Genomic DNA, 331,265 nt, shown 5'->3' on the forward strand with positions numbered 1-331,265 from the left:
CCTTGCGCGCCTCGATCACCAGGTGGCCGTCCTCCACGCGCACGTTCTCCGGCCGGCCGGTATAGAACTGCATCTCGTTGTTGCCCCAGCCATGGCCACCGGTCTCAGGGAGCCATTTGCTGCGGTCCAGCGCCGCGCCGTCGAATTCGTCGCTCCATGCGAGGGTCCAGCCGGGCGGGGCGGGGATGGCGGCGGCGGGCTGCGTGGCGCAGCCCGCGCTGGCGGCCAGCGCGAGCAGCGCAGCCAGTGTGGCGATCGTTTTCATGCGTCTCCTTGGGGTGACGTCATCGCGCTGCGGGCGTGGCTGCCTGCCGCTGCCTGACGTGCTTCATGATGTTGAGGAAGGTGTCGGTCCAGTACACCTCGCGATGGGCGGCGAGGAAGCGGACCAATTCCTCGTGCGCTTGCGACGACACGCTCAGGTGGTCGCCGCCGATGCCGTGGAAGGTGAAGGCGATCATGGTGCCCTGCGCCGCCGCCTGCCTGACCTGCGCGATCAGTTCCGCACCGCTCGCGCCCACCGGCGCGCTCGACGTCACCCGGAACGGATCGAGCGCCGCCATCGACGCCGGTATGGACGCTCCCTTGCCCGCCTTGATCGCCACGAAGCTCGCGTGCAGCGGCGTCAGGTAGTCGCCGCCGCCGGCGTCCACGTCGAAACAGGGCGCGGTATAGGTGCGCTCGTGACGGCCGTCGATCGCGGCCAGCATCGTGTTGCCGAGCAGGACCTGGTCGCGCATCTGCTCGCGTGTCGTGGTGTCGAGGTCGCGGTGCGGCGCGACCCAGGTGCGGTCCGGGCCCGCGCCCGAGCACTGGTGGAACAGGCTGTGGTTGCCCAGCTCGTGGCCGTTCGCGGCCGCGGCGCGCCAGTCGCGCATGCGCGCGGCCACCGATGGTCTGGACAGCTCGAGGTAGAACGTCCCCTTGATGCCGTGGCGGTCGAGCACGGGGATGGCGTGGTCGAGCTGGGAATCGAGAGCATCGTCATAGGCCAGGCTGACCGCCGCGCGCGCCCCGCCGGGCCAGGCGAAGCCGGCATCGGCTGCCTGCACGGGCGCCGTCATGACGAAGGTAAAGCCGGCCGCGAGCAGGCCGGTCCGGATGATGGCGCGGCGCGCGAGGCGGGCAAGAAAATGGTGCATCCGTGCTCCAGTTTGGAAACGTTACCATAAAGTCAACTCGACTATAGCACCGCCCAAAAACAGGTGTCAACGAGAGAGATGACAGGATGCGGCGCCGACGGCTCACCGCATCGTGCTTTGGGACTGCACCATAGTGTTGCAAAACAACGTCAGATACCCCCATAACGTTATGGAATATTCCGTTGACAATTTTTTTTCCTAACCCTAATATTCAAACAGCTACATGGAAACGTTTCCATGTTCCGAACGAGTCAGCTTCGATCCCCCGAACGGCCCGCCAAGGCCAAGGAGCCGAGGACACATGAAACAGCGCGCTGCGCACCGGGCAATCCACCTGGCGAGGCCGCCGGCACCAGCCGGTCGGCCTCGCTGCGTTGCCCGGTGCGGCGCCGCAGGTTCGCCTGGCCGGGAGGCGGCCGGGAACAGGTAATAGCGGGGTAGTAGCGGAAGGCGACGCACGCCGCAATGCGTCCGATTTGGCGGAGACACCGTAGCTAGGCGACGGTCATATTTATAAAAAAGACAGGAGAAGACATGTACTACCCGAAGGCTAAACAGACTCTGATCAGCCTGGCAGTCGCCAGCGCATGCTCGGCATTCATTCCGGCGTTCGCGCAGGAGCAGGCGACCGCGCCGGCCGATACCGCGACCAGCGCGCCGAACCAGGCCGTCGACACCGCCAGCAATCCCGCGGCCCAGAACCCGACCCCGACCTCGACCCAGACCGTGGTCGTCACCGGCCTGCGCGCCAGTCTCGAATCGTCGCTGAACCTCAAGCGCAATGCGCAAGGCTTCGTCGACGGCATCGTCGCCGAAGACATCGGCAAGTTCCCGGACACTAACCTGGCCGAATCGCTGCAGCGCATCTCGGGCGTGTCGATCGACCGCAGCGAGATCGGCGAAGGCTCCAGGGTCACCGTGCGCGGCGTGGGTCCCGACTTCAACCTGGTGCTGCTCAACGGCCGCCAGATGCCCACCTCGAGCCTGGGCGACCGTAACGGCCGCGCCTACGATTTCGCCAACATCGCCTCGGAAGCGATTTCGCAGCTGCAGGTGTACAAGTCGAGCCGCGCCGAAACCCCAACCGGCGGCATCGGCGCCACCATCAACGTGGTCACCGCGCGCCCGCTGTCGCGGCCGGGCATGCAGGCCAGCATCGGCATCAAGGGCGTGCACGACACCTCGGCCACCAACCTGCCGGATGACCTGCAGCACGGCGACAAGCTGACCCCGGAAATCTCCGGCATCTACAGCAATACCTCGGCCGACGGCCGCTTCGGCATCGGCCTGTCGGCCAGCTACCAGGAACGCAACCTGGGCTACAACCGCGCCTCGGTGTCGAACGGCTGGAAAGGCCCGTTCCGCGGCGACGAGAACAACTGGGGCACCATTGCGCAGCCGGGCACGCCGGGCTCGGAAAACATCACCAACCGCCCGGGCCCGACCGACCTGTACCAGGTGCCGCAAAACCTGAACTACAACCTCTCCGGCGTGCAGCGCGAGCGCACCAACGGCCAGGTGGTGTTCCAGTTCGCGCCGAACAAGTCGATCACCTCGACCCTCGACTACACCTACTCCGAAAACAAGATCCACACCCGCCGCAACGACATGTCGGCCTGGTTCAACTTCGGCCCGTCGTCGAGCACCTGGACCGACGGCCCGGTCGCCGCGCCGCTGGTCTACACCGAGATCATCAACCCGGCCACCAGCGACATCGCCATGGGCGGCGCCGACTTCGCGACCAGGACCGAGAACAAGTCGCTGGGCTTTAACACCGTGTGGCGCGTGAACAGCGACATCCGGCTGGAGCTCGACGCCCACCATTCGACCGCCGAATCGACGCCCAACAGCCCGTTCGGCTCGAGCAATACCCTGGGCACCGCCAGCTTCAGCCGCGGCACCACCAGCGTCGACTTCTCGCAGGACTTCCCGGTGCTGAGCATCCAGGGCGCCGACTTCGCGCGCGCGCCGCAGCAAGTGACCGGCTCGGTGTTCGAGAACGGCTACATGAAGACCGAGATCGACCAGATCCAGACCCACGGCAGCTGGAAGATGCTGGAAGCGTCGGAACTGAAATTCGGCCTGGGCGCGACCAAGGTCGACTACCGTTCGGCCTTCTCGGTCCAGCAGCGCGACACCTGGGGCGGCGCCACCAGCCCGGACGACTATCCGGCCGGCGTGTTCCACGCCGAGACGCTCAACAAGTACTTCGACAACATCAACGGCAGCGGCAACCCGGCCCTGTTCAACCGCTTCAACACCTTCAACTTCGACGAGGTGCGCAAGCTGGCCGCCGCGGCGTCGGGCCTGCCCGACCTGTACCTGCCCAAGACCGGTTGGGACACCGACCAGCGCACCGAGGAAAAATCGAAGAGCCTGTACCTGCAGTTCAACACCGAATGGGATACCCGCTTCCCGGTCAATACCTCGTTCGGCGTGCGCTACGAGAAGACCGACGTCAGCTCGACCGCGCTGGTGCCGACCGCGACCGCGATCAACTGGGTGTCGCAGAATGAATTCCCGATCGTGTTCGGCGAGGCCGCCTTCACCAACCTGAAGGGCAAGTACAGCCATGTGCTGCCGACCTTCGACGCCGACATCCAGCTGCGCTCCGACCTCAAGGGCCGCTTCAGCTACGGCGAGACCATCGGCCGCCCACGCTACGACCAGATCGCCGGCGGCCAGATCCTGAACACCCTGGCGCGGGTCGAGGGCGGCACCGGTTCGCAGGGCAATCCGTCGCTGGAGCCGGTCAAGTCGAAGAACATCGACCTGGCGCTGGAGTGGTACTACGATCGCCAGAGCTTCGTGTCGATCAACCACTTCCGCAAGCACCTGGACAACTACGCAGGCCAGTCGCAGGTGATCGCCCAGCCGTTCGGACTGCACACCCCGGTGGGCGGCGCTTACTGGAACGCGGCGCTGGCCAATGGCTGCGCGACCGCCGACACCACCTGCATCCGCAGCTACATCCTGCGCAACTTCAACGGCCAGCCCGGCGTCGTGCGGGGTGAGGACGATGGCGTGGGCAATCCGACCGGCACCATCACCGGCATCTCGACCGACCCGATCGCCGACTTCCGCATCACCTCGTTCTCGAACCAGAAGAAGGCGCGCATCCGCGGCCTGGAATTCAACATCCAGCACATGTTCGGCAACAGCGGCTTCGGCTTCCAGGCCAACTACACCTACGTGAATTCGGGCCTGAAGTACAACAATGCGAGCATCGGCGAGCAGTTCGCGCTGGTGGGCCTGGGCGACTCGGCCAACCTGGTGGGTATCTTCGAGAACGACAAGTGGAGCGTGCGCGCGGCCTACAACTGGCGCGACGAGTTCCTGTCGGGCACCTTCGACGGTTCCGGTCCGAATCCGAACTACACCGAGGAATACGGCCAGCTGGACCTGAGCGTCGGCTACAACGTGAACAAGAACCTGACCCTGTCGTTCGAAGGCATCAACCTGACCGACGAGATCCAGCGCATCCACGGCCGCAACAAGCACCAGCTGCTGTTCGTGTCGCAGTCGGGCCCGCGCTACATGGTGGCCGCCCGCTACAAGTTCTGATCGCCACCTGACGGGGCGGGCCCGGGAGGCGTTTTCCCGGGCCCGCTTTCGGGGTAGACTTCACGCACCGGCCTCGAGCGCCGGAACCAGCGGCGGGTCGGCACCATGCCGGTCCGCCGTTGTCGTTTCCCGCCGGCCCCATAACGACAACGAGACATCCATGCCCAACATCGCCTTGCTGAACAATATCGAGCACAAGGACCTGCGCGTCATCACCGGCCACCGCCCCGGCCTGGGCAGCGAGGTCGCCTGGGTGCTGACCTTCGCCGCCGAATTCCGCTCGCTGCAGGGGCACTATCCGATCATCTTCCGCCGCGACGACGCCCAGGCGCGTTACGAGGCGATCGCGCTGCTCGGCTTCACCGAGGACGAGAACCTGTTCCTGGAAGACGGACGCTGGGATGCCCCGGTGGTGCCGCTGCTGCTGGAGCGCCAGCCATTCCTGATCGGCCGCAGCGGCGACGAGCTGATGATCCAGGTCGACCTCGACCACCCGCGCGTGAGCCGCACCGAGGGCGAGCCGGTATTCAAGCCGCATGGCGGCAACAGCGACTACCTGGCCCACGTCGACGGCCTGCTGTCGACGATCCACCACGGCCTGCAGTTCGAGCCTGGCTTCATCGACGCCCTGGAGCGCCACGCGCTGCTCGAGCCGTTCGCGCTCGAGATCGAGTTCGACAACGGCGCGCAAAGCCGCATGTCGGGCTTCTACACCATCAACGAGGAACGCCTGGCCGCCCTCGACGCCGGCGCGGTCGCCGAACTGCACCGGGCCGGCTACCTGGGACCGATCTGGTTCGCGCTCGCGTCCCTGTCCAACCTGCGCGGCCTGATCGACCGCAAGAACCGCCGCCATGCTGCCCATCGCTAAGCGGGTACGCGAGATCGCCGGCCTGCGTCCCGGCGAACTCGGCCCCGAGATTCTCGCGTCGACCGAGCCGCTGCTGCTGCGCGGCCTGGTGGCCGACTGGCCCATGGTCAAGGCCGGGCTGGCCTCGCCGCGCGACGCCGACGCCTACCTGCGCCGCTGGTACCGCGACGCCACCGTCAACGCCATGCTGGGCGCGCCCGAGACCGAGGGGCGCTTCTTCTACAACGAGGACCTGAGCGGCTTCAATTTCTATCCGGTGCGGGTGCGCCTGGACACCGTGCTCGACGAACTGGCCAAGCACCTGGCCACCACGCCGCCGCCGACCATCTACGTCGGCTCGACCACGATCGACACCGCGCTGCCCGGCTTTCGCGCCGAGAACGACGTCGACCTCGGCGCGCGCGACGCGCTGGCCAGCATCTGGATCGGCAACCGCACCGTCATCGCGGCCCACTACGACCTGCCCGACAACCTGGCGTGCGTCGCGGTCGGGAACCGCCGCTTCACGCTGTTCCCGCCCGGCCAGCAGCACAACCTGTACGTCGGTCCGCTCGACTTCACGCCGGCCGGCCAGGCCATCAGCCTGGTCGATTTCGCCAGGCCCGACTACGCGCGCTTCCCGCGCTTCGCCGAAGCGCTGGAACATGCGCAGGTGGCCGAGATGGCGCCCGGCGACGCCCTGTTCATCCCCAGCATGTGGTGGCACCACGTCCAGGCGCTCGACGCCTTCAACGTGCTGGTCAATTACTGGTGGCGCCAGTCGCCGGAATGGATGGACACCCCGACCAACGCGCTGATGCATGCGCTGATGTCGGTGCGCGACCTGCCGCCCGAACAGCGCAAGGCCTGGGCCGAGCTGTTTCGCCACTACGTGTTCGAGGCCGACGCCGACACCGCGGCCCATATCCCGCAAGCCGCGCGCCGCGTGCTCGGGCCGCTCGACGACGATGCGGCGCGCGCGATCCGGGCCCAATTATTAAAGCGGATGAACCGCTGAGGAGACAAGCATGGAACAGAAGAACAGCCATGAGGGCGATTTCAAGGGACGCCCGATCCGGCGCGTGGTGATCGCCGGCGGCGGCACCGCCGGCTGGATGGCGGCCGCCTGCATCTCGAAGGTGCTGGGCAAGCGCCTCGACATCAAGCTGATCGAGTCGGACGAGATCGGCACGGTCGGCGTGGGCGAAGCCACCATTCCGACCCTGATCAACTTCCATAACCTGCTCGAGATCAACGAGCAGGAATTCATGGCGGCGACCAAGGCCACCTTCAAGCTGGGCATCGCCTTCGAGGGCTGGCGCAATGTGAACGAAGACTACATCCACTCGTTCGGCCTGACCGGCACCGACCACTGGACCGCCGGCTTCCAGCATTTCTGGCGCAAGGGCCGCGAGCGCGGCCTGGCCGGCGACTACGGCGACTACTGCCTCGAGCTGCGCGCCGCGCGCGAGAACCGCTTCGCCCACCTGCCGCGCGGCGGCATGAACTACGCCTACCACCTCGATGCGACGGCGTATGCGAAGTACCTGCGCGCCTTCAGCGAACGCTTCGGCGTGCAGCGCATCGAGGGCAAGATCGTCGACGTGACCACCAGCGCCCTGACCGGGCATATCCGCTCGCTCACCCTCGATTCGGGCGCCGACATCGAGGGCGACCTGTTCATCGACTGCACGGGTTTCCGCGCGCTGCTGATCGGGCAGGCGCTGGGCGTGGAGTACCAGGACTGGTCGCAATGGCTGTTCAACGACAGCGCCGCCGCCTTGCAGACGGCATCAAGCGGCGACGCGGTGCCGTACACGCGCTCGATCGCCCACGGCTTCGGCTGGCAGTGGCGCATCCCGCTGCAGCACCGGGTGGGCAACGGCATGGTGTTCTCGAGCCGCCACGTCGAACAGGAGCAGGCCATCGGCGCGCTGCTGGCCAACGTCGAAGGCGAAGCCCTGATGAAGCCGCGCGTGTTGCGCTTCACGCCGGGGCAGCGGCGGCAGGTCTGGAAGGGCAACTGCGTCGCGGTGGGTCTGTCCAGCGGCTTCCTGGAGCCGATCGAATCGACCAGCATCCACCTGATCCAGCGCTCGATCGTGCGCCTGATGCAGATGTTCCCGAGCGCCGGCATCGCGCACAGCGACGTCGAGGAATACAACCGCCAGGCGGCGCTCGAGGTCGAGCATATCCGCGACTTCATCATCCTGCACTACAAGGTCACCAACCGCGGCGACACGCCATACTGGCGCGAGGCGCGCGACATGACGGTGCCGGCCTCGCTCCAGCACCGGATCGACCTGTTCCGCGAGACCGGGCGGGTATTCCGCGTTCCCAACGAGCTGTTCGCCGAGAATTCGTGGATCCAGGTCATGCTGGGCCAGGGCATCACACCGCTGCAGCACCACCAGTCGGCCGACCTGATGGGCGACGAGGAACTGGCCCACTTCCTCGGTTCGATCAAGGCCAGCGTCGACAAGACCGTGAGCCAGCTGCCGACGCACCAGCAATACGTCGCGCGCTACTGCGCCGCGCCGATGTAACACTGCGCCCGGCGCGCAAAAAAAACGCCCGCGCAGACTGCGCGGGCGTTTTGTCTTTCAGGCCTGCGACGCTCACTCGGCCGCGACCTTCTCCTTGTGCAGGTTGGCGTACTTGACGCCGTAGTACATGATGAACAGGTAGCAGGCCGCCGGCACCAGGAACGAGATCTGCAGGCCGATGGTGTCGGCCAGGATGCCCTGCGCGAACGGCACCACGGCGCCGCCGACGATGGCCATGCACAGGATGCCCGAGCCCTGGCCGGTGAACTTGCCCAGGCCGTGCAGCGCCATGCTGAAGATGGTCGGGAACATGATCGAGTTGCACAGGCCCACGGCCACGATCGCCCACATCGCCAGACTGCCCTCGGTGAAGGTCGCGGTCAGGACCAGTGCGATCGAGCCGAGCGCGGTGACCGCCAGCGACTTGCCCGGGCTCACATAACGCATCACGGCAAAGCCGATGAAGCGGCCGATCAGGGCGCCGCCCCAGTACATGCTGACGTAGCGCGCCGCGTCGGCGTGCGACAGGCCGGCGATGTGCGGCTCGCCGATGAAGTTGATCAGGAAGCTGCCGATGCTCACTTCGGCGCCGACATACAGGAAGATGCCCAGCGCGCCCAGCACCAGGTTGCGGTGCGACATCGCGCCGCCCTTGGCGTCGACCGCGGCGGTCGTGTCGTCGAAGGCGATCTTCGGCAGGCGCGCCATTGCGAACAGCACCGCCAGCAGCGCCAGCGCGGCGGCCAGGCCCAGGTAAGGGCCTTGCACGGCGGCGGCTTCGGCGGCCTTGTGCGCGGCCTGTTCGGCCGCCGGCAGCAGGGCCAATTCGTCGGCGGAGAGCACCACGGTCGACAGGATCAATATGCCGCCCAGCGCCGGCGCCACGGTGGTGCCGAGCGAGTTGAAGGCCTGGGTCAGGGTCAGGCGGCTGGCCGCGGTGCGCGCCGGTCCCAGCGCGGTGACGTAGGGGTTGGCCGCCACCTGCAGGATGGTGATGCCGCTGGCCAGCACGAACAGGGCGAACAGGAACATGCCGTAGCCGCCGTTCGAGGCCGGGTAGAACAGGGCGCAGCCGGCGGCCGCGATCATCAGGCCGGTGACCGCGCCGTTCTGGTAGCCCAGGCGGCGGATCAGCGCGCCGGCCGGCAGCGAGACGATGAAGTAGGCGCCGAAGAAGCAGAACTGCACCAGCATCGCCTGCATGTAGGTGAGGGTGTAGATCGACTTCAGGTGCGGGATCAGGACGTCGTTCAGCGAGGTGATGAGCCCCCACATGAAGAACAGGATGGTCACGATGACCAGCGCACCGGTGTGCGGATTGTGCTCCCCTTCCGTTGCGGCGCTGGCCACGGTGGGGTTCTGGATTGGGTTCTGCATGGAGTCTCCGTTATTATTGCAGAGTTGCGACGTGATCCGACAGCATAGCCGAAACCCCGCGCAAGGCGGGATACTGTTCGGTAATGAGGTAGGTCGGTATGCGGGACAGGTAATCGCCGAGGCGCCCCTTGTCTTCGAAGCGCGCGCGGAAAGCCGATCGTTCGAAGATGGGACCCAGGCGCGGCACGATGCCGCCGCCGATATACATGCCGCCGGTCGCGCCGAGCGTCAGTGCGACGTTGCCGGCCACGCTGCCCAGGATGGCGCAGAACACCCGCGTCGAGCCTTCGCATTCGCTTGATGAGCCGTCCAGCGCGGCGGCAGTGATGTCGGCGGCCTTGAGGCGCTTGCCAGTGCGCGCCCAGTGGATCAGTTCCATGCCCATGCCAGACAGCAGGCGTTCGGCCGAAACGTGGCCGTACTCTCCCCACAGCGCTTCCAGGATCGCGACCTCGTCGCGGCTGACGGGTGCGAAACTGACGTGGCCCCCTTCGCCGGACAGCGCGATCCAGCGGTCTCCCGCCGGCACCACGCCCGAGACGCCCAGGCCAGTGCCGGGGCCGATCAGGCCGATCGTCCGGTTGGGCAGTTCGATGCCGCCGCCGATCTGCCTGCGGCCGTGCTGCGCCAGGTGCGGCAGCGACATCGCCAGCGCGGCGAAGTCGTTCACCATCAACAGCGTCGTCAAACCCAGCTCCAGGCGCAGGGCTTCGATCGAGAACTGCCAATGGTGGTTGGTCATCCTGATCTCGTCGCCTTCGACCGGATTGGCGATCGCGATCGCCGCATGGCGGACCGTATCGACCGCCAATCCGCGGCCCCTGGCATTGGCGAGGTAAGTGCGCATCGCGTCGCCCAGCGTCGGATAGTCGCTGGCCGGCAGCACCTCGATGTCGTCGAATCCCCGGGAGGGATCCGACTGCAGGGCGAAACGCGCGTTGGTGCCGCCGACGTCGGCCAGCAGGCGCAGCTCAGTCGTCGCCTCTCGCGTCATTTCAGTTCACCGCACTGCACGGCGCCGGCTTCCTTCGCCGCGCCGCCGGCGATTTCGATATTGGCGAAGGCCGCCGAGAACGCGGCGTCGCTGGTGACGGCGAACGGCGTGTCGACCTTGGCCAGGTCCAGGCCCTTGGCCTGGAAGCACGACAGCGGAATCGCGACGGTGTTCTTGGCGCCGACGCCCAAGCGCTTGAACAGGCCGGTCGCATCCAGGTCGACGCTGGTCGCGCCCTGGCGCATCGAGAGCGTCACCTTGCCGGCCGGGGCCTTCGTGACGATGGTGTCGAAGCGGAGCGCGCCATCCTTGACGGCGGCGCCGGGCAGCACGATGGCGCGTGCGCCGCGCGCTTCCAGCGTGGCGGGGCCAGTCCAGGCGCCCAGCTTGGCGTCCTGCTGGGTGTTGACCTGGGCGGTGGTGACGGTGATGTTCGGCAGCTGGAAGCTGGCGTTCAGGTCGGCGCCCAGCACGGTACTCTGCTGGCCCGAGCGGATCGCCAGCGGATAGCTCAGGCGGTCGGCCTGGCTGAACACCGGGAAGGTGTTGCCGGCGCTGCAGCCGCCTTGCGGATAGCTCTCATCGAGCTTGCCCAGCCTGGAACGGGTGCCGGCCTTCAAGCCATAGCCATAGGCGAACAGCGGCGCGTAATCCTTGTCGCCGACGTTGAGCTTGACCTGGCAGGCCGACTTCGGCCACGAGAACGGCAGCACGCCGCGGAAGTCGTAGCGTTGCTGTCCTTCGACCAGCAGGTCCGACACGCCCTTGCCCTCGGAGCCCGGCAGCCAGGCCGAGATGAAGGTGTCCGACAGGTTGAGCAGGTCGTTGGCGAACACCGGACGGCCGGTGACCATCACCGTGACCACCGGCTTGCCCTTGCCGGCGACGGCCTTCAGCACGGCGAGGTCTTCCGGATAGCGGCTGCTGTGGCGCAAGGTGCCGGACGGGTGGATGTCGCCGTCGCCTTCGGCATACGGACGCTCGCCGATGACGGCGACCACGACGTCGAACTTCGACACGTCGACGCCCTTCGCGTCGAGGCTGAAGCTGACGTTGTCCTTGCCTGCGGCCTCGCGGATGCCGGCCAGGATGGTGTCGGCGTTCTTGAAGTCGGCATTGGTGGTGGCGGTGCCCTGCCAGGTGATCGACCAGCCGCCGCTCTGGTTCGACAGCTCGTCGGCGCTCTTGCCCACCACCAGGATCTTCTGGCCGCGCTTGATGGGCAGGGCCGGGCCTTCGTTCTTGAGCAGCACCAGCGACTCGCGCACCGCCCGGCGCGCAAGCAGCCGCGCCTGCATCGCGTCATCCTTGCCGGCGTGGGCGTTCTGCATCGGGCTCTTGTCGAACAGGCCGGCGCGCAGCTTGACGCGGATGATGCGCGAGACGGCGTCGTCGATGCGCGACATCGGGATCTCGCCGCTTTCCACCTGCTTGATGGTGTTGGCGATAAAGGCCTTCCAGTCGTCCGGCACCATGATCATGTCGTTGCCGGCGTTGATCGCCTGGGCGCAGCTGTCGTTGCGGCAGCCCTTCACTTCGCCGATGCCGTTCCAGTCGGTGACGACGAAGCCGTCGAAGCCCATCTTGCCCTTGAGGATATCGGTGATCGCCGCCTTGCTGCCATGGAGCTTGCCGTATTCGGTGCCGGTCGTGGTATCGGTCCAGCTGTTAAACGAGGTCATCACGGTCTGTGCGCCCGCCGCCAATGCCGGGACGTAGCCGGCGCCGTGGATGTTGATCAGGTCCGCTTCGCTGGCCTCGGTCACGCCGCGGTCCTTGCCGTTCTTGGTGCCGCCGTCGCCGATGAAGTGCTTGGCGGTGGCGATGGTGTTGGCGTCGTCCTTGAACACGCCCTGCATTCCCTTGACGTATTCGCCGGCATAGCTGCGCACGACTTCCGGATGCTCGGCATAGCTTTCGTAGGTGCGGCCCCAACGGTCGTCGCGCACCACGGCCAGGGTCGGGCCGAACACCCAGGCGATGCCGGTCGCGCGCACCGCTTTCGCGGTGGCGGCGCCGATCTCGCGCATCAGCTGCGGATTGCGCGCCGCGCCCAGGCCGATATTGTGCGGGAATAGGGTGGCGCCCGGCACGTTGTTGTGGCCGTGGACCGCGTCCGTGCCCCACACCACCGGCACCTTGATCGCCATGTCGGTCTTCATCGAGGCCGCGTGGTAGGCCTGGGCCAGCGCCAGCCATTCCTTCGCGTCGGCCGCCTTGTTGTTGTTCGGCCAGCTGCCGCCGCCGTTCAGGACCGAACCGAGGTAGTACCTGGTCACGTCCTCGGGCCTGGCGGTCTTGATCTCGGGCTGGGTCATCTGGCCGATCTTCTGCGCCAGGGTCATCTTGCCGACGATTTCCCTGACCCGCTTCTCGATCGCCTCATCCTTCTCGATGGCGCTGGTCACGCGCGGCCAGTCGGCCAATTGGGTATCGACCGGGGCGGCGGCGCCGCAGACGGCCGGCAGGGCCAGGGCGATGGAAAGGGCCAGCGTGGAAGGACGAAGCTTGAAGGTCATGGGTTGTCTCGCTTTATTGTTCGTTGAAGTAAACGCTTATTCGTAGAGGCTCATTCCTGGCGCAGGAAGGAACCATACCATTTGCCGCTGTTCTTCAGGCGGCGCTGCTGGGTGGCGTAGTCGATGTGCACCAGGCCGAAGCGGCGCAGATAGCCTTCGGCCCACTCGAAGTTGTCGAGCAGGCTCCAGGCGAAGTAGCCCTTGATCGGCGCGCCCTGGTCGATCGCATCCTTCATGGCGGCCAGGTGGCGCATCAGGTAGTGGCGGCGCTGGACGTCGTCGATCTCGCCGTCCGAGCCGACCGTATCCTCGAAGGCCGAACCGTTCTCGGTCACGTACATCGGGCCCGGGTGGTAGTCGTTCTCGATCCGGGTGAGCAGCTCGGTGAAGCCTTCCGGCGACACCGGCCAGCCCATCGCGGTGATCTCGCCGCTGGTGGTCGGCAGCACTTTCGCGTCGAGCGGCGCGTGGCCGGCCTCGTGCTGGATCACTTCGGGGAAGTAGTAGTTCACGCCCATGAAGTCGGTCTTGACCGCGATCGCTTCCATGTCGCCCGGCGCGACGTCGGGGGCCGCGGCGCCGAATCGTTCGCGCGTGGCTTGCGGGTAGCCGCGGCCGAACAGCGGATCGAGGAACCAGCGGTAGCGCAGGCCGTCGTGGCGTTCCACCGCCTCCTTGTCTTGCGGGCTGTCGCTGGCCGCGCGCAGCGGGTGCAGGCTGACCGCCATGCCGACTTTCGCATCCGGCACGTTTGCGCGGATCAGCGGCACCGCCTTGCCGTGCGAGACCAGCACGTTGTGCGCGACCTGCAGCGCCGCCTTGAGGTCGGTCTTGCCCGGCGCATGCCAGCCTTCGAAGTTGCCGATGATCGCGGTGCACCACGGCTCGTTGTGGGTGATCCAGTGCTTGACACGGTCGCCCAGCGTGCGCGTCATGGCGTCGGCGTACTCGAGGAAGGCGTCGATGGTGGCGCGGTTTTCCCAGCCGCCCTCGTCCTGCAGCGCCTGCGGCAGGTCCCAGTGGTACAGGGTTGCCCATGGCTCCAGGCCGCGTTCGAGCATGCCGTCGACCAGGCGCGAATAGAAGTCCAGGCCCTTCTGGTTCGGCTGGCCCTTGACGCCGGTGTAGATGCGCGGCCAGGCGAACGAGAAGCGGTAGGCGTTCAGGCCCATGCCGCGCGCGATGTCGAAGTCTTCGGCCCAGCGGTGGTAGTGGTCGCACGCCACCAGGCCATCGGAGCCGTCGCGGATCGTGCCGGGGGTGGCCGCGAAGCGGTCCCAGATCGATTCCACGCGGCCGTCTTCGCGGCCGGCGCCTTCGATCTGGTAGGACGAGGTGGCGCAGCCCCACAGGAAGTCGCGGGCGAAATCGCTGCGCTGCGGCGCGGAGGGCTCGGGTCGGTTGGCAGTGGTCATGGTCTCGCTTCAGGTAATGGGTATGTTCTGATCAAATTTGGGGACAGCTTACCAACACATTGGAAAGCTTTCCAGTCTGGCGCCAAAAAAAATGGCCGCGCGCGGCCCGCCGGAGCGTCGCATGCCCGCCTCACTTCTTTTTACTTGCCGCCTTGGCGGCGCGTTTCGGCTTGTCGCCACCGATCCTTGCCAGCGAGGCGCGCATGGTGACACTGACCGGGAACGAGCGCGCCACCGGGCGATTCAGGTCATAGCAGCGGTTGAGCAAGGCGTTCAGGCCGTTCTGCGTCATCTCGCGCCACGGCATGTGCACCGACGTCAGGCGCGGCGCCGAGAACTCGGCGCTCGGCGTGTCGTCGTAGCCGATCACCGACAGGTCGCGCGGCACGCTGATGCCGGCTTCCTGGAAGTAGGACAGGGCGCCGACCGCCATCTCGTCGTTGGCGCAGAACAGCGCGGTGCACGGCGTCTTCGATTCGACCAGGGCCTTGGCGGCTTGCCAGCCGCCCTGCGGCGAGAAGTCGCTCTCGACCAGCCACACGGTATCGGTATCGATGCCGCCGGCCTTCAGCTCGTGCATGAAGCCGTCGATGCGCGCCACGTTGTCGAGCAGCGCACTCGGACCGGCGATGACGGCGATGTCGCGGTGACCATGGTCGAGCAGGGTGCGCGCCGCCAGGCGGCCGCCCTCGGCATGGTCGACGGTAAAGCACTGCTCCGGGATGTCCTTGAAATCGTGGTTGAGCGCGACGATCAGGCGCCGCTTGCCGCCCAGGGCGGCGATGTCTTCATCGAGCAGGGCGCTGCTCATGATGATCAGGCCGTCGCAGCCGCGCTCGATCAGGAACTCGGTGCCTTCGATCGCCTGGTTGCGCGCGTCGCCCAGGCCGACGCCGAAGGCGACCACCATGTGCAGGCCGGCCGCGCGCAGTTCGGTGTCGATGATCTGCAGGATCGGGGTGTAGAAGGTGCCGGACAGGACGGGAATGTACACGCCGATCATCCGGCTGGTGCCGGACAGCAGGGCGCGCGCCGCGTGCGATGGGCGGAAACCCAGCTCGTCGATCGCCTTGCGCACGCGCTCGAGCGTGGCCGGCGATACCGAGCCCTTGCCGCTGACCACGCGCGAGGCGGTGCCGAGACCTACTCCCGCCAGCCGCGCTACGTCCTTGATTGTCGCCACCTGCGATCCCTATTCAATAAATACGTGAGTCAAAATAGCCGCCAAGCATACTGCATCCGCGTGCGGATGGCATCCATCCGTCATAAGCGCCGTCCATTTTCAGGATCGAACAACGAGACGCGGCCGGTGTCGATCGCGAAACGCAGCGCCTGGCCGGACGCGAGCAGCCGTCCATCGTGCTCGATGCACGACAGCGCCTGCCCGCCGCAGTCGAGCCACACCACCTGGTGGTTGCCCATCGGTTCGACCAGGGTGACCGTCGCGTGCAAGGGGCCGTTGTCGTCGACGTGGATGTGTTCCGGGCGCGCGGCCAGCGTCACGGCGCCCGGCTGCGCGCCGTTGAGCGGTAGCGTGAGCGCGCCGGCCGCGAAGCGGCCCTGCGCATCGACGCTGCCGTCGATGAAATTCATCGACGGCGAACCGAGGAAACCGGCCACGAAGCGGTTGGCGGGCGTGTCATATACCTCGGCCGGCGTGCCGATCTGCTGGATGCGCCCCGCCTGCATCACCACGATGCGGGTCGCCAGCGTCATCGCCTCGGCCTGGTCGTGGGTCACGTAGATCATGGTCGAGCCGAGCGTCTGGTGCAGCATTTTCAGTTCGCGCCGCAGTTCGGCGCGCAGCTTGGCGTCGAGATTCGACAGCGGCTCGTCGAACAGGTAGACGCCGGCTTCGCGCACCAGCGCGCGGCCGATCGCCACGCGCTGGCGCTGGCCGCCCGAGAGCTGGGAAGGCTTGCGCTCGAGCAGGGCGTCGAGCTGCAGCATCTCGGCGGTCTTGCGCACCCGGCGCGCGACTTCCGCCTTCGGCGTGCCGGCGATCCTGAGGCCAAACGACATGTTCTTCTCGACCGTCATGGTCGGATACAGCGCATACGACTGGAACACCATGCCGATGCCGCGCTCGCTCGGGTCGGCGTGGCTCATGTCGCGCCCGCCGATCTCGATCGCGCCGCCGGACAGGTCGATCAGGCCGGCGATGCTGTGCAACAGGGTCGACTTGCCGCAGCCCGAGGGGCCGAGCAGCACCAGGAATTCGCCCGGCTCGATCTGCAAATCGAGATCCCGAATGATTTCCTGATTGCCGCGGGTGATGCACAGTTTGCGCAGGTGGACGTTCGACATGCCGGGGTTATCCTTTCACGGCGCCGGCGGCGATGCCGCGCACGAACCAGCGTCCGGAGATGAAGTAGATCGCCAGCGGCACCGCGGCCGTCAGGATGGTCGCGGCCATGTTGACGTTGTACAGGCGGGTGCCGGTGGTGGTGTTGATCACGTTGTTCAGCTGGACCGTCATCGGCAGGTTCTCGCGGCCGGCAAACACCAGGCCCAGGATGTAGTCGTTCCAGACGCCGGTGACTTGCATGATGGCGGCGACCACGATGATCGGCAGCGACATCGGCAGCATCACCTGGACAAAGATGCGCCAGAAGCCGCCGCCGTCGATGCGCGCGGCCTGGAACAGCTCGTGCGGCACGGAGGCGTAGTAGTTGCGGAACAGCAGCGTCATGAGCGGCATGCCGAAGATGACGTGCACCACCACGATCGCCGGCAGCGAACCGAACACGCCGGCATGCGCCATCATCCACACCAGCGGATAGATCATCACCTGCACCGGGATGAAGGCGCCGGCCAGCAGCACGCCGAACAGCAGGTTGGCGCCGCGCGGGCGCCAGAACGACAGCGCATAGCCGTTGACGGCGCCGAGCAGGATCGGGATCACGGTGCTGGGCACGGCGATCGCCACCGAATTCCAGAAGCCGTGGCTGACCGCGCCCCAGGCCGCGCGCCACGGTTCGAGCGTGGCGGCGTGGGGCAGGGCGAACACATTGCCCATCCTGATCTCGTCCATCGGCTTGAACGAGGTGATGATCATGACGTACAGCGGCAGCAAAAAGAACAGGGCGGCGCTGAACAGGAAGGCATGGACGCCCAGGCGCGCAGGCGTGAACAGGCGCCTGCGGCGCGCGGTGAGCGCAGCCTGGCTGGACATCGGCGGCGCGACCGCCTGCAGCGAATGGTGGCTCATGCGTGGCCTCCGTTCAGGCGCGCGCGGCGGCTGCGGGCATAGGCGTAGGGCGCGAGCAGGGCCAGCACCGGGATCAGGAGCGTCACCGCGCCGGCCGAGGCCAGGCCGACGTTCGAGCGCAGGAACAGGTGGTCCATGATGAACTTGGCCGGCACTTCGCTGGCGATGCCGGGCCCGCCCTGGGTCATCGCGACCACGGCGTCGAACAGTTTCACCACCGCGGTGGACAGCAGCAGGAACACGGTGGCAACCGACGGCCCCAGCATCGGTAGCACGATCTGAAGATACACCCGCCATGCCGGGATGCCGTCCAGGCGCGCGGCTTTATAGATCTCGGGATCGATGCCGCGCAGGCCAGCCAGCATCAGCGCCATCACCAGGCCCGAGGCCTGCCACACGGTGGCGATGACGACGGTGTAGATCACCAGGTCCTGGTGCACGATCCAGTCGAACGAGAAGCCTGGAAAGCCCATCCGGCGCACCGCGCCTTCGATGCCGCTGCCGGGCGCCAGCAGCCATTGCCATACGAGGCCGGTGGCGATGAAGGACATCGCGTACGGATACAGGAACACGGTGCGCAGCAGGCCCTCGCCCTTGACGTTCTGGTCGATGAAGACGGCCAGCAGGAAGCCGATCACCATGCAGGCCAGGATGAAGGCGACGCCGTAGACGGCGAGGTTGTGCAGCGACAGCAGCCAGCGCTCGTTGTCGAACAGGCGCACGTACTGCGCCGCGCCGATGAAGCTGTCGGAAGGGAAGGTGCGCGAGGCCGTAAACGAAGTGCGCAAGGTCCACAGCGCGCCGCCGATATAGGCGCCCAGCACCACCAGCGCCATCGGCACGAGGGCGAGATGGGGCGTGAGGCGGACGGGGCGGCGTTGGGCGAGCATGGCGTCAGTACTTGAGGGCGTTGGCGATGCTGCGCTGGACTTTATCCACCTTGATGTCCATGTTCCAGTAAGCGGTGAGGATGTCCTGCATGGCGCCGTTCTGGTCCGGGGTCAGGTAGACCTCGGTGACGCCCATCTGGCGGCTGCGGTCCTTGACGATCTCGATGCCCTTCTGCGCGCACACGTCGAGCTGCGACGCGTCGGCGTCGAGGCGCACCGGGATCGAGCCTTTCAGCTTGCTGAAGGCGACCTGCAGCCCGGGCTGCGACACGACGTTGGCCAGCAATTGCTGGGCCTTGATCGCGTCAGCCTTGTTCGTGCGCGGGAAGACGAAGACGTCGCCCTGCATCAGGTAGGGCGTATCGGGCTTGAGGCCCGGGATGCAGCCGTAGTGCTGGCCGGGCAGCTGGCCGGCATTGGTGAACTCGCCCTTGGCCCAGTCGCCCATCACCTGGAAGCCGGCACGGCCGGCGATGAGCATCGCGGTGGCGTCGTTCCAGTTGCGGCCCGGCGAACCGGGATCGACGTAGGACTTCATGCGCTTGAAGGCGAGCAGCACAGTGCGAAACTGCGGCGACAGGATGGTGGCCTGGTCGCGGTCGCGGATCACCTTCAGATACAGCTCGCGCCCGCCGATATTGGCCAGCAGGCTTGAAAACAGCACGGTCTCCTGCCACGACTGGCCGCCGTGGGCCAGCGGCACCAGCCCGGCGGCCTTCAATTTATCCAGGGCGGCGAACAGTTCGTCGATGCTGGCCGGTTCCTTGTCGATGCCGGCCTTGCGGAAGGCGGCCTTCGAATACCAGATCCAGGTCTGCATGTGGATGTTGAGCGGCACCGCGTAGTAGTGGCCGTTGTGCTTGATCACGTCGATCAGCGGCTCGGGCAGGATGCGATCCCAGTCCTGGGCCTTGGCGACCAGGTCGACGTTGTTGAGCATGTCCTGCTCGATGACGTCGGTGAACTGCTTGGAGGTGTTGAACTGGGCGGCGGTCGGCGGATTGCCGCCGATGATGCGGTTGATGGTGACGGCGCGCGACTGGTCGCCGCCGGCGATGGCGCTGTCGATCCACACGCCGCCGGCGGCGCGGTAAGCCTGGGCGACCTGCTTGACGGCGCTCGATTCGCCGCCGGAAGTCCACCAGTGGATCACTTCCGCTGTCGGCGCAGCGGCCTGGGCCGGCGCGACGGCCAGTCCAAGCGCGTAGGCAGCAGCGCACAGCCGTGCGCGGGCTGCAGCCGGAATGCGGGGTGTGACCATCGTGTCTCCATTGAACGCCATTATTTTTTGGCACGTTTGGAAACGTTACCATTGGCTTGCGCCGACTATAGCATCGGGTTAATTCTCGGTCAAACAAATCTTGCAATATGTAATTTTGACACGAATCTTCAGGATTTTTTCATGTGGCAAGTTGCCAAGAACCGATATTTACGCCGATACTCGCCGGATATTCGAGCCCGCGACGACGGGCGTTCGCACAAGACGAGGAGACAGATCATGCACGGCCCGATGGGAACCACCGAAATCTTTTTGATCGCGATGTTGCTGATCTTCGCCGTGCCCTATCTGATTTGGCGGCTCGGCAACACCGACTACTGGGCGCCGCTGGTGGTCGTGCAGATCATCACCGGCGTGCTGCTGGGGCCAGGCGTGCTTGGCAAGGCTTACCCGGAATACTATAGCTTTGTGTTCAACCCGCAGGTCATCCAGTGCCTGAACGGGATCGCCTGGTGGGCGGTCATGCTGTTCGTGATGCTGGCGGGGATCGAGCTGGACCTGAAAAAAGCCTGGGAGCACCGCCGCGAGAGCAGCATCACGGCCGGGCTGGCGCTGGGCGTGCCGCTGGCGTTCGGCGGGATCGCTGCCGCGGGCATGCTCGGCTATGCCGGCTGGATCGGCCCGCAGGCGCAAGACTGGCAATTCGTGCTGGGGGTGGGAATGGCTTGCGCGGTGACCGCGCTGCCGATCCTGATCCTGCTGATGGAAAAGCTGGACATCCTGCGCCAGCCGCTTGGCCAGCGCATCCTGCGCTACGCCAGCCTGGACGATATCGCGATCTGGGGCGTCCTGGCGCTGATCCTGCTCGATTGGGAGCGTGTGGGACGGCAACTGGGATTCTTCGTGGTATTCATCGTCGCCACCAGGCTGTTTCGCCGCATGATGGTGAGCATTCCCGAACGTGACCGCTGGTTCGCGATGCTCGTGTGGCTGATCGTGTGCGGCTTCAGCGCCGACTGGGCCGGGCTGCACTACATGGTGGGCGCCTTCCTGGCCGGCGCCGTCATGGATGCGGCCTGGTTCGACCAGAAGAAGCTCGATTTCCTGCGCCATAACGTGTTGCTGGTACTGATGCCCGTGTTCTTCCTGAGCACCGGCCTGCGCACCAACTGGGCAGTCGGCGGTGCGGCGGTGTTCGTCGCGGCGGCGGTGCTGCTGGCGGCCTCGGTATCGGGCAAGCTGGTGGGCGTGCGGATCGCCGGCCGCATGCTCGGCTGGAGCCGGCAAGAAGCCTCGATCATCGGCTGGCTGTTGCAGACCAAGGCGCTGATCATGATCATTTTCGCCAATATTTTGCTCGACAAGGGCGTGATTACGAGCGAAACCTTCACGGCGCTGCTGCTGATGGCGATCGGCAGCACCATGTTGACGATTCCGGTCGTTTATCCGAAGCTGCGGCGCGGCGTTGAGCTGGTGTTGAAAGCCAGGTAGGGACAGGGCGCGCCAGACAAAAAGCTCAGTTAGTGGACTGGGCTGCATGCGCATGCTTGGCGCCGACTGCAGGGCTCGAAGCCGCTACCTGATGATTACAAATCAGCGAACTGAAACATTCTGAATTGTTGATCGTTGTTGAGAATTTCCAGATAAGTGAAGGAAAATCAGTGACTTATGTGGACTTAGCGGGATTTGATGTTGAGTGATGTTGATTCTCATACGCTAAAATTTCCTACATAGTCACTACATGAACGGCCAGTATGAGATGGGACGACTTTACGAGCGCCCTGGTTGATGCGTTTAAGTGCGCTGAAGGTCGGCAGCAGAGCATCTACTGGGAAGGGAAGACCCCAGGTCTAGGCCTGCGGGTCACAGCCAGGTACGAAGTCATACATCTTTGAAACGACGCTCAACGGTAAGACGTTGAGGATCACAATTGGCGACGTTCGTACATGGACGATCAGCCAGGCGCAGGCAAAGGCGACTACATATAAAGCCCAGACCGACAGCGGTATAGATCCATGTAGACACTGCATGTGCGGCGTACCATCTCGGCCATAAGCCTCAAACATTGCGGGTATGGGCGTCGACGGAGCAGGGCCGATCCGTCCTGTACGAATCAATGAAAGACTGAGCTGGCCTATGGCTAAGATTCGTCATTTCCTCCATGGAACGCGTTATTATTCTTAATAATTAGCAATCGTGTTCAGACCTTGTCCACGACTTCACCAACGGCGAACTACCAAAAGTAAAAATGTCCCGATTTATCTGAAAAAACATATGAAAATCAAAGGCTTATGACAATTCTCTTGTCTAAACCATGGCTAAAATTGGCTAGTTTAGCTTAGGCTCACTGAGCTTATCCATGTTAGTCGGCACTCCGGCTATGCCAACTGAGTCGCCAAGCTGCCATATTGCTCCGGGCCCATATCCTACCGTCTTAAGCACACCTTCTTTACTCATGCTCGCCAAAAGGTTTTTTACCTTGTTCTTCTTCTGCCCATGAGTAAGCGCCTCTGGTAGTTTGTTCAGCAGTACTGCCTCCAGCTCAGCTCGTTTGCTAGACTTAAACGTTCGAAGATGCTGCAATACTAATTCGCGATAGTAACGGTTATCTAGGCCTTTGTTCAAAGTGTACTGAGCTTGCTCACCAATTACCGATGCGACTTGGGCTGAAACAAAGTAATTGGGTGCACGGCCTTCAATGAGCTTCGCCATTTTTAATGATTTTGCTTCTGGCAAGCTAATGGGATAATGCTTCTGAACTCTATCCAAAAGTACAACGTCCATCAACGAAAGATCTGGTTGTTGAATCAGTGCATACGTATACTTTTCATCGATAATATGGCCTGGTACGCGTACTTCCACACGTTGTTCGGCGCTGTTTATGGAGTAATCCGGCATAGGAAAGAAACGTTTACGCTGCTCGTTGAACATACGCCGTATCCCGCTACCGATTGTATCGATAAGCTTCAGTGAGACCATAGCCTGAACCAGACACGGATTTCTGTATTGCTCAGGGGAGTGGTCGGACGTTAAAAGCAGCTCTACTTTCCCTGGTAGAAAACTTCCCATGTTACTAAAGGCGAGCTCGTCTGGCTTTTCGATCACGTTAATCCGCGCTCCCAAAGCATAATCTTGATGAGCGATGCAATTTTGAAGAGCCTCACGGATGACCCAAGGATCATATTGCGGAACTTCGGTCGGGAACAAGGTGCCTGGCCGCATGTATCGAACGGTTAAGTTACGAACCTTCGAAAAAACCGAGTCAGGGACCAGTAGAAATGGCAACTTATAGTGATGATAATCGACCGCTGTCCCGTCTTTATCCTTCAATATCCAAGCAATCTGTGGTTGGAATGGCAGGTACTGAGCGGACTCCTCTGAGCCAAAGAGAAGAACTGCTGCACGGGTAAGATGCGTTGCTTTAGTAACTTTCAGCTTGGAAAGAAATGTAAAGTCATTCCAGCTACTCATCTCAGCTTCCAAATGAGGGTTTTTTTCCGCAAAAAGCACGCGTCCACGTAAAAGCGCTGCTTTATCGAGATCGTCGACCGTTACTTCACGAACAAGCTCGGCCGACCAGTCCGTACGAGTACGAAGCTGCGTCCATAACCTTGCTTCCTTGTCCGGATGCATTGCTAGTTTCACTTTAGAAGTCTCAAATCGGATGTATTCGACCTCATGAAAACTTGAAGGGTGGCCGACCGTGGCTGGGATACGCAAGACTACAAGTTTCTTACCCTCGTACTCGAGTTCCTCAAACCTGAAATCAATCTTCGGACGAAGATACTGATTTAACCATAAAGCTAACGGCTGAGTACCATTACCTTTTGCGGTAGAAGGGTTAAATTTCGTACCAACAACTGATTGCGAGCCATCCTCTATACCCCACAATACGTAGCCAAACGGTTCGCCGTCCAAGGCAGCAGCGTTAGAGAGCGCAGAGATGTACTCTCCAATCATATGCGGATCGACGTTATTGTGCTTGTACTCTACCCATTCGTGTTCGTTCTTTCCAGTTAGAAGGCGTTGGACTAACAGATAGAGGTCTGCAGCGTTCATGTCAAATCTTGTAAAAATAAACAGATGCAATCGCTTGCGCGTAGTGTCCTTTGCTTGGCGTAGTGTTAAGCAGAGCTTGCATGCTTTCCTACACGGCCCCTACACCGGACAACGAAGAGCTCATTTAAAAAAAGGGATCACATGCCAAGACATGCAACCCCTTGTTTCTTCTACTAATTTTGGTGCCGACTGCAGGACTCGAACCCGCCACCTGATGATTACAAATCAACTGCTCTACCTGATGAGCTAAGTCGGCATGACCTTAAGACAACGATTATACGCTATTTGATCCGGGTCAAGGTTGGACGGCCACCCTTCTTGGGCGGCTCGTCGTCGCCACCCGGCGTGGTCGGCGCCACATCGTCCACCACCGGCGAATCAACCCCTTTCGACGGCACCGCTGACAGCGCCGGCGCGGCAGGCGACGCCTCCGCTTCCGACGCAGGCGTCTCCGCCGCCGTCGTGGTCACCTCGAACGCCATCCCCTGGCCATTCTCATTGGCGTAAATCGCCAACACATTGTGCACCGGGATATAGATCTCGCGCGACACGCCATTGAAGCGCGCGCGGAAATGGATCGCGTCGTTGTCCATCTTCAGCCCCGACGTGGCGCCGAAGCTGATGTTCAGGATGATCTCGCCTTTCCGGACATACTCCATCGGCACCGTCGTTGCCCCGTCGACCTTGACGGCGATATAGGGCGTGAAGCCACTGTCCGTGCACCACTCGTAGATGGCGCGCAGTAGGTAGGGTTTGGTGGAAATTTCTGCCATGGTGGTGTTGTCTAGAAATACAGGCGTTTGCGCCAGTTTACCGGAAATCGTCCGAGGGACGTCCAAACCGGCGCGTGTGAAGCAATGGAGGAAACAATACAGCGAACAGGGCGGGACGCAGGCATCCCGCCCAGGCACATCAACGACGCATCACTTTCTCGGACGGGGTCAGCGCCTCGATGTAGGCTGGACGCGAGAAGATACGCTCCGCGTACTTCATCAGCGGCGCAGCAGTTTTCGACAGCTCGATGCCGTAGTGGTCCAGGCGCCAGAGCAGCGGGGCGATCGCCACGTCCAGCATCGAGAACTCGTCACCCAGCATGTACTTGTTCTTCAGGAACAGCGGAGCCAGCGTGGTCAGGCGATCGCGGATTTCCGCGCGTGCCTTGTCGTGGTTCTTGTCGTTCGCCTTGTTGCGCTCGCTTTCCAGCGTGTGCACGTGGACGAACAGCTCTTTCTCGAAGTTGAACAGCATCAGGCGGGCGCGGGCGCGCATCAGCGGGTCGGCCGGCATCAGCTGCGGGTGCGGGAAGCGCTCGTCGATGTACTCGTTGATGATGTTCGATTCGTACAGGATGAGTTCGCGCTCGACCAGGATCGGTACCTGGCCATATGGATTCATCGTCGAAATATCTTCCGGCTTGTTGAACAGGTCGACGTCGCGGACCTCGAAGTCCATGCCCTTTTCGAACAGGACGAGGCGGCAGCGTTGGGAAAACGGGCACGTGGTGCCGGAGTAGAGAACCATCATGGTTTATAGTTCCTTAAGAAACAAAGGGGTGGAGCGACAAAGCACCCTCACCCCAGAGAAATGATTGCCCGTATTATAGCCAAACGGGCAATGAAAGCGAATTACTTCACTTCTTTCCAGTACGATTCGTTCAAACGCCAGGTCAAGAACACGAAGACGGTCAGGAACAGCAGTACGATCACGCCCAGCTTTTTGCGGGTGGCCTGGGCCGGCTCGGCCATCCAGACCATGTACGCGACCAGGTCGGCCGTGGCTGCGTCGAACTCCTGCTGGCTCATGGTGCCCGGCGAGACTTGCTCGAAGCCGGCGAACTTCTGCACCATCTTGCCCGGCTCATGCGGATCGGCTTCTTCGGCGAACTTGGCGGTACGAATTCCCTGCTGCTGCCACATCGCGTGCGGCATCGCAACATTCGGCACCACCATATTATTCCAGCCGGTCGGGCGGGTCTCGTCCTGGTAGAAGGTGCGTAGATAGGTGTATAGGTAGTCGGCGCCGGAGCCCGCCGGCGAGGCCTTGGCGCGCGCGATCACCGACAGGTCCGGCGGCACCGCGCCGAACCAGGCCGCCGCATCTTTCGGGCGCATCGCCGTCGTCATCATATCCCCGACTTTGTCGGCAGAAAACAACAGATTATCGCGAATCTGGTCTTCTGACAGGCCCAGGTCGCGCAGGCGGTTGTAGCGCATCGAGGCTGCCGAATGGCAATTCAGGCAATAGTTGACGAAGATCTTGGCGCCGTTCTGCAACGACGCCAGGTCGTGGCGGTCCGGCGCCCGGTCCAGCGCAATGCCGCCCTCGGCGGCGAAAGCCAGTCCCGGCGCCAGCGCCAGGACTGCAATCAGTTTCTTTGCAAACAATTTCATGTCGTGTCCTTGTGCTCTGGTCCGGTGATCAATGCGGGGTGAAGGTGACACGGGTCGGCACCGGCTTGAAGGTGCCCATCGTGCTCCACCACGGCATCAGGAGGAAGAACGCAAAGTAGGCCAGCGTGCACACTTGCGACAGGATGGTGAAGGCCGGGGTCGGCAGCTGGGTGCCCAGGTAGCCCAGGGTCACGAACACGAGCGCGAACAGCGCGTAGATCCATTTGTGCCAGTCCGGACGATAACGCAGTGACTTGGCCGGCGAGTGGTCGAGCCATGGCAGGCCGGCGATGATCATCACCGACGAGCCGAACAGCACCACGCCCCAGAATTTCGCGTCCAGCACCTGCGGCAGCATGCCGATGATCAGGATCAGGCCGACCACGGCGATGATCGCCTTGGTGCGGAAGGCCAGGCGCGACTTGAGCCAGATGAAGGCCACGTACAGGGCCACGCCAGCCATCAGCACGTACATGAAGTCGGCCGTGGTGGCGCGCAGCACCGAGTAGAACGGGGTGAAATACCAGGTCGGCGCGATGTGCGCCGGCGTCTTCATCGAGTCGGCCGGCAAGAAGTTGTTGTACTCCAGGAAGTAGCCGCCCATCTCGGGTGCGAAGAACACGACAGCCGAGAACAGCAGCAGGAACACCGACACCCCGAACAAGTCCTTGGTGGTGTAGTAGGGGTGCGACGGGATGGCGTCGAGCGGATGGCCGTCCGGGCCCAGGTGTTCCTTGACCTCGATGCCGTCCGGGTTGCTCGAGCCCACTTCGTGCAGCGCCGTCAGGTGGGCGGCCACCAGGCCCAGGATCACCAGCGGCAGCGCGATCACGTGGAAGGCGAAGAAGCGGTTCAGGGTGGCGTCCGAGACGACGTAATCGCCGCGGATCCACAGCGACAGGTCTTCGCCGATCACGGGAATCGCGCCGAACAGGTTGACGATCACCTGGGCGCCCCAGTACGACATCTGCCCCCATGGCAGCAGGTAGCCGAAGAAGGCCTCGGCCATCAGGCACAGGAAGATGCCGAAGCCGAACAGCCAGACCAGCTCGCGCGGCTTGCGGTACGAGCCGTACATCAGGCCGCGCGCCATGTGCAGGTAGACCACGATGAAGAAGGCCGAGGCGCCGGTCGAGTGCAGATAGCGCACCAGCCAGCCCCACGGGACTTCACGCATGATGTATTCGACCGAGCCGAAGGCCAGCGCGGCGTCCGGCTTGTAGTGCATCGTCAGGAAGATGCCGGTGACGATCTGCAGCACCAGCACCAGGGCCGACAGCGAACCGAACAGATACCAGACGTTGAAATTCTTGGGGGCGTAGTACTTGCCCCATTGATCGTTCCACAGTTTCGAGGCCGGGAAGCGGTCGTCGACCCAGGCCAGGGCTTTCTGGGTCACCGGTGCGTCGTCCGGCAGCTTGGTCTCCTTGAATGCACCCATTTGTTATGCCTCGCCTTTCTCGTCTTTGCCGATCACCAGCTTGTTATCGGACAGATACATGTACGGGGGGACATCCATATTCGTCGGCGCCGGCTTGTTCTTGAACACGCGCGCAGAGAGGTCGAATGTCGAACCGTGGCAGGGGCACAGGAAGCCGCCCGGCCAGTCGTCGGGCAGGTTCGGCTGCGGGCCGGCGGCCAGGCGCGAGGAGGGCGAGCAGCCCAGGTGGGAGCAGATGCCGACCGTGACCAGCACCTCCTTGTGCTCGGCGCGCGAGCGGAATGCGTTCTTGGCGTATTCCGGCATCGGCAGCTGGAACACTTTTTCGGAGGCGGGATCGGCCAGTTCGCCCTGGTCCTTCTCGAGCGTGGCCATCATTTCAGGGGTGCGGCGCAGGATCCAGACCGGTTTGCCGCGCCATTCGACGACTTTCATTTCACCGGGAGCGACGTCGGCGATGTCGACTTCAACCGGGGCTCCCGCCGCTTTTGCGCGTTCGGAAGGCTGGAAGGTGCTGACCAGGGCTCCCGCCGTGGACACGCCGACGACGCCACCGGCCGCGCATGTCGCGACCAGCAATCCGCGTCGGCCCGGATCGACCTGCTTTTCATTACTCATACCAACCCCACTCCGTGAATATACGAATTATAAGAATTAATAGCGAGCTTCCAGCATTCAAAATTATATGTGAACGGCAATACCAGAGGGAAAAAAATTGTCTGGGCTACACGCTTTAGCAGAATGGTCTTTTGTGCTCCTGCAGCATTCGGCCGAAAGACAGGCTTTGGAGCGTTCGGGTATCATGCCATTGCTTGTATCAATAACGAATGGAGAAGTTCCAATGGCGATGCTTGATGAGTTCAAGAAGTTTGCGATGCGTGGCAATGTGATCGACCTTGCCGTCGGCGTGATCATCGGCGGCGCGTTCGCGCGCATTACCGACTCGCTGGTCAAGGACGTGGTCATGCCGCCGATCGGCGCAGTCTTGGGTGGACTCGATTTCGCCAACTATTATATTCCTCTCAATAACCAGGGCTATCACCTCCCCCTGGCAGAAGCGCAAAAGGCCGGTGCTGTGTTGGCGTACGGTAGTTTCTTGACTGTTTTGCTGAACTTTATCTTGCTCGCATTCATCATTTTCCAGATGGTGCGCGTGATTAACCGCTTGCGCGGCCCGGCCGAGGAGGCCAAACCCGCTGCTCCAGTGACGCCGGAAGACATCGTCCTGCTGCGCGAAATCCGGGATTCCCTTAAAAAGTGAAAGACGATCTGGTCCACGAGTTGCGGCGTCCGCATCCGTTGCGGCGTTTCTGGTTACTGTTCGCACAAACGGTAACGATCGCCCTGGCAGCCTGGTTCGTGGTGGCCGCGCTGCGGCCCGAATGGCTCGACAGGCCCGATACGGTCGCGGTCGGCACCCCGGCCAATCCGGTCCCGATGCTGCAAGCGCCGCCGCGCGCGGCGGGCGGCAGTTACCGCGCTGCCGCCGCCAAGGCGATGCCGGCCGTGGTCAATATCTACACGAGCAAGGCTTCGCGCCAAGCGCATCCTTTATTACGGGATCCGTTTTTCCGCCGTTTCTTCGGCGACCGCGCGCCGCCCGACGAGCAGCTGGCCAGCCTCGGTTCCGGCGTCATCGTCAGCAGCGATGGTTATATCCTGACCAATTTCCATGTGATCGACGGCGCCGACGCCATCGAGGTCGGCCTGGCCGATGGCCGCAAGGCCGCCGCGCGCCTGGTCGGCACCGATCCCGAGACCGACCTGGCCGTGATCCGCGTGAGCGAGCGCAACCTGCCGGTGATGGTGCTGGGCGACCCCGACCAGGCGCAGGTGGGCGACGTGGTGTTGGCGATCGGCAACCCCTTCGGTGTCGGCCAGACCGTCACCCTGGGCATCATCTCGGCGCTGGGCCGCAACAACCTGCACATCAATCACTTCGAGAATTTCATCCAGACCGATGCCGCGATCAATTTCGGCAACTCGGGCGGGGCCTTGGTCGATACCGAAGGCAATTTGCTGGGCATTAATGCGGCAATCTATTCGCAGACCGGCGGCTCGGTGGGGATCGGCTTCGCGATTCCCGTGTCCACCGCCAAGAACGTGCTCGATTCGATCGTCAAGCATGGCAGCGTGGTGCGCGGCTGGATCGGCATCGAATCGCAGGACATCACGCCCGAACTGGCGGACAGCTTCGGTTTGGCCAAGAAGAGCGGCGCCATCATCGCCGGCGTGGTGCGCGGCGGGCCGGCCGACCGTGCCGGCATCTTGCCGGGCGATATCCTGGTGGCGGTCGGCGGCGAGCAGGTGACCGATACCAGCGAAATGCTGAACCTGATCGCCAAGCTCGCGCCCGGCGCCAAGACGCAAATGACCATCCTGCGCAAGCGGCGCGAAGCCACGGTCGATGTGACGGTGGGCCGCCGGCCGCGCCAGGCGCCCTGAATCCTTTTTATCGACACCCTGAACCACCATGCATCTGCGCGACCTGACGCAATTTCTCACCGAACTGAGCGAAAACAACAACCGGCCCTGGTTTCTTTGGAACAAGCCGCGCTATGACATCCTGCGCACCGAATTCGAGGAAACGGTCACGGAACTGATCAAGGCCCTGACCAGGTTCGACAAGCAGGTGGCGGCCTGCAATCCCAAGAAGGCGATGTTCCGGATCCACCGCGACACCCGTTTTTCGAAGGACAAGACGCCCTATAAAACCCGCTTCTCGGCCGGCATCACGCCGCACGACAAGCGCCGCCCGAGCGCGGGCGGCGGTTCGACCTATTATTTTCAAATCGAGCGCGACGGCACCCTGGGTTTTGGCGTCGGGGAATACCTGCCGCCGCCGGCGCGCCTGAAGGCGATCCGCGAGCACGTGGTCAACGATGCGACGGGTTTCGCCAAAGTGTTGAAGAATAAGCATCTGAGCGCCACCTATAACGACATGCTGGAAGAGGACAAGTTGCAGCGTCCTCCCAAGGGCTTCGATCCCGATCATCCGCATGTCGACTACCTGAAACTGAAAAGCTTCTTCGTGTGGACCGAGGTGAAACTGGACCTGAACGCACCGGATCAACTGGTGCCGCGGTTGGCGCAAGGGTTCCAGGACGCCTATGCGCTGGTCAGCTGGCTGCGCAGCGTGCCGGAACCGCAAGAGGAAGCGACAAGCAAATAGAGGAGGGCGACATGGCCTTGCATCACGCAGCATCCGGCGAAAAGATTGCTTTGAAACGCGGCGACGACGACATCGCCCATTTCACCTCGGTGGCCCTGGTCAAGACCGAGCACATGGAACTGATCCGGCTGGTGCTGCCGGTCGAACGGCCCATTCCCGAGCACCGGGTCGACGGCGAGGTGACCATCGTCTGCCTGGAGGGCGAGATCGCGATCGACGCCCACGGCAAGACGACCATCCTGCAGCCGAACGAGATGGTCTACCTGGCGGGCGGCGTGCCGCACACGATCCGCGCGCTGAAGGACGCGGTGGCCCTGATGACCATCCTGATGGGGCCGGAGCGTTCGGGCGGACCGAGCGACGATCCGAGTGGGGCGCGGCCTCAGTGATTTTGACGCTCGTGGTTTGCACGCGACTTGGACTCCCGCCTTCGCGGGAGTGACGTGCGTACATGGTGGGTCGTGGTCAAGTTCATAGCCCGCAGCGTCAGAACGTCGTTCCCGCGTAGGCGGGAACCCAAGTCACCGTGAGCAGCCCGATCGCCCGATCCGGCCGCCCACCTCACCAAATCACGCCAACTCCACTCGCGGATCGCGCGCCAGCAGCTGCGCCGCCATCTGCGCCGCATCCACGCCGTCGAACAGCACGCTGGCCACCGCTTCGGTGATCGGCATGTCGACTTCCATCCGGCGCGCCAGTTCGCGCACCGCCTTGGCGCAGGGCACGCCCTCGGCCACATGGCCCAGTTCTGCCACGATCGTGTCCAGCGCCTTGCCTTGGGCCAGCGCCAGGCCGACTCTCCGGTTGCGCGACAGGTCGCCGGTGCAGGTCAGGATCAGGTCGCCCATTCCCGACAGCCCCATGAAGGTGCCGGGCTGGGCGCCGAGCGCCAGCCCGAGGCGGGTGATCTCGGCCAGGCCGCGCGTGATCAGGGCCGCACGCGCGTTCAGGCCCAGTCCCAGGCCATCGGCGACGCCGGTGGCGATCGCCATCACGTTCTTGACCGCGCCGCCGACTTCCACGCCAATCAGGTCGTCGTGCGAGTAGACGCGCAGGTTGTCGCCATGGGCCGCGGCCACCACGCGCTCGCGCAGCTCGGCCGAGCTCGATGCCACGGTCAGCGCGCACGGCAGGCCGCGCGCCACTTCCTGGGCGAACGAGGGCCCGGACAGCGCCGCGCCCGGGACACTGTCGCCCAGCACTTGCGCCACCACCTGGTGCGGCAGCAGGCCGGTGCCGGCTTCGAAGCCCTTGCACAGCCAGACGACGTTCGGGATCGGGCGGCCGCGCAATTGTTCAAGCAGCGGACGCAGGCCGGCCACCGGGCAGGCCAGGATCAGGAGCGGCGCGTCGTGCGCGGCGCCGGATGTCAAGTGGGCGAGCGCCGCCTCGAAGTCGGCGCTCACGCGCAAGGCCGGGGGCAGCGGGTGGCCCGGCAGGTAGGCCAGGTTGTCGCGCGCGGCCTCGATATCGGCCATCTGCTGTCGATTGCGGCCCCACAGCAGCACGTCGTGGCGCGCGGCCAGCGCGATGGCCACGGCCGTGCCCCAGGCGCCGGCGCCGAGGACGGTGATCTTGGTAGGGGGTTTGTTCTGTTGCATGGAACTCCTGGAGTGGATTTACAGGCCCCAGATGTCCGAGACCTTGATATAGCCGACAACGCCGTCGCGATGGCGCACGCGCGCCCAGACGATGGCATGGGGATCGGCCAGTTCAAGTAAAACGCCCTTGTCGGCGGTCATCAGGACCGCCGAGGTTTCGTCCGGGCCCGAATGGACCCGGCCTCCGGGCGTGCGTACCAGCACATTGCGCTGGGCCGCCAGGCCCCGGGCCTGGGTCCAGGCCACGTCGCCGTTCATGTCGCGCACCTTGACCCAGTCGCCATAGGTGCTCATGACCTGGAGCGGCATGCCGGGCGGCGCCAGATAGAGTTTGTCGCCCTTGGCCGACGGTGTCCCGTACAGGATCGCCGGAGCGGCGCCGACCGTCCTGAAATCGAAGGCGTGCGCACCTGGCGCGACCAGCACTGTCATCGCCAACAGTGGAGCAGCTGCAAGTGGTCGGGGAAAGCGCATGGCGGGCCTGGATGGTGGGTGAACCGCGACGCCGGAAGGCTGGCACGGACGCGGCACGCGCCGCGTCCGTGAAGATGGTGCTTAGTTCCTTAGTTCGCCGGTGCGGCGGCGGCTTCGGCCATGGCCGCGGCGCGCTGCTGGTAGAACGCTTCGAAGTTGATCTCGGCCAGGTGGACCGGCGGGAAGCCGGCGCGGCTGATCACGTCGGCGATGTTCGCGCGCAGGTAAGGGTAGATGATGTTCGGGCAGCCGATGCCCAGCAGCGGATCCATCTGCTCGGCCGGGATGTTGCGGGCTTCGAAGATGCCAGCCTGCTTGCCTTCCACCAGGAACGCGACCTTGTCCTTGACCTTGGCGGTGACGGTGATCGTCACGGTCGACTCGTAGATGCCTTCGGCGATGCTTTCGGCGCCGACGTCGAGCGACACTTCGATTGCCGGCGCTTCCTGCTCCAGGAAGATCGATGGCGAATTCGGTTGCTCCAGCGACATGTCTTTCAGGTAGACGCGTTGGATTTGGAATACTGGTTGCAGGTTTTCGTCAGACATGGAACGCTTTCTAGTAATGGTGGGAAGCGGCTCGCCAGGTTGGCAGGCCACTCCGGGTGCTTTGGTCGAGCGCGACAACGGGGCCGGGCCCGACTCCGGGTCAAACGCGACGACAATTGTATCAAAACCAACTAAGAAGCAATAGCGGCTTTGCCGCCCGCCGCCCGCGCTCAGGCCAATTAGCTTACTCGCCCTTGAGCATCGGGTCCAGGCGTCCGGCCTGGTCCAGCGCATACAAATCGTCGAAACCGCCGACGTGGGTGTCGCCAACGTAGATCTGCGGAACGGTGCGGCGACCGGTGCGCTGCATCATGATCTGGCGCTGTTCCGGGTCGAGGTCGACGCGGATGCGCTCGATGTCATGCACACCCTTGGCCTCGAGCAGGCGCTCGGCGCGCACGCAATAGGGGCAGGCTGCGGTGTGGTAGAGAACGACGTGGGCTGTCATGCTGAATCCTTTCGTGTCTGCCGGGCCCGAACACCGGGCCGGCGGGTTTACTTGGTGAGCGGCAAGCCTGCGGCCGTCCAGGCCGCCAGACCGCCTTCCAGGCTCTGGACGTCTTCGAAGCCGGCCGCCTGCAACTGGCGCGCCGCCTTGTCGCTGCGGGCGCCGGTCTGGCACACCACCACGACGGTACGGTTCTTCGACTTGTCCAGTTCGCCGATGCGATTGCCCAAGTCTGCCAGTGGGATGTGTTTCGCGTCGCGCAGGTGGCCTGCCGCGAATTCTTCGGCGCTGCGTACGTCGACCACGGTGGTCTTGCCGCGGTTGATCATCTGCGTCACCTGCAGCGGCGACGCGCGTTTTCCGCGCGGCGCCAATGCCGGCCACAGCAGGGCGGCGCCCGAAATCACGGCGATCGCAACAACGAAGATATTATCGAGTAAGAAATTCACAAGGGTTCCGATTGGTTGAACTGAATCGGGGCATTATAAAATAGATGCCGGACCGGACTTCAACCAGAATTTTTCGAGAAAAGACTGCACCATGTACAAGATCGTATTCATGCGCCACGGCGAATCCACCTGGAACCTGGAAAACCGCTTCACCGGCTGGACCGACGTCGACCTGACCGAGAAAGGCGTGGCCGAGGCGAAAAACGCCGGCCGCGTGCTCAAGGAAGCCGGCTTCACCTTCGACCTGACCTACACCTCGGTGCTCAAGCGCGCCATCCGCACCTTGTGGCTGGCGATGGACGAGATGGACATGATGTATCTGCCGGTCAAGAACGACTGGCGCCTGAACGAACGCCACTACGGCGCCCTGCAGGGGCTGGACAAGGCCGAGACCGCCGCCAAGTTCGGCGACGAGCAGGTGCTGGTCTGGCGCCGCAGCTACGACACCCCACCGCCGCCGCTCGACAGGGACGACGAACGCACCTCGTTCGGCGACCCGCGCTATGCCGGCCTGAGGGAAGACCAGATCCCGCTGACCGAATGCCTGAAGGACACCGTGGCGCGCGTGATGCCGGCCTGGAACGACGACATCGCTCCCGCGATCCGCGCCGGCAAGAAGATCCTGATCTCGGCCCACGGCAACAGCCTGCGCGCCATCATCAAGATGCTGGACAATATCAGCGACACCGACATCGTCGGCCTGAACATCCCCAACGGCCAGCCGCTGGTGTATGAGCTGGACGCCGACCTCAAGCCGATCAGGCACTACTACCTGGGCGACCAGGAAGCGATCGCCGCCGCCATGGCGGCCGTGGCCAACCAAGGGAAGGCAAAGTAAGTCTTGCGTTTGCCATTCATGAAGGGAACCGGCAGCGTACTCATGAGTACGCTGCTGGCGGTCGCGCTGTCCGGCGCGTTCGCAAGCGACGCCTGGGCCCAGCGCCAGACCGAGCGCAGCCGCCAGAAGGCGGCGGCCGAGAAGCAGCGCGCCGGCATCCAGCAACGACTGCAGGCGATCAAGCGCGACATCAGCCAGACCGAAAGCGCCAAGGAAGACGCGGCCGATACGCTGGCCGAGTCCGAGGCCGCCATTTCCAACGCCAACCGGGCGCTGCGCGACCTGCAGGAAGAGCAGGGCGCCACCAACACGCGCCTGCAAGACCTGGCCGCGCAGCAGGCACAGCTGAGCCAGACCATCGCCGCCCAGCAAGGGCAGCTGGCCAGGCTATTGCGCGAACACTATGTGGCTGGCAACGAAGACCGGATTAAGCTGCTGCTGTCCGGCGACAATCCGAACCGCATCAGCCGCGACCTGCAATTGATGGCCTATGTCTCGCAGGCCCAGGCGCGCCTGCTCGGCTCGCTGCGCGGCAACCTGGCGCAAGTCGAGGCCAACCGCGACCAGGTCGAGAACGCCAAGCAAGAGCTGGAAGAAATCGCCCAGGAACAGCTCGACCAGAAGTCACTGCTGGAAAAAGAAAAAGCCAAGCGCGCCGCGCTGCTCGACAACCTGTCGACCCGCCTGGCCGACCAGCGCAAGCAGGCCGACCGCCTGGAGCGCGACGAAGAACGCATGTCGGGGCTGGTCACCCGCCTCGAGCGCCTGATCCGCGAGCAGGAAGAAGCCGAGCGCAAACGCCAGGCCGCCCTGGCCGCCGCGCGCGCCAAAGCGAAAGCCGCAGCCGAGGCGAAAGCCAGGGCGCTGGCGGCGGCGCGCGCCAAGGCGGCGGCCGAGAAGGCCGAGCGGGACCGTGAACGCGAGCGCATCGCACGCGAGAACGCCAAGCCTGGCGCCAAGCCGAAGCCGATGCCCGAGCCGATCAAGGAAGCGCCGATCCTGGCCCAGGAGCCGGTGGAGGAAGATCCCGGCCCGAGCGAACCGCCGCCGCCGATCCTGGGGCCGGCCGCGGCAAGCGGCTCGTTCACGGCGCTCAAGGGCCGCATGGCCAGCCCGGTCAACGGCACGGTCGCGGCCCGTTTCGGCGGGCGCCGCGGCGACGGTCCGACCTGGAAGGGCAATTTCATCAAGGCGGCGGAAGGCGCCGAGGTGCGCGCCGTGGCACCGGGCCGGGTGGTGCACGCCGACTGGATGCGCGGCTTCGGCAACCTGATCATCATCGACCACGGCGACGGCTACCTGTCGATCTACGGCAACAACCAGTCGCTGCTCAAGCGCCCCGGCGACAGCGTGCGCGCCGGCGAGGCGGTGGCCAGTGCCGGCAACACCGGTGGCAACGAGGAATCGGGGCTATACTTTGAGCTCAGGCATCGCGGCACGGCCATCGACCCGACGGGCTGGGTCCGGTTCTAGGTATCAACAAGGGTCAACATGGGCATGAGAGCAAAGCATTTCGGGCTGGTCGGCGTGGGCGTCCTGGTCGGCGTGGCGGCATCGTTCCAGCTGTCGGCCCATGCGCAAAAAGCCGGCGCGCCCCTGCCGCTCGACGAACTGCGCCAGCTGGCCGACGTGTATGGCCTGATCAAGACCGACTACGTCGAGCCGGTGGAAGATAAAAAGCTGCTGTCGGAAGCGATCGGCGGCATGGTCGCCTCGCTCGACCCGCACTCGGTTTACTTGGATCCGAAGGCGTTTCGCGACATGCGCGAGGCGGTGCAGGGCAAGTTCGTGGGCGTCGGCGTCGAGATCTCGAACGAGGACGGCTACATCAAGGTGGTGTCGCCGATCGAGGATACGCCCGCCTTCAAGGCCGGCATCAAGCCGGGCGACCTGATCACCCGCATCGACAATGTTCCCGTGCGCAATATGTCGTCCGACGACGCGATCAAGCGCATGCGCGGCAAGGTCGGCAGCAAGGTCACGCTCACCATTGCCCGTCCCGGCGAAGACAAACCCTGGGTGGTGCCGATCGCGCGCCAGGAAATCCGGGTCGTCAGCGTCAAGGCCAAAATGGTCGAGCCCGGCTATGCCTGGCTGCGCATCAGCCAGTTCCAGGAAAACACCCTGGACGAACTGGCCAAGAAAACCAAAGAACTGTACGCCGAACAACCCGAGATCAAGGGCCTGGTGCTCGACCTGCGCAACGACCCCGGCGGCCTGCTGCCGGGCGCGATCGGCGTCTCGGCCGCCTTCCTGCCGCAGCCGAACCAGGTGATCGTCAGTACCCGCGGCCAGGTGGCGGATGCGAACCAGGCCTTTTATGGCCGGCGCGAGTTCTATGCCCAGCGCGGCGACCCGCTGGCGGGCTTGCCGGCTGGCCTCAAATCGGTGCCGATGGTGGTGCTGGTCAATGGCGGCTCGGCCTCGGCCTCCGAAATCGTGGCCGGTGCGCTGCAGGATTACCAGCGCGCGATCGTGATGGGCAGCCGCACCTTCGGCAAGGGTTCGGTGCAGACGCTGCGCCAGCTGTCGAGCGACACCGCGATCAAGCTGACCACGGCGCGCTACTACACGCCAAAAGGACGGCCGATCCAGGCCACCGGCATCGAACCCGACCTGCGGGTCGACGAGAGCGCCGAAGGCGACCTGCTGAACGCGCTGCGTGTGCGCGAAGCGGACCTGCAGCGCCACCTGGCGGCCGAAGGCGAGAAGAAGGACACGGCGCCCAGGGGCCAGAACTCCAGCCTGGCGCAGCAGCAGCGCGCGCTGGCCCTGCTGAAGGACCGCAAGCCGATCGAGTTCGGCGGCCAGGACGATTTCCAGCTGGCGCAGGCGATCAGGCACTTCAAGGGCTTGCCGGTGCAACTGGCCGAGGGCGTGCCCGACGCAGACAAACCCGCGCCGGCGCCGTTGCCGGGAGCGGAGCAGAAATTGCCTGAATTGAAGGCGCCGCCGAAGAAATAACGCTGGCGTGATGCCTGAACCATGAACGACAACCAACTCCTGCGCTACTCGCGCCACATCCTGCTCGACGACATCGGCATCGAAGGCCAGCAGCGCCTGCTCGAGGCCCATGCGCTGGTGATCGGCGCCGGCGGCCTCGGCTCGCCGGCCGCCCTCTACCTGGCGTCGGGCGGCATCGGCCGCATCACCCTGGTCGACGACGACACGGTCGACCTCACCAACCTGCAGCGCCAGGTCATGCACACGACCGAACGCATCGGCCAGCCCAAGGTCGATTCCGGGCGCGCGGCCCTGCTGGCGATCAATCCCGAGATCGAGGTGGTCGCCCTGAACGAACGGGCCGGCCCCGAGCGCCTGCTGGCGCTGGCGCGCACGGCTACCGTCGTGCTCGACTGCAGCGACAACTTCGCCACCCGCCACGCCGTCAACCGCGCCTGCTTCGCCGCCGGCGTGCCGCTGGTGTCGGGGGCGGCGATCCGCTTCGACGGCCAGTTGACCGCATTCGATCCGCGTCAACCCGACGCCCCGTGCTATGCCTGCCTGTTCCCTGAAGACAGCGGTTTCGAAGACGTGGCCTGCAGCACCATGGGGGTGTTCGCCCCGCTGGTGGGCATCGTTGGCGCGGTCCAGGCCGCCGAAGCGATGAAGCTGATCGCGGGCGTCGGCGAGTCCCTGGCCGGCCGCCTGCTCATGCTGGACGGAAAATTCATGGAATGGACTGGCGTCAAGGTAACGCGCAATCCCGCTTGCCCGGTGTGCGCCGGGCGCTAGCCAGGTTTGATGAGGCCTGGCTTAACGGTGCGGATCCAAGGTGTCGTGACAAGCGTAGGTAGCTTACAATTGCACACCCGCCGCCGGTAGCGGTGTAAGCGATTCGCATAGTTTGTTCGCAGTTTCATCCGCAGCATTGTCTTGTCATATTTCGGCCGTATACTGTCCCGGCTCCACCGATTCACCAGCCTAATCACACTGCATATGAATTTCCAACGTATACAACGTCGCGCCCGCGGCTTTACCCTGGTCGAGATCATGGTCGTCGTGGTCATCATCGGCATCCTCGGCGCCCTGGTCGTTCCTAAATTGCTGGGCCGCACGGGCGAGTCGCGCGTCACTGCCGCCAAGGTGGACATCGCCACCATGATGCAGGCCCTCAAGCTGTACAAGCTCGACAACCAGCGCTATCCGACCACCGAGCAGGGCCTGAACGCCCTGATCGCCAAGCCGAGCGCCGGCCCGGCCGCCAACGGCTGGAAAGACGGCGGCTACATCGAGAAGTTGCCGAAGGACCCGTGGGGCAACTCCTATCAATACCTGTCGCCGGGCGTGAAAGGCGAGATCGACGTGTTCTCCTACGGCGCCGACGGCCAGCCGGGCGGCAACGGCGAGGACGCCGACGTCGGTTCCTGGCACTAAGTATCTTTCATGCCGGCCTGGCGCGCGCGGGGCTCATCTTCCGGCTTCACCCTGGTGGAGCTGCTGGTCGTGATGGTCATCATCGGCATCACGCTGGGACTGGCTACGCTGAACGCCATCCCGAGCCCGCGCCAGGACCTCGAGAACGAGGCCCGGCGCATCGCGCTGCTGCTGCAGCTGGCGCGCGACGAAGCCATCGTGCGCAACCGCCTGGTCGCGTTCGAGGCCAACGGCGAGCGCTACCGCTTCATGGTGCGCGGCGACACCGGCTGGGAGCCGGTCACGCGCGACGACCTGCTGCGCGAGCGCAGCTTCAAGAATCCGCCGCTGCGGCTCGTGCTCGAACCGTCCGGCACGGGTGGCCCTGATATGCTGCGCATCACCTTCGGACGCGAGCCGGTCGACCGTCCCTTCGTGCTGACCCTGGCCTCGGGCGCCAACGCAGTCGCGATCCACGCCGACGGCGTCGGCCACTTTACCGTCGAATGACGCCCACGACCATGATGCCGTCCCGCAGAGGCCCTGGCTTCACCCTGCTCGAAGTGCTGGTGGCGCTGGTCATCGTCGGCACCGCGCTGGCCGCCGGCTTGCGCGCGGTGGGCAGCCTGACGTCCAACAGCGCCGGCCTGCGCGCCTCGATGATGGCGACCTGGTCGGCCGAGAACCGGCTGGTGCAGATCCGCCTGGGCCGCGAATTTCCCGAGATCGGCAAGCGCAGCTTTCCCTGTCCGCAAGGCGACCTGAACCTGATGTGCGAAGAAGAAGTGCTGTCCAGCCCCAATCCACTGTTGCGCAGGATCGAAGTCTCGGTGTTCGACGCCGACAACCCGGGGCGCCGCATCGTCAAACTCATCCAACTGGTCCTGAGGCCGTCCCCGATATGAGCGCCAGACATGCAGGCTTCACGCTGGTCGAACTCCTGGTGGCGATCGGCATCCTCGCCATGGTGGCCGTGCTCGGCTGGCGCGGGCTGGACGGCATCGTGCGCGCGCGCGTGGCGCTCACGCAAGAAATGGAAGTCACGCGCGGCATGCAGCTGGCCTTTGCCCAGATGCAGAACGATTGCGAGAACGCGGCCGGCAACGACATCATGCGCGGCCGCCCGACCCTGCTGTGGGATGCCGACCGCCTGACCCTGGTGCGCAAGGTCTTCGTCGAACACGAACCGTCGCGCCTGCAGGTGGTCAGCTACCGCGTGGTGAATGGGCAGCTGATGCGGCGCGAGTCGCCCGGCACGCGCGACCTCGACCACATCGCCGCGCTGTGGCAGGCGCTCGCGTCCGATGCGCCGGCCGAGAATTCGCCGTCGGTCGTGCTGCAGGTGGGCGTGAACGGCATGCAGGTGCAGGGCTGGCAAAACAATGCCTGGCGCAACGAGCCGACCGCGGTAGGCGGTAATGGCGAGCAGGAACCCCCGCCTGTCGATCCGGGCCTGGGCCCGGCCCGCTCGCGCGAGCCCACCGGCGTGCAGGTGGCGCTCACCGTGCAGGGCCTGGGCCAGCCGATGGTCAAGTCTTTCTTGCTGGGAGGCACCTGATGCGCCCCTTGCACCATCCGCGCCGCCAGCGCGGCGTCGCCGTGGTCACCGCACTGCTCCTGACCACGCTGGCGATCTCGATCGTCGCCAGCCTGTTCTGGCAGCAGCAGGTGCAGGTGCGCTCGATGGAAAACCAGCGCCTGCAGCTGCAGACCAAGTGGATCCAGCGCGGCGCCCTCGACTGGGCCAGCGTGATCCTGCGCCAGCCCTTCGGCGGGCGCATCTCGCTCGATCAGGTATGGGCCACGCCGCTGGCCGAGACCCGGCTCGACCAGTACATCGAACGCGAGCGGGTACAGGGAGAAAATTTCAATGCATCCCTGTCGGGTCAGGTATACGACGCCACGGCGCGATACAATCTGAACAACCTGGCAACGGGCGGCAAGCGCGATCCCGTGGAGACCGAAGTGCTTGGCCGCCTGTTGACCAATGTGCGGCAAGAGCCGCGGCTGGCGCGGCCGATCGCCGATTTCGTCGCCGCCGGCCAGGCGCTGACGGTGGATCCGGACGCGGAGGACAACAAAACCCCGCAGACGCCGCGCAAGGGCAACCCGATGCCGGTCCTGCGGGTGGACGACTTGCTGGCGGTGCCGGGCGTCAAGCCCGAGACGGTCGAGGCCCTGCGCCCGTTCGTGATCGTGCTGCCGGCGCAGGGCACGACGGTGAACGTGAACACGGCGCCGGCGGCGGTGCTGGCGGCGGTCTTGCCTGGCTGTTCGATCTCCCAGGCCAATGCCCTGGTCGAACAGCGCAAGCGGGTGCCGTGGAACGACGTGGCGATGTTCGAAACTGAATTGCAGTGCAGGACAGAGGCGCCGGAGGGACCGAAAATCAGCACCACCAGCAATTACTTCCTGGTGCAGAGCCGCATCCGCCTCGACCGCGCGGCGCTGGACGCGGAGTCGCTGGTGCAGAAAGGCAGCCTGGGAAACCTTGGCCCCGCCGGTGGGGTGAACGTGATCTGGACCCGCCAGAACTAGAAGAAAGCGAGACGGTTTGAGTACTCTTTATATCCGGCATCCGGCCAGGAGCGAAGGCGAAGGCGCCCTGTGCCGGTTCGCGCTGGCCGACGACAACGGCGCGATCGGACAGCAGGGCGAAGGCGCGCTGCGCAACCTGGGCGACCTGGTCGCGGCGAGCCGGCGCGTGGTGCTGATCGTGGCCGCCAGCGACGTCACCCTGCTGATGGTGCAGGCGCCGCCGCTGGCCGGCGCGCGCCTGCGCGCGGCGCTGCCGGCCCTGGTCGAAGAACATATCCTGGGCGATCCCCTCGATTGCGTGCTGGTGGCCGGTCCCGCCATGGCCGACGGCCGCCGTCCGGTGGCCGTGGTGCAGCAAGCCTGGCTCGAGTCGCTGGTGCGCAAACTCCTGGAGATGGGCGCGCGCGCGGTGGCGGCCGTGCCCGAGCAATTGTGCCTGCCCCTGCATCCGGGCAGCGTGAGCGCCGCCGTCGGCAAGGGCGAACTGATCCTGCGCCAGAGCCAGTACGAAGGCCTCGGCCTGGCGCTCGACGGCAGCCCGGTGGTGGCGCTGCAGACGGCGCGCGCGCTGGCCGGCGATGCGCCGCTGGTGCTGTACGTCGAGCACGAGCAATTGGGTGAATACCAGGCGCTGCTGGCCGAGGCCGGCCCCGGCGTCACCCTCGAGAGCGACAACTGGGCGCACTGGATCGCCGGCGCGCGCGGCAGCAACAACGGCGGCGCCGTCGGCCCCGCCCTCGACCTGGTGCCCGGCCTGGGCACGGCCGGCGTGGCGCGGCGCGACTGGCGCCGCTGGCGCTGGCCGGTCCGGCTCGCCCTGGCGGCGCTGGTGGTCCACGTCATCGGCCTCAACGTCGAATGGCTGGGCCTGAAGCGCGAGGCCGACGCCGTGCGCCAGCAGATGAGCCAGACGTTCCGCTCGGTGTTTCCGGGCCAGCCGGCAATCGATCCGGTGGCGCAGATGCAGCAGAATATCGCGCGCGCCAGGGCCGGCAGCGGCGAGGTGAGCGGCGATGAATTCACCGCGATGGCGGCGGCCCTTGGCGAAGCCATTGGCGGCCTCGGCGCGCCGCCTGCGATTGCATCAATGGAGTATCGCGAACGCGCCCTCACCGTGCGCGTCAAACCCGAGTCCGCCAATCCCGGCGCCGCAGACCAGCTGCGTCCGGCCCTGGCGGCGCGCCACCTCAGCCTGGAAACGCCCGACGCCAACACCTGGTTGATCCGCAGCACCGGCGCCTCGCAGTCGGGCGCTACGCAGTCGGGCGCATCGCAATCTGGAGTGACGCAATCGGGAGTCATGCAATGAATGTCGTCGGCACAATCAGCGGGCTGCGCGAACGCGCAACCGCCTACTGGATCGGGCGCACCGAGCAGGAGCGCAAGTTCCTGCTCATCGGCGGCCTGGTCGCCGCACTGGCGCTGTTCTATCTCGTCCTGCTCGAGCCCGCGCTTGACGGCCGCGAACAATTGCGCCGGTCCCTGCCCGAGCTGCGCCAGCAGGCGGCCCAGCTCGAGGCGCTGGCCGGCGAAGCGCGGGCCGTCGCCAGCGAGCCGGCGCCCGCCGTCACGCCGGTCACGCGCGAGTCGCTCGGCGCCGGCATGTCGGCGCGCGGACTCAATCCGGCGTCGCTGTCGGTGAGCGGTGAATACACCAAGGTTCAGCTCAACAATGTTTCCTTCGCCAACCTGATGGCCTGGCTCGACGCCCAGCGGCGCGAGAGCCGCCTGATGGTGCAGGACGCCCAGTTCAGCGCCCTGGCCGCGCCGGGCCAGGTCGACGCCACGCTCACGCTGCGCCAGCGCATCGAGCCGGCTTCATGAGGCGGGCGCTGGCGTGGGGCCTGCTGGTCATCCTGGCGGTTACGGCGACGGTGCTGGCTTTCCTGCCGGCGGCCTGGCTCGGCCCGCTGGTCGAGCGCCAGACCGGTGGTCGATTGACGCTGGGGGATGCGCAGGGTACGCTTTGGCGCGGCTCAGCCTTCATCGGCGGGGCGCCGGGGCCGGGCGGGGCGGTCACGCCCTTGCTGCCGGGCCGGTTTTCCTGGACCTTGTCGCCGCTGGTGGTGCTGGGCCAGGTCAGCATGACCCTGGAAAACCCGCAGGCGCTGACCAACCCGGTGCGGGTCGAAGGCAGCTGGTCGCAGTGGCAGGTCAATGCCGGCGAGCTGCTGCTGCCGGCCGAAGGGCTGTCGGGCCTGGGCGCGCCGCTCAATACGCTGGCGCCGAGCGGCCGCATCCGGCTGTCCTGGAACGCGCTCGACCTGTTGCGCCAACAGAACACCGTGACCGTGCAGGGGCGCACCGTCCTGTCGATGAGCGATATGGGTGCGCGCATGTCGCCCATCAAGCCGCTCGGCAGTTATGAAATGATCATGGACTGGCGTGGACCGCAGGCCGATTTGACCCTGCGCACTGTGCGTGGCGCTTTGCTGCTGTCGGGCACAGGTGTGCTGCAAAATGGGCGCCTGCGCTTTTCGGGCCAGGCCAGCGCCGCCGACGGCTATGAGGACCAGCTCGGGACCATGTTGAACCTGCTGGGCCAGCGCCGGATGGTGAACGGCAAAAACGTAATCGCACTCGAGTTCAGATAATGAAGAAAATAAACCGCTCCACCTCCGCGCACGCCGAACTTTTAGCCCGACCGCTGTCGGACCTGCAACTGCCGGCATGGCGTCGCCTTGCCGCCGGCGCCATGCTGTGCTGCGCCGCCATGGTCGCGTTGCCGCCGCCCGCGCTGGCGCAGGACAGCACGAACGCCGCCGCCTTGAGCTTCGTCAATGCCGACATCGAGTCGGTGATCAAGGCCATCGGTCACTACACCGGCATGACCTTCATCATCGACCCGCGGGTCAAGGGAACGCTCACCCTGGTGTCCGAGAAACCGCTGAGCAAGAGCGAAGCCTTCGGCCTGCTCACCTCGACCCTGCGCCTGCAGGGCTTCGCGGTGGTCACCAGCGGCGACGGCTACGCCAAGGTGGTGCCCGAGGCCGAGGCCAAGCTGCAATCCTCGCCGATCCAGGTCGGCGGCGTACGCTCCAGCAAGGCCACCGGCGACCAGATCGCGACCCAGGTGTTTTACCTGTCCTACGAGTCGGCCGCCAATCTCACCGCCGTGCTGCGCCCGCTGATTTCGCCCAATAACTCCATCATGGCGAACCCGGGCAACAACACGCTGGTCATCACCGACTACGCCGACAACCTGCGCCGCCTGGCGCGCATCATCGCCGCGCTCGACACCCCGGTGGCGGCCAACCTCGACGTGGTCCCGATCCGCAACGCGATCGCCAGCGACATCGCCCAGCTCGTGACGCGCCTGATGGAACCGGCCGCCGGCGGCGATTCGGGCCGGGTCACGGTGCTGGCCGACCCGCGCACCAACTCGGTCGTGATCCGCGCGCCGTCGCAGGCGCGCGCCAACCTGGCCAGGAGCCTGATCGCCCGCCTCGACCAGGAGAGCTCGAGCAAGGGCAATATCCACGTGGTCTACCTGAAGAACGCGGAAGCCACGCGCGTGGCCCAGACCCTGCGCGCCGTGGTCTCGCAGGATGCATCGGCGATGCCGCAGCAGCAGCAGGGCACGCAGGGCAGCTCGATCACGTCCGGCACCGGCAGCCAGGCGGGCCAGGGCGGGCAGGGCGGACTCGGCGGCATCGGCGGCCAGCAGGGGGGCATGCAGGGCGGCACCAGCATCGGCGGCACCAGCAACACCTTCGCCCAGCAGGGCCAGCAAGGCGCCCAGGGCGGCGGCCAGGGATCGGGCTTCATCCAGGCCGACGCCTCGACCAACAGCCTGATCATCACCGCGCCGGATGCGGTGTACCGCAACCTGCGCTCCGTGATCGACCAGCTCGACGTGCGCCGGGCCCAGGTCTACATCGAGGCGCTGGTGGTCGAAGTCACCTCCAACAAGGCGTCCGAATTCGGCGTGCAGTGGATCGGCGCCACCGGCGACTCCGACAGCCGATACCGTTTCGGCGGCCTGCAGAACTTCACCGGCGGCGGCGCCAACAACAGCATCGTCAACCTGGCGCTGGCGGCGGCCCAGGGCACGGGCGGCACCAACGGCGCCGCGCCGCCGGTCTTGCCGACCGGCCTGACCTTCGGCCTGTTCCGCCAGGTGGGCGGCGAACTCGGCCTGGGCGCGGTGGCGCGTGCGCTGGAAACCGACGGCAACGCCAACATCCTGTCGACGCCGAACATGATCACGCTCGACAACGAGCTGGCGACCATCAAGGTCGGCCAGAACGTGCCGATCATCACCGGCTCGTTCGCCACCAACAGCACCACCGGCGGCGGCAACCCGTTCCAGACCGTCGACCGGCAAGACGTGGGCCTGCTGCTGCGCGTGCGGCCGCAGATCTCGGAAGGCGGTACCATCAAGATGGCGATCTACCACGAGAATTCGAGCGTGGACGCCTCGACCCGCAATGCCGAGTCGGGCCTGACCACGAACGTGCGCGCGATCGAGAGCAATGTCCTGGCCGACGACGGCCAGATCATCGTGCTCGGCGGCCTGATCGAGGACAGCGAAGGCGATGGCGAAGAGAAGGTGCGCGGCCTGGGCGACATCCCGGTCATCGGCAACCTGTTCAAGTACCGCACCCGCAGCCGCGTCAAGACCAACCTGATGGTGTTCCTGCGGCCGGTTGTGGTGCGCAGCAAGGAAGCCTCGAATTCGATCGCGATGGACCGCTACGACTACATGCGCGCGGCCGGCGCCGCCGCCCAGCTCGAATCGACGCCGGTGCTGCGCGACCTCGGCGCGCCGCAACTGCCGCCGCTGGTGGAAGGCCAGCCGCCGGTCGGCGGCGGCATGGCGACCGTGCCGGTCCAGCGCCAGCCGGCGCCGAACGCGGCGCCGGGCGCCTCCAACGATGGCGCGCCATCGCGCCATCAGGGCACTGCGCAGGGCACTGCGCAGGGCACTGCGCGGGGAACCGCGCCGGGTGCGGGCGTGTCTGAACCAGGATCGGGCGCAGTCATGCCCGGCGCTGCAGTGCCAAACGCGCCAACACGTCCGGTGCAGCAGCCGAACGGGGAGTGAATCATGAACAATCTCTTGCCCTACGCTTTTGCCCGCGACCACGGGGTGCTGGCGCGCGGTAATGGCGAACCGGGCCAGAGCGTCGAAGTGCTGGTGTCCGGCAACACGCAGCCATCCGCCATCGCCGAGGTGTCGCGCCGTTTCGGCCGCATCCAGCTGCGCCGCCTCGACCGCGACGAGCTCGATGCGGCCATCGCCGGCGCCTACGCCGGCGGCGGCGGCGACGCGTCGCAGGTGGTCGACGAATTCGACGCCGACCTCGACCTGACCAAGCTGCTGCAAGACGTGCCCGCCATCGAAGACCTGCTGGAATCGTCCGACGATGCGCCGGTGATCCGCATGATCAATGCGCTGCTGACGCAATCGCTGCGCGAAGGCGCGTCCGACATCCACATCGAGCCGTTCGAACAGACCTCGGTGGTGCGCTTTCGCATCGACGGCGCGCTGCGCGACATCGTGCGCCCCAAGAAGGCGATCCACGCCTCGCTGATCTCGCGTATCAAGATCATGTCGCAGCTCGACATCGCCGAGAAACGCCTGCCGCAGGATGGCCGCATCACCCTGCGCGTGGGCGGTAAACCAGTCGACGTGCGCGTCTCGACCCTGCCGACCGGCCACGGCGAACGCGCCGTGCTGCGTCTGCTGGACAAGGAAGCGGGGCGCCTCGACCTGTCGCACCTGGGCATGGCCGAAGACATGCTGCCGCAGTTCGACCGCCTGATCAACCAGCCGCACGGCATCGTGCTGGTGACCGGCCCGACCGGTTCCGGCAAGACCACCACCCTGTACGCGGCGCTGTCGCGCCTGAACGCGTCCACCACCAACATCATGACGGTGGAAGACCCGATCGAATACGACCTGAACGGTGTTGGCCAAACGCAGGTCAATGCCCGCATCGACATGACGTTCGCGAAGGCGCTGCGCGCCATCCTGCGGCAAGACCCGGACGTGATCATGATCGGCGAGATCCGCGACCTGGAGACGGCGCAGATCGCGGTGCAGGCCTCGCTCACCGGCCACCTGGTGCTGGCCACCCTGCACACCAACGATGCCGCCTCGGCAGTGACGCGCCTGCTGGACATGGGCATCGAACCGTTCCTGCTGTCCTCGTCGCTGCTGGGCGTGATGGCCCAGCGCCTCGTGCGCAAGCTCTGCTCGCAATGCAAGACCTTCGACGGTTCCGCCTGGCATGCGGTCGGCTGCGAGCGCTGCGGCCACACGGGCTATCACGGCCGGGTCGGCGTCTACGAGCTGCTCGAAACCACCGAAAAGATTCGCGCCCAGATCCACAACCGCGCCTCCGAGGCCGAGATCCGCGAAACCGCGCTGGGCACCGGCATGAAGACCATGCGCGACGACGGCGAACGCTGGCTGGCGGACGGCACCACCACGCGCGCCGAACTGGTGCGCGTGACCAAGGATTGACAGGCGAGCATGAGGATGGAATTCGCGAGGATGGGAACTGACTGATGCCGGCATTTCGCTACGAAGCCGTTGACCTGGGCGGCGCCACGCGCAAGGGCGTGGTCAACGCCGACAGCCCGCGCGCGGCGCGCGCCGACCTGCGCACGCAAGGCCTGACGCCTCTGAGCGTCGAGGCAATTGCTGCTCAGGTCGACGCGGCCGGCGTCGCCCGCGCGCGCGGCATCGGCGAGCGCCTGTCGCAGAACGAGCTGGCCCTGTTCACGCGCCAGCTGGCCAGCCTGCTCGAGGCCGGCCTGCCGCTCGAGCAAGCCTTCACCGCGCTGCTCGAGCAGGCCGAGCGCGCCTATATGCGCGACCTGATCGCCTCGATCCGCTCCGAAGTCATCGGCGGCTCGTCATTCTCCACCGCGCTGTCGCACCACCCGCGCGACTTCGCCGAGATCTACCGGGCGCTGGTCGCCTCGGGCGAGCAGATCGGCCAGCTCGCGCGCGTGCTGTCGCGCCTGGCCGACTACATCGAGCGCCGCAACGCCCTGGTGCAGAAGGTGCGGCTGGCGTTCACCTATCCGGCGATCGTGACCGTGGTCGCGTTCGCGATCGTGATTTTCCTGCTCACCTATGTCGTGCCGCAGATCGTCTCGGTGTTCGCCAACACCAAGCAGAAGCTGCCTTTCCTCACCGTGGTCATGCTGGCCGTGTCCGACTTCGTGCGCGCCTACGGCATCTATTGCGCGATCCTGATCGGCGGCGCGTTCTGGCTGTGGCGGCGCGCGCTGCGCAATCCCGACCTCAAGCGGCGCTGGCACACCTGGCTGCTGACGGCCCCCATCTACGGCAAGTTCGAGCGCAGCCTCAACACGGCGCGCTTCGCCAGCACCCTGGCGATCACCACCGGTTCCGGCGTGCCGATCCTGCGCGCGCTCGACACCAGCCGCGAAACCCTCTCCAACGTGGCGATGCGCGAACTGGTCGAGCAGGCCACCGCCAGCGTGCGCGAAGGCGTGAGCCTGGCGCGCGCGCTGTCGGCGCAAAAACACTTTCCACCGATGCTGGTGCACATGATTCGCGCCGGCGAGATCACCGGCGAACTGCCGGCCATGCTCGAGCGCGCCGCCAATGCGCAGCAGGCCGACCTCGAGCGCCGCACGCTTACCATCGCCGGCCTGCTGGAGCCGGTGCTGATCCTGGCCATGGGCCTGGTGGTGCTGCTGATCGTGCTGGCGGTGCTGATGCCGATCATCGAAATCAACCAGCTGGTGCAGTAAAACAATGGCAGTCAATACTATGAACAAGCGTTTGCCTCTTCTACTCAGCCTGCTTGCCCTGATTCTGCTGGCGGCCTCGATCGCCTTCTGGGTGCTGCAGCTGTACAAGCCGGAGCAGCGGCCGCTGGCGGCGGCGCCGGTCGCCACCCAGCCTCCGCCCAGCCCCGAGGCGGCGGCAACGCTGTTCGGTGGCCAGCCGAGCGCGGTGATTTCCAATTTCCAGCTTACCGGCGTGGTGTCGGCCGGCGCCGACAGCGCGGTCATCCTGGTGGCCGACGGCCAGCCGTCGAAGGCGGTGCGCGTCGGCCGCGAAATTGCGCCAGGCGTGACCGTGGCCGAAGTGCATCGGCGCTACGTGATGCTGTCGGATGGCGGCGTGATGAAGCGGGTGGAACTGGCGGTCGATACCGGCCAGTCGACCTCGGTCACGCCGCCGGAGCCGCGCATGATGCAGCAGATGCCCCAGCCGATGACTGGGGCGCCGGGCATGGAACCGCAGAGCGCGCCGGGCGTGGTCAGCGCACCGCCCGTCATGCACAGCGTGCCGCCACCGGGCGGCGGTCCGCAGGGCACGCCGACCACGCCGGAGAATGCGCAGCTGCCGCCAGAGTCGCAAGAGCCGCAGGATCCACCGCCGGAGCAGGGCGACCCGACCCAGCAAAGCGGCAATGTGCAGATGCCGCCGAATGCGCCGCCGATGAACCAGACCCAGCAGCCGATCACCCAGTAAGGACGGCGGCGTGGCGCCAGGCCGTTATCGCATCTTCAGCGCACCGCGCCCATCAGCGGCGCAGCGCGGTGAAGGCCGCCAGTTCCCATGACCTGAACCCCAGCAACAAGGTATAGCCCTCGCGTTCCCCGGCCGGCAGGCGCCGGTCGTTCAGGTGCAGCCGCGCCAGTTCGGCCGCCAGTTGCTCGATCTTGAGCGACAATTCTTTTGCGCTGGCATGCGACAGCCGCGCCGGCAGGCACATCAGCGCCTCGCCCGCGCCGTCGAAGCGGCCGGCAAAATAGTCCGGCACCACGTGTTCGCGGAAGAAGTGCTGCACCGGCCCATCCGGCAGCCAGCGGAATGCGTTCGACACCCGCAGCTGGTAACGGTTCAGCGGCTTGAGTTCGATCAGTCCCAGCCGGTCGAGTTCGGCGAGCAGGGTGATGCACTCGGCCTCGCTCAGCTTGTAGGTATCGACGACCTGTTCCACGTTCCAGTGGCCGAGGCAGCAGATCGCCATCAGCAGCAGGCGCGGATTGGCCACCAGCGAGCGCTCCTGCGGCAGGCTCAGGGCATCCAGCCGGGGCCGGGTATCGAGCGCGCCGCGCAGCAAGTCTTCCAGCGGGATCCCGGTCGCCTGGCAGATCTCGGCCAGCCGCGACAGCGCCATGTCCTTCTGGCCGAACATGCGTTTCACGCTCGATTCGCTCACGCCGATGCGCTCGGCCAGCAGCTTGTAGGTGATGCCGGCCGCGCGCAGGCGGGCGCGCAGGGCGTCGAGGATCAGGTCGGGTGAACTCATGGTATCCGTGGAAAATGGGGACGGTCGACTCTACCGTTGAATGGCAACGCGGACAAGGCGCATGCGACGAACGGCACGTCGGGCCGATGGACGAAAAAAAGCGGACACCGAAGTGTCCGCAAGGGGAAGGTATGTATCGTGTCGGCGCAGGTTCAGTCGTCCTCGTCCAGCACCAGCCTGGCTTTTTTGAGGGCCTGCCTGGCTGCATGCCGCTCGCTCGACAGCGGCTTGGCATGCGGCCCGGCCGCGCGCGCCTTGGCCAGCGCCGCGACCGGGTTGCGCGGCTTGCCGAACTGCTGCGAAGGCTCGACGCGCAAGCGCATCTTCTGCCGTGTCGCCAGTGCCTTGTTCGCCATGCGGCTTCCCTAAAAAAATTACAGCCGCTGCTTACAACACATAGCGCGACAGGTCTTCGTTGACCGCCAGCGCATCGAGCCGCTCGTTGACATAGGCCGCGTCGATCCGCACCACCTGGTCTTTCTCGGACCCGGCGCTGAACGAGATCTCTTCGAGCAGCTTTTCCATCACCGTGTACAGGCGGCGCGCACCGATGTTCTCGGTGCGTTCGTTGACCGAGAATGCGATCTCGGCCAGGCGGTGGATGCCTTCGTCCAAGAACTCGATCGTGACGCCCTCGGTCGCCAGCAGCGCCTCGTACTGCTTGGTCAGGCTGGCATGGGTCGAGGTCAGGATGCTCTTGAAATCGTCGATCGACAGCGATTCGAGTTCGACCCGGATCGGAAAGCGCCCCTGCAGTTCCGGGATCAGATCCGACGGCTTGGCCAGGTGAAACGCGCCCGAAGCGATGAACAGGATGTGGTCGGTCTTGATCATGCCGTACTTGGTGTTCACCGTCGTACCCTCGACCAGCGGCAGCAGGTCGCGCTGCACGCCAGCGCGCGAGACGTCGGCGCCGCCGTTCTCGGAGCGGGTCGCGATCTTGTCGATCTCGTCCAGGAACACGATGCCGTTCTGCTCGACGTTGGCGATCGCCTTCTGCTTGAGCTCGTCCTCGTTGAGCAGCTTGCCCGCTTCCTCGTCGACCAGGAGCTTCATCGCGTCCTTGATCTTGAGCTTGCGCGGCTTCTTGCGCGCATTGCCCACGCCGGCGAACATCGACTTGATCTGTTCGGTCATTTCTTCCATGCCCGGCGGCGCCATGATTTCCATCTGCGGCGCGGCATCGAGCACCTCGATCTCGATCTCGCGGTCGTCGAGCGACCCTTCGCGCAGGCGCTTGCGGAAGGTCTGGCGCGTGGCCTCGCCTTCCTTCGCGTCGCCGTTGCCGCCGCTGGTGTTGAAGCCGAAGTCGCGCGCTGGCGGCACCAGGATGTCGATGATGCGGTCCTCGGCCGCGTCCTCGGCGCGCTGGCGCACCTTCTTGGCTTCGCTGGCGCGGGTCTGCTTGATGCCGATGTCGATCAGGTCGCGGATGATGGTGTCGACGTCGCGCCCGACATAGCCCACCTCGGTGAACTTGGTCGCTTCGATCTTGATGAACGGCGCGTCGGCCAGCTTGGCCAGGCGGCGCGCGATCTCGGTCTTGCCGACGCCGGTCGGGCCGATCATGAGGATGTTCTTGGGCGTGATCTCATAACGCAGGCTCTCGTCGACCTGCTGGCGCCGCCAGCGGTTGCGCAGGGCGATGGCGACCGCCTTCTTGGCCTTGCCCTGGCCGACCACATGCTTGTCGAGTTCGGAAACGATTTCAGGAGGGGTCATGTTCATGATGCTGCTCATATCAATCCAGGGTCTCGATGATGTGGGACATGTTCGTGTAGATGCACAGCTCGCCGGCGATGGTGAGCGCTTTCTTGACGACTTCGGCTGGCAGCATGTCGGTGTTCTCATACAGCGCCTTGGCGGCGGACTGGGCGTAGACGCCGCCCGAACCGATGGCGCCGATGCCGTCTTCCGGCTCCAGCACGTCGCCGTTGCCGGTGATGATCAGGGTCGACTCGCGGTCGGCCACCAGCAGCATCGCTTCCAGGCGGCGCAGCACGCGGTCGGTGCGCCAGTCCTTGGCCAGCTCGACCGATGCGCGCAGCAGGTTGCCCTGGTGTTTTTCCAGCTTGCCTTCGAAGCGGTCCAGCAGGGTGAATGCATCGGCCGTGCCGCCCGCGAATCCGCACAGGACCTTGCCCTGGTACAGCTTGCGCACCTTGCGCGCCGAGCCCTTCATGACGACGCTGCCCAGCGTGACCTGACCATCGCCACCCAGCGCGACCTGGTTGCCGCGACGCACACTGACGATGGTTGTACCGTGAAATTGTTCCATTTTGACCTCGTGATGTTCTAGCCAACAGCAAGTGGGGATCGTGCGTGGGATTGCAAGATTAGCTCAGCCTTAAATGCTCCAGGCAAATGTGCGCCCGGCGCGGGCAGCGGGCTGTACGCTGTCCGCACGCCAATCAATGGAGCAGCCCACGATGTTCTTATTTTTCTCCAACAAGCTCGGTTGCCTCGGATCGATCCTGGTGTCGCTGGCCGTGACCTTGCTGCTGTTGCTCGCCTTCGGTTGGCTCTAAACTATCAATAGCGGTGCGGATACAGCCGCACGCCGTCGCCCGCGCCGAGCAGGCGCAGCAGGGTGGCGACGAGATGGCTCAGTTCGCGCAGCTCGACCGCGCGGCCGGCGGCGCCGTGCGCGTCCAGCCGCGCCAGCAGGCTCCCGGCGCCGGCATAGTCGATGCGCGCCAGCCGCGAGCAATCGAGCACCAGCGTCTCGCGCTCCTGGGCGTAGGCATCGATGGCCGCCAGCAGGGCGCCTTCCGCACCGCTCACGACGGCCGGCAACATGAAGCGGTCGCCATGGCCCGGCGCCGGCGCGGCGGTGGACACGTAGAGCGGCGCCTCGAACGAGGGCGGCGACACCTCGTAGGTGACGCAGTAATCCATCGCCGCTTCCTCGAACTGTTTTTCGCGGCGGGTCAACAGCAGCAGCTCGAGCAGCAGCAGCCAGGGCGCCGGGCTGGCGCCGCGCTGGCCGACGACCAGCGTCGGACGCAGGATATCGAGCAGGGTATCGGCGCCGGCCAGCACCAGCTCGCGGCCGTCAGTCTGCTGACGGCGCAGTGCCTGCAGCGCCGCCAGCAGGCTGGCGGCGCCATCGGCGTCGATCGCCGTTACCCGGCCGAAATCGAGGCGCACGACCGGCGAGCGCGCCTCGAGCACGCGCTTCAGGCGCCCGGCGACGCCGGCGTCGATCGCGGGGGCGAAGGCTTCGACCGCGGCCACGTTGGCGCCGGCGCTGGGGAGGGAACCCGGAGGAACCGTTTCAGGCGCGGCCGGCAGCGGCTTCCAGGCCGGCGGCGAGGTCTCGAAATGGCTGGCGTAGTCGATGGCCACGCTTTCGAACGCGGCTTCGCGGCCATCCGCCTGGTACAGGTCGAACAGCATCCACCACGGCAGGCGCTCGGCGCGGCCCAGGGTCGGCAGGCAGGCGCGCAGCAATTGTTCGGCGGCGTCCGACTGGCCGTTGGCATACAGGATGGCGCTTTCGTCGATTGCCGGCGCACTGGCGGGCGCCGCGCTCAGGGGCGGCGCGTCGGGTTCCGGATGCGCGATGCTGCCGGCAGGGCGCCGTACGCCGCTGCCCCAGGCCGGCTCGTCGTCGAACATGTCGGAAGCGAAGGCGAGCTCGATCTCGTCGATCTTGGCGGCGGTGGCGCGCGCGATCTCGCGCTGGCGTTCGCGCTCGGCCTCGGTGTCCAGGCGCGACGGCTCGCCGTGCAGGCGCGACTCGGGGGGCGGCCAGTCGCGCCCGTCCATGATGTCGTTCTTTCTCTTCAGGAAGGAGAAAAGCCCCATGCTCACCGTTGTCAATTAGGCCAGACGTGCTGACCATAGCACGAACCCCGGGCCTGTGTGCTGAGCACACACCGCCCAGGGTAGTGTATCCGATGGGAAACGATAGCATATGCATGGCGCCTGAAACGTGCGCGCTCATGCAGGACGCGCAAACAAAAAAAGCATGCGACGGGTCGCATGCTTTTTCTGGTAGGCACGACGATAAATCAGTCGCCGTACAGTTTTTGCTTCAGTTCACGGCGCTGCTGGGCTTCCAGCGACAGCGTGGCGGTCGGGCGGGCGATCAGGCGCGGAATGCCGATCGGTTCGCCGGTTTCTTCGCACCAGCCGTATTCGCCGCCATCGATCGACTGCAGCGATTGCTGCACTTTCTTGAGCAGCTTGCGTTCGCGGTCGCGGGTGCGCAGTTCCAGCGCATGTTCTTCCTCGATCGTCGCCCGGTCGGCCGGGTCGGGAACCAGGACGGTTTCGCGCAGGTGTTCCGTGGTTTCACCGGCGTTCTTCAGCAATTCCTTCTCGAGTTCCTGCAGACGGTTCCTGAAGAACGCGAGCTGGGCCGGATTCATGTAGTCGTCATCGCTCATCGCCCGAATCTCTTCTTCCGTCAGGAGGCGTTCTTCGGGCTGGGCGGTATTCGGTTTCGTTGTTTTAGTCATGATGCCTTCGATACGACAGAGGTTTTCATTTTATCAGTCTGCCAACTTCATCCCCGATAGGGTGTGCGTGAGGCAGGCTGCCTTGATGGCGACCTGGCGCCATCCCTTCTCTGGCCGCGCCGCATATGCAGCAAGGACAGTTCGCTACAGTAGGCTGGCGGCTAGTATATAGCGCACCGGTCCGTCCGGGGAGTCGGCCGCGACAAACTGTCGCGACGGGTCGTCATGTGACCTTGAACCGGCCGGGCAAACCGATATAGTTTATACCAAACATTGTTCAAGTCCGCGGATAAATACGTCTTTCGGTAAATTTTTACCAATAAAGACCATCTTGGTGGCGGGGGTCTCGCTCTCGCCCCATTTCGGTCCCACGTCGCTGCCCATGATCTGGTGCACGCCCTGGAACACCACCTTGCGGTCGACGCCTTCCATCCGCAGCACGCCTTTGTAGCGCAGCATTTGCGGACCGAATACCTGCACCAGGCTGCCCAGGAATTGCTCCAGGCGTTCCGGGTCAAAGGCGCGTTCGCTCTTGAACACGAAGGCGGCGATGTCGTCGGAGTGGTGGCCGTGGTGGTGGTCGTGGTTGCAGGCTTCGCCGTGCGCATGGTCGTGGCCGCAGTGAGCGTGGTCGTGACCGTGCTCATGGTCATGCTCACTGGCGTGATCGTGGTCTTCCTCGACCTTCAGGAAGTCGGGATCCAGTTCCAGCTTGTCGTTCAGGTTGAAGCCGCGCAGGTCGAGCACGTCCGAGATCGGCGCGCGGCCGAAATCGCTGGTCGCGATCGGCGCGCGCGGATTGATGCGGCGCAGGCGCGCCTTCAGGGTCTCGACGGCGGCGGCATCGACCAGGTCGGTCTTGGACAGCAGGATCTTGTCGGCGAAACCGACCTGGCGCTGCGCTTCCTCGTTCTGGGTCAGCTGGTCCATCGCATGGCGGGCGTCGACCACGGTCACCACGGCGTCGAGCAGGTAGTTGGCGCCCACTTCCTCGTCGACGAAGAAGGTCTGGGCCACCGGGCCCGGATTGGCCAGGCCGGTGGTTTCGATCACCACCCGGTCGAAACTGATCTCGCCGGCGGCGCGCTTCTGTGCCAGGTTGTTCAGGGCCACGATCAGGTCGCCGCGCACGGTGCAGCAGATGCAGCCGTTGTTCATCTCGACGATCTGCTCGCTCGAATCCTGCACCAGGATTTCGTTGTCAATATTCTCCTGGCCGAATTCGTTTTCGATGACGGCGATGCGCATGCCGTGCTCTTCCTGCAGGATACGGTTGAGCAGGGTGGTCTTGCCCGCGCCGAGGAAGCCGGTCAGGATGGTGCTGGGAATCAGGTCCATTGGTACGCTACTCGTGTTGGGGGGTTGGACAAAAGAACCGGGGGATTATGCCGCAATTCCTGCAAGCTCACCATCAACCGTGTACGGGCTTGATCGAGTTCAAACCATCAACCCGGGGATGTGGCCGGAATGGTGCGCCTGCGCCGGCCGGACGATTACTTGGCCTTGGCGCGCGGGTGGGCCGCGTCATATACCTTCGACAGGTGCTGGAAGTCCAGCGCCGTATAGATCTGGGTCGAGGTGATGCTGGCGTGGCCGAGCAATTCCTGCACCGCGCGCAGGTCGCCCGACGATTGCAGCAGGTGCGAGGCGAACGAATGGCGCAGCACGTGCGGGTGCACGTGGAGCGGCGTGCCGGCGCGCAGCGCATGCTGCTTGAGGCGGTTTTGCACCACGCGCGGCGAGATGCGGGTAGCGCGCGCCGACAGGAACAGGGCGGCGCTGCCGTCGCGCGCGGCGGGCCGCACCGCCAGCCAGGCCGCCAGCGCCGCGCGCCCCGGGGCGCCGACCGGCACCCGGCGCATCTTGTTGCCCTTGCCGGTCACCACCACTTCGCCGGCCTGCAGGTCGAGCCAGCCGAGCGAGGCCGGCTGTCCGGCGCGCGCATCCTGCCAGGCGAAGTCGAGGCCGGCCAGTTCCGACACCCGCAGCCCGCTCGAATAGAGCAGCTCGAACATCGCGCGGTTGCACAGCTCGAAGGGTTCGGCGTGGCCGCGCGTGCTTGCTTCCATCAACTGCACGGCATCGTCGACGGCCAGCGCCTTGGGCAGGCTGCGCGGGCGCTTGGGTGCGTGCACCCCATCGACCGGGTTGGCGGCCAGCGGGGTCTGATTGGACAGCCAGGCATAGAAACCGCGCCAGCCGGACAGCTTGCGCGCGATCGTGCGCGGCGACTGGCCGCCGGCATGCAGCCTGGCCGCGTAGCGGCGGATGTCGGCATGGGTCAGCCGGGGCCAGTCGACGTGGCCGGCAAGTGCGGCCAGCTCGGCCAGGTCGCGCCGGTAGGCGTCCACCGTGTGCGGCGACAGCTGGCGCCCGGTGGCCAGTTCGCCCAGGTAGCGCGCGGTCCAGTCCATGGCCCCTGGCTCAGGCGCGCAGCGGCGCCAGCGCGGTGGTCGAGGTGGCGGCGATGTGGACCAGGAAATCGGTCGCCATCGCGGTCGTGAAGCGCGCCGGGTCGGGCGAGCCCAGCACCAGCAGGCCGAAGCTCTGGCCCGGCGGGCCCAGCGGCAGCATCACGGTCGAGCGGATCGATGCTGCATCGTCCAGCCAGCGCACCGCCTCGAAGTCGTTGTTCGGGCCGCAGTACGGCGCGCGCAGGCTGTTGGCGAAGATGCGCGCGTCGTCCGACACGCCCTGGGCGAACCATTCGCCGGCATGGTCCGGTGCCACGTTCCACAGGCGCAAGGTCACTTGCGGCACGACGAAATGGGTGCGCAGGCCGTCGGTCAGGTCGCGCGCCATGGCCGCGCCACCCTTTGACACCAGCAAGGCCTGGGTCCAGGCGTGGAAGCGGTTGGCGATGCCGGCGTTTTCCTCGGCGCGACGGGACAGGTCCGACAGGCGCAGTTCGAGCGCGCGGAACTTGTCGCGCATTACTTCCATCTGCCGCTCCTGCAACGACACGGCGCGGCCGGTGAGAGGACTCGACAGTTTTACTTCACCCAGCAGGCCGGCGTGCTCCTGGAAGAATTGCGGATGATCGATCAGGTATTGCGCGACAGCGGCGGCGTCCAGTGGTGCGATGCTCATGGGGAATTGGGTGGTGGAATGAATCAAACCATTTTACCCGACGCGGGCATGGCGCCGAAGTTTTAACAGATGACAAAAAAAGACGCCCGCAGGCGTCTTTTCGGGGAGCGGGAAACGGTCAGAAGCGGTGACGGATACCCATTTGCAGGGCGCGGCCGTCGGCGCCCGGTGTTTCGGTGAAGCCGCCCGGGTTGCCCGAAGTGCCCGGCGAATACTGCGCCTCGTTGTCGTTCTTGATGAAGGCGAGCGCCGTGTACAGGTCGGTGCGCTTGGACAGGTAGTAGTTGTAGCCCACCGCGTACAGGTTGGCGTCGCTGTTCGATGCCGTGCGGTCGTTCTGGTGCGCGTACGAGGCCACGATGCGGCCATTGCCTACACGATAGTGAACGCCGACCTGGTAGCTGTTGGCATCCTGCTGGGTGTTGGCGCTGATATTGGTCTGGAAGATCCTGAGCAGGGCATTCCGGGTGCCCTCCGGCACGCCTTGCGCGATCAGCGCCGGCACCACGGCCTGGTTCCAGCCGGCCAGGTAATCGGGCAGCAGCGCCGAATTCTGGTTGCGCTGGCTGTGGAAGCCGGCGAAGAATTTCCAGCTCTCGCCCAGGGTGTAGGAACCGCCGACCGTCATGGTGCGCAGGCTTGGACGGTTCTGCATGTCGTAGCCGTGGTTGTAGCCGACGCCGACGTCGAAGCCATTGGCTTTATAGGTGATCGCGCCGCCGCGGAACTTGTAATAACGGCCGAGGTAGCCGGAATTGCGCGCGCCATACATGACCGAACCGCCCAGGCCGTTCGGCAGGGCGATCCGGTACTGGATCGATTCCTGCGAGCGGATGTCGGCGCCCAGCGCGGTGAAGCCGGCGGTGCCGCCGGTGATGTGGCCCCAGGAGCCGGCGGTGCCCGATTCGAAGGCGTCGGCCATGTTGAACACCTCGTAGCCCGGGGTGTACATGCGGCCCAGCATGACGGCGCCGATCGGGGTGATCAGGCCGACCATCGAGGTGCGGTCGAACAGGGCTTTTTCCTGGTTGACGGCGGGCGCGCCCGGCGGCTGGATGGCCGCCTGCAGGCGGTCGCGGATGGCTTGCGGAATCTGGTTCATGCCGCGCAGCAGGTAGACGCCCGGATTGTCGTTCATCAGGGCCGGCTGCTGCGAACCGTTATCGAGTTCGACACGGGCCTCGAGATTGAAGATGGCCTTGTAGCCATTGCCCAGGTCTTCGCTCCCCCGGAGGCCAAGGCGGGAGCCGTCGGCGCCGCCACTATAGATCTTGGTCGGTCCGCCTTTTTGCCACATTACGCCGGCATCGGCGATGCCGTAGATCTGGACGCTGGTCTGAGCCAGGGCGGAGGATGCAAAGGTCGCGCCGAGCAGGGCGGCAATCAGGCTTTTCTTCATCGTGTCTCCATATTATTTTCTTGTCGCGATGTATGAGCTCGCTCTACCAATATGCCATTGCCATGGCGCACTGTACAGAACGGTCGTTCGCGAAAACGCCGGGAACGATCAGACGTTGTGAAAACGCTACATGGAGGAGGGATGACCCGGCGGCCGATGGTTGCTCCACGCCGCCCTGCGCGAGCGGCGGCGCGCTGCTTCCGCCGGCCCGCCAGGGTTCAGAACGCGTGGTGGATGCCGATGTCGTACTGGTTGACGGTGCCTGGACTGGTCAGCAGGCCCTTCTTGCGCGAGGCGTCGATGTACAGATAGGTGCGCTTGGACAGGCTGTATTCATAGCCCAGCGACAGCTGCCTGACCTTCTCCAGGCCATCGATGTCTTTCTGTCCATAGCCGGCCAGGAACTTGCCGGGGCCCAGCGTGTAGTTGGCGCCCACTACCCACGCGCTGGTGTCGCTGTTGAACGGGCGGGTATGCTCTTCGTCCAGCCGGGTGAACGTGCCCATGAGCTTGAGTTCCGGGGTCGCCTGGACCGAGGCGCCGACCGACCAGACCTTCGATTCGATCGCATTGCGCTCGTAGGCCGCCATCAGGGCGGCGGGGCCATTGTTGTAGGTGGCCGAGACCGAGAACGGATTGGCCGAGGCTTCGGCGCCGGCCGGATACTGCGGTGCGCCGGCGCTGCCGCGGCCGATCACGGCGACGCCGCCGTTGTTTTCCCTGGTCGCGATCGCGGTATTGAGCTGGAAGCCATTGACGAGCGGCGAGTTGTACCAGATGGCGTTCGACCAGCGGTTGCCCGAGGCGCCGACTGGGTCGAGCGGCTGCGAACTGTAGCCGGCGACGCTCAGGTCGGTATAGAAGCCGCCCGCGGTCGGGATCGCATGGAAGGGTTCGAAGTTGCCGATGGTTTCATGAAACGGGGTCAGGCCGCGGCCGATGCGCAGCATGCCGAAGCCGCCCTGCAGACCGACCCGGCTCTGGCCCTGGAACAGCTGGCGCTGATTGCCGCCGGGACCGATCTCGCTGCTGCCGGTATCCGGCTCGTACCGCATTTCAAGGTGGAACAGGGCCTTGAAGCCATTGCCCAGGTCTTCGGCGCCCCGGATGCCGAGGGTATTGGCGGCGCGCTTGCCGATGCTGACGTTCTCGCCACTGCGCTTGACGATGCCGGCATCGAGGTTGCCGTAGATTTGCACCGACGTCTGCGCATGGGCCGCGCCGGCGCAAGCGCCAAGCAGTGCGACGGCCAGGAGAGATTTCTTCATGTTGGGCATTCCCGGGATCGAGGTGAGCGCATGCATGGCGTCGAAGCCGGCCGCTCGGGTCACCTGATTGTTTCAAACTTCAGGGCTGGCTATTTGGTCAATTATCAGTGGCACGCTTGGTACATCGCTAATAAATCGCATCGTACTGTTGTATTTTCGAAACGTATTCGATACGCATGCCATCTGCCACAAGGCCGGCGGTTTTTGCGTCCGAGAAAAGGACGGCGGTGTTTTTTCCATGAAGCGGCCTCGGGCATGCTTCAATGTCTTGCGGCTGGAGCGGCCGGTTTCATCCGCTTAAACCAGCTTTGCGCCCCGTCAACTCACCCCGGAATCGAATCGAATCGCCGGCGGCAGCGGCTTAGACTTTGGCCAAATTTGCATGAGCGGCGACAGGCCCCGTCAATATTTCATCGATTGGCAAGCTCGCCAGGCCGGCTGGCGCCTTGGGGCCGGGCGGTCGTGCTGCCGTCGCCGCTACGTGTTGCCGACTCACTTTTTTCATGTATTCCAACGATGGCTAACCGCGAAGAATTGGCGATCATTCGCAACGCCCGCGCCGGGCAGGCGACGGCCCAGCTCGAGCTGGGCAAGCTGTATTTGTTCGGCAGCGCCGGACTCCCGCAGAGCCTGCCAACGGCGCTGCACTGGCTTGAACGCGCGGCCCGACAAGACTGCCCACCTGCCTGGCAGTTGATCGGTAACCATATTCCTCTTGAGCTTGCCCAGCATAACGCCGCGGCCGTCGCCCAGTGGTACGAGCGCGCCTATGACGACGGCAGCCTGCATGCCGGCCTGGTGTTTGCCCAGTTGGTGCTCGATCCTGCGGCGGCGCCATCCCAGCAGCATCCGAAGGCCGTGCAGGCGCTCGAGGACGCGGCGCGCGCCGGCTTCCCGCATGCGCAATGGTTGCTGTCGCAGCGACAGGGCAAGCCGCCCACGGCGCAGCCCGGCATGCGGACGGCGCCGTCGAGCGGCGCGGCGCGTCCGGGGCCCGCGTCCGGCGCCGTCGAGCGTCCGCCGGCGCCCGCGCCGGCGCCCCAGTCTGGCCAGGAGCGGACGCTGCGTCCGCCAGGCGCCGGCGCGGCGCAATACGCCGCGCTCGACGAAGCATGGGCGGCGCGCCGCTGGGACGTCTACCTCGAGCGCGCGCTGCCGCAGGCGCGCGCGCTGATCGGCGAGCGCGGCGAACAGGGGGACATGCGGCGTTTCGCGCCCGACGAGATCACCCTGCTGTCGCGCTGCGCGCGCCTGCTCGACCCGGCGTTCGATGGGGTCCAGGGCGTGCAGGCCCTGGACCCCGGCGCGGCGGCGGCGCGCTGCCAGCCGGGCGAACCTGCCGTGTTCTGGGAGCTCGCCGCGGCCGAGCATGACCCCCACGCCCAGCTGGCGCTGGGTCTGCGCTATGCGCGCATGCGGATCGATGGCAGGCGGTGCGGCGCTGGCGGCGGGACGGCGAGCGGACAGGTCGCGGATGCGCAGGTCGCCCACGCGCCCGTCGCCAACTTCAAGAAAGCGATCCGCTGGCTGAACCTGGCCGGCGAGCAGGGCCTGGCCGAGGCCTGGTATGCGCTGTCGCGCATCTATATCAAGCCCGAGTTTTCGCAGCGTAACGTGGCCGATGCGCAGCGCTACCTGCAGCGGGCCGCCGAGATGGGGTATCGCGATGCCCAGCTCGAATGCGGCCACAATGCCTGGCGCGCGCGCCGCGAGAACGAGAACAACGACGTGCGCGCCGTGTACTGGCTGCAGAAGGCGGCGGCCCAGGGCTCGCCCGAGGCCGTCGAGCTGCTGCGCAAGATCGCGCCGCGCGCCACGGCCGCGCCGTACACCGAGACCGGGCGGCTGCTGGCCAGCCACGCCGATGCGCTGGCGGCGCATCCCTTGCTGGCCGCGCGCATCGAGCTGGCGGCGCTGTTCGGCCTGTCGCGCGCCGAGGCGCTGCTGCTGGACGTGGGGGCCGCCGACCAGGGCCATTGCCTCGTCATCGATATCCGCGCCAGCTACGGGCGCAGCAAGCGGCGACTGGTGATGGTGGAATCGGCGCAACAACGCGAGGCGCTGGATCGCATCGTGCGCCTGTTCGAGCAGGTCGACTGCGGCCCGGCTGGGCCGGAAGGAAATTATCGGCAGCGGCTGTACCGGCTGCGCACCCTGCTCAATGTGCCGATCTCCGGCAGCGACGCCGACGGCGGCGCCGACATCGAGCTGGCGGCTTGAAGCAGAGGGCCTGGCCGCTCAGATCTCGACTTCGCCCTCGAACACCGAGACCGCCGGTCCGCTGAGGTAGACCGGCTGGCCCGCTCCCGCCCAGGCGATGCTGAGTTCGCCGCCGCGGGCCGATACGCGCACCGGCGAATCGAGCAGGCCGCGCCGGATGCCGGCGACCACCGCCGCGCAGGCGCCGGTGCCGCAGGCCAGCGTCTCGCCGGCGCCGCGTTCGTGGACGCGCAGGCGGATATGATGGCGGTCGACCACCTGCATATAGCCGGCGTTGACCCGTTTCGGAAAGCGCTCATGGTGTTCGATCAGCGGGCCGGTCTGCTCCACCAGCGCCGTGTCGACGTTGCGCACCACCTGCACCGCATGCGGATTGCCCATCGAAACCACCGAGATCGGCACGGCCTCGCCGCCGACCGGCAGTGGCCACAGCGTGTCCTCGCCCTCCGGCTTGCCGTTCAAGCCCGCGCTGTCGAACGGCACCTCGGCCGGATCGAGGCGCGGCGCGCCCATGTCCACCGTCACGCTGCCGTCGTCCTCCAGGCGCGGGCTGATAACGCCCGACATGGTCTGCACGCGGATGCTGCGTTCCCGGGTCAAGCCCTTATCGACCACGAAGCGCACGAAGGCGCGCGAGCCGTTGCCGCATTGTTCGACTTCGCTGCCATCGTTGTTGAAGATGCGGTAGCGAAAGTCCACGCCGTCCTCGCTCGGGCGCTCGACGACCAGGATCTGGTCGGCGCCGATGCCGAAGCGGCGGTCGGCCAGACGCTGCCACTGCTCGGCGCTCATGCCGTCGACGTCGATCTTCTGGTTGATGGCGTCGATCACGACAAAGTCGTTGCCCGCGCCGTGCATCTTGGTGAATGTCAGTTTCATGCTTGGTTCGATCCTGTTCAATCGTACAGCGAAGGTTCACCCGGCGGCCGGGTCTTGAAACGCTTATGCGTCCAGAAATACTGCTCCGGCGCCTCGCGCACGCGCTCCTCGATGAAGGCGTTCATGCGGCGGGTCGCTTCGACCATGTCGTCGCCAGGGTAATTGTCCCACGCCGGGTAGAAGCGCACGCGCCAGCCCTGGTAGTTCGGCAGATAGGTCGCGATCACCGGAATCACCTTGGCGCCGGTGGTCGCGGCGATGCGTCCCAGCGCGGTCAGGGTCGCCGCCTGCACGCCGAAGAAGGGCACGAATTCGGCATCCTTCTCGCCGAAATCCATGTCCGGCAGCATGAAATAGGGCAGGCCGTCGCGCAGCGCGCGCAGGATCGGCTTGATGCCTTCCTTGCGCGTCACCAGGCGCACCGGACCGTAGCGTTCGCGGCCGTGGCGCAGCAGGCGGTCGAAGGCCTCGTTCTTTTGCGGCACGTACATGCTGCACACCGGGATCACACGCGAGGCGACGCCGGCCACGTCCAGGCACACGAAGTGCGGGCACAGCAGGATCGTGGGACCGGCTTCCATCTCGGCCTGCGGCACCGCCGGTTCGACCTGGATCAGGCTGCGCACCCGCTCCTCGGGCGCCCACCACAGGATCGAGCGCTCGACGATGCTGCGCGCGTAGGCGCGAAAGTGCTGGTGCGCGATGCGGCGCCGCTCCCGCTCGTCCAGCTCGGGCATGGTCAGGCGCAGATTGGTCAGCGCGATGTGGCGGCGCCGGCCCATGATGAGGAACATCAGGCTGCCGATCGATTCGCCGATGCGGCCGAGGATGGGCAGCGGCAGGAAATGCAGCAGCCACAGGATTGCCAGCAACACCCTCATGCCGCGGCCTCGCTTTCGGGACCAGCCACGCCGTCCGGCTGCTTGTAGCGGTTGTAGCTCCAGAAATACTGGCTGGGCGCACGCGCGATCAGCTGTTCCATGGCGCGGTTGATCGCCGCCGCCTGGTCGGCGGCGCTGCCGCTCAGGTCGCCGTCGAATGGCACGAAGCGCACGATGTAGCCGGCGCCGCCCGGGCGCCGCTCGGCGTACACCAGCAGGATGTCGGCCTTGCCCAGCTGGGCCAGCTTGGCCGGCAGGGTCATCGTATACGCGTTGCGGCCGAAGAAGGGCGCCCACACGCCTTCGCCTTCTTGCGGAACCTGGTCGGGCAGCAAGCCGATCGGCTGGCCGCTCTTGAGGGTCTTGGCCAGGATGCGCACGCCGGACAGGTTGGCCGGCGCCAGGTGCAGGTTGTGGCGCGCGCGCGCGCCTTCGACCAGCGGCCGCAGCGCGTCCTTGCGCGGCGGACGATACATGACCGTCAACGCCGTCTTGAGCGCGATCTGCTGCGCCGTCATTTCGAAGCAGCCCAGGTGCGGCGTCAGGAACACGATGCCGCGGCCTGCGTCGAGTTTTTCCTGGACCAGTTCCCAGTTTTCCACCGTGGCATGCCTGGCAACCCGTTCCGGTTTGGCGCACCACACGAAGGCGAGTTCGATCGCGGCCTTGCCGGCCTCGGACACGGCCTGTTTCCAGTGCGCGTCATAGCCGGCCTGGGCCAGGTTGGCGCGCAGGCGGCGCTTGTACGACGGCGACAGCCAGTACACGAGCCAGCCCAGCGCGGCGCCCAGGGCGTGCAGCAGTGGCAATGGAAAAATAGATAAGATACGGAAAATGACTACTAGCATGTCGATTGATGGGTGTCGGATCTCGTCCGTATTTGTACGTGCGTTTCCACACCAAAATTCCAAGGAAGCGTAAAATACCACTTTATGCTGGATCCGCCGAGTTAACAGACAACTTGCGAAGCGGAATATAAATGTCGCTAAAGCGTCGCAGGCAACAGTTTGCTGCGGCAATTCATGTGAACAGTAACTGGAGCCTACATGTCGAACGACTACCTCTTTACTTCCGAATCCGTCTCCGAAGGCCACCCGGACAAGGTCGCTGACCAGATTTCCGACGCCATCCTCGACGCCATCCTCGAGCAAGACCCGACCGCGCGCGTCGCCGCCGAAACCCTGTGCAACACCGGCCTGGTGGTGCTGGCCGGCGAGATCACCACGCACGCCAACGTCGACTACATCTCGGTGGCGCGCAACACCATCAAGCGCATCGGCTACGACAATACCGATTTCGGCATCGATTACAAGGGTTGCGCCGTCATGGTCTGCTACGACAAGCAGTCGCCGGACATCGCCCAGGGCGTGGACGAAGGCGCCGGCATCGATCTCGACCAGGGCGCGGGCGACCAGGGCCTGATGTTCGGCTATGCCTGCGACGAAACGCCGGAGCTGATGCCGGCCGCCATCTATTATGCGCACCGCCTGGTCGAGCGCCAGTCGCAGCTGCGCAAGGATGGCCGCCTGCCATGGCTGCGTCCGGACGCCAAGTCGCAAGTCACCCTGCGCTACGTCGACGGCCGTCCGGTCGCGGTCGACACCGTCGTGCTGTCGACCCAGCACCATCCCGACGTTACCCATTCGCAGATCGAAGAAGCCGTCATCGAAGAGATCATCAAGCCGACCCTGCCGCGCGAGTGGCTGGACAAGACCCGCTTCCTGGTCAACCCGACCGGCCGCTTCGTCATCGGCGGTCCGCAGGGCGATTGCGGCCTGACCGGCCGCAAGATCATCGTCGACACCTACGGCGGCGCAGCCCCACACGGCGGCGGTGCGTTCTCCGGCAAAGACCCGTCCAAGGTCGACCGCTCGGCCGCCTACGCCGCGCGCTATGTCGCCAAGAACATCGTCGCCGCCGGCCTGGCGCGCCAGTGCCAGGTGCAGGTCAGCTACGCCATCGGCGTGGCGCGTCCGATCAACATTACCGTGTATACCGAAGGCACCGGCGTGATCCCGGACGAGAAAATCGCCGCCCTGGTCAACGAACACTTCGACCTGCGCCCGAAAGGCATCGTCCAGATGCTCGACCTGCTGCGCCCGATCTATTGCAAGACCGCGGCTTACGGCCACTTCGGTCGCGAAGAGCCGGAGTTCACCTGGGAACGCACCGACAAGGCGGCCGAGCTGCGCGCCGCTGCCGGCCTGGCGTAATTCGCTCGCGCCGTGGTGGGCCCGGCGAACGCTCGGGCTGCGCGGCGAACTTGGGTCCCCACCTTCGTGGGGACGACGTGCTTGCGTGCGTGTCCGAATTCGACCTGCGATATTCACGCAATCGCCATCAACGTCGTCCCCGCGGAGGCGGGGACCCAAGTCATTCGCACGCCGGCGAAGTATCCATGGCCGTTCAAGCGTGCTAAACTACCCCGTTCCGAGGAGCGTTGCGACAAGAGCTTGTTCCCGCGTAGGCGGGAAACACGTTATTGCCAGGCTCGGATATTCAGCAACCGCGCTCACGTTACTTTTTTCTAAACATTGAAAGGAGGGCGTGATGAGCGCCGTACTCAAAAATTCCCAAGACTACATCGTCGCCGACATCTCCCTGGCTGCCTGGGGCGAGAAGGAAATCCGCATCGCCGAAACCGAGATGCCGGGCCTGATGGCGATCCGCGAAGAATACGCCGCCACCCAGCCGCTGAAGGGCGCGCGCATCGCCGGTTCGCTGCACATGACCATCCAGACCGCGGTCCTGATCCGCACCCTGGAAGCCCTGGGCGCGCAAGTGCGCTGGGCGTCGTGCAATATCTACTCGACGCAGGACCACGCCGCCGCAGCCATCGCCTCGGTCGGCACGCCGGTGTTCGCCATCAAGGGCGAGACCCTGGACGAGTACTGGGAATACACCCACCGCATCTTCGAATGGCCAGGTGACGCATCTGGCCAGACCCACGCCAACATGATCCTGGACGACGGCGGCGATGCAACCCTGCTGCTGCACCTGGGCGTGCGCGCCGAGAAGGATATCTCGGTGCTGGACAAGCCGGGTTCGGAAGAAGAAATCTGCCTGTTCAACGCGATCAAGGGCCGCCTGGCGCGCGATCCGTCGTGGTACTCGAAGCGCCTGCCTGAAATCAAGGGCGTGACCGAGGAAACCACCACCGGCGTGCACCGCCTGTACCAGATGCATCAGGAGGGCAAGCTGGCCTTCCCGGCGATCAACGTCAACGACTCGGTCACCAAGTCGAAGTTCGACAACCTGTATGGCTGCCGCGAATCGCTGGTCGACGGCATCAAGCGCGCCACCGACGTGATGGTCGCGGGCAAGATCGCCGTCATCGCCGGCTACGGCGACGTCGGTAAAGGTTCGGCCCAGGCCATGCGTGCACTGTCGGCGCAGGTGTGGGTCACCGAAATCGATCCGATCTGCGCACTGCAGGCGGCGATGGAAGGCTACCGCGTCGTGACCATGGACTACGCCGCCGAACACGGCGACATCTTCGTCACCTGCACCGGCAACTACCATGTCATCACCGAGCAGCACATGCTCAAGATGAAGGACCAGGCGATCGTCTGCAATATCGGCCACTTCGACAACGAAATCGAAGTCGCCGCGCTCAAGAAGTATGAGTGGGACAACATCAAGCCGCAGGTCGACCACGTGATCTTCCCTAATGGCAAGCGCATCATCCTGCTGGCCGAAGGCCGCCTGGTGAACCTGGGTTGCGGCACCGGCCACCCGTCGTACGTGATGAGCTCGTCGTTCGCGAACCAGACCATCGCCCAGATCGAGCTGTTCATGAACACCGCGCAGTATCCGGTGGGCGTGTACACGCTGCCGAAGAAGCTGGACGAAAAAGTCGCGCGCCTGCAGCTCAGGAAACTCAACGCCCAGCTGACCACCTTGACCGCCGAACAGGCTGCCTACATCTCGGTGAGCCAGGAAGGCCCGTACAAGCCGGAACACTACCGTTATTGATCGGTAGCGGGTTGTAGTCATGCGAAACGTCCTTCGGGACGTTTCGCCGGGACGTTTCGCTTATCTAATCATCGTGCGCCGCATTCCCGTATTCCCCTGGTGCGTGCGGCGTACGCGTACCACGAAAGTCTGTACCGATGCGCTTGCTGATTACCTGGCTGATCAACGCCGCGGCCCTGATGGCCCTGCCTTACCTGATGCATTCCGTCGAAGTCTCCAGCATCGGCGCCGCCCTGATCGCGGCGCTGGTGCTCGGACTGGTCAATACCCTGATCCGTCCGGTGCTGGTGCTGCTGACCCTGCCGGTCACCCTGATTTCGATGGGCCTGTTTATCCTGGTCATCAACGCCTTGCTGTTCTGGCTCGTGTCGAACGTGGTCGGCGGGTTCCAGGTGGCGGGTTTCTGGTCGGCCTTCCTGGCAGCCATCCTGTACAGCATCATTTCGTGGACGCTTTCTACCTTGCTTCTTTCCGACAAAGATGGAAACTCCTGATTTCAGTATCGAGTTCTTCCCGCCCAAGACGCCGGAAGGCGCCGAAAAACTGCGCATCGCGCGTGAAAAGCTGGCCGGCCTCAATCCGAAGTATTTTTCGGTGACTTTCGGCGCCGGCGGCAGCACCCAGCAGGGCACGCTGGCGACGGTGCGCGAGATCCAGGCCGCCGGCCATGAGGCCGCGCCGCACCTGTCCTGCATCGGCGCCACGCGCGACTCGATCCGCGAGGTCCTCAAGCAGTACCAGGACAGCGGCATCCGGCGCGTGGTGGCCCTGCGCGGCGACCTGCCGAGCGGCTACGGCGGCGCCGGCGAGCTGCGCTATGCCAGCGAACTGGTGGAATTCATCCGCCAGGAAACCGGCGACTGGTTCCACATCGAGGTCGCGGCCTATCCCGAGATGCACCCGCAGGCACGTTCGCCGCAGGACGACCTGCAGGCTTTCGCGCGCAAGGTGCAGGCCGGAGCGAATGCCGCCATCACCCAGTATTTCTACAATGCCGATGCCTACTTCCAGTTCGTCGACAATGCGCGCAAGCTGGGTGTGGATGTGCCGATCGTGGCCGGCATCATGCCGATCACGAACTACATGCAGCTGATGCGTTTCTCGGACATGTGCGGCGCCGAGATCCCGCGCTGGGTGCGCCTCAAGCTGGCCAGCTTCGGCGACGACAGCGCCTCGATCAAGGCCTTCGGGCTGGACGTCGTGACCGGGTTGTGCGAACGCCTGCTGGCGGGCGGCGCGCCGGGGCTGCATTTCTACAGCATGAACCAGGCGGCGCCGACCACGGCGATCTGGCAGCGGTTGCGGGGTTGATCCGCGGCTGCGCATTACCGGTTGAACGCGTCGGCGGCAAAGCCGCCAACCCTACGTGAAGCGCAAGGTTTACCGTAGGGTTGGCGGGTTCTCCCGCCGACGCGTTCACATCACCTTCGCTCTGCCGCGCCGTTGTATTCCTCGGTAATCACGCTATCCAACGGCACATCGTGCGCGTCGCCATCGAACGCCACCAACTGGCACGCATACGCGATTCCCACCGTCGCCGGCCTTGGCGCCGGCGCCAGTGTCCGGTCATAGAAACCCCCGCCATATCCCACCCGATATCCCCGCGCATTGAAGCCCAGGCAGGGCACCAGCAATGCCGGCGGGCGCGCGATCATGCGCAATGCGCTCGGAACCGCCACGCCCAGCCGGTCCGTCACCGTCGGCTCACCAGGTATCCACTCGGTAAATCCCAACGGCGCATCGCGTTCGATTACTACCGGCAATGCCAGCCGTACGCCTGCTTGAGCTAATTGCGCGTACGCTGGACGCAAATCCGGTTCGCCGGCCAGCGGCCAGTACACGGCCAGCGTGTCGTGGGGATGCGCCTGCCACCAGGCAAGCACCTGCGCGCCGATGCGATCGTCCCAGGCGTGTTTGGTCGCCGGATCGATTGCGCGCCGCAGTGCCTTGAGGGTGTTGCGCAGCAGTGCCTTGTCCTGTTGTTGGGCAACATTACTGGCTGCCGTGTCTGGTAGTGCCGCGATGGCGCGTGGTATTCTTTGATCGCCGGTCATGGTTTCAATGCAGCGTAATGTGAGAGTTGTGGATGTTTCAATCGAAATTGTCAGCCAGCTTGTGGCCGGCCGCTATTGCCCTTGTTCTGTCCTGCGCACTGCCCGCAGGCGTGATGGCCCAGGAAGACCCCGATGCCCCCGCGCCCGACGTGGCGCTGCCGCCGATACCGGCCGGTGCGCCGTCGGTTCCCGGCGCCGGCACGGTGGGCGTTCCCGCCGCCGGGCCGGCCTTGGTGGCCGACAGCCGCGCCGATGACGACAACTTCATGCTGCTGCGCGAAGCGGCGCGCCAGAACGACGGCGCGCGCGTCAATGCGCTCGCCTCGCGCCTGCCGTCGAATTACTCGCTGGCATCTTACGTCGACTATTATCGTCTGAAACCGCGCCTCTCCGATGCAATCCAGGATGAGGTGCTGCAGGTGCTGCGCCGTCACGACGGCACCGCTGTTGCCGAGCAATTGCGCACCGAATGGCTGATGGAGCTGGGCAAGCGGCGCGAATGGAATACCTTCGAGCGCGAAGCCGGCGCGCTGGCCGGTGCCGGCAGCCTGCAAGTGCGCTGCTACGCCCTGCTGGCGCGCGCCGAACGCGGCGAGCGGGTGGCCGACGAAGCGCGCGCGCTGCTGAAAACGCCGGCCGGCTATGGCGACGCCTGCGCCGCCCTGATCGCGCAACTGGCCGGCAACGGCCAGTTCACCCAGGCCGATCTGCTGTGGCAGCTGCGCATTGCCGGCCTGGACAATACCACCGGACCCGCGCGCCGCGTCGCCGTGCTGCTGGGCCTGCCCGAAACGCGCGCCGTCCAGGCGGTCGACATGCCGGCGGTGGCGCTGGCGCGCGGCATCGGCACGACCCGCGCCGAGCGCGAGCTCTACCTGGTGGCGCTCGGCCGCATGGCGCGCACCACGCTCAAGCTCGCCGTCGCGAGCCTGGAAAAGAACGCGCCACAATTGTCCAGTGAAGAGCGCGCCATCGGCTGGGCCAGCGTGGCGCTGGCGGCCTCGATCGCGCTGGCGCCCGAGGCGCATGGCTACTGGGACCGCGCCAGGGGCGCCACGCTCACCGAATTCCAGATGCAGTGGAAGACCCGCATGGCGCTGCGCCGCGGCGACTGGAAGGAAGTACGCACCACCATCGAGGCGATGCCGCCGAACCTGCGCGCCGACTCCACCTGGATCTACTGGCTGGGCCGGGCCCTGCAGGCCGAAGGCCGCACGCAAGAGGCGCGCGCCTTGTGGCAGGGCATCGCCGCCCAGACCACCTTCTATACCCAACTGGCCCACGAGGAGCTGGGCAGGCAGGTGGTCGCGCCGCCGCCGGTGGCGCCGATCACGGCGCCGGAACTGTCCCAGGCGACCAATAATCCGAGCCTGCAGCGTGCATTGAAATTCTACCGTTTGAGCCTGCGCGCGGAAGGCAACCGCGAATGGAACTGGGGCTTGCGCGGGCTGTCTGAACGTCAGCTGCTGGCTGCCGCCGAGCTGGCGCGCCGCAACGAGCACCTCGACCGCATGGTCGAAACCTCGCTGCGCACACGCACCGAACTGAGCTACGACCAGCGCTTCCCGGCGCCCCATCTCGAGGTCCTCAAGCCTACCGCCCAGGGCCTGAGCCTGGATAAAGCCTGGGTGTATGGCCTCATCCGGCAAGAGTCGCGCTTCATCCGCGACGCCCGTTCCGGCGTCGGCGCCTCGGGCCTGATGCAGGTGATGCCCGCCACCGGCAAGTGGGTGGCGGCCAAGATCGGCTTGAACAACTTCGTGCACACCATGCTCACCGACCTGCATACGAATATCACGCTCGGCGCCAACTACATGAATATGGTGCTCGAGAACTTCGAAGGCTCGCAGGTGCTGGCCACGGCCGCCTACAACGCCGGCCCGGGCCGCTCCCGCACCTGGCGCGGCCGCCTCGACGCGCCGATGGAAGGCGCGATCTTCGTCGAGTCCATCCCGTTTACCGAAACGCGCGGCTATGTGCGCAACGTCATGGCCAACGCCACCAACTATGCCTCGATCTTCGAGGGCAAGCCGCAATCGCTGAAGGCGCGCCTGGGCACGGTCAGCCCGCGCCAGAGCGGCGGCTCGGTGCTGGACTGAGCATGACGATGGAGACGAGCGCGCGGCCACTGAACGTGGTGCTGATCGGCGGCACCGGCTTCATCGGCCAGCACCTGGCCGCGCGGCTGTCCGACGACGGCGTGGGCGTGCTGGTCCCGGCGCGCCATTATGAAAGCGCGAAGCAGCTGACCCTGCTGCCGGGGGTCGACGTCGAAGTGGCCAATATCCACGACGACGCCGTGTTGCGCAAACTGCTGGCCGGGCGCGACGCCGTGATCAACCTGGTCGGCGTGCTGCACGGCGGCCACGGCCAGCCCTATGGCGAGCGCTTTCGCCACCTGCACGTGGAGCTGCCGCGCCGCATCGCCGCCGCCTGCGCCGACGTGGGCGTGCCGCGCTACCTGCACATGAGCGCGCTCGGCGCCAGCGCTGCCAGTCCCTCGATGTATGGCCGTTCCAAGGCCGACGGCGAACTGGCCGCGCGCAGCCAGCCGACGGTGGCGGCCACGGTCTTTCGTCCCTCGGTGGTATTCGGTCCCGGCGACCATTTCCTCACCATGTTCGCGCGCCTGCAGCGCCACCTGCCGCTGGTGCCGCTGGCGGCCAGCCGCGCGCGCTTCCAGCCGGTGTACGTGGGCGACGTCGGCGCCGCCTTTTCCATCGCCCTGGCCCGGCGCGATTTGCGTGACGCCACGATCGAGCTCGGCGGCCCGGCCGTGTACATCCTGGCCGACCTGGTGCGGCTGGCCGGCCGCTTCGCCGGCCGCGAGCGCCCGGTGGTGGGCTTGCCCGACTGGGTGGCGCGCCTGCAGGCGCGGCTGTTCGAGCTGTTGCCGGGCGATCCCATCCTCAGCCGCGACAACCTCGATTCGATGCTGGTCGACAATGTCGTGGCCGACGACACCCATGCCTTGACAGCCGAGTCGCTGGGGATCAAGCTCACGGCGATCGAAGCGGTCGCGCCGCACTACCTCAACCGGCACGACCGCCTCGACGCGTATCGCGCCCATGCCAGGCGCTGAGGGGCTCCGTTCCGGGCGCCGTTCCGGGCGCCGTTCCGGTGTGCGGGACGCCAGCGTCCTGGCATATCGACGAGCGGCCGGCTCATGCACAACGACCAACCACAACGACCCACCATGCAGACCATTGAACGCGACCCCATCCTCGCGCGCACGCTCGACCAGACGCGCAACCCCGGCCTGACCTTAATCATCGGCAACAAAAACGTGTCCTCATGGTCGATGCGACCCTGGGTCGCGGCGGTCGCCTTCGGCATTCCATTCACTGAAGTCAAGGTCTTGCTCGACCAGCCCGACACCGCCAACCAGATCGCGCGCTACTCGCACGCGGGCCGGGTGCCGGTCTTGATGGCGGGCGACATGACGGTCTGGGACAGCCTGGCCATCGTCGAATACCTGGCCGAGCAGTTCCCGGACAAGGCCATGTGGCCGCACGACGTGGCCGCGCGCGCGCTGGCGCGCTCGGTCGTGGCCGAGATGCATTCCGGCTTCGGCGAGCTGCGTAACAGCATGTCGATGAACATCCAGGCGCGCCTGCCCGGCCGCGGACGCACGCCCGGCGCCCAGGCCGACATCGGCCGCATCTGCGAGATCTGGGAAGACTGCCTGTCGCGCTTCGGCCACCACCAGTACCTGTTCGGGGAGTTCTCGATCGCCGACGCCTTCTATGCGCCGGTGGTGTGCCGCTTCAAGACCTATGGCGTGACGCTGGCGCCGGCATTGCAGGCCTATTGCGACCGCGTGCTGGCCCACCCCGCGGTGGCGCGCTGGGTCGCCGAGGCCATGGCCGAGACCGACCCGACCCCGCTGCACGACGTGGATCTGCCGGGCGCATGACGATGCGCAGCTACGTCGTCGGCGGGGCCGTGCGCGACGCCCTGCTGGGCCTGCCGGTGAAAGACCACGACCACGTGGTGGTCGGCGCCACCCCCGAGCAGATGATCAAGGCCGGGTTTCGGGCCGTCGGCAAGGACTTCCCGGTGTTCCTGCATCCCGAGACGCAGGAGGAATACGCGCTGGCGCGCACCGAGCGCAAGACCGCGCCGGGCTACCACGGCTTCGTGTTCCACGCCGCCCCCGACGTCACCCTGGAGCAGGACCTGGTGCGGCGCGACCTGACCATCAACGCCATGGCGCGGGCCGAGGACGGCAGCATCGTCGACCCGCACAACGGCCGGCAAGACCTGCAGGCGCGCCTGTTCCGCCACGTGTCCGACGCCTTCGCCGAAGACCCGGTGCGGATCCTGCGCATCGCCCGCTTCGCCGCGCGCCTGCCCGACTTCACGGTGGCCCAGGACACCAATGTCCTGATGCGCCGCATGGTCGACGAGGGAGAAGTCGACGCCCTGGTGCCCGAGCGCGTCTGGCAGGAGCTGGCGCGCGGCCTGATGGAGCGCCGGCCGTCGCGCATGCTCGAGGTGCTGCGCGACTGCGGCGCGCTGGCGCGCATCCTGCCGGAGCTGGACGCGCGGTGGAGCGAGCCGGTGCTGCGCACGATCGACCACGCCGCCGCGCTCGGCCACCCGCTGGAAGTGCGCTTCGCCGTGCTGATGCGCGGCCTGGCCGCCGTCCCGCCGATCGAGGCCGTGAGCAAGCGCCTCAAGGTGCCCAACGAGTGCCGCGACCTGGCCGTGATGACGGCGCGCGAGTTCGATCTGCTTGGCCGCGCCCTGGCGCTGCCCGCCGACGCCATCGTCACGTTGTTCGAGCGCTGCGACGCCTTTCGTAAGCCGGAGCGCTTCGCCCGGATGCTGCTGGCGGCCGCCTGCGGGGAAGGCGAGCGGCCCGAGGGGCCGACCCTGCTGCGCGCCCTGGATGCGGCGCGCGCCGTGGATGCGGGCGCGGTCGCCGCGCGCCATGCCGAGCAGAAGAGCGAGATCCCGGGCGCCGTCCACCGGGCACGGGTCGAGGCCGTCGCCGAGGTGTTGCACCAAACCAACTAATCAGCCGTGTATTTACGCTGTTGGTTACATGTCGTTACACGGTGCGTGCTGTGCGGCCCATCGTTTTGCTATCCTTCAGTAACTGAAAATTGTTGCTTTGGAGAAAAACGATGTTCACCTTGCTAGCACGGCGTGCTGCGAGCTGGTGCCGGCGCCGTCGCGTGCTGCTGGCGAGCCTGGCGGTCATCTTCATGAGTGCGGTGCTGGTGTTTCTCTATGTCCGCACCGATGCGGTGGACCCGGAAATCCGCAACAGTGTCATGCTCGACCTGCGCGAGCTCGAAAAGCTCGACGCCGAATGGGATGCCAGCATCCTGCGCGCGCATACCGGACGCGCCGTCACCCCGCTCGACCTCACTGCGCAACTGCCGCGCATGCGCGAGCTGATGGCGCGCCTGGGCGGGACCGTGCCGCTCACCGGCGATAGGGCCGCCCAGTCCGCCTATGCCGCGTTGCAGGAGGCGCTGCAGGGCAAGGAACAACTGGTCGCCCAGTTCGCCAAGCACAATCCGCCGCTGCGGGCGGCGCTGCTGCACATGCCGCCGGCCGTGGCCGACCTCAAGACCGAGATTTCGGGCATCGAAGGCGCGCTGGCGCCGGGCCGCATCGTGGTGCGGCTCGACACCACCCTGAACGCTCTGCTGACCGACACCCTGCGCTACAACATCGCGCCGAACCCGGCGCTGGCGGCGCGCATCGATGAAATCCTGGGCAACGTGGCGGCCCAGCAGATCGCGTTCTCGCCGGCCGTGAACGACAAGATGGATGCGGTGATCGCCAGTGGCCGCGTGATCCTGGAAAAACGCCCGCTGGAAAACATGCTCGAGGCGCAGATCGCCGCAGTCGGCAGCGACGCCGCGCTCGATCGCCTGGAGCGCGAATTCGACCGTTCCTTCAATGCCGTGCTGCTGGAGCGCCAGCGCTTTCGCGGCTACCTGTTCGCCTACAGCGCCGTGCTGATGGTGCTGCTGGTGTACGCCGGCGCGCGGCTGCGCCGCAGCTACCGCATTATCGGCGTCGTCAACCGCCGCCTGCAGTCGGCCAACGAGACGCTCGAACAGCGCGTGGCCGAGCGTACCGCCGAACTCGAAGCGCAATCGCGCCAGCTCGAGCGCCTGGCCCAGCATGACAGCCTGACCGGCCTGATCAACTATCGCCAGCTGACCCGCCTGCTGGAGCGGGCGCTGGCGCGCGCCGACCGCCGCGACAGCGTGGTGGTGCTGATGTTCATCGACCTCGACGGTTTCAAGGCGGTCAACGATACCTGGGGCCATGCGGCCGGCGACCTGGTGCTGCAGATGGTCGCGCGCCGGGTGCAGGCCAGGCTGCGCGCCGAGGATGCGCTGGCGCGCCTGGGCGGCGACGAATTCGTGATCCTGCTCGAAGACGTGGCCTCGGAGGCCGGCGCACTGCGGGTGGCGCGCCTGGCGTTGGCCGAGATCGAATCGATCACCGAGGCCGACGGCCACGCGGTGACGATCTCGGCCAGCATCGGCATCGCCAGCGCGCGCGGCCAGGCGGGCGCCGCGCGCGGGCAGGAAGCCTTGCTGGCCGACGCCGACAAGGCCATGTACGCGGCCAAGCAGGCCGGGAAGGGGCGTTTCGTGGTCTGCCCGCAATCGCAATGGCTGGAGCAGGACCATCCGTCGGGACAGGCGCCGGACCGAGCACGCGACAATAGGGCAAACCCCGCGGCAGCCAGCCGGACCGATCGCGCCGCCAATGCCGACCCGATCGGCTAGAATCCATATGTTGCAGTCGTAAAGGTATCGAGATGCTGGACAACCCGTTACGCCGCTGGATCCAGGGCCTGAGAGGCAAGAAGGGCCAGCCGCCCGTGCTGGTCAAGGAACTGGGCGAACGCGACCGCCGTCGCGTGCTGCGCCACCTGCTGTCGCTGGACCGGGACGATCGCCTGCTGCGCTTCGGCAGCATGATCCCGGACGAACAGATCGCGGCCTACGTCGACAAGATCGATTTCTCGCGCGACATCGTGTTCGGCGTGGTCAACAATGTATTCCAACTGGTTGGGATGGGCCACCTGGCGTTCGCCTCGGCCGACGGGCGCAGGTCGACGACCAAGGACCAGGTGGCCGAATTCGGCGTCTCGGTGTCGAAGTCGGCGCGCGGCCAGGGCGTGGGCACGCGCCTGTTCCAGCGCGCGGCGATCTACTGCCGCAACTCCGACGTCGACACGCTCTACATGCAATGCCTGACCTCGAACCAGACCATGATGCACATCGCCAAGAAGGCCGGCATGCGCATCAAGCGCGAGTACGGCGAGGCCGACGCCCACCTCGAGCTGCCGCCGCCCAGCCCGGGCAGCGTGATGGCCGAGGCGCTGGAAGAGCAGTTCGCGTCGATCGACTACACGGTCAAGGCCAACACCCGCGCGGCGGTGAAATTTTTCACGCCGAAGAAATAGAAGGAAACCCGGGTCTCCGCCGACGCGGGGAGTCATTTCTGCCAGTGACAGAAATGACGAGGTCACACCAACGGCATCGCCGTCGTTTCCTTGATACGCTGCAGCGCGAAGCTCGACTTCACGTCCAGCACCGCCGGGTGCTTGAGCAGGGTGCCCATCATGAAGCGCGAGAAATGGTCCATGTCTTCGACGTGCACGCGCAGCAGGAAATCCATGTCGCCGGTCATCGCGTAGCAGGCCACGACCTCGGGCCAGGTGCCCACCGACACCGCGAAATCGTTGCGCGGCGACGTCGCCGGCAAGCCCGGCTGGCGGGTGGCGCTGGCTACTTCGCTGTGCTTTTCCAGCCGCACATTTACGTAAGCCAATAGCCCAAGCCCGATCTTGTCCGGGTCGAGCAGCGCCACGTACTGGCGAATGACGCCCGCTTCTTCCAGGCGTTTGATGCGGCGCAGGCAGGGCGAAGGCGAGAGGTTTACCCTTTCGGCCACGTCCTGGTTCGACAGCCGTCCATCGCTTTGCAAGATTTCCAGAATCTTGCGGTCTGTTTTATCCAGCTCAATCTTCGACATATCCACCCCAATGCAGACTTTTGTATGGCAATTTTATTGCGCAATTCAAGAAGACGGGGGAATTGTTTGGAATTTAATGCTTGGGGGGCAGGACTATACTGGCTCGCATACGGTCAGCGAGATGCAGGAAATGCGCCGCGACGTATCCGCCATGAGAATCTTGGAGACACCATGAACGCACCCACGGAGCGCGCCCACCTGGCGCCGCCGGAGCCATCCCCGCCCGCGCCTTCGCAGCCCACCCAACCGCAACACGACATCACGCTCGACGACAAGTGGACGCTCGAGCGCGGCCGCGCCTTCATGACCGGCACCCAGGCCCTGATCCGCCTGCCGATGCTGCAGCGCGAGCGCGACCTGAAGGCCGGCCTGAACACTGCCGGCTACATCACCGGTTACCGCGGTTCGCCCGTCACCGCCGTCGACCAGACCGCGATGAAGGCGAAGAAACACCTCGACGCCCACCACGTCAAGTTCCACCCGGGCATGAACGAAGACCTGGCGGCGACCGCGGTCTGGGGCACCCAGCAGACCAACCTCTACAAGGACGCGAAATACGACGGCGTGTTCGCCATGTGGTACGGCAAGGGTCCGGGCGTCGACCGCTGCGGCGACGTGTTCAAGCACGGCAACAATGCCGGCTCCTCCCGGCATGGCGGCGTGCTGGTGCTGGCCGGCGACGACCACGCCGCAAAATCGTCTTCCACCGCGCACCAGTCCGACCACATCCTGACCCACTGCGGCATCCCGGTGCTGTACCCGTCCTCGGTCCAGGAATACCTCGACTTCGGCCTGCATGCCTGGGCCATGAGCCGCTACACCGGCCTGTGGGTGTCGATGAAATGCGTGACCGACATCATCGAATCGGGCGCCGTGGTCGATCTCGACCCGGACCGCGTGCAGATCGTCACCCCGCTGGACTTCCAGCTGCCGCCGGATGGCCTCAACATCCGCTGGCCGGACGCCGTGCTGGACCAGGAAGTGCGGATGAGCAACCACAAATGGTATGCCGCGCTGGCGTATGCACGCGCGAATAAACTGAACCGCATCATCTGGGACAGCCCGCGGCCGAAGATCGGCATCATCACCGCCGGCAAGAGTTACCTGGACACGCGCCAGGCGCTGGCCGACCTCGGCATCGACGAGCAGGCCGCGCGCGACATTGGCCTGCGCCTGTATAAAGTCGGCATGACCTGGCCGCTCGAGGCCGAAGGCGTGCACGAGTTCGCGCGCGGCCTCGACGAGATCCTGGTGGTCGAAGAAAAGCGCCAGGTGATGGAATACGCGCTCAAGGAAGAGCTGTACAACCTGCCGGACGGCGAGCGTCCGCGCGTGGTCGGCAAGTTCGACGATACCGGCGAATGGAGCAACAGGAACCGCATGGGCCATGGCGACTGGCTATTGCCGGCGACCTATGAACTCAATCCCGCCCAGATCGCGCGCGCCATCGCGTCGCGCATCTCGCACTACTGCGCCGGCCATCCGGTGGCGGAGCGGGTCAAGGAACGCATCGTCTTCCTGGAAGCGAAGGAGCTGGTGCTCAAGAATATTCCGGCGAAGCCGAATCCGCAGACCGACCGCATTCCTTACTTCTGCTCGGGCTGCCCGCACAACAGCTCGACCAAGGTGCCGGAAGGCTCGCGCGCCATGGCCGGCATCGGCTGTCACTACATGGTGCTGTGGATGGACCGCGAAACGTCGACCTTCACGCACATGGGCGCGGAAGGCACGACCTGGATCGGCCAGGCCCCGTTCACCGACGAGAAACACGTGTTCGTGAACCTGGGCGACGGGACGTACTTCCATTCGGGCATCCTGGCGATCCGCGCCGCGGTGGCGGCCAAGGTCAACATCACCTACAAGATTCTCTACAACGATGCGGTCGCGATGACGGGCGGCCAGAACGTCGACGGCCCGCTCGACCCGGGCATGATCAGCCGCCAGATCGCGGCCGAGGGCGTCAAGCCGATCATCGTCGTCACCGACGAACCCGATAAATACCCGAGCGACTATGCCTGGGCGCCGGGCACCACGGTGCGCCACCGCTCCGAGCTGATGGATGTGCAGCGCGAGCTGCGCGAGATGCCGGGCGTGTCGGCCGTGATCTACGACCAGACCTGCGCGTCCGAGAAGCGCCGCCGTCGCAAGAAAGGCGAGTTCCCCGACCCGGCCAAGCGCGTCGTGATCAACGAGGCCGTGTGCGAAGGGTGCGGCGACTGCTCGGTGCAGTCGAACTGCCTGTCGGTCGAGCCGCTGGAAACCGAACTGGGCCGCAAGCGCCAGATCAACCAGTCCTCGTGCAACAAGGACTTTTCTTGCGTGTCGGGCTTCTGCCCGAGCTTCGTCACCGTCGAAGGCGGCGGCTTGAAGAAACCGAAGAAAGCGACGAGTTCCGAAGCCGCTCCGCCAGCCTTGCCGCTGCCGGCCATTCCGTCGGTCGCGACGCCGTACGGCATCCTGGTCGCCGGCGTCGGCGGCACCGGCGTGGTGACCGTCGGCCAGATCCTGGCCGTGGCGGGCCACGTCGAAGGCAAGGGCGCGATCGTGCTCGACCAGAGCGGCCTGGCCCAGAAGGGCGGCCCGGTGATGTCGCACGTGCGCCTGGCCGAGCGCCAGGCAGACCTGCATTCGACCCGCGTCGGCACCGGCAGCGCCGACCTGGTGATCGGCTGCGACCAGATCGTCACCGCCAGCCGCGACGCCCTGAGCCGCATGGGCGAGGGCCGCACCTGGGCTGCGGTCAACGCCAGCGGCGCCACCACCGCGGCCTTCGTCAAGAACCCGGACTGGCAATTCCCGGCCGAGGGCTCGCGCGGCGCCATCGAGCAGGCCTGCGGCAAGGGCAACGTCGACTTCATCGACGCCGGCCAGATTGCCACCGCCTTGCTGGGCGATGCGATCGCCACCAATATGTTCATGCTCGGCTACGCCTTCCAGAAGGGCCACGTGCCGCTGCAGGAAAATTCGCTGCTCAAGGCGATCGAACTGAACGGCGTGTCGGTGGCCTTCAACCAGGCGGCCTTCAACTGGGGCCGCAGCGCCGCGCACGACCTGGCCGCCGTGAGCCGCGCCGCCTTGCCGTCGAAGGTGGTCGAGTTCAAGCGCATCCAGACCCTGGACGACATCGTCAGCCGCCGCATCGAGCTGCTCACCGCCTACCAGGACGCGGCCTATGCCGGCCAGTACAAGGACTTCGTCGACCAGGTGCGCGCGCAGGAAGAAAAGCTCGGCAAGGGCACGCGCCTGACCGAAGCCGTGGCGCGCTACTACTACAAGCTGATGGCCTACAAGGACGAGTACGAGGTCGCGCGCCTGCACGCCGACCCGGCCTTCCGCGCCAAGATCGGCGCCATGTTCGAAGGCGACACCAGGCTGAAGTTCCACCTGGCGCCGCCATTGATGGCCAGGCACGACAAGGAAGGCCGCGCCATCAAGCGCGAGTACGGCCCGTGGATGATGAGCGCCTTCGGCGTGCTGGCGAAGTTCAAGGGCTTGCGCGGCACCGCCTTCGACGTGTTCGGCTACACCGCCGAGCGCAGGACGGAGCGCGCCCTGATCGGGCACTACCGCGAGACGGTGACGGCCCTGCTGCCGAAGCTGACGCCCGAGAACCTGGCGCAGGCGGTGGCGATCGCCAGCATCCCGGAAGACATCCGCGGCTACGGCCACGTGAAGGAGCGCCACCTGAAGGCGGCCAGGGAGAAAGAGGCGGCGCTGGTGGCGGCGTTTCATGCGCCGGGGGCGGCGCCACAGGCGGCTTGAGCGTGAACGCGTGGATGGTGCGGCCATTCACGCGTTCAATGTCAGGCCAGCGATTGTTCGCTTGATATCGGTCGTTGTGTCCTAGCCTCAACCGTTACAGTTGGTTGTATTCGACCCGGATATCGGCGTCTATAATCGGACGCATGAGCTCGCTACCTACCTCCGGCAAGACCTTTCCATTGCGTTTGATTTCCAGCGCGCTCGCCGCGCTGTTCGTCCTCGCCGGTTGCGGCGGTGGCGGCGGTTCTCCGAGCGTCGGCGCGCCCGCGCCCGCGCCGGTGGCGCAAGATCCGGGGCCCACGACGCCGGTCCCGCCACCCCCGGTCGCCACCGAGCCGACCCCGGAAGACCTGAACCCGAACCTGCTGGGCGACGCCTACGGCAGCTACTGGAACAAGTGCGCCGTCCCGCGCGCGGGCCTGGATGCGAGCGGCAAGCCGTATCCCGACGTGCAGGGCACGCTGCTGGACGAACTGAAATTCCTGCGCGCCTGGGCCAACCAGTACTACCTCTGGTACGACGAGATCCCGAACACCTACAAGATGGCCGACTTCAAGAGCGCGCTCGACTATTTCGCGGTGCTCAAGACGCCGGCCCTGACGGCCAGCGGCCAGCCGAAGGACCGTTATCACTTCACCTACCCGACCGCCGAGTGGGAAGCGATGCAGACCCAGGGCATCGACCTGGGCTATGGCATCACCTGGAGCCGCAACGCCGACGGCCGGGCGCCGCGCACCTGGCTGATCACGGCGGTCGAGCCGGGATCGCCCGCCGCTGCGGCCGGCCTGCTGCGCGGCGACATGCTGCTCAAGGTCGATGGCGTCGACTTCGTCAATGCCACCGACAAAGACGCGGTCGACCGCATCAATGCCGGCCTGTTCCCGGCGTCCGCCGGCGCCACCCACAGCTTCACCCTGCAGCGCGGCGGGGTGGCTTTTGATGCGACGATGGCCGGAGCCGAGGTCGTGCTCGCGCCGGTGAAGAACGTCAAGGTGATCGAGACCGCCAGCGGCAAGGTCGGCTACCTGACCTTCGACAACTTCAACGCCGTGTCCGAGAAACAGCTGTACGACGCCTTTGTCACCTTCCAGCAGGCCGGCGTCAACGACCTGGTGCTCGACGTGCGCTACAACGGCGGCGGCTTGCTGTACGTCGCCAGCCAGCTGGCCTACATGATCGCCGGCCCCGCGTCGACGAGCGGCAAGGTGTTCGAGCGCTCGCGCTACAACGACAAGACGCCGGCCTACCAGCCGATCATGTTCCGCTCGACCGCCTGGGGCTTCGCCTCGAGCAATCCGCTGCGTACCGGCACACCACTGCCCAGCCTGGGCCTGAAACGGGTGACCGTGCTCAGCACGGCGGGCACCTGCTCGGCCAGCGAATCGGTGATCAACGGCCTGCGCGGCGCCGACATCGAAGTGATCCAGATCGGCGGCACCACCTGCGGCAAGCCCTACGGCTTCACGCCGGTGCCGAACTGCGGCACGACCTATTTCTCGATCGAGTTCCAGGGCGTGAACCACAAGGGCTTCGGCGACTTCACCGACGGCTTCACCCCCACCTGCCAGGCGAGCGACGACCTGTCGCGGCCGGTGGGCGACCAGAACGAAGGCTTGCTGGCCACGGCCCTGGCCTACCGCGCCAATGGCGCCTGCCCGGTCTCGACCACGGCCAGGGCCCGCGTCGTGCCGACGCGGATCGTGCGGCCGGAGGCCAGGGAGATCTCGATCCACACCACGCCGGGCGCGCCGCCGCGCTAAGAACCTGCCGGGATAGGTTCTAAGCAAAACCCCTGTATTGACGGGCGGGCGGCGCCGCATGCCGCCTGCCCGTCGGGTTTCCATGGCTGAACTGTTGCGCTAAGAACACGTCTATAATCATCGGCTTCCTTCTGTCCTTGCCGGAGCTTGTCGATGATCCGTTCTGCGTTACTGCTGGCCCTGTTGTCGGCCATTCCCCTCAGCCAGTCTGCCCATGCCGCCCCCGACCTGACCACCGTGTCGGAGCGCTCGGGCTTCACCGCTACCGGCCGCTACGACGAGACGATCGCGCTGTGCGCCGCGTACCAGCAGGCGTACCCGAAGCAGGTGCAGTGCATCGATTTCGGCATCACGCCGGAAGGCCGCCCGATGAAGGCGCTGGTCGTGAACGGCAAGGGCGTGTTCACCCCGCAGGCGGCGAAGCAGCAGGGCCTGCCCGTGACCCTGATGCAGGGCGGCATCCATGCCGGCGAGATCGACGGCAAGGACGCCGGCTTCCTGGCGCTGCGCGAAGCGCTCGAAGGCCGCGCGGCCAAGGGCGCGCTCGACAAGCAGGTGTTCATTTTCGTCCCGGTGTTCAACGTCGATGGCCATGAGCGCTTCGGCAAGTGGAACCGCCCGAACCAGCGAGGCCCGGTCGAGATGGGCTGGCGCACCACCGCCCAGAACTACAACCTGAACCGCGACTACCTGAAGGCCGACGCGCCCGAGATGCAGGCCATGCTGGCGCTGGTGAACGCCTGGGATCCGCTGGTCTACGTCGACCTGCACGCGACCAACGGCGCCAAGTTCCAGCACGATATCTCGATCCAGGTCGAGCCGGTGTATTCGGGCGACCCGGGATTGCGCAAGGCCGGCCTGGCTCTGCGCACCAACGTGATCAAGGACATCGCCAAAGAAGGCTCGACGCCGCAGTCCTATTACATGTCGTTCGTGAAGCATGACGACCCGATGTCGGGCTTCATGGACAACGTGTCCGATCCGCGCTTCTCGACCGGCTACTTCCAGCTGCGCAACCGCATGGCGATGCTGGTCGAAACCCACTCGTGGAAGGAGTACCCGGTGCGCGTGCGCATCACCCGCAACACCGTGGTGTCGGTGCTCGACCAGGTGGCGAAGAACGGCAAACAATGGCAGCAGGCCGCGTATGCGGCCGACGCGCGCGCCGCCAAGCTGGGCAACCAGCCGGTGGCGCTGTCGTACAAGGCCTCCGACAAGAAGGAGATGGTCGATTTCAACGGCTACGCCTACACCCGCACGCCGTCGGAAGTCTCAGGCGCCCTGATGACGCGCTACGACGAAACCCGCCCGCAGGTATGGCGCGTGCCGCTGTGGCAGGACATCGTGGCCGATTTCCAGATCACCGCGCCGCGCGCCGGTTACATCGTCCCCGCCGCCTACGCCGCGATCGTGGGCGAGAAGCTGCGCCAGCACGGCGTCGAGTTCCGCAAGCTGGACAAGACGGTCGAGCGCTACGAAGCAGAGACCTTCCGCGCCGCCAAGGCCACCCTGGCCGCCGCTTCGGTCGAAGGCCACCAGCGCCTGACGGTGGAAGGCAAGTGGACGGCGGAAGCGCGTCCGGTTGCGGCAGGCTCGCTGTTCGTGCCGATCGCGCAGCCGAAGGCGCGCCTGGTGGTGGCGATGCTGGAGCCGCAGGCGCCGGATTCGCTGCTGGCCTGGGGCGCGTTCAACACGGCCTTCGAGCGCAAGGAGTACCTGGAAGACTACGTGGCCGAAGAGGTCGCGCGCGAGCAGATGGCGGCCGATCCGGCCGTGGCCAAGGCTTTCCAGGAACGCCTGGACAGCGATCCGGCCTTCGCCAGGAACCCGCAGGCGCGCCTGGAATTCTTCGCCAAGCGCCATTCGTCGTACGACGAGCGCCTGAACCTGTATCCGGTGCTGCGCGCGAACGTCGCTCCCTGACCCGGTAGTGCGTCGTTTTCGGGCGTCACATCTGCAATGACGCTCTGGATATTCAGGGTGGGACGGCGGATGCGGGCGGCGAGCTCAGGATGATCGTCCTGACCGCGCCGCTGGCCTGCGGCGTGAGCTGGTAGAGACGGTCGTACTCGTCGTCCCCGATGTCGAGGCCGGGCTCGCCGCCGAACAGGCGCACCAGTTCCGGCAAGGTGTTCGAGTGACCGACCACCAGCACGGGTCCGCGCAGCGCCTTCACCTGGTCGACCAGCGCTTTGGGCAGGGCCGGGTCGTACTGCGCGACCTGCAACCCCAGCTGCTGCGCCAGCGGCTGCGCGGTCTGCAGCGTGCGCGCGGTCGGCGTGCTGAAAATGGCCTGGATGCCGGTGCGGTACAGGATCGCCGCGATGTGTTGCGCGCGCAGATGGCCTTGCGGCGTCAGGGCCGGGTCCTTGCCGATGCTGGCCTTTTCGCCATGACGCACGAGGTAGATCGCGCTGGGCTCGGCCAGCGCCGCGCCAGGCAGGAGCACGGCAAGGGCAATGGAAATATTTCGCAGCAGGCGTGGGGTTCGGCGCAAAGGCAGGCGCATCGCGGTTTTCTCGAAGGTGAAGGTGACGCCAGCGTAGCACGGCGGAACTCAGGCTTGGATATCTGGGAAAGGACCGTCATGGATCCTAGCATCCCACTGCGGCGCGGCGAGGGGCAGCGTTGCCACCCGGACCAGTGACTCACTGGACATATACCAGTCATTGACCACCAGTTCGGCCTGCTCGATGCGCATGACGCCCAGCGGTGCGTCGCGCAGTGCGTGGAGCAGTGCGGCAAATCGCGCCGCATCGCGCAAGGGCTCGGTGAAACGAAACAGCGTCATATGCGCGGTCACCAGGCGATAGCGCCGGTCGAGCGCGCCGTCGAGGCCCCGCTCGCGCAAGGCGGTGCGCAGACGCTCGCGCAAGATTTCCAGCACTGGTCCGCGTGCAACACCGCGCGCCATCACCGCGCCGCGCGACAGCGCGATGCCGCCGAAGTCGATGTCGATCGCCTCGATGCCGTCCACGGCGGCCCGGACCGCGGCCAGATAGTCGTCCACCAGCGCCGGGTGGATGGCGACGCCGGCGCCGGCGGTCAGCAGCGACAGGATCGTCATGTGCAGATCGGCTGCCGGGTAACGATACTGCCGCGGCTCGGCGCCCGCCAGGCGGTCCAGCAGGCTGTCGATGCGGGTTTGCAGCGAGGGGTCGGGACGCGCGATCAGGCTGATGCCGCGGCGCGGGTCGGGACCCGCGGCAAGACGCGTGTCGCAGTCCACCTCTCCACGCGCGATCGCGCCGAAAGCGTGCTCCCACATCGTGTCGTAATGGGCCTGCAGGCTGCTGCCGGAGATGTCAGTCATCGCTTCGTACGATCGAGACAAAAAACGGGGACAAAACACGGGACGAAAAACGGGACGAAAAAAAAGCAGAGGCCCGGCCTCTGCTTTCATCCTACGCGGTCGTCAGAGCTGCGTTAGCGAAATCGTGTTCGTGGCCGGCGTCGAACACGGCTCCTCGTCGAACGCGATGTCGCCCAGGGGATTGGGCACGCCATCGGTCTTGAGGCCAACGAAGTCGAACAGATCGCGGTCCTGCAAATGCGACGGCACCACGGTCGACAGCGACGAGAAGATATTCTCGACCCGGCCCGGATGCTTCTTTTCCCACTCGCGCAGCATGTTCTTGATTTGCTTTCTCTGCAGGTTTTCCTGCGAGCCGCACAGGTCGCACGGGATGATCGGGAAACCCTTCACTTCGGCGTAGCGCTCGGTGTCGGCTTCCTTCACGTAGGCCATCGGGCGGATCACCATGTGCTTGCCGTCGTCCGACACCAGCTTGGCCGGCATGCCCTTCAGCTTACCGCCGAAGAACATGTTCAGGAAGAAGGTCTCGAGGATGTCGTCGCGGTGGTGGCCCAGCGCGATCTTGTTGCAGCCGAGTTCATCGGCCACGCGGTACAGGATGCCGCGCCGCAGGCGCGAGCACAGCGAGCAGGTGGTCTTGCCTTCCGGGACCAGGCGCTTGACGATGCTGTAGGTGTCCTGGTTTTCGATGTGATAGGGCACGCCGAGCTTGTCCAGGTAGGCCGGGAGAATATGCGCCGGAAAGTTCGGCTGCTTCTGGTCGAGGTTGACCGCGACGATGTCGAAGTGGATCGGCGCGCGCTCGCGCAGCGTGAGCAGGATGTCGAGCAGGGCGTAGCTGTCCTTGCCGCCCGACAGGCAGACCATCACCTTGTCGCCATCCTCGATCATGTTGAAGTCGCCGATCGCCTGGCCCACCAGGCGGCACAGGCGCTTGTGCAGCTTGTTGTTCTCGTGCGCGATCTTCTCTTGCTTCTTGACGTCGACTTCGACGCCTGCGGTCGGGAAGTCCGCTTCCACGACGCGCTCGACTACGGTTTCGTTCATGCTGCTTCCTTGATCTGGAACACTTCAACGCCGACGCCTTCGCAGTCGGCATACACATCCGGCTTCATCGTCGAGACACCGGCGGCGCGCACGCGCGGGTGCGCCAGCATCGCCTTGACCACGTCGTCGCACAGGGTTTCCTGCAGGTGGATGTGGCCCTTGGCGATGCGCTGGGCAATGGTCTCGCGCATGAAGTCGTAGTCGACCACTTCCGCCAGCTGGTCGGCCTTCGGCGTCGACAGCTCCAGCGGAATGTACAGCTCGACATTGATCAGGACACGCTGCTCGCCCTTCTTCTCGAAATCGTGCACGCCGATATTGATCATCACTTCGTAATTGCGCAGGAACAGCCGGCGGCAATCGCGCAAGCTCGGGTGGGACAGGGCGGACAACATGGGATAGCCTTATTTGTGGGAGTTATTCGATTCGGTCAGGAACATCACGTCGCGGCTCAGCGGCATCAGGTGCTGGCCGCCATCGACCAGCAGGGTGGTGCCGGTCAGCGCGCGCGCCGATGCGGCGTAGACCACGGCGTCGGCGATGTCCTGCGGGGTCGACGAGCGCTGCAGCGGCGTCATCTGGTGCGCCGCGGCGAAGCCTTGCTCGCTCTGGTCGCCCGAGACCATCGTGATGCCGGGGGCGACGCCGACCACGCGCACCTTCGGCGCCAGCGCCTGCGCCAGCATCGTGGTCGCCGTGTGCAGGGCCGCCTTGGACAGCGTGTACGACAGAAAATCCGGGTTGAGATTGTACAGTTTCTGGTCCAGCAAGTTGACCACGACGGCCTGTCGCCCGTCCGGGGTGGCGGCGTGCAATTCCTGCGCCAGCAGCACCGGCGCGGCCACGTTCGCCTGCATATGGGCATTGAGCAGCTGCCAGGAGAACTCGGTGGCGCTGTCGTATTCAAACAACGAAGCGTTGTTGACGACGCAAGACAGCGGCCCCAGCGCGGCGCTGGCCTGGCCGACCAGTTGCCGCACCGCCGCCTCGTCGGCCAGGTCGCATTGCAGCAGCGCGGCGCGCCGGCCAAGCGCCAGGATGGCGTCGCGCGTCGCGATGGCGTCGCTTTCGGAATGGCGGTAGTGCAGGGCGAGATCCCATCCGGCCTGGGCCAGGCCGAGCGCGATCGCGCGGCCGAGGCGGCGGCCGGCGCCGGTCACCAGCGCGACCCGGGGCAGGGAAATCGAAGGGCTGTCCGTCATTGATATGGTCGAAGGCTGTAAATTGTTGATAAAAGCTATTCTGGCTACAATGCCGGCATGTCCTTGCCCGCACCCGAACCTGACGCCCTGGCCGCGTCCCATTCCCTGCAACAACTGATCGCCGCTGACATCGCACAGCACGGCGGCGCGATCGCATTCTCTCGTTTCATGGAACTGGCGCTGTACGCGCCCAGGCTCGGGTATTACAGCGGCGGCGCGGCCAAGCTCGGCGCGAGCGGCGATTTCACCACCGCGCCCGAGATGACGCCGCTGTTCGGGGCGGCCGTGGCGCGCGTGGCAGCCGCTATTATCGCCCAAAGCGCGCCCGACATCATCGAGTTCGGCGCCGGCACCGGCCGCCTGGCGCGCGACGTCATCACTGCTCTGGCGCGCATTGGCGTTCCTGTGCGTTCCTACACCATCATCGAGTTGTCCGGCGAACTGCGCGCGCGCCAGCAAGCCAACCTGGCCGATCTGCCGCAGATGCGCTGGCTGGACGCCATGCCGGACCGGTTCAGCGGCGTGGTGCTGGCCAACGAGGTGCTCGACGCCATGCCGGTCGAGCTGGTGATCCGTACCCGCGACGGCTGGCGCCGGCAAATGGTCACGGTCGAGGACGGCGCCTTCGCCTTCGTCCAGGCGCCGCTGGGCGACGAACTGGCCGCGCAGCTGGCGCGCCAGGTGCCTGACCACGAGCAGATGATCGAGGGCTATGTGACCGAACTGCACCCGGTTGGCGCCGGCTTCATGCGCTCGCTGGCGGCGATGTTCGCGGGCGGCCGCGGCGCCGCCATCCTGGTCGACTACGGCTTCCCGGCCCACGAGTATTACCTCGACCAGCGCATCGGCGGCACCTTGATGTGTCATTACCGCCACCACGCGCACCCGGACCCCTTTTACTTGCCCGGCCTGCAGGACATCACGGCCCATGTCGATTTCACGGCGATGGCGCTGGCGTCCCAGGATGCCGGCCTGCCGGTGCTGGCCTATATGAGCCAGGCCGCCTTCCTGCTCGGCGCCGGGATCGGTGAACTGTTGCTGGAAAACGACCCCAACGACGCCAGGCAGTTCCTGCCCCTGTCGCGGGCCGTGCAAAAGCTGGTGTCTCCAGCTGAAATGGGCGAATTGTTCAAGGTGCTGGTGGTCGGACAGGACGTAGAATTGCCGGACGCAATCGTGCATGCGGACCGCAGCCATCGCTTGTAGACTTTATGATATCTTGCACAGCGGATACAAATCCGGCTAAGCTGTGCGATATTCCCGCGTCTCGTCACATGACGGGCTTCGGCCGAGGACAGACAAAACGCGCAGGGTAGAAGCGGGTAGACTTGACAGATCATGGGCAAGATTCACACACATTATGACAACCTGAAGGTGTCGCGTCATGCGCCCCAGGAAGTCATTCGTGCTTCCTACAAGGCCCTGAGCCAAAAATATCACCCTGACAAGAATCCGGGCGACGAAAAGTCCGCCCGCATCATGGCGGTCGTCAATACCGCCTACAACGTCCTGTCCGATCCCGTGCGCCGCAAGGAGCACGACGAATGGATCGCCGCCGAGGAGTGGGAAGTCGAGTGGCTGGAAAGCTCGAGCGCCAAGGAAGGCCAGCCGCGCAAGAACGGCGACAACTGGGATGGGCAGCCGCCGCCCAGGCCGCGCCGCAAGCGATTGTGGCGCGATCCGCGCTGGTGGCTCGGCATGTCGGGCTGCTTCGTGGCCGGCGCCGTCGTCGCCGTGCTGATGATCGAACAACAGCCGAACATTATCCCCAGCGCGCTGGCCTGGGGCGGCATTGCCCAGCCAGACCCCATCAAGACCGGCCGCGCCGACGCATTGGGCGTCGACGCCAGCGGTGACGACTGGGCCCGCCGCATCGGTCCGGACGGCGCCAAGGGCCCGCCGCCCGAGGTGCGCGCGCTCGCCGTCACCCAGCTGGCGGTGCCGGCCCGCGCCCCCGACTGCAGCACCGACCTGCAGACCCTGGCGTCGCCCAGCGGCGATCCGTGGCCGCTCGAATCGTCCTACCTGCCCGGCTACCCGGTCGGCAACGAGGGGGCGGAGATGCAGGTCGTGATCGACAACAGCGCCAACGCGGCGCCGGTGTTCGTCAAGCTGTACGACCTCGACCGCCGCGCCAACGTCAGGCACGCCTTCGTGCAGCAGCGCTCGAACTTCACCTTCGACAGGCTGGCCGCCGGCAAGTACGAGGTGCGTTACCAGAACGTGGTCGACGGCGCCAGCAAGTCCGAATGCGACAGCCGCCATACGGCCCTGCGCCAGGCCGCGGCCGATGTTCAATAAGCGGGCCTTGACAAGCTGGCTTCCATAAACAGGCTGTCGTTTTTTCGGCGTGCTGACGCTTTCTCGTGTCAGTACTTACCCAATTGCATTATTTTCGTTCCTCGCCGTAATATACTGGCCGATGCCGCGCGCCCATGCAGCCGCGGCGCCACGCCCAACGCAGGCTTATACGGAACATCATGAACGAACTGGAAGGCCTGACGGCCCTGATCATCGAGCCCCACGCGGGGATGCGGACCAGCATCCACAGCATGCTCACGCTGTGCGGCCTGACCCGGATCGAGCACGCCAGTAACGCCAACCAGGCTGTCAAGCACCTGGGCCTGCGCCAGTTCGACCTGATCCTGTGCGAATACGACCTCGAAGGCGGCCAGGATGGCCAGCAACTGCTGGAAGACCTGCGCCACCACAAGCTGATGAAGCTGGCCACCATGTTCTTCATGGTCACCGCCGAAGGCAACCACAGCAAGGTGGTCAGCGCGGCCGAACTGGCGCCGACCGACTACATCCTCAAGCCGTTCACCGCCGATCGCCTGCTCGAGCGCATCGCACGCGCCCTCGACAAGCGCAATGCCTTCCTGCCGGTGCACACCCTGATGGAAGCGGGCGACCAGATCGATGCGATCGCCGCCTGCGTCGAAGGCCAGCGCCTGCACCCGCGCTACGCGGTCGACTTCCTGCGCCTGCGCGCCGAGCTGCACATGTTCCTGGGCCAGGCCGACCAGGCCGAGCCGATCTATCGCCACCTGATCGAGATCAAGGCGATCGCCTGGGCCCGGCTTGGCCTGGCCAAGACGCTCTTCGTGCGCAAGCAGTTCACCGAGACGCGCGACATCCTGGAAGAACTGGTCGACACCAACCGCAACTTCGTCGATGCCTATGACTGGCTGGCGCGCACCCATGCGGCGGTCGGCGAATTGCAGAAATCGCAGTCCGTGCTGAGCGAGGCAGTGGCGGTGTCGCCGCATGCGGTGCGGCGCTTGCGCACCCTGGCCGACACCGCCTTCGAGGCGGGCGACGTCGATACCGCCGAAAAATCCTTGCGCCAGGTGGTGGCCAAGGCCAAATATTCCGAATTCCGCGACCCCGAAGATCACGTCAAGCTGGTGCGCACACTGGTGCACAAGGGCGATCCCGTCGGGGCCGCCGCCGTGGTGCGCGACCTCGACCGCACGATGGGCGGGCGCGCCAACACCGCGCTGTGCAGCGCGATCGCCTCGGCCCTGGTGCACGAGTACACCGGCAATGAGCAGCGCCTGGGCGAAGCGCTGGACACGGCCCTGGCGTCAAGCAAGGATGCGCCCAATCTGTCGCCCGAGCTCAAGCTCGAGCTGGCGCGTACCTGCATCGACAATGGCCGCGAAGAAGGCGCTTCCGAGATCGTGCGCGAGGTGATGAGCAATGCCTCGAGCGACACCATGGTCTCGCGCGCCATGGGCGTGCTGGAACAGGCCGGTAGAAGCGAGCTGGCGCAGACCCTCGCCCAGCAGAGCCGCCAGCAGGTGGTCGACCTGGTCGCCGGCGGCGCCGCGCGCGCCAAGGACGGCGACTACCACGGCGCGGTGAGGCTGATGCTGGAAGCGGCCACCAAGTTGCCGAGCAATCCGGCGGTGGCCTTCAATGCCGCGCTGGCGGTGCTGCGCTGCCTCGAGCACGAGGGCTGGGACAACCGTCTCGGCGCGCAGGTGCCGGGCCTGGTCGGCAATGTGCGCAAGCTCGACCCGCTCAATCCCAAGCTGCCGGCGCTGGCGGCGCTGCACCAGCAGGTGCTGAAACAATACAAACAGGGCGCGCACGCGGGCGCGCCGCTGCGCAAGGCCGGCTGAGCGGATCGACACCATGGCCGACATCTTCCAGGACGGCGCTGTGCGCCGCGTGCGACCCGCCCTGATGCGACAACTCAGCGGCACCGAACGCATGTTCACCCTGGGCGGCGCCGTCACGCAGGTGATCGGCATGGGGTATAGCGACGACCTGGGCACGGCCGACCTCGCGTATTACGTGGTGTCCGACGTCGCCCTGACCCAGCGTATCCTGCGCCTGTCCAACACGGTCCAGTACCGTACCCTGTCCGGTACGCCGGTGACGACGATCTCGCGCGCCATTTCCCTGCTCGGCTTCGACAATGTGCGCGCCGCCGCGCTGGCGATGCTGCTGGTCGATGCGCTCGACACCGCCGAGCACGGCGTGCGGGTGGAGCTCGAAGCCGCCCTGTGCGCCAGCCTGGTCGGCCGCGAGCTGGCGCGCCACAGCCCGATCCCCGGCGCCGAGGAGGCGGCGATCTGCGCGCTGTTCAAGAACCTGGGTCCGCTGCTGCTGGCCAGTCACGAACCCGAGCGCTACCGGGAAATCGCCGCGCTCGTGGCGGCCGGCAAGCACAGCTCAAGCCAAGCTGCGCAACTGATCTTGGGCTGCAGCTTTGAGACCCTGTCAGGGGCGATCTTGCGCGAGTGGCAGATGCCGGAGTTGATCGTGCGGGCGCAGGCGGCCCTTCCTCCGGGGCCGCTCGAGGTGGCTGCCGACCGCGACGAATGGATGCGGCAGGTGGCCGCCTTCAGCCGCGACGTGGCGCGCCTGATGGGGCGCTGCCACGATCCGGCGACCTCGCCCGAGGCCGGCGTGCTGCTCGCGCGCTACGGCATGGCGCTCGGCGTCGATGCGCCGCGCCTGGCGGCCCTGTTCGACGTGGCGCAGGAAGGCATGAACGGCATGCTGCAGAGCATGAACATGGAGCGCGCCCCGAAGACCGATCCGAAAGCCGGCAGCAGCCTGCCGAACGTGCTGGCGCTAGCCACCCTGGATGCGGGCGAGGACGACGAGGGCGAGTTCCACCCCAGCGGCAAGCCGAAGAATGCGCGCGACCTGCTGCTGGCGGGCGTGCAGGACGTGACCCTGCTGGGCGGATCCGGCGCCGGCGTCAACGACGTGGTCAATGCCGTGCTCGAAACCCTGTACGGCGCGCTGGGATTCCGGTTCGCCACCGTGTGCCTGCGCGATGCGCGCACCGGACAGTTCCGCGCGCGGGTGTCGCTGGGCGAGGGCAGCGTCGACCTGCAGGACGGCTTCGTATTCCCTTGCGCCTTTACCCGCGACGTGTTCCATCTGGCCTTGGAAAACGACGCCGACATGATGATCGCGGACGCCTTCAGCCCCAAGATCCGCGACCTGCTGCCGGCCTGGTACAAGACCCTGCTGCCGGACGCCGAGAGCTTCATCGTGCTGCCGCTGGTGGTCGGCAAGGCCAGGGTAGGGCTGATCTACGCCGACCGCATCTTCCCCGCGCCCGAGGGCCTGGCGCAGGACGAGACGGCGCTGATCAAGGCGCTCAAGGCGCAGGCGCTGACGGCGCTGGCGCCGGCGGATGCGAACCACCCTCAGCCTTGATCGACGTCGTTCCCCCGAAGGCGGGAACCTCATTGCGTTGCACGCCTCATCATCTTGTTCTTGCCTCGACACTGAGCACAAAGACTTGGGTTCCCGCCTGCGCGGGAACGACATTGTCTGGTCATGCCGAGGTGCCGGCGGAACAATTCCAGATCGGTTCATGAAGATTTTTTCGCACTTGGCAAAATCACCCTTGCAGCTTTACAGTCCGGCCGTTACAATCACGCCCCGAAGCAACGCTGTCAGGTGAAGTAGAAAATCTTCTACCAAAACCTGATTGACAGTACGTTGAGCTTGCTTCATACTCTGCGGTTCTTCGCGGTGGGGTGGCCGAGTGGTTAAAGGCAGCAGACTGTAAATCTGCCCTCTCTGAGTACGCTGGTTCGAATCCAGCCCCCACCACCAAAAAGAAGATCGTGAAGTCGAATTTGAAGTTGTACCTCGCGGGTGTAGCTCAATGGTAGAGCAGAAGCCTTCCAAGCTTACGACGAGGGTTCGATTCCCTTCACCCGCTCCAGTGTGTGCGGTGGTTTCTACATCGCAAAAATCAGCCCTTGTAGCTCAGTGGTAGAGCACTCCCTTGGTAAGGGAGAGGCCACGTGTTCAATCCACGTCAAGGGCACCAGAATTTTGTACGGCAGTCGCGTTGCACTCGTCCGTCAGGTGTGCCTGGTAATCCCCAAAATATCGTTAGATCTTAGGAGTCTGAAATGGCAAAAGGTAAATTCGAACGGACCAAGCCGCACGTGAACGTCGGCACCATCGGTCACGTTGACCACGGTAAAACCACCCTGACGGCTGCAATCGCTACCGTCCTGTCGAAGAAATTCGGCGGCGAAGCCAAGGCCTACGACCAGATCGACGCGGCTCCGGAAGAAAAAGCACGCGGCATCACCATCAACACCGCGCACGTCGAGTACGAAACCGAAAACCGTCACTACGCGCACGTTGACTGCCCAGGCCACGCCGACTACATCAAGAACATGATTACCGGTGCAGCGCAGATGGACGGCGCGATCCTGGTGTGCTCGGCCGCCGACGGCCCGATGCCACAGACCCGCGAGCACATCCTGCTGGCGCGTCAGGTTGGCGTTCCATACATCATCGTGTTCCTGAACAAGTGCGACCTGGTCGACGACGCGGAACTGCTGGAACTGGTCGAAATGGAAGTGCGCGAGCTCCTGTCGAAATACGAGTTCCCAGGCGACGACGTGCCAATCATCAAGGGTTCGGCACGTATGGCCCTCGAAGGCAAACCAGGCGAAATGGGCGAAGAGTGCATCACCCGCCTGGCTGAAGCCCTGGACACCTACATCCCAACGCCAGAGCGCGCTGTGGACGGCGCCTTCCTGATGCCAGTCGAAGACGTGTTCTCGATCTCGGGTCGCGGCACCGTCGTCACCGGTCGTGTCGAGCGCGGCGTTGTCAAAGTCGGCGAAGAGATCGAAATCGTCGGTATCGTCGACACCGTCAAGACCACCTGCACCGGCGTGGAAATGTTCCGCAAGCTGCTGGACCAGGGTCAAGCTGGCGACAACGTCGGCCTGCTGCTGCGCGGTACCAAGCGTGAAGACGTGCAACGTGGTCAAGTCCTGGCAAAACCAGGTTCGATCAAGCCGCACAACCACTTCACCGGTGAGATCTACGTCCTGTCGAAAGACGAAGGCGGCCGTCACACCCCATTCTTCAACAACTATCGTCCTCAGTTCTACTTCCGTACGACTGACGTGACCGGTTCGATCGAACTGCCAGCAGACAAAGAAATGGTCATGCCAGGCGACAACGTCTCGATCACCGTCAAGCTGATCGCACCGATCGCGATGGAAGAAGGTCTGCGCTTCGCAATCCGCGAAGGCGGCCGTACCGTCGGCGCCGGCGTGGTTGCCAAGATCCTCGCCTAAGTAGTCGGGTGATAGAGGGAAGCAGAAGCATTTCTGTTTCCCTCAAACAGCATTGCCAGCGAGCGCGCGCTTGTTGTATAATGTTGGATTCAGCAGCAAAGTTTTCGTAGGGGTGTAGCTCAATTGGCAGAGCGTCGGTCTCCAAAACCGAAGGTCGCGGGTTCGATTCCCTCCGCCCCTGCCACCGAATTCTGGTGCGCGGCACCGAAAGTAAAGAAGAATGTCTAATCAATCCGTGCAAACTGTCAGCACCTCGAATGACAAGTTCAAGGTCGCGCTGGCGGTGGTTGCAGCGATTGCAGGCGTCGTCGGGTTCTTCTACCTGACTGGCCAGAACAAACCAGCCTTGGTCGCCGCAGGCGCCCTCGTGGCTGGTTTAGTTTTTGCCGTCCTGCTTTTGTGGACTTCCACCACTGGTCGTGATTTCCTGAGCTTCGCCAAGGAGTCGGTGCGCGAGACCAAGAAGGTCGTCTGGCCTACCCGCCGCGAAGCCATGCAGATCACCGGCATCGTGTTTGCCTTCGTGGTCGTGATGGCGATTTTCCTGTGGGGCACGGATAAAATTCTCGAGCTCCTGTTGTACGACTTTGTCCTGGGTTGGAAATAACATGAGCGATAACGTGCAAGACAATGCACCTGTGCCGGGCGAAGTCCCGGCACAAGACGCTGCGGCTGCGCCGCTGAGCGTCCCGGTCAGCAACAAGCGCTGGTACGTCGTCCATGTCTATTCGGGCATGGAAAAGAGCGTGATGCGCGCACTGACCGAGCGCGTCGAGCGCGCCGGCATGCAAGAACAGTTCGGCCAGATCCTGGTGCCGACCGAGGAAGTCGTCGAGATGCGCAACGGTTCCAAAGCCGTTTCCGAGCGCCGCTTCTTCCCGGGCTACGTGCTGGTTGAGATGGAAATGACCGACGAAACCTGGCACCTGGTGAAGAACACCAGCAAGGTCACCGGCTTCATCGGCGGCAAATCGAACAAGCCGACGCCGATCCCAACGCGCGAGATCGACAAGATCATGCAGCAGGTGCAAGAGGGCGTCGAAAAGCCACGGCCAAAAGTGCTGTACGAAGTGGGCGAACAAGTCCGCATCAAGGAAGGCCCGTTCACCGACTTCAACGGCAACGTCGAGGAAGTCAACTACGAGAAATCGAAGGTGCGTGTCTCAGTCACCATCTTCGGCCGCTCGACTCCGGTGGAACTGGAGTTCGGGCAGGTAGAGAAAGTCTAAACGCTTTAATCGGAGCGTCGCAGCAGCTAGGCGGAATCCGGTAAGAGGAGCCCCGCCGAGACGAGTAGTCGTGGTGGGGCGCTACTACTCAAGTCAAGATAGGAGCCAGACATGGCAAAGAAAATCATTGGCTTTATCAAGCTGCAAGTTGCAGCTGGTAAGGCAAACCCATCCCCACCGATCGGTCCTGCACTCGGTCAGCGTGGCCTGAACATCATGGAATTCTGCAAGGCGTTCAACGCGCAGACCCAGGGTATGGAACCAGGCATGCCGATCCCGGTCGTGATCACCGCGTTCGCCGACAAGTCCTTCACCTTCGTGATGAAGACCCCGCCGGCAACCTACCTGATCAAGAAAGCCGCCGGCATCACCAAGGGCTCGGCCAAGCCGCACACCGACAAGGTTGCCAAGCTGACCCGCGCGCAAGCTGAAGAAATCGCAAAAACCAAGCAGCCGGACCTGACCGCCGCCGACATGGACGCAGCAGTGCGTATCATCGCTGGCTCGGCACGTTCGATGGGCATCACGGTGGAGGGTGTGTAATGGCTAAGCTGTCCAAGCGCGTCAAAGCAATCAAAGCAAAAGTGGACCGTAACAAGGTCTATGAGTTCGACAACGCTGTGTCGCTCATCAAGGAATTCGCCACCGCCAAGTTCAACGAGTCGATCGACGTCGCCGTTCAACTGGGCGTGGACCCGAAGAAGTCGGACCAGGTCGTCCGCGGTTCGGTCGTGCTGCCAGCTGGCACCGGCAAGACCGTGCGCGTCGCCGTGTTCGCTTCGGGCGACAAGGCCGAAGCTGCCAAGGCAGCCGGCGCCGACGTGGTCGGCATGGAAGACCTGGCAGAGCGCGTGAAGGCCGGCGACATGCCGTTCGACATCGTCATCGCTTCGCCGGACACCATGCGTATCGTCGGTACCCTGGGTCAGATCCTGGGCCCACGCGGCCTGATGCCGAACCCGAAAGTCGGCACCGTGACCCCGGACGTCGCTACCGCCGTCAAGAACGCCAAAGCCGGTCAGGTCCAGTACCGTACCGACAAGGCAGGCATCGTCCACGCGACCATCGGCCGCAAGTCGTTCAGCGACGCAGATCTGAAGACCAACCTGGTCGCCCTGATCGACGCCCTGAACAAGGCCAAGCCGGCCACCTCGAAAGGCGTGTACCTGCGTAAGGTCGCCCTGTCGTCGACCATGGGCGCTGGCGTCCGTGTCGATCACGCTTCGATCTCGGCTGCTGCCTAACTGGATCCAAGCGACGGTGCTTGCACCGTCGTCCCCGCGCAGGCGGGGATCCAAGTTGCTCTACCGTATTAAGTCGTCACAATTGTGGCGCGCATCTTTGGGCTGTCGGGGCTAAATATCGCTCCGGCAGGCAATCAAAGACCGTTGGGCCGAAAGCAGAGGTTGAGCTGACGGTTAATAGACCACCCAACGCAGATGGTGTACCCGAACAAGTTTTGTAGTCCAGCTGTGTGAGTTCATCCGCTCAGTTTTAAGACTTCTTAACTTCGGACGCCGTGTGTTCGAACCGATATGGACATCCGTTCATATCATTTAAGGAGATTGACCGTGGGTCTTAATCTGAATGACAAAAAGGCCGTCGTCGAAGAAGTTTCCGCAAAAGTAGCATCTGCGCAAACCATCGTCGTGGCTGAGTACCGTGGCATCCAGGTTAGTCACTTGACCAAGCTCCGTGCAACCGCACGTGCCCAGGGCGTGTACCTGCGTGTTCTGAAGAACACGCTGGCTCGCCGCTCTGTCGAAGGCACGCAGTTTGCCTCGCTGGCTGATTCCATGACCGGTCCGCTGATCTACTCGATCTCGGACGACGCCGTTGCAGCAGCAAAAGTCATCAACGACTTCGCTAAAACCAACGACAAGCTGGTCATCAAAGCCGGTAACTACGCAGGTAAGCAGCTCGACGTAGCTGGCGTTACCGCGTTGGCAAGCATTCCGTCCCGTGAAGTCCTCATCTCGCAGCTGTTGGGCGTCATGCTGGCACCGGTGTCGGGCTTTGCACGTGGTCTGGCTGCACTGGCAGCGAAAAAAGGCGAAGGTTCCGAGGCCGCTCCGGCAGCCGAAGAAACCGCTGCAGCTTAAGCGCAGCCTTTTTTCTCAAGTACTAACTGAACTACACACAAATCAAAACTGGAGTTTCAAATGGCAATTAGCAAAGACGATATCCTGAACGCAGTGAGCGAAATGTCCGTCATGGACCTGAACGAACTGGTCAAGGCATTCGAAGAGAAGTTCGGCGTGTCGGCAGCTGCAATGGCAGCACCGGCAGCTGGCGGCGCCGCTGGCGGTGCAGCTGCTGCTGAAGAGCAGACCGAATTCAACGTCGTGCTGACCGAAGTCGGCGCGAACAAGGTCGGCGTCATCAAGGCCGTCCGCGAAATCACCGGTCTGGGCCTGAAAGAAGCCAAGGACGTGGTCGACGGCGCACCGAAGACCGTGAAAGAAGCCCTGCCGAAAGCTGACGCTGAAGCCGCCAAGAAGAAGCTGGAAGAAGCTGGCGCCAAGGCCGAACTGAAGTAATCCATATGCACCGGGCACTTGTTAAGAGTGCCCAGCGCGGGAGTCAAAGCTTGCAAAACCTGCCGGAAGGCAGGGGATGCTGCTTTGGCTCTTTTGTCGTCCCTGCGGCAAACGTCGCGGTTTACATGGCGGCAGGGAATAAGTAATGCCCCGTTTCAGCAGCATCGTATCACAGCAGTTTGCTTGTCCTTTTCATCTGGCGCGAAAGAGTAAGAGACTTCAGGGCTTGCGTGTGGTAGTGGCGTTCGCCACTGGCAATTCCTGAATTCTCCATCCTTTCTGTCACTCACGGAGTGTCCATGCACTACTCATTTACTGAGAAGAAGCGCATTCGCAAGTCGTTCGCGAAGCGCGCCAACGTTCACAACGTTCCTTACCTGCTGGCTACCCAGCTGGAATCCTACGAGAACTTCCTGCAGGCCGATTCCGTCCCGTCCTCGCGTAAGAGCGAAGGCCTGCAATCGGCCTTCTCCTCGATTTTCCCTATCGTGTCGCACAATGGTTTTGCGCGCCTCGAGTTCCTGTCGTATGTGCTGGGCGACCCCGCGTTTGACGTGAAAGAGTGCCAGCAGCGTGGCCTGACCTTCGCGTCGCCGCTGCGCGCCAAGGTGCGCCTGGTGATCCTGGACAAGGAATCGCCGACCAAGCCAGTCGTCAAGGAAATGAAAGAGCAGGAAGTCTATATGGGCGAACTGCCGCTGATGACCACGAACGGTTCGTTCGTGATCAACGGCACCGAGCGCGTCATCGTCTCCCAGCTGCACCGTTCGCCTGGCGTGTTCTTCGAACACGACCGTGGCAAGACCCACTCGTCGGGCAAGCTGCTGTTCTCGGCCCGCATCATTCCTTACCGCGGTTCGTGGCTGGACTTCGAGTTCGACCCGAAAGACATTCTGTTCTTCCGCGTCGACCGTCGCCGCAAGATGCCGGTCACGATCCTGCTGAAGGCCATCGGCATGACGCCGGAGCAGATCCTGGCGAACTTCTTCGTCTTCGACAACTTCACCCTGCGTAACGACGGCGGCGAACTCGAGTTCGTCTCCGAGCGCCTGCGCGGCGAAGTCGCGCGCTTCGACATCGTCGATCCGAAGTCGGGCAAGACCATCGTCACCAAGGACAAGCGCATCAACGCCAAGCACGTGCGCGACATCGAAGCCGCCGGCATCAAGTCGATCTCGGTGCCAGAGGATTACCTGCTGGGCCGTGTGCTGGCCAAGAACATCGTCGACCAGGACACCGGCGAGATCATCGCCGTGGCCAACGACGAGCTGACCGAAGAACTGCTGGGCAAGCTGCGCGACGCCGGCGTGACCGAGATCCAGACGCTGTACACCAACGATCTGGACCAGGGCGCCTACATCTCGCAGACCCTGCGCACCGACGACACCGCCGACCAGACCGCCGCACGCGTGGCGATCTACCGCATGATGCGTCCTGGCGAGCCGCCAACCGAAGAATCGGTGGAAGCCCTGTTCAACGGCCTGTTCTACATGCCGGAACGCTACGACCTGTCGGCTGTCGGCCGCATGAAGTTCAACCGCCGTATCGGCCGTGACGAACTGACCGGCGACATGACCCTGTCGAACGAAGACATCCTGGCCGTGATCAAGATCCTGGTCGAGCTGCGCAATGGCCGCGGCGAAGTCGACGACATCGATCACCTGGGCAACCGCCGCGTGCGTTGCGTCGGCGAACTGGCGGAGAACCAGTTCCGTGCCGGCCTGGTGCGCGTGGAACGCGCCGTCAAGGAACGCCTCGGCCAGGCCGAAGCGGACAACCTGATGCCGCACGACCTGATCAACAGCAAGCCGATCTCGGCCGCGATCCGCGAATTCTTCGGTTCGTCGCAGCTGTCGCAGTTCATGGACCAGACCAACCCGCTGTCGGAAGTGACCCACAAGCGCCGCGTCTCGGCACTGGGACCGGGCGGCCTGACCCGCGAACGCGCCGGCTTCGAGGTGCGCGACGTGCACCCGACCCACTACGGCCGCGTGTGCCCGATCGAAACGCCTGAAGGCCCGAACATCGGCCTGATCAACTCGCTGGCTCTGTACGCCCGCCTGAACGAATACGGCTTCCTGGAAACCCCGTACCGCAAGGTCGAGGATTCGAAAGTCACCGACAAGATCGAATACCTGTCGGCGATCGAAGAAGGCCGCTACATCATCGCCCAGGCGAACGCGGCGATCAGCGAAGAAGGCCGTCTGGTCGACGAACTGGTCTCGGCGCGTGAAGCCGGCGAAACGATCCTGGTCTCGCCAGAGCGCATCCAGTACATGGACGTCGCCCCGGGCCAGATCGTGTCGGTCGCAGCTTCCCTGATTCCGTTCCTGGAGCACGATGACGCGAACCGTGCACTGATGGGCGCCAACATGCAGCGCCAGGCCGTGCCTTGCCTGCGTCCGGAGAAAGCCGTGGTCGGCACCGGCATCGAGCGCACCGTCGCGGTCGACTCGGGCACCACCGTGCAGGCTCTGCGTGGCGGCGTGGTCGACTACATCGACGCCGGTCGCGTGGTCATTCGCGTGAACGACGATGAAGCGCAGGCTGGCGAAGTCGGCGTCGACATCTACAACCTGATCAAGTACACCCGTTCGAACCAGAACACCAACATCAACCAGCGTCCGATCGTGCAGGTTGGCGACCGCGTTGCCCGTGGCGACGTGATCGCCGATGGCGCATCGACCGACCTGGGCGAGCTGGCACTGGGTCAGAACATGCTGGTGGCGTTCATGCCGTGGAACGGCCTGAACTTCGAAGACTCGATCCTGATCTCGGAAAACGTGGTCAAGGACGACCGCTACACCTCGATCCACATCGAGGAACTGAGCGTCGTCGCCCGTGACACCAAGCTGGGCGCGGAAGAAATCACCCGCGACATCTCGAACCTGGCGGAAAACCAGCTGGCGCGCCTGGATGAATCGGGCATCGTCTACATCGGCGCCGAAGTGCAGGCTGGCGACGTGCTGGTCGGTAAGGTCACCCCGAAAGGCGAGACCCAGCTGACGCCGGAAGAAAAACTGCTGCGCGCGATCTTCGGCGAAAAAGCGTCGGACGTGAAAGACACCTCGCTGCGCGTGCCTTCGGGCATGGTCGGCACCGTGATCGACGTGCAAGTGTTCACCCGCGAAGGCATCCAGCGCGACAAGCGCGCCCAGCAGATCATCGACGACGAGCTGAAGCGTTTCCGCCTGGACCTGAACGACCAGATGCGTATCGTGGAAGGCGATGCCTTCGAGCGTCTGGAGCGTATGCTGGTCGGCAAGATCGTCAACGGCGGTCCGAAGAAGCTGGCCAAGGGCGCGGCGATCACCTCGGAATACCTGGCGGACCTGGACAAGTTCCACTGGTTCGACATTCGTCCGGCCGATGACGACACCGCGAACGCGCTGGAAGCGATCAAGGAATCGATCAACGAGAAGCGTCACCAGTTCGACCTGGCCTTCGAAGAGAAGCGCAAGAAGCTGACGCAAGGCGACGAGCTGCAGCCTGGCGTGCAAAAGATGGTCAAGGTCTACCTGGCCGTCAAGCGCCGCCTGCAGTCGGGCGACAAGATGGCGGGCCGCCACGGTAACAAGGGTGTGGTCTCGCGTATCGTGCCGGTGGAAGACATGCCGTTCATGGCGGACGGTCGTCCTGCCGACGTCGTGCTGAACCCGCTGGGCGTTCCGTCGCGTATGAACGTCGGTCAGATCCTGGAAACCCACCTCGGCTGGGCTGCGAAGGGCCTGGGCTGGCGCATCGGCGAAATGCTGCAGGCGCAAGCGAAGGCGCAAGACGTGCGCACCTTCCTGGGCAAGATCTACAACGAAACCGGCCGCAAGGAAGACCTGGACAGCTTCAGCGATGAAGAAATCCTGACCCTGGCGAGCAACCTCCAGAACGGCGTGCCGTTCGCGACCCCGGTGTTCGACGGCGCCCACGAGGAAGACATCCGCCGCATGCTGGACCTGGCGTTCCCGGACGACATCGCTGCCCATCTGGGCATGACGCCGTCGAAGAACCAGGTCACCATGTTCGACGGCCGCACCGGCGAAGCGTTCGAGCGCAAGGTCACCGTCGGCTTCATGCACATGCTGAAGCTGCACCACCTGGTCGACGACAAGATGCACGCGCGTTCGACCGGCCCGTACTCGCTGGTGACGCAGCAGCCGCTGGGCGGTAAAGCCCAGTTCGGTGGCCAGCGCTTCGGTGAGATGGAGGTGTGGGCACTGGAAGCGTACGGCGCATCGTACGTGCTGCAGGAAATGCTGACTGTGAAGTCGGATGACGTGAACGGCCGTACCAAGGTGTACGAGAACCTGGTCAAGGGCGACCACGTGATCGACGCGGGCATGCCGGAATCGTTCAACGTGCTGGTCAAGGAAATCCGTTCGCTGGGTATCGACATCGATCTCGAGCGCAACTAAGCAGGGCCAGCATGGCCGCCAGCCTTCGGGCTTGGCCTACGCTGTTAAAGCCGTCGTTCCCGCGCAGGCGGGAACCTAAGCCCGGTCAATGGCCGGCAAACTTGGATCCCCGCCTGCGCGGGGATGACGGTTTTAAGGGTTAGGTGGGTAAAGCAAGCGCCGGCGAAAATCGGCGAGAAGCGGCGGCAGTAGTACTCAGTACAGAATCAATCACCTTTGGAGTGATACATGAAAGCACTGCTCGATCTATTCAAGCAAGTTCAGCAAAACGAAAGTTTCGACGCCATCAAGATCGGCCTGGCGTCGCCTGAAAAAATCCGTTCGTGGTCGTTCGGCGAAGTCAAGAAGCCGGAAACCATCAACTACCGTACGTTCAAGCCTGAGCGCGATGGCCTGTTCTGCGCCAAGATCTTTGGCCCGATCAAGGACTACGAATGCCTGTGCGGCAAGTACAAGCGCCTGAAGCACCGCGGCGTGATCTGCGAAAAGTGCGGCGTCGAAGTCACCCTGGCTAAAGTGCGCCGCGAGCGCATGGGCCACATCGAACTGGCGTCGCCGGTCGCCCACATCTGGTTCCTGAAGTCGCTGCCGTCGCGTCTGGGCATGGTCCTGGACATGACCCTGCGCGATATCGAACGCGTGCTGTACTTCGAAGCATACGTCGTCACCGATCCTGGCATGACCCCGCTCAAGAAGAGCCAGATCATGTCGGAAGACGACTACGCCGCCAAGTACGAAGAATACGGCGACGACTTCACCGCATTCATGGGCGCCGAGGGCATCCGTGAACTGCTGCGCTCGATCGACATCCACCGCGATGCCGAAGCGCTGCGCGTGGAGCTCAAAGAGTCGAAATCCGAAGCCAAGATCAAGAAATACGCCAAGCGCCTGAAAGTGCTCGAGGCGTTCCAGCGTTCGGGCATCAAGCCTGAATGGATGATCATGGAAGTGCTCCCGGTCCTGCCGCCGGAGCTGCGTCCGCTCGTCCCGCTGGACGGCGGCCGTTTCGCCACGTCCGACCTGAACGACCTGTACCGCCGCGTCATCAACCGTAATAACCGCCTGAAGCGCCTGATGGAACTGCGCGCGCCGGAAATCATTACGCGTAACGAAAAGCGCATGCTGCAGGAAGCAGTGGACTCGCTGCTGGACAACGGCCGTCGCGGCAAAGCGATGACCGGCGCCAACAAGCGTCCGCTGAAGTCGCTGGCCGAAATGATCAAGGGTAAGGGCGGTCGTTTCCGTCAGAACTTGCTGGGCAAGCGCGTCGACTACTCGGGCCGTTCGGTCATCGTGGTCGGTCCACAGCTGAAACTGCACCAGTGCGGCCTGCCGAAGCTGATGGCCCTCGAGCTGTTCAAGCCGTTCATCTTCAACAAGCTGGAACTGATGGGTCTCGCGACCACCATCAAGGCCGCGAAAAAGCTCGTGGAAGTTCAGGAACCAGTCGTTTGGGACATCCTGGAAGAAGTCATCAAAGAACACCCGGTCATGCTGAACCGTGCGCCGACGCTGCACCGTCTCGGTATCCAGGCGTTCGAGCCGGTCCTGATCGAAGGCAAGGCAATCCAGCTGCACCCGCTGGTCTGCGCGGCGTTCAACGCCGACTTCGACGGTGACCAGATGGCAGTCCACGTGCCGCTGTCGATCGAAGCGCAGATGGAAGCGCGTACGCTGATGCTGGCGTCGAACAACATCCTGTTCCCATCGAACGGCGAACCGTCGATCGTCCCGTCGCAGGATATCGTGCTGGGTCTGTACTACGCGTCGCGCGAGGCGATCAACGCCAAGGGCGAAGGCATGATGTTCCCGGACGTGTCGGAAGTCATCCGCGCGTACGACAACAAGGAAGTCGAACTGGCGACCCGCATCACCGTGCGTATCGTCGAGTTCCCGAAGAACGCCGAAGGCGGCTTCGACCAGACGCTCACCCGCTACGAGACCACCGTCGGCCGTGCGATCCTGTCCGAGATCCTGCCGAAAGGCCTGCCGTTCTCGGTGCTGAACCGCTCGCTGAAGAAGAAGGAAATCTCGAAGCTGATCAACACGTCGTTCCGCAAGTGCGGCCTGCGTGCGACCGTCGTCTTCGCGGACAAGCTGATGCAGTCGGGCTTCCGCCTGGCGACCCGCGCCGGCATCTCGATCGCCGTCGACGACATGCTGATCCCGGACGTCAAGAAGGGCATGATCGCGACCGCCGAAGCCGAAGTGAAGCAGATCGAGCAGCAGTACGCTTCGGGTCTGGTCACCGCCGGCGAGCGTTACAACAAGGTCGTCGACATCTGGGGCAAGACCTCGGATGAAGTCGGCAAGGCGATGATGGACCAGCTCAAGATCGAGCCGGTCACCAAGCGCGACGGCACCGAAGGCACCCAGGAATCGTTCAACGCGATTTACATGATGGCCGACTCGGGCGCCCGTGGTTCGGCAGCCCAGATCCGCCAGCTGGCGGGTATGCGCGGCCTGATGGCGAAACCGGACGGTTCGATTATCGAAACGCCGATTACCGCGAACTTCCGCGAAGGCCTGAACGTTCTGCAGTACTTCATCTCGACCCACGGCGCTCGTAAAGGTCTGGCGGATACGGCGCTGAAGACCGCGAACTCGGGTTACCTGACTCGTCGTCTGGTGGACGTGACGCAAGATCTGGTGGTGATCGAAGACGATTGCGGCACCAACAACGGCACCCACATGAAGGCGCTGGTCGAAGGTGGTGAAGTCATCGAAGCCCTGCGCGACCGTATCCTCGGCCGCGTGACCGGCACCGATGTCGTCAATCCTGAAACCCAGGAAACCTTGTACGAAGCCGGCACCTTGCTGGACGAAGACATGGTCGAAGAGATCGAACGCGTCGGCATCGACGAAGTGAAGGTCCGCACTCCGCTGAACTGCGACACGCGCTTTGGCCTGTGCGCCAAGTGCTACGGTCGCGACCTGGGCCGCGGCATGCTGGTCAACAGCGGCGAAGCAGTCGGTGTGGTTGCAGCGCAGTCGATCGGTGAGCCGGGTACCCAGCTGACCATGCGTACCTTCCACATCGGTGGTGCGGCATCGCGCGCGGCAGTGGCATCGTCGGTCGAAGCCAAGTCGAACGGTACGGTCCGCTTCACCGCGACCATGCGTTACGTCACCAACGGCAAGGGCGCGCAAATCGTCATTACCCGTTCGGGCGAAGTGCTGATCACCGACGACCACGGCCGTGAGCGCGAGCGTCACAAGGTGCCGTACGGCGCGACCCTGCTGGTCAAGGATGGCCAGACCGTCAAGGCTGGTATCGCCCTGGCGACCTGGGATCCGCTGACCCGTCCGATCATCACCGAGTACGCCGGTACGATCCGCTTCGAGAACGTCGAAGAAGGCGTCACCGTCGCCCGTCAGGTCGATGAAGTGACCGGTCTGTCGACCCTGGTGGCGATCGATCCGAAGCGCCGCGGTTCGGGCAAGGTGCTGCGTCCGCAGGTCAAGCTGCTGAACGAAGAAGGCCAGGAAGTGAAGATCGCCGGCACCGAACACGCCGTGACGATCGGCTTCCAGGTCGGCGCGCTGATCATGGTCAAGGACGGTCAGCAAGCGACCGTGGGTGAAGTGCTGGCACGTATCCCGACCGAATCGCAAAAGACTCGCGACATTACCGGTGGTCTGCCGCGCGTTGCCGAACTGTTCGAAGCACGTTCGCCGAAAGACGCGGGCATGCTGGCGGAAGTCACCGGTACCGTGGCGTTCGGTAAAGAGACCAAGGGCAAGCAGCGCCTGGAAATCACCGACATGGACGGCAACAAGCACGAGTTCCTGATCACCAAGGACAAGCAAGTGCTGGTCCACGACGGTCAAGTCGTGAACAAGGGCGAGATGATCGTGGACGGCCCAGCCGATCCGCAAGACATCCTGCGCCTCCTGGGTATCGAAGCGCTGGCCCGCTACATCGTGGACGAAGTGCAGGACGTGTACCGTCTGCAAGGCGTGAAGATCAACGACAAGCACATCGAGGTGATCGTTCGCCAGATGCTGCGTCGTGTTCAGATCACCGAAGCTGGCGACACCGACTACATCGTCGGCGAGCAGGTGGAGCGTTCGGAACTGCTGGATGCGAACGACCGCGTGAACGCTGTCGGCAAGCTGCCGGCGCAGTACGAAAACGTGCTGCTGGGTATTACCAAGGCATCGCTGTCGACCGACTCGTTCATCTCGGCCGCATCGTTCCAGGAAACCACCCGCGTGCTGACCGAAGCGGCGATCATGGGCAAGCGCGACGGTCTGCGCGGCCTGAAAGAGAACGTCATCGTCGGCCGCCTGATCCCTGGCGGCACCGGTCTGGCATTCCACCGCGCCCGCAAGGAGAAGGAAGTGTGGGAAGCGGAAGAGCGCCAGGCACTGCTGCAGCAAGAGAAAGCCAATATGGCTGCCGAGCTGCAGGCGATGGAAGACCAGCAGACTGCACAGGCTTCGGCCGAGCAGCATAACGACGGCGAGTGATCGCGTAAGTTGTTAGTGAAAGCGGCACCCTGAGGGGTGCCGTTTTTTTTGCCTGTATTAAAGACTTCAGGACGCGATGAGCATCACGGTATGCCCGACCTCCAGTCTTGGGTTCGTCCTCAGCGCAGCTCGCACAAGGTATCTACGCAATGCCGGGATCCGAACTATTCGGCCCAGTAGCCGGTAACGTTTGCTGTTATCAATCAGGCGAGGACGGTAGAGCCCGAATCGTGCCAGCGCGTGATAGGCCAGCGTCGTCGCATGCCATTCCTTGTGGAAGTCGGCAACGGGTTCATGCCAAATATCGGCTTGTTCGAAGCCTTCGCTGTGGGCAAGATTGGTCAGTGCTCGGTCAGTCCAGCGCGTTACGTGATGCGGCGGCATATTGAGCGGAGAATTTGGAGCGATGGCCAGGAAGCTGTCCTGGGCTGGTACGGCGATCATCAGCGTTCCACCGGGCTTGAGCGCCTGAACACAGGCATGGAAGAACCGTTTGGGATGCTCGACGTGCTCCAGCACCTGGAACGCGCACACGATGTCGTAGCGAGGGCTGGCGGCGGCATGCTCCTCGACCGGCTGTTTCCTGACGTCCAGCCCGGCCGCACGCGCTTTGTGCACGGCTTCGTCATTGAATTCGAGCCCGGTGTACCGGATCGATTGCGGCAACCAGCGCCGGAATGCTCCCTTGCCACAGCCGACTTCGAGGACCGAGCTATCCTGGCGAATCAGCGTCGCCGCATGGGCGTATTCCGGTTTGTCGTCCTGGTAGTACCAGTCCTGCGTCTGCAACTGCTCGTAGAAGAGACCATCGCCCACGCAGGGGGGATCGAAAAAGCCCAGTTCGCAATGGTTGCAGTGGCATAAGGTGATGCTGCCGCCATGAAGATAGGCGCTGACGTCGATGCCTTTCTGCTTATAGCTGCGGATCAGATCCATCCGATCGACAGAGTCGACGGCCTCGGTATCAGCGGCACTGCATGCTGGACAAATGCGCTCAGGCACAACGTCCTCTCAGAGTTCTGGTCACCCAGGTGACGTTGCCGGTCAGCGTAGCAAGCGGGGAATGCGCCAATCTGGCCGTCCTCAAACGTGCGCACTTGCGTGTCGGCGCGCCATTCGATCGCATCCAGACATTTCGGCCCCACGTAACTCCTCGACGTAACTCCTGTATCCCGCCAAAACTGGAAGAAACCGAACAGAGCCGCTGCCGCCAGTCGAACCCAAGTCAGCCGGACACCCCTACGCATGAGAATGATCTACACTAGGTTAGCTTTTTACTATCCCTGAAGATCTTCCAAGGAGCAAATGATGAAAATGCGATGGATGAGCGCCGTCCTGCTGAGCGCCGTATGCGCTACCGCCAGTGCCGCCGACAATACCGTGACCCTCAAGCTGGCCACCGACAAAGGCGATGGCGCCAGCGTGGGCACCGTGAAGCTCAGCGAAACCAAGTATGGCGTGGTACTCACGCCCGACCTCAAGGACCTGCCGCCCGGCCTGCACGGCTTCCACATCCACGCCAACGGCAGCTGCGCGCCGAACCAGGCCGACGGCAAGACCGTCCCGGCCGGCGCGGCGGGCGGCCACCTCGATCCGGCCAAGACCAATAAGCACGGCACCCCATGGGGCGACGGCCATCTGGGCGACCTGCCGGCGCTGACGGTCGATGCCAAGGGCATGGCCACCAATCCGGTCCTGGCGCCGCGCCTGAAGATGTCGGACATCAAGGGCAAGGCCCTGATGGTCCACGTCGGCGGCGACAACCACTCCGATCATCCGGCGCCGCTGGGCGGCGGAGGCGGCCGCATGGCGTGCGGCGTGATCCAGTAAGCCGCGAACTTGCACTGAAAGCGGATGGCGGCGCATGGCGCGCCGTCCGCCGCTCGGTCCATCAGTCCGCGCGCAAGCGCCCGCGCAGCCACACCAGGCTCGACGCGGCGTAGTTCATCACCGAGATATGCCCATCCTCCGGCTGCTGCCACAGCTCGGCTGAGCGGCAGTGGCGCGCCAGCCATTCGCTGTGCGAGGGCGGCGCCACGCGATCCTGCATCCCATGCACGAACAGCGCCGGACAGGCGATGCGCGTGCAATCGAACCCCCACGGCGTCATATACGCGATATCGTCGTCGATCAAGCCGTCGTTCCCCTTGGCCAGCGCCGGTCCCACCACGCTGTCGAACCATGACCACGGCCCCGCCAGCGCATCCCAGTCTTCAGGCGTGAACATCTCGCGGTCGAACGCGAGCCCCAGCGCCTCATGATATGCCTTGGCCGCGCGCCCCTGCGCTGCCGCGCGCAGCGCCGCCGCCCCGTATGCGCCCATGCCCTTGAACCAGTCGAGCCCCTGCGCGTCGGGCGGCGCCAGGCCCGCGATGCTCACCGCGCCCACCACCCGTTCGGGCAGCAGGGCGGCGCACGCCAGCGCATGCGGCCCGCCGCCGGAATGCCCCATCACCGCGAAGCGCTTGACGCCCAGCCGGTCGGCGATGCGCTCGACGTCGAAGGCGGCCGAGGCGACGTCGCGCCCAATGCGCTCCGACGAGCCGCCATAGGCCGGGCGGTCGTAGCCGATCCAGCGTATGCCGAGCTGCGCCGCGAGGGCGAACAACGGCTCGGGCGGGCGGCCGATGTTCGGCGTGCCGTGGTGCCAGAACACGGCCAGCTCCTGCTCGCCGGGTGGCGCCAGGTCGTAGAAGTGCAGCGTACGTCCGTCGCCGAGCACCAGGTCGTCTTCGCGCATCGTGCGCCTCTTTCGTCGGTGGATCGAAATCGTTGGCCCCAAACGGTCGTTCCCGCGGGGGCGGGAACCTAAGTTTCTCGCGTTACGAAGACGCTGGCAAACTTGGGTTCCCGCCTGCGCGGGAACGACGTGCTACTGCTGACTAAAACTTGAAGCCTGGCGGCTGCGATTACTTTGCAGCGCGCGCCTTGCCGAACGGATCGCCTTCCTTCCACGCCGGCATCTGCGGCGCGTCGGCCACCGCGCGGCCCAGGTTCAGCGTGTACTGCGCCTGCTGCACCATGCCCGACAGGTCCCAGCTCGGATCGTATTCGTCCGACGCCTGGTGGTATTTGTCGCGGTAGGTCGCGGCCTTGGCGTTGTTGGCCTCGACGTCCTTCACCCAGCTGCGGCCCGCGCCCACCGAGAACGCCGGCACGCCGGCCTTGGCGAAGCTGAAGTGGTCGCTGCGGAAGTAACCGCCGGCCAGGTCAGGCCTGGGCTGCGCGACGGTCAAACCCATCGCTTGGGCGGCAGCAGCGGCCATCGCGCCCAGTTCGGTACGCTCGCTGCCCGGCACGCTGACGTCCTTCACCGGGCCCACCCAGTTCAGGCTGTCCAGGTTCAGGTTGGCGGCGGTCTTGGCGATCGGCCACAGCGGCTTGGCGACGTAGGCGGCGCTGCCCAGCAGGCCTTGCTCTTCGGCGGCCACCCACAGGAACATCTGGCTGCGCTTGGCCGGGTGCTTGACGGCTTGCTCCGCCATCGCCAGCAGCGCGCCGGTGCCCGAAGCGTTGTCGACCGCGCCATTGAAGATGGTGTCTCCCTCGGTGCCCTGCTTGCCCATGTGGTCCCAGTGCGCGGTGTAGATCACCACTTCGTCCTTGAGCTTTGGATCGGTTCCCGGCACCACGCCGGCCACGTTGAACTCTTCGAGCTTGCGCACCTGCGCGCGCGCGGTGCCCTTCAGGCGGGCCTTCAGGGTCACCGGCTTGAAGTTCTTGTCTTCGGCGGCTGCGCGCAGTTTATCCAGATCCTGGCCGGCGGCGGCGAACACCTTGCGCGCGGTGTCGTCGGTCATCCAGCCCTGCACGCCGGTGCCCACTTTCCCTTCGGTGAGCTGGAAGCGCTCGGCGTTGGCCCAGCTGTTCTGCACCACGCTCCAGCCGTACGAGGCCGACTTGTCGGTGTGGATCAGGATGGCGCCGGCCGCGCCCTGGCGCGCCGCTTCCTCGAACTTGTAGGTCCAGCGGCCGTAGTAGGTCAGGCCCTCGCCGTTGAAGCGGTTCGGTTCCGCCGCGGTCGGCATCGGATCGTTCACCATCATCACCAGCACCTTGCCCTTCAGGTTCATGCCCTTGAAGTCGTTCCAGCCGCCTTCTTCCGGCGCCACGGTGCCGTAGCCGACGAAGACCAGGTCCGCGTCCAGCTTGTGCTCGGCCTTGCCGTCGCCCGGGCCCCAGACCCAGTCAGCGCCGAACTGCAGCGGCAGCGCCTTGCCGCCGGCGGTGATCGCGATGTCGCTCTTGGCCGGCAGCGAACGCACGCCGGCGATCTTGACCGCCTGACGGAAGCTGTCGCCGTTGGCCGGCTTCAGACCGGCGGCCTTCGCCTGCGCCTCGAGATAGGCGACGGTCAGCTCGCCGCCGCGCTGGCCGGTGCCGCGGCCTTCCATGGCGTCGGCGGACAGGTGGGCCAGGTGCGCGCGCAGCGGCGCTTCCTGGACATTTTGCGCATGGGCCGGATAGGCCAGCGCCAGGCTGCCGGCGAGGGTGGTAAGGACGAGGGAAGAGACGATCTTGTACATAAAATCCTGCGACTTGAGTTGATCGGGAAGGGCACATTCGTGGTGTGCGCGGGACATTCTATGACAAGTCCTTAAAAAAAACGCAGGATATCGGTCGACATCGTCATTCCCGATTGCCCCCGTAAATACGGTTCGCCTTCGTCGCGCGGCGGTAGCAGATGCCGCGGCACGCCGGGCATGCGCTCTTGCACGGTGATCGCGAAAATCTCGTCGGGCGCGCTCTCGATCTCGAAGTGCAGCACCCGGTCTTCCATCCCGTACAGCGACAGCAGCCACGGCGCCTCGCTGGACGTGAGAGGCGCGCCGTCGAGCCGCGAGCGCAGCGCCTTGGCGCCCGACATGCGCAGCTCGATGTGCGGCGCGCGGTTTTTTGAACGCACAGTGAACGTGCCGCGCCGCACCTTGCCGACGGTATCTCGCAGCGCGACCACGCTATTACGCAGGACGAAGCACTCGGGGAAGGCGACCGCATCCTCGCGCGGCGCTTCGGCATACCACTGGCGCGGGCTGTTCCAGCCGAAGACTTCGACGAAGATGGTCGGCTGCCGGCCGGGGAACAGCCGGCGGCGCCAGTCGTCCAGCGGCTGCTCCGGCAGCAGCCAGTAAGCGCGCCAGGTGTTCGCGTCCTTGTAGTAGACCAGGTGTTCGAGGCCATCGGACGCGGGCGGCAGCGGGGCGCGCGGCGCCGCCTGTCCCGGCAGGGCAAAGCAGCTTGCGGCCAGCAGCGCCAGCGCGGCGGCGACGGCCGGCGCGACGGACATCACCAGCAGCAGGCTGGCGAAGCACAGCATCGGCAGCGCCATCAGCATCGGCGGCAGGTACAGGTGGTGCGGCGCAAGCAGCAGCCAGGCGTCACGCAGCGCCGGCGCAAACAATGCGGCGGCCGGCGCCAGGGCGGCCACCAGCACCAGCAGCCGCACGGCGAAGGCCTGGCGCCGGCCCCAGGCCGAGTGCAGGACGAGGAAGGCGGCCAGCGCCGCCGCCAGCGGCCAGGCCAGCACGTAGGCGGCGCCGGGCAAGAAGAACACGACCAGCAGCAGCGTCAGCGCGGGCCAGGCCAGCGCGCCGAGCACCGTCGCCGCGGCGCCGACGCTGCGGCGCAATATGTACAGCCCAGCGACGAAGACGCAGCTTGCTACGGCCATCACCATCAGCGGCAGGCGCTGCTCGCCCGCGAGGCCGGCGGCGGCAATCTCTTCGCGCCAGGTCCAGCTGCCCACGCGCACCACGAGCAGCAAAAAGCACACGCCGAACACGCCTTGCGCCGCCTCGGTCGCGCCGTCCGCGCCGAACAGGCGGCGCCAGGCGAACCCCAGCATCAGGCAGGACAGCGTCGCCGACGCCCAGGAGAGCCAGGCCGCGTGCTGCACCAGGCCCACGACGGGCAGCGAGAAATAGGCGACGGCGCTCTGCGTCCCGCGTTCGAGCGGCGCGTCGCCGTAGGATCGCGCCAGGCGCAGCATCGCGTCGCCCAGCTGCCGTGGATTTCCTTCGCCGCCGGCGAACAGCAGCACCGGCGTATCGAGCGCCGCCAGCGGACCGAGGTGCGGCGCGTCGTTCAGCATGCGCGCCAGGGTCGTCTCGAGCGAGGAGCCGCGCAATTCGGGCGCGGCGCGCATCCAGCCGGCCAGCGCGGCGCCGCCCGCGCCGCTGGTCTCGACCATGCGCAGCCCGGCGGCGCCGGAAGGATCGAACTTGAGCGCCAGGCCGATGCTGGCGGCCAGCGGATGCTGTTCGACGAAGCCCTTGGCGCCCAGCGCGCCGACGTGGTGGCCGTCGGTGAACAGCAGCACGACGTCGCTGGCGGGCGGCGCGGCGCGCAGGGAGCGCGCGGTTTCGAGCAGGGCAGCCATCGTGACGGCGCCGTGCGCCGCTTTGTGCACCGCGTTGCCGCTGTCGTAGTGGGCCGTGAGCAGCAGCGCCGGGCGGCGGCCCCCATCCGGGGCGCTGCCGGGAATCCTGGCGACGACGTTATGGACGACGCCGACCGTGTTGTGGATGGCGCCAAAATAGTAGACGACCGACTTGCGCACCGTGGCGCGCTGCACCGCCGGCGCCAGGCCCATCGCCCGCAGTTCGGCCAGCAGATAGGCACGCGCCTGGGCATTGCCTTCGGTCGCGATCGAGCGTGGGGTGGCCGCCAGCACCTGTATGTGTCTCTGCATGCGGGCGTTCCAGCCGCCGGCCGCAATCTCCGCCTGCGGCTCGGGCGGGGGCGGCGCCGTCAACGCCATCCAGCCCAGCACGGCCAGGACGGCCAGTCCCAGGCAGCCGGCCAGGGCGTGCATGAAACCCGTTAGATGGTGCGCCGGCATCGGCGTGCTTGCTGCATCCATGTGTTCTCTCTCCATTGTTGTTGTGATCGGATGTGGCCTGCGCAAGCGTCCATGCACCTGTCATAGGGACGAAAAAAAGCCCGCCGATGAAGTGGGGCGGGCCAAAAGAGGAAAGGGGTGTTTATTCCAGTGTCCAGACGTAGGCGAGCTGCGCCCACCCGGCTTCGGCTGTGCCTCCGTTCATCGCCGGCTGGAAGGTGCACAGGCTCAGGGCATTCACGGCGGCCCGATCGAGCTCACGCGAGCCGCTGGAAGACTGGATGCGCGAGTCCTGCACCCGGCCATCGGGCCCGACCAGCAGCGCCAGGGTCACGGTCCCGGTCTCGCCATTGCGCGCAGCGCGCACCGGATAGTCGGGTTTAGCGCAGCCGTTGGCGTCGGCCAGCACGGCGCTGCGCATCTGGCCGCTGTTCGACGACGGCTCGGCGGCCGGCTGTGGCGGCGCATCGGACTGGGTTTGCTGGGCCGGTTCAGGCGACGGCTCCGTAGTCGCTTCCATCACCTGCTCGAGCGGCGGCGCGGGCACCTCGACTTCCACATCCGGCACCACGATTTGGGGCGGCGCGGCCTTGGCGACGGGCTTCGGCGGTTCGGGCGGCGGGGCAGGCGGCGGCGTCTCCGGCTGGATCCACACCAGCTTGTCTTCCAGCATGGCAGGCAGCGAAAGCGACTTGGCGTTCATCGTGCTGATCACGCCCATCGCCACCAGCACGTGCAGGCCGGCCACCAGGGCGAACTTGCCGGCCTTGCCGCCGGCGCCGTGATTGATGTCAGAAAAATGCATGGCAACCTCCTTTATTCGTCCCGCCATCCGTCGGGATCGGCAGGTTTCCTACCTTGGAAGAATGCATATCTACAGCTCGTTGGAATCAATATATGCTATGTCCTAGCAATTTGCAAATCCATAATCTAGTAATTTTGTTTCTAGTTGTGTGTGCGCCAACGTGCCAAGCATCCCCATCGGTAGGGTGCACGCCTCCGCCGTCCACGCGTCCAGCAAAAGGAAGTGCGCGCAAAACGCATGCCGAAGCGCACAAAATCTCCCTGCCTTTCCATTCGCTTCGCCGCCCGTTGTATGAAATAATTCCTCACTGTGCCGTGGCTTTTCGCCCCGGCCACCGCAACGCCAGCCACTGGCACCGCACACCGGCCACGCGCCAGGAGAATCAAATTGGCAGAACAGAACAAACCCATCCGCGTCATGCTCGCGGATGATCACCCGATCGTCATGACCGGTTTCGCCATGTCGCTGGAAGCGGCGGGCATGCAGGTGGTGGGGCAGGCCAAGACCCCGAGCGAGGCGACCGCGCTGTACGCCGCCGAGCATCCCGACGTGGCCGTGCTCGACATGCGCTTCGGCACCGAGCTGACCGGCATGGACGCGGCCCAGGCCATCCTCAAGTCCGACCCGTCGGCCAAGATCGTCTTCCTGAGCCAGTTTGACCAGGACAGCCTGATCAAGGAAACCTACCGCCTCGGCGCGCACGCCTTCGTCACCAAGGATTGCGACCCGGCCGACCTGGCCACCGCAGTGCGCCACGCCCACGAGGGCAAGCTGTACTTCCTGCCGCACATCGCCTCGCGCCTGGCCAGCATGGCGGTGCGCGGCGAAGTCACGCCGCAGTCCCAGCTCGACGAGCGCGGACTGGAAATCTTCAAGCTGATGGCCGAGGGCATGACCAATGCCGAGATCGCGGAGCGCCTCGACCTGTCGACCAAGACCATCAGCAACATCAGCCAGTCGATCAAGGAAAAGCTGGGCGTGCACCGCCAGGCCAGCATCACGCTGCTGGCGGTCAAGCACGGCCTGATCGAGCCCTGACGCGATGGCCATCCTCCCGCGCCGCATGCCCCACCAGCGCCCGCGCGCGCCCGCGCTGGCGCCGCTGCTGGCGATCGCCTTCCTGCTCCTGCTGTCCGCCGGCGGCGCGCATGCGGCCCAGCATGCCGAGCGTGAGCGCGAACGCGAAGAAGCGCAGGGCTTCCGTTTCCAGATCCTGACCGGCGACGACAGCGCCGTCACCCACCGCATCGCCGACGACCTGTACAAGCGCCTGGTGCCCACCTTCGCCGCCTTTCGCACCGAGCTGGCGCAGAAGCGCCGCATGCTGTACGTGGCGATCGGCCCGACCGCGCTGCGCGACGCGCTGTCGCGCCGCTGCGATTGCGTGGTGATTTCGGCCTACACCTCGAGCCAGGTGTGGCGCACGCTGACCGCGCGACTGCCCAAGCCGCGCCGCATGGCCATGACCGCGATCTATGCCGAGCCGGCGCCGAACGATCAGATGCGCCTGGCCGAACTGCTGTACGGCCGCCCGGTGCGGGTCGGCGTGCTGCTCGGCCCCGACACCGCCTTCCTGAAGCCGGCGCTGACCGACGCCACCGAGATCCAGATGTATACGCCGGGCGAAGACCTCAATCACACGCTCAACAGCATGACGCGCGCCGAGACCCTGCTGGCGCTGCCCGACAGCGACATCTACAACGCCGAGAACGTGCGCAACATCCTGCTCTCGACCTACCGCCGCAAGCAGGGCGTGATCGGCTTCTCGGCCGACATGGTCAAGGTCGGCGCGCTGGCCACCACGTATTCCGAGATCGAGGAGATCAACGCCCAGGTGGCCGAGCTGGCCGCCGACTTCGTGCGCACCGGCGAGCTCGATCCGCCGCAGTTCCCGCGCTACTTCCGCACCATCATCAACGAAGGGGTGGCCAGTTCGCTCGACCTGCGCGTGACCGACGCCGCCCGTAACTTCGCACGGCGCGCGCCGGCCGTGCAATGAACCTGCGTTTCTGGCGCGGCTGGGGTGTCGGACGGCGCATGGCCGTCATCACCATGCTGCCCGTGATCCTGCTGTTCACCTCCTTCGTCTGGTATTCCTGGTATGCGCACCGCGCCCAGGTGGCCGAAGAGCTGGCCGAGCGCGGGCGCATCCTGGCGCGCGCGCTGGCCGAGACCTCCGAATACAACGTCATCTCTGGCAACCTGTCCGACCTGCGCCTGACCATCAACGGCCTGGTGCAGTCCGACCGCAGCATCTATAAAGTCGACGTGATCGACGGCAGCGGACGCGCCGCGGTGCGCGTGGTGTCCGAGTCGGCCAGCGACGCCCAGGCCCATTACTACGAGGCGCCGATCCGCAAGCAGGTGGTGTGGATCAACCTGTTCTCGGACAACGGCACGCCGCACGTGTCGGCATCGAGCGATTCGCGTCCGCCCACGCTCACCACCGAAGTCGTCGGCTGGGTGCGGGTGACGATGTCGCCGGCAAACATGATGGCCAAGCAGACCGACCGCTTCCAGATCGAGCTGTCGATGGCGGCGCTGGCGCTGGCCGCGAGCGGCATCCTGGCCTGGGTGCTGGCGCGCTCGCTGATCGTGCCGCTGCGCGAGGCGATCGGCACCTTGCGCCAGATCCGGGGCGGCAACTACCGTGTCCACCCGCCGGTCACCACCGGCGGCGAGATCGGCGAGCTGCAGGCCTCGATCGGCGAGATGTCGCTGGCGCTGGACGAATCCAAGCGCGACCTCGAGAACAAGGTGGCCGAGCGCACGCGCGACCTGCTGGCCTCGCGCAACGAGGCGCTGCGCGCCGACGCCGACAAGCGCAAGCTGATCCAGAAGGTCAACGAGATCATCGAGGACGAGCGCAAGAGCATCGCGGTCGAGATCCACGACGAGCTCAATGCGTCGTTGATCGCGGCGCGCCTCGAGGCGCAGGCGATCGGCCTGCTGGCGGCGAAGGCCCCGCCCGGGCCCGAGGTCGACGAGATCCGGCGCAAGTCCGAGGCCATCACCAAGCTGGCGCTCGACCTGTACGCCAACGGCCGGCGCCTGGTGCGCCGCCTGCGTCCCGAGGTGCTCGACATGCTGGGCCTGCACGGCGCGGTGGAAGAGATGGTGCGCCACTACGACACCACGTCCGGCTGCCGCTTCGACCTGCACAGCGAGGGCGATTTCGCGCGCCTGTCGAACGAGCTGGCGATTTCCGCCTATCGCATCGTGCAGGAGGCCCTGTCCAACGTCATGAAGCACGCCGCCGCGCGCTCGGCCCATGTCAGCCTGCTGCTGGACGAAGGCAAGGGCATGCTGCGCATCCGCGTGGTCGACGACGGCGCCGGCTTCGACACCGCAAGCGCCTCGGAAGGCATCGGCATCATCGGCATGCGCGAGCGCGCCTATGCGCTGCACGGCACGATCGAAGTGCGATCCAGCCCGGGCGAAGGCACCGACGTCGCGATCGCGCTGCCGCTCAACCTGCCGGTCCAGGCGCCAGGTGCGCCGGCGACGATTTCCGAAGCATCCACCTCACAACGATAAGATCCATGTCCACCGAACTGCTGACGCCCTTTGAGAAGGGCAACCTGAACCAGACCACCACCTGGAGCGAGTGCATCGCCTGGTACGAAGACCTCGCGCGCCGTTTTCCTGCGGTGCTGCGCTTCGAGAAGGTGGGCGTGTCGGATGCGGGCGTGCCGATCCACGCGGGCGTGGTCAGCAGCGACGGCGTGTTCGACGTCGAGGCGATCAAGCGCGCCGGTCGTCCGGTCTTCTTCAACAACAACGGCATCCACCCGGGCGAGCCGGAAGGCGTCGACGGCTGCATGGCGATCGTGCGCGACTTCTGCCTGCAGAGCGCCAAGCGCGCTGCGCTGGGCCGCACCGTGTTCCTGTTCGTCCCGCTGTACAACGTGGACGGCAGCTTCAACCGCGCCGACACCTCGCGCGTGAACCAGGACGGGCCGGAGCAGTTCGGCTTTCGCGGCAACAGCCGCCACCTCGACCTGAACCGCGACTTCGTCAAGTGCGATACCTCGAGCGCGCGCACCTTCAATCGGCTGTTCACCCTCTGGGATCCGGACGTGATGGTCGACACCCACACCTCGAATGGCGCCGACTACAGCTACACGATGACCCTGATCCACACCCAGGCCGACAAGCTGGGCGGCGGCCTGGGGAGTTTCCTGCGCGCCGAGATGCTGCCCGCGATCTACGCCGGCATGGATGCGCGCGGCTGGCCGACCTGTCCCTATGTGAACCCGGTCAAGGACAGCCCGGACCACGGCATCGCCGAATTCCTCGAGACGGCGCGCTTCTCGACCGGCTACGCGGCGCTGCACCACACGATCGGCTTCATGCCCGAGACGCACATGCTCAAGCCGTTCAAGGACCGCTACGCGTCGATGGTGGCGCTGGTCGAAGTGGCGCTGGAGTTCACGGTCAAGAACGCCGACCGCATCCAGGCGCTGCGCCGCGCTGCGCGCGAGGAAGGCCGCAAGCGGGCCGAATGGCCGGTGCGCTGGAAGATGGACGAGGCCAATCCCTCGCGCGTGCGTTTCAAGGGCTACGAGGCGAAGTACAAGAAGAGCGTCATCGGCGACTACAGCCGCCTGTACTACGACCGCAGCAGCCCGTGGGAACGCGACATCGCCTACTACAACAGCTTCCCGGTCGACGTCGCGGTGCCGGCGCCGCAGGCCTATGTGGTGCCGCAGCAGTGGGTAGAGGCGATCGAGCGCCTGGAGTGGAATGGCGTGCGCATGGAGCGGGTCGCGGCGGACCGCCTGCAGGAGGTGGCGTACTACCAGATCGCATCGGTGACCTCGCGCCCGTCGGCCTACGAGGGCCACATGTTCCATGACGAGGTGGCGCTGGACCGGCGCACCGGGCATGTCTTGCTGCGCGCCGGCGACTACATCGTGCCGCTGGACCAGGACCGGGCGCGCTATGCGGTCGAGACGCTCGAGCCGCTGGCCCACGACAGCTTCTTCCGCTGGGGCTTCTTCAACAGCGTGCTGGAGAAGAAGGAGCACTATTCGGATTACGTGTTCGAGGACGAGGCCGAGAAGCTGCTGGCTGAGGAGCCCGAGTTGGCGGCGAAGTTCGCCGAGTGGAAGGCCGCCAATCCGGGCCTGCTGGGCAGCCAGGAAGCGGTGCTCGACTTCATCTACGCCAATTGCGCGCGCTATCGCGAGCCGGAGTGGAACCGCTATCCGGTGTTCATGATCGCGAGGTAGGGTTGGCGGCTACGCCGCCGACGCGGTGATGGTTGGCCGCGAGATCATCCGGCGCGAGAGCGGAGCCGACACCAATCGACGCGCAACGTCGTCCCCGCGAAGGCGGGGACCCAAGGTCGCTCGCGCAGCCACTGCAATCAATCATAGCGGCGGCGCGAACAAATTGGGTTCCCGCCTTCGCGGGAACGACGCTGGCTGGATTTGCGGCAGTGCGGCAGCAGTGCGGCGATCCTTACTTCGACGCCGCGATCCACCGGTCGACCTTCGCCTCCAGCACCGCCAGCGGCAAGGTGCCTTCGTCCAGCACCACCTCGTGGAATTTCGGCAGGCTGAACTTGTCGCCCAGCGCCGCCTGCGCACGCTGGCGCAGTTCCATGATCTTCAGCGAACCGATCTTGTACGCCAGCGCCTGGCCCGGCATCACCATGTAGCGCTCGATCTGCGCGCGCGCTTCCAGTTCCGAGTAGCCCAGCGTGTCGCGGAAGTACGCGATCGCCCGGTCGCGGCTCCAGCCCTTGCTGTGGAGGCCAGTGTCGACCACCAGGCGCGCGGCGCGCAGCATTTCGTCGTTCAGGTGGCCGAAGTAGTCTTCCGGCTGTTCGAACAGGCCCATCTCCTTGCCCAGGGTCTCGGCATACAGCGCCCAGCCTTCGGTGAAGGCGGTGTTGCCGCCGAACTTGCGGAAGTTCGGCAGGCCCAGTTCCTGCAGCAGCGCGATATGGAAGTGGTGGCCCGGCTGGCCTTCGTGCAGGTACAGGGTGACCATGCCGGTGCGGCCATACTTGGTCGGGTCGTTCACGACCGACCAGAACACGCCCGGACGCGAGCCGTCGGCGGCCGGCGCCGAGTAGTGGTCCGACGCGGTCTCGCGCGTCAGTTCCGGCTCCAGCCGCACTTCCAGCGGCGCCTTCGGCATCAGGGTGAACAGGGCAGGCAGCTTGGCGCGCACTTGCGTGTCCAGCTTCTGGAACACCTCGATCACTTGCCGGTCCGTGGTGAACGGCTTGTACTTCGGCTGCTCGGACACCCACTTCGGCAGGCCGGCGGCCGGGCCGCTGTAGCCCATCTTCGGGCCGATCTTGCCGTATTCGCCCTGGATGCGCGCCACTTCCTTCAGGCCGATCGCGTGGATCTGCTCGGGCGTCATGTCGGTGGTGGTCATCGCCGCCACGCGCGCCTTGTACCACTCGGCGCCGTTCGGCAGCGCGTTCCAGCCGGCGGTGGTGCGGGTCTTCGGCAGGTATTCCTTCTCGACATAGCTGGCCAGGCGGTCCAGGGCCGGATTGAGCTTGCCGACCGTCGTGCGGTAGGCATCAAGCAGGCTGCGCTTGTCGGCAGCCGAGAAGCCTTCCGGCAGCTTCTTGATCGGGGTGTAGAAGATGCTGGCTTCCGCGCTCTTGGCCTGCAGCTGCTTGAGCTGCGGCAGCAGCGACTGCATCGGCTCGCGCGGATGCACGATGCCGCGCTTGACGCCTTCGCGCATGTTCGCGATCGACTGGTCGATGTAGGCGACCATCTGGTCCAGGCGGCTCAGGTAGTTGCGGTAATCCTGCGGCGTGGCGAAGGGCTGGGCGCCCTGGCCGCCGGCGTAGTTCGCCATGAACACCGGCATGTTGAACATCTGGTCCACCGGCAGCAGGTGCTCGGGGAAGGCGCCCAGGCGCAATGCGGTCTCGAGCTCGAACTTGACGACGTCGTAGCTGGCCTGCTCGTGCGCGTTCAGGCGCTCGCGCGGGATTGCCGCCAGGCGCTTCAGGTAGCCGCGGTACAGCGCAAACTGCGCTTCGCGCTTCTGCGGCGCGATCGACAGGCCGAGCTGATCGAAGAAGCGGCCGTCGCCGCTCTCGGTCGCCCACACCGGCTCGAAGCGGGCATAGGCCTCGTAGTACTCGTCGACCAGCTTGGCGATCGCCTTGCCGGCGTCGGTCGTGGCGACCTTCTGGTTGGCGGGCGCGGCGTCGAGCGCAGGCGCGGCCTGGACCGATGCGCATGCGAGCAGGGCGCCGATCGCCAGCGCGCCGAGCTTGAAGTTCTCTCTCATTTTTTTCCTTGTCGGGTCAGTAGCTGGCCAGCGGCGTCAACGCGCCGTTCTTGAAGGTGTAGACCGTCACCGCCGTCTTCTTGAGGTTGCCCTTGGCGTCGTAGCCGTAGGCGCCGACCACGCCCTGGTAGCTGATCGCGTGCATCGCGGCGCCGACCTGCCTGGCGTCGACCGACTTCGCCTGCTGGATCGCCTGGGCGATGAACCTGGTCTGGTCGTAGAACGAAGGCGCGTAGACGTCCGGATCGCGGCCGAAGCGCTTCTTGTAGCTGGCCAGGAAGCCCGGGCCGCCCGGCTGCTGGGCGACGATGGCGCCGGCCTGCGCGCAGCGCACGTTCTCGCCGACCGCTTCGCCGCCCAGCCGGGCCATTTCGGGGCTGCACAGGGTGTCGCCGCCCAGCAGCGGCACGTTCAGGCCCAGCTGCTTCATCTGGCGCGCCATCGGGGCGGCCTGCGGGGCGTAGCCGCCGAAGAAGATGGCGTCCACCTTCTTGGCGCGCAGCGAGGTCAGGATGGCGGCGAAGTCGCTCGCCTTGTCGTTGGTGAATTCGTGGCCCGCGACCTTGATGCCGGCTTTCTGCGCCTGGCGCTTGAATTCCATCGCGATGCCCTGGCCGAACGCGGTGCGGTCGTCGATCACGCCGACGTTCCTGACCTTGAGTTCCTTGGCGGCATAGCCGGCGACCGACGCGCCGACCTGCGTGTCGCTGGCCACGATGCGAAACACCGTCGGGTAGCCGGCGGCCGTGATCTTGGGGTTGGTGCCGACGGTCGACATCAGGATGCCGTTGTCGTTGTAGACGCGCGAGGCCGGAATCGCCACGCCCGAGTTATATGGGCCGAGCACGTATTTGACGCCGGCGTCGGCGAATTTCTGGGCCACGGTCACGCCCTGCTTCGGGTCGCCCGCATCGTCTTCGGACTGCAGTACGAAGCGCAGCACGTTGCCGCCTACCTGGATCTTCTGCGCGTTGAGTTCTTCGATGGCGAGGCGCACGCCGTTTTCATTGTCCTTGCCGGCGAAGGCGTTGGAACCCGACAGCGGGCCGCTCACGCCGATCTTCACGATTTGTTCAGCGGCGGTTGCCTGGACGGCGAACAACGCCGCCAGCGCCAGCGGCGCCATCTTTATTTTCGATCGCATTCCCTTGGTCTCCGTTGATGTCAACGGCCGCCATCATCGCACGATTCGCACGACCGGCGAAAGCGCCAGGCGTCGCCGTAAACACGCTCAGGCCGGCACGCCGTGCGAGATCAGTTCGAGCGGCAGGGCGGTGGTCGACTTGATCTGTTCCATCGAGAAGGCGGACGACACGCCGGTCAGGCGCGCGGTCTTGATCAGCTTTTTATAGAAGCGGTCGTAGCCGGCGATGTCGGTGGTGACGACCTTGAGCAGGTAGTCGACGTCGCCGCTCATGCGGTGGAACTCCAGCACCTCGGGCAGGGCGATCACGGCGGCGGCGAAGCGCGCCAGCCATTTTTCGTCGTGCTCGGTGGTCTTGATGCTGACGAACACCGTGACCGGCAGGCCCACCTTTTCACGATTGACGATGCTGACGCGGCTTTCGATATAGCCGTCTTCCTCGAGGCGCTTGACGCGCTTCCAGCAGGGCGTGCTGGACAGGCCGACCTTCTCGCTCAGGCCCGAGATGGAAAGCGTGGCGTCCGCCTGCAAGGCGGCGAGAATCGCACAATCAAACTTGTCGAGTGAGTTCATATTCCGCAAAGCATGTTTATAAGAATAATTATTCTATTAACAGCCCACAAATGGAGAAATTTGGGACGTTTCGATTGGCGTAAATCCGTACCATATTACTGGACAATAACGTGTTGTGCGACACCTTTTTATGTTTTTGGCAGCTAATCATGATCACCGAAATCTACCTCGACACCAACGCGACTTCGCCGCTGCTGCCTGCCGCCGCCACCGCCGCCATGGCTGCGCTGCAGGAGTGCTTCGGTAATCCGAGCAGCAGCCATGCGAGCGGCCTGCGCGCACGCGCGCTGCGCGAGAGCGCGCGCGCCTGCGCACGGCGGGTGCTGGGCGCCCCGAGCGGACGGCTGATGTTCAACAGCGGCGCCACCGAGGGCATCCAGACCGCGGTGCTGTCGGCGCTGTGCGCGCTACGCGAACGGCGCGCAAGCGGCGAAGAGTGGGCAAACATCGTGCTGGTCGGCGCCACCGAGCACAAGGCGGTGTCCGAGAGCGTGGCGCACTGGAACCGGCTGCTGGGTCTTGGGCTCGAACTGCGCGTGCTGCCGGTCGACGCCGACGGCCGCCACCGCCTGGACGTGCTGCGCGCGCTGGCGCCGCGCCTCGCTTTTGTTTGCACCATGGCCGCCAACAACGAGACCGGCGTCGTGTCCGACCTGGACGGCATCGCCGCGGTGCTGAGCGATACGGCCAGCCCGGCGCTGTGGCTGGTCGACTGCGTGCAGGCGCTCGGCAAGCTGCCGCTGCACCTGGGCGCGAGCCGCATCGACTACGCGCCATTCTCCGGCCACAAGCTGCATGCGCCGAAGGGCATCGGCATGCTGTACGTGCGCGAAGGCGCGCCGTTCACGCCGCTGATCTGCGGCGGCGGCCAGGAAGACAACGGGCGCTCGGGCACCGAGAACATGGCCGGCATCGCGGCGCTGGGCGCGGTGCTGGCAGCGCTGGAGCGCGGCGACACCTTTCTTGGCCTCGAAGAACTGCAGGCGCGCCGCGCGCGCCTGGTGGACGCCTTGACCCGCGCCTTTCCCGGCATCGTATTCAACGCGCCGCTGACGCATGCGCTGCCTACCACGCTCAACTTCTCGGTCCCCGGCGTCGCCAGCGCCGAGCTGCTCGACCTGTTCGATGCCGCCGGCATGCGCGTCAGCGCCGGTTCGGCCTGCGCCGCGTCGAAGGCCGCGCCGAGCTATGTGCTCGACGCGATGGGCTTGCCGGCCTGGCGTAGCGCGTCGGCGGTGCGCCTGTCGATCGGGCCGCTGCCGGACGACGCCGCGCTGGAGCTGGCGTGCGAACGCATCGCGCGCTGCGGGGCGGCGCTGGCAATGCCGGCAGCAGCGTCGGCAGCAGCGTCGGCCACGGCGGCGGCGGCGCTCGAGGCGGCGCATCCTGACGCCGCGCTGGACGCCGGCATGGAGCTCGACGCGATCGCGGCGCGCGGCTGGCTGGCGGCCCATCCCGACGCCATCGTGGTCGACGTGCGCGACGCGCGCGAGCACAGCGTCGCCGGCCAGGTGGAACTGCACGGCCGCATGGCGCTCAACGTGCCGCTGGCGAGCGTGAAGGAACATGCCGCCGCCTGGCTGGGCGCCGGGGCCCGTCCCTTGCTGTTCGTGTGCCGCAGCGGCGCACGCAGCGCCCGCGCCGCGCGCACCCTGCGCGCCATGGGCCATCCGCGCGCCTGCTCGCTGGCCGGCGGTTTCGCGCTCGCCATCTGACTCTCCCCGGCCGCCTGCCAGCTCGGCAGGCGGTGTGTGTACGCCAGCGCACGGTGACGTTCCGGTCCCTTCCATAGCATGGAGTCAGCCGTGCGCGCCCAGCATCATTTGTCTGGCCTCTTGCCCCGATAACCCCGGGTGTCCGTCCTCCGGCGGTCCGCCGCGCACGCCTCCATCCCGAGGTCCCCATTGACAGTTGAGAACGACAAGATGCCCGCCGGGCAGCATGCTCCCCATGGCGCCGGCGACACGGCCCCCATGGCGCCGCTGGCCGCGAATGCGGAGGGCATCGTTCGTTCCTGCGATACGCTGGACCGCGTCATGCGCGCCGGGTTCGCGCTGCCTCCCGCCGGCGCACGCCTGCTCGATGGCTACCATCTGCTCGACACCCAGCTGCGGCTGGCGCGCGCGCAATCGCGGCAGGTCGCCGCCAGCTTGCGCACGGCCGTTGCGGATGGCGCGGCGCGTGTCCAGGGCCTCGTGACCGATGCGCTGGCGCGCGCCGACGGCGTCGTCGACACCGAGGAGCTGGCGCGCCTGCTCGCCGCCAGCCAGCAGGACGCGCCGTTGCGCGTCGCCGAACTCGACGCGCTGCCCGCGCTGCTGCGTCTCGCGCTGATCGACCGGCTGGCCGCTTTGGCGGCGCGCGCCGCGCATGCCTGCGCCGGCCGCGAACGCGCCGCCGCCTGGGCCGCGCGTTTCCTCGACACCGCCGAGACCCGCCCGGGCGACCTGGTGCTGCTGTTCGCCGACATGGCGCGCAGCGAAGACGCGGACAACGGCGCTTTCGTCGCCGAACTGGCGCGCCGCCTGCAGGGCCGCGGCGCACCGCTGGCACAGGTAGTGGACTGGATCGACGCGCGCCTGGCCGATGGCCAGGGCAGCATCGCCGGATTGATGCAGGACGAGAGAAGCGAAGAGGCGCAGGACGCCGTCGCGGCCGGCAACGCCCTGGCCAGCCTGCGCGCGCTGGGCGGCGTCGACTGGCGCGCTTTCGCCGAGCGCCTGGGCGTGGTCGACGCGCTGCTGCGGGACGATCCGGACGGCAGTTATGCGCGCATGGACGGCGCCACGCGTGACCGCTACCGGCACACGGTCGCGCGCCTGGCGCATTCCCTCGGCGTGAGCGAGGCCGCGGTCGCGCAAGAGGCGCTCGCGCTGGCCGGCGTCCATCGCGCGCCGGGCGAGGGCGGGCTCGATACGCGCATTCGCCACGTGGGGCACTACCTGGCCGGCCCTGGTCTGGCGGCGCTCGAGGCGAGGCTGCGCGGACGGCGTGGATGGGCGCCGCGCGTTCGCGCCGCATTGCAGGGCGCTTGCCCCGGCATGCATAGGGGCGCCACGGCGGCGCTGGCCCTGCTGTTCATGGGCGCGGGCCTGGTCCACGCCTGGCAGGGCGGGGCCAGCGCGCTGCTGCTGCTCCTGATGGGCATCCTGGCGCTGCCGGTCGCCGGCGCCCTGGCGCGCGCCCTGATGGGCATGGCCCGGCGCTGGCTGGCCCGGCCCCAGGCCACGCCGCGCATCGACGTGGCGGCCGGCATTCCCATTGAAGCGCGTACGCTGGTGGCCGTGTCGGCGCAGCCGGACGACGCCGCGCAACTCGTGGCACTGTGCGAAGACCTCGAAGTGCGCTACCTCGGCAACCGCGATCGATATTTGCGTTTCTGCCTGCTGCTCGACCTGCCCGATGCGCCTGAAGCAACGCAGTCTCTGGACGCCGCCCTGCTGGCCCAGGCGGGCCACGCGATCGAGGCGCTCAACCGCAAGCACGGCGCGCGCGCTGGCGCTGAGGCCGGTCCCTTCATGCTGCTGGCGCGTGCGCGCACCTGGAGCGAAGACCAGCAGGCCTGGATCGGCCGCGAGCGGCGGCGCGGCCAGCTGGCCGACCTGAATGCCTGGCTGTGCGGCGAGCGCGAACGCTTTGCGCTCGCGGCCGGCAATCTGGGCGCAGCGGCCGAGATGCGCTACGTGATCGCGCTCGATGCCGATACCGGCCTGCCGCGCGACGCCGCGCGCAGCCTGGTGGCGGCGATGGCGCACCCGCTTCACCGGCCGCTGCAGGACGAAACGGGCCGGGTGCTGGAAGGCCATGCCATGCTGCTGCCACGGCTCGCCACCGCCTTGCCGCACCTGGGCGCCATGCGCTACCAGCGCCTGTGGCCTGATGGCGGCCAGGGCTGGGCCGCGATCTACGACGTCGACGCCTGGCGCCGCGCGATGGGGCCCGAGCTGCGCGACGAAGGCCGGGCAGAACCCGGCTGGGTCGAGGAAGACCGCCTGCGCGCCGCGCGCGTGAGCGACCTGCGGCTGGACGCCGCGCATCCGGACAGTTATGGCGAACACGTGCTGCGCCGCCATCGCGCCCTGCGCGCCGCCTGGCAGGAAGCGCGCCGCCTGGGGCGCGGCGCCGACCGCCTGCGCGCCGCGCGGGTGCGCGTGCGCCTGTCCGACGCGTTGGCCGGGAGCCTGGCCGCGCCGGCGTCGATCGCGCTGCTCGTGTTGTGCTGGAGCCTGCTGGCCGCGCCCGTGTTCTGGACCGCGGCCATCCTGGCGCCGCTCTGGCTGCCGGCGCTGCTCGACATCGTGGCCACGCTGGCCAGCCGCGCGGCTGGCGCGCCCCTGCGCCAGCACCTGGACGCCTGGGCGCGCGGCGCGCGCACGACCCTGGTGCGCGCCGCGCTGGCGCTGGCCTTCCTGCCGCACCAGGCCTGGCTCGACGCCGACGCGGTCGCGCGCGGCCTGTGGCGGCGCGACGTGAGCCGCCGCAAGCTGCTCGAACTGCGTCCTCCGGCGCTGGCGCGCGCCAGCGGCGCGATGGAGAACAACTGGCGCACGATGTGGTTCGCGCCGCTGCTGGCGGTCGGCGTCGCCGTGCTGCTGACCTTCGCCAACCCGTATGCGCTGTTCGCCACCGCGCCGCTGCTGCTGGTGTGGTTCCTGTCGCCGGTGCTGGCCTGGTGGGTCAGCCAGCCGGCGCGGCGCGGCATGCGCCTGGCGAAGGGGCAGACCCCATTCCTGCGCACGCTGGCGCGGCGCAGCTGGGCCTTCTTCGAGCAGCACGGCGCGACCAGGCACGGCCTGGCGCCGGAAGCCGTGTACGACCATTCCGAACTCACCGTCGACGAGCGGGTGTCGCCCTCCAGCATGGGCTTGACCCTGCTGGCGACCCTGAGCGCGCGCGACTTCGGTTATCTGCCGCTGGGCGGCCTGCTCGCGCGCAGCGAGCAGGCGCTGGCGTCGATGGCCTTGCTGGAACGCTGGCATGGCCACCTCTTCCAATGGTATGACGGCGTCACGCTCGCTCCGGTCGAGCCGGCCCATGTCGATACCGCGGCCAGTGGCGGCCTGGCGCTGGCGCTGCGCACCTTCGCCGCCGGTCTCGATGAGTTGCCGGACCGGCCGGTCCTCGACGCCGCCGCGCTGGACGGCATCCGCGCCACGTTGTGCGTGGCGCGCGAGCATGCGCCGCCCGGCCTGTTGCCGGCGCTGGACGCGCTGGACGAAGCGCTGGCGCCCGGCCGTTCCCGCGCCACGGATACCTTGCCGGGCCTCGCGGACTGCCTGCGCACGATCGCGGCCAGGGCGGCCGAGCTGGACGCCGGCTTGCCGGGCGACGCCGCCCCTGCACTCTGCGCCTGGACGGCGCGCCTGGCGCGCCAGTGCGCGGCGCAGCTGGACGACCTGCATGCGCTCACGCCCTGGACCCGCGCGGCGCAGGAATACGTGCTCGACGCCGGCCTGACCCGCATCCCGACCTTGCGCGAGCTGGCCGCGCTCGAGCCGCCGGGCGGCAACCAGGGCCTGGCCCAGTTGGTCGCACAGGGGCGCGCCTGCGCGCGTGAACGCATGGAAAAGATCGCGCGCCTGGCCGCGCAGGCGCGGGAAGCGGCGCGCATGGATTTCGGCGTGCTGGTCGACCCGTCCACGGGTTTGCTGGCCAAGGGTTGTCACGTGCGCGAGGGGCGGCAGGGGCGCCTGGATGGCGACGCCTGCGACCTGCTGGCGTCCGGGGCGCGCATGGCCAGCTTCGCCGCCGTCGCCCAGGACCAGTTGCCGCAGCAGCATTGGTGGTCGCTCGGCCGTCCCTTGCGCATGACTGGGGCCGGCGCGCTGCTGCTGTCGCGCGCGGGTGCGCTGGAGGACTATCTGGCGCCGCATCTCATGATGCCATCGTGGCGCGACACCCTGCTCGACGACGCCGGCCGGGCCGTGGCGCGCCTGCAGGCGGCTCACGCCAGGGGCCGGGGGCTGCTGTGGGGCTATACCGAGTCGGGCTGCAACGCGGTCGACGCGGCGGCGCGCTACCGCGTGCAGCGCTTCGGCCTGGACGCCGCGGCCCTGCAGCGGCGCGCGGGCGACGACCTGGTCGCCGCGCCCCATGGCGCCGCGCTCGCGCTGGCCGCGGCGCCGGTGCTGGCGGCGGCCAACCTGCGCCGCATGGCGGCGCAGGGCCTGCTGGGAGAGACCGGCTTCTACGAGGCGCTCGACTATGCGCCGGCGCGCCTGCCGCAAGGCGAACGCCAGGCGGTGGTGCGGGCCCAGTTCGCGCGCCACCAGGCCGTGATCCTGCTGGCGCTGGCGCGCCACCTGCAAGGCGAACCGATGCAGCGCCGCTTCGCGCGCGATCCCGAACTGCGCGCCGCGCTCGGCCTGCTGCAAGAGGCGGCGCCGGCGGCAGGCGCCGAGCCGCCCCTGCGCATCGATGCCGGCGTGGCGCCCGATGGCGTCGCGGCGAGCCGCCCCTACGCGCGCGTGCTCAAGCCGGATGCTTCGCCGCTGCCGGAAGTCCAGCTGCTGTCGAATGGCCGCTACCACCTGAGCGTCGACAGCGCGGGCGCCGGCGCCAGCTGTTGGGGGGGAGATGGGGCAACGCGCGCCGGGCTGACGCGCGCCGGCGCCGGCGAGACCGGCCTGGCCGTGCACGTGCGCGATACGGCTTCCGGCGCCACCTGGGCCAATGTCCTGCTGCCCGGCGCGCCGGCGCCCGACGAGGTCGAGGCGGTGCTGGCCGAAGGGCGGGCCAGCCTGCGCCGCGTGGACCACGGCATCGAGATGCGCACCGACGCGGTGGTGGCGCCGGGCGACGACGTCGAGCTGCGCCGCATCCGCATCGTCAATCGCGCGCTAGAAGCGCGCACCCTGGAACTGACGGGCTGCGTGGCGCTGGCCGGGCCGCCGCTGGAAGAGGGCGGCCGCAGCAGTATCCGCATCGAGTTCGACGCGGCCGTCGACAGCCTGCTGTGCGTGACCGCGCCAAGCGCGCCCGTGGTCGTGCACCGCATGACGGTGCGCGAGGTGGCGGGGCAGCCGAGCGTGGAAACGAATCGCGCGCGCTTCATCGGGCGCGGCCATGACCTGCGCGGCCCGCAGGCGGTCATGGAGGGCGGCGCGCTGCCCGGCCTGGACCCCGAGCCCGACCAGGCGCTGCTGGCGCTGCGGCGCAGCGTGACCCTGGCGCCGCAGCAGGAGATCACGGTCGACCTGGTGCTGGGCGCCGCCTCCAGCCGCGCGCTGGCGCGCGAGCTGGCGGCGCGCTACGGCGTCGCTCATGAGGTCGACCATGCGATCGAGGCCGCCTGGACCCTGGCCCAGGCCGAGCTGCGCCGCGCCGGGATCGGCGAAGCCGACGCCCAGCTGATCAACCGCCTGGCCGGCTGCCTGCTGCAGCCGGCGCCGGCGCTGCGCGCCGATCCCGCCGTCATCGCGCGCAATCTGCGCGGGCGGGCCGACTTGACCGCTTACGGCGTCACGGGCGACTTGCCGGTGCTGCTGCTGCAACTGGGCGAGGGAGAGGACACCGGGCTCGCGCGCCAGCTGTTGCAGGCCCACGGTTACTGGCGCGGCCACGGCCTGGCGGTCGACCTGCTGGTCCTGTGCGACAGCCGCGCGGCGCGCGAAGCCCTGATGCACCTGGCGGCGTCGCTGGTCGATCCGTCCAGCTTCGACCAGCCTGGCGGACTGCATCTGCACCTGAAGGAAGAGGTGCCGCGCGAAGACCGCATCCTGCTGCGCTCCGCCGCCAGCGTGCTGCTCGCGGGCGAGCGCGGCGACCTGGCCGACCAGTTGCGCCGCGCCGAGCGCGCGGGGAGCGCGGCGGCGCCGCCATTCGTCGCCACCGCGCCGGCGCAGGCATGGACCACGGCGAATCTGCCTTCGCCCTCGACCGGGGCCGCGCCGGAGCCCGTCAACGGCGCCGGCGGCTTCACGCCCGACGGCGGCGAATACGTGGTGCGCAGCAGCCCGGGCGCCGCCACACCTGCGGCGTCCGCCGCGCCCTGGATCAACCTGCTGGCCAACGACGCCTTCGGCAGCATCGTCTCGGAGCGCGGCCATGCCGTCAGCTGGAGCGGCGAGCGCGCCACGCGCCTGACGGCGGGGGACGAAGAGGCGATTGCGCCGCAGGGTGGCGAAGCGTTCTACCTGCGCGACGAAGATAGCGGCGCGGTCTGGTCGCCGACGCCGTGGCCGGCGCCGTCGCCGGAGGCGTACACGACGCGCCACGGCATCGGCTACAGCGTGTTCGAGCACCGTGCCCATGGCATCCATTCCGAGCTGCGCTGCTTCGTTGCCCAGGATGCGCCGCTCAAGTACAGCGTGCTGCGCCTGCGCAACGACAGCGATGCGCCGCGCCGCCTGAGCGCGACCGGATACGTGGAGTGGCTGCTGGACGAACGCGACGCGCCGCCCGGCCTGCAGGTGGTGACCGGGCGCGATCTCGCCAGCGGCGCGCTGTTGGCGCGCAATGCCTTCGGCGCGGGTTTCCAGGACAAGGTTGCGTTCTTCCACGTCGACGCCGAGCAGGTCGCAGTGACTTGCGACCGCCAGGAATTCATCGGCCGCCTCGGCGCCGCCGCGCGGCCGGCGGCGCTGGGCCGTGCCGGGCTGTCGGGCAACGCCGGCGCCGGCTTCGACCCGTGCGCGGCGCTGCAGGTCGGCGTTACCCTGGCGCCGGGGGCCGAGTGCGAGCTGGTGTTCGTGCTGGGCGTGGCCGGCCCCGGCAGCCTGGACGCCAGCGCGGTCGTGCAGCGCCATGGCACGGCGCAGGCCGCCGCCGCCGCATGGCGGCGCCTGCGCGACTGGTGGGACCACACGCTCGGCGCCGTCACCGTGCACACGCCCGACCCCGGCTTCGACCTGCGCGTCAACCGCTGGCTGCCCTGGCAGGCGATCGGCGCCATGATGGGCGAGCGCGACCCGGCGTTGCGGCTGCAGTCGGCCCTGGCCTGCGCCCACGCCCGCCCCGAGCTGCTGCGCGAGGCCGTGTTGCGCGCCGCGCCTGCGTTCACGGCCGGGGCCAGTGTCGAGGACTTCCTGTGGCTGCCGTACGCGTTGACGCGCTATCTCACGGTAACGCAAGACCATGCGCTGCTGGCCGTGCGCCTGACGGAACGTGACGATCTGTACCAGCACTGCGTGCACGGCCTGCGCGGCTGCCTGCGCTTCGGGCCACGCGGCCTGCCGCCGGCGGCGGGACGCCTGCATGAGGAAGGGGTGGCCGGCCGCGTCGAAAGCGTGCGCCTGGGCTTCTTCATGGCGGCCGTGCTGCAGCGCTTCGCCGAGGTGGCCGACCGGCGCGGCGACTTCGGCTTCGCCACCACGTGCCGCGGCGCGGCGCTGGCGCTGCGCGCGCAGTGCGAGGAACACGGCTGGGATGGCGACTGGTACCGCTGGACCTGGCTGGACAGCAGCAATGCCCTCGGCTCGATCGCCAACGCCGCCTGCCGCGTCGAGCTGTCGACCCAGTGCTGGGCGCTGGAGGCCGGGGCGGCGCAGGGGCCGCAGGCGCTGCGCGCGGCGGTGCAGCGCCTGCGCGTCGACGGCGCCATGCCGCGTTGCGATCCGCCGGTGGATGGCGAATGGAGCGAGCGCGTGCCGTCGAGCCCCGGCCAGGATCACCGCGCCACCGCCTGGGCCGCGGCTGGACTCGCACGGCTGGGCGAGTCCAGCCGCGCATGGCAGCTGGCGCGCATGCTCGACCCGATGGCGCATGGCGACGGGCCGCCTTACCTGATGAGCGGCGGCCTGCGCACGATCGCGCCGCATGCCGGGCGCGCCATCGGCGGCTTCGCCACGCCGGCGGCGGCATGGACCTGGCTGTTGCTGTTGGAAACGTTGCTGGGCCTGGAGCGCCACGGCGACGCGCTGCGCTTCGCGCCGCGCCTGGCGCCGGGCTGGGACGGGTTCAGCATGCGCTACCGTCATCGCGGCGCATTCTACGAGATCACGGTGCGCGCCACGGACGGCGACGAAGAAATGTTGCTGGACGGCCAACCCTGCCCGGATTGGAGCATCGCGCTGCGTGACGACCGGCGTGACCACAAGGTAGAATTGCTGGTTGCGCGCGCGCCCGGCGCGCCGGAAGCATAGGATCTAGATCATGAACATCGTCACCCGCGCCCTCGGCTGCGGCGTCTGCCTGCTGGCCGCGGGGTTTGCGGCCGGCCCCGCGCAGGCGCTCGACTGGAGCGATACCGCCATCAGCTGGCGCTACGGCAGCCGCTTCGCCGAGCCCTTCAATCCGGACCACATCGACAAGCACGTGCTCGCGCTGACCCATGCCAGCGGCTACAAGTACGGCAGCAACTACTTCAACCTCGACTGGCTCAAGTCCGACCGCAACGATCCACGCTCGCTCGGCGGCAGTTCCGGCGCCGAGGAAGCCTATCTGCTGTACCGCCACACGCTCGACATCGGCGCGCTGAGCGGGCGCGAGCTGCGCTTCGGGAAGGTGAAGGGCGTCGGACTCACCGCCGGCTTCGACCTGAACACCAAGCGCGACGTCGGCTACAACTCGCGCAAGCGCATGCTGGTGGTCGGGCCGACCCTGATGTGGGACGTGCCGGGCTTCCTCAGCACCAGCATCCTCCTGATCCGCGAAAGCAATGCGCCGAGCGGCGCCTTCGCCCCGATCTCCGAGGTGCGCGGGCGCTACAAGTACGAAAACCACCCGATGCTCAACGTCAGCTGGGGCATCCCGCTGAACGAACGCTGGGCCTTCGAGGGCTATGCCAACTTCATCGCCGAGAAGGGGCTGGACGAAACCGGCAACCCGACCGGCGCCGAGACGAATATCGACATGCAGCTGATGTACGACGTTGGCGCCCACTTCGGCCAGAAGAAGAACCGCTTCCGCGTCGGCCTCGAGTACCAGTTCTGGAACAACAAGTTCGGCAATACGCGCGCGGCCACCGGCGGGCGCGGGCAACGCGCCAGCACGCCGATGATTCGCGCCGAATACCACTTCTGACGGCGAGCGCTCAGTCGTCGTTGCTGCTCGCGCGCACCACCATCTGCACCGCGAGCGTCTGTTCCAGGCTGGCGCCATCCGCCCGCTCGAGCAGCGAATCGACGCCCATCCGCCCCAGCAAGTCCTTGTCGATCTGGATGCTGGTCAGCGGCGGGATCGCGCTGGAGGCGGCGCTGATGTCGTCGAAGCCGACGATCGCGATGTCGTGCGGGATCTTCAGGCCGCGGTCCAGGCAGTGGCCCATGGCGGCCAGGGCCGTGCTGTCGTTGTAGCAGAACAGCGCGTCCGGCCGCGGCGCGCGCGCCAGCAGGGCGTCGACCGCCTGGCGCACGTTCTCGAGGTTGTTGCCGATGCTGGGCAGCTGGACCTCGAGGTCGGGGTCGGCCAGCATGCGCGCCTCGAACAGCGCCTTGCGAAAGCCGCGGTAGCGTTCCAGGATGCTGTGGTGGGCCAGCGGGCCGGTGAGCATGGCGATGCGGCGCCGGCCCTGCCGGATCAGGTGGCGCGTGGCCAGGTAGCCGCCCAGGGCGTGGTCGGGATTGACCGAGCGGTAGCCGGGCAGGCGCATGTCGAGCAGCACCAGGGGCTTGCCGGTGTCGCGTAGCGCAGCCACCAGTTCCGGCTCGAAGAAGCCGGCGCACAGCATGGCGTCGGGCTGGTGCAGGCGCACCAGGTCGAGCACCGGCTCGGCCGGGCCCACCACCACGAACGACAGCGCGATGCCGCGCTTGCGGCAGGCGTCCTCGGCGCCATGCAGCACCGGCAGGTAGAACGGGCTGGCCGACTGCGTGTTGTGCTGGCGGTGCAGCAGGAAGGCGATGCGGCGCACGTCGCCTTCGCGCAGCTTGGCGAAGTCGTAGCCCATCTCGCGCGCCACCGCGCAGATGCGTTCGCGCGTCCTGTCGGTCAGCCCGTCCTGGTTCTTCAACGCGCGCGAGACCGTGCCGATCGAGTAGTCGGTGGCGCGGGCGATGTCGCGGATCGTGACGGCCATGGCGCGCTTCTCCTGTCTATTCTGCGATCAGTACCTGGTCTGCGTGTAGGGACGGGCGTTATGCTCGTTGCCCCAGTCCTTGTTCGGCGTGGCCTGCATGGTGAACACCAGTTCGCCGCCGGCCATGATGTCCTCGTGGCGGATGAAGGTGCGCATCAAGGGCTTGCCGTTGAGCGTCACGCGGCCGACGTAGCCGTTGGCATCCGACAGGTGATCGGCGCGCACCGTGAAGCGCTTCCCGTTCGGCAGGTCGAGGGTCGCCTTGTCCAGGAAGGGGCGGCCGATCACGTACTCGTTGCTGGCCGGGGCCACCGGATAGAAGCCGAGCGCGGTGAAGGCGAACCAGGCCGACATCTGGCCCAGGTCGTCGTTGCCCGACAGGCCGTCCGGCTTGTCGCTGTATTGGGTGGCCATGATGTTGGCCAGGCGTTCCTGGGTGCGCCATGGCGCGCCGGCGTAGTTGTACAGGTAGGCCACGTGGTGCGAAGGCTCGTTGCCGTGGGCGTAGTGGCCGATCAGGCCCGAGATGTCTTCCATGTGGGCGTACACGGTCTCGTCGACCTTGGCGTCGAACACCTGGTCGATCTTGCTCACCAGCCTGGTGTCGCCGCCCAGGAGGGAGATCAGGCCGGCGTTATCGTGCGGCATGTACCATGAATACTGCCAGGCGCTGCCCTCGGTATAGTCGCTGCCGAAGTTCGACTGCTCCGGATTGAACGGGGTGCGGAATTCGCCGGTGGACTTGCGCGCGCGGATGAAGCCGGTCTCCTTGTCGAACACGTTGCGGTAGTTCTGGGCGCGCTTGTAGTAGCGGGCCGCGATGTCCTTCTTGCCCATCTTCTCGGCCATGCGCGCGATGGTCCAGTCGTCGAAAGCGTATTCGACGGTCTTCGATGCGGCTTCCTTCTCGAGGTCGATCGGCACGTAGCCCAGCTTCATGTAGTGTTCCAGGCCGCCGTAGGGACCGTATTCGGCGCTGGCCGTCATCGCGGCCAGGGCCTTGTCGGCGTCGAAGCCGCGGATGCCCTTCATGTAGGCGTCGGCGATCACCGGCACCGCGTGGTAGCCGATCATGCACCAGGTTTCCAGGCCGTGGAACTGCCATACCGGCAGGATGCCGTAGGGGCTGTGCTGCTGCGAGGCGATCAGCGAGTTCACGAAGTCGGCGTTGCGCTGCTCGGGCGCGACGATGGTGAGCAGCGGGTGCAGCGCGCGGTAGGTGTCCCACAGCGAGAAGGTCGAGTGGAAGCGGAAGTTCTTCGCCTTGTGCACCTGGTTGTCCGGGCCGCGGTAGCTGCCGTCGAGGTCCATGAACAGCGACGGCGCCAGCATGCTGTGGTACAGGGCAGTGTAGAACTTGGTGCGCATCGGGCCTGCGGCCTCGACCTTCACCGCGCCCAGCGCGTCGTTCCAGGCCTTGCCGGCGCGCGCGCGCTCCTGGTCGAAGTCCCAGCCCGGCATCTCGGCCAGGTTGGCGATCGCATTGTCTTCGCTCACCGCCGACAGGGCGACCTTCACCAGCAGCGTGCCGTCCTGCGGCACGCCGAAGTTGAAGTCGGCCATCAGCTGCTTGCCTTCGACCAGCGCTTTATCGAGCGGCGTCTTGCCGGGCGGGGCGAAGCCGCGATAGGGGATCGCTTCTTCGCGGTTCAGAAGCTGGCGGGTGTCGATCGGGCGCGAGAACTGGATCGCGAAGTGCACCTGGCGGCCGGGCGCCCAGCCGCGCGTCTCGCGCATGCCGGTGATGGTGGTGCTGTTGCGCACGCGCAGGCGTGCCCACAGGTTCTTCTCGTCGTAGTTGTAGATGCTGGTGCGCAGGTCGAGCAGCACCTTGGCCGGCTCGCCGGCCTTGAATTTATAACGGTGCAGGCCCACGCGCTCGCTGGCGGTCAGCTCGACGTCGACCTCGTGGTCCTTCAGGCGCACGGCGTAGTAGCCCGGTTCGGCCTGTTCCTGGTCGTGCGAGAAGCGCGACCGGTAGCCCGAGAACGGGCGCTCCGGGTAGCCCGGCTCCAGCTTGGTCTCGCCGCTGTAGGGCATCAGGAGCACGTCGCCCAGGTCGGAGTGGCCGCTGCCCGAGAAGTGGGTGTGCGAAAAGCCGAGGATCGAGCTGTCGGCGTAGTTGTAGCCCGAGGCCCACGGATAGCTCTGGCGGAAGTGGCGGTGCTGGGTGTCGGGGCTGAGCTGCACCATGCCGAACGGGCGGCTGGCGCCGGGGAAGGTGTGGCCGTCGCCACCGGTGCCGATGAAGACGTTCACGGCTTCGGCCGGGCTGCCCGGTGGGGCGGCCAGCGCAGGAGTTGCACTAAACAGGAATGCCGCACCGGCGGCGATCGAGAGTTGTCCGAAATTGAGTCTGGCTGTCATGAGGTCTCCACGCTTGGCAGCAGCGATGGGCGCCGCCTGTTATAGAACCTACCGGGATAGGTTCTTAGTTGCACTATATCCAAGTGCAACTTATATGTGGAGACTAGTTTCCGGGCAATCCTTACCGTGTTTTAACCCATCTGTTTAGCCGGTTTACTAAACATTTCGCGCGGCGCCTGGCGACCGCTTTGATTTCAGCCAGGGTGTCCGGAGACGCCAGTGACGTCACGCCGATGCCGGTCAGGGCAGGGCGCGCCAGGCCGAGGCGGCGCACCAGGATCGGCGCCACGGTCTCAGGGGGCTAGCCGATCTCTCCGCGCACGTACACGCGCAACTGCAGGATGCGCGATCCCGAACACGCCGTCGCAGGGCAGCAGGCGCGAATGGCATGAAAGCGACTGGATCCAGTTGCAGGCTGACCGCCTGCTGCGAGACGTCCAGGTGCTCGGCCGCCGCCGGGATGGTGGCAAAGCGGTGCAGGGCGTCGAGCGTGCGCAGGTGGGCGATGTCGAGCTTGTCGATCATGGTGTCGGGTCCGTGGCCGCCAACATAACCGGCTATCGCGCACGCTGCAAGTTGCCATTGTTGAATTTTGTCAAAAAAACATGGATGAATGACAATTTTTAGAGGAGGCTGCTCAATATGAACGAGGCATGAAATTGCAAAAATTGCATCATGAAAACCTCATTCATCTCCTCCGCTCTGGCCCTGTCGCTGTGCTGCAGCCTGGCGCAAGCCGCCCCTGCAGAACACCAGGAATTCGAAGCCACCCTGCTCGCGCCGTTCCAGGCCGCCGCGGCGCGGACCTTTACGTTGAGCTTCGCCTATCCCGGCCTGGCGCGCAAGGACATGGTCGACTGGCGGGTGGAACTGGTTCGCCCCGATGGCCGCGTCGCCCTGCGCTGGCGTGGCGCGGTTCCGTTCACGGGCGAGGCGATGACGGTCGCCGTGCCCTGGTCGGGCCGTCTTGGACTGGCGCCGGCGCCGAGCGGGATCTACCGCGTCCGGCTGCGCGCGACCATGCGCGGCGACGCGCACGAAGAAGCCGAGCAGGATTGGGAGATCGCGGTCGGCGCGCCACCACTGCCCGCCATGCCGGCATTCGCGCCCCTGCCGCGCGCCTTCCAGGCGGCCGCCGTGCCGGCGCCCGGGGCGCTGCCCTATACGGTCTATCTCGGCAACCTGCACAGCCAGACCAACCACAGCGACGGCGGCGCCGACGTCGCCGAATGCAAGGGCTCGCAACCTCCCCGGGAGGGGCCGCACGGCCCGGACGCCGCCTTCGCCTACGCCAGGGAGCGCGGCCTCGATATCCTGGTCGCCTCGGAACACAACCACATGTACGACGGCTCGGAAGGCAGCGCGCCGGACGCCGACCCCGCCGCCGCCAGGGCCCTGTACCGCGCCGGCCTGGAGAGCGCCGCCGGCTTCTCCGGGAAGCACCCTGACTTCCTCGCCGTGTACGGCCTGGAATGGGGCGTCATCAACAACGGCGGCCATATCAACATCTTCAACAGCGACGAGCTGCTGGGCTGGGAGACCAATGCCAAGGGCGAGCTGATGGCCGACACGCGCACCTCCAAGGGCGACTATGCGGCCCTGTACACCCTGATGCGCGAGCGCGGCTGGGTGGGGCAGTTCAACCATCCGGCGCACGCGGGCCAGTTCCAGGTCGACGGCGTGCCGCTGGCGTATACCGAGGACGGCGGCGAGGCGATGGCGTTGTGCGAGGTGATGAACAGCACCGCGTTCTCGACCAACGTCAGCGAGACCGAGACCCGGCGCAGCAATTTCGAAGGCGCCTGCAACCGCTTGCTGGAAGCGGGTTATCGGCTGGCCTTCAGCACCAACCAGGACAACCACTGCGCCAACTGGGGCGCGTCCTTCACCAACCGCACCGGCGTGCTGCTGCCGCATGGCGCGGCCGTGAACCGCGCGACTTTCGTCGAGGCGCTCAAGGCGCGCCGCGTGTTCGCGACGATGGACAAGGATTCGCAGCTGGTCCTCTCCGCGAACGGCCGCCTGATGGGCGAGCGCTTCACCAACCGAGGGCAGCTCGCGCTGGTGGCGAACTTCGCCAGCCTGAAGGGCAGGAAGGTCGCCGCGGTCGCGATCATGGAAGGCGTCCCGGGCCGCAAGGGCACGGTCACGCAGATGTCGGACCAGGCCGAGACCACCTTCACCCCGAGCCCGGGGGCGCACTTCTATTATGCGAAGGTGACCCAGGACGACGGCAACGTGCTGTGGTCGGCGCCGGTGTGGGTCATGCAGGAGGAGTGAAGACTAGAACCCCAGCCCTTCGCCCATCCCCAGCAGGGTCGCGATGCCGAGCACCGCGAAGATCAGCGCCGCGATGCCATGCACCAGCTTCAAGGGCACGCGGTTCGCGATGCGCTCGCCGAAGTATACGGCCGGCACGTTGGCAAGCATCATGCCGAAGGTGGTGCCGGCGACGATGGCGGCCATCGATTCATAGCGCGCGGCCAGCGCGACGGTGGCGATCTGGGTCTTGTCGCCCATCTCGGCAACGAAAAAGGCGATCAGGGTGGTCAGGAACACGCCGTATTTCGCCAGCTGCGCTTCCTCGGCGTCGATCTCGTCCGGCGTCAGTACCCACGCGGCCATGGCGAGGAAGGACAGGCCCAGCACCCAGCGCATCACGCCGGGACCCAGCAGCTCGCTGACGAGGGCGCCGACAGCGGCGGCGAAGGCGTGGTTGGCCACGGTCGCGACAAGAATGCCGAACACGATCGGCAGGGGGCGGCGAAAGCGCGCGGCGAGCAGGAAGGCCAGCAACTGGGTCTTGTCGCCGATCTCGGCGAGGCCCACGATGCCGGTCGAGACGAGAAAGGCGTCCATCAGTCGGGTGAAGCAGGAAGAAGGCCGCGATCATAGCAGAGGCGGCTCTGTTTCTGCCGCTTCGCCCGCATATTGATCGCGCATGACCGCGGCCGGCCCGCGCTTTCGCTGGCCAGGCGTGCATGCTATCCTGCTCCCGCCTCGGCCTGCCGGGCCGACCTTCCCTGCGAGAGACCATGAACCAAAGCACCCTGCTGCGCGCCAGCACCGCAGCCTTCCTGAGCGCCTGGAGCGCCTACGCCTTCGCCCTCGATCCCCTCAGCTACGCCAGGTACGACCAGGTCAAGACCACCGCCCTGCACCTGGACCTGAAGGCCGACTTCGCGAAGAAAAGCCTGGACGGCTACGCCGAGCTGACCCTCGACTGGCTGGACAAGAAGGCGACCACGCTCGACCTGGACACGCGCGAGCTGACGATCTCGAAGATCGAGGCGCAGGATGCGAAAGGCGCCTGGCGCCGCGCCGACTACTCGCTCGGCAAGTTCGACGAAGAGAAGGGCCAGCCGCTGCACGTCAAGTTGCCGGGGCAGCAGAAGAAGGTGCGCATCCACTACCGCACCGCGCCGACCGCCACCGCGCTGCAATGGCTGCAGCCGGTGCAGACGATGTCGGGCAAGTACCCGTTCATGTTCAGCCAGTCGCAGGCGATCAATGCCCGTTCCTGGGTGCCGATCCAGGACACGCCGGCGGTGCGCTTCACCTACAGCGCGCGCATCGAGGCGCCGCAAGGCCTGCGCGTGGTGATGAGCGCCGATAACGACATGCAGGCCACCGGCAAGGGGGGCTGGAAGTTCAACATGCCGCAGCCGATTCCTTCCTACCTGCTGGCGATCGGCATCGGCGAGCTCGAAGCCGCCACGCTCGGCGGGCGCACCGGCGTCTATGCCGAACCGCAGCGCATCAAGGCGGCGCAGTACGAGCTGGCCGACACCGAAAAGATGGTGGAGGCGGCCGAGAAGCTGTACGGCCCGTATCGCTGGGGACGTTACGACATGCTGGTCCTGCCGCCGTCGTTCCCGATCGGCGGCATGGAAAACCCGCGCCTGACTTTCCTGACCCCGACCATGATCGCGGGCGACCGCAGCCTGGTCGACCTGATCGCCCACGAGCTGGCGCACAGCTGGTCGGGCAACCTGGTGACCAACGCCTCGTGGAAGCACTGGTGGCTCAACGAAGGCTTCACCACCTACGTCACCACCCGCATCCTGGAGGAGATCTACGGCAAGGAAGTCGCCCTCATGAACCTGCAGCTGGAGCAGGAAGAGGCGCTGGAGATGCTGAAGGACCTGCCTCAGCCCAAGCAGGCGCTGGTTTCGCGCCAGCCGGACACCTCGGCCGAGCACTACCCGGACACCTCGCTGGCCTATCCGAAGGGCGCCTGGTTCCTGCACACGCTCGAGCAGCGCGCCGGCCGCGCCGCCTTCGACACCTTCCTGCGCGGCTGGTTCGACGGCCACGCCTTCCAGAGCGTGACCAACGACCAGTTCCTGGATTACCTGCGCAAGAACCTGCTGGCGAAAAATCCGAAGATCATGAGCGAGGCCGAGCTGGACGAATGGATCCACGGTCCCGGCATCCCGGCCAGCGCGCAGCGCGCCGTGTCGCAGCGCCTGGCGCGGCTGAACGCCTCGATCGACGGCTGGATCAAGGGAACGGTATCGACCGGGCAGTTGAAAGCCAGGGACTGGAACGCCGTCGAGTGGATGAAGTTCCTGAACGATATCGACAACAAGGCCGATGCGAAGAAGCTGGAAGAACTCGACCGCGCCTATGACCTGGCCAACACGAAAAACAACGAAGTCGCGTTCCGTTTCTACCGCGCATCGGTGCACGCCGGTTACCGCGCCGTGCGGCCGCAGCTCGAAGCGTTCCTGATGAGCGTGGGCCGCCAGAAGTTCGTGGTGCCGCTGTACGCCGCGCTGCGCGAGAAGCCCGATGATCGTGCCTGGGCCGAAGGCATCTACAGGAAGGCGCGCGAGCGTTACCACCCAGAGACGCAATCGAGCGTCGACAAGGCGATGGGCAAGCAATGATGAGCATGAACCGACTCGCCGGCGCGCTGCTGCTGGCGTCGTGCGCGGCCGCCGTCGCTGCACAGAGCGCCTCTGCCCAGACTGCCGCCGCGCCAGCCGCCACCGCGGCGGCGCCTGCGTACAACCTGGAAGCCGACGTCAACCGGGTCCTGAAAACCTTCGACGTCCCCGGCATCGCCATCGCGGTGGTCAAGGACGGCAAGGTCGTCATCACCCAGGGCTTCGGCGTGCGACAACTCGGCGACCCGACGCCGGTCGACGGCAAGACCATCTTCGAGATCGCATCGAACTCCAAGGCCTTCACGGCGGCGGGGCTGGCGATGCTGGTCGACCAGGGCAAGCTGGCGTGGGACGACCCGGTCATCAAGCACCTGCCGGACTTTCGCATGTACGATGCGTACGTGACGGCCGAGATGACGGTGCGCGACCTGCTCACCCACCGCAGCGGCCTGGGACTGGGCGCCGGTGACCTGATGTGGTGGCCGACCACCACCTTCAGCACCGACGAAATCATCCACAACCTCCGCTACATCAAGCCGGCGACGAGTTTTCGCAACAGCTACGCCTACGACAACCTGCTGTACATCGTGGCCGGCAAGATCATCGCGCAAAAGTCCGGCAAGGACTGGGGTGCGACCATGCGCGAGTGGATCCTCGATCCCGTCGGGATGCAGGCCACCACCACCAGCCTGGAGCAGCACGAGCCGGGCATGAACGTGTCGGCGCCGCACAGCAAGATCGATGGCAAGGCGGCGGTGGTCAAGCCCATGCCGGTGGCGAACGCGATCGGCGCGGTGGGCATCAACACCAATGCCGAGGACATCGCGCGCTGGATGAACGTGCTGCTCGACCACGGCCGCGTGAAAACCGACGCGGGCGGCAAGGAAGTGCGCCTGTGGTCCGAGAAACAGGCGCGCGAGATGTGGACCGCGCAGACGCCGATGACGATCAATGAGCCGCGCCCGCCGCTGGCGGCGACCAAGCCGAACTTCTTCGCCTATGGCCTGGGCTTCCAGCTGCGCGACTACCAGGGCAAGCTGGTGGCGATGCACGGCGGCGCGCTGCAGGGCTTTTATTCGCGCGTGCTGCTGGTGCCGGAAGCGAAGCTGGGCATCGCGATCTTCACCAATGCCGAAAGCGGCCCGTCGCTCAATGCGCTGCAATACCGCCTGCTGGACCAGTACATGGGCGTGGCGCCCACCGACTGGATCGGCCGCATCGCCGAGGTCGACCGAGAAGCGCGCGAAAAGGAAGCGGCGCGCGTGAAGACCGAGACCGCCAGCCGCGCCAAGGCCTCCAACCCGTCGCTGCCGCTGTGGGACTACGAAGGCGAGTACGAAGACGCCTGGTATGGCAAGGCGACCGTCAGGCGCCAGGGCAGCAAGCTGGTGATGTCGTTCTCGCGCACGCCCGACCTGACCGGCGAGATGGAGCACTTCCAGCACGACACCTTCATCGTGCGCTGGAAGGAGCGCAACTTCAACGCCGACGCCTACGCGACCTTCTCGCTGGACCACGACGGCTCGATCGAGCGCCTGCGCATGAAGCCGGTGTCGACCGAGACCGACTTCAGCTACGACTTCCAGGACTTGCTGTTCACGCCGGTGAAAAAGGCGAAGTAAGACAAGGAAAAAGACAAGAAGACGCCCGCGGTGTGCGGGCGTTTTCTTGTGTGCTCGCGTTCGTGGCGGCGCATCGGCCTTGGGTTCCCGCCTCCGCGGGAACGACGTGCATGGGTAGCGGGCAAATAGTGCGTCCTCTAGCCGTATAAACTGGCACGTCGTTCCCGCGAAGGCGGGAACCCGAGTCAACAAGAACAGCGTTAGCCTACTTGCGCTCCCACACCTTCATCATGTCTTCCGACCCCTGCGACCTGATCCCGTTGTCCGACAGGATGGCCTCGGTTGCGGCCAGCGTGGCCTGGCGCGGCAGGATCATGGTCTCGCCGTAGCGCTGGTCGAAGCGCAGCACCACCTGCTCGTCCTTCAGGTCGCGCAGCAGTTCCACCAGATGGCGCAGGCTGCGCACGCTCTGGCCGTTCACCGATTCGATCACCGAGCCGAAGCGGTTGTTGTAGCCGCTCACCAGCTTGTGCGGGAAGAACGGCGCGCTGATCACCACCAGCTCTTCGCGCTCCGGCGTCGGCGAATCGCCGCGCCGCGTGACCAGGGGGCTGGCGTTGAAGGCGTAGGCGTTCATCCCCGGCGCGCTGCCGGCGACAAAGCTCATGAACTCGCTGGTGGCGCGCGAGAAGGTGATCGGGCCATAGATGAAGTAGGACGGATAGCCGCCATCGAGGTCCGAGATCAGGAGCGGACGCGGCCCGGTGGCCGGCACCTCGACCTTCATCTGCTTGCCGCCGCGGATGATCGTCATGGGCACCTTGCCGTTCTTCGCCACCTGCTGGATGCGGTACTGGAAGCGCACGCGCAGGTTCGAGCCCAGCTTGACCATGCCCTGGTTGTCGACCGCATGCTCGCCGATATGGGTGATCACGTCCCATTCCTTCAGCGGCCAGCTGGCGTCGACGCGGTAGGGGCGGTGCACCACCGCGCCTTCGACCGATTTGTCGAGCGCCAGGAACTGGCGCAGCGCCGGGTTCTCCAGCGTCTGCACGCTGTCGTGCAGCAGCGGCTTGCCGTCGTAGCGGCCGTCGGCCACGTCGCGCAGGAACAGTTCGATCTCTTCGTTCGGGATCACGTAGCCGATGTTCTGCGCATTGGCCGCGCCGGCGAAGGCCAGGCCGACCATGCGGTCGCCGGAGACCACCGGGCCGCCGCTGTTGCCGGGATTGATCGGGGCGTCGATCTGGATCCGCAGGCCCGAGCTGAAGGCGCCGTAGTTGACGAACTCCACGCGCGAGACGATGCCGGTGGTGGTCGACAGAGAATTGCCGCCGACCGGATAGCCGTAGGCGAACACCTGCTGGCGCACGTCGGGCAGCACGGGCGACCTCGGCACCGGCGGACGCTTGTCGAAGAAGGACGGGTCTTCCAGTTCCAGCACGGCCAGGTCGATGCCGCGCGCCAGCGCGATCACCCTGGCCGCCACCTTGTCGCCGGACTGGCTGGCCTGCACCTCCACCTGGCTGGCGTAGCCGACCACGTGGGCATTGGTCAGGATGCGCTTGCCCTCGATGATGACGCCGGAACCGGTGACCGAGCCTGGCGCCGCCTTGGCCCAGGGTTTATAGGGTTCGGGGCGGCGAATGGTGGCGAAGATCTTCACGACCGAGTTCTCGACCGCCGGCAGGACCGGCGCGGGCACGGCGCTCTTGGCGGCGCTTGAAGAAGCGACTGCGGGAGCAACGGCGGGCGCCGGGGCAGGCGTCGTGACGGGAGCGGGGGCAGGCATGGCCTGGGCTTCGGGCGGCGCGGTATCCTGGGCGTGCGCGGCGCCGCAGACGCCAAGGACGAAGGCGGCCAGGCTCAATGTCGGCAGGGGTTTCATGGTGTTCCTTCGGTTGGACGATGCAGGATGCCAGCGGAAGAATAACCACAGGCGCCGCAAAAGGAAATACGGGAATCGCCGCGGAGGATGGCCTGGCCTTCCTCCGCGACCAGGGCGGCGCGTTACTGCTTGACGAACTTGAGCGTCATGCGGTCGCTCTCGCCGATGGCGAGGTACTTCTCGCGGTCCTTGTCCTTGTTGGCCAGCACCGGCGGCAGGGTCCACACGCCTTTTTCATGGTCCGCGGTGTCCTTTGGATTGGCGTTCACTTCCGACTTGGCGGCCAGCTTGAAGCCGGCGCGTTCGGCCATGCGGATCACGTATGCCTCGTGCATGTAGCCGCTCGAGGCCTTGGCGTCCTGCTCCATCTTCGCCGGCAGGCGGTGCTCGACCACGCCCAGCACGCCGCCCGGCTTCAGGACCTTGTGCGCTTCCTTCAGGACGGTGATCACGGCGTCGTCGCCGTTGCCCAGCCAGTTGTGCAGGTTGCGGAAGGTGACCACCATGTCGACGCTGTTCGGCTGGCCCAGCGCGATGTTGCCCGGGGGCGCGAACTGGACCGGCGTGACCTTGCCGTACACGGCGCCATTGGCCGCCAGCTTGTCGCGGAAGGCCTTGCCGCCACGGCTCTCGGCGTCCGGCACGGCGCCATACAGCTTGCCGCCGTCGCGCAGGTAAGGCGCCAGGATCTCGGTGTACCAGCCGCCGCCCGGCGACAGCTCGATCACCGTCATGTTCGGCTTGATGCCGAAGAAGGTCAGGGTTTCGTAAGGATGGCGGTGGGTGTCGCGGGCCTTGCTGGCGGCGGCGCGGTGTTCGCCGGCGATGGCGGATTTCAGGGCGTCGTCGGCGTGCGCGGCGCCGGCAAGGCCGGTTGCCAGCATCGCGGCCAGGATCAGTCGTTTCATTGTGCGAGGTCTCCTTGATGGATGGGACGGCAGGTCAGGGCGCCGCCGTCGCCGCGCAGATGATCGAACAGGCACGGCCGACAGTCAAGCGTTCGTCGCAGTTGGGTATGCATGCCGTGTCCGGCGCTGTATTGACTGTCCGCGCACCACCCATCCGGACAGTCGGACACGCCGCGGACACTGCCAAACATGCGCATCGTTCAGTGCATCGGGGTGGCACAAAGATTGCCTATTCAAAACGCTAAGTCAATGCTATGGTTGAGAGGTTTGCCGAGTGGCACACAGGCAAATCCAAAACAAAAGCGATGTACATACAAGAGCGGCGCCGCGCTGTTGACGGAACCGCTGCCCGGAAGTAGGTCATTCAGGAGAACACATGGAACGCCGTACCTTTCTCAATCTCAGCAGCCTGGCCGCCGCCTCGGTGCTGCTGCCATTCGGTCGCGCGATCGCTGCCGAGGAACTGGTCAGCACGATGCCCGTCGCCGCCAAGAAGGCGCTGGCCGACGTCGCGCTGAACGCCGCCACCAAGGCCGGCGCCAGCTACGCCGACGTGCGCATCGGCCGCTACCTCAACCAGTTCATCACCACCCGCGACCTGAACGTCGAGAACGTGGCCAACACCGAATCGGCCGGCGTCGGCGTGCGCGTGATCGTGAACGGCGCCTACGGCTTCGCGGCGACCTCGGACATGTCGAACGACGGCATCGCCAACGCCGCGCGCCAGGCGGTGGCGATCGCCAAGGCCAACGCCAGGCTCCAGACCGAACCGGTGCAGCTTGCACCAGTCAAGGGCGTCGGCGAGGTCTCGTGGAGCACGCCGTACACCAAGGACTGGCGCACGGTGCCGATCGCGGAGAAGACCGACATGCTGATCGCCGCCAACAAGGCGGGCATGGAAGGCGGCGCCAACTTCATGCGTTCGATGCTATTCCAGGTGAATCAGCAGAAGTATTTCGCGTCCACCGACGGCTCATACATCGACCAGGACGTGCATCGCCTGTGGGCGCCGGTGTCGGCCACCGCGGTCGACAAGGCCACCGGCAAGTTCCGTTCGCGCGACGGCCTGAGCTCCCCGGTGGGCAAGGGCTATGAATACTTCGACGCCCGTCCCGAGCACAAGATCAAGGCCGCCGGCGGCGTCGCCACTCTGTACACCGACAGCTACGACATCGTCGAGGACGCGCGCGCCGCGGGCCGCGACGCCAAGCGCAAGCTGACCGCCAAGTCGGTCCAGCCGGGCAAGTACGACCTGATGCTGTCGCCGGAACACCTGTGGCTGACCATCCACGAGAACGTCGGCCACCCGACCGAACTCGATCGCGTGCTGGGCTACGAGGCCAACTACGCAGGCACCAGCTTCGCCACGGTCGACAAGCTGAAGTCGAAGAGCTTCAAGTACGGCGCCCCGATCGTCAACCTCTTCGCCGACAAGGTTTCCCCGGGTTCGCTGGGCGCGGTCGGCTACGACGACGAAGGCGTCAAGACCAAGCGCTGGGACATCATCAAGGACGGCATCCTGGTCAACTTCCAGGCCACGCGCGACCAGGCCCACATCATCGGCGAGAAGGAATCGCACGGCTGCTCGTACGCGGACGGCTGGAACACGGTGCAGTTCCAGCGCATGCCGAACGTGTCGCTGGCGCCGGGCAAGGCGCGCCTGACCCCGGACGAGATGGTCAAGGGCATCAAGAAGGGCATCTACATCATCGGCGACGGTTCGTTCTCGATCGACCAGCAGCGCTACAACTCGCAGTTCGGCGGCCAGCTGTTCTTCGAGATCAAGGACGGCAAGATCGGCCAGATGCTCGAAGACGTGGCCTACCAGTCGAACACCCAGGAATTCTGGGGCGGCTGCAGCGCCATCTGCGACGAGCGCGACTGGCGCATGGGCGGCTCCTTCTTCGACGGCAAGGGACAGCCGCCGCAGATCAGCATCGTCTCGCACGGTTCGTCGACCGCGCGCTTCAACGGCATCAACGTGATCAACACCGCTCGCAAGATCGGCTAAGGCAGGGACGCACATGAGCATCTTGACCCAGGAACAAACGAAGAAGATCAGCGACCGCGTGATGTCGCTGACCAAGGCCGACGAGTGCATCGTCAACATCGAAGGCAGCACCATCGGCAACATCCGCTTCGCCCGCAACGCCGTCTCGACCGCCGGCCTGGCCGACGACACCCGCATCCAGGTGCAGGTCGCCTTCGGCAAGAAGCAGGGCACGGCCACCATCAACGAATTCGACGACAAGTCGATCGAGCGCGCCGTGCGCCGCGCCGAAGACCTGGCGAAGCTGGCGCCGGACAACCCGGAATTCATCCCGGCGATCGCCAAGACCGCCTACAAGCCGTCCGACACCTTCGTGCAGAAGACCGCCGACATCGATCCGGAATACCGCGCGCAGGCCGCTGCCTACGCGATCGAGGGCTGCCGCAAGCGCGGCCTGGTCTCGGCCGGTTTCTTCACCGACCGTACCAGCTTCGAGACCGTCGCCAACTCGAACGGCCTGTTCGGCCACCAGGTCGCGACCTCGCTCGACTTCACCCTGACCGTGCGCACCGAGGATGGCCGCGGTTCGGGCTGGGTCAAGCGTTCGGCGCGCGACGTCACCAAATTCGACCCGCGCGAAGCGGCCGAGATCGCGATCGAGAAGGCATTGCGCTCGAGCGACGCCAAGGCGCTGGAACCGGGCCGCTACACCGTGATCATGGAGCCGGCCGCCACCTCGGACCTGCTGTCCTTCATGCTGGGCGGCTTCGACGCGCGCCGCGCCGACGAGGGCCGCAGCTTCCTGTCGAAGGCCGGCGGCAAGAACCGCCTGGGCGACAAGCTGTTCGACAGCCAGGTCAACATCTGGTCCGACCCATGGGACAAGGACGTCGCCGTGCTGCCATGGGATAACGACATGCTGCCGCGCGAACGCGTGGAGCTGGTCAAGGACGGCAGGATCAACGCCCTCGATTACTCGCGCTACTGGGCGCAGCAGAAGAAGCAGCGCGCGGTGGGCGCGGCCGGCAACATCATCATGGCCGGTACCAACAAGACCACCGAGGAACTGATCGCCAACACCAAGAAGGGCGTGCTGGTCACCCGCACCTGGTACATCCGCATGGTGGACCCGCAATCGGTGCTGCTGACCGGCCTGACCCGCGACGGCACCTTCTACGTCGAGAACGGCAAGATCAAGCATCCGATCAAGAACTTCCGTTTCAACGAGAGCCCGGTCTCGATGCTGAACAATATCGAGGAAATCGGCCGGCCCGCCGTGATCGGCGCTGACGAAGCGCGCTACTCGATGCTGATCCCATCGATGAAGATCCGCGACTTCAACTTCACGTCGCTGTCGGACGCGGTCTAAGCCCGCGCCCCCTCGGCACACCGTCGTTCCCGCGGAGGCGGGAACCCAAGTTCGCATGCGCTTGCCACTACGCTGAGAACTTGGATCCCCGCCTGCGCGGGGATGACGGGTACACGCTAACATTAGTGTGAACGCAAACGGATAACACACATGGAACGTCGACAATTCCTGCAGATCGGCGCCGGCACCGCTGGCGCCCTGCTCATTCCGGTATTCGGCAACGCGATCGCGGCCGAAGACCTGCTCAAACCGATGGCGGCCAGCGCCAAGAAGGTCCTGGCCGATACCGCCATGGGCGCGGCCACGCAAGCCGGCGCGTCCTACTGCGACGTGCGCATCGGCCGCTACCTGAACCAGTTCATCGTCACGCGCGACCTGAACGTCGAAAGCATCAACAATACCGAATCGAGTGGCGTGGGAGTGCGCGTGATCGCCGACGGCGCCTATGGCTTTGCCTCGACCAACAGCATGACCATGGACGGCGTCGCCCATGCCGCGCGCCAGGCGGTGGCGATCGCCAAGGCCAACGCCAGGCTGCAGACGGAGCCCGTGCGCCTGGCGCCGGTGAAGGGCGTTGGCGAGGTGGCGTGGTCCACGCCGATCAAGAAGGATTGGCGCGCCCTGCCGGTCAAGGAAAAGGCCGACATGCTGATCGCCGCCAACAAGGCCGGCCTGGATGCGGGAGCGAACTTCATGACCGCCTCGCTGTTCCAGATCAACCAGCAAAAATACTTTGCATCGACCGACGGCTCCTACATCGACCAGGACGTGCACCGCCTGTGGGCCCCGATCAACGCCACCGCGGTCGACAAGGCCAGCGGCAAGTTCCGTTCGCGCGGCGGCCTGGGCGCCCCGGCCTCGATGGGCTATGAATATTTCGACGCGCGTCCCGAGGACAAGGTGCGCGCCGCCGGCGGCGTCACCACGCTCTACACCAAGTCCTACGACATCGTCGAGGATGCGCGCCTGGCCGGCAGGCAAGCGCGCGAAAAGCTGACCGCCAAGTCGGTCGAGCCGGGCAAGTACGACCTGGTGCTCAGCCCCGAGCATCTGTTCCTGACCATCCACGAAAACGTCGGCCACCCGACGGAACTGGACCGCGTGCTCGGCTACGAGGCCAACTACGCCGGCACCAGCTTCGTGGGTCTGGACAAGTGGCAGAGCAAGAAATTCAAGTATGGCGCCGAGCGCGTCAACTTTGTCGCGGACCGCACCACGCCGGGTTCGCTCGGCCTGATCGGCTACGACGACGAGGGCGTGCCGGCCAAGCAGTGGGACATCATCCGCGACGGCATCCTGGTCAACTACCAGGCCACGCGCGACCAGGCCCACATCATCGGCGAGAAGGAATCGCACGGCTGCTCGTATGCCGACAGCTGGAGCACGGTGCAGTTCCAGCGCATGCCGAACGTCTCGCTGGAGCCGGGCAAAGCGCGCCTGACGCCGGACGAGATGGTCAAGGACGTCAAGAAAGGCATCTACATCCTGGGCCGCGGTTCCTACTCGATCGACCAGCAGCGCTACAACTTCCAGTTCGGCGGCACGCTGTACTACGAGATCAAGAACGGCAAGATCACCGGCCCGCTCGAGGACGTGGCGTACCAGGCCAATACCCAGGAATTCTGGAATGCCTGTTCGGCCATCTGCGACGAGCGCGACTGGCGCATGGGCGGCTCCTTCTTCGACGGCAAGGGCCAGCCGAGCCAGGTGAGCGCGGTGTCGCACGGATCGAGCACCACGCGCTTTAACGGCATCAACGTCATCAATACCGCACGCAAGATCGGATAAGGAGACCAGGATGAAATCCCTGAACCAGGAACAAGCAAAACGCCTCACCGATCGCGTGCTGTCGCTGTCGAAGGCCGACGAATGCACCGTGGCGATCGAAGGCAACCGTGTGGGCAACGTGCGCTTCGCGCGCAACAGCGTGTCGACCGCCGGCCTGACCGAAGACATGCAGCTGAACGTGCGCGTGGCCTTCGGCAAGCGCAGCGGCAGCGCCGCGATCAACGAATTCGACGACAATTCGCTGGAAAAAGCCGTGCGCCGCGCCGAGGAACTGGCCAGGCTGGCGCCGGAAAATCCCGAATTCATGCCCGCCATCGCGAAGCAGGAATACCGCTCCACCACCACCTTCGTGCCCAAGACCGCGGCGATCGACCCGGACTTCCGGGCCGAGGTGGCGGCCATCTGCATCGAGCTGGCGCGCAAGAACAAGCTGGTCACCGCCGGCTTCTTCACCGACAGCACCCGGTTCGCGACGATCGGCAACTCGAACGGCGTGTTCGGCCACCAGGACTTCACCGACCTGTCGTTCAGCCTCACCGCGCGCACCGAGGATGGTCGCGGTTCGGGCTGGGTGACGCGCTCGGCGGTCGACGCCGCGCGCTTCGACGCGCGCGAAGCGGCCGAAGTGGCGATCGAGAAGGCGCTGCGATCGCGGGAGGCGCGCGCGCTGGAGCCTGGCCGCTACACCGTGATCCTGGAGCCGGCGGCGACCTCGGAAATCCTCGGCAATATGTTCAGCGCTTTTGACGCGCGCTCGGCCGACGAGGGCCGCAGCTTCCTGTCGAAAGCCGGCGGCAAGAACCGCCTGGGCGACAAGCTGTTCGACAGCCAGGTGAACATCTGGGCCGACCCGTGGGACAAGGACGTGCCGGTCGCGCCGTGGGACAACGAATCGCTGCTGGCGCGCGAACGCACCCAGCTGGTCAAGGATGGCCGCGTGGCCTCGCTCGACTACTCGCGCTACTGGGCCCAGAAGACCGGCCAGCGCGCCACCGCGGGCCACGGCAACATGATCATGGCCGGCGGCACCAAGTCGCTGGAAGAGCTGATCGCGGGCACCAAGAAGGGCATCGTGGTCACCCGCACCTGGTATATCCGCATGGTCGATCCGCAGTCGCTGCTGCTCACGGGCCTGACCCGCGACGGCACCTTCTACGTCGAGAACGGCAAGATCAAGTACCCGCTCAAGAACTTCCGCTTCAACGAGAGCCCGGTCACGATCCTGAACAATATCGACGAACTGGGCAAGCCGCAGATCATCGGCGGCGACGAAGTGCCGTTCCAGATGGTGCTGCCGCCGATGAAGGTGCGCGACTTTAACTTCACCTCGCTGTCCGACGCGGTCTGACGGTCGCGAACTTCCATGGCGAGTTACGACTTCTACTTCACGCGTCTGATGTATGAATCGGGCAACTGGGACGTAGATATCCGCATGCCCAGCAACGTGCTGAACTCCCTGGTGGAGTACACCACGTTGCGGGTGGATACGACGGAGCGCATGGTCGCGCTGTCGGATCCGAAGATGCTGCAGGCACCGTTCTGCTACCTGGCCGGCCACAAGCTGGTGCAGTTCACCCCGGCGGAACGGAGCAATTTCGAGAAGTACGTGCGCGGCGGCGGCTTCGTCTTCGTGGACGACTGCAACCACGACATCGACGGCCTGTTCGCCAAGTCGTTCGAGGCCGAGATGGCGAAGATCTTCGGGCTGCATGCGCTCAAGAAGATCCCGAACAACCATCCGCTGTACTCGTGTTTCTTCAAGTTCGAGGACGGGCCGCCGACGACGTCGATGGAACTCAATGGCTGGGGCGACGACCTGGTGCACGAGTACCTGAAGGCGATCGAGATTGGCGGGCGCGTGCGCGTGCTGTACTCGAACAAGGACTATGGCTGCGAATGGGATTACGACTTCCGCAACAAGCGGTTCCTCGCGGTCGACAACACCCGTTTCGCGGTGAACATCATTCAATATGCGTTGGGAGCATGACCAGTGTCGCAACAAGATGCAGTAGCGTGGAATGAACAGGATATCGCCGCCCTGACGGCGAAAGTGGGCGCATTGAAGGCCAGCATGGCGCGCGTGATCATCGGCCAGGAAGACGTGGTCGACCTGCTCGTCACCTGCCTGCTGGCGGGCGGCCACGCGCTGGTCGAAGGCGTGCCGGGGCTGGGCAAGACCCTGCTCGTCAAGTCGCTGGCGCAGGCCACCGACATGCAGTTCCGCCGGGTGCAGTTCACGCCCGACCTGATGCCGTCGGATATCGTCGGCACCGAGATCCTGGAAGAAGACGCGGCGACCCGCCAGCGCGGGTTCCGTTTTCAGCCCGGCCCGGTGTTCACGCAAGTGCTGCTGGCCGACGAGATCAACCGCGCCCCGCCCAAGACCCAGTCGGCGCTGCTGGAGGCGATGCAGGAGCGTTCGGTGACCTTCGCCGGCCAGACCCATAAACTGCCGCGTCCCTTCTTCGTGCTGGCCACGCAGAACCCGATCGAGCAGGCCGGCACCTATCCGCTGCCCGAGGCCCAGCTCGACCGCTTCCTGCTGCGCATCGACGTGGTCTATCCGACCGAGGACGAGGAAGTGCTGATGGTCTCGCGCACGACCCATGCGGGCCTGCTCGATGCCGAGCCGGTGATGGATGTCGAGACCCTGCTGCGCCTGCAGCAGCTGGTGCGCGACATCGCGATCGGCGACCACCTGGTGCGCTATGCGACGCGCCTGGTGCGCGCCACCCGTCCGAGCGAGACCACGGTGGAGGCGGTGAAAAAGCACATCGGCTGGGGCGCCGGCCCGCGCGCCGGCCAGGCGCTGGTGCTGGCCTCCAAGGCGCGCGCGCTGATGCAGGGCCGCCTGGCGGTGACCCGCGACGACGTCCAGGCCATGCTGCTGCCGGTGCTGGCGCACCGCGTGCTGCGCAACTTCGAGGCCGAGGCCGACGGCATCGCCATCGCCGACGTGCTGCAGGCGCTGCGTAACGAAATCAAGGTGCCATAACCGGCGTTCGAACCATGTCGTTAGCGAACACCGCGCTGATCGCGCACACGCAAAAGCTCGACCTCGTGATCCGCCACGTGCTGGCGGGCCTGGGCCACGGCATCCACGCCGGCCGCGAGCGCGGGGCGGGCGTCGAGTTCTCGGAATACCGCGCCTACGTGCCCGGCGACGAGTGGCGCCGTGTCGACTGGAAACTGGCGGCGCGCGCCGACCGCTACTTCGTGCGCGAGGCCGAGCGCGACAGCCACGTGGCGGTCTGGCTGGTGCTCGACGCCAGCGCGTCGATGGCCGAACCAAGCCGCAGCACCCCTGGCCTCAACAAGCTGGCCTACGCGCGCGCGCTGCTCGGCTGCGTCGCCGCGATCGCGCAGCGCCAGGGAGATGCCTTCGGCCTGGTGGTGCTCGGTGGCGGCAAGGTGGCGTTCACGCCGGCCCTGCGCGGGCCGCGCCACCTGCAGCGCGTGCTGTCCCAGCTCCAGCGCGCCGAACCCGATGGCGACCTGCCGGATACCGCGACCCTGAAGGCGAGCCTGCACTTCGCCCAATCGCCGAGCGCGATCTACGCGGCCAGCGACCTGCTCGACTGGCCGTCGCCGCTGTCGGTGGCCTTGATCCGCCTGCGCCAGATGCGCCACGACGTGCGCGTGCTGGGCCTGCAGACCCAGGCCGAGATCGACGCCAGCTTTTCCAGCGAGCTGGCCTATCGCGATCCGGAACGCGAAGAAGGCGTGTTCCGCTTCGGCGCCGACCTGAAGGAAGGCTACCGCCGCAACCGCGAAGAACATTTCAACGCCGTCACGGCGCAGTGCCGCAAGAACGATATGCCGCTGACGCTGGCCGCGATCGAGCAGTCGCCGGTCGAGGTGCTGCGGCGCTGGTTGCGGCGTCCCGGAAGGTAACCCAGTGAAGATCACGCCATGAATGCACTCTGGTGGCTCGCGCTGCCTGTTCTCCTCCTGCCGATCTGGTGGCACCGCAAGAAGCGCGTGCAGAACCAGGCGGCCCTGATGTCGACCGCGCGCTTCCTGCCGCGCGCCGAGCCGCGCCAGACCCGCGTCTGGCGCTGGAGCGACCCGCTCTTGCTGCTGGTGCGCTGCTTGTTGCTGGCGGTCCTGATTGCCTGGCTGGCCGACCCGGTCTATCCGTGGCGCGGCGATACAGTCGTGGTGACGCAAGGCGCCGACCCCGCATGGGTCGAACGCGAGACGGCGCAAGCCGGCCTGGCGAACGCCGAGCGCGTCACGCTGACCGCCGCGCAAGCGCTGGGCTGGGTACACACGCACGAACGCGAATGGCAGCGTGACGCGCGCCTGATGGTGCTGGGCGACGTGCCGATGCCGGCCGCGAAGCCGGTGTTTGGCCGCCAGGTCGAGGTACGCACCCAGGCCAGCGCGCCCGTCAAGGTCGAGCGCCACGTCTACATCGCCAGCGAGCGCGCGGCCGAATGGCGCCGCATGTTCGCGGCGCAGGGCGGTCCCGATACAGTCATCGTCGACGACACGCCGGGCGCCGCGACCTCGCTGATCGTGTGGGACCGGGCCGAGGCGCCGCCCGCCGCGCTGCGCGCCCCGTTGTGGTGGGTGACGCAGCCGTCGACCTTCCCCGAGCTGGCCAAGCCGCGCGTGCTGGACGGGCTGCGCTACGCCGACAGCGCGCGTGGCCGCCTGTGGCATCATGCCGACTGGCCGCCGCGACATCCCGACGCCGCCCGCGCGCTGCTCGACGACTGGCAGCGGCTGCACGTCGGCCCGCGCCCATTCATGATGGCGTCGCAAGTATTCACGGCAAGCGACGCCGCCAATGCGCCGGGACCGGGCGGCGCGCTGCGCGGCGTTCTGCTGGCCGTCCTGGCCGCACTTTTTGTACTGGAAAGGAGTCTCACGCATGCACGGAGGCGTTGAGATCACCAAACGGGTATGGCGCGCAGCCCAGCTGCGCCGCCTGCCGCTGTGGATCGGCGGCGCGCTGCCGTGGCTGGCGATTCCTTCGGGACCGGGCCTGCTGGCCTGGGCCGGCTGGTGCGCGCTCGACTGGGTCAAGCTGCGCCGCCGCGTCACCTTCGAGTGGACCGCCTGGCTGGACGGCGCCGTGCCCGAGATGGAAGACAGCGCGGCCCTGCTCGAGGGGGCCGATTCGCCGATCGCCCGCCTGCAGCAGCAGCGCCTGTTCGACCGCCTGGACGCCGTCATCTCGCCGGCCCAGCTGCGCCGGATCGTCAGGCAGCATGTGTCCGCCGGCTATCCGATCATCCTGGTCAGCGCGGTGCTGGCGGGGATGGTGTGGTATGCGACCACCAGGCCCTCGGAAGCGGGCAGCGCAGCGCCAGCGGGCCCGGTGAGCAGCGCGAGCGCGGCCACGCTGGCCGGGCTCACCATCAAGCTGGCGCCGCCGGCTTATACCGGCATCAAGGCGTCCGAATCGGGCCCGGGCGACCTGCAGGCGCCGGAGCAGACCGTCGTCAGCTGGTGCCTGAAGGACGGCACCGCCGGGGACAACCGGATCGAACTGGGCAACGGCGAGGTGCTCGAGCCGGGCAAGGCGTGCGCGCGCTGGACCGCCACCGAGTCGGTGGTGTGGCGCTGGCGCGGCCAGCGCCACACGCTGCGCGTGATTCCCGATCAGCCGCCCGAGATCACGGTGCTTGCTCCGACCCAGATGATCCAGGACCTGCGCGAGAACGCGACGGGCGCCGCGATGGCGATCCGGATCCGCGACGACTACGCGATCCGGCGCGCCACCCTGCACATGACGCTGGCGCGCGGCAGCGGCGAGAACGTCAAGTTCACCGACCGCGAGATGCCGCTGCCGGCATCGAGCGACCCGAAGCGGCGCGACTGGTCGAAGCAATGGTCGCTCGCCGAGCTGGAGATGGAACCGGGCGACGAGCTGTATTTCTTCGTGCGCGCGACCGACAACGCCGGCAGGCCCCAGACCGTGCAGTCGCCCACCTACACCGTGCGCCGGCCGGCGCCGGAACAGGAAGCGGAAGAAGAGAGCGCGGCGATGCCGTCGCTGGTCAAGCCGGCGTCGCTGCGCAGCCAGCGCCAGATCATCATCGACACCGAACAGCTCATCGCCGATATGCGCGGCACGAAGATGGCGGCGGACGACGTACGCGACCGCAGCGAACGCATCGCCAACGACCAGGCGCAGCTGCGCCGCCGCTATGGCCAGTTCCTGGGCGAGGAATCGACGCTGTTCGCCGACAATGCCGGTTCCGGCACCGGCGGCGCGCAACAGCGGGACGAGCACGACGACCATGAAGGCCATGACCACGGCCCCGGCGAGCATCCGCAAGAGGAAAGCCACGGCCACGACCACGGCAGCCCGAACACCCGCAAGAGCGCCATCGTGAACGAGACCCAGCACATCCTGGAAACCTATGGCCACGCCCACGACGAGGCCGAGAACGCGACGATGTACGACGAGGGCACCAAGAAGGTGCTGCGCCGCGCGCTGGTCGCGATGTGGGATGCCGAGAAGTCGCTGCGCGCGATCGCACCGAAGACCGCCTTGCCGCCCGAGCACAAGGCGCTGGAAGCGATCAAGGAATTGCAGCAGGCCGAGCGCATCTACCTGCACAAGACCGCCTTCACCCCGCCGCCGATCAAGGAAGAAAAACGCATGACCGGCGAAATGGCGGGCGCCGCCAGCTACCGCCGCGAACAGGCGGCAGACGGTTCGCCGCTGCCGGAAGAGCTGCGCGCATTGGTGGCCGCCCTGTCCGGCGCGCCGTCCGGTGACACAGCGCTGCCTTCGCTATGGATGCGCACTGCCAACGACTGGGTGCGCACGCGCCTGAAGGACGACGAACAGCGCCTGGCCGCCCAGCGCGCGATCCAGGACGTGGCCGACGGCTGCATCGCCTGCCGCCCGGTGCTGCGCGCCTGGCTGCGCACCGGCGCCGGCGAGGGCCGGGTGCTGCTGCAGGGCAGCGGCAAGGTCGAGACCCCGTTCGCACGCCAGTGGCGCGAGGCGGGCGCGCCATGAACCAGACCCTGCTCATCGGCCTCATCGCCCTGGCCGGCGTCGTCAGCGCCGCGCTCTACCTGCGCCGCCGCCAGTGGCTGGACGCGCTCTTGATCGTCGTCGCGGCCGCCGCCCTGGGCCTGTTCGCGGCCGAGCTGCGCGTGCCCGGCGAGGCCGGCCGCACGCTGGCCATCGACCCGGCCGCGCCGCCGCTGTCCTTGTCGGCCTCGCTCCAGGGCGTGAATGCCCTGACCTTGAACGGCGACGGCCTGCGCGGCGCCGCATGGAACGATCTGCCGGCCCTGCCGCTCGCCTGGCAGGCGCCCAAGGGCGGCGCGCTACGCCTCGAGTTTCCGAGTCAGGTAGCCTTGGGCCGCCTGTTCACCCTGACGGTCGAGCGCGAAGCCAAGACCGGCAGTAAAGACGAGATCCAGGAAGAGATGCGCCTGGAACTGCTGGCCGAGAACGGCCAGCCGATCGCGCAGGCGCGCGGCGCGGGCAACCTGACCGTCGAATGGATGCCGCCGGTGGCCGAGCGCGTCGTCCTCAAGGCGCGCCTGCTGGATGCGAAGGACAAGGTGCTTGCCGAAGGCCCGGTGCCATTCACCGTGCACGAACCGGTCCAGTTGCAGGTCGTGGGCCGCTTCGGCGCGCCGTCGTTCGACCTGCGCGTGCTGAACGACCTGCTGGCCGGCAGCGGCGCACTGCTCGACTGGCAGGTCACGCTGGGCCGCGACGTCACCCGTACCGAGACGCCGCGCGAAGAGATGACGGCGCCGAACCTGATGGTGATCGATGCCGCCCGTTTCGAGCGCATGGGCGCCGGCGAACGCGCGTCCCTGCTCGAGCGCGTGGCCGCCGGCATGCCGCTCCTGGTGCTGGGCGGGAACGCGAACGATCCGGGCGTCTGGTCGCGCACCCTGCAATTGCCGCTGCGCGCGCAGCCGCTGGGCGGCAAGCTCGATGCGCCGTTGGAAATGCCGCTGGCGCCGATGCTGCCGGCGGCGCGCGACGCCGGCCCCTGGACCGGGTCGAGCGACATGGTCTGGACCCGCGACTGGAAGAAGGGCCGCATCGCCTGGCTGGGCGTGAGCGAATGGCACCGCCACGCGATCGCCGAACCGCGCAAGCTGGCGCTGTGGTGGCAGGGGGTGCTCGACCGCGTCGGCGTCGAGCGGCGCCAGGAAACCGAATGGCTGGCGCCCGCCGAGATGCCGCTGCCCGGCCAGCGCCTGGAAATCTGCGCCCGCGGCGTCGATGGCGAGGTCGCATTCCCGGAACTGAAACAAAGCTTGCGCTGGCAAGCCCGCGCCGATCGCGTCGATGCTTCCTGCGTCGCGCTGTGGCCGCAAAAACCCGGCTGGCTGCCGATGGCGGACCGCAAGGCGGGCGCGCACGCCGTCTACGTGTATGCGCAAGACGACTGGCCGCAATGGCAGGCAATGCAAAAGCGCGACGCCACCGCGCGCTACGCCGCCCGCACGGCGCAGCCGCCCGGCGACGGGCCGACACGCCCGATGCCGGCCTGGCCGTTCGCCCTGGCCTTCGCCGCGGCGATGCTGTCGCTATGGTGGCGCGAGCGCCGCTGATACGCCCCGGAGTCGCCGCGTGCGACTCCGTTGCAGCCCGCGTCCGGCGCGCCGGCCGGCCCCTCTCAGAACGTGTAGTCCGCCTTCACGTAGGCCGAGCGCCCATTCATGCCGAACGGGCAGGTTTCCCAGCAGTGCGTGAAGCCCAACTGCGGGAAAGGCGCCGCGCGCTCGGGATCCCAGCGCGTCGGATAGGTGTCGAACAGGTTGTTCACGCCCGCCGACAGCGCCAGGTTCTTGTTGAAGGCATAGCGCCCGGTCAGGTCGACGATCCACTTCGCTTCCCAGGTCTGCACGAACGGCGCCGTGAACCCCTGGCCCTGCACCGCGCCGAAGTAGTTGGCGCGCGCCGTCAGGTTCCACGGTCCGGTGGTGTAGTCGGCCGACACCACGTGGTGCTTGCGTGGCTGGCCGCGTTCGATCAGCGTCACCTGCGCGTCGTCGAACAATTGGGCACCGGTGAGCACCGGCGACTGCGAATGGCGGTCGTCGACCTCGGTCTTGTTGAAGCCCAGCTGGCCCGACAGCACCAGGGTCGAGCCCTGGCCACGGATGGTCTGCTGCGCCACCAGGTCGAGGCCGGTGGTGGTGGTGTCGATCGCATTGGTGAAGAACTGGGCCTGGCCCACGCGCAGCGGATCGAGGATGTTGCGGATCGGGCAGGCGGCCGGCGTCGGGCAGGGGCCGGACTCCGGTGCGATATTGCTGGAGAAGACGATGCGGTCGTCGATCTTCGTGCGGTAGACGTCGGCGGTGAGCGAGAAGCCCTGGGTCGGGCGCAGGATCATGCCGATGCTGGCGCTCTTCGAGGTTTCTTCCCGCAGCGGGGCGATGCCGAAGGCGCGCGTGACGGCGCTGTCTTCGCGCGCGGTCAGGGTCTCGGTCAGCACGCCGGCGGCGTTCAGGTTGGTCGACACCGAGCTGTAGAACTTCTGCTGCACGCCCGGCGCGCGGAAACCGGTCGAGGCGCTGCCGCGGATCCCGACGGTGCGGCTCGGGTCCCAGCGCAGGCTCAGCTTGCCGATCGTGGTGTTGCCGAAGTCCGAATAGCGTTCGTGGCGCGCCGCGGCGCCGAGCGTGACGTTGGCGCCGAACTGGCGCTCCAGGTCCAGGTAGTAGGCGGTATTGTGGCGGCCCTCGTCGACCGCGGTGCCCGGGGTGTAACCGGGGAAGCCCTGGATGCCCGAGGCGGCGATGCCGCCGTTCTGGTCGCGGATGACGATGGCGGGATTGTTGCTGCGGCCGTACTGGTACGAGACCGGATCGCCGGCCTCGATCTCGTAGTTGTCGCGCCGCCATTCGAAGCCGGCGGCCACGAACAGCTCGCCGCCCAGCACGTTCACCGGGCCCTTGAAATCGAGGTTGAAGGTGGTCTGCTCGAACTTGAGCGTGCCGGTGTCGGCCGACGTCGGCGACTCGCCGTTCTCGTACCAGTAGCTGACGTTGACCGAGTTCCGTTCGTGGAACTTGAGCTGGCTGCGGCCATGGTTGACGCTGGCGTCGGCGTTCCAGCCGTTCGGCAGGTCGTGGCGGTAGCCGACGGCGAGCGAGGCGTCCTGCACGGTGGTCACGATATTCGGCAGGAAGCCATTCGGATAGAGCGCGGGCACGTTGCGCGAATCCTCGGCCGGGCGGAAGAAGCCGCCCGAATCGCCCTTGCGTTTCGAGGCGCCGCCGAAAGCGTACAGTTCGCCGCCGGCGGTCGGGATGGCCGAATTCATCCACAGGTAATAGTCCTTGGCGTTGCTGTCGCCCAGGCGCTGGGTCACGCGCGGCGGGCTGACGCGCAGGGTGTCGGGACCCGCGCGGTTGGTCTCGTCGCGCTTCCTGGCCTCGACCGACAGGTTCAGGTAGCCGCCGTCGGCCCCCAGCGCGAAGCCGCGGTTGGCGCTGGCCGAATAGGTGTCGCCGTCGCCTTCGTCGGTGGTGCCGGCGCTGGCGCTGAGCGTGCCGTTGCCGGCGCCCTTCTTGAGGATGATGTTGATGACGCCCGCGATCGCGTCCGAGCCATACTGCGCCGCGGCGCCGTCGCGCAGCACCTCGATCGACTGGATCGCCGACAGCGGGATCGCATTGATGTCGGTGCCGGCCGAGCCGCGGCCGATGGTCTGCTGCACGTTGACCAGGGCTTGCTGGTGGCGGCGCTTGCCGTTGATGAGCACCAGGAGCTGGTCCGGGCCCAGGCCGCGCAGGGTGGCGGGGCGGATGATGTCGGTGCCGTCGCTCACGAAGGTGCTGGTGAAATTGAACGAGGGGTCGAGGTCTTGCAGCACCTTGCCCAGTTCGAGCGTGCCGGCGGACTGGATGTCCTTGCTGTTGATGAGGCCCACCGGAACCGCGGTGTCGAGCGCGGTCTTGGCCTGGGTGCGCGAGCCGAGCACCACGACTTGCGACATGCTGCTGTCCGTCTCCTGCGCGCCAACGGGCGCCAACGCCGCCATCAGTGCCGACGCCAACAGGGCGCGTTGCGGCAGTGTTTTCTTGTTCAACTTCCTGGTCATCCTCTCCCCCTGCATTGAGTGTTGTCATGTCATCCGCTTGACCGGATGTCATTTCATGTTAGCAACGGGTTCGCGATCTGCACTACGAAGTTATTGAAATAAGTAAATACGAAGGTGAACAGGTGGCACGGCTGTTGCATAAAAGAGACGTATTCTTTGAGTTCAAGGGATGTTCATGAGTTTCGGGTAATGCATTGAGAATAAACAAATTTTTGGTGAGAAATGTTGTGAGCAAGAGTTTGCTGGATTGTTACGTTCTTTAACAAGATTTCCAACGGTGTGCTGCCGAGTGGCTTTAGCATGTGATTTCAAGCCGGCGCTTTCGCCGCACTTCGTAGGCAGCCACATCATGATTCAACGACGAATCGACGAGCGGTCCGCGCTCGCTACCGAATATGCGTTGTTCCTGGCAGAGACGCGAGGCGTGTCGGCCGGGCTGATGTACCTCGAGAGCTGCAATGTCTCACGAGAGATCCTGCTGCGCGCCATGCAGGGTCCCGCCGCCCGCCGCAGCTGCGAGCGGCGTCAACGGCAACGGAACGACTAACATGAATATTACCCAGCTCTGCAAGCGCTACGGGCTGCAGCACCACGGCAGACTCGAAAGCGCCTGGGACGCCCACGGGCCGACCGGCATCGTGCTGATGCAGCTCTGGCACGCGCCCAACCAGAAAATCAGTGACCATCCGCTGCCCGGCGCGCAGCTGCGGGTGCGCTGCATGGAAGCCGGCCAGGCCGAACGGTCCGACGAAGCAGCGCGCGCCGCCCGCGTGCGCAGCATCGCGGCGCTGGAGGAGGGCGCGCGCGGCTTTGCCGCCATGTCGATCCCGCCGAGCCAGTCGCGCGGCGCCGGCGCCTGGGCCAAGTACGTCAATCTGGAACGGGTGTTCCCGGTGCTGGCGCTGGAACGCGAACCCTGCGGCGCGGTGTTCGCGGTGCTCGGCGCGCCCGTGCCGGCGTCCGAACTGGGCGTGGGCGGCCAGCTCCCGGAACGCCGTGCGCCCGCGCCGTGCCAGATCACGCGTGATCGCGCATCCACTCTTTCAGACCGTTGACCCAATTCCTGGCCGGCAGGTTCAGGCGCCGCTTGACCTCGCCGGCGCGCTCGTACAGCAGCGCGAAGTCGATCTCGGGCGCCTCCCGGAAGGCCAGCACCACCACGTTCGCGTCATGCACCTCGGGCAGCCAGGCGACAGCGTCGAACACCTGCTCCATGTGCAGGAAGTTCTTGTCATAGTTGCTGAAGTCGCCGAACACATTGGCGGTCATGATGCCGCCCGGCGCCAGGCAATCGCGGCAGCCCTGGTAGAACTCGACCGAATCGAGCACCGGGCCGCGCGCGTCCTGGTCGTACAGGTCGACCTGCAGCACGTCGAACTGGCCATGGTTGCCGCGGTCGAGCACGAAGTCGAGCGCATTCATTTCGCGCACGTCCAGGCGGGCATCGTTGTCGGGCAGGCCGAACAGCGCGCGGCAGATCGCGATCACGTTGGGATTGAGTTCGACCGCCGTGACCTTCGCCTCGGGAAAGCGCTGGTAGCAGAACTTGGTGAGCGCGGCGCTGCCCAGCCCGAGCTGGGCGATGCGGCGCGGCGCGCGCTGGAACAGCGTCCACATCATCATCATCTGCACGTATTCGAGCTCGATCGTGTCCGGCTTGGCGAGGCGCATCGCGCCCTGCACCCAGGAAGTGCCGAGGTGCAGGAAACGCACGCCTTCGAATTCGTCGATGGTGGCGGGCGGATGGCCGGGCTGGGCGAAGCGGGGATCGGTGGTGGACGGCGGCATGGTCGAGCGGCTGGAAAATCAACGCCGATCTTACCAGAGACGGTTCATGAGGTGGATGGCAGCGCCGGCAGGAACAGCGTCACCGCCAGCCCGCCGCCGTCGCGGTTGGCGAGCAGGATGCGCCCGCCATGTGCCTCGGCGATCTCGCGCGCCAGCGCCAGCCCCAGGCCGGTGCCGCTGCGCTTGGTCGAATAGAAGGGCACCAGCGCCTGGGTCAGCACCGCCTCGCTCATGCCGCTGCCGCGATCGAGCACGTCGATGCGCAGCTGGTCCTGCACGCGCCGCACCTGCAGCTGGACCTGCTCCGGCCTGGATCCTGACTCGTGCGCGTTCTTGAGCAGGTTCAGGAGCGCCTGCTCCAGCTGGGCGGGGTCGACCCGGGCAGGGTCCGGCGGCAGCTCGCCCTCGACGGCAAAATCGACCTGGCCGGTCAGGCGCGCGACCAGTTCCGGCCACGGGCAGGCTTCCAGGCGCGGCGCCGGCAGCTTGGCGAAGCGCGCATAGCCGAGGATGAAGCTCTCCAGGTGACGGGTGCGTTCGCCGATGGTCGAGAGGATCTGCGGCAGGCGCTCCACCTGCCCGCGCCGCACCAGCTCGGCGCCGGAATGCGCGAGCGAGGCAAGGGGCGCCAGCGAGTTGTTGAGTTCATGGCTGATCACGCGGATCACCTTCTTCCAGGTCTGCACTTCCTGGCGCCGCAGTTCGGCCGTCAGCTGGCGCAGCAGCAGCAGCTCGTGGCGCCGCCCATTCAGGTTGAAGGTGCTGCGCGCCAGGTGATAGACCTCTTCGCTTTCCCCTTCGCCGGCGCTGAACAGGCCGTCGCCGCCGCGCGCCAGCGCTTCGCGCAGGGCCGGCGCGGCGTTGTCGAGCACGGCGCGCAGCGCATGACCCTCGAGCTTGCGCCCATGCGCCAGCAGCTGGCGCGCGGCGACGTTGGCGTAGACGATGACCCCTGAATGCGCGCCGGCGTGGGACGCAGAATCGGCCACCAGCAGCATCGCCACCGGCGTGTTCTGCACCATCGAGTCGAGCAGCAGTTCGCGCTGGGCCAGGCCCAGGCGCTGCTCGCGCAGCACGGCGCCCAGCCGGTTGTGGGCCGCGATCAGGTCGCTCAGCTCATCGTTGTGCGGCCAATGCAGGCTGAAGGAAAAGTCGCCGTCGCGGTAGCTGTCGACCGTCCCCTCCAGCGCGCGAAACAGCGACAGGATGGGCTGGATTTGCGCGCGCAGGGTGATGATCGCGACCGGCAGCAGTCCGAGCAGGCACAGGCCCGCGACCAGCAGCGGGCGGCCGGGGAACAGGGCGTCCAGGCCCAGCGCGGCCAGCATGCCCAGGACGAGCAGGGTGCCGACCAGCGCCGACAGGCGCGTGACCAGCGAGAACCTGGCCCGGCCCGGCGCCTGGCTCATGCGCATTCGCTCATGAATGCACTCATGGACGTGGAATCGCCAGCCGCTCCATGCGGCGGTACAGCGCCTGGCGCGACAGTCCGAGTTCGTTCGCCGCCTGCGCCACCACGCCGCCGGCGCGCGCCAGCGCCCCCACGATGGCGTCGCGGTCGGGTTCCGTGTCCTGGGCCGGCAGGCTGGCGGCCGGCAGCCCGAGATCGGTCGCCCTGATGGTGTCGCCGCTCGACAGCAGGTTGGCGCGCGCCATCACGTTCTTCAGTTCGCGCACATTGCCGGGCCAGGGGTGGGCCAGCAAGGCCGCTTCGGCCGCCGGATGCAGGGTCTTGCCGCGTTCCAGGTACGACTGGGCCAGCGGCAGGATGTCGCCCGGACGGCTCGCGAGCGGCGGCAGGCGCAGCTCGATCACGTTCAGGCGGTAGAACAGGTCTTCGCGGAAGGTCCCGGCGCGGATCATGGCCGCCAGGTCGGCATTGGTGGCGCTGATCACGCGCACCTTCACCTGCCGCTCGCGGTTCGAGCCGAGCCGCTCGAAACGGCCGGTTTCCAGCACCCGCAGCAGCTTCATCTGCCCGGCCAGCGGCAGGTTGCCGATTTCGTCGAGGAACAGGGTGCCGCCGTCGGCGGCCTCGAACTTGCCTTCGCGCGCCTTCGAGGCGCCGGTATAGGCGCCGGCGTCGGCGCCGAACAGCTCGGCCTCGATCAGTTCGGACGGCAGGGCGCCGCAGTTGAGGACCACGAAGGGGCCGTCGGCCACCGTCGAATTGGCCTGGATGATCTCGGCGATGCGTTCCTTGCCGGTGCCGTTGGGCCCCGTGATCAAGACCGGCACGAAGGCAGCAGCCACCTGGCAGGTCAGGTGCAGCACGCGTTCGGTGGCCGGATCCTGCCACACCAGGCCGCGCAGATCGAAGTTCAGTTCGAGCTCGCGCCTGGCCTTGCGTTCGCGCTGCAGGCGGCTGGCAAGCAGCCGGTTGGCCTGGCCCAGCTCGATCAGGTTGCTGACCGTGGCCAGCAGGCGCTCGTCGTTCCAGGGCTTGGACAGATAGTCGGCGGCGCCAAGCTTGACCAGGTCGACCGCCGCGTCCAGGTGGGTCCAGGCGGTGAGCAGGATCACCGGCAGGTCGGGATGACGCAGGCGGATCTCGCGAAACAGGGCCACGCCTTCCTCGCCCGACGTGGTGTCGGCCGTGAAGTTCATGTCCTGGATTACCAGATCGACCGGCTCGCGGCCGAGGAGGTCCAGGCCTTCCTCGGGCGAGGCCGCGCGCAGCGCCGCGATGTCGTGCAGCGAGAACAGCACCTCGAGCGCCATGGCGACGGCGGCGTTGTCGTCGATGATGAGAACGGTGGGCATGGCCGCAAGCATAGCATCCTCGCGGTCAAGTACTGCGGGTGGCCAGCGCCGGCGAGATGCTGGCCGCGCGCCATGCCGGGCCATAGGCGGCCAGGATGCCGATCGCCCAGAACAGCAGGGCGCCGGCGGCCAGGTAGGGCAGCGGCAGCCGTGTCATTTCCAGCTCGCTCACCAACAGCTGGTTCAGGCCCACGCCCAGCAGCACGCCGCCGAACACGCCGCCGCTGGTGATCAGGACGTTCTCCACGATGAAGTAGCGCAGGATGTCGATTTTGCGCGCGCCGAGGGCGCGCCGCACGCCGATCTGCTTGCGGCGCTGGGTCACCCACAGGCTGGCCATGCCGACGATGCCGCTGCAGGTGATCAGGAGCAGCAGCGCGCTGACCGTCACCAGCATCCATGACAGCGCCATGTCGGCGCGGTAGCGGTCCTTGCGGTCGGCTTCGACCGTCTTGATGCGCAGGATCATCGGCGTGGCCGACGATTTGCGCAGCGCCAGTTCGGCTTCCCGCATCACGCGGTCGCGCTGGCCCGGCTCGGCGCGCATGGCGTACATCGTGCCCGGGCGGCCATACATGAATTCGGGGATCAGGATCGAATACTCCCCATCCATGCCCACTTCGGCATGCACGGTCTGCAGGCGCTCGACCACGCCGACCACCTGTGCCCCGCGCGCCCCGTTGCCGGTGCCGAAGTACATCATCTTGCCGACCGCCGGCGCGCCTGGCCACAGCTTCTCGGCCAGCGCCTTCGTCATGAGGATGGTTTCCGGCAGCCTGTTCTCGAGGGTCTGGTTGACCTCGGGGATTTCGTGCGGCAGGAAGTCGCGGCCCTCGACCAGTTTCAGGCCGAGGGTCTTGACCATCGATCCATCCGCCAGATAGGTCGAGGCATAGGCGCTCTCGCGCTCCTGGCGCGGATCGGCGGAGACACTGGTGGTGCCGCCACTTTGCGACATCGGCATCTGCGACGCCTGGCCGGCCGATACCATGCCGGGCACCGAACGCAGCACCTCGAGCTCGCGCTTGATGGTGGCCAGCATCTGCTCCGGCGTGTCCTGGTTCAGGTTGCGCACCGCGAAATAGAAGGTCGCGGCTTCGTCGGCCAGGCCGGAAGGGCGGGCCGCCACTTCGCGCCGTTCGTTGACGATGTGCAGGGCGTTGGCCAGGATCGCCAGGCTCAGGGCGACCTGCATCGCCACCAGGATCGGGCCGGTCTTGTTGCGCAACAGCGCGGACAGGATGGGTCGGATTTCCATGTTCATTCTCCGAAGGTCATTGCGATTTGAGCTGGATGGCCGGTGTCACCTGGCAGGCGCGCCAGGTCGGCAGCAGGCCGGCGATCAGCGAGGCGCAGACCGACAGCACGAAGGTCAGCGCCAGCATCTGCCAGTCCATGCGCGCCACCGCTGCCATACTCTTGCTTTCCATGCCGATCAGGGCCAGCGCGCCGAAGGCCAGCGCCAGTCCCAGCACGCCGCCGGCCAGGCCGACCACCCCGGTCTCGAGCAGGAACTGGCGGAAGATGTCGCGCCGCGAGGCGCCCAGCGCGCGGCGGATGCCGACCTCGGAGGCGCGCACCGAGAACTTCGCCAGCAGCAGGCCGACGGTATTCACCAGGCACAGGAGCAGGAAGCCGAACGCCAACCAGGCCGACAGCCGGGTATCGTTGCCCACCACCTTCTGCTTTTCCATCCATTCCATCACGTCGTACAGCTCGACCGGCGCCTGGCGCTTCAGGCGGCCCAGCTTGCGCTGTTCGCTCGCATAATTTTCGAGGAAGGCATGCAGGTCGGCGCGGTCCATGGCTGAGCGCGTCTCGAGCCAGAGCTGAATCCAGGTGCATTCCGAGGCCAGCAACGAGGCATAGCCGGAATCGCGCGACTCGCTGCAGTTGACGCTGCCATAGGGCTGCATCTCGCGCCGCACCGCGGTGGGGAAGGGAATCATGAAGTCCTCGCCGGTGGCGGGGCCGCTGCCGATCAGCTTGTAATAGCGCGGCATCGGATTCCACTCGTCGAGCACGCCGACCACGGTGAAAGGTTCGCCGCCCATGCGCAGGCGCTGGCCAACCGGGTTGGCGTCGCCGAACAGCTTTTCGGCCACCGCGCGATTGAGTACCACCACGTTGGCGCCGCGCGCCTCGTCCTCGGCGCTCCATGCCTGGCCATGCAGGAAGGGCACCTCGAACATGGCGAAGAACTCGCGCGTCGGCGCCAGGCCGTAGCCGGTAAAGGCCGGGATGTCGGCGCGCGGCGGCTCGATCGGCATGCCGGTGCCGAACAGCGCCGTGCCACGGTCGCCCGGCTTGGCGCGCAGGAGGTTCGTCGCATCCTTGTAGGTCATCTGCATGTCGATGTGCTCGGAACCTGGGATATAGCCTTCGGGTTGGGCGTTGTCGATGAACGGCACGAACAGGCGGTCGCTCTTCGATGGGATCGGGTCGCCCGACATCGCGTGCAGGATGGTAAGCGTCGAGACGCTGGCGGCCACGCCGACCGCCAGGGTCAGCACCATCAGCGCGGTCAGGTAGCGGTTGCGGCGCAGGCTGCGCACGCCGAGCTTGAAGTAATAGCCGAACATGGCCGCTCCTTATGCCGGCACCGAGGCGTGGGCCGGGGCGTGGCCATCCACCAGCGACGGCCCGCGCCGCACCAGGTCGGACACCTGGCCGTCGATGATGTGCACGTTGCGGTGGGTGCGCACCGCGAGCTCCGGATCGTGGGTCACCATCAGGATCGTGGTGCCGGCGGCGTTGATCTCTTCCAGCAGTTCCATCACGCCGCGCGCCATCTGGGTATCGAGGTTGCCGGTCGGTTCGTCGGCCAGCAGCAGCTTGGGCGAGCCGGCCAGCGCGCGCGCGATCGCCACGCGCTGCTGCTGGCCGCCCGACAGCTCGGCCGGGTAATGCCGCATGCGCGAGGCCAGGCCGACCTTGGCCAGCGCGTCCTCGATGCGCTCCTTGCGCTCGCGCGCATTGAAGCCGCGGTAGCGCAGCGGCACGTCGACATTGTCGAACAGGTTCAGGTCGGGGATCAGGTTGAATCCCTGGAAGATGAAGCCCAGCTTCTCGTTGCGCAGGCGCGAGCGGGCCGCGTCGTCCAGGCCTTGCACGTTGACGCCGTCCAGGACGTATTCGCCCGAGGTGAATTCCTCGAGCAGGCCGGCGATGTTCAAAAAGCTGGTCTTGCCGGAGCCGGACGGCCCGGTGACGGTGACGAACTCGCCCTGGCCGACGTGGATATCGAAGCCGCGCAGCGCGTGGGTCTCGATCATGTGGGTGCGGTACACCTTGGAGAGGTTGGTCATGCGCAGCATGGTTGGCTCCTTGTTCTGGAAAATGTCAGTTGATCGAAACACGTGCGGCGTTCTCGAAGGCGTCGGTGCCGGCCACCACGATCCGGTCGCCGGCCTTCAGGCCGGACAGGATCTCGACCGCCGAGATGCTGGTGGCGCCGACCTGGATCGGAGTGCGCACGGCGACCCCGTCGCGCATCACGTAGGCATGGCGGCCGCCTTCGTTTTCCACGAACGGGCCGCGCTGCACCATCAGGACGTCCGGTTTTTCCTCGATCAGCAGGCGCGCGCTGACGCGCTGGCTCTGGCGCAGGCCCTTGGGCTGCTCGCCGTCGAAGCGTACCCGCGCCAGCACCTGGTTCTTGACCACCTCGGGCGACAGCGCCGACAGCTTGCCGGTGGCGCGGCCCGACGGCAGCGTGATCTCGGCGCTCATGCCCAGGCCCAGGTCGCCGGCATAGGTCTCGGGCACCTCGACCTCGACTTCGAGCTTGGACAGGTCGACCAGGGTCATCAGCGGGGCATTGGCGATGACCACCATGCGGTTCTGGACGTTCAGGGTGCCGATGAAGCCGTCGACCGGCGCGCGCACGGTCAGCTCGTCGACGCGGCGCTGGGCATTGGCCATCGACAGGCGCGCGCGCTCCATCTCGTTGGTCTTGGTGCGGATCGCCAGCTGGACGTCGTCGCCTTCGAGCGCGGCCGCCTGCGCCGCGTGCCTGGCGCGGATGCCGGCCGAATCGAGCGCATCCTGGGCCTTCTGGTAGTCGATCTTGGCGATGATGCCGACCACGCCCACGCTGTCGTAGCGCTCCACCGTGCGCTGGGCCGACAGGCGCTCGATTTCGGCGGTGTCGGCTTCGCGCCTGGCCAGCAGCTTCTGCTTGCTGGCCAGGATCTGCTGGCGCGCCACCTCGGCCTTGAGCTGTTCGTAGGTCGAGACTTCGCGCTTGAGGGCGTCGGTCAGGTCGGGCGACTCCAGTACCGCCAGCACGTCGCCCTTCTTCACCGTGTCGCCGGCGGCGACCTTCAGGTTGACCGTGGCGGGGGCGGTGGAATACAGGGTCGGGCTGACGGCGGCCACCACGCGGCCGTTGACGGCGGCGTCGCGCACCAGCGTGCCGCGCTGGACTTCGGCGATGCGCACGCGGCTGGCGGAGACGGAATGTTCGCTGCCGCTCCAGGCGGCGAACACGGCGACGCTGGCGGCCAGCAGGGCGGCGGCGGCGCCGATCAGCAGCGCGCGGCGCTTGAAGGTGTGGGACGCCGACGGGGCAACGACGGCGTCTTGTTGCGATGTATCGCGAATCATGTTGTGTCCAGTAACGACGGGCTGCCTGTCGTTACAGCACAATCCATGCCAACTTGTAAGTCATTGATTCATAAAGAGGCCGCGCCGGACACCGCTGTCCGCGGTGTCCGTCCGGTCCGGCGCGGTCGTTCGCGGACAGAGCGGTCCGCGTCCGGCCGCTTATTTTTGCGGCTGCTGTTTCTGGCCGTACCTGCCGACGACCTCGCCCTTGGCCAGCACATGGCCCTTCATCGCCGCCAGCACCTGGTCGCGGTCGGCGCCGAAGGGGACGTCGAGCATCCTGTCGAGCGCATAGACCTGGAAGTGGTAGCGGTGCGCCGCCTCGCCGGCCGGTGGCTTGGGCCCGTAGTAGCCGGGCGCGCCGCGCGTGGTGCGGCCCTGCAGCACGCCGTCCGGGTCGGACAGGCGGGCCTGCTCCTGCACCCCTTCCGGCACGCTGGTGATGGTGGCCGGGATGTTCCACATCACCCAGTGCACGAAGGGCGTGACCGGCCTGGTGTCCGGGTCTTCCATGATGACCGCGTACGACTTCGCGCCTGCCACGGCTTTCCAGGACAGCGCCGGCGAGACGCCGTCCGCGTACTCGGTGTAACGCTCGTCCATCATCCCGTTGTTGCCGAAGCTCGGCGACGAGACGCTCAGCTGGCCCCGGGCCTCGGTCTCGGGCCGCTGGTTCGCCAGCGGGACCTTGTTGCCCTTGTTGACCTGCTGCTCCATGGGGCCGGCCGGCGCCTTCGGCGGGGCGGCGGCCGCCTTTGCGCCGGTGTAGGCGATGCGGTAGATCACGCCATTGGCGTCGTCCGCCATCAGGAGCGAGCCATCTTTTGCCAGCGCCAGGCCGACCGGACGCGCGATATGGGTCTTGCCGCCGTCCGTCAGAAAGCCGGTGACGAAAGGCTCGACCGATTTGGGCTGGCCGTCCTGGTAGCGCACGCGCACGATCTCGTAGCCCGACGCCGGCACCCGGTTCCACGAACCGCGCATGGTGACGAAGGCGTCGCCCTGGTATTCGCCCGGGAAGGCGCTGCCGGCGCCCCAGACCCACTGCATCGGCGCCGCATGGGCGGTGTAGCCCAGCACCATCGGCGTGCTGCGTTCCTTCCACTGCTGCTTGGTGATCTCGCCCTGCGGCGTGCTTTGCGGGTAGATGTCGCCGGCCCCGTACACGTGCGGCCAGCCGTACTGCTTGCCCAGCTCGATCTTGTTGATCTCTTCGGGCTGCACGTCGTCGCCCAGGAAATCGATGCCGTGGTCGAAGCCCCACAGTTCGCCCGTGGTCGGATGCCAGCCGAAGCCGATCAGGTTGCGAAGGCCGCTGGCGAAGATGGTGCGGCTCTTGCCGTCGGGTGACACGCGCAGCAACGTCGCGTTTTCCACATTGCTCTCGTTGCAGGTATTGCAGGTGCTGCCGACGCTCAGGTACAGCATGCCGTCCGGGCCGAAGGCCATGGTGCGATTCGGGTGCTGGCCCGAATCGGGCAGGTCGCCGATCAGCATCTTCAGTTCGCCCAGGCGGCCGTCGGGCTGGATGTCGGCCACGAACAACTCCTTGACGGTGACCAGGTACAGCTTGTTGTCGCGGATCGCCAGGCCGTGGGCGCCGGCGCGGTTGGCCACCGTGACCGGCGCGCCGTCGGCGCGGCCGTCGCCGTTGGCGTCGCGCAGCAGCAGCACGTCGCCCTGGTCGCGCCGGCTCACGTAGACGTCGCCGTTCGGCGCCACCGCGACGATGCGCGCATTCTTGAGGCCCGTGGCGAAGGCGCTCACCGTGAAGCCCTGTGGCGCCTTGAGCGCCTTGATGCGCTCCGGCGTGGCCTCCACCTTGTTGGGCTTCCAGACGTTGATCTTGGTGGAGAACATGGTGCCGTCGCCCTGCTGGGCGGTGGCGGAACCGAACACCATGCACAGCGCGGCTGCGAGCGAAGCGCGTTTCATCGAGGGCCTGCCTTTCTTGGTCATTATGAGTGGGAGCCTTGCCGATTGATCGTGCCAGCGATTCGGAACACGGTATGTTGGGAAACGTACATTGTCGGATTCAATGTCGCATTACCCGTAGCGGGTAATTTCGTCTAGAAAATGTTTTCGATCTTGCAAGTTAGCAATCCCGCCCGTATGTTGGATTGGCACCCGGCGCCGCCGGTTCTCTCCCAAGGACAGACCTTGTCGATGTTCGACCGCCTGCTCGACCTCTGGCGCAGCGTCGCGCCAGTGACTGAACCGCCACCGCGCCACTTCTTTACGCCAGACGACGTCGGACGCCTGCACCGCCTCGATGGCGCCGCAGGCATCGACGACCAGACCTGGGACGACCTGCTGGTCGCTTCTTTCGAAGACAGGCTGGCGCCCGACGCCAGCATTTTCGGGCGCCAGGTATTACACCGGCGCCTGCGCGCCGGCATCGACGATGCCGCGTGCACGGTGCAGCGCACCCGCCTGCAGGCGCTGATGGATGATCCGGCCCGGCTGGACGCGATCGACGCCAGCCTGCGCATCCTGCGCCATGCCGACGCCGAGGTGGCCGGCCTGCTGTTCCGGGATGCGGCGCCGACCATCCCGTTCTGGTCGCGCTGGCTATGGCTGCTGTCGCTCGCGCTGCTGTTCTCGCTCGCGGCCCTGGTCACCCTGCCGTTCGGCTGGGCGCTGACGCTGGCGGCTCTCGCCCCCTTGATGGCGCTGCAGATCCGCTATCACCAGTCGGTAGAGGAGTGGGCCGCCGCCATCCGCGCGCTGCATGCGCTGCTGCGCGCGACCAGCCTGCTGGGCAAGCAGGGCGGGCCGCTGCTCGAGACCTTCACGGAGGTGCGCACCAGGGCCGAACGCCTGCACCTGCGCCTGGCGCGTTCGCCGAGCCTGAGAATGATCCCGGCTGCGAAGCAGTATGCCGACTGGTTCGCGGCCGCCAATGTGGCGCACTACTTCAAGACGCTGCGCATCGTGCATGCCGAGCGCGCCTTCCTGCGCGAATCCTACCTCGCTTGTGCCAACCTGGAGGCCGACGTCACGCTGGCGCGCCACCTGGCATCGAGCGGGCGCTGGTGCTGGGCCGAGCGCGGCGATCCGCGCACGCTGGTACTGGAGGGCGGCATCCACCCCTTGATGGAAAAGCCGGTTGCGCTATCGGTGGTCCTGAACGGCAAGGGCGCCTTCATCTCGGGCCAGAACGCGTCGGGCAAGAGCACCTTCCTGCGCATGGTGGGCCTGAACGCGATCGCGGCGCGCGCCTTCGGTTTTTGCTACGCGACGCGGGCCTGCCTGCCGGCGCTGCCGGTGCGCGCCAGCATGCAGAATGAGGATTCGCTGCTGGGCGGCGAGAGCCTGTACATGGCGGAGCTGCGGCGGGCGAAGGAATTGCTGGATGTCGCCGGCCAGCCGCCCGGCATCTGCCTGATCGATGAGGTGTTCCGCGGCACCAATCACCTGGAGTCGGTATCGGCGGCGTGCGCCGTGCTGGAACAGCTGGCCGGACGCGACCTGGTGCTGGTGTCCTCGCACAACCTGGTGCTGGCGCCGCTGCTGCGCGAGAAGTTCGAGCCGTTCTTCATCGATACGGCCAGCGGCCGCCCGGTACTGGCGCCGGGCGTGCTGCGCAACCCGAACGGCATCGCGCTGCTGGCGAGCCAGGGTTTCGGGCCACGCGTCGAGAAGCGGGCGGCCGAGGTGGCGCGCTGGTTGAGCAGCCACCTGGTGGAGCCCGAGCCGCCGCACGCTTCCAGCTTCAAGGCCCGGGCGACGCCGCTGAACGCCACCGCCGTGTAGTTCCGGGCGCCGTCCGGCATGCGCCTGAAGCCCGGAAATGGCAGGCCCGGGGAGAATCCGCGCATATTCCTTTCTACGAGAAGTGGTATCTTCACGGTCAAGGCCATTTTCGAAGAAGAGGAATGAGCGCCAGCCTGGTTCTGCATATCGTCTGTCCAACCCAGAAGCGCGGCTTTGCCGCGTGCATGTCCTTTTGCTTCGTCTGTCTGCTGGCCTATGGCCTGGCGAGCGGCGCGCGGCACGACCTGTCGCTCGGCGTCGCCATCTTCGCCGCCTGCGCGCTGGCCATCGTCAGCGTGGCCGCCTGGGCGCTGTACCGCAACTTCGTGTTCCGGGATGAGCTATATATCGCCCCTGCGGGCGAGCTGCCGCCGATCGCGCTGGCCTTCCGGCCCGACGAGATCCGCGCGGTGCGGCTGCTGCCGCCGCCGGAGGCTTGGACGCCGGAAGCCAAGTGGGACGCCCTCGGCTTCGGCCATGGCCGGATCGAGATCGAGACCGCGACCCATCGCTACCACTTCGGGGCGGGGCTCGATCAAGAAGCGGCCGCGGCGGCGCTCGAACGGATCCAGGGTTTCTGCCTGGCGCAGCGCGGCATGCCGGTGGCGGCGTGAATGATACTGAGTGAGGAATGCTATGTCGGAGCTTGAAAAGAAGTGGTGGTTTTCCGGTATCGTGGGCGGGTTGACCACCTTTGCGACGCTGTTCCTGATGTCGACAGCCGGCCTTGCGCCATTTGAGTACACCGCTGCCCAGTGGGCCGTCTGGTTCCTGTGCTTCGTCGGTCTGCAGCGTTGTATTTCCTTCCTGGGCTGGTTGACGGTCCTGATGGCCTCCCCCAAGACGATCACCGCGGGGCGGAAATGAGATTCGCACCCAGCTTCGCTGCGGCCCTGCTGCTGTTCTTCGCCGCCGCTCTCGCCTCGGCCCAGTCGACCGAAGAACACATTGCGCTGGACACGCCGACCGGCCGCATCGCCGGAACGCTGCAATTGCCGGCCGCCCTCGAGGGCAAGCCGCGGGTGGCCTTGATCATCGCCGGTTCCGGCCCGACCGACCGCGATGGCAACAATCCCCTGATCCCGGGTCGCAACGACAGTCTCAGGATGCTGGCGGTGGCGTTGGCCGCGGAGGGTATCGCGTCGCTGCGCTACGACAAGCGCGGCGTGGCCGCCAGCCTGCCGGCCGCTCCGGCGGAATCCGAGCTGCGCTTCGAGACCTATGTGGACGACGCCGCCGCCTGGATCGCCAGGCTGAAGGCCGACCCGCGCTTCGGCGCGGTGGCCGTGATCGGCCACAGCGAAGGCTCCCTGATCGGCATGCTGGCGGCGCAGCAGGCCGGCGCCGCGGCCTTCGTCTCGATCGCCGGCATCGCCGATGGGCCGTCCACCGTCCTGCGCAAGCAGCTGGCCGGCAAGCTGCCGCCCGGGTTGAACACGGAGAGCGAGCGCATCCTGACGGCGCTCGAGGGCGGAACCACGGTCGACCAGGTGCCGCCGGCGCTCATGACCCTGTACCGGCCGAGCGTCCAGCCCTACATGATCTCGTGGTTCAGGTATGTGCCGGCGCAGCGCATCGCCGCCTTGACCATGCCGGTGCTGATCGTCCAGGGCAATACCGACATCCAGGTGGAGGTCGCCCAGGCCAATGCCCTGTACCGCGCCAAGCCGGATGCGACCCTGGTCATCGTCCCCGGCATGAACCATATCTTCAAGCACGTGCGGGCCGACCCGGCGCTGCAGGCGGCGGCCTACGGCGACCCGTCGCTGCCGGTGTCGCCGCTGCTGGTGAAGGCGGTCGGCGACTTCCTGAAAAAGGTCAACTGAGGTCCAACTGAGGGCCGGCCTCAGGCGGCGCGCAGGGTATGCGCCGCCGCCACCATATTGCGCAGCGCCGGCAGCACTTCTTCCCAGTTGCGGGTCTTGAGGCCGCAGTCGGGATTGATCCACAGGCGTTCGGCCGGGATGCGGATGGCGGCCTTGCGCATCAGGTCCACGATGTGGTCCTGGCTCGGGATGTTCGGCGAATGGATGTCGTACACGCCCGGTCCGATCTCGTTCGGATAGTCAAAATCGTCGAAGGCGTCCAGCAGTTCCATATCCGAGCGCGACGTCTCGATCGTGATCACGTCGGCATCCATGGCGGCGATCGCGCCGATGATGTCGTTGAACTCGGAGTAGCACATATGGGTGTGGATCTGGGTCTCGTCCGCCACGCCGTTGGCAGTGATGCGGAACGATTCGACCGCCCAGTCGAGGTAGGCCGTCCATTCGGCGCGCCGCAGCGGCAAGCCTTCGCGCAGGGCCGCCTCGTCGATCTGGATCACACGCACGCCGGCGCGCTCCAGGTCCAGCACTTCCTCGCGGATGGCCAGCGCCAGCTGGCGGCAGCTCACCGACCTGGGCTGGTCGTCGCGCACGAACGACCAGTTCAGGATCGTCACCGGGCCGGTCAGCATGCCCTTCATCGGTTTGTCGGTCAGCGATTGCGCATAGGTGGTCCATTTGACCGTCATCGCCTGCGGCCGGCGCACGTCGCCGAACAGGATCGGCGGCTTCACGCAGCGCGAGCCATAGGATTGCACCCAGCCGTTCTGGCTGAAGGCGTAGCCGTCGAGCTGCTCGCCGAAGTATTCGACCATGTCGTTGCGTTCGGCCTCGCCATGCACGAACACGTCCAGCCCCAGCGCTTCCTGCTCGCGCACGCAGCGCGCGATCTCGGCGCGCATCGCTTCTTCATACGCCGCCGCCTCCAGTTCGCCCTTTTTATGGGCATTGCGCGTCTGGCGGATCGCCGCCGTCTGCGGGAACGAGCCGATGGTGGTGGTCGGGTAGCTCGGCAGCCGGAGCAGGGCGGCCTGTTTGCGGCTCCTTTCGGCGTGGCTGCTGGTGCGCCGGCCCAGCTCGGGCGTGATCGCGGCCAGCGCCTGCGCCACGTCCGGGTTCGACACGCGCGTCGAGGCGCGGCGGCGGTCGATCGCGGCGGCGTTCTCGACCAGTTCGAGCTGCACCTGCGAGCGGCCATGGTCGAGCGCATGGGCCAGGATGCGCAATTCTTCCAGTTTCTGCACGGCGAACGCGAGCCAGGAGCGGATCTCGGGGTCAAGCGCGGTCTCGTTCTGCAGGTCGACCGGCACATGCAGCAGCGAGCACGAAGGCGCGATCCACAGGCGCCCACCCAGCCGGCGCTGGACCGGCTCGAGCCATTCGAGGGTCGCGTGCAGGTCGGTCTTCCAGATGTTGCGACCGTCGATCACGCCGAGCGACAACACCTTGTCCTGGCCCAGGGCCTCGATGGCCGGCGCGATCTCGGCGCGGGCATTGATCGCATCCAGGTGCAGGCCGTCCACCGGCAGCGCGCAGGCCAGCGCCAGGTTGTTATCGAGGCGGCCGAAATAGGTCGCCAGCAGTAATTTGACGCCGCTGTGCTGGAGCAGGTCGTAGGCACTCGCGTAAGCGGCCTGCCAGCGCGCATCGAGTTCGGTGACCAGCGCCGGCTCGTCGATCTGCACCCATTCGATGCCTTGCGTGACGAACCAGGCCAGCAGCTCGGCATACACCGGCAGCAGCCGGGGCAGCAGGTCGAGCCGGTCGCTGCCATCCTTGGTCTTGCCCAGCCACAGATAAGTCAGCGGACCGATGATGACCGGCTTCGCCTTGACGCCCAGCGTGCGCGCCTGGGCCAGCTGTTCGTCCAGGCGCGCGGTATCGAGCCTGAAACTGGTGTCGGCGGCGAATTCGGGGACGATGTAGTGGTAGTTGGTGTCGAACCACTTGGTCATTTCGCCGGCATGCACGCCGCCGCAGGCGTGGTCATGGTCGCCCTGGCTGCGGCCGCGCGCCACCCGGAAATACGAATGAAGCGACGCGTCGAGCGCATCGCCATGGTGCGCATGCGCGCGCGCCGGCACGTTCCCGAGGGTGAAGCTCATGTCCAGCACCTGGTCGTACAGGGAGAAATCGCCGACCGGGGCGAAGTCGAGCCTGCCCTGCTGTTGCCAGTGGCGCTGGCGCAGCGCTGCGGCCTGGGCGCCGAGTTCCTGGGCCGAGGCTTCGCCTTTCCAGAAACGTTCAAGGGTAAATTTCAGTTCGCGGCGCGCGCCGATGCGTGGAAAGCCGAGGGTGTGGGTAGTCGTCATGTGGAAGTCAGCCTGATGAATGGATGAGTTCATCATAGGCCGCTTGACCCATGAATAAAATTGGTATGATTTCATCCATCCATTAATTCTGCTCATGTGACATGATCGAACGCATCCATTTGTCCCTGATCCGTGAGGTCGACCGGCGCGGCTCGCTGACCGCGGCCGCCGACGTGCTGTGCCTGACGCAGTCGGCCCTGAGCCACACGGTAAAGAAGCTCGAGCAGCAGCTGGGCACACCGGTCTGGACGCGCGAGGGCAGGGCGCTGCGCCTGACCCAGGCCGGGCGCTACCTGCTGGCGCTTGCCGAGCGGGTGCTGCCTCAGCTCGAGCATGCCGAGCGCCTGATGCACGAATACGCGCGCGGCGAGCGCGGCACCTTGCGCATCGGCATGGAATGCCATCCCTGCTACCAGTGGCTGTTGAGGGTGGTGGACCCTTACCTGGCGGCGTGGCCCGAGGTCGATGTCGACGTCAAGCAGCGTTTCCAGTTCGGCGGCCTCAAGGCCCTGCACGGCTACGAGATCGACCTGCTGGTCACGCCCGATCCGCTGTTCAAGCCGGGGCTGCGCTTCGTGCCGGTATTCGACTACGAGCAGGTGCTGGTGGTGGCGCGCGGCCATCGGCTGGCCGACATGGCGCATGTGGCGCCGGCCGATCTGTCGAACGAGGTGCTCATCACCTATCCGGTCGACGTCGAGCGGCTCGACATCTATAACCAGTTCTTCCTGCCGGCCGGCTGCGCGCCGCGCCAGCGCAAGACGATCGAGACCACCGACATCATGCTGCAGATGGTGGCCAGCGGTCGCGGCGTGGCGGCGCTGCCGCGCTGGCTGGTGGAGGAATACGCGGGCCGGATGGCGGTGGCGCCGGTGCGGCTCGGCCGGGACGGCGTGTTCAAGCAGATCTTCCTGGGCACGCGCGAAGTCGATGCCGGCACGGCCTACCTGGAAGCGTTCGTGGCCATCGCGCGGCAAACGTAAATGCCCGCAGGCATGGTTTGCACCGTCGTGGGGTGGAGCCCGTCGCGGTGATGCCACATTTCTCCTGGTTTACCGGCCGGGCCGTCCGGGCAGGCTTGACGGAGCGGCAAATTGGTTGACCTGCCGTCACATTCAGCGTATATTCGCGAGTTCTCGTTTTTATTCTGCACATCGTATACGCATTCGCAGCCGCTCCTTTTGTCGAGTGGCTTTCCGCGCCTGCGCTGTCAGTTCTCACGGGACTAGGTTTAGTCCCCGGGCCAGCATGTTCGCCGTCTCGGGTCGTCAATTCAGTAGCAATTTTGTTGGATTAGGAACGATGCCAACCATCAATCAACTGATTCGCAAGCCGCGTGAAGCCGCGGTTGTGAAGAGCAAGTCGCCGGCACTGGAAAACTGCCCGCAAAAACGTGGTGTGTGCACCCGTGTGTACACCACCACCCCGAAGAAGCCTAACTCGGCGCTTCGTAAAGTCGCTAAAGTGCGTCTGACCAACGGTTTCGAAGTCATTTCGTACATCGGCGGTGAAGGCCACAACCTGCAAGAACACAGTGTCGTGCTGCTGCGCGGCGGTCGTGTGAAAGACTTGCCAGGTGTGCGTTACCACATGGTTCGCGGTGCACTGGATACCCAGGGCGTCAAAGACCGTAAGCAAGCGCGCTCGAAGTACGGCGCCAAGCGTGCCAAGGCTGCGAAGAAGTAATCTTCGAGGTGCGTGTCATCGACACGTCACATTAATTAGATAAGTTGAGCCGGCCGCAAGGCCGAGTAAGTGAAGGGTCATGAGGGCCTTTCGCGAGTGCGGAATCCGCACTCAACTGAAGACAGGAAGGAATTGAAATGCCACGTCGTCGTGAAGTACCCAAGCGCGAAATCCTGCCGGATCCAAAATTCGGCAACACCGATGTCGCCAAATTCGTCAACGTTCTGATGCTGTCCGGCAAGAAGTCGGTTGCAGAAAACATCATCTACGGTGCATTCGAACACATTCAATCCAAGTCGGGCAAAGACCCGCTGGAAGTGTTCACGACCGCGATCAACAACGCTAAACCGATGGTGGAAGTCAAATCCCGCCGCGTCGGTGGCGCCAACTACCAGGTGCCAGTGGAAGTTCGTCCGGTTCGTCGTATGGCGCTGTCCATGCGTTGGTTGCGCGAAGCCGCAAACAAGCGCAGCGAAAAATCCATGCCGCAACGTCTGGGTGGTGAACTGCTGGAAGCGGCCGAAGGCCGTGGCGGCGCAATGAAGCGTCGTGACGAAGTGCACCGCATGGCAGAAGCGAACAAGGCGTTCTCGCACTTCCGCTTCTAAAAACATGGGCAGACCGCAGGGGGATTTTTCTCCTGAATATGCCCCTGCAGTATCTGTTGTTCAGGCCGGGCTCATTTTGATCATCAAGATGATGCTCGGTTTTGTCCATTCAAAGATTTAGGAAAAATTATGGCACGCAAGACCCCCATCGAGCGCTACCGCAATATCGGTATTTCGGCTCACATCGATGCTGGTAAAACCACCACCACCGAACGCGTCCTGTTCTACACGGGCGTCAACCACAAGATCGGCGAAGTGCACGATGGCGCAGCGACGATGGACTGGATGGAGCAGGAGCAAGAGCGCGGCATTACCATTACCTCGGCAGCGACGACCTGCTTCTGGAAAGGTATGGCTGGTAACTTCGAGCCTCACCACATCAACATCATCGACACCCCGGGCCACGTTGACTTCACCATTGAAGTCGAACGCTCGATGCGCGTGCTCGACGGCGCCTGCATGGTTTACTGCGCAGTCGGCGGCGTGCAGCCACAGTCGGAAACCGTGTGGCGTCAGGCTAACAAGTACAAAGTTCCACGTCTGGCCTTCGTCAACAAGATGGACCGTACCGGCGCGAACTTCTTCAAGGTCTACGAGCAGATGCGCGCTCGCCTGAAGGCGAACCCGATCCCTCTGCAGATCCCGATCGGCGCGGAAGAGAACTTCCTGGGCGTGGTCGACCTGGTCAAGATGAAAGCAATCATCTGGGACGAAGCTTCGCAAGGCATGAAGTTCGACTACCGCGACATCCCTGCGGAACTGGTCGATCAAGCCAACGAATGGCGCGAGAAGCTGGTCGAGACCGCTGCTGAAGCCAGCGAAGAGCTGATGAACAAGTACCTGGAAGAAGGCGATCTGTCGGAAGCAGAGATCAAGGCCGCCCTGCGCCAGCGCACCATCGCGTCGGAAATCGTTCCGATGATGTGCGGTACCGCGTTCAAGAACAAAGGCGTGCAGGCAATGCTGGACGCCGTCATCGAATACCTGCCGTCGCCAGTGGACATTCCACCAGTGGCCGGTACCGATGAAGACGACCAGCCGGTCACCCGCAAGGCCGACGACAACGAGAAATTCGCTGCACTGGCATTCAAGATCATGACCGACCCGTTCGTGGGCCAGCTGATCTTCTTCCGCGTCTATTCGGGCATGGTCAATTCGGGCGACACCGTCTACAACCCGGTCAAGGGCAAGAAGGAACGCCTGGGTCGTATTCTGCAGATGCACGCCAACCAGCGCGAAGAAATCAAGGAAGTGCGCGCCGGCGACATCGCCGCTGCGGTCGGCCTGAAAGAAGCGACCACGGGCGAAACCCTGTGCGATCCTTCGGCTGTCATCACCCTGGAAAAGATGGTCTTCCCTGAGCCTGTGATTCAACAGGCAGTCGAGCCGAAAACCAAGGCCGACCAGGAAAAAATGGGCCTGGCGCTGAACCGCCTGGCACAGGAAGACCCGTCGTTCCGCGTGCGTACCGACGAAGAATCGGGCCAGACCATCATCGGTGGTATGGGCGAGCTGCACCTGGAAATTATCGTTGACCGCATGAAGCGTGAGTTCAACGTGGAAGCGACCGTCGGCAAGCCACAGGTTGCATACCGCGAAACCATCCGCAAGGCAGTCACCGACGTCGAAGGCAAGTTCGTCAAGCAGTCGGGCGGTCGTGGTCAGTACGGTCACGCAGTGCTGTCGATCGAGCCGCAAGAGCCAGGCAAGGGCTTCGAGTTCGTCGACGCGATCAAGGGCGGTGTGATTCCTCGCGAATACATCCCTGCAGTCGAAAAAGGTGTGCGCGAAACCCTGACCAGCGGCGTGCTGGCTGGTTACCCGGTGGTCGACGTCAAAGTCACCGTGACCTTCGGTTCGTACCACGACGTCGACTCGAACGAAAACGCGTTCCGCATGGCGGGCTCGATGGCGTTCAAGGACGGCTGCCGTAAAGCAAGCCCGGTCATCCTCGAGCCAATGATGGCCGTGGAAGTGGAAACGCCTGAAGACTACGCCGGTTCCGTGATGGGCGATCTGTCGTCGCGTCGCGGCATGGTCCAGGGCATGGACGAAATCCCAGGCGGCGGCGGCAAGATCATCAAAGCCGAAGTGCCACTGTCGGAAATGTTCGGTTACTCGACCTCGCTGCGTTCGGCGACCCAGGGCCGCGCGACCTACACGATGGAATTCAAGCACTACTCGGAAGCGCCGAAGCACGTGATCGACGCCATCGTCACCGCGAAGTCCAAGTAATACATCATGGGGGGATGGGACGTCCCATCCCCCCTGTAAACAAAATATATCGTTTCTCTTAAAGGAATTAGGAAATGGCAAAAGGTAAATTCGAACGGACCAAGCCGCACGTGAACGTCGGCACCATCGGTCACGTTGACCACGGCAAAACCACCCTGACGGCTGCAATCGCTACCGTCCTGTCGAAGAAATTCGGCGGCGAAGCCAAGGCCTACGACCAGATCGACGCGGCTCCGGAAGAAAAAGCACGCGGCATCACCATCAACACCGCGCACGTCGAGTACGAAACCGAAAACCGTCACTACGCGCACGTTGACTGCCCAGGCCACGCCGACTACATCAAGAACATGATTACCGGTGCTGCGCAGATGGACGGCGCGATCCTGGTGTGCTCGGCCGCCGACGGCCCGATGCCACAGACCCGCGAGCACATCCTGCTGGCGCGTCAGGTTGGCGTTCCATACATCATCGTGTTCCTGAACAAGTGCGACCTGGTCGACGACGCGGAACTGCTGGAACTGGTCGAAATGGAAGTGCGCGAGCTCCTGTCGAAATACGAGTTCCCAGGCGACGACGTGCCAATCATCAAGGGTTCGGCACGTATGGCCCTCGAAGGCAAACCAGGCGAAATGGGCGAAGAGTGCATCACCCGCCTGGCTGAAGCCCTGGACACCTACATCCCAACGCCAGAGCGCGCTGTGGACGGCGCCTTCCTGATGCCAGTGGAAGACGTGTTCTCGATCTCGGGTCGCGGCACCGTCGTCACCGGTCGTGTCGAGCGCGGCGTTGTCAAAGTCGGCGAAGAAATCGAAATCGTCGGTATCGTCGACACCGTCAAGACCACCTGCACCGGCGTGGAAATGTTCCGCAAGCTGCTGGACCAGGGTCAAGCTGGCGACAACGTCGGCCTGCTGCTGCGCGGTACCAAGCGTGAAGACGTGCAACGTGGTCAAGTTCTGGCAAAGCCAGGTTCGATCAAGCCGCACAACCACTTCACCGGTGAGATCTACGTCCTGTCGAAAGACGAAGGCGGCCGTCACACCCCGTTCTTCAACAACTATCGTCCTCAGTTCTACTTCCGTACGACTGACGTGACCGGTTCGATCGAACTGCCAGCAGACAAAGAAATGGTCATGCCAGGCGACAACGTCTCGATCACCGTCAAGCTGATCGCTCCGATCGCGATGGAAGAAGGTCTGCGCTTCGCAATCCGCGAAGGCGGCCGTACCGTCGGCGCCGGCGTGGTTGCCAAGATCCTCGCCTGATTCATCAGGCTGGATCTTTGATGAGATGCCCTTCGGGGCGTCTTGTCAGCACAACGATGGGGGCAGACTTTTTGGTCTGTCCCCATCTGTTTGAGCGGGAACGATGATATACTCCCGCCTCTTGAGCAGTACCGAAGTACCTTTACCACATTGCCGGCAGCAAGCCGGAACGTTCTTTTAAAGGAATTAGCATGTCCGCTCCAAACCAGAAAATCCGTATCCGCCTGAAAGCGTTCGACTACAAGCTGATCGACCAGTCCGCACTGGAAATCGTCGAGACCGCCAAGCGCACCGGCGCCGTCGTCAAGGGCCCGGTCCCACTGCCGACCCGCATCCAGCGTTTCGACGTGCTGCGTTCCCCGCACGTGAACAAGACCTCGCGCGACCAGTTCGAAATCCGTACGCACCAGCGTCTGATGGACATCGTGGACCCGACCGACAAGACTGTTGACGCGCTGATGAAGCTGGACCTGCCAGCTGGCGTCGACGTCGAAATCAAGCTGCAGTAATACAAAATCAGGTGCCGGCGGACGCTTCCGCCAGCGCTGCAAGGGCCGGATCGACCTTCAACGGGCGATCCGGCCCTTGTCGTTTCAGGCGCTCGCATGCGCTTTGCATGAACTGCACGCAGCTGCACCTCAATCGTTGTTCGCCCCGCGCCGGCATGATGTAATCGATTGGTTTCGTACTCCGATTGCCGCCGCATGCCCCCGCTTCCCTTCGTCCAGAGCCTTCGGACTATGTCCTGGCGCGACCTCGCCGCCTGGGGTCTCGTCGCCATGTTCCTGGTTTCCATCGCCAAGTGGCTCGCACCCGACGCCGCCAGGCCTTTCCTGCGCAATGTCGCCCTGGCGCTGCCCATGTTGCTGCTGGCGGCCAAGGACATCGCCCACGCGCCGGACGCCTGGCGGCGCCTGCGCAGCGCGCATGCGGCCCGGGCGCCATGGCATACGCGGGTGACGGCGCTGCTGCCGCCGGAACTGGTGGGGATGCTGAGGCTCGACCGCCTGCTGTGGGTCGGCTGCGTCATGCGCCTGCGGCGCCAGCCTGCCCCATGCGCGCTGCCGGACGGCGTTGCGCTGACCTATCTGGAACGCGGTGGCTACGGCGCCGCGACCGCCGTCGTCTTCGTCAGCCTGCTGTTCGAGCTGCCGGTCCATGTCCTGCTGCTGAACCTGTTCGTCGAGGATGCCGGCACGCTGGCCCTGCTGCACGTGCTGGGCGCCGTGGCCGTGCTGTACACGTTGGCCTGGGTGCTTGGCGACCGCTGGCATATCGGGGCAGGGCGCCACGTCATGACCGACGACGCGCTGCACCTGCGCGTGGGCGCCCGCGCCGAGGGCGTGCTGCCGTTCGCGGCGATCGTGCGCCTGGAGGTGGTGGACTCGCCGCTGCCGATCTGGCGCCGGCGCCATGGCGTGGCGAGCCAGGACACCTTGCTGGTGACGCCGTTCGACCGGCCGAACTGCGTGCTGGTGCTCGGCGAGGACGCGCGCATCGACATCCTGCACTGGCAAGCGCAGAAGTGCTTGCCGCGTTACGTGTTCCTGTATCTCGACCGGCCCGAACTGCTGGCGGCGCGGCTGCGCCGGCGGGACGAAGCTTGATCCGGGCCGCCCCTGGCGCGCCCGTCGCGCTGGCGCATATCGGGTTCGTGCTCGCGTTGCTGCCTTTCGCGGAAACGCCCGATGCGCGCCACGCGGACGCCCCCGTCGACTATGTCGCGGTTGTTTTCATTCCGGCTTCGCGGCCGCCGGTGGCCGCGGCGGCGCCCGCGCCGCTCCCGGTCACGGCAGCGCCAAGGCGCCGGCCGGATCGCATGAGGGCGCGAGCCGAAGAGATGACAGCGCCACCGGCGCCGCTGGCTGCGCTGCCCGCGATGTCCGCGATGCCCGCGCTGCCGCCGGCGACGGACAGCCAGCAGACGCTGGCGCCGGCCCGGACCATCGATATGGAATCATTGCGCGCCGCGGCGCGGCAGGCGGACGGCGCGCGGGCGCCGACCGCGCCGGAAAGCCTGCGCGAATCCGGACAGATGCGCGCCAGCGACGACGGTGCGCTGGCGCGCGCGGTGCGGCGGGCGAAGCGACCCGATTGCCAGACCAAGTATGCCGAGGGCCGAACGACGGTCAACCTGCTGCTGCTGGTGCCGCTCGCCATCGAGACGATCACGGACAAGGGCTGCAAGTGGTAGCAGCCCCTCTCCGGGCAAGCGCTTGTTTGCTGCCCGCTTGGTTGCTGCCGGCTTACTTGCTGCCCGTCTTCCAGCGCATCCCGAACCCGTAGTGCCGGTCCATCAGCTCGTGCGCGCTGGTCATGCCCTGCTGCTGGAAGTATTCGGCCAGCTTGGTGATCACCAGGTTGCCGCCCCGGTTCTCGATCAGCGCGATCGCACACATGATCTGGCGGTCGCCGCCATCCAGCCTGACCTCGACCGGCGCCTGGCCCGGCGCCGACACCGTCACCACGCCATTGGTCACGCCCCAGTTGGCCGCGCCTTCGTAGATGAAGGAAAAGATCACCGCGCGCTTGATCTTGTCGAAGCGCTCGCCGTTGATGAACAGGTTCTCGCCATTGGCGGCGGCGCCGGTGCGGTCGTCGGCATCCAGTTGGATGAACGGTTCGCGCTCGTAGTCGCCGAAGGTGTTGCCGAGCGCCTGCACCAGGCCGCGGCGGCCGTCGGCCAGCTCGTACATGCAGCCCAGGTCGAGATCGATACCGCTGCGGCCCTTGCGCGCGGCGCCGGCCTTGTTGGCCATCTCGCCGGCCTTGTTCGCGAGGTCGCCCGCCATGCTGGTGAGGCGGTCGAGGAAGCCGCCGCCGCGCGCGGCCGAGGACGGCGGCGGGGGCGAGGCCGGCGGCGGCGCGATCGCCGCCTGGTTCCAGTTCAGGTTGACGTGGATGCGGCCGTAGCCGCCGCCGGGGCGCTTGTCGAGCGAGATCTTGTCGCCGCGCTTGTCGAGCGTGATTTTGGACAGCGATACCGCCGGCTTGGGCGCGGGGGCAGGTGCCGGTGCCGGTGCAGGCGTCGGGGCAGGCGCGGCCGGCGTCGGCGATCCCGCCTCGGCGCCGCCGAAGTGCTGCAGCAGCGCCGACAGGCCGCCATTGAAACCCTGGCCGACGGCGCCGAAGCGCCACAGGCCGTCGCGGCGGTAGAGTTCGGCCACGATCAGGGCCTTCTCGTCGCCGAAGTCGGCGCCCGACCACGGGAAGCGCACCGCGCTGCCCAGGGTGAGTGCGCTGGCGCCCAGCGTGCGCATGGTGGCCGCGCCGTCGATCGCCGCCACGAACACGAGTTTCGTGATCGAAGGGGGCAGCGCGTCGAGGTTGACCGCGAAGCGGGCGCGGCCGCCGCCCAGGTCCAGGCGCACCGCGCCTTCGGGGCTGGCCAGCTGGTTGTAGAACACCATGTAGCGGTCGTCCGACAGCTTGTCGTTGGCGTCGAGGCCGAAGCAGGATACGTCGACCGAGGCGCCGTTGGCGGCGATCTCGATGGCGACATCGAAAACATGGCCGGTGCCGAGGTCGGCCAGCTTGCCTTTCTGTCCGCGTCCAAATGTAGTCATGTGGGTTCTCCTTCCAGGAATGGTTTATGGCCCAGTTCGGCGCGTGAGCCGAACAGGCGTGATTGCTCGAGGGTGCGCTCGGCCCAGGCGCGGTGGGTGGCGACTTCCTGCATCGCGTCGTCCATGCGGAACACCGCCGGGCTCGAAGCGTCGAGGATGGCGCGCGCCACCGCCAGGTCTTGCGGCGTCACCTTGAAGTGTTGCTCGATCGGGGCGATCTGGGTCGGGTGGATTGCGGTCTTGCCGACCATGCCGTGGGCCAGGTCTTCGATCACTTCCTGGTCCAGCAGTTCGGGCAGGTCGAGGTATTCGAACACCGGCGCGGTCAGCATGAAGCCGTAGGGACGGAAGGTCGTCACCAGGCGCGAAATCACGGGCCCGAGCGGCGTGCGGTACAGCGTCATGCCGCGCGGGCGGCGCAGGCCGAGCAGGGCCAGCAGGTCGTTGCCGCCGATGCGCAGCGCCAGGATGCGGTGGCGCACGCCCGGCGCTTCCAGGGCGGCGCGCAGGCCCTGCATCTCGCCGTCGTCGAAGGCCTCGGCCGTCTCCAGGGTCGGCATCAGGACGTGTCCGGTGTGGCGCACCAGCTTGAAATAGCTGTCGAAGTTGCGGCGTGTGATCTTGGGCAGCACGAAGCCGGTCAGCTTCTCGGCGCCGGGCATGGCCAGCACGCGCGCCAGCACCTCGGGGTTGCGCACCCGCACGAAGCGGTCGGCCGCCACGTCCAGGCGCATGTTCGCCAGCACCACCGACAGGTTGAACAGCGACCAGGAGAGTTCCCGGTCGGCGATCGAATCCTCGGTGCAGAAGATCAGCGAGCGCGCGTGCGGCAGGCGCTCGCCATTGGCGATCGCGGTCAGGTTCTTGTGATTGGCCGGCACGTACAGCGACGCGCCCAGTGATTTAGCCATCCGATGCACTCCTGATCAGGGATACGGCGTGATAGGGCAGGTGCGGGTCGATCTCGACCGGCACGCGTTTTTCTTCGGCCAGCACGGCCAGGTGCGCCACTTCGGCGGCGGCGGGGTCGCGCAGCACGACCAGGCGCGGCACGCGGCGCAGCAGCACGCGCGTGGCTTCGCCGATGCCGGGCTTGACCAGGTTGACGTCGGCGATGCCGAAGCGCCGCATGGCGGCGCCGATGTAGCTTTGGGAGCGCGCGCGCGCGGCCGCGGCGTCGATCGGTTCCGCGCGCGGCAGCGTGTCGGATTGCGCCAGCGCCAGCCGCACCAGCTCGTCGGCGAACGCCTGCGAACGGTCCACCGCCGCGAACTGTTCGTAGAACACGCAGCCGTGGAAGTCGTCGGTGCGCATGTCGTCGCTCATGACGGTGCGGCTCACCAGGCCCGACACCGTGGCGTTCAGGATGCTCGACGGGATCAGGTAGTCGTCGCACGAGGCCGCGCAGGCGGCGGCGCCGGCCAGGTCGGACAGCACGTGCAGGCCGGCGTCGATGTGGGTTCCGTGGCGCACGTTGAACACTTCGACCGAGCCGGCCAGCTCGCGCGCGATCACGCCCTTGCCGGTCCAGCCGTCGAGGAAGACGATGGAATCGGGCGGGTGCCCATGCGCCAGGATGTGGCGCAGGGCGGCGGCGTCGATGCCGCGGTCGCGCACGATCGACACCGAATAGTGCACCGCGTCGCGCCCGAACAGCTCGCGCAGCAGGCGGGCGACCACCACGCCGACCGGGGTGCCGGCTCGCGCCAGCGACACCAGCGCCAGCCGGTGCAGCGGGCGCGCGGCAATCAAGCGGGCCAGGCGCAGGCAGTCGCGCGCCATGCGCGCATTGTTGGCGCGGCAGGCCTCGTCGAACAATGCCATGTAGCGCGCCGACGGCTGCGACTCGGGCGACAGCATCTGGCTGTAGTGGCGCCGGCCGCTCTGGATCAGCGCCTCTTTCTCGGCGACGTCGACGAAGCCTTCCTGGGCCATGCGGCGCAGCAGGAAGCTGACCTCGCCCTTGCGGTAGCTGCCGGAGAAGTCTTCCCAGTCGCTCACAGCGCCCCCACCGTGACGCCGGCGAGCTGGGTGCCGCGCGGGATGATGGCGTAGTCGCAGGCGGCCATGAAGCGCGCGTCCGAGCGGCTGTCGCCCATGCCGAAGGTGACGATCTCGCCGAATTCGAGTTTCAAGCGTTGGGTGACGTGGGCCACCGCGTTGGCCTTGTTCAGCGCCTTGGGCAGGATGGCCAGGTTGTTGCCGTTGCGATGGATGAAGTAATCGCGGTCGCCGTCGGCGATCCAGGGCCGCACCACGTCTTCCTCGAGCGGCGCCAGGCGCCTGGCCTCCTTGTCCGGATCCTTCACCACCAGGAAGAACGGGGTGCCGAAATCCTCGATCATGCGCGCGCGGCCGCCATAGCCGGTGCGCGCGCCATGGTCGTCGATGTGGGCGGCCAGCGCCAGCAGGCCAGGCAGCGCGGCGTGCATCGCCGTGCGCATGCCGTCCAGCCAGGGCTGGTCGACCGCGCCGCCCGGCTCGAGCACCACGCCGCCATAATTGATGACGGCGTAGCTGTCGAACGGCAGGGACACGCGGCGCAGGCCGTCGAGGTCGCGCGCGGTGGTCGGGATCATCGTCATCCCGTCCTGCAGCAGGGCCAGCAAGGAACGCTGGGCCGGCGTGGTATACGAACAGATGCTGCCGTCCTTGTAATAGGAGGCCGGCTCCAGCGCGCCCGGGGCGTGCGCGCCGCATTTGCCGATGGTCTGGAACAGCGTATCGTCCAGGTCAGCGAACAGGAACTTCTTCAACGTGGTCCTCGGACTGGAAGTGGAATAGGCGCGCTTGCAGCTGGCCGGCGAGCTGGAACAGCGCGGGGCCGGGCGCGGTCTCGTGGCAGACCAGCACGTGGTCGTACTGGCCGGGCGCGACGTTGTACAGGTAGTTGGCAATGCCCTCGCCGTAGTTGTCGGGGAAGGTCAAGGCATGCGCCACCGCGCCCCAGGCGAGGATCGGCGAGCGCGTGGTCGATTGCACCACCACGTCGACGCCGTGGCGCTGCAGGGCGGCGCCGAACAGGGTCGAGACGTGCATGAATTCGCCGGTGCCCAGCACCAGCACCCGGCTGCCGGGTGCGAACCCGGCAGCCAGGCGCGCCGCCAGTTGCTCCGGCGCCCGCAATGCCCGCCCCGTGCCGAGGCGGCCGAAGGCGGGGCTGGCGCCGCGGTCGGCGTGTTCTTCATAGCGCTGCGCCAGGCCCTGGTCGGGCGGCAAGGGCCCCTGGACGAAACTGAATTCGCCCTCGACCAGCGCGCCGCTCGTCACCGGCATGCCGAAGCGGGCGTCCAGCAGCCCGGTTGCGGCGCGGCCCATGAAATTGGTGATGGTGGCCAGGTGCACCCGCTCCAGGCCCGGATTCAGGCGGCGGCAGGCGGCGGCCAGGTTGACGAAGGTATTGCCGGTGCTGGCCTCGTCGTCGACCAGCACCAGGGTGCGCGCGGCCAGCAGCAGTTCCCGAAGCGCCGGCTCCTGCGGCGTGTGCAGGAACTGGCGCGGCGCATGGCTGTGCGCTTCCTCGAATTCGATCAGCGGGCCATCGCCGACCCGGTAGCGGGTGGTATGCAGGAACAGCGCCTGCTCGCCCGGATGGGCGCGCAGCCAGGCTTCGAACACGCCCTGGCCCAGGCCGATTGCGGTCTCCGCCATGGCGATGAACACCACCGGGCCTTGCACCGTGCCGCCGAGCGGCGGCACGGTCGCCGCCAGGCGCTCGTGCACCATCAGCATGTCGCTTGGCCGCGCCGGCCAGTGCTTGCCCAGCACCTTGCTCAGGAACAGGAAGCCGCGCTTGGCGTTGGCGCGCGCGGCGAAGCCGAGCAGGGCGTCGAGTTCGGACGCGCCGCTGTCGATGCGCAGGTCGAGCGTGCCCGTTGGTAGCTCGACCTGGAGTTCAATACCTTGAACAGGAACCGGGAGCGGCGCGTTCATGCCAGCTCCGTCGCGACGCCGACTTCGGCCACGCGCATGCCATGGCGCGGCGCCGGAATCTCGAGACCGTCGTAGCCCTCGGCGAAGCCGCGCAGCGCGATATACGGCAGGTTGGGGCCGGCCAGGCAGGCCATGCCGATCCCGCCCGACATGCGCGGATTGATCTCCAGCAGGCGCGGGCGGCCGCCGCCTTCGCGGAACTGGACGTTGAACACGCCATTGAGCTGGTAATCGGCGGCCAGGCGCGCCGTCGCATCCAGGATGTCCTGGCGCATGTCGATCAGCTGCCCGCCGCCGGCTTGCGGCAGCTTGCGGCGCACCACGCTCGTGACCAGGCGCCCATGGTCGCCCACGCAGTCGACGCTGTATTCGGGGCCGTCCAGGAATTCCATCAGCAGCATCGTCTTGAACGGGCCCGATGCGGCGACCAGCTCGCCCAGCCCGCGGCGCAGGTCCTGGTAGCCGATGTGGTACTCCACGCCGCCAAGCAGCAGCGCGGCGCTGCTGCGCGCTTCGTCGACGATGGCGAAGCCCAGGCCATAGATGCCGTGCGCCGGCTTGACGCACAGCTTCGCATGCTGCGGGCGCAGCTCGGCATAGGCGGCGTCGAACTGCTCCAGGGTCGTGAAGGGGCGGAAGGCCGCCACCGGCGCGTCCGGCAGCACCGTTGCGGCATAGAAATCGGCCTTGTCGTGGATGCGCTTCAGTTGCGCCGGCGGGGCGGCGCTGAGCACGCGGGTCTGGATGTCGGCGAAGCGTGCATGTTCGGCCGCCAGCAGGGTGGCTTCGCGGCCCGGCACGAAGATGTCGATGTGATGGTCGCGGCAGAACCGGAGGCACCAGTCGACGTAGGCGTCGCCCTTCAGGCCGGTGGGCTCGACGTAAAATTCATGGGCCAGGCGCGCGGCCGGCGCGTGGCGGTTGGCGTTGCTGTGGATAATGGTGAAACGGCCTTCGGTATCGGCCTCGCGGATCAGCTTGATCGCCGCATTCACGGACGAAAACGTCCTGTTGTACCAGACGCGCATGTGGTTTCTCTTGATGGATGATCGGCCACTGGCGTGGCGTTGCTGGTCCGCGCCGGGAGGCGCGGACCGTCAGGGAAGCTCCCTGTGTGACTCTTAGGCGTTGACGCCGAACGAGCGTGCCAGCGGACCGAGGCCGCCCTGGAAGCCCTGGCCGACGGCGCGGAACTTCCATTCGCTGCCGGCCCGGTACAGCTCACCGAAGATCATTGCGGTTTCGGTCGAGCTGTCCTCGGACAGGTCGTAGCGTGCGATCTCGGCTTCACCGGCCGCGTTCAGGCAGCGGATGTAGGCCTTGCCCACCTGGCCGAAGTTCTGGCGGCGCGCGTCGGCGTCGTGGATGGTGACGCAGAACGAGACCTTGTCGACCTCGGCCGGCACGCGCGCCAGGTCGACGGTCAGCTTCTCATCGTCGCCGTCGCCCTGGCCGGTGGTGTTGTCGCCGGCGTGGACGACCGAGCCGTCGCTCGATTTCAGGTTGTTGTAGAAGATGAAGTCGGTATCGCCGCGGACCTTGGCATCGGCCTTCAGCAGGAAGGCGCTGCCGTCCAGGTCGAAGGCGGATCCGTCGGTCGAGCGTGGATCCCAGCCCAGGCCGATGATGACCTTGGTCAGGCCCGGTGCTTCCTTGCTCAGGTTGACGTTGCCGCCTTTTTGCAGACTGATTGCCATGCGAACTCCTTTTCCGTTGAGGGATGAAATGGACGACGATGCCGCCGTCGCCATCGGGGATGCATCCGCCAATATAGGCGGTAATTGCTCAATTGTACATGGGGCTGGACCGCGCGAATTTCAACATTGTCCATAGAGAAATGCGCGTACTTACACCCCGCCTGGCTCCGGCAATGTCACATTCGCGGATGGGGCGGATCGGGCAGGAAGGGGCCGGCTACCGGCAACCGGGGACGCCGGCTGGTCGGGCAGCCGCAGCAGGCGCAGCGCGCTGTCGGTGCGTCCGCCATGCGGACATGAGCTCGGCCGTATCGGAAGGGCTGTTGTCGAGCGGGTGTCTGCATGGCGATCCGCAGACCGGCCGGCTGGTTACCTGGCCGGCCGGTCTGCGGAATCGGGAGGGCCTGATCACGCCGCCCTGGCCTCGGCCCCGGCATGATCGGGCAGGGCGCTGACCGGCGCCGGCGCCAGGTCGGCCGACGCCTGCGCGCGTTGCAGCTGCACGGTCTGCGCCGGCAACGCCAGCGACACCCCGCGTTCCTTCAGCCCGGCCAGGATGCGCAGGTAGATCTCCTGCTGGATGTCCATGTAGACGGCATAGTCGGTGTTGTCGACGTAGTACACCACTTCATAGTTGAACACCGGCGCATTCAGGCCCGCCAGGTGGGCGCGGTCGAAGCGCACCGGTTGCTGGGCGCAGACGATGTCCTTGACCATGGCCGGCAGCTCGCGCAGCACCGGTTCCGGCGTCCGGTGCGAGACGCCGAACTGGAACACCACGCGGCGCGATTCCATGCGGCGCAGGTTCTGGATCCGGCTCTTGAGCAGGTCGTTGTTGGAAAACACGATCTGCTCGCCGCCCAGGCTGCGCACGCGGGTGGTCTTCAGGCCGATCTTCTCGACCGTGCCCAGCATCTTGTCGACGATGATGAAGTCGCCCACCACGAAGGGCTTGTCGAGGACGATGGAGAGCGAGGCGAACAGGTCGCCCAGGATGCTCTGCACCGCCAGCGCGATGGCGATGCCGCCGATCCCCAGGCTGGCCACCAGGGTGGTGATGTTCACGCCCAGGTTGTCCAGCACCATCAGGGCCACCACCGCCCACAGCGCCACCCGCACCAGGAAGGCGATGGCGGCCGCGGACGTGATGCGGTCCGGGTCTTCGTTGCGCTGGGCGCGGGTCGCCGCCAGCCAGGTGCGCAGCGCGCGGTCGCCCCAGATCGCGACCTGGAACAGCACCGCGGTGATGGTGACGCGGCCGATGAACAGGTGCGCCGTGTCCGGCAGGGTCAGGAAGCTGGCGCCGGCGTAGATGCCGACGATGACCAGCACCAGCAGCTTGGTCGAACGCAGCGCGGCCACCGCGATGTCGTCCCATTTGGCGTCGGTGCGCGCGGCAAGCGCCGCCAGGCGCCGCGCCAGGATCGATTTGACGGCGTCCAGCCCGGCCGCCACGGCCGCGATTACGACCAGCGCGACCAGCCAGTCGGCAACCGGATTGTTGAGGATGACGTATTCCATCACGGGTTCATTTCCCTTTCATTCAATGTTCGAACTCAATGTTTGAACCTCAGGCGGCGGAGCGCTCGTCCTGCGCGCCATCCGCGCCGGATGCCGACAGCGCCGTCAGTGCGGCCAGGAAGTCGTCGCCCCAGCGCGCCACGTCGCGGTCGTTCACGATCGCCGCCATGCGTCCGGATCGGTAGGCCACTTCGTCCGCGCCCATGGTCAGCGCATGGTACAGGGTCGTGCTCATCGCATTGCGGTCATACGGGTTCACCAGCAGCGCGCCGTGCAGCTCGACGGCCGCGCCGGCGAATTCGGACAGCACCAGCGTGCCCGGACGCCCGACGGCGTGGCGGGTGGCCACGTATTCCTTCGCCACCAGGTTCAGGCCGTCGCGCAGCGGCGTAATCCAGGCGACGTCGCAGGCGGCATAGTGCGCCACCACTTCCTCGAACGGCAGCGAGCGGTAGAAGTAGCGTACCGGCACCCAGTCCAGCGTCGAGAAGCGGCCATTGATACGGCCCACGGTGCGGTCCAGCTCCTCGCGCAGGCTGTCGTAGATCTCCATGCCCGACGCCGCCGGCGTGATGATGTTGATGAGCATGACCTTGCCCAGCAGCTCGGGATGCTGTTCGAGCATGCGCTCATACGCCTGCAGCTTTTCCAGCGATCCCTTCACGTAGTCGAGGCGCTCGATCGAGATGATGCCGGTGCGGCCGTCCAGGTAGTCGTCCCATTCGGCGATCTGGCGCCCGATGTCGTCGCTCTTGACCAGGTCTTCGATCAGGCCGGCGTTGGTGCCCACCGGATGGGCGCCCAGCGTGACCCGGCGTCCGCCCACTTCGAGCGCGGTATGCATGCGGTCCACGCCCAGCGCGCAGCCGAAGGTCAGGTAGCGCGGCGCGCACGGCACGGCGGCAAGCACCTCGACCGGCGCGCAGGAGCGCGCGGCGTCGACGAAGTTCTCGACGTAGCGCGGAATGTGGAAGCCCACGTAGTCGCACTGCAGCAGGCTGCCGATGATGTCGTTGCGCCAGGGCAGGATGTTGAACACGTCGCTGGAGGGGAAGGCGGTATGGTGGAAGAAGGCGATCGTCAGGTCCGGGCGCAGCGGGCGCAGGAAGGCCGGCACCATCCACAGGTTGTAGTCGTGGATCCAGGCGGTGGCGCCGGGCGCGGCTTCGCGCGCGGTCTGCTCGGCGAACAGGCGGTTCACCTCGAGGAAGCGCTCCCAATGGTCCTGGCGGAATTCGGCTTTATCGGGGAAGGAGAAGATGATCGGCCAGAACGCCTCTTTCGAGAACTTCTTGTAGAACTGGTCGATGTCGTCCGCCGTCAGGGGAATCCGGGCCGCCTTGAGCTGCGGGTAGCGCCCCTCGTCGACGGCCACGTGCGGGATGAATCCGGTCGGCGTCCGGCTGGCCTGCTGCGACCAGGCGACCCACGAGCCCTTGCGCCCGCCGGCGAAGAAGCTGAGCAGGGTCGGCATGATGCCGTTCGGGCTTTTCGGGCGGCGCTGGTACGTGACGCCGCCTTCCATCACTTCGTCATAGGGCAGGCGGTGGTAGACCATCACCAGTTCGGCCTCGCCGTAGGAGATCGCGTCGTGCGCCACGACGTCGCCGTCCAGGCGCAGGCCATGGCGGCCGAAGGCCTGCAGGATGCCGCCGCAGCCGGCGGCGTCGGCCACCACCACGCGCGGCATCTTGCGCACCGCCTGCACCAGCGCCGGTTCGGCGGCGCCGACCACCACGCCGCGGAACCCCGCCTCGAACATCGACAGGTCGTTCAGGGTGTCGCCCGCCACCACGATATGGGCCGGATCGAAGCCGGCGACTTCGGCCAGGCGCCGCACCGCGACGCCCTTGCCGACGCCGCGCGGCAGCACGTCCAGGTAGCGGCCGGCCGAGAACAGCAGGTCGCAGCCGAGGGCGTCGACGGCGGCGCGCAGCGCGGGCGTGATGGCCTCCTCGGTGGCGTAGAAGGATACGCGGCGTTCCTGCGGCACCGACTGGCGCACCAGGTCGGGAAAGCCGGCCAGCGCTTTCAATACCGCCTGGGTGCCCGGCCAGCGCGCCGCGATCTCGTGCGCCAGGGGTTCGACCGGCCGCAGGTCGGCGTCGACGATGGTGGCGCCGACGTCGGCGACGATGTAGTGGGGACGCGGCACAGTCGGGTCGGACAGCAGGGGAATGACGGTTTCCAGGCCGCGGCCGGTGACGAACACCAGCTTCGCCTCCGGCAGGGCGCCGGAAAACAGTTCGCGGATGCGGCGCCGCGCCTCGTGGGTGCCGGCCAGCAGCGTACCGTCGAGATCGGTAGCCAGGACCAGGCGTGAGGGATCGAGCTGGCGTGGCCAGTGGCGTGTTTCAATGACAGTCATTCTCATCCTTTGCAGCGATGCGTCCGCCCATGAATCAGGGGATCGGGTGGCGGACCGGGTCTGAGCCCGCGATGCTCGCCAGGGAGGCGCGCGGGCCAGAGAAAGGCGGGATGCGAAAAAGGCGCTCTCTTCTATAGGAATGCGCAATCGACACATCGGGAACCGCCAGGCGGAAAAGGGGCGGGCAGCGCCGGCATCGATGCCGGAAATCACGTACGCCAGGAGCGCGCGACGCGGCCGACCCTCGGAAAGCATTTGTACAATAGCATTTCGAGGCGTCATCTTCAACCCGCGATTCGCCTGGGCGTCCCCGGCGCCGCCGTGGAGACATGAACGGAAATTGACGAGCACGCGAAAAAAACTATTGCAAAACTTGAAGCCCAGCTCGTATAATTCGGCTCCCCGGGCGGTTAGTTCAGCTGGTTAGAATACTTGGTCGACATCCAAGGGGTCGCAGGTTCGAATCCTGCACCGCCCACCAGACTTCCAGATCGCAGGCTCCCAGCAATGGTCGTAGCCTGTAGAGAAAAGGCGCAGCGGTGCGCCTTTTCTGTGCCGCTCGGCTAGAGCGGATTCTTCTTTCTCCAGTGACTGCGAAAAGCGCAACAGGCCGGATTTGACTCCGATTTTTCCTGTTGCGCCGAAGCCTTTTGCGCGCTATACTAGCCGGCTTCGGTATGGGCCTGTCTTTTTTGCCCATATTTTTTAGTAGTTCAACTACCCCCGCCCAATCGTAGGTGGGAATGGAGAAAAAATGAGCCTGGGCCTCCTCGGTCGCAAGGTTGGCATGATGCGTATCTTCACGGATGACGGCGATTCGATCCCTGTCACTGTGCTGGACGTGTCGAACAACCGTGTCGCACAAGTCAAAACCCCTGAAACTGATGGCTACACCGCAGTTCAGGTCGTCTACGGTCAGCGTCGCGCTTCGCGCGTGAACAAGGCTGCCGCCGGTCACTACGCCAAAGCTGGCGTCGAAGCCGGTACGATGCTGAAGGAATTCCGCATCGATTCCACCAAAGCCGCCGAACTCAAAGCCGGTGACACCATCGATGCTTCGATGTTCGAAGTGGGCCAGAAAATCGACGTGCAAGGCACCTCGATCGGTAAGGGCTACGCCGGTACCATCAAGCGTCACAACTTCGCCTCGGGTCGTCAGACCCACGGTAACTCGCGTTCGCACAACGTTCCTGGCTCGATCGGTATGGCCCAGGATCCAGGCCGCGTGTTCCCAGGCAAGCGCATGACCGGTCACATGGGCGACGTTACCGTCACCACGCAGAACCTGGAAGTCGCGCGTATCGACACCGAGCGTCAGCTGCTGCTGATCAAGGGTGCCGTTCCTGGCGCGAAGAACGGCCAAGTGGTCGTCAAGCCAGCTGTCAAAACCAAAGCCAAGAAAGGAGCGTAAGCATGGAACTGAAGCTCCTGAATGAGCAAGGTCAAGCTGGCGCCAACGTTGCAGCAACCGACGAAGTGTTCGGTCGTGAATACAACGAAGCCCTGATCCACCAGATCGTCGTCGCCTACGCTGCCAACGCACGTAGCGGCAACCGCAAGCAGAAGGACCGTGAAGAAGTCCACCACACGACCAAGAAGCCATGGCGCCAGAAAGGCACCGGCCGCGCTCGTGCTGGTATGTCGTCGTCGCCTCTGTGGCGTGGCGGTGGTCGTATCTTCCCGAACACCCCGGACGAGAACTTCTCGCACAAAGTCAACAAGAAGATGTTCCGTGCAGGTATCTGCTCGATCTTCTCGCAACTGGCTCGCGAAGGCCGCCTGAACGTGGTCGAGAACCTGTCGATCGAAGCTCCAAAGACCAAGCTGCTGTCGCAAAAACTGCAGACCATGGGTCTGGAATCGGTCCTGGTGATCACCGACACCATCGACGAGAACCTCGAACTGGCATCGCGCAACCTGCCGCACGTGCTGGTCGTCGAGCCGAAGCACGCTGATCCGATGTCGCTGGTGTTCTACAAAAAAGTCCTGGTCACGAAAGCTGCTCTGGCCAAGATCGAGGAGATGTACGCATGAGCGCCGCAATCAAATTCAGCGAAGAGCGCCTGATGAAGGTGCTGCTGGCTCCGATCATTTCCGAGAAGGCTACCTTCGTTGCGGAAAAGAACGAGCAGATCGTGTTCAAGGTCCTGCCTGACGCGACCAAGCCAGAAATCAAGGCTGCCGTCGAGATGCTGTTCAAGGTCGAAGTGGAATCGGTGCAAACCGTGAACCGCGAAGGCAAGCAAAAGCGTTCGGGCCGTTTCACCGGCCGTCGCAACCACACCAAGCGTGCTTTCGTGTGCCTGAAGCCAGGCCAGGAAATCAATTTTGTCGAGGAGGCTAAATAATGGCACTCGTAAAGATGAAGCCAACCTCCCCAGGCCGTCGTGGCATGGTGAAAGTTGTGACCGAAGGCCTGTACAAAGGCCGTCCGCTCGCAGCCCTGGTTGAAAAGAAATCGAAAACTGCCGGCCGTAACAACAACGGTCACATCACCACCCGCCATAAAGGCGGTGGTCACAAGCAGCACTACCGTCTGGTCGACTTCAAGCGCCAGAAGGACGGCATTCCTGCCAAGGTCGAGCGTATCGAATACGACCCGAACCGTACCGCGCACATCGCACTGCTGTGCTACGCGGACGGCGAGCGTCAGTACATCATCGCCACCAAGGGCATGGCTGTCGGCGACAGCGTCATGAACGGCTCGGAAGCGCCGATCAAGGCCGGTAACTGCCTGCCAATCCGCAACATCCCGGTCGGTACCGTGATGAACTGCGTCGAAATGCTGCCAGGTAAGGGTGCCCAGATGGCCCGTACCGCCGGCGCCGGCGTCGTGCTGATGGCCCGTGAAGGCACCTACGCCCAGGTTCGCCTGCGCTCGGGTGAAGTCCGTCGCGTGCACATCGAGTGCCGTGCAACCGTTGGCGAAGTCGGCAACGCCGAACACAGCCTGCGCAAGATCGGTAAGGCTGGCGCGATGCGCTGGCGCGGTGTTCGTCCTACCGTCCGCGGTGTGGTCATGAACCCGGTCGATCACCCGCACGGTGGTGGTGAAGGTAAAACTGCAGCCGGTCGTCACCCAGTGTCGCCATGGGGCCAGCAGACCAAGGGCAAGCGTACGCGTTCGAACAAGCGCACGTCGTCGATGATCGTTTCGCGCCGCGGCAAGAAATAAGGATAAAAAATGACTCGTTCATTGAAAAAAGGGCCGTTCATTGACGCCCACCTGGTGAAAAAAGTCGAGACCGCGCAAGCGACCAAAGACAAGAAGCCAGTCAAAACCTGGTCGCGCCGCTCGACGATCTCGCCAGACTTCATCGGTCTGACGATCGCCGTGCACAACGGCAAAGTGCACGTGCCTGTGTACGTGTCGGAGAACATGGTCGGCCACAAGCTCGGCGAATTCGCGCTGACCCGTACGTTCAAGGGCCACGCCGCTGACAAGAAGGCGAAACGATAATGGAAACTAAAGCAATCCTCAAAGGCGTGCGCCTTTCGGAACAAAAAGGCCGCCTGGTCGCCGATCTGATTCGTGGCAAGAAAGTTGACGCAGCACTCAACATTCTGCAATTCAGCCCGAAAAAAGGCGCGACCATCATCAAGAAGGTTCTCGAGTCGGCGATCGCCAACGCGGAACACAACGATGGCGCCGACATCGACGAACTGAAAGTGGTTCAGATCTATGTCGAAAAGGGCCCGATCCTGAAGCGCTTTACTGCACGTGCAAAAGGCCGCGGTGATCGCATTTCTAAACAATCCTGTCACGTTTACGTGACTGTCGGTAACTAAGGAGTCATACGATGGGTCAGAAAATCCACCCAACCGGCTTCCGCCTGGCGGTCACCCGTAACTGGGCATCGCGCTGGTATGCTGGTAACGGCAACTTCGCTTCGATGCTGCAGGAAGACCTGGAAGCCCGCGCTTTCCTGAAAAAGAAGCTGAAGAACGCTTCGGTCGGCCGCATCGTCATCGAGCGTCCTGCCAAGAATGCACGCTTCACCATTTACTCGTCGCGTCCTGGTGTCGTGATCGGTAAAAAAGGCGAAGACATCGAAGTGCTGAAGACCTCGCTGGCCAAGATCATGGGCGTGCCTGTGCACGTCAATATCGAAGAGATCCGCAAGCCAGAGATCGATTCGCAGCTGATCGCCGATTCGATCTCGCAGCAGCTCGAAAAGCGCATCATGTTCCGTCGCGCCATGAAGCGTGCGATGCAAAACGCAATGCGCCTGGGCGCCGTCGGCATCAAGATCATGTCGTCGGGCCGCCTGAATGGCATCGAAATCGCACGTACCGAATGGTATCGCGAAGGCCGTGTGCCACTGCACACCCTGCGCGCCGATATCGACTACGGCACCAGCGAAGCATCGACCACCTACGGCATCATCGGCGTCAAGGTCTGGGTCTACAAGGGCGACCGTTCGGTCACCGGCGAAGCACCAGTCATCGACACCCCGCCAGATGAGAAGAAGCCACGCGGCCCACGTCGTGACGACGGCAAGCCATCGCGCGGTCCACGTCCAGCCGGCGGTGCACGTCCAGCTGCCGCGCCAACCGTGCGCGCTCGTCCAGCTGTCAAGCTGGCGACCCCGGCTGCCGCTGCACCCGCTGAGAAAGCAGGAGAATAAGCATGCTGCAACCATCGCGCAGGAAGTATCGTAAAGAGCAGAAGGGCCGTAACACCGGCATTTCGCACACCCGCGGCACCGCGGTCTCGTTCGGTGAGTTCGGTCTGAAGGCAGTTGCCCGCGGCCGTATCACCGCACGCCAGATCGAAGCGGCACGTCGCGCCATGACCCGTCACATCAAACGTGGCGGTCGTATCTGGATCCGTATCTTCCCGGACAAGCCGATTTCGAACAAGCCGGCCGAAGTCCGTATGGGTAACGGTAAGGGTAACCCAGAGTACTACGTCGCTGAAATCCAGCCAGGCAAAGTCCTGTACGAGATGGACGGCGTCGCTGAAGAACTGGCGCGCGAAGCGTTCCGCCTGGCCGCTGCCAAACTGCCACTGGCTACCACTTTCGTGGTTCGCCAAGTTGGCCAATAACAGGAGTTGAATATGAAAGCATCGGAACTCCGCGGCAAAGACCAGGAAGCGCTGCAGAAGGAGCTGAACGAGCTGCTGAAGGCCCAATTCGGTCTGCGCATGCAAGTCGCCACCCAGCAGCTCGGTAACACCTCGCAGCTGAAGAAAGTACGTCGCGATATCGCGCGTGTGAAGACTGTGATGAACACGAAGGAAGCCAAATGAACGACACCACTAAAACGGCGCTGAAGCGTACGCTGGTCGGTAAAGTCGTGTCCGACAAAATGGACAAGACGGTAACCGTCCTGATCGAACGTCACGTCAAGCACCCGCTGTACGGCAAGATCATCGTGCGCTCGAACAAGTATCACGCGCACGACGAAGCGAATGAAGCGAAAATCGGTGACACCGTCGAGATCGCAGAAGGTCGTCCGATCTCGAAGACGAAGGCGTGGACTGTGACCAAAGTGTTGCAAGTCGCACAGGTACTGTAAGTACCCATAAAATTTGTCTTGCGTGGCCCGCTGGTATCTGGGATACTAGCGGGCTTCGTTCATGTGTTGCCGCAGTTATCCCCCGCGGTACAGCGGCCTGTAACGAAAGTGTATTTGGAAAGTCCAATCACCCAAACATGGGGCTCCAGCAGGGGCGTCATGGCGGGACCAAGACTGACCGCAGGCCCACGGTTCTCCGTGGGGTTTTCTACGGCTTAAGTTGGGAAAGAAACTACTATGATTCAAACCGAAAGCCGGCTCGAAGTAGCCGACAACACCGGTGCCAAGGAAGTTCTGTGCATCAAGGTGTTGGGTGGCTCGAAGCGCCGTTACGCGAGCATTGGCGACATCATCAAGGTCACCGTGAAAGTCGCAGCCCCACGTGGCCGCGTCAAAAAGGGTGAAATTTACAATGCCGTGGTTGTGCGTACCGCCAAAGGTGTGCGCCGCCAGGATGGTTCCCTGGTCAAGTTCGACGGCAATGCCGCTGTCCTGCTGAACGCCAAGCTGGAGCCAATCGGTACCCGTATCTTCGGACCAGTCACGCGCGAACTGCGCACTGAAAAGTTCATGAAGATCGTGTCGCTGGCACCTGAAGTTCTGTAAGGATTCGACATGGATAAGATTCGTAAAAACGACGAAGTCATCGTTCTGGCCGGTAAGGACAAGGGCAAGCGTGGCGTCGTTCAGAAGCGTGTAGACGCTGAACACGTCATCGTCGAAGGCGTCAACGTCGCTAAGAAAGCGACCAAGCCTAACCCGATGACCGGTGTTACTGGTGGTATCGTCGACAAGACTATGCCGATTCACGTGTCGAATGTCGCGCTGTTCAACGCTGCGACCGGCAAGGCAGATCGCGTTGGCTTCAAAGACCAGGACGGCAAAAAAGTCCGCGTCTTCAAGTCGAGCGGCGAAGTAGTGAAAGGGTAAGAAGAAATGGCCCGTCTCCAAGCAATTTACAAAGACAAAGTCGTTGCCGAGCTGACCGAGAAATTCGGTTACAAGTCGGTGATGGAAGTGCCGCGTCTGACCAAGATCACCCTGAACATGGGTCTGTCGGAAGCAGTCGCTGACAAGAAGATCATCGAGCACGCCACCGGCGACCTGACCAAGATCGCTGGCCAGAAGCCAGTCGTGACCAAGGCTCGCAAGGCAATCGCAGGTTTCAAGATCCGCGAAGGCTACCCGATCGGCACGATGGTGACCCTGCGCGGCGCCCGCATGTACGAATTCCTGGACCGTTTCATCACCGTGGCCCTGCCACGCGTGCGTGACTTCCGTGGCGTGAGCGGCAAATCGTTCGATGGTCGTGGCAACTACAACATCGGTGTCAAAGAGCAGATCATCTTCCCAGAGATCGACTACGACAAGATCGATGCACTGCGCGGCATGAACATCTCGATCACCACGACTGCTAAGACCGACGAAGAAGCCAAAGCGCTGCTCGCCGCCTTCAAATTCCCGTTCAGGAACTAAGAGCATGGCAAAACTTGCACTGATTAACCGCGAACAGAAGCGTGCAGACCTGGTGGAGAAATTCGCCCCGAAGCGTGCAGCTCTGAAAGCAATCATCGACGACCAGTCGAAGTCGGAAGAAGAACGTTACGAAGCGCGCCTGAAGCTGCAGGCGCTGCCGCGTAACTCGGCACCGACCCGTCAGCGTAACCGCTGCGCCATCACTGGCCGTCCACGTGGCACTTTCCGTAAATTCGGTCTGGCACGTACCAAACTCCGCGAATTCGCCATGAAGGGCGAAATTCCGGGTATGACCAAAGCAAGCTGGTAATAGGAGAATATGCAATGAGTATGAGCGATCCTATCGCCGATATGCTGACCCGCATTCGCAACGCACAAGTTGTTCAGAAAACCACGGTCGCAATGCCGTCGTCGAAAGTCAAGGTTGCCATTGCCAACGTCCTGAAGGACGAGGGTTACATTGAAGATTTCGCAGTGTCGTCGGCTGACGGCAAATCGGAACTGAAAATCGGTTTGAAGTATTACACTGGCCGTCCGGTCATCGAGCGCCTCGAGCGCGTGTCCCGTCCTGGCCTGCGTATCTACAAGGGCAAAGACGAGATCCCAACCGTCATGAACGGCCTGGGCGTGGCAATCGTGTCGACTCCGCAAGGCGTCATGACTGATCGCAAAGCACGCGCTACCGGTGTCGGTGGCGAAGTGATTTGCTACGTGGCTTAAGGAGTAGACGATGTCTCGAGTAGCTAAGATGCCAATCGCAGTCCCAGCCGGTGCCGAAGTCGCGATCAACGCGTCGTCGATCACCGTCAAGGGCCCGCTGGGCACCCTGACCCAAGCCCTGAACGGCCTGGTCAAAGTGGAAAACAACAATGGCACGCTGACCTTCGACGTGATCGACGATTCGCGTGAATCGAACGCCATGTCGGGCACCCTGCGTGCACTGGTCAACAACATGGTCACCGGCGTCACCAAGGGCTTCGAGAAGAAGCTGAACCTGGTCGGCGTGGGCTACAAGGCAGCAGTGCAGGGCAACGCCCTGAACCTGTCGCTGGGCTTCTCGCACCCGGTCCTGCACGCGATGCCTGAAGGCGTCACCGCAGCGACCCCGACCCCGACCGAGATCCTGATCAAGGGTATCGATCGTCAAAAGGTCGGCCAGGTTGCCGCCGAAGTTCGCGCTTACCGCTCCCCTGAGCCTTACAAGGGCAAGGGCGTCCGTTATTCGGACGAAGTGGTCAAGCTTAAAGAAACCAAGAAGAAATAATCGGAGCAGACATGGACAAGAAACAATCCCGTCTGCGTCGTGGCCGTCAGACCCGCATCAAGATCGCCCAGCTGGGTGTGAACCGTCTGTCGGTTCACCGCACCAACCTGCACATCTACGCGAACCTGATCAGCCCGGACGCAAAAGTACTGGTGTCGGCTTCGACCCTGGAAGCGGAAGTGCGCGCCGAACTGGCTGGCCAGACCGGCGCTGGCGGCAACGCTGCAGCAGCTGCCCTGGTTGGCAAGCGCGTCGCAGAAAAAGCACTGAAAGCAGGAATCACCGAAGTTGCGTTCGATCGCTCGGGTTTCCGTTACCACGGTCGGGTGAAGGCGCTGGCGGAAGCCGCGCGTGAAGCCGGTCTGAAGTTCTAAGGAAGAATCGTCATGGCAAAAATGCAAGCGAAAATGGCAAGCGACAAGCCGGATGATGGCATGCGCGAAAAAATGATCGCGATCAACCGCGTGACCAAAGTGGTCAAGGGTGGTCGTATCATGGGTTTTGCAGCGCTGACCGTTGTCGGTGACGGCGATGGCCGCATCGGCATGGGCAAGGGCAAGTCGAAGGAAGTTCCAGTCGGCGTGCAAAAAGCGATGGAAGAAGCCCGCCGCAACCTGATCAAGGTGCCACTCAAGAACGGTACCCTGCATCACACCGTGTCCGGTCGTCACGGCGCCTCGCGCGTCATGATGATGCCAGCGAAGCCTGGTACCGGCGTGATCGCTGGTGGCGCAATGCGCGCTATCTTCGAAGTGATGGGCGTGACCGACGTGGTCGCCAAGTCGACCGGTTCGTCGAATCCTTACAACCTGGTGCGCGCAACTCTCGACGGCCTGTCGAAGATGAGCACCGCGGCTGACATCGCTGCCAAGCGCGGCAAGTCGGTCGAAGACATCGTCGGTTAAGGAGAACTCACATGGCAAACACCGTTAAAGTTCAGCTCGTCAAGGGCCTGATCGGTACCCGTCAAGACCACCGTGCCACCGTGCGCGGCCTGGGCCTGCGTCGCGTCAACTCGGTCTCCGAGCTGCAAGACACCCCAGCCGTACGTGGCATGATCAACAAAGTCTCGTACCTCGTGAAAGTTGTTTCGTAAGCCCTCGGGCTTGCGAACGGAGAAATCAATGGAACTCAATACCATTCAACCAGCTGACGGCGCCAAGCACTACAAGCGTCGTGTTGGTCGCGGCATTGGCTCCGGCCTGGGCAAGACTGCCGGCCGTGGTCACAAGGGTCAGAAATCGCGTTCGGGCGGCTTCCACAAAGTCGGCTTCGAAGGCGGTCAGATGCCTCTGCAGCGCCGTCTGCCAAAGCGCGGCTTCAAATCGCTGAACGCCACCTTCAAGGCTGAAGTGCGTCTGTCCGACCTGAACAACCTGGCTGTCGGCGACGTCGACATCCTGGTGCTCAAGCAGGCAGGCATCCTGTCGGTCGTGGCTCGCGACGTGCGCGTCATCCTGTCCGGCGAGATCACCAAAGCGGTGAACCTCAAGGGCCTGAAAGCGACCGCTGGCGCGAAAGCAGCGATCGAAGCAGCTGGCGGCTCGGTCGCGTAAAGCGGCCGCTGCCTGATCGGAGCAAAAATTGGCGACTAATTCACAACTTGGTAAAAGCGCCGCTTCCGGATTCCCCTGGGGCCGGCTGTGGTTTTTGCTTGGCGCATTGGTCGTGTACCGCATCGGTGCTCACATCCCGGTTCCCGGGATTGACCCGGTGCAGCTCGCTGCGCTGTTCAAGCAGAACGAGGGCGGCATCCTGGGCATGTTCAACATGTTCTCGGGTGGCGCCTTGTCCCGCTTTACCGTGTTCGCGCTCGGCATCATGCCTTACATTTCGGCTTCGATCATCATGCAGCTTGCATCGATCGTCTCGCCGCAACTCGAGGCGTTGAAGAAAGAGGGCGAGGCCGGCCGCCGCAAGATCACCCAGTACACCCGTTACTTCACGGTGGCACTGGCGTTGTTCCAGGCGTTCGGCATCGCAGTCGCGCTCGAGGCGCAGCCTGGCCTGGTCATCGACCCAGGTCTGGCGTTCCGCTTCGTGACCGTGGTGACCCTCCTGACCGGCACCATGTTCCTGATGTGGCTGGGCGAGCAGATCACCGAGCGTGGTCTTGGCAACGGCATTTCGATCATCATCTTCGCCGGCATCGCAGCAGGTCTGCCTTCGGCCCTGGGCGGCTTGTTCACCCTGGTCTCGAACGGCTCGATCGGCAGCTTCTCGGCCATCCTGATCGTGGTCCTGGTGGCTGCGGTGACGTATGCGGTGGTGTTCGTGGAACGCGGACAGCGCAAGATCCTGGTCAATTACGCCAAACGCCAGGTCGGCAACAAGATCTACGGTGGCCAAACCAGCCACCTGCCCTTGAAGCTGAACATGGCAGGCGTGATCCCGCCGATCTTCGCGTCGTCGATCATTCTGTTCCCGGCGACGATCGTCGACTGGTTCACGCGCGGCAAGGATTCGTCCGGCCCCGTGATCGGGTTCCTGAAGGATCTGGCGGCGTCGATGGCGCCAGGCGAGCCAATCCACGCGTTGCTGTATGCGGTGGCGATCGTGTTCTTCTGCTTCTTTTACACCGCGCTGGTATTCAACAGCAAGGAAACGGCGGACAACTTGAAGAAGAGCGGCGCGTTTGTTCCGGGCATCCGTCCGGGCGAGCAGACCGCGCGCTATATCGACAAGATCCTGATGCGCCTGACCCTGGCCGGTGCAGTCTATATCACCCTGGTGTGCCTGGTGCCGGAGTTCATGACCGCGCAGTGGAAGGTTCCCTTCTACTTCGGTGGCACGTCGCTCCTGATCATCGTGGTGGTGACGATGGACTTCATGGCACAAGTGCAGAACTACGTCATGTCGCAGCAATATGATTCCCTGCTGCGTAAGGCTAACTTCAAGGGTGGAGTTCCTACGCGATAAGCGGGGAGTGCATAGAGCGAATGGCAAAAGACGACGTCATCCAAATGCAAGGGGAGATCCTCGAGAATCTCCCAAACGCGACGTTCCGCGTAAAGCTGGAAAACGGCCATGTGGTCCTGGGGCATATCTCGGGTAAAATGCGGATGAACTATATCCGCATTCTCCCGGGTGACAAGGTGACGGTGGAGTTGACTCCGTATGACCTGTCCCGGGCCCGCATCGTGTTCCGCACCAAGTAAAAACATCATCAAGTAAACGAACCGAAGAGAGTGCAAAATGAAAGTTAACGCTTCAGTCAAGCGGATCTGCCGCAACTGCAAGATCATCAAGCGCAAAGGCGTGGTCCGTGTGATCTGCGTCGAGCCGCGTCACAAGCAGCGTCAAGGTTAATCGAGGAATAACGAATGGCACGTATTGCAGGGGTTAACATCCCAAATCATCAGCACACCGTTATCGGCCTGACGGCTATCTACGGTATTGGCCGTCCGCGCTCGCAGAAGATCTGCGACGCAACCGGTATCGCGACCACCAAGAAGGTCAAGGACCTGGACGATAACGAACTCGAGAAGCTGCGCGACGAAGTCGGCAAGTTTGTCGTGGAAGGTGACCTGCGCCGCGAGCTGTCCATGAACATCAAGCGTCTGATGGACCTGGGTTGCTACCGCGGCATGCGTCACCGTAAGGGCCTGCCGGTCCGTGGTCAGCGTACCCGCACGAATGCTCGTACCCGTAAAGGTCCGCGCAAGGCAGCTCAATCGCTCAAGAAATAATCTAGGAACCGACTATGGCCAAGCAACAAAGCAGCGCAGCAGCAGCACGTGTGCGCAAGAAAGTGAAGAAGAACGTTGCCGAGGGCATCGCCCACGTGCACGCTTCGTTCAACAACACGATCATCACCATCACCGACCGCCAGGGCAACGCCCTGTCGTGGGCAACCTCCGGTGGCGCCGGCTTCAAGGGTTCGCGCAAATCGACCCCGTTCGCGGCTCAGGTCGCTGCCGAAGCTGCAGGCAAGGTCGCTCAGGAATCGGGCGTGAAAAACCTGGAAGTGCGCATCAAGGGCCCAGGCCCAGGCCGTGAATCGGCTGTGCGCGCTCTGAACAACCTCGGCATCAAGATCACCGAGATCCAGGACGTTACCCCAGTTCCACACAACGGCTGCCGTCCGCCGAAGCGTCGCCGTATCTAAGACATCGGGACATCGGGCAATCGGAGCGCCGCCTGGCGTTTCCCGGCCCGGTCCGTGTCTGGAACACGACGCACGGGGCGCACGCCCCGTTGTGTTTTACGAGAACGCCGGTGCAGTTGCCCAGAAATGGGTTATACTGCCCGGCTCTTGTCGCCTGCCATCCCTGATGGCGGGCGATGTTGTAAGCCACGTCTGGCCTCATGCAGAGCCGGACTAGCGCCTGGGTGCATGGGGTTTGCCCATGCGTCTCTGGGGCGTGATCAAATATTAAAGGAAATCTAACGTGGCACGTTATATCGGACCAAAAGCAAAACTGTCGCGCCGTGAAGGCACCGACCTGTTCCTGAAGAGCGCACGTCGCTCGCTCGATTCGAAGTGCAAACTGGACGTCAAGCCAGGCCAGCACGGCGTCAAGTCGGGCGCCCGCACCTCGGACTACGGCAACCAGCTGCGCGAAAAGCAGAAGGTCAAGCGTATCTACGGCGTGCTGGAGCGTCAGTTCCGCCGCTACTTCGCCGAAGCGAACCGCCGCAAGGGCAACACCGGCGAAACCCTGCTGAAGCTGCTGGAATCGCGCCTGGACAACGTCGCTTACCGCATGGGCTTCGGCTCGACCCGCGCCGAAGCACGCCAGCTGGTGAGCCACAAGGCCTTCACCGTGAACGGCAACGTCGTGAACATCGCGTCGTACCAGGTCAAGACCGGCGACGTCATCGCTGTTCGTGAAAAAGCCAAGAAGCAAGTGCGTATCGCTGAAGCGCTGTCGCTGGCCGAACAAATCGGCTTCCCGAGCTGGGTCTCGGTCGACGCGAAGAAGCTGGAAGGCACCTTCCGTTCGTTCCCGGAGCGTAACGAAATCGCTGCCGACGTCAACGAAGCGCTGATCGTCGAACTGTACTCGCGTTAATTGACAAATCGAGCGGCGCGCCGCTCGATTTGTCATCCCCGCGAAGGCGGGGACCCAAGTTCTGCATCCGAAGTTGCAAACTTGGGTTCCCGCCTCCGCGGGAACGACATGGTGGTGGTGGTGCAAGCGCAGCGATCAAGGATCGGCCTTGCAGCGGACAGACAATCCCCGGATCGAAGTTTTCATCATTCCTGTCGCACAGAATCGTTTTACCCGCCTGCCATTGTGCAGGCGTTCTCTATAAAGCCATCAGCCTTATCGGTGTAACGAGCCGAGGGTATTGAAAAGGACTCATTCATGCAAAATAGTTTGTTGAAGCCACGTATCATCGACGTCGAAGCACTGGGCGCCGGCCACGCGAAAGTCGTGATGGAGCCGTTCGAGCGTGGCTATGGCCACACTCTCGGCAACGCACTGCGTCGCGTCCTGCTGTCGTCGATGGTGGGCTACGCGCCGACCGAAGTGACGATCGCTGGTGTCGTGCATGAATATTCGTCGCTGGATGGCGTGCAGGAAGACGTCGTCGACCTGCTGCTGAACCTGAAGGGCGTGGTCTTCAAAGTCCACAACCGCGATTCCGTCACCCTGACCCTGAAGAAGGAAGGCGAAGGCGCCGTCCTGGCTTCGGACATCGACCTGCCGCACGACGTCGAACTGATCAACCCTGACCACGTCATCGCCCACCTGACCGCAGGCGGCAAGCTGGACATGCAGATCAAGGTCGAGAAGGGTCGCGGCTACGTGCCGGGCAACGTCCGTCGCCTGTCGGAAGACACCAACAAGACCATCGGCCGCATCATCCTGGACGCATCGTTCTCGCCGGTGCGCCGCGTGTCGTACGCCGTGGAATCGGCCCGTGTCGAACAGCGTACCGACCTGGACAAGCTGATCATCAACATCGAGACCAACGGCGTCATCACCCCGGAAGAAGCGATCCGCCAGTCGGCGCGCGTGCTGGTCGACCAGCTGAACGTGTTCGCCGCCCTGGAAGGCACCGAAGCCGCCGCCGAAGCGCCGTCGCGCGCACCGCTGGTCGATCCGATCCTGCTGCGTCCGGTCGACGACCTGGAACTGACCGTCCGTTCGGCCAACTGCCTGAAAGCAGAAAACATCTACTACATCGGCGACCTGATCCAGCGTTCGGAAAACGAACTGCTCAAGACGCCGAACCTGGGCCGCAAGTCGCTCAACGAAATCAAGGAAGTCCTTGCTTCGCGCGGCCTGACCCTGGGCATGAAACTCGAGAACTGGCCACCAGCCGGCCTGGAAAAGTAATCAGAAGTTCTGCAGTACCCCGCCCGGGCACAGTGTTCGGGCGGATTCAACCTTGAACCGGTCCGCGGTCATGCGCAAGTGTGAACGATCGAAGAACTGGATTTAGAAAACACCGAAAGGAAATACCATGCGTCACCGTCACGGCCTTCGTAAACTGAACCGTACCTCGTCCCACCGTCTGGCAATGCTGCGCAACATGACTGTTTCGCTGCTGCGTCACGAAGCCATCAAGACCACCGTCCCGAAAGCCAAGGAACTGCGTCGCGTCATCGAACCGATCCTGACCCTGGGCAAGACCGACACCCTGGCCAACAAGCGCCTGGCCTTCGCTCGCCTGCGCGACCGCGAAATGGTCCAGAAGCTGTTCGCTGAACTGGGTCCGCGCTACGCCAACCGCAACGGCGGCTACCTGCGTATCCTGAAGATGGGCTTCCGCGTTGGCGACAATGCGCCTATGGCCTACGTCGAACTGCTGGACCGTCCAGAAGTCACCTCGGCTGAAGAAGCACCGACCGCCGAGTAATCGACTGTCACCGCAAAAAAGACCAGGCCTCGCGCCTGGTTTTTTTTCGTCCCTGCCAAGGATGAGTTCCGGCGCGAAGCGGGCAGGCGGTGTACCATGCCCGGTGCAGTAACTTCCACGAGAGACCATGGTTCGATTTTCCGCCCGCCGCCTGCTGCAGGCCTGCCTGACGCTATTCGCCGTCCTCGCCCTGTTTACCGCGCTGCCCGCCCGCGCCGAGCAGGACTTCCTCGATCCCGCCGTCGCCTTCCGTTTCGACGCGCGCATGGCGGACCCGCAGACCGCCGAGATCACCTACACCATCGCGCCCGCCTACTACATGTACCGCGAGCGCTTCGCGTTCCGGGCCAGCGGCGCCGGCGTCACGCTGGGCGAGCCGCAGGTCCCGCCGGGCAAGGTGAAGTACGACCCGACCTTCGAGAAGGATCTCGAGACCCATGCCGGCACCCTGGTCATCCGGATCCCGGTCGAGGGCACCGGTCCGTTTACGCTGACGGCCACCAGCCAGGGCTGCGCCGACGCCGGCCTGTGCTATCCGCCGCAGGAGCACAGCGTCAACCTCGGCGCGGGTGGCGCGCCGCCCGCGTCCGGCCTGCCGATCGGGGGCGCTGCGACGCAGGGCGGCATGTCGACGCCGTCGTCCGCATCGCTGGCCGATACGCCGGCAGCGGCTGCCGCTGCGCCGCAATCGGACCTGTCGACCATCGCCGGCATCCTCGGCGGCGGCAGCCTGCTGGCCATCGTGCCGGCCTTCATCCTGCTCGGCCTGGGCCTGGCGTTCACCCCCTGCGTGCTGCCGATGGTGCCGATCCTGTCATCGATCATCGTGGGCGAGGGCAAGCACGTGAGCCGTTCGCGCGGCTTCGCGCTGTCGCTGGCGTATTCGCTGGGCATGGCGATCGTCTACACCCTGCTCGGCGTCGCCGCCGGCCTGGCCGGTGAAGGCCTGGCCGCCGCGCTGCAGAATCCCTGGGTGCTGGGCGCCTTCGCGCTGTTGATCGTGGCCATGTCGCTGTCGATGTTCGGTTTCTATCAGTTACAACTGCCTAACACCTTGCAGACCCGCTTGACGCAGGTATCCAACAGCCAGCAGGGCGGCAAGCTGCTCGGCGTATTCATCATGGGCGCCATCTCGGCCCTGATCGTGGGTCCCTGCGTGGCGGCGCCGCTGGCCGGCGCCCTGGTCTACATCAGCCAGACGCGCGACGTCTTCATCGGCGGCGCGGCGCTGTTCTCGATGGCGGTGGGGATGAGCATTCCGCTGCTGCTGGTGGGCCTGTCGGCCGGAACGCTGCTGCCGCGGGTGGGGCCGTGGATGGAGTCGGTCAAGCGCCTGTTCGGCGTGCTGATGCTGGCGATGGCGATCTGGCTGGTGGCGCCGGTGATCCCGGGCGCGGCCCAGATGCTGCTGTGGGCGGCGCTGCTGCTGGGGTATGGCTTCTATCTGCTGCGCCATACCCGCCATTGGGCGGCGATGGCCTTCGGCGCGGCGTTCGCGGTGCTGGGAGCGACCCAGCTGGTGGGCATCGCCAGCGGCGGGCGCGACGCCTGGGCGCCGCTGGCGCACCTGGGCGGCGCGCCGCAGGACCACGCTCTGGCGTTCAGCCGCATCAAGACCGTGGACCAGCTCGACGCCGCGCTGGCGGCCAACGCCGGCAAGACCGTGATGCTCGATTTTTACGCCGACTGGTGCGTGTCGTGCAAGGAGATGGAAAAGTTCACCTTCGTCGATCCGGCCGTGCAGGAAAAGCTCGCCGATACCGTGCTGCTGCAGGTCGACGTGACGGCCAACGACGCCGACGACAAGGCCATGCTCAAGCGCTTCGGGCTGTTCGGGCCGCCGGGCATCATCCTGTTCGATGGCGCCGGCAACGAAATCCCGGACAGCCGGGTGATCGGCTTCCAGAACGCGGAGAAGTTCCTGGCGTCGCTGCAGCGGCTGCAACGGTAAGGTCGGCGGCAGCGCCGCCAACCCTGCCGGCGCTGGCTCACGCGTTCGCGCGCTGGCCGTGCTGGCCGTGATGGCCATGGTGACCGTGGTGACGCGGTCCCTTGCGGTGCTTGGCCTGCTCATCGAAGGTCTTGCGCTGCTCCGGCGTCAGCTGGGCATAGAAGCTGTTCAGGGCCGACAGCCGCGCCTCCATGCGCGCGGTGCGCTCCTTCTGCATCGCGATCTGCTTCTCCATGCGTTGCGGGGCAGTCAGGCTGGCCCAGGCGGCGCGGTCGGGACGGCCGGTGCGCTCGCCTTTATTTGGCGGCGCCATGCTGGCCACGAAGGCGTCCCAGGCCGGCTGCTGCTGCGCATTGAGCTTGAGCGCGTCGCGCAGCTTGGCCTGGCGTTCGGCGCGCTTCTGTTCCATCTTCGCGCGCCGTTCGCCGGCCTTGGCCTGCCATTCGGCCTTCTTGGCCAGGCGTTGCTCGGCCGTCAGGGCCGGCCGGCCTTCGGCGGGGGCGGCGGTCTGGGCCTGGACGCCGACAGTGGCGCAAGCCAGGCCGGCAGCGGTAAGAGCGATCACGAGGTTCTTGCGGAGGGTGTTCATGGTTCTTCCTTTGTGAGAGTCTGGTTGACGTGCATCCGAAACGCTCGCTGCACGGTTCCCATCTTGCGCACAAACTGTAACCGCGGGGTTTCCCCTGTCTCGGACATTGTATCAATATGTTTCGGGCCTATTTGCTTATACACAGCGATACAAAATGCTCGTCCGGGCTATGCATAAACTCGGATAATTGAGGTTATGGATACTCCCTCTACGATTCTGATCGTCGACGACGACCGCGACATCCGGAGCCTGCTGGCCGACTACCTCGAGTCGAACGGCTACCGGACGCTGGCCGCCGCCGATGGCAACGCGATGTGGAAGGCGCTCGACGAAACCCGCCCCGACCTCATCGTGCTCGACCTGAACATGCCCGGCGACGACGGGCTGACGCTGTGCCGCAAGCTGCGCGCCACCTCGACCCTGCCGGTCATCATGCTGACCGCCCGCAACGAGCCGCTGGACCGCATCCTCGGCCTCGAGATGGGCGCCGACGACTACCTGCCCAAGCCTTTCGAGCCGCGCGAACTGCTGGCGCGCATCCGCAGCGTGCTGCGCCGCTCGCACGCCATGCCGTCCAACACGCCGTCCGAGAACGTGCAGCAGATGCGCTTCTCGGGCTGGACGCTCGACCTCACCGCGCGCCACCTGCTCAACCCGGACGGCATCGTGATCATGCTGTCGGGCGCTGAATTCCGCCTGCTGCGCGTGTTCCTCGAGCACCCCAACCGCGTGCTCAACCGCGACCAGCTGCTCAACCTCACCCAAGGCCGCGACGCCGACCCGTTCGACCGCTCGATCGACATCCAGATCAGCCGCCTGCGCCAGAAGCTGGGCGAGGACGCGCGCATGCCCCAGATCATCAAGACGGTCCGCAACGGTGGCTACGTGCTGGCCGGCCAGGTGACGGTGGAGCCGGCAGCGTGAAGGATTTCTTCGGGTCGATGACGGGCCGGGTGTTCCTGACGCTGCTGCTGGGCGTGTGGATCTCGGCCGCGCTGACCCAGCTGGCGGCCGACTACCAGCGCTGGCGCGACTGGGAGCGCCAGCTCGACCAGCACCGGCTGGAGCGCGCTGAGCAATTGATCATGGCCACCGAGATCGTGCCGGCCGAGGCGCGCTCGATCTACCTCGAGGTCGCCAACCGTCCCGGCCTGGAGCTCGCAGTCAGCGACACCCAGCCGGCCCCGGCCCCGGCCACGACCTTCGCCCGCCAGCTGGCATCGCGCCTGGGCAAGGGCTACCGGGTCGAATCGGTCGTGGCCCGCCCGGCCGCCTGCGACACCGCACAGCGCGTGCCGATGATGTACGGGCTGCTCAGCATGGGTTATGGCGGCGCCTGCGAATCGCTCAACGTGCACCTGCGCGATGGCGCCGAGCTGCGCCTGTCGGTGCTGCCGCCGCGCCTGGTCCGGGACGGCGACACCGACCTGCGCGTCCTGGTGGCCCTGTTCATGATCAGCATCGCCGTGCTGGCCTACCTGGTGGCGCGCATGACCACCCGGCCGTTCAAGCAGCTGGCCCAGGCCGCGCAAGACCTGGGGCAGGACATCAACCGCCCGCCGCTCGACCTCACCGGCGCCAGCGAGATCCGCCAGGCCAGCGCCGCCTTCAATGCGATGCAGGCGCGCATCCGCCAGTACATCTTCCAGCGCACGCAGATGCTGGCCGCGATCACCCACGACCTGCAGACGCCGCTCACGCGCATGCGCCTGCGGCTCGAGAAGGTGGCCGACGGCGAACTGCAGGAACGCCTGATCGGCGACCTGTCGGCCATGCAGGAAATGGTGCGCGAAGGCCTGGTGCTGGCGCGCAGCATGGACACCACCGAGGCGATGCAGATGCTGGACCTCGATTCGCTGCTGGAGGCGGTGTGCGCCGACGCCAGCGACGCCGGCCAGGAAGTCACGCTGCAGGGCAAGGCCACGATGGCGGTGCTGGGCCGGCCGCTCGACCTGCGCCGCTGCCTGGGCAACCTGATCGACAACGCGGTGAAGTACGGCCGCGATGCGCGCGTCTGTGTCGACCGCGTCAACGGCGCCGCACGGGTGCGCATCCGCGACAGCGGGCCGGGCATTCCGAGGAGCGAACTGGGACGGGTGTTCGACCCGTTCTACCGGGTCGAGACCTCGCGCTCGCGCGAATCGGGCGGCACCGGCCTGGGGCTGACGATCGCACGCAACGTCACCGAGCAGCATGGCGGCACCATCACCCTGACCAACCATGCGGAAGGGGGACTGGAAGTGACCTTGATGCTGCCGGCCTACTATCCGAACAAATTGGTCAGCAAATAGCGAAGCGCCAAACGTAATACACCAAGCGGTAACAACACTGTGGGACAATGCGGCGCCCTCATCCAGGGCAAGCGGCAGGGCCGCCACGATCAATGATGGAGTCGCCGACAATGGGCGGCAAGGGACAAGAATGAAGAAGAAGAATGTCGGCGTCATCGCCGGAATTGCGGCGCTGGTCGTGGCTGGCGGCTGGTACATGAACCAGGGTAACGACGCCAAGGCGGAGGCAGGCGCGGGCCGGGGGCCGGGCGGCCAGCCGCCGGTGACCGTCAACGTGGTCGCGCCCGAGCGGCGCGACGTCGGCGTCGAACTGTTCGCCAACGGCACCGTGACCCCGGTGCGCACCGTCAACCTGCATCCCCAGACCGTCACCACGATCCGCGCCGTGCATATCCGCGAAGGCCAGTTCGTCAAGGAAGGCCAGCTGATGTTCTCGCTCGACGACCGCGCCGACCTGGCCAACGTCGCCCGCGCCGAAGCGCAAGTGGCGCGCGACTCGGCCACCCTGGCCGACCTCGAGCGCCAGTACAAGCGCAGCCAGGAACTGGTGGCGCAGAACTTCCTGGCCCAGAGCGCGCTCGACTCCCTGCTCAGCCAGGTCGAAGCCCAGCGCGCCCTGGTGCAGTCGAACCAGGCGGCGGCGCGCGCCACGCGCGTGAGCGCCAGCTACACCACGATCCGGGCGCCGATGACGGGCCGGGTCGGCGCCATCGACGTCCATCCGGGCACCCTGGTGCAGATGAGCACCTCGCTCACCACCATCACCCAGCTCGACCCGATCAACGTGTCGTTCACCTTGCCGGAATCGACCCTCGGCCCGCTGCTGGCGGCGCAGAAGCAGGGCAACGTCGAAGTGCGCGTCAACCAGGGCAACGGCGCGGGCAACGGCGCCGGCAGCGGCAAGGAAGAGACCCCACCGGTGGTCGGCCGCCTGAGCTTCATCGACAACGCGGTCGATCCGCAGGCCGGCACCATCCGCGTGAAGGGCGAGTTCGCCAACCGCGACACCACCCTGTGGCCGGGCCAGTACGTGACCGCCAACGTGGTGGTGCAAACGCTGAAGAATGCGGTGGTGATCCCGCAGAGCGCCATCATCACGGCATCCAACGGCACCTTCGTCTATGTGCTGGGCGAGGGCGACTCGGCGCGCCAGGTGCCGGTGCAGCGCGTCTACGCCTTCGGCGACCGCGCCGCCGTCACCGGCCTGAATGGCGACGAACGGGTCATCACCGAGGGCAAGCAGAACCTGCGTCCGGGCGGCAAGGTGCGCCTGGCAGGGCAGGGCGCCAGGCCGGCCGCGCCGGCCCCCGCGCCAGCGCCAACCAAGCAGGGCGAGCAGGCATGAATCTGTCCGAACTGTGTATCCGCCGTCCGGTGATGGTGGTGCTGCTGTCGCTCAGCCTGGTGCTGGTCGGCATCCTGTCGTACATGCAGATCCCGGTCGCGGCACTGCCCAGCTATAACACGCCGGTCATCAACGTCTACGCCAACCTGGCCGGGGCCAGCCCCGAGACGATGGCGTCCTCGGTGGCGCTGCCGCTCGAGAAGCAGTTCTCGACCATCGCCGGCATCAAGCTGATCACCTCGACCAGCACCCAGGGCGACACCAATATCGTGCTGGAGTTCGATAACGAGATCGACGTCGACAAGGCGGCGGTGGACGTCCAGGCGGCCCTGCTGGTGGCCCAGCGCCGGCTGCCGCTCGAGATGACCGAGATGCCGTCCTACCGCAAGGTCAACCCGGCCGACGCCCCGATCCTGTTCATGCACCTGACCTCGCCGTCGATGGACTTGTCGGAGCTGAACGACTACGCCGAAAACCTGATCTCGCCGGCGATCTCGACCGTGCAAGGCGTCTCGCAAGTCTCGATCAACGGCGGCAAGCGCTTCGCCGTGCGCGTGCGCGCCCGTTCCGACCTGATGAACGCCCGCAACATCTCGATGGACGAGCTGGCGGCGGCCCTGCGCGCGGCCAACTCGAACACGCCGCTGGGCATCCTCGACGGCCCGACCCAGGCGCTGACCATCCAGGGCGGCGGCCAGCTGATGCGGGCGGCCGACTTCGCCAACCTGATCGTCGCCACCCGCGACGGCCTGCCGGTGCGCCTGCGGGACATCGCCGACGTGCAGGACAGCTACCAGTCGGTCAAGGCCATGGGCAGCCTGAACGGCGAGCGCTCGATCTCGCTGATGGTGCAGCGCCAGCCGAACGCGAACACCGTGCAGGTGGTCGATGCGGTGCGGGCGCTGATCCCACGCTTTGAGGGGCAACTACCTGCATCTATCAAGATCGAGCTGGTCAACGACCGCTCGCTGTCGATCCGCGAAGCGATCCACGACGTCAACCTGACCCTGGGCGGCACCGTGCTGCTGGTGATCCTGGTGATCTTCCTGTTCCTGCACCGCGCGGCGGCCACCTTCATCCCGGCGGTGACGGTGCCGATCTCGCTGCTGGGCGCGCTGTCGCTGCTGTACTGGCTCGGCTACAGCCTGGACAACATCTCGCTGCTCGGTATCACGCTGGCGGTCGGCCTGGTGGTCGACGATGCGATCGTGGTGCTCGAAAATATCGTGCGCCATATGGAGATGGGCAAGAAGCCGATGGCCGCGGCCCTCATCGGCGCGCGCGAGGTGGGCTTCACCATCATCTCGATCTCGATCTCGCTGGTGGCGGTGTTCATCCCGATCTTCTTCATGCCGGGCGTGATCGGCCTGCTGTTCCGCGAATTCGCCGTGATCGTCGGCCTGGCGGTGCTGGTTTCGGCACTGGTCTCGCTGACCCTGGTGCCGATGCTGTGCTCGCGCCTGCTCAAGGATGGCGGCCACGTCGAGCCGAAAGACATGTCGTGGATCGGCCGCCGCTTCGAAGCCGGCTTCACCCGGGTGCGCAACGGCTATGGCCGCACCCTCGACCTGGCGCTGCGCCACCGGTTCGTGGTGCTGATGCTGGCGCTGGGCACCTTCGTGCTGACCGGCGTGCTGTATTCCACCATGCCGAAGGGCTTCTTCCCTGAAGAAGACATCGGCCAGATCCGCGTGATGGTCGAAGCGTCGGAAGACACCTCGTCGATGGCGCTGGCCGAGCTGCAGGGCAAGGTGGTCGACATCATCCGCGCCAATCCCTACGTGAAGGACACGACCTCGTTCAGCGGCGGCGGCAATACCGGCCGCATGTTCCTGGTGCTGAAAGACCGCGGCGAACGTCCGCCGATGGACCTGGTGATCGACGACCTGCGCAAGGCCACCCGCGCGGTGCCGGGCGTGCAGGTCTTCATGTCGCCGCAGCAGAACCTGCAGCTGGGCGGGCGCCAGAGCAAGGCGCGCTACCAGTACACGCTGCAGAGCGTGTCGGGCGGCGAGATCAATGGCTGGGCCGAGCGATTCCTGGAAGGCATGCGCAAGGACGAGCGCTTCCGCGACGTCAACAGCGACTCGCAGAACAAGGCGCTGCAGGCGACCGTGGACATCGACCGCGACAAGGCGGCGCTCCTGGGCGTGGAGATGGACGACATCCGCACCGTGATGTACGCCTCGTTCGGCGAACGCCAGGTCTCGACCATCTATTCGACGGCGGCGAGCTACTACGTGATCCTGGAAGCGGCCGCGAGCGACCGCTACTACGACGAGGCGCTGTCGCGGGTCTCGGTGCGCTCCAAGAGCGGCGAGCTGGTCAAGCTCTCCAGCATCGCCTCGGTGCGCCGCACGGTCGGCCCGCTGCAGGTCAACCACCAGGGCCAGCTGCAGGCGATCACCCTGTCGTTCAACCTGGCGCCGGGGGTGCCGCTGGGCGACGCCACCGCCGCCATCGAAGACATGGGCCGCGCCATGAAGCTGCCGGCCTCGGTCATCGCGACCTATGGCGGCGACGCCGCCGTGTTCCAGGACACGCAATCGAGCCAGCTGATCCTGATCATCGCCGCAGTCGGCGTCATCTACGTGCTGCTGGGTGTGCTGTACGAGAGCTATATCCACCCGCTGACCATCCTGGCCGGCCTGCCGTCGGCCGCCGTCGGGGCGCTGATCACCTTGTGGGTCTTCGACAAGGACCTGACGCTGATCGCCATGATCGGCATCCTGATGCTGATCGGCATCGTCAAGAAGAACGCGATCATGATGATCGACTTCGCGCTCGACGCCCAGCGCAACCTGGGCATGAGTCCGCAAGAGGCGATCCGCGAAGCCTGCATCCTGCGCTTCCGCCCGATCCTGATGACGACCCTGGCGGCGCTGATGGGCGCGCTGCCGATCGCGCTGGGCATCGGTGCCGGCGCCGAGCTGCGCCAGCCGCTGGGCCTGGCCGTGTGCGGCGGCCTGATCTTCTCTCAAGTCATCACCCTGTACATCACCCCGGTGATCTACCTGTACCTGGACCGCTACAGCGGCACCGGCCCGATGACCGACGAGCAGATCGCGAAGGCCGACCAGGAGCACGTGGCGCATCCGGCGGCGCCGGTCCACCCCGTGCACCCGGCCTGAGCGGCCACCACGTGCGCCGACCGGCCGCCAGTATTGGAAGCTGCACTGTCCGATACTGGCGGCCGGAAACATTTGGTAACAACCATCAACGCCCGGGATGGGAAGGCGAGGCGGCGCGCGTGATGCGTCGGCGCCGCAAAACAGTTAGACTGCGACTCTCTGCCGTTTTTTTAGACGTGGCTTCCAGGAAATCGATCGATCTTGCGTGACCATTCCCACACCTACGACCAGGACAGCGAAGTGTGTTCCCATTGCGGGCAGCCACTGCCGCCGCCAGGACTGCGCTATGGGCTGGGGCTAGCCTACGGGCGCAAGAAGCCGAGCCGCTACGGCGTGGCCGGCACGGTCGCCGTCCACCTGCTGCTGGTGCTGCTGTGGTTCTATGAGCCGAAGGAACCGGAGCAGCGCACGGCCCGGCCGGCCTCGGAAGACCAGGGCGACAGCCAGGTCGTCTATGTGGCGCCGCTGCAGGAAACCTCGCCCGTCGAAGCCGCGCCGCGGCCGACGCCGCGGCCCCTGCCGGCGCCGCCGGTGCCGCGTGTGGAACAGGAACGCATCATCGTCCAGCGCTTGCCGGACACCATCACGGTTCCCGACGAGCGTCCCGCGCCCCCGGCCCCGCCGCAACCGCAGCGCCAGCAGCCGCCCACCGAAGTGCCGCCCGACATGGACATGGCGGCCTATGTGAAAGCCCAGCGCGAGCGCCGCGGCGCGCCGACCGGCAGCGAAGTGCCGGCCCAGGAAAGCGACGCCGCGCGCGGCACCCGCAACGCGCTGGCGAACATCGCCGCCATCAACGGCCGCGGCACCGACGACAGCAACGAGACGGGCGGCATTTTCTCGGTGTCGAACAAGACCTTCAACACCATGGACCTCAAGTTCCGCGGCTGGAACCCGAGCTTCAAGCGGCGCTGGCTGACCGCGGTGACGGTGGAGCAGGGCAGCGAGCGCGACATCGAGACGGCCGTGATCAAGAAGATGATCGAGCTGATCCGGCGCGAGAAAAAGGGCGATTTCGAGTGGGATTCGCACCGCCTGGGACGCGTGGTGAAACTCAGCGCACGGCCGCAGGATACCGATCAGCTGATGACCTTCCTGTACAAGGAAATGTTCCCCGATTACAGGCCGGTGCCGGGCAGGTGATCGCGCCGCCTTTTCGTCGCGCCGCCTATTCATCGTGACAATAAAAAAACCGTGCCGAGGCACGGTTTTTTGTTGAGTGCGGTGCGATCAGCCTGCCTTCAGCTTGCGCGCGATATCCAGCGCAAAATACGTCAGCACGCCATCGGCGCCGGCGCGCTTGAACGCCATCATCGATTCCATCATGACCTTGTCGTGGTCGAGCCAGCCGTTGAGCGCGGCCGCCTTGAGCATCGCGTATTCGCCGCTGACCTGGTAGGCGAAGGTCGGCACCTTGAACTCGTCCTTGACGCGGCGCACCACGTCCAGGTAGGGCATGCCCGGCTTCACCATCACCATGTCGGCGCCCTCGGCCAGGTCGAGCGCGACTTCGCGCAGCGCCTCGTCGCTGTTGGCCGGGTCCATCTGGTAGGTGTTCTTGTCGGCCTTGCCCAGGTTGGCGCTGGAACCCACGGCGTCGCGGAACGGGCCGTAGAAGGCGGACGCGTACTTGGCCGAATAGGCCATGATGCGGGTGTGGATGTGACCCTGCGCTTCGAATGCCTGGCGGATGGCGCCGATACGGCCATCCATCATGTCCGAGGGCGCCACGATGTCCACGCCGGCCTCGGCGTGGGTGAGCGCCTGCTTCACCAGCATCTCGATCGTCTTTTCATTGACGATGTAGCCGTTCTCGTCCGGCAGGCCGTCCTGGCCATGGGTGGTATACGGGTCGAGCGCGACGTCGGTGATGACGCCCAGTTCCGGGAAGTGCTGCTTGAGTGCGCGCACCACGCGCGGCACCAGCCCGTCCGGGTTGGTCGCCTCGATGCCGTCATAGGTCTTGACCGACTGGTCCACCAGCGGGAACAGCGCCATGGCCGGGATGCCGAGTGAAACGCATTCTTCGGCGACTTTCAGCAGCAGGTCGAGCGAGACGCGTTCGACGCCCGGCATCGACGCCACCTGCTGGCGCTGGTTCTGGCCTTCGAGCACGAACACCGGATAGATCAGGTCGGCGGCGGTGATGGTGTTTTCGCGCATCATGGCGCGCGAGAACGGGTCGCGGCGCATGCGGCGCGGGCGGGCCGCCGGATAGGCGGAAGGTATGATGGTCATCGTGATCGTCCTTGCAAAATCAGGCGGCAGGCGTATCGTCGTCGTCCGCCGACGGCGCAGCACTTTCCTGGTTGCCGGTGTGGTCTGCTGCGTCTTCCTCTTCCGAGCTCAGCCCGGCCAACTCCAGGATCTTGGCGTCCGCTTCCTCGATGCCGATGCGCTTGAGCGCCGAGAACAGCTGTACGGTGAACGGAAAGCCATTGCCTTCCTCGTCAACATAGCTGTCGAGCACGGCGCGCGCTTCACGCAGGGCATTGGTCGACTCGTTGCGATTGAGCTTGTCGGCCTTGGTCAGGATGCAGTGGATCGGCTTGCCGGTCGGGGCGAACCATTCCAGCATCTGGACGTCGAGGTCGGTGAACGGACGGCGCGAATCCATGATCAGGATGAGCGCCGCCAGCTGGTCGCGGCGCTGGACGTAGTCGCCCAGCAGTTTTTGCCAGTGCAGCTTGGCGGTGCCCGAGACTTCGGCATAGCCATAACCCGGCAAGTCGACCAGCAGCGCTTCGATCTCGTCGACCCGGACCGCATCCTTGCGATGCTGGCCCACATGGGCGCCGCCGATCGAAAAGTAATTGATATGCTGGGTACGGCCGGGTGTCTTGGAAGCGAACGCCAGACCCTTCTGATTGGTCAGGATATTGATCGCTGTGGATTTGCCGGCGTTCGAGCGCCCGGCGAAGGCGATTTCCGGGACGTGCGTGTCGGGCAAATCGCGCAACTGGTTAACGGTCGTGAAGAACCGGGCTTGCCATAATCTGGACATTGGGAGAGGGATAAGAGGCTACGAAATGGCGTTTTGGAAACAAAGCTATTGTACAATAAGGGGTTGATTGCTGCTCCGCCCCTGGCGGTCACGATCGAAGGCGCTGCACTGAACTTTTCAACATTGACTTTTTCAAGGTGCGTTTATGAATCGCTTGTCGTCTCCCCTGCTCAAAACACTGTTGCTGGCTTCGCTCACTGTGTTCGGGGGATTACCGGCGGCGATGGCGGCGTCCGCCGCAACCGCGCCAGCGGTCAAAGCCGATCCAGCCAAGGGCGGCGTCTTGTACGAAACCGGCGACCCGGCACGCGGCCTGCCGTCCTGCCTGTCCTGCCACGGCGCGGCCGGCAATTCGACGATCGCGGTCAATCCGAAACTGTCTGGCCAGTTCGCGACGTATACCCACAAGCAGCTGGTCGACTTCACGACCGCGCACCGCCAGCAGCCCATCATGACGACCTATGCCAAGATGCTGACGGAGCAGGAGAAGAAGGATATCGCAGCCTGGCTCGCGACGCAGGCGCACAAACCGGGTGCGGCGAAAAACAAGGAAACCGTGGAGCTGGGCCGCAAGATCTATCGCGGCGGCATTGCGGAAAAAGGCGTGGCTGCCTGCGCCAGCTGTCATGGCGCCACCGCCAACGGCATCCCGGCGCAATACCCGCGCCTGGCCGGCCAGCACCAGGATTACACCACCGCCCAGCTGGAAGCATTCAAGACCGGCGCCCGCGCCAACAGCCCGCAGATGACGGTGCTGTCGCAACGGATGTCGCCGGAAGAGATGCGTGCAGTGGCAGACTATATCGCCGGCTTACGCTAAAAGTGTCGCTTTGGCGCTACGCATGAGCATGAGATGAACGGAAGAGGGCGGCAGCGTCGAGCTGACGCCCTTTTTTCCACGCGCGGGCCCGCGCAAGATGAAAGTTGTAGAGTATGAGCACCACCGGAATCGAACTGAACACCCGCCGCCGCTGGCTGGCCGACACCGTCGAGCTGATCTCGTCGATGCGCTTCGCGATCAGCCTGCTCACCATCATCTCCATCGCCTCCGTCATTGGCACCGTGCTCAAGCAGAACGAGCCGATGCCCAATTACGTGAACCAGTTCGGGCCGTTCTGGTTCGGGATCTTCGACAGGCTCGGCCTGTACAACGTCTATTCGAGCTGGTGGTTCCTGGTCATCCTGGTGGTGCTGATCGTCTCGACCGCGCTGTGTGTGGTGCGCAACACGCCGAAGATGCTGCGCGATATGCGCAGCTGGCGCGACAACGTGCGTGTCGAATCGCTGCGCAATTTCCACCACAAGGCCGAGTGGCAGGCGCCGCTGTCGCGCACCGCTCTGGCCGAGCAGAGCGCGTTGCGCCTGCGCCACGCCGGCTATGCCACCAAGATCGTCGAGAAGGAGGGCGCCACGTTGGTGTCGGCCAAGAAGGGCGCCGGCAACAAGTTCGGCTACATCTTCGCCCATTCCTCGATCATCGTGATCTTGCTCGGCGGCATGCTAGATTCGGAACTGCCCGTGCGTGCCCAGCAGTGGTTCTTCGGCAAGACGCCGTTCACCGGCAGCGGCGTGATCGCCGAGATCCCGGCCCAGCACCGCCTGGGCACCAGCAATCCCAGCTTTCGCGGCAATACCGCGATCGCCGAGGGCCAGACCAGCCATACCGCGATCCTGAACCAGCCGTCCGGCGTGCTGGTGCAGGAATTGCCGTTCGGGATCGAGCTCAAGAAATTCCACATCGAGTTCTACTCGACCGGCATGCCCAAGCTGTTCGCCAGCGACGTCGTGGTGCACGACCTGGAAACCGGCCGCACCTTCGAATCGACCATCAAGGTCAACCATCCGCTGATCTACAAGGGCATCGCGGTCTACCAGTCGAGCTTTGACGATGGCGGCAGCAAACTCAGGCTGACCGGTTTCCCGATGACGGGCGCCAGCGCGGCCAGCTTCCCGATCGAAGGCGAAGTCAATAGCGCTACCGAACTCACGTTCGGCAAGGACACCTATGCGGTCGAGTGGTCGGGCTTCCGTCCCTTTAACGTCGAGAACATTGCACAGGGTAACGACACGCGCGCGGTGAGCAAGAACACCTCGCTCAACGCGCAATTGAGCGCGACCCTGGGCAAGGCTTCGGGCGCGGCGGCCGACCCGGACGCCAACAAGGACCTGAAGAACGTCGGCCCCAGCGTGCAATACAAGCTGCGCGACCACACCGGCCAGGCGCGCGAGTACATGAACTACATGCAGCCGCTGACCCTCGAAGGCGCCCAGGTCTACCTGGCCGGCGTGCGCGCGAACCCGTCCGACAACTTCAGTTTCCTGCGCATCCCGGCCGACGAGCGCCACGGCGTGGGCGACTGGATGCGCCTGCGCGCGGCGCTGTCCGATCCGGCCGCGCGCCAGGAAGCGGCAACCCGCTACGCCAGCCGCGCGCTGAGCGCCGAGCAGCGCGGCGGCGCGCTGGCCGGCCAGCTGCGGGAGTCGGCCGCGCGCACGCTCGACATCTTCGCAGGCGCCGATGGCCGCGGCGGTTTCGTCGGCGTGGCCCGCTTCCTGGAACAGGTCCCGCAGGCCGAGCAGGAAAAGGCGGCCGGCATCTTCATGAAGATGCTCAACGGCGCGTTGTGGGAGCTGTGGCAGGTGGCGCGCGAAAGGAACGGCGACGCCCCCGCCGAGCCGCTCGAGGCCAGCGGCCGCTTCCTGCAACTGGCCACCAATGCCTTGTCCGACAGCTTCCTGTACGGCGCCCCGGTCTACTTGCAGCTGGACGATTTCACCGAAGTGAAGGCGTCGGTATTGCAGATGACGCGCTCGCCGGGTAAGAATGTGGTCTACTTCGGTTGCCTGCTGCTGACGCTGGGCGTGTTCGCGATGTTCTATATCCGTGAACGGCGCGTCTGGATCTGGGTGCGCGACGTGGATGGCGGCGGCGCACAGGCCCTGATGGCGATAAGCACCCAGCGCAAGACGCTCGATTTCGAGCGCGAGTACGAAGACTTGTCGGTCAAGCTGCCGCAACCGGCATAAGCAGGCGACGATGTGGAGAAAATGATGGAACTGGCCCAAACGAAAAATGGCGCTCCGGCGCGCTCGACCGACAAATACCAGGAAAAGGTCGGGTACTTTCGCCGCCTGAGCGCGGCCGACTGGCTGTACGGCGTCGCGCTGCTGGCGGCGGCCCTGTACGCACAGGTCCAGTACGGCCATTTCATGGACATCTATGAAGAAGTCATCCTGATCTGTACCGCGCCCGTGTTCGCGGCGCTGGGCTGGTACTGGAAGCCGATGCGCTGGCTGGTGCCGCTGGTCGGCGTGCTGTCGCTGGCTGCGATCTCGATGTACGGCGGCAACCTGGCGGCGGCCGAGCAGAAGTTCTTCCTGAAATACATGCTGTCGAGCGGTTCGGCCATCCTGTGGATGAGCGCGCTGTTCATGTTCTCCACCGGGTTCTATTGGGTCGGCCTGCTCAGCCGCGGCAAGTTCGGCGGCGGCGTCGGCGCCAACCTGTGCTGGGCCGCGATCGTGATCGGCTCGGTCGGCATGATGGTGCGCTGGTACGAAAGCTACCTGATCGGGCCGGACGTGGGCCACATTCCGGTGTCGAACCTGTACGAAGTGTTCATCCTGTTCGCGATCATCACCGCGCTGTTCCACCTGTACTACGAAGAACACTACGCCACCCGCCAGCTGGGCCCGTTCGTGATGCTGATCATCGCCGCCGCCGTGGCATTCCTGCTGTGGTACACGGTGTCGCGCGACGCCGCCCAGATCCAGCCGCTGGTCCCGGCACTGCAGAGCTGGTGGATGAAGATCCACGTCCCGGCCAACTTCATCGGCTACGGCACCTTCGCCCTGGCGGCGATGGTCGCCACCGCCTACCTGCTCAAGTCGCACGGCATCCTGGCCGACCGCCTGCCGTCGTTCGAGGTGCTCGATGACGTGATGTACAAGTCGATCTCGATCGGCTTCGCCTTCTTCACCGTCGCCACCATCCTGGGCGCCCTGTGGGCGGCCGAGGCCTGGGGCGGCTACTGGTCGTGGGACCCGAAAGAGACCTGGGCCCTGATCGTCTGGCTCAACTACGCGGCCTGGCTGCACATGCGCCTGATGACCGGCCTGCGCGGCCGCGTGGCGGCCTGGTGGGCGGTGGTGGGCTTGCTGGTGACCACCTTCGCCTTCCTGGGCGTGAACATGTTCCTGTCGGGGCTGCACTCGTACGGCGAGCTGTAATCCGTCGCGGCCAACGTTGGCCGCCTAACGCTGGCTTAAGCGAACTTGGTGTAATGTTGAAGCACCAATAGTTCGCGAGGCCAGTCATGCTCTTCAAACGCAATCCGAACGGGATCGACCTCCCGTTCCCGTCCGAGATCACGCCGCAAGCGGTGTACGAAGGGCGGCGCCAGTTCATCACCCGCATGGCGGCCACGGCGGCAGTCGGCAGCGGCATGTGGGAGATGGCCAACCGCGAAGCGTTCGCCCAGGCTGCAGCGAGCGGCGGCGCCCAGAAACTGGCGGCGCGCGCCAACGTGGCGCTGTCCACCGACGAGAAGCAGACCCCGTTCAAGGACGCCGCCGGCTACAACAATTTCTATGAGTTCGGCCTCGACAAGAGCGACCCGGCCGAGAACGCGCACACCCTGCGCACCCGCCCGTGGACCGTGCGCATCGAGGGTGAGGTCAACAAGCCGCTCACGCTCGACATCGACAGCCTGCTCAAGCTGGCCCCGCTCGAGGAACGCATCTACCGCCTGCGCTGCGTCGAAGGCTGGTCGATGGTCATTCCCTGGATCGGCTACTCACTGTCGAACCTGCTCAAGCAGGTCGAGCCGACTGGCAACGCCAAGTTCGTCGAATTCACCACCCTGGCCGACCGCAAGCAGATGCCGGGCCTGAGAAGCGGCGTGCTCGACTGGCCGTACGTCGAGGGCCTGCGCATCGACGAAGCCATGCATCCGCTGACCCTCCTGACCATGGGCATGTACGGCCAGGTGCTGCCGAACCAGAACGGCGCGCCGGTGCGCCTCGTCGTGCCCTGGAAATACGGCTTCAAGTCGGCCAAGTCGATCGTGCGCATCCGCCTGGTGTCGCGCCAGCCGCGCACCGCCTGGAACGACTCGGCGCCGCGCGAATACGGTTTCTATTCGAACGTGAACCCGAACGTCGACCATCCGCGCTGGTCGCAGGCGAGCGAGCGCCGCATCGGCGAGACCGGCCTGTTCCAGCCCAAGCGCAAGACGCTCATGTTCAATGGCTATGACCAGGTCGCTTCGCTCTACACGGGCATGGACCTGAAACGCTATTACTGATGGCGCTCCAGCTTTCCAATCAACAGGTCGGGTGGGTCAAGGTTGTCGTCTTCGTGCTGGCGCTGCTGCCGTTCGCGCGCCTCGTATGGGGGACGGCCACCGGCGCCTTCACCGATCCGCTGGCGGAGATCACCGGGACCAGCGGCGAATGGGCCTTGTACTTCCTGTGCATCACGCTGGCGGTCACGCCGCTGCGCCGCCTTTCGGGCTGGAACTGGTTGCTGAAACTGCGGCGCATGGTCGGCCTGTTCACCTTCTTCTATGCGCTGGTGCACTTCATCGCCTTCCTGTGGTTCGACCATTTCTTCGACGTCGCGGCGATGCTGGCCGACGTGGTGAAGCGGCCGTTCATCCTGGTCGGCTTCATCGCCTTCGTGCTCCTGATCCCGCTGGCAGCCACGTCGACCAATGCGATGATCAAGCGCCTCGGCGGCAAGCGCTGGCGATGGCTGCACCGGCTGATCTATGCGATCGGTCCGCTGGCGATCCTGCACTACTGGTGGATGAAAGAGGGCAAGAGCGACTTCGCGCAGCCGATCCTGTTCGGGGCCATCGTCGCCGTGCTGCTGGGGCTGCGCGTGTTCTGGCATGTCAGGCGCAAGCCACAAACTGTTGGCGTTTGACTGTACCCCGGCAAATTCCCGTAACCGGGGCGCATGACTGGCAGGATGCGTATGGACACCGTCTGCAGTCTGCGCGGCAATAAGACGAGCATTATTTTGCTGTTGCCAAGCGCTCGGCCGTCTGTCTGGACAGTTCTGCGCTCTGTTGTATGGCACGCCGGAGTTGTAATTGTGTTTCTGCAAGCCCAAATAATGCGATCGATCCCTCGTAAGATAAATGCCCTTCGTCACGATATAGGCTGACGTCGTCGATACGAGTACGGCAAAACTGATCGTCGCACAAGATGGCATCGAATCGCACGATTGGCAGATGTATTTCTTTCTCTACCCGATCAAGCAATGCTAATACGTTACCACTATGCTGCGCGTACTGTTCGCGTTTGATTCTGCATTGTTCATCGACGCCGCCAATCCACTGTCCTCGATCTCGCCGTTCCAGGCAACGACCAATATCGAAACCTGCTGAAGGAGGTGGTGCAACCAGAATGACATCACGCCCCAATGTGCGGATCGCACTGACAGTCCTCGCCAAACCTGCATGACCTTTTGGCAGCGTGCCTGTAACCTGAGTTGGTTCGTCACCCAGCGCAACCCGCTCAAGTACAGTCGTATTTCTCGTATATTGCGTCAGAGGGCTGGAAAGAATAACGGTATGAATCTCCGGGTTTTTCTTCAAATATGAAAGAACCGTATCATTGAACTCGATGCATTTTTTGGCCCAGCGCTCGCTATTGAACTCGATTGATGCCAAGCCAATCAACGGACCGCAACGTCCCATCGTGGCCTGCACAATGTGTTTCGGGTAGATGGATTTGTGTGACAAGCCCGGAATGAGATGCATCGCAAACGAGTCTCCCCATACAAGTACCGTCGGTGTTTCTGAATTTTGGCACGATTCGCTGGGAAGAAAATGCGTTGTACTTGCACATGCCGGCGCGAATCCCGTATTGGCGCGCCGGCTAAACGCATAGTCTTTTTCAGGATTTTTTGGAATAACAGCCTGTGCCACGCCCAAAGCCATTACTGTCACGCAGGTGGCCGCAATGGCAGGACGGTAGGAAACACGCAGATTGCCATGCCTGAACGGCTCTTCGACATGACGGTGCAGTATCCACGCCAGCAAGAACGACAAGACAATCAACGCGGCCCGGATCAAGTACTGGGTGAGCGTATTTTCATTGCCAAGTACGACGTTGTTATAGAAGGCAAAAATCGGCCAGTGAACCAGATAAAGGGAGTAAGAAATATCTCCCACCTTATGCAGTGTTTCGATGATCACGCCACGTTGTAACAAGGGATGGCGGGCCAGTATGACACCAAGTGTACCGAGACAGATCAATAATGCCTGCGGACCAGGGTGAAACGAATAGAACGTCAGGATGAGACAGGCCAGGAGCCCGAGTGCCGAAAAAATCGCCAGCTTTCCAGCAAGGACTCTGATCCATCGAAGCTCGATCAGAAACACGCCCAGTGAACCGATAAGCAGTTCCCATGCACGAGTCGGCAGCAGGAAAAACGTCGACGCCTCGCCTTTGTGGACGTAGCACAGGGCTATGCTGGCCATTGTCAGCAAGGCCAGGACAGGGAGCCAGGCTCGCCTGGGGAAAACCAGGAAGATCGCAGGAAGGATAAAGTAATATTGCTCTTCAACCGCCAACGACCAGACATGCAGAAGCGGTTTTAACTCGGCCGCGCCGGAAAAGTACCCTGATTGGTTCGTTAGTACAAAGTTGGCCGAGAAGGTCAATGCGCCGAATAATTGATGCCAAAAATCTGCGAGCTCCTGAGCACCAAGAATGAATGGCGCTGCTAGCGAGGTCAATAAGAAAGTGACAAAAGCTGCGGGCAGCAGCCGTTTCGCACGCCGAGTCAGGAACGACTTGTAGCTGAAACTATTATCCTCGACAGCCTTTTTGATCAGACTCGTAATCAAGAATCCCGACAGAACGAAGAAGATGTCCACGCCAAGATAACCGCCATCGAGTGCGCCTATTTTCGCGTGGTAGAAAACCACGGCAAGCACGGCAAGTCCTCGCAGTGCCTGAATGTCGGCGCGAACCCTAACGATTGACTGGGCCATACAAAATTCCGAGAAGTTATTAAAAATTGCAAGAAAGAATTATACTCATGACAATGAGTAGTGCAATATATTTAATTTTCTCATCATTTGACTTCAATCATTTGTGCCATAAATACATCACAAGGTGATATCTGATTGAAGGGAATTTACGTTTTCATCACGTTATCGACGGCTATAAAACCTTCGATGAACCGGAACAGGGCGTTCTCTGTCAGTGTTGATGGTCTGGAAGGTTGGCGCGATGGCGCCGTCATCTGGCGCTGCCCAATGGCCGCTGGCCGAAAGGCGTGGCGCACCACCGGAAGATGCCGGTGATGCGAGGAAGGAAAGCCGGTATGGTTTGCCGCTATGCCTGGGTGATCATGGTTTCGAGCGCAAACACCTCAGCCGGCGTCTCGCGCCGGCGCACCAGGTGGGTGACGCCACCATCGACGACCACCTCGGCCGCCCGGCCGCGGGTGTTGTAGTTCGACGCCATCGTCATGCCGTAGGCGCCGGCCGTCATGATGGCCAGCAGGTCGCCCGGTTCGAGCGCCAGCGCGCGCTCGCGCGCCAGCCAGTCGCCCGACTCGCACACCGGGCCGACGATGTCCCACACCAGTTTTTCGCCGTCGCGCGGGATCACCGCCTGCACGCCCATCCAGGCCTGGTACAGGGTCGGACGCATCAGGTCGTTCATCGCGGCGTCGACGATGCAGAAGTTCTTCTCGGCGCCCGGTTTCAGGAATTCGGTCCTGGTCAGCAGCACGCCGGCACTGGCCACGATCGAGCGGCCCGGCTCGAAGATCACCTTGATCGGCCGGCCGCCGTGTTTCTCCGCGCGCCAGGCGTCGATGCGCGCGAACAGGCGGCCCAGATAGTCGCCCACCGGCACCGGCGGCTTGTCGCCGGCCACGCCGTAGTCGACGCCGATGCCGCCGCCGATGTCCAGGTGGTGCAGGTCGATGCCCTCTGCATGCAGGGTGTCGATCAGCTCGATCAGCTTGTCGAGGGCTTCGAGCAGCGGGGCGTCGTCCAGCAGCTGCGAGCCGATATGGCAGTCGATGCCGACCACGTCCAGGTGCGGCAGGCTGGCGGCGGTGCGGTAGGTGTCCAGCGCATCGTCGAACGCCACGCCGAACTTGTTGGCCTTCAGGCCGGTCGCAATATACGGGTGGGTCTTGGCGTCGACGTTCGGGTTCACGCGCAGCGAGACCGGCGCGCGCATGCCGAGCTTGCCGGCGACCTCGTTCAGGCGGTGCAGTTCAGGGATCGATTCGACGTTGAAGCACAGGATGCCCTTTTCCAACGCAAGGTTCATCTCTTCAATCGTCTTGCCGACGCCTGAAAAAATGGTCTTGCCCGGGTCGCCGCCGGCCGCGATCACGCGCAGCAGCTCGCCGCCCGAGACGATGTCGAAGCCCGCTCCCTGGCGCGCCAGCAGGTCGAGCACGGCCAGGTTCGAGTTGGCCTTCATCGCGTAGCAGACCAGGGCGTCGCGGCCCTGGCAGGCGTCGTGGTAGGCGCTGAAGTTGTCGAGCAGGGCGGCTTTCGAGTAAACGTAGGTCGGCGTGCCGAATTGTTCCGCGATGGCGGACAGCGAGACGTTTTCGGCGTGCAGGACGCCGTCTTGGTGCGAGAAGTAGGACATCAGCGGTGCGGTGCGGGCGTGGAAGCGTTGTTCGAAGGGACGGGTTGGGGTGGCTGGTCGACCGGGGCCGCGGGCGGCGCCGATGCGGGCCTGGCCGGCGGCGTCGGCATGTACAGGTCGCCGGTCTGGCCGCAGCCCGACAGGGCGGCGAGCAAAACAGCGAACGGGAGAAGCGCAAGAGAGGACTTCACGATTAGAATCACGGTTTGATTAGCAGATTTTGGAGTGTAGCATGACCGAAACCGAATTTTTGGACCTTGCCGACCTGACCCTCAAGCAGATCGAGGAAGCCTTCGATCGCCTGAACGACGAGGACGTGATCGACGTCGAATGCAAACGCAGCGGCAATGTGCTGGAGATCGAGTTCATCGACAACGGTTCCAAGATCATCGTCAACAGCCAGGCGCCGCTGCAGGAAATGTGGGTGGCGGCGCGCTCGGGCGGCTACCACTACAAGCGCGTGGGCGACACGTGGCGCAATACGCGCGACGACAGCGAGTTCTTTGCGTCATTGTCGACCTATGCGAGCGAGCAGGGCGGGGCGCAGGTGTCGCTGGTTTGATCTGACGCTGGGGAGCCTGAGGCTCCCTTTTTTTGTTGGCGGAAGAAAGTCGTCCCCGCGAAGGCGGGGACCCAAGTTTGCCTGCACACCACTTAACTCAAACGTAGTGGCAGAGCTGGTGACTTGGGTCCCCGCCTCCGCGGGGACGACGTTGACAAGCCAACGATGAAGCGCGTGATCAGAACAACTCGTTCCTCACCGCATCACGCTCCTTCTGCTGCTCCGGCGCCGGCGGCGGGCCGACGTCCAGCGTCTCGACCCCGCTGCCCGGGGGGGTCTCGGCGTAATAGTAATCCGAACCGTACTGCACCAGCCCGGCCGGCACCTCGCGTTCGACGTTCGGCTCGCCCTTGAGCGCCTTCTGCATGTAGTCGATCCAGATCGGCAGCGCCAGGCCGCCGCCGGTCTCGCGCGCGCCCAGGTTGCGCGGCTTGTCGTAGCCCATCCAGGCGATGCCCACCACCTTCGGCTGGTAGCCGGCGAACCAGGCGTCGATCGAGTCGTTGGTGGTGCCGGTCTTGCCCGCCAGGTCGGTGCGCTTGAGCGCCATCGCCTTGGCCGCGGTGCCGTAGCGCACCACGTCCTTGAGCATGCTGTCCATCAGGAAGGCGTTGCGGGCGTCGATCACGCGGTTCGCCTCAATGCCGGCGCGCGCCGGGCGCGCCTCGGACAGCACCTTGCCGTCGCTGTCGGTGACCTTCGAGATCAGGTAGGGGCTGATGCGGTAGCCGCCGTTGGCGAATACCGCGTAGGCGCCGGCCATCTGCAGCGGCGTGGTCGCGCCGGCGCCCAGCGCCAGGGTCAGGTACGCCGGATTTCGCTCCGGCTCGAAGCCGAAGCGGGCCGCATATTCCTGGCCGTAGCGCGCGCCGATCTTGTTCAGGATGCGGATCGAGATCATGTTCTTCGACGAGGTCAGGCCGCGCCGCATGGTCATCGGGCCTTCGTACTTGTTGTCGTAGTTCTTCGGCGCCCAGGCCTGGCCGCCGGTCTGGCCGGCATCGAAGCTGATCGGGGCGTCGTTGACGATCGTCGCCGGCGACAGGCCGCGCTCGAGCGACGCCGAATAGATGAACGGCTTGAACGAGGAACCCGGCTGGCGCCAGGCCTGCGTCACGTGGTTGAACTTGTTGCGGTTGAAGTCGAAGCCGCCGACCAGGGCGCGGATCGAACCGTCCTCGGTATTGGCCGCCACGAAGGCCGATTCGACTTCCGGCATCTGGGTGATCAGCCACTTCGACTCGTCGTCCTGCATCACGCGGATCACGGCGCCGCGGCGCACGCGGCGGTTCGGGGCCGCCTTGTCGGACAGCCAGGCGCGCGCGAAGGCGAGGCCCGGACCGGTGATGGTGATCGTGTCGCCCGAGGCGATGGTCGCCTGGACTTGCGTCGGGGAGGCCTGCAGCACGACGGCGGCGATGATGTTGTCGCTGTCCGGATGCTCGGCCAGCTCGGCTTCGATCGCTTCATCCGCGTCAAGCTTGGCCCCCGGGATGTCGATGAACGATTCGGGGCCGCGGTAGGGGCGGCGGCGCTCGTAGTCCATCACGCCGCGGCGTAGCGCCAGGTAGGCGGCGTCCTGGTCGGCCTTGGTGATGGTGGTGAACACGTTCAGGCCGCGGGTATAGGTGTCTTCCTTGAACTGTTCGTAGACCAGCTGGCGCGCCATCTCGGCCACGTATTCGGCGTGCACGCCGAAAGCGGTGCTGTCCGACTTGATCTTGAGCGGCTCCGCCTTCGCCTGGGCGAACTGCGCATCGCTGATGTAGCCGAGCTGGTGCATGCGCTGCAGGATGTATTGCTGGCGGGTCTTGGCGCGGGTCGGGTTGACCACCGGGTTGTAGGCAGATGGCGCCTTCGGCAGGCCGGCCAGCATGGCCGCTTCGGCCACGCTGATGTCGCGCAGGTCCTTGCCGAAATAGATCTGGGCCGCCGACTGGAAGCCGAAGGCGCGCTGGCCCAGGTAGATCTGGTTCATGTACAGCTCGAGGATCTGGTCCTTGGAGAGGTTCTTCTCGATCTTCCAGGCCAGCAGGGCCTCGTAGGCCTTGCGCTTGAAGGTCTGCTCGGACGACAGGAAAAAGTTGCGCGCGACCTGCTGGGTGATGGTCGAGGCGCCCTGGCGCGAGCCGCTGGTGGCGTTGTGGAAGGCGGCGCGCAGGATGCCCCAGTAGTCGATGCCGCTGTGCTCGTAGAAGCGGTCGTCCTCGATCGACAGCACCGCCTTCTTCATGACGTCCGGGATGTCCTTGAAGTGGACCAGGGTGCGGCGCTCCTCGCCGAACTCGCCGATCAGGACGTTATCGGCCGTAAAGATACGCAGCGGCATCTTGGGCCGGTAGTCGGTGATGGTGTCCAGCGCCGGCAGGTTCGGGTAGGCCATCGCGAGGGCGAACACGACGACCAGCACGCCGATGGCGCCCAGGCCGAACAGGCCGGCGATGGCCATCAGGATCAGCCGCTTGGGGCTGAACTTCGAGGAGGAGGCAGAGGATGCCGCTTGTTTCTCTTTCATGCTGACTTTCGCTTTGTTGATCCGCCTCATTATAAGGCAGCGGTTTAGTGCCCGATACTCGCCAGAGCTTAAGAGAACTCAAAGGCAATATTGTCCTGGCAAGAAAACGCCGGAGTGTGGTGCGCACGCCCCGGAATAAAGTGTTCCAGTGCAGAAACTTCTTGTCCGTCGTCATCCTTTGTTGCTACGATCCGAAGCGGTGCTGCACGTAAGTATCGGATTTTTATAAGAAAGTTATAAGAAGTAAATAGCTGTTTTATTTACGACAACACCCAATTCCGGGCATTTCAAGCTCATTCTGCAGCCACAGGAGTGTATTGGTGATCAATCTGGGGTCCTTGTTTGGACAGTCGAGCCCGCCGATGGCCGGGCTCGATATCAGCACGTCCGGCGTCCGCCTGGTCGAGCTGGCCGACGCCGGCAAGGGTATCGTGCGCCTGGAGCGCTACGCCACCGAGGCGCTGCCGCGCGGCGCCGTGGTGGACGGCAATATCGAAAACATGGACCAGGTCGCCGATGCGGTACGCCGGGTCTGGAAAAAGAGCGGCACCCGCGCCCGCCACGTGGCGCTCGGCATGCCGCCCGCCGCCGTGATCACCAAGAAGATCATCCTGCCGGCCGGTTTATCGGAAGACCAGTTGGAAGTGCAGGTCGAGTCCGAGGCCAGCCAGTATATCCCGTTCGCGCTCGATGAGGTCAGCCTCGACTTCGACGTGATCGGCCCGGCCGCGAATTCGCTGGACGACATGGAAGTGATGCTGGCCGCCGCGCGCCGCGAGAAGGTCGAGGACCGGGTCGCGATCGCCGAAGCCGCCGGCCTCACCGCCACCGTGATGGACATCGAGTCGTACGCCGCGCGCAGCGCGCTCGAACACGCCGCCCTGCCGCGGCCGGACCAGATCGTGGCGCTGTTCCAGATCGGCGCCCACGCCACCCACGTGTCGGTGCTGCTGAACGGCGAAGCGGTCTACGAGCGCGAGCAGCCGTTCGGCGGCAATGCGCTGACCCAGGACATCGTGCGCGGCTACGGCATGGCGTTCGAAGAAGCCGAGACGCGCAAGAAGGCGGGCGACCTGCCCGAGAACTACCGCGCCGACATCCTGGCGCCGTTCCTGGACAGCGCGGCGCTGGAAATCACGCGCGCCATCCAGTTCTTCTACACCTCGACCCCGTATACCCGGATCGACCAGCTGTACCTGGCCGGCGGCTGCGCGCTGCTGCCCGGGATCCTCGACGTCGTGGCCGCCCGCACCCGCCTGCCGACGCTGCTCGCGGCGCCGTTCGAGGGCATGCAGCTCGGCGCCGGCGTGCGCGAACACCAGCTGCGCCAGGACGGCCCGGCCTATCTGGTCGCCTGCGGCCTGGCGCTGCGGAGGTTCGGCGCATGATCCGGATTAACCTGCTGCCCCATCGCGAGGCCAAGCGCAAGCAGAAGCAGACCGCCTTCGTCGCCCTGCTGGCGCTGGGCGGCGTGCTGGGCGCCATCGTGGTGATGCTGGTTGGCGCTTATAACGCCAGCCAGATCTCGGTCCAGAACCAGCGCAACGACGTGTTGAAAAAGGCCAGCGCGGAGTTGGACAAGAAGATCAGCGAGATCACCAACCTGAAGGAAGAGATCGCGGCCCTGCAGGCGCGCCAGCAGGCGGTCGAGGACTTGCAGGGCGACCGCAACCAGCCGGTCCACCTGCTCGACGAGCTGGTGCGCCAGACGCCGGAAGGCGTGCACCTGAAATCGGTCAAGCAGAGCGGCCAGCGCGTGATCCTGACCGGCAACGCCCAGTCGCAGGAGCGGGTGGCCGAGCTGCTGCGCAACCTGTCGAGCGGCTCGGCATGGCTGCAGAACCCGGACCTGACCGAAGTCCGGGCGATCACCCTCACCCAGGGCAAGACCAGCCGCAAGGTGGTCGAGTTCACGCTCGGCGTGTCGATCAAGCGCGCGCGCCTGAGCGACGAGGGCGAAGAAGCCGCGAGCGGCGCCAGGCCGGCCGCGGCCAGGCGCGCGGTGGAGAAGGCATGAACATCGACATCAAAGAACTCGGCGCCCGGCTGGCGGCGCAGTTCCAGGACCTGCAGGGCCGTTCGCCCGGCCAGTGGCCGCTGGCGCCGCGCCTGCTGTGCGCGGCCGGCGTGCTGGCGGCGGTGGTCGGCCTGGGCTACTACTTTTACTGGAGCGACCAGTTCGCGGCCCAGGAGCGCGGCGCGCGCGACGAGGAAAAGCTGCGCGCCGAGTACAAGACCAAGATGGCGCAGGCGATCAACCTGGAAGCGCTCAAGGCGCAGAAGGCGCAGGTCGACCAGTACGTGGTGCGGCTGGAGAAGCAGTTGCCGAGCAAGTCCGAAATGTATTCGCTGCTGTCCGACATCAACCAGTCGGGCGTCGGCCGCGGCCTGCAGTTCGAGCTGTTTAAGCCGGGCCAGGAAGTGGTGCGCGACTACTACGCCGAGCTGCCGATCGACATCAAGGTGAGCGGCCGTTACCACGACATGGGCGCGTTTGCCGCCGACATGGCCAACCTGCCGCGCATCGTCACCCTGAACAACCTGACCCTGTTGGCCGGCAAGGACGGCAGCCTGGGGCTGCAGGCGGTGGCCAAGACCTTCCGCTACCTCGACCAGGAAGAGCTGGCGGCCCAGCGCGCGACGCGCGCGGCCGAGAAGAAGAAGGGCAAGAAGGGCAAAGGGGCGACCAAGTCCGCGGCCAAGACCAAGACCGGGGGCAAGAAATGATGCGCGCACGAGTGACAGCGCTGTTGCTGGCCAGCGGTTTACTGGCCGCCTGCGGCGACGGCGGCGTGGGCGAGACCCGGGCCTGGATGAAACAGGTGGAAAAGCAGACCGTGCCGAAGGTCAAGCCGCTGCCGGAACCGAAGAACTTCGAGCCCTATGCCTACGATGCGCGCCAGGCGCCCGACCCGTTCGACCCCGGCAAGCTGCTGGGCGAGATGGCGCGCATGGCGCAGGCCAGCAGCAATGCCAACCAGCCCGATCTCGAGCGGCCGAAGGAATTGCTGGAGACCTTCCCGCTCGACACGATGCGGATGGTCGGCACGATCCAGAAGGGCGGCGTGCATTACGCGCTGCTGCAGATCGAGCGCTCCCTGTACCGGGTGCGCAGCGGCCAGCGGATCGGACAGAACTATGGGCGCGTCACGCGGGTGAGCGAGGGCGCCGTCGAGATCAGGGAATCGGTGCAGGACGCCACCGGCGACTGGGTGGAGCGCATGGCCCACATCGAGCTGCAGAGCCGCGCAGCAAACAAGGAGAGCAGTAAATGACCTTCAACGTCAAGATTCGCTTCGCCCCGCCGGCATGGCTGGCGCGCGCCGCGGCCGCACTCATGCTATTGACGTGCGCCGGCGCCGCCCTGGCCCAGGGCAATGCGATCGAGTCGATCACGGCCAACCAGCAGGGCAGCAACGTCGTCATCAACGTGACCATGCGCGAGGTCCCGGCGCGTGCGCCGATCGGCTTCGCGATCACCAACCCGTCTCAACCGGCAAGGATCGCGCTCGACTTCGGCGCCACCGCCAACGCCACCGGCAAGACGGTGCACGAGCTGAACCTGGGCGACGTGCGCAGCCTGAACGTGGTGCAGGCCGGCGAGCGTACCCGCCTGGTGCTGAACCTGGCGCGCGCCCTGAACTACGCGACCACGATCGACGGCAAGTCGGTGGTCGTGACCGTGGAAGGCTCGGGCGGCGTGGCGCGCGCGCTCGACGCCGGCGGCGTGCCGGTGGTGGCGGCGAGGCCGGCCGCGCTTCCCGCAACGCGTCCTCAATTGCGCGACCTCGACTTCCGCCGTGGCGCCAATGGCGCCGGCCGGGTCGTGGTGGACCTGCCCGCCAACCAGGTGGCGGTCGACGTGCGCCAGACCGCCAGCGGCGTGACCGTCGACTTCCTCAATGCGCGCCTGCCGGAGTCGCTCCGCCGGCGCCTGGACGTGACCGATTTCGGCACGCCCGTCACCCGCGTCGCGACCCAGGCCCAGGGCGACAACGTGCGCATGACGGTGGAAGCGCAAGGCGACTGGGAACAGTCGGTATTCCAGAGCGACTCCCAGCTCGTGGTCGAGGTGCGCAAGGTCGAGAAGGACCCGAATCGCGGCAGCCTGGGCTCGCGCGACAATCCGCAGGGGTATCGCGGCGAGAAGCTGTCGTTCGATTTCCAGGACGTCGAAGTGCGCGCCGCGCTGCAGGCGGTGGCCGACATCTCGGGCCTGAACATCATCGCCAGCGACTCGGTGACCGGTTCGCTGACCCTGCGCCTGAAGGACGTGCCGTGGGACCAGGCGCTGGACGTGATCCTGACCGCCAAGGGCCTGGACCAGCGCAAGAACGGCAACGTGGTGTGGATCGCGCCGAAGGAAGAACTGCTGACCAAGGAAAAGCTCGAGCTCGAGCAGCGCGCCCAGATCGCCGAACTCGAACCGCTGCGCTCCGAGATCTTCCAGCTCAATTACCAGAAGGCGGAATCGTTCCGCAACGTGTTCGGCCTGGACGCCGGCGGCGCCACCGCGGGCAGCGACGCGGGCGGGCGCAACCGTGTGCTGTCGCGGCGCGGCAGCGCGATCATCGATCCGCGCACCAACCAGCTGTTCGTGACCGACATCGCCGCCAGGATCGAGGACATCCGCAAACTGATCCAGAAGACCGACATCGCCGCGAAGCAGGTGCTGATCGAGGCGCGCCTGGTCGAGGCCAACGACGGCTTCTCGCGCAACCTCGGCGCCAAGCTGGGCTTCAACGACCTGCGCACCCAGCGCGGCGGCGACTCCGGCTGGCAGGTCAGCGGCAACGAGCGCGTCGCCATCGGCGGCAACCTGGCCGGCGTCGGCCAGGTCACGGGCCAGACCCCGGCGACCACCAGCATCGACAACACCACCATGGTCAACCTGCCGGCGGCCGGCATCGGCGGCATCCCGGCCTCGACGCTGGCGTTCTCGCTGTTCTCGTCGGCCGCGAATCGCTTCCTGAACCTGGAACTGTCGGCGCTGGAAGCCGACGGCAAGGGCAAGATCATCTCGAGCCCGCGCGTGGTCACCGAGGACAAGCAGGTCGCCGTGATCGAGCAGGGCGTCGAGCTGCCCTACGAGCAGGCGACCAGCAGCGGCGCCACCTCGATCTCGTTCAAGAAGGCCAACCTGCGCCTGGAAGTGACGCCGCAGATCACGCCGGACGGCAACGTGGTGCTGGAAGTGGACGTCAACAAGGATTCGAAGGGGGAAGAGACCCGCGCCGGCTTCGCGATCAACACCCAGCACGTCAAGACCAAGGTGATGGTCGAGAACGGCGGCACGGTGGTGCTGGGCGGGATCTACCAGCAGACCGAGCGCAACAACGTGACCAAGGTGCCGCTGCTGGGCGACGTCCCGCTGCTGGGCTACCTGTTCAAGACCACCGGCACCGAGCACAGCAAGACCGAGCTGCTGGTCTTCATCACCCCGAAGATCGTGAACGAGAACGTGGCGGGCGCGCGCTGAACCGACCTTAACCCCAAACGATAATAATATGAACAACCAACACATCAAGTACGGCAGCCTGGCGCTGCTCCTGGCCGCGACCCTGTCCGCCTGCGGCGGCGGCGGCGGCAATCCGGGCACCCCGGGCGGCAGCGGTGGTGGCGGCACCGGCGGCGCGCCGGTCGTGCCTGCCGCGCCGACCGTCGGCGTCAGCCTGGTCAATGCCGCGGGCGGCGCCAGCACCGCGCTCTCGGGCGCCACGCCGCTGACGGTGCGCGCCGTGGTGCTCGACGCCAGCAAGCGGCCGGTACCGAATGCGCTGGTCACCTTCACCACCGACGACGACCTGGCCGTGTTCGCGCCGGGCGCCGGCACCGCGCTGACCGACGCCAGCGGCACCGCGAGCATCACCATGCGGGTGGCCAGCCTGGCCGCCGGCGGCGCCGGCAGCGTCACGGCCAGCGCCACCGTGGCCGGCACCGCCATCACGAATTCCGCCAACTACGCGGTCAACGCCACCGCGCTGACCTTCAGCGCGCTGCGCCTGGCGCCGGCCAGCATCAATGCCTACGATTCGAGCCGGGTCTCGGTCGACCTGCTCGCCAATGGCGTCAAGTACATGGGCCAGGTCAACGTCAACTTCTCGTCGGCCTGCGTCGCTGCCGGCAAGGCCACGCTGGCCACCGTCGTCGCCACCAACAACGGCACCGCGGAGACGGTCTACCGCGACCAGGGTTGCGGCAACAGCGACACCATCACCGTGAGCGCCGACGGCGTCGCGACCCCGGCGACGGGGTCGCTCGCGGTCGCCCAGCCGAGCGCCTCGTCGGTGCAGTTCGTCGAAGCGCAGCCGACCGACAAGTCGATCGTGATCCGCGGCCAGGGCGGCATCAACCGCACCGAGACCGCGACCCTGCGCTTCCGCGTGTTCGACCTGTTCAACCGTCCGCTGGCCAACAAGCAGGTCGATTTCACCGTCGAGCCCGAGAACCTGGTCACCCTGAACAAGAAGACCGACCGCACCGACCAGAACGGTGAAGTGATCACCACCGTCAACTCGGGCGCCGTGCCGACCACCTTCCGCGTGCGGGCCGTGCTGCCCGGCACCGGCGCCGGCGGCCAGCCGGACATCTCGACGCATTCGGACACGATCGTCGTGACCACCGGCCTGCCGACCCAGCGCGCGTTCTCGATCTCCGCCACCAGCGGCAACGTGGATGGCTGGTCGTTCGACAGCGGCACCACGACCCCGGCCGCCACCGTCAACGTGCTGCTGGCCGACCAGTTCGGCAACCCGGTCGCGGATGGCACGCCGATCGTGTTCCAGACCAACCTGGGCGCCATCGGCACCTCGAGTTCGGGCGGCTGCGTCACCGTCAACGGCGGCTGCTCGGTTCCGTTCCGCACCCAGGCGCCGCGCGTCGCGCTGCCGAACACCCCGGTCACGCCATGCAATAGCGGTTCCAACGCGGCCCCGGACAGCACCCGTCCAGGCGTGGCGACGATCTGCGCCAGCACCACCGACGGCAGCAACGTCCAGGCCGTCAAGACGACGATCACGTTCAGCGACGAAACCCTGGCCAGCGCCTACGTCGATGGCGCCAGCTCGCAGTCGACCGGCGACCTGGGCAGCGCGAGCGCCAACGATCCGAAAGTGTTCCTGGTCCAGCTGACCGACCTGAACGGCAATCCGCTGCCGTCCGGGTCGACCGTGGCGGTCACGGGTCTGGTCAACGCCACCCTGGTCGACATCAGCCCGGCCCGGGTGCCGAGCATCTTCGCCATGCCGGGCGCCGGCCCGCAGGGCTCGTCGCACCGGATCACCCTGAGCGCCACCGGGCCCAAGCCCTGCACCACGGGCGCCCGGGCGACCTTCAATGTGGGCGTCACCACGCCGCGCGGCGACGTCAGTTCGCTGCCGTTCTCGCTGAACTTCACTTGTCCATAAAATTCGCGGAGAGACAGGCGGCCAGTCTATACTGGCCGTCTTATCATTAGAGCGGGTTTGGTAGTGCCACATCCCAAGAACGACAATATCTTCCTTGTTGGCCTGATGGGGGCAGGGAAGACCACGATTGGACGATTGCTTGCACGCAAGCTCAATCGCCGCTTCGTCGATTCCGACCACGAGATCGAGGCGCGCACCGGCGCCACCATCCCCTGGATCTTCGAGATCGAGGGCGAGGCCTGCTTCCGGCGGCGCGAAGCGGACGTGATCCGCGACCTCTCCAGCCAGCAGGGCCTGGTGCTGGCCACCGGCGGCGGCGCCGTGCTCGACCCGAAGAGCCGCGCCCTGCTGGCCGAGCGCGGCACCGTGATCTACCTGCGCGCCTCGATCGGCAGCATCCTGCAGCGCACCGCCAACGACAAGAACCGCCCGCTGCTGCAGACGGCCGACCCGCGCGCGAAGCTCGAAGAACTGTGGACCCAGCGCGATCCGCTATACCGCGAGATTGCGGACCTCGTCATCGACACCGGCCGTCCTAACGTACAATCGATGGTACAAACCATATTGGACCAGCTGGCGGCGCAAGAAATGGCTCGCGCGCGCCGGCATGCAAGGACATCGATGAACGAACAGGAACGCATCACCCTCAACGTCGACCTCGGCGAACGCAGCTACCCGATCGCGATCGGCCCCGGCCTGCTGGACGACGCCGCGCTGCTCGCGCGCCACATCGGCGGCAACAAGGTGGCCATCGTCACCAACACCACCGTCGCGCCGCTGTATCTGGCCAAGGTGGCCGGCCACCTGCGCGCGCTCGGGCGCGACGTGGTCGAGATCGTGCTGCCGGACGGCGAAGAGCACAAGAACTGGCAGTCGCTGAACCTCGTCTACGACGCGCTGCTGCAAAACAAATGCGACCGCAAGACCACGCTGGTGGCGCTGGGCGGCGGCGTGATCGGCGACCTGACCGGGTTTGCCGCATCGAGCTATATGCGCGGCGTGCCCTTCGTGCAGATCCCGACCACCCTGCTGTCCCAGGTCGACTCCTCGGTGGGCGGCAAGACCGGCATCAACCACCCGCTGGGCAAGAACATGATCGGCGCCTTCTACCAGCCGCGCGCTGTCATCGCCGACACCGCGACGCTCGACACGCTGCCGGCGCGCGAGCTGTCGGCCGGCCTGGCCGAGGTGATCAAGCACGGCGCCATCCTCGACGCGACCTTCTTCGACTGGATCGAGGCCAACGTCGGGGCCTTGCTTGCGCGCGAGCCGCAAGCGCTCGCCCACGCCATCGCGCGGTCCTGCGAGATCAAGGCCGAGGTGGTGCGCAAGGACGAACGCGAAGGCGGCCTGCGCGCGGTGCTGAACTTCGGCCATACCTTCGGCCACGCGATCGAGAACGGCCTGGGCTACGGCGAATGGCTGCACGGCGAGGCGGTCGGCTGCGGCATGGTGATGGCGGCCGACATGTCGGCGCGCCTGGGCCTGATCGAACCGGCCGCCGTGGAGCGCGTGCGCGCCCTGGTGCGCGCCGCCGGCCTGCCGGCCGTGGCGCCGGATCTTGGCGAGGCGCGCTGGATCGAGCTGATGGAAGTCGACAAGAAGAACGAGGGCGGCGAAATCCGTTTCATTCTCCTCAAGCCGCTCGGCAGCCCGTCGATCACCACGGTCCCGCTGGACATCCTGCGCTCGACCCTGGCGGCGTGCAGCGGCTGAGAGGATGACCATGGACGCGATGCGCAGCTTCGACGCGGGCCTGGCTCCCTACGCGGCGCACTCGTCGCAGTCGCGCGGCCGGCGCCACGCCGAACCGGGACCGGGCGCGCGCAGCGAATACCAGCGCGACCGCGACCGCATCATCCACTCGACCGCCTTCCGGCGCCTGGAATACAAGACCCAGGTGTTCCTGAACCACGAGGGCGACCTGTTCCGCACCCGGCTGACCCACAGCATCGAGGTGGCGCAGATCGGCCGCACCCTGGCGCGCAGCCTGCGCCTGAACGAAGACCTGGTCGAAGCCACCGCGCTCGCGCATGACCTCGGCCACACGCCGTTCGGCCACGTGGGCCAAGACGTGCTCAACGACTGCATGAAGGATTTCGGCGGCTTCGAGCACAACCTGCAAAGCCTGCGCGTGGTCGACCACCTGGAGGAGCACTACGGCGCCTTCGACGGCCTGAACCTCACGTTCGAGACGCGCGAGGGCATCCTCAAGCACTGTTCGCCCAACAATGCGCGCCAGCTGGGCGAGCTGGGCCAGCGCTTCCTCGACCGCAGCCAGCCCAGCCTGGAAGCGCAGCTGACGAACCTGGCCGACGAGATCGCGTACAACAACCACGACATCGACGACGGCCTGCGTTCGGGGCTGCTCACAATGGCCCAGATGGAAGAGGTGGAACTGTTCGCGCGCCTGCGCAGGCAGGTCGAGCTGCAATACCCTGGCCTGGCGGGACGGCGCGCGCTGTACGAGACGATCCGCCTGATGATCACGGCGATGACGGCCGACCTCGTGGAGACGTCACGACAGCGGATCCTGGACGCGAACCCGCAGACCATCGACGACGTGCGCGCCGCGGCGCCGCTGATCCGCTTCTCGGACACCATGCGCGCCGAGACCACGGCCCTCAAGCGCTTTTTGTACGCCAACCTGTACCGCCACTTCCAGGTCAACCGCATGCGGGTCAAGGCGAGCAGCATCGTGCGTGAACTGTTCCAGGCCTTCCTGGACGACCCGGTGCTGCTGCCGAACGACTACCAGGTCGACGGCGACCCGATGAAGCAGGCGCGCAAGATCGCCGACTACATCGCCGGCATGACCGACCGCTACGCGATCCGCGAGCACCGCCGCATCTTCTCGCTCGATCACTTCTGATCCGCGGCCATGGACCGGATGCCTGGGTCGGCGGCACCACGCCGGTCGGGCGCCCCGGCAACCCATTGAGTAAATGAGTATTATTTGCATCTGGCTGCGAGTTTTGTTAGGCTGAAGTTTTCAGCCATTTTAGGAACATCGTGCGTCCCACCAAAATCGCAGCAATTGTCCTGGCATCGTTGGTTGCTCTTCCGGCATTCGCCCAGGAAAAAGTCGTCAACTTGTATTCGGCACGCCATTACCAGACCGATGAAGCGCTCTACTCGGACTTCACGAAGCAAACCGGAATCAAGATCAATCGGATCGAGGCCGGCGAGAACGAGTTGCTCGAGCGCCTGCGCAACGAAGGCGCCTACAGCCCGGCCGACGTCTTCCTGACCGTCGATGCCGCCCGCCTGGGCAGGGCCCAGGCATTGGGCCTGTTCGCGCCGGTGACATCGAAGATCCTGAACGAACGTATTCCAGCCCACTTGCGAACCGATCAATGGTTTTCGTTCTCGCAGCGCGCGCGCATCATCGTGGTCAACAAGGCGAGCGTGAACCCGGCCGACGTGCAAAACTACGAGGACCTCGCGAACCCCAAGCTCAAGGGCAAGGTATGCGTGCGTTCCGGCGCCCATCCGTATAACCTGTCACTGGGCGCAGCCATGCTGTCGCACCACGGCGAGCAGAAGATGCAGGCCTGGGCCAAGGGCCTGGTGGCGAACTTCGCGCGGGCGCCGAAAGGCGGCGACACCGACCAGATCAAGGCCGTCGCTGCCGGCGAATGTGGCGTGGCCCTGGCAAATTCGTATTACGTCGCGCGCATGCTGCGCTCGACCAAACCGGAAGACAAGCAGGTCATGGACAACGTGACCGTCATCTGGCCGAACCAGAAGACGACCGGCGCCCACATGAATATTTCTGGCGGCGGGATGCTCAAGACGTCGCCCAACAAGGAGTCGGCCGTCAAGTTCCTGGAGTACCTGGCCTCGAACCAGGCGCAGATCTACTTTGCCGACGGTAACAACGAGTGGCCAGTCGTCGCGAGCGTCAAGACCAGCAATCCGGGGCTGGGGGCATTGGGTAACTTCAAGGCCGATACCATCAATGTGGGCGCGCTGGCGGCGAAGCAGGCCGAGGTCCAGAAGATCTACGACCGCGCCGGTTGGCGCTGATCGGTCCCCGCTGATCGGTCCCGCTTCGTGCCCGGGCCTGCCGGCCCCGCGATGCCGCCCCGCTTCAGGCCGGGCGGCATCGCGTCGTTTCAGCCCTGGCGGCGCCTGGCGATCTCACGGGTGATCAGCAGCAATGGCAAGACGCCGACGGCAACGATCGTCAACGCCGCCGTCGACGCTTCGCTCAGGCGCTCGTCCGAAGCGAGCATGTGGGCCTGCGTCGCCAGGGTATCGAAATTAAACGGGCGCATGACCAGGGTCGCCGGCAATTCCTTCATGACTTCCACGAACACCAGCAGGCCGGCGGTCAGCAGGCTGGTGCGCAACATGGGGATGTGCACGCGCGCTAACGTCGCAGATGCGCCATATCCCAGCGAACGCGCCGCGTCGTCCATCGACGTGGTGATCTTGCCCAGTCCCGCCTCCACCGTATGCAGCGACACCGCGAGGAAACGCACCAGGTAGGCATACACGAGCGCCGCGATGCCGCCAGTGAGCAGCAGGCCGGGATTATGGCCCGTCAGATCCGTGATGCTCGCCGCCAGCCAGCGATCGAGCCTGGTCACCGGCAGCAGGACGCCGACGGAGATCACGGTGCCCGACAGCGCATAGCCAAGCCCGACCAGGCGATTCAGGTGGCGATGGAAGCTGGCGCGCGCAGTGCGCGCGGCGTAGGCGAGCAATACCGCAATCGCCACGGCCAGTACCGCCGCCAGCGCGGCCAGTACAAAGCTGTTGCGGGCCAGTTGAATGAAGCGTTCGCCAAACTGGGCGTCGCCGCTGCTGATCGCCATGTGCAGCAAGGCCGTTGCCGGCACCAGGAAGCCGGCGGCGAGCGGCACGCTGCAGAACAGGACGGCGCCGAGGGCGCGCACACCGGTGAGCCGATCGCTCGGCTGGAGGGTCTGGCGGCTGCCGCTCACTTCGAAACGCGCGCGTCCGCGGCTGAGGTGCTCCATCAACAGCAGCAGCATCACGAAACCCAGCAATGCCGCAGCCAGTTGCGCCGCCGCCTCGCGGTCGCCCAGTGAAAACCAGGCGCGATAGATGCCGGTGGTAAAGGTCTGGACACCGAAGTACGACACGGCGCCGTAGTCGGCCAGCGTTTCCATCAGGGCCAGCGTGGCGCCGGCGACGATGGCGGGTCGGGCGAGCGGCAGCGCGATCGTGTAGAAGCGCCGCCAGGGCCCCAGTCCCAGCGAGCGGCCCACGTTGAGCATGGCGCTGGAACGCTCCAGGAACGTCGCGCGCGCGAGCAGATACACGTACGGATACAGCACGAACGTGAAGATCACCGCCGCGCCGCCAAGGGTGCGTATATCGGGAAACCAGTAGCTTCCCGGCGTGAGCGCGAAGGTGGCGCGCAGCCAGGACTGCACCGGACCGACGAACTGGAGCAGGTCGGTATAGGTGTACGCCATCACGTAGGTCGGCACCGCCAGCGGCAGTACCAGCGCCCATTCGAACACGCTGCGTCCCGGAAAATCGTGCATGGTGACCAGCCATGCGGCGCCGGTGCCGATCACGACCGTCCCGATGCCCACGGCCGCACACAGATACAGGGTGCTCACGATATACGAAGGGAGCACGGTATCGACCAGGTGCGTCCATGTCGGGCCGCCCGCGCCGGGAAGCAGGGACGCCGCGACGGTCAGCAGCGGCACTGCAATCAGGGTCGCAATGACCAGTGCCATCAGCTGCAGGGTGTTGAACGCCGGTTTAGCCATGATAATGTTAGGAAATAAACGAATTATAATGGCGCTGTCCTCGTTAGCTGTGGATGAGGATTGAACTGCTGAGCTGATCCGCAGTCCAATCCCGGTCGTCATCGATCGGGAGCGTACGATGAAAGCGCCAAAGTTTGCGCGGCTGTTCGCCCAGCTGCCAAAGCTGAACCAGCCGCAGCGCCAGAAGGTGCTCGCCGCCCTGCATCCGGCAGCCGGGCTGGACCGGGTGATCGCCCTCATCGGCGAGATCCGGTCAATAGGGCGGCGCTGTCCGGATTGCGCCTGCGAACGTTGCTACCGGCATGGCCAGGCCAACGACCTGCAACGCTATCGCTGCTGCTCGTGCGGCCGCACCTTCAACGACCTGACCGGCACGCCGCTGGCGCGGCTCAGGCTCAAGGGCAAGTGGCTCGCCTATCTCGAAGTGGTGCTCGATTCCCGCTCGGTCCGCTCTGCGGCCAAGCTTGTCGGCGTGCACCGCAACACGGCCTTTCGCTGGCGTCATCGCTTTCTCGACCGGGTCAAGGACGACCGCCCGGCGCGTCTCTCAGGCATCGTCGAGGCCGACGAGATGTTCCTGCTCGAATCGCAGAAGGGTGCACGCAAGCTCGACCGCCAGCCGCGCAAGCGCGGCGGCAGGGCTGCCCTGCGCGGAATCTCGCACCACCTCGACTGCATCCTGGTGGCGCGCGACCGCAGCGGCCAGACCATCGACGCCGTGACCGGACGCGGCGCCCTGAAGGCGGCCCAGCTGGTCAGGCACCTGCTGCCGAAACTCGACCAGCAGGCGCTGCTGGTGACGGACGCCAATGCCGCCTATGCCGCCTTCGCCCGTGCCCATGGCATCGCGCATCAAGCGGTTAATCTCAGTGCCGGCGAACGGGTGCGCAAGGGCGCCGAGGGCGCCATCCATGTTCAACACGTAAACGCCTACCACCGGCGCTTCAAGGAATGGCTGGCGCGCTTCCATGGCGTGGCGTCACACCGACTGCCCAACTACCTGGGCTGGCACTGGGCGCTCGATGGCGGGCGGGTGCCTTCTGTCGAGCAATTGCTGCGCATCGCATTCGGGGTCATCAACAGCTAATGGGTACAGCGCCATTATAATGGCTCCTTTTTCCGACTGGATCACGATGGCGCTTCTTGAACTGCGGCAGCTTTCTCATGCTTACGGCAAGCACACCGTCGTGGACGGCTTGTCGCTGCGCCTGGCGCCCGGTGAGATCGGCTGTCTGCTCGGGCCGTCCGGGTGTGGCAAGACCACGGTCTTGCGCTGCATTGCAGGCTTCGAGCGGCCCGATGCAGGACTGATCCAGGTGGGGGACGAAGTCGTCAGCTCGCCGGCCGGCCATGTGCCGGCCGAGCGCCGACGCATCGGCATGGTGTTCCAGGACTACTCGCTGTTTCCGCACTTGAGCGTGGCCGCCAATATCGCCTTCGGCTTGCGCGCCATGGCGCCGGCTGCGCGCAAGGCGCGCGTGGACGAGCTGCTGGTCCTGGTGGGACTGCCCGGCCATGCGGACAAGTATCCGCACGAGCTGTCGGGTGGCCAGCAGCAGCGCGTGGCGCTGGCGCGCGCCCTGGGACCGCGGCCGCGCCTGCTGCTGCTCGACGAACCTTTCTCCAGCCTCGATGTGGATCTGCGCGAACGGCTGGCGGCGGAAGTGGGCGCCATCCTGCGCGCCGAAGGCACCACCGCGGTGCTGGTCACGCACGACCAGCATGAAGCCTTTGCGATGGCCGACCAGGTCGGCGTCATGCACAACGGCCAGATCCAGCAGTGGGATACGCCCTATAACCTGTATCACCGTCCGGCCAACCGTTTCGTGGCCGATTTTGTCGGACAAGGCGTGTTCGTTCACGGCCAGGTGCTGCCAGGCGGCGCAATCCGCATCGAGCTCGGCGACCTGCCCCAGCCTGCGGCGGATAGCGCCGCGTCATGGCGCAGCGGCGACGCTGTCAGCGTGCTGCTGCGCCCGGACGACGTCGTGCACGACGACGCCAGCGAGGTGACGGCCGAAGTGGTCGCCAAGGCGTTTCGAGGCGCCGAATTCCTGTATACGCTCAGGCTCGAAAGCGGACAGGACGTCCTGTCCCTGGTGCCGAGCCACCATGACCATGCGCCGGGCGAACGCATCGGCATCCGCCTGGACCTCGACCACGTGGTCGCCTTCGCGTCCTGACTGCGCCGGTCAGCCGAACAGGCTCGGCCTTGCCAGGTCGCGCAGCAGTTTCTTGACCGGCGCCGGCAGCGGCGCCTCGCCGATCGCATCGAGCTTCCACCAGACATGGCCGGGCGCCGGCGCGGCGCGCGCCGCCAGCGTCACCGCGAACGGCGCGATGTGCAGCTTGTAGTGGGTGAAGACGTGCACCAGCGGGCTCAATGGCCGCACTTCGTCGAGCGTGCCGAAGGCGCCTGCCGCTTGCGCGACGCTGGCGGTGCAGACCGGCGGCGCATCCTCGTCCATCGCCACGTGCCCGCCCACTTCCGGCAGCGACAGCAGGCCGCCCCAGATGCCGGTCTGCGGGCGCTGTTCGAGCAGCACGTCGCCCCCGTCGATCACGACCAGCAGCGCGGTGCGTTTCTCGGGCGTCGCCTTCTTCGGTTTGCGCACCGGCAGTTCGGCGGTGCGGCCGGTGGCGAAGGCCACGCAGCGCGCCTGCAGCGGGCAGCGGCCGCAGTCGGGCCGCGAACGCGTGCACAGGGTGGCGCCCAGGTCCATCAGGCCCTGGGTGTAGGACTCGATGGCGCCCGGGTTGCCGGCCACCTCGGGCAGCAGGGCGTCGGCGCGCCGCCACAGCGCATCCTCGACCGGCTTGAGGCCCGGATAGGCGTCGATGCCGAACACGCGCGCGAACACGCGCTTGACGTTGCCGTCCAGGATCGCGGCGCGTACGCCGCTGGAAAACGCCGCGATCGCCGCCGCGGTCGAGCGGCCGATGCCGGGCAGGTCGGCCAGCAGCGCCGGGTCGCTCGGGAATACGCCGTCGTAGTCGTGCACCACGCGGCGGGCGCAAGCGTGCAGGTTGCGCGCGCGGGTGTAGTAGCCGAGGCCGCTCCAATGCGCCATCACGTCGTCGAGCGGCGCCTCGGCCAGCGCGTGGACGGTCGGGAAGCGCTCCAGGAAGCGGGCGTAATAGCCGAGCACCGCAGCCACCTGCGTCTGCTGCAACATGATCTCGGACAGCCAGACGCGGTAGGCATCCTGGGTGTTTTGCCAGGGCAGGGTATGGCGGCCGTGGCTGCGCTGCCAGTCGATCACGGCCTTCGAGAAGGTGGGGTCGGCCAGCTGGTCGAACTCGGTGAGGCGTTTCATGCGATATCGGGTGAGTGGCTTGGAGCCGCAAGTAAGGTGGTGACGCCGGCCGCGATGGCGGCCAGGTGCTGGCGCGTGGATTCGAGCTCGGCCTGGCCGTGCTCGAAGGCGCCGATCTTCTGTTCCAGGCTGTCGCTGGCGTCATGGATGCGCTGGACCGTGGCCTGGCGCTGGCGCAGGTTGTCGCGGTGCTGGCGGATCTGCGTTTCCAGCGGCGCGTTGGCGACCTTCAGCCAGGCTTCGACGTCGGCGTTGGCGGCGCGGTAGACGCGCCGCACGCGCGAGGCGATCGAATCGAAGAAGCGCTCGAGCAGCGTCGCGCGGCTGGTCATCAACAGGGTCGCGGTGCCGAACTGGCGCTCGAACAGCGTTTCGATGGCGTCGATCTCGTCGACGTGGCGGGTCAACGACAAGGTTTGCGGCAGCGCCAGCGACAGGCCGTGTTCGGCCGCGAAGCGGCGGTGCATGGCGTCCATCATCGACTTGATCTCGTCGACCTTGGCGCAGGCGTCGAGCAAGCCGGCGCGCGCGCCGGCGAAGTAGTTGCGCACCGGCGCGCGCATGCCGGTGGCGAAGCGGCTTGCCGCCATCGCGGCGCGCACCGTCTCGGTCCGGTCCTGCAGGCCGTCCATGCCGACCAGCGTGTACAGCTCGGTCGACAGGCGCGTGAACACGGCGCGCGTGCCCTGCAGCTTGAACAGGCCGGCGTCGAATTCCTTCTTTTCGGCCTCCACCCGGCGCACCATGTGGGCGATCATGCCCTGGTTCTTGCCGCGCAGGCTGCGCAGCTCCTGCAACTGCTCGACCAGCTCGCGCAGGCGCGCCGCCGCCAGCATCTGCTGGCCCGCCGCCAGGATCTCGAGGTCGGCGCGCAGCTGGCGCGCATTGATCGAGCGCCGCGCCGGGATCAGGTGGTGGAACAGCGCCGCTTCGAGCTCGCCCAGGCGGCTGCGCTCGAACAGGTCCATGTCGCCGCCGATGCGTCCGACCAGCGCCTTGTGGGCCGAGACCGGATAGACCTGGCCGGCGTCCAGCCCGAGCAGGCGCGCGACGTCGTGCTGCTGGCGCGCGATCTCGGCGTCGTTGGCCGCGCCGTCCTTGAGCTCGTCCCACATGGCGTCGATCTTGTTCAGCACCGCCAGCCGGCCCGGCCCGGCCCCGATATGGGTGCGCCAGACCTCGATGTCGCTGCGCGTCACGCCGGTGTCGGCGGCCAGCACGAACAGCACCGCGTGCGCGTTCGGGATCAGGTTCAGCGTCAGTTCCGGCTCGGTGCCGATCGCGTTCAGGCCCGGGGTGTCGAGGATCACCAGGCCCTGCTTGAGCAGCGGATGCGGCAGGTTGATGATGGCGTGGCGCCAGCGCGGAATGTCGATCGCGCCATCGATCGCGCCGTCCATGCCCAGGCCGGCGGCGAGGTCGGGATCCTGCGGGTCGAACAGGCCGTAGCGCTCGGCCTCGCCCGTCGCCACGCGGCGGGTCTGGCTGACCTGGCGCAGCGTCTCGTGCATCGCGCCAGGGGCGTCCAGGTCCAGCGGCAGCACGGTCCAGGCGCCGGGATCGTCGCGGTAGTCGCCCAGGGACAGCTGGCCGGCGCGGGTCTCGATCGGCAGCAGGCGTACGCAGGGCGGCAATTGCTCATCCCATAGCAGTTCGGTCGGGCACATGGTGGTGCGGCCGGCGCTGGACGGCAGGATGCGCTGGCCGTAGTCGGCGAAGAACAGGGCGTTGATCAGTTCGGTTTTACCGCGCGAGAACTCGGCCACGAACGCGACCGACAGCCGGTCGTCGCGCAGGCGTCCGAGCGCGCGCGCCAGCACCTGTTCGCCGCCGGCGTCGATCAGTCCGGCGTCGCGCAAGGCCTTGCCGTAACTCTCGAGGCTGGCGGCAACGCTGGTTCGCCACGCTCCATACTGTTGTAGATCCTGCATCGTTCAGCCCATAGCCCCTTGTATTCCTAGCGCTGGCACTGCGCGCAATAGAAGGTCGAACGCTGGCCCTGCTTGATCTGGCGGACCGGCGCCTCGCACTGGCGGCAGGGCACACCAGCACGATCATAGACGAAATATGTCTGCTGGAAATAACCAGACTGCCCATTTACGGCAATAAAGTCACGCAGGGTACTGCCGCCCTGGACGATGGCGGCGGCCAGGATGTCGCGGATCGCCTCGGCCAGCCGGTCGTAGCGCGCGCGGCTGATGCGCGAGGCGGGCGTCCGGGGGCTGATCCCGGCCCGGAACAGGCTCTCGCAGGCGTAGATATTGCCGACCCCAACCACGATGTCGCCGGCCAGCAGCACCTGCTTGATCGGCGCGCTGCGGCGCCGCGTTTCCCGGTGCAGCAGGGCGCCGTCGAAGTGCCCGCCGAGCGGTTCCACGCCCAGGCCGCGCAGCAGGATGTGCTCCTCCAGCGCGCCGTCCTCGTTGGCATGCCACAGCACGGCGCCGAAGCGGCGCGGATCGTGCAGGCGCAGCACCTGCACGCCATCGTGACCATCGACGACGAGGTCGACATGGTCGTGCTTGCGCGGTTCGATGCCCGGCGGCAGCACGCGCAGGTGGCCGGACATGCCCAGGTGGACGATCAGGGTGCCGTGCTCGAAATGGATCAACAGGTATTTGCCGCGCCGGCCGGTGGCCAGGATGCGGCGGCCGGCCAGCAGCGCGGACAGGCCGGGCGGGAACGGCCAGCGCAGGCCGTCGCGGCGGCAGACGACCTGCACGACGACGCGGCCTTCGATATGGGGCGCGACACCGCGCCGGGTGACTTCTACTTCTGGCAGTTCAGGCATGGGGGAGACGAATCGTGTAAAGTCGGGTTGCCGTCGCGGCCGGGCAGCTTGCGGGCCGGGCCGGCGCCAGGAATCCTGATGCAGCTCATGCGCGGCAGGCGCCTGCGCATGGGCGTAAAATCAAAACATCAACTCGGATTTTGGACTTGCTTTGAAAAACGCTTTCGCCATTGTAACCGTCTCCGGGCTGCTCGCAGGCCTGCTCTCGGGATGTGCTGTGTCGCCGCAACAGCAGTCGCTCGCCGCCGGCGAGCAGGCCATGTTCGGCCAGCAGCAATCCGCACCGCAAGAGGCCGAGCTGGACGCGGAAGAGCTGGCGGCCCGGCAAAAGGCCGAGGAAGAAGCGCGCCTGCCCAAGGTCGAACTCACGCCCGTCATGCTCGAGCAGCTGATGAAGGCCGAACTCGCGTTTCGCAACGGCGACTGGCAGGGGCCGTATCTGACCGTCTACAACCTGGCCCAGCGCACCCGCGATCCGCGCCTGGCGCGCCGCGCGGCCGAGATGGCGGTGGCCGCCAAGCAGGCCGACGACACCCTGGCCGCGGTGCGCCTGTGGTACCAGCTCGACCCGGAATCCGATGAGGCGACCCAGTATTTCGTCGGCATGGCGGTCACGTCCGACAAGATCGCGGAACTCGAACCGATCTTCGAGCAGCGCCTGCGCGAGGCGACGCCGGCCCGGCGCGGCGTGCTGCTGTTCCAGGTCCAGCAATTGCTGGGCCGTGCGCAGGACAGGGAAGCGGCAATCGCCATGCTCGAGCGCCTGATCGCGCCTTATGAGAACACGATGGAAGCGCGCGTCGTGCGCGCCCAGATCGCCCTGGTGCGTGACGACAAGGCGCTGGCCCGCCGCGAAGCCCAGGCGGCGTTGGCCGTCAAGCCCGACGCCGAGATCGCCCTCCTGATGCTGGCGCAGGTGACCGAGGACGAGGCCCAGGTGACGGCCTTGATGCAGAAATTCCTCAAGAGCTACCCGAAGGCGAACGAGGTGCGCGCCGCCTACGCGCGGGTGCTGGTCAACCGCAAGGATTATCCGGCGGCGCGGCGCGAATTCGAGCTGCTGGTCAAGGCCCAGCCCGAGAACGTCGCCCACCTGTATGCGCTGGGCATCCTGGCCACGCAGATGAACGACGCGCCCGGCGCAGAACAATATTTCACGCGCTTCGTGGAAATACTGGGGCGCAATCCGGAGGACGAACGCGATCCTTCGCGCGCGCTCCTGATCCTGTCGCAACTGGCCGAAGAGCGCAACGACCTGGCCGGCGCCCTGCAATGGCTGGACAAGGTGCCGGAAGGGACGGATGCGCAAACCCGCTTCAATGCCCAGCTGCGCCGCGTCCACCTGGTCGGCAAGGGCGGCGACGTGAACAGCGCGCGGCGCCTGCTGGCCGAGATCAAGACCGACGATCCGGCGCGCCAGGCCCAGCTCGCGGCGGCCGAGGCGCAACTGCTGCGCGACGCCGGCCAGCTGCAGGAAGCCTATGCGGTGATGGAAGCGGCGACCCGGCGCTTCCCGAAAAATCCCGACCTGCTGTACGACTTCGCGCTGCTGGCCGAAAAGCTGGGCAAGGTCGACGTGATGGAAGCGCAATTGCGTGAAGTAATGGCGCAGGCGCCGGACAATCACCACGCCTATAACGCCCTCGGCTATTCGCTGGCGGAGCGCAATGTGCGCCTGCAGGAAGCCTACGGCCTGATCGCCAAGGCGCTCGAGATGGCGCCGGACGACCCCTTCATCATGGACAGCATGGGCTGGGTCCATTATCGGATGGGCAACCTGGTGGAGGCCGAGAAATTCCTGCGCCGCGCCTATGATTTGCGCAAGGACCCCGAGATCGCCGTCCACCTGGGCGAGGTGCTGTGGCAGAAGGGCGATAAGTCGACGGCCGAAAAGCTGTGGCGCGAGGCGCGCGCCAAGGACCCGCACAACGACACGCTGCGCACCACGCTGGCGCGGTTGCGGCAATCCTTGTGAAATAATCGACCCTGGCGGCGGATGGCGCACAGCCGTCCGCCGCGTCCGGTTTCTTTATCATGCTCTCTTGAATTGTCCTATGCCGCTGACCCGACGTCTCACCTTGCTTGCCTTCGCCGCCGTTCTCGCCGGCTGCGCCACCGGCGCCGCCAACCGGTCCACGGCCACGGTCGGCGACTACCGCGACACCATCGACCTGTCGGGCAAGCTGTCGGTCAATTACCAGAAGGATGGCAGGCAGGAGTCGATCACCGGCAATTTCAACTGGGAACAGCGCCCCGAGGCGATCGACGTCGCCCTGATGTCTCCGCTGGGCCAGACGGTGGCCACGATCAATGTCACGCCCAATGCCGCGACCCTGGTCCAGGGCGGCCAGGAACGCACGGCAAGCGACATCGACAGCCTGACCCAGGAAACGCTGGGCTGGCCGCTGCCGGTGTCCGGCCTGCGCGACTGGCTGCAGGGCTATGCGCTGGACGCGCAGGGGCAGCGCTTTCGCGCCTCGCCGGCCAATAACAGCGTCACGACCAGGGATGGCTGGCGCCTGCGCTTCGTCGAGTGGCAGGATGCTGCCGCGGCCCAGCCGGTTCCGCGCCTGATCCAGGCCGAGCGCGCCGCCTCGGGCGACATCACCGACCTGGCGATCCGCATCGTCATCCTGCCGGCGGCCTGATCCATGCGTTCGCTGCACGATTGCCCGGCGCCGGCCAAGCTCAACCTGTTCCTGCACGTCACCGGCCGCCGCGCCGATGGCTACCACCTGCTGCAAAGCGTGTTCCAGCTGATCGACCGCGCCGACCGGCTGCATTTCGACCTGCGCGACGACGACCTGATCCGCCGCACCAACGAGGTGCCGGGCGTGCCCGAAGAGCAAGACCTGGTCGTGCGCGCGCTGCGCCTGCTGCAGGCCGAGTTTGCGCGCCGGCATGGCCGGCTGCCGCCGGGCATCTCGGTCAGGGTGGACAAGGTCTTGCCCATGGGCGGCGGGCTGGGCGGCGGATCGTCGGACGCGGCCACCGCCTTGATGGCGGCCAACGCCCTGTGGAAGGCTGGCCTGGGCCGCGAAGAATTGATGGCGCTGGGCTTGCCGCTGGGCGCCGATATTCCGTTTTTCCTGTTCGGCGAAACCGCGTTCGCGCAAGGCGTGGGGGAGGCGTTGCAGGCGGTGCCGGGTCCGGATTGCTGGTATGTGGTGATCGAGCCGGGTGTCGCGGTGCCGACGCCCGCAATTTTTTCTGCGCCAGATTTGACAAGAGATTCAAAGCCCGTCAGAATAGCGGACTTTTCCAGCCACCTCGATTCATGCAGTACGGTTGGGTTTGGGAAAAATGATTTGCAGGACGTGGCGATGCGCCTGTTCCCGCCGGTAGCAGAGGCGGTTGAATGGTTGAGCAGCCATGGCGATGCCAGGATGACTGGCTCAGGGGCGTGCGTGTTTTGCGCGTTCTCCAGCGAAGACGCTGCCGACCATGTGTTGGCGCAAGTGCCGGGCAAGTGGACGGCATGGAAGGCGAAGTCGTTGAAGACACACCCGCTGATGAAATCGCTCTTGCAAAATCAGGGAGTTATAGAATAAAATACTGCCTGTCGCAGCGCTGAGCAGCAAGATGTAGTGCCAAGCTACAACGCCCGCGGCAAGCAGTAACGATCGTGTAGGGGAATCGCCAAGTTGGTTAAGGCACCGGATTTTGATTCCGGCATTCCAAGGTTCGAATCCTTGTTCCCCTGCCAAAGTTTTCTTGATCTGTCGATGCCGAAGCGTCCAGCAAGAAATCGCGATACGGTGCCGAGCGCCGCATCAGCATGCTAATCAGCCGGTACAGCCGGCTGATTGTTTTTCTACCGTACAAACGCTTTTTACCCTTTTAGGACTCCCATGGCTTACGAAAACCTGATGGTTTTTACCGGCAATGCCAATCCGGCGCTAGCAGAGGGGGTCGCAAAAAGTCTCGGCATTCCTCTCGGTAAGGCAGTCGTCTCCAAGTTTTCCGACGGCGAAGTCATGGTCGAGATCAACGAGAACGTGCGTGGCAAGGACGTCTTCGTCCTGCAATCGACCTGCGCTCCGACCAACGACAGCCTGATGGAAATCATGCTGATGGTCGACGCCCTCAAGCGCGCCTCGGCCGGCCGCATCACCGCCGCCATTCCTTACTTCGGCTATGCCCGCCAAGACCGCCGTCCGCGTTCGGCGCGTGTCGCGATCTCGGCCAAGGTCGTCGCGAACATGCTCGAAGAAGCCGGCGTCGAGCGCGTTCTGATCATGGACCTGCACGCCGACCAGATCCAGGGTTTCTTCGACATCCCGGTCGACAATATCTACGCATCGCCAATCCTGCTGAGCGACCTGCAGAAGCGCAACTACGACGACCTGCTGGTCGTGTCGCCCGACGTCGGCGGCGTGGTGCGCGCACGCGCCCTGGCCAAGCGCCTGGGTTGCGACCTGGCGATCATCGACAAGCGTCGCCCGAAGGCGAACGTGTCGGAAGTGATGAACATCATCGGCGAAGTCGAAGGCCGCAACTGCGTGATCATGGATGACATGGTCGACACCGCAGGCACCCTGTGCAAGGCCGCCGAAGTGCTCAAGGAGCGCGGCGCCAAGAAAGTCGTTGCCTATTGCACGCACCCGGTCCTGTCCGGCCCGGCGATCGAACGCATCGCGAACTCGCCGCTGGACGAACTGGTCGTCACCGACACCATCCCGCTGAGCCCAGCCGGCGCCGCCTGCGGCAAGATCCGCCAACTGACCTGCGCACCGCTGCTGGCCGAGACCTTCAAGCGGATCGTCAAGGGCGACTCGGTGATTTCGCTGTTCGTCGACTAAGCTTTTTAGTCGCTGGTTTTCGCGGCGCGCCTGGCTCGATAGCCGGCGCGCCGTTGACGTATCAAAGCAAGTTGCAATACGCAGGTCGTTCCCGCGGAGGCGGGAACCTCATTTGCAAGCGCCTCGATGACGCTTGCAGTACTTGGGTCCCCGCCTTCGCGGGGACGACGCTGTCGTAGTGCTGCAGAAGTATCGATTTTCTTGAGCGCGCATTCCGGCGCTCGTTCTTGACCTCCCTGGTCGCGGGGATGGTCGCCACTGGGCAACCGGGCCGTGGAATTGTCTGCGGCATTCGGGCCCATTTATTTTTGGAGTTTCACATGAAAGTAGTCGCATTCAACCGCACTCAGCAGGGGACCGGAGCGAGCCGCCGCCTGCGCAACGCTGGCCAGACCCCAGGCATCATCTACGGTGGCACCGAAGCCCCGGCGCTGATCGCCCTGGACGGCAACGCGTTGTACCACGCGCTCAAGAAAGAAGCATTCCACGGTTCCGTGCTGGACCTGGAAATCGACGGCAAGACCCAGCAAGTGCTGCTGCGTGACTTCCAGATGCACGCATTCAAGCAACTGGTCCTGCACGCCGACTTCCAGCGCGTCGACACCTCGAAGCCGATCCACACCAAGGTCTCCCTGCACTTCGTGAACGCCGAAGTCTCGCCAGCAGTCAAGCTGAGCGGCGCCATCGTGTCGCACGTGCTGAACGAACTGGAAGTGTCGTGCCTGCCAGGCAAGCTGCCAGAGTTCATCGAAGTCGACCTGTCGAAGCTGGAAGCCGGCCAATCGATCCACACCGGCGACCTGGCCCTGCCAGAAGGCGTGACCGCGCTGACCCACGGCCAGAACCTGACCATCGTCACCACCTCGATCCCACGCGGCGCAGCAACTGCTGAAACCGCTGCCGAGTAATACCGGCTGATCGCGCCGCTTCGGTGGCGCATCGAAAAAACCCGCCACGGCTTGCCTGGCGGGTTTTGTTTTGTTGGGTTGGCGGCTTGCCGCCGACGCGGTGATGGTTGGCAGCGAGATCATCCGGCACGAAATCGGAACCGATCACAATCACCGCGTCGGCGGCGAAGCCGCCAACCCCACGGACATCGCTATGGCCTGCACCGAACATCGTTGTGCACGCCAGATAGCCCGTTTGAGCGATAATCGCCTTTTCCCCATAAGACCCACGCATGTCCATCCGTCTGATCGTCGGCCTCGGCAACCCTGGCCCGGAATACGAACAAACCCGCCACAATGCCGGCTTCTGGCTGGTCGACAACCTGGCCAACAGCCTGCCGGGTTGCCGCCTGCAGCGTGAATCGCGCTTCAACGCCCTGGTGGCCAAGACCGCGATCTCGGGCAACGACGTCTGGCTGCTCGAGCCGCAGACCTTCATGAACCGTTCGGGCCAGTCGGTCGGCGCGCTGGCGCGCTTCTACAAGATCAATCCGGACGAAATCCTGGTCGTGCATGACGAGCTCGACCTGATGCCCGGCGTCGCCAAGCTCAAGAAGGGCGGTTCCTCGGGCGGCCACAACGGCCTGAAGGACATCACCGCGGCCCTCGGCACCCAGGAATACTGGCGCCTGCGCCTGGGCATCGGCCACCCGCGCAGCCTGAACCTGCAGCAGGGCGTGGCCGATTTCGTGCTGCACCGTCCGCGCCGCGAAGAGCAGAGCCTGATCGAAGAATCGATCGACAAGAGCCTGCGCATCATCCCGCTCGCCTGCGAAGGCAAGCTCGACGTGGCGACGATGCAACTGCATACGGCCTGAGGCCGCGCTCGCCGCTTCCCCGGCTACCCGGCTCATCCGCCCCGCACCACGACCTGCGAGCGCAGGTCGCGCAGCATGCGCTCGAGCGCTGGCCGCATGCGCCGGTAGTCGTCGGGCGAACACGTGGCCGCCGTGTGCCTGAACTTGAGCTGGCGCCTGACCGTCACCAGCGCGCCGCGCCGCTGGTAGTGCGAGCGGTAGGCGAAGTTGGCATCAATCACCTTGACGGCGCGCGGCAGGGCCAGCACCTGGGCGCGCTTCGGCAGCTGGAAGCGCAGCTCGTCTTCGGCATCGATCGCCGGACAGACGAACTCCTGGCGCCGCTCGGGTTCCCGCGTGAACGCGAACACGGCGTCGCCCAATCCTCCCCAGAAGTTGTACGTGGTGGCCAACCCTGTCGGCCCCGGCAGTTGCGTGAAGCCGCTGCTGGCGCCGCGCAGCGACAGGGTGTAGTCGTCGGCCACGCTGTCGGTGTCGCCCGGCTCCAGCACGCCGCCGCCCTGTTGCCCCAGTCCTTGCAGCATGCGCTCGACGAAGCGGTCGCGCTCGGCCGCCGGCGTCGCGCGCACCACGCGCCGGTAGGGCTCGGCCTGGGCGCCGCTGCTGGTGCGGGTGACCTTGAAGCGGCTGCCGCCGTCGGGCTGGATGTCGAACTGGGTAAACGTGCGGCTGCGCGCCTGCTGAAAGAAAGGAATCATCGCGAACCCTCCCGAGCGCGCCAGCACCGCGGGCTTGCCGAGCAGCGCCGCCGGCAGGAAGCCGCCCGCCACCGATTCGGCGGTCGGATCGAGATACAGCTGCAGCGAAGGAATGTAGACGATCGCATGATTGAGCACGCCGAGCGTGGGCACGCCGGGCAGGCGATAGGCGTCGCCGTTATTGACCAGCGCCACCGTGCTGTCGATGCCGGAGCTGGCCAGCAGCGCCTCGAGCAGGGTCGCGTGGTCCTTGCAGTCGCCATAGCGGTTGGCCAGCACGCTCGATGCCGCATGCGGCACCACGCCGCCGGGGCCGAGATAGACGCCGACGTAGCGCACGTTCTTGCGCACCCAGTCGGAGAGGGCGATCGCGCGTGCGCGGCGGTCGAGGGTGGCGCCCGTGATGCTGGCCGCCAGCGCCGCCACCGTGTCGTCGGGCATGGCCTTGCCGGCGGCGCGCTCCTGGTAGGCGCGCGCGAAGGCGGCATAGTCGGCGAAGGTCGAGACCGCGAGCCGCTTGCCGTAGTCGAGATAGCTGACCGAATCGGCCTCCAGTCGCGCATTGTCGCCGTCGACGTAGCGCCAGGCATAGCGGCGCTTGCCGGGCGCGGGCGCGCCCATGCCCGTGGCCGGCGCCGTGGCAATCGCGTCGAAGCCGACCGCGTCGGCGTGCAGCGGCATCGAGGCCGGCATGTCGTAGACCAGGCGGAAGTCGCGCTGGCGCTGGAAGCGCGCTGCGGTCAGGTCTTCGAAGTGGCCGGGAAACAGCGGCGTGTGGCGCCGCACGACGTAGCGCACCACGACCTTGTCGCCGGCCTCGACGTCGGGGAACACGACGATCTTGAGCCGCGTGTCCTGGAACATCGGGGCGTCGAGCGAGGCGGCTTCTTGCTGGTCGCGGATCTGGTGCGGCTGCACCGCCAGGCGCCGGCCGTCGGCTTTCTCGGTGTGCGCCTCGACCGAGACGACGTCGTCGAGCGACTGGTTGTAGCCGATGTAGAACTGGGCGTGTTCGTGCAGCGCCGCGCGGTTGACGATGGTCTTGGCCTGCTCGACCGTGAGCGTGTAGGCGCCGCTGGCCTCGACCACGAAATGCTGGACGTGGCGGTCCACCACTACCGAGCGGTCGGTGCCGCTGTCGGCCTCGAGCGCGCTCGCCGATGCAGGCAAGCACAGTAATGGCAGCAATGGACACAGACGCAGACACAGCATGACGACGAAGCGCAGGGGCATGGCATTCTCCGGACACGCGACCGGCCCATGTTACGCAGCAGTACGGTCGCAGGATTGATCGGGCGCAAGTGCATGCTTCCTGCGATAATTTCGGCATGAAGGCGCTTACTTTTCATGCCGGGCCATCGGCCATGGCGCAGATCGCGGAACACGGCTTGCGGGCGCGGGACGTGGCCATCGTGCCGGCCGCCGCTGGCGGCCCCAAGGGGCTGATCTTCCAGTCGCTGGACCAATGGATGTTCGGAGAATGGTTCCCGTCGGCCCCGCGCGAACGCACGCTGATCGGCGCCTCGATCGGCGCCTGGCGCATGGCAGCCGCCTGTCAGAAGGATCCGGTCAAGGCCCTCGCCCTGCTGGGCGAGCTGTACGCGGGCCAGCGCTACACGAGCCTGAAGCCTTCTCCACAGGACATCGACGCGGTCGTCCAGGCCTTGCTGGGCGAACTGGTGCGCGGGCATGAAGACGACATCGTCAACCACGAGCATTACCGGCTGCACCTGTTGACCGCACGCGGGCTGCGTTCGCTGGCGTCGCCCGCGCACCGCCATGCCGAGATGCGCGGCTTCGTGTCGGCGGCGCTGCACAACGCCGGCTCGCGCGGCTGGCTGGCGCGCCTGCTGGAGCGGGTAGTGATCAGCGACGCGCGCAGCAAGGCGCCATGGCTGCGCGAGCGCTTCGACGGGTTCAATACGCACTTTTCGAACCTCACGCGCGCCAACCTGGCGCCCGGCCTGCTGGCATCGGGCACGCTGCCCCTGCTCATGAAGGCGGTGACCGGCATTGCCGAAGCGCCCGCCGGCAGCTACTGGGACGGCGGCATCATCGACTACCACCTGGCGCTGCCGTATTCGCGCGCCACGGGCGAGCTGGTGCTGTACCCGCATTTCAGCGAGCACATCGTGCCGGGCTGGCTGGACAAAGGATTCCCATGGAGAAGGGCAGCGCGCGGCGCCAATCGCGGCTGGCTCGACAACGTGCTGCTGGTGGCGCCGTCCAGGGAATTCCTGCGCACGCTGCCGCGCGCAAAACTGCCGGACCGCGCCGACTTCACCTTCTACGGGTTGAATCACGATGAGCGTGCACGCACGTGGAAGCGCGCCATCGGGGAAGGGGAGCGGCTGCGCGACGAGCTGGCCGAATTCGTCCTGCGGCCGGACCCGGGCCGCATCAAGCCGATCTAGCCGATCCAGGCTTGCCACAGTAGAAACCCCAGCGTTGCAACGGGCACGGAACGCGCCGTTTTTTGCGGCAGCCGGCCCTGTCCGGGTTACAATGCACGGTTTGGAGCGGTTCATCGATCGCTCGCGCTTATCGAATTAGGAATAGTATCCATGACCCTCAAATGCGGCATCGTCGGCCTGCCCAACGTTGGCAAATCCACCCTGTTCAACGCCCTGACCAAGGCCGGCATCCCGGCTGAAAATTACCCGTTCTGCACCATCGAGCCGAACGTGGGCGTGGTCGAGGTGCCGGATCCGCGCATTGACGCGCTGACCGCCATCGTCAAGCCGGAGCGCGTGGTCAAGGCGATCGTCGAATTCGTCGACATCGCGGGCCTGGTGGCCGGCGCGTCGAAGGGCGAGGGCCTGGGCAACCAGTTCCTGTCGCACATCCGCGAAACCGACGCCATCGTCAACGTGGTGCGCTGCTTCGAAGACCCGAACGTGATCCACGTGGCCGGCAAGGTCAGCCCGATCGACGACATCGAAGTCATCCAGACCGAGCTGGCGCTGGCCGACATGGGCACCGTCGAGAAAGCCATCCACCGCGAGCAGAAGAAGGCGCGCTCGGGCGACAAGGACGCGGCCAAGCTGGTCGCGTTGCTCGAACGCCTGATGCCGCACCTGAACGAAGGCCAGCCGGTGCGCACCATGGGCCTGGACAAGGAAGAGATGGCGATCATCTACCCGCTGCACCTGATCACCGCCAAGCCGGCGATGTTCGTGGCCAACGTGTCGGATACCGGTTTCAAGGACAACCCGCTGCTGGACCAGCTGACCGAGTTCGCCAACAAGCAGAACGCCCCGATCGTCGCCATCTGCGCCGCGATCGAATCCGAGATCGCCGAGATGGACGACGCCGACAAGGCCGACTTCCTGGGCGACATGGGCATGGACGAGCCGGGCCTGGACCGCCTGATCCGCGCGGCGTTCAAGCTGCTGGGCCTGCAGACCTACTTCACCGCCGGCGTGAAGGAAGTGCGCGCCTGGACCGTGGCGATCGGCGCCACCGCGCCGCAGGCCGCGGGCGTGATCCACACCGACTTCGAGCGCGGCTTCATTCGCGCGCAGACCATTTCGTATGATGACTTCCTGACCTACAAGGGCGAGGCGGGCGCCAAGGAAGCGGGCAAGATGCGCGCCGAGGGCAAGGAATACATCGTCAAGGATGGCGACGTGCTGAACTTCCTGTTCAACGTCTGATCCACCGGGCGCGCGAAGCGCCCGCCCACGACACAAGCCCTTCAATCCGAAGGGCTTGTTTCTTTTTGGCTTGGCAAAACAAAACAAGGCATGCCGTCTGGATACGGTTGAGCTACAGGAAAACATGAACGAAGCAGTCCAGAACCGTTTGCTGCCCTTGCCGTACTGGCGCGCCGCGCTGGCCGAAGTGAGCCTGCTGCATCCCGAGGTGGCGCCCGACAGCAAGCCGGTCGCGCTCGCGGAAAACGACGGTGCGTGGCGGGTCGCGCAAGCCGCGCCCGACCTGGCGGGCTGGATCGAGGCACAGTTCAATGCCAGCAAGCTGGAGCGGAGCGGCCGCATCCCCTTCGTGCTGATTCCGGCGCGCCTGGCGCTGGACGCGAGCCACGGCGCCAGGCAGGACGGCGCCGAGCTGCACAAGGGCGCGTCGGTGCTGTGCATTCCTTGCCTGCTCGATCGCCAGGGCCTGCTGTCGCCCGACCCCGAGCGCATGCCTTGGATCCCGCGCGAGCTGCTGGAACCGACCCTGGGGCGCACCTCGGTCGGCGCGCTGGCCAGCGTCGACGACTTCATCGGCGCGCTGCCGGAACAAGCCACCGGCATGGGCGACACCTTCCAGCTGGCGGCGCGCCTGTTCGCAGCCGTGACGGGGGTCGGGCTGCCCGCTCTGTCGTCACTGCTGCCGGCTGGGGAGGGGAAGCGGCTGCCGGATTTCGCGCTCCACGAGCACCGCCTGGTGTCGGGCTGGCACGGCATGCCCTACGAGCCGCCGGTCGTCGCGCGGCACCTCCTGAAGCTGTACGATCGCATCATCGCCGAGGGGCCGCCCACGCCGCTCCTTGACACCTTGCGCACCGTCGCCGCCAGCGCGGCGCGCGCGCCGCTGCCCTTGCAGCAGGCCGCGCCGTACGATGGCAAGACGGTCGGCCACATGCATCCGCTGCACCACCTGTCGCCGTCCCAGCGCACGGCGATGGTCGAGCTGCAGCGCCTGGGCGAGGGGCAGATCCTGGCGGTGAACGGGCCGCCCGGCACCGGCAAGACCACCTTGCTGCACAGCGTGGTCGCCCAGCTCTGGGTCGACGCGGCCCTGGCCGGCGGCGATTGTCCGCTGATCGTGGTCGCCTCGACCAATGTGAAGGCGGTCGAGAACGTGCTCGACAGCTTCGCGAAAATCGCGGCCGAGACCGGGCATCGGCGCTGGCATCCCTACGGGCGCGGCTTCGGGCTGTTCCTGGCGTCCGAATCACGCCAGAGCGCGCATCCGGCCTGCACCGGCAAGAGCCACCCCTTCGAGGAGTTCGAGACGCCGGACATGCTGGTGGCCGCGGAGCGCCATTACCTCGACTGCGCGGCCATGCATTTCAGGCGGCGCGGCGACGGCGTCGGCACCGTGGTCCACGACCTGCACGCCGAACTGAAAGGGCTCGCCGCGCGCCTCGACGCCCTGGTGGCGGCGCGCCATGCGCTGTTCCATGCGCTCGGCCAGGACATCGACGACGGCGCCGTCGCCGCGTACCGGGTCTTGCTGGCGACCTTGAACGAGGGGCTCACGCGTTGCCGCGAGCAGCTGGCGCGGCTGCGCGATCGCCGGAACGAGAGCGATCAGGCCGCCGACGCCGCCTTGCGCGCCTACGAGGCGCGCCGCGACGACATCATGCGCGCCGAGAAGGCGTGGGCGGCCTACCTGGCCGACGCCTCGGTCTGGCTCGATCTCTTCAGTTTCGTGCCGGCAGTGCGCCGGCGCCGCATGGCGCGCGACCGCCAGGTGCTGATGGCGCATCCGCTGACCGCCGACCTCCAGCACCGCGCCGACGGCATGCCGGGACACTTCCATACGCTCAAGAAGGAAGCGCTGCAGCACAAGAACGACACCCTGGCCGAGCTGCTCGCCTTGAACGAGGCGCTCGCGCGCCAGAGCGACGACGTCAAGCAGGAGATGGCGCTGCTGGAGCAGGAGCGTGCCCGCGTCACCGGCGCCTTCGCCGCCTGGCGCGACGTGGCCGGCGACGATCCGGAACTGCTCGACGCCAGCCTGGCCAACCTGAACGACCACCTGGACAAGAAGGTACGCGCGCGCATGTTCGCCGTCGCCGACTGGTACTGGTCGGGCCAGTGGATCCTGGAAGTGCGGCACCGGATCAGGAGCGGCATCAAGGATACCAAGGGACGCCGCAAGCTCGAAGCGAAGTACCGCCGCTTCGCCAAGCTCTCTCCCTGCATGGTGTCGAACTTCCACATGGCGCCGTCGTTCTTCACCGCCTGGGAAGGCGAAGACATGCCGTTCTGGAATACGATCGACCTGCTGGTGGTGGACGAGGCAGGACAGGTCTCGCCCGATATCGGCGCGCCGATGTTCGCCCTGGCGCGGCGCGCTATGGTGGTCGGCGACACGTTCCAGATCGAGCCGGTCTGGAACGGCGGCGAAGCGACCGACCGCGCCAACGCCGTCAAGTTCGGCCTGGCGCCGGCCTTCCACGACCCCGCCTACGAACGCCTGGCGCAGGCCGGGTTTGCGTCGGCCAGCGGCAGCCTGATGCGCATCGCCAACCGCAGCTGCACGGTCCGGCAGTACGAGGACATCGGCGGCCTGATGCTGACCGAACACCGGCGCTGTGTGCCGGAACTGATCGATTACTGCAACCGGCTGATCTACGCCTGCCGCCTCGCGCCGAAACGCGCGTCGCTGCCGCCGGCGGAGCGGATCCTGCCGCCATTCGAGCTGATCCACGTTGGCGGCAGGGATGTGCGGCGCGGCGGCAGCCGCCAGAACGACGCCGAGGCGGCCGCGGTGGTCGATTGGCTCAAGGCCCACCGCGAGGCCATCGAACGGCATTACCTCGATGATGCGGGCAAGCCGACGCCGATCTGGGCCCTGGTGGGCATCGTGACCCCGTTCGCAGCCCAGGCGGGCGCGATCGAGCGGCGCCTGCGCCGCGACATGCCGGACCTGCTGCGCAAGGACAGCCGCCTGACGGTCGGCACCGTGCACGCGCTGCAGGGAGCCGAGCGCGCCATCGTGCTGTTTTCGCCGACCTATGGCGACAGTTTCACTGGCGGCGCCTTCTTCGACCAGAAGCCGAACATGCTCAACGTCGCGGTATCGCGCGCCAGGGACAGCTTCATCGTCATCGGCAACCGCAAGGTGTTCGATGCGGGCCGGCCTGCGCTGCCGTCCGGCCTGCTGGCGACGTATCTGGTGGAACGCAGCCGCGAGACGGTCGAGGGCTAGCGGGCAGGGCGGCCGATGCCATCGGATCCGCCCTTCGGGATCGCGCCGGCAACGCCGATTGCTGCCATACTGATGGCTTCTTTCCGCCTCCCTCAATCACAGCATGGCCATCGTCTCCGAACTCTTCCTTTATCCGATCAAGTCCTGCGCCGGCCTGTCCGTGCTTGACGCGACGCTGGCCCTTGACGGCCTGTCGGCCGGCGGCGTGCACGACCGCGAATGGATGGTGGTGACGCGCGAGGGCCTGTTCCTGACCCAGCGCGAATACCCGCGCATGGCCACCATCGCGCCGCGCGTCGAAGGGGATGCACTGGTGGTCGAGGCGCCCGGCCTGTCTCCGATCCGCCTGCCGCTGGCGCACGCGCCCGAGGCGCCGGCGATCGAGGTGCTGATCTGGGACGACCACGTCCTGGCCGCCGACTGCGGCGAGGATGCCGCGGCATGGTTCACGGACGCCGTCGGCGCGCCATGCCGCCTGGTGCGCTTCCGCCCGGACGTCGTGCGCCCGAAGATCAGCCCATGGACCGGCGGCTTGCCTGCCGCCGCCCGCTTCTCGGACGGCTACCCGATCCTCCTGATCGGCCAGTCCTCGCTCGACGACCTGAACCGCAAGCTGGCGCAGGCCGGCCGCGCCGCGCTGCCCATGAACCGCTTCCGTCCCAACGTGGTCGTGGAAGGCATCGACGCCTTCGAAGAGGATTTCGTGGCCGTTTTCAGCGACGACGACGTCAGCCTGCGCCCGGTCAAGCCCTGCGCGCGTTGTCCGATCCCGTCGGTCGACCAGGCCACCGGCATTCCCGGCCCTGATCCCCTCGACATCCTGCAAACCTACCGCGCCAACGCCCGCATGGATGGCGCGGTGACGCTGGGCATGAACGTCATCGTCCAGGACGGCATCGGCCGCACGGTGCGCGTCGGCCAGGAACTAAACGCCGAGCTCGCTTTCTAAGTAATTCTAAATAAGCACCACGGCAGGCCAAACGCCGGCAGCCCGCGACAGTGTCGCAAAATCGCCTATTCCCTTGTACTGACAGGCGGTTTTTCATATCCAAGCAAGAGTGGATGGCGTAATGTTATGGTTATTGCTGAAAGGAATGCTTCATGCACGAGCCGAGCGCGTCGACGCGAGAACTGATGGCGGAAAACGAGACCCTGCGCGCGCGCATGGCGTACCTGCTCGAGCAGGCCGAACGTAACCACGACATCATGTGCCGCCACCAGGCCTTCGACCTGCAGATCGTGGGCGCCGGCAGCTTTCCGGAACTGGTCGGCACGATCTTTCGCACGCTGCCGGTGATTTCGGAACTGGACACCGTCACCCTGTCGCTGGTCGATCCGGATGCCGACATCTATACCGTCATGCACCGCCTGGGCGTCGATTTCGAGCAGTTCCCCAACCTGATGTTCTGCGAGCATGCGGTCGAGCTCGGCTTCGACATGGCGCCCGAGCGCCGTCCGCGTCCGATCCTGGGCGCCTATGCGCCGGGCCAGCACTGCGCCATGTTCCCGCATCCGCCCGCCGGCCTGCAGAGCGTGGCCCTGGTGCCGCTGCTGCGCAATACGCGCCTGATCGGCAGCCTGAACCTGGGCAGCGCCGATCCGGCCCGCTTCACGCCGAACCTGGGCACCGATTTCGTCGAGCACATGGGCTCGATCATCGCGATCTGCCTCGAAAACGTGATCAGCAACGAGATGCTCAAGTACATCGGCCTCACCGATTCGCTCACCGGCGTCTACAACCGCCGCTACATGGACCGCCGCCTGATCGAAGAGACCGCGCGCGCCCGGCGCCAGGGCTATCGCCTGTCCTGCATGTACATCGACATCGACCACTTCAAGCGTGTCAACGACACGGTCGGCCACCAGGGCGGCGACGAAGTCCTGCGCGAGGTGTGCGGCCGCATCAAGGCCGAGCTGCGCATGTCGGATGCGCTGGGGCGTTTCGGCGGCGAGGAATTCGTGGTGCTGCTGATCGACGCCGACCTGGAAAGCGCGAGCATGGTCGCGCACCGCATCCGCGCCGGCGTCGCCGCCGCGCCGATCAGCCTGAGTGGCGGCGAACGGGTCGACGTGACGGTGTCGATCGGCGTCGCCGTGCTATCGGAGCAGTGGTCCGATTCCGCGCACGACCCTGCGCACGACAACGCGATCGAAGGCATGACGCAGGAACTGGTGGCGGCCGCCGATGCGGCGCTGTACCAGGCCAAGGCCGGCGGCCGCAACAAGGTCGTCGCCTTCGCGTGATTGCACGCGTAACGCCGACCCGACGGTTGTTGGTGAATGTGGTCACACGTAAGGTGGTCACAGCAGCCGATCCTCGGCCCGGCTGACCGCCTCCCCATCCCCCCGTACCACCACCACGTCGCCCGCGGCCAGCACCACGCCAGGCCCCGGCTCCACGTCCTTGCCGCCGCGCCGCAGCGCCGTCACCTCGGCCGCGACGCCGTGCAGCCCCAGTTCCGCCAGGCTGCGGCCGATCGAGCCGGCCTGCGCGTGCAGCCGCACCGAATGCAGGCGCACATGCCCCGGCTCGAGCGTGGCGCCGCTGTCGCTGGCGCCATGGAAGTAGCCGCGCAAGGCCGCATAGCGGTCGTCGCGCGCCGCCTGCACCCGGTGCACCACGCGCCGCAGCGGCACGCCCAGCGTCACCAGCGTGTGCGAGGCCAGCATCAGGCTGCTCTCCAGCGCCTCCGGCACCACCTCGGTGGCGCCGGCGCGTTTGAGCACGTCCATGTCGGCGTCGTCGTGGCTGCGCACGATCACCGGCAGGTTCGGGGCCAGTTCGTGCACCAGGTGCAGCACCTTCAAGGCCTGCCGCGTGTCGGCGAAGGTGATCACCAGCGCGCTGGCGCGGTGGATGCCGGCCGCGATCAGGCTTTCGCGGCGCGCCGCGTCGCCGTACGAGACCGCGGCGCCGGCCGCCTGCGCCTCTTGCACCCGCTCCGGATCCAGGTCCAGCGCGTGCCAGGGCAGCGCCTCTTCCTTGAGCAGGGTCGCCAGGCTCTGGCCGCTGCGCCCGAAGCCGGCGATGACTACGTGGTTCTGGGTCTTCATGGTGCGCGTGGCGAGCTGGGTCAGCTGCAGCGACTGCGTCATCCACTCGTTGGCGGCGAACTTCATCGCGATCCGGTCCATACTGGCGATGACGAAGGGCGCGAGCAGCATCGACAGCACCATCGAGGCCAATACCAGCTGCATCACGAACGGGTCGACCAGCTTCGATCCGGAGGCGTGATTGAGCAGCACGAAGCTGAATTCGCCCGCCTGGGCCAGCGCCAGGCCGGTGCGCAGCGCCGTTCCGGGCGACGCCCCGAAGGCGCGCGCGAGCAGGGCGATCAGGCCGAACTTGAGCAGCACCACCAGCGCGAGCAGGAGCAGCACCAGCCACCAGTGCTTGATCACCATCTGCAGGTCGAGCAGCATGCCGATCGTGATGAAGAACAGCCCCAGCAGCACGTCGCGGAACGGCTTGATGTCTTCTTCCACCTGGTGTTTATAGGGCGTCTCGGAGATCAGCATGCCGGCGACGAAAGCGCCCAGGGCCAGCGACAGGCCGGCCTGCTCGGTGATCCAGGCCGCGCCCAGCGTCACCAGCAAGAGGTTGAGCATGAACAGCTCCTGCGAGCGGCGCTTGGCGACGATGGTGAACCAGCGCCCCATCAACTTCTGGCCGAAGAACAGCAGCAGGGCCAGCACCAGCGCCGCCTTGAGCGCTTCCACTCCAAGGGTGATCGCCAGGTCTTCCGGGTCGCGCGCCAGCGCCGGAATCATGATCAGGAGCGGCACCACCGCCAGGTCCTGGAACAGCAATATGCCGACGATGCGCCGCCCATGCCCGCTGTCGAGCTCGAGCCGCTCGGTGAGCAGCTTGACGACGATGGCGGTCGAGGACATCGCCAGCGCGCCGCCCAGCGCGAAGGCGGCCTGCCAGCCGAGCGGTATGCCGGGCAGGAACCAGGCCGCCAGCAACCCGATCCCCATGGCGGCCAAGATCGTCGCCATCACCTGGGCCAACCCCAGCCCGAACACGATGCGCCGCATCGCGCGCAGCTGCCCGAGCGAGAACTCCAGGCCGATCGAGAACATCAGGAACACGATCCCGAACTCGCCCAGCGCATGGGTGGTGGGGCTGTCCTCGGCCAGGGCCAGGGCGTGCGGGCCGATCAACACGCCGACGGCGAGGTAGCCGAGCATCGGCGGCAGTTGCAGGCTGCGGAAGGCGACCACGCCGAGGACGGCGCAGCCCAGCAGGAGCAGGGTGAGTTCAAGGCCGGAATGCATTGGCGCGATACGCGATGAGCGGTAACTGTTGATCTTATGGCATGCGCCCTATGTGGCGCGGAAGGTGCTTGTCATCGTTTGTTACGACTGGCAAGTTTTTTGCTTTCCCAATTCGTTTATACTTCCAAAATGAGTGTAACCGATGAAAAAATAATGCCGAAAAGTTTTGACGAGACCCTGGCCCGGCGCGTCCTGGCTCTGGGTCGCGACACGCTGTCGATCGAAGCGGACGCCATCCGCGCGCTGCAGGCGCGCCTGGGCGACGACGACAGTTTCGTGAACGCCGCGCAACTAATCATGGCTTGCGACGGTCGCGTGGTGGTGTCCGGAATGGGCAAGTCGGGCCACATCGGCCGCAAGATCGCCGCCACCCTGGCGTCTACCGGCACCCCGGCCTTCTTCATGCACCCGGGCGAAGCCGCGCACGGCGACCTGGGCATGGTCACCAAAAACGACGTCGTGATCGCGATTTCCAATTCGGGCGAATCGTCCGAGATCCTCGATATCCTGCCGGCCGTGAAACGCCTTGGCGCGCGCGTGATCGCCATGACCGGCAAACCCGCCTCGCGCCTGGCCAGGCTGGCCGACGTGCACCTGAACATCGCGGTGGACAAGGAAGCCTGCCCGCTCAACCTGGCGCCGACCACCAGCACCACCGTGACCCTCGCCATGGGCGATGCGCTGGCCGTGGCGCTGCTCGACGCGCGGGGTTTCCGCGAACAGGACTTCGCGCTGTCGCATCCGGGCGGCGCGCTGGGCCGGCGCCTGCTGACGCACGTGCGCGACGTGATGCGCAGCGGCGACGCGGTGCCGAGCGTCACCCCCGACACCCCGCTGGTCGAAGCGCTGCTCGAGGTCACCCGCAAGGGCCTCGGCATGACCGCCGTCGTCGACCCCGAAGGCCGTCCGGTGGGCGTGTTCACCGACGGCGACCTGCGCCGCGTGATCGAGCGCATGCACGACTTTTCGAACATCCAGATCCGCGACGTCATGCACGTCAACCCGCGCCGCGTGCGGCCCGACCAGCTGGCGGTCGACGCCGTCGCCGTGATGGAGGAATTCCGCATCAACCAGATGCTGGTGGTCGACGACGACGACCGCCTGGTCGGCGCGCTGCACATCCACGACCTGACCCGCGCCAAGGTGATCTGATGAGCGACACGTTTATCCCGGCCATCACCCCATTGGCCCACATGGAACGCGCCGCGCGCGTGAAGGTCATGATCTTCGACGTCGACGGCGTGCTGACCGACGGCAGCCTGACCTACGGCCCGGAAGGCGAAGTCACCAAGACCTTCAACGTGCTCGACGGCCTGGGCATCCAGCTGCTCAACAAGACCGGCGTCCAGACCGCGATCATCAGCGCGCGCCTGTCGCCGATCGTCGTCAAGCGCGCGGCCGATCTCGGCATTTCGCACGTCCACCAGGGCATCCATGACAAGCGCATCGGCTTCGCCAAGCTCCTGGCGGCCACGGGCTTCACCGCCGAGCAGTGCGGCTACATCGGCGACGACGTGATCGACCTGCCGCTGTTCGCGCGCGTCGGCTTCGCCGTCGCGGTGCCGTCCGGCCACCCCGAAGTGCAGCACCGCGCGCACTACGTGACGAAAAACGCCGGCGGCCGCGGCGCGGTGCGCGAGGTGTGCGATCTCGTGATGCGCGCCCAGGGCACCTACGACCAGGCGCTCGCGCCGTACTTCGCCTGAGGCCACCCAGCATGGCTACCATCGTCCAGAACAAGCGTACCGCGCACCGCTGGAATCTCCTTGCGATGATCGTGATCGGCACCTTCTTCGCCTTCGGCAGCTTCTGGCTGCTGCAGCTGATGCAGGCCTCCGACATCGATGCCCAGCTGGGAGGGCCGCCGGACGAACCGGACTACATCGTCGAGAACTTTTCCTTCGTGCGCATGACCGAGAACGGCCAGCCGAGCTACCTGGTGTCGGGCAAGCGCCTGGCGCATATTCCGAACGGCGACGTGTCGCACGTCGACGCGCCGGTGCTGCGCGGCGTCGAGCCGGGCCGCCCGCCGATGACGGTGGTGGCGAAGAACGCGCAAATCCATCACCAGGAGCACCGGGTCGAGCTGATCGGCGACGTCGACCTGCAGCGCCCCAAGACCGCGCAGAGCGAATCGCTGCACGTGCGCACCCAGGCGCTTACCGTGCTGCCCGACGAAGAAATCCTGAAGACCGATCTGCCGATCGACATGCAGCTTGGCGCCTCCAACGTCAAGGGCACCGGCATGGTCGCCAATAATGCGACCATGCAGCTGCACCTGTCCAGCCGCGGCCAGATCGTCTATCCGCCACGCCAGCGCTGATTCCCCGCACCAGCGCCGCGTGCCAACCCGAGACCCTTAACCGACCATGAAAAAACTACTTGCCGCCGTTTTCCTTTCCCTGCTGTCGCTGACCGCGGCCGCCGAGCGCGCCGATTCGCTCAAGGAGGCAGTCATCAACTTCGACTCGCTCGACGTCGACGAGGTGACCGGCACCCGCATCCTGACCGGCAACGTGGTCCTGACCCGCGGCACCCTGGTGCTCAAGTCCGACCGCGCCCTGGTCAAGGAAAGCCCGGAAGGCTATATGAGCGTGACCCTCACCGCCGCCGGCGGCAAGGTCGCCACCTTCCGCCAGAAGCGCGACGGTGGTTCCGACCTGTGGGTCGACGGCCAGGCCGAGCGCATCGAGTACGACGAGCGATCGGAACTGGTGCGCCTGTATTCCAACGCCGTCGTGCGCGAACTGGAAGGCGCGCGCATGACCAACCAGATCACCGGCCCGTTCATCTCCTACGACAACCGCAAGGAAGTGGCCACGGTGCGTAACGACACCAGCGGCCAGAGCAAGGTTGGCGGCGGCCGCGGCACCCTGATCCTGGCGCCCAAGCGCGCACCAGGCGGAGGCGCCCAATGACGGCGATTCCGATGGAGCTGGACGATTGCAGCACCCTGGTCGTCAAGGGCCTGCAGAAAAGCTATGGCAAGCGCCTGGTGGTGCGCGACGTGTCGCTGCAGGTCGAGTGCGGCGAGGTGGTCGGCCTGCTGGGCCCGAACGGCGCCGGCAAGACCACGTCGTTCTACATGATCGTGGGCCTGGTGCCGTCGGACGCCGGCTCGATCGACATCAACGGCACCGACATCACCAGCCTGCCGATCCACCGCCGCGCCGTATTGGGCCTGTCCTACCTGCCGCAAGAGGCGTCGGTGTTCCGCAAGCTGACGGTGGAAGAGAACATCCGCGCCGTGCTCGAGCTGCAAAAGGACAATGGCAAGCCGCTGTCGAAAGACCAGATCAACGAGCGCCTCGACACCCTGCTGGCCGACCTGCAGATCGAGAAGCTGCGCGAGAATCCGGCGCTGTCGCTGTCGGGCGGCGAGCGCCGCCGCGTGGAGATCGCGCGCGCGCTGGCGACCAATCCGCGCTTCGTGCTGCTGGACGAACCGTTCGCCGGCGTCGACCCGATCGCCGTGATCGAGATCCAGCGCATCGTGCGCTTCCTGAAAGAGCGCCGGATCGGTGTCTTGATCACCGACCACAACGTGCGCGAGACGCTTGGCATCTGCGACCGCGCCTACATCATCAACCAGGGCGCGGTGCTTGCCTCCGGCCGTCCTGACGACATCATCGCGGACGAGTCGGTGCGCCGCGTGTACCTGGGTGAACACTTCCGCATGTGAGCGACGCCTAGATGAAACAGTCCCTGCAACTTCGCACTTCGCAGCACCTCGCGCTCACGCCGCAACTGCAGCAGTCGATCCGGTTGCTGCAGCTGTCGACGCTCGAACTGCACCAGGAGATCGAGCAGATACTGGGCGATAACCCCTTGCTCGAGCGGCTCGACGATCCGCTCGACCGTTCGGTGCGTTTGCTGGCCGATGGCGCCATCAACAATGCGCCCGCCAATGGCGAAGCGCCGCCGGCGCCCGGCCAGCAGGCCGAGGGCCAGGACGCGCCGGCGCAGGAGGGCGAGAGCCTCGAGAGCGGCGCCGACAACGATCGCGTTGATGCTGACTGGAGCGAGGGCGGCGCGCCGTCGTCCGGCGGCGGCGAGGACGAGGACGGCCGCCCGCAGCTGGAAGCCTGCGCCATCACCCTGCGCGAACACCTGATGGAGCAGGTGCGCGAAGCCACCTTGTCGGTGCGCGACCGTGCGCTCGCCGAGCTGGTGATCGATGCGCTGGACGACAACGGCTATCTCGACGAGCCGCTCGACGAGATCCACGCGCGGCTGCCCGAAGAACTCGAGATCGAGATCGACGAGCTGCGCTGCGCGCTGGCGCTGGTGCAGAGCATGGACCCGGTGGGCGTCGGCGCGCGCAGCGCGTCCGAGTGCCTGGCGCTGCAGATCCGGCGCATGCCGGGCGTGCCAATGGTCACGCGGCGCATGGCCCTGACCATCGTCGAAGGTTACCTGACCTGGTTCGCCCAGCGCGAATACAGCAAGCTGAAAAAAGCGCTCGACTGCGACGACGAAGACTTGCGCGAGGTGCAGGCCGTGGTGCGCCAGTGTAATCCGCATCCGGGTGCGGTCTTCGCCTCGAACGTGTCGGACTACGTGGTGCCGGACGTGATCGTGCGCCGCGCCAAGAGCGGCTGGGCGGTCACCCTGAACCCGGACGTGATGCCGCGCCTGCGCGTGAACAGCCTGTATGCCAGCCTGCTCAAGCAAGGCAAGAGCGAAGCGCAGATGGGCGCGCAGCTGCAGGAAGCGAAGTGGCTCATCAAGAACATGCGCCAGCGGTTCGACACCATCCTGCGCGTGGCGGAGGCGATCGTCGAGCGCCAGCGCAACTTTTTCTCCCACGGCGCGGTTGCCATGCGGCCCCTTGTTTTACGCGAGATAGCTGATACACTAGGCCTACACGAGAGCACAATTTCTCGTGTCACAACCCAGAAATACATGCTGACCCCGCACGGCATGTTTGAGTTGAAGTATTTCTTCGGTAGCCACGTTGCCACCGAGGCGGGAGGCGAAGCATCCTCGACGGCAATCCGTGCGCTCATCGCACAATTGACAGGAGCAGAAGACCCTAGGAACCCATTATCCGACAGCAAGATCGCGGAGATGCTCGGGGAACAAGGCATGGTCATTGCGCGCCGGACGGTTGCAAAATACCGTGAAGCCCTCAAGATACCCCCTGTAAGCCTCCGCAAGTCCTTGTAACTGCGCCGTCCACACCCGTCGTGCCTTGTCGCGTTGGTGTGGTCCACACGGTGCATCATTTTCAAAGGAGTGTGTATGAACCTCACAATCAGTGGCCATCATCTCGAAGTGACCCCCGCCATCCGTGAATACGTTCAGAATAAGCTCGAGCGCATCATTCGCCATTTCGACCAGGTGATCGACACCCATGTCTTCCTGGCCGTCGACAACCTCACTGAAAAAGAAAAAAGGCAGAAAGCAGAGATCAACGTCCAGGTGTCGGGCAAGACCCTGCACGTGGCAAGCGTCGCGCAAGACCTGTACGCGGCGATCGATACGCTGATGGATAAGCTGGACCGACAGATCCTCAAACACAAGCAAATGCTGAAGGACCATAGCCGTACTTCGATCAAGCGCCTGCCGGAGCGTGGCAGCGAAGAGGCCGCTGCCGCCTGACCAGGCGCAGGGCTCACACCAGCTAAGGGCGTCTGAGGGGACGCCCTTTTTGCATCCGCCTTTCCGGTTTTACCCGCAGCGCGTGTTCGGTAAAATGCAGGTCTCTCCATGATGGATCACCCCATGACCGACCATGTCCTGACCCGCATCGCCAACCGCACCGGCATCATCACCCTGGACCGCCCGAAGGCGCTCAATTCGCTGTCGCTCGCGATGGTGCGCGCGCTGACCGTGGCGCTGCGCGCCTGGCAGGATGACGCGCAGGTCGAGGCGGTGGTGCTGACCAGCAGCAGCGAGAAGGCCTTGTGCGCGGGCGGCGACATCCGCTTCTTCCATGAGGTCGGCCATGCGACGCCGATGGGCGGCAGTGCGTTGCTCGAGGATTTCTTCACCGAAGAATACGCGCTGAACCACCTGATCCATTTCTATCCGAAGCCCTACATCGCCGTCATGGACGGCGTGGTAATGGGCGGCGGCATGGGCATCGCCCAGGGCGGCCCGGATTGCGGCCTGCGCATCGTGACCGAGCGCACCAGGATGGCCATGCCCGAGGTGAACATCGGCCTGTTCCCAGACGTCGGCGGCAGCCATTTCCTGTCGCATGCGCCGGGACGGCTCGGCTATTACCTGGGCCTGACCGGGCTGACGATCGGCGCCGCCGACGCGCTGCATATCGGGCTGGCCGACCTGTTCGTGCCCGGCGCCGAACTGCCGGCCCTGCATGCGTTGATCGCGTCCACGCCCGGCGCCGCGCTGCCGGCGGCGATCCGCGCCTTCGCGGCGCCATTTTCCGCGCTGGCGGGCGAGAGCGAATTGCCGTCGCTGCGCACGCGCATCGACGCCCATTTCGGCGCGGCCTCGGTGGCCGCGATCATGGCCTCGCTCGAAGGCGACGCGACGCCGTTCGCGCAGCGGGCCCTGGCGGCGATGCGCCAGCGTTCGCCCCTGATGATGTGCGTGACCCACGAACTGCTGGCGCGTGGCGCGCAGCTGTCCGTGGCCGACTGCCTGCGCATGGAGCGCACGCTGGTGCGCCACAATTTCGAGCATGGCGAAGTGCTCGAAGGCGTGCGCGCGCTCGTCGTCGACAAGGACAATGCGCCGCAATGGAACCCGCCATCGCTCGAACAGGTGACGCCGCAGATGGTGGCACGCTTTTTCGAACCGGTGTGGCCGGCGCATGCGCATCCGCTCAGGCACCTCGCATAATCACGGCGAACATATTCATTTTTGCGTGACAGCGTATCGGCGGGGTGTGAACATCGGGCCTTCATGACCTGAAAGGACACCCGATGCGCCTGACCGCCTTGCTGATCTCGATGACCTTATGCGGCGCCGCCGCTGCCCAGGACTATCAGCCAACTTTCGATCCGAGCCGGCTCAAGGGTCCGGCAGCAGGGCCGGTCAACGAGATCATGGTGCTCGGTTCACCCCACTTGTCGCACTTGCCCAAGACGTTCCAGCCTGCCAGCCTGTCCTTGCTCAACGAGCGGCTGGCGGCGTGGAAGCCGCAGGCGATCGCGGTCGAAGAGCGCTCCGGGCCGCAATGCGATTTTCTGCGCCGTCACGCGGCGCGTTATGCGGAGACGGTCGAGACCTATTGCCCGGATACCGCGGCGGCGAAGGCCGCAACCGGTCTGGACGTTCCCGAAGCGACGGCGCAAGCGGAGAAGCTGCTGGCCGGATGGCCGGCGACGCCGTCGCCTGCCCAGCGGCGACGCCTGGCGGCCTTGTTCCTGGCGGGTGGAGAGCCGGCATCGGCTGCGGTCCAGTGGTTCCATTTGCCGGCCGGGGAGCGCCGCGCCGGCGACGGCCTGGATGCCGCCCTGGTCGAGCAGCTGCGAAAGCTCGCGGTCGATCCCGACGAAAGCGTGATGATCGCGGCGCGCCTGGCGGCCCGGCTGGGTCATGAACGCGTGTATGCGATGGACGATCAATCGGCAGGCCGTCCGTACACCGACCGCAAGGCGGCCGGCGAGGCGATCATGAAGGCCTGGGACAATCCGGCCAACCGCGCGCTCCGGCAGGCGGACAAGATCCTGTATCAGGGCTTGGGCAGCGCCGAAGGCATGCTGGCGCTATACCGCGCCTACAATGCGCCCGATCATGTCTCGACGGTCTTCGAAGCTGACTTCGGCGCGGCGCTGAACGAACCGTCGCCGCAGCGCTTCGGCCGCGCCTACATCGGCTACTGGGAAACGCGCAACCTGCGCATGGCGGCGAACATCCGCGACGTCGTGGGCGTCATGCCGGGCACGCGGCTCCTGGTCATCGTCGGCGCTTCGCACAAGGGCTACCTGGAAGCCTATCTGCACCAGATGCATGATGTGCGGGTGGTGGATACTGCGGCGGTGTTGCGGTAATCCACCGCTAACGCGACCATGCACCACCGCATTTCGCACGTCATTCCCGCGGAGGCGGGAATCCAAGTTCGTGCTTACCCACTACGTTCAACGTCGCCACTATGCTGAGGAATTGGGTTCCCGCCTCCGCGGGAACGACGTGCGAGGGCTGGCGGTAAAAATTACGCAGCCGGATTCTTCGGCTGTTCCCGATGCCGCACGATCACGCGCTCGGTATCGCTGAAATACGCGCCGAGGTGCTCGGCCATGTACACCGAGCGGTGCTGCCCGCCGGTGCAGCCCACGGCCACCGTCAGGTAGCTGCGGTTGTCGGTCTTGAACGAGGGCAGCCACTTGGCCACGAAGGCGCGGATGTCGGCCAGCATCTCGGCGGCGCTAGGCTGGGCGTCGAGGAAGTCGATCACCGGCTGATCCTTGCCGGTGAGGGGGCGCAAGGCCAGGTCGTAATACGGGTTCGGGATCGCGCGCACGTCGAACACGAAGTCGGCGTCGAGCGGCACGCCGACCTTGAACGCGAACGATTCGAAGAACAGGGTCAGCGGCGCATGGTCGACCTCGGCCAGCTCCTTGATCCAGGCGCGCAGTTTATTGGCCGAGAGTTCCGAGGTGTCGATCACGTGGCCCAGGTTCTCGATCGACGACAGGCGCTCGCGCTCTTCGGCGATGCACTCGATCAGGGTGCGGCGCGAGGCCGGGTTCTCGCCCGGGCGCAGCTCGTGCGACAGCGGGTGGCTGCGCCGCGTTTCGGAAAAGCGCGCGACCAGCGAATGGGTGCTCGAGGTCAGGAACATGACCTTGACCGCATGGCCGTCCTCGCGCATGCGGCGCACGCTCACCGGCAGTTCGACCAGCGACTCGGCGCTGCGCGCGTCGACCGCGACCGCGATCTTGCCGGTGCCGGTTTCGTTGACCGTATTGACGAGGGCCGGCAGCAGGGCCGGCGGCAGATTGTCGACGCAGTAGTAACCCGCGTCTTCCAGGACATTCAGGGCCACGGACTTGCCCGAGCCCGAGATGCCGGTGATGAGGACGATGTGCATGCGGCGATGATACCGCAACCTTCACCCGATGGCACGCCGCCGCGCCGCCAATGCCGCTTCAGTCCGCGCTCATGGCCTGGCGCTGGCGTTCCATGAATTCCTGCAGCGTGTCGATGCCGCGCAGTTGCAGGATGGTGTTGCGCACCGCGGCTTCGAGCAGCACCGCGATGTTGCGGCCGGCCGCCACCGGAATGACGACCTTGCGGATCGGCAGGCCCAGCACGTCCTCGGTCGGGAAGTGGAAGGGCAGGCGCTCGACCTCTTCGTCCAGCGCGCCGCGCTTGACCAGGTGCACGATCAGCTTGAGGCGCATCTTGCGCCGCACCGCCGTCTCGCCGAAGATCGCCTTGATGTCCAGCAGGCCCAGGCCGCGCACTTCGAGCAGGTTCTGCAGCAGCGGCGGGCAGCGGCCCTCGATCATGTTCGGCGCGATGCGCGAGAATTCCACGGCGTCGTCGGCCACCAGGCCGTGCGAGCGCGAGATCAGTTCCAGGCCCAGTTCGCTCTTGCCCAGGCCCGAGTCGCCGGTGATCAGGACGCCCACGCCCAGCACGTCCATGAACACGCCGTGCATGATCACGCGCTGGGCCAGCTTTTTCGACAAATACACGCGCAGGAAGTCGATCACCTGCGCCGCCGGCAGCGGCGTGGAGAACAGCGGGATGTTTTGCTCGTCGCAGATGGCCAGGATGTCGGGCGGGGTTTCCAGGCCCTGGGCGATGATCAGGGCGGGCGGGCCGCCGCCGATCAGTTCGCCAACCACATGGCTGCGCGAATTGGCCTTGAGGCGGTGGTAGTAGTCGAGTTCCTGGTGGCCGAACACCTGGATCCGGCCCGGGTGGATCAGGTTCAGGTGGCCGACCTGGTCGGCGGCCGAGGCGGCGTCGCCGGCGATCTGGCGTTCGCCGCCGGGAAAGCCCGCAAACCAGCCGAGTTGCAGGCTGTCGCGGTTGTCGTCGTACAGCCGTTGGATGGTCAGCGGAGACTGCAGCATGGGCATTGTCGTCGTCGCAAAATAAGGCGCGCGCGGCGTGATTGCCGCGCGTTGAGAACCTATCCCGGCAGGTGAGAGTCGTTCCTACCGCGCCTGGCAAGTGTGCGCTGCGTTACTCGTCGTTGCATGGCTCGCCATGCGGCCTCCTCGCGCCTTGCTCACACTCGCCATGCATCGGCATGAACTTCCTCCCACCTACCGGGATAGGTCCTGGCATACGTGCAGTTTAACCCAGAGCCTGCAGGCTGGGTTGCCAGTTGATAATACGGTCATGTACCGACTTCGGATCGGGATCGTTCGCCAGGGCGGTGCGCACCGATTCGTCGGAGAACAGCTCGGCGATCTCGGACAGGATCTCGAGGTGCTGCTGGGTGACGTGGTCGGGGATCAAGAGGAAGAACAGCAGGTTCACCGGCTGGCCGTCGGGCGACTCGAAAGGAATCGGCTCCTTCAGGCGCACGAAGGCGGCCAGCGGCGACTTGAGGCTCTTGCTGCCCTTGATGCGGCCATGCGGGACGGCGACGCCATGGCCCAGGCCCGTCGAGCCCAGGCGTTCGCGCGCGAACAGGTTGTCCGAGACGATCGAGCGGGCGATGCCGCAATTGTTCTCGAAGATCAGGCCGGCCTGCTCGAAAGCCCGTTTTTTGCTCGACACTTCGAGGTCGAGTTGCACGTTCTCGAGCGAGAGGATTTTGCTTAGATTCGTCATAACGTGGGTGCGATGCACGCGTGGAGTGCTTGCGAGCACGGGATTATAGGCCTGTTTAGGGCCCGAGACACTCGAATTCGCGACAGTTTGGCCTTCTCGCCGAACCGCCGCACGATACCCGTCGAAACGGGATAAGCAGTAAGTTGACTTACATCAACACTTTTACGCAATTTCCTCAACGAATCAGCTAGTGACACCAGCAATCGTATGCCGCTCCTCTTGTTTACCGATGATTGCTCGAAGGGCGGCTTCAAAGCAAGGCAGCGCGTCCGGTATCGTATCGCCAAAGAAGGTCTTATGCACGGTGCATGGCTGTCGCCTAAAACGCACAAGCGTGCGAGTAATATCCTGACAGAAATTGGATGTTTACTGGCGCGCGCCACGCAGATTACCTGGCTTGCCGGTGGTGAAATTGGTGCGCCATGGATTGATGTCAAGGCCGCCGCGCCGCGTATAGCGCGCATACACGGCCAGCTTGCTCGGCCGGCACTGGCGCAGCACGTCCACGAAGATGCGCTCCACGCATTGCTCGTGGAATTCATTGTGCTCGCGGAAACCGATCAGGTATTTCAGCAAGCCTTCCTGGTCGATCTGCGGGCCGACGTAACGGATTTGCACCGTGCCCCAGTCCGGCTGCCCGGTGACCAGGCAATTGGACTTGAGCAGGTGCGAGACCAGGGTTTCCTCGACCGGCGCGTCTTCGTGATTGGCCTTGAGCAGTTGCGGGGCCGGCGCGTAAGCGTCGACCTCGATGTCGAGGCGGTCGAGCAGCGTGCCTTCCAGTTCGCCCATCCCGATCTTGCCGAAGTCTTCCGGGTGGGTCAGGGTGACGTGGACCGGCGCGCCGAAGCCGTTCGACAAGTCGTCGCGCAGCAGGGCCAGCAGGGCGTCGGGGCCGGCCAGGCGGGTCTGGTTGAACGAGTTCAGGTAGAGCTTGAACGATTTCGATTCGACGATGTTCGGCGAATCGGCCGGCGCCGTCACGGTCGCGATCGCCACCTGCGGCTTGCCGCGCATGTTCAGCCACGACAGTTCATACGCGTTCCAGATGTCGACTCCGAAGAAGGGCAGCGTGCCCGCCAGGCCCAATTCCTCGCGCTTTTGCTGGCGCGGAATCGGGAACAGCAGTTCGGGGGCGTACTGGCTCTGGTAGGCAGAAGACTTGCCAAGCGGCGATTGATCAGGGGTATTCATAGCGCTGGGGCGTCATGCCCCCAAAAACAATTTATAGACGGGATTCCCGCTCTCGTCCCAATAGCGGTAACCGAGCGAGGCCAGGAACTGCCGGAACTCATCCATCTCGGCCTGCGGCACTTGCAGCCCGACCAGGATGCGCCCCACGTCCCCGCCCTGGTTGCGGTAGTGGAACAACGAGATATTCCAGTTCGGCGCCATGCTGTCCAGGAAGCGCATCAGCGCACCCGGCCGTTCGGGGAACTCGAAACGATACAGCAATTCGTCATGTGCAAGTGAACTTTTCCCGCCCACCAGGTGGCGGATGTGCAGCTTGGCCAGCTCGTCGTAGGTCAGGTCCAGCGTCTTGTAGCCGTGTTCCTCGAAGGTGCGCGCCAGGAGGCCCGACTCGCTGCGGTTGCCCACCTGCACGCCGAGGAACACGTGGGCCTCGCTCTCATCGCTGATGCGGTAATTGAATTCGGTGACGTTGCGCGGACCGACCAGGGAGCAGAAACGGCGGAAGCTGCCGCGCTGCTCGGGCACGGTCACGGCATACACGGCCTCGCGCGATTCGCCCAGCTCGGCGCGCTCGGCCACGAAGCGCAGGCGGTCGAAGTTCATGTTGGCGCCGCAGGCCACCGCCACCAGCGTCTCGTTCCTGATCGGCTCGCGGTTCATCTGCGAGCGCTCGACATAGGCCTTGGCGCCGGCCACCGCCAGCGCGCCGGCTGGTTCGAGGATGCTGCGCGTATCCTGGAACACGTCCTGGATCGCGGCGCAGATGGCGTCGGTGTCGACCAGGATGATCTCGTCGACCACCTGCTGGGCGACGCGGAAGGTTTCCTCGCCCACCAGGCGCACCGCGGTGCCGTCCGAGAACAGGCCGACGTCGGTCAGCGTGACGCGATGGCCGGCCTTCAGGCTGCGCGCCATCGCGTCCGAATCCAGGGTCTGCACGCCGATGATCTTGATGTCGGGGCGAATCTGTTTCACATAGGCGCCGATGCCGGCAATCAGTCCGCCGCCGCCGATGGCGACGAAGATCGCGTGGATCGGGCTCGACAGCTGGCGCAGGATTTCCATGCCGATCGTGCCCTGGCCGGCGATCACGTCCGGATCGTCGAACGGATGCACGAAGGTCAGGCGTTGCTCTTTTTCCAGCAGCAGCGCGTGGTTGTAGGCGTCGGTGTACGAGTCGCCGTGCAGCACGACTTCGACGCTGGCGCCGCCGCGCGCCTTGACCGCCTCGATCTTCACCTGCGGGGTCGTGGTCGGCATCACGATCAGCGCGCGGCAGCCGAGGCGGCAGGCCGACAGCGCCACGCCCTGGGCGTGGTTGCCGGCCGAGGCGCAGATGACGCCGCGCTTGAGTTGCTCGGGCGTCAGGTTCGCCATCTTGTTGTACGCGCCGCGCAGCTTGAAGCTGAACACGCTCTGCATGTCCTCGCGCTTGAAATAGATCCGGTTGCCCAGGCGCTGGGACAGGGTCGGGGCGAGGTCGAGCGGCGTCTGTTCGGCGACGTCGTAGACGCGGGCGGTCAGGATTTTTTTCAGGTAGTCGGTAGTCATGGTCGGATTGCAAAAGTCTTGCCGGCAAGGCCGGCGGGACGGACGACGCGAACTGTTCCGCTAGGGTGGGTGACCGTGGCGCGCAGTACGAAGTGACGGGCTGGGTGGCAGGCTCATCGTATCGTGTCGTGACGAAAGTACCGGACCATTATAATGGACGCTTATCGCCACCACTAGGCTACCGCAAGGGGCCCAATAAGCCCGCATGATCGAATCCGCTGTCCAATGGCTGCTTGACTTCCTGGCTGCCCCGACCGTCGGGCTGACCTCCATCTTCATCGTCAGTTTCGTCTCCGCCACCTTGCTGCCGCTCGGCTCCGAGCCCGCCGTGTTCGCGGTGATCAAGGCCAATCCCGAGATGTTCTGGCCTGCCATCCTGGTCGGGACGATCGGTAATACCCTGGGCGGCGCCTTCGACTATTTCCTTGGCTACCGCGCCAAGGTCGCGTTCGCGAAAGAGCGCCAGAGCCGCTGGTTCGGCTGGCTCAAGCGCTATGGCGCCAAGACCATGCTGCTGTCGTGGCTGCCGGGCATCGGCGACCCGCTGTGCACCCTGGCCGGCTGGCTGCACCTGCCGTTCTGGCCCAGCGTCATGTATATGGCGATCGGCAAGTTTGCGCGCTATGTGACCATGACCCTGGCGCTGCTGTACATCCCGGACAGTTTCTGGACCAATCTCGGTGATATGCTGACCCGTATCACCGGCTGAGCATGTCCTTTCCGACAGCGGCCGGGTCATCAGGAAGAAGCCGATGCTCGAACTGCGACCGAACTGCGAACACTGCCATGCGGCCTTGCCGCCGGCGTCCACCGAGGCGCGCATCTGCTCCTACGAGTGCACGTTCTGCGCCGCCTGCGTCGACGGCATATTGCTGAACGTCTGCCCCAACTGCGGCGGCGGCTTCGTGCCGCGGCCGGTCAGGCCCGCGCGCAACTGGAAGAACGGAAACTATCTGGGCAACGACCCGGCGCGCACCGAGCCGAAGCTGCGGCCGGTGGATCCGGCCGCGCATGCGCGCTTCGCCGCGGCCATCAAGGACATCGCGCCGTCGGATCGCTAGCGTCCTGCACGTTCGCAGGAGGCGGTTCATAATGGGCGTTTCGCTGCCGCCCCAGGATTCGCGCATGACCGACCGCCTCCCCGTTCCCCTCGACAAAGCCTATCGCCTGATGAACCACGGCCCGACGGTGCTGGTATCCGCACGCGATGGCGATGCGATCAACGTGATGGCCGCCGCCTGGTCGATGCCGCTCGACTTCGATCCGCCCAAGGTGGCGGTGGTGCTCGACAAGAGCACGCTCACGCGTCGCATGGTCGAGGCGTCGGGCGAATTCGCCCTGATGGTGCCGTCGCGCGAACTGGCGCAGCTGACCCTGCAGGTCGGCTCGACCACGGGCCGCGAGGTCGACAAGTTCGCCGCCTTCGGCGCCGGCTACTGGACCGGCGCGCAGGTCGGCGCGCCGCTGCTGGACGGCTGCCTGGCCTGGCTCGAATGCCGCCTGCTGCCCGAGCCGCACATCCAGGAAACCTATGACCTGTTCCTCGGCCAGGTGGTCGCCGCCTGGGCCGATCCGGCCGTGTTCCGCGACGGCCACTGGGTCACGAGCGAAGGGAGTCCGAAAAGCATCCATTACGTTGCGGGTGGGCACTTTTTCGAACTCGGCGAGGCCTTCGAGGCGAGCGCGACGCCGCCGCAAGCGTCGGACAACGCCGGATGACATATGCCATCCGGGTCAATCAAGCTGATAAACGTTGCATCACAAGTCGTGCAGGCAAATAAAGTTTGCACTTTAAAAATAGTATAGACATTTTATTTCGTTGAGCGGAATACCGGTCCGGGCATAAGCCGAGCGTGGTGCATCGCAATAAGCTAGAATGAATGTCCTTCGGGCCTGTCCGATCGTCGACCAGAATTCATGAACGCCCCCGCACACATCCATACCCTGCTTGCCGACAACGCACCCGCGCGCCTGCGTGAGATTCCTTATAACTACACCTCGTTCTCGGACCGCGAAATCGTGATCCGCCTGCTCGGTGAGTCGTCGTGGGCGTTGCTCGACAGCCTGCGCGGCGCGCGCCAGACCGGCCGCTCGGCGCGCATGCTGTACGAGGTACTGGGCGACATCTGGGTAGTGCGCCGCAATCCCTACCTGCAGGACGACATGCTGGACAACCCGAAGCGCCGGGCCAAGCTGATCGAAGCGCTGCATCACCGCCTGGGCGAGATCGACAAGCGCCGCACCACGGTCGATGCGCTGGACGCATCGGCGTCGGACAGCGATCCTGCCGTCGTCGCCGCCCGCAGCGCCGCCGTCGAGCAACTGCTCGCCGCCGCGCGCCGCGCCGTGGACGATTTCGGCCGCGAATTCGCCGAGACCTACGACCTGCGCAAGCGCGCCACCAAGGTGCTGGGCGCCTACACCGACAAGCGCAACATCCGCTTCGACGGCATGCACCGCACCTCGCACGTGACCGACGCCACCGACTGGCGCGTCGAGTACCCGTTCCTGGTCCTGCTGCCCGACAGCGAGGACGAGATGGCCGGCCTGGTCAAGGGCTGCATCGAGCTCGGACTGACCATCATCCCGCGCGGCGGCGGCACCGGCTACACCGGCGGCGCGATCCCGCTCACGCCGATGTCGGCCGTGATCAATACCGAAAAGCTGATCGGCATCGGCGAGGTCGAGATGACGACCATGCCGGGCCTGGGACGCGAATACGCGACCATCCATACCTATGCCGGCGTCGTCACGCAGCGGGTGTCGCAGGCGGCCGAGAAGGCAGGCTTCGTGTTCGCGGTCGACCCGACGTCGGCCCACGCGTCCTGCGTGGGCGGCAATATCGCGATGAACGCGGGCGGCAAGAAGGCGGTGTTGTGGGGCACGGCGCTCGACAACCTGGCGTCGTGGCGCATGGTCGACCCCAACGGCGACTGGCTCGACGTCACCCGCATCAACCACAACCTGGGCAAGATCCACGACGCTCCGACGGCCGAATTCCTGCTCGAATGGACGCATCCTTCCGTCAAGGGCGCCCCGAAAGGCCAGCCGTTCCGCACCGAGACGCTCACCATCGAGGGCAAGCGCTTCCGCAAGGAAGGCCTGGGCAAGGACGTCACCGACAAGTTCCTGGCCGGCCTGCCGGGCATCCAGAAAGAAGGCACCGACGGCCTCATCACGTCGGCGCGCTGGATCCTGCACAAGATGCCCAAGTTCACCCGCACGGTGGCGCTGGAATTCTTCGGCCAGGCGCGCGATGCGATCCCGTCGATCGTCGAGATCAAGGATTACCTGGACAGCCTGCCGAAGAACGGCAACCCGGCGTTCGCCACGCTGCGCCTGGCGGGCCTGGAGCACCTGGACGAACGCTACCTGCGCGCGGTCGGCTACGCCACCAAGTCCAAGCGCGGCGTGCTGCCCAAGATGGCGCTGTTCGGCGACATCGTCGGCGACGACGAGAATGCGGTGGCGATCGCCGCCTCGGAAGTGGTGCGCCTGGCGAACACCCGCGTGGGCGAGGGCTTCGTCGCCGTCAGCCCCGATGCGCGCAAGAAGTTCTGGCTCGACCGCGCCCGCACCGCGGCCATCGCGCGCCACACCAACGCCTTCAAGATCAACGAGGACGTGGTCATTCCGCTGAACCGGATGGGCGAGTACACCGACGGCATCGAGCGCATCAACGTCGAGCTGTCGATCAAGAACAAGCTGCAGCTGGTGGGCCAACTGCGCGCCTACCTCGCCAGCGACCACCTGCCGCTGGCCAAGAGCGACGACGCCAGCGCCGACGGGGTCGACCGCGACGAGATCATGGGCGACCGTCCGCTGCAGGCGCGCGCCCTGGTCGACTTGGTCGACAAGCGCTGGACCTTCGTCCTGGCCAATCTCGATGCGCCGCTGGGCGAAGTGCGCGGGCAGCTGCAGACCCTGGGCCTGGACCACCTGGACGAGGCCATCGGGCAGCGCCTGGCGATCCAGCCCGATGCGACCCTGTTCGACGTGGTGCAGGACCACACGGTGCGCGTGTCGTGGAAGGCCGAAGTGCGCGCGCCGCTGCGCCAGATCTTCAATGGCGCCGCCTACCAGTGCATCCTCGACGAAGCGGTCGCGATCCACAAGCGCGTGCTGCGCTCGCGCGTGTTCGTCGCCCTGCACATGCACGCGGGCGATGGCAACGTCCACACCAACCTGCCGGTGAATTCGGACGACTACGCCATGCTGCAGGACGCCCACAAGGCGGTCGAGCGCATCATGAAGCTGGCGCGTTCGCTCGACGGCGTGATCTCGGGCGAGCACGGCATCGGCATCACCAAGCTCGAATTCCTGCTCGATTCCGAGATCCAGGAATTCCGCGACTACAAGGTGCGCGTCGATCCGGAAGGGCGCTTCAACAAGGGCAAGCTGCTCAACCTCGAAGGCGCCCACGCCGACCTGCGCAACGCCTACACGCCGTCGTTCGGCCTGATGGGCCACGAATCGCTGATCATGCAGCAGAGCGATATCGGCGAGATCGCCAACAGCATCAAGGACTGCCTGCGCTGCGGCAAGTGCAAACCGGTGTGCACGACCCACGTGCCGCAGGCGAACCTGCTGTACTCGCCGCGCGACAAGATCCTGGCCACCTCGGCGCTGATCGAGGCCTTCCTGTACGAGGAGCAGACCCGCCGCGGCGTCTCGCTGCGCCACTGGGAAGAGTTCGAGGACGTGTCGGATCACTGCACGGTGTGCCACAAGTGCGTCACGCCCTGTCCGGTCGACATCGACTTCGGCGACGTGTCGATGAACATGCGTAACCTGCTGCGCAAGATGGACAAGCGCAGCTTCAAGCCGGCCAACCGCGCGGCCATGTTCTTCCTCAACGCCACCGACCCGACCACCATCAACGCCACGCGCAAGGCGATGGTCGACCTGGGCTTCAAGGCCCAGCGCATGGGCAACCGCCTGTTGAAAGGCCTGGCCAAGCCGCAAACGGCGTCGCCGCCGCCGACCACGGGCAAGCCGCCGGTGCGCGAGCAGGTGATCCACTTCATCAACAAGAAGATGCCGGGCAACCTGCCGAAGAAGACCGCGCGCGCGCTGCTCGACATCGAGGACGACAAGATCGTCCCGATCATCCGCAATCCAAAGAAAACCACGGCCGACACCGAAGCCGTGTTCTACTTCCCGGGCTGCGGCTCCGAGCGCCTGTTCTCGCAGGTTGGCCTGGCGACCCAGGCGATGCTGTGGGAAGTCGGCGTGCAGACCGTGCTGCCGCCGGGCTACCTGTGCTGCGGCTATCCGCAGCGCGGCGCCGGCCAGTTCGACAAGGCCGACAAGATGATGACGGATAACCGCGTGCTGTTCCACCGCATGGCCAACACGCTGAACTACCTCGACATCAAGACGGTCCTGGTCTCGTGCGGCACCTGCTACGACCAGCTGGCGACCTATGAATTCGAGAAGATCTTCCCGGGCTGCCGCATCATGGACATCCATGAGTACCTGCTGGAGAAGGGCATTAAACTCGAGGGCGTCAGCGGCACCCGCTACATGTACCACGACCCCTGCCACACGCCGATGAAGCTGCAGGATTCGATGAAGACGGTGAACGCGCTGGTCTCGACCATCGATAACGTGAAGATCGAGAAGAACGACCGCTGCTGCGGCGAGTCGGGCACCTTTGCCGTGACCCGTCCCGACATCGCGACCCAGGTGCGTTCGCGCAAGGAAGTCGAGATGGTCAAGGGCGCGGACAAGCTGCGCGCCGACGGCTTCAAGGGCGACGTCAAGATCCTGACCAGCTGCCCATCCTGCCTGCAGGGCTTGAGCCGTTACAACGACGACTCGGGCACCACCGCCGACTACATCGTGGTCGAGATCGCGAAGCACCTGCTGGGCGAGAACTGGCTGCCCGAGTACGTGGCGCGCGCCAACAACGGCGGCATCGAAAGGGTGCTGGTATGACGGCTCCCGTCGCGCTCTGCGAACTGTGCAACCTCAGCGCGCCCGTGGCCTGGCGCGGCGACAAGTTCAGCGTGATCGTCGTCGACGACGCCAGCTACCCCGGCTTTTGCCGCGTGATCTGGCACGACCACGTGCGCGAGATGAGCGACCTTTCGCGCCCGGACCGGCTCCTGGTGAACGAGGCCGTGTTCCTGGTCGAGGAGGCGGTGCGTGAAGTGATGCAGCCGCTGAAGGTCAATGTGGCCAGCCTGGGCAATGTGGTGCCGCATCTGCACTGGCATATCATTCCGCGTTATGCGGACGACGCGCATTTCCCGGCGCCCGTGTGGGCCCAGGCGGTGCGCTCGACCGAACCCGACACCCTGGCCGCGCGCCGCGCGCTGGCCGGACAACTGGGCGCCGCCATCGCGCGCCGTTTCAACTGATAGAGAAGAGACTCATGCCTAATCCAACCGAACTGACCGTCCACCAGAAATCGCGCGTGCTCGACGTCGCCTACGACGACGGCAGCGCCTATTCGATCCCGTTCGAACTGATGCGCGTGTACTCGCCGTCGGCCGAGGTGAAGGGCCATGGTCCCGGCCAGGAAGTCTTGCAGCTCGGCAAGCGCGAAGTCGGCATCGCCGACGTCGAGCAGGTCGGCAACTACGCGATCAAGCCGACCTTCTCGGACGGCCACGACAGCGGCATCTTCAGCTGGGATTACCTGTACGAACTGGGCCGCAGCCAGGAGTCGCTGTGGAAGCAGTACGTGGCGCGCCTGCAGGCGGCCGGCTTCGACGAAGAAACCGGCCGCGCGCCGGGCACCATGCTGCCGGGTTCGGCGCCGGCCAAGTCCGGCGGCGGCGGTTGCGGGTCGGGCAGCTGCGGCTGCAAGTGAGAGGGGACGCCTGCGCTGGTTGAACGCGTCGGCGGCATCGCCGCCAACCCTGCGCAGGGCTGGCGGCCGCCGACGCGGTGATCGCCAGGACCGGCACACCACGCACGTCATCGGCGCCCCAAAACAAAAGAGCACATCCTTGGATGTGCTCTTGTTCTTTGCAGGCCCGCATCGAGCGGGCCAATGCAGCATCAAGCCTGTGGCTGGATGTTTGCAGCTTGCTTGCCTTTAGGGCCGGCGGTGATGTCGAAGGTCACGCGCTGGTTTTCCTGCAGCGATTTGAAGCCGTTGGCGTTGATCGCCGAGAAGTGTGCGAACACGTCTTCGCCACCACCATCAGGGGTGATGAAGCCGAAACCTTTAGCGTCGTTGAACCATTTGACAATGCCAGTAGCCATGTTTATTCCCTCAAATATAAGTTGTTTTGCGTTGTTGCCCTGTTTGCGTACCTAGGACAAGAACCAGGGCCACGCTCTACATTGCAATTCTGATTATAAGGACAAATTCTTAAAACGGAAGCAAGATTTTTCAATCGTGTTCGCATTTACCACAACTCATCCAGATCGCATGTTCCTACGCGATTTTGATCTCAATCAGAACGTCATTGGCACTCGCAGCGTGAGGGTCACGTCCGGGGTATCGCGGGTCACGCCGGCGCCCACCGCGATATTCAGCGTGCGCTTCGGGCTCAGGCGGTAGGAGTAGCCCAGCAGCAGGGTGCCGAGCTGGGTGCGCACCGAGCCCGGCACCGGCTGGCCGTTCTGTTTCATGCGCGCGATGGTGCTGTGGTCGTAGCCGAGGCTGAGCGACGCCTTGTCGTTGAGCGCCAGGCCCATGCCGAAGTTAAAGCCGAGCACGTAGCCTGGTTCCAGCTCGCCCAGCGGCTCGCGCACGCCGTTGCGCACCAGGCGCGTCACGTCCTCGCGCTTGAAGTTGTGCACATAGCTCAGGTTGCCGAAGAAGACGGCCGGGTCGGACGGATACAGCCAGGTCAGCGTGCCTTGCAGCGAATGGAAGCCGGAACCGGTCGGCAAGTCCAGCGGCAGGCCGGTGCCGGTCACGTTCTCGCCGATGCAGCGCCGGTCGCAGTCGGTCACGACCTCGAACGGGTCGCGCCCGGTGCGGCTCTTGTAGCGCAGGCCGGCAATGTAATAGCCCTGGTCCGGGCCGCCGTTGTTGAGCTGGTAGCGGCCGGCGACTTCGACGTCGCCCAGGCCCTTGCCGCTGGTGTCGAACACGCGCTCGACTGCGGTGCCGGTGAACAGCTCGCGGCTGACCGTGGCGTCCGAGCGGTACACATAGGGCACCTTGACCTCGACTTCCATCCGGTTGTTGATGCCGGTACGGCCGGTGATCGCCGTGGTGAAAGTGTTGCGCTTGATCTCGCGCACGTCGACCAGGCCGATCAGGATCGCGGGGATCACGGTGTAGCCGACCAGGGCCACGCGGTTGCTCGACGAGTAGCCGTACTGCACCGATGGCTCGAGCACATAGGTGCCGCGCTGGGTCAGCACGCCGGGCTGGTCGCCGAGCGGCGCGACTTCGGGCGGGCGGTTCGGTTCCTGGCGATTGTTGTTCTGTGCGGTCTGCGGCTGCTGTTGCTGGGCCGGACGCTGGGCCTGCGCCTGCGCCGGGGCCGCCGGTTGGGCCGGGCCCGGCGCCGGCACGCCGGGCTGGTTGGGACGCGGCTGCGGCGGCAGCGGGGCCGCCACGCCGCTTTCGGGCGGCGGCAGCACCGGCGGCTGGGCCACCGGCGCCTGCATCGACATGCCCGCGCCGCGCTGCTGCGACAGCAGGACGCCGTCGGCCAGCGCGGTCGGCACGGCGAACGGGGCGCCGGACAGCGGGGCGTCTTCCACGAGGCGCTCGCGCGCCGCCAGCGCCGGGGCGGTGCTCACGGCAGGGGCGCCCTGGGCCTGCATGCGTTGCAATTGCTCGCGCTGCGCCTGGAGTTCGAGCATCAGACGGTTCACCATTGCCCGCTGTTCGGCCAGTTCGTCCTTGAGTTGGGACAGTTCGGTCTGTCGGTCCTGCGGGCCGCTATCGAGCGGCGCGGCTGCAGGTTGTTGAGCGAGCACGGACGGCGCCAGGAGGGCGGCCGCCAGGCCGGCGGCGCCAAGCCGCGCGACGTGTGAATACATCCAGGTCTCCAATAATTGACAATATTGCAATGCTACAGTGTTCCTGGGGAACGCACTACGGCGTCACGAATCGTGCTGTGGAAATTCATGTCTTTTAGCAAGGACATGCTGTTGACGGCCGAGGTGATGGTGGTGACGGAACTGATCGCCTGGTTGTCGAGGGTGTTCTGTACCAGGGTCGCGCCATTGGGCAGGTTCAGGTCGGCCGCGGCGAAGTTGTTGCCGCCGATCTGGATCATGCGTGCGGCGCCCAGCGCTTCCTGGGTCAGGCGGGCCTGGTCGGCGCTCAGCGCGGCCAGGTCGGGAATAGCGATGTTGGTGCGCGACAGGATTTCGCCGTTGACCGACACCACGCGCTCGATGCCGAGCGCCACCGACAGGCCGCCGGCGATCTCGAAACCGCCGCGGGCGCCGTCCAGCGTCTCGGCCCCGACCGGGGCGCCGAAACCGGCCACGCCGTTCGCGGCGGCATCGGCCGCCCGCACCGGCGCCATCGCGCCGAGCGCCGCGCACAGGGCGCCCGCAAGCACGCCACGTTGCATCATCTTGCTAAAGCTTGGCCAGCGCATATCACATCCTTTACGTCAAAAGTCGCCGGGGCCGAACTTCGGCAGCGAGGCGCTGAGCTGGTCCTGGTGCATGCCGGCGCCCAGCGGGGCGCGCGGAGCGCCGCGCCAGTCGGCCGGCGTGTTGAAGGCGATGCCGTCCTTGTGGCTGTGGATCACGAACAGGATCTTGTTGCGCCAGATTTCCTGGAACCGCTCCATGCTCACGACGCGGTTGCCGGTGGACGGGTCGCCGATCAGGATGCGGCCATCCTCGTAGCCCTTGACGACCACGAAGTGGTTGAAGCCGCGGTCGGTGATCAGGACGATGGCCGGCAGTTTTTCGGTGATCAGCTTTTCGATCGGCAGCTTGAAGCCGTCGGCGCGAAAGCCGCGCGCGGCCAGGAAGCGCTGCATGTCGAGCAGCGAAAAGCCTTCCTTGTGGATCCTGGTCTTGTCCCCTTTTTCGTACATTTCCTGGAACACGTCCTGTTCCGGCGTCGGGGTGCCATAGTGGTGCGACAGCAGGGTCGACACGGCGGCGGCGCCGCAACTGTAGTCGTACTGCTGGCGCGTGGTGCGCTGGAATTTGATGTCCTTGAGGCTGGTGACGGGCACGTTGACGCGCCCGACCACCGCCAGTTCGAGCGCCGGCGCCGGAGCCGGCGCCAGCAGGGTGCCGCACAGGGCGGCGAGGAAGATCCCGTGCTTCATGCTCTTCCTATTGCAGTTGCAGGTTGATGACGGTCGCGTTCTGGATCAGGACGTTCGCGCCGGAGTTCTGGATCACGACAGGCAGGCCCGAGGAGTTCGCGAACGAGCCGTTGTCGATGATGTTGAATCCGGTGGTCACGTTGGTGGCCGTGTTGTTGCCGACGGTGCCGCCGAGCGTCGCCTCGGTGGTCACGAAGTCGGCGCCGCCACGCAGGCCGCCCAGTTCCTCGGCGTCGGTCGTCTTGCCCCAGCCTTTGGTGAAATCATCTTCCCGGCCCGGTGCGACATCCACTTTGGACAGGAAGCCCACCACCACCGGCAGCTTCGCCGGTTCCGACGCCTGGGCCGCCACTGGCAGCGCCATGCAGGCCGCCAGCAGGAGAGAGCCGATCTGGGTAATCCGTTTCATGATGCCTCGCTCGAAAAGCCGCCACGCGGATAGCGCCGCGTGGCGGGTCGCAAGCGTCCGGCCGTGCCGGACGCTTGCGCGGTTGCTGCTCAGACCTCGTGATTACTGGCCGCTTGGGGTGGTGCCGCCGACGTTCATGTTCGACTGAACGTTGACGCTTTGCTGGATCAGCGACGAGAAGCCGTTGTTCTGGCTGATGATCGAGATGCCGGCTGCCGACTGGGCGATGTTGCTCATCGAGTTCGACATGTCGAAGGAACCCGCGGTCACGTTGTTGGTGCCGCCGTTGCCGCCGGTGCCGGCGCCGCCGAAGCCGCCGGTGCCTGCGCCGGCAACCATTTCGCCGGTCGAGCCGCCAGCGCCGCCGGTGCTCGAGCCGCCCGCGCCGCCGTTGCCGCCGGCGCCCGAGGTGGCGTCGCCCGAGGTGGCCGAGCCGCCGGTGGCCGCGCCGCCGGTGGCCGCGCCGCCGGCGCCGCCGGCGCCGGTCGATGCGGTCGCTTCAGCGCCCGAACCGCCCATGCCGCCCGCGCCTGCGGTGCCGCCCTGGCCCGCGCCGCCTGCGCCGCCCATGCCTTCGGCGCCGTTGCCGCCCATGCCAGCCGTGCCGGCCGCGCCCGAACCGCCCGCGCCTGCGGTGCCGGTGGCGCCAGCGCCGCCGGTGCCTGCCAGTGCGGCGCCCGAACCCGCAGTGCCGCCGGTGGCCGCGCCGCCTGCAGCGCCCGCGCCCGAGGTATTGGTGCCGGCCGCGCCAGAACCGCCGGCGCCGCCTGCCGCGCCTGCGCCGCCCGCGCCGGCCATCGCGTCACCCGCGGTGCCCGAGCTGGCGCCGCTGGTCGGGCTGCCTGCGGTCGAGGTGCCGCCGGTGTTGGTGGCCGCGCCGCTGGCGCCGCCGGTGCCGGCCATGTCGGTGCCCGAGCCTGGCATGCCGCCCGAACCCGAGGTCGAGGCGGCGTCGCCGATCGCCGCGCCGCCGCCGCTGGCGCCGTTCGATGCGGTCAGGGTCGAGCCCGACGAGTTGCCGCCCATGGCGCCCGCGCCGCCCATGCCGCCGGCCGCGCCTGCGCCGCCGTTGGATTCGCCGGCGCCGCCCATGCCGCCGGCGCCGGTGCCGATGGCGCCGTTCGCGCCGCCGTTGCCGCCGGCCAGCGAGCCGGTCGCGCCGCCGTTGCCGCCCATGGCTGCGCCGCCTGCCGCGCCCGAGCCGCCGTTGGCCGCGCCGCCCATGGCGCCTGCGCCGCCCATGCCTGCGCCGCCCGCTGCGCCGTTGCCGCCGGCAGCGTAACCGCCAGCCGCACCTGCGGCGCCCGCGCCGCCCATCGAGTGGGCCGCGCCGCTCGCGCCGCCGTTGCCGCCGGCGGCGTTGCCGACGGTCGAGGCGCCGGTCGATGCGGTGCCCGCAGCGGCGTAGCCGCCTGCGCCGCCAGCCGCGCCCGCTGCGCCCGATGCCGAGCCGCCGGCTGCGCCGGTGGCCGAGGTCGAGCCGGCGTAGCCCGCGCCGCCGGTCGAACCGGTGCCGGTCGCGCCGTTGGCGCCGCCGTTGTTCACGGCGTTGTTGCCGATGTTGCTGATGTTGTTGCCCGACACGGTGCCGGTCAGCGAGCTGACCGCGTTGGCCGACGAGGTGTTGAACGAGTTGGCGACCGACGAGTTGGCGCTGCCGCCGTTGTTGGCGGCTGCGGCGCCGGCGGCTGCCGCACGGGCGTCACCCGAGCTGTTGTTCTGGCCCGAGCTGTCCTGGCTGCTGTCGTGGGTGGTCGTGGTGTTGGTCGTGATCGTGTCGTTGCTGTCGATCGTCTCGGTGTTGGTGCGGGTGTCCGACTGGGTGTTCGTGTTGTTGGCGACGCGGTTGTCCGAACGGTCCACCTGGTTGTTGTTGTTGGTCGTGCTGTTGTCGTTCTGCTGGCTGTTGTTGTTTTGCTGGCTGTTGTTGTTGGCCTGGCTGTTGTTGGTGTTGGTCGTGGTGTTGGTGCTGGTCGACTGGTTGTTGCTGTCGGCGGTGTTGGTGCTGCTGTTGTTGGCCTGGCTGTTGTCGGTGCTGGTGTTGGTATTCGTGTTCGTGTTGGTCGCCTGGTTGTTGCTGTTGGCCTGGCTGTTGTCGGTGTTGGTCGCGGTGTTGGTGTTGGTGTTCGTGTCGGTGTTGGTCGACGAGTTGGTCGAGGTATTGCCGCTGTTGCGGGTGTCAGTGACAGTGCTGCTGTCGGTGTTGGTGGTCACCGACGAGGTCTGGGTGTTGCCGCCGCGGACGTCGTTGACGGAATTTTCTTGTGCGTGGGCCATGGTGAATGCCAGGGCGATCGCGGTTGCCAGGATAGTGCGCTTCATTGTTGCTCCCCTAATGTCACTGTTGAGTTCCCGGGGTCCCATGACTCCCGGTCCACTCGTTCAATAGCAGTTCTTATGCCAAGTGAATCCGGAATAGTTAAGTCCTTGATAATGTAGGAATAATTTGATGAGTTGCATCGCGGCGACAAGGGAAAATGAACTTGAACAATAGCTAATAAGCAAAGTGTCTCAGACTCGTGACAAAGTGAACAAAAAGCCCATGAAACTGTATCAATCTGTCACCGCAAGCAGCTGTCACAGAGCGAACACGACCCGCCGTGCGTCGCCGTTTGGCAAGCGCATTGGCGGGAAAAATCTGTCAGATTAGGGGAGGCGCCGTAGGAAAAGGCTGACGGCAGGGAGGGAAGTGTACTTACAGGGAAATCGCGTGCTTGGCCATCAGGCGATACAGTGTCATACGTGAGACACCGAGGTCGCGCGCGGCCTGGCTGATGTTGTTGCCGGTGCGCGCCAGGCTTTCGCCGATCGCGACGCGTTCGGCCGACAGCCGCGAATTGCCGAGCCCTTCCCTGACCGGGCAGATCGGTCCGATGCTGGGCAGGTCGAGGTCTTCCGGCATGATCAGGCGGTGTTCGGCCAGCACCATGGCGCGCCGCACCCGATTGATGAGTTCGCGCACATTGCCCGGCCACTCGTAGCGCGCCATCGCCAGCAGCGCTTCGCGGCTCACGCCTTTCAACTGCGGGCTGCGTTCGGCCGCATACTTGTTGAAGATGAGGTCAGTGAGCAGCGGCAAGTCTTCCTTGCGTTCGCGTAGCGGCGGCACCCGGATCGGGAACACGCTGAGGCGGTAATACAAATCTTCGCGGAAGCGCCCCTCGCTGACGGCCTGGGGCAGGTCGACATGGGTGGCGGTGATCACGCGCGCGTCGACCGCGATGGTGCGGGTGCCGCCGACGCGGTAGATCACGCGCTCCTGCAGGAAGCGCAGCAGGCTGGCCTGCAGGTCGAGCGGCAGGTCGCCGATCTCGTCCAGGAAGATGCTGCCGCCGGACGCCGCTTCGAGCAGGCCCTGCTTGTCGCGGGTGGCGCCGGTGAAGGCGCCGCGCTCGTGGCCGAACAGTTCGGAATGGATCAGGGCCGGCGCCACCGCCGCGCAATTGATGGCGATGAAGGGACCGTTCGCGCGCTGCGAGCGCAGGTGGATTTCCTGGGCCGCGAGTTCCTTGCCGCTGCCGCTCTCGCCCGAGATCAGCACCGGTGCGTCGACCGCGGCGATCTTGTCGATGTGGGCGCGCAGGCGCACGATGGCGCGCGAGGCGCCGTCGATGTGGCTGGCCCGCTCCGTTGCCTGGCGCCGGTGCGGCGGGGTGGCCTTGGCCAGCGTCGCCATGCCGTGGGCGTGGCCAAGCGAGTGCTGCAGGCGCAGCGTGTCGACCGGGCGCGTGTGGAAGTCGACCAGGTGGGCGGCGACCAGTTCGCGCACGGCCGGCTGGTCGATGCGCGGCGCGTCGAACACGCCGATCCAGCGCGTGTGATGGTGCTGGCGCAGGAAGCGCTCGAGCTCCGCATCGCCCGCGGCGCCGCTGCGGTCGAGCAGCAGGCCGACCCCGTAGTGTTGCTGTGACAGGACCTTGCGCGCCGCGGCGATGCTCTCCACCACGCACACATCCCAGCCGGGCAGCTCGCCGTGGCAGGCCCGTGCGTGCGCATTGCCTTCACCCGAAATGCATAAGAGACGTTTTACAGACACCGTTGCCCTCGTTATGACTGGACCTGGCCAGCTGCCTTGTAGTGAGTCCCGGTGCGCATTGGCATCACGCACCGTTGCGTCGGCCGATCCCGGCAAGGGAATTGCTGACGCGAAAAGTATTGTTCAATTAAACCCGAAATGCCGGCGACATGTCGCACAAAAATTATTAGAAATTTAATGACACGTGCAATTGTGAACGAAGTATTTACTTTCCCTAATGTCTATTCGTCCAAATTTATTGGCGACATGCTATTGATCTTACCGAGGTCAAGCGAAGCGGAAAAGGGGTCTCGCAGCGGCGCATCGTTGCCGAGCGCCTTGTTAGCGCTCGATGCGTTGTGCCGCTCCAACAAGGACCGCGAAACGACGCCGGGACGACGCCGTGTCCTGTCCACGCCCGGGCGCCGGCGCCCGGCATCCAATGGCGCGGCCGGGCGCCGGCCTGCTTGTATAATGCGGCAACACCCAACCGTCCCGCACATATGACCAATACCACCCACTTCGGCTACAAGACCGTCGCCGAGGACCAGAAGGTCCAGGAAGTCGCCAAGGTTTTCCACTCGGTCGCCGCGAAGTACGACGTCATGAACGACCTGATGTCGGCCGGCCTGCACCGCGCCTGGAAGATGTTTACGATCGCCCAGGCCGGCGTGCGTCCGGGCTTCAAGGTGCTCGACATCGCCGGCGGCACCGGCGACCTGGCCAAGGCCTTCGCGAAGCAGGCGGGCAAGACCGGCGAGGTCTGGCTCACCGACATCAACGAGTCGATGCTGCGCGTCGGGCGCGATCGCCTCTTGAATAAAGGGCTTGTCACCCCAACCATGTTGTGTGACGCCGAAAAATTGCCGTTCCCGGACAACTATTTTGACCGGGTCAGCGTCGCGTTCGGGCTGCGCAACATGACCCACAAGGATCAGGCCCTGGCCGAGATGCGGCGGGTGCTGAAACCCGGCGGCAAGCTGCTGGTGCTGGAATTTTCGAAGGTGATCGCGCCGCTGCAAAAACCGTACGACGTGTATTCGTTCTCGGTGCTGCCGTGGCTGGGACAGAAAATAGCGGGCGATGCCGACAGCTATCGCTACCTGGCCGAGTCGATCCGCATGCATCCCGACCAGGATACGCTGAAGGGGATGATGGAAGAAGCAGGACTGGAGCGGGTCCAGTATTTCAACCTGACGGCGGGTGTGGCCGCTTTGCACACCGGTATAAAACTCTAAGGATAGAGACAATGAAAAAGTTTTTGGTCACGACGATGTTGGCAGTCACCACGTTCGCGATGGTGGCAGACGCCTTCGCCCGACCAATGGGCGGCAAGCGTTCGGTCGGGCGGCAATCGCAGTCCGTGCAGCAGATGCAGGGTCCGGCGCCGGCGCCGGCCCAGAGCATGCAGCGCCAGACCCCGAATTCGGCCACGCCTGCCGCGGCCGGCGCGACTGGCGCCGCGGGCGCTGCGGCCGCCGCCAAGAAACCGAGCATGATGCGCAACATCCTGGGCGGCGCACTGCTGGGCCTGGGCCTGGGCGCGTTGCTGTCGCACCTGGGCATCGGTGGCGCACTGGCCAGCATCATCTCGACCATCCTGATGGTCGCGCTGATTGGCCTGGCGATCATGTTCATCGTGCGCATGGTGCGCCGCAAGGACACGCCGGCCAATCCGTCGGCGGCCTCGAGCACCGGCTTCAATGGCTTCCAGCCGCAGGCCGCCGGCGCGACCGCCACGCCTGAAATCGGCTCGGGCCTGCGCAACGGACCGTCCGCCTTCCAGGGCAACGTAGCGCTGGACAAGGGCGCCGCGGCGGCCGGCTTCGGCGGCGCTGCCGCCGCGCCAGGCCACCAGCAATGGGGCGTGCCGGGCGACTTCGACAGCGAAAGCTTCCTGCGCCATGCGAAATCGTCGTTCATCCGCATGCAGGCGGCCTGGGACCGCGGCGACACCGACGACCTGCGCGAATTCACCTCGCCCGAAGTGTTCGCCGAGCTCAAGATGCAGATCCAGGAACGCGGCGGCGTGGCCGACTACACCGACGTCGTCAACATCGACGCCCAGCTGCTGGGCATCGAGAAGACCGCGACCGACTACCTGGCGAGCGTGCAGTTCAACGCCATGATCCGCAGCGCCAAGGACGCGCTGCCGGAACCGTTCGTCGAAGTCTGGAACATGTCGAAGCCGCTGTCGGGCTCCGGCGGCTGGGTGCTGGCCGGCATCCAGCAGCCGAATTGAGCGCATTGCTAAGGCGCTTAGTTTTGGTGGAATTATTTTTCCATAAACATTCCGTGCCGCCGGGTTTGCGCCCGGCAAACTGGTAAGATCAAAACCGCCCGCATCAGCCCGGGCGGTTTTGTTTTTTGAGGGTCATCCGCTCCATGTTTTCTAGTCTTTCGTCACTGTCGCCTCAGCACGCGCTCACGCTGCCCGCGGTCGCCGCGATCAACCACTTGCTGGCCCAGGAAGCCTGGGCCAGGGCCGCGCTCATGCGCCATGCCGGCAAGGACGCCTGCATCGACGCTGGGCTGGTTCAATTGCGCATGCGCGTCGGGCGCGACGGCCTGCTCGAAGCCATGCATCAGGGCACTGCGCGCGACACGGCGGGCGAAGCCGCGGCCAGCGTCACGATCCGCGTGAAACCGGCCGACCTGCCGCTGATCGCGCAGGACCGCACCCGTGCGCTGTCATACGTGAAGATCGAAGGCGACGCCGAGTTCGCCAACGTGATCTCGCAGCTGGCCAACGGCCTGCGCTGGGATGCCGAGCACGACCTCGAGCGGGTGGTGGGGCCGCTGGGCGCCCATCGCCTGGTCAAGACCGCGCGCCGCGCCGCCGGTGGCGCGACCGAGACGGGACGGCGCCTGGCCGAGAACCTGGCCGAGTTCCTGGCCGAGGAAAGGCCGGTGCTGGTGCGGCCGGTGCAGCGCGACGCGTTCGCCGCCGACGTGGTGCGCCTGCGCGACGACGTCGAGCGCACCGCCAAGCGCATCGCGCGCCTCGAACAACAGCTGGCCCGGCCGGACGCCGCCACACCCTCCCTCATTCCTACCCGCGCAGACCACCACCCGGATCGTCGATGATATTGAAATTCCTGCGCCTGCTGCGCATCCTCACTGTCTTCACCAAGTACGGCCTGGACGAGATCGCAGTCACCAGCATCAATGCCCCGCGCACCGCGCGCCTGATGAACACCTTCTTTTTCTGGCGCACGATCACCTCGCCGCGCGCGATCCGCCTGCGCCAGGCGCTGGAAGAGCTGGGCCCGATCTTCGTCAAGTTCGGCCAGGTGCTGTCGACCCGGCGCGACCTGGTGCCGCCCGATATCGCCGACGAGCTGGCGCTGCTGCAGGACCGGGTGCCGCCGTTCGGCTCCGACCTGGCGGTGGCCCAGGTCACGCGCTCGCTGGGCGCCCATCCCGACGAGCTGTTCGCCCGCTTCGACCGGGAGCCGGTGGCCTCGGCCTCGATCGCCCAGGTCCACTTCGCCCAGCTCAAGGATGGCAAGGAAGTCGCGGTCAAGGTGCTGCGTCCCGGCATGAAGAAGCTGATCGACGAAGACATGGCCCTGATGAACCTGGCGGCCAGCCTGATCGAACGCGTGTGGAGCGAAGCGCGACGCCTGAAGCCGCGCGAGGTGGTGGCCGAATTCGACAAATACCTGCACGACGAGCTGGACCTGATGCGCGAGGCGGCGAACGCCAGCCAGCTGCGCCGCAACTTCGCCGGCTCCGATTTGCTGATGGTGCCCGAGATGCACTGGGACTACTGCTCGAGCAGCGTGATCGTGATGGAGCGCATGTACGGCATCCCGATCTCGCAGATCGACCGCCTGGCGGCGGCCGGCGTCGACCTCAAGAAGCTGTCGAGCGATGGCGTGGAGATCTTCTTCACCCAGGTCTTCCGTGATGGCTTCTTCCACGCCGATATGCACCCGGGGAACATCCTGGTCTCGACCGCGCCGGAGACCCTGGGCCGCTATATCGCGCTGGACTTCGGCATCGTCGGCACCCTGAACGATTTCGACAAGGATTACCTGTCGCAGAATTTCCTGGCCTTTTTCCGCCGCGACTACAAGCGCGTGGCCGAGGCGCACATCGAATCCGGCTGGGCGCCCGCGACCACGCGCGTGGACGAGCTCGAGGCCGCGGTGCGCGCCTGCTGCGAACCGATCTTCGACCGCCCGCTGAAGGACATCTCGTTCGGCCAGGTGCTGCTGCGCCTGTTCCAGACCTCGCGCCGTTTCAACGTCGAGGTGCAGCCGCAGCTCGTGCTGCTGCAAAAGACCCTGCTCAATATCGAAGGGTTGGGACGCCAGCTCGATCCCGACCTGGACCTGTGGAAGACCGCCAAGCCGCATCTCGAGCGCTGGATGACGGAACAGGTCGGCTGGAAGGGCCTGACCGAACGCCTGCGCGCCGAAGCGCCGCGCTACGCCCAGATCTTCCCGCAGCTGCCGCGCCTGGTATACCAGCTGCTGGAGCGCGAAACGAAAGGGCAGTTGGCGCATCCGTATGTGCCGAATGCCGACATGCTGGCGCTGATGCTGATGGAACAGCGGCGCGCGAACCGGATGCTGGCCTTCCTGATCTGCGTGGCGGCGGGAGGCGCGGTCGGGGTGGCGCTGTACCTGGTCTGACCGCGCCAAGAAAAAAGCCCGCGGACGCGGGCTTGGGAAGCTAGTGTTCTTTTATGGACCATGCTGATGGGGGCATCGCGCAGTCTTCTGTTTCTTCTTTACGGTGAACAGCAAGGATTCCCTGCTGCCAACATTGGGTGAAGAAGCCGTATTAGAGCATCCAATCCGATGGTTGGGCAAACGAAACACCTGTTGACGATGGTGAAAAACAACATCGAACGGTGCGCACTTGCCCATGCGGCGGCTCTATGCCAGCCGAGGTAGTCCGCAAACGGCAAATGCCCGTGCAAAAGCTTTATAATTCAGGGTTTTGAAGATTTTTGCGGAGCACCTAGCATGCCGATTTACGCCTACCGTTGCGAAGACTGCGGTTTTTCCAAAGATGTACTGCAAAAAATTTCGGATCCGGTCCTGACCGTGTGCCCGTCCTGTGCCAAGCCGTCGTTCCAGAAACAAGTGACCGCTGCCGGCTTCCAGCTCAAGGGCACCGGCTGGTACGTGACCGATTTCCGCGGCGGCACGCCGCCTGCCAGCGGCGCAGCCGGCAACGGCGCGTCCGGTACCGGCACGTCCGCTACCGGCATGTCCGCTACTGGCACGTCCGACAATGGCGCGTCCGGCAATGGCGCGGCGCCGGCCGCGGCGACCGGGTCCAGCGCACCGGCAGCCGCGGCGCCGGCCACGCCGGGCACGTCCGGCGACAAGAACGGCGCCTGATCCGGCGCGGCCAGCGCCGCGCGCCAACAAGTACAACGGGAATCCGATGCGCAAATATTTCATCACCGGCCTGCTGGTCCTGGTGCCCCTGGTCATCACGGCCTGGGTGCTGAACCTGATCATCAGCACGCTCGACCAGTCGCTGCTGTTCGTGCCCGACGCCTGGCAACCACGCGTCATGTTCGGCATGGACGTGCCGGGCGTCGGCGCGGTGCTGACCCTGGCCATCGTGTTCATGACTGGCCTGCTCACCAACAACCTGGTCGGCAACTACATCGTGCGCCTGGGCGAGCGCCTGCTCAAGCGCGTGCCGGTGGTCAGCTCGCTGTACGGCAGCGTCAAGCAGGTATCGGACACGCTGTTCTCGCCGTCGGGCAATGCCTTCCGCCAGGCGGTGCTGGTGCCGTATCCGCATGCCGATTCGTACACCATCGCCTTCCTCACCGGCGTGCCGGGCGGCGAAGTGGCGGGGCACCTGGGCGGCGACTTCGTCAGCGTCTACGTGCCGACCACCCCGAACCCGACCTCCGGCTTCTTCCTGATGATGGAGCGCAGCCGCGTGAAAGAGCTGGACATGACGGTCGATGCGGCATTGAAGTACATCGTCTCGATGGGCGTGGTCGCGCCGCCGGGCGCATCGGCCAGCGCGCCGGCCGCGGCGATCAAGTAGCACCGAATCAAAGAATAGTGGCCGCCTGCGATGGCGGCGCGAGCAATCAACCAACCTGGAACGAAAACTATGTCCACCATGCGTACCAACTACTGCGGCCTCGTGACCGAGGAACTGCTGGGCCAAACCGTCAGCCTGTGCGGCTGGGTGCACCGCCGCCGTGACCACGGCGGCGTGATCTTCATCGACCTGCGCGACCGCGAAGGCCTGGTGCAGGTGGTCTGCCATCCGGACAACGCCGCCGTCTTCAAGGCCGCCGAACACGTGCGCAACGAGTACTGCCTGCGCATCGTCGGCACGGTCACCAACCGCCTGGAAGGCACGGCCAATGCCAACCTGAAGTCGGGCAAGATCGAGATCAACGCGACCGAAGTCGAAGTGCTGAACGCCTCGGTGCCGGTGCCGTTCCAGCTGGACGACGACAACCTGTCGGAAACCACCCGCCTGACGCACCGCGTGCTCGACCTGCGCCGCCAGCAGATGCAGCACAACCTGCGCCTGCGCTACAAGGTGTCGATGGAAGTGCGCAAGTACCTGGACAACCTGGGCTTCATCGACATCGAGACCCCGATGCTGACCAAGTCGACCCCGGAAGGCGCGCGCGACTACCTGGTGCCGTCGCGTGTCAACGCCGGCAACTTCTTCGCGCTGCCACAGTCGCCGCAGCTGTTCAAGCAGCTCTTGATGGTCGCCAACTTCGACCGCTACTACCAGATCACCAAGTGCTTCCGCGACGAAGACCTGCGCGCCGACCGCCAGCCTGAATTCACCCAGATCGACTGCGAGACCTCGTTCCTGAGCGAGCAGGAAATCCGCGACCTGTTCGAAGAGATGATGCGCGTCGTGTTCAAGAACACCACCGACGTCGACCTGCCGAACCCGTTCCCGGTGATGGACTTCGCCACTGCCATGGGCAAATATGGTTCGGACAAGCCGGACATGCGCGTCAAGCTCGAGTTCACCGAACTGACCGAACTGATGAAGTCGGTCGAGTTCAAGGTGTTCAACAGCGCGGCCAATCTGCCGAACGGCCGCGTGGTCGGCATGCGCGTGCCGCAGGGCGGTTCGATGCCGCGTTCGGAAATCGACGCCTACACCCAGTTCGTCGCGATCTACGGCGCCAAGGGCCTGGCCTACATCAAGGTGAACGAGAAGGCGAAAGGCCGTGACGGCCTGCAGTCGCCGATCGTCAAGAACCTCTCCGACGACGTGCTGGCGCAGATCCTGGAGTTGACCGGCGCCCAGGACGGCGACCTGATCTTCTTCGGCGCCGACAAGGCGAAAGTCGTCAACGACGCCCTGGGCGCGCTGCGCGTGAAGATCGGCCACTCGGAATTCGGCAAGAAGGCCGGCCTGTTCGACGACGTCTGGGCCCCGCTGTGGGTGGTCGACTTCCCGATGTTCGAGTACGACGAAGACGGCGACCGCTGGACCGCGACCCACCACCCGTTCACCGCGCCGAAGGACGGCCACGAAGACATGCTGGAGTCGAACCCGGGCGCCTGCGTCGCCAAGGCCTACGACATGGTCCTGAACGGCTGGGAACTGGGCGGCGGCTCGATCCGTATCCACCGCGAGGAAGTGCAGAGCAAGGTGTTCCGCGCGCTAAAGATCGATGCCGAGGAAGCGCGGCTCAAGTTCGGCTTCCTGCTCGATGCGCTGCAGTACGGCGCGCCGCCGCACGGTGGCCTTGCCTTCGGCCTGGATCGCCTGATCACCCTGATGACCGGCTCCGAGTCGATCCGCGACGTGATCGCCTTCCCGAAAACCCAGCGCGCGCAAGACCTGTTGACCAACGCGCCGTCGGAAGTCGACGAGAAGCAGCTCAAGGAGCTGCATATCCGTCTGCGCAACGAGCCGAAGGTCGCCTGATCGCGTAGGGTTGGCGGCTTGCCGCCGACGCGGTGATAGTTTGCAGCAAGATCATTCGGCGCCGACAAGGAGCCGATCACGATCGCCGCGTCGGCGGGAGACCCGCTGACCCTACGTTCAGCAACGAGGTTTCCATGAAACCCCACAAGATCCCCGAATCGGTCCTGGTCGTGATCCACACTTCCGACATGGAAGTGCTGTTGCTCGAACGCGCCGATCGCCCGGGCTTCTGGCAATCGGTCACCGGTTCGCTCGACGCGCCCGACGAGCCCTTGATGACGACCGCCGCGCGCGAACTGTTCGAAGAGACCGGCATCGTGGTCGACGGCGGACGTATTCGCCTGCGCGACTGGCAGCTCTCCAACGTCTACGAAATCTATCCCGTCTGGCGCCACCGCTACGCCCCCGGCGTGACCCACAACACCGAGCACGTGTTCTCGGTCTGCGTGCCGCGCGACATCCCCATCCTCCTCAGCCCGCGCGAGCATTTGCGCCATGCCTGGCTGCCGCACCTGGAAGCGGCGGACCGCTGCTTCTCGTCTTCCAACGCCGAAGCCATCCTGCAATTGCCCCGCAAGACAGGCTAAAAATTGCGAACGGCAAATAAAATTGCTTAAAAGCAGCTTATTTGCCGAAAATCATCATTGAAATATGGCATGTGTGCGCAATAAAATGACGTTTTTTAACAAAAGCACGCAGGGTCTTTTTTTAGAAAATGGTCTGTGCGTGACCACGCATATGAGCTCGCGCAAACGTATTCTCTCCTATGAAAATACATTTGATTACAGTTCAATTGACTTTTTCGTGGCAATAGGAAATTTTGTGAAATTGCGTATGCACAAGATATTCCACGTTTGACAACAGTAAATGTGTGGATTAAGGTCAACGGCTCACCCAAGGTGAATTTTTGATGTGCAACTTTTAAGTGGATGATTCTGGGAGAAAAAATGGATAACCTCGAACTGAATGGCGACAAGAAAGTTAAGGCAATCACGCTAGGGGACGACTGCATTTATATCGACCTGTTCGACGGCCTGCGCCTGAGCGGTCCGTTGGCGCCGCGCGCAGAGAAGCAGGGCGCGCAAGAACGCCGTCCGCGCCGCATGATCGTGTCGGGGCATGAAGCGGTCTACGATACGGCGCTGGCGCTTGCCTGACTGTCGGATTCAGATTCAGTGAGGGCGCGACGGCATCAAGCAGGCCGCCGCGCTCCGCGCTCCAGCGTCAGGCTGTGAAGCGCACGATTGGGCCCGTTCCACGAGAACGCTGGTCCGATCCGGGTAGAATGTTCCCATGAAAATCCGTGTAGCCACTTACAACATTCATAAGGGCGTCACCTCGCTGCGCAGCACGCCACGCGTGATCGCGCTCAAGAAGGCCATTGCTGAATTCGATGCCAACGTGGTGTTCCTGCAAGAGGTGCAGGGGCGGCACGACCGCTACCAGGCGCGCTATGGCAAGGAAGACCGCGGCCACCGCCACTGGCCCGAGACGGCCCAGTACGATTACTTCGCCGCCGACGTCCACCATACGGCCTACGGGATGAACACGGTCTATGACCACGGCCACCACGGCAATGCGCTGCTGAGCTGCTGGCCGATCGAGAATTCGCACAACCACGACGTCTCCGACCACGCCTACGAGCAGCGCGGCATCCTGCACTGCATCCTGGGCGCGCCCGAATGCCGCGTGCACTGCTACGTGGTCCACCTGGGCCTGTTCGAAGGCGGCCGTGGCCGCCAGACCGCCTCGCTGATCGATGCCGTCAACGCTTCGGCGCCGAACGGCGAGCCGGTGATCATCGCGGGCGACTTCAACGACTGGCGCAATACCCTCAGCGACAAGTTACGCAACGCCCTGGGCGTCAAGGAAGTGTTCGACGAACTGGGTCCGCGCTCGCCGATGGGCGACATGGTGCGCAGCTGGGCCGGTCGCCAGCCGCGCCTGGCGCCGGCCCGTACCTTCCCGGCCATGCTGCCGTGGTTCAGGCTCGACCGCATCTACGTACGCGGCTTCAAGGTCAACAGCGCCAAGGTGATGCATGGGCCGTTGTGGGCCAAGCTGTCCGATCATGCGCCGATCGTGGCCGAGCTCGAACTCACGCAAGGTCCATGCGCAGTCTGACCTTCGTCGACAACAATGACATCGCGCTGCTGCAGAGCGGCATTGCTTTTTTCCCGGCGCTGATCGAAGCGCTCGACGCCGCCCAGCACGAGGTCTTGTTCGAGACCTATATCTTTGCCGAGGACGAGACCGGCGCCGCCGTGCGCGACGCCCTCGCGCGCGCCGCCCGGCGTGGCGTGAAGGTGAGGGTGCTGGTCGACTGGTTCGGCACCGGCCACCGCTGCTGCGGCCGGCTCGGATCCACCCTGGTCGAGGCCGGCGCCCAATACCGCGTGTTCAATCCCTGGTGCCGGCGCGGCATCGCCCGGTCGCACCGCAAGATCGCCGTGATCGACCGCGAAGTCGCCTTCGTGGGCGGCATCAACGTCAACGACGACTGGCTGTGCGACCACGCCGACGGCCACCGCCTGCCGGCGCCGCGCTGGGACTTCTCGGTGCGCGTGCGCGGGCCGCTGGTGGCCCAGATCCACCAGGAGGCGCAAGTCCAGTGGACCCGCAGCGGCCGCCTGCGGCTGCGCAAGCGCTTCCAGTTGTTCCGAGAGATGCGCAAGCAAGCCATTCCCTCTTGCGAAAGCCCGGCCCGGGCCGCATTTGTGGTGCGTGACAACCTGCGCAACCGCAGCACGATCCAGAAAGCCTATCTGCAAGCATTGGGACGCGCGCGCCACAGCGTGCTGCTGGCGACGCCGTACTTCGCGCCGGGCCGCAAGTTCCGCAAGGCGCTGGCGCATGCCGCGCGGCGCGGCGTGCAGGTGACGCTGCTGATCGGGGTGGGGGAGTTCAAGCTCCAGGATGCGGTCGCGCATTCCTTCTATCCCAAGCTGCTGCTTGACGGCGTGCGGGTGGTCGAGTACCGCAAGACCCAGCTGCATGCGAAGGTGGCGGTGGTCGACGACGACTGGGCCACGGTCGGTTCCAGCAATTGCGACGGCCTGTCGCTGTTCCTGAACCAGGAAGCCAATGTGGTGGTGAGCGATCCGGTGTTCGCCGCCACCATGCGCGCGCACATCGAGCGCGGCATCCTGGACGGCGAGGAAGTCTGTCCGCAGGAGTTCGCCCATATCGGCTGGCTGCGCCGCGCCACCTATGGCATGGCCTACATGATGTACAAGCTGGTGATGCGGGTCGTCACGTTCGGCTATACCTAGGGATAACGGAAAGAGAAGATGGAAAAAGACAACGTACGAATCGACAAATGGCTGTGGGCGGCGCGCTTCTTCAAGACCCGCTCGCTGGCCCAGGACGCGGTGGAGCGCGGCCGGGTGCGCATTGGCGGCGAACCGGTCAAGCCGGCGCGCGCCGTCAAGATCAACGACCGCATCCTGATCGACAACGGTTCCGATCGCTGGGAAGTGATCGTGGCCGCGATTTCGGGCTCGCGCGGGCCGGCGCCGGTGGCGCGCACCCTGTATTTCGAGACCGACGAGAGCATTGCGCGGCGCGAGAACGACAAGACGGCGCGCCGCCTGTACCCCGAGCCGAGCATGGACATCAAGGGCCGTCCGACCAAGCGCGACCGCCGCGCAATGGAGCGCGTGGGCGAGGAATGACGACGGGCGCAATGCCCCTCGTCAACGGGATATCCCGTTGCGCCGAAATGCTGTACCTTTATGGGTGAAACAACAAACTTCCGGTCCTCGCCCACGGCGGCGGACGGAAGCGCTCCATGGCGCCATCTCCCGGCGCCAATCGTTGTCTTGCATCAATAGAACGTCACCTCTAAGTTCCCGTTTGACATTCCTCGGCTGATAGATAATAGTACGAGCGTTCGGATTTTTTTCGATTCAGGGGCAGCCATCAGTACTTCAGCTAAATTCATGCGCAAAGGCGAGCAGACGCGGGCCGCGATCCTCGACGTCGCGCTCGATCTCGCCAGCCGCAACGGTCTCGAAGGCTTGACCATCGGCTTGCTGGCCGACCGGATGAGCATGAGCAAGTCAGGCGTGTTCGCCCATTTCGGTTCGCGCGAAGACCTGCAGCTCGAGGTGGTCAAGCTGTATCACCACCGCTTCGAGCAAGAGGTGTTTTATCCGAGCATCAAGGAAGCGCGCGGCCTGCCGCGCCTGGTGGCGATGTATACCCGCTGGGTCAAGCGCGTTTCGGTCGAGATCGCGTCGGGCTGCATCTATATCAGCGGCGCCGTGGAATACGACGACCGCGAAGGCCCGATCCGCGAGGAGCTGGTGTCGATGGTGCGTGCCTGGCAGGGCGCGCTGCTGCGCAGCGTGCAGCAGGCGGTCGAAGCCAGGCATCTGCGCGCCGATCTCGATCCCGAGCAGCTGGTGTTCGAGATGCACGGCCTGATCCTCGCCCTGCACCACGACGCCCGCTTCCTGCGCAATCCAGGCGCGGTCGAGCGCGCGCGGGCCGCCTTCGAGCGCCTGGTCGAGAATTACCGCAGTCCCCAACTACCGCAAGACCATCAGGCGGCGTAACGCCGCCTGCCACGTCCAACATCTTTACCCTCGTTCAGGAGATAACCATGGGTCAGTACGTCGCGCCAATCCGGGATATGCAGTTCGTTCTGCACGAATTCCTCAACGTCACCGAAGAATTCAAGAATCTGCCGAAGTACTCGGAGATCGATGCCGACATCATCAACCAGGTGCTGGAAGAAGGCGCGAAGTTCACGCAAGAGGTGCTGTTCCCGCTGAACCACTCGGGCGACCGCGAAGGCTGCCACTTCAATGCCCTTGACAAGACCGTGACCACCCCGAAGGGCTTCAAGGAAGCCTACCGGCAGTACGTGGAAGGCGGCTGGGCGGCGCTGGCCTGCGACCCTGAATACGGCGGCCAGGGCCTGCCGATCTCCCTGAACAACTCGTTCTACGAGATGCTGAACTCGTCGAACCAGGCCTGGTCGATGTATCCGGGCCTGTCGCACGGCGCCTACGAGTGCCTGCTGGAGCACGGCACCGACGACCAGAAACGCCTGTACCTGCCAAAACTGGTCTCGGGCGAGTGGACCGGCACCATGTGCCTGACCGAAGCCCACTGCGGCACCGACCTGGGCCTCTTGCGCTCGAAGGCCGAGCCGCAGGCCGACGGCACGTATCTCATCACCGGCTCGAAGATCTTCATCTCGGCGGGTGAGCACGACATGTCCGAGAACATCGTCCACCTGGTGCTGGCGCGCCTGCCGGACGCGCCGGAAGGCTCGAAGGGCATCTCGCTGTTCCTGGTACCGAAGTTCCTGCCGAACGACGACGGCTCGCTGGGCGAGCGCAACGGCATCGCCTGCGGCGCCATCGAAGAAAAGATGGGCATCCACGGTAACTCGACCTGCCAGATGAACCTCGATAACGCGCGCGGCACCCTGATCGGCCAGCCCCATAAGGGCCTGCAGGCGATGTTCGTGTTCATGAACGCCGCCCGCCTGGGCGTGGGCATGCAGTCGCTGGGCCTGACCGAAGTCGCGTACCAGAACGCGCTGGCCTACGCCAAGGACCGCATCCAGATGCGCAGCCTGTCGGGCCCGAAGGCGCCGGACAAACCGGCCGACCCGATCATCGTGCACCCGGACGTGCGGCGCATGCTGCTGACGGCCAAAGCCTATGCCGAAGGCGCGCGCGCCTTCTCGTCCTACGTCGCGCTGCAGATCGACCGCGAGCTGAACCACCCTGACGAAGACGTGCGCAAGGAAGCGGCCGACGAAGTGGCGCTCCTGACCCCGATCATCAAGGCCTTCATCACCGACAACGGCTGGATCGCGACCTCGGAAGCGATGCAGGTGTACGGCGGCCACGGCTACATCGCCGAGTGGGGCATGGAGCAGTACGTGCGCGACGCCCGCATCAACATGATCTACGAAGGCACCAACACCGTGCAGTCGCTGGATCTGTTGGGCCGCAAGATCCTGATGGACAACGGTGCCAAACTGCGCAAGTTCGGCGAGAAGATCAAGGCCTTCGTCGAAGACAACGGCCTGGATGAGCAGCTGTCCGAGTTCGTGACCCCGCTGGGCGAGCTGGGCGAGAAAGTCACCAAGCTGACCATGGAAATCGGCATGAAGGCCTTCCAGAACCCGGACGAAGTGGGCGCCGCCGCCGTGCCTTACCTGCGCGTGGCCGGCCACCTGGTGTACAGCTACCTGTTCGCGCAACAGGCCAAGATCGCCCTGGCCAAGCTCGATTCGGGCGACAAGTTCTACGAGTCCAAGCTGGCGACGATCCGCTTCTATTTCGCCCGCCTGTACCCGGAAACCGCGATGCTGATCCGCCAGGCGCGGTCGGGCGCCGCGAACCTGACGGCGCTGGACGCCGAGCTGTTCTAACACCACGTCACGCTGATCGACCAACGCCGTCGTTCCCGCGAAGGCGGGAACCCAAGTTTGCAAGCGCTGCCACTGAGCTGAAAAACTTGGGTCCCCGCCTTCGCGGGAACGACGAGCCAACTAAGGAATAAGGAACACACATGTCCAATTTCATCGTCAAGAAAGTCGCCGTGCTGGGCGCCGGCGTGATGGGTGCGCAGATCGCCGCGCACTGCGTGAACGCCAAGGTGCCGGTCGTGCTGTTCGACCTGCCAGCCAAGGAAGGTCCAAAGAACGGCATCGTGCTGCGCGCCATCGAGAACCTGAAAAAACTGTCGCCGGCCCCGCTGGGCAACAAGGATGACGCGGCGCTGATCGAAGTGGCCAACTACGAGGACAACCTCGACGTGCTGGCCGGGTGCGACCTGATCATCGAAGCCATCGCCGAGCGCATGGACTGGAAACACGACCTGTACGCCAAGGTCGCGCCGCACATCGCGCCGCACGCGATCTTCGCCTCGAACACCTCGGGCCTGTCGATCAACAAGCTGGCCGAAGGCTTCGACGCCGAGCTGAAGGCGCGCTTCTGCGGCGTGCACTTCTTCAATCCGCCGCGCTACATGCACCTGGTGGAACTGATCCCGACCGAGGCCACCCGCCCGGAGATCCTGGACCAGCTCGAAACCTTCCTGACCTCGACCCTGGGCAAGGGCGTGGTGCGCGCGAAAGACACGCCGAACTTCATCGCCAACCGCGTCGGCATCTTCGGCATGCTGGCCACCATCGTCGAAGCAGAGAAATTCGGTTTGAGCGTGGACGTGGTCGACGACCTGACCGGCGCCAAGCTGGGCCGCGCCAAGTCGGGCACCTTCCGCACCGCGGACGTGGTCGGCCTGGACACCATGGGCCACGTGATCAAGACCATGCAGGATAATCTGAAGGACGACCCGTTCTTCAGCGTGTACAAGACGCCGGACATCCTGGCCAGGCTGATCGAGAAGGGCGCGCTGGGCCAGAAGACCGGCGCCGGCTTCTACAAGAAGGTCGGCAAGGAGATCCAGCGCCTGGACTTCGCCACCGGCGACTACGTGCCGAGCGGCGCGAAAGCCGCCGACATCGTCGGCCGCATCCTGAAAGAGAAAGACCCGGTCAAGAAGTTCAAGGCCATGCGCGATTCGACCAACCCGCAGGCGCAGTTCCTGTGGGCGATCTTCCGCGACGCCTTCCACTATATCGCCGTCCACCTCGACACCATCGCCGACAATGCGCGCGACGTCGATTTCGCGATGCGCTGGGGCTTCGGCTGGAGCGTCGGCCCGTTCGAGACCTGGCAAGCCGCCGGCTGGACCCAGATCGCGCAGTGGGTGAAGGAAGACATCGAAGCGGGCAAGGCCCTGTCCGATGCGCCGCTCCCGGCATGGGTGTTCGAGGGCGCGGTCGCCGAGAAGGGCGTGCACACTCCTGAAGGTTCGTACTCGGTGACCAGGAACGCCTACGTGCCGCTGTCCGACCTGCCGGTCTACCAGCGCCAGCAGTTCCGCGCGCCGGTGGTCGGCTCGACCACGCAGGACGCCAGGACTGCCGGCACCACCGTGTTCGAGGACGACTCGGTGCGCCTGTGGCATTCGGGCGACGAGGTGCTGGTCATCTCGCTCAAGACCAAGATGCACGTGATCGGCGACGGCGTCATCAAGGGCATCCAGCGCGCGCTGAAAGAAGCCGAGCAGGGCTACAAGGGCGTGGTGATCTGGAATACCGACGCGGCCGAAGGCGGCGCGTTCTCGGCCGGCGCCGACCTGCAATCGGCCCTGCCGGCCTTCATGGCCGGCGGCGCGAAGGCGATGGAGCCGATCGTGCGCGAGCTGCAGGACACCTTCATGGCGATGAAGTACTCGAACATCCCGGTCGTGGCGGCCGTGGCCGGCCTGGCGCTGGGCGGCGGCTGCGAGCTGGCGCTGCATGCATCGAAGCGCGTGGCCTCGATCGAGTCGTACATCGGCCTGGTCGAAGTGGGCGTCGGCCTGGTGCCGGCCGGCGGCGGCCTGAAAGAGGCGGCGCTGCGCGCGGCGAACGAAGCCAAGGGCAACGACATCCTGCAATTCCTGAAGAACGGCTTCATGAACGCTGCCACCGCGCAGGTGTCGAAGTCGGCGCTGGAAGCCAAGGCCATGGGCTACCTGAAAGAAGACGATGTCATCGTGTTCAATGCGTATGAACTGCTGCACGTGGCCAAGACCACCGCGCGCGCCATGTTCGACGCGGGTTATCGCGCCCCGGCACGCCGCACCTTCCCGGTCACCGGCCGTTATGGCTGGGGCACCATCCGCGGCCAGATGGTCAATATGCGCGACGGCGGCTTCATCTCGGCCTATGACTACCACCTGGGCGACACCATCGCCGAGATCGTCACCGGCGGCGACATCGACCAGGGCAGCGTGGTGAGCGAACAGTGGATCCTCGACCTGGAACGCAAGGCCTTCGTGGCCCTGCTGAACAATCCGAAGACCCAGGAACGCATCATGGGCATGATGCAGACCGGCAAGCCAGTCCGCAACTAAGCGCCGACAGAACAGGACACTGACATGAGCAAACAACTTCAAGACGCATACATCGTCGCAGCGACCCGCACCCCGATCGGCAAGGCGCCGCGCGGCATGTTCAACAAGACCCGCCCGGACGACCTCCTGGTGCACGCCATCCGCGGCGCCATGGCCGCCGTGCCGAACCTGGACCCGGCCCTGATCGTCGACGCCATCGTCGGCTGCTCGTTCCCCGAGGCCGAGCAGGGCTTCAACGTGGCGCGTAACGCCGTGGTGCTGGCCGGCCTGCCGAACACGGTGGGCGGCGTCACCGTCAACCGCTACTGCGCCTCGGGCATCACCGCGCTGGCGATGGCGGCCGACCGCATCCGCGTGGGCGAAGCCGACGTGATGATCGCCGGCGGCGTCGAATCGATGTCGATGGTGCCGATGATGGGCCACCATCCGTCGATCAATATGGAGACCTTCAAGGACGAGAACGTGGGCCTGGCCTACGGCATGGGTCTGACCGCCGAGAACGTCGCCAACCAGTGGAAGATCTCGCGCGAAGACCAGGACGCCTTCGGCCTGGAATCGCACCGCCGCGCCATCGCCGCCCAGCAGGCCGGCTACTTCAGGGACGAGATCACCCCGGTCGAAGTCATCACCCGCACGCCGAACCTGGCTACCGGTGAAATCAGCGTCAAGAAGCGCCTGGTCGACAGCGACGAAGGCCCGCGCGCCGACGCCAGCCCTGAAGGCATGGCCAAGCTCAAGCCCGTGTTCGCGGCCAAGGGGTCGGTCACCGCCGCGACCTCGTCGCAGATGTCGGACGGCGCCGGCGCGCTGATCGTCGTCAGCGAAAAGATCCTGAAGGAGCACAACCTGACCCCGCTGGCCAGGTTCTCCTCGTTCGCCGTGCGCGGCGTGCCGCCGGAGATCATGGGCATCGGCCCGAAGGTGGCGATCCCCGCCGCGCTGGCCGCCGCCGGCATCACGCAAGACCAGCTGGACTGGATCGAGCTGAACGAAGCCTTCGCCGCCCAGGCGCTGGCCGTGATCCGCGACCTGGGCCTGGACACCAGCAAGGTCAACCCGATGGGCGGCGCGATCGCCCTGGGCCACCCGCTGGGCGCGACCGGCGCGATCCGCGCTGCGACCGTCGTGCACGCGCTGCGCCGCAACAACCTCAAGTACGGCATGGTGACGATGTGCGTCGGCGCCGGCATGGGCGCGGCGGGCATCATCGAGCGCGTCTGAGCCAACATGGCGGCGCTTTACTGCGCCGCCGCATTTCAAGCGTGGGCGGGAAATCCAAGCACCGTACGTCAATGCCGCGAGCGTGACGTGGGGTGGGCGGGTCTCCCGCCCACGCGTCCAACTGACGCATGGACACCCGACACGCGCTGCCCAACGGATGAACACGCGAAATCCGTAGGGTCGGCAGGTTCCCTGCCGACGCGTCCAACCACCTGAAGAACAACCGTGGAGACAGCAATGACCATCCGCCTCACCAACGCCGACGGCATCCTCACCATCGAATTCAACCGCGTCGAACGCAAGAACGCGATCACCGGCGCGATGTACCAGGCCATGGCCGACGCGCTGCAGGACGCCGAGCAGGACGCGTCGGTGCGCGCGATCCTGATCACCGGCCAGCCCGAGATCTTCACCGCCGGGAACGACCTGGACGACTTCTTGAACAACGTCGGCGACGGCGCGATGACGCCGGACCGCCCGGTATTCCAGTTCATGACCGCGCTGGAAGGCGCAACGAAACCGGTGGTGGCGGCCGTCGCCGGCGCCGCGGTCGGCATCGGCACCACGCTCTTGATGCACTGCGACCTGGTCTATTGCTCCGAGAACGCCAGGTTCTCGATGCCGTTCACCCAGCTTGGCCTGTGCCCGGAATTCGCTTCGTCGCTGCTGGTGGCGCAATCGGCCGGCTACACCCGCGCCGCCGAGAAGCTGCTGCTGGGCGAGCCGTTCGTGGCGCAGGAAGCGCTGGAGATGGGCATCGTGGCGCGCGTGCTGCCGGATGCCGAGCTGCTGTTCTTCGCCCAGGGCCAGGCCGCCAAGCTGGCCAAGCTGCCGCCCGCGTCGATCCGCACCACCAAGGCGCTGATGAAGCGCGCGCGGGGCGCGCTGGTGAAGGAGACCATCGCCGCCGAGAACGAGCGCTTCAGCGCCATGCTGACCGGCGCCGAGGCAAAAGAGGCGTTCACCGCCTTCTTCGAGAAGAGGAAGCCGGATTTCAGCAAGTTCGACTGACCTGTCCTAAAGAGGGCAATATGGCCGAGCAAGCAGATTTACTTCAGCAAGATGCAAGGGAAGGAAGGCTGGAGAAGTTCTGGCTGCCCTTGACCCTGGGCGTTGCGGCCCCGCTGTTAAGCGGGGCCGCATATTTGACCGGCGTAGCTTATCACCAAGCATATCTGAACGCATTTCGCATTCCTCTAAATCTTCTAGAAAAGTCGACTGCTGACTACTTTCTGTACGCCTATATGGCCGTAGCGGAATCCGGCATGCGGCTTTTAGGTTCTGGGCTAGTGGTTATTGCTGCCTTTATTTTCGGAGCCTACTTTTGGCAAAGTCTCCGCTGGGTGGATCGCAAGACTACTCAGAGTAGCCAATTGCAGTGGCTCCGCAGTAGGATGCGTATGAATCCGCTGTTGCGCCTGCTGGGAAATCTTGTGCTTGTGCCGACGTTAGTAATTGGATTCAGTTATCTTGCATTCGCTTTATTTGTGCTCTTCATCATGCCAATGATGTTTGGACAGGCGGCAGGAGCACGTCGCGCTGCAGAAGATGCGGAGGTATACACGCTAGGATGCGATAAGGTTCAACCTGGTATTCGATATTGCAATGATGTGTTTGAAGCTGGAAATCCGACTCGGATTGCAAGTGGATTTATTATTGATAGTTCCGAGAAATACGTTGCAATATACGAAAGCGATGCGGTTCGGACTATCCATGTAGAGGGGCTGCGGTTCGTCGCAGTTCACAAGGTAAAGGCGCCGAGACGCGATCGCGACGGTGGAGGCTAGTGGTGCCTGGGATCGCGCCAGCAACAATCAGCTCTGCTCAGATCAATGACGATAGTTGCTTTAGCGCGCCTCGCGTTGCGCTTTATGGCTCTTGCTGTAGTAGCCGGACGGGTCGGAACAGCAGACCCGCTTCTTGCTTGAAGCGAGCATGTTTCCCGTATCGGCCACGCGCTTCAAGCGAGTGTCGGCCTGCTTGGCGTATTCGATCAAGTGGACCCAGTCGAAGCGGGTGGCGTTAATGGCGGCGCCCCTGGTCTCCCCGGCCGGTAGCGATGCGTCGAGCGCCTTGCCCAACTCGGGTGGGACAGGAGGTTCCTGCTTGGTCGGCGCAGGGGCAACGTCGACGATGACGGTATCTCCGATTGTCACGCCCGCCACGGTCGTCAGCGTGGCCGGCACCATTGAACCAGTGGATCAACTGGCTGTCTGGCTCCAGTGTGGCCTGGAGCGGACGGCCGTTGAGCGCGCCTTGCATGCTCGTCCAGCCGCGCCGCGGAAAGACATTAGTGATCGGTTTCGGCAGAACGACGAAGGCCCAGCATCCTTCTCCTATCGTACGGCGGGGCGGCGTAGCGCTGTTTCGAAACGCGACTTGCAGTGGCGTGTGTCATTTTCCTCCATCGGCTTAGCGATCGGTGGAGTGCAGGTAGCAACTGCTGCCACTGTCGTGCTTCAACCATCGATGCAGATTGGGACAATCATGTCGGGGAAGGTAAATCGTGTTGACTGTATCAATAAACGGACTATACTTAATTGAGGTTCGTTAGTGGAGATGATTGTGCGCTATAAGGATTTTCCGAAGCACGATTTCAGGAGGTGTTTGCTGGTACTCGTCACGCTGGAAGAGCTCGGCGCACGAGCCACATTACATTACACCGCACAAGCACTCGAATGCACACGCGCCGAGGTGTTACGCGCTATCAAGCTCGCGCAGCAACAGTTTTTTGTTGGTATCGACAAGAGCGGTCCGGTTTATCGCATCACATCGTGGGGCGTACTCGACAGAGGCGGTGTCGCCGCAGCGCTTCGGCAAGTGCCCGAGGACGATCGCCTTGCGCAGATTTTTGGAAAAGAAAGCATTGTATGGGACAGAGAAACTGAAGCCGATCTGGTCAATTCGCTTGCCGATGCGGTGGCAATGCGCAGACAACCGAAATCGGGGCGGGAAGCCGACGTCTACCGATTGTCTGCACAGTTACTCAAGACAAGACACCGGATGGCGGCTGATTTTCTTGACTCCGCTGCACGTCAGTTTCACTACCAGGCCCATACCGTGCCGCGGCCGTTTCCTGATGTGGTCAAGGACGGCCTGGTCAGAGATATGCCTCGTTTGCGTAATCTTCTTGAGAAGCGCCTGGACGGGGTGAGGTCATGGTGAAACCGATTGAGTTTGCAACCCATACGGATCTGGCGCACGGGCTGCGATCGTTGATCATCGAACTCGAACAGCGGACGAATTTACGTGAGCCGCTGACGATGCTTATTGCTGGTGGAATGGCGATTCACTTGTACACGGCCGCGCGGACCACCACCGATGTCGACGCCGAGTTTTCGAAGCGAATCCTGTTGCCTGCCGACCTGGTTGTCGAGACGAAGGAAGGAAATATGCTGTACCTCGATGCCAGCTATAACAGTACCTTCGCATTGATGCATGAAGACTACCAGCAAGACGCAGTGCCGGTACCTATCGGCACCGACATGATGCGAGTCTACGTGCTGAGCCCTCTCGACCTTATTGTCAGCAAGATCGCCCGATTGTCCGACCCGGATAAAGAAGACATCCAGAATATGGTTCATCGTTTTCATGTCTCTGCTGAAGAGATCGAGAAACGTGCCGAGGAAGCGCTTGGTGGATACGTCGGCAACACGGATTACTTGCGGATGAATCTCCGCGAGGTTCTGGCGATGGCCCGGCGAAACGATTCGACAGGTCATAGTCCGACAGATGCCTGAGTACCTCAGGCGCGTGACTGCTGAGCTGCATTTATTTCCCGACGCGTGCGATACGTAACGCAGCCATATGCGGCAAAGCGGCCCAGCATGAATGCAACTTCATCGTGTGTCAGGAAAGCCTGTAAATCGGCGTCTGCAGTTTGTAGTGAACTTAAGGCCACCTCTAAAAACCTCGGCCGAGACGCCTGCGGCTGGGTAAAATCCTGACATCGAACCAAGCCAGCGAGTGCCGTCATGATGAAACCCCGTATCAGTCTGTTTGCCGAGCAGGAGCGTGAGGACCGGCGCGCAAGGCTGGGGGATCCGTTGGTGGGCTTGGCCGAGCACGTGGATTTCGAGGCGCTGGCGGCG

At 65.5% G+C, this 331,265-nt stretch carries 288 protein-coding genes, 7 tRNA genes and 1 riboswitch (1 of these 296 only partly in view); of the genes, 192 read left to right on the top strand and 103 right to left on the bottom strand.

The features are described from left to right. Both ABIB38_RS02015 and ABIB38_RS02020 read right to left on the bottom strand, forming a co-directional pair. A protein-coding gene (locus ABIB38_RS02015; protein WP_429201322.1) for a glycoside hydrolase family 16 protein crosses the window boundary here: on the bottom strand, positions 1-265 show its beginning. The gene continues 545 nt to the left of window position 1, outside the view; the window shows 265 of its 810 coding nt (coding positions 1-265); the start codon lies at positions 263-265; the stop codon falls past the left edge of the window. Between the two features lie 19 nt (positions 266-284). Continuing rightward, positions 285-1,142 (bottom strand): polysaccharide deacetylase family protein, encoded by an 858-nt coding sequence (locus ABIB38_RS02020; protein WP_429201324.1) that lies wholly within the window; start codon positions 1,140-1,142, stop codon positions 285-287. A 534-nt stretch (positions 1,143-1,676) separates the two neighbouring features. On the opposite strand from ABIB38_RS02020, the gene ABIB38_RS02025 reads away from it, so the two are divergent. From ABIB38_RS02025 to ABIB38_RS02040, 4 genes are all read left to right on the top strand, one after another. Then, the gene (locus ABIB38_RS02025) at positions 1,677-4,706 is read left to right on the top strand and encodes a TonB-dependent receptor (protein ID WP_429201326.1); all 3,030 of its coding nucleotides are present in this window, start codon (positions 1,677-1,679) and stop codon (positions 4,704-4,706) included. Positions 4,707-4,866: 160 nt separating this feature from the next. Then, the gene (locus ABIB38_RS02030) at positions 4,867-5,577 is read left to right on the top strand and encodes a SapC family protein (protein ID WP_429201328.1); all 711 of its coding nucleotides are present in this window, start codon (positions 4,867-4,869) and stop codon (positions 5,575-5,577) included. Then, positions 5,561-6,574, top strand: a complete 1,014-nt coding sequence (locus ABIB38_RS02035; RefSeq protein WP_429201330.1) for a cupin-like domain-containing protein — start codon at positions 5,561-5,563, stop codon at positions 6,572-6,574. Before ABIB38_RS02030 ends, ABIB38_RS02035 begins: the two co-directional genes overlap by 17 nt. A 10-nt stretch (positions 6,575-6,584) precedes the next feature. Further along, positions 6,585-8,102 (top strand): tryptophan halogenase family protein, encoded by a 1,518-nt coding sequence (locus tag ABIB38_RS02040; RefSeq protein ID WP_429201332.1) that lies wholly within the window; start codon positions 6,585-6,587, stop codon positions 8,100-8,102. A 72-nt stretch (positions 8,103-8,174) separates the two neighbouring features. Here ABIB38_RS02040 and ABIB38_RS02045 read toward each other — a convergent pair whose 3' ends face one another. From ABIB38_RS02045 to ABIB38_RS02085, 9 genes are all read right to left on the bottom strand, one after another. Continuing rightward, positions 8,175-9,479 carry a sugar MFS transporter gene (locus ABIB38_RS02045; protein WP_429201334.1) on the bottom strand — a complete coding sequence of 435 codons (1,305 nt, stop codon included), beginning with the start codon at positions 9,477-9,479 and terminating at the stop codon, positions 8,175-8,177. A gap of 13 nt (positions 9,480-9,492) precedes the next feature. Continuing rightward, positions 9,493-10,473 (bottom strand): glucokinase, encoded by a 981-nt coding sequence (locus ABIB38_RS02050; protein ID WP_429201336.1) that lies wholly within the window; start codon positions 10,471-10,473, stop codon positions 9,493-9,495. Further along, positions 10,470-12,992 (bottom strand): glycoside hydrolase family 3 N-terminal domain-containing protein, encoded by a 2,523-nt coding sequence (locus tag ABIB38_RS02055; RefSeq protein ID WP_429201337.1) that lies wholly within the window; start codon positions 12,990-12,992, stop codon positions 10,470-10,472. Before ABIB38_RS02055 ends, ABIB38_RS02050 begins: the two co-directional genes overlap by 4 nt. A gap of 50 nt (positions 12,993-13,042) precedes the next feature. Further along, positions 13,043-14,407: a GH1 family beta-glucosidase gene (locus ABIB38_RS02060; RefSeq protein WP_429201339.1), complete on the bottom strand. Its 1,365-nt coding sequence runs from the start codon at positions 14,405-14,407 to the stop codon at positions 13,043-13,045. 130 nt (positions 14,408-14,537) lie between these two features. Next, positions 14,538-15,590, bottom strand: coding sequence for a LacI family DNA-binding transcriptional regulator (locus tag ABIB38_RS02065; RefSeq protein WP_429201341.1), 1,053 nt, complete (start codon positions 15,588-15,590; stop codon positions 14,538-14,540). A gap of 80 nt (positions 15,591-15,670) precedes the next feature. Next, positions 15,671-16,714 (bottom strand): ABC transporter ATP-binding protein, encoded by a 1,044-nt coding sequence (locus ABIB38_RS02070; RefSeq protein WP_429201343.1) that lies wholly within the window; start codon positions 16,712-16,714, stop codon positions 15,671-15,673. 7 nt (positions 16,715-16,721) lie between these two features. Beyond that, on the bottom strand, positions 16,722-17,618 hold the full coding sequence (locus ABIB38_RS02075) for a carbohydrate ABC transporter permease (protein WP_429201345.1): 897 nt from the start codon (positions 17,616-17,618) through the stop codon (positions 16,722-16,724). Beyond that, on the bottom strand, positions 17,615-18,508 hold the full coding sequence (locus ABIB38_RS02080; RefSeq protein ID WP_429201346.1) for a carbohydrate ABC transporter permease: 894 nt from the start codon (positions 18,506-18,508) through the stop codon (positions 17,615-17,617). The genes ABIB38_RS02075 and ABIB38_RS02080 overlap by 4 nt, the downstream gene beginning before the upstream one ends. Positions 18,509-18,512: 4 nt before the next feature. Then, positions 18,513-19,769, bottom strand: a complete 1,257-nt coding sequence (locus tag ABIB38_RS02085; RefSeq protein ID WP_429201348.1) for an ABC transporter substrate-binding protein — start codon at positions 19,767-19,769, stop codon at positions 18,513-18,515. 237 nt (positions 19,770-20,006) lie between these two features. On the opposite strand from ABIB38_RS02085, the gene ABIB38_RS02090 reads away from it, so the two are divergent. Next, positions 20,007-21,218 (top strand): cation:proton antiporter, encoded by a 1,212-nt coding sequence (locus ABIB38_RS02090; RefSeq protein ID WP_429201349.1) that lies wholly within the window; start codon positions 20,007-20,009, stop codon positions 21,216-21,218. A 426-nt stretch (positions 21,219-21,644) separates the two neighbouring features. Next, positions 21,645-21,782 (top strand): hypothetical protein, encoded by a 138-nt coding sequence (locus tag ABIB38_RS02095; RefSeq protein WP_429201351.1) that lies wholly within the window; start codon positions 21,645-21,647, stop codon positions 21,780-21,782. 273 nt (positions 21,783-22,055) lie between these two features. Here the strand turns inward: ABIB38_RS02095 and ABIB38_RS02100 are convergent, their stop codons facing one another. The 7 genes from ABIB38_RS02100 to petA all read right to left on the bottom strand — a co-directional run bounded on the left by ABIB38_RS02100 (position 22,056) and on the right by petA (position 28,235). Next, positions 22,056-23,786 carry an RNA-binding domain-containing protein gene (locus ABIB38_RS02100; RefSeq protein ID WP_429201353.1) on the bottom strand — a complete coding sequence of 577 codons (1,731 nt, stop codon included), beginning with the start codon at positions 23,784-23,786 and terminating at the stop codon, positions 22,056-22,058. A 180-nt stretch (positions 23,787-23,966) separates the two neighbouring features. Beyond that, positions 23,967-24,042, bottom strand: a tRNA-Thr gene (locus tag ABIB38_RS02105). A 25-nt stretch (positions 24,043-24,067) separates the two neighbouring features. Beyond that, entirely contained in the window at positions 24,068-24,559 is a 492-nt protein-coding gene (locus ABIB38_RS02110; RefSeq protein ID WP_429201355.1) for a ClpXP protease specificity-enhancing factor, read from the bottom strand. A gap of 139 nt (positions 24,560-24,698) precedes the next feature. Beyond that, positions 24,699-25,310, bottom strand: coding sequence for a glutathione S-transferase N-terminal domain-containing protein (locus ABIB38_RS02115; protein WP_005663771.1), 612 nt, complete (start codon positions 25,308-25,310; stop codon positions 24,699-24,701). Between the two features lie 101 nt (positions 25,311-25,411). Then, complete coding sequence (locus tag ABIB38_RS02120; protein ID WP_429201357.1) at positions 25,412-26,176, bottom strand: cytochrome c1; 765 nt, start codon at positions 26,174-26,176, stop codon at positions 25,412-25,414. Between the two features lie 28 nt (positions 26,177-26,204). Further along, the gene (locus ABIB38_RS02125; protein WP_429201359.1) at positions 26,205-27,617 is read right to left on the bottom strand and encodes a cytochrome b; all 1,413 of its coding nucleotides are present in this window, start codon (positions 27,615-27,617) and stop codon (positions 26,205-26,207) included. 3 nt (positions 27,618-27,620) lie between these two features. Further along, complete coding sequence (petA, locus tag ABIB38_RS02130) at positions 27,621-28,235, bottom strand: ubiquinol-cytochrome c reductase iron-sulfur subunit (RefSeq protein WP_429201361.1); 615 nt, start codon at positions 28,233-28,235, stop codon at positions 27,621-27,623. 223 nt (positions 28,236-28,458) lie between these two features. Between petA and mscL the strand changes: the two genes are divergently transcribed. From mscL to ABIB38_RS02150, 4 genes are read left to right on the top strand one after another with little or no spacing between them, the layout of a single operon-like run. After that, a complete protein-coding gene (gene mscL / locus ABIB38_RS02135; RefSeq protein ID WP_429201362.1) occupies positions 28,459-28,878 on the top strand; it encodes a large conductance mechanosensitive channel protein MscL in 420 nt (139 codons plus the stop codon). A gap of 38 nt (positions 28,879-28,916) precedes the next feature. Continuing rightward, positions 28,917-30,062 (top strand): Do family serine endopeptidase, encoded by a 1,146-nt coding sequence (locus ABIB38_RS02140; RefSeq protein ID WP_429201785.1) that lies wholly within the window; start codon positions 28,917-28,919, stop codon positions 30,060-30,062. A gap of 28 nt (positions 30,063-30,090) precedes the next feature. Next, complete coding sequence (locus tag ABIB38_RS02145) at positions 30,091-30,789, top strand: DUF2461 domain-containing protein (protein ID WP_429201363.1); 699 nt, start codon at positions 30,091-30,093, stop codon at positions 30,787-30,789. A gap of 11 nt (positions 30,790-30,800) precedes the next feature. Further along, entirely contained in the window at positions 30,801-31,178 is a 378-nt protein-coding gene (locus ABIB38_RS02150; RefSeq protein WP_429201365.1) for a cupin domain-containing protein, read from the top strand. Between the two features lie 180 nt (positions 31,179-31,358). Here the strand turns inward: ABIB38_RS02150 and ABIB38_RS02155 are convergent, their stop codons facing one another. The 5 genes from ABIB38_RS02155 to ABIB38_RS02175 form a co-directional block, all read right to left on the bottom strand. Beyond that, positions 31,359-32,390 carry an NAD(P)H-dependent glycerol-3-phosphate dehydrogenase gene (locus tag ABIB38_RS02155; RefSeq protein WP_429201366.1) on the bottom strand — a complete coding sequence of 344 codons (1,032 nt, stop codon included), beginning with the start codon at positions 32,388-32,390 and terminating at the stop codon, positions 31,359-31,361. Positions 32,391-32,408: 18 nt separating this feature from the next. Continuing rightward, on the bottom strand, positions 32,409-32,822 hold the full coding sequence (locus ABIB38_RS02160) for an SH3 domain-containing protein (protein WP_429201787.1): 414 nt from the start codon (positions 32,820-32,822) through the stop codon (positions 32,409-32,411). Between the two features lie 131 nt (positions 32,823-32,953). Next, the gene (gene secB / locus ABIB38_RS02165) at positions 32,954-33,412 is read right to left on the bottom strand and encodes a protein-export chaperone SecB (RefSeq protein WP_429201368.1); all 459 of its coding nucleotides are present in this window, start codon (positions 33,410-33,412) and stop codon (positions 32,954-32,956) included. Positions 33,413-33,596: 184 nt separating this feature from the next. Beyond that, entirely contained in the window at positions 33,597-33,860 is a 264-nt protein-coding gene (gene grxC, locus ABIB38_RS02170; protein WP_005663754.1) for a glutaredoxin 3, read from the bottom strand. Positions 33,861-33,907: 47 nt separating this feature from the next. After that, entirely contained in the window at positions 33,908-34,309 is a 402-nt protein-coding gene (locus ABIB38_RS02175) for a rhodanese-like domain-containing protein (RefSeq protein WP_429201371.1), read from the bottom strand. A gap of 91 nt (positions 34,310-34,400) precedes the next feature. Between ABIB38_RS02175 and gpmA the strand changes: the two genes are divergently transcribed. The 16 genes from gpmA to ABIB38_RS02255 all read left to right on the top strand — a co-directional run bounded on the left by gpmA (position 34,401) and on the right by ABIB38_RS02255 (position 50,508). Continuing rightward, entirely contained in the window at positions 34,401-35,147 is a 747-nt protein-coding gene (gpmA, locus tag ABIB38_RS02180; RefSeq protein WP_429201373.1) for a 2,3-diphosphoglycerate-dependent phosphoglycerate mutase, read from the top strand. Between the two features lie 42 nt (positions 35,148-35,189). After that, on the top strand, positions 35,190-36,620 hold the full coding sequence (locus ABIB38_RS02185) for a murein hydrolase activator EnvC family protein (protein ID WP_429201375.1): 1,431 nt from the start codon (positions 35,190-35,192) through the stop codon (positions 36,618-36,620). Between the two features lie 18 nt (positions 36,621-36,638). Continuing rightward, complete coding sequence (locus ABIB38_RS02190; protein ID WP_429201376.1) at positions 36,639-38,111, top strand: S41 family peptidase; 1,473 nt, start codon at positions 36,639-36,641, stop codon at positions 38,109-38,111. A gap of 21 nt (positions 38,112-38,132) precedes the next feature. After that, entirely contained in the window at positions 38,133-38,882 is a 750-nt protein-coding gene (locus tag ABIB38_RS02195; RefSeq protein WP_429201378.1) for a HesA/MoeB/ThiF family protein, read from the top strand. A gap of 204 nt (positions 38,883-39,086) precedes the next feature. Continuing rightward, on the top strand, positions 39,087-39,524 hold the full coding sequence (gene gspG / locus ABIB38_RS02200) for a type II secretion system major pseudopilin GspG (protein ID WP_429201380.1): 438 nt from the start codon (positions 39,087-39,089) through the stop codon (positions 39,522-39,524). A 9-nt stretch (positions 39,525-39,533) separates the two neighbouring features. Continuing rightward, positions 39,534-40,013 (top strand): GspH/FimT family pseudopilin, encoded by a 480-nt coding sequence (locus tag ABIB38_RS02205; RefSeq protein ID WP_429201382.1) that lies wholly within the window; start codon positions 39,534-39,536, stop codon positions 40,011-40,013. A gap of 14 nt (positions 40,014-40,027) precedes the next feature. Further along, positions 40,028-40,408 carry a type II secretion system minor pseudopilin GspI gene (gene gspI / locus ABIB38_RS02210; protein ID WP_429201789.1) on the top strand — a complete coding sequence of 127 codons (381 nt, stop codon included), beginning with the start codon at positions 40,028-40,030 and terminating at the stop codon, positions 40,406-40,408. After that, the gene (locus ABIB38_RS02215) at positions 40,405-41,061 is read left to right on the top strand and encodes a PulJ/GspJ family protein (protein ID WP_429201383.1); all 657 of its coding nucleotides are present in this window, start codon (positions 40,405-40,407) and stop codon (positions 41,059-41,061) included. The genes gspI and ABIB38_RS02215 overlap by 4 nt, the downstream gene beginning before the upstream one ends. Next, entirely contained in the window at positions 41,061-42,041 is a 981-nt protein-coding gene (gene gspK, locus ABIB38_RS02220) for a type II secretion system minor pseudopilin GspK (protein WP_429201385.1), read from the top strand. The genes ABIB38_RS02215 and gspK overlap by 1 nt, the downstream gene beginning before the upstream one ends. Before the next feature lie 16 nt (positions 42,042-42,057). Then, complete coding sequence (gene gspL / locus ABIB38_RS02225; RefSeq protein ID WP_429201387.1) at positions 42,058-43,350, top strand: type II secretion system protein GspL; 1,293 nt, start codon at positions 42,058-42,060, stop codon at positions 43,348-43,350. Continuing rightward, positions 43,347-43,865, top strand: a complete 519-nt coding sequence (gspM, locus tag ABIB38_RS02230; protein WP_429201388.1) for a type II secretion system protein GspM — start codon at positions 43,347-43,349, stop codon at positions 43,863-43,865. The genes gspL and gspM overlap by 4 nt, the downstream gene beginning before the upstream one ends. Beyond that, positions 43,862-44,635, top strand: a complete 774-nt coding sequence (gspN, locus tag ABIB38_RS02235; protein ID WP_429201390.1) for a type II secretion system protein N — start codon at positions 43,862-43,864, stop codon at positions 44,633-44,635. The genes gspM and gspN overlap by 4 nt, the downstream gene beginning before the upstream one ends. Then, positions 44,635-47,088 carry a type II secretion system secretin GspD gene (gspD, locus tag ABIB38_RS02240; RefSeq protein WP_429201392.1) on the top strand — a complete coding sequence of 818 codons (2,454 nt, stop codon included), beginning with the start codon at positions 44,635-44,637 and terminating at the stop codon, positions 47,086-47,088. The genes gspN and gspD overlap by 1 nt, the downstream gene beginning before the upstream one ends. Positions 47,089-47,091: 3 nt before the next feature. Beyond that, positions 47,092-48,513, top strand: coding sequence for a type II secretion system ATPase GspE (gene gspE / locus ABIB38_RS02245; protein ID WP_429201394.1), 1,422 nt, complete (start codon positions 47,092-47,094; stop codon positions 48,511-48,513). A 44-nt stretch (positions 48,514-48,557) separates the two neighbouring features. Further along, complete coding sequence (gspF, locus tag ABIB38_RS02250; RefSeq protein ID WP_429201396.1) at positions 48,558-49,778, top strand: type II secretion system inner membrane protein GspF; 1,221 nt, start codon at positions 48,558-48,560, stop codon at positions 49,776-49,778. A gap of 4 nt (positions 49,779-49,782) precedes the next feature. Then, on the top strand, positions 49,783-50,508 hold the full coding sequence (locus tag ABIB38_RS02255; protein ID WP_429201397.1) for a type II secretion system protein N: 726 nt from the start codon (positions 49,783-49,785) through the stop codon (positions 50,506-50,508). A gap of 52 nt (positions 50,509-50,560) precedes the next feature. On the opposite strand, the gene ABIB38_RS02260 is transcribed toward ABIB38_RS02255, so the two are convergent. The 11 genes from ABIB38_RS02260 to ABIB38_RS02310 form a co-directional block, all read right to left on the bottom strand. Further along, positions 50,561-51,292: a helix-turn-helix domain-containing protein gene (locus ABIB38_RS02260; protein ID WP_429201399.1), complete on the bottom strand. Its 732-nt coding sequence runs from the start codon at positions 51,290-51,292 to the stop codon at positions 50,561-50,563. Positions 51,293-51,444: 152 nt separating this feature from the next. Then, on the bottom strand, positions 51,445-51,648 hold the full coding sequence (locus ABIB38_RS02265; protein WP_429201401.1) for a hypothetical protein: 204 nt from the start codon (positions 51,646-51,648) through the stop codon (positions 51,445-51,447). Positions 51,649-51,679: 31 nt separating this feature from the next. Further along, positions 51,680-53,020 (bottom strand): ATP-dependent protease ATPase subunit HslU, encoded by a 1,341-nt coding sequence (hslU, locus tag ABIB38_RS02270; RefSeq protein WP_429201403.1) that lies wholly within the window; start codon positions 53,018-53,020, stop codon positions 51,680-51,682. A gap of 13 nt (positions 53,021-53,033) precedes the next feature. Continuing rightward, positions 53,034-53,570 (bottom strand): ATP-dependent protease subunit HslV, encoded by a 537-nt coding sequence (hslV, locus tag ABIB38_RS02275; RefSeq protein ID WP_429201404.1) that lies wholly within the window; start codon positions 53,568-53,570, stop codon positions 53,034-53,036. 254 nt (positions 53,571-53,824) lie between these two features. Continuing rightward, positions 53,825-55,102 (bottom strand): STAS domain-containing protein, encoded by a 1,278-nt coding sequence (locus ABIB38_RS02280; RefSeq protein WP_429201406.1) that lies wholly within the window; start codon positions 55,100-55,102, stop codon positions 53,825-53,827. 206 nt (positions 55,103-55,308) lie between these two features. After that, positions 55,309-55,758: an RNA polymerase-binding protein DksA gene (gene dksA / locus ABIB38_RS02285; RefSeq protein ID WP_429201408.1), complete on the bottom strand. Its 450-nt coding sequence runs from the start codon at positions 55,756-55,758 to the stop codon at positions 55,309-55,311. A gap of 261 nt (positions 55,759-56,019) precedes the next feature. Further along, the gene (locus tag ABIB38_RS02290) at positions 56,020-57,096 is read right to left on the bottom strand and encodes a CobW family GTP-binding protein (RefSeq protein WP_429201409.1); all 1,077 of its coding nucleotides are present in this window, start codon (positions 57,094-57,096) and stop codon (positions 56,020-56,022) included. 155 nt (positions 57,097-57,251) lie between these two features. After that, on the bottom strand, positions 57,252-58,172 hold the full coding sequence (locus ABIB38_RS02295; protein WP_429201411.1) for a tyrosine recombinase XerC: 921 nt from the start codon (positions 58,170-58,172) through the stop codon (positions 57,252-57,254). Between the two features lie 10 nt (positions 58,173-58,182). Beyond that, entirely contained in the window at positions 58,183-58,848 is a 666-nt protein-coding gene (locus tag ABIB38_RS02300; protein ID WP_429201412.1) for a DUF484 family protein, read from the bottom strand. Positions 58,849-58,966: 118 nt separating this feature from the next. Beyond that, positions 58,967-60,247, bottom strand: a complete 1,281-nt coding sequence (locus ABIB38_RS02305; RefSeq protein WP_429201414.1) for a porin — start codon at positions 60,245-60,247, stop codon at positions 58,967-58,969. A 218-nt stretch (positions 60,248-60,465) separates the two neighbouring features. Continuing rightward, on the bottom strand, positions 60,466-61,515 hold the full coding sequence (locus tag ABIB38_RS02310; RefSeq protein WP_429201416.1) for a porin: 1,050 nt from the start codon (positions 61,513-61,515) through the stop codon (positions 60,466-60,468). Between the two features lie 516 nt (positions 61,516-62,031). Between ABIB38_RS02310 and ABIB38_RS02315 the strand changes: the two genes are divergently transcribed. Continuing rightward, positions 62,032-63,735: a hypothetical protein gene (locus tag ABIB38_RS02315; protein WP_429201418.1), complete on the top strand. Its 1,704-nt coding sequence runs from the start codon at positions 62,032-62,034 to the stop codon at positions 63,733-63,735. A gap of 18 nt (positions 63,736-63,753) precedes the next feature. Here ABIB38_RS02315 and dapF read toward each other — a convergent pair whose 3' ends face one another. The 3 genes from dapF to ABIB38_RS02330 are packed head-to-tail and all read right to left on the bottom strand — an operon-like array spanning position 63,754 to position 66,343. Continuing rightward, positions 63,754-64,614 carry a diaminopimelate epimerase gene (gene dapF / locus ABIB38_RS02320; protein ID WP_429201420.1) on the bottom strand — a complete coding sequence of 287 codons (861 nt, stop codon included), beginning with the start codon at positions 64,612-64,614 and terminating at the stop codon, positions 63,754-63,756. Between the two features lie 17 nt (positions 64,615-64,631). Beyond that, a complete protein-coding gene (locus ABIB38_RS02325; RefSeq protein WP_429201421.1) occupies positions 64,632-65,495 on the bottom strand; it encodes a lipid A biosynthesis acyltransferase in 864 nt (287 codons plus the stop codon). Continuing rightward, positions 65,492-66,343 (bottom strand): lysophospholipid acyltransferase family protein, encoded by an 852-nt coding sequence (locus ABIB38_RS02330; RefSeq protein WP_429201423.1) that lies wholly within the window; start codon positions 66,341-66,343, stop codon positions 65,492-65,494. Before ABIB38_RS02330 ends, ABIB38_RS02325 begins: the two co-directional genes overlap by 4 nt. A 198-nt stretch (positions 66,344-66,541) precedes the next feature. On the opposite strand from ABIB38_RS02330, the gene metK reads away from it, so the two are divergent. From metK to metF, 4 genes are all read left to right on the top strand, one after another. Continuing rightward, positions 66,542-67,708, top strand: a complete 1,167-nt coding sequence (metK, locus tag ABIB38_RS02335; protein ID WP_429201425.1) for a methionine adenosyltransferase — start codon at positions 66,542-66,544, stop codon at positions 67,706-67,708. Positions 67,709-67,921: 213 nt separating this feature from the next. Beyond that, positions 67,922-68,016: riboswitch (S-adenosyl-L-homocysteine riboswitch) on the top strand. A 29-nt stretch (positions 68,017-68,045) separates the two neighbouring features. Beyond that, positions 68,046-69,470, top strand: a complete 1,425-nt coding sequence (gene ahcY, locus ABIB38_RS02340) for an adenosylhomocysteinase (RefSeq protein ID WP_429201427.1) — start codon at positions 68,046-68,048, stop codon at positions 69,468-69,470. 137 nt (positions 69,471-69,607) lie between these two features. Further along, positions 69,608-69,964, top strand: a complete 357-nt coding sequence (locus tag ABIB38_RS02345; protein ID WP_429201429.1) for a phage holin family protein — start codon at positions 69,608-69,610, stop codon at positions 69,962-69,964. Further along, positions 69,951-70,781, top strand: coding sequence for a methylenetetrahydrofolate reductase [NAD(P)H] (gene metF / locus ABIB38_RS02350; protein ID WP_429201430.1), 831 nt, complete (start codon positions 69,951-69,953; stop codon positions 70,779-70,781). Before ABIB38_RS02345 ends, metF begins: the two co-directional genes overlap by 14 nt. Positions 70,782-70,891: 110 nt before the next feature. Here metF and ABIB38_RS02355 read toward each other — a convergent pair whose 3' ends face one another. Continuing rightward, complete coding sequence (locus ABIB38_RS02355; RefSeq protein WP_429201432.1) at positions 70,892-71,524, bottom strand: 5-formyltetrahydrofolate cyclo-ligase; 633 nt, start codon at positions 71,522-71,524, stop codon at positions 70,892-70,894. A 113-nt stretch (positions 71,525-71,637) separates the two neighbouring features. Here ABIB38_RS02355 and ABIB38_RS02360 point away from each other — a divergent pair, with 113 nt between their 5' ends. From ABIB38_RS02360 to ABIB38_RS02385, 6 genes are all read left to right on the top strand, one after another. Continuing rightward, positions 71,638-73,623, top strand: a complete 1,986-nt coding sequence (locus ABIB38_RS02360; protein WP_429201434.1) for a transglycosylase SLT domain-containing protein — start codon at positions 71,638-71,640, stop codon at positions 73,621-73,623. Between the two features lie 2 nt (positions 73,624-73,625). Next, positions 73,626-74,606 (top strand): complex I NDUFA9 subunit family protein, encoded by a 981-nt coding sequence (locus ABIB38_RS02365; protein ID WP_429201436.1) that lies wholly within the window; start codon positions 73,626-73,628, stop codon positions 74,604-74,606. Positions 74,607-74,720: 114 nt separating this feature from the next. Then, the gene (locus tag ABIB38_RS02370) at positions 74,721-75,440 is read left to right on the top strand and encodes a glutathione S-transferase family protein (RefSeq protein ID WP_429201438.1); all 720 of its coding nucleotides are present in this window, start codon (positions 74,721-74,723) and stop codon (positions 75,438-75,440) included. A 2-nt stretch (positions 75,441-75,442) separates the two neighbouring features. Then, positions 75,443-76,546 carry a multifunctional CCA addition/repair protein gene (locus ABIB38_RS02375; protein WP_429201791.1) on the top strand — a complete coding sequence of 368 codons (1,104 nt, stop codon included), beginning with the start codon at positions 75,443-75,445 and terminating at the stop codon, positions 76,544-76,546. A 110-nt stretch (positions 76,547-76,656) separates the two neighbouring features. Next, positions 76,657-78,288, top strand: coding sequence for a diguanylate cyclase (locus ABIB38_RS02380; RefSeq protein WP_429201440.1), 1,632 nt, complete (start codon positions 76,657-76,659; stop codon positions 78,286-78,288). Positions 78,289-78,320: 32 nt separating this feature from the next. Further along, complete coding sequence (locus ABIB38_RS02385) at positions 78,321-78,971, top strand: GNAT family N-acetyltransferase (protein WP_429201442.1); 651 nt, start codon at positions 78,321-78,323, stop codon at positions 78,969-78,971. 62 nt (positions 78,972-79,033) lie between these two features. On the opposite strand, the gene ABIB38_RS02390 is transcribed toward ABIB38_RS02385, so the two are convergent. Continuing rightward, a complete protein-coding gene (locus ABIB38_RS02390; RefSeq protein ID WP_071360791.1) occupies positions 79,034-79,543 on the bottom strand; it encodes an Lrp/AsnC family transcriptional regulator in 510 nt (169 codons plus the stop codon). A gap of 171 nt (positions 79,544-79,714) precedes the next feature. On the opposite strand from ABIB38_RS02390, the gene ABIB38_RS02395 reads away from it, so the two are divergent. The 3 genes from ABIB38_RS02395 (at position 79,715) to ABIB38_RS02405 (ending at position 86,988) form a co-directional block, all read left to right on the top strand. After that, entirely contained in the window at positions 79,715-83,305 is a 3,591-nt protein-coding gene (locus ABIB38_RS02395) for an indolepyruvate ferredoxin oxidoreductase family protein (RefSeq protein ID WP_429201444.1), read from the top strand. 143 nt (positions 83,306-83,448) lie between these two features. Continuing rightward, entirely contained in the window at positions 83,449-85,065 is a 1,617-nt protein-coding gene (locus tag ABIB38_RS02400) for a S41 family peptidase (RefSeq protein ID WP_429201446.1), read from the top strand. A 153-nt stretch (positions 85,066-85,218) separates the two neighbouring features. Next, a complete protein-coding gene (locus ABIB38_RS02405) occupies positions 85,219-86,988 on the top strand; it encodes a M14 family metallopeptidase (protein WP_429201448.1) in 1,770 nt (589 codons plus the stop codon). Between the two features lie 52 nt (positions 86,989-87,040). On the opposite strand, the gene ABIB38_RS02410 is transcribed toward ABIB38_RS02405, so the two are convergent. From ABIB38_RS02410 to ABIB38_RS02430, 5 genes are all read right to left on the bottom strand, one after another. Further along, on the bottom strand, positions 87,041-87,574 hold the full coding sequence (locus ABIB38_RS02410) for a SixA phosphatase family protein (RefSeq protein ID WP_429201450.1): 534 nt from the start codon (positions 87,572-87,574) through the stop codon (positions 87,041-87,043). A gap of 48 nt (positions 87,575-87,622) precedes the next feature. Then, positions 87,623-88,378, bottom strand: a complete 756-nt coding sequence (locus tag ABIB38_RS02415; protein WP_429201451.1) for a 2'-5' RNA ligase family protein — start codon at positions 88,376-88,378, stop codon at positions 87,623-87,625. A gap of 102 nt (positions 88,379-88,480) precedes the next feature. Then, positions 88,481-89,428 carry a tRNA 2-thiocytidine(32) synthetase TtcA gene (gene ttcA / locus ABIB38_RS02420; protein WP_429201453.1) on the bottom strand — a complete coding sequence of 316 codons (948 nt, stop codon included), beginning with the start codon at positions 89,426-89,428 and terminating at the stop codon, positions 88,481-88,483. Then, positions 89,425-89,823, bottom strand: a complete 399-nt coding sequence (locus tag ABIB38_RS02425; RefSeq protein WP_429201454.1) for a dihydroneopterin aldolase — start codon at positions 89,821-89,823, stop codon at positions 89,425-89,427. Before ABIB38_RS02425 ends, ttcA begins: the two co-directional genes overlap by 4 nt. A 9-nt stretch (positions 89,824-89,832) precedes the next feature. Then, entirely contained in the window at positions 89,833-90,630 is a 798-nt protein-coding gene (locus tag ABIB38_RS02430) for an SDR family oxidoreductase (RefSeq protein ID WP_429201456.1), read from the bottom strand. Between the two features lie 57 nt (positions 90,631-90,687). Between ABIB38_RS02430 and ABIB38_RS02435 the strand changes: the two genes are divergently transcribed. The 17 genes from ABIB38_RS02435 to rpoC all read left to right on the top strand — a co-directional run bounded on the left by ABIB38_RS02435 (position 90,688) and on the right by rpoC (position 110,867). Next, on the top strand, positions 90,688-91,836 hold the full coding sequence (locus ABIB38_RS02435) for a class I SAM-dependent methyltransferase (protein ID WP_429201458.1): 1,149 nt from the start codon (positions 90,688-90,690) through the stop codon (positions 91,834-91,836). Between the two features lie 132 nt (positions 91,837-91,968). Further along, complete coding sequence (locus tag ABIB38_RS02440) at positions 91,969-92,931, top strand: J domain-containing protein (protein WP_429201460.1); 963 nt, start codon at positions 91,969-91,971, stop codon at positions 92,929-92,931. A 179-nt stretch (positions 92,932-93,110) separates the two neighbouring features. Continuing rightward, the gene (locus ABIB38_RS02445) at positions 93,111-94,757 is read left to right on the top strand and encodes a response regulator (protein WP_429201462.1); all 1,647 of its coding nucleotides are present in this window, start codon (positions 93,111-93,113) and stop codon (positions 94,755-94,757) included. Positions 94,758-94,770: 13 nt separating this feature from the next. Beyond that, positions 94,771-96,315, top strand: coding sequence for an HDOD domain-containing protein (locus ABIB38_RS02450; protein WP_429201464.1), 1,545 nt, complete (start codon positions 94,771-94,773; stop codon positions 96,313-96,315). A 320-nt stretch (positions 96,316-96,635) separates the two neighbouring features. Then, positions 96,636-96,720: transfer RNA gene (locus ABIB38_RS02455), tRNA-Tyr, on the top strand. Between the two features lie 38 nt (positions 96,721-96,758). Further along, positions 96,759-96,832: transfer RNA gene (locus tag ABIB38_RS02460), tRNA-Gly, on the top strand. 33 nt (positions 96,833-96,865) lie between these two features. Continuing rightward, positions 96,866-96,940 (top strand) — tRNA-Thr (locus ABIB38_RS02465). A gap of 85 nt (positions 96,941-97,025) precedes the next feature. Further along, a complete protein-coding gene (tuf, locus tag ABIB38_RS02470) occupies positions 97,026-98,216 on the top strand; it encodes an elongation factor Tu (RefSeq protein ID WP_429201466.1) in 1,191 nt (396 codons plus the stop codon). A gap of 108 nt (positions 98,217-98,324) precedes the next feature. Beyond that, positions 98,325-98,400: transfer RNA gene (locus ABIB38_RS02475), tRNA-Trp, on the top strand. A 36-nt stretch (positions 98,401-98,436) separates the two neighbouring features. Beyond that, positions 98,437-98,823 (top strand): preprotein translocase subunit SecE, encoded by a 387-nt coding sequence (secE, locus tag ABIB38_RS02480; protein ID WP_429201468.1) that lies wholly within the window; start codon positions 98,437-98,439, stop codon positions 98,821-98,823. Between the two features lies 1 nt (position 98,824). Next, complete coding sequence (gene nusG, locus ABIB38_RS02485; RefSeq protein ID WP_429201470.1) at positions 98,825-99,445, top strand: transcription termination/antitermination protein NusG; 621 nt, start codon at positions 98,825-98,827, stop codon at positions 99,443-99,445. 111 nt (positions 99,446-99,556) lie between these two features. After that, positions 99,557-99,988: a 50S ribosomal protein L11 gene (rplK, locus tag ABIB38_RS02490; protein WP_429201472.1), complete on the top strand. Its 432-nt coding sequence runs from the start codon at positions 99,557-99,559 to the stop codon at positions 99,986-99,988. Next, the gene (gene rplA, locus ABIB38_RS02495) at positions 99,988-100,689 is read left to right on the top strand and encodes a 50S ribosomal protein L1 (RefSeq protein ID WP_429201473.1); all 702 of its coding nucleotides are present in this window, start codon (positions 99,988-99,990) and stop codon (positions 100,687-100,689) included. Before rplK ends, rplA begins: the two co-directional genes overlap by 1 nt. A gap of 327 nt (positions 100,690-101,016) precedes the next feature. Further along, positions 101,017-101,547, top strand: a complete 531-nt coding sequence (rplJ, locus tag ABIB38_RS02500; RefSeq protein ID WP_429201475.1) for a 50S ribosomal protein L10 — start codon at positions 101,017-101,019, stop codon at positions 101,545-101,547. A 60-nt stretch (positions 101,548-101,607) separates the two neighbouring features. After that, positions 101,608-101,985 (top strand): 50S ribosomal protein L7/L12, encoded by a 378-nt coding sequence (rplL, locus tag ABIB38_RS02505; RefSeq protein WP_290425720.1) that lies wholly within the window; start codon positions 101,608-101,610, stop codon positions 101,983-101,985. Positions 101,986-102,284: 299 nt separating this feature from the next. Further along, positions 102,285-106,394 carry a DNA-directed RNA polymerase subunit beta gene (rpoB, locus tag ABIB38_RS02510; protein WP_429201477.1) on the top strand — a complete coding sequence of 1,370 codons (4,110 nt, stop codon included), beginning with the start codon at positions 102,285-102,287 and terminating at the stop codon, positions 106,392-106,394. 228 nt (positions 106,395-106,622) lie between these two features. Further along, the gene (rpoC, locus tag ABIB38_RS02515; protein ID WP_429201479.1) at positions 106,623-110,867 is read left to right on the top strand and encodes a DNA-directed RNA polymerase subunit beta'; all 4,245 of its coding nucleotides are present in this window, start codon (positions 106,623-106,625) and stop codon (positions 110,865-110,867) included. Positions 110,868-110,933: 66 nt separating this feature from the next. Here rpoC and ABIB38_RS02520 read toward each other — a convergent pair whose 3' ends face one another. After that, entirely contained in the window at positions 110,934-111,803 is an 870-nt protein-coding gene (locus ABIB38_RS02520; protein ID WP_429201481.1) for a class I SAM-dependent methyltransferase, read from the bottom strand. Positions 111,804-112,175: 372 nt separating this feature from the next. On the opposite strand from ABIB38_RS02520, the gene sodC reads away from it, so the two are divergent. Further along, a complete protein-coding gene (gene sodC, locus ABIB38_RS02525; RefSeq protein ID WP_429201793.1) occupies positions 112,176-112,697 on the top strand; it encodes a superoxide dismutase [Cu-Zn] SodC in 522 nt (173 codons plus the stop codon). 61 nt (positions 112,698-112,758) lie between these two features. Here sodC and ABIB38_RS02530 read toward each other — a convergent pair whose 3' ends face one another. From ABIB38_RS02530 to ABIB38_RS02545, 4 genes are all read right to left on the bottom strand, one after another. Next, on the bottom strand, positions 112,759-113,607 hold the full coding sequence (locus ABIB38_RS02530; protein ID WP_429201483.1) for an alpha/beta fold hydrolase: 849 nt from the start codon (positions 113,605-113,607) through the stop codon (positions 112,759-112,761). Between the two features lie 169 nt (positions 113,608-113,776). Further along, on the bottom strand, positions 113,777-115,393 hold the full coding sequence (locus tag ABIB38_RS02535; protein WP_429201485.1) for a M28 family peptidase: 1,617 nt from the start codon (positions 115,391-115,393) through the stop codon (positions 113,777-113,779). A gap of 71 nt (positions 115,394-115,464) precedes the next feature. Beyond that, the gene (locus ABIB38_RS02540) at positions 115,465-117,729 is read right to left on the bottom strand and encodes a M28 family peptidase (RefSeq protein ID WP_429201487.1); all 2,265 of its coding nucleotides are present in this window, start codon (positions 117,727-117,729) and stop codon (positions 115,465-115,467) included. A 121-nt stretch (positions 117,730-117,850) separates the two neighbouring features. Then, complete coding sequence (locus tag ABIB38_RS02545; protein WP_429201488.1) at positions 117,851-118,513, bottom strand: energy transducer TonB; 663 nt, start codon at positions 118,511-118,513, stop codon at positions 117,851-117,853. A 387-nt stretch (positions 118,514-118,900) separates the two neighbouring features. Between ABIB38_RS02545 and ABIB38_RS02550 the strand changes: the two genes are divergently transcribed. The 4 genes from ABIB38_RS02550 to ABIB38_RS02565 are packed head-to-tail and all read left to right on the top strand — an operon-like array spanning position 118,901 to position 123,747. Further along, complete coding sequence (locus ABIB38_RS02550; protein ID WP_123071681.1) at positions 118,901-119,551, top strand: response regulator; 651 nt, start codon at positions 118,901-118,903, stop codon at positions 119,549-119,551. A 4-nt stretch (positions 119,552-119,555) separates the two neighbouring features. After that, entirely contained in the window at positions 119,556-120,512 is a 957-nt protein-coding gene (locus ABIB38_RS02555; protein ID WP_429201490.1) for a hypothetical protein, read from the top strand. After that, positions 120,509-122,050 carry a HAMP domain-containing sensor histidine kinase gene (locus ABIB38_RS02560; protein ID WP_429201492.1) on the top strand — a complete coding sequence of 514 codons (1,542 nt, stop codon included), beginning with the start codon at positions 120,509-120,511 and terminating at the stop codon, positions 122,048-122,050. Before ABIB38_RS02555 ends, ABIB38_RS02560 begins: the two co-directional genes overlap by 4 nt. A 5-nt stretch (positions 122,051-122,055) precedes the next feature. After that, a complete protein-coding gene (locus ABIB38_RS02565; protein WP_429201494.1) occupies positions 122,056-123,747 on the top strand; it encodes a M14 family zinc carboxypeptidase in 1,692 nt (563 codons plus the stop codon). Between the two features lie 232 nt (positions 123,748-123,979). Here ABIB38_RS02565 and ABIB38_RS02570 read toward each other — a convergent pair whose 3' ends face one another. The 3 genes from ABIB38_RS02570 to ABIB38_RS02580 form a co-directional block, all read right to left on the bottom strand. Continuing rightward, on the bottom strand, positions 123,980-125,788 hold the full coding sequence (locus ABIB38_RS02570; protein WP_429201496.1) for a DUF885 domain-containing protein: 1,809 nt from the start codon (positions 125,786-125,788) through the stop codon (positions 123,980-123,982). A 16-nt stretch (positions 125,789-125,804) separates the two neighbouring features. After that, positions 125,805-126,932 (bottom strand): branched-chain amino acid ABC transporter substrate-binding protein, encoded by a 1,128-nt coding sequence (locus ABIB38_RS02575; RefSeq protein WP_429201498.1) that lies wholly within the window; start codon positions 126,930-126,932, stop codon positions 125,805-125,807. 87 nt (positions 126,933-127,019) lie between these two features. After that, entirely contained in the window at positions 127,020-127,505 is a 486-nt protein-coding gene (locus ABIB38_RS02580) for an Lrp/AsnC family transcriptional regulator (RefSeq protein ID WP_429201500.1), read from the bottom strand. Between the two features lie 149 nt (positions 127,506-127,654). Between ABIB38_RS02580 and ABIB38_RS02585 the strand changes: the two genes are divergently transcribed. The 3 genes from ABIB38_RS02585 (at position 127,655) to ABIB38_RS02595 (ending at position 138,467) form a co-directional block, all read left to right on the top strand. Then, complete coding sequence (locus ABIB38_RS02585; protein WP_429201502.1) at positions 127,655-129,220, top strand: aminotransferase class V-fold PLP-dependent enzyme; 1,566 nt, start codon at positions 127,655-127,657, stop codon at positions 129,218-129,220. 189 nt (positions 129,221-129,409) lie between these two features. Then, positions 129,410-137,587: a GH36-type glycosyl hydrolase domain-containing protein gene (locus ABIB38_RS02590; RefSeq protein ID WP_429201503.1), complete on the top strand. Its 8,178-nt coding sequence runs from the start codon at positions 129,410-129,412 to the stop codon at positions 137,585-137,587. A gap of 10 nt (positions 137,588-137,597) precedes the next feature. Beyond that, positions 137,598-138,467, top strand: coding sequence for an outer envelope protein (locus ABIB38_RS02595; protein ID WP_429201505.1), 870 nt, complete (start codon positions 137,598-137,600; stop codon positions 138,465-138,467). A 10-nt stretch (positions 138,468-138,477) separates the two neighbouring features. Here ABIB38_RS02595 and ABIB38_RS02600 read toward each other — a convergent pair whose 3' ends face one another. Together ABIB38_RS02600 and ABIB38_RS02605 are read right to left on the bottom strand one after the other, a co-directional pair. Further along, the gene (locus tag ABIB38_RS02600; RefSeq protein ID WP_429201507.1) at positions 138,478-139,461 is read right to left on the bottom strand and encodes a LacI family DNA-binding transcriptional regulator; all 984 of its coding nucleotides are present in this window, start codon (positions 139,459-139,461) and stop codon (positions 138,478-138,480) included. Between the two features lie 27 nt (positions 139,462-139,488). After that, on the bottom strand, positions 139,489-141,828 hold the full coding sequence (locus tag ABIB38_RS02605; RefSeq protein ID WP_429201508.1) for a GH92 family glycosyl hydrolase: 2,340 nt from the start codon (positions 141,826-141,828) through the stop codon (positions 139,489-139,491). A 408-nt stretch (positions 141,829-142,236) separates the two neighbouring features. On the opposite strand from ABIB38_RS02605, the gene ABIB38_RS02610 reads away from it, so the two are divergent. Next, the gene (locus ABIB38_RS02610) at positions 142,237-142,455 is read left to right on the top strand and encodes a hypothetical protein (protein WP_429201510.1); all 219 of its coding nucleotides are present in this window, start codon (positions 142,237-142,239) and stop codon (positions 142,453-142,455) included. Between the two features lie 48 nt (positions 142,456-142,503). Continuing rightward, on the top strand, positions 142,504-144,108 hold the full coding sequence (locus tag ABIB38_RS02615; protein WP_429201512.1) for a CehA/McbA family metallohydrolase: 1,605 nt from the start codon (positions 142,504-142,506) through the stop codon (positions 144,106-144,108). Between the two features lie 3 nt (positions 144,109-144,111). On the opposite strand, the gene ABIB38_RS02620 is transcribed toward ABIB38_RS02615, so the two are convergent. Next, positions 144,112-144,687 (bottom strand): TMEM165/GDT1 family protein, encoded by a 576-nt coding sequence (locus ABIB38_RS02620; protein WP_429201513.1) that lies wholly within the window; start codon positions 144,685-144,687, stop codon positions 144,112-144,114. Positions 144,688-144,863: 176 nt separating this feature from the next. On the opposite strand from ABIB38_RS02620, the gene ABIB38_RS02625 reads away from it, so the two are divergent. After that, positions 144,864-146,720: a M1 family metallopeptidase gene (locus ABIB38_RS02625; RefSeq protein ID WP_429201515.1), complete on the top strand. Its 1,857-nt coding sequence runs from the start codon at positions 144,864-144,866 to the stop codon at positions 146,718-146,720. Further along, positions 146,717-148,342 carry a serine hydrolase gene (locus ABIB38_RS02630; protein WP_429201517.1) on the top strand — a complete coding sequence of 542 codons (1,626 nt, stop codon included), beginning with the start codon at positions 146,717-146,719 and terminating at the stop codon, positions 148,340-148,342. The genes ABIB38_RS02625 and ABIB38_RS02630 overlap by 4 nt, the downstream gene beginning before the upstream one ends. Before the next feature lie 205 nt (positions 148,343-148,547). Here the strand turns inward: ABIB38_RS02630 and ABIB38_RS02635 are convergent, their stop codons facing one another. Both ABIB38_RS02635 and ABIB38_RS02640 read right to left on the bottom strand, forming a co-directional pair. Beyond that, positions 148,548-150,170, bottom strand: coding sequence for a trypsin-like peptidase domain-containing protein (locus ABIB38_RS02635; protein ID WP_429201519.1), 1,623 nt, complete (start codon positions 150,168-150,170; stop codon positions 148,548-148,550). Between the two features lie 122 nt (positions 150,171-150,292). After that, complete coding sequence (locus ABIB38_RS02640) at positions 150,293-151,078, bottom strand: class I SAM-dependent methyltransferase (protein ID WP_429201521.1); 786 nt, start codon at positions 151,076-151,078, stop codon at positions 150,293-150,295. 376 nt (positions 151,079-151,454) lie between these two features. Here ABIB38_RS02640 and ABIB38_RS02645 point away from each other — a divergent pair, with 376 nt between their 5' ends. The 10 genes from ABIB38_RS02645 (at position 151,455) to ABIB38_RS02690 (ending at position 164,778) form a co-directional block, all read left to right on the top strand. Next, positions 151,455-153,089 carry a TldD/PmbA family protein gene (locus tag ABIB38_RS02645; RefSeq protein WP_429201523.1) on the top strand — a complete coding sequence of 545 codons (1,635 nt, stop codon included), beginning with the start codon at positions 151,455-151,457 and terminating at the stop codon, positions 153,087-153,089. 13 nt (positions 153,090-153,102) lie between these two features. Beyond that, positions 153,103-154,437: a TldD/PmbA family protein gene (locus ABIB38_RS02650; RefSeq protein WP_429201524.1), complete on the top strand. Its 1,335-nt coding sequence runs from the start codon at positions 153,103-153,105 to the stop codon at positions 154,435-154,437. Between the two features lie 150 nt (positions 154,438-154,587). Continuing rightward, positions 154,588-156,225, top strand: coding sequence for a TldD/PmbA family protein (locus ABIB38_RS02655; RefSeq protein WP_429201526.1), 1,638 nt, complete (start codon positions 154,588-154,590; stop codon positions 156,223-156,225). A gap of 10 nt (positions 156,226-156,235) precedes the next feature. Further along, positions 156,236-157,573, top strand: coding sequence for a TldD/PmbA family protein (locus tag ABIB38_RS02660; RefSeq protein ID WP_429201527.1), 1,338 nt, complete (start codon positions 156,236-156,238; stop codon positions 157,571-157,573). Positions 157,574-157,588: 15 nt separating this feature from the next. Next, positions 157,589-158,212, top strand: a complete 624-nt coding sequence (locus ABIB38_RS02665) for a DUF4159 domain-containing protein (protein WP_005663557.1) — start codon at positions 157,589-157,591, stop codon at positions 158,210-158,212. Positions 158,213-158,215: 3 nt separating this feature from the next. Beyond that, a complete protein-coding gene (locus tag ABIB38_RS02670; RefSeq protein ID WP_429201530.1) occupies positions 158,216-159,220 on the top strand; it encodes an AAA family ATPase in 1,005 nt (334 codons plus the stop codon). Positions 159,221-159,234: 14 nt separating this feature from the next. Beyond that, positions 159,235-160,119: a DUF58 domain-containing protein gene (locus tag ABIB38_RS02675; protein ID WP_429201531.1), complete on the top strand. Its 885-nt coding sequence runs from the start codon at positions 159,235-159,237 to the stop codon at positions 160,117-160,119. Positions 160,120-160,137: 18 nt separating this feature from the next. Beyond that, positions 160,138-161,121 (top strand): BatA domain-containing protein, encoded by a 984-nt coding sequence (locus ABIB38_RS02680; RefSeq protein ID WP_429201533.1) that lies wholly within the window; start codon positions 160,138-160,140, stop codon positions 161,119-161,121. Next, positions 161,105-163,210, top strand: coding sequence for a hypothetical protein (locus tag ABIB38_RS02685; RefSeq protein WP_429201535.1), 2,106 nt, complete (start codon positions 161,105-161,107; stop codon positions 163,208-163,210). The genes ABIB38_RS02680 and ABIB38_RS02685 overlap by 17 nt, the downstream gene beginning before the upstream one ends. Next, positions 163,207-164,778 (top strand): hypothetical protein, encoded by a 1,572-nt coding sequence (locus ABIB38_RS02690; protein WP_429201537.1) that lies wholly within the window; start codon positions 163,207-163,209, stop codon positions 164,776-164,778. The genes ABIB38_RS02685 and ABIB38_RS02690 overlap by 4 nt, the downstream gene beginning before the upstream one ends. A 65-nt stretch (positions 164,779-164,843) precedes the next feature. Here the strand turns inward: ABIB38_RS02690 and ABIB38_RS02695 are convergent, their stop codons facing one another. Further along, a complete protein-coding gene (locus ABIB38_RS02695; RefSeq protein ID WP_429201539.1) occupies positions 164,844-167,279 on the bottom strand; it encodes a TonB-dependent receptor plug domain-containing protein in 2,436 nt (811 codons plus the stop codon). A 349-nt stretch (positions 167,280-167,628) separates the two neighbouring features. Between ABIB38_RS02695 and ABIB38_RS02700 the strand changes: the two genes are divergently transcribed. Both ABIB38_RS02700 and ABIB38_RS02705 read left to right on the top strand, forming a co-directional pair. Continuing rightward, positions 167,629-167,826: a hypothetical protein gene (locus ABIB38_RS02700; RefSeq protein WP_429201541.1), complete on the top strand. Its 198-nt coding sequence runs from the start codon at positions 167,629-167,631 to the stop codon at positions 167,824-167,826. 1 nt (position 167,827) lies between these two features. After that, positions 167,828-168,334, top strand: coding sequence for a hypothetical protein (locus ABIB38_RS02705; protein WP_429201542.1), 507 nt, complete (start codon positions 167,828-167,830; stop codon positions 168,332-168,334). Here the strand turns inward: ABIB38_RS02705 and ABIB38_RS02710 are convergent. The 8 genes from ABIB38_RS02710 to ABIB38_RS02745 form a co-directional block, all read right to left on the bottom strand. Beyond that, positions 168,297-169,067: a spermidine synthase gene (locus ABIB38_RS02710; RefSeq protein WP_429201543.1), complete on the bottom strand. Its 771-nt coding sequence runs from the start codon at positions 169,065-169,067 to the stop codon at positions 168,297-168,299. The genes ABIB38_RS02705 and ABIB38_RS02710 overlap by 38 nt on opposite strands. A gap of 44 nt (positions 169,068-169,111) precedes the next feature. Then, positions 169,112-170,482: a sensor histidine kinase gene (locus ABIB38_RS02715; RefSeq protein WP_429201545.1), complete on the bottom strand. Its 1,371-nt coding sequence runs from the start codon at positions 170,480-170,482 to the stop codon at positions 169,112-169,114. Between the two features lie 16 nt (positions 170,483-170,498). Further along, positions 170,499-171,830, bottom strand: coding sequence for a sigma-54-dependent transcriptional regulator (locus ABIB38_RS02720; RefSeq protein ID WP_429201547.1), 1,332 nt, complete (start codon positions 171,828-171,830; stop codon positions 170,499-170,501). Between the two features lie 25 nt (positions 171,831-171,855). Further along, positions 171,856-173,088, bottom strand: coding sequence for an ABC transporter permease (locus ABIB38_RS02725; RefSeq protein WP_429201549.1), 1,233 nt, complete (start codon positions 173,086-173,088; stop codon positions 171,856-171,858). A gap of 16 nt (positions 173,089-173,104) precedes the next feature. Next, complete coding sequence (locus ABIB38_RS02730) at positions 173,105-174,412, bottom strand: ABC transporter permease (protein WP_429201551.1); 1,308 nt, start codon at positions 174,410-174,412, stop codon at positions 173,105-173,107. A gap of 9 nt (positions 174,413-174,421) precedes the next feature. Beyond that, the gene (locus ABIB38_RS02735; RefSeq protein WP_429201553.1) at positions 174,422-175,147 is read right to left on the bottom strand and encodes an ABC transporter ATP-binding protein; all 726 of its coding nucleotides are present in this window, start codon (positions 175,145-175,147) and stop codon (positions 174,422-174,424) included. Positions 175,148-175,172: 25 nt separating this feature from the next. After that, the gene (locus ABIB38_RS02740) at positions 175,173-176,438 is read right to left on the bottom strand and encodes an efflux RND transporter periplasmic adaptor subunit (protein WP_429201555.1); all 1,266 of its coding nucleotides are present in this window, start codon (positions 176,436-176,438) and stop codon (positions 175,173-175,175) included. Positions 176,439-176,597: 159 nt separating this feature from the next. Continuing rightward, positions 176,598-178,373, bottom strand: coding sequence for a YbhB/YbcL family Raf kinase inhibitor-like protein (locus ABIB38_RS02745; RefSeq protein ID WP_429201557.1), 1,776 nt, complete (start codon positions 178,371-178,373; stop codon positions 176,598-176,600). A 231-nt stretch (positions 178,374-178,604) separates the two neighbouring features. Here ABIB38_RS02745 and ABIB38_RS02750 point away from each other — a divergent pair, with 231 nt between their 5' ends. The 4 genes from ABIB38_RS02750 to ABIB38_RS02765 all read left to right on the top strand — a co-directional run bounded on the left by ABIB38_RS02750 (position 178,605) and on the right by ABIB38_RS02765 (position 182,020). Beyond that, a complete protein-coding gene (locus ABIB38_RS02750) occupies positions 178,605-180,194 on the top strand; it encodes a MutS-related protein (RefSeq protein WP_429201795.1) in 1,590 nt (529 codons plus the stop codon). Positions 180,195-180,316: 122 nt separating this feature from the next. Next, positions 180,317-180,808 carry a hypothetical protein gene (locus tag ABIB38_RS02755; RefSeq protein WP_429201559.1) on the top strand — a complete coding sequence of 164 codons (492 nt, stop codon included), beginning with the start codon at positions 180,317-180,319 and terminating at the stop codon, positions 180,806-180,808. A gap of 22 nt (positions 180,809-180,830) precedes the next feature. Continuing rightward, complete coding sequence (locus ABIB38_RS02760; RefSeq protein WP_429201561.1) at positions 180,831-181,061, top strand: hypothetical protein; 231 nt, start codon at positions 180,831-180,833, stop codon at positions 181,059-181,061. Beyond that, the gene (locus ABIB38_RS02765; protein ID WP_429201562.1) at positions 181,058-182,020 is read left to right on the top strand and encodes an alpha/beta hydrolase; all 963 of its coding nucleotides are present in this window, start codon (positions 181,058-181,060) and stop codon (positions 182,018-182,020) included. The genes ABIB38_RS02760 and ABIB38_RS02765 overlap by 4 nt, the downstream gene beginning before the upstream one ends. A 20-nt stretch (positions 182,021-182,040) precedes the next feature. On the opposite strand, the gene metE is transcribed toward ABIB38_RS02765, so the two are convergent. Continuing rightward, positions 182,041-184,332, bottom strand: a complete 2,292-nt coding sequence (gene metE / locus ABIB38_RS02770) for a 5-methyltetrahydropteroyltriglutamate--homocysteine S-methyltransferase (RefSeq protein ID WP_429201564.1) — start codon at positions 184,330-184,332, stop codon at positions 182,041-182,043. A 101-nt stretch (positions 184,333-184,433) separates the two neighbouring features. Here metE and ABIB38_RS02775 point away from each other — a divergent pair, with 101 nt between their 5' ends. The 8 genes from ABIB38_RS02775 (at position 184,434) to ABIB38_RS02810 (ending at position 192,320) form a co-directional block, all read left to right on the top strand. Next, positions 184,434-185,315 carry a LysR family transcriptional regulator gene (locus tag ABIB38_RS02775; protein ID WP_429201566.1) on the top strand — a complete coding sequence of 294 codons (882 nt, stop codon included), beginning with the start codon at positions 184,434-184,436 and terminating at the stop codon, positions 185,313-185,315. 319 nt (positions 185,316-185,634) lie between these two features. Continuing rightward, positions 185,635-186,018, top strand: coding sequence for a 30S ribosomal protein S12 (gene rpsL, locus ABIB38_RS02780; protein WP_005663517.1), 384 nt, complete (start codon positions 185,635-185,637; stop codon positions 186,016-186,018). Between the two features lie 137 nt (positions 186,019-186,155). Beyond that, complete coding sequence (gene rpsG, locus ABIB38_RS02785; protein WP_429201568.1) at positions 186,156-186,626, top strand: 30S ribosomal protein S7; 471 nt, start codon at positions 186,156-186,158, stop codon at positions 186,624-186,626. 129 nt (positions 186,627-186,755) lie between these two features. Then, positions 186,756-188,861, top strand: a complete 2,106-nt coding sequence (gene fusA, locus ABIB38_RS02790) for an elongation factor G (protein ID WP_429201569.1) — start codon at positions 186,756-186,758, stop codon at positions 188,859-188,861. Between the two features lie 74 nt (positions 188,862-188,935). Further along, positions 188,936-190,126, top strand: a complete 1,191-nt coding sequence (gene tuf / locus ABIB38_RS02795; protein WP_429201466.1) for an elongation factor Tu — start codon at positions 188,936-188,938, stop codon at positions 190,124-190,126. A 191-nt stretch (positions 190,127-190,317) separates the two neighbouring features. Beyond that, on the top strand, positions 190,318-190,635 hold the full coding sequence (gene rpsJ / locus ABIB38_RS02800; RefSeq protein WP_010394389.1) for a 30S ribosomal protein S10: 318 nt from the start codon (positions 190,318-190,320) through the stop codon (positions 190,633-190,635). Positions 190,636-190,866: 231 nt separating this feature from the next. Then, a complete protein-coding gene (locus ABIB38_RS02805) occupies positions 190,867-191,733 on the top strand; it encodes a hypothetical protein (RefSeq protein ID WP_429201573.1) in 867 nt (288 codons plus the stop codon). After that, positions 191,730-192,320: a hypothetical protein gene (locus ABIB38_RS02810; protein WP_429201575.1), complete on the top strand. Its 591-nt coding sequence runs from the start codon at positions 191,730-191,732 to the stop codon at positions 192,318-192,320. Before ABIB38_RS02805 ends, ABIB38_RS02810 begins: the two co-directional genes overlap by 4 nt. A 52-nt stretch (positions 192,321-192,372) precedes the next feature. Here the strand turns inward: ABIB38_RS02810 and ABIB38_RS02815 are convergent, their stop codons facing one another. The 9 genes from ABIB38_RS02815 to ggpS form a co-directional block, all read right to left on the bottom strand. After that, on the bottom strand, positions 192,373-193,692 hold the full coding sequence (locus ABIB38_RS02815; protein ID WP_429201577.1) for a TerD family protein: 1,320 nt from the start codon (positions 193,690-193,692) through the stop codon (positions 192,373-192,375). Next, positions 193,689-194,603, bottom strand: a complete 915-nt coding sequence (locus ABIB38_RS02820) for an HpcH/HpaI aldolase/citrate lyase family protein (RefSeq protein ID WP_429201579.1) — start codon at positions 194,601-194,603, stop codon at positions 193,689-193,691. The genes ABIB38_RS02815 and ABIB38_RS02820 overlap by 4 nt, the downstream gene beginning before the upstream one ends. Continuing rightward, positions 194,596-195,693: a cysteine protease StiP family protein gene (locus ABIB38_RS02825; RefSeq protein ID WP_429201580.1), complete on the bottom strand. Its 1,098-nt coding sequence runs from the start codon at positions 195,691-195,693 to the stop codon at positions 194,596-194,598. The genes ABIB38_RS02820 and ABIB38_RS02825 overlap by 8 nt, the downstream gene beginning before the upstream one ends. Next, positions 195,690-196,448 carry an HAD family hydrolase gene (locus ABIB38_RS02830; RefSeq protein ID WP_429201582.1) on the bottom strand — a complete coding sequence of 253 codons (759 nt, stop codon included), beginning with the start codon at positions 196,446-196,448 and terminating at the stop codon, positions 195,690-195,692. Before ABIB38_RS02830 ends, ABIB38_RS02825 begins: the two co-directional genes overlap by 4 nt. Next, a complete protein-coding gene (locus tag ABIB38_RS02835; RefSeq protein ID WP_429201584.1) occupies positions 196,426-197,625 on the bottom strand; it encodes a phosphoribosyltransferase domain-containing protein in 1,200 nt (399 codons plus the stop codon). The genes ABIB38_RS02830 and ABIB38_RS02835 overlap by 23 nt, the downstream gene beginning before the upstream one ends. Further along, on the bottom strand, positions 197,622-198,653 hold the full coding sequence (locus tag ABIB38_RS02840; RefSeq protein WP_429201586.1) for an ATP-grasp domain-containing protein: 1,032 nt from the start codon (positions 198,651-198,653) through the stop codon (positions 197,622-197,624). Before ABIB38_RS02840 ends, ABIB38_RS02835 begins: the two co-directional genes overlap by 4 nt. A 93-nt stretch (positions 198,654-198,746) precedes the next feature. Further along, a complete protein-coding gene (locus ABIB38_RS02845) occupies positions 198,747-199,322 on the bottom strand; it encodes a TerD family protein (RefSeq protein ID WP_429201588.1) in 576 nt (191 codons plus the stop codon). A gap of 408 nt (positions 199,323-199,730) precedes the next feature. Continuing rightward, positions 199,731-200,843, bottom strand: coding sequence for a mechanosensitive ion channel family protein (locus ABIB38_RS02850; protein WP_429201590.1), 1,113 nt, complete (start codon positions 200,841-200,843; stop codon positions 199,731-199,733). Between the two features lie 49 nt (positions 200,844-200,892). Further along, the gene (gene ggpS, locus ABIB38_RS02855; RefSeq protein ID WP_429201592.1) at positions 200,893-203,211 is read right to left on the bottom strand and encodes a glucosylglycerol-phosphate synthase; all 2,319 of its coding nucleotides are present in this window, start codon (positions 203,209-203,211) and stop codon (positions 200,893-200,895) included. A 404-nt stretch (positions 203,212-203,615) separates the two neighbouring features. On the opposite strand from ggpS, the gene ABIB38_RS02860 reads away from it, so the two are divergent. From ABIB38_RS02860 to dsbD, 30 genes are all read left to right on the top strand, one after another. After that, a tRNA-Val gene (locus ABIB38_RS02860) sits at positions 203,616-203,692 on the top strand. A 273-nt stretch (positions 203,693-203,965) separates the two neighbouring features. Further along, positions 203,966-204,622 carry a 50S ribosomal protein L3 gene (rplC, locus tag ABIB38_RS02865; RefSeq protein ID WP_290420458.1) on the top strand — a complete coding sequence of 219 codons (657 nt, stop codon included), beginning with the start codon at positions 203,966-203,968 and terminating at the stop codon, positions 204,620-204,622. 2 nt (positions 204,623-204,624) lie between these two features. Then, positions 204,625-205,245, top strand: coding sequence for a 50S ribosomal protein L4 (gene rplD, locus ABIB38_RS02870; protein WP_005663467.1), 621 nt, complete (start codon positions 204,625-204,627; stop codon positions 205,243-205,245). Beyond that, on the top strand, positions 205,242-205,559 hold the full coding sequence (gene rplW, locus ABIB38_RS02875; protein ID WP_123069936.1) for a 50S ribosomal protein L23: 318 nt from the start codon (positions 205,242-205,244) through the stop codon (positions 205,557-205,559). The genes rplD and rplW overlap by 4 nt, the downstream gene beginning before the upstream one ends. Beyond that, the gene (gene rplB, locus ABIB38_RS02880) at positions 205,559-206,386 is read left to right on the top strand and encodes a 50S ribosomal protein L2 (RefSeq protein ID WP_429201594.1); all 828 of its coding nucleotides are present in this window, start codon (positions 205,559-205,561) and stop codon (positions 206,384-206,386) included. Before rplW ends, rplB begins: the two co-directional genes overlap by 1 nt. Positions 206,387-206,395: 9 nt before the next feature. After that, complete coding sequence (rpsS, locus tag ABIB38_RS02885; protein ID WP_123069938.1) at positions 206,396-206,671, top strand: 30S ribosomal protein S19; 276 nt, start codon at positions 206,396-206,398, stop codon at positions 206,669-206,671. Then, positions 206,668-207,000, top strand: coding sequence for a 50S ribosomal protein L22 (gene rplV, locus ABIB38_RS02890; RefSeq protein ID WP_170976705.1), 333 nt, complete (start codon positions 206,668-206,670; stop codon positions 206,998-207,000). The genes rpsS and rplV overlap by 4 nt, the downstream gene beginning before the upstream one ends. A gap of 11 nt (positions 207,001-207,011) precedes the next feature. Next, the gene (gene rpsC, locus ABIB38_RS02895; RefSeq protein ID WP_123069939.1) at positions 207,012-207,839 is read left to right on the top strand and encodes a 30S ribosomal protein S3; all 828 of its coding nucleotides are present in this window, start codon (positions 207,012-207,014) and stop codon (positions 207,837-207,839) included. A gap of 2 nt (positions 207,840-207,841) precedes the next feature. Further along, positions 207,842-208,261, top strand: coding sequence for a 50S ribosomal protein L16 (rplP, locus tag ABIB38_RS02900; protein ID WP_005663456.1), 420 nt, complete (start codon positions 207,842-207,844; stop codon positions 208,259-208,261). A gap of 12 nt (positions 208,262-208,273) precedes the next feature. Next, entirely contained in the window at positions 208,274-208,465 is a 192-nt protein-coding gene (gene rpmC, locus ABIB38_RS02905; protein ID WP_123069940.1) for a 50S ribosomal protein L29, read from the top strand. Further along, the gene (gene rpsQ, locus ABIB38_RS02910; protein ID WP_005663453.1) at positions 208,462-208,734 is read left to right on the top strand and encodes a 30S ribosomal protein S17; all 273 of its coding nucleotides are present in this window, start codon (positions 208,462-208,464) and stop codon (positions 208,732-208,734) included. The genes rpmC and rpsQ overlap by 4 nt, the downstream gene beginning before the upstream one ends. A gap of 237 nt (positions 208,735-208,971) precedes the next feature. Then, positions 208,972-209,340 (top strand): 50S ribosomal protein L14, encoded by a 369-nt coding sequence (gene rplN / locus ABIB38_RS02915; protein ID WP_005663451.1) that lies wholly within the window; start codon positions 208,972-208,974, stop codon positions 209,338-209,340. Positions 209,341-209,349: 9 nt separating this feature from the next. Then, positions 209,350-209,664, top strand: coding sequence for a 50S ribosomal protein L24 (rplX, locus tag ABIB38_RS02920; protein ID WP_091877211.1), 315 nt, complete (start codon positions 209,350-209,352; stop codon positions 209,662-209,664). Positions 209,665-209,670: 6 nt separating this feature from the next. Then, positions 209,671-210,210 (top strand): 50S ribosomal protein L5, encoded by a 540-nt coding sequence (gene rplE, locus ABIB38_RS02925; protein ID WP_005663447.1) that lies wholly within the window; start codon positions 209,671-209,673, stop codon positions 210,208-210,210. Between the two features lie 4 nt (positions 210,211-210,214). Beyond that, positions 210,215-210,520, top strand: coding sequence for a 30S ribosomal protein S14 (gene rpsN, locus ABIB38_RS02930; RefSeq protein WP_123069943.1), 306 nt, complete (start codon positions 210,215-210,217; stop codon positions 210,518-210,520). 14 nt (positions 210,521-210,534) lie between these two features. Then, a complete protein-coding gene (gene rpsH, locus ABIB38_RS02935; RefSeq protein WP_123069944.1) occupies positions 210,535-210,930 on the top strand; it encodes a 30S ribosomal protein S8 in 396 nt (131 codons plus the stop codon). A 10-nt stretch (positions 210,931-210,940) separates the two neighbouring features. Continuing rightward, positions 210,941-211,474 (top strand): 50S ribosomal protein L6, encoded by a 534-nt coding sequence (gene rplF / locus ABIB38_RS02940; RefSeq protein ID WP_429201598.1) that lies wholly within the window; start codon positions 210,941-210,943, stop codon positions 211,472-211,474. 11 nt (positions 211,475-211,485) lie between these two features. Continuing rightward, a complete protein-coding gene (gene rplR, locus ABIB38_RS02945) occupies positions 211,486-211,848 on the top strand; it encodes a 50S ribosomal protein L18 (protein WP_123069946.1) in 363 nt (120 codons plus the stop codon). A gap of 12 nt (positions 211,849-211,860) precedes the next feature. After that, positions 211,861-212,379 (top strand): 30S ribosomal protein S5, encoded by a 519-nt coding sequence (rpsE, locus tag ABIB38_RS02950; RefSeq protein WP_005663437.1) that lies wholly within the window; start codon positions 211,861-211,863, stop codon positions 212,377-212,379. A gap of 11 nt (positions 212,380-212,390) precedes the next feature. Beyond that, entirely contained in the window at positions 212,391-212,570 is a 180-nt protein-coding gene (gene rpmD / locus ABIB38_RS02955) for a 50S ribosomal protein L30 (RefSeq protein WP_429201601.1), read from the top strand. Positions 212,571-212,598: 28 nt separating this feature from the next. Continuing rightward, positions 212,599-213,030 (top strand): 50S ribosomal protein L15, encoded by a 432-nt coding sequence (gene rplO, locus ABIB38_RS02960; protein ID WP_137172335.1) that lies wholly within the window; start codon positions 212,599-212,601, stop codon positions 213,028-213,030. Between the two features lie 28 nt (positions 213,031-213,058). Beyond that, positions 213,059-214,393 (top strand): preprotein translocase subunit SecY, encoded by a 1,335-nt coding sequence (gene secY, locus ABIB38_RS02965; RefSeq protein WP_429201602.1) that lies wholly within the window; start codon positions 213,059-213,061, stop codon positions 214,391-214,393. 20 nt (positions 214,394-214,413) lie between these two features. Continuing rightward, a complete protein-coding gene (gene infA, locus ABIB38_RS02970; RefSeq protein WP_005663428.1) occupies positions 214,414-214,632 on the top strand; it encodes a translation initiation factor IF-1 in 219 nt (72 codons plus the stop codon). Positions 214,633-214,669: 37 nt separating this feature from the next. Beyond that, a complete protein-coding gene (gene rpmJ / locus ABIB38_RS02975; protein WP_005663407.1) occupies positions 214,670-214,783 on the top strand; it encodes a 50S ribosomal protein L36 in 114 nt (37 codons plus the stop codon). Between the two features lie 14 nt (positions 214,784-214,797). Then, entirely contained in the window at positions 214,798-215,163 is a 366-nt protein-coding gene (gene rpsM, locus ABIB38_RS02980) for a 30S ribosomal protein S13 (RefSeq protein ID WP_429201607.1), read from the top strand. A gap of 14 nt (positions 215,164-215,177) precedes the next feature. Beyond that, positions 215,178-215,582: a 30S ribosomal protein S11 gene (rpsK, locus tag ABIB38_RS02985; RefSeq protein WP_005663404.1), complete on the top strand. Its 405-nt coding sequence runs from the start codon at positions 215,178-215,180 to the stop codon at positions 215,580-215,582. 283 nt (positions 215,583-215,865) lie between these two features. Next, a complete protein-coding gene (gene rpsD, locus ABIB38_RS02990; protein WP_429201609.1) occupies positions 215,866-216,489 on the top strand; it encodes a 30S ribosomal protein S4 in 624 nt (207 codons plus the stop codon). Between the two features lie 297 nt (positions 216,490-216,786). Continuing rightward, positions 216,787-217,764: a DNA-directed RNA polymerase subunit alpha gene (locus tag ABIB38_RS02995; protein WP_005663401.1), complete on the top strand. Its 978-nt coding sequence runs from the start codon at positions 216,787-216,789 to the stop codon at positions 217,762-217,764. Between the two features lie 127 nt (positions 217,765-217,891). After that, on the top strand, positions 217,892-218,287 hold the full coding sequence (gene rplQ / locus ABIB38_RS03000) for a 50S ribosomal protein L17 (protein ID WP_005663400.1): 396 nt from the start codon (positions 217,892-217,894) through the stop codon (positions 218,285-218,287). Between the two features lie 127 nt (positions 218,288-218,414). Further along, the gene (gene dsbD, locus ABIB38_RS03005) at positions 218,415-220,238 is read left to right on the top strand and encodes a protein-disulfide reductase DsbD (RefSeq protein ID WP_429201612.1); all 1,824 of its coding nucleotides are present in this window, start codon (positions 218,415-218,417) and stop codon (positions 220,236-220,238) included. 37 nt (positions 220,239-220,275) lie between these two features. Here dsbD and ABIB38_RS03010 read toward each other — a convergent pair whose 3' ends face one another. Continuing rightward, a complete protein-coding gene (locus ABIB38_RS03010) occupies positions 220,276-220,827 on the bottom strand; it encodes a Spy/CpxP family protein refolding chaperone (RefSeq protein WP_429201614.1) in 552 nt (183 codons plus the stop codon). 195 nt (positions 220,828-221,022) lie between these two features. On the opposite strand from ABIB38_RS03010, the gene ABIB38_RS03015 reads away from it, so the two are divergent. The 5 genes from ABIB38_RS03015 to ABIB38_RS03035 all read left to right on the top strand — a co-directional run bounded on the left by ABIB38_RS03015 (position 221,023) and on the right by ABIB38_RS03035 (position 228,737). After that, a complete protein-coding gene (locus ABIB38_RS03015; protein WP_429201615.1) occupies positions 221,023-221,751 on the top strand; it encodes a response regulator in 729 nt (242 codons plus the stop codon). Then, positions 221,748-223,118: an ATP-binding protein gene (locus ABIB38_RS03020; RefSeq protein WP_429201617.1), complete on the top strand. Its 1,371-nt coding sequence runs from the start codon at positions 221,748-221,750 to the stop codon at positions 223,116-223,118. The genes ABIB38_RS03015 and ABIB38_RS03020 overlap by 4 nt, the downstream gene beginning before the upstream one ends. Before the next feature lie 130 nt (positions 223,119-223,248). Beyond that, the gene (locus ABIB38_RS03025) at positions 223,249-224,463 is read left to right on the top strand and encodes an efflux RND transporter periplasmic adaptor subunit (RefSeq protein ID WP_429201618.1); all 1,215 of its coding nucleotides are present in this window, start codon (positions 223,249-223,251) and stop codon (positions 224,461-224,463) included. After that, positions 224,460-227,594, top strand: coding sequence for an efflux RND transporter permease subunit (locus ABIB38_RS03030; RefSeq protein ID WP_429201620.1), 3,135 nt, complete (start codon positions 224,460-224,462; stop codon positions 227,592-227,594). Before ABIB38_RS03025 ends, ABIB38_RS03030 begins: the two co-directional genes overlap by 4 nt. Positions 227,595-227,795: 201 nt before the next feature. Continuing rightward, positions 227,796-228,737, top strand: a complete 942-nt coding sequence (locus tag ABIB38_RS03035; RefSeq protein ID WP_429201621.1) for a hypothetical protein — start codon at positions 227,796-227,798, stop codon at positions 228,735-228,737. Positions 228,738-228,824: 87 nt separating this feature from the next. Here the strand turns inward: ABIB38_RS03035 and hemB are convergent, their stop codons facing one another. Continuing rightward, the gene (gene hemB, locus ABIB38_RS03040) at positions 228,825-229,832 is read right to left on the bottom strand and encodes a porphobilinogen synthase (protein WP_429201622.1); all 1,008 of its coding nucleotides are present in this window, start codon (positions 229,830-229,832) and stop codon (positions 228,825-228,827) included. Between the two features lie 19 nt (positions 229,833-229,851). Next, positions 229,852-230,598 carry a ribosome biogenesis GTP-binding protein YihA/YsxC gene (gene yihA / locus ABIB38_RS03045; RefSeq protein ID WP_429201623.1) on the bottom strand — a complete coding sequence of 249 codons (747 nt, stop codon included), beginning with the start codon at positions 230,596-230,598 and terminating at the stop codon, positions 229,852-229,854. A 145-nt stretch (positions 230,599-230,743) separates the two neighbouring features. On the opposite strand from yihA, the gene ABIB38_RS03050 reads away from it, so the two are divergent. The 5 genes from ABIB38_RS03050 to ABIB38_RS03070 all read left to right on the top strand — a co-directional run bounded on the left by ABIB38_RS03050 (position 230,744) and on the right by ABIB38_RS03070 (position 236,527). After that, complete coding sequence (locus tag ABIB38_RS03050; protein ID WP_429201624.1) at positions 230,744-231,418, top strand: c-type cytochrome; 675 nt, start codon at positions 230,744-230,746, stop codon at positions 231,416-231,418. Between the two features lie 113 nt (positions 231,419-231,531). Beyond that, positions 231,532-233,625, top strand: coding sequence for a cytochrome c biogenesis protein ResB (locus tag ABIB38_RS03055; RefSeq protein WP_429201625.1), 2,094 nt, complete (start codon positions 231,532-231,534; stop codon positions 233,623-233,625). Positions 233,626-233,649: 24 nt separating this feature from the next. Beyond that, positions 233,650-234,828, top strand: a complete 1,179-nt coding sequence (gene ccsB / locus ABIB38_RS03060) for a c-type cytochrome biogenesis protein CcsB (RefSeq protein ID WP_429201626.1) — start codon at positions 233,650-233,652, stop codon at positions 234,826-234,828. Between the two features lie 86 nt (positions 234,829-234,914). After that, positions 234,915-235,904, top strand: a complete 990-nt coding sequence (gene msrP, locus ABIB38_RS03065) for a protein-methionine-sulfoxide reductase catalytic subunit MsrP (protein WP_429201627.1) — start codon at positions 234,915-234,917, stop codon at positions 235,902-235,904. Beyond that, entirely contained in the window at positions 235,904-236,527 is a 624-nt protein-coding gene (locus ABIB38_RS03070; RefSeq protein WP_429201628.1) for a sulfite oxidase heme-binding subunit YedZ, read from the top strand. Before msrP ends, ABIB38_RS03070 begins: the two co-directional genes overlap by 1 nt. Positions 236,528-236,618: 91 nt before the next feature. Here the strand turns inward: ABIB38_RS03070 and ABIB38_RS03075 are convergent, their stop codons facing one another. The 3 genes from ABIB38_RS03075 to lptM form a co-directional block, all read right to left on the bottom strand. Then, entirely contained in the window at positions 236,619-238,607 is a 1,989-nt protein-coding gene (locus tag ABIB38_RS03075) for an acyltransferase family protein (RefSeq protein WP_429201629.1), read from the bottom strand. 346 nt (positions 238,608-238,953) lie between these two features. After that, entirely contained in the window at positions 238,954-240,237 is a 1,284-nt protein-coding gene (gene lysA / locus ABIB38_RS03080) for a diaminopimelate decarboxylase (protein WP_429201631.1), read from the bottom strand. Then, entirely contained in the window at positions 240,237-240,428 is a 192-nt protein-coding gene (lptM, locus tag ABIB38_RS03085) for an LPS translocon maturation chaperone LptM (RefSeq protein ID WP_429201633.1), read from the bottom strand. The genes lysA and lptM overlap by 1 nt, the downstream gene beginning before the upstream one ends. A 41-nt stretch (positions 240,429-240,469) precedes the next feature. On the opposite strand from lptM, the gene cyaY reads away from it, so the two are divergent. Continuing rightward, complete coding sequence (gene cyaY, locus ABIB38_RS03090; RefSeq protein ID WP_429201635.1) at positions 240,470-240,799, top strand: iron donor protein CyaY; 330 nt, start codon at positions 240,470-240,472, stop codon at positions 240,797-240,799. 178 nt (positions 240,800-240,977) lie between these two features. Here cyaY and ABIB38_RS03095 read toward each other — a convergent pair whose 3' ends face one another. After that, the gene (locus ABIB38_RS03095) at positions 240,978-243,314 is read right to left on the bottom strand and encodes a penicillin-binding protein 1A (protein WP_429201637.1); all 2,337 of its coding nucleotides are present in this window, start codon (positions 243,312-243,314) and stop codon (positions 240,978-240,980) included. 320 nt (positions 243,315-243,634) lie between these two features. Between ABIB38_RS03095 and ABIB38_RS03100 the strand changes: the two genes are divergently transcribed. From ABIB38_RS03100 to ABIB38_RS03140, 9 genes are all read left to right on the top strand, one after another. Then, positions 243,635-244,702 (top strand): pilus assembly protein PilM, encoded by a 1,068-nt coding sequence (locus ABIB38_RS03100; RefSeq protein ID WP_429201639.1) that lies wholly within the window; start codon positions 243,635-243,637, stop codon positions 244,700-244,702. Then, entirely contained in the window at positions 244,699-245,331 is a 633-nt protein-coding gene (locus tag ABIB38_RS03105) for a PilN domain-containing protein (RefSeq protein WP_429201641.1), read from the top strand. Before ABIB38_RS03100 ends, ABIB38_RS03105 begins: the two co-directional genes overlap by 4 nt. Continuing rightward, the gene (locus ABIB38_RS03110) at positions 245,328-246,041 is read left to right on the top strand and encodes a type 4a pilus biogenesis protein PilO (protein ID WP_429201642.1); all 714 of its coding nucleotides are present in this window, start codon (positions 245,328-245,330) and stop codon (positions 246,039-246,041) included. Before ABIB38_RS03105 ends, ABIB38_RS03110 begins: the two co-directional genes overlap by 4 nt. After that, positions 246,038-246,589, top strand: a complete 552-nt coding sequence (locus ABIB38_RS03115; protein WP_429201643.1) for a pilus assembly protein PilP — start codon at positions 246,038-246,040, stop codon at positions 246,587-246,589. Before ABIB38_RS03110 ends, ABIB38_RS03115 begins: the two co-directional genes overlap by 4 nt. Further along, positions 246,586-248,793 carry a type IV pilus secretin PilQ gene (locus ABIB38_RS03120; protein ID WP_429201644.1) on the top strand — a complete coding sequence of 736 codons (2,208 nt, stop codon included), beginning with the start codon at positions 246,586-246,588 and terminating at the stop codon, positions 248,791-248,793. Before ABIB38_RS03115 ends, ABIB38_RS03120 begins: the two co-directional genes overlap by 4 nt. Before the next feature lie 28 nt (positions 248,794-248,821). After that, entirely contained in the window at positions 248,822-250,720 is a 1,899-nt protein-coding gene (locus ABIB38_RS03125) for a hypothetical protein (RefSeq protein ID WP_429201645.1), read from the top strand. Between the two features lie 63 nt (positions 250,721-250,783). Next, positions 250,784-252,436, top strand: coding sequence for a bifunctional shikimate kinase/3-dehydroquinate synthase AroKB (gene aroKB, locus ABIB38_RS03130; RefSeq protein WP_429201647.1), 1,653 nt, complete (start codon positions 250,784-250,786; stop codon positions 252,434-252,436). A 4-nt stretch (positions 252,437-252,440) separates the two neighbouring features. Further along, complete coding sequence (locus ABIB38_RS03135) at positions 252,441-253,592, top strand: deoxyguanosinetriphosphate triphosphohydrolase (RefSeq protein ID WP_429201648.1); 1,152 nt, start codon at positions 252,441-252,443, stop codon at positions 253,590-253,592. Positions 253,593-253,732: 140 nt separating this feature from the next. Then, positions 253,733-254,749 (top strand): Fe(3+) ABC transporter substrate-binding protein, encoded by a 1,017-nt coding sequence (locus ABIB38_RS03140; RefSeq protein WP_429201650.1) that lies wholly within the window; start codon positions 253,733-253,735, stop codon positions 254,747-254,749. Between the two features lie 89 nt (positions 254,750-254,838). Here the strand turns inward: ABIB38_RS03140 and ABIB38_RS03145 are convergent, their stop codons facing one another. Further along, entirely contained in the window at positions 254,839-256,476 is a 1,638-nt protein-coding gene (locus ABIB38_RS03145; protein ID WP_429201652.1) for an ABC transporter permease, read from the bottom strand. Between the two features lie 118 nt (positions 256,477-256,594). Between ABIB38_RS03145 and ABIB38_RS03150 the strand changes: the two genes are divergently transcribed. Next, positions 256,595-257,563, top strand: a complete 969-nt coding sequence (locus ABIB38_RS03150) for an IS1595 family transposase (protein WP_429201654.1) — start codon at positions 256,595-256,597, stop codon at positions 257,561-257,563. A 46-nt stretch (positions 257,564-257,609) separates the two neighbouring features. Next, complete coding sequence (locus tag ABIB38_RS03155; protein WP_429201656.1) at positions 257,610-258,659, top strand: ABC transporter ATP-binding protein; 1,050 nt, start codon at positions 257,610-257,612, stop codon at positions 258,657-258,659. A 9-nt stretch (positions 258,660-258,668) separates the two neighbouring features. On the opposite strand, the gene mutY is transcribed toward ABIB38_RS03155, so the two are convergent. From mutY to mutM, 3 genes are read right to left on the bottom strand one after another with little or no spacing between them, the layout of a single operon-like run. Beyond that, on the bottom strand, positions 258,669-259,793 hold the full coding sequence (gene mutY, locus ABIB38_RS03160) for an A/G-specific adenine glycosylase (protein ID WP_429201658.1): 1,125 nt from the start codon (positions 259,791-259,793) through the stop codon (positions 258,669-258,671). After that, the gene (locus ABIB38_RS03165) at positions 259,790-261,724 is read right to left on the bottom strand and encodes a dynamin family protein (RefSeq protein ID WP_429201660.1); all 1,935 of its coding nucleotides are present in this window, start codon (positions 261,722-261,724) and stop codon (positions 259,790-259,792) included. The genes mutY and ABIB38_RS03165 overlap by 4 nt, the downstream gene beginning before the upstream one ends. Before the next feature lie 26 nt (positions 261,725-261,750). Beyond that, on the bottom strand, positions 261,751-262,584 hold the full coding sequence (gene mutM / locus ABIB38_RS03170; protein WP_429201662.1) for a bifunctional DNA-formamidopyrimidine glycosylase/DNA-(apurinic or apyrimidinic site) lyase: 834 nt from the start codon (positions 262,582-262,584) through the stop codon (positions 261,751-261,753). A 151-nt stretch (positions 262,585-262,735) separates the two neighbouring features. Between mutM and ABIB38_RS03175 the strand changes: the two genes are divergently transcribed. The 6 genes from ABIB38_RS03175 to ABIB38_RS03200 all read left to right on the top strand — a co-directional run bounded on the left by ABIB38_RS03175 (position 262,736) and on the right by ABIB38_RS03200 (position 268,294). Next, positions 262,736-264,559: a tetratricopeptide repeat protein gene (locus tag ABIB38_RS03175; protein WP_429201663.1), complete on the top strand. Its 1,824-nt coding sequence runs from the start codon at positions 262,736-262,738 to the stop codon at positions 264,557-264,559. Between the two features lie 79 nt (positions 264,560-264,638). Beyond that, positions 264,639-265,232: a lipoprotein insertase outer membrane protein LolB gene (gene lolB / locus ABIB38_RS03180; protein WP_429201664.1), complete on the top strand. Its 594-nt coding sequence runs from the start codon at positions 264,639-264,641 to the stop codon at positions 265,230-265,232. A gap of 3 nt (positions 265,233-265,235) precedes the next feature. After that, a complete protein-coding gene (gene ispE / locus ABIB38_RS03185; protein WP_429201666.1) occupies positions 265,236-266,135 on the top strand; it encodes a 4-(cytidine 5'-diphospho)-2-C-methyl-D-erythritol kinase in 900 nt (299 codons plus the stop codon). 78 nt (positions 266,136-266,213) lie between these two features. Further along, a tRNA-Gln gene (locus tag ABIB38_RS03190) sits at positions 266,214-266,290 on the top strand. 145 nt (positions 266,291-266,435) lie between these two features. Then, positions 266,436-267,386: a ribose-phosphate pyrophosphokinase gene (locus tag ABIB38_RS03195; protein WP_429201667.1), complete on the top strand. Its 951-nt coding sequence runs from the start codon at positions 266,436-266,438 to the stop codon at positions 267,384-267,386. Between the two features lie 320 nt (positions 267,387-267,706). Then, positions 267,707-268,294 (top strand): 50S ribosomal protein L25/general stress protein Ctc, encoded by a 588-nt coding sequence (locus ABIB38_RS03200; RefSeq protein ID WP_429201669.1) that lies wholly within the window; start codon positions 267,707-267,709, stop codon positions 268,292-268,294. Here the strand turns inward: ABIB38_RS03200 and ABIB38_RS03205 are convergent. After that, positions 268,242-268,574 carry a hypothetical protein gene (locus tag ABIB38_RS03205; RefSeq protein WP_429201671.1) on the bottom strand — a complete coding sequence of 111 codons (333 nt, stop codon included), beginning with the start codon at positions 268,572-268,574 and terminating at the stop codon, positions 268,242-268,244. The two genes, ABIB38_RS03200 and ABIB38_RS03205, sit on opposite strands and share 53 nt — an antisense overlap. On the opposite strand from ABIB38_RS03205, the gene pth reads away from it, so the two are divergent. Continuing rightward, entirely contained in the window at positions 268,567-269,151 is a 585-nt protein-coding gene (pth, locus tag ABIB38_RS03210; protein WP_429201673.1) for an aminoacyl-tRNA hydrolase, read from the top strand. The genes ABIB38_RS03205 and pth overlap by 8 nt on opposite strands. A gap of 32 nt (positions 269,152-269,183) precedes the next feature. Here pth and ABIB38_RS03215 read toward each other — a convergent pair whose 3' ends face one another. Continuing rightward, on the bottom strand, positions 269,184-271,082 hold the full coding sequence (locus ABIB38_RS03215) for a DUF3857 domain-containing transglutaminase family protein (protein WP_429201675.1): 1,899 nt from the start codon (positions 271,080-271,082) through the stop codon (positions 269,184-269,186). Between the two features lie 95 nt (positions 271,083-271,177). Between ABIB38_RS03215 and ABIB38_RS03220 the strand changes: the two genes are divergently transcribed. The 5 genes from ABIB38_RS03220 (at position 271,178) to ABIB38_RS03240 (ending at position 278,981) form a co-directional block, all read left to right on the top strand. After that, the gene (locus tag ABIB38_RS03220; protein ID WP_429201677.1) at positions 271,178-272,263 is read left to right on the top strand and encodes a patatin-like phospholipase family protein; all 1,086 of its coding nucleotides are present in this window, start codon (positions 271,178-271,180) and stop codon (positions 272,261-272,263) included. A gap of 150 nt (positions 272,264-272,413) precedes the next feature. Beyond that, positions 272,414-273,505 (top strand): redox-regulated ATPase YchF, encoded by a 1,092-nt coding sequence (gene ychF, locus ABIB38_RS03225; RefSeq protein ID WP_429201679.1) that lies wholly within the window; start codon positions 272,414-272,416, stop codon positions 273,503-273,505. A 124-nt stretch (positions 273,506-273,629) separates the two neighbouring features. Next, the gene (locus ABIB38_RS03230; protein WP_429201681.1) at positions 273,630-276,737 is read left to right on the top strand and encodes an AAA domain-containing protein; all 3,108 of its coding nucleotides are present in this window, start codon (positions 273,630-273,632) and stop codon (positions 276,735-276,737) included. Between the two features lie 103 nt (positions 276,738-276,840). After that, positions 276,841-277,686 carry an MOSC domain-containing protein gene (locus tag ABIB38_RS03235; RefSeq protein ID WP_429201683.1) on the top strand — a complete coding sequence of 282 codons (846 nt, stop codon included), beginning with the start codon at positions 276,841-276,843 and terminating at the stop codon, positions 277,684-277,686. Positions 277,687-277,838: 152 nt separating this feature from the next. Then, positions 277,839-278,981, top strand: a complete 1,143-nt coding sequence (locus tag ABIB38_RS03240; protein WP_429201685.1) for a DUF484 family protein — start codon at positions 277,839-277,841, stop codon at positions 278,979-278,981. Positions 278,982-279,038: 57 nt separating this feature from the next. Here the strand turns inward: ABIB38_RS03240 and ABIB38_RS03245 are convergent, their stop codons facing one another. Beyond that, the gene (locus tag ABIB38_RS03245) at positions 279,039-281,018 is read right to left on the bottom strand and encodes a cation:proton antiporter (RefSeq protein WP_429201687.1); all 1,980 of its coding nucleotides are present in this window, start codon (positions 281,016-281,018) and stop codon (positions 279,039-279,041) included. A gap of 129 nt (positions 281,019-281,147) precedes the next feature. On the opposite strand from ABIB38_RS03245, the gene ABIB38_RS03250 reads away from it, so the two are divergent. From ABIB38_RS03250 to ABIB38_RS03290, 9 genes are all read left to right on the top strand, one after another. Next, a complete protein-coding gene (locus ABIB38_RS03250; protein ID WP_429201689.1) occupies positions 281,148-282,170 on the top strand; it encodes a KpsF/GutQ family sugar-phosphate isomerase in 1,023 nt (340 codons plus the stop codon). Then, positions 282,170-282,724 (top strand): KdsC family phosphatase, encoded by a 555-nt coding sequence (locus tag ABIB38_RS03255; RefSeq protein ID WP_429201691.1) that lies wholly within the window; start codon positions 282,170-282,172, stop codon positions 282,722-282,724. The genes ABIB38_RS03250 and ABIB38_RS03255 overlap by 1 nt, the downstream gene beginning before the upstream one ends. Positions 282,725-282,735: 11 nt before the next feature. Then, complete coding sequence (lptC, locus tag ABIB38_RS03260; RefSeq protein ID WP_429201693.1) at positions 282,736-283,341, top strand: LPS export ABC transporter periplasmic protein LptC; 606 nt, start codon at positions 282,736-282,738, stop codon at positions 283,339-283,341. Between the two features lie 46 nt (positions 283,342-283,387). Further along, the gene (lptA, locus tag ABIB38_RS03265) at positions 283,388-283,936 is read left to right on the top strand and encodes a lipopolysaccharide transport periplasmic protein LptA (protein ID WP_429201695.1); all 549 of its coding nucleotides are present in this window, start codon (positions 283,388-283,390) and stop codon (positions 283,934-283,936) included. 11 nt (positions 283,937-283,947) lie between these two features. After that, the gene (lptB, locus tag ABIB38_RS03270) at positions 283,948-284,700 is read left to right on the top strand and encodes an LPS export ABC transporter ATP-binding protein (RefSeq protein WP_429201798.1); all 753 of its coding nucleotides are present in this window, start codon (positions 283,948-283,950) and stop codon (positions 284,698-284,700) included. A gap of 11 nt (positions 284,701-284,711) precedes the next feature. Next, the gene (locus tag ABIB38_RS03275) at positions 284,712-286,187 is read left to right on the top strand and encodes an RNA polymerase factor sigma-54 (protein WP_429201697.1); all 1,476 of its coding nucleotides are present in this window, start codon (positions 284,712-284,714) and stop codon (positions 286,185-286,187) included. 75 nt (positions 286,188-286,262) lie between these two features. Continuing rightward, complete coding sequence (gene hpf / locus ABIB38_RS03280; RefSeq protein ID WP_429201699.1) at positions 286,263-286,622, top strand: ribosome hibernation-promoting factor, HPF/YfiA family; 360 nt, start codon at positions 286,263-286,265, stop codon at positions 286,620-286,622. Between the two features lie 123 nt (positions 286,623-286,745). Then, on the top strand, positions 286,746-287,831 hold the full coding sequence (locus tag ABIB38_RS03285) for an enoyl-CoA hydratase/isomerase family protein (RefSeq protein ID WP_429201701.1): 1,086 nt from the start codon (positions 286,746-286,748) through the stop codon (positions 287,829-287,831). A gap of 83 nt (positions 287,832-287,914) precedes the next feature. Further along, positions 287,915-288,985 (top strand): DUF5694 domain-containing protein, encoded by a 1,071-nt coding sequence (locus ABIB38_RS03290; RefSeq protein WP_429201703.1) that lies wholly within the window; start codon positions 287,915-287,917, stop codon positions 288,983-288,985. Positions 288,986-289,146: 161 nt separating this feature from the next. Here ABIB38_RS03290 and rapZ read toward each other — a convergent pair whose 3' ends face one another. The 5 genes from rapZ to ilvA all read right to left on the bottom strand — a co-directional run bounded on the left by rapZ (position 289,147) and on the right by ilvA (position 294,473). Continuing rightward, on the bottom strand, positions 289,147-290,025 hold the full coding sequence (gene rapZ, locus ABIB38_RS03295; protein ID WP_429201705.1) for an RNase adapter RapZ: 879 nt from the start codon (positions 290,023-290,025) through the stop codon (positions 289,147-289,149). A 58-nt stretch (positions 290,026-290,083) separates the two neighbouring features. Continuing rightward, positions 290,084-291,019 (bottom strand): HPr(Ser) kinase/phosphatase, encoded by a 936-nt coding sequence (gene hprK, locus ABIB38_RS03300; RefSeq protein WP_005663306.1) that lies wholly within the window; start codon positions 291,017-291,019, stop codon positions 290,084-290,086. A 226-nt stretch (positions 291,020-291,245) separates the two neighbouring features. Then, entirely contained in the window at positions 291,246-291,728 is a 483-nt protein-coding gene (locus ABIB38_RS03305) for a PTS sugar transporter subunit IIA (RefSeq protein WP_429201708.1), read from the bottom strand. A 366-nt stretch (positions 291,729-292,094) separates the two neighbouring features. Beyond that, entirely contained in the window at positions 292,095-292,922 is an 828-nt protein-coding gene (gene queF, locus ABIB38_RS03310; RefSeq protein WP_429201709.1) for an NADPH-dependent 7-cyano-7-deazaguanine reductase QueF, read from the bottom strand. A 12-nt stretch (positions 292,923-292,934) separates the two neighbouring features. Further along, positions 292,935-294,473 carry a threonine ammonia-lyase, biosynthetic gene (gene ilvA / locus ABIB38_RS03315; RefSeq protein WP_429201711.1) on the bottom strand — a complete coding sequence of 513 codons (1,539 nt, stop codon included), beginning with the start codon at positions 294,471-294,473 and terminating at the stop codon, positions 292,935-292,937. 205 nt (positions 294,474-294,678) lie between these two features. On the opposite strand from ilvA, the gene ABIB38_RS03320 reads away from it, so the two are divergent. The 6 genes from ABIB38_RS03320 (at position 294,679) to ABIB38_RS03345 (ending at position 301,293) form a co-directional block, all read left to right on the top strand. Beyond that, positions 294,679-295,182, top strand: a complete 504-nt coding sequence (locus ABIB38_RS03320; protein WP_429201713.1) for a YqaA family protein — start codon at positions 294,679-294,681, stop codon at positions 295,180-295,182. Positions 295,183-295,225: 43 nt separating this feature from the next. Beyond that, on the top strand, positions 295,226-295,534 hold the full coding sequence (locus ABIB38_RS03325) for a DUF1272 domain-containing protein (RefSeq protein WP_429201715.1): 309 nt from the start codon (positions 295,226-295,228) through the stop codon (positions 295,532-295,534). 64 nt (positions 295,535-295,598) lie between these two features. Beyond that, positions 295,599-296,192, top strand: a complete 594-nt coding sequence (locus tag ABIB38_RS03330) for a flavin reductase family protein (protein ID WP_429201717.1) — start codon at positions 295,599-295,601, stop codon at positions 296,190-296,192. 198 nt (positions 296,193-296,390) lie between these two features. Beyond that, on the top strand, positions 296,391-300,413 hold the full coding sequence (locus ABIB38_RS03335; protein ID WP_429201719.1) for a DUF3683 domain-containing protein: 4,023 nt from the start codon (positions 296,391-296,393) through the stop codon (positions 300,411-300,413). Continuing rightward, on the top strand, positions 300,410-300,838 hold the full coding sequence (locus ABIB38_RS03340) for an HIT family protein (protein ID WP_429201720.1): 429 nt from the start codon (positions 300,410-300,412) through the stop codon (positions 300,836-300,838). The genes ABIB38_RS03335 and ABIB38_RS03340 overlap by 4 nt, the downstream gene beginning before the upstream one ends. 14 nt (positions 300,839-300,852) lie before the next feature. Continuing rightward, positions 300,853-301,293 carry a gamma-butyrobetaine hydroxylase-like domain-containing protein gene (locus ABIB38_RS03345; RefSeq protein ID WP_429201722.1) on the top strand — a complete coding sequence of 147 codons (441 nt, stop codon included), beginning with the start codon at positions 300,853-300,855 and terminating at the stop codon, positions 301,291-301,293. 191 nt (positions 301,294-301,484) lie between these two features. Here the strand turns inward: ABIB38_RS03345 and ABIB38_RS03350 are convergent, their stop codons facing one another. From ABIB38_RS03350 to ABIB38_RS03380, 7 genes are all read right to left on the bottom strand, one after another. Further along, entirely contained in the window at positions 301,485-301,691 is a 207-nt protein-coding gene (locus ABIB38_RS03350; RefSeq protein WP_109345346.1) for a cold-shock protein, read from the bottom strand. Between the two features lie 195 nt (positions 301,692-301,886). Then, positions 301,887-303,434, bottom strand: a complete 1,548-nt coding sequence (locus ABIB38_RS03355; RefSeq protein ID WP_429201724.1) for a hypothetical protein — start codon at positions 303,432-303,434, stop codon at positions 301,887-301,889. A 32-nt stretch (positions 303,435-303,466) separates the two neighbouring features. Beyond that, complete coding sequence (locus ABIB38_RS03360; RefSeq protein ID WP_429201726.1) at positions 303,467-304,003, bottom strand: hypothetical protein; 537 nt, start codon at positions 304,001-304,003, stop codon at positions 303,467-303,469. Between the two features lie 15 nt (positions 304,004-304,018). After that, on the bottom strand, positions 304,019-304,693 hold the full coding sequence (locus ABIB38_RS03365) for a C39 family peptidase (protein ID WP_429201728.1): 675 nt from the start codon (positions 304,691-304,693) through the stop codon (positions 304,019-304,021). Between the two features lie 7 nt (positions 304,694-304,700). Beyond that, the gene (locus tag ABIB38_RS03370) at positions 304,701-305,102 is read right to left on the bottom strand and encodes a hypothetical protein (RefSeq protein WP_429201730.1); all 402 of its coding nucleotides are present in this window, start codon (positions 305,100-305,102) and stop codon (positions 304,701-304,703) included. Positions 305,103-305,204: 102 nt separating this feature from the next. Next, on the bottom strand, positions 305,205-307,424 hold the full coding sequence (locus ABIB38_RS03375) for a hypothetical protein (protein ID WP_429201731.1): 2,220 nt from the start codon (positions 307,422-307,424) through the stop codon (positions 305,205-305,207). A 373-nt stretch (positions 307,425-307,797) separates the two neighbouring features. Continuing rightward, a complete protein-coding gene (locus tag ABIB38_RS03380; RefSeq protein WP_429201733.1) occupies positions 307,798-309,138 on the bottom strand; it encodes a sigma 54-interacting transcriptional regulator in 1,341 nt (446 codons plus the stop codon). A 482-nt stretch (positions 309,139-309,620) separates the two neighbouring features. On the opposite strand from ABIB38_RS03380, the gene ubiE reads away from it, so the two are divergent. The 18 genes from ubiE to ABIB38_RS03470 all read left to right on the top strand — a co-directional run bounded on the left by ubiE (position 309,621) and on the right by ABIB38_RS03470 (position 328,961). After that, entirely contained in the window at positions 309,621-310,355 is a 735-nt protein-coding gene (ubiE, locus tag ABIB38_RS03385; RefSeq protein WP_429201735.1) for a bifunctional demethylmenaquinone methyltransferase/2-methoxy-6-polyprenyl-1,4-benzoquinol methylase UbiE, read from the top strand. Positions 310,356-310,366: 11 nt separating this feature from the next. Continuing rightward, on the top strand, positions 310,367-311,359 hold the full coding sequence (locus ABIB38_RS03390) for a Tim44 domain-containing protein (protein ID WP_429201737.1): 993 nt from the start codon (positions 310,367-310,369) through the stop codon (positions 311,357-311,359). Positions 311,360-311,502: 143 nt separating this feature from the next. Further along, positions 311,503-312,204, top strand: coding sequence for a ubiquinone biosynthesis accessory factor UbiJ (locus tag ABIB38_RS03395; protein ID WP_429201739.1), 702 nt, complete (start codon positions 311,503-311,505; stop codon positions 312,202-312,204). Next, positions 312,201-313,760: a ubiquinone biosynthesis regulatory protein kinase UbiB gene (ubiB, locus tag ABIB38_RS03400; protein ID WP_429201741.1), complete on the top strand. Its 1,560-nt coding sequence runs from the start codon at positions 312,201-312,203 to the stop codon at positions 313,758-313,760. The genes ABIB38_RS03395 and ubiB overlap by 4 nt, the downstream gene beginning before the upstream one ends. A 336-nt stretch (positions 313,761-314,096) precedes the next feature. Beyond that, positions 314,097-314,477, top strand: a complete 381-nt coding sequence (locus ABIB38_RS03405; protein WP_429201743.1) for an FmdB family zinc ribbon protein — start codon at positions 314,097-314,099, stop codon at positions 314,475-314,477. Positions 314,478-314,523: 46 nt separating this feature from the next. Next, complete coding sequence (locus ABIB38_RS03410) at positions 314,524-315,147, top strand: DUF502 domain-containing protein (RefSeq protein WP_429201745.1); 624 nt, start codon at positions 314,524-314,526, stop codon at positions 315,145-315,147. A 69-nt stretch (positions 315,148-315,216) separates the two neighbouring features. Then, complete coding sequence (aspS, locus tag ABIB38_RS03415; RefSeq protein WP_429201746.1) at positions 315,217-317,019, top strand: aspartate--tRNA ligase; 1,803 nt, start codon at positions 315,217-315,219, stop codon at positions 317,017-317,019. 134 nt (positions 317,020-317,153) lie between these two features. Continuing rightward, positions 317,154-317,606 carry a dihydroneopterin triphosphate diphosphatase gene (nudB, locus tag ABIB38_RS03420; protein WP_429201748.1) on the top strand — a complete coding sequence of 151 codons (453 nt, stop codon included), beginning with the start codon at positions 317,154-317,156 and terminating at the stop codon, positions 317,604-317,606. A gap of 360 nt (positions 317,607-317,966) precedes the next feature. Continuing rightward, complete coding sequence (locus tag ABIB38_RS03425) at positions 317,967-318,176, top strand: hypothetical protein (RefSeq protein ID WP_429201750.1); 210 nt, start codon at positions 317,967-317,969, stop codon at positions 318,174-318,176. Between the two features lie 136 nt (positions 318,177-318,312). Next, entirely contained in the window at positions 318,313-319,143 is an 831-nt protein-coding gene (locus tag ABIB38_RS03430) for an endonuclease/exonuclease/phosphatase family protein (RefSeq protein ID WP_429201751.1), read from the top strand. Next, positions 319,131-320,291 (top strand): cardiolipin synthase ClsB, encoded by a 1,161-nt coding sequence (clsB, locus tag ABIB38_RS03435; RefSeq protein ID WP_429201752.1) that lies wholly within the window; start codon positions 319,131-319,133, stop codon positions 320,289-320,291. Before ABIB38_RS03430 ends, clsB begins: the two co-directional genes overlap by 13 nt. Positions 320,292-320,309: 18 nt before the next feature. Next, the gene (locus tag ABIB38_RS03440; protein WP_429201754.1) at positions 320,310-320,693 is read left to right on the top strand and encodes an RNA-binding S4 domain-containing protein; all 384 of its coding nucleotides are present in this window, start codon (positions 320,310-320,312) and stop codon (positions 320,691-320,693) included. Positions 320,694-320,960: 267 nt separating this feature from the next. Then, positions 320,961-321,578: a TetR/AcrR family transcriptional regulator gene (locus ABIB38_RS03445; RefSeq protein WP_429201756.1), complete on the top strand. Its 618-nt coding sequence runs from the start codon at positions 320,961-320,963 to the stop codon at positions 321,576-321,578. A 47-nt stretch (positions 321,579-321,625) separates the two neighbouring features. Further along, a complete protein-coding gene (locus tag ABIB38_RS03450) occupies positions 321,626-323,416 on the top strand; it encodes an acyl-CoA dehydrogenase C-terminal domain-containing protein (protein WP_429201758.1) in 1,791 nt (596 codons plus the stop codon). Between the two features lie 140 nt (positions 323,417-323,556). Continuing rightward, entirely contained in the window at positions 323,557-325,953 is a 2,397-nt protein-coding gene (locus ABIB38_RS03455) for a 3-hydroxyacyl-CoA dehydrogenase/enoyl-CoA hydratase family protein (protein ID WP_429201760.1), read from the top strand. 24 nt (positions 325,954-325,977) lie between these two features. Next, positions 325,978-327,174 carry an acetyl-CoA C-acyltransferase gene (locus ABIB38_RS03460; RefSeq protein ID WP_429201762.1) on the top strand — a complete coding sequence of 399 codons (1,197 nt, stop codon included), beginning with the start codon at positions 325,978-325,980 and terminating at the stop codon, positions 327,172-327,174. A gap of 237 nt (positions 327,175-327,411) precedes the next feature. Beyond that, a complete protein-coding gene (locus ABIB38_RS03465) occupies positions 327,412-328,185 on the top strand; it encodes an enoyl-CoA hydratase (RefSeq protein WP_429201764.1) in 774 nt (257 codons plus the stop codon). A gap of 20 nt (positions 328,186-328,205) precedes the next feature. Beyond that, positions 328,206-328,961, top strand: a complete 756-nt coding sequence (locus ABIB38_RS03470; protein ID WP_429201766.1) for a hypothetical protein — start codon at positions 328,206-328,208, stop codon at positions 328,959-328,961. Between the two features lie 60 nt (positions 328,962-329,021). Here the strand turns inward: ABIB38_RS03470 and ABIB38_RS03475 are convergent, their stop codons facing one another. Further along, complete coding sequence (locus ABIB38_RS03475; protein WP_429201767.1) at positions 329,022-329,363, bottom strand: YdeI/OmpD-associated family protein; 342 nt, start codon at positions 329,361-329,363, stop codon at positions 329,022-329,024. 376 nt (positions 329,364-329,739) lie between these two features. Here ABIB38_RS03475 and ABIB38_RS03480 point away from each other — a divergent pair, with 376 nt between their 5' ends. Together ABIB38_RS03480 and ABIB38_RS03485 are read left to right on the top strand one after the other, a co-directional pair. Continuing rightward, the gene (locus ABIB38_RS03480; protein ID WP_429201769.1) at positions 329,740-330,339 is read left to right on the top strand and encodes a hypothetical protein; all 600 of its coding nucleotides are present in this window, start codon (positions 329,740-329,742) and stop codon (positions 330,337-330,339) included. Then, entirely contained in the window at positions 330,333-330,914 is a 582-nt protein-coding gene (locus ABIB38_RS03485; protein ID WP_429201770.1) for a DUF6036 family nucleotidyltransferase, read from the top strand. Before ABIB38_RS03480 ends, ABIB38_RS03485 begins: the two co-directional genes overlap by 7 nt. The last annotated feature ends 351 nt before the right edge of the window (positions 330,915-331,265 follow it).

The organism is Massilia sp. UYP11 (assembly GCF_050434805.1).
Taxonomy (GTDB): Bacteria; Pseudomonadota; Gammaproteobacteria; order Burkholderiales; family Burkholderiaceae_D; genus Telluria.

Bases quoted from the DNA above. Each gene is read 5' to 3' on its own strand.
- ABIB38_RS02020 (WP_429201324.1), bottom strand. From the start codon at position 1,142: ATGCACCATTTTCTTGCCCGCCTCGCGCGCCGCGCCATCATCCGGACC.
- ABIB38_RS02025 (WP_429201326.1), top strand. From the start codon at position 1,677: ATGTACTACCCGAAGGCTAAACAGACTCTGATCAGCCTGGCAGTCGCC.
- ABIB38_RS02030 (WP_429201328.1), top strand. From the start codon at position 4,867: ATGCCCAACATCGCCTTGCTGAACAATATCGAGCACAAGGACCTGCGC.
- ABIB38_RS02035 (WP_429201330.1), top strand. From the start codon at position 5,561: ATGCTGCCCATCGCTAAGCGGGTACGCGAGATCGCCGGCCTGCGTCCC.
- ABIB38_RS02040 (WP_429201332.1), top strand. From the start codon at position 6,585: ATGGAACAGAAGAACAGCCATGAGGGCGATTTCAAGGGACGCCCGATC.
- ABIB38_RS02045 (WP_429201334.1), bottom strand. From the start codon at position 9,479: ATGCAGAACCCAATCCAGAACCCCACCGTGGCCAGCGCCGCAACGGAA.
- ABIB38_RS02050 (WP_429201336.1), bottom strand. From the start codon at position 10,473: ATGACGCGAGAGGCGACGACTGAGCTGCGCCTGCTGGCCGACGTCGGC.
- ABIB38_RS02055 (WP_429201337.1), bottom strand. From the start codon at position 12,992: ATGACCTTCAAGCTTCGTCCTTCCACGCTGGCCCTTTCCATCGCCCTG.
- ABIB38_RS02060 (WP_429201339.1), bottom strand. From the start codon at position 14,407: ATGACCACTGCCAACCGACCCGAGCCCTCCGCGCCGCAGCGCAGCGAT.
- ABIB38_RS02070 (WP_429201343.1), bottom strand. From the start codon at position 16,714: ATGTCGAACGTCCACCTGCGCAAACTGTGCATCACCCGCGGCAATCAG.
- ABIB38_RS02075 (WP_429201345.1), bottom strand. From the start codon at position 17,618: ATGAGCCACCATTCGCTGCAGGCGGTCGCGCCGCCGATGTCCAGCCAG.
- ABIB38_RS02080 (WP_429201346.1), bottom strand. From the start codon at position 18,508: ATGCTCGCCCAACGCCGCCCCGTCCGCCTCACGCCCCATCTCGCCCTC.
- ABIB38_RS02085 (WP_429201348.1), bottom strand. From the start codon at position 19,769: ATGGTCACACCCCGCATTCCGGCTGCAGCCCGCGCACGGCTGTGCGCT.
- ABIB38_RS02090 (WP_429201349.1), top strand. From the start codon at position 20,007: ATGCACGGCCCGATGGGAACCACCGAAATCTTTTTGATCGCGATGTTG.
- ABIB38_RS02100 (WP_429201353.1), bottom strand. From the start codon at position 23,786: ATGAACGCTGCAGACCTCTATCTGTTAGTCCAACGCCTTCTAACTGGA.
- ABIB38_RS02110 (WP_429201355.1), bottom strand. From the start codon at position 24,559: ATGGCAGAAATTTCCACCAAACCCTACCTACTGCGCGCCATCTACGAG.
- ABIB38_RS02115 (WP_005663771.1), bottom strand. From the start codon at position 25,310: ATGATGGTTCTCTACTCCGGCACCACGTGCCCGTTTTCCCAACGCTGC.
- ABIB38_RS02120 (WP_429201357.1), bottom strand. From the start codon at position 26,176: ATGAAATTGTTTGCAAAGAAACTGATTGCAGTCCTGGCGCTGGCGCCG.
- ABIB38_RS02125 (WP_429201359.1), bottom strand. From the start codon at position 27,617: ATGGGTGCATTCAAGGAGACCAAGCTGCCGGACGACGCACCGGTGACC.
- petA (WP_429201361.1), bottom strand. From the start codon at position 28,235: ATGAGTAATGAAAAGCAGGTCGATCCGGGCCGACGCGGATTGCTGGTC.
- mscL (WP_429201362.1), top strand. From the start codon at position 28,459: ATGGCGATGCTTGATGAGTTCAAGAAGTTTGCGATGCGTGGCAATGTG.
- ABIB38_RS02145 (WP_429201363.1), top strand. From the start codon at position 30,091: ATGCATCTGCGCGACCTGACGCAATTTCTCACCGAACTGAGCGAAAAC.
- ABIB38_RS02150 (WP_429201365.1), top strand. From the start codon at position 30,801: ATGGCCTTGCATCACGCAGCATCCGGCGAAAAGATTGCTTTGAAACGC.
- ABIB38_RS02155 (WP_429201366.1), bottom strand. From the start codon at position 32,390: ATGCAACAGAACAAACCCCCTACCAAGATCACCGTCCTCGGCGCCGGC.
- ABIB38_RS02160 (WP_429201787.1), bottom strand. From the start codon at position 32,822: ATGACAGTGCTGGTCGCGCCAGGTGCGCACGCCTTCGATTTCAGGACG.
- secB (WP_429201368.1), bottom strand. From the start codon at position 33,412: ATGTCTGACGAAAACCTGCAACCAGTATTCCAAATCCAACGCGTCTAC.
- grxC (WP_005663754.1), bottom strand. From the start codon at position 33,860: ATGACAGCCCACGTCGTTCTCTACCACACCGCAGCCTGCCCCTATTGC.
- gpmA (WP_429201373.1), top strand. From the start codon at position 34,401: ATGTACAAGATCGTATTCATGCGCCACGGCGAATCCACCTGGAACCTG.
- ABIB38_RS02185 (WP_429201375.1), top strand. From the start codon at position 35,190: ATGAGTACGCTGCTGGCGGTCGCGCTGTCCGGCGCGTTCGCAAGCGAC.
- ABIB38_RS02190 (WP_429201376.1), top strand. From the start codon at position 36,639: ATGGGCATGAGAGCAAAGCATTTCGGGCTGGTCGGCGTGGGCGTCCTG.
- ABIB38_RS02195 (WP_429201378.1), top strand. From the start codon at position 38,133: ATGAACGACAACCAACTCCTGCGCTACTCGCGCCACATCCTGCTCGAC.
- gspG (WP_429201380.1), top strand. From the start codon at position 39,087: ATGAATTTCCAACGTATACAACGTCGCGCCCGCGGCTTTACCCTGGTC.
- ABIB38_RS02205 (WP_429201382.1), top strand. From the start codon at position 39,534: ATGCCGGCCTGGCGCGCGCGGGGCTCATCTTCCGGCTTCACCCTGGTG.
- gspI (WP_429201789.1), top strand. From the start codon at position 40,028: ATGCCGTCCCGCAGAGGCCCTGGCTTCACCCTGCTCGAAGTGCTGGTG.
- ABIB38_RS02215 (WP_429201383.1), top strand. From the start codon at position 40,405: ATGAGCGCCAGACATGCAGGCTTCACGCTGGTCGAACTCCTGGTGGCG.
- gspK (WP_429201385.1), top strand. From the start codon at position 41,061: ATGCGCCCCTTGCACCATCCGCGCCGCCAGCGCGGCGTCGCCGTGGTC.
- gspM (WP_429201388.1), top strand. From the start codon at position 43,347: ATGAATGTCGTCGGCACAATCAGCGGGCTGCGCGAACGCGCAACCGCC.
- gspN (WP_429201390.1), top strand. From the start codon at position 43,862: ATGAGGCGGGCGCTGGCGTGGGGCCTGCTGGTCATCCTGGCGGTTACG.
- gspD (WP_429201392.1), top strand. From the start codon at position 44,635: ATGAAGAAAATAAACCGCTCCACCTCCGCGCACGCCGAACTTTTAGCC.
- gspE (WP_429201394.1), top strand. From the start codon at position 47,092: ATGAACAATCTCTTGCCCTACGCTTTTGCCCGCGACCACGGGGTGCTG.
- gspF (WP_429201396.1), top strand. From the start codon at position 48,558: ATGCCGGCATTTCGCTACGAAGCCGTTGACCTGGGCGGCGCCACGCGC.
- ABIB38_RS02255 (WP_429201397.1), top strand. From the start codon at position 49,783: ATGGCAGTCAATACTATGAACAAGCGTTTGCCTCTTCTACTCAGCCTG.
- ABIB38_RS02260 (WP_429201399.1), bottom strand. From the start codon at position 51,292: ATGAGTTCACCCGACCTGATCCTCGACGCCCTGCGCGCCCGCCTGCGC.
- ABIB38_RS02265 (WP_429201401.1), bottom strand. From the start codon at position 51,648: ATGGCGAACAAGGCACTGGCGACACGGCAGAAGATGCGCTTGCGCGTC.
- hslU (WP_429201403.1), bottom strand. From the start codon at position 53,020: ATGAACATGACCCCTCCTGAAATCGTTTCCGAACTCGACAAGCATGTG.
- hslV (WP_429201404.1), bottom strand. From the start codon at position 53,570: ATGGAACAATTTCACGGTACAACCATCGTCAGTGTGCGTCGCGGCAAC.
- ABIB38_RS02280 (WP_429201406.1), bottom strand. From the start codon at position 55,102: ATGGGGCTTTTCTCCTTCCTGAAGAGAAAGAACGACATCATGGACGGG.
- dksA (WP_429201408.1), bottom strand. From the start codon at position 55,758: ATGACTAAAACAACGAAACCGAATACCGCCCAGCCCGAAGAACGCCTC.
- ABIB38_RS02290 (WP_429201409.1), bottom strand. From the start codon at position 57,096: ATGGACCTGATTCCCAGCACCATCCTGACCGGCTTCCTCGGCGCGGGC.
- ABIB38_RS02295 (WP_429201411.1), bottom strand. From the start codon at position 58,172: ATGGACTGGACCGCGCGCTACCTGGGCGAACTGGCCACCGGGCGCCAG.
- ABIB38_RS02300 (WP_429201412.1), bottom strand. From the start codon at position 58,848: ATGAGCATCGCACCACTGGACGCCGCCGCTGTCGCGCAATACCTGATC.
- ABIB38_RS02305 (WP_429201414.1), bottom strand. From the start codon at position 60,247: ATGAAGAAAAGCCTGATTGCCGCCCTGCTCGGCGCGACCTTTGCATCC.
- ABIB38_RS02310 (WP_429201416.1), bottom strand. From the start codon at position 61,515: ATGAAGAAATCTCTCCTGGCCGTCGCACTGCTTGGCGCTTGCGCCGGC.
- ABIB38_RS02315 (WP_429201418.1), top strand. From the start codon at position 62,032: ATGGCTAACCGCGAAGAATTGGCGATCATTCGCAACGCCCGCGCCGGG.
- dapF (WP_429201420.1), bottom strand. From the start codon at position 64,614: ATGAAACTGACATTCACCAAGATGCACGGCGCGGGCAACGACTTTGTC.
- ABIB38_RS02325 (WP_429201421.1), bottom strand. From the start codon at position 65,495: ATGAGGGTGTTGCTGGCAATCCTGTGGCTGCTGCATTTCCTGCCGCTG.
- ABIB38_RS02330 (WP_429201423.1), bottom strand. From the start codon at position 66,343: ATGCTAGTAGTCATTTTCCGTATCTTATCTATTTTTCCATTGCCACTG.
- metK (WP_429201425.1), top strand. From the start codon at position 66,542: ATGTCGAACGACTACCTCTTTACTTCCGAATCCGTCTCCGAAGGCCAC.
- ahcY (WP_429201427.1), top strand. From the start codon at position 68,046: ATGAGCGCCGTACTCAAAAATTCCCAAGACTACATCGTCGCCGACATC.
- ABIB38_RS02345 (WP_429201429.1), top strand. From the start codon at position 69,608: ATGCGCTTGCTGATTACCTGGCTGATCAACGCCGCGGCCCTGATGGCC.
- metF (WP_429201430.1), top strand. From the start codon at position 69,951: ATGGAAACTCCTGATTTCAGTATCGAGTTCTTCCCGCCCAAGACGCCG.
- ABIB38_RS02355 (WP_429201432.1), bottom strand. From the start codon at position 71,524: ATGACCGGCGATCAAAGAATACCACGCGCCATCGCGGCACTACCAGAC.
- ABIB38_RS02360 (WP_429201434.1), top strand. From the start codon at position 71,638: ATGGCCCAGGAAGACCCCGATGCCCCCGCGCCCGACGTGGCGCTGCCG.
- ABIB38_RS02365 (WP_429201436.1), top strand. From the start codon at position 73,626: ATGACGATGGAGACGAGCGCGCGGCCACTGAACGTGGTGCTGATCGGC.
- ABIB38_RS02370 (WP_429201438.1), top strand. From the start codon at position 74,721: ATGCAGACCATTGAACGCGACCCCATCCTCGCGCGCACGCTCGACCAG.
- ABIB38_RS02375 (WP_429201791.1), top strand. From the start codon at position 75,443: ATGCGCAGCTACGTCGTCGGCGGGGCCGTGCGCGACGCCCTGCTGGGC.
- ABIB38_RS02380 (WP_429201440.1), top strand. From the start codon at position 76,657: ATGTTCACCTTGCTAGCACGGCGTGCTGCGAGCTGGTGCCGGCGCCGT.
- ABIB38_RS02385 (WP_429201442.1), top strand. From the start codon at position 78,321: ATGCTGGACAACCCGTTACGCCGCTGGATCCAGGGCCTGAGAGGCAAG.
- ABIB38_RS02390 (WP_071360791.1), bottom strand. From the start codon at position 79,543: ATGTCGAAGATTGAGCTGGATAAAACAGACCGCAAGATTCTGGAAATC.
- ABIB38_RS02395 (WP_429201444.1), top strand. From the start codon at position 79,715: ATGAACGCACCCACGGAGCGCGCCCACCTGGCGCCGCCGGAGCCATCC.
- ABIB38_RS02400 (WP_429201446.1), top strand. From the start codon at position 83,449: ATGAGCTCGCTACCTACCTCCGGCAAGACCTTTCCATTGCGTTTGATT.
- ABIB38_RS02405 (WP_429201448.1), top strand. From the start codon at position 85,219: ATGATCCGTTCTGCGTTACTGCTGGCCCTGTTGTCGGCCATTCCCCTC.
- ABIB38_RS02410 (WP_429201450.1), bottom strand. From the start codon at position 87,574: ATGCGCCTGCCTTTGCGCCGAACCCCACGCCTGCTGCGAAATATTTCC.
- ABIB38_RS02415 (WP_429201451.1), bottom strand. From the start codon at position 88,378: ATGACTGACATCTCCGGCAGCAGCCTGCAGGCCCATTACGACACGATG.
- ttcA (WP_429201453.1), bottom strand. From the start codon at position 89,428: ATGAACGAAACCGTAGTCGAGCGCGTCGTGGAAGCGGACTTCCCGACC.
- ABIB38_RS02425 (WP_429201454.1), bottom strand. From the start codon at position 89,823: ATGTTGTCCGCCCTGTCCCACCCGAGCTTGCGCGATTGCCGCCGGCTG.
- ABIB38_RS02430 (WP_429201456.1), bottom strand. From the start codon at position 90,630: ATGACGGACAGCCCTTCGATTTCCCTGCCCCGGGTCGCGCTGGTGACC.
- ABIB38_RS02435 (WP_429201458.1), top strand. From the start codon at position 90,688: ATGTCCTTGCCCGCACCCGAACCTGACGCCCTGGCCGCGTCCCATTCC.
- ABIB38_RS02440 (WP_429201460.1), top strand. From the start codon at position 91,969: ATGGGCAAGATTCACACACATTATGACAACCTGAAGGTGTCGCGTCAT.
- ABIB38_RS02445 (WP_429201462.1), top strand. From the start codon at position 93,111: ATGAACGAACTGGAAGGCCTGACGGCCCTGATCATCGAGCCCCACGCG.
- ABIB38_RS02450 (WP_429201464.1), top strand. From the start codon at position 94,771: ATGGCCGACATCTTCCAGGACGGCGCTGTGCGCCGCGTGCGACCCGCC.
- tuf (WP_429201466.1), top strand. From the start codon at position 97,026: ATGGCAAAAGGTAAATTCGAACGGACCAAGCCGCACGTGAACGTCGGC.
- secE (WP_429201468.1), top strand. From the start codon at position 98,437: ATGTCTAATCAATCCGTGCAAACTGTCAGCACCTCGAATGACAAGTTC.
- nusG (WP_429201470.1), top strand. From the start codon at position 98,825: ATGAGCGATAACGTGCAAGACAATGCACCTGTGCCGGGCGAAGTCCCG.
- rplK (WP_429201472.1), top strand. From the start codon at position 99,557: ATGGCAAAGAAAATCATTGGCTTTATCAAGCTGCAAGTTGCAGCTGGT.
- rplA (WP_429201473.1), top strand. From the start codon at position 99,988: ATGGCTAAGCTGTCCAAGCGCGTCAAAGCAATCAAAGCAAAAGTGGAC.
- rplL (WP_290425720.1), top strand. From the start codon at position 101,608: ATGGCAATTAGCAAAGACGATATCCTGAACGCAGTGAGCGAAATGTCC.
- rpoB (WP_429201477.1), top strand. From the start codon at position 102,285: ATGCACTACTCATTTACTGAGAAGAAGCGCATTCGCAAGTCGTTCGCG.
- rpoC (WP_429201479.1), top strand. From the start codon at position 106,623: ATGAAAGCACTGCTCGATCTATTCAAGCAAGTTCAGCAAAACGAAAGT.
- ABIB38_RS02520 (WP_429201481.1), bottom strand. From the start codon at position 111,803: ATGGATCTGATCCGCAGCTATAAGCAGAAAGGCATCGACGTCAGCGCC.
- sodC (WP_429201793.1), top strand. From the start codon at position 112,176: ATGAAAATGCGATGGATGAGCGCCGTCCTGCTGAGCGCCGTATGCGCT.
- ABIB38_RS02530 (WP_429201483.1), bottom strand. From the start codon at position 113,607: ATGCGCGAAGACGACCTGGTGCTCGGCGACGGACGTACGCTGCACTTC.
- ABIB38_RS02535 (WP_429201485.1), bottom strand. From the start codon at position 115,393: ATGTACAAGATCGTCTCTTCCCTCGTCCTTACCACCCTCGCCGGCAGC.
- ABIB38_RS02540 (WP_429201487.1), bottom strand. From the start codon at position 117,729: ATGGATGCAGCAAGCACGCCGATGCCGGCGCACCATCTAACGGGTTTC.
- ABIB38_RS02545 (WP_429201488.1), bottom strand. From the start codon at position 118,513: ATGCATTTTTCTGACATCAATCACGGCGCCGGCGGCAAGGCCGGCAAG.
- ABIB38_RS02555 (WP_429201490.1), top strand. From the start codon at position 119,556: ATGGCCATCCTCCCGCGCCGCATGCCCCACCAGCGCCCGCGCGCGCCC.
- ABIB38_RS02560 (WP_429201492.1), top strand. From the start codon at position 120,509: ATGAACCTGCGTTTCTGGCGCGGCTGGGGTGTCGGACGGCGCATGGCC.
- ABIB38_RS02565 (WP_429201494.1), top strand. From the start codon at position 122,056: ATGTCCACCGAACTGCTGACGCCCTTTGAGAAGGGCAACCTGAACCAG.
- ABIB38_RS02570 (WP_429201496.1), bottom strand. From the start codon at position 125,788: ATGAGAGAGAACTTCAAGCTCGGCGCGCTGGCGATCGGCGCCCTGCTC.
- ABIB38_RS02575 (WP_429201498.1), bottom strand. From the start codon at position 126,932: ATGCGATCGAAAATAAAGATGGCGCCGCTGGCGCTGGCGGCGTTGTTC.
- ABIB38_RS02580 (WP_429201500.1), bottom strand. From the start codon at position 127,505: ATGAACTCACTCGACAAGTTTGATTGTGCGATTCTCGCCGCCTTGCAG.
- ABIB38_RS02585 (WP_429201502.1), top strand. From the start codon at position 127,655: ATGATCACCGAAATCTACCTCGACACCAACGCGACTTCGCCGCTGCTG.
- ABIB38_RS02595 (WP_429201505.1), top strand. From the start codon at position 137,598: ATGAACATCGTCACCCGCGCCCTCGGCTGCGGCGTCTGCCTGCTGGCC.
- ABIB38_RS02600 (WP_429201507.1), bottom strand. From the start codon at position 139,461: ATGGCCGTCACGATCCGCGACATCGCCCGCGCCACCGACTACTCGATC.
- ABIB38_RS02605 (WP_429201508.1), bottom strand. From the start codon at position 141,828: ATGACAGCCAGACTCAATTTCGGACAACTCTCGATCGCCGCCGGTGCG.
- ABIB38_RS02615 (WP_429201512.1), top strand. From the start codon at position 142,504: ATGAAAACCTCATTCATCTCCTCCGCTCTGGCCCTGTCGCTGTGCTGC.
- ABIB38_RS02620 (WP_429201513.1), bottom strand. From the start codon at position 144,687: ATGGACGCCTTTCTCGTCTCGACCGGCATCGTGGGCCTCGCCGAGATC.
- ABIB38_RS02625 (WP_429201515.1), top strand. From the start codon at position 144,864: ATGAACCAAAGCACCCTGCTGCGCGCCAGCACCGCAGCCTTCCTGAGC.
- ABIB38_RS02630 (WP_429201517.1), top strand. From the start codon at position 146,717: ATGATGAGCATGAACCGACTCGCCGGCGCGCTGCTGCTGGCGTCGTGC.
- ABIB38_RS02635 (WP_429201519.1), bottom strand. From the start codon at position 150,170: ATGAAACCCCTGCCGACATTGAGCCTGGCCGCCTTCGTCCTTGGCGTC.
- ABIB38_RS02640 (WP_429201521.1), bottom strand. From the start codon at position 151,078: ATGAAACGACTGATCCTGGCCGCGATGCTGGCAACCGGCCTTGCCGGC.
- ABIB38_RS02645 (WP_429201523.1), top strand. From the start codon at position 151,455: ATGGAACGCCGTACCTTTCTCAATCTCAGCAGCCTGGCCGCCGCCTCG.
- ABIB38_RS02650 (WP_429201524.1), top strand. From the start codon at position 153,103: ATGAGCATCTTGACCCAGGAACAAACGAAGAAGATCAGCGACCGCGTG.
- ABIB38_RS02655 (WP_429201526.1), top strand. From the start codon at position 154,588: ATGGAACGTCGACAATTCCTGCAGATCGGCGCCGGCACCGCTGGCGCC.
- ABIB38_RS02660 (WP_429201527.1), top strand. From the start codon at position 156,236: ATGAAATCCCTGAACCAGGAACAAGCAAAACGCCTCACCGATCGCGTG.
- ABIB38_RS02665 (WP_005663557.1), top strand. From the start codon at position 157,589: ATGGCGAGTTACGACTTCTACTTCACGCGTCTGATGTATGAATCGGGC.
- ABIB38_RS02675 (WP_429201531.1), top strand. From the start codon at position 159,235: ATGTCGTTAGCGAACACCGCGCTGATCGCGCACACGCAAAAGCTCGAC.
- ABIB38_RS02680 (WP_429201533.1), top strand. From the start codon at position 160,138: ATGAATGCACTCTGGTGGCTCGCGCTGCCTGTTCTCCTCCTGCCGATC.
- ABIB38_RS02685 (WP_429201535.1), top strand. From the start codon at position 161,105: ATGCACGGAGGCGTTGAGATCACCAAACGGGTATGGCGCGCAGCCCAG.
- ABIB38_RS02690 (WP_429201537.1), top strand. From the start codon at position 163,207: ATGAACCAGACCCTGCTCATCGGCCTCATCGCCCTGGCCGGCGTCGTC.
- ABIB38_RS02695 (WP_429201539.1), bottom strand. From the start codon at position 167,279: ATGACCAGGAAGTTGAACAAGAAAACACTGCCGCAACGCGCCCTGTTG.
- ABIB38_RS02700 (WP_429201541.1), top strand. From the start codon at position 167,629: ATGATTCAACGACGAATCGACGAGCGGTCCGCGCTCGCTACCGAATAT.
- ABIB38_RS02705 (WP_429201542.1), top strand. From the start codon at position 167,828: ATGAATATTACCCAGCTCTGCAAGCGCTACGGGCTGCAGCACCACGGC.
- ABIB38_RS02710 (WP_429201543.1), bottom strand. From the start codon at position 169,067: ATGCCGCCGTCCACCACCGATCCCCGCTTCGCCCAGCCCGGCCATCCG.
- ABIB38_RS02715 (WP_429201545.1), bottom strand. From the start codon at position 170,482: ATGCGCATGAGCCAGGCGCCGGGCCGGGCCAGGTTCTCGCTGGTCACG.
- ABIB38_RS02720 (WP_429201547.1), bottom strand. From the start codon at position 171,830: ATGCCCACCGTTCTCATCATCGACGACAACGCCGCCGTCGCCATGGCG.
- ABIB38_RS02725 (WP_429201549.1), bottom strand. From the start codon at position 173,088: ATGGAAATCCGACCCATCCTGTCCGCGCTGTTGCGCAACAAGACCGGC.
- ABIB38_RS02730 (WP_429201551.1), bottom strand. From the start codon at position 174,412: ATGTTCGGCTATTACTTCAAGCTCGGCGTGCGCAGCCTGCGCCGCAAC.
- ABIB38_RS02735 (WP_429201553.1), bottom strand. From the start codon at position 175,147: ATGCTGCGCATGACCAACCTCTCCAAGGTGTACCGCACCCACATGATC.
- ABIB38_RS02740 (WP_429201555.1), bottom strand. From the start codon at position 176,438: ATGATTCGCGATACATCGCAACAAGACGCCGTCGTTGCCCCGTCGGCG.
- ABIB38_RS02745 (WP_429201557.1), bottom strand. From the start codon at position 178,373: ATGAAACGCGCTTCGCTCGCAGCCGCGCTGTGCATGGTGTTCGGTTCC.
- ABIB38_RS02750 (WP_429201795.1), top strand. From the start codon at position 178,605: ATGTTCGACCGCCTGCTCGACCTCTGGCGCAGCGTCGCGCCAGTGACT.
- ABIB38_RS02755 (WP_429201559.1), top strand. From the start codon at position 180,317: ATGAGCGCCAGCCTGGTTCTGCATATCGTCTGTCCAACCCAGAAGCGC.
- ABIB38_RS02760 (WP_429201561.1), top strand. From the start codon at position 180,831: ATGTCGGAGCTTGAAAAGAAGTGGTGGTTTTCCGGTATCGTGGGCGGG.
- ABIB38_RS02765 (WP_429201562.1), top strand. From the start codon at position 181,058: ATGAGATTCGCACCCAGCTTCGCTGCGGCCCTGCTGCTGTTCTTCGCC.
- metE (WP_429201564.1), bottom strand. From the start codon at position 184,332: ATGACGACTACCCACACCCTCGGCTTTCCACGCATCGGCGCGCGCCGC.
- ABIB38_RS02775 (WP_429201566.1), top strand. From the start codon at position 184,434: ATGATCGAACGCATCCATTTGTCCCTGATCCGTGAGGTCGACCGGCGC.
- rpsL (WP_005663517.1), top strand. From the start codon at position 185,635: ATGCCAACCATCAATCAACTGATTCGCAAGCCGCGTGAAGCCGCGGTT.
- rpsG (WP_429201568.1), top strand. From the start codon at position 186,156: ATGCCACGTCGTCGTGAAGTACCCAAGCGCGAAATCCTGCCGGATCCA.
- fusA (WP_429201569.1), top strand. From the start codon at position 186,756: ATGGCACGCAAGACCCCCATCGAGCGCTACCGCAATATCGGTATTTCG.
- tuf (WP_429201466.1), top strand. From the start codon at position 188,936: ATGGCAAAAGGTAAATTCGAACGGACCAAGCCGCACGTGAACGTCGGC.
- rpsJ (WP_010394389.1), top strand. From the start codon at position 190,318: ATGTCCGCTCCAAACCAGAAAATCCGTATCCGCCTGAAAGCGTTCGAC.
- ABIB38_RS02805 (WP_429201573.1), top strand. From the start codon at position 190,867: ATGTCCTGGCGCGACCTCGCCGCCTGGGGTCTCGTCGCCATGTTCCTG.
- ABIB38_RS02815 (WP_429201577.1), bottom strand. From the start codon at position 193,692: ATGACTACATTTGGACGCGGACAGAAAGGCAAGCTGGCCGACCTCGGC.
- ABIB38_RS02820 (WP_429201579.1), bottom strand. From the start codon at position 194,603: ATGGCTAAATCACTGGGCGCGTCGCTGTACGTGCCGGCCAATCACAAG.
- ABIB38_RS02835 (WP_429201584.1), bottom strand. From the start codon at position 197,625: ATGAACGCGCCGCTCCCGGTTCCTGTTCAAGGTATTGAACTCCAGGTC.
- ABIB38_RS02840 (WP_429201586.1), bottom strand. From the start codon at position 198,653: ATGCGCGTCTGGTACAACAGGACGTTTTCGTCCGTGAATGCGGCGATC.
- ABIB38_RS02845 (WP_429201588.1), bottom strand. From the start codon at position 199,322: ATGGCAATCAGTCTGCAAAAAGGCGGCAACGTCAACCTGAGCAAGGAA.
- ABIB38_RS02850 (WP_429201590.1), bottom strand. From the start codon at position 200,843: ATGGAATACGTCATCCTCAACAATCCGGTTGCCGACTGGCTGGTCGCG.
- ggpS (WP_429201592.1), bottom strand. From the start codon at position 203,211: ATGACTGTCATTGAAACACGCCACTGGCCACGCCAGCTCGATCCCTCA.
- rplC (WP_290420458.1), top strand. From the start codon at position 203,966: ATGAGCCTGGGCCTCCTCGGTCGCAAGGTTGGCATGATGCGTATCTTC.
- rplD (WP_005663467.1), top strand. From the start codon at position 204,625: ATGGAACTGAAGCTCCTGAATGAGCAAGGTCAAGCTGGCGCCAACGTT.
- rplW (WP_123069936.1), top strand. From the start codon at position 205,242: ATGAGCGCCGCAATCAAATTCAGCGAAGAGCGCCTGATGAAGGTGCTG.
- rplB (WP_429201594.1), top strand. From the start codon at position 205,559: ATGGCACTCGTAAAGATGAAGCCAACCTCCCCAGGCCGTCGTGGCATG.
- rpsS (WP_123069938.1), top strand. From the start codon at position 206,396: ATGACTCGTTCATTGAAAAAAGGGCCGTTCATTGACGCCCACCTGGTG.
- rpsC (WP_123069939.1), top strand. From the start codon at position 207,012: ATGGGTCAGAAAATCCACCCAACCGGCTTCCGCCTGGCGGTCACCCGT.
- rplP (WP_005663456.1), top strand. From the start codon at position 207,842: ATGCTGCAACCATCGCGCAGGAAGTATCGTAAAGAGCAGAAGGGCCGT.
- rpmC (WP_123069940.1), top strand. From the start codon at position 208,274: ATGAAAGCATCGGAACTCCGCGGCAAAGACCAGGAAGCGCTGCAGAAG.
- rpsQ (WP_005663453.1), top strand. From the start codon at position 208,462: ATGAACGACACCACTAAAACGGCGCTGAAGCGTACGCTGGTCGGTAAA.
- rplN (WP_005663451.1), top strand. From the start codon at position 208,972: ATGATTCAAACCGAAAGCCGGCTCGAAGTAGCCGACAACACCGGTGCC.
- rplX (WP_091877211.1), top strand. From the start codon at position 209,350: ATGGATAAGATTCGTAAAAACGACGAAGTCATCGTTCTGGCCGGTAAG.
- rplE (WP_005663447.1), top strand. From the start codon at position 209,671: ATGGCCCGTCTCCAAGCAATTTACAAAGACAAAGTCGTTGCCGAGCTG.
- rpsN (WP_123069943.1), top strand. From the start codon at position 210,215: ATGGCAAAACTTGCACTGATTAACCGCGAACAGAAGCGTGCAGACCTG.
- rpsH (WP_123069944.1), top strand. From the start codon at position 210,535: ATGAGTATGAGCGATCCTATCGCCGATATGCTGACCCGCATTCGCAAC.
- rplF (WP_429201598.1), top strand. From the start codon at position 210,941: ATGTCTCGAGTAGCTAAGATGCCAATCGCAGTCCCAGCCGGTGCCGAA.
- rplR (WP_123069946.1), top strand. From the start codon at position 211,486: ATGGACAAGAAACAATCCCGTCTGCGTCGTGGCCGTCAGACCCGCATC.
- rpsE (WP_005663437.1), top strand. From the start codon at position 211,861: ATGGCAAAAATGCAAGCGAAAATGGCAAGCGACAAGCCGGATGATGGC.
- rpmD (WP_429201601.1), top strand. From the start codon at position 212,391: ATGGCAAACACCGTTAAAGTTCAGCTCGTCAAGGGCCTGATCGGTACC.
- rplO (WP_137172335.1), top strand. From the start codon at position 212,599: ATGGAACTCAATACCATTCAACCAGCTGACGGCGCCAAGCACTACAAG.
- infA (WP_005663428.1), top strand. From the start codon at position 214,414: ATGGCAAAAGACGACGTCATCCAAATGCAAGGGGAGATCCTCGAGAAT.
- rpmJ (WP_005663407.1), top strand. From the start codon at position 214,670: ATGAAAGTTAACGCTTCAGTCAAGCGGATCTGCCGCAACTGCAAGATC.
- rpsM (WP_429201607.1), top strand. From the start codon at position 214,798: ATGGCACGTATTGCAGGGGTTAACATCCCAAATCATCAGCACACCGTT.
- rpsK (WP_005663404.1), top strand. From the start codon at position 215,178: ATGGCCAAGCAACAAAGCAGCGCAGCAGCAGCACGTGTGCGCAAGAAA.
- ABIB38_RS02995 (WP_005663401.1), top strand. From the start codon at position 216,787: ATGCAAAATAGTTTGTTGAAGCCACGTATCATCGACGTCGAAGCACTG.
- rplQ (WP_005663400.1), top strand. From the start codon at position 217,892: ATGCGTCACCGTCACGGCCTTCGTAAACTGAACCGTACCTCGTCCCAC.
- dsbD (WP_429201612.1), top strand. From the start codon at position 218,415: ATGGTTCGATTTTCCGCCCGCCGCCTGCTGCAGGCCTGCCTGACGCTA.
- ABIB38_RS03010 (WP_429201614.1), bottom strand. From the start codon at position 220,827: ATGAACACCCTCCGCAAGAACCTCGTGATCGCTCTTACCGCTGCCGGC.
- ABIB38_RS03015 (WP_429201615.1), top strand. From the start codon at position 221,023: ATGGATACTCCCTCTACGATTCTGATCGTCGACGACGACCGCGACATC.
- ABIB38_RS03025 (WP_429201618.1), top strand. From the start codon at position 223,249: ATGAAGAAGAAGAATGTCGGCGTCATCGCCGGAATTGCGGCGCTGGTC.
- ABIB38_RS03030 (WP_429201620.1), top strand. From the start codon at position 224,460: ATGAATCTGTCCGAACTGTGTATCCGCCGTCCGGTGATGGTGGTGCTG.
- hemB (WP_429201622.1), bottom strand. From the start codon at position 229,832: ATGACCATCATACCTTCCGCCTATCCGGCGGCCCGCCCGCGCCGCATG.
- yihA (WP_429201623.1), bottom strand. From the start codon at position 230,598: ATGTCCAGATTATGGCAAGCCCGGTTCTTCACGACCGTTAACCAGTTG.
- ABIB38_RS03050 (WP_429201624.1), top strand. From the start codon at position 230,744: ATGAATCGCTTGTCGTCTCCCCTGCTCAAAACACTGTTGCTGGCTTCG.
- ABIB38_RS03055 (WP_429201625.1), top strand. From the start codon at position 231,532: ATGAGCACCACCGGAATCGAACTGAACACCCGCCGCCGCTGGCTGGCC.
- ccsB (WP_429201626.1), top strand. From the start codon at position 233,650: ATGGAACTGGCCCAAACGAAAAATGGCGCTCCGGCGCGCTCGACCGAC.
- msrP (WP_429201627.1), top strand. From the start codon at position 234,915: ATGCTCTTCAAACGCAATCCGAACGGGATCGACCTCCCGTTCCCGTCC.
- ABIB38_RS03070 (WP_429201628.1), top strand. From the start codon at position 235,904: ATGGCGCTCCAGCTTTCCAATCAACAGGTCGGGTGGGTCAAGGTTGTC.
- ABIB38_RS03075 (WP_429201629.1), bottom strand. From the start codon at position 238,607: ATGGCCCAGTCAATCGTTAGGGTTCGCGCCGACATTCAGGCACTGCGA.
- lysA (WP_429201631.1), bottom strand. From the start codon at position 240,237: ATGTCCTACTTCTCGCACCAAGACGGCGTCCTGCACGCCGAAAACGTC.
- cyaY (WP_429201635.1), top strand. From the start codon at position 240,470: ATGACCGAAACCGAATTTTTGGACCTTGCCGACCTGACCCTCAAGCAG.
- ABIB38_RS03095 (WP_429201637.1), bottom strand. From the start codon at position 243,314: ATGAAAGAGAAACAAGCGGCATCCTCTGCCTCCTCCTCGAAGTTCAGC.
- ABIB38_RS03105 (WP_429201641.1), top strand. From the start codon at position 244,699: ATGATCCGGATTAACCTGCTGCCCCATCGCGAGGCCAAGCGCAAGCAG.
- ABIB38_RS03110 (WP_429201642.1), top strand. From the start codon at position 245,328: ATGAACATCGACATCAAAGAACTCGGCGCCCGGCTGGCGGCGCAGTTC.
- ABIB38_RS03115 (WP_429201643.1), top strand. From the start codon at position 246,038: ATGATGCGCGCACGAGTGACAGCGCTGTTGCTGGCCAGCGGTTTACTG.
- ABIB38_RS03120 (WP_429201644.1), top strand. From the start codon at position 246,586: ATGACCTTCAACGTCAAGATTCGCTTCGCCCCGCCGGCATGGCTGGCG.
- ABIB38_RS03125 (WP_429201645.1), top strand. From the start codon at position 248,822: ATGAACAACCAACACATCAAGTACGGCAGCCTGGCGCTGCTCCTGGCC.
- ABIB38_RS03135 (WP_429201648.1), top strand. From the start codon at position 252,441: ATGACCATGGACGCGATGCGCAGCTTCGACGCGGGCCTGGCTCCCTAC.
- ABIB38_RS03145 (WP_429201652.1), bottom strand. From the start codon at position 256,476: ATGGCTAAACCGGCGTTCAACACCCTGCAGCTGATGGCACTGGTCATT.
- ABIB38_RS03150 (WP_429201654.1), top strand. From the start codon at position 256,595: ATGAAAGCGCCAAAGTTTGCGCGGCTGTTCGCCCAGCTGCCAAAGCTG.
- ABIB38_RS03155 (WP_429201656.1), top strand. From the start codon at position 257,610: ATGGCGCTTCTTGAACTGCGGCAGCTTTCTCATGCTTACGGCAAGCAC.
- mutY (WP_429201658.1), bottom strand. From the start codon at position 259,793: ATGAAACGCCTCACCGAGTTCGACCAGCTGGCCGACCCCACCTTCTCG.
- ABIB38_RS03165 (WP_429201660.1), bottom strand. From the start codon at position 261,724: ATGCAGGATCTACAACAGTATGGAGCGTGGCGAACCAGCGTTGCCGCC.
- mutM (WP_429201662.1), bottom strand. From the start codon at position 262,584: ATGCCTGAACTGCCAGAAGTAGAAGTCACCCGGCGCGGTGTCGCGCCC.
- lolB (WP_429201664.1), top strand. From the start codon at position 264,639: ATGCCGCTGACCCGACGTCTCACCTTGCTTGCCTTCGCCGCCGTTCTC.
- ispE (WP_429201666.1), top strand. From the start codon at position 265,236: ATGCGTTCGCTGCACGATTGCCCGGCGCCGGCCAAGCTCAACCTGTTC.
- ABIB38_RS03195 (WP_429201667.1), top strand. From the start codon at position 266,436: ATGGCTTACGAAAACCTGATGGTTTTTACCGGCAATGCCAATCCGGCG.
- ABIB38_RS03200 (WP_429201669.1), top strand. From the start codon at position 267,707: ATGAAAGTAGTCGCATTCAACCGCACTCAGCAGGGGACCGGAGCGAGC.
- pth (WP_429201673.1), top strand. From the start codon at position 268,567: ATGTCCATCCGTCTGATCGTCGGCCTCGGCAACCCTGGCCCGGAATAC.
- ABIB38_RS03205 (WP_429201671.1), bottom strand. From the start codon at position 268,574: ATGGACATGCGTGGGTCTTATGGGGAAAAGGCGATTATCGCTCAAACG.
- ABIB38_RS03215 (WP_429201675.1), bottom strand. From the start codon at position 271,082: ATGCCCCTGCGCTTCGTCGTCATGCTGTGTCTGCGTCTGTGTCCATTG.
- ABIB38_RS03220 (WP_429201677.1), top strand. From the start codon at position 271,178: ATGAAGGCGCTTACTTTTCATGCCGGGCCATCGGCCATGGCGCAGATC.
- ychF (WP_429201679.1), top strand. From the start codon at position 272,414: ATGACCCTCAAATGCGGCATCGTCGGCCTGCCCAACGTTGGCAAATCC.
- ABIB38_RS03230 (WP_429201681.1), top strand. From the start codon at position 273,630: ATGAACGAAGCAGTCCAGAACCGTTTGCTGCCCTTGCCGTACTGGCGC.
- ABIB38_RS03235 (WP_429201683.1), top strand. From the start codon at position 276,841: ATGGCCATCGTCTCCGAACTCTTCCTTTATCCGATCAAGTCCTGCGCC.
- ABIB38_RS03240 (WP_429201685.1), top strand. From the start codon at position 277,839: ATGCACGAGCCGAGCGCGTCGACGCGAGAACTGATGGCGGAAAACGAG.
- ABIB38_RS03245 (WP_429201687.1), bottom strand. From the start codon at position 281,018: ATGCATTCCGGCCTTGAACTCACCCTGCTCCTGCTGGGCTGCGCCGTC.
- ABIB38_RS03250 (WP_429201689.1), top strand. From the start codon at position 281,148: ATGAGTGTAACCGATGAAAAAATAATGCCGAAAAGTTTTGACGAGACC.
- ABIB38_RS03255 (WP_429201691.1), top strand. From the start codon at position 282,170: ATGAGCGACACGTTTATCCCGGCCATCACCCCATTGGCCCACATGGAA.
- lptC (WP_429201693.1), top strand. From the start codon at position 282,736: ATGGCTACCATCGTCCAGAACAAGCGTACCGCGCACCGCTGGAATCTC.
- lptA (WP_429201695.1), top strand. From the start codon at position 283,388: ATGAAAAAACTACTTGCCGCCGTTTTCCTTTCCCTGCTGTCGCTGACC.
- lptB (WP_429201798.1), top strand. From the start codon at position 283,948: ATGGAGCTGGACGATTGCAGCACCCTGGTCGTCAAGGGCCTGCAGAAA.
- ABIB38_RS03275 (WP_429201697.1), top strand. From the start codon at position 284,712: ATGAAACAGTCCCTGCAACTTCGCACTTCGCAGCACCTCGCGCTCACG.
- hpf (WP_429201699.1), top strand. From the start codon at position 286,263: ATGAACCTCACAATCAGTGGCCATCATCTCGAAGTGACCCCCGCCATC.
- ABIB38_RS03285 (WP_429201701.1), top strand. From the start codon at position 286,746: ATGACCGACCATGTCCTGACCCGCATCGCCAACCGCACCGGCATCATC.
- ABIB38_RS03290 (WP_429201703.1), top strand. From the start codon at position 287,915: ATGCGCCTGACCGCCTTGCTGATCTCGATGACCTTATGCGGCGCCGCC.
- rapZ (WP_429201705.1), bottom strand. From the start codon at position 290,025: ATGCACATCGTCCTCATCACCGGCATCTCGGGCTCGGGCAAGTCCGTG.
- hprK (WP_005663306.1), bottom strand. From the start codon at position 291,019: ATGCTGCAGTCTCCGCTGACCATCCAACGGCTGTACGACGACAACCGC.
- ABIB38_RS03305 (WP_429201708.1), bottom strand. From the start codon at position 291,728: ATGACGAATCTAAGCAAAATCCTCTCGCTCGAGAACGTGCAACTCGAC.
- queF (WP_429201709.1), bottom strand. From the start codon at position 292,922: ATGAATACCCCTGATCAATCGCCGCTTGGCAAGTCTTCTGCCTACCAG.
- ilvA (WP_429201711.1), bottom strand. From the start codon at position 294,473: ATGACTACCGACTACCTGAAAAAAATCCTGACCGCCCGCGTCTACGAC.
- ABIB38_RS03320 (WP_429201713.1), top strand. From the start codon at position 294,679: ATGATCGAATCCGCTGTCCAATGGCTGCTTGACTTCCTGGCTGCCCCG.
- ABIB38_RS03325 (WP_429201715.1), top strand. From the start codon at position 295,226: ATGCTCGAACTGCGACCGAACTGCGAACACTGCCATGCGGCCTTGCCG.
- ABIB38_RS03330 (WP_429201717.1), top strand. From the start codon at position 295,599: ATGACCGACCGCCTCCCCGTTCCCCTCGACAAAGCCTATCGCCTGATG.
- ABIB38_RS03335 (WP_429201719.1), top strand. From the start codon at position 296,391: ATGAACGCCCCCGCACACATCCATACCCTGCTTGCCGACAACGCACCC.
- ABIB38_RS03340 (WP_429201720.1), top strand. From the start codon at position 300,410: ATGACGGCTCCCGTCGCGCTCTGCGAACTGTGCAACCTCAGCGCGCCC.
- ABIB38_RS03345 (WP_429201722.1), top strand. From the start codon at position 300,853: ATGCCTAATCCAACCGAACTGACCGTCCACCAGAAATCGCGCGTGCTC.
- ABIB38_RS03350 (WP_109345346.1), bottom strand. From the start codon at position 301,691: ATGGCTACTGGCATTGTCAAATGGTTCAACGACGCTAAAGGTTTCGGC.
- ABIB38_RS03355 (WP_429201724.1), bottom strand. From the start codon at position 303,434: ATGTATTCACACGTCGCGCGGCTTGGCGCCGCCGGCCTGGCGGCCGCC.
- ABIB38_RS03360 (WP_429201726.1), bottom strand. From the start codon at position 304,003: ATGCGCTGGCCAAGCTTTAGCAAGATGATGCAACGTGGCGTGCTTGCG.
- ABIB38_RS03365 (WP_429201728.1), bottom strand. From the start codon at position 304,693: ATGAAGCACGGGATCTTCCTCGCCGCCCTGTGCGGCACCCTGCTGGCG.
- ABIB38_RS03370 (WP_429201730.1), bottom strand. From the start codon at position 305,102: ATGAAACGGATTACCCAGATCGGCTCTCTCCTGCTGGCGGCCTGCATG.
- ABIB38_RS03375 (WP_429201731.1), bottom strand. From the start codon at position 307,424: ATGAAGCGCACTATCCTGGCAACCGCGATCGCCCTGGCATTCACCATG.
- ubiE (WP_429201735.1), top strand. From the start codon at position 309,621: ATGACCAATACCACCCACTTCGGCTACAAGACCGTCGCCGAGGACCAG.
- ABIB38_RS03390 (WP_429201737.1), top strand. From the start codon at position 310,367: ATGAAAAAGTTTTTGGTCACGACGATGTTGGCAGTCACCACGTTCGCG.
- ABIB38_RS03395 (WP_429201739.1), top strand. From the start codon at position 311,503: ATGTTTTCTAGTCTTTCGTCACTGTCGCCTCAGCACGCGCTCACGCTG.
- ubiB (WP_429201741.1), top strand. From the start codon at position 312,201: ATGATATTGAAATTCCTGCGCCTGCTGCGCATCCTCACTGTCTTCACC.
- ABIB38_RS03405 (WP_429201743.1), top strand. From the start codon at position 314,097: ATGCCGATTTACGCCTACCGTTGCGAAGACTGCGGTTTTTCCAAAGAT.
- ABIB38_RS03410 (WP_429201745.1), top strand. From the start codon at position 314,524: ATGCGCAAATATTTCATCACCGGCCTGCTGGTCCTGGTGCCCCTGGTC.
- aspS (WP_429201746.1), top strand. From the start codon at position 315,217: ATGTCCACCATGCGTACCAACTACTGCGGCCTCGTGACCGAGGAACTG.
- nudB (WP_429201748.1), top strand. From the start codon at position 317,154: ATGAAACCCCACAAGATCCCCGAATCGGTCCTGGTCGTGATCCACACT.
- ABIB38_RS03425 (WP_429201750.1), top strand. From the start codon at position 317,967: ATGGATAACCTCGAACTGAATGGCGACAAGAAAGTTAAGGCAATCACG.
- ABIB38_RS03430 (WP_429201751.1), top strand. From the start codon at position 318,313: ATGAAAATCCGTGTAGCCACTTACAACATTCATAAGGGCGTCACCTCG.
- clsB (WP_429201752.1), top strand. From the start codon at position 319,131: ATGCGCAGTCTGACCTTCGTCGACAACAATGACATCGCGCTGCTGCAG.
- ABIB38_RS03440 (WP_429201754.1), top strand. From the start codon at position 320,310: ATGGAAAAAGACAACGTACGAATCGACAAATGGCTGTGGGCGGCGCGC.
- ABIB38_RS03445 (WP_429201756.1), top strand. From the start codon at position 320,961: ATGCGCAAAGGCGAGCAGACGCGGGCCGCGATCCTCGACGTCGCGCTC.
- ABIB38_RS03450 (WP_429201758.1), top strand. From the start codon at position 321,626: ATGGGTCAGTACGTCGCGCCAATCCGGGATATGCAGTTCGTTCTGCAC.
- ABIB38_RS03455 (WP_429201760.1), top strand. From the start codon at position 323,557: ATGTCCAATTTCATCGTCAAGAAAGTCGCCGTGCTGGGCGCCGGCGTG.
- ABIB38_RS03460 (WP_429201762.1), top strand. From the start codon at position 325,978: ATGAGCAAACAACTTCAAGACGCATACATCGTCGCAGCGACCCGCACC.
- ABIB38_RS03465 (WP_429201764.1), top strand. From the start codon at position 327,412: ATGACCATCCGCCTCACCAACGCCGACGGCATCCTCACCATCGAATTC.
- ABIB38_RS03470 (WP_429201766.1), top strand. From the start codon at position 328,206: ATGGCCGAGCAAGCAGATTTACTTCAGCAAGATGCAAGGGAAGGAAGG.
- ABIB38_RS03475 (WP_429201767.1), bottom strand. From the start codon at position 329,363: ATGGTGCCGGCCACGCTGACGACCGTGGCGGGCGTGACAATCGGAGAT.
- ABIB38_RS03485 (WP_429201770.1), top strand. From the start codon at position 330,333: ATGGTGAAACCGATTGAGTTTGCAACCCATACGGATCTGGCGCACGGG.